The organism is Nocardia brasiliensis, assembly GCF_042691675.1.
GTDB lineage: Bacteria > Actinomycetota > Actinomycetes > Mycobacteriales > Mycobacteriaceae > Nocardia > Nocardia brasiliensis_D.
On the sequence record NZ_CP170507.1, the window covers coordinates 7977380 to 8433614 of the forward strand.

General features: G+C 67.3%; 433 protein-coding genes, 1 tRNA gene, 1 pseudogene and 2 riboswitches (2 of these 437 cut by a window edge). Of the genes and pseudogenes, 174 read left to right on the forward strand and 261 right to left on the reverse strand.

Annotation, left to right across the window (positions count from 1 at the left end):
• Positions 1-693 carry the 5' portion of a PLP-dependent cysteine synthase family protein gene (locus ACFK0J_RS36720; RefSeq protein WP_378734278.1) on the reverse strand. It extends 393 nt beyond the left edge of the window, so the window shows 693 of its 1086 coding nt (coding positions 1-693); the start codon lies at positions 691-693; its stop codon lies off the left edge, out of view.
• Positions 690-1046 carry a DUF4229 domain-containing protein gene (locus tag ACFK0J_RS36725; RefSeq protein ID WP_378734279.1) on the reverse strand — a complete coding sequence of 119 codons (357 nt, stop codon included), beginning with the start codon at positions 1044-1046 and terminating at the stop codon, positions 690-692. The genes ACFK0J_RS36720 and ACFK0J_RS36725 overlap by 4 nt, the downstream gene beginning before the upstream one ends.
• Before the next feature lie 183 nt (positions 1047-1229).
• On the opposite strand from ACFK0J_RS36725, the gene ACFK0J_RS36730 reads away from it, so the two are divergent.
• Entirely contained in the window at positions 1230-1439 is a 210-nt protein-coding gene (locus ACFK0J_RS36730; protein WP_218471917.1) for a BldC family transcriptional regulator, read from the forward strand.
• A gap of 117 nt (positions 1440-1556) precedes the next feature.
• Positions 1557-1766: a hypothetical protein gene (locus ACFK0J_RS36735; RefSeq protein WP_218471918.1), complete on the forward strand. Its 210-nt coding sequence runs from the start codon at positions 1557-1559 to the stop codon at positions 1764-1766.
• Between the two features lie 28 nt (positions 1767-1794).
• On the opposite strand, the gene ACFK0J_RS36740 is transcribed toward ACFK0J_RS36735, so the two are convergent.
• Together ACFK0J_RS36740 and ACFK0J_RS36745 are read right to left on the reverse strand one after the other, a co-directional pair.
• Positions 1795-2007: a hypothetical protein gene (locus tag ACFK0J_RS36740; protein WP_378734280.1), complete on the reverse strand. Its 213-nt coding sequence runs from the start codon at positions 2005-2007 to the stop codon at positions 1795-1797.
• Between the two features lie 121 nt (positions 2008-2128).
• On the reverse strand, positions 2129-2734 hold the full coding sequence (locus tag ACFK0J_RS36745) for a hypothetical protein (protein WP_378734281.1): 606 nt from the start codon (positions 2732-2734) through the stop codon (positions 2129-2131).
• Between the two features lie 308 nt (positions 2735-3042).
• Between ACFK0J_RS36745 and ACFK0J_RS36750 the strand changes: the two genes are divergently transcribed.
• Positions 3043-3699, forward strand: a complete 657-nt coding sequence (locus ACFK0J_RS36750; RefSeq protein WP_378734282.1) for a hypothetical protein — start codon at positions 3043-3045, stop codon at positions 3697-3699.
• 74 nt (positions 3700-3773) lie between these two features.
• Here ACFK0J_RS36750 and ACFK0J_RS36755 read toward each other — a convergent pair whose 3' ends face one another.
• The 8 genes from ACFK0J_RS36755 to hemL form a co-directional block, all read right to left on the reverse strand.
• Positions 3774-4232, reverse strand: coding sequence for an I66 family serine proteinase inhibitor (locus ACFK0J_RS36755; RefSeq protein WP_378734283.1), 459 nt, complete (start codon positions 4230-4232; stop codon positions 3774-3776).
• A 252-nt stretch (positions 4233-4484) separates the two neighbouring features.
• Positions 4485-5453, reverse strand: coding sequence for a c-type cytochrome biogenesis protein CcsB (gene ccsB / locus ACFK0J_RS36760; RefSeq protein ID WP_378734284.1), 969 nt, complete (start codon positions 5451-5453; stop codon positions 4485-4487).
• Positions 5454-5455: 2 nt separating this feature from the next.
• The gene (locus ACFK0J_RS36765; protein ID WP_378734285.1) at positions 5456-7117 is read right to left on the reverse strand and encodes a cytochrome c biogenesis protein ResB; all 1662 of its coding nucleotides are present in this window, start codon (positions 7115-7117) and stop codon (positions 5456-5458) included.
• Positions 7114-7956: a cytochrome c biogenesis CcdA family protein gene (locus ACFK0J_RS36770; RefSeq protein WP_378743278.1), complete on the reverse strand. Its 843-nt coding sequence runs from the start codon at positions 7954-7956 to the stop codon at positions 7114-7116. The genes ACFK0J_RS36765 and ACFK0J_RS36770 overlap by 4 nt, the downstream gene beginning before the upstream one ends.
• 28 nt (positions 7957-7984) lie before the next feature.
• The gene (locus ACFK0J_RS36775) at positions 7985-8236 is read right to left on the reverse strand and encodes a hypothetical protein (protein ID WP_218471924.1); all 252 of its coding nucleotides are present in this window, start codon (positions 8234-8236) and stop codon (positions 7985-7987) included.
• On the reverse strand, positions 8233-8877 hold the full coding sequence (locus tag ACFK0J_RS36780) for a TlpA disulfide reductase family protein (protein ID WP_378734286.1): 645 nt from the start codon (positions 8875-8877) through the stop codon (positions 8233-8235). Before ACFK0J_RS36780 ends, ACFK0J_RS36775 begins: the two co-directional genes overlap by 4 nt.
• The gene (locus ACFK0J_RS36785; RefSeq protein ID WP_378743280.1) at positions 8874-9524 is read right to left on the reverse strand and encodes a histidine phosphatase family protein; all 651 of its coding nucleotides are present in this window, start codon (positions 9522-9524) and stop codon (positions 8874-8876) included. Before ACFK0J_RS36785 ends, ACFK0J_RS36780 begins: the two co-directional genes overlap by 4 nt.
• Positions 9525-9937: 413 nt before the next feature.
• Positions 9938-11275, reverse strand: coding sequence for a glutamate-1-semialdehyde 2,1-aminomutase (gene hemL, locus ACFK0J_RS36790; RefSeq protein ID WP_378734287.1), 1338 nt, complete (start codon positions 11273-11275; stop codon positions 9938-9940).
• A 164-nt stretch (positions 11276-11439) separates the two neighbouring features.
• Here hemL and ACFK0J_RS36795 point away from each other — a divergent pair, with 164 nt between their 5' ends.
• A complete protein-coding gene (locus tag ACFK0J_RS36795; protein WP_378734288.1) occupies positions 11440-11823 on the forward strand; it encodes a hypothetical protein in 384 nt (127 codons plus the stop codon).
• A 5-nt stretch (positions 11824-11828) separates the two neighbouring features.
• Here ACFK0J_RS36795 and ACFK0J_RS36800 read toward each other — a convergent pair whose 3' ends face one another.
• From ACFK0J_RS36800 to hemB, 6 genes are all read right to left on the reverse strand, one after another.
• On the reverse strand, positions 11829-12071 hold the full coding sequence (locus tag ACFK0J_RS36800; RefSeq protein WP_378734289.1) for a hypothetical protein: 243 nt from the start codon (positions 12069-12071) through the stop codon (positions 11829-11831).
• 79 nt (positions 12072-12150) lie between these two features.
• Positions 12151-12390, reverse strand: coding sequence for a hypothetical protein (locus ACFK0J_RS36805; protein WP_378734290.1), 240 nt, complete (start codon positions 12388-12390; stop codon positions 12151-12153).
• Positions 12391-12439: 49 nt separating this feature from the next.
• Positions 12440-12688: a hypothetical protein gene (locus tag ACFK0J_RS36810; protein WP_378734291.1), complete on the reverse strand. Its 249-nt coding sequence runs from the start codon at positions 12686-12688 to the stop codon at positions 12440-12442.
• Positions 12685-13260, reverse strand: coding sequence for a hypothetical protein (locus tag ACFK0J_RS36815; protein ID WP_378734292.1), 576 nt, complete (start codon positions 13258-13260; stop codon positions 12685-12687). The genes ACFK0J_RS36810 and ACFK0J_RS36815 overlap by 4 nt, the downstream gene beginning before the upstream one ends.
• Positions 13261-13533: 273 nt before the next feature.
• Entirely contained in the window at positions 13534-14064 is a 531-nt protein-coding gene (locus tag ACFK0J_RS36820) for a hypothetical protein (RefSeq protein WP_378734293.1), read from the reverse strand.
• On the reverse strand, positions 14061-15038 hold the full coding sequence (hemB, locus tag ACFK0J_RS36825) for a porphobilinogen synthase (protein ID WP_378734294.1): 978 nt from the start codon (positions 15036-15038) through the stop codon (positions 14061-14063). Before hemB ends, ACFK0J_RS36820 begins: the two co-directional genes overlap by 4 nt.
• A gap of 253 nt (positions 15039-15291) precedes the next feature.
• On the opposite strand from hemB, the gene ACFK0J_RS36830 reads away from it, so the two are divergent.
• The 4 genes from ACFK0J_RS36830 to ACFK0J_RS36845 all read left to right on the forward strand — a co-directional run bounded on the left by ACFK0J_RS36830 (position 15292) and on the right by ACFK0J_RS36845 (position 17929).
• Positions 15292-16077, forward strand: coding sequence for a hypothetical protein (locus ACFK0J_RS36830; RefSeq protein WP_378734295.1), 786 nt, complete (start codon positions 15292-15294; stop codon positions 16075-16077).
• 30 nt (positions 16078-16107) lie between these two features.
• Entirely contained in the window at positions 16108-17190 is a 1083-nt protein-coding gene (locus ACFK0J_RS36835) for a tetratricopeptide repeat protein (protein ID WP_378734296.1), read from the forward strand.
• Positions 17191-17306: 116 nt separating this feature from the next.
• Positions 17307-17579 (forward strand): hypothetical protein, encoded by a 273-nt coding sequence (locus ACFK0J_RS36840; RefSeq protein WP_378734297.1) that lies wholly within the window; start codon positions 17307-17309, stop codon positions 17577-17579.
• Positions 17580-17770: 191 nt separating this feature from the next.
• Complete coding sequence (locus tag ACFK0J_RS36845; RefSeq protein ID WP_378734298.1) at positions 17771-17929, forward strand: hypothetical protein; 159 nt, start codon at positions 17771-17773, stop codon at positions 17927-17929.
• Between the two features lie 184 nt (positions 17930-18113).
• Here the strand turns inward: ACFK0J_RS36845 and ACFK0J_RS36850 are convergent, their stop codons facing one another.
• The 5 genes and pseudogenes from ACFK0J_RS36850 to ACFK0J_RS36870 form a co-directional block, all read right to left on the reverse strand.
• Positions 18114-19679, reverse strand: coding sequence for a uroporphyrinogen-III synthase (locus ACFK0J_RS36850; protein ID WP_378734299.1), 1566 nt, complete (start codon positions 19677-19679; stop codon positions 18114-18116).
• Positions 19676-20770 (reverse strand): hydroxymethylbilane synthase, encoded by a 1095-nt coding sequence (gene hemC / locus ACFK0J_RS36855; protein ID WP_378734300.1) that lies wholly within the window; start codon positions 20768-20770, stop codon positions 19676-19678. Before hemC ends, ACFK0J_RS36850 begins: the two co-directional genes overlap by 4 nt.
• Before the next feature lie 50 nt (positions 20771-20820).
• Positions 20821-22281, reverse strand: a pseudogene (locus ACFK0J_RS36860) (glutamyl-tRNA reductase); the annotation flags it as partial.
• The gene (locus ACFK0J_RS36865; protein WP_378734301.1) at positions 22278-23144 is read right to left on the reverse strand and encodes a redox-sensing transcriptional repressor Rex; all 867 of its coding nucleotides are present in this window, start codon (positions 23142-23144) and stop codon (positions 22278-22280) included. The gene ACFK0J_RS36865 and the pseudogene ACFK0J_RS36860, both read right to left, overlap by 4 nt.
• A 252-nt stretch (positions 23145-23396) precedes the next feature.
• Positions 23397-23657: a glutaredoxin family protein gene (locus ACFK0J_RS36870; protein WP_218471939.1), complete on the reverse strand. Its 261-nt coding sequence runs from the start codon at positions 23655-23657 to the stop codon at positions 23397-23399.
• 147 nt (positions 23658-23804) lie between these two features.
• Between ACFK0J_RS36870 and ACFK0J_RS36875 the strand changes: the two genes are divergently transcribed.
• Positions 23805-24797 (forward strand): HAD family hydrolase, encoded by a 993-nt coding sequence (locus ACFK0J_RS36875; protein WP_378743281.1) that lies wholly within the window; start codon positions 23805-23807, stop codon positions 24795-24797.
• A 171-nt stretch (positions 24798-24968) separates the two neighbouring features.
• On the opposite strand, the gene ACFK0J_RS36880 is transcribed toward ACFK0J_RS36875, so the two are convergent.
• The 9 genes from ACFK0J_RS36880 to ACFK0J_RS36920 form a co-directional block, all read right to left on the reverse strand.
• Positions 24969-25994, reverse strand: a complete 1026-nt coding sequence (locus ACFK0J_RS36880; protein WP_378734302.1) for a lysophospholipid acyltransferase family protein — start codon at positions 25992-25994, stop codon at positions 24969-24971.
• The gene (locus ACFK0J_RS36885) at positions 25991-27064 is read right to left on the reverse strand and encodes an NAD-dependent epimerase/dehydratase family protein (RefSeq protein WP_378743283.1); all 1074 of its coding nucleotides are present in this window, start codon (positions 27062-27064) and stop codon (positions 25991-25993) included. The genes ACFK0J_RS36880 and ACFK0J_RS36885 overlap by 4 nt, the downstream gene beginning before the upstream one ends.
• A 209-nt stretch (positions 27065-27273) precedes the next feature.
• Positions 27274-27375, reverse strand: a complete 102-nt coding sequence (locus ACFK0J_RS36890) for a 30S ribosomal protein bS22 (RefSeq protein WP_003402602.1) — start codon at positions 27373-27375, stop codon at positions 27274-27276.
• A 263-nt stretch (positions 27376-27638) separates the two neighbouring features.
• Positions 27639-27923, reverse strand: a complete 285-nt coding sequence (locus ACFK0J_RS36895) for a helix-turn-helix domain-containing protein (RefSeq protein WP_378734303.1) — start codon at positions 27921-27923, stop codon at positions 27639-27641.
• Positions 27924-28172: 249 nt separating this feature from the next.
• Positions 28173-29015: a pyrroline-5-carboxylate reductase gene (proC, locus tag ACFK0J_RS36900; protein ID WP_378734304.1), complete on the reverse strand. Its 843-nt coding sequence runs from the start codon at positions 29013-29015 to the stop codon at positions 28173-28175.
• Between the two features lie 188 nt (positions 29016-29203).
• Positions 29204-30085 (reverse strand): thioesterase family protein, encoded by an 882-nt coding sequence (locus ACFK0J_RS36905; protein ID WP_378734305.1) that lies wholly within the window; start codon positions 30083-30085, stop codon positions 29204-29206.
• 187 nt (positions 30086-30272) lie between these two features.
• Positions 30273-31184: a sugar phosphate isomerase/epimerase family protein gene (locus ACFK0J_RS36910; protein ID WP_378734306.1), complete on the reverse strand. Its 912-nt coding sequence runs from the start codon at positions 31182-31184 to the stop codon at positions 30273-30275.
• Positions 31185-31198: 14 nt separating this feature from the next.
• A complete protein-coding gene (locus tag ACFK0J_RS36915; RefSeq protein ID WP_378734307.1) occupies positions 31199-32758 on the reverse strand; it encodes a hypothetical protein in 1560 nt (519 codons plus the stop codon).
• Complete coding sequence (locus ACFK0J_RS36920; protein ID WP_378734308.1) at positions 32755-33786, reverse strand: hypothetical protein; 1032 nt, start codon at positions 33784-33786, stop codon at positions 32755-32757. The genes ACFK0J_RS36915 and ACFK0J_RS36920 overlap by 4 nt, the downstream gene beginning before the upstream one ends.
• A 119-nt stretch (positions 33787-33905) precedes the next feature.
• Between ACFK0J_RS36920 and ACFK0J_RS36925 the strand changes: the two genes are divergently transcribed.
• Entirely contained in the window at positions 33906-34718 is an 813-nt protein-coding gene (locus ACFK0J_RS36925; RefSeq protein ID WP_378743285.1) for a hypothetical protein, read from the forward strand.
• Between the two features lie 78 nt (positions 34719-34796).
• The gene (locus tag ACFK0J_RS36930) at positions 34797-35129 is read left to right on the forward strand and encodes a hypothetical protein (protein ID WP_378734309.1); all 333 of its coding nucleotides are present in this window, start codon (positions 34797-34799) and stop codon (positions 35127-35129) included.
• A gap of 195 nt (positions 35130-35324) precedes the next feature.
• Here ACFK0J_RS36930 and ACFK0J_RS36935 read toward each other — a convergent pair whose 3' ends face one another.
• The 3 genes from ACFK0J_RS36935 to ACFK0J_RS36945 form a co-directional block, all read right to left on the reverse strand.
• Entirely contained in the window at positions 35325-36014 is a 690-nt protein-coding gene (locus ACFK0J_RS36935; RefSeq protein ID WP_069160635.1) for a response regulator transcription factor, read from the reverse strand.
• Positions 36011-37246 carry a sensor histidine kinase gene (locus ACFK0J_RS36940; protein ID WP_378734310.1) on the reverse strand — a complete coding sequence of 412 codons (1236 nt, stop codon included), beginning with the start codon at positions 37244-37246 and terminating at the stop codon, positions 36011-36013. The genes ACFK0J_RS36935 and ACFK0J_RS36940 overlap by 4 nt, the downstream gene beginning before the upstream one ends.
• Positions 37247-37467: 221 nt before the next feature.
• Positions 37468-37905 (reverse strand): winged helix-turn-helix transcriptional regulator, encoded by a 438-nt coding sequence (locus ACFK0J_RS36945; RefSeq protein ID WP_378734311.1) that lies wholly within the window; start codon positions 37903-37905, stop codon positions 37468-37470.
• A 62-nt stretch (positions 37906-37967) separates the two neighbouring features.
• Between ACFK0J_RS36945 and ACFK0J_RS36950 the strand changes: the two genes are divergently transcribed.
• A complete protein-coding gene (locus ACFK0J_RS36950; protein ID WP_378734312.1) occupies positions 37968-38627 on the forward strand; it encodes an NADPH-dependent F420 reductase in 660 nt (219 codons plus the stop codon).
• A gap of 103 nt (positions 38628-38730) precedes the next feature.
• Here the strand turns inward: ACFK0J_RS36950 and ACFK0J_RS36955 are convergent, their stop codons facing one another.
• The 5 genes from ACFK0J_RS36955 to ACFK0J_RS36975 form a co-directional block, all read right to left on the reverse strand.
• On the reverse strand, positions 38731-40761 hold the full coding sequence (locus ACFK0J_RS36955) for a CocE/NonD family hydrolase (RefSeq protein WP_378734313.1): 2031 nt from the start codon (positions 40759-40761) through the stop codon (positions 38731-38733).
• Between the two features lie 202 nt (positions 40762-40963).
• Entirely contained in the window at positions 40964-43021 is a 2058-nt protein-coding gene (locus tag ACFK0J_RS36960) for a CocE/NonD family hydrolase (protein ID WP_378734314.1), read from the reverse strand.
• A gap of 475 nt (positions 43022-43496) precedes the next feature.
• Positions 43497-44234 (reverse strand): phosphoglyceromutase, encoded by a 738-nt coding sequence (locus tag ACFK0J_RS36965; protein WP_378734315.1) that lies wholly within the window; start codon positions 44232-44234, stop codon positions 43497-43499.
• Between the two features lie 90 nt (positions 44235-44324).
• Complete coding sequence (locus ACFK0J_RS36970; RefSeq protein ID WP_378734316.1) at positions 44325-45230, reverse strand: ROK family protein; 906 nt, start codon at positions 45228-45230, stop codon at positions 44325-44327.
• A gap of 73 nt (positions 45231-45303) precedes the next feature.
• Positions 45304-45864, reverse strand: a complete 561-nt coding sequence (locus tag ACFK0J_RS36975) for a TetR/AcrR family transcriptional regulator (protein ID WP_378734317.1) — start codon at positions 45862-45864, stop codon at positions 45304-45306.
• A 118-nt stretch (positions 45865-45982) separates the two neighbouring features.
• Here ACFK0J_RS36975 and ACFK0J_RS36980 point away from each other — a divergent pair, with 118 nt between their 5' ends.
• Complete coding sequence (locus ACFK0J_RS36980; protein ID WP_378734318.1) at positions 45983-47293, forward strand: FAD-binding oxidoreductase; 1311 nt, start codon at positions 45983-45985, stop codon at positions 47291-47293.
• 20 nt (positions 47294-47313) lie between these two features.
• Here ACFK0J_RS36980 and ACFK0J_RS36985 read toward each other — a convergent pair whose 3' ends face one another.
• The 3 genes from ACFK0J_RS36985 to ACFK0J_RS36995 all read right to left on the reverse strand — a co-directional run bounded on the left by ACFK0J_RS36985 (position 47314) and on the right by ACFK0J_RS36995 (position 50153).
• Positions 47314-47811 carry a YbjN domain-containing protein gene (locus tag ACFK0J_RS36985; protein ID WP_378734319.1) on the reverse strand — a complete coding sequence of 166 codons (498 nt, stop codon included), beginning with the start codon at positions 47809-47811 and terminating at the stop codon, positions 47314-47316.
• Entirely contained in the window at positions 47808-49238 is a 1431-nt protein-coding gene (gene mshA / locus ACFK0J_RS36990) for a D-inositol-3-phosphate glycosyltransferase (protein ID WP_378734320.1), read from the reverse strand. The genes ACFK0J_RS36985 and mshA overlap by 4 nt, the downstream gene beginning before the upstream one ends.
• Positions 49239-49331: 93 nt before the next feature.
• Positions 49332-50153, reverse strand: a complete 822-nt coding sequence (locus ACFK0J_RS36995) for an alpha/beta fold hydrolase (protein ID WP_378734321.1) — start codon at positions 50151-50153, stop codon at positions 49332-49334.
• A gap of 71 nt (positions 50154-50224) precedes the next feature.
• On the opposite strand from ACFK0J_RS36995, the gene ACFK0J_RS37000 reads away from it, so the two are divergent.
• Together ACFK0J_RS37000 and mscL are read left to right on the forward strand one after the other, a co-directional pair.
• The gene (locus tag ACFK0J_RS37000) at positions 50225-50959 is read left to right on the forward strand and encodes an SDR family NAD(P)-dependent oxidoreductase (protein WP_378734322.1); all 735 of its coding nucleotides are present in this window, start codon (positions 50225-50227) and stop codon (positions 50957-50959) included.
• A gap of 136 nt (positions 50960-51095) precedes the next feature.
• Positions 51096-51551 (forward strand): large conductance mechanosensitive channel protein MscL, encoded by a 456-nt coding sequence (gene mscL / locus ACFK0J_RS37005; protein ID WP_378734323.1) that lies wholly within the window; start codon positions 51096-51098, stop codon positions 51549-51551.
• 31 nt (positions 51552-51582) lie between these two features.
• On the opposite strand, the gene ACFK0J_RS37010 is transcribed toward mscL, so the two are convergent.
• Together ACFK0J_RS37010 and ACFK0J_RS37015 are read right to left on the reverse strand one after the other, a co-directional pair.
• Entirely contained in the window at positions 51583-52815 is a 1233-nt protein-coding gene (locus tag ACFK0J_RS37010; protein WP_378734324.1) for an Ig-like domain-containing protein, read from the reverse strand.
• A gap of 68 nt (positions 52816-52883) precedes the next feature.
• Positions 52884-53978: a UDP-N-acetylmuramate dehydrogenase gene (locus tag ACFK0J_RS37015; protein ID WP_378734325.1), complete on the reverse strand. Its 1095-nt coding sequence runs from the start codon at positions 53976-53978 to the stop codon at positions 52884-52886.
• Positions 53979-54002: 24 nt separating this feature from the next.
• Here ACFK0J_RS37015 and ACFK0J_RS37020 point away from each other — a divergent pair, with 24 nt between their 5' ends.
• The 3 genes from ACFK0J_RS37020 to ACFK0J_RS37030 all read left to right on the forward strand — a co-directional run bounded on the left by ACFK0J_RS37020 (position 54003) and on the right by ACFK0J_RS37030 (position 56009).
• Positions 54003-54488 (forward strand): DUF2505 domain-containing protein, encoded by a 486-nt coding sequence (locus ACFK0J_RS37020; RefSeq protein ID WP_378734326.1) that lies wholly within the window; start codon positions 54003-54005, stop codon positions 54486-54488.
• 232 nt (positions 54489-54720) lie between these two features.
• Entirely contained in the window at positions 54721-55242 is a 522-nt protein-coding gene (locus ACFK0J_RS37025) for a DUF2505 domain-containing protein (RefSeq protein ID WP_378734327.1), read from the forward strand.
• Positions 55212-56009 (forward strand): class I SAM-dependent methyltransferase, encoded by a 798-nt coding sequence (locus tag ACFK0J_RS37030; RefSeq protein ID WP_378734328.1) that lies wholly within the window; start codon positions 55212-55214, stop codon positions 56007-56009. Before ACFK0J_RS37025 ends, ACFK0J_RS37030 begins: the two co-directional genes overlap by 31 nt.
• A 154-nt stretch (positions 56010-56163) precedes the next feature.
• Here ACFK0J_RS37030 and ACFK0J_RS37035 read toward each other — a convergent pair whose 3' ends face one another.
• Positions 56164-56772, reverse strand: a complete 609-nt coding sequence (locus ACFK0J_RS37035) for a type IV toxin-antitoxin system AbiEi family antitoxin domain-containing protein (RefSeq protein ID WP_218471959.1) — start codon at positions 56770-56772, stop codon at positions 56164-56166.
• Positions 56773-56871: 99 nt separating this feature from the next.
• On the opposite strand from ACFK0J_RS37035, the gene ACFK0J_RS37040 reads away from it, so the two are divergent.
• Positions 56872-57600: a DUF2993 domain-containing protein gene (locus tag ACFK0J_RS37040; protein WP_378734329.1), complete on the forward strand. Its 729-nt coding sequence runs from the start codon at positions 56872-56874 to the stop codon at positions 57598-57600.
• Between the two features lie 22 nt (positions 57601-57622).
• On the opposite strand, the gene deoC is transcribed toward ACFK0J_RS37040, so the two are convergent.
• Positions 57623-58291 (reverse strand): deoxyribose-phosphate aldolase, encoded by a 669-nt coding sequence (gene deoC / locus ACFK0J_RS37045; protein ID WP_218471961.1) that lies wholly within the window; start codon positions 58289-58291, stop codon positions 57623-57625.
• Between the two features lie 157 nt (positions 58292-58448).
• On the opposite strand from deoC, the gene ACFK0J_RS37050 reads away from it, so the two are divergent.
• Together ACFK0J_RS37050 and purU are read left to right on the forward strand one after the other, a co-directional pair.
• On the forward strand, positions 58449-58994 hold the full coding sequence (locus tag ACFK0J_RS37050) for a GNAT family N-acetyltransferase (protein ID WP_378734330.1): 546 nt from the start codon (positions 58449-58451) through the stop codon (positions 58992-58994).
• A 544-nt stretch (positions 58995-59538) separates the two neighbouring features.
• A complete protein-coding gene (purU, locus tag ACFK0J_RS37055) occupies positions 59539-60429 on the forward strand; it encodes a formyltetrahydrofolate deformylase (protein WP_378734331.1) in 891 nt (296 codons plus the stop codon).
• 31 nt (positions 60430-60460) lie between these two features.
• Here the strand turns inward: purU and ACFK0J_RS37060 are convergent, their stop codons facing one another.
• The 5 genes from ACFK0J_RS37060 to ACFK0J_RS37080 all read right to left on the reverse strand — a co-directional run bounded on the left by ACFK0J_RS37060 (position 60461) and on the right by ACFK0J_RS37080 (position 64639).
• Positions 60461-61498 (reverse strand): alpha/beta fold hydrolase, encoded by a 1038-nt coding sequence (locus tag ACFK0J_RS37060; RefSeq protein WP_378734332.1) that lies wholly within the window; start codon positions 61496-61498, stop codon positions 60461-60463.
• 93 nt (positions 61499-61591) lie between these two features.
• The gene (locus tag ACFK0J_RS37065; RefSeq protein ID WP_378743287.1) at positions 61592-61882 is read right to left on the reverse strand and encodes a DUF2516 family protein; all 291 of its coding nucleotides are present in this window, start codon (positions 61880-61882) and stop codon (positions 61592-61594) included.
• Between the two features lie 125 nt (positions 61883-62007).
• A complete protein-coding gene (locus ACFK0J_RS37070; protein WP_378734333.1) occupies positions 62008-62697 on the reverse strand; it encodes a heparin-binding hemagglutinin in 690 nt (229 codons plus the stop codon).
• Positions 62694-63197, reverse strand: coding sequence for a helix-turn-helix domain-containing protein (locus tag ACFK0J_RS37075; RefSeq protein ID WP_246634218.1), 504 nt, complete (start codon positions 63195-63197; stop codon positions 62694-62696). The genes ACFK0J_RS37070 and ACFK0J_RS37075 overlap by 4 nt, the downstream gene beginning before the upstream one ends.
• A gap of 104 nt (positions 63198-63301) precedes the next feature.
• On the reverse strand, positions 63302-64639 hold the full coding sequence (locus ACFK0J_RS37080) for a DUF445 domain-containing protein (protein ID WP_378734334.1): 1338 nt from the start codon (positions 64637-64639) through the stop codon (positions 63302-63304).
• A 203-nt stretch (positions 64640-64842) separates the two neighbouring features.
• On the opposite strand from ACFK0J_RS37080, the gene ACFK0J_RS37085 reads away from it, so the two are divergent.
• The 4 genes from ACFK0J_RS37085 to ACFK0J_RS37100 all read left to right on the forward strand — a co-directional run bounded on the left by ACFK0J_RS37085 (position 64843) and on the right by ACFK0J_RS37100 (position 69130).
• Complete coding sequence (locus tag ACFK0J_RS37085) at positions 64843-65526, forward strand: TetR/AcrR family transcriptional regulator (RefSeq protein ID WP_378734335.1); 684 nt, start codon at positions 64843-64845, stop codon at positions 65524-65526.
• A 154-nt stretch (positions 65527-65680) separates the two neighbouring features.
• Complete coding sequence (locus ACFK0J_RS37090) at positions 65681-67117, forward strand: ABC1 kinase family protein (protein ID WP_378734336.1); 1437 nt, start codon at positions 65681-65683, stop codon at positions 67115-67117.
• Between the two features lie 18 nt (positions 67118-67135).
• Positions 67136-68386 carry a saccharopine dehydrogenase family protein gene (locus ACFK0J_RS37095; protein WP_378734337.1) on the forward strand — a complete coding sequence of 417 codons (1251 nt, stop codon included), beginning with the start codon at positions 67136-67138 and terminating at the stop codon, positions 68384-68386.
• A 111-nt stretch (positions 68387-68497) separates the two neighbouring features.
• On the forward strand, positions 68498-69130 hold the full coding sequence (locus ACFK0J_RS37100; protein ID WP_378734338.1) for a class I SAM-dependent methyltransferase: 633 nt from the start codon (positions 68498-68500) through the stop codon (positions 69128-69130).
• Positions 69131-69223: 93 nt separating this feature from the next.
• Here the strand turns inward: ACFK0J_RS37100 and ACFK0J_RS37105 are convergent, their stop codons facing one another.
• Positions 69224-69778, reverse strand: a complete 555-nt coding sequence (locus ACFK0J_RS37105) for a hypothetical protein (protein ID WP_378734339.1) — start codon at positions 69776-69778, stop codon at positions 69224-69226.
• A 176-nt stretch (positions 69779-69954) separates the two neighbouring features.
• Positions 69955-71208, reverse strand: a complete 1254-nt coding sequence (locus tag ACFK0J_RS37110; RefSeq protein ID WP_378734340.1) for a serine hydrolase — start codon at positions 71206-71208, stop codon at positions 69955-69957.
• 222 nt (positions 71209-71430) lie between these two features.
• On the opposite strand from ACFK0J_RS37110, the gene ACFK0J_RS37115 reads away from it, so the two are divergent.
• Positions 71431-72540 carry a serine hydrolase domain-containing protein gene (locus ACFK0J_RS37115; protein WP_378734341.1) on the forward strand — a complete coding sequence of 370 codons (1110 nt, stop codon included), beginning with the start codon at positions 71431-71433 and terminating at the stop codon, positions 72538-72540.
• Between the two features lie 91 nt (positions 72541-72631).
• Here the strand turns inward: ACFK0J_RS37115 and ACFK0J_RS37120 are convergent, their stop codons facing one another.
• On the reverse strand, positions 72632-72835 hold the full coding sequence (locus ACFK0J_RS37120; protein ID WP_378734342.1) for a hypothetical protein: 204 nt from the start codon (positions 72833-72835) through the stop codon (positions 72632-72634).
• 85 nt (positions 72836-72920) lie between these two features.
• Complete coding sequence (locus tag ACFK0J_RS37125) at positions 72921-73655, reverse strand: GntR family transcriptional regulator (RefSeq protein WP_378734343.1); 735 nt, start codon at positions 73653-73655, stop codon at positions 72921-72923.
• 197 nt (positions 73656-73852) lie between these two features.
• On the opposite strand from ACFK0J_RS37125, the gene ACFK0J_RS37130 reads away from it, so the two are divergent.
• The 4 genes from ACFK0J_RS37130 (at position 73853) to ACFK0J_RS37145 (ending at position 76594) form a co-directional block, all read left to right on the forward strand.
• Positions 73853-74272, forward strand: a complete 420-nt coding sequence (locus tag ACFK0J_RS37130; RefSeq protein ID WP_378734344.1) for a hypothetical protein — start codon at positions 73853-73855, stop codon at positions 74270-74272.
• Between the two features lie 29 nt (positions 74273-74301).
• Entirely contained in the window at positions 74302-74955 is a 654-nt protein-coding gene (locus tag ACFK0J_RS37135; protein WP_378734345.1) for a hypothetical protein, read from the forward strand.
• 5 nt (positions 74956-74960) lie between these two features.
• On the forward strand, positions 74961-75683 hold the full coding sequence (locus ACFK0J_RS37140) for an ESX secretion-associated protein EspG (protein WP_378734346.1): 723 nt from the start codon (positions 74961-74963) through the stop codon (positions 75681-75683).
• Between the two features lie 62 nt (positions 75684-75745).
• Complete coding sequence (locus ACFK0J_RS37145) at positions 75746-76594, forward strand: polyphosphate kinase 2 family protein (protein WP_378734347.1); 849 nt, start codon at positions 75746-75748, stop codon at positions 76592-76594.
• Between the two features lie 60 nt (positions 76595-76654).
• Here the strand turns inward: ACFK0J_RS37145 and ACFK0J_RS37150 are convergent, their stop codons facing one another.
• Positions 76655-77515 carry an LLM class flavin-dependent oxidoreductase gene (locus ACFK0J_RS37150; protein ID WP_378734348.1) on the reverse strand — a complete coding sequence of 287 codons (861 nt, stop codon included), beginning with the start codon at positions 77513-77515 and terminating at the stop codon, positions 76655-76657.
• A gap of 193 nt (positions 77516-77708) precedes the next feature.
• On the opposite strand from ACFK0J_RS37150, the gene ACFK0J_RS37155 reads away from it, so the two are divergent.
• A complete protein-coding gene (locus ACFK0J_RS37155) occupies positions 77709-78485 on the forward strand; it encodes a DsbA family protein (protein WP_378734349.1) in 777 nt (258 codons plus the stop codon).
• Positions 78482-79048: a vitamin K epoxide reductase family protein gene (locus tag ACFK0J_RS37160; RefSeq protein WP_378734350.1), complete on the forward strand. Its 567-nt coding sequence runs from the start codon at positions 78482-78484 to the stop codon at positions 79046-79048. The genes ACFK0J_RS37155 and ACFK0J_RS37160 overlap by 4 nt, the downstream gene beginning before the upstream one ends.
• Here the strand turns inward: ACFK0J_RS37160 and ACFK0J_RS37165 are convergent.
• A complete protein-coding gene (locus ACFK0J_RS37165) occupies positions 79045-80133 on the reverse strand; it encodes a S1C family serine protease (protein WP_378734351.1) in 1089 nt (362 codons plus the stop codon). The two genes, ACFK0J_RS37160 and ACFK0J_RS37165, sit on opposite strands and share 4 nt — an antisense overlap.
• A gap of 111 nt (positions 80134-80244) precedes the next feature.
• Here ACFK0J_RS37165 and ACFK0J_RS37170 point away from each other — a divergent pair, with 111 nt between their 5' ends.
• Entirely contained in the window at positions 80245-81297 is a 1053-nt protein-coding gene (locus ACFK0J_RS37170) for an NAD(P)-dependent alcohol dehydrogenase (protein WP_378734352.1), read from the forward strand.
• Positions 81298-81436: 139 nt separating this feature from the next.
• Positions 81437-82654, forward strand: a complete 1218-nt coding sequence (locus ACFK0J_RS37175; protein WP_378734353.1) for an AI-2E family transporter — start codon at positions 81437-81439, stop codon at positions 82652-82654.
• Here the strand turns inward: ACFK0J_RS37175 and ACFK0J_RS37180 are convergent.
• Positions 82623-83948 (reverse strand): condensation domain-containing protein, encoded by a 1326-nt coding sequence (locus ACFK0J_RS37180; protein ID WP_378734354.1) that lies wholly within the window; start codon positions 83946-83948, stop codon positions 82623-82625. The two genes, ACFK0J_RS37175 and ACFK0J_RS37180, sit on opposite strands and share 32 nt — an antisense overlap.
• A gap of 128 nt (positions 83949-84076) precedes the next feature.
• On the opposite strand from ACFK0J_RS37180, the gene ACFK0J_RS37185 reads away from it, so the two are divergent.
• A complete protein-coding gene (locus ACFK0J_RS37185) occupies positions 84077-84634 on the forward strand; it encodes a TetR/AcrR family transcriptional regulator (protein ID WP_378734355.1) in 558 nt (185 codons plus the stop codon).
• A gap of 79 nt (positions 84635-84713) precedes the next feature.
• Positions 84714-85445 (forward strand): ZIP family metal transporter, encoded by a 732-nt coding sequence (locus ACFK0J_RS37190; protein ID WP_378734356.1) that lies wholly within the window; start codon positions 84714-84716, stop codon positions 85443-85445.
• A 12-nt stretch (positions 85446-85457) separates the two neighbouring features.
• Here ACFK0J_RS37190 and ACFK0J_RS37195 read toward each other — a convergent pair whose 3' ends face one another.
• Positions 85458-85865 carry a VOC family protein gene (locus tag ACFK0J_RS37195; protein ID WP_378743288.1) on the reverse strand — a complete coding sequence of 136 codons (408 nt, stop codon included), beginning with the start codon at positions 85863-85865 and terminating at the stop codon, positions 85458-85460.
• A gap of 91 nt (positions 85866-85956) precedes the next feature.
• On the opposite strand from ACFK0J_RS37195, the gene ACFK0J_RS37200 reads away from it, so the two are divergent.
• The 3 genes from ACFK0J_RS37200 to ACFK0J_RS37210 are packed head-to-tail and all read left to right on the forward strand — an operon-like array spanning position 85957 to position 87719.
• Positions 85957-86187, forward strand: coding sequence for a hypothetical protein (locus tag ACFK0J_RS37200; RefSeq protein WP_378734357.1), 231 nt, complete (start codon positions 85957-85959; stop codon positions 86185-86187).
• 3 nt (positions 86188-86190) lie between these two features.
• Positions 86191-86667: a Clp protease N-terminal domain-containing protein gene (locus ACFK0J_RS37205; protein WP_378734358.1), complete on the forward strand. Its 477-nt coding sequence runs from the start codon at positions 86191-86193 to the stop codon at positions 86665-86667.
• Positions 86667-87719, forward strand: coding sequence for a serine hydrolase domain-containing protein (locus ACFK0J_RS37210; protein ID WP_378734359.1), 1053 nt, complete (start codon positions 86667-86669; stop codon positions 87717-87719). The genes ACFK0J_RS37205 and ACFK0J_RS37210 overlap by 1 nt, the downstream gene beginning before the upstream one ends.
• Positions 87720-87795: 76 nt before the next feature.
• Here ACFK0J_RS37210 and ACFK0J_RS37215 read toward each other — a convergent pair whose 3' ends face one another.
• From ACFK0J_RS37215 to aceA, 4 genes are all read right to left on the reverse strand, one after another.
• Positions 87796-89316, reverse strand: a complete 1521-nt coding sequence (locus tag ACFK0J_RS37215) for a DEAD/DEAH box helicase (protein WP_378734360.1) — start codon at positions 89314-89316, stop codon at positions 87796-87798.
• Positions 89317-89664: 348 nt separating this feature from the next.
• Positions 89665-91968: a 5-methyltetrahydropteroyltriglutamate--homocysteine S-methyltransferase gene (gene metE, locus ACFK0J_RS37220; protein ID WP_378734361.1), complete on the reverse strand. Its 2304-nt coding sequence runs from the start codon at positions 91966-91968 to the stop codon at positions 89665-89667.
• Positions 91969-92060: 92 nt separating this feature from the next.
• Complete coding sequence (locus tag ACFK0J_RS37225; protein WP_218471993.1) at positions 92061-92930, reverse strand: 3-hydroxybutyryl-CoA dehydrogenase; 870 nt, start codon at positions 92928-92930, stop codon at positions 92061-92063.
• A gap of 364 nt (positions 92931-93294) precedes the next feature.
• The gene (aceA, locus tag ACFK0J_RS37230) at positions 93295-94584 is read right to left on the reverse strand and encodes an isocitrate lyase (protein WP_378734362.1); all 1290 of its coding nucleotides are present in this window, start codon (positions 94582-94584) and stop codon (positions 93295-93297) included.
• A 500-nt stretch (positions 94585-95084) separates the two neighbouring features.
• On the opposite strand from aceA, the gene ACFK0J_RS37235 reads away from it, so the two are divergent.
• Positions 95085-96218: an alpha/beta hydrolase family protein gene (locus ACFK0J_RS37235; RefSeq protein WP_378734363.1), complete on the forward strand. Its 1134-nt coding sequence runs from the start codon at positions 95085-95087 to the stop codon at positions 96216-96218.
• A gap of 50 nt (positions 96219-96268) precedes the next feature.
• Here the strand turns inward: ACFK0J_RS37235 and ACFK0J_RS37240 are convergent, their stop codons facing one another.
• The 6 genes from ACFK0J_RS37240 to ACFK0J_RS37265 all read right to left on the reverse strand — a co-directional run bounded on the left by ACFK0J_RS37240 (position 96269) and on the right by ACFK0J_RS37265 (position 103561).
• Entirely contained in the window at positions 96269-96466 is a 198-nt protein-coding gene (locus ACFK0J_RS37240; RefSeq protein ID WP_378734364.1) for a hypothetical protein, read from the reverse strand.
• Positions 96467-96560: 94 nt separating this feature from the next.
• Complete coding sequence (puuE, locus tag ACFK0J_RS37245) at positions 96561-97481, reverse strand: allantoinase PuuE (RefSeq protein ID WP_378734365.1); 921 nt, start codon at positions 97479-97481, stop codon at positions 96561-96563.
• A complete protein-coding gene (gene alc / locus ACFK0J_RS37250; RefSeq protein ID WP_378734366.1) occupies positions 97478-98449 on the reverse strand; it encodes an allantoicase in 972 nt (323 codons plus the stop codon). The genes puuE and alc overlap by 4 nt, the downstream gene beginning before the upstream one ends.
• A gap of 76 nt (positions 98450-98525) precedes the next feature.
• Positions 98526-99716, reverse strand: a complete 1191-nt coding sequence (locus ACFK0J_RS37255) for a DUF6986 family protein (RefSeq protein WP_378743290.1) — start codon at positions 99714-99716, stop codon at positions 98526-98528.
• A 114-nt stretch (positions 99717-99830) separates the two neighbouring features.
• A complete protein-coding gene (locus tag ACFK0J_RS37260) occupies positions 99831-102710 on the reverse strand; it encodes a molybdopterin-dependent oxidoreductase (RefSeq protein ID WP_378734367.1) in 2880 nt (959 codons plus the stop codon).
• Positions 102707-103561, reverse strand: coding sequence for an FAD binding domain-containing protein (locus tag ACFK0J_RS37265; protein WP_378734368.1), 855 nt, complete (start codon positions 103559-103561; stop codon positions 102707-102709). The genes ACFK0J_RS37260 and ACFK0J_RS37265 overlap by 4 nt, the downstream gene beginning before the upstream one ends.
• Before the next feature lie 586 nt (positions 103562-104147).
• Between ACFK0J_RS37265 and ACFK0J_RS37270 the strand changes: the two genes are divergently transcribed.
• Together ACFK0J_RS37270 and ACFK0J_RS37275 are read left to right on the forward strand one after the other, a co-directional pair.
• Positions 104148-104873 (forward strand): 2OG-Fe dioxygenase family protein, encoded by a 726-nt coding sequence (locus ACFK0J_RS37270; protein WP_378734369.1) that lies wholly within the window; start codon positions 104148-104150, stop codon positions 104871-104873.
• On the forward strand, positions 104866-106098 hold the full coding sequence (locus ACFK0J_RS37275) for a M20 family metallopeptidase (protein WP_378734370.1): 1233 nt from the start codon (positions 104866-104868) through the stop codon (positions 106096-106098). Before ACFK0J_RS37270 ends, ACFK0J_RS37275 begins: the two co-directional genes overlap by 8 nt.
• Before the next feature lie 7 nt (positions 106099-106105).
• Here ACFK0J_RS37275 and ACFK0J_RS37280 read toward each other — a convergent pair whose 3' ends face one another.
• Positions 106106-108991 carry a tetratricopeptide repeat protein gene (locus ACFK0J_RS37280; protein WP_378734371.1) on the reverse strand — a complete coding sequence of 962 codons (2886 nt, stop codon included), beginning with the start codon at positions 108989-108991 and terminating at the stop codon, positions 106106-106108.
• Between the two features lie 238 nt (positions 108992-109229).
• Between ACFK0J_RS37280 and ACFK0J_RS37285 the strand changes: the two genes are divergently transcribed.
• Complete coding sequence (locus ACFK0J_RS37285; RefSeq protein WP_378734372.1) at positions 109230-109613, forward strand: hypothetical protein; 384 nt, start codon at positions 109230-109232, stop codon at positions 109611-109613.
• 7 nt (positions 109614-109620) lie between these two features.
• Here ACFK0J_RS37285 and ACFK0J_RS37290 read toward each other — a convergent pair whose 3' ends face one another.
• The 4 genes from ACFK0J_RS37290 to uraD are packed head-to-tail and all read right to left on the reverse strand — an operon-like array spanning position 109621 to position 112700.
• Positions 109621-110982, reverse strand: coding sequence for an 8-oxoguanine deaminase (locus ACFK0J_RS37290; protein WP_378734373.1), 1362 nt, complete (start codon positions 110980-110982; stop codon positions 109621-109623).
• On the reverse strand, positions 110970-111875 hold the full coding sequence (gene pucL / locus ACFK0J_RS37295) for a factor-independent urate hydroxylase (protein WP_378734374.1): 906 nt from the start codon (positions 111873-111875) through the stop codon (positions 110970-110972). The genes ACFK0J_RS37290 and pucL overlap by 13 nt, the downstream gene beginning before the upstream one ends.
• Before the next feature lie 7 nt (positions 111876-111882).
• On the reverse strand, positions 111883-112200 hold the full coding sequence (gene uraH, locus ACFK0J_RS37300; protein WP_378734375.1) for a hydroxyisourate hydrolase: 318 nt from the start codon (positions 112198-112200) through the stop codon (positions 111883-111885).
• Positions 112197-112700 (reverse strand): 2-oxo-4-hydroxy-4-carboxy-5-ureidoimidazoline decarboxylase, encoded by a 504-nt coding sequence (gene uraD, locus ACFK0J_RS37305; protein ID WP_378734376.1) that lies wholly within the window; start codon positions 112698-112700, stop codon positions 112197-112199. Before uraD ends, uraH begins: the two co-directional genes overlap by 4 nt.
• A gap of 150 nt (positions 112701-112850) precedes the next feature.
• On the opposite strand from uraD, the gene ACFK0J_RS37310 reads away from it, so the two are divergent.
• A complete protein-coding gene (locus ACFK0J_RS37310) occupies positions 112851-113450 on the forward strand; it encodes an NTP transferase domain-containing protein (RefSeq protein ID WP_378734377.1) in 600 nt (199 codons plus the stop codon).
• Positions 113451-113463: 13 nt separating this feature from the next.
• Positions 113464-114498, forward strand: a complete 1035-nt coding sequence (locus tag ACFK0J_RS37315) for an XdhC family protein (protein ID WP_378734378.1) — start codon at positions 113464-113466, stop codon at positions 114496-114498.
• Here ACFK0J_RS37315 and ACFK0J_RS37320 read toward each other — a convergent pair.
• Positions 114495-115586, reverse strand: coding sequence for an ABC transporter substrate-binding protein (locus tag ACFK0J_RS37320; RefSeq protein ID WP_378734379.1), 1092 nt, complete (start codon positions 115584-115586; stop codon positions 114495-114497). The two genes, ACFK0J_RS37315 and ACFK0J_RS37320, sit on opposite strands and share 4 nt — an antisense overlap.
• A gap of 126 nt (positions 115587-115712) precedes the next feature.
• Here ACFK0J_RS37320 and pnuC point away from each other — a divergent pair, with 126 nt between their 5' ends.
• Positions 115713-116432 (forward strand): nicotinamide riboside transporter PnuC, encoded by a 720-nt coding sequence (pnuC, locus tag ACFK0J_RS37325; RefSeq protein ID WP_378734380.1) that lies wholly within the window; start codon positions 115713-115715, stop codon positions 116430-116432.
• Here pnuC and ACFK0J_RS37330 read toward each other — a convergent pair.
• From ACFK0J_RS37330 to ACFK0J_RS37380, 11 genes are all read right to left on the reverse strand, one after another.
• Entirely contained in the window at positions 116429-117208 is a 780-nt protein-coding gene (locus tag ACFK0J_RS37330) for a TetR/AcrR family transcriptional regulator (RefSeq protein ID WP_378734381.1), read from the reverse strand. The genes pnuC and ACFK0J_RS37330 overlap by 4 nt on opposite strands.
• 8 nt (positions 117209-117216) lie before the next feature.
• Positions 117217-118758: a cytochrome P450 gene (locus tag ACFK0J_RS37335; RefSeq protein ID WP_378734382.1), complete on the reverse strand. Its 1542-nt coding sequence runs from the start codon at positions 118756-118758 to the stop codon at positions 117217-117219.
• Positions 118759-118928: 170 nt separating this feature from the next.
• Positions 118929-119075, reverse strand: coding sequence for a hypothetical protein (locus tag ACFK0J_RS37340; RefSeq protein ID WP_218472014.1), 147 nt, complete (start codon positions 119073-119075; stop codon positions 118929-118931).
• Between the two features lie 60 nt (positions 119076-119135).
• Positions 119136-119927, reverse strand: coding sequence for a DeoR/GlpR family DNA-binding transcription regulator (locus ACFK0J_RS37345; RefSeq protein WP_378734383.1), 792 nt, complete (start codon positions 119925-119927; stop codon positions 119136-119138).
• Positions 119928-120039: 112 nt separating this feature from the next.
• Positions 120040-122082, reverse strand: a complete 2043-nt coding sequence (locus ACFK0J_RS37350; RefSeq protein ID WP_378734384.1) for a CocE/NonD family hydrolase — start codon at positions 122080-122082, stop codon at positions 120040-120042.
• A 117-nt stretch (positions 122083-122199) separates the two neighbouring features.
• Positions 122200-123849 carry an AMP-binding protein gene (locus ACFK0J_RS37355; RefSeq protein ID WP_378734385.1) on the reverse strand — a complete coding sequence of 550 codons (1650 nt, stop codon included), beginning with the start codon at positions 123847-123849 and terminating at the stop codon, positions 122200-122202.
• A 140-nt stretch (positions 123850-123989) separates the two neighbouring features.
• Positions 123990-124643, reverse strand: coding sequence for a TetR/AcrR family transcriptional regulator (locus ACFK0J_RS37360; RefSeq protein WP_378734386.1), 654 nt, complete (start codon positions 124641-124643; stop codon positions 123990-123992).
• A 69-nt stretch (positions 124644-124712) separates the two neighbouring features.
• On the reverse strand, positions 124713-126110 hold the full coding sequence (locus ACFK0J_RS37365; RefSeq protein WP_378734387.1) for a lipase family protein: 1398 nt from the start codon (positions 126108-126110) through the stop codon (positions 124713-124715).
• A gap of 143 nt (positions 126111-126253) precedes the next feature.
• Positions 126254-127165 (reverse strand): carbohydrate ABC transporter permease, encoded by a 912-nt coding sequence (locus ACFK0J_RS37370; RefSeq protein ID WP_378734388.1) that lies wholly within the window; start codon positions 127163-127165, stop codon positions 126254-126256.
• On the reverse strand, positions 127162-128043 hold the full coding sequence (locus ACFK0J_RS37375) for a carbohydrate ABC transporter permease (protein ID WP_378734389.1): 882 nt from the start codon (positions 128041-128043) through the stop codon (positions 127162-127164). Before ACFK0J_RS37375 ends, ACFK0J_RS37370 begins: the two co-directional genes overlap by 4 nt.
• A 1-nt stretch (position 128044) precedes the next feature.
• Positions 128045-129295: an extracellular solute-binding protein gene (locus ACFK0J_RS37380; protein WP_378734390.1), complete on the reverse strand. Its 1251-nt coding sequence runs from the start codon at positions 129293-129295 to the stop codon at positions 128045-128047.
• A 128-nt stretch (positions 129296-129423) separates the two neighbouring features.
• On the opposite strand from ACFK0J_RS37380, the gene ACFK0J_RS37385 reads away from it, so the two are divergent.
• The 6 genes from ACFK0J_RS37385 to ACFK0J_RS37410 all read left to right on the forward strand — a co-directional run bounded on the left by ACFK0J_RS37385 (position 129424) and on the right by ACFK0J_RS37410 (position 137322).
• Positions 129424-130368, forward strand: coding sequence for an SIS domain-containing protein (locus ACFK0J_RS37385; RefSeq protein ID WP_378734391.1), 945 nt, complete (start codon positions 129424-129426; stop codon positions 130366-130368).
• Positions 130369-130450: 82 nt separating this feature from the next.
• A complete protein-coding gene (locus ACFK0J_RS37390; protein WP_378734392.1) occupies positions 130451-131425 on the forward strand; it encodes an ROK family protein in 975 nt (324 codons plus the stop codon).
• Between the two features lie 52 nt (positions 131426-131477).
• Positions 131478-132632 carry an N-acetylglucosamine-6-phosphate deacetylase gene (locus tag ACFK0J_RS37395; RefSeq protein WP_378734393.1) on the forward strand — a complete coding sequence of 385 codons (1155 nt, stop codon included), beginning with the start codon at positions 131478-131480 and terminating at the stop codon, positions 132630-132632.
• On the forward strand, positions 132629-133582 hold the full coding sequence (locus ACFK0J_RS37400) for a 1-phosphofructokinase family hexose kinase (RefSeq protein WP_378734394.1): 954 nt from the start codon (positions 132629-132631) through the stop codon (positions 133580-133582). Before ACFK0J_RS37395 ends, ACFK0J_RS37400 begins: the two co-directional genes overlap by 4 nt.
• A gap of 456 nt (positions 133583-134038) precedes the next feature.
• On the forward strand, positions 134039-134866 hold the full coding sequence (locus ACFK0J_RS37405; protein WP_378734395.1) for a class II fructose-bisphosphate aldolase: 828 nt from the start codon (positions 134039-134041) through the stop codon (positions 134864-134866).
• A 1589-nt stretch (positions 134867-136455) separates the two neighbouring features.
• The gene (locus ACFK0J_RS37410; RefSeq protein WP_378734396.1) at positions 136456-137322 is read left to right on the forward strand and encodes an endonuclease domain-containing protein; all 867 of its coding nucleotides are present in this window, start codon (positions 136456-136458) and stop codon (positions 137320-137322) included.
• Between the two features lie 391 nt (positions 137323-137713).
• On the opposite strand, the gene ACFK0J_RS37415 is transcribed toward ACFK0J_RS37410, so the two are convergent.
• The gene (locus ACFK0J_RS37415; RefSeq protein WP_378734397.1) at positions 137714-137914 is read right to left on the reverse strand and encodes a DUF397 domain-containing protein; all 201 of its coding nucleotides are present in this window, start codon (positions 137912-137914) and stop codon (positions 137714-137716) included.
• Positions 137911-138798: a DUF5753 domain-containing protein gene (locus ACFK0J_RS37420; protein ID WP_378734398.1), complete on the reverse strand. Its 888-nt coding sequence runs from the start codon at positions 138796-138798 to the stop codon at positions 137911-137913. Before ACFK0J_RS37420 ends, ACFK0J_RS37415 begins: the two co-directional genes overlap by 4 nt.
• A 598-nt stretch (positions 138799-139396) precedes the next feature.
• On the opposite strand from ACFK0J_RS37420, the gene ACFK0J_RS37425 reads away from it, so the two are divergent.
• Positions 139397-139873, forward strand: a complete 477-nt coding sequence (locus tag ACFK0J_RS37425; RefSeq protein WP_378734399.1) for a DUF4254 domain-containing protein — start codon at positions 139397-139399, stop codon at positions 139871-139873.
• Positions 139874-139880: 7 nt separating this feature from the next.
• Here the strand turns inward: ACFK0J_RS37425 and ACFK0J_RS37430 are convergent, their stop codons facing one another.
• The 6 genes from ACFK0J_RS37430 to ACFK0J_RS37455 all read right to left on the reverse strand — a co-directional run bounded on the left by ACFK0J_RS37430 (position 139881) and on the right by ACFK0J_RS37455 (position 145934).
• Positions 139881-140180 (reverse strand): DUF3349 domain-containing protein, encoded by a 300-nt coding sequence (locus tag ACFK0J_RS37430; RefSeq protein WP_378734400.1) that lies wholly within the window; start codon positions 140178-140180, stop codon positions 139881-139883.
• Between the two features lie 17 nt (positions 140181-140197).
• Positions 140198-140533, reverse strand: a complete 336-nt coding sequence (locus tag ACFK0J_RS37435; protein WP_378734401.1) for a DUF3349 domain-containing protein — start codon at positions 140531-140533, stop codon at positions 140198-140200.
• Positions 140534-140543: 10 nt separating this feature from the next.
• Positions 140544-140828: a hypothetical protein gene (locus tag ACFK0J_RS37440; RefSeq protein WP_378734402.1), complete on the reverse strand. Its 285-nt coding sequence runs from the start codon at positions 140826-140828 to the stop codon at positions 140544-140546.
• A 12-nt stretch (positions 140829-140840) separates the two neighbouring features.
• Positions 140841-142145: an anion permease gene (locus ACFK0J_RS37445; RefSeq protein WP_378734403.1), complete on the reverse strand. Its 1305-nt coding sequence runs from the start codon at positions 142143-142145 to the stop codon at positions 140841-140843.
• A 91-nt stretch (positions 142146-142236) separates the two neighbouring features.
• On the reverse strand, positions 142237-143379 hold the full coding sequence (locus ACFK0J_RS37450) for a lipase family protein (protein ID WP_378734404.1): 1143 nt from the start codon (positions 143377-143379) through the stop codon (positions 142237-142239).
• A gap of 1043 nt (positions 143380-144422) precedes the next feature.
• Positions 144423-145934: an ATP-dependent DNA ligase gene (locus ACFK0J_RS37455; RefSeq protein WP_378734405.1), complete on the reverse strand. Its 1512-nt coding sequence runs from the start codon at positions 145932-145934 to the stop codon at positions 144423-144425.
• A gap of 93 nt (positions 145935-146027) precedes the next feature.
• Between ACFK0J_RS37455 and ramB the strand changes: the two genes are divergently transcribed.
• Positions 146028-147434, forward strand: coding sequence for an acetate metabolism transcriptional regulator RamB (gene ramB / locus ACFK0J_RS37460; RefSeq protein ID WP_378734406.1), 1407 nt, complete (start codon positions 146028-146030; stop codon positions 147432-147434).
• A 142-nt stretch (positions 147435-147576) separates the two neighbouring features.
• Here the strand turns inward: ramB and ACFK0J_RS37465 are convergent, their stop codons facing one another.
• Positions 147577-148806, reverse strand: a complete 1230-nt coding sequence (locus ACFK0J_RS37465; RefSeq protein WP_378734407.1) for an MFS transporter — start codon at positions 148804-148806, stop codon at positions 147577-147579.
• A 75-nt stretch (positions 148807-148881) separates the two neighbouring features.
• Between ACFK0J_RS37465 and ACFK0J_RS37470 the strand changes: the two genes are divergently transcribed.
• Positions 148882-149727 carry a TetR/AcrR family transcriptional regulator gene (locus tag ACFK0J_RS37470; protein WP_378734408.1) on the forward strand — a complete coding sequence of 282 codons (846 nt, stop codon included), beginning with the start codon at positions 148882-148884 and terminating at the stop codon, positions 149725-149727.
• 91 nt (positions 149728-149818) lie between these two features.
• Here the strand turns inward: ACFK0J_RS37470 and ACFK0J_RS37475 are convergent, their stop codons facing one another.
• Both ACFK0J_RS37475 and ACFK0J_RS37480 read right to left on the reverse strand, forming a co-directional pair.
• Entirely contained in the window at positions 149819-151645 is a 1827-nt protein-coding gene (locus tag ACFK0J_RS37475) for an acyl-CoA dehydrogenase (RefSeq protein WP_378734409.1), read from the reverse strand.
• 149 nt (positions 151646-151794) lie between these two features.
• Positions 151795-152670, reverse strand: coding sequence for a nuclease-related domain-containing protein (locus tag ACFK0J_RS37480; RefSeq protein WP_378734410.1), 876 nt, complete (start codon positions 152668-152670; stop codon positions 151795-151797).
• A 319-nt stretch (positions 152671-152989) separates the two neighbouring features.
• On the opposite strand from ACFK0J_RS37480, the gene ACFK0J_RS37485 reads away from it, so the two are divergent.
• Positions 152990-153523 carry a carboxymuconolactone decarboxylase family protein gene (locus ACFK0J_RS37485; RefSeq protein WP_378743292.1) on the forward strand — a complete coding sequence of 178 codons (534 nt, stop codon included), beginning with the start codon at positions 152990-152992 and terminating at the stop codon, positions 153521-153523.
• Positions 153524-153603: 80 nt separating this feature from the next.
• Here the strand turns inward: ACFK0J_RS37485 and ACFK0J_RS37490 are convergent, their stop codons facing one another.
• Complete coding sequence (locus ACFK0J_RS37490; RefSeq protein ID WP_378734411.1) at positions 153604-154380, reverse strand: TetR/AcrR family transcriptional regulator; 777 nt, start codon at positions 154378-154380, stop codon at positions 153604-153606.
• Between the two features lie 128 nt (positions 154381-154508).
• On the opposite strand from ACFK0J_RS37490, the gene ACFK0J_RS37495 reads away from it, so the two are divergent.
• Entirely contained in the window at positions 154509-154886 is a 378-nt protein-coding gene (locus ACFK0J_RS37495; RefSeq protein WP_378734412.1) for a VOC family protein, read from the forward strand.
• 52 nt (positions 154887-154938) lie between these two features.
• Here ACFK0J_RS37495 and ACFK0J_RS37500 read toward each other — a convergent pair whose 3' ends face one another.
• Entirely contained in the window at positions 154939-155790 is an 852-nt protein-coding gene (locus ACFK0J_RS37500; RefSeq protein WP_378734413.1) for an SDR family oxidoreductase, read from the reverse strand.
• A 99-nt stretch (positions 155791-155889) separates the two neighbouring features.
• Between ACFK0J_RS37500 and ACFK0J_RS37505 the strand changes: the two genes are divergently transcribed.
• The gene (locus ACFK0J_RS37505; protein WP_378734414.1) at positions 155890-156288 is read left to right on the forward strand and encodes a winged helix-turn-helix transcriptional regulator; all 399 of its coding nucleotides are present in this window, start codon (positions 155890-155892) and stop codon (positions 156286-156288) included.
• A gap of 42 nt (positions 156289-156330) precedes the next feature.
• Positions 156331-156747: a PPOX class F420-dependent oxidoreductase gene (locus tag ACFK0J_RS37510; RefSeq protein ID WP_378734415.1), complete on the forward strand. Its 417-nt coding sequence runs from the start codon at positions 156331-156333 to the stop codon at positions 156745-156747.
• Here ACFK0J_RS37510 and ACFK0J_RS37515 read toward each other — a convergent pair whose 3' ends face one another.
• Both ACFK0J_RS37515 and lpdA read right to left on the reverse strand, forming a co-directional pair.
• A complete protein-coding gene (locus ACFK0J_RS37515; protein ID WP_378734416.1) occupies positions 156748-157449 on the reverse strand; it encodes a polysaccharide deacetylase family protein in 702 nt (233 codons plus the stop codon). It lies immediately after the preceding gene.
• 122 nt (positions 157450-157571) lie between these two features.
• Positions 157572-158975 (reverse strand): dihydrolipoyl dehydrogenase, encoded by a 1404-nt coding sequence (lpdA, locus tag ACFK0J_RS37520; RefSeq protein WP_218472045.1) that lies wholly within the window; start codon positions 158973-158975, stop codon positions 157572-157574.
• 144 nt (positions 158976-159119) lie between these two features.
• On the opposite strand from lpdA, the gene ACFK0J_RS37525 reads away from it, so the two are divergent.
• The gene (locus ACFK0J_RS37525) at positions 159120-160226 is read left to right on the forward strand and encodes an AraC family transcriptional regulator ligand-binding domain-containing protein (protein WP_378734417.1); all 1107 of its coding nucleotides are present in this window, start codon (positions 159120-159122) and stop codon (positions 160224-160226) included.
• Between the two features lie 355 nt (positions 160227-160581).
• Complete coding sequence (locus ACFK0J_RS37530) at positions 160582-161637, forward strand: NADP-dependent oxidoreductase (protein WP_378734418.1); 1056 nt, start codon at positions 160582-160584, stop codon at positions 161635-161637.
• Between the two features lie 106 nt (positions 161638-161743).
• Here ACFK0J_RS37530 and ACFK0J_RS37535 read toward each other — a convergent pair whose 3' ends face one another.
• Positions 161744-162718 (reverse strand): dipeptidase, encoded by a 975-nt coding sequence (locus tag ACFK0J_RS37535; RefSeq protein ID WP_378734419.1) that lies wholly within the window; start codon positions 162716-162718, stop codon positions 161744-161746.
• Between the two features lie 132 nt (positions 162719-162850).
• Between ACFK0J_RS37535 and ACFK0J_RS37540 the strand changes: the two genes are divergently transcribed.
• The 3 genes from ACFK0J_RS37540 (at position 162851) to ACFK0J_RS37550 (ending at position 166253) form a co-directional block, all read left to right on the forward strand.
• Positions 162851-163396 carry a hypothetical protein gene (locus ACFK0J_RS37540; protein WP_378734420.1) on the forward strand — a complete coding sequence of 182 codons (546 nt, stop codon included), beginning with the start codon at positions 162851-162853 and terminating at the stop codon, positions 163394-163396.
• Positions 163397-163437: 41 nt separating this feature from the next.
• Entirely contained in the window at positions 163438-165495 is a 2058-nt protein-coding gene (locus ACFK0J_RS37545; protein WP_378734421.1) for a prolyl oligopeptidase family protein, read from the forward strand.
• 77 nt (positions 165496-165572) lie between these two features.
• On the forward strand, positions 165573-166253 hold the full coding sequence (locus tag ACFK0J_RS37550) for a TetR/AcrR family transcriptional regulator C-terminal domain-containing protein (protein WP_378734422.1): 681 nt from the start codon (positions 165573-165575) through the stop codon (positions 166251-166253).
• On the opposite strand, the gene ACFK0J_RS37555 is transcribed toward ACFK0J_RS37550, so the two are convergent.
• Positions 166248-167108: an alpha/beta fold hydrolase gene (locus ACFK0J_RS37555; protein WP_378734423.1), complete on the reverse strand. Its 861-nt coding sequence runs from the start codon at positions 167106-167108 to the stop codon at positions 166248-166250. The two genes, ACFK0J_RS37550 and ACFK0J_RS37555, sit on opposite strands and share 6 nt — an antisense overlap.
• Positions 167109-167179: 71 nt before the next feature.
• Entirely contained in the window at positions 167180-167812 is a 633-nt protein-coding gene (locus ACFK0J_RS37560) for a TetR/AcrR family transcriptional regulator (protein WP_246634229.1), read from the reverse strand.
• A 488-nt stretch (positions 167813-168300) separates the two neighbouring features.
• Between ACFK0J_RS37560 and ACFK0J_RS37565 the strand changes: the two genes are divergently transcribed.
• Positions 168301-168984, forward strand: a complete 684-nt coding sequence (locus ACFK0J_RS37565) for a ZIP family metal transporter (protein WP_378734424.1) — start codon at positions 168301-168303, stop codon at positions 168982-168984.
• Positions 168985-169011: 27 nt separating this feature from the next.
• Here ACFK0J_RS37565 and ACFK0J_RS37570 read toward each other — a convergent pair whose 3' ends face one another.
• Entirely contained in the window at positions 169012-169476 is a 465-nt protein-coding gene (locus ACFK0J_RS37570; RefSeq protein ID WP_378734425.1) for a MarR family winged helix-turn-helix transcriptional regulator, read from the reverse strand.
• Between the two features lie 118 nt (positions 169477-169594).
• Between ACFK0J_RS37570 and ACFK0J_RS37575 the strand changes: the two genes are divergently transcribed.
• Positions 169595-170599: an SMP-30/gluconolactonase/LRE family protein gene (locus ACFK0J_RS37575; RefSeq protein WP_378734426.1), complete on the forward strand. Its 1005-nt coding sequence runs from the start codon at positions 169595-169597 to the stop codon at positions 170597-170599.
• Between the two features lie 68 nt (positions 170600-170667).
• On the opposite strand, the gene ACFK0J_RS37580 is transcribed toward ACFK0J_RS37575, so the two are convergent.
• From ACFK0J_RS37580 to ACFK0J_RS37590, 3 genes are all read right to left on the reverse strand, one after another.
• Complete coding sequence (locus ACFK0J_RS37580; protein WP_378734427.1) at positions 170668-171264, reverse strand: Uma2 family endonuclease; 597 nt, start codon at positions 171262-171264, stop codon at positions 170668-170670.
• Positions 171265-171372: 108 nt separating this feature from the next.
• Complete coding sequence (groL, locus tag ACFK0J_RS37585) at positions 171373-172998, reverse strand: chaperonin GroEL (RefSeq protein ID WP_218472055.1); 1626 nt, start codon at positions 172996-172998, stop codon at positions 171373-171375.
• A 251-nt stretch (positions 172999-173249) separates the two neighbouring features.
• The gene (locus tag ACFK0J_RS37590; protein ID WP_107659693.1) at positions 173250-173543 is read right to left on the reverse strand and encodes a hypothetical protein; all 294 of its coding nucleotides are present in this window, start codon (positions 173541-173543) and stop codon (positions 173250-173252) included.
• A gap of 178 nt (positions 173544-173721) precedes the next feature.
• Here ACFK0J_RS37590 and ACFK0J_RS37595 point away from each other — a divergent pair, with 178 nt between their 5' ends.
• Positions 173722-174396, forward strand: coding sequence for a suppressor of fused domain protein (locus ACFK0J_RS37595; protein WP_378734428.1), 675 nt, complete (start codon positions 173722-173724; stop codon positions 174394-174396).
• Between the two features lie 53 nt (positions 174397-174449).
• Here ACFK0J_RS37595 and ACFK0J_RS37600 read toward each other — a convergent pair whose 3' ends face one another.
• The 6 genes from ACFK0J_RS37600 to ACFK0J_RS37625 all read right to left on the reverse strand — a co-directional run bounded on the left by ACFK0J_RS37600 (position 174450) and on the right by ACFK0J_RS37625 (position 179635).
• Positions 174450-175178: a Clp protease N-terminal domain-containing protein gene (locus ACFK0J_RS37600; RefSeq protein WP_378734429.1), complete on the reverse strand. Its 729-nt coding sequence runs from the start codon at positions 175176-175178 to the stop codon at positions 174450-174452.
• Between the two features lie 123 nt (positions 175179-175301).
• Complete coding sequence (locus ACFK0J_RS37605) at positions 175302-176390, reverse strand: NAD(P)/FAD-dependent oxidoreductase (protein ID WP_378734430.1); 1089 nt, start codon at positions 176388-176390, stop codon at positions 175302-175304.
• An 85-nt stretch (positions 176391-176475) separates the two neighbouring features.
• Complete coding sequence (locus ACFK0J_RS37610; RefSeq protein WP_378743294.1) at positions 176476-177360, reverse strand: RNA polymerase sigma-70 factor; 885 nt, start codon at positions 177358-177360, stop codon at positions 176476-176478.
• 265 nt (positions 177361-177625) lie between these two features.
• Positions 177626-178525, reverse strand: coding sequence for a CDP-alcohol phosphatidyltransferase family protein (locus ACFK0J_RS37615; protein WP_378743296.1), 900 nt, complete (start codon positions 178523-178525; stop codon positions 177626-177628).
• Complete coding sequence (locus tag ACFK0J_RS37620) at positions 178525-179259, reverse strand: phosphatidylserine decarboxylase (RefSeq protein ID WP_218472060.1); 735 nt, start codon at positions 179257-179259, stop codon at positions 178525-178527. Before ACFK0J_RS37620 ends, ACFK0J_RS37615 begins: the two co-directional genes overlap by 1 nt.
• A 103-nt stretch (positions 179260-179362) precedes the next feature.
• Complete coding sequence (locus tag ACFK0J_RS37625) at positions 179363-179635, reverse strand: GlsB/YeaQ/YmgE family stress response membrane protein (protein ID WP_218472061.1); 273 nt, start codon at positions 179633-179635, stop codon at positions 179363-179365.
• Between the two features lie 258 nt (positions 179636-179893).
• Between ACFK0J_RS37625 and ACFK0J_RS37630 the strand changes: the two genes are divergently transcribed.
• On the forward strand, positions 179894-180931 hold the full coding sequence (locus ACFK0J_RS37630; RefSeq protein WP_378734431.1) for a beta-ketoacyl-ACP synthase III: 1038 nt from the start codon (positions 179894-179896) through the stop codon (positions 180929-180931).
• Positions 180932-180988: 57 nt separating this feature from the next.
• Here ACFK0J_RS37630 and ACFK0J_RS37635 read toward each other — a convergent pair whose 3' ends face one another.
• Together ACFK0J_RS37635 and ACFK0J_RS37640 are read right to left on the reverse strand one after the other, a co-directional pair.
• Positions 180989-181699 (reverse strand): SIMPL domain-containing protein, encoded by a 711-nt coding sequence (locus ACFK0J_RS37635; RefSeq protein ID WP_378734432.1) that lies wholly within the window; start codon positions 181697-181699, stop codon positions 180989-180991.
• A 58-nt stretch (positions 181700-181757) separates the two neighbouring features.
• Positions 181758-182213 (reverse strand): SRPBCC family protein, encoded by a 456-nt coding sequence (locus tag ACFK0J_RS37640; RefSeq protein WP_378734433.1) that lies wholly within the window; start codon positions 182211-182213, stop codon positions 181758-181760.
• Between the two features lie 203 nt (positions 182214-182416).
• Here ACFK0J_RS37640 and ACFK0J_RS37645 point away from each other — a divergent pair, with 203 nt between their 5' ends.
• From ACFK0J_RS37645 to mnhG, 13 genes are all read left to right on the forward strand, one after another.
• A complete protein-coding gene (locus tag ACFK0J_RS37645) occupies positions 182417-182578 on the forward strand; it encodes a hypothetical protein (protein WP_218472064.1) in 162 nt (53 codons plus the stop codon).
• Positions 182579-182645: 67 nt separating this feature from the next.
• Positions 182646-184313, forward strand: coding sequence for an FAD-dependent oxidoreductase (locus ACFK0J_RS37650; protein WP_378734434.1), 1668 nt, complete (start codon positions 182646-182648; stop codon positions 184311-184313).
• Between the two features lie 15 nt (positions 184314-184328).
• The gene (locus tag ACFK0J_RS37655) at positions 184329-185834 is read left to right on the forward strand and encodes an ATP-binding protein (RefSeq protein ID WP_378734435.1); all 1506 of its coding nucleotides are present in this window, start codon (positions 184329-184331) and stop codon (positions 185832-185834) included.
• Positions 185834-186187 carry a UBP-type zinc finger domain-containing protein gene (locus ACFK0J_RS37660; RefSeq protein ID WP_378743298.1) on the forward strand — a complete coding sequence of 118 codons (354 nt, stop codon included), beginning with the start codon at positions 185834-185836 and terminating at the stop codon, positions 186185-186187. The genes ACFK0J_RS37655 and ACFK0J_RS37660 overlap by 1 nt, the downstream gene beginning before the upstream one ends.
• A 73-nt stretch (positions 186188-186260) precedes the next feature.
• Positions 186261-186698, forward strand: a complete 438-nt coding sequence (locus ACFK0J_RS37665; protein ID WP_378734436.1) for a hypothetical protein — start codon at positions 186261-186263, stop codon at positions 186696-186698.
• A gap of 49 nt (positions 186699-186747) precedes the next feature.
• Positions 186748-189048: an AAA family ATPase gene (locus ACFK0J_RS37670; RefSeq protein WP_378734437.1), complete on the forward strand. Its 2301-nt coding sequence runs from the start codon at positions 186748-186750 to the stop codon at positions 189046-189048.
• A gap of 80 nt (positions 189049-189128) precedes the next feature.
• Positions 189129-190478, forward strand: coding sequence for a hypothetical protein (locus ACFK0J_RS37675; protein WP_378734438.1), 1350 nt, complete (start codon positions 189129-189131; stop codon positions 190476-190478).
• A gap of 112 nt (positions 190479-190590) precedes the next feature.
• The gene (locus ACFK0J_RS37680; protein WP_378734439.1) at positions 190591-193533 is read left to right on the forward strand and encodes a Na+/H+ antiporter subunit A; all 2943 of its coding nucleotides are present in this window, start codon (positions 190591-190593) and stop codon (positions 193531-193533) included.
• Complete coding sequence (locus ACFK0J_RS37685) at positions 193530-193913, forward strand: Na(+)/H(+) antiporter subunit C (protein WP_378734440.1); 384 nt, start codon at positions 193530-193532, stop codon at positions 193911-193913. The genes ACFK0J_RS37680 and ACFK0J_RS37685 overlap by 4 nt, the downstream gene beginning before the upstream one ends.
• A gap of 35 nt (positions 193914-193948) precedes the next feature.
• Entirely contained in the window at positions 193949-195529 is a 1581-nt protein-coding gene (locus ACFK0J_RS37690) for a Na+/H+ antiporter subunit D (RefSeq protein WP_378743299.1), read from the forward strand.
• A 5-nt stretch (positions 195530-195534) separates the two neighbouring features.
• Entirely contained in the window at positions 195535-196077 is a 543-nt protein-coding gene (locus ACFK0J_RS37695) for a Na+/H+ antiporter subunit E (RefSeq protein ID WP_378743300.1), read from the forward strand.
• Entirely contained in the window at positions 196074-196334 is a 261-nt protein-coding gene (locus tag ACFK0J_RS37700; RefSeq protein ID WP_378734441.1) for a monovalent cation/H+ antiporter complex subunit F, read from the forward strand. The genes ACFK0J_RS37695 and ACFK0J_RS37700 overlap by 4 nt, the downstream gene beginning before the upstream one ends.
• 37 nt (positions 196335-196371) lie before the next feature.
• On the forward strand, positions 196372-196704 hold the full coding sequence (mnhG, locus tag ACFK0J_RS37705; RefSeq protein ID WP_378734442.1) for a monovalent cation/H(+) antiporter subunit G: 333 nt from the start codon (positions 196372-196374) through the stop codon (positions 196702-196704).
• Positions 196705-196723: 19 nt separating this feature from the next.
• On the opposite strand, the gene ACFK0J_RS37710 is transcribed toward mnhG, so the two are convergent.
• From ACFK0J_RS37710 to ACFK0J_RS37730, 5 genes are all read right to left on the reverse strand, one after another.
• Positions 196724-198091 (reverse strand): DUF5933 domain-containing protein, encoded by a 1368-nt coding sequence (locus ACFK0J_RS37710; protein WP_378734443.1) that lies wholly within the window; start codon positions 198089-198091, stop codon positions 196724-196726.
• Positions 198092-198159: 68 nt separating this feature from the next.
• Positions 198160-199305 (reverse strand): glutamate--cysteine ligase, encoded by a 1146-nt coding sequence (locus ACFK0J_RS37715; RefSeq protein WP_378734444.1) that lies wholly within the window; start codon positions 199303-199305, stop codon positions 198160-198162.
• A 13-nt stretch (positions 199306-199318) separates the two neighbouring features.
• Positions 199319-200008 (reverse strand): superoxide dismutase family protein, encoded by a 690-nt coding sequence (locus ACFK0J_RS37720; RefSeq protein ID WP_378734445.1) that lies wholly within the window; start codon positions 200006-200008, stop codon positions 199319-199321.
• Between the two features lie 129 nt (positions 200009-200137).
• The gene (locus ACFK0J_RS37725) at positions 200138-200716 is read right to left on the reverse strand and encodes a LytR C-terminal domain-containing protein (RefSeq protein WP_378734446.1); all 579 of its coding nucleotides are present in this window, start codon (positions 200714-200716) and stop codon (positions 200138-200140) included.
• 19 nt (positions 200717-200735) lie between these two features.
• Positions 200736-201080 (reverse strand): DUF3263 domain-containing protein, encoded by a 345-nt coding sequence (locus tag ACFK0J_RS37730; RefSeq protein ID WP_218472079.1) that lies wholly within the window; start codon positions 201078-201080, stop codon positions 200736-200738.
• A 257-nt stretch (positions 201081-201337) separates the two neighbouring features.
• Here ACFK0J_RS37730 and ACFK0J_RS37735 point away from each other — a divergent pair, with 257 nt between their 5' ends.
• From ACFK0J_RS37735 to ACFK0J_RS37745, 3 genes are read left to right on the forward strand one after another with little or no spacing between them, the layout of a single operon-like run.
• The gene (locus tag ACFK0J_RS37735; protein ID WP_378734447.1) at positions 201338-201928 is read left to right on the forward strand and encodes a peptide deformylase; all 591 of its coding nucleotides are present in this window, start codon (positions 201338-201340) and stop codon (positions 201926-201928) included.
• A complete protein-coding gene (locus tag ACFK0J_RS37740; RefSeq protein ID WP_378734448.1) occupies positions 201918-202922 on the forward strand; it encodes a GNAT family N-acetyltransferase in 1005 nt (334 codons plus the stop codon). The genes ACFK0J_RS37735 and ACFK0J_RS37740 overlap by 11 nt, the downstream gene beginning before the upstream one ends.
• Before the next feature lie 34 nt (positions 202923-202956).
• Positions 202957-203772, forward strand: a complete 816-nt coding sequence (locus ACFK0J_RS37745) for an exodeoxyribonuclease III (RefSeq protein ID WP_378734449.1) — start codon at positions 202957-202959, stop codon at positions 203770-203772.
• Between the two features lie 18 nt (positions 203773-203790).
• Here ACFK0J_RS37745 and ACFK0J_RS37750 read toward each other — a convergent pair whose 3' ends face one another.
• Positions 203791-205713, reverse strand: a complete 1923-nt coding sequence (locus tag ACFK0J_RS37750) for an acyl-CoA dehydrogenase (protein WP_378734450.1) — start codon at positions 205711-205713, stop codon at positions 203791-203793.
• A gap of 184 nt (positions 205714-205897) precedes the next feature.
• On the opposite strand from ACFK0J_RS37750, the gene ACFK0J_RS37755 reads away from it, so the two are divergent.
• The 3 genes from ACFK0J_RS37755 (at position 205898) to fahA (ending at position 209211) form a co-directional block, all read left to right on the forward strand.
• Positions 205898-206524, forward strand: coding sequence for a TetR/AcrR family transcriptional regulator (locus ACFK0J_RS37755; RefSeq protein WP_378734451.1), 627 nt, complete (start codon positions 205898-205900; stop codon positions 206522-206524).
• A 312-nt stretch (positions 206525-206836) separates the two neighbouring features.
• Entirely contained in the window at positions 206837-208033 is a 1197-nt protein-coding gene (locus tag ACFK0J_RS37760; protein ID WP_378734452.1) for a homogentisate 1,2-dioxygenase, read from the forward strand.
• Positions 208030-209211 (forward strand): fumarylacetoacetase, encoded by a 1182-nt coding sequence (gene fahA, locus ACFK0J_RS37765; RefSeq protein WP_378734453.1) that lies wholly within the window; start codon positions 208030-208032, stop codon positions 209209-209211. The genes ACFK0J_RS37760 and fahA overlap by 4 nt, the downstream gene beginning before the upstream one ends.
• Before the next feature lie 110 nt (positions 209212-209321).
• Here fahA and ACFK0J_RS37770 read toward each other — a convergent pair whose 3' ends face one another.
• Positions 209322-210011, reverse strand: coding sequence for a TetR/AcrR family transcriptional regulator (locus tag ACFK0J_RS37770; RefSeq protein ID WP_378734454.1), 690 nt, complete (start codon positions 210009-210011; stop codon positions 209322-209324).
• A gap of 96 nt (positions 210012-210107) precedes the next feature.
• On the opposite strand from ACFK0J_RS37770, the gene ACFK0J_RS37775 reads away from it, so the two are divergent.
• The 3 genes from ACFK0J_RS37775 (at position 210108) to thiC (ending at position 214117) form a co-directional block, all read left to right on the forward strand.
• On the forward strand, positions 210108-211511 hold the full coding sequence (locus ACFK0J_RS37775; protein WP_378734455.1) for a lipase family protein: 1404 nt from the start codon (positions 210108-210110) through the stop codon (positions 211509-211511).
• 136 nt (positions 211512-211647) lie between these two features.
• Entirely contained in the window at positions 211648-212130 is a 483-nt protein-coding gene (locus ACFK0J_RS37780) for a VOC family protein (protein WP_378734456.1), read from the forward strand.
• Positions 212131-212258: 128 nt separating this feature from the next.
• A riboswitch (TPP riboswitch) is annotated at positions 212259-212367 on the forward strand.
• Entirely contained in the window at positions 212360-214117 is a 1758-nt protein-coding gene (gene thiC / locus ACFK0J_RS37785) for a phosphomethylpyrimidine synthase ThiC (RefSeq protein WP_378734457.1), read from the forward strand. Its footprint overlaps the riboswitch before it by 8 nt.
• Positions 214118-214191: 74 nt before the next feature.
• Here thiC and ACFK0J_RS37790 read toward each other — a convergent pair whose 3' ends face one another.
• Complete coding sequence (locus tag ACFK0J_RS37790; protein WP_378734458.1) at positions 214192-215058, reverse strand: hypothetical protein; 867 nt, start codon at positions 215056-215058, stop codon at positions 214192-214194.
• 131 nt (positions 215059-215189) lie between these two features.
• Between ACFK0J_RS37790 and ACFK0J_RS37795 the strand changes: the two genes are divergently transcribed.
• On the forward strand, positions 215190-216008 hold the full coding sequence (locus tag ACFK0J_RS37795) for a MerR family transcriptional regulator (RefSeq protein ID WP_378734459.1): 819 nt from the start codon (positions 215190-215192) through the stop codon (positions 216006-216008).
• Positions 216009-216081: 73 nt separating this feature from the next.
• On the opposite strand, the gene ACFK0J_RS37800 is transcribed toward ACFK0J_RS37795, so the two are convergent.
• The gene (locus ACFK0J_RS37800; protein WP_378734460.1) at positions 216082-216639 is read right to left on the reverse strand and encodes a TetR/AcrR family transcriptional regulator; all 558 of its coding nucleotides are present in this window, start codon (positions 216637-216639) and stop codon (positions 216082-216084) included.
• 39 nt (positions 216640-216678) lie between these two features.
• On the opposite strand from ACFK0J_RS37800, the gene ACFK0J_RS37805 reads away from it, so the two are divergent.
• The gene (locus ACFK0J_RS37805) at positions 216679-217923 is read left to right on the forward strand and encodes a KasA/KasB family beta-ketoacyl-ACP synthase (RefSeq protein ID WP_378734461.1); all 1245 of its coding nucleotides are present in this window, start codon (positions 216679-216681) and stop codon (positions 217921-217923) included.
• A 125-nt stretch (positions 217924-218048) separates the two neighbouring features.
• On the opposite strand, the gene ACFK0J_RS37810 is transcribed toward ACFK0J_RS37805, so the two are convergent.
• Positions 218049-218696 carry a TetR/AcrR family transcriptional regulator gene (locus ACFK0J_RS37810; protein WP_378734462.1) on the reverse strand — a complete coding sequence of 216 codons (648 nt, stop codon included), beginning with the start codon at positions 218694-218696 and terminating at the stop codon, positions 218049-218051.
• 85 nt (positions 218697-218781) lie between these two features.
• Here ACFK0J_RS37810 and ACFK0J_RS37815 point away from each other — a divergent pair, with 85 nt between their 5' ends.
• Together ACFK0J_RS37815 and ACFK0J_RS37820 are read left to right on the forward strand one after the other, a co-directional pair.
• Positions 218782-219867 carry an epoxide hydrolase family protein gene (locus ACFK0J_RS37815; RefSeq protein ID WP_378734463.1) on the forward strand — a complete coding sequence of 362 codons (1086 nt, stop codon included), beginning with the start codon at positions 218782-218784 and terminating at the stop codon, positions 219865-219867.
• Positions 219868-220040: 173 nt separating this feature from the next.
• A complete protein-coding gene (locus tag ACFK0J_RS37820; RefSeq protein ID WP_378734464.1) occupies positions 220041-220664 on the forward strand; it encodes an NAD(P)-dependent oxidoreductase in 624 nt (207 codons plus the stop codon).
• Between the two features lie 32 nt (positions 220665-220696).
• Here ACFK0J_RS37820 and ACFK0J_RS37825 read toward each other — a convergent pair whose 3' ends face one another.
• Positions 220697-221845, reverse strand: coding sequence for a GTP-binding protein (locus tag ACFK0J_RS37825; protein WP_378734465.1), 1149 nt, complete (start codon positions 221843-221845; stop codon positions 220697-220699).
• A 91-nt stretch (positions 221846-221936) separates the two neighbouring features.
• Here ACFK0J_RS37825 and thiD point away from each other — a divergent pair, with 91 nt between their 5' ends.
• Positions 221937-222782, forward strand: coding sequence for a bifunctional hydroxymethylpyrimidine kinase/phosphomethylpyrimidine kinase (gene thiD, locus ACFK0J_RS37830; protein ID WP_378734466.1), 846 nt, complete (start codon positions 221937-221939; stop codon positions 222780-222782).
• Positions 222783-223004: 222 nt separating this feature from the next.
• Here thiD and ACFK0J_RS37835 read toward each other — a convergent pair whose 3' ends face one another.
• Complete coding sequence (locus ACFK0J_RS37835) at positions 223005-223727, reverse strand: TetR/AcrR family transcriptional regulator (protein WP_378743301.1); 723 nt, start codon at positions 223725-223727, stop codon at positions 223005-223007.
• Between the two features lie 156 nt (positions 223728-223883).
• On the opposite strand from ACFK0J_RS37835, the gene ACFK0J_RS37840 reads away from it, so the two are divergent.
• On the forward strand, positions 223884-225458 hold the full coding sequence (locus ACFK0J_RS37840; protein ID WP_378734467.1) for a flavin-containing monooxygenase: 1575 nt from the start codon (positions 223884-223886) through the stop codon (positions 225456-225458).
• A 15-nt stretch (positions 225459-225473) separates the two neighbouring features.
• Entirely contained in the window at positions 225474-226322 is an 849-nt protein-coding gene (locus tag ACFK0J_RS37845; protein ID WP_378734468.1) for an SDR family NAD(P)-dependent oxidoreductase, read from the forward strand.
• Positions 226323-226332: 10 nt separating this feature from the next.
• Here ACFK0J_RS37845 and ACFK0J_RS37850 read toward each other — a convergent pair whose 3' ends face one another.
• Positions 226333-227337 carry an Lrp/AsnC family transcriptional regulator gene (locus ACFK0J_RS37850; RefSeq protein WP_378734469.1) on the reverse strand — a complete coding sequence of 335 codons (1005 nt, stop codon included), beginning with the start codon at positions 227335-227337 and terminating at the stop codon, positions 226333-226335.
• A 138-nt stretch (positions 227338-227475) separates the two neighbouring features.
• On the opposite strand from ACFK0J_RS37850, the gene ACFK0J_RS37855 reads away from it, so the two are divergent.
• Positions 227476-228996: an MFS transporter gene (locus ACFK0J_RS37855; protein ID WP_378734470.1), complete on the forward strand. Its 1521-nt coding sequence runs from the start codon at positions 227476-227478 to the stop codon at positions 228994-228996.
• A 93-nt stretch (positions 228997-229089) separates the two neighbouring features.
• Here ACFK0J_RS37855 and ACFK0J_RS37860 read toward each other — a convergent pair whose 3' ends face one another.
• Positions 229090-229215 (reverse strand): hypothetical protein, encoded by a 126-nt coding sequence (locus ACFK0J_RS37860; RefSeq protein WP_281427718.1) that lies wholly within the window; start codon positions 229213-229215, stop codon positions 229090-229092.
• 158 nt (positions 229216-229373) lie between these two features.
• On the opposite strand from ACFK0J_RS37860, the gene ACFK0J_RS37865 reads away from it, so the two are divergent.
• On the forward strand, positions 229374-230708 hold the full coding sequence (locus ACFK0J_RS37865; RefSeq protein WP_378734471.1) for a glycosyltransferase: 1335 nt from the start codon (positions 229374-229376) through the stop codon (positions 230706-230708).
• The gene (locus ACFK0J_RS37870) at positions 230705-232699 is read left to right on the forward strand and encodes a glycosyltransferase family 39 protein (protein WP_378734472.1); all 1995 of its coding nucleotides are present in this window, start codon (positions 230705-230707) and stop codon (positions 232697-232699) included. Before ACFK0J_RS37865 ends, ACFK0J_RS37870 begins: the two co-directional genes overlap by 4 nt.
• Positions 232700-232755: 56 nt before the next feature.
• Here ACFK0J_RS37870 and ACFK0J_RS37875 read toward each other — a convergent pair whose 3' ends face one another.
• Positions 232756-233538 (reverse strand): SDR family oxidoreductase, encoded by a 783-nt coding sequence (locus ACFK0J_RS37875; protein WP_378734473.1) that lies wholly within the window; start codon positions 233536-233538, stop codon positions 232756-232758.
• 75 nt (positions 233539-233613) lie between these two features.
• Positions 233614-234507, reverse strand: a complete 894-nt coding sequence (locus tag ACFK0J_RS37880; protein ID WP_378734474.1) for an aminoglycoside phosphotransferase family protein — start codon at positions 234505-234507, stop codon at positions 233614-233616.
• A 108-nt stretch (positions 234508-234615) separates the two neighbouring features.
• Between ACFK0J_RS37880 and ACFK0J_RS37885 the strand changes: the two genes are divergently transcribed.
• Positions 234616-235644, forward strand: a complete 1029-nt coding sequence (locus ACFK0J_RS37885) for a hypothetical protein (protein WP_378734475.1) — start codon at positions 234616-234618, stop codon at positions 235642-235644.
• 35 nt (positions 235645-235679) lie between these two features.
• Here ACFK0J_RS37885 and ACFK0J_RS37890 read toward each other — a convergent pair whose 3' ends face one another.
• The 7 genes from ACFK0J_RS37890 to ACFK0J_RS37920 are packed head-to-tail and all read right to left on the reverse strand — an operon-like array spanning position 235680 to position 244777.
• Positions 235680-236294: a TetR/AcrR family transcriptional regulator gene (locus ACFK0J_RS37890; protein WP_378734476.1), complete on the reverse strand. Its 615-nt coding sequence runs from the start codon at positions 236292-236294 to the stop codon at positions 235680-235682.
• 4 nt (positions 236295-236298) lie between these two features.
• Positions 236299-237081 carry an enoyl-CoA hydratase family protein gene (locus tag ACFK0J_RS37895; RefSeq protein ID WP_378734477.1) on the reverse strand — a complete coding sequence of 261 codons (783 nt, stop codon included), beginning with the start codon at positions 237079-237081 and terminating at the stop codon, positions 236299-236301.
• A gap of 11 nt (positions 237082-237092) precedes the next feature.
• A complete protein-coding gene (locus ACFK0J_RS37900; RefSeq protein WP_218472109.1) occupies positions 237093-238253 on the reverse strand; it encodes an acyl-CoA dehydrogenase family protein in 1161 nt (386 codons plus the stop codon).
• Positions 238250-240307 (reverse strand): acetyl/propionyl/methylcrotonyl-CoA carboxylase subunit alpha, encoded by a 2058-nt coding sequence (locus ACFK0J_RS37905; RefSeq protein WP_378734478.1) that lies wholly within the window; start codon positions 240305-240307, stop codon positions 238250-238252. Before ACFK0J_RS37905 ends, ACFK0J_RS37900 begins: the two co-directional genes overlap by 4 nt.
• Positions 240308-240315: 8 nt before the next feature.
• A complete protein-coding gene (locus ACFK0J_RS37910) occupies positions 240316-241914 on the reverse strand; it encodes an acyl-CoA carboxylase subunit beta (protein WP_378734479.1) in 1599 nt (532 codons plus the stop codon).
• Positions 241911-243065 (reverse strand): acyl-CoA dehydrogenase family protein, encoded by a 1155-nt coding sequence (locus ACFK0J_RS37915; RefSeq protein ID WP_378734480.1) that lies wholly within the window; start codon positions 243063-243065, stop codon positions 241911-241913. The genes ACFK0J_RS37910 and ACFK0J_RS37915 overlap by 4 nt, the downstream gene beginning before the upstream one ends.
• Positions 243062-244777: an acyclic terpene utilization AtuA family protein gene (locus ACFK0J_RS37920; protein WP_378734481.1), complete on the reverse strand. Its 1716-nt coding sequence runs from the start codon at positions 244775-244777 to the stop codon at positions 243062-243064. The genes ACFK0J_RS37915 and ACFK0J_RS37920 overlap by 4 nt, the downstream gene beginning before the upstream one ends.
• Positions 244778-245126: 349 nt before the next feature.
• On the opposite strand from ACFK0J_RS37920, the gene ACFK0J_RS37925 reads away from it, so the two are divergent.
• Positions 245127-245288 (forward strand): hypothetical protein, encoded by a 162-nt coding sequence (locus ACFK0J_RS37925; RefSeq protein ID WP_378743410.1) that lies wholly within the window; start codon positions 245127-245129, stop codon positions 245286-245288.
• Position 245289: 1 nt separating this feature from the next.
• Here ACFK0J_RS37925 and ACFK0J_RS37930 read toward each other — a convergent pair whose 3' ends face one another.
• The 6 genes from ACFK0J_RS37930 to thiO all read right to left on the reverse strand — a co-directional run bounded on the left by ACFK0J_RS37930 (position 245290) and on the right by thiO (position 250611).
• Positions 245290-246213, reverse strand: coding sequence for an adenylate/guanylate cyclase domain-containing protein (locus tag ACFK0J_RS37930; protein ID WP_378734482.1), 924 nt, complete (start codon positions 246211-246213; stop codon positions 245290-245292).
• A 381-nt stretch (positions 246214-246594) separates the two neighbouring features.
• Complete coding sequence (locus ACFK0J_RS37935) at positions 246595-247356, reverse strand: ABC transporter permease (protein WP_378734483.1); 762 nt, start codon at positions 247354-247356, stop codon at positions 246595-246597.
• Positions 247356-248300: an ABC transporter ATP-binding protein gene (locus ACFK0J_RS37940; RefSeq protein ID WP_378734484.1), complete on the reverse strand. Its 945-nt coding sequence runs from the start codon at positions 248298-248300 to the stop codon at positions 247356-247358. Before ACFK0J_RS37940 ends, ACFK0J_RS37935 begins: the two co-directional genes overlap by 1 nt.
• A gap of 241 nt (positions 248301-248541) precedes the next feature.
• Complete coding sequence (locus ACFK0J_RS37945; protein WP_378734485.1) at positions 248542-249306, reverse strand: thiazole synthase; 765 nt, start codon at positions 249304-249306, stop codon at positions 248542-248544.
• On the reverse strand, positions 249299-249517 hold the full coding sequence (gene thiS / locus ACFK0J_RS37950) for a sulfur carrier protein ThiS (RefSeq protein ID WP_378734486.1): 219 nt from the start codon (positions 249515-249517) through the stop codon (positions 249299-249301). Before thiS ends, ACFK0J_RS37945 begins: the two co-directional genes overlap by 8 nt.
• The gene (gene thiO, locus ACFK0J_RS37955; protein WP_378734487.1) at positions 249514-250611 is read right to left on the reverse strand and encodes a glycine oxidase ThiO; all 1098 of its coding nucleotides are present in this window, start codon (positions 250609-250611) and stop codon (positions 249514-249516) included. Before thiO ends, thiS begins: the two co-directional genes overlap by 4 nt.
• 271 nt (positions 250612-250882) lie before the next feature.
• Here thiO and thiE point away from each other — a divergent pair, with 271 nt between their 5' ends.
• Complete coding sequence (gene thiE, locus ACFK0J_RS37960) at positions 250883-251581, forward strand: thiamine phosphate synthase (RefSeq protein WP_378734488.1); 699 nt, start codon at positions 250883-250885, stop codon at positions 251579-251581.
• Between the two features lie 25 nt (positions 251582-251606).
• Here the strand turns inward: thiE and ACFK0J_RS37965 are convergent, their stop codons facing one another.
• On the reverse strand, positions 251607-252308 hold the full coding sequence (locus ACFK0J_RS37965) for an NUDIX domain-containing protein (protein ID WP_378734489.1): 702 nt from the start codon (positions 252306-252308) through the stop codon (positions 251607-251609).
• A gap of 180 nt (positions 252309-252488) precedes the next feature.
• Here ACFK0J_RS37965 and ACFK0J_RS37970 point away from each other — a divergent pair, with 180 nt between their 5' ends.
• Genes ACFK0J_RS37970 through ACFK0J_RS37980 form a run of 3 tightly spaced genes read left to right on the forward strand, consistent with a single transcriptional unit; the run spans position 252489 to position 257203 of the window.
• A complete protein-coding gene (locus ACFK0J_RS37970) occupies positions 252489-253877 on the forward strand; it encodes a hypothetical protein (RefSeq protein WP_378734490.1) in 1389 nt (462 codons plus the stop codon).
• Positions 253874-254854: a transporter substrate-binding domain-containing protein gene (locus ACFK0J_RS37975; RefSeq protein ID WP_378734491.1), complete on the forward strand. Its 981-nt coding sequence runs from the start codon at positions 253874-253876 to the stop codon at positions 254852-254854. The genes ACFK0J_RS37970 and ACFK0J_RS37975 overlap by 4 nt, the downstream gene beginning before the upstream one ends.
• A 6-nt stretch (positions 254855-254860) precedes the next feature.
• Positions 254861-257203, forward strand: coding sequence for a serine/threonine-protein kinase PknG (locus ACFK0J_RS37980; protein WP_378734492.1), 2343 nt, complete (start codon positions 254861-254863; stop codon positions 257201-257203).
• A 152-nt stretch (positions 257204-257355) separates the two neighbouring features.
• Here the strand turns inward: ACFK0J_RS37980 and ACFK0J_RS37985 are convergent, their stop codons facing one another.
• Both ACFK0J_RS37985 and pta read right to left on the reverse strand, forming a co-directional pair.
• Positions 257356-258564 carry an acetate kinase gene (locus tag ACFK0J_RS37985; protein ID WP_378734493.1) on the reverse strand — a complete coding sequence of 403 codons (1209 nt, stop codon included), beginning with the start codon at positions 258562-258564 and terminating at the stop codon, positions 257356-257358.
• 102 nt (positions 258565-258666) lie between these two features.
• Positions 258667-260739 carry a phosphate acetyltransferase gene (pta, locus tag ACFK0J_RS37990; RefSeq protein WP_378734494.1) on the reverse strand — a complete coding sequence of 691 codons (2073 nt, stop codon included), beginning with the start codon at positions 260737-260739 and terminating at the stop codon, positions 258667-258669.
• Positions 260740-260924: 185 nt separating this feature from the next.
• Here pta and ACFK0J_RS37995 point away from each other — a divergent pair, with 185 nt between their 5' ends.
• Entirely contained in the window at positions 260925-261431 is a 507-nt protein-coding gene (locus ACFK0J_RS37995) for a nitroreductase family deazaflavin-dependent oxidoreductase (protein ID WP_378734495.1), read from the forward strand.
• Positions 261432-261782: 351 nt separating this feature from the next.
• Here the strand turns inward: ACFK0J_RS37995 and fgd are convergent, their stop codons facing one another.
• The gene (gene fgd, locus ACFK0J_RS38000) at positions 261783-262793 is read right to left on the reverse strand and encodes a glucose-6-phosphate dehydrogenase (coenzyme-F420) (RefSeq protein WP_378734496.1); all 1011 of its coding nucleotides are present in this window, start codon (positions 262791-262793) and stop codon (positions 261783-261785) included.
• Positions 262794-263164: 371 nt separating this feature from the next.
• Between fgd and ACFK0J_RS38005 the strand changes: the two genes are divergently transcribed.
• Positions 263165-263920, forward strand: coding sequence for an HAD-IIA family hydrolase (locus ACFK0J_RS38005; RefSeq protein ID WP_378743303.1), 756 nt, complete (start codon positions 263165-263167; stop codon positions 263918-263920).
• 66 nt (positions 263921-263986) lie between these two features.
• Here ACFK0J_RS38005 and ACFK0J_RS38010 read toward each other — a convergent pair whose 3' ends face one another.
• The 6 genes from ACFK0J_RS38010 to ACFK0J_RS38035 all read right to left on the reverse strand — a co-directional run bounded on the left by ACFK0J_RS38010 (position 263987) and on the right by ACFK0J_RS38035 (position 268059).
• Positions 263987-264439, reverse strand: a complete 453-nt coding sequence (locus ACFK0J_RS38010; protein WP_378734497.1) for a MarR family winged helix-turn-helix transcriptional regulator — start codon at positions 264437-264439, stop codon at positions 263987-263989.
• A 53-nt stretch (positions 264440-264492) separates the two neighbouring features.
• A complete protein-coding gene (locus ACFK0J_RS38015) occupies positions 264493-265137 on the reverse strand; it encodes a type 1 glutamine amidotransferase family protein (RefSeq protein ID WP_378734498.1) in 645 nt (214 codons plus the stop codon).
• Between the two features lie 115 nt (positions 265138-265252).
• Entirely contained in the window at positions 265253-265699 is a 447-nt protein-coding gene (locus ACFK0J_RS38020) for an RpiB/LacA/LacB family sugar-phosphate isomerase (RefSeq protein WP_378734499.1), read from the reverse strand.
• Between the two features lie 35 nt (positions 265700-265734).
• On the reverse strand, positions 265735-266949 hold the full coding sequence (locus ACFK0J_RS38025; protein ID WP_378734500.1) for an O-succinylhomoserine sulfhydrylase: 1215 nt from the start codon (positions 266947-266949) through the stop codon (positions 265735-265737).
• A gap of 52 nt (positions 266950-267001) precedes the next feature.
• A complete protein-coding gene (locus ACFK0J_RS38030; protein WP_378734501.1) occupies positions 267002-267418 on the reverse strand; it encodes a rhodanese-like domain-containing protein in 417 nt (138 codons plus the stop codon).
• Between the two features lie 14 nt (positions 267419-267432).
• Positions 267433-267549: riboswitch (SAM riboswitch) on the reverse strand.
• A gap of 63 nt (positions 267550-267612) precedes the next feature.
• Entirely contained in the window at positions 267613-268059 is a 447-nt protein-coding gene (locus tag ACFK0J_RS38035; protein ID WP_378734502.1) for a hypothetical protein, read from the reverse strand.
• Between the two features lie 347 nt (positions 268060-268406).
• Between ACFK0J_RS38035 and ACFK0J_RS38040 the strand changes: the two genes are divergently transcribed.
• On the forward strand, positions 268407-269795 hold the full coding sequence (locus tag ACFK0J_RS38040; protein ID WP_378734503.1) for an FAD-dependent oxidoreductase: 1389 nt from the start codon (positions 268407-268409) through the stop codon (positions 269793-269795).
• A gap of 67 nt (positions 269796-269862) precedes the next feature.
• Complete coding sequence (locus tag ACFK0J_RS38045) at positions 269863-270735, forward strand: amidohydrolase family protein (protein WP_378734504.1); 873 nt, start codon at positions 269863-269865, stop codon at positions 270733-270735.
• A gap of 45 nt (positions 270736-270780) precedes the next feature.
• On the opposite strand, the gene ACFK0J_RS38050 is transcribed toward ACFK0J_RS38045, so the two are convergent.
• Positions 270781-271263 (reverse strand): DUF456 domain-containing protein, encoded by a 483-nt coding sequence (locus tag ACFK0J_RS38050; RefSeq protein ID WP_378734505.1) that lies wholly within the window; start codon positions 271261-271263, stop codon positions 270781-270783.
• A 260-nt stretch (positions 271264-271523) separates the two neighbouring features.
• Here ACFK0J_RS38050 and ACFK0J_RS38055 point away from each other — a divergent pair, with 260 nt between their 5' ends.
• Complete coding sequence (locus ACFK0J_RS38055) at positions 271524-272621, forward strand: CaiB/BaiF CoA transferase family protein (protein ID WP_378734506.1); 1098 nt, start codon at positions 271524-271526, stop codon at positions 272619-272621.
• Positions 272622-272684: 63 nt separating this feature from the next.
• Here the strand turns inward: ACFK0J_RS38055 and ACFK0J_RS38060 are convergent, their stop codons facing one another.
• A complete protein-coding gene (locus ACFK0J_RS38060) occupies positions 272685-273512 on the reverse strand; it encodes an SDR family NAD(P)-dependent oxidoreductase (RefSeq protein WP_378734507.1) in 828 nt (275 codons plus the stop codon).
• Positions 273513-273646: 134 nt separating this feature from the next.
• On the opposite strand from ACFK0J_RS38060, the gene ACFK0J_RS38065 reads away from it, so the two are divergent.
• The gene (locus ACFK0J_RS38065; protein WP_378734508.1) at positions 273647-274237 is read left to right on the forward strand and encodes a TetR/AcrR family transcriptional regulator; all 591 of its coding nucleotides are present in this window, start codon (positions 273647-273649) and stop codon (positions 274235-274237) included.
• A 110-nt stretch (positions 274238-274347) separates the two neighbouring features.
• Here ACFK0J_RS38065 and ACFK0J_RS38070 read toward each other — a convergent pair whose 3' ends face one another.
• The gene (locus tag ACFK0J_RS38070; RefSeq protein WP_378734509.1) at positions 274348-275853 is read right to left on the reverse strand and encodes a PLP-dependent aminotransferase family protein; all 1506 of its coding nucleotides are present in this window, start codon (positions 275851-275853) and stop codon (positions 274348-274350) included.
• Positions 275854-275914: 61 nt separating this feature from the next.
• On the opposite strand from ACFK0J_RS38070, the gene ACFK0J_RS38075 reads away from it, so the two are divergent.
• From ACFK0J_RS38075 to ACFK0J_RS38085, 3 genes are all read left to right on the forward strand, one after another.
• Positions 275915-276214, forward strand: coding sequence for a hypothetical protein (locus ACFK0J_RS38075; RefSeq protein WP_378734510.1), 300 nt, complete (start codon positions 275915-275917; stop codon positions 276212-276214).
• Positions 276215-276272: 58 nt separating this feature from the next.
• Positions 276273-276839: a methylated-DNA--[protein]-cysteine S-methyltransferase gene (locus ACFK0J_RS38080; RefSeq protein WP_378743305.1), complete on the forward strand. Its 567-nt coding sequence runs from the start codon at positions 276273-276275 to the stop codon at positions 276837-276839.
• Positions 276840-277033: 194 nt separating this feature from the next.
• Positions 277034-277864, forward strand: a complete 831-nt coding sequence (locus tag ACFK0J_RS38085; protein WP_378734511.1) for an alpha/beta fold hydrolase — start codon at positions 277034-277036, stop codon at positions 277862-277864.
• A 120-nt stretch (positions 277865-277984) separates the two neighbouring features.
• Here the strand turns inward: ACFK0J_RS38085 and ACFK0J_RS38090 are convergent, their stop codons facing one another.
• The 3 genes from ACFK0J_RS38090 to ACFK0J_RS38100 all read right to left on the reverse strand — a co-directional run bounded on the left by ACFK0J_RS38090 (position 277985) and on the right by ACFK0J_RS38100 (position 283261).
• Positions 277985-278929 carry a hypothetical protein gene (locus tag ACFK0J_RS38090; RefSeq protein ID WP_378734512.1) on the reverse strand — a complete coding sequence of 315 codons (945 nt, stop codon included), beginning with the start codon at positions 278927-278929 and terminating at the stop codon, positions 277985-277987.
• Between the two features lie 298 nt (positions 278930-279227).
• The gene (locus ACFK0J_RS38095) at positions 279228-281831 is read right to left on the reverse strand and encodes a LuxR C-terminal-related transcriptional regulator (RefSeq protein WP_378734513.1); all 2604 of its coding nucleotides are present in this window, start codon (positions 281829-281831) and stop codon (positions 279228-279230) included.
• Between the two features lie 140 nt (positions 281832-281971).
• Complete coding sequence (locus ACFK0J_RS38100) at positions 281972-283261, reverse strand: adenylosuccinate synthase (RefSeq protein ID WP_378734514.1); 1290 nt, start codon at positions 283259-283261, stop codon at positions 281972-281974.
• Between the two features lie 295 nt (positions 283262-283556).
• On the opposite strand from ACFK0J_RS38100, the gene ACFK0J_RS38105 reads away from it, so the two are divergent.
• From ACFK0J_RS38105 to ACFK0J_RS38120, 4 genes are all read left to right on the forward strand, one after another.
• Positions 283557-284216: a hypothetical protein gene (locus ACFK0J_RS38105; RefSeq protein WP_378734515.1), complete on the forward strand. Its 660-nt coding sequence runs from the start codon at positions 283557-283559 to the stop codon at positions 284214-284216.
• Positions 284213-284995, forward strand: coding sequence for a site-2 protease family protein (locus ACFK0J_RS38110; protein WP_378734516.1), 783 nt, complete (start codon positions 284213-284215; stop codon positions 284993-284995). Before ACFK0J_RS38105 ends, ACFK0J_RS38110 begins: the two co-directional genes overlap by 4 nt.
• A gap of 237 nt (positions 284996-285232) precedes the next feature.
• The gene (locus ACFK0J_RS38115; RefSeq protein WP_378734517.1) at positions 285233-286084 is read left to right on the forward strand and encodes a glycosyltransferase family 2 protein; all 852 of its coding nucleotides are present in this window, start codon (positions 285233-285235) and stop codon (positions 286082-286084) included.
• Between the two features lie 311 nt (positions 286085-286395).
• A complete protein-coding gene (locus ACFK0J_RS38120) occupies positions 286396-287262 on the forward strand; it encodes a glycosyltransferase (RefSeq protein WP_378734518.1) in 867 nt (288 codons plus the stop codon).
• A gap of 283 nt (positions 287263-287545) precedes the next feature.
• Here the strand turns inward: ACFK0J_RS38120 and ACFK0J_RS38125 are convergent, their stop codons facing one another.
• The 3 genes from ACFK0J_RS38125 to ACFK0J_RS38135 form a co-directional block, all read right to left on the reverse strand.
• Entirely contained in the window at positions 287546-288649 is a 1104-nt protein-coding gene (locus ACFK0J_RS38125) for an aromatic acid exporter family protein (protein ID WP_378743307.1), read from the reverse strand.
• Positions 288650-288753: 104 nt separating this feature from the next.
• Positions 288754-289206: a DUF3151 domain-containing protein gene (locus ACFK0J_RS38130; RefSeq protein WP_218479450.1), complete on the reverse strand. Its 453-nt coding sequence runs from the start codon at positions 289204-289206 to the stop codon at positions 288754-288756.
• On the reverse strand, positions 289203-290369 hold the full coding sequence (locus ACFK0J_RS38135) for a hypothetical protein (RefSeq protein ID WP_378734519.1): 1167 nt from the start codon (positions 290367-290369) through the stop codon (positions 289203-289205). Before ACFK0J_RS38135 ends, ACFK0J_RS38130 begins: the two co-directional genes overlap by 4 nt.
• Before the next feature lie 28 nt (positions 290370-290397).
• Between ACFK0J_RS38135 and ACFK0J_RS38140 the strand changes: the two genes are divergently transcribed.
• The 3 genes from ACFK0J_RS38140 (at position 290398) to ACFK0J_RS38150 (ending at position 293459) form a co-directional block, all read left to right on the forward strand.
• A complete protein-coding gene (locus ACFK0J_RS38140; protein ID WP_378734520.1) occupies positions 290398-291756 on the forward strand; it encodes a hypothetical protein in 1359 nt (452 codons plus the stop codon).
• Positions 291757-291966: 210 nt separating this feature from the next.
• The gene (locus ACFK0J_RS38145; protein WP_378734521.1) at positions 291967-293040 is read left to right on the forward strand and encodes a fused (3R)-hydroxyacyl-ACP dehydratase subunits HadA/HadB; all 1074 of its coding nucleotides are present in this window, start codon (positions 291967-291969) and stop codon (positions 293038-293040) included.
• A gap of 113 nt (positions 293041-293153) precedes the next feature.
• Entirely contained in the window at positions 293154-293459 is a 306-nt protein-coding gene (locus ACFK0J_RS38150) for an excalibur calcium-binding domain-containing protein (RefSeq protein ID WP_378734522.1), read from the forward strand.
• 1 nt (position 293460) lies between these two features.
• Here ACFK0J_RS38150 and ACFK0J_RS38155 read toward each other — a convergent pair whose 3' ends face one another.
• Together ACFK0J_RS38155 and fbaA are read right to left on the reverse strand one after the other, a co-directional pair.
• The gene (locus tag ACFK0J_RS38155) at positions 293461-294579 is read right to left on the reverse strand and encodes a BTAD domain-containing putative transcriptional regulator (protein ID WP_378734523.1); all 1119 of its coding nucleotides are present in this window, start codon (positions 294577-294579) and stop codon (positions 293461-293463) included.
• 35 nt (positions 294580-294614) lie between these two features.
• Positions 294615-295649: a class II fructose-bisphosphate aldolase gene (gene fbaA / locus ACFK0J_RS38160; RefSeq protein ID WP_378734524.1), complete on the reverse strand. Its 1035-nt coding sequence runs from the start codon at positions 295647-295649 to the stop codon at positions 294615-294617.
• Between the two features lie 329 nt (positions 295650-295978).
• Between fbaA and ACFK0J_RS38165 the strand changes: the two genes are divergently transcribed.
• From ACFK0J_RS38165 to ACFK0J_RS38175, 3 genes are all read left to right on the forward strand, one after another.
• Positions 295979-296635, forward strand: a complete 657-nt coding sequence (locus ACFK0J_RS38165) for a VTT domain-containing protein (protein WP_246634846.1) — start codon at positions 295979-295981, stop codon at positions 296633-296635.
• Positions 296636-296687: 52 nt separating this feature from the next.
• A complete protein-coding gene (locus tag ACFK0J_RS38170; RefSeq protein ID WP_378734525.1) occupies positions 296688-297338 on the forward strand; it encodes a DedA family protein in 651 nt (216 codons plus the stop codon).
• A 76-nt stretch (positions 297339-297414) separates the two neighbouring features.
• Complete coding sequence (locus ACFK0J_RS38175) at positions 297415-298857, forward strand: lipase maturation factor family protein (RefSeq protein WP_378734526.1); 1443 nt, start codon at positions 297415-297417, stop codon at positions 298855-298857.
• On the opposite strand, the gene ACFK0J_RS38180 is transcribed toward ACFK0J_RS38175, so the two are convergent.
• The 3 genes from ACFK0J_RS38180 to ACFK0J_RS38190 form a co-directional block, all read right to left on the reverse strand.
• Positions 298858-299946: a glycoside hydrolase family 76 protein gene (locus ACFK0J_RS38180; RefSeq protein ID WP_378743310.1), complete on the reverse strand. Its 1089-nt coding sequence runs from the start codon at positions 299944-299946 to the stop codon at positions 298858-298860.
• 201 nt (positions 299947-300147) lie between these two features.
• Positions 300148-300792 carry a LuxR C-terminal-related transcriptional regulator gene (locus ACFK0J_RS38185; RefSeq protein WP_378743312.1) on the reverse strand — a complete coding sequence of 215 codons (645 nt, stop codon included), beginning with the start codon at positions 300790-300792 and terminating at the stop codon, positions 300148-300150.
• Between the two features lie 8 nt (positions 300793-300800).
• A complete protein-coding gene (locus ACFK0J_RS38190) occupies positions 300801-302174 on the reverse strand; it encodes a sensor histidine kinase (RefSeq protein ID WP_378734527.1) in 1374 nt (457 codons plus the stop codon).
• A gap of 92 nt (positions 302175-302266) precedes the next feature.
• Here ACFK0J_RS38190 and ACFK0J_RS38195 point away from each other — a divergent pair, with 92 nt between their 5' ends.
• The 3 genes from ACFK0J_RS38195 to ACFK0J_RS38205 all read left to right on the forward strand — a co-directional run bounded on the left by ACFK0J_RS38195 (position 302267) and on the right by ACFK0J_RS38205 (position 303881).
• A complete protein-coding gene (locus ACFK0J_RS38195) occupies positions 302267-302602 on the forward strand; it encodes a DUF4190 domain-containing protein (protein ID WP_218472158.1) in 336 nt (111 codons plus the stop codon).
• A gap of 46 nt (positions 302603-302648) precedes the next feature.
• Positions 302649-303335, forward strand: coding sequence for a TrmH family RNA methyltransferase (locus ACFK0J_RS38200; RefSeq protein ID WP_378734528.1), 687 nt, complete (start codon positions 302649-302651; stop codon positions 303333-303335).
• 99 nt (positions 303336-303434) lie between these two features.
• Entirely contained in the window at positions 303435-303881 is a 447-nt protein-coding gene (locus tag ACFK0J_RS38205) for a hypothetical protein (RefSeq protein ID WP_378734529.1), read from the forward strand.
• A 22-nt stretch (positions 303882-303903) separates the two neighbouring features.
• Here the strand turns inward: ACFK0J_RS38205 and ACFK0J_RS38210 are convergent, their stop codons facing one another.
• From ACFK0J_RS38210 to clpB, 7 genes are all read right to left on the reverse strand, one after another.
• Positions 303904-304611, reverse strand: coding sequence for a lysoplasmalogenase (locus tag ACFK0J_RS38210; protein ID WP_378734530.1), 708 nt, complete (start codon positions 304609-304611; stop codon positions 303904-303906).
• A 73-nt stretch (positions 304612-304684) separates the two neighbouring features.
• Positions 304685-305749: a beta-ketoacyl-ACP synthase 3 gene (locus tag ACFK0J_RS38215; protein ID WP_378734531.1), complete on the reverse strand. Its 1065-nt coding sequence runs from the start codon at positions 305747-305749 to the stop codon at positions 304685-304687.
• A gap of 44 nt (positions 305750-305793) precedes the next feature.
• On the reverse strand, positions 305794-306375 hold the full coding sequence (gene pyrE / locus ACFK0J_RS38220) for an orotate phosphoribosyltransferase (protein WP_218472163.1): 582 nt from the start codon (positions 306373-306375) through the stop codon (positions 305794-305796).
• A 2-nt stretch (positions 306376-306377) separates the two neighbouring features.
• A complete protein-coding gene (locus tag ACFK0J_RS38225; protein WP_378734532.1) occupies positions 306378-306695 on the reverse strand; it encodes a hypothetical protein in 318 nt (105 codons plus the stop codon).
• A 46-nt stretch (positions 306696-306741) separates the two neighbouring features.
• Positions 306742-307917 carry a hypothetical protein gene (locus ACFK0J_RS38230; protein ID WP_378734533.1) on the reverse strand — a complete coding sequence of 392 codons (1176 nt, stop codon included), beginning with the start codon at positions 307915-307917 and terminating at the stop codon, positions 306742-306744.
• Between the two features lie 68 nt (positions 307918-307985).
• The gene (locus tag ACFK0J_RS38235) at positions 307986-308789 is read right to left on the reverse strand and encodes a DUF5666 domain-containing protein (protein ID WP_378734534.1); all 804 of its coding nucleotides are present in this window, start codon (positions 308787-308789) and stop codon (positions 307986-307988) included.
• A 74-nt stretch (positions 308790-308863) separates the two neighbouring features.
• Positions 308864-311419, reverse strand: a complete 2556-nt coding sequence (gene clpB, locus ACFK0J_RS38240; protein ID WP_378734535.1) for an ATP-dependent chaperone ClpB — start codon at positions 311417-311419, stop codon at positions 308864-308866.
• Between the two features lie 264 nt (positions 311420-311683).
• Between clpB and ACFK0J_RS38245 the strand changes: the two genes are divergently transcribed.
• The 3 genes from ACFK0J_RS38245 (at position 311684) to ACFK0J_RS38255 (ending at position 314838) form a co-directional block, all read left to right on the forward strand.
• Entirely contained in the window at positions 311684-312619 is a 936-nt protein-coding gene (locus ACFK0J_RS38245; RefSeq protein ID WP_378734537.1) for an NADP-dependent oxidoreductase, read from the forward strand.
• Positions 312620-312844: 225 nt separating this feature from the next.
• Entirely contained in the window at positions 312845-314002 is a 1158-nt protein-coding gene (locus tag ACFK0J_RS38250; protein WP_378734539.1) for an FAD-binding oxidoreductase, read from the forward strand.
• Positions 314003-314016: 14 nt separating this feature from the next.
• Entirely contained in the window at positions 314017-314838 is an 822-nt protein-coding gene (locus ACFK0J_RS38255) for an FAD-binding oxidoreductase (protein WP_246634241.1), read from the forward strand.
• A gap of 99 nt (positions 314839-314937) precedes the next feature.
• Here the strand turns inward: ACFK0J_RS38255 and ACFK0J_RS38260 are convergent, their stop codons facing one another.
• From ACFK0J_RS38260 to dnaK, 5 genes are all read right to left on the reverse strand, one after another.
• Positions 314938-316107 (reverse strand): FAD-binding oxidoreductase, encoded by a 1170-nt coding sequence (locus ACFK0J_RS38260; protein WP_378734541.1) that lies wholly within the window; start codon positions 316105-316107, stop codon positions 314938-314940.
• Between the two features lie 569 nt (positions 316108-316676).
• Positions 316677-317081 carry a heat shock protein transcriptional repressor HspR gene (locus ACFK0J_RS38265; protein ID WP_378734543.1) on the reverse strand — a complete coding sequence of 135 codons (405 nt, stop codon included), beginning with the start codon at positions 317079-317081 and terminating at the stop codon, positions 316677-316679.
• Positions 317081-318238, reverse strand: coding sequence for a molecular chaperone DnaJ (gene dnaJ, locus ACFK0J_RS38270; RefSeq protein WP_378734545.1), 1158 nt, complete (start codon positions 318236-318238; stop codon positions 317081-317083). Before dnaJ ends, ACFK0J_RS38265 begins: the two co-directional genes overlap by 1 nt.
• A 99-nt stretch (positions 318239-318337) precedes the next feature.
• Positions 318338-319048 carry a nucleotide exchange factor GrpE gene (gene grpE / locus ACFK0J_RS38275; RefSeq protein WP_378734547.1) on the reverse strand — a complete coding sequence of 237 codons (711 nt, stop codon included), beginning with the start codon at positions 319046-319048 and terminating at the stop codon, positions 318338-318340.
• Entirely contained in the window at positions 319045-320892 is a 1848-nt protein-coding gene (gene dnaK, locus ACFK0J_RS38280; RefSeq protein WP_378734549.1) for a molecular chaperone DnaK, read from the reverse strand. Before dnaK ends, grpE begins: the two co-directional genes overlap by 4 nt.
• 307 nt (positions 320893-321199) lie before the next feature.
• Between dnaK and ACFK0J_RS38285 the strand changes: the two genes are divergently transcribed.
• A complete protein-coding gene (locus ACFK0J_RS38285) occupies positions 321200-322846 on the forward strand; it encodes an FAD-binding oxidoreductase (protein WP_378734551.1) in 1647 nt (548 codons plus the stop codon).
• A gap of 110 nt (positions 322847-322956) precedes the next feature.
• On the opposite strand, the gene ACFK0J_RS38290 is transcribed toward ACFK0J_RS38285, so the two are convergent.
• Positions 322957-324396 carry an MFS transporter gene (locus ACFK0J_RS38290; protein ID WP_378734553.1) on the reverse strand — a complete coding sequence of 480 codons (1440 nt, stop codon included), beginning with the start codon at positions 324394-324396 and terminating at the stop codon, positions 322957-322959.
• A gap of 87 nt (positions 324397-324483) precedes the next feature.
• Between ACFK0J_RS38290 and ACFK0J_RS38295 the strand changes: the two genes are divergently transcribed.
• The 3 genes from ACFK0J_RS38295 to ACFK0J_RS38305 all read left to right on the forward strand — a co-directional run bounded on the left by ACFK0J_RS38295 (position 324484) and on the right by ACFK0J_RS38305 (position 326584).
• The gene (locus ACFK0J_RS38295) at positions 324484-324924 is read left to right on the forward strand and encodes a winged helix-turn-helix transcriptional regulator (protein ID WP_378734555.1); all 441 of its coding nucleotides are present in this window, start codon (positions 324484-324486) and stop codon (positions 324922-324924) included.
• A 30-nt stretch (positions 324925-324954) separates the two neighbouring features.
• Entirely contained in the window at positions 324955-326115 is a 1161-nt protein-coding gene (locus tag ACFK0J_RS38300; protein WP_378734557.1) for a zinc-binding dehydrogenase, read from the forward strand.
• Positions 326116-326302: 187 nt separating this feature from the next.
• A complete protein-coding gene (locus tag ACFK0J_RS38305; RefSeq protein WP_378734559.1) occupies positions 326303-326584 on the forward strand; it encodes a helix-turn-helix domain-containing protein in 282 nt (93 codons plus the stop codon).
• Between the two features lie 19 nt (positions 326585-326603).
• On the opposite strand, the gene ACFK0J_RS38310 is transcribed toward ACFK0J_RS38305, so the two are convergent.
• The 4 genes from ACFK0J_RS38310 to ACFK0J_RS38325 all read right to left on the reverse strand — a co-directional run bounded on the left by ACFK0J_RS38310 (position 326604) and on the right by ACFK0J_RS38325 (position 332680).
• Positions 326604-327248, reverse strand: a complete 645-nt coding sequence (locus ACFK0J_RS38310) for an endonuclease (RefSeq protein WP_378734561.1) — start codon at positions 327246-327248, stop codon at positions 326604-326606.
• Between the two features lie 73 nt (positions 327249-327321).
• Complete coding sequence (locus ACFK0J_RS38315) at positions 327322-328875, reverse strand: dynamin family protein (protein ID WP_378734563.1); 1554 nt, start codon at positions 328873-328875, stop codon at positions 327322-327324.
• Positions 328872-330734, reverse strand: a complete 1863-nt coding sequence (locus ACFK0J_RS38320) for a dynamin family protein (protein ID WP_378743314.1) — start codon at positions 330732-330734, stop codon at positions 328872-328874. The genes ACFK0J_RS38315 and ACFK0J_RS38320 overlap by 4 nt, the downstream gene beginning before the upstream one ends.
• A gap of 59 nt (positions 330735-330793) precedes the next feature.
• Positions 330794-332680 (reverse strand): IniB N-terminal domain-containing protein, encoded by a 1887-nt coding sequence (locus tag ACFK0J_RS38325; protein ID WP_378734565.1) that lies wholly within the window; start codon positions 332678-332680, stop codon positions 330794-330796.
• 293 nt (positions 332681-332973) lie between these two features.
• Between ACFK0J_RS38325 and ACFK0J_RS38330 the strand changes: the two genes are divergently transcribed.
• From ACFK0J_RS38330 to ACFK0J_RS38355, 6 genes are all read left to right on the forward strand, one after another.
• Positions 332974-334686: an Hsp70 family protein gene (locus ACFK0J_RS38330; RefSeq protein WP_378734567.1), complete on the forward strand. Its 1713-nt coding sequence runs from the start codon at positions 332974-332976 to the stop codon at positions 334684-334686.
• Positions 334679-337315: a LuxR C-terminal-related transcriptional regulator gene (locus ACFK0J_RS38335; protein WP_378734569.1), complete on the forward strand. Its 2637-nt coding sequence runs from the start codon at positions 334679-334681 to the stop codon at positions 337313-337315. Before ACFK0J_RS38330 ends, ACFK0J_RS38335 begins: the two co-directional genes overlap by 8 nt.
• Positions 337316-337362: 47 nt before the next feature.
• Positions 337363-338472: a hypothetical protein gene (locus ACFK0J_RS38340; RefSeq protein ID WP_378734571.1), complete on the forward strand. Its 1110-nt coding sequence runs from the start codon at positions 337363-337365 to the stop codon at positions 338470-338472.
• Positions 338473-338635: 163 nt separating this feature from the next.
• The gene (locus tag ACFK0J_RS38345) at positions 338636-339994 is read left to right on the forward strand and encodes a S1 family peptidase (RefSeq protein ID WP_378734573.1); all 1359 of its coding nucleotides are present in this window, start codon (positions 338636-338638) and stop codon (positions 339992-339994) included.
• Positions 339995-340103: 109 nt separating this feature from the next.
• Entirely contained in the window at positions 340104-341432 is a 1329-nt protein-coding gene (locus ACFK0J_RS38350) for a S1 family peptidase (protein WP_378734575.1), read from the forward strand.
• A gap of 136 nt (positions 341433-341568) precedes the next feature.
• Positions 341569-342456 carry an NRDE family protein gene (locus tag ACFK0J_RS38355; RefSeq protein WP_378734577.1) on the forward strand — a complete coding sequence of 296 codons (888 nt, stop codon included), beginning with the start codon at positions 341569-341571 and terminating at the stop codon, positions 342454-342456.
• A 57-nt stretch (positions 342457-342513) separates the two neighbouring features.
• On the opposite strand, the gene ACFK0J_RS38360 is transcribed toward ACFK0J_RS38355, so the two are convergent.
• Entirely contained in the window at positions 342514-343224 is a 711-nt protein-coding gene (locus ACFK0J_RS38360) for a hypothetical protein (protein ID WP_378734578.1), read from the reverse strand.
• Positions 343225-343677: 453 nt separating this feature from the next.
• Here ACFK0J_RS38360 and ACFK0J_RS38365 point away from each other — a divergent pair, with 453 nt between their 5' ends.
• Positions 343678-346773: a (Fe-S)-binding protein gene (locus ACFK0J_RS38365; protein ID WP_378734580.1), complete on the forward strand. Its 3096-nt coding sequence runs from the start codon at positions 343678-343680 to the stop codon at positions 346771-346773.
• A gap of 537 nt (positions 346774-347310) precedes the next feature.
• Positions 347311-348024 (forward strand): lytic polysaccharide monooxygenase, encoded by a 714-nt coding sequence (locus ACFK0J_RS38370; protein WP_378734582.1) that lies wholly within the window; start codon positions 347311-347313, stop codon positions 348022-348024.
• Positions 348025-348079: 55 nt separating this feature from the next.
• Here ACFK0J_RS38370 and ACFK0J_RS38375 read toward each other — a convergent pair whose 3' ends face one another.
• Together ACFK0J_RS38375 and ACFK0J_RS38380 are read right to left on the reverse strand one after the other, a co-directional pair.
• Positions 348080-349228, reverse strand: a complete 1149-nt coding sequence (locus ACFK0J_RS38375; protein ID WP_378734584.1) for an acyl-CoA dehydrogenase family protein — start codon at positions 349226-349228, stop codon at positions 348080-348082.
• A complete protein-coding gene (locus ACFK0J_RS38380) occupies positions 349228-350457 on the reverse strand; it encodes an acyl-CoA dehydrogenase family protein (protein WP_378734586.1) in 1230 nt (409 codons plus the stop codon). Before ACFK0J_RS38380 ends, ACFK0J_RS38375 begins: the two co-directional genes overlap by 1 nt.
• Before the next feature lie 254 nt (positions 350458-350711).
• Here ACFK0J_RS38380 and ACFK0J_RS38385 point away from each other — a divergent pair, with 254 nt between their 5' ends.
• Positions 350712-352034, forward strand: a complete 1323-nt coding sequence (locus ACFK0J_RS38385) for a UDP-glucose dehydrogenase family protein (protein ID WP_378734588.1) — start codon at positions 350712-350714, stop codon at positions 352032-352034.
• A 138-nt stretch (positions 352035-352172) separates the two neighbouring features.
• Positions 352173-353477 (forward strand): Hsp70 family protein, encoded by a 1305-nt coding sequence (locus tag ACFK0J_RS38390; protein WP_378734590.1) that lies wholly within the window; start codon positions 352173-352175, stop codon positions 353475-353477.
• Positions 353478-353552: 75 nt separating this feature from the next.
• Here the strand turns inward: ACFK0J_RS38390 and ACFK0J_RS38395 are convergent, their stop codons facing one another.
• The 3 genes from ACFK0J_RS38395 to ACFK0J_RS38405 all read right to left on the reverse strand — a co-directional run bounded on the left by ACFK0J_RS38395 (position 353553) and on the right by ACFK0J_RS38405 (position 357637).
• Positions 353553-354827, reverse strand: coding sequence for a YibE/F family protein (locus ACFK0J_RS38395; protein ID WP_378734592.1), 1275 nt, complete (start codon positions 354825-354827; stop codon positions 353553-353555).
• Positions 354828-355268: 441 nt separating this feature from the next.
• Positions 355269-356516, reverse strand: a complete 1248-nt coding sequence (locus tag ACFK0J_RS38400) for a pyridoxal phosphate-dependent aminotransferase (RefSeq protein WP_218472194.1) — start codon at positions 356514-356516, stop codon at positions 355269-355271.
• A 113-nt stretch (positions 356517-356629) separates the two neighbouring features.
• Positions 356630-357637, reverse strand: coding sequence for an XRE family transcriptional regulator (locus tag ACFK0J_RS38405; protein WP_378734595.1), 1008 nt, complete (start codon positions 357635-357637; stop codon positions 356630-356632).
• A gap of 562 nt (positions 357638-358199) precedes the next feature.
• Between ACFK0J_RS38405 and ACFK0J_RS38410 the strand changes: the two genes are divergently transcribed.
• From ACFK0J_RS38410 to ACFK0J_RS38420, 3 genes are all read left to right on the forward strand, one after another.
• The gene (locus ACFK0J_RS38410) at positions 358200-358649 is read left to right on the forward strand and encodes a hypothetical protein (protein ID WP_378734597.1); all 450 of its coding nucleotides are present in this window, start codon (positions 358200-358202) and stop codon (positions 358647-358649) included.
• Between the two features lie 150 nt (positions 358650-358799).
• On the forward strand, positions 358800-359609 hold the full coding sequence (locus tag ACFK0J_RS38415) for a helix-turn-helix domain-containing protein (protein WP_378734599.1): 810 nt from the start codon (positions 358800-358802) through the stop codon (positions 359607-359609).
• Positions 359610-359708: 99 nt separating this feature from the next.
• A complete protein-coding gene (locus tag ACFK0J_RS38420; RefSeq protein ID WP_378734601.1) occupies positions 359709-360089 on the forward strand; it encodes a hypothetical protein in 381 nt (126 codons plus the stop codon).
• A gap of 2 nt (positions 360090-360091) precedes the next feature.
• Here the strand turns inward: ACFK0J_RS38420 and dcd are convergent, their stop codons facing one another.
• Positions 360092-360691 carry a dCTP deaminase gene (gene dcd / locus ACFK0J_RS38425; protein WP_378734603.1) on the reverse strand — a complete coding sequence of 200 codons (600 nt, stop codon included), beginning with the start codon at positions 360689-360691 and terminating at the stop codon, positions 360092-360094.
• A gap of 177 nt (positions 360692-360868) precedes the next feature.
• Between dcd and ACFK0J_RS38430 the strand changes: the two genes are divergently transcribed.
• Both ACFK0J_RS38430 and ACFK0J_RS38435 read left to right on the forward strand, forming a co-directional pair.
• Complete coding sequence (locus ACFK0J_RS38430; RefSeq protein WP_378734605.1) at positions 360869-361651, forward strand: SDR family NAD(P)-dependent oxidoreductase; 783 nt, start codon at positions 360869-360871, stop codon at positions 361649-361651.
• A 55-nt stretch (positions 361652-361706) separates the two neighbouring features.
• Positions 361707-362414 (forward strand): phosphatase PAP2 family protein, encoded by a 708-nt coding sequence (locus tag ACFK0J_RS38435; protein WP_378734607.1) that lies wholly within the window; start codon positions 361707-361709, stop codon positions 362412-362414.
• Here the strand turns inward: ACFK0J_RS38435 and ACFK0J_RS38440 are convergent.
• Complete coding sequence (locus ACFK0J_RS38440) at positions 362411-363343, reverse strand: MBL fold metallo-hydrolase (protein WP_378734609.1); 933 nt, start codon at positions 363341-363343, stop codon at positions 362411-362413. The two genes, ACFK0J_RS38435 and ACFK0J_RS38440, sit on opposite strands and share 4 nt — an antisense overlap.
• A 310-nt stretch (positions 363344-363653) precedes the next feature.
• On the opposite strand from ACFK0J_RS38440, the gene ACFK0J_RS38445 reads away from it, so the two are divergent.
• Together ACFK0J_RS38445 and ACFK0J_RS38450 are read left to right on the forward strand one after the other, a co-directional pair.
• Entirely contained in the window at positions 363654-364481 is an 828-nt protein-coding gene (locus ACFK0J_RS38445) for an alpha/beta fold hydrolase (protein ID WP_378734611.1), read from the forward strand.
• A 673-nt stretch (positions 364482-365154) separates the two neighbouring features.
• Positions 365155-365424, forward strand: a complete 270-nt coding sequence (locus ACFK0J_RS38450; RefSeq protein ID WP_378734612.1) for a hypothetical protein — start codon at positions 365155-365157, stop codon at positions 365422-365424.
• A gap of 9 nt (positions 365425-365433) precedes the next feature.
• On the opposite strand, the gene ACFK0J_RS38455 is transcribed toward ACFK0J_RS38450, so the two are convergent.
• The 4 genes from ACFK0J_RS38455 to ACFK0J_RS38470 all read right to left on the reverse strand — a co-directional run bounded on the left by ACFK0J_RS38455 (position 365434) and on the right by ACFK0J_RS38470 (position 368528).
• A complete protein-coding gene (locus ACFK0J_RS38455) occupies positions 365434-365934 on the reverse strand; it encodes a phosphatase PAP2 family protein (protein WP_378734613.1) in 501 nt (166 codons plus the stop codon).
• Positions 365935-366053: 119 nt separating this feature from the next.
• On the reverse strand, positions 366054-367067 hold the full coding sequence (locus ACFK0J_RS38460) for a hypothetical protein (protein ID WP_378734614.1): 1014 nt from the start codon (positions 367065-367067) through the stop codon (positions 366054-366056).
• Positions 367068-367156: 89 nt separating this feature from the next.
• Complete coding sequence (locus tag ACFK0J_RS38465; protein WP_378734616.1) at positions 367157-367594, reverse strand: hypothetical protein; 438 nt, start codon at positions 367592-367594, stop codon at positions 367157-367159.
• 322 nt (positions 367595-367916) lie between these two features.
• A complete protein-coding gene (locus ACFK0J_RS38470; RefSeq protein WP_378734618.1) occupies positions 367917-368528 on the reverse strand; it encodes a hypothetical protein in 612 nt (203 codons plus the stop codon).
• A gap of 291 nt (positions 368529-368819) precedes the next feature.
• Here ACFK0J_RS38470 and ACFK0J_RS38475 point away from each other — a divergent pair.
• Both ACFK0J_RS38475 and ACFK0J_RS38480 read left to right on the forward strand, forming a co-directional pair.
• Positions 368820-368890: transfer RNA gene (locus tag ACFK0J_RS38475), tRNA-Gly, on the forward strand.
• 170 nt (positions 368891-369060) lie between these two features.
• Positions 369061-370470, forward strand: coding sequence for an alpha/beta hydrolase (locus ACFK0J_RS38480; protein ID WP_378734619.1), 1410 nt, complete (start codon positions 369061-369063; stop codon positions 370468-370470).
• A 20-nt stretch (positions 370471-370490) separates the two neighbouring features.
• Here ACFK0J_RS38480 and ACFK0J_RS38485 read toward each other — a convergent pair whose 3' ends face one another.
• From ACFK0J_RS38485 to ACFK0J_RS38510, 6 genes are all read right to left on the reverse strand, one after another.
• Positions 370491-371618 (reverse strand): methyltransferase, encoded by a 1128-nt coding sequence (locus ACFK0J_RS38485; RefSeq protein WP_378734621.1) that lies wholly within the window; start codon positions 371616-371618, stop codon positions 370491-370493.
• A 224-nt stretch (positions 371619-371842) separates the two neighbouring features.
• A complete protein-coding gene (locus ACFK0J_RS38490; protein WP_378734623.1) occupies positions 371843-372367 on the reverse strand; it encodes a flavin reductase family protein in 525 nt (174 codons plus the stop codon).
• Positions 372360-372875, reverse strand: a complete 516-nt coding sequence (locus ACFK0J_RS38495; protein ID WP_378734625.1) for an NADPH-dependent FMN reductase — start codon at positions 372873-372875, stop codon at positions 372360-372362. The genes ACFK0J_RS38490 and ACFK0J_RS38495 overlap by 8 nt, the downstream gene beginning before the upstream one ends.
• Before the next feature lie 44 nt (positions 372876-372919).
• Positions 372920-374221: an SfnB family sulfur acquisition oxidoreductase gene (locus ACFK0J_RS38500; protein WP_378734627.1), complete on the reverse strand. Its 1302-nt coding sequence runs from the start codon at positions 374219-374221 to the stop codon at positions 372920-372922.
• Complete coding sequence (gene sfnG / locus ACFK0J_RS38505) at positions 374221-375336, reverse strand: dimethylsulfone monooxygenase SfnG (protein WP_378734629.1); 1116 nt, start codon at positions 375334-375336, stop codon at positions 374221-374223. The genes ACFK0J_RS38500 and sfnG overlap by 1 nt, the downstream gene beginning before the upstream one ends.
• 134 nt (positions 375337-375470) lie before the next feature.
• Complete coding sequence (locus tag ACFK0J_RS38510; RefSeq protein WP_378734631.1) at positions 375471-376856, reverse strand: styrene monooxygenase/indole monooxygenase family protein; 1386 nt, start codon at positions 376854-376856, stop codon at positions 375471-375473.
• A gap of 98 nt (positions 376857-376954) precedes the next feature.
• Between ACFK0J_RS38510 and ACFK0J_RS38515 the strand changes: the two genes are divergently transcribed.
• On the forward strand, positions 376955-377467 hold the full coding sequence (locus ACFK0J_RS38515) for a GAF domain-containing protein (RefSeq protein ID WP_378734633.1): 513 nt from the start codon (positions 376955-376957) through the stop codon (positions 377465-377467).
• 53 nt (positions 377468-377520) lie between these two features.
• Here the strand turns inward: ACFK0J_RS38515 and ACFK0J_RS38520 are convergent, their stop codons facing one another.
• Together ACFK0J_RS38520 and ACFK0J_RS38525 are read right to left on the reverse strand one after the other, a co-directional pair.
• A complete protein-coding gene (locus ACFK0J_RS38520; RefSeq protein ID WP_378734635.1) occupies positions 377521-378957 on the reverse strand; it encodes an LLM class flavin-dependent oxidoreductase in 1437 nt (478 codons plus the stop codon).
• Positions 378954-380174, reverse strand: coding sequence for an acyl-CoA dehydrogenase family protein (locus tag ACFK0J_RS38525; RefSeq protein WP_378734637.1), 1221 nt, complete (start codon positions 380172-380174; stop codon positions 378954-378956). Before ACFK0J_RS38525 ends, ACFK0J_RS38520 begins: the two co-directional genes overlap by 4 nt.
• Positions 380175-380316: 142 nt before the next feature.
• Between ACFK0J_RS38525 and ACFK0J_RS38530 the strand changes: the two genes are divergently transcribed.
• Complete coding sequence (locus ACFK0J_RS38530) at positions 380317-380619, forward strand: DUF1905 domain-containing protein (protein WP_378734639.1); 303 nt, start codon at positions 380317-380319, stop codon at positions 380617-380619.
• Between the two features lie 95 nt (positions 380620-380714).
• Here ACFK0J_RS38530 and ACFK0J_RS38535 read toward each other — a convergent pair whose 3' ends face one another.
• From ACFK0J_RS38535 to ACFK0J_RS38545, 3 genes are read right to left on the reverse strand one after another with little or no spacing between them, the layout of a single operon-like run.
• Positions 380715-381044, reverse strand: coding sequence for a hypothetical protein (locus tag ACFK0J_RS38535; RefSeq protein WP_378734641.1), 330 nt, complete (start codon positions 381042-381044; stop codon positions 380715-380717).
• A 41-nt stretch (positions 381045-381085) separates the two neighbouring features.
• Positions 381086-381382, reverse strand: coding sequence for a hypothetical protein (locus tag ACFK0J_RS38540; RefSeq protein ID WP_378734642.1), 297 nt, complete (start codon positions 381380-381382; stop codon positions 381086-381088).
• Positions 381369-381593: a hypothetical protein gene (locus ACFK0J_RS38545; protein ID WP_218472218.1), complete on the reverse strand. Its 225-nt coding sequence runs from the start codon at positions 381591-381593 to the stop codon at positions 381369-381371. The genes ACFK0J_RS38540 and ACFK0J_RS38545 overlap by 14 nt, the downstream gene beginning before the upstream one ends.
• 137 nt (positions 381594-381730) lie before the next feature.
• On the opposite strand from ACFK0J_RS38545, the gene ACFK0J_RS38550 reads away from it, so the two are divergent.
• A complete protein-coding gene (locus ACFK0J_RS38550; RefSeq protein WP_378734644.1) occupies positions 381731-382522 on the forward strand; it encodes an alpha/beta fold hydrolase in 792 nt (263 codons plus the stop codon).
• Between the two features lie 30 nt (positions 382523-382552).
• On the opposite strand, the gene ACFK0J_RS38555 is transcribed toward ACFK0J_RS38550, so the two are convergent.
• The 3 genes from ACFK0J_RS38555 to ACFK0J_RS38565 are packed head-to-tail and all read right to left on the reverse strand — an operon-like array spanning position 382553 to position 385568.
• Positions 382553-383170: a TetR/AcrR family transcriptional regulator gene (locus ACFK0J_RS38555; RefSeq protein WP_378734646.1), complete on the reverse strand. Its 618-nt coding sequence runs from the start codon at positions 383168-383170 to the stop codon at positions 382553-382555.
• Positions 383171-383220: 50 nt separating this feature from the next.
• The gene (locus tag ACFK0J_RS38560; protein ID WP_378734648.1) at positions 383221-384039 is read right to left on the reverse strand and encodes a crotonase/enoyl-CoA hydratase family protein; all 819 of its coding nucleotides are present in this window, start codon (positions 384037-384039) and stop codon (positions 383221-383223) included.
• Positions 384036-385568, reverse strand: coding sequence for an acetyl-CoA acetyltransferase (locus tag ACFK0J_RS38565; protein WP_378734650.1), 1533 nt, complete (start codon positions 385566-385568; stop codon positions 384036-384038). The genes ACFK0J_RS38560 and ACFK0J_RS38565 overlap by 4 nt, the downstream gene beginning before the upstream one ends.
• Positions 385569-385689: 121 nt before the next feature.
• Here ACFK0J_RS38565 and ACFK0J_RS38570 point away from each other — a divergent pair, with 121 nt between their 5' ends.
• From ACFK0J_RS38570 to ACFK0J_RS38585, 4 genes are all read left to right on the forward strand, one after another.
• Positions 385690-386457: a crotonase/enoyl-CoA hydratase family protein gene (locus tag ACFK0J_RS38570; RefSeq protein ID WP_378734652.1), complete on the forward strand. Its 768-nt coding sequence runs from the start codon at positions 385690-385692 to the stop codon at positions 386455-386457.
• Positions 386458-386628: 171 nt separating this feature from the next.
• Entirely contained in the window at positions 386629-387735 is a 1107-nt protein-coding gene (locus tag ACFK0J_RS38575) for a DUF4185 domain-containing protein (RefSeq protein WP_378734654.1), read from the forward strand.
• Positions 387736-387838: 103 nt separating this feature from the next.
• Complete coding sequence (locus ACFK0J_RS38580) at positions 387839-389053, forward strand: erythromycin esterase family protein (protein WP_378734656.1); 1215 nt, start codon at positions 387839-387841, stop codon at positions 389051-389053.
• 10 nt (positions 389054-389063) lie between these two features.
• Positions 389064-389765 (forward strand): class I SAM-dependent methyltransferase, encoded by a 702-nt coding sequence (locus tag ACFK0J_RS38585; RefSeq protein ID WP_378734658.1) that lies wholly within the window; start codon positions 389064-389066, stop codon positions 389763-389765.
• Between the two features lie 84 nt (positions 389766-389849).
• Here ACFK0J_RS38585 and ACFK0J_RS38590 read toward each other — a convergent pair whose 3' ends face one another.
• Positions 389850-390446, reverse strand: coding sequence for an alpha/beta family hydrolase (locus tag ACFK0J_RS38590; protein ID WP_378734660.1), 597 nt, complete (start codon positions 390444-390446; stop codon positions 389850-389852).
• 228 nt (positions 390447-390674) lie between these two features.
• Between ACFK0J_RS38590 and ACFK0J_RS38595 the strand changes: the two genes are divergently transcribed.
• On the forward strand, positions 390675-392510 hold the full coding sequence (locus ACFK0J_RS38595) for an acyl-CoA dehydrogenase (RefSeq protein ID WP_378743316.1): 1836 nt from the start codon (positions 390675-390677) through the stop codon (positions 392508-392510).
• Positions 392511-392571: 61 nt separating this feature from the next.
• Here ACFK0J_RS38595 and ACFK0J_RS38600 read toward each other — a convergent pair whose 3' ends face one another.
• The 36 genes from ACFK0J_RS38600 to ACFK0J_RS38775 form a co-directional block, all read right to left on the reverse strand.
• Positions 392572-393654, reverse strand: coding sequence for a GGDEF domain-containing protein (locus ACFK0J_RS38600; protein ID WP_378734662.1), 1083 nt, complete (start codon positions 393652-393654; stop codon positions 392572-392574).
• A gap of 278 nt (positions 393655-393932) precedes the next feature.
• Positions 393933-394178 (reverse strand): hypothetical protein, encoded by a 246-nt coding sequence (locus tag ACFK0J_RS38605; RefSeq protein ID WP_378734664.1) that lies wholly within the window; start codon positions 394176-394178, stop codon positions 393933-393935.
• A gap of 516 nt (positions 394179-394694) precedes the next feature.
• Complete coding sequence (locus ACFK0J_RS38610; protein ID WP_378734666.1) at positions 394695-395588, reverse strand: ADP-ribosylglycohydrolase family protein; 894 nt, start codon at positions 395586-395588, stop codon at positions 394695-394697.
• A gap of 494 nt (positions 395589-396082) precedes the next feature.
• Complete coding sequence (locus tag ACFK0J_RS38615) at positions 396083-396241, reverse strand: hypothetical protein (RefSeq protein WP_378734668.1); 159 nt, start codon at positions 396239-396241, stop codon at positions 396083-396085.
• Positions 396242-396288: 47 nt separating this feature from the next.
• Entirely contained in the window at positions 396289-397200 is a 912-nt protein-coding gene (locus tag ACFK0J_RS38620) for an ankyrin repeat domain-containing protein (RefSeq protein ID WP_378734670.1), read from the reverse strand.
• Positions 397201-397242: 42 nt separating this feature from the next.
• Positions 397243-400404, reverse strand: a complete 3162-nt coding sequence (locus ACFK0J_RS38625; protein ID WP_378734672.1) for a hypothetical protein — start codon at positions 400402-400404, stop codon at positions 397243-397245.
• A gap of 1367 nt (positions 400405-401771) precedes the next feature.
• A complete protein-coding gene (locus ACFK0J_RS38630) occupies positions 401772-402236 on the reverse strand; it encodes a hypothetical protein (protein WP_378734673.1) in 465 nt (154 codons plus the stop codon).
• 335 nt (positions 402237-402571) lie between these two features.
• Positions 402572-402970, reverse strand: a complete 399-nt coding sequence (locus ACFK0J_RS38635; RefSeq protein WP_378734675.1) for a toxin-antitoxin system YwqK family antitoxin — start codon at positions 402968-402970, stop codon at positions 402572-402574.
• Entirely contained in the window at positions 402933-405818 is a 2886-nt protein-coding gene (locus tag ACFK0J_RS38640) for a hypothetical protein (protein WP_378734677.1), read from the reverse strand. The genes ACFK0J_RS38635 and ACFK0J_RS38640 overlap by 38 nt, the downstream gene beginning before the upstream one ends.
• A gap of 310 nt (positions 405819-406128) precedes the next feature.
• Positions 406129-406437, reverse strand: a complete 309-nt coding sequence (locus ACFK0J_RS38645) for a hypothetical protein (RefSeq protein WP_218472236.1) — start codon at positions 406435-406437, stop codon at positions 406129-406131.
• Positions 406438-406488: 51 nt separating this feature from the next.
• Positions 406489-406788 carry a hypothetical protein gene (locus tag ACFK0J_RS38650; RefSeq protein WP_378734679.1) on the reverse strand — a complete coding sequence of 100 codons (300 nt, stop codon included), beginning with the start codon at positions 406786-406788 and terminating at the stop codon, positions 406489-406491.
• Positions 406789-406998: a hypothetical protein gene (locus ACFK0J_RS38655; protein WP_378734681.1), complete on the reverse strand. Its 210-nt coding sequence runs from the start codon at positions 406996-406998 to the stop codon at positions 406789-406791.
• Positions 406998-407771: an N-acetylmuramoyl-L-alanine amidase gene (locus ACFK0J_RS38660; RefSeq protein WP_378734683.1), complete on the reverse strand. Its 774-nt coding sequence runs from the start codon at positions 407769-407771 to the stop codon at positions 406998-407000. The genes ACFK0J_RS38655 and ACFK0J_RS38660 overlap by 1 nt, the downstream gene beginning before the upstream one ends.
• Before the next feature lie 50 nt (positions 407772-407821).
• Positions 407822-408274, reverse strand: a complete 453-nt coding sequence (locus ACFK0J_RS38665; protein WP_378734685.1) for a hypothetical protein — start codon at positions 408272-408274, stop codon at positions 407822-407824.
• Between the two features lie 25 nt (positions 408275-408299).
• The gene (locus tag ACFK0J_RS38670; protein ID WP_378734687.1) at positions 408300-408740 is read right to left on the reverse strand and encodes a hypothetical protein; all 441 of its coding nucleotides are present in this window, start codon (positions 408738-408740) and stop codon (positions 408300-408302) included.
• 169 nt (positions 408741-408909) lie between these two features.
• Positions 408910-410202, reverse strand: coding sequence for a hypothetical protein (locus tag ACFK0J_RS38675; protein WP_378734689.1), 1293 nt, complete (start codon positions 410200-410202; stop codon positions 408910-408912).
• A 102-nt stretch (positions 410203-410304) separates the two neighbouring features.
• The gene (locus tag ACFK0J_RS38680; RefSeq protein WP_378734691.1) at positions 410305-411360 is read right to left on the reverse strand and encodes a hypothetical protein; all 1056 of its coding nucleotides are present in this window, start codon (positions 411358-411360) and stop codon (positions 410305-410307) included.
• Positions 411357-412430, reverse strand: coding sequence for a hypothetical protein (locus ACFK0J_RS38685; protein ID WP_378734693.1), 1074 nt, complete (start codon positions 412428-412430; stop codon positions 411357-411359). Before ACFK0J_RS38685 ends, ACFK0J_RS38680 begins: the two co-directional genes overlap by 4 nt.
• A 6-nt stretch (positions 412431-412436) precedes the next feature.
• The gene (locus tag ACFK0J_RS38690; protein ID WP_378734695.1) at positions 412437-413477 is read right to left on the reverse strand and encodes a hypothetical protein; all 1041 of its coding nucleotides are present in this window, start codon (positions 413475-413477) and stop codon (positions 412437-412439) included.
• 22 nt (positions 413478-413499) lie between these two features.
• Positions 413500-415119, reverse strand: coding sequence for a phage tail protein (locus tag ACFK0J_RS38695; protein WP_378734696.1), 1620 nt, complete (start codon positions 415117-415119; stop codon positions 413500-413502).
• Positions 415119-416015 carry a phage tail protein gene (locus ACFK0J_RS38700; protein ID WP_378734698.1) on the reverse strand — a complete coding sequence of 299 codons (897 nt, stop codon included), beginning with the start codon at positions 416013-416015 and terminating at the stop codon, positions 415119-415121. Before ACFK0J_RS38700 ends, ACFK0J_RS38695 begins: the two co-directional genes overlap by 1 nt.
• Positions 416012-418516 carry a hypothetical protein gene (locus ACFK0J_RS38705; protein WP_378734700.1) on the reverse strand — a complete coding sequence of 835 codons (2505 nt, stop codon included), beginning with the start codon at positions 418514-418516 and terminating at the stop codon, positions 416012-416014. The genes ACFK0J_RS38700 and ACFK0J_RS38705 overlap by 4 nt, the downstream gene beginning before the upstream one ends.
• A gap of 62 nt (positions 418517-418578) precedes the next feature.
• Entirely contained in the window at positions 418579-418893 is a 315-nt protein-coding gene (locus ACFK0J_RS38710) for a DUF5361 domain-containing protein (protein WP_218472248.1), read from the reverse strand.
• 62 nt (positions 418894-418955) lie between these two features.
• A complete protein-coding gene (locus ACFK0J_RS38715) occupies positions 418956-419246 on the reverse strand; it encodes a hypothetical protein (protein WP_378734702.1) in 291 nt (96 codons plus the stop codon).
• A 125-nt stretch (positions 419247-419371) separates the two neighbouring features.
• Positions 419372-419962: a hypothetical protein gene (locus tag ACFK0J_RS38720; protein ID WP_378734704.1), complete on the reverse strand. Its 591-nt coding sequence runs from the start codon at positions 419960-419962 to the stop codon at positions 419372-419374.
• Positions 419963-420124: 162 nt separating this feature from the next.
• A complete protein-coding gene (locus ACFK0J_RS38725) occupies positions 420125-420511 on the reverse strand; it encodes a hypothetical protein (protein ID WP_378734706.1) in 387 nt (128 codons plus the stop codon).
• A 50-nt stretch (positions 420512-420561) separates the two neighbouring features.
• Positions 420562-420996, reverse strand: coding sequence for a hypothetical protein (locus ACFK0J_RS38730; protein ID WP_378734708.1), 435 nt, complete (start codon positions 420994-420996; stop codon positions 420562-420564).
• Positions 420997-421017: 21 nt separating this feature from the next.
• Positions 421018-421626, reverse strand: coding sequence for a hypothetical protein (locus tag ACFK0J_RS38735; RefSeq protein WP_378734709.1), 609 nt, complete (start codon positions 421624-421626; stop codon positions 421018-421020).
• Positions 421627-421801: 175 nt separating this feature from the next.
• The gene (locus ACFK0J_RS38740) at positions 421802-421999 is read right to left on the reverse strand and encodes a hypothetical protein (protein ID WP_378734711.1); all 198 of its coding nucleotides are present in this window, start codon (positions 421997-421999) and stop codon (positions 421802-421804) included.
• A 606-nt stretch (positions 422000-422605) separates the two neighbouring features.
• Complete coding sequence (locus tag ACFK0J_RS38745) at positions 422606-422803, reverse strand: hypothetical protein (protein WP_378734713.1); 198 nt, start codon at positions 422801-422803, stop codon at positions 422606-422608.
• 471 nt (positions 422804-423274) lie between these two features.
• Positions 423275-423979, reverse strand: coding sequence for a hypothetical protein (locus ACFK0J_RS38750; protein WP_378734715.1), 705 nt, complete (start codon positions 423977-423979; stop codon positions 423275-423277).
• A 16-nt stretch (positions 423980-423995) separates the two neighbouring features.
• A complete protein-coding gene (locus ACFK0J_RS38755) occupies positions 423996-424778 on the reverse strand; it encodes a hypothetical protein (protein WP_378734717.1) in 783 nt (260 codons plus the stop codon).
• The gene (locus ACFK0J_RS38760; RefSeq protein ID WP_378734719.1) at positions 424778-425560 is read right to left on the reverse strand and encodes a PE-PPE domain-containing protein; all 783 of its coding nucleotides are present in this window, start codon (positions 425558-425560) and stop codon (positions 424778-424780) included. The genes ACFK0J_RS38755 and ACFK0J_RS38760 overlap by 1 nt, the downstream gene beginning before the upstream one ends.
• 91 nt (positions 425561-425651) lie before the next feature.
• Complete coding sequence (locus ACFK0J_RS38765) at positions 425652-425969, reverse strand: hypothetical protein (RefSeq protein WP_378734721.1); 318 nt, start codon at positions 425967-425969, stop codon at positions 425652-425654.
• Positions 425966-426217 (reverse strand): hypothetical protein, encoded by a 252-nt coding sequence (locus ACFK0J_RS38770; protein WP_378734723.1) that lies wholly within the window; start codon positions 426215-426217, stop codon positions 425966-425968. The genes ACFK0J_RS38765 and ACFK0J_RS38770 overlap by 4 nt, the downstream gene beginning before the upstream one ends.
• 109 nt (positions 426218-426326) lie before the next feature.
• Complete coding sequence (locus ACFK0J_RS38775; protein WP_378734725.1) at positions 426327-426551, reverse strand: helix-turn-helix domain-containing protein; 225 nt, start codon at positions 426549-426551, stop codon at positions 426327-426329.
• Between the two features lie 143 nt (positions 426552-426694).
• On the opposite strand from ACFK0J_RS38775, the gene ACFK0J_RS38780 reads away from it, so the two are divergent.
• On the forward strand, positions 426695-426952 hold the full coding sequence (locus ACFK0J_RS38780) for a helix-turn-helix domain-containing protein (RefSeq protein WP_218472264.1): 258 nt from the start codon (positions 426695-426697) through the stop codon (positions 426950-426952).
• Positions 426953-427160: 208 nt separating this feature from the next.
• Here ACFK0J_RS38780 and ACFK0J_RS38785 read toward each other — a convergent pair whose 3' ends face one another.
• Together ACFK0J_RS38785 and ACFK0J_RS38790 are read right to left on the reverse strand one after the other, a co-directional pair.
• On the reverse strand, positions 427161-427421 hold the full coding sequence (locus tag ACFK0J_RS38785) for a hypothetical protein (RefSeq protein WP_378734727.1): 261 nt from the start codon (positions 427419-427421) through the stop codon (positions 427161-427163).
• 269 nt (positions 427422-427690) lie between these two features.
• Positions 427691-429601, reverse strand: a complete 1911-nt coding sequence (locus tag ACFK0J_RS38790; RefSeq protein WP_378734729.1) for a VanW family protein — start codon at positions 429599-429601, stop codon at positions 427691-427693.
• A gap of 307 nt (positions 429602-429908) precedes the next feature.
• Here ACFK0J_RS38790 and gnd point away from each other — a divergent pair, with 307 nt between their 5' ends.
• Positions 429909-430937, forward strand: a complete 1029-nt coding sequence (gene gnd, locus ACFK0J_RS38795) for a phosphogluconate dehydrogenase (NAD(+)-dependent, decarboxylating) (protein ID WP_378734731.1) — start codon at positions 429909-429911, stop codon at positions 430935-430937.
• A 151-nt stretch (positions 430938-431088) separates the two neighbouring features.
• Here the strand turns inward: gnd and ACFK0J_RS38800 are convergent, their stop codons facing one another.
• The 3 genes from ACFK0J_RS38800 to ACFK0J_RS38810 form a co-directional block, all read right to left on the reverse strand.
• Positions 431089-432411: a lipase family protein gene (locus tag ACFK0J_RS38800; protein ID WP_378734733.1), complete on the reverse strand. Its 1323-nt coding sequence runs from the start codon at positions 432409-432411 to the stop codon at positions 431089-431091.
• Positions 432412-433683, reverse strand: a complete 1272-nt coding sequence (locus ACFK0J_RS38805) for a hypothetical protein (protein WP_378734735.1) — start codon at positions 433681-433683, stop codon at positions 432412-432414. It lies immediately after the preceding gene.
• Positions 433684-434082: 399 nt separating this feature from the next.
• The gene (locus tag ACFK0J_RS38810) at positions 434083-435405 is read right to left on the reverse strand and encodes an acetyl-CoA C-acetyltransferase (protein ID WP_378734737.1); all 1323 of its coding nucleotides are present in this window, start codon (positions 435403-435405) and stop codon (positions 434083-434085) included.
• A 282-nt stretch (positions 435406-435687) separates the two neighbouring features.
• Between ACFK0J_RS38810 and ACFK0J_RS38815 the strand changes: the two genes are divergently transcribed.
• The gene (locus ACFK0J_RS38815; RefSeq protein WP_378734739.1) at positions 435688-437046 is read left to right on the forward strand and encodes a 3-oxoacyl-ACP reductase; all 1359 of its coding nucleotides are present in this window, start codon (positions 435688-435690) and stop codon (positions 437044-437046) included.
• Positions 437043-437912: a MaoC family dehydratase gene (locus tag ACFK0J_RS38820; protein ID WP_378734741.1), complete on the forward strand. Its 870-nt coding sequence runs from the start codon at positions 437043-437045 to the stop codon at positions 437910-437912. Before ACFK0J_RS38815 ends, ACFK0J_RS38820 begins: the two co-directional genes overlap by 4 nt.
• Positions 437913-438078: 166 nt before the next feature.
• Here ACFK0J_RS38820 and ACFK0J_RS38825 read toward each other — a convergent pair whose 3' ends face one another.
• The 3 genes from ACFK0J_RS38825 to ACFK0J_RS38835 form a co-directional block, all read right to left on the reverse strand.
• Positions 438079-439212, reverse strand: a complete 1134-nt coding sequence (locus tag ACFK0J_RS38825; RefSeq protein WP_378734743.1) for a DUF5685 family protein — start codon at positions 439210-439212, stop codon at positions 438079-438081.
• Positions 439213-439349: 137 nt separating this feature from the next.
• The gene (locus ACFK0J_RS38830; protein WP_107653283.1) at positions 439350-439949 is read right to left on the reverse strand and encodes a TetR/AcrR family transcriptional regulator; all 600 of its coding nucleotides are present in this window, start codon (positions 439947-439949) and stop codon (positions 439350-439352) included.
• A 112-nt stretch (positions 439950-440061) separates the two neighbouring features.
• Positions 440062-441225 carry a glycoside hydrolase family 3 N-terminal domain-containing protein gene (locus ACFK0J_RS38835; protein ID WP_378734745.1) on the reverse strand — a complete coding sequence of 388 codons (1164 nt, stop codon included), beginning with the start codon at positions 441223-441225 and terminating at the stop codon, positions 440062-440064.
• Between the two features lie 98 nt (positions 441226-441323).
• On the opposite strand from ACFK0J_RS38835, the gene ACFK0J_RS38840 reads away from it, so the two are divergent.
• From ACFK0J_RS38840 to ACFK0J_RS38860, 5 genes are all read left to right on the forward strand, one after another.
• Positions 441324-441812: a universal stress protein gene (locus tag ACFK0J_RS38840; RefSeq protein ID WP_378734747.1), complete on the forward strand. Its 489-nt coding sequence runs from the start codon at positions 441324-441326 to the stop codon at positions 441810-441812.
• Positions 441813-441901: 89 nt separating this feature from the next.
• Positions 441902-442996, forward strand: coding sequence for an isochorismate synthase MenF (locus ACFK0J_RS38845; RefSeq protein WP_378734749.1), 1095 nt, complete (start codon positions 441902-441904; stop codon positions 442994-442996).
• A gap of 136 nt (positions 442997-443132) precedes the next feature.
• Positions 443133-443303, forward strand: coding sequence for a DUF2613 domain-containing protein (locus ACFK0J_RS38850; RefSeq protein ID WP_083894819.1), 171 nt, complete (start codon positions 443133-443135; stop codon positions 443301-443303).
• 76 nt (positions 443304-443379) lie between these two features.
• Complete coding sequence (locus tag ACFK0J_RS38855) at positions 443380-447903, forward strand: alpha-(1->3)-arabinofuranosyltransferase family protein (protein WP_378743318.1); 4524 nt, start codon at positions 443380-443382, stop codon at positions 447901-447903.
• 148 nt (positions 447904-448051) lie between these two features.
• Positions 448052-448498, forward strand: coding sequence for a DinB family protein (locus ACFK0J_RS38860; RefSeq protein WP_378743320.1), 447 nt, complete (start codon positions 448052-448054; stop codon positions 448496-448498).
• Between the two features lie 16 nt (positions 448499-448514).
• Here ACFK0J_RS38860 and ACFK0J_RS38865 read toward each other — a convergent pair whose 3' ends face one another.
• Positions 448515-449723: an acyltransferase family protein gene (locus ACFK0J_RS38865; protein WP_378734751.1), complete on the reverse strand. Its 1209-nt coding sequence runs from the start codon at positions 449721-449723 to the stop codon at positions 448515-448517.
• A gap of 202 nt (positions 449724-449925) precedes the next feature.
• On the opposite strand from ACFK0J_RS38865, the gene ACFK0J_RS38870 reads away from it, so the two are divergent.
• Positions 449926-451077: a DUF3068 domain-containing protein gene (locus tag ACFK0J_RS38870; protein WP_378734753.1), complete on the forward strand. Its 1152-nt coding sequence runs from the start codon at positions 449926-449928 to the stop codon at positions 451075-451077.
• A 124-nt stretch (positions 451078-451201) separates the two neighbouring features.
• Here ACFK0J_RS38870 and ACFK0J_RS38875 read toward each other — a convergent pair whose 3' ends face one another.
• Positions 451202-452440 (reverse strand): polysaccharide biosynthesis protein, encoded by a 1239-nt coding sequence (locus ACFK0J_RS38875; RefSeq protein ID WP_378734754.1) that lies wholly within the window; start codon positions 452438-452440, stop codon positions 451202-451204.
• A gap of 303 nt (positions 452441-452743) precedes the next feature.
• On the opposite strand from ACFK0J_RS38875, the gene ACFK0J_RS38880 reads away from it, so the two are divergent.
• Positions 452744-454546: a hypothetical protein gene (locus ACFK0J_RS38880; protein ID WP_378743322.1), complete on the forward strand. Its 1803-nt coding sequence runs from the start codon at positions 452744-452746 to the stop codon at positions 454544-454546.
• A gap of 117 nt (positions 454547-454663) precedes the next feature.
• Here ACFK0J_RS38880 and ACFK0J_RS38885 read toward each other — a convergent pair whose 3' ends face one another.
• Entirely contained in the window at positions 454664-455836 is a 1173-nt protein-coding gene (locus ACFK0J_RS38885; RefSeq protein WP_378734756.1) for a glycosyltransferase family 4 protein, read from the reverse strand.
• Positions 455837-456088: 252 nt separating this feature from the next.
• Here ACFK0J_RS38885 and ACFK0J_RS38890 point away from each other — a divergent pair, with 252 nt between their 5' ends.
• Positions 456089-456235 carry the 5' portion of a class I SAM-dependent methyltransferase gene (locus ACFK0J_RS38890; protein ID WP_378734758.1) on the forward strand. It continues 642 nt past the right edge of the window, so only the first 147 of its 789 coding nucleotides appear in the window; its start codon is at positions 456089-456091; its stop codon lies off the right edge, out of view.

The window sequence follows — 456235 nt, forward strand, 5'->3', positions numbered from 1 at the left end:
CTCGTAGCCACCATAGAAGGCCGAGTTCTCCGGATCGACCACGGCCAATCGCGTTGCGTGCCTGCGGTATCGGATGTAGCGGCCGATGGTGGCGCTGGTGCCGCCGGTACCCGCACCGACCACGATCCAGTCCGGCACCGGGTGCGACTCCAAAGCCATTTGCTGGTAAATGGATTCGGCGATGTTGTTGTTGCCGCGCCAGTCGGTGGCGCGCTCGGCATGGGTGAACTGGTCCATATAGTGGCCGCCGCATTCAGCGGCGAGACGGGCCGCCTCGGTGTACATGTCCGGCGGACGCTGTACGAAATGGCAACGGCCACCTTGCGCTTCGATCAACGCGATCTTCTGCGGCGACGTGCTCGCGGGCATCACCGCGACGAAATCCAGGCCCAGCAGCTTCGCGAAATACGCCTCGCTGACCGCCGTCGAACCGGACGAAGCCTCCACCACCGTGGTGCCCTCGGTGACCCAGCCGTTGCAAATCGCGTACAGGAAAAGGGATCTGGCCAGCCGGTGCTTGAGACTGCCGGTGATATGGGTGGATTCGTCCTTCAGATACAGCTGGACATTCCACGCGGCAGGCAGCGGGTACCGCAGCAGGTGGGTGTCGGCACTGCGCTGCGCGTCGGCGTCGATGAGCCGCACCGCGTTGTCCACCCAGTCGCGCGGCGAGCTGCGATCACAGGACTTCACGAGGACGTCCCCTGGTTGTCCTCCGGCGTCTCGCCGCGCAGCCGGGCCCGCAACTGGGCCTTGTCGCGGCGGCGGCGCTCGTCGACCACCGCGATGTCCTCGTTGACCCGCGTGCGCAATCGCTTGAACAGCGTCAGCGACAGCGGCATCGCGATGATCAGCGCGAACAGCGCGGCGACCACCAGCGGGATATCCACCGAGACCAGCCGGGCGACCAGCACGATCAGCACGGTGATCACCACGACCAGGGCCAGCCTGGCCAGGGTGTACAGCGCCAGATCGCGGGCGAGCCGACGACCCGCGCCAGCGGTTTGCTGTCCTGGAACACCATCTGGTGGAGTTGCGTCACTCACGTCGCTCAGCCTATGCGAAGCTGTTGCCCGCCCTCGGCTCGCGCCTGTCGCCGAGGTCGCGAGCGTATCCGTTTTGTCTATTACTTCCCCTTTACCAACAGTAGGTGGTTCGAGTACCTAGGGGTTTCAGTGCAACGATGACGCCATCTGATGAGGGAACTGTCGAGAACGGAGAGGTTTGCTATGAGTGCGATCACCGTCGGCGGCCAGGACACCCTGCTGACACCAGGGCAGGTTGCTGCCATGTTCCACGTCGATCCGAAGACCGTCACCCGCTGGGCTCATGCCGGTCGGCTCGGGTCGTTGCGCACACCGGGCGGGCATCGCCGGTTCCGCGAATCAGAAGTACTTCAGCTGCTCAGGTCTCTCACCACTGAGGCCACCGCACGCTGACCACGGGCCGCGCGGGCCCATCGTGCCGGGGCCCGCGCCCACCCGGGGACAGATTTCGCGGCCGCGGTGTGCCGGAGCGACGCACGGGACTACCCTCGTAACCAGGAGGTGAGCGACGTGACGTACCTGTTGGCACTCATCGCGGTAGTGGCAGTCGCGGTGCTGTGCTGGAAAGCGTTCGGCCCCGAGAAGTCGGCCGGACCGAGCGCCCCCCACACGCGTCCACCGCAACGCAAGCGCGTCCTCGGGCCGGACGATGACCCCGAGTTCCTCTGGCGGCTATCCCGCCAGCACCGGGACGGAGATTCGGGCAGCACCGAGCGCTGAGCGCTCGGCCCGGATCCCCTCCATCGCATTACATCTCGCCATCGGCATAGGTACGCGCGGGCAATCCCTCGCTCGCGCGCAACCGATTGGCGAGCACCGCCAGATAGTGCTGCGCCTCCATCGGGAGACCCGCGGCCGTGCGCACCAGCTTGCGCAACGCGCCATTGTTCAACTGCTCGACCAAACTCCCGTCCGCATCGATAACCGCGTCCGGGAGGTAGGTGAAGTCTTCGGAATCCAAGAGCCCGTCCCCTCAAACCTGTGTGCGCCGGATCAGCGCCTCGCATGTAGACAAGACACGGCGTTTCCCCCAACGGCACGCCGACAGTCACGTGATATGCGCCACTAACTTGCCGGCGATCTCACGGCTCACCATTGACGACCGCGGTCATCGCGTCGAGAAATGACTGGCCGCCGGTGAGGTAGCCGCCGGCGATCGCGCCGACGACGAGGCCGACGGGACCGGTGAGGATGCTGAAGAAGCCGAGGCCGACCAGGCTGCCCAGCAGGCCGCCGAGCAGGCCGCCCGCGACGACGCCGACGACGTTCTTGTTGAGCTCGGCGACCAGCCGGGCCATCGAACTGATGGGCTGCATCTCCCCGATCGCCTCGGCGTCGGCAGTCGGCGTGAGCACGAGTTGTCGGCCGTTGTCGCTGATCTGGTGCGCGACCGACAGCCTGCTGCCGGAAACCTCGAAGGTCAGCGGGACTCGGGTGACGACGGCGCCCGCGGCGGAGGTCAGCGTGACCGCGGCGCCATTGTCGGACAGTGCGAAGGTGCCACCCTCGACGGCCGTGGTGACGACTCCGGCGTTCTCGGTCAGCACGGTGCGGTACTCGATTCCCTGCTCGACGCCGGAGGTCGACGGCTCATCGGGGGCCGACGGCTGGGCATGCACAGTTCCCGCAGCTATTCCTACCGCGGCGACGGCAAACAGGGTGGTGGCAGCGAACAGGCCGAACTTCATTCAGCATTTCCTTCTCACGGGACGTCCGGCTCGGACAGCCAGATGACGTGTACAGCGACACGTAGCTTGTTGCCCAACAGGACAATTGGTAAGAGTCCCGCCGTTCATCGTTGTCCAATTGTGATCTAGTCAAACGACCTGGACCAGCGGTGATGACGCGCCCGTTCGGCCGGAACGTGTTGCAGGGCAAAGGGTCGACGGGCAGGCGTCGCATGGTGTAAGCATTGCGTGAGCTGCAAAGTGCAAGTTTCGAACTTCGAACCCGGGCGGGGGTGGGGTCGAAGCGTTACCGCCATGGAGGACCTTTCGTGCCCAGCCCACGCAAACGTGCAGCAATAGTCCTGTCGGTCTTCGTAATCGGAACGGCACTGGCGACGGCCGTGGTCGGCGCGGTCGCGCTGTCACTGAATCCGCCCGAGGAGCCCACCCCCAACGGACCGGGACGGGCCGATGAGACCGCCAGTGCGGCAACCACGTCGATACCGCCCTCGGTGACCGAGGAACCCCAACTCCTGGCAACGACGACTCCGCCGCCCAGCTCCGCCGTTCGCGGCGCCGTCAATAAATCCGCCGCCGTGCTCCCGGTCGATGTGGGCGAGTGTGTGGAACTCCACGGCACCGGCGAGCACACCGTCTTCGGGAAAACCGCCTGCGGCAGCGCGAATTCCACCTACCGGATCATCGAGAAAGCGCCGCCGAACGCCCACTGCCCCAGCGACGCCGACCACACCTACCACCACACCGGAACCGCACTCTGCCTGGATATCGATTGGATCGTCGACGGCTGCATGCAACTGGTTCCGCACCAACCGAAGCGCGTCGACTGCACCGTCCGCGGCGTCCCCGACGCGGTCAAGGTGGTCGAAATCAAACAAGCCACCACCGACGTCAATGCCTGCACCTCGGGCGACCGCGGAATCGTCTATCACCAACGCCAATTCGTCGTCTGCGTCGCCAGGCTCTGAAGCCGCCGTGGTTTCGAACCGCCGCAGTGCCTGGACCCTGGCGGTGGTCCAGGCACTACCGCGGCTCTCAGCCGTCAGTCATCCGCCCTTTCGAAGGCCCAGACGGCGTCCGGTGGATAAAACGGCGGGAAACTCCTGCCTACCGGTACGAACCCGACGGCCAACTGAGCCCGATCTTCTTGCTCGGTGTCCTTGAGCGCCCGCTCGAATCCCTTGTCCGGGTCGATGATCACGAAATGGTTCGCCCCCGTCCGTTCGTCCTGAGCCAAGTTCCACCGCTGGTCCGGGTCGGGCTCCGGGAGCAGGGCCGCGAAGAGCCGCTCATCGATTTCGATCAACCTGCCGCCATTGACGGTGACTTTGTATCCGTTGTCCGACATTTTCTCGAAGAGGAACCTTGTCTGCCCGGCGAACTGATTGGGCAGGCTCACGACCCGCTTAGGGAGCAGGGACTGGTCCTCCGCAAGCAGGCGTCCGATGTACTTTCCCGAAGCTAGATTCCTCAGGTAGTAGAAACCCGACTCGATCTCCATAGCGTCGTGCCTCCTGCGTTGATCACGAATTCTGGTCACCGCCACCGCAGCAGGGCGGCAGTGCCCGTGAAACGCAAAGTTGCAACCGCAATAGTGTTGCGCGGCAACGGCGTTCGAACAAATCGACCCGGAATGGGTTATGCGCCAATGCTATCGCACTCCCTGGGTCGGCATCGATGACTTCATCGAAACCGACCCGAACGCCCAGCCCCACAACGTCCGCAACCCGGTCGCCGTGGGCAGCTGGTCAGCTCAGTTCAACCCGGCATACGAGTGCAGGCCGCTGATCACCATGTTGATGATGAAGAGGTTGAACAGCATGGCCACGAAACCGGCGACGTTGATCCAGGCCGCCTTGGTGTCGCGCCACCCCGAGGTGGCGCGGGCGTGCAGGTAGGCGGCGTAGAGGACCCAGGCGATGAAGGAGCAGGTCTCCTTGGGGTCCCAGCCCCAGAAGCGGCCCCAGGCGGCTTCGGCCCAGATGGCACCGAGGATGACGCCCGCGCCGAAGAGGGGGAAGCCGATGATGGTGGCCTTGTAGGCGAGGCGGTCGAGGGTGCGCGCGTCGGGGAGGCGGCGAGCGATGGTGCCGAGGACGTTCGTGGACTCCTGCCCTTCGGGCTGACGGAGGCGGAACAGGAACAGCAGGCTCGAGACACCGGCGAAGAGGAAGACGCCGCTGCCGATGCTGACGATGGTGACGTGGATCGGGAGCCAGAACGACTTCAGGGCGGGAACCACGGGAGCCGCGTCGGCGTAGAGGATGGTGCCCGCGAGGAACAGCAGGATCAGGACCGGGACGAGCAGGAACACCCACATCGACCGGTAGCGCTGCTCGCGCAGGAAGACCGCGCCCATCAGGACCGCGGCGGCGGTCGCCATGGTGACGAACTCGTACATGTTGCCGAGCGGAAAGCGGTGGGTCGCGAAGCCACGCAGCACGATCGAGGCGATGTGCAGGACGATGGCGACGACGAGCACCGAGAACGCCATGTTGCCGAGGCGCTCGGACAGCGACTTCGCCGGCGGACCGACGACGCGACCGGGCAGCGCGGGATCGTTGCCCGGCCCGCCGACGGACACGAGTTCACGCTCGGCGACCTGACGGCTGCGCGCGGTGGCGTACTGCCAGATCAGCAGCACGAGCACCAGCGCGTAGACCACGATCGCGGTCTTGAACGAGAAATCGCTGTAGCGCGCGATGGTCTCGTTGATCGGCATCTCTACTCTCCCGTGGTCTTCGCGGCGGCCGCCGAGTCGGGCCGCGCGTCGAGCAGGCGCGCGCGTAGCCGGTCGAACTCGCTGCCCCAGCCCGCTTGATCGGTCCGCGCCAGCCCGCCCATTTCTACTACGGTGCGTCGTACGCCCAAGGTACCGGCTCGGTCCTCGTCGGGATAGACCCGGACCCAGATCCGGCGGCGCTTCACCAGCAGCGAGACCAGCAGGCCCGCCATCATGGTCACCGCGCTGATCAGCACCCACTGCTGGGCCGGATCGTGCGACACCTGCAGGTTCACGAATTCCTCTGCACCGTCGAAGGTCACCTTGGTCCCGTTGGGCAGGCTGGTCGACTCGCCGGGGCGCAGGTTCACCCTGGCTTCCTTGCTCAGCCGTCCCTGCTTGACCTGCTCGGGGTCGAGCGCGAACAGCGACTGCGGCTTGCCGGTGTCGAGTCCGGTATCGCCACGGTAGATGTCGACGGCCACGGCCGGATCGTTCATCGCCGGATACGCCGAGGTCATCAGGGTGCCGTGGAACAGCGCGGTCGGTGCGAACAGCCCTTCGATGGCGATCTGGTTCTTGCGGCGTTCCTCGTCGGTGGCGTACATGCCGCCGGGCGGGTCGATCCGCAACACCCCGCTGGACAGGAAGGTCATCGCGTCGTCGGGCCGCCACTGGATCGACTCGGTGCGGGTCTGCCCGTTCGGGAAGGTGACGGTGAACTTCGGCGCGAAACCGTGACCCTGCAGATAAATGCGATCCCCCGCGACCCGCAACGGATGGTTCACCTGGATCTGGGTGGCCCGCCAGGTGTTGCTCTGCAGATCGTCGCCGGACTGGTATTCGATGTTCGAGGTGAACATTTCGGCCTGGCCGTTGGACAGGTAGTCGGCCTTGAAGTCCTTGACCCGCACGCAGATCGGCGCCATGCCGGTGCCGTCGTTGACATTGCCCGCCTTGAACGAGTCGAAGACGGCGGGCGAGGTGGTGCAGAAACCGGGACCGTTGTTCGCGATGACGATGACGCTGCCCTCGTAGCCGAACAGCTTGCCGACCGCGATGGCGATCAGCAGTCCGACCAGGGCGAGGTGGAAGACGAGGTTGCCGAGTTCGCGGGTGTAGCCCTTCTCCGCGGCGAGGGTGATTTCGCCGTCGCGAGCGCCGGGTCTGACCTCGGTTCGCCAGCCGCGCAACTCGTTACGCACCTGCGCGATGACATCATCCGGCGTCTGCTCGGCGGTGCCGGAGTAGTGGTGCGGCAGCCGGGTCAGGTTGCGCGGCGCCCGCACGGGCGGGGTGCGCAGCGCGCGATAGTGGTCGACCGTGCGCGGCAGAATGCAGCCGACCAGCGAAATGAACAGCAGCACATAGATGGCCGTGAACCAGAAGCTGGCGAACACGTCGAACAGCTCGAACCGGTCCATCCACGGACCGAGCGTCGGCCGGTCGGCGATGTATTGGGCGACCTTCTGCTCGTTCAGATTTCGCTGCGGCAGCAGCGCGCCGGGAATCGCGCCCAACGCGAGGAGGAACAACAGCACCAGCGCGGTGCGCATGCTGGTCAGCCCGCGCCAGGTATTGCGGACGAACGCCACGAGGCGGCCGAGCGGGGATTGCCGCGGTGGTGACACGGGTTCGGTCACCGGATGGTCCTGCACGGTCATATCGGCAACGTCACCTCGGAAACGAACGCGTCGCGCACCCAGCTGACGAACTGGTCCCACATCCCGGTGACCAGCGCGATGCCCACCGCGACGAGCAGCATCCCCCCGACGATCTGGATGGTTCGCGAATTGCGGCGCAGCCAACCGACTCCGCGCAACGCGCTGGCGGACCCGAACGCCAGGATCACGAACGGCAGACCGAGGCCGAGGCAGTAGGCGACGATGAGCGCCACCCCGCGCACCGCGGTGGTCCCGTCGGTGCCGGCGGCCACCGCCATCACGCCGGACAGCGTCGGGCCGAGGCATGGCGTCCAGCCGAGCGCGAACACGCCGCCGAGCAGCGGCGCACCCGCGATGCTGGTCAGCCTGCGCGGTTCCATCCGGGTGTCGCGCTGCAACGCGGGCACCAAGCCGATGAAGACCAGGCCCATCAGGATGGTGACCACACCGCCGATACGTTGCAGCAGTTCACGATTCACGTTCAAGGTCTGGATGACGCCGAAAACCGTCGCGGTGGCGAGCACGAACACGACAGTGAATCCCGCGACGAAAAGCCCGGCCGCACCGGCCACCCGCATCCGCCCGGTGCGCGCGTCGCGCTTGGCGGCCTCGACGGCAACCGAACCCGACTGGGCACCTTGGGCTTGCGCGACGGTGGCGGGCGGCGCCTCGGCACCGACCAGCCCGGCGAGATAGGACAGATAACCCGGTACCAGCGGCACCACACACGGTGAAGCGAACGACACCAGTCCGGCCAGCAGGCAGGCCCCCAATGCCAGCAGCAACGGTCCGCTGGCGGCCGTCTGCTGGAACGAATCCCCCACGGCGGCCAGCACCATCACTCAGCCACCGTGGTCACGCGGGGGCTCACACGCCCTCACCCTCCGGCGTCTCCTCGGCCGGTTCGGCGTCGCCGCGCAATACGACGCGCTGTTCGGTCGTCTCCTCCGTGGTGTCGAACAGCACGGCGAAGTCGAGCAGCGAGTCCGCCGCCACGCTGCGCGGCACGGTGGCGATGCCCTTCCATCGGTCGTCGACGGCCCAGGCGCCGCCGATACGGCGGGCACCCTGCCGGGGGCGACAGGCACGCAGGGTACGGGTACGACGATCGCGATTCACTGTGCTTCCTCCGAGGCGATTTTTTGAACGATCGGTTGCAGATCGTCGGCCAGCAACGAGCGCAGGAACACCGCGGCGACGCGGTGCTGACGATCCAGGATCAGGGTGGTGGGAATGACGCTGGTCGGGAAATTGCCACCGAGTGCGAGCAGGGTGCGCATGGCCGGGTCGTAGATGGACGGGTAGCCGACCTTGTTGTCGACGACGAAGTCCTGCGCCTTGTCCTGCTGCGGGTCACGGACGTTGATGCCGAGGAAGGCGACGCCGCTGTCTTTCGTTGCCGCGTAGACCTTTTCGAGCGCGGGCGCCTCGGCGCGGCAGGGACCGCACCACTGGCCCCACAGGTTGAGGACGACGACCTGGCCGGGGAAATCGGCCACCGAGACGGTCTTGCCCGCGGTCATCAGATCGGGCCCGGCCAGCTTGCCGATGGTGCCGCGGGAGCTCGGCGGGTCGTAGAAAATGTCGGTTTTGCCGCCGGGCGAGACGAATTCGAAGGTGCCGCCGGAGGCCACCGCGTCCTTACCGCTCGAGCAGCCGGCCAGCGTGGCGATCAATGCCACGCACGCGAGCAGAGCCGGAACGACCCGCCGGGCAGCGCGCGCGGCGGGCGGTGTGACGGACGAGGTGGGCCAGTTCATGCGCCGTGTACCGAGGGATCCGAACCACCGGCGGGCTCGGAATAAACGATGTCGACGAGGGTGTCGCCCTGGTAGACCAGCGACGTCAGCGACGCGAGCGAGCACTGCCGCTGCCGCGGGTCGTGCCAGAGCCGCTGCCCCTGCAGGAACCGGCGCAGCGTCCAGACCGGCAGCTGATGCGACACCAGCACCGCCTCACGCCCGGCCGCCTCGACGCGCGCCTTGTTCACCGCGGCCAGCATCCGGTGCGCGATCTGCAGGTACGGCTCGCCCCAGGACGGGGTGAACGGATCGCGCAGCTTCCACCAGTGCCGCGGCTTGCGCAGCGCGCCGTCACCCACGGAGACCCGCAGGCCCTCGAAGGTGTTGCCCGCCTCGATCAGGTTCTCATCGGTCCGCACGATCAGATGATGTTGCGTGGCAATGGGTTCCGCGGTCTCCTGGGCCCGCTGCAGCGGCGAGGCGATGACCACGGCGATGTCGTGATCGGTCAGCGCGCGCGCGACGGCGCCCGCCTGCGACCGGCCGGTCACCGACAGACTGAACCCGGGCAGCCTGCCGTAGAGAATCCCGTTCGGGTTGTGCACCTCGCCGTGCCGCAGCACGTGCACGATCGTCTCCACGGGCGCGGTACCGGCATCGTGCACCCGCTGTTCCGCGCCGGCGGCGTTCGGCTTGGACGCCGAACCCGGTGCGGCACTGGGGCTTTCCTCAACGGAGGGGATCTGGTCGCCCGCGCCCGATGCGGCGGCGGCGAATTGCGCGCCGGCATCGATCACCGTGGAGTCGGCAGCCGAATCCGCGACCGGCGCGGTACCCAGCCCGGCCACGCCGGACTCGACGGCACCCGAGGCGGGGCGGGCATCGGCGACCGGCGCGGTACCCAGCCCGGCGACCGACCCGGCCGCGGCCGACTCGGTACCCGACTCGACAGCATCCGACTCGACGGCGGGCTCGATACCCGGCTCGGCGGCGTCGGCGGTACTCGCCGCGTCGGCGGGGTCGGTGGCGGACTGTGCTAGCTCGCGCTCGTCGGCATCGGGCTGATCGTGATCGGAGCTCACGCGCGGGATCCTTCGGGAGTGGCGGCCGCGGCCGCGTGTGCGGCGGCGGGCAGGGCGGCGGCGATACGGTCGAATGCGTCCTCGTCGAGCGCCGCGGAGACGAACCACGCCTCGAACGCGCTCGGCGGCGCGTACACACCACCGTCCAGCAGTGCGTGGAAGAACGCGGGGTAGCGCCAGGTTTGGCTCGCCTTGGCGGCGGCGTAGTCGGTGACCGGGCGTTCGGCGAAGAACACGCTCACCATATTGCCCGCGAATTGCACCTGGTGCGCAACGCCTGCGGCACTGAGCGATTCACCGAACAATGCGCCGAGCCGTTGCGCATTCCGATCGAGCGCCGCGTACACCGCGTCGTCGGCCGCGCGCAGCGTGGCGAGGCCCGCGGCGACCGCGACCGGGTTACCGGACAGCGTGCCCGCTTGGTAGACCGGGCCGAGCGGGGCCAGGTGATTCATGATCTCGGTGCGGCCACCGAACGCGGCGGCGGGCAGGCCGCCGCTCATCACCTTGCCGAAGGTGTAGAGGTCGCTTGCGACGCCCTCGCGACCGAACCAGCCCGCGCGGCTCACCCGGAATCCCGTCATCACCTCGTCCATGATGAGCAGCGCGCCATTGTCGGCGGTCAGCTTCCGTAGCCCCGCGTTGAAGCCGGGCAGCGGCGCCACCGCGCCCATATTGCCCGCCGCGGCCTCGGTGATCACACAGGCGATCGCGTCGGGGTGCGCGGCGAACGCGGCGGCGACGGCGTCGAGGTCGTTGTAGGGCAGCACGATGGTGTCGGCCGCCTGCGCGCCGGTGACGCCGGGCGAGGTCGGCAGGCCGAGGGTGGCGACGCCGGAGCCCGCGTCGGCGAGCAGCGCGTCGACGTGACCGTGATAGCAGCCGGAAAATTTAATGATCTTGGCGCGCCCGGTGTAGCCGCGGGCCAAGCGGACCGCGCTCATGGTGGCCTCGGTGCCCGAGTTCACCAGGCGCACCCGGTCCACCGGCGCGACGCGCTCGATGATGGCCTCGGCCAACTCGATCTCCGCCTCGGTCGGCGCCCCGAAGGACAGCCCGCCGACCGCGGCCCGCCGCACCGCCTCGACCACCGCGGGATGCGCGTGCCCGAGAATCATCGGGCCCCACGAGCACACCAGGTCGACGTACTCGTTGCCGTCGGCGTCGACCAGGGTGTAACCGTGCGCGGACGCGATGAATCGCGGTGTGCCGCCAACGGAGTTGAAGGCCCGCACCGGAGAGTTGACACCGCCCGGGATCGCCGAACAAGCCCGGTCGAAGAGCTGGGCGGAAACCGGCACCGATGCGCTGGTCACGCGCGGAGAAGAACTCACGGCCTCCAGTGTCTCAGCCCGATCGGAACGGGTCGACGACAGGGTGTAGTGGTGGTGACGCAGACCGCAACACGCCGGGACGGTGTTTACGCCGTATTCGGTCGCCGCAAGATTGCTGGTGCGTAATCTCGGGCGTCAACATTCATCTGCCCCGGAGGATCTCTATGCGGTTTGCCATGTTCAGTGCTGCGGTGTCCACGGTGCTCGTCGGCGCGGCCGTCGCGTTCGGCGCGGGTTCGGCCGCCGCCGCTGATCCGGTCGTGCAGCCCGACCGGATCGGCTTGCAACTGAGTCATGCGGAGACCAGGGTCGTCGCCGACGGACCCATCCCGGCGGTGATCACCATGTTCGTGCCGCTGAGCCGGATCGGGGTGGGTCTGAAGGCCGATACCGGGATCTACAAGGACGAGAACGGTGGCGTGCACGCGTCGCTGCGGCAGGCGATCATGGAAGCGGCCAACCACCCCGACGGGACGATCACCGTGTACCTGAACGCCCCCGGTACCCGCAACGGCCGCGTGCTCGACATGTACCAGAACTGGAACTAGCGCACTCAGGCGTACATGCAGGGCACCTGCGCCGAGACGGTGTGCAGGTGACACATGAACGTGTTGTACGGGCCCGCGGAACCGGAATCCGGCACCAGAACCGGTGCGTCGACCGAGCTCAGCGGTGCGTCGACGGCACCCGCCGGCTCCAGCGGAAGTCCGGGATTCGCACCCGCGGGCCCGGCGCCGATCCCGATCGCGGCGGCAATCGCCAGTGCGGCACAGACTTTCACAGCAAGCCGGTTCATCAAACCCAATCCTTCATCGACACACATACAGCTGACGGCCGAAATACTAACGGCCGCAGGGGCTCTCCCGCCTCGACTCTCAGGTAATGCCGATGCACCACAGGGCGAAGCCGGTGGTCACCAGGCAGGCCAGTGGGGTGGGTAGGGCGTGCAACAGCGGTGGCGGCGCGCTTTGGATGAGCACCGGAACCGCCGCGGGCGGTGGGGCCGGGGACATTTCGGCGGGTGCGGCGGCCGCCGGAGCCACCGTTGCGGCGCCGATCATGCCGACGGCCGCCGCGCCGAGCAGTGTTCGCTTGACAGTGACTATGGCTTTCATGGATTCGATGTTCCCGCGATCCGCGGGCCGAAACGGTGCCTGCGGCGGGTCAGCGGGACTGTCGACGGCGCAGCACGCGGGTGACAGCATCAATGGCGAGCACGCCGGCGATCGCGAACAGCACCGTGGCGAGCACCAACCAGGGCGCGACGTAGCGGGTGGCGACGAATTCCGGCGCCTCGCCCATCGCCGCGAAGGTGGTGGTCTCGATGCCGTTGCGCCAACTCAGTACCGCGGCGACGAGCCCGAGCACGACCAAGCCGAGTTCGACGGCGGTCAGCGTGATCCAACCCTTCAACGGTCCACTCCGTTCTCGCTGTCCCTGCCCGCCACTTCGGCTGCCCGATCGGCTGGCGCTGTATCGCTCGCTGCCGCCTCGATGTCGTCGGACTCGGCGGACTGACCGATGGCCGCGCTCAACGCGGCCCGGAGCGCCCGATGGTCCTTCGCCCAAGCCTGCACCAGACTGCCGTCGGTCAACCGCAACCCGATGCCGGTGCGTCGCCGCGGCACGCCACTCAGCTCACCCAATGCTCGCGCCGACTCCCAATCCCGCTCGTCCCAGGAGTCGTCGTCGCGTGCGGGGAGCACGGCGGCAATGGACGTGAGCGGCAATGTTTCGGTGCCTTCACGCAATGCGGTGTCGGTGAGTTCGACACTGACGTGCCGTCGGCCCGCAATCACTTGCAGCACAACGAATATCGCGATCAGCGAGCCACAGAAAAGAAGAGCGAACCAGTGCACGGAACTACCGGTCGCCAATTCGAGGATGAAAATGATCAGGCACAGAATGGGCCCGTAGGCCACGGTTCGCCACCGCGCGCCCGGCTCGGCGAACGACACACCTGAGTCGCCACGCGCCTCGGTCACGCGACCGCACCGCGAATCGACAAGGCGGAAAGCGGGATCAGCGCGTGAGACCGGGCAGCAGCAGAACGGCGACGGTGAGCACTCCGAAGAGGATCAGCAAGCTGAGCACGGCCAATTCGCGCCGAATGCTCTGCGGCTGTTGGATCACCACTCGCATTGATGTCTCCGATTCCCCGGAGCCATTTGCCGAAACGACTACCGGTTCCCATGTCCACTGTGACAACCCTCACGATACATGCCAGCGTTTCTCCGACAAACTCGGGCGCCAATCGTTCACCGACGGCTCATCTGGAAATACGCGGTGGACTCCGGGCGGTGGGATAGGTAAATGGCGCCACCCGCCAGCACCGCTTGCACAATCGCGGCGCCGCCCGCCACCAGCGAGGCCGTCCCGGTCACCGAGTTGAACGCGAACAGCGCGCCGACCCCGATCACCACCAGCCACGCCCCGACGATGGTCAGCATCGTGCGGGCCCAGAACTTGCCGCGGGCGAACAGGTGCACGATCAGCAGCGCGAGTCCGGCGACGGCCAGCCCGATGAACACCACTACGACGTAGACGAGCGTGACCATCAATTCGGCACTGGCCAGGGTGACCTGTGGGTCCTGCGCCCTGGCCTGCTCGAAGACCTGCTTGGCGAAGCTGTGTCGCTGTGGCAGCGCGGCGATCACCGACGCGACGAGCTGCACCACGCCGAATCCGACCACGCCCCACCACAATTGCCGGGAAGTACCGACATCTACCGGCATCGGCGGTGGCGCGGGCGGTGGCGCGGCGCCGACCGGTCTCGGCAGGTTCGTCACGACAACCAGTGTGCGGCCTCGGTCGCCCAGTAGGTGAGCACGATGTCCGCGCCCGCCCGCCGGATCCCCATCAGCGACTCGAGGATGGCGCCACGGCGGTCGATCCAGCCGCGCTCGGCGGCGGCGGTGATCATCGAGTACTCGCCGGAGATCTGGTACGCCGCGACCGGGACCGGCGAGTGGTCGGCGACATCGCGCAGGATGTCGAGGTAGGACATGGCCGGCTTCACCATCACGATGTCCGCGCCCTCGGCCAGGTCCAGCTCCAGTTCGCGGAGGGCCTCGCGGCGGTTCGCCGGGTCCTGCTGGTAGGTGCGCCGGTCGCCCTCCAGTGAGGAGCCGACGGCCTCGCGGAACGGGCCGTAGAACGCCGAGGCGTACTTGGCGGCGTAGGCGAGGATGCCGGTATCGGTGCGGCCGACCGCGTCGAGGCCGCGGCGGATCGCGCCGACCTGTCCGTCCATCATGCCGCTGGTGCCGAGCAGGTCGGCGCCGGATGCGGCCTGGGCGAGCGCCATTTCCACGTAGCGGTGCAGGGTGGCGTCGTTGTCGACGGAGCCGTCGACGGAGAGCACGCCGCAGTGCCCGTGATCGGTGAACTCGTCCAAACAGGTATCGGCCATGATCACGGTCGAGTCGCCCACCTCGTCGGCCAGCGCGCGCAGGCCGCGGTTGAGAATGCCGTCCGGGTCGCTGGCCTGGCTGCCGGTGGCGTCCTTGTCCTCCGGACGCGGCACGCCGAACAGCATCAGCCCGCCGACGCCCGCCGTCACCGCCTCGACGGCCGCTTTGCGCAGCGAGTCCAGCGAATGCTGCTGGACCCCCGGCATCGAACTGATTTCCCGCGGCTCCTCCAGGCCGTCCGCCACGAACATCGGCAACACCAATTGCCGTGGCTCCAGTGTGGTTTCGGCCACGAGACGGCGTAGTGCGGGGGTGCGGCGCAACCGCCGCGGGCGGTCCAATCCGGTCATAACCGCACGATACGCCCGGCACCGGGAGCTGTCGCGAGCACCCGTCGCTTCATTCGGCGGAGCGCTCGCGCCCTGGTCGTGGCGCGGGCTGTTTCGCCCGACAGTAGTGCGCTGCCGTCGAAAGCACGGTCGAACCGACACGATCGAGAGCCGCGAAACCCCGCGCGGACAGTAACGGTGCGTGAAATCACACCTGTCATGCGGGCCGATGGCGCATACTCCGACAGGAGGGCGAGACCCCCTGGGGGACAGCATGACCGAACCGCACACCGAAATCTCGCTGGCCCGAGCCGCCGACTTCGAGTCGTGGGTGGCGGTACTGCTATCGGACTGGTGGCCGGTGCTCACCGGTGGACTCACACCACCGGAGACGACGCTGCGCTCGTGGCGGGCCGCCGACGGCAGCGGGCAGATCTTCCGGGTCGAGTTCATCGCACGGCAACTGGCCGAGCCAGAGTTGATGACGGTGGCGCGGCGCGCCTTCGACCAGCTCGGCATGACACCGGACGAGCGCGAAATGACCCAGAGCCTGGGCAGACATCTGGTCGGGCACACCGAGGACGCCACTGTGCAGCTGCGCTTCTCGGACACCGCGCACACCATCTTCCTGCGCCTGCAGAGCAGACCGTGCCAGGTATCGGCCGCCGCGGGGCGACAACTGCGGGCGATGCCCGACGCGACGCTGCCGTTCCCGAACACCACGACCGGACCGATGGATATACGGGTCGCCCGCAACAGCGCCCGGCACCTGCTCGCCCAGCACAGCGAGCGGTTCGCGACCCCGGCCGATCCGTTCCAGCTCGGGCCGCAGGGGCACGTTTCCGATGTCGGCTGGGCGTTCGTCTTCCCCTGGTCCACCACGTCCTGGTATGCCGACGGCACCCCACCCGCGCTCGCTCCGGGTACCAAGGGACCGATCGTGGTCGTCAAGGACACTGGAGACACCTGGCTGCTCGACAGCCTCAGCAGCTACGAATCCCAACTCGCCGGCTATGCCGACGCCAACGGCTATCGGCATGGCACCCCCGATCCGGCCTGAGAGGTCCGCGATGAGCAGGAACAAGCGCCGATGACGCCGCCGCCGCTCGGTGCCCGTCGGCTGCCCGACGGACGGCTGCTGATCCCGTGGCAGGGCAAACAGCCCGACGGCACGATCGCCCACGGCATGGTCGCCATCGGGCCCGACGACGAGCGCTTCGCCGAATGGAACGAATCCATCGCCGACCGGGAACGCGGCGAGCTACCCGACGACGAGCATCCGGTGGATCCGATCGGCTTGCAGCTGTTCCGCGACCCGCGGCCCGACCCGGCACCCACCGCGCAGGAACGCCGGATCGAGACGCTCCGGGCCATCGCCGAGCGTGGTGATGTCGGTGCCATGGAGCAGCTCGCACACCTGCTGCGGGACACGGACGATCTGGCCGGCACCGAGCACTGGTTCCGCCGCGCCGCCGAGCGCGGCAGCGCCACCGCCATGGCCGACCTCGGCGTGCTGCTCGGCGCGCACGGCCGGATCGCCGAGGCGGTGCGCTGGCTGGAGACGGCCGTCGCCGCGGGTTGTCCTGGCGCGGACGTCCAACTCGGCTTGCAACACCTCGAGCGCGGCAATATCGACGAGGCGGAGCGCTGGCTGCGCCCCGCCGCCGAGGCCGGATCGCCGGAGGCGTTGTGCAACATGGGCGTGGTCGCCAATCGGCGCGGTGACAGTACGGCGGCCGAAGAGTGGTACGAGCGCGCGGCCGAGGCCGGAAACGCCACGGCCATGCGAACTTTGGGTCTCTACGTGGCCCGGCGCGGCGACACCGGCCGCGCCGTCGCGCTGCTCACCGAGGCCATCCGCCGCGGTCGCACCGACGCCATGGCCATTCTGGGCTCACTGCATCTCGATCACGGTGACGACGCCGAGGGCGAGCATTGGCTGCGCCGAGGCGCCGAGGCGGGCGATCCGGATTCGATGTTCCATCTGGCGCTGTTCCTGCGTGAGCAGGATGTCCACCCGGTCACCGGTGAGCTGACCGAGCCGGGCGTACTGCGCGCGGCTACCGCGATCGCCACCGGGCGGACACCGGCCCAGCAGGAAGCCAGGCACTGGCTGGAACGCGCCGCCGCGCTCGGTCATCCGCAGTCGCTGCAAGTGCTGCACGACATCTGACGATCGCGGTCGCCAAAACCCTTGCGGCCAGCGGTTTTTGTCGGTGCCCGGCGGTATAATCGAAGAAGTGTTCGAGGGGATTCGCCGAGTCCCCGATCGCAACGGGAGGGAAGCCTGTGCCCGCGACGAAGACCGTCCTCATCGATCGTCCCTACGCACCGCTGGAGAAGAAACCACTACCCGCGGGGCGCCCGCGCTCCTGGTACGTCCGGCACAACCGGAAACTCAAGGCGATGCGCCTGACCATCGCGCTGCTGGATTCGGGCGTCTACAACCCGAGTACCGCCAACAACAAGCGCATCCGGCACACCGCCGAGGTCGTCGGCATCCGCCCACCGTCCGACACCACCTGCAACATGGTGCGGACCTTGATGCGCAAGCGGTACTGAGGCGCACCAGACGAGACCGGACCGACGGAATCCTGCCACGGGAAACCGTCGGTCCGGGTTACTACACGCTCTGAACGGTACAAACCTGGGCGGTTCCACCGGACAGGGTCTTGAACAGGCACGCCAGACCACGGCCGATCGCGGACAACGCGTGCGCCGAACCGGTCGCACTGCCCGTGGACGTGCCGATCGTGGACGTGCTCACCGCCGACGGTGCCGCGGCCTCCAACGGCAACCCCGGCGCCGCCGAAGCCGCGGCGCTGCCGGACAATACGATGACCGAGGCGGCGGCCGTTGCCGTGACGACTTGCATTATCGATCGTTTCATCGAAACCAACTTCCTCTGTTGATCGCGCTACTGCGCCAGGTCAAGTTAGCGCCGACCAAAACAGATGAGATGCCGGAAGTTCTACGGGCAACGACATCGATGGCAGGTGATTCGTTGCCGGACAATCGATATCGACGCCGGACCGGTGAAAAACACACTGCCCGTACCGAGTTCGGTACGGGCAGTGGCTCAACGGCTGCGGTGGCTCAACGGCTGCGGCGGCTCTTCTTCCGCGGCGGGGGCAGCAGGCCCTCGGCGCGCAGCCGGGCCGCGTGTTCGGCGAGCGCCTCGACCAGCGGGCCGACCTGGGCGACCTCGGGCTGCACGTCGACGCGCAAGCCGAATTCGATGGCCGTTTCGGCGGTCTTCGGACCGATACACGCCACGATGGTGCGCGCGTGCGGCTTGCCCGCGATGCCGACCAGGTTGCGGACCGTGGAGGACGAGGTGAACAGGACCGCGTCGAAACCGCCGGTCTTGATCATCTCGCGGGTCTCCGCGGGCGGCGGCGAGGCACGCACGGTGCGGTAGGCGGTGACGTCATCGATTTCCCAGCCGCGGTCGCGCAGCCCTTCGGCCAGCGTCTCGGTGGCAATGTCGGCGCGCGGCAGCAGGACCCGGTTCACCGGGTCGAAAACGTCGTCGTAGGGCGGGAAGTCGGCGAGCAGGCCCTCGGAGGACTGCTCCCCACTCGGCACCAGCTCCGGGTTGATGCCGAACGAGCGGACCTTGTCCGCCGTGGCCTCGCCGACGCAGGCGATCTTCACACCCGAGAAAGCCCTTGCGTCCAAACCGAATTCGGCGAACTTCTCCCACACCGCACGCACCGCGTTGGTGGAGGTGAACACCACCCACTGGTAGCGGCCGTCGACCAGGCCCTTGACCGCGCGTTCCATCTGCGCGGGACTGCGCGGCGGCTCGACCGCGATGGTCGGCACCTCCATCGGAATGGCGCCGTGCATCACCAGCCGCTCGCTCATCTCGCCCGCCTGGTCCTTGGTACGCGGGACCAGCACGGTCCAGCCGTACAGGGCGCGCGACTCCCACCAGGACATCTTCGAACGCGAGGCGACCACCTTGCCGATGGTCACCACCAGCGGGCCGACCAGCTCGGAGGCGGCGCTGTTCAGCGTGGCCAAGGTGGCCTCGATGGTGCGCTGCTGGCGGGTGGTGCCGCGCACGGTCACCGCGACCGGGGTCTGCGGCGCCATGCCGTGTTCCACCAGGGCGCTCGCGGTTTCGGCCAGGTGGCCCGAAGTCGCGTGCAGCACCAGTGGTCCGGGGGCAGCGGCGAGTGCGGCCCAATCGACCTCGCCGCGCACGTCGGCCTCGGTGTGTCCGGAGCCGAGCGCGATGCCCGCGTAGCTCGGCACGGCCGAGCCGTTGGGCAGGCCGGGCAGCACTTCGAACACCATGTGCGAGCGGGTCACCGCGTTGACTTCGGCGATCACCGAGTCGGTTGTCAACGGGTCGCCGGCGACGACGCGGACCACGTCGTGGCCGTTGCGGGCCTCGGCGATCAGTGTCTTCGCCACCTCGGCGGGCTCGCCGAGGGCGGGTCGCACGTCGACCGGACGCTCACCGTCGGGGCCGGGCTCGACCGCGTTCCCGATCAGGGCGAGCACGCCCTTGTCGACGTCGGGGTCGGTGAACGCGAGCGTCGCGCGCCCGATCACCTCGCGGGCGCGCACGGTGAGCAACGCCGGGTCGCCGGGCCCTGATCCGACGAAAAGGATCCGACCGGGATGCTTCTTGGTAGCTCGACCGCTCATTGGTTGTTCTCCATTGGGCTGGGTTGGGTGAAGTCTGAGGCGGGCGGATTCACCGCCTGTGTGGACGAACCGGTACCCGGTTCGGGAGCGCCGCGCTCCGCGGAAGCGCTGGGCTGTTCGGAAACACTGAGCAGTTCGCGCGCGCCCATGTCGAGCAGCTCGCGGGCCAGTGCGCGGCCGAGCTCCGCGGCATTCGCGGGCGCACCGACCACGGAAGCGCGCAATACGTCGGAGCCGTCGATGGCGGCGGCGCAGGCCCGCAGCGAGAGCTCGTCGAAGATCCGTCCGTCGTCGTCGATCGACTCGACGACTTCGGCGAGCGCGCCGATCGGCGCGGTGCAGCCCGCCTCCAGCTCGCCGAGCAGCGCCCGTTCGGCGATGACCGCCGCGCGGGTGGCGGCGTCGTCCAGCGCGGTCAGCACCTCGACGAGTTCGGCGTCGTCGCTGCGGCATTCGACGGCCAGCGCGCCCTGGGCCGGCGCCGGAAGCATCTGCACCGGCTCCAATGCCTCGGTCACCGCGTCGAGCCGGTCGATTCTGGCCAGGCCCGCTCTGGCGACCACGACCGCGTCGAGCTCACCCTCGCTGACCTTGCGCAGGCGAGTGTCCAGGTTGCCGCGTAGCGGCACGATGTCCAGGCCGAGGCCGAGCGCACGCAACTGCGCCGCGCGGCGCGGGGCGGAGGTGCCGACCTTGGCGCCCGCGGGCAGTTCGCCGAGCACCAGTCCGTCCCGGGCGACCAGTGCGTCGCGCGGATCCTGGCGGGCCGGAATGGCGGCGATGGTGAAGCGCGGGTCCTGCGCGGTCGGCAGGTCCTTGTAGGAGTGCACCGCGATGTCGATGTTTCCGGCGGCCAGCTCGTCACGCAGCGCGGAGGTGAACACGCCGACGCCGATCTGCTGCACCGGCTCGGACGACAGGTCACCCGCGGTCTTGATGACCACCAGTTCGGCCTCGTGCCCGGTGGCGACCAGTGCGTCGCGGATGGTGCCCGCCTGAGTGAGCGCGAGCAGACTGCCGCGAGTCCCGATCCGCCACGGCGCGCGGATGCTGCCTGCCGTCACGTTGTCCTCTTCCTGCACGAGTGTCATGCCGTCTGTCCCTGTTCCTCGCCGCGGTGGCCCACGGTGAAGTCGTCGGCCAGCGCGATGTCGGCGTCGGTGAGCGACATTCCGGAGTGCTCGCCGATCGCGGTGATCTCCATCGGCGCCGCGACCGCTTGCGCCGCACCCGGCTTCAGCTCGAACAGCTCGCGCAGGGCCTCGGCGTAGCTGTCGCCGCCCGGGGTGGAGGCCAGCTGCTTGACCCGCACCGTCGGCGCGTGCAGCAGCTTGTCGACCACCCGGCGGACCGTGCGGGCCACCTCGTCGCGTTCCGGATCGGCCAGGCTCGGCAGCCGCGAATCCAGCCGCAGCAGTTCGGCTTCGACCACCTCGGCGGCGCGCTGGCGCAGTGCGGCCACGGTCGGCGTGACCTCGGCCATTCGCTGCCCGGTCAGGTATTTGGCCAGCTCGTCGGCCACGATCGCGCGGGCTGCGGCGGTATCGTCGGCGGCCGCGCCCGCGGCCGGATCGCGCTGCAAGGTCTCGATGTCGATGACCGTGACGCCGGGGAGTCCGGCGACGGCGTGCTCGACGTCGCGGGGCAGGCCGAGGTCGCAGAACACCAACGGCCGTTCCGCGGTGGCGAATTCGGTGCGGCGTTCACGCTCGGTCAAGGCCCGGTGGGTGTCGGCCAGCGTCACCACGTTGCCGACCGCGCCGGTACAGGTGACGACCACGTCGGCCGCCGCCATCGCCTCGGTCAGCCGAGAGAGTTCCATCGCCGTCGCGGCCACGCCGTGCGTGCCCGCGGTCTCGGCCAGCCGCTTCGCCCGCGCGATGGTGCGGTTGACGACGATGATCCGGCCGATCCCGGCGCGCGAAAGATGGGCAACCGCAAGGCCGCCCATCGCACCTGCGCCGACCACGACCGCGGTCCGGCCGACCAGCGCGCTGTTTACACTGGGGGCTGCAGTGGGGCCCTCCGTGGTTACGCGGGCTGCCTCCTCCGGGCCCGTCGCTGCCGCCCCCAGCACCTGCTGGGCTCGATCCAGCGCGACCGACACCACCGAGGCGCCGGCCCGGTCGATGCCGGTCTCCGAATGCACGCGCTTGCCCACCCGCAATGCGTGCTGGGCCAGTTCGTGCAGGGTCCGGCCGACCGCCTGCTGGGCGTCGGCGGAGGCGTAGGCGCCGCGGATCTGGCTGAGCACCTGCTGCTCGCCGATCACCATCGAATCCAGCCCGCTGGCCACCGCGAACAGATGCTCGGCGGCGGCCTCGCTGTAGCGGACGTAGGCGTGCTTGGTCAGGTCGGGCAGCGGCAGCCCGGAATGCTTGGTGAGCAGGTCGCCGACCTCGGCCAGACCGCCGTGGAAGGCGTCGACTACGGCGTAGACCTCGACGCGGTTGCAGGTGGAGACGATCATCGCCTCGGACACATGGCTGGAGGTCAGCATGCGGTCGATCAGCTTGGGTCGGTCGGCATCGGTGATGGCCACCTTCTCCAAAACCGAGACGGGCGCACTCCGGTGCGAGATCCCGACCAAAAGAACGCTCATGGACTAACCACCGATCCCTTGCTGCTTGGCTCCGTTGCCGTGTGCGAGGACGCCGTATGCGCGGCTGCCGAATGCTTGAGTGCCTGATGGACCGCCGAGGTGTGCGCGGTGGGCGCGCGGTGGCTGATCCGGCTGGAAACGGGGCGCGCCACTTCGGGCACAGCTTGCGCCGTGGTCGCCTCGGATGCGTTGTCCGCGTTGCGCACTCGCTCGAACGACAGCATCTGCAGTTCGACCGCGAGATCCACCCGGCGCACCTCGACGGTGGCGGGCGCGACCAGCTCGCAGGGCGCGAAGCTCAGAATGGACTGCAGCCCGGCGGCGACCAGTCGGTCGCAGGCGTCCTGGGCCGCGTCGTCGGGAACGGTGATGACGGCGATGGTCGGCTCGAGCGCGGCGACCGCCTCGGCCAACCCGGCGACATCGCGGACCACCAGGCCGGCGACCGGAAGGCCGATCACCTCGGGGTGATTGTCGAAGATGCCGACCACGGTGAAGCCACGCCGCTGGAACCCGCCGTAGCCGACCAGGGCCCGGCCGAGATTCCCGGCGCCGACGAGCACCACGCGGTGTCCCTGCGACAGGCCGAGCACATCTTCGATCCTGGCCCGCAGCCTGGCTACGTCATAGCCGACACCCCGTACGCCATTGGGTCCGAGGAAGGAGAGATCCTTGCGCAACTTGGCCGAATTGACACCCGCCGCGACAGCGAGTTCCTCACTCGATACGATGGCAACACCCTCGTCGGCCAAGGTGGCGAGGACCCGGAGATAGGTCGCCAGCCGTGCGACGGTGGCCTGCGGGATGTCCTTCTGCAGAGCCCTGCCGGAGACGCCGCCCGGCGCCTCATGCTGCTCTGTCACGTCGTCGGCTCCTCGTTCCGGCCCGATCGGGTTCGGTGTTCGTCGCTGGACCTCTGGCCCGGGACGGTCCGGTGCCATGGTCGAAGTGTCGGAATGCTGGGTGTCTTTACGCGGTGGGCCCGCAGCCTCGGCAAGCGGGTCCGCGTGCCACCACCGTAACTGCTTGTGCAGCCCTTCACAAAGTCGGTGAAATTGGCCTCATTTTCCGTCGCGACCAGCGGTGCGGCCGAATCGGACAGTCATCGCTACCGGTCAGCGTCTCAGGTCGGCCCGCAATCGGGCCTCGTCGACATCGAAATAGCTGTGCTCACGGCCGTCGAGCAGCACTACCGGCAACCGGTCACCGAACTCCGCGCGCAGGCCAGGATCGGTGTCGGCGGCCGCGTCGACATCCAGCGTCGCCGGCTCGATGCCGAACTCGGCGCAGATCACCCGCAGCTGGTCCAGCGCGGTGGCGCACAGGCCACAGCCGGATCTGGTCAACAGCGTCACCGAATGTGTGGGATTGGTCATGGCGGATATTAAATCCCCTCGCCACGCCCGAATCGGTCTGCCAGGTCCTGCGATGACTGTCACCCGGCCCGGTTACTGTGGACGTGGTTCGCGCGACGGGCGGAGGTACTGGTGCCGGAACGATCGAAGGTCGCAAGGGCCGGATTCATCGCGGGACGATTCGGCGAGTTTCCGGCACGGTGGAATCTGGGCCCGATCGGTCAGGGTCTGCAGGATCAGCTTGCGCGCATCCCGCGTAGCCCATTCGGTCCGAGCGAGGAAGAGCTGCGGGCCAACCTGGCGGGCGAGGCCAGCGCGGACGCCGCATTGTCGCTGCACGACGCGGAATTGGCGGCCGCGGAGCCGGACAAGACCGGCCCCGAGGTGCCGCGCGACCTGACCGCGGCGGCGTTCTTCGACGTGGACAACACCATGGTGCAGGGCGCCTCGATCGTGCACTTCGCCCGAGGTCTGGCCGCGCGCAAGTACTTCAAGACCGCCGACCTGGTGGACGTCGCCTGGAAGCAGGTCAAGTTCCGGGTCACCGGGCGGGAGAACAGTTCCGACATGGTCAGCGGCAAGGAGAAGGCGCTGGCGTTCATCGCCGGACGCTCCACCGCCGAGCTGGCCGCGTTGGGCGAGGAGATCTACGACGAGATCATCGCCGACAAGATCTGGCCGGGCACAAGGGCTCTCGCGCAGATGCACCTGGACGCGGGCCAGCAGGTCTGGCTGGTCACCGCGACGCCGGTGGAGCTGGCGCAGGTGATCGCCAAGCGGCTCGGGCTCACCGGCGCGCTCGGCACGGTGGCCGAAAGCGTGGACGGCAAATTCACCGGCCGACTGGTCGGCGACATCCTGCACGGACTCGGCAAGGCGCACGCGGTGCGCACGCTGGCGATCCGAGAAGGGTTGAACCTCAAGCGTTGTACCGCGTACTCGGACAGTCACAACGACGTGCCGATGCTGTCGCTGGTCGGCACCGCGGTCGCCATCAACCCGGATTCGGACCTGCGTGAGGTGGCCAAGAACCGGGGCTGGGAGATCCGCGATTTCCGCACCGGCCGCAAGGCCGCGAAGATCGGCGTGCCGACGGCCTTGGCGCTGGGCGCGGCCGGTGGCGCCGTCGCGGCCGCGGTAACGCGCCGCCGCGACCACTGAGCGTCGAAGCGAGTCGAATGGCCGCCGACTGATCGGCGGAGGTGCACCCGTCGGCCCGGCGAACGCCGGAAACCAATGCGGCCGAGGGGTTTACCGACTGGTGCCCGGCGTTCGCCGGGACGACGGGTGCGTGGACTCCGTTCGCGGAACGAGCCGGGGTGGCCGAGCGGGTCAGCCCGTGAACGGGTTGCGGCGCTTGGTGAGCAGCTTGTAGAGCGTCGACTGGATGGTTTCGCGGACCTGGTCGGTGACCTCGAACATGGTCATCGGGTCGTCGGCGGCCTCCGGCTCGTAGCCGGTGGTCGGGATCGGGGCGCCGAATTCGATGTACCACTTCGACGGCAGCGGCACCGCGCCGAGCGGGCCGAGCAGCGGGAACAGCGGCGTCACCGGGAAGTACGGCAGGCCGAGCAACCGGGCCAGCGGCTGTAGATCGGCCAGTTTGGGGTAGATCTCCTCGGAACCGACGATGGAGCACGGGATGATCGGCACGCCGGTGCGCACCGCCGCGGCCACGAAACCGCCGCGGCCGAACCGCTGCAGCTTGTAGCGGTCGGAGAACTGCTTGCCGACGCCCTTGAAGCCCTCCGGGAAGACACCCGTGAGTTCGCCGGAGCGCAGCAGCCGTTCGGCGTCCTCGCGGCAGGCCAGCGTGTGCCCGGCCTTGCGGGCGAGCACGCCGAGCACCGGCATCTCGAAGATCAGGTCGGCGGCCAGCAGGCGCAGCGCCCGCTGCTTCGGGTGCCGGTCGTGGATGGCCAGTTGCAGCATCAGTCCGTCCAGCGGCACGGTGCCCGCGTGGTTGGCCACGATGAGCGCGCCGCCCGCCTCCGGGATGTTCTCCATCCCGCTGACCTGCACCCGGAACCACAGCTCCGACAGCGGCCGCAGCGCGGGCAGGATGACCGACTCGAGCAGGTGTTCGTCGAAACCGAATTCGTCCACCTGGTAATCGCCGGTGAGCCGGCGCCGGGCGAAGTCGGCGGTCTTGCCGATCTGTTTGCCGAGCGCGCCGCGCACCAGGTCCGACAACGACTGCGGCACAGGAGGTTCGGCGGCCGCCAACCGCTCGGTCAGCGAAGTCACCGGGCTGGGCGCTTCGCCCTGCACATGTTCCGGCCAGCGCCGGGCGGTCGGGCGCGGACGCGCCTCGTCCTGCACGTCGTGAAGTTGGATCACTTTCGCTACGTCGTTCATTGTTGTGCTCCCGTACCGGCCCCGAGCAGGCCGAGCAGTTTGTTTTCTGCGGCGTCGATCCACCCGGGATCGACCACGGGCCGCAACGCTGCGCCCCCGATGAAGTCGTCGAAGGCCTGCACCGTGGTCCAGCGCGGCACGAACCCCAGTTCGGCACGCATCCGGGTGGTGTCGAGGCCACAACCGAAATGAAAATAGTCGAGCTGCTCGCCGGAGAATTCGCGCATCACCGGACCCATCAGCACCCTTCCCGCAGTGCGGAACAGCGCGAAGGGCACCGGCAGTTCGATACGACCCGCCCGGCGCACCGCCTGCGACAGCGCCAGCGCACCGTCACCCGCGATGTTGTAGGTGCCGCCGCCCGCGGCCAGCGCCGCGTGCGCGAGCGCCGCGACCGCGTCCTCCTCGTGCAGCAGCTGGATCCGCGCGTCGCGGCCGAATACCGTCGGCGTGATCGGCGAACGGAGATACTGCATGCCACGGCTCGCCAGCCGCGGCCCGACGATCGGCGCCAAACGCAAAATAGACGCGGCGATATCCGGACGGCGTCGCGCGAGCCCGCGAACGAAACCTTCGATTTCGATCATGTCGCGCGCGAACGCGCCGCGTGGTGGCGTGCGCGCGCTCATTTCCTCGGTGAATTTCGCGGGATCCTTTGCGCTGCATCCGTATACGGCGGAGGAGGAACGCACGACGACCCGGCGCACCGTCGGCGCCTTCTGGCATACCGCGAACAATTGCATGGCGCCGAGCACGTTGAGGTCCTTCATCACCGCGCGAGCGGCCCCGGCCGGCGGCCTGGCCAGCACCGCGGCGTGCACGACGGTATCCACCGCACCACCATCGATCACCTTGCGGATCAATGGATTTCGGATGTCCGCGCGGACGAACTCGGCGCGGCCCATGCGTCGCTGCAGCTCACGAGCCGGGGTCATGGTGTCGACGGCGATGATGCGTTCGATGCTGGGATCCTGCGCGAGCCGCGCGACCACGTTGCCTCCGAAGAAGCGGCTGGCACCGGTGACCAGCACGACCTTCGGCGTGTGTCCGTCTCGAGCGTCAGAACCCACCGGCACCGCATCCCACCTTGGCAAGCCCCCATTTCATTTATTCCCCGGTTCCTAGGGTAGCCGCTGCGTTCGCGGGTTCCGTTGGTATTTACCAGGATCTAACGATGACTTCGGTCACCCGATACACCGCGTGGTTTCAAAATTAAATATTTCAAACGAAAAGGCCCGCCACCTGACCGGTGACGGGCCTTCCAGCCGACGCGCAGCGCTTACTTGCCGAGTTTGCGCCGCTGCACACGTGTGCGGCGAAGCAGCTTGCGGTGCTTCTTCTTCGACATGCGCTTGCGGCGCTTCTTGATCACAGAACCCATAGGGTTGTTCCTCGCGTTCTCTCTACTCGGCGCGCACGCTACTCACGTACGCCAACTGACCGGTCGCTCGGCAAGCCTCACGCCCAGTGTCCGCGCCGCCGGGTACCACCGGGCACCACAAAGCGATGCCACCGGCGGGCGAACACGAACCGAGGGTCTATCGTACCGGCACGTCCAGCTTGCTTCTAAACCGCCTGATCCAACGTCGCCGGAGCTGGTCCGTCGACGGTCCACGCTCGGACGAGCGCAGGCGAGTCAGCCGTTCATCCGGCGTCGAAGTAGGACGTTTCGAGATAGTCGTGCACGGCCTTGGCATGCACCCGGAACGAACGACCTACCCGCACCGCGGGCAGCTCACCGGAATGCACGAGCCGGTACACCGTCATCTTGGACACTCGCATCAGACTCGCCACCTCGGCGACCGTGAGGAATTGAGTGCCACCGAGCATGGGTTGACCCTGCGACCCCGAGCCACCTTGCGCCCGGGAACCAGCCCGGGCGTTCGAGGGGCCGGAGCCGCTCGAACTCCCTGAGCTACTTGCAGACATCCTGTTAGACATCATTGCACCATTGACCTCCGGCACGTCCGCGCCGCCGGCTTCCCCACCGGCGGAACAGACACGCACGTGCTCCTTGAAGCTTAGCGGGACCAGTGGTGTTACTGCGACGGGAGTGAGAAATCAGCTTTTCCGATTGTGCGCGTCGACGGTTCCAAGGTGCCCCGAGACGACCTGCCGATGGTGTTGTTCCGCAGGGGTGCCGCGCTCGGTCGGCTGCCATAGCGGCTCCCCAGGGGCTTATCCGACGCCCTCGCCCGGACTGCCCTGTTCGGCAGAGCGTTGCTTGGCCGCGTGCAATGCCTCCAGAAACGCCGACCGAATTCCGCCGCGCTCGAGCTCGCGCACGGCCGCCGCGGTGGTGCCCGCCGGTGAGGTGACAGCGGCACGCAGCTCGGCCGCGGTCTGTTCGGACTCCTCGAGCAGCGCCGCCGAGCCGACCATCGTCTGCACTACCAGCTGGGTGGCGACGTCGCGGGTCAGCCCGAGGCCGACGCCCGCGTCCACCAGAGCCTCGACGACCAGGAAGAAGTAGGCGGGCCCGGAACCCGAGACCGCGGTGACCGCGTCCATCTGCGACTCCGCGACGGCCACCACCTTGCCGACCGCGCCGAGCACCTCGGTCACCAGCTCCAGTTGCTGCGGACGCGCGTAGCGACCCGGCGCGATCACGCTCATACCCTGCCCGACCAGCATCGGCGTATTCGGCATCACCCGCACCACCGGGAAACCGGCGGGCAGCTTCGCCTCCAGCCGTGCGGTCGGCACCCCGGCGGCCAGCGACACCAGGATCTGGTCCCGGTCGTTGCCGACGCTCGCGTTGTCGGCGAGCGCGGCCTTGCCGAGTGCGGTCATCACCGCGTCGACATCAGCGGGCTTGACCGCGACGACCAAGAGATCCGCGCCGACCGCGGCATCGGCCACCGAGTCGGTCACCCGGACGCCGAACCGCTCGGCGATCTGCGCGCCCCGCTCCGGAAAGGTCTCGACGACAACCAGGTCCTTCGCCGGCCGCCCGGATTCGAGCAAGCCCGCGATCAACGCCTCCCCGATGCGACCGCCACCGATCACCGCAATTCGCATATCCGCCTCTCCGCGTTTCTTGCCGGTCGTCAGTGCCGCTCTGGTTACGTCGCGGACCGGCGGTCAGGTGCTTGGCCAAGTTCTGGGGGTACCCCTGGTGTTACCCATGTGCGCACGAAAACAGATGTTACGTGCCGTAAAACCGAGTCGAAGATCCCGTGCCGATCGGCCTGCCGCCGCCAGTGGCCTCAGCGCTGCGGGATGAGCGCCAATTGACGGCTCTGGGCAACCACCGCGCCGGTGTGGTCGAGGACGAGTTGGTCCTCGTCGAACAGGTGATTGCCGACCTCGTGCGTGCTGGCGATGATGCGCAGCCAGCCGGGGGCCGGCTTGCGCCGCAGGTAGGTGGCCATCTGGACGGTGGGGGCCCAGCCGAATTGGCCGAGGTTCATCGGAACCGGCGGGCTCATGTCGGCGCTCATCATCGCGAAGAGCATGCCGACCTCGGGGTCCTGCTCGTCGGCAGCGCGCGGGCGGATCCACAGGCGCAGGCGCGGCTCGGCCTTTTCGCCGTCGAGGAACCGGGCCCACGCCCGATCGATGAAGAGCTCGGTGGCCTGGCCGACGTGCACCAGGCTGCCCATCGCCGAGCCGGGTTCGTAGCCGACCGCGTCGGCGGGTGGTTCGACGGGCATGTCGCCGTGCTCCTGGGCGTAGCGCGGCTCGGCGTCGTCGAGGTGACCGAAGGTGAGCGCGGTGCGCACCAGCGTGCGGCCGTGCTGGATCAGGTTCGCGTCGGCGAGGCAGATCTGGCGGCCGACCTTGCGGATGTGCACCTCGTATTCGACCTCGCCGGGATCCGGTGCACCGAGGAAGTCGGAGCTGGCGGCGATCGGCGCCATGCCCGCCAATGCCGGGTCGGCCGCGCGCAGCCACTTCAGGCCCGCCGCCGCGCTGGCGGCGACCATGGTGCCGCCGTGCACCTTCTTGCCGATCGTCCAGGTCTTGTCGATGCTGCCCAGGTAGTGACCGGTATCGGGGGTCGTCGCGGGCAGCTCGGTCAGCGCGAGCACCCGGCTGAACGGGGCATCGGTCTCGGTGATCTGGTCGAGGTCCAGCTCCGTCGTCATCGTCACTCCTGTCGTTCCACCGGCCGCGGCGGCGGCAGGGTTGCTCGTACGCGGCGTTCGTACAGCGTAGAACGACTCGACTGCGGGTCCGCATTCCCCTCGGTCGGGACGGCGCGCTCAGGTCCTGGTGGCATGCGACATCAGCAGCACCTGGCTACCGATGTTGTTGTGCCGCTGGGATTTCGCGTCAGGCGCGGTGGGCAGAGGTCGGCGCGGGCGCGGTGTGGCCGTTGAGGTGCAGGCGGGCGAAGGCGAGGGTGCGGTGCAGCATCGCCGCCCGGTCCTGGGTGGTGCGGGCGTTCTGGGTGTTGATCTCGGCGACGGCCTGACCGGCAAAACCGTTGCGGACCAAGGTGTCGCACAGTTCGACGCAGGGCTGGGTGCCTTCCCCCGGCACGAGATGTTCATCGTGCGCGGCACCGCGTCCGTCGGCCAGGTGCAGGTGCGCCAGGCCGTGACCCATCCGGGCGGCCAGCGCCAACGGGTCCGCGCCCGCGGTCGCGGTGTGCGACAGGTCGAGGGTGTAGTGCTGGAAACCGGTATCGGTCGGGTCGTAGGACGGACTGAACGCGGTGAGCCCGATGCCGGGCCCGCCGCGCCGCTCGAGCCGTTTCACCGCGCGCGATCCGCGCCCGAACAAGGTATCGGCGCGCATCGGGAACATGTTTTCCACCGCGACGATGACCGGGCTGTGTTCCTCCAGCTCGGCGACCTGGGCGGCGAAATTCTCGGCGTAGCGGCGCTGCCAGCGGAACGGCGGATGCACGACGACGGTGCGGGCGCCGAGCGCCTCGGCGGTGTGCACGCTGCGTTCGAGCTTGGCGACCGGATCCGAGCCCCAGACCCGCTGCGAGATCAGCAGGCACGGCGCGTGGATCGCGAGCACCGGCACGTCGTACTTGCGGGCGTAGGACTGCACAGTGGCGATGCTCTGACTGGCCGGTTCGGCCCAGACCATCAATTCGACGCCGTCGTAACCCAGGTCGGCCGCGTACCGGAACGCCGCCTCGGTGTTCTGCGGGTACACCGACGCCGTCGAGAGTCCGACGAGAATCTGCCGTCGATCCGACGCGCCTTCCGCTTGCCCGTTATTCCCCACAGCCGCTCCCTGCCTCAGTCCGTACTGAGCAGAAAGGCTAGCGGTCCCAGCGTGACGAAGACGCCTACGACTACCGCGATCACCGTGCTGAGCACGTCGTCGGTCCGGCGCAGGATCCGCACCAGCGCCACCAGGCCGAGAATCACGATCATCGCCAGGGTCAGCGCCACCCAGGGGAGCATCTCCCACATCCGCTCGAAACCCTTGAACAGCAACATGCCCGCGACGGCCGCGCCGGTGCTCTGACCGCCCAGGATCAGCCACTGGCGGCGGTTGGCGTCGTACTCCGCCTTGCGCGCCACCCGGGAACGGCGCGGCGACATGTCGTGGTCGGCCTGCTCGTCCTCGTCGAGTGGCTCGTGCTCGTCGTCCTCGGCGTCCAGATCGATCGGCTCGAAGTAGTCGGTCTTGCCGTCGTACAGGTCGAGCTCGTCGACGGGGGCGTGGCCCGCATCGCCTTTCGACCGACCGCGTTTGCCGCGCCCGGCACGCTCGGCCGCGCGTTCGGCACCCGCGCGTTCGGCCCGCTCGACACCGTCCCGGAGCAGGTCGCCCGCCACCGTCTGGCCGGAAACGAGCTGCTGGTCCTGGCTGGCCAACGACCACGCGGCAGTGGAGATGCCCGCCGACTCCGGCGGCGCGTCATTGCGTTGTGGCGCATCGGGTTTGCGTCTTCGCGCCGACCAGGCGGGCAGCCCGCCGTCGGGGGCTCCGTTGCGTTGCGCTGACCTTCGCTGCGGTTCCGGCGGTGGCTCCGGCGTCGGCGGCCATGGCGCGGTAGCTCTCGATTCCGGCGGCGGCTCCGGCTCGAAATCGGTCGCCGACGGTGACCACGCCGCGGTCGCGGGTGCGGCCTCCTCGGCTTCGGCCTCGGCCTCGGCCGCGCGGCGCCGGGCGGCCCGGCCGCCGGTGGCGCCGTTGCGCTCGGGCTTGCCGATCTCGCGGAGCGGCCGCACTTCGGTGGTCTCTTCGTCCGGCTCGGTGTACCGGCGTCGGCGACCGGAGCGCGGTGCGGCCGCACTGGGTTCCGGATCGCTCGCATAGGGATTGGGCGACGGCGCGTAGGGGTTGGGCGAGGGGGCGTACGGATTGGGCGACGGCGCGTACAGATCGGTGACCGGAGTGCGCGGCGACAGCGGATCGGCGGGCGCGCCGTGTCGCGAATCCGGCATCTCCCGGCCCGGCATCACCCGGTTCGAGCGGCCGGGCAGCGGGTCGGCCTGCGGCTCGGGCTGGGCGTAGGCGGCGAGCGGGTCGTACATCGAGATGGGGCCGGACATCGGTGAATACGACGAGGGCTCCGGCGCCGGGGCGGGCGGTGTGTACGAAACCGGTTCCGGCGCGGGAGGTTCATACGCCGGTGTTTCGTAGACGGGCTCGTCGGGCACTCCGGGGTCGGGCGCGGCGTGCGACGAGTGGCCGCTGCCGATGGCGGGCATATCACCCGTCAGTTCGGCCACCGAGATGCCGCGGCCACCGCGGCGGCGTCGGCCACCACCCGCGGGCGACGCGCCCTGTTGGCCGTTGCGGGCCAACAGCTCGGCGACCGATAGCTGTTTGGAATCCTCACTCATGACGTAACCGTTCCCATCGGCCCCAGCGCGACCGCACTATCGGGCGCCGGGCGGCCACTGCTGGCTGCCGGGCCCGGTAAGCATGTCGCCCGGGGTCCGCCATTCATGTCGGTATCCAGTTTGCGCAGGATCAGACCTTCCCGCAGCGCCCACGGACAAATCTCGATGGACTCCAGCGATAGTGCCCGCATACTCGCCTCCGCGACCAATGCGCCAGCCACCAATTGCTGTGACCGATCGGAACTTACGCCTTCTAATTCTGCACGGTCCGACGCGGTCATCCGGGAGATGAACGCAATCAGTTGGCGCAGACCTGAGCTGGTGAGTGTACGACGCACCCGAGGGCCCGCCGCCGAGGGTGCCGCTCCGGTCAGCCTGGCCAGCGAGCGGAAGGTCTTCGAGGTACCGACGGCCAGGTCCGGTTTACCCGCGTCCAGCAGTTGTTTCGCCGGCAGCGTCAGCTCCGCGTCGAGCCAGTCGCGCAGCACGTTGATCCGGCGCTTACCCGGCGGGTCCTCGCGTAGCCACTCCCTGGTCAGCCGCCCGGCGCCGAGTTGCAACGATAGCGCGACATCGGGTTCCTCGTCGCCGCCGTTGGACATTTCCAGCGAGCCGCCGCCGATGTCGAGATTGAGGATGCGGCCCGCGCTCCAGCCGAACCAGCGGCGCACCGCGAGAAAGGTCAGCCGCGCCTCGTCGACACCGGAGAGCACCTGTAGGTCGACGCCGGTCTGTGCGCGGACACGCCCGAGCACGTCCTCGGAGTTGGCCGCCTCGCGCAGCGCGGAGGTGGCGAACGGCATCAGCTCGACGCATTTGGAAGTCTCGGCGATGCTGGCGAATTCGGCGACGGTGGCGATCAGCCGCTGCGCGCCCGCCTCGGTGATCCGGCCTTGGGCATCGATGTTCTCCGACAGCCGTAAAGCGGCCTTCGTCGAGCTCATCGGCATGGGATGACCACCCCGATGCGCGTCCACCACCAGCAGGTGGACGGTATTGCTTCCGACATCGAGTACCCCAAGCCGCACAAGAACACGGTACTGGGTGATCCGGCCCTTTAGGCCAGGCGACTGAACTGTTAGCGTTCCGAGGTGTGACGGTAGGCGCAGCAGCCAGTGGCCCGACCCGGCCCCGACCAGCGGGGAAGATCGATCCGAGCCCCGAGGTCGATCCGGATTTCCCGCGCGAATGGATCGAGTTCGTCGATCCAGCAAACGACGAGCATCTGATCGTCGCCGATCTGACCTGGCTTCTGTCGAGATGGACGTGCGTCTTCGGTACCCCGGCATGCCAGGGCATCCTGTCCGACCGGCCCGATGACGGCTGCTGCTCACACGGGGCCTTCCTGTCCGACAAGGACGATCGCAAGCGCCTGCAGAGTGCTGTGAAAATGCTCACACCAGAGGATTGGCAGCTCATGGGTGCGGCGCAGGACGCGAACGGCAAGGTCACCAAGAAGGGCTACCTGGAGCTCGACGAGTTGGAGGACGAGCCCGCCTTGCGCACCCGTCGCTTCGACGGTGCCTGCATCTTCCTCAACCGGCCCGGCTTCGAAGGCGGCGTCGGCTGTTCGCTGCACACCATGGCGCTGCGCCGCGGCATCGAGCCGCTGGAGGTGAAGCCGGACGTGTGCTGGCAGCTGCCGATCCGGCGCACCCAGGATTGGGTGGACCGGCCGGACGGCGTGCAGATCCTGCGCACCACCGTCACCGAATACGACCGCCGCGGTTGGGGTCCGGGCGGCGCGGACCTGGATTGGTACTGCTCCGGTTCGCCCGACGCACATGTGGGCACGCGTCCCGTGTGGCAGTCCTACGGTCCGGAACTCAAAGAATTGTTGGGCGCTCCCGCCTACGAGGAACTGGCCAGACATTGTCGACGCCGAGAAGGCCTCGGCCTCATCGCAATTCATCCGGCGACGGTGCACGCGAACCGGATGCACGACTCCGCGACCGCCTGAGCCCTCGGTATGAGGGATTGCATCGCGTTCACCTCGGCGGCATGCGAACTTCACTTGTTTGCGGTTTGATGTGCGGTCATGTCCAAGAAAGTGTTGACCCTGGCGGCCGTTTCGATCGGCGCCGCACTCTGTTTCCCCGCCATCGCGCACGCCGAACCCAACGGTGATCCCGCCAAGTACGCCGACTTCACCGCGGACTTCGTGCCCGCCAATACTCCCGAGGCGATCGGCGCCGCCGCGGCGGGCAAGAACGTGATCATGAGCCCGTACGGGGTCAACAACACCATCGCCTGCCGCGGCACCAGCGCGGCCGATGTCTACGACTGCATGCAGGAAGACGCCCTCGGCTGGATCACCTTGCGCAAGATCGACGTCCCCGGCGTCGGCCCCACCTGGACCTACCTGCCCTGACGTCAGCGGACAACGAACGGCCGAGGGCGTCGCGCCCTCGGCTGCCCCGCCTCTCCGCGTCTTCAGGCCGGACTCGAGTGCCGCGACAGTGAACGTCGGCGACCGGCGGCGGAATTGCCCGGCTAGTTCGCCAGTGCCCGACGAGTTACCCATGTGCTCACGAAATCAGTAGTCGAGTTTCGTGAGCACATGGCGTCACGCCTCCAGTTTGTAGCCCAGTCCGCGAACGGTGACCAGGTGTTCCGGCTTGGCCGGGTCGGCCTCGATCTTGGAGCGCAGGCGCTTCACGTGCACGTCAAGGGTTTTGGTGTCACCGACGTAGTCGGCGCCCCAGACGCGATCGATCAGCTGGCCACGGGTGAGCACCCGGCCGGAGTTGCGCAGCAGGTATTCGAGCAGGTCGAATTCCTTGAGCGGCAGCGTCACCGGCTTGCCGTTCACCAGCACGGTGTGGCGGTCCACGTCCATCCGGACGGGGCCCGCTTCCAGCACGCCGCTCTCGTTGGTGCCGTCCAGCTCGTCGCCCGCGCCGCGGCGCAGCACGGCCCGAATGCGCGCGATCAGTTCGCGCGCCGAGTACGGCTTGGTCACATAGTCGTCGGCGCCGAGCTCCAGCCCGACCACCTTGTCGATCTCGCTGTCCCTTGCCGTCACCATGATCACCGGTACGCCGCTGCGGGTGCGCAACTGCTTGCACACATCCGTGCCGCTCATGCCTGGCAGCATGAGATCGAGCAGCACGATGTCCGCACCGGACCGATCGAACTCGGCGAGCGCGGACGGTCCGTCACCGACAACGGTGACCTCGAAACCCTCCTTGCGCAGCAGGAACGCGAGCGGATCGGCCAGCGACTCCTCATCCTCGACGATCAACACACTCGTCATCTGCGTGCCTCCACACCATTGGGTCGGCCCGGCCCCGGGGGGCGCGGGCTTGTTTCTCTCATGCTCACCGTCGGACCGGCGGAATCCTCTTCTCCGTCGGCCTCGAGGTGGGCAGGTATTCGCAGGGTGAACGTCGAACCGGTGCCCAGCTTGCTCCACAGGGTGATCTCACCGTTGTGGTTGGCGGCCACGTGCTTGACGATAGCCAGGCCGAGCCCGGTACCGCCGGTGGCGCGCGAGCGGGCCTTATCGGACCGGAAGAAACGTTCGAACACCCGCTCTTGGTCTTCTTTGGCGATGCCGATGCCGCGGTCGGTCACGGCCATCGCCACATGGTCGCCACGTAATGACCGGCTGACCGACACATGTGAACCGGCCGGTGAGTACGCTATCGCGTTCTCCACCAGGTTGGACAGGGCTGTGACCAGCAAGGTTTCGTCACCGAGCACTTCGAGCCCGCTGGGCCGATCGGTGCTGACGGTGATCCCCGCGGCCTCGGCGGCGGTGCGCGAGCGGTCGACTGCCTGCATCACGACGGTGTCCACGTCGACCACCTCGAGTTCGGGCAGCTTCTCCGCGCCCTGCAATCGGGACAGCGCGATGAGTTCGGTCACCATCTTGCCGAGCCGCCGGGATTCGCCGAGCACGCGCTGCCCGAAGTGGCGCACCGCCTCCGGATCCTCCGCGGATTCGAGCATCGCCTCGGCCAGCAGGCTCATCGCGCCGACCGGCGTCTTGAGCTCGTGGCTGACGTTGGCGACGAAGTCCCGGCGGGTGGCCTCCATCCGGGCCTGCTCGGAATCGTCGTCGGCGAAGAGCACCGTGAAGTTGGTGTCCTCACGCGATAGCTGGCGGGCCACACCGCGCACGGCGATGCGGCCACGGCCGGGCACCGGGTTCTTGGCGGTGAGGTCGAACTCGGCGGACTCGCCGGTGGCCAGCACCTTCTCCACCGCGGCCCAGGCGCGCTCGTCCAGCAGGCGGTTGCGGACCAGGCCGAGTTCCTCGGCGCGCGGGTTCACCAGCACCACGTCGCGGTACTCGTCGACCACCGCGATGCCGCTCTCCGACGCGAGCACGATCAGATCGAGGACCTGAGACATCGTCAGGCCGGAGTCGGCCTGCCTGCGGGCGGCTTGCCTGGCGTTCATATAGGGGATAAGTAGCCCGCCGACTGCCAGCCCTACGACAGCCGCAAGGACTGCCAGTAGCACGGCTTGCGGAACACTCACACTTGAATCGTACGGTCGTGAAGGACGCAACAAACTCCGGGTACGCGATGTTTCGTGCAGGTCATGGCCACTTCTGGCCCCGTTAGCCCACCGTTTACGTCCTGTTACGCCTAGCTGGGTCGCCAGGCCGGACGCAAGTGTCGCAATTGTCCCGTTGGCTGTCTACCGGGGGGTGTGGTGTGCGTTAGCCAGGACCCGTGAGTAGCCCGTGTGCTGACCGATCAGTCGTCTTCGTCGGCTGGTCCGGCCAGGCCCGCGCCGACCGCGCGGCCGTGCTTGTCGACCCAATCGCCGAGGGCGTAGATGGGGGTGAGGAGATCTCGGCCCGCTTCGGTCAGTTCGTATTCGACGCGGGGCGGGGCTTCGGCGTAGCGGTGCCGTTCGATCAGGGTCATCCGTTCCATCCGGCGCAGGGTCTGCGTGAGCATCTTCTGACTGATGCCACCGATGGCGGCGCGCAGATCGCTGGGGCGCATCGGGCCTTCGCGCAGCAGGTAGACGACCACGGGTAGCCACGAGTTGCCGAACACGTCGACACCCATCCGGGCCGGGCAGTCGGATTCGAAATCGCCGTAGGGCGCGAACTCCACCCGTTCGGCGGTGATCGGCTCGGCGTGCACGGCGGTCATGGATTCCAGCATGCCAGCGGTATCGCGCACCCGTAGGTGCCTATCGAACTTCCTAGCGTCGGTACCGAAGAAGTACCGAGCTAGGAGTGGATATGCGAATCGGAATCATCGGTGCGGGTGCGATGGCGCGGGCGCTGGGAGGCGGCTGGGCCGCGGCCGGACACGAAGTCCGCATCGGGGCCAGATCGGCGGCCGCGGCGGATGAACTGGCGGCTGCCATCGGGGCGAAGTCCGGAACCATCCGCGACGCCGCGAGCTTCGGCGACGTGGTGTTGCTCGCGCTGCCGGTCGGCGCGCTGGCGGAGGTGCTGCGCGCGGTCGGCGGGTTGCTCGCCGGGCGGACGGTCATCGACTGCACCAACGCCTTCGAACCGGACACCGCCGCACCCGAGGGCGCGACGGCCTTCGTGCTGGCGGAAGACGCTGTCGCCGAGCGGGTTGCGGCAGGCGCACCGGGCGCGCACGTGGTGAAGGCATTCAATGTGTGCGCGGCCGAGGTCTGGGCCGGCGATACCCGAGTATTCGAGGAGCGCCGGCTCGCGGTGCCGCTGTGTGGCGACGACCCGGACGCGCTGGCGCGGGTCGCGACGCTGGTCGAAGACCTGAAGCTGCAACCGGTTTCGGCGGGCGGGCTGCATCGGGCGAAGTACCTGGAGGCGGTGTCGGTGTTCACCGTCGGGCTGTGGTTCGCCGGGCAGGACGCGCGGGCGACCTTCCCGCCGTTGGAAGCGGCGTTCGCCGTGGCCGATTGATCAGTTGGACCGGCTGACCCGGCCTGAGCGCGCACTACTCGCTCATACCCCGCGAGATCGAGCATTGATGCGCGATAAGTGCACGCTCAGACCGGGTTACGGTTTACCAGCCCGGGTTTCCCCGCACCGGGATATTCACGAAACTTGGCTGGTTCTGGTCGAGCAGCAGGTGTTGCGGGCGCAGTCCGCTCTCCACCAGCAGCGGGGTGGGCGGCAGGCCCTTCGGGAAGTTGCCCGCGTAGACATCGACACGCAGCCGGTGGCCCGGTTGCAGCACCGCCTCGATGCCGGGGACCGAAATGTCCAGCACCGTCGGCTGTCCCGGCACGGTAGGTTGCCTGCTGTCCAGCGACAGGTCGGGCACCGGGTCGGTGTAGTCGCCGTTCGGCAGGCGGGTGCTGCGTTCCCCGTCGAGGGCGCGCAACGAGGCGACCAGTTGCCCCGAGGACAGCACGGTCGACTGTCCGTCTGGGGCGACGTCGTTCACTGTGGCGACCCAGTAGCCGTCGGTCGCGTCCTGAATCGTATTGAGCCGGACCGCGATCGGGCCGGAAATGCTGGTCGGCTCGACGACCGGCGCGCTGGTGAAGGTGAGCCCGTTGAGCTCCTGGATCCGCGAATCCTTGCCACAGGCATTGATGATCGAGACAACACCGATGGTCTGCTGCGCCGCGTCCCGTGAACACAGACCGGTCAGGCCGGGCGCGACGGTGAGCCGGTCCACGCTCGGACTCGGTTCGGCGAACAACGATCCGTCGTGCACGCTGGTCGCGGTCCCGCTCCGCGCGGCGGACAGATACATCCGCCGATGCTCGGTACCCGGCTGCGGGAAAGACGGCGCGGTGATCCAGCCGCCGCCCTGCTGGCGCACCGTCACCGGACCGTATTCATCGATGCCGTTGTCGATTCCCTTGAGCCACTTGTCGAACCAGGCCCGCTGCAACACGTCCATCCGCGGTGGCAGGCCCGGACGGCCGGATTCGTTGCCGTTGCTGATGTGGTAGCCGTCGCCCATCAACAGCTGTTTCTGTCCGGGCGGCAACGGAATCCGCCGGTACACATCGGCCTGCGAATTGACGAAGACGTCGTGCCAGCCGCCGGTCACGAAGGTGGGCACGGTGATTCGGGTCGGGTCGTTCTCCCAGGCCTGCCGGAACGAGCTGTCGGAATGCAGCACCTCCTGCACCTTGGGACTGAGCTGATTGATATCCGGCGTGATCAGCACGTTCACCAACGCATCCACGAAGGTGAACGGATCGGCGAGCCGATCCATCAGCCACTTCATGTCGAACTGGCCGCGGAACACCGACGCCAGATCCGGCACCAGCTTGCCGCCGTTGACCGCGGCCAGCCAGGCGGGCATGAAGGCGATGCCGAAGCCGCCGCCGGGGGCGACCAAGTCGCGGAACGGGTTCCGGCTCGGCACCACCGGGAAGATCGCCTTCAACGCGGGCGGGTTCTTCGCGGCCACCTGGAGCTGGTTCAGGCCGGAGTAGGAGACACCGTTCATACCGATGTCGCCGGTGGACCACGGCTGCCGGGATGCCCAGTCGATCACCTCGACGGTGTCCTGCTGTTCCCGATAGCGCAGCAGGTCCCAGATGCCTTGGGAGAAGCCGGTTCCCCGGACGTCGACGACCACCTGGGTGTATCCGCTTTTGATCAGCTGACGGTCAACGGTGAAGTTGCGCAACAGCCCGCCGCCCAGCGCCTTGGTCAGATCGGTGATGCCGGAGAACGGCGTGCCGGACAGGTCGATATCGCGCGCCACCTGCATCACCGCGTCGGACAGCCACGGGATCGAGATCATGCTGTCGGCGATCATCGAGCCCAGCTTGGTGTAGGGCGTCATGTTGACGATGGTCGGCGTCGGCGTCGTAATCGGTTGGCCCGCCGCATCGGCCGGGTGATAGACGTTCCCCTTGAGCACGGTGCCGTCGCTCATGGTGATCGGCACGTCCCATTCGATGAAGACGTTCGGATACTGCTGCGGGCCGTCCTCGGTCGCGGCCCACGCCGCACCGGTCGCGCCGCCGTCCGGACCGACCGGCGTCGCGGCGGCCGAGGGTGAAAGGAAGGGGGCCAAAGCCACCGCCGCGACGACCAACGCCGCGGTTCGGAGCGCATACCTCATTGAATCCACTCTCTTTGGAAACAGATGCTCTCTAACCGTAGGGAGGGAAGCAGAACCTGTCCGCGGTTCGCCGGAGAACCGGGAAAAATCGTGCAGGGTCACAAATATTTACGCCGCGAACCGGCAACACACCGAAACAAAAAGGGCGCCTTCGCTCGAATCAATCGAAACGAAGGCGCCCTTTCAGGTCTTCACATCGGTGTCACCAACCAGGGTTACCGCGCACCGGGACATTCACGAAGCTCGGCCGGTTCGGATCCAGCTGCACGTGCTGCGGCTTCAGTCCGGTATCGAGCAACATCGGCAGGATCGGCAGGCCCTTCGGGAAGTTGCCCGCGTAAACATCCACGCGCAGGCGGTGTCCCGGCTGCAGGATCGCCTCGGTGGCGGGCATGGTGATATCCAGGGTCGTCGCCTCGCCAGGAACCGTCGGCTGCCGGTGCTCCAGCGAAGTGAACGGCCGCGGGTCGGTGTAGTCGCCATTGGCGGACTTGCTGCTGTTGGCCTCATCGATCTCGCGCAGCGACGCCATCAGCTGGCCCGAGGACAGCACGGTGGACTGCCCGTCCGGCGCGACATCGTTGACGGTGACCACCCAGTAGCCGTCCGCGGCGTCTTGCACGGTATTGAGCCGCACCGCGATTCGACCGGAGACGGTGGTCGGCTCCGCGACCGGATTGCTGGTGAAGGTCAGCCCGTTCGTTTCCTCGATCCGGGAGTCCTTCGCGCAGCCGTCGATGATCGACAGCACGCCCGCGCTGCCCTGTGCCGCGTCATTGGAGCACAGGCTGGTCAGGCCGGGCGCGATGGTGAGCCGGGCAGTGTCGCCGTTGGCGGCCGCGGTGAGCGATCCGTCGTACACGCTGTTCGCGGTGCCACTGCGGTTGGCGGACAGGTACATCCGCCGATGTGTCGCGTCCAGCGCACCGGCACCGCCGGTCGGCGCGGCGAACGAGTCGGTGGTGATCCAGCCGCCGCCCTGCTGGCGCAACGTGATCGGGCCGTACCGGTCGATGCCGTTGTCGATGTCCTTGAGCCACTTGTCGAACCAGGCGCGCTGCAATACGTCCAGCCGCGGCGGCAGGCCGGGCTTGGCGTACTCGTTGCCGGAGTTCAGGTGGTAGGTGTTGCCCATCAGCAGCTGCTTCTTGCCCGCGGGCAGCGGAATCTCGTTGTAGATCTTCGATTCCGAGTAGGTGAACAGGTCGTGCCAGCCGCCCGTGACGAAGGTCGGCACCTGGATCTTGGACGGATCGCTCAGCCAGCCATCGCGCGGACGGGAGCTGCCGGTCAGCAGTTCCTTGGCGCGCGGGTCCAGGTCTTCGACACGGGCGGTGGTGTAGACGTTGAGCAGCACGTCCATGAACGTCAACGGATCTCGCGCGCGGTCGGCCAGCCATTTGGTGTCGAACTGTCCATTGAGCACCGACGCCAGGTCGGGCACCAGCTTGAGCCCGTTGATGGCGGTGAGCCACAGCGGGATGAAGTTGAAGCCGAAGCCGCCACCCGGTGCCAGCACGTCGTTCATCAGGTCGCTGCCGGGCACCACCGGGAAGATCGCCTGCAGCGCGGGCGGGCGCTTCTCGGCGGCCTGCACCTGGTTGATGCCGGAGTAGGAGATGCCGTTCATGCCGATGCGGCCGTTGGACCAGGCCTGGCGGGATGCCCAGTCGATCACCTCGACGGTGTCCTGCTGCTCACGCTGGCGCAGCATGTCCCAGGTGCCCTGGGAGAAGCCGGTACCGCGCACATCGACGACCACCTGCGAGTAGCCGCTCTTGATGAGCTGCCGGTCGACGGTGAAGTTGCGCAGCTCACCGCCGCCGAACGCCTTGGTCAGGTCGGTGACGCCGGACAGCGGGGTGCCGGTCATGTCGATCTCGCGCAACAAGCCGAGCAGCGCGTCGGACAGGCCGGGGATGGACTGCGCGTGGTCGGCCAGGTTCGACACCAGCTTGGTGTACGGGGTGAGGTTCACAACCGTCGGCGTCGGCGTATCGATGGGGCGGCCGGATGCGTCCGCAGGGCGATAGACGTTGCCCTTCAAGACGGTTCCGTCGCTCATCGTGATGGGGACGTCCCATTCGATGTAGATGTTCGGGTATTGCTGCGGACCATCCTCGGTGGCCGCCCAGGCCGCTCCCGCGGCCCCGCCGTCGGGCCCGGTCGGCGTCGGTGCGGCGGCAGCGCCGCTGGTGAGGAACGGCATGAGCATCGCGGCGGCAACTGCCCCCACTGTGGCGCGTAACGCGTACTTCATCAGGACGTGATCCACCTCTCGGACTGGTCGAACGCCCAAAGTGTACATACCTACTTGTCGGTAATGACAAGGGGTAACACGTACCTGATTTGAATAGCGGTTCACATATAGCAACTCGGGCTAGTATGCCAGGCCCAAAGCGCAGGTAACGCACGTGCCCCTGGCTAGATCACGGGAGAATGACTACTCACCGCTTGTCCGGCCCAACTTGCCATCCGCCACTGGCACTCAACTCAGTGGTGTGTCGAAGAACACGGCTGACCAGCACAAATCCCGACGCAGCCCGATACCCCAGCAACCAAGCAGCGAGACAACCCGACGGCGGGGCAAGTGGTGCATGGTGGCCGCGAATCACGAGACGGGTCTGCCACCATGCGCCACTCGTCGACCCTCATGCCGCGTTGGAGGGGTGATGAAATGGCAACGCGCTGCGACCGATTCGGGCGCAGCGCGTTGATGAGGCGGGGTATGGGGGTTACTTGCCGCCCTGACTGGCGACCGCGGCGGCGCCCGCGGCGGCTGCTTCGGGGTCCAGGTATTCACGCGGGCGGACCGGGCGGAGGTTTTCGTCCAGTTCGTAGCGCAGCGGGATGCCGGTGGGGATGTTCAGGCCCGCGATGTCCGCATCGGAGATCTGATCGAGGTGCTTGACCAGGGCGCGCAGCGAATTGCCGTGCGCTGCTACGAGAACGGTCTTACCGGTGAGCAGCTCCTTGGAGATGGTGGACTCCCAATACGGGACCATCCGCTTCACCACGTCGAGCAGGCATTCGGTCTTCGGGACGTCGATGCCCGCGTAGCGGGGGTCGCCCTCTTGGCTGTACTCGTCCGTGGGGTCGATCGGCGGCGGCGGGGTGTCGTAGCTGCGGCGCCACAGCATGAACTGCTCGTCGCCGTACTTGTCGCGGACCTGCGCCTTGTTCTTGCCCTGCAACGCGCCGTAGTGGCGCTCGTTGAGCCGCCAGTCCCGGATCACCGGGATCCAGTGCCGGTCGGCGGCGTCCAGCGCGATGTTGGCGGTGCTGATCGCACGGCGCAGCAGCGAGGTGTAGACGACGTCGGGCAGGATGCCGTGTTCGGCCAACAGCTCCCCCGCCCGCTTGCCCTCGGCGATGCCCTTGTCCGTCAGGTGCACGTCCACCCAGCCGGTGAACAGGTTCAGGGCATTCCATTCGCTCTCGCCGTGGCGCAGCAGCACGAGGGTGTAGGTCATGCGGCCATCCTCCCACGGGCGGAAAAGACCGTCACAAGGTTCCCCGGTGGCCCGGCTGCCAGCACCCGGCGCCGGAATCGGGGCCGGGTCTCAGACGATGTCGTCGGCGGTGGCGTGCCCGGCCGCGAGAACGCCCGCGCCGACCAAGGTCGCGCCGTGGGTGATGCGGGACGGAACGACGCGCAGTTCGCGCAGGTAGTTGAGGCGGGCGTGCTTGTCGAGCGCCGCCCGCATCGGATTCCACAGCGGCTCACCGGATTGCGCGAAGCCGCCGCCGACCACCACCCGGTCGACATCGAGCAGCGCCGCCGCCGAGGCGATGGCCTGGCCGAGCGCGGTGCCCGCCCGGTGCAGTGCGGCGAGGGCGATCTCGTCGCCGCTGTGCGCGGCCTTGGCCAGTTGGGCACCGGTCTCGCCGCGCCAGCCCTGCTCGACCGCCCAGCGCACCGAGGACATGCCGCTGGCGACCGCCTCGACGCACCCGACGCCACCGCAGCCGCACGGCACGTCCCAGCCGGGCACCACGATATGGCCGATATGACCGGCATTGCCGGTCCGGCCGAGGATGACCCGCCCGTCCGCGATGATCCCGCCGCCGATCCCCGACGACACCGTCATCGCCAGAGCATCCGGCACCCCGCGCAGCGCGCCCACGTGATGCTCGGCCAGTGCGAGGCAGGCGCCGTCGATGGCGAAGCGGATCGCCGCGGTGGGGAACAGCTTTTGCACGGCGGCGACGATCGCGAACCCCGACTTCCATTCCGGGATATTCAGGGGGCCGGTGGTGCCGGTGCGGACGTCGACCGGCCCGGCCGAGCCGATGCCGACGGCGGTGATCGTCGCATCGCCCGCCACCTCGAGCAGCAGATCCCGACAGGCGTTCCAGACCGATTCGCCCGGCACATCCACCTGGCGCACGTCACGCACCTTCCGGCCGTGCCGCACCACACCCGCCGCGAACTTCGTCGCGCCGATATCCAGAGCAAGGACTGTCATCGCGCTACCGCCTTCACGATCCGAACCACAAGCGATTGTCACCCGTGCCCCTTTCCGCCGCGCGGTATCCGTCTCACATTGCCGCACGGCCGATGACGGCCGCGACCACCGTGTCGGCGAAGTCGCCGTCGACCGGCGCTCCGGTGATCAGCGTGCGGTACCACATCGGCGCGACCAGCAGGTCCTCGAGCAGTTCGGGGTCCATCGACGGGAGTTGCCCGGCCCGTTGCGCGGCGGCGATGCGCCGCTGATTTTCCACGCGCAGTGCGTCGTGCGTCTGCCGCAGCGCCTTCGCGGTGGCCGGATCACTCTGCGCCGCGCCGATCACACCGGCGAAGACCGGTCGCAGGCGAGTGTCGGTGAGCATCGCGCAGGCGCGGACGACCAGGGTGCGCAGGTCGGCACGGATGTCACCGGTGTCCGGCACCACGAAGACCTCGCCGGCTGCCTCGAGCGCCGCGTCCAGGATCAACGCCGCCTTCGACGGCCACCAGCGATAGAGCGTGGGCTTGCCCACATGCGCGGCGGCGGCGATCGCTTCCATGGTGACAGCGCCGTACCCGCGTTCTTCGCAGAGTTCGAGTGCCGCCTTCAAGATGGTCGCCCTGGCTCGGGGACCTCGTTGCTCGGCCATGCTTGCAGCCTAACCGAACGTTACGTTTCGTTTTGACAGACGGAGCGACCGGCCCGATACTAACCGTTGGAAACGTAACGTAACGTTCCATTGTTCTCGCTCCACCGTTAGGACCACCATGCAAAACCTGTCCGACCTGCGCTCCGCCGTCCGTGGGCGAGTACTGCTCACCGAGGATGACGGCTTCGACGGTGCGCGGCGGCCTTGGAATCTCGCCGTCGAACAGCCGGTGCTCGCCGTGGTGGAAGCCGCCGACGCCGATGATGTCACGGCGCTGGTCCGGTACGCCCGCGACCGCGGACTGACCGTCTCGGTCCAACCGAGCGGCCACGGCGCGAGCGGCGACACCGAGGGTGTGATTCTGCTGCGCACCAGCAAGCTCACCGAACTGACCATCGATCCGATCACCAGGACAGCCCGGGCAGGCGCGGGCGTCAACTGGGGCCGGGTGCTGACCGAGGCGCGGCCGTACGGCTTGATCGGGTTGGCGGGCAGTTCGCCAGTGGTCAGCGTGGCCGGCTACACCCTCGGCGGCGGGCTGAGCTGGTTCGCCAGGCGGCACGGTTGGGCGGCGGACAGCGTCACCGCGTTCGATGTGGTCACCGCCGACGGCACCCCTTGCCGGGTGAGTGCCGAATCAGATCCGGAGTTGTTCTGGGCGTTGCGCGGTGGCGGCGGCGACTTCGCGGTGGTCACCGCGATCGAGTTCGACCTGCATCCCGCACCCGACCTGTACGGCGGCCGACTGCTGTGGTCCGGCGACCGGGCCGCCCAGGTACTCGAAACGTTCCGCGAGGTCACCGAGACCGCACCGGCGGAACTGACGGTGTGGCTGGACCTGTTGCACTTCCCCGGTGCCGCACCGATGGTTTCGGTCGACGCCACCTACCTCGGCAGGACCGAGCACGCGCGAGAACTGTTGCGGCCCTTCGACGCCATCGACGCGCCGATCTCCGACAGCCGGGCCGAGCTGCCCATCGCCGAACTCGGCTCGATCACCGCCGAACCCACCGACCCCGGCCCGGGACAGTCGCGTGCCGAACTGCTGCTAGATCTCGATGACGTTGCGGTCAAAGCACTACTGGCCGAGCCGATCTCACCGCTGCTCAGCGTGCAGCTCCGGCATCTCGGCGGGGCCATGGCGCGGCCGTCGGACAGCCCGCACGGCCCGGTCACCGAGTCCTATCTGCTGTATCTGTTCGGCCTACCGCTCACCGACGAGGTGACCGCGGCGATCATCGCCAAGCAACAGGGCCTCGTCGATGCGTTGGGCGCGTCGGTGACTGGGCGCAAGCCATTCGGCTTCCTCAATCCGGCCGAGACCGCGGCGCACGCCTTCACGCCGGAAAGCCTTGCGCGACTGCGGGATATCAAGAAGCGACGGGACCCGCAGGCCACTTTCCGCAGCAATTTCCCGGTACTCGGCTGACCGGCAGGCGTTTTCGGGAGTTACGGCTTATCGGCGGCGTCTACCAGGTGTTCGAAGGCGCGCAGATTCTTCAGCGATTCGCCGCGCGAGACGCGCCACTTCCATTCCCGGCGAATGGATTCGGCGAAACCGAGTTCGAGCAGCACGTTGAAATCGGCGTCGACGGCCTCGAGGATTTGGCCGAAGACCCGGTCGAGTTCGTCGGCGGTGACGGCGTGCGTGGCGATCCGGCCGACCAGGTAGATGTCGCCGACCCGGTCCAGGGTGTAGGCGACGCCGTAGAGCCTGCGGTTGCGGCGCAACAGGAATTTGTAGACGCCCTCGAAGTTCTCGTCCGGCTTGCGGCAGACGAACGATTCGATGCGGACCCCGTGCTTGCCGACGGTGAGCATCACGGTCGTCTTCAGCTTGCGCTCGCCGGGCAGGATGACCACGAAGGTCTCCTCGCCGGAACGGGTGTACTCGATTTCCCGGTCGCGCAGCGTCGCATCGATGAGCTGCGCGGTTGCCTCAGTCACCGACGTGCTCCCATCCGGCGCCGCCACAGCGCCCGTGATCTGGCCTGGCTGGACTCCAGGTTAGTGCGCTCACCGGGTACCCGATCACGCACGTCGTCACGCAGCGCGCCGCGAGCAGTGCCGCCCGCGGTCAATCGCCCGGCGCCGAGCCCGGCCCGCTCCGCGCGGAAATCGGTCAATGCGGCGGAGTAGCTGGCGAGTAATCCGTCGGCGGTGTGCTCCCAGGAGAAGTTCGCCGCGTGCTCGACCGCGCGGCCACTCATCCGGCGCAGGCGGTCGGCGTCGTCGAGCAGATAGCCGAGGGCACCAGCCCAGTCGGGGGTCCGATGACCGGGCACGAGCAGGCCGGTTTCGCCGTGCCGGACGGCGGTACCGAGCCCGCCGACGTCGGCGGCGAGGACCGGGGTGCCGCTGGCCTGGGCCTCGATCGCGACCAGCCCGAAGGATTCGTTGTAGCTCGGCACCGCGACCAGGTCGGCGGCGCGGTAGACCAGCACCAGGCGATCCGGCGGCTGCGGCGGCAGGAAGGTGACGCGGTCGGCGATGCCGAGCGCGGCGGCCAGTTCGATGAGCGCGTCCGGGCGTTCCAGACCGGTGCCGGACGGGCCGCCGACGATCAGGACGCGCAGCCTGTGTGTGGGATCGGCGCGCAGTACTTCGGCCGCGGCGCGGACAAGGACGTCCGGCGCCTTCAACGGCTGGATCCGCCCGACGAACGCGACGACCTGCTCATCCGCCGCCAGACCGAGTGCTGCCCGCGCCGCCGCCTTGTCACCGGGCCGATAGCGGGTCAGGTCCGCGCCGGGCGGCACCACATCGATGCGCTCGGGCGCCGCGCCGTACAGCTCGACCAGCTGCCGCGCCTCGTCGTCGGTGTTGGCCACCAGCCGATCCGCCTCTGCGATCACTTGCTTCTCGCCGATCTCACGAGTCAGTGGCTCCGGACAGTCGCCCTCCGCGAGCGCCGCGTTCTTCACCGCGGCCAACGTGTGCGCGGTGTGCACCAACGGCACCCGCCAGCGGTCCCTGGCCAGCCAGCCGACCTGGCCGGACAGCCAGTAGTGCGAATGCACCAGGTCGTAGTAGCCGGGTAGGTGCCTGGCCTCCTGGCGCAGCACCTCGGCGGTGAACGGGCACAGCTGGGTGGGCAGGTCGTGTTTGTCGAGGCCCTCGAACGGGCCCGCGACCACATTGCGCACCAGCACGCCGGGGCCTGCCTCTTGCACGGGCGGCAGATTGGAGGCGGTGGCTCGGGTGAAGATCTCGACCTCGGTACCGCGCTGGGCCAACTGCAGGGCGGTCTGCAGCACGTAGACGTTCATGCCGCCCGCGTCGCCGGTGCCCGGTTGAGCCAGTGGTGAGGTGTGCACCGATAGCACGGCGACACGGTTCGGCCGTAGGTCCGGGCGTTGACTCACACTATCCATAGTGCACGGTGCATTCCCGGCGTCGCTGCCCTCACCCTGCCAAGTGAGAGCTATCACACGGGTTCGGTGAAGCCGCTCACAGGGCAGGCGCGTTCACCGGCCGTCGGCGAACTCGCTGATCTCAGCGACGAACCGGGCGTGGTCTTCGATGAACAATCCGTGCTGGGCGCCCTCCCAGAACGACGCGCGGGCGTCGGGAACGGCCTCGAAGATGTAGCGGCCGTTATCGATCGGGACGACGGGGTCGGCGGTCCCGTGCTGCACCAGCACCGGAACATCCAGTGTGCGAAGGGTTTCCGTGTTGTCGACGGTTCGATAGAACAGCGCCTTGCGCACCGCCGGTGGGGTGGCCAGGCTGCTGCCGAACAGCCGCTGGGCATCCGGGCCCTTGTCCGCGCCGGGGCCGGTGTTGGCGTTGCCGAAGGCGCCGAACGCGCGCACCGCCCGGCCCGCGCTCTCCTCGAAAACGCCGGGAATCGCCGCCCGCATGGCCGGGCCGGTGTCCGCACCGGGAACGCCGCGACCGAGATTGGCCATCGAACCCGAATAGACGACGCCCGCGATCGCGCCGGTGCCGTAGGCGGTCAGGTAGTCGCTGAGCACGATGCCGCCGTAGGACCAGCCGAGCAGCAGCGCACCCGACTCGATGCCCTCCCCCGCCAGCACGGCCGCGACGTCGGCGGCCCAGTTCTTCGGATCGTCGTAGCCGGTAGCGGGTACGTCGGAGTAACCGTGGCCGCGCAGGTCGACGGCGATCACCCGGAAGCGTGCCGCGAGTTCGTCGGCCGCCCGCCCCCAGCAGCGCAGATCCGCCGACCAGCCGTGCAACAGCAACAACGGGCGGGCGTCCGCCGGGCCACTCACCCGATAGACGATGTTCGTTCCATCCGCGCTCACCACGTCCCGAATAGCCATGCCGATCAGGCTAGCGGTGATCCCCGCAACAGCGCCCCGGGCGGCAAACGAGCTGCACTTAGGATCGGTTCATGAGCACTCGGACCGCTGTCGTCACCGGAGCCAGCTCGGGCATCGGCGAGGCCACCGCCCGCGAACTGGCCAAACAGGGCTATCACGTCTACGTCTGCGCCCGCAGGTTCGACCGCCTGCAGCGCGTCGCCGACGAAATCGGCGGCACCGCACTGGAACTCGACGTGACCTCGGACCACTCGGTGCGCGCCTGCACCGACGCGATCGAGCGGGCCGACGTGCTGGTCAACAACGCGGGCGGCGCCAAGGGCCTCGCCTCGGTCGCCGATGCCGATCTGGACGACTGGCGCTGGATGTGGGAGACCAACGTCCTCGGCACGCTGCGCGTCACCAAGGCGCTGCTGCCCAAGCTGATCGCCTCCGGCGACGGCCTCATCGTCACCATCACCTCGGTGGCCGCCTTCGTCGCCTACGACAACGGCGCGGGCTACACCTCGGCCAAGCACGCCCAGGCCGTGCTACACCGCACGCTGCGCGGGGAGTTGCTCGGCCAGCCGGTGCGTCTCACCGAAATCGCCCCCGGCGCAGTGGAAACCGAGTTCTCGCTGGTCCGCTTCAACGGCGACGAGGACCGGGCGGCCAAGGTGTACGAAGGCATCGACCCGTTGGTCGCGCAGGACATCGCGGAGATCATCGGGTTCGTCGCGTCGCGGCCGTCGCACGTGAATTTGGACCAGATCATCGTCAAGCCGCGCGACCAGGCCGACGCGGGTCGCTTCGCCCGACGCGGCTGATCTATAGCCAAGGAGCATTACTCATCGCCGAGCCCTGGTCGGCTGGGCGGTTGCGGCCTCGTCGCTGGTCATCTCCGGCCGTTAGCATCTGGTGCTTCCAGGTCGTCGTCTACTTCAGATCGGAGTTGTCCGGCTCATGTTCAAGGGGTTCAAAGAGTTCCTGATGCGCGGGAACGTCATCGACCTTTCCGTCGCCGTTGTGATGGGCACCGCGTTCACCGCCGTTGTCACCTCGGTGACCAAGGGCGTCATCAACCCTTTGCTCGCGGTGTTCGGCAGCACGAATGAGCTAGGGCTCGGCGTCCAGTTGATCGCGAACAAACCGGCCACCTTCATCCAGATCGGCCCGATCATCACCGCGTTCGTCAATTTCTTCATGGTCGCCGCCGTGCTGTATTTCGTGCTGATGCTGCCGATGAAGACGATCAAGAACCGTTTCGGCACCACCAAGGCGGCGGAGCCGAGCGAGACCGAGCTGCTCATCGAGATCCGCGACCTGCTCGCTGAGCGGCACGCCGCCGTACGCGCCGAACAGACCGCCGACCGGGCCGTCGAAAACGATCCCGAACTGGATTCGTCGCTGCGGCGATAGACCGACGCCATCGCGGGCCGGTCAGCGCGGCCTAGCGCGGCGGGCCGGGGGCTACCGGAGTCGCGGAGATGACCGAGGTGGATCCGTCCAAGGCGGACATGGTCTTCCAGGTCTGCCAATCGATGGTCCAATCGTACAGGTCGCCATCGGCGGCGGACAGCGCGATCGAGGTGCCGGTAACTTCCACCGGGTCGCCGTAGAGCGCGGTCCCGAAGTAGGCCTGGGCGTCGGCGGGCGACAGATTGATGCAGCCGTTGGTGACGTTCGAAGACCCCTGGGCGGACAGCGATTCCGGATTGGCGTGGATGAATTCGCCATTGTTGGAAATGCGTACGGCCCAGCGTTCCCGAACGTTGGTGTAGAACGGCGGGTTCGACATCATGAAGTCTTCGTATTTCTCGGTGACCACATGCACGCCGGAACGGGTGACGTTGCGTGGTTCGTCGCCCTCGCCGTAGCTGACCGCGAAATCGAAGATTGTCCGGCCGTCCCGGACCACCTGCATGCGATGGCTCGGTGCGTTTGCCTTCACGATCTGACTGCGGCCGATGCGGAAATCCGTTGTCAGATCGGAATATCCGTAATTTCCGCCGCCGAGATCGAGCCCGTACAGCTTGGCCGAGACGTGCACGGTGGTGCCGGGCACCCAGTAATCCTTGGGGCGCCAATGCAATCGGGAGCCGTTGTCGTCGGGGAACCAGGCCCACGCGCCCTCGGTGGGCGGGTCGGTGGTGATCGTCATCGCCTTCTCCACCGCGGCCTTGTTCTGCACAGCGGCCTTGAACTGCAAGATGATCGGCGCGGCGATGCCGACTTCCTGATTGTCGGCGATGTTGATGGTCGCCGGGACGGTGTTCTTCGGCGCGAGTGTCGTGAACTTGCCCTCGATCGGGATCGGCTTGCGGTCGGTGCCGACCGCGGTGCCCGTCCAGGTGTATGTCGCGTCGTAGCCGAGCGGCTCGATGATCTTGTAACTGCGTTTGTCCGGGGTGAATTCGCCCGCGACCTGCTTGCCGTTGGCATTGGTCAACGCGACCTGGTCGATGGTGCCGTCGCTGACGGTGACCGAGACGGGCGCGGTGGGATTGACCTTCGTCGCGTCGTTCTCCGGTGCGAAAGTGACCTTGGCGACGGGCCCGGCAGCACGGGCGGAGTTGGTGTCGCCGCCGCGGTCGCTGCTGCATCCGGCCACCAAGGCGACCACGACGAGCAGCACGGCCGACACGGCGGCGACCGGTCTGCGGATCACTGGACGGTTGCTCACTTCATCGAATTTACGCGGGCAAACTCGTTCGATTGACTAGCGAAGGGTGTGGTGTCCGTTTCACCCGGTTAGAGGGCCACACCGACCGTGACGGGTTCCGGTTCGAGCCGGATCCCGAATCGCTCGGCCACCCCATCGCGCACCGTCCTGGCCAGCTTCACCAGATCGGCGGCGGTCGCACCCCCGCGATTGGTCAGTGCGAGTGTGTGTTTCGTGGACAGTCGGGCCGGAGCGTCGGGACCGGGAAAGCCCTTGGCGAACCCGGCCCGTTCGATGAGCCAGCCCGCGGAGAACTTCACCCCGTTCGGCGCCGGGTAAGTGGGCACCGTGACGTCACCCACATGGGCCGCGATCGCGGCGCGCACGTCGGGCACCCGATCCTCGGGGACGACCGGATTGGTGAAGAACGAACCGGCGCTCCAGGTGTCGTGATCGGCGGGATCGAGGACCATGCCCTTGCCCGCGCGCAGTCGCAGCACGGCGTCGCGGACGTCGGCCGCGGGGCGGGATTCGCCGTCGGCGGCGCCGAGCACGGTCGCGAGCTCACCGAAGCGCAGTGGTGCGCTCGCGCCAGCCGGATCGAGCGCGAATTCGACGGCGAGCACCAGTGCGTCGTCGCGGTGCTTGAGCACGCTGGTGCGGTATCCGAACCCGAGCTCGACGGGCTCGACCCAGCGGATCTCGCCGCTCAGCCGATCGAGCAGTCGCACGCGGCGCAACAGCTGCGCCACCTCCGCCCCGTACGCACCGACGTTCTGCACCGGCGTCGCCCCGGCGGAACCAGGAATTCCGGACAGGCATTCGAGCCCGCCGAGTCCCGCCGCGACCGTCGCCGCGACGACCGCGTCCCAGTTCGCGCCCGCTTCGGCGAGCACACCGTCCGCGCCGAGCTCGACGCCCTCGGTGGCCACCCGCACCACCACACCGTCGAAACCGTCATCGCTGATCAGCAGGTTGGAGCCACCCGCGAGCAACAGCACCGGGAGGCCGGCCGCGTCCAGCGCGCGCACCGTCGCCACCAGCGATTCGGTTGTCCGGCATTCGGCGACGGTGGCCGGGCCGCCGACCCGCAGCGTGGTCAGCTCGGCCAGCGGCACCGATTCGCGGATTCGGGCGCCCGTGGCGGCCAGCACATCCGACGGCACCACACGTGAAGTTCGCACAGGCAGACGGTAGCGTGTCCGACCATGGCTACACCGCTGGCGTACACGGCCCGCTACTCGTATCCCGCTGCTGCCGTGCGCGCGGCGTTCGCGAACGACCAGTACTGGAAAGACCGCGTTGCCGAGGTCGGCGGCCCGAATGCCCGGCTCGACTCGGTGACCGTTACCGGTGACCAGATCCGGGTCCAGCTGGTGCAGGCCATCGCCGCCGAGCTGTTGCCCGCCGCGATCACCGCGGTGCGCCCCGGCGACCTGATCATCCCCCGGGTGGAAACCTGGAACGGCGACTCGGCCACCTTCCAGGCGACCGTCGACGGTGCGCCCGCCGAGGTCCGCGGCACCATCACGCTGACCGATGCCGGCGCGGGTTCGACCGCCGCCGCCAACGGCACCATCGAGGTGAAGATCCCGCTGTTCGGCGGCAAGATCGAGTCGGCCATCGCCGAGCACCTGACCGAGGTGCTGAAGAACGAGGAAGAGTTCACCAACACCTGGCTCGCCGCGCACTGACACGCGGGCCGTCTTCCTCGATCGCAAACATATAGCGACAGAGCACTCCAACCCTCCCAACCCCCCACACACGCGAGTCTTACGAGCGCGTTCGCGGCCCGTCTCGCTTCCGAGTGGCCGAAGCGCATGCGCCGCAGGCGCGAGTCTCGGCCGCTCGGAAGCGAGACTTCCCGGGGCCGCGAACCCGCCGCGCCCGCGCGGCCAAAAACACTGCCCAGTAATCTCTCGATCCATGGCCCGTCGACTTGATTACTCCGCGCGCTACCCGCTGCACACCACAAAAGAGGTGTACGCGGCGCTGTCGAGCCGCGACTATTGGGACGCGCGGATGGCGGAGATGCGCAAGTACTCGCCGGGGAACGAAGTGGCCCACCTCGAAGCGGGTGACGGCGGCATCGATATCGAGCTGCACCACATCCTGCCGCGCGACATGCTGCCCGAGATCGCGCAGGCTGTGATGCGCAAAGACATGATCATCACCCGCAAGGAGAGCTACGGTCCGTTCGGCTCCGAGGAGATCACCGGCAAATATTCGGCGTCGATTCCGGCCGGGCCGGGCAGTCTCGGCGGCACCATCCGGCTGTTCCCCACCGATACCGGGTGCACCATGCGGTTCTCCTCGGAGGCGAAGGTGTTCATCCCGATGGTCGGTCCCCGGCTGGAGCAGCTGATGCTGGTGAATCTGATCGACCTGTTCCGCGCCGAAGCGGAATTCACGGTGCAGTGGCTGGACGAGCACAACCCCATCCGCTGACCAGACCGGTCGGCTCCATCACCCGCGGCACCACCGGCGTCAATCGACTACGGCGCAGTGACCGCTGGTTGACGCACGACGAATGGGTCGGCGCGCGGCTGCGGGCGGCGGCCGATCCGCTGGTTGTCGACCTCGGTTACGGGGCGAGTCCGTGGACCACCCTTGAATTGGCCGCTCGGCTGCGGACGGTGCGGCCTGATCTGCGGGTGGTCGGATTGGAGATCGATCCGGCGCGGGTGGTGCCCGGTCGGGACGGTGTCGCGTTCGCCCGCGGCGGATTCGAATTGGCCGGGCTACGACCGGTTCTGGTACGTGCGTTCAATGTCTTGCGCCAGTACCCGGAATCGGCTGTGCCCGAGGCGTGGTCGACCATCCTGTCCGGTCTGGCACCAGACGGCCTGCTGATCGACGGCACCTGCGATGAGCTGGGCCGCCGCTGCGCCTGGGTCCTGCTCGACCGCTCCGGCCCCCGATCGCTGACCCTCGCCTGGGACCCGTTCACCGTCGACCAGCCCTCCGACATCGCCGAACGGCTACCGAAAGCCTTGATCCACCGCAACATTCCCGGCGAGCCGATCCACACCCTGCTCACTGCCGCCGACCGAGCCTGGGCCCACGCCGCCCCCCTCGCCCCCTTCGGCCCCCGCATCCGCTGGCGCGCCACCGCCGAATCCCTCCGCCACCAAGGTTTCCCCCTCCACCCCTACCGCCGCCGCATGCGCGACTGCGTCCTCTCCGTCCCCTGGTCCACCGTCGCCCCCAAATGATTTGCCTCCCTGACGGATCGACTCGTCCGCAGTGGCTCCGCGCGCTCACGGCGAAGACGGCATCTGCGACTTTCCGAACGCCACTGACGCGTTCGCGCGGCCAGCTGCGAACGCCGCTATCGCATCCTCGCGCGGGCCAGCGGTGAAGGCCCCGCTATGCGCCGGATAGGGCGCGGTAGACGCGGTTTGCCGCGCGGGGTGGGAGACAGCCGCTGGCGGCGCGGATTTCTTCGCTGGTGCAGCGGTTGATCGCGACGGCGTCGGCTACCACTTCGTCCAGGGCGGACTGGCCGATGTCGCCCTCGGCTAGGTCTAGCACTGTGCGTAGCGGGGTGGTGACGAGGAACGGGCCGGCCGACTCGATCTCGGTGCCGATCAAGGAGCGGCGGAGCACCACCAGGCGCGGGGTTACGGGGGGACGACCGGCGCCGACCGATAGGTGTAGGAACCGGGGCCGCAGGCGGCCGATGCCGTGCAGGTCTGCCGCACTCTGATGGGATACGGCGGCCGCGCCGTCGAACCACGCGGCCCACATGGCGTATTCGTCGAGCGGACCGACGGGCCAGTCGGCCAACCGCAATAATCCGACCCCGGCCCTGGTCACCGATCCCTCGTCGAGTCCTCGGCGGACCCGCTCCGCGCATCCGGTGCGCAGCACCTGGCGGGTGGTGAAGAAACCGGCGTGGCGGCCGGCCAATCGTCGCAGCACACGCCATCCGTGTTCGGCGGATCCGAGCGCGCGGCCCGCCGCATCGCCAGCCATAGGCATCAGGCTACGCTCGATTCCTGTGTCACACGTCACAATCGAAGCCCTCATCGACCCCACAGAGACGGCACAGAAACGTCGGGAAGAATCGGCCGCATGAGTACGAAGCCTCCGTCCACCATGACGATCAACCGGCGGGCCCTGCTGATCGCCCTGATCGTGGTAGCGATTCTGCTGGCCACGATCCTGGTCGGCGGCGAGGCGTACGCCCGGCACACCGTGTCCCGCTGTGTCAGTACGCAATTCGAGAAGGAGATGGGCTCCAAGATCGATGTGGGCTTCGGCGCCAAGCCGATGTTGATCACCTGGATCGACGGCAAGGTGCCGACGGTGACGGTGAACAGTGACGACACCAAGTTCGGCCCGGCGGTCGGCATGGTGGTGCACGCGAAATTCCACGACGTCGAGGTCACCGACAACGGCCGCGGCGGCGGGGTGATCGGCAGTTCGGCCGCCGATGTCACCTGGAGCAACGACGGCATCCGGGAAACGCTCGGCGGTCTGGTCAGCGGCGTGAAGTCCTCAGCGAGCTCGGACATGCTGACCCTGGACGTGCTCGGCGGGCTGGCCCAGTTGCAGGTGCAGCCGGTGATCAAGGGTGGCGTCGTCGAGGTGGAGACGATGTCGGCGCAACTGCTCGGCATGGGTCTGCCCACCGACCTGGTGCAGGGCATCGTCGAGGTGTTCACCAAGAGCCTGCAGAGCTATCCGTACGGCATGCAGCCGACCGAGGTGAAGGTCACCGACGAGGGCATCGCGGTCAAGCTCGCGGGCGGCCGCTCCGAGTTGCCCGCCGCCGAGGGAAACAGCGCCACCTGTTCCTGAGTCGGCCCAGATGTGTTGCCGCTCAGGCCGGGAACCCGTCCAGCACCTCGCGCGACTTGGACAACCCGAGCCGCGTCGCGCCCGCCGCGATCAGCTCCGCCGCCGCTTCGGCAGTGCGGATACCGCCGCTCGCCTTGACGCCGAGCCGCCCACCGACCGTTTCGGCCATCAGCTCGACCGCGTGCACGCTGGCGCCGCCCGCCGGATGAAAGCCGGTGGAGGTCTTCACGAAATCGGCGCCGGCGCGTTCCGCGGCGCGACAGACCTCGACGATCGCGGTGTCCGGCAGCGCGGCCGCCTCGATGATCACCTTGAGCAGCGCGCGGTCACCCATCGCTTCGCGGACCGTCACGATGTCGGCAAGCACCGCGTTGTACTCGCCGGCCAGCGCCGCGCCGACATCGATGACCATGTCCACCTCGGCCGCGCCCTGGTCGACGGCTAGCCGCGCTTCGGCGCCCTTGACCAGCGAATGGTGTTTACCGGACGGGAATCCCGCCACCGTGGCCACCACGAGTCCCGCCGCGCGCACCGGCAGCATCGACGGTGACACGCAGATCGCCAGCACCCCCAACTCGCGGGCTTCGTAGATCAGCGCGGCGACGTCGTCGGGGGTAGCCCCCGGCGCCAGCAGCGTGTGATCGATCATGTCGGCCACTTCGGCCCTGGTCAGCGACGCGGAACTTGCCATGAGCTGAGAGTCTGGCATACCGGTGGCGAATTCCGTTGCGTGCCTCCGATACTTCCCGCACACTCGTAGCTGGTGACAGATCGCCGGTAGTGACACGGCCGTCAACTCACTAACGTGTGCGGATGGGCCCCTACTTGGTTCGGGAGGAGACGACACCGTGCTGATCCGTCGCGAACGCGCCGACGACATCGCCGCGATCGCGGCCGTACATCGCAGCGCATTCGGTTCACCACAGGCGGACGGCGACCGCACCAGCGAACCGTCCGGCGACGCCGATCCACCCGAGGTCGACCTGGTCGCCCGGCTGCGCAGCGACGCGGGCTGGATCCCCACCCTGTCGATGGTCGCGGTCGAGTACAAGACGGTGATCGGCCACGTCTGCCTGACCAGAGCCGGTGTCGGCCCATACCCCGTCCTCGCCCTCGGCCCGATCGGCGTAATCGCCGAACACCAGCGCACCGGCGTCGGCTCCGCACTCATGCACGCCGCCCTCGGCGCCGCCGACGCCCTCGACGAACCCCTGGTCGGCCTCCTCGGTCACCTCGACTACTACCCCCAATTCGGCTTCGTCCCCGCCACCCGCCTAGGCATCACCCCCGACGAACCCTCCTGGGTATCCCACTTCCAAGTCCGCCCCCTCACCGCCTACGACCCCCGCATCACCGGCGAATTCCACTACCCCGAACCCTTTTACGACCTCTGAGCCCCCGAGCCCGAGCCCTCAGCACACCGCGACCGAGCCGGAGCCCTTGGTAGACACGCGGCCACGAGCCACATCACCCACCCACCCCCACGGCACCCCCAACCTGCCGCCCGAGCACCACCGTCCCCGGCAAACACACCACCGCAAGCCACACCCCCACCCAACCCCGACGGCCCACCCCAGCCTCGCGAACCAACGAAACCGAGCACCACCGTCCCCGGCAAACACACCACCGCAAGCCACATCCCCCACCCAACCCCGATGGCCTACCCCACCCTTTCGAGCGAAGCGAGACCGAGCATCGTCCGTTCGCGGCCCGTCTCGCGTCCGAGCGGCCGAAGCGCATGCGCCGCAGCGCGAGTCTCGGCCGCTCGGACGCGAGGCCCACCCGTCGCCCGACCACCGCCCCTCACCGAATCGCTACGCGATGCTGACATTCAGGGGCCGCGAACACGCCGCGGCCACGCGGCCAAAAACACAGGGCAAACCCCCAGCCCCCGCAGCCCCCACAACCCCAACCCACCCACCTGCGAGGATGGGGCACATGAGTCCCGCTCCACCCACCCCCGACGACCGCCGCTACATCCTGACCCTCGGCTGCCCCGACCGCCCCGGCATCATCGCCGGCATCACCACCTTCATAGCCGATTTCGGCGGCTCAATCGTGGAAGCCGGCTACTACTCCGACGCCGACACCGGCTGGTTCTTCACCCGCCAGGCCATCAAGGCAGCAACAGTCCCGTTCGGACTCACAGAGCTTCGCGACCGCTTCGCCGGCGTAGCCGCCGACCTCGGCCCGGAAACGGAATGGCAACTACTCGACTCGGGCGAACGCCGCCGAGCGGTCCTGCTGGTCAGCAAGGACGGCCACTGCCTGCACGACCTACTCGGTCGCGCCGCCAGCGGCGAACTCCCCGCGACCATCGAAGCGGTAATCGGCAATCACCCCGACCTGGCCACGATGACCGAGGCACACGGCGTGAAGTTCCACCACGTGCCATTCCCCAAGAACCCTGCCGACCGAGGCCCCGCCTTCGAGGAGGTCCGCGCACTAGTGGACTCCTACGACCCACACGCGGTCGTACTCGCCCGATTCATGCAGGTGCTCCCATCCGAGCTGTGCGCACACTGGACCGGCAAAGCCCTCAACATCCACCACAGCTTTCTGCCGTCGTTCGTCGGCGCCCGCCCGTATCACCAGGCGTTCGCCCGCGGCGTGAAACTGATCGGCGCCACCTGCCACTACGTGACGGCCGAACTGGACGCGGGCCCGATCATCGAGCAGGACGTGAGCCGGATCGACCACGCCGACGACGTGCGCGACATGGTCCGCCAGGGCCGCGACATCGAACGAGTCGTCCTGGCCCGCGGCCTACGCTGGCACCTGGAGGGCCGAGTGCTCGTGCACGGCCGTCGCACGGTCGTCTTCTCCTGACCGCTGCTTCCGATACCGCGGCGCAGCGAGATCAGCCCGCGATCTCGGCGCGCCGCCGCACCGATTCGAGCACGTGCCCCAGTTCCTCGTTGAACTGCTCATACGCCTCGGTATTTCCCAGATGCCCGGTCGGCAGCGTCGCGAAGCGCGCGAGACTACCTGTCTCCCTGAGCATCTCGGCGATCCGCTCGGAATGCACCACGGGCGTCATGTCGTCGAACGAACCGGCGAGCACCGTGGTGGGCACCACCAGGTTGCGGGCCGCCTGGCCCACATTCATATCGGCGAGCAGCCGACCGAACCGGGCCCGCACCATGGCCGGGCACGACCGCACGATGGCCATGCTGAAATCGAGCACGTCCCCCTTGGCTGCCGTGCTCATGATCTGCCGTGCGAACAGCCAGCGCACCGGCGCGATGGGCGGGAAGACGATCGGCGCGCCGAGGCCGAAACGTCCGAACAGGAACGGCAGCGGCACCTTCAGCTTCAACAGCCGCCCCGGCCGGTTCAGCAACGGCACCACGGTCGTCTCCAGGATCAGCCGGTCGGCGGCGGTGTTGGTCAGTAGCACCGCAAGCGCCTGCTTCCGGACCCGGTCGGGGTAGCGCCCGGCCCAGGCCTGCAGCGTCATGCCGCCGAGGCTGTGGCCGACCAGAACGGCCTGCTGACCGGACGGGAGCGCGGCGTCGAGCACGGCGGCCAGATCGTCAGCGAGCAGATCCATGGTGAGCGGGCTGGAACCGTATTCGCTCTCGCCGTGGCCGCGCTGGTCGTAGGCGACCACCCGGTACTCCCCGGCGAACGCGTTGATCTGAGCGTTCCAGTATTCGATGCAGCAGGTCCAACCGTGCACGAGCACGACCGTCGGCCGGTCGGCGGGGCCGTAGGAGTGCACGCGCAGCCGGGCACCGTCGCGGGTGGTCACCGGGATCACCTCGGGCCGGACGGTCGGCGGGTTGAACGCCGCGGTCGCATAGGTGCGTGACCGCAGGTTCGCGCGATGAGCGTCGAGCAGCCCTCGAACCTGACTCGAAAAGTTCACCAGGGCGGTCGGCAGCATGGCACGCATCGGGCACTCCTTTGTGTTACTGCCCGATACAGTAACTCCGATTCGCGCCGCCTGCCAGTGCCCGCACTGGAAAAGTTATCGAGAATTCCCCGTTTACCAGCGCGGACCGCGCTGTACCTCGTCGACCTTGGGCCGTACGTCGGCCAGGTAGATGCCGGTGGCGATGATCGCGATGAACGAGAGGAGGCCCAGACCGCCCAGGGACAGCAGCAGTAACAGCATCGCCGCCCCGAGAATCCCCAGCCAGATCGGCTTGGTCAGTTTGTCTACCGCGGTAAACGCGTCCGGCCGCTGACGCACGGCATGAATCAGCGCGAAGATCGTCGCGCCGAGTGCCGCCAGCCACAGCACAAACAGGATCATGCCTTGTAATCCGTGCGCCATATTCACCTCACCCATCATACGAGCAACGCCCCCGCACACCAGAGTGTGCGGGGGCGTTGCCAGATGGGGCACCAATAGCCTTGTCGCCCTTAGGAATCCGGGCGCCATTCGGCCGATCGGTCAGCTCAGGCCTTTTTCGGAGCGGCCTTCTTGGCCGGAGCCTTCTTGGCGGGCGCCTTCTTGGCGGCGGGCGCGGCGGGCGCGGCAGGCGCGGCGGGCGGCACGGGGGCGCCGTTGTCCGCGGCGGGGGCGGTCTCGGTGGTCACCGTGACAACCTCGGCGTCGACGACCGGTACGGCCACCTTCTCCTCGTTCTCGTCCTCGACCTTGGCCGGACGACCGAGCAGGCCGTTGACCCGATCCAGCACGTCCTCGGCGCGGGTCGCGGCGTCCTTGTACAGCGACTCGACGCGCTCGATCTGCTCCTCGACCAGGTGGTTGGCGCGCAGCCGCTCGACGGTCTCCTCACCGCGCACGGCGAGGTCTTCGTAGATGTCGAGCACCTGGTGGAAGTACTTGTCGGCCAGCGCGCGCAGTTCTTCGGGGGTGAACTTCTCGCGCAGTTCGGCGAGGTCCTCCGGCAGTTCCGAGGGCAGTCCGGCCAGCCGCTCGCGCAGCGTCTCGAACTGGGCCTGCACGTCGGCGGGCACGTTGGCGAAGCGCTCGCGCGCCTCATCGACCCGAGTCGAGACGTCCGAGGTGGCGGCGCGCTCACGCACCTGGGTGACGACATCGGTGACTACGGCGTAGATGGCATCGCCCGCACCGACGGTGGCGAGCAGCGGCTTCTTTACGGTGGGGTTCTTCTCGGTCATGGTATTTCGTTCTCCTGGCGTGGCGGAGTTTCGGTTGGTGTGCGCGGAACGACGCTGTCCCCTTCCCCCCCGGGCTCGTTCCCTCCGTTTTCCCGGCGAAACGATTCATAGATTTCGAGCAGCACCTGCTTCTGCCGTTCGCTGATCGACGTATCGGCAAGCAGGGCATCCCGGACCGGGCTGTGCGGCCGCTGTTCGAGATAACCCGCCCGGACGTACAACACCTCCGAAGACACCCGCAGTGCCTTGGCGATCTGCGCGAGTACCTCGGCGGACGGATTGCGCAATCCGCGCTCGATCTGGCTGAGGTACGGATTGCTCACTCCCGCAAGGGTGGCGAGCTGACGCAGCGAGACTTGCGCGGCCTCTCGCTGTGCCCTGATGAAGCCTCCGATGTCGTGCGCCGCGTTCACCACGCGGGCCGCTTTTTCCCCGACGCCGGTCGATTGCTCGGCCGAACTATCGGTGTACTCGGCGGAAACCTCGGGCTGGTCTGCCATCACTCACCTTCTGGCGGTTGTACGAATTCAATTCTAGGGCAGGGTGCTAGCTATTGCAAGCAGTCTGCTAGCACCCTCTCGGCAAACATTCGGCGCGCTACACCTCAGCCACCGAACATGAAGTGCGAAATTGTGTAGATCACCAGTCCCGCAAGCGAACCGACCACCGTTCCGTTGATTCGAATGAATTGCAGATCACGCCCGACCTGCAATTCGATCTTCTTGCTCGCCTCGTCGGCATCCCACCTGGCAACCGTATCGGTGACCAGCGTGGAGATCTCCCCGGCGTAGTTCTCGACGAGATACCTTGCCCCCCGGTCGATCCAGCCGTCCACCTTGGCGCGCATGTCGGCGTCATCGCGCAACCGCTCACCGAGTTGCTGCACGTTCTCGCAGACCTTACGCCGCAATGTGCTGTTGGGATCATCGGCCGACTCCAAGATCAACCGCTTGGCCGCCCGCCAGGTCGCCTCGGCCATGCCGGTGATTTCCTCGCGGCCCATGATCTGCGCCTTGATCCGTTCGGCCTTCTTGATCATCGCGTCGTCGTGCTGCAGATCGTCGGCGAATTCCTCGAGAAAGCGATTCGCCGCGAGCCGCACCTCGTGCTCGGGGTTGGACCGGACCTTCCAGGTGAACTCGACCAGTTCCCGGTAGATCCTTTCGGAAAGCAAAATGTTGACGAATTTCGGAGCCCATTGCGGTGCGTCACGCAAAACGATCCGGTCGATCGTCTCCTGCGAACCCAGCGCCCACTGATGCGCCCGCTCGGCCAGCAGGTCCAGCAGCGCGAGCTGGCGATTGTCGGCAAGCAGCTCGGCCAGCACCCGGCCGATCGGCGGACCCCAGAGCGGTTCGGCGATGCGCTTCACGATCGTCTGGTCGATGATCTGCTCGACGTCCTCGTCGCGCAGCACCCCGACCACCGCGCGCAGCAGCGTCGAACTCTCCTGGGCCACCCTGGCGGCATGACCGGGATCGGCCATCCACCGCCCGACCCGCCAGGAGATCTGCGCCGAGGTCACCTTCGCCGAAACCACCTCGGGCGAAAGGAAGTTCGTGCCCACAAAGCTGCCGAGGCTCTCGCCGAGCTGATCCTTCTTCTTGCGGATGATCGCGGTGTGCGGGATGGGCAGGCCGAGCGGATGCCGGAAGAGCGCGGTAACGGCGAACCAGTCGGCCAGCGCGCCGACCATGCCCGCCTCCGACGCGGCACGCACGTAGTCCACCCAGCCACCGCCACTGCCGCGCGATTCCAGCCAGCGACAAAACAGATAGATCGCCGTCGCCACCGCGAGCAGCCCGGTGGCCAGCGCCTTCATCCGCCATAGGTCGCGACGCTTGCCTGCCTCGTCGAGCACGGCGGCGAAGCCGAGCGGCGCGGCCGCGGCGGGCGCCGGGGGCGTTTCCAGGACCGCGATGTTGCCGGGAGCTTTCTCCATGCCCTCCATTCTGCTGTGCGCGGGCGGCGTACCCCCGGAAGCCCGTATATGTGCAACCTGTCGCATCCCGGCCCAAACGCGCATATCACCAGCGAACGGGACATAAGCTGGAGGCCCAAGGGAGAATCCGACTAACAAGGGAGCCCACGCTGTCCACCGATGACCTTGTCGACGTCGGCGAGCTCGCCGACCGACCGGCGGCGGTGCGCACCGGCCGAACGGATGGCCGCAAACGCCGATGGCGCCAGCACAAGATCGACCGCCGCGAGGAACTCGTCGACGGCACTCTTGCCGCTGTCCGAGCCCGCGGCTCCAACGCGGGCATGGACGAGATCGCCGCCGAGATCGGCGTCTCCAAGACCGTGCTGTACCGGTATTTCTCCGACAAGAACGACCTGGTCCACGCGACCATGCAGCGGTTCATCGAGACCACCCTGATGCCGCGCGTGTACGGCGCGATCAGTCTCGACGCGGACGAGTACCAACTGGTCCGCTCGGCCCTCGCCGAGTATGTCGGCACGGTCGACGAGGACCCGGAGGTCTACCGCTTCATCATGGGCAACGGCTCGGCCGACCAGTCCTCACTGGCCGAATTCGAGAAGCTGTTCGCCGAGGTGGTCGCCGCGGTCATCATCGATCGCGCGACGGAGAAGGGCATCCAGACCGATGGCGCGATGCTCTGGTCGTATGTCCTCGTCGGCGGCATCCAGTTGGCCACGCACTGGTGGACGACCAACAAGACGATGACGCGCGAAGAAGTCATCGACTACCTGACCATGATGGCCTGGAGCGCTATCGACGGGATGGCGCGTGCCAACGGTTCGCGCGAGGTGTTCAACGCGCAGCCGCACGTGCTGCCCGCACCCGGCACCAACTCGGCGAACTGATCAAACGCCCGACTTCCTGGGTGCTAGCTGGGGTGCTAGCAATAGTGTGACGATGGGCTCGACTTTGCCGCGAGGTTGGCTACTCTGAACGCGAGCGGTGCGCCGAGTGGGCTGCGTCACCGCCCAGCGCGCCGGCACCAATGGAGGTACCTCGATGGCGAAGCAAGTACCGACCTCTCGGCTTGCTCGTGGCACCAAGCTAGGTGCCGTCGCAGCCAGCTCGGTGATTCGCACGCAACGTGCGCGGCTATCGATGCGGGGCAGGTCGGAGGCCGTGCGCGCGAAGATGGCCGAGGAGTCCATGATTCGCACCACCGAGCAGGTGGTCATGGTGCTCGGCACCATGAAGGGCGTTGCCATGAAGCTCGGGCAGATGATGTCGGTGCTGGACATGGATCTGGTGCCGGAGGCGCATCGCGAACGGTTCCAGAAGCGGCTCGCCGTATTGCGCAATGCCGCACCGTCGGTGTCGTTCGAGTCGATGCGGCAGGTGATCGAGGAGGACTTCGGCCAACCGCTCGAGGCGATCTTCGCCGAGTTCGAACCCGAGCCGATCGCCGCCGCGTCGATCGGCCAGGTGTATCGGGGCAAGCTGCACGACGGCCGCCGGGTAGCGGTGAAGGTGCAGTATCCGGGCATCGACGCCGCGGTGCGGGCGGACCTGAAGAACCTGGCCATGTTCCGCCGGGTGCTGCAATCGGCGATGCCGTGGGTGACCCCGGCCGTGCTCGACGAGCTACGGCTCAACATGGAAAGCGAACTCGACTACCAGGCCGAGGCCAACACCCAGCTACAGATCGCCGAGCTCTACGCCGGGCATCCGTTCATCGTGGTGCCGCGCTCGATGCCGGAGCTCAGCACCACCCGCGTGCTCGTCAACGAGTACGTGGCGGGCAAGGGATTCGATGAGATCCGGCAGCTGCCGGACGCGCAGCGGAACCGGATCGGCGAGATCATCTACCGGTTCTATGTCGGCTCGCTGTTCACCTTCAACGAGTTCTGCGGCGACCCGCACCCGGGCAACGTGCTGCTGGCCGACGACGGCAAGGTCGCCTTCCTCGACTTCGGACTGTTCAACCGGATGGATCCCGAGCACGTGCAATTCGAGCTGACCTGTCTGCGCGCGGCCGCCGAGGACCGGGCCGAAGATCTGCGGGAGTTGATGATCGAGCGCGGCGTGATCGACTCGCCGGCGGAGATCGGCGCCGAAGAATGCCTGGAATACGTGCTCGCCGCGTCCGAATGGTGCCTCGTCGACGAGGATCTGACGATTACCCCGGAGCTGGCCAGCGGCGCGTTCCTGCTCGCCGTCGACCCGAGGGCCAGCGAGTTCGCCGGGATGAAACAGCAGAACCTGCCGCCGGAACACCTCTTCTCGCGCCGTGCCGACTTTCTCACCTTCGGCATGCTCGGTCAGCTCGGCTGCACCGCCAACTGGCATCAGATTTCCCGTGAATGGCTCTACGACGAGCCGCCCGTCACCGAACTCGGCAAGGCACATCACGCGTGGCTGGCCGAGCATCCGCCTGTCGCGCCGAAGAAGCCGCGGACCAGGGCAAAGAAAGCCCCGAAAACCAGTCCCGAAGCGTAACCGCAGAAACGGAAGACCATGGCAGACACACGAGAATTCGACCTCGTCCTTTTCGGCGCAACGGGTTTCGTCGGCAAGCTCACCGCGGAGTATTTGCTCACCGCGGCACCGGAGTCCGCCAAGATCGCCCTCGCCGGGCGGTCGCTGGACAAGCTCACCAAGGTCCGCACCGAGCTCGGTCCGGTGGCCGCCGACTGGGGGCTGGTGGTGGCCGACTCCACCGATGAAGTCGCGCTCGCCGCACTGGCCGCGCGGACCAAGGTCGTGGTCACCACGGTCGGCCCGTACCTACGCTATGGCCTGCCACTGGTCGCCGCCTGTGCGAAGGCAGGCACGCACTACGCCGATCTCACCGGTGAGCCGCTGTTCATCCGCGAAGCGATCGACAAGTACCACGAGCAAGCCGTCGCGACCGGCGCGAAGATCGTGAATTCCTGTGGGTACGACTCGATCCCGTCGGATCTGAGCGTGTACCAGCTGTACAAGCGCTCGGTCGAGGACAACACCGGCGAGCTCGAGGAAACCACGCTGGTGGCTTGGCTGAAGGGTGGCGTCAGCGGCGGCACCATCGATTCGGGCCGGGCGATGATGGAGGCGATCGCCGCCGACCCGAGCAAGGGATCGGTGCTGGCGCACCCGTATTCGCTGAGCCCGGACAAGTCGATGGACCCGGACGTCGGTCGTCAGTCCGACCAGGCGCTCTCGCGCGCCAGCGCCATCGACCCGAGCCTCGACGGCTGGGTCAGCACGTTCGTCATGGCGGCGCACAACACCAAGATCGTGCGGCGGACCAACGGCCTGCTCGGCTGGGTGTACGGCAAGAACTTCCGCTACCGCGAGGTGATGAGCGCGGGCAAGTCGCCCGCCGCGCCGCTGGTGGCCGCGGGTGTGGCGGGCGGCATCGTCGCGACCATGGCGGCCGGTGCGGTGCTGTCCCGGGTGTCGGTCGGGCGCAAGCTGCTCGACCGGGTGCTGCCCAAGCCCGGTACCGGCCCGAGCGAAAAGGCCCGCGACAGTGGCTGGTTCACCATGAAGACGTTCGCGCGCACCTCGTCGGGCGCGAAGTACGTGGCGACCTTCGCGGGCGAGGGCGACCCCGGCTACAAGGCGACAGCGGTACTGCTCGGGGAAAGCGGGCTGTGCCTGGCCTTCGACACCGACAAGCAGCCGGAGCTGGCGGGCATTCTCACCCCGGCGGCCGCGATGGGCGATGCACTCACCGAGCGGTTGCGGGCGGCGGGGATGACCATCGAGGTCGCGCGGTCCTGAAAGACGTTGCGACGGGCGGGGTTCGGTGTGCGAGCACCGAGTCCCGCCCGTCGTCGAATTCGGACGATCGATGATGCACCAACCGACGAGCGCGGACTCGGAAGTGAGCCAATGAATCTCGCACGACGCACGATGAACCACCCGGCGTTGGCCGCGGTGTATGAGCGAGCTTGGCGGCCGAGTCTGTTCTATCTGGCCAGCGGTCGCACGACGGCGGCGGATCGCCGTGATGCCGTCAGCACGCTGCGCCTCGGCGGGCCGCAGAAGGTACTCGATATCGCTTGCGGGCCAGGCAACTTCACCCACTACCTGAGCAACGCGTTGACCGGCGACGGTTTCGCCATCGGCCTCGACTATTCCGAGCCGATGCTCGCCCGTGCCGTCACCGACAACGCCGGACCACGCGTCGGCTACCTGCGTGGCGATGCCCGTGCGCTCCCGTTCGCCGACGGCACCTTCGATGCGGTGTGCTGCTTCGGCGCCCTCTACCTCATCCCCGACCCGATCGCCGCGACCCGCGAAATGATCCGCGTGCTGGCGCCCGGCGGTCGCATCGCCATCACCACCAGCCACCGCGCCGACAACACCTTCGGGGAGGTCAGCCGGGTCGTCGGCGCCTGGAGCGGCCTACGCGTCTTCGACACCGACACGTTCCCCGACCTCTTCGCCGAAGCGGGCCTCGTCGACATCGACCAATCCGTGCACCGCTTACTCCAGTACATCAGCGCCACCCGTCCCGAGTAGTCCACAGACCTGCCGCACACCTCACAGGGGTACAGGCCCTGTGAGCGGCGTGGAAGGTCTGTGGGTGAGCTCGGGGGTTGGCAAGCAGCTGCGTCAGCTGCCTGCGCTGCCGGTGGATGGGCGTGCCCGGCGCAGGTCGCACGCCGCGCGATCGGCGTCCGGACGGTCCTCGCCCGAGCGGGCGCAGCCCTGGGCGGTGTAGCCGTGCCCGTCGTAACCCCAGCGGTCGTAGCCCCACCGGTCATAACCCCAGCGGTCGTAGCCCGAGCGGTCGAAACCGGCTCGGTCGAAACCTGAGCGGTCATAACCGAATCGGTCATAGCCGAATCGGTCGTAACCGAACCGGTCGTAACCGTCGGGACCGTAGCCGTCGTCGGGCTCACTGGGCTTCGGAAGGCTCGGGGTCGTCACCGGCGGAGCGGTGGTTTCGGGTGGAGCCGTAGTAACCGGCGGAGCGGTCGTCACCGGCGGAGCAGTGGTCACGGGCGCCTGGGTAACCGGCGCGACAGTGGTGGGCGCGGGACTCTGATCAGGAGTCGCGAACGCCGGAACGATCAGCGCGGCGGGCGCGAGTGCCAACGCCCCGGCAACAGCGGTCAGCACGACCGCCTGCTTCATCTTGCCTCGACTTCTGCTCCACTGCGACATGTTCGACCTCCATCTCGAAGCGAGCGCGCTAGCCCGCACTCCGCTCCCCCTATCGGTCGAACGCCCAACTTCGATACACAACAGTGACTTTCACGACCCGCCCTACTTCTAGGGTCTTGCCCCGCCCCACACACCCGACTAACGGCCACGCGCGGTCACCTCCTCAACCGGCTGGGTTACAGCCAGGTGGGGTGTTCGCTGGGGGCGAGGCGATCGACGGTGTTGGAGACTTGGGCGACCAGGTGCCATGGCCGGTCGGTGTCGGTGGTGGCTTTGCCGCTGGTGAGGATGGCGCCGGAGAGGGCGCGAGACGGGTCGGCCCAGCCGTACTGGGTGGTGAGTCCGCTGCGGCCGAAGTGTGATCGGGTGTTGCGGCCGAACTTCGATCTGCGTCCGCCCAGTTCGAAGCCCGCTCGACTCACTCGTCCGGCCAGCCCGGGGATCCGGTCGGCTGGTTGTATCGCCTCGCGCAGTGTGCTCGGCCGCATGATCCGCACACCGTCCAGTTCGCCACCGCGCGTGAGGATTTCGTAGAACCGCGACAACTCGTAGGCCGTCGTCACGAGGTTTCCCGACGGGAGTTCGGCGGTGAGGAATGCGCGCGTCGCGGATTCCGATACCGCGCCACCCAGCCCGCCGCCGAGGGCCTTGCGCGCCAGATACTTCGATATGCGCGACGGCCCGGGCCCGGTCTTCACGCCGGCCACGACTTTGTCGACGTCCTCCGGTCGAACCCCGAAGTTGTTCCACCGGAAGCCCAATGGCTCGAGCACCTGTTCGGCCAGATGTTCGCGCATCCGCTTCCCGGTGGCCCGCTGCACCAGCAGCCGTTGAATCAGACCACTGGTCATCGCGTGGTAGATCCGGAACCGCCCCGGTGGCCAGCTGGGAACCAGGTCGGCCAGCCCGCGCGCGGCCAGTTCTTCGTCGACCACCAATTCGAACCCCTTATAGGGCGGCGTAACAAACGGCACACCCGCCGAATGCGAAAGGACATGACCGATCGTGATCCGGTCCTTGCCATTGGTGGCGAACTCCGGAATGTACTTGCACACCGGGTCGTCGAGCCGAAACGCGCCCTGCTCTATCAGCATGAACATCAGCGCCGCCGAAACACCCTTCGCCGTCGAGAACCCACAGAACGGAGTCTCCGGCGTCGCGGGCACCTTGACCGCGTCCACCCCGTCCCCCGGCGCATTCCCCCAGCCGTGTCCGATGCTGCGGTTCAACACAATCTTCCCGTTGCGCCGCAAACACACCTGTATCGCCGGTGTCGTCCCCATCCGATACCACGCCCGCACCGACTCCCACAGCGCCTCGACCTCCCCGCGGGCCAACCCGGCCGCCGCCGGATCGTCCTCGTCCCCGACTGTGGTCACCGAGTCCAGATCCTCGGCGACCGCCACCAACGTGCCAGGAAGTGCGCTCATTTGCCCAGCATATCGACCTTTATCTGAGATAAGGGTGAGAGAAAGCCCAGGCGGCGCGGTGATCGAAGCGGCGGTTGCACAGGTAGACTCCCGGTGTCCGATACAGACCCGTACTCGTGTCACCAACCTTCGCCGTGGTGTCGCTTTCGTGTACTCCCGACCTGGATTCGGACCGCAAGGCGATCCGGCTACACAAACGGAGAACTGGTGCGGTATTTCTTGATGACGACGACCCTCATGGTGGCAGTTTCGGCGTTGTCCGGCACGGCGGTATCGTCCGCCGAACCGAATTCGTCCGTCCCGCAATGGCAAGAGCAACTCGATCAGCTCGTGGCCGATGTCGATGTCCCTGGCGCCCAAATGGTGGTATCCGGGAACGGATCGGACGCCCAGCTCAATAGCGGCGCCGGGGATTTGGGCACCGGCGGCCCCTTCCCGGACAACGCCCAGGTCCGGATCGCCAGCAACACCAAGTCTTTCGTCGCGACGGTGATGTTGCAGCTGGCGGCGGAAAAGCGGGTAAACCTGGATGCCCCGGTGGAGCGGTATCTGCCCGGCGTGATTCGCGGGCCGGGCGGCGACGGCAACCTGATCACCATCCGAAACCTGTTGCAGCACACCAGCGGAATCCCCGATTACCTGGCGTACTTGGATATCGAGTCCGTCGACGCGTTACGGCGCCCCCGGCCGGCGGACGAGTTGATTCGGCTCGGCCTCGATCAGCCGTCCGACTTCGCTCCCGGGTCGGACATCGGCTATTCCAATACGAACTATCTGCTGGCGGGCAAGCTGGTCGAGCGGCTGACAGGTCTACCGGTGGGGGTAGAGGTCACCCGCCGGATCCTGCTGCCCCTCGGACTACACGACACCTACTGGCCGGTCTTCCCGTGGGAGAACGTCATTCGGGGACCCCATCCGCGGGCTTACCACAACTTCGACGGAAATCTCGTCGACATCACCGATATCGACCCCAACTGGGGTCTGGCCGACGGAGCCATGGTGTCCACCGGTGCCGACCTGAACCGCTTCTTCATGGCCCTCCTATCCGGAAAGCTGCTGCCACCGGCCCAATTGGCCGAGATGCAACGCACTGTCCCGTTCGGCGATCCGGTTGCGGCGGGCGGCCTCGGTCTCGGCCTGGTCCGCCGGACCACCTCCTGCGGCCTCGAAACCTGGGGGCACGGCGGTTCGATGACCGGTTTCATGATCTTCGGCGCGGCAACAGTGGACCGCGCGATCACCGTGAGCCTGAATCAGATTCCCCAGCCGCCCACCGACACAATGCAGGCCGACATGGACAGAATCGTCGACGCCGCACTGTGCTCGCCCTGAGAGGTGTGTCCGACGTGCCTCTCGCACACCCACCGCCATCCGGTACCCTCGGACAACGAAACGGTGTGCGAGAGCGCTCGTTCCGCCGATCTCAGTCCGGCTCCTCCGGTAGGGGCGCTGCGGCACTCAGGTCGACCATTCGGCGCAGCATGCCCGGCGCCAGCGCGAATTCGAATTCGGCTCCGCCGCTTTCGAAGACGAAAGTCAGGTAGTCGTCTCGTTGCAGGGGAGCGCGCCGGACCGAGCAGTGCTCGCCGACGATCACCCAGCTACCGATGGTCAACTGATCGAACATCGCACCTCCCACCCTTTGGCCTAGGCCACTGTCGATGCGTGGACTATTCCATTCGTAGCACAGAGTGTCAATGCCGAAAAATGGCCTATGACCTGCTGGAATACTCCTTTTGGAACATCCACCGATCCGGCGGGTGGACGATCTCGTCGAGCTGGAGCACGGCGCCGTCGGCGGCGTGCAGCGTGAGTTGACAGACCAGCACCGCGGCGGGCCGGGCCAGGCCGAGGTGGCGGCGCTCATCGGCGATGGCGAGGCGGGCACCGACCCGGTCGCGCAGGTAGGACACCCGGCGGTCGGTCACCGATTCGAGGTAGCGCAGAGTTCCACCGGCGAGCCGATCGGCACGGAGCAACAGTGGTGCGGTCTCGGCGAGGCCGCCCGCGAACCAGGAGGTGGCGAGCTCGGTGACGCCGGATCCATTGTCGGTCAACCGCTTCCGCATGATTACCGCACTGCCCTTCGGCAGGCCGAGCACCTCGACGACATGACCGGGACCGGCGACGACCGCGGCCTCCAGTAGGGTCATCGAGGCCGATTCGGCGTAGGCCGAACCGTACTGCGGCGGCTGCTCGAGCAGCACGAGACCACCGTGCCGGTCGGCAACGTAGGTGCCGGAACCACGACGCGACTCCACAATCCCCTGCTGCCGCAACCTGTTCAGCGCCTTCGCCGCGGTCGGCCTGGCTACCTTCCACTGGGCGGCGAGCTCCCGCTCGGACGGAACTTCGGCGCCCGGCGCGAGCTCACCGCGCTCGATCCGATCGCGGATGTACCCCGATATCTGCAGATATTTCGGCAGTACTTCATCGATTTCGGACACCGGCCGCCTCTCTGCGCACACCGCCTCCGACCACTGGGCCACCCGTGCAGGCCAGGCGGCAAGTGTACCAATCGTGCCCGATATCACAGGAAAAGTGCGCGGCCAAGCAGGTCCCGGCGGGCGTTACCGACCGGTAGAGTGCCCATCCAGTACGGCGCTCATCAGTACTGCGCTCCATCCAATAAGGCGCCAGGGGAGTGGACCGAACAGAGGGGGTTACCCAGATGGCGGTACCGGACACCGGGCAGACGACGGCACGACAACTGTACGCGGCGGCCACCGGCGACGGCGGCGACCAGCCCTTCGAACTGGCCGCCGAGGTTGCCGAAAACCTCGCTGCCGCTTGCGACAAACTGGTCGAGGATCTACACCGGGCCATGGCTACCGGCCATCTCGTGACGGACGTGACGGGATTCCCGAATCTACCGACCGGACAAGGCCTTTCCCGCGGCTTCAGCGAAAAGGGCAGGCAATACCTGGACACCCTGGCGGCCTTCCAGGAAACAGCACTGCTTTTCAAGGCCGCCTACCTGGCTGCGGGCAAGAGATTCGCCGACGCCGAAGCGGCCCGCAAAGCCGCACTCGACCTGGTCGCCGAACATTTAGCGGCCCGATGAACAACCATCGAGACGGCTGAGGGACCGCCATGGCAGATTCCGCGGCCCGCGCGACCGCCGAAAGCATCCGGCAGGAACTCGCCGGATTACGCACCGGCGCAACCGATCCGGTTTACGCACCGGACCGGGAACGCTTCGGCGCCTATACCCACCAGGAGATCTGGGACCTGGTCCACGAAGCGCTCGACCCGGCCGCGCTCGGCCAGGCGGCCGCGGCGTGGCAGGCGAACGCGGACGCGCTCGCCGAAGCGTTCCAGGCCTTTTCCGACGCCGCCAACCGGGAATTCGCCCGCTGGTCGGGCCGCGCCGCGGACGCCGCACTACGGGCCACCCGGGAATTCGCCCTCGTCGGCGTCGAGGCGCATGAGGTTTGCCGCGCGGTCGCGCGCCTGATGGAGTTGAATGGCGATGCCGCGCAAACTATCCGGGGAGCGATCCCACCGCCCCAGCGGTACCGGCCGCTGGACGATCCGGCCGCCGAGGCGGTCTACGGCGGAAAACGGAAGATGGAGCACGACAGCGCGGCGGCCGACATCGAAGCCGATGTCAGGGACACGATGACCTACGTCTATGCCCCGACCATGCCCGCGTCCGGCGACCGGGTACCCCGGTTCGTCCCGCCGCCAGATGGACCGGGCGCACCGGTCGGACCCGGCTCCGGCGACGGGGGCGGCGCACAGTGAAATGGGTGCTCACCCCGGACGAGTTCTCGCATGTCTGGGAAAACGAAACCAATCTCGACCGCAAGCCGTACCCGGTCAACATGGTGCCCGCCGCCACCGTGCGCACCGAATCCGAGTACGCCGCACTGCGATTACCCCAGCGCTTCGCCCGCCAGGCCGATCCCGACCTGGCCGCCGCCCTCATGCTGTGCGGCCGCACCGATGCCACCACCATCACCGTCTCCGGTGAACGCAGCACGCCGCCGCGCAACGGGTCCAGCGGCGACACCGAGCGCATCCTGGCCTTCGCCGCGGTGGTGCACAACCACGCGGGCATCCTGGTCGCCGCCCCCGACAAGGTGACGGTGCTGATGTGCCATGCCCGCGCGGTCGGTGAGCGCCTGGTGCAGATCATCGGCTCGGCACCGGCGGGCCGGCTCGCCGCGATGCGCGAACCGCAGGACGCGGTGCTGAGCCCGGATCGCACCGAACCGTTCGTCACCAACGGTCACCGCGGTGCCGCCCGCTTCCGGCAGACACTGCGCAAACCCGTCGACGGCCGCGGCTTCCTCACCGTCACGGTGGAACCCGACAACCCGATGTCGCCGCCCACCCGGCACCGCACCTGGCTCGACTTCACCGGCGACGGCCGCTACCTGCTGACCACCTCGCAGGATCTCATCCTCACCCCGGTCTCCGACGAAGACTTCGCCGCCCAATTCGTCAGTCTGGCGCACATTCGCGCGTGACACGACATGAGCCCCTCCGCGTTCCGACGCCCTGGCAGTTGGCTCGTGGTTAGGTGTAGTGCATGGCGAAGATCCAATGGTCCATCGCGGCCACCGAGGCCCTGAAAGCCGATGGATTGCGGATCGCCGAGTTGGACACCGCGGGCACGCCCGGGTTCCCCGGGGGCAAGAAGGCGGGCCAAGCGCTGTTGGCCGAGCGCGCCGAGGTCCTGTCGAGCCTGCAGGAACGGCTTTATGCCAATGGCCGATCCGGTGATTCGCGCAATGTGCTGCTGGTCTTGCAGGGCATGGACACCTCGGGCAAGGGCGGCATCGTCCGGCACGTCATCGGATCGGTCGACCCGCAGGGCGTCGACCATGCCGCGTTCGGCGTGCCGACCGCGCAGGAGAAGCGGCACCACTACCTGTGGCGCATCCGCAAGGCGCTGCCCCGGGGCGGGCAACTCGGGGTATTCGACCGCTCGCACTACGAGGACGTGCTGGTGGTGCGCGTGCACAACCTGGTGCCCGAGGCGGAATGGGAGCCGCGCTACGACGAAATCAACGCGTTCGAGCGGGAACTCGTGGACGCGGGCACCACGCTGGTGAAGGTGGCGATGTTCGTCTCGCTCGGCGAACAGAAGAAGCGGCTGCGCGAACGGCTGGAGCGACCGGACAAATACTGGAAGTTCAACCCGTCCGACATCGACGAACGCGCCTACTGGCCCGCCTACCAAGAGGCGTATCAGGCCATGCTCGACCGCACGTCCACCGACTACGCCCGCTGGCATGTGATCCCCGCCGACCACAAGTGGTACGCCCGCCTCGCGGTCACCGAACTGCTCATCGAGGCGCTGATCCAGTTGAAATTGGATTGGCCCCCCGCGAAATTCGACGTCGAGGAGCAGAAGCGGCGCCTGGCCGAATCCTGAGTCCGCCGAGCCGCGTATCGCCTAGGGCGACAACACGACCGGCGGATGGGTCAGCGCGATTTACACCAGAGGTCGAACTTCTTCGGCGATGAAGCGCACGAAGCCTTCGGGATCCGGCTCATCGGATGTCGGCTGAACGACGACGGTATCCGCCCCCGCCTCCGCGAGCCGGAGGACGGCGTCGGCGACGGCTTGGGCATCACCGGCGACTCCGGCGCCCGGCGCATGCTGCGGCGTCCGCTCGGCGGCGAGCCGCGCCTCGGCGTCCGACCCGGTGACGGCGAGCAGATTCGCCACGACCACGTGCCGATCGGTGCGTCCCGCCGTGGCGCGTCCTTCATCGATGAGCTTGCGCGCGGCGCGAACGCCGTCCGCGTCGGTGATCGAATCCAGCAGCGTCCCATCGGCATGCGCACCGCAGACGCGAATCGAGCGCGGACCGCGCGCACCGGCGTAGACCCTCGGCGGCGCGAGCGGCGGCCAATCCAGTGCCACCTCATTCAACCGCACGTAACGACCGGCGACGGTGACCCGCTCGCCCGCGAGCAGCGCACGCAACGCGTCCAGATACTCACTCAACAGGGTGACCGGCGATTCGACCCGCGCGCCGACCTGCCCCATCCAGTCCTGCACACCGTGACCGACACCGAGCACCACCCGGTCGGGGAACAGTCGGTCCAGGGTAGCGGCTTCCATCGCGGTCAGTGCCACGTTGCGCAGCGGCACCGGCAACAGCCCGATGCCGATACTCAGCCGCTCGGTCCAAGCCAAAGCCGCTGCGGCGCTTGCGATTCCACTCTCCAGAAAGCAGTCTTCCCAGAGCCACAGCTGCTCCAGCCCGGCCTCTTCGGCGACGCGGGCCACGGCACGCAGTCGCTCGGGCGGATTCTGGGGACGAAAAACAGCACCGAGAACAGTCATCCCACCATTTCTACCCGGCGGGTCCGACAACTGGGGCGACACCCCCGACACCCAGCACGCCCGATATTTCGGAATCTCTCAGGTTCACCCACGATGATGTGGGCCGTGGCCCGATCACGCGGGGATGACTTTCCAGATCTACCATCGTGGCGGCAGGTACCGGCAGTCGAGCGAAAGGCGTGGTGAGCGCACGGTGAGCAAGAACCCGGGTGGGAAGAAGAACCCGCTGCTGGCGGCGGATCGCGCCGACCGCAATCGCAAGATCTTCATCCAAGTGGCCGTGGCCGCCGTATTGATCGCGCTCATCGCCGCGATCGGCATCGGTGTCGCGGTGAAGAAGGCCCGCAAGGACGACCCGGGCCCCACCCCATCCATCCCGGCGGCCGCGAACCAGAACGCGGCGGGCATCACCGGCACGATCACCGACAACGGCTCGGTGCGCATCGGCAAGCCCGATGCGAAGGTCACCGTCCGGGTCGTCGCCGACCTGCAGTGCCCGGCCTGCAAGGGCTTCGAGAGCGCCAACGCCCAGGTGCTCGACGAGGCCGTGAAGAACGGCACCGCCGCGGTCGAATACAACGTGATCGCGTTCCTGGACAAGGCATCCACCACCCGCTACTCGACGCGCGCGGCGAATGCCTCGTACTGCGTCGCCGAGGCGGATCCGTCGAAGTACACGGCCTGGGTGTCCGCGATGTTCGCCCAGCAGCCCGCCGAGGGCGGCGCGGGCCTGCCGGACGACAAGCTGGTCCAGATCGCGAAGGACGTGGGCTACCCCGACGCGGTGGCGAGCTGCATCACGGATCTGAAGTACGACAAGTACATTCAGGCCCGCACCGATGACGTGCTGAAGAGCGGCATCAAGTCGACTCCGTCGGTTTACATCAACGGCAAGCAGGTCGAATCGAGCCAGGAGATCTTCGGCCCCGGCGGCCTCGCACCCGCGATCGCCGCCGCCGCGGCGCAGTGATCACCGCCCCACCCCGGGCCGCCTGGATACTGCTCCTCGGCGGACTGGCCGGCTGGCTGGCCTCGGTGGCGCTGACCGTCGAACGGTTCAAGCTGTTCACCGATCCGGGCTATACCCCGTCGTGCAGCATCAACCCGATCCTGTCCTGTGGATCGGTGATGGTGACCGAGCAGGCCGCGGTGTTCGGGTTCCCCAACCCGCTCATGGGCATCGCCGGCTTCTCCGTGCTGGTCACCCTCGGTGTGCTCGCGGTGGTCGGGGTGGGGTTCCCTCGCTGGATCTGGGGCGGGCTGTGGCTCGGCCTCGCGCTCGGTGTCGGCTTCGTCTGCTGGCTGATCTACCAGAGCCTGTACCGGATCAACGCGCTGTGCCCGTACTGCATGGTGGTGTGGGCGATCATCACCCCGCTGCTCGCGGTGGTCACCGATCAGCTCTGGGGCGGGTCACGCGGCCCGCTCCGGGTGCTGGCGGAGTGGCGGTGGACGATCGTCGCGCTGTTCTACGCGGTGGTGCTGCTGCTGATCTTCCTGCGGTTCCAGGACTACTGGCTGTCGCTGGTCTAGTTCGGCGTACCCAGCGCGAGTACCACGCTGACCGCGCGGTGGACGCCGGTGGCGTCGATGATCTCCAACTGAATGGTGTCGGCGGGCTTGCGCACGTTGATCGCCGCGTGCAGCGCGCGGGCCGAGGTGATCGCGCGACCGTCCACCGAGGTGATCACCTCGCCGTGGGTGAGCCCGGCCGAGTAGGCGGGCATCCCATAGATCGCCAGATCGATCCGCGCCCCCAAGGGTTTCGCGTCGGAGGTCAGCACGCCGAGCGTCGCGGTAGGCCCGACGTGCACGGTGTCGGTCGGCGTCCCGGAGCGGATCTGGCCGACCACCCGCATCGCCGTATCGATCGGCACCGCGTAGCCGTTCGGGGGTCTGCCCGCCGACTGATCCGGATCGCCCGACGCGGCGGCGATCACCCCGATCACCGCGCCGTCGCGGTCGGCGAGTGCGCCGCCGGACTGCCCGGAGGTGACCGCGGCGGCGACCTCCAGCATTCCGGTGAGCGGCTTGCGGGACAGGTCGGCGGAGTTGAGCGCGACGATGGTGCTGTCCAGATCGGTGAGGGTGCCGTGGATCGCCGTCGGTGTGCCACCGACACCGCCCGCGTTGCCGATCGCCAACACCTCGTCGCGCACCCGCAGATCGGCCGAGCTGCCGATGCGGGCGGTCACCAGATCGGCCGCACCCGACAACGCGAGCAGGGCGATATCGGCGCTGGAGTCGTAGCCGAGCACCGCCGCGTCGTAGGTGCGCCCGTTGCCGACATCGGTGACCGTCACCGTGTCCGCGCCCTTGATCACGTGATGGCTGGTCAGCACCTGACCGTCCGAGGTGAGCACGATGCCGGACCCGGCGGCGCCGAGCCCGAACGGCTTGGTCGACGCGCTGATCTCCACCAGCGCCGGATCGACGACGGCGGCGACGGCCAGCGGATCGAGGGGCGGCGGCGCCGGAACGACGATCGGCGCGGCGACCTCGCTCGCACCGAGCGGCCAGCCGGGCAATTCACCCCGATAACCGAGGAATCCGGCCACGGCAAGCAGCGCGGCGACGATCGTCGCCAGCGCGCGGCCCCCATACCGTTGGTCATTCATCGCTTCCCGCCTCGGCATGCCTGCGAATTCCATTGTGGCCGGAGATCTTGTGGCACGTCCGTTATGGGGCATGTTTGGCACTTGGTGCCATGCGGCGGTAGGCATGTATGCATGACAACTGCCGCTGCCTATGCCGTACCCGCACCCGATGGCACGTTCGAGAAGGTGACGATCGAGCGCAGGGAGTTGGGCCCACACGACGTGCTGATCGACATCAAATACGCGGGTATCTGCCATTCCGACATCCACACCGCCCGCGACGAATGGGGTGGCGCCAAGTACCCCTGCGTGCCGGGTCACGAGATCGCGGGCCTGGTCGCCGCGGTCGGTTCCGCGGTGAGCAAGTACCAGGTGGGCGATCGCGTCGGGGTCGGCTGCATGGTCGATTCCTGTGGCAAGTGCGGGCCGTGTCTGGCCGACGAGGAGCAGTACTGCACCCGCGGCGCCACCATGACCTACAACACGCCGGTCGACCCGGCCGTCCAGCCCGGCGGATACACCATGGGTGGCTACTCCACCCAGATCGTGGTGACCGAGAATTTCGTCGTCGGCATCCCGGAGGGCATCGGCCTCGACGTCGCGGCGCCGCTGCTGTGCGCGGGCGTCACGCTGTTCTCCCCGCTGCGGCACTGGAACGCCGGGCCGGGCAAGAAGGTCGCCATCATCGGCATGGGCGGGCTGGGGCATGTCGGGGTGAAGATCGCCTCTGCGCTGGGCGCCGAGGTCACCGTGCTCAGCCACTCGCTGAGCAAGCAGGAGGACGGCAAGCTGTTCGGCGCCAGCCACTACTACGCCACCAGCGACAAGCAGACCTTCCGCGAACTGCGCGGCCGATTCGACCTTATCCTCAACACCGTCTCGGCGGACCTGCCGATCGATGACTACCTCAAGCTGCTGAACCTCGACGGCACCCTGGTGATCCTCGGCCTCCCGGAGAACCCGATGAGCGTCAAGCCGTTCACCATCGCCGGCTACCGCCGCTCGCTCGCCGGATCGATGATCGGCGGCATCGCGCAGACCCAGGAGATGCTGAACTTCTGCGCCGAACACGGCATCGGCGCGGAGATCGAGGTGATCTCGGCCGATGAGATCGACGGCGCCTACGACCGCGTGGTCGCCAGCGACGTCCGCTACCGCTTCGTCATCGACGTGTCGACCATGTGAGATTCCTAGCTCGCGGACCGCGCCGCTGGTCGAGCGCACCAGGTAGGGCCCGCTGTCGATGTCGGCGGCCGCCGGGGTCTCGCTCGCCCGACCGGGCAGGTTGCGGGCGGACCGGGGCGCGCCTGGGTACGTTGACGTGGTGGCTGCGGATGACGACGAAGCGACGCCTCCCGCCGGAATCCCGGCGCCCGCCGGCGAGGCGGTGGTCACCGCCGAGGTGACCACCGGTCCGCCGCCGTGGTTGCTGCGGGCGTTCCTGCTCGCGGCGGCGACGGTGGCCGGGCTTTTCGCGAGCTATTGGGCGCTGACCCGGCTCCAGGGTTTGCTGACCATTCTGCTGGTTTCGCTGTTCCTGGCGTTCGCCATCGAGCCCGCGGTGAACTGGCTCGCGCGTCGTGGGATGCGGCGCGGGCCCGCGACCGGAGTGGTCTTCCTCGTCTTGGCCGTGATCGTCGTCGGATTCTTCTGGACGCTCGGCTCATTGCTGATCGATCAGGTCACCACCCTGGTCAACAACGCGCCGCAGTACGCCGACCAGGGCATCGACTGGGCCAACCGCACCTTCAAGACGCACCTGTCCGGTACCGACATCGAGAAATACACCAGCAACTGGAGTAAATATCTCGAGGGCATGGCCGGAAACGCCTGGGACATCGGCACGAAGACGATCGGCGTGGTCTTCCAGTCGCTCGGCGTGCTGCTGTTCACCTATTATTTCGCGGCCGACGGACCGCGCTTCCGTAATGCCGTGTGTTCCCTGCTGCCGCCGCGCCGGCAACGGCATGTGTTGCGCGCCTGGGACATCGCCGTGGAGAAGACCGGTGGCTACATCTACTCGCGCGGCCTGCTCGCACTCGCCTCCACGCTGGCGCACTACGTCGCGCTGCGGGTGCTCGATGTGCCGTCGGCCTTCGCGCTCGCGCTCTGGGTCGGTGTCGTCTCGCAGTTCATTCCGACGGTCGGCACCTACCTCGCCGGGGCACTGCCGGTCATTGTCGCGCTGGTGCACGACCCCTCGGACGCGCTGTGGATCCTCGGCTTCATCGTGCTGTATCAGCAGTTCGAAAACTATGTGCTGCAACCGAGAATCACCGCGACCACCCTGGACATGCACCCCGCCGTCGCCTTCGGCGCGGTGCTGGCGGGTGCGGCACTACTGGGTGCGACCGGTGCGCTGCTTGCCATTCCGGTCACCGCGACGGTCCAAGCGTTCAGCGGCGCCTACATCCGCCGCTACGACGTCGAGACCGATATCGACACGACGAAACCGGACCCGCCACCCAAGAAGAAGCCGCGAAAATGGTCTCGCCAGTTGACCTTTCGATTCACCGACGCCGGGAAGCCGTCGACGGAATAGCGGCACATGCCCGGATCTGCTCGTTCAGCGCCCGAGTCACCGCGCCCATCTGCGCCCGGCTGTGCTGCGCGGTGTCGTACTCGACCTGAATGGTGAGCCGATCACCGATGGTGAAGACCGTGAGCTTCGGCGGCATGCCGGGACCCATCGCGTAGATGTCGTCACGCACGTGTCGCAGGCCCGGGGGCAGCGAATACCCGGGCAGGCGGCCGACATTGGAGATGGCCATGGTCGGCGGGGCCGAGAACGCGGCGGCCGTCGCCGGGTCGGTCACCCGCTGGGCGGCCAGCACGAATCGACCGGCTTCCCGTCGTTCGCGGGCAGCCTGTAAGCCGGATGCCACCATCAGTCCGAGGCCGATGGGGCTGTAATCGCGATCGACCACCAACGGTGTGCCCGCTCCGGACGCGCAATTCAGCATCGTGCGCACGGGCAGCGGCGGCGCCAACTCACCGCGCATATCGACCGCGTGCCCGCAGAACATCGGCAGCGGCCCGGTGGCGGGCTCGAGCTGGGTACGGAACGCGACCAACGCCGCTCCGCTGAGCAGGCTGTGCACCGACATGCCGTGCGCACGGGCGGTGGCCGCGAGCGCGCCGGTTTCCGTGGTGTCCAACTCGATTCGCTGCATGGCGAATCGGCCGTGCGGGTCGTTTCCGATACCGTCCCCGTCCAGCGGCAGCGTGCGCGGCGCCGACTCCGGTCCCGTCATCGCCACACCTACGCGGACCAGCTCGGCGAACTCGGCCACTTCCGCGTCGGAAATGACCTCGGCCAGTCGGATGTCCATCGCCTCGGGTAGCGACTGGTCCGAATCAACCAGCGGCAGCGAGCTTCCCGCGATATGTGCGGTATAGCGCTGCCACAGCTGGGCGAGCAATGCGAAAGCGGATCTGCCGTCGGCGATTCCGTGATGGATGACCAACACGAGCTGGTTGCGTTCGCCGTCGCGCAACAGGTGCGCACGGAACAGCCCGTGGGTCCAATCTCGGGGAGCATTCACCAGATTCAAGTAGTCGACCTCGTCGCCATCGGCGATTTCCAGGTCTGGCCGATAGTCGTCGTCGCGATGGAAGTGCATGGTGCCATCGCCCTCGGTCACCACCTTGCTGCGCAGCAGCGGATGCATGGCGGCCAACTCGCCGAGCACCTGACGCAGGATCTCGACGTCGAGCGTGCCGTGCACGGTGGAACCGATGAACAGCGGCATACCGCCGGTAGGGACGCTGCCGAGCTTGCTGTCGGCACCGAAATAGGTGGTCTCGAAAGGGGAAAGGGGGCGTTGCGCGGTCATCTCGTCTCGCACTTCCGTGGTGGGGCGGCGTTCGTCCTCAACATACGCACGTTTCAAACATCTGTCACATACGTATGTTTGAAACATGCGTCACAAACGGCTGTATGCCCGGCTGCTATGGTGCGAAGGTGGGAACCCGAGACGACCTCCTCGCCGCGGCCAAGCAATGCCTGGCCGAACGCGGCTACGCGCGCACCACCGTGCGCGATATCGTGGCCGCCTCCGGTACCAATCTCGCGGCGATCAACTACCACTTCGGCACCCGCGACAAGCTGCTCAACCAAGCCATGATGGAGTCGAGCGCGAGTGCGGTGCAACAGATCCTGGACTCACTGCCCGCCGACGACCCCGGCGATCCGGCCGCGCGACTGCACGCGTTCCTGCGGCAGCTGATCGGCTCGTTCACCGAGGACAGGGCGCTCTGGGCGGCCAATGCCGAAAGCCTCGCCCAGGCACTGCACTCCCCGGAACTCAGTGCCGAACTCGGCGCCGCACAGGCCCATGCGCGCCGCGAACTTTCGCACTTCTTCGGCGGCACGTCGCCCGACTTCGCCGTCGGCGCCGTGCTGCAGACCATGATCGGCGGACTGCTCCTGCAGTGGCTGGTCGACCCGGCCAACGCACCGTCCGCCGACACGCTCGCCGCGGGGCTGCGCACGCTGGCCGAGGCCGTCGGCCCGGCCTGACCGACGCCGGGCGACCGTCCGGCGAACTCGCCGACCGGTGCTACCGCTCCCGCCCGTGCCGATCAACCATGCTGGAACGATGGCGGTTCTGCTGGCGCTTGTCTCGATGTGCTCCACGCTGATCGGCGGGTTCGTCGCGGTGCGCATCGGCGACCGCAAACATCTGGTACTCGGACTTGCCGCGGGCGTGATGCTCGGCGTGGTGTTCTTCGACCTGCTGCCAGAGGCGCTGGAACAGTCCCGCCAACACGTGCTCGGGGTGCCCGCCGCACTGCTCGCCGCGGTGGTCGGGTTTCTCACCATCCACGTGATCGAACGTGCGGTCGCCATTCACACCGGTCACGAGCAGGAATTCGGTACGCACACACACGGTTTCGAATCCGTCGGCATCCTCGCCGCGGCCGGGCTGATCTTTCACAGTTTCTTGGACGGCCTCGGTATCGGTCTCGGATTCCAGGCCGGGGCCGGCGTCGGCGTCGCGGTCGCCATCGCGGTCATCGCGCACGACTTCGCCGACGGTTTCAACACTTTCACCATCTCGACCCTCTACGGCAACGCCCGCAAGCGCGCGCTGACGCTACTCGGCCTCGACGCGATCGCCCCCGTGGTCGGCGCGGTGATCGGCACCCTGATCCACGTCCCCGACGGCATGGTCGGCCTCTACCTCGGCTACTTCGCCGGTTTCCTGCTCTACCTGGCCACCGCCGACATCCTGCCGGAAGCACACGCCGTGCACCCCTCCCGCCTCACCCTCGCCTGCACGGTGACGGGCGCGGCGCTCATGCTGGGTGTCGCCGCGCTGAACCACTGACCGCGGTCGCGGTCAGAACACCGTCCGCGGCATCAACACCACCCCCCAGCCATCCGGGTCGGGAAAGGTCAACCCGCCGTTGGCAGTCCAGTACGGGTTCTCCGCCTCGACCGGCTCGACACCGAATTCCGCCAGCCGCCGCGCGACCTCGGACATCCGCGCCGCGTCGGTGAAGTACAGGACCAGCAGGTTTTCCGCACTCGGCGCCGTACCCGGGCTACCGTCCACATGTGTTGTGAACTCCAGGTGGTAGCCGGTTCCCGGCAGTCCGACCATCACTCCGTCGTAGCCCGCGTGGTTTTCGAACCGGTAGAGCTCGCGCAGGCCGAGCCCTTCGACATAGAAGCGCACCACCTCGTCCAGCTGATCCGTCGGCCGCGCGATCCGCACCTGCGCCACCGGCAATGCCTCGGGCCACATGTCGTTCTCTGCTTTCACATTTCGACAGTACGACCTGGCGTCAAGCAACCAAGGTTGACTACGTCGGATTTAGTCAACTAAAGTTGCTTCCATGTCCACCCCGGAAATCCCCGACGCAGGCGACCCCGCCGGTCGACTCGCGGCAGTAGTCGCGTTGCGGCGCTTGGCCGATCAGCTGGAAGACAACGCCGTCGAGGAGGCGATGCGGGCGGGCTGGAGTTGGCCGCAGGTCGCCGAGGCGCTCGGTGTCACCCGGCAAGCAGTGCACAAGAAGCACGCCAAGCGGCTCATCGCCGCGGGCGTCAGCCTGAGGAGGCGTTGACCGATGACCCCATTCGACGAATATCTGCATGCCGTCATCACCGAGGGCAGCAGTGAGGCGCAGCGCGACGGGTCGGCGACCGTCGAGGCGCAACATCTGCTGCTCGCGATCGCCGGGCAGGAGGGCACCGCGCCGCAACGGGTGCTGGCCTCCGTCGGGCTCGACCACAAGTCGATCCGTGACGCACTGCGCCGGGAGTTCGAGCACAGTCTGAGCGCGGTCGGGGTGTCCCCCGCCGCCATCGCGCCGTCGGGGTCGCGCGGCTACTACAAGGGTCGCCCGAACGTCGGCGCCTCGACCAAGCTCGCGCTGGAGCGCAGCTTCAGTTCCGTTGCCCGCAAACGGGATCTGCGGCCCGCCCATGTGTTGCTCGGAATATTGCGTGCCGAGGTCGGGACCGTGCCGCGAGCACTGGCCCTGGCGGGCGTCGATCGAACCGACCTGCAGGCGCGGGTACAGCAGACTCTCGAAGAGGCATGATGAGCAACCATCCCGAAGTACAAACCCTTTTGGCCGAGGCCGTGCGCGAAGGCCTCCCCGGCATCGTCTGCGAGATCCGCGACGAGCGCGGCCGCTGGTTCGGCGCCGCGGGAGTGGCCGATACCACGACCGGCCGCCCGCGCGACGAACACGAACGGTTCCGGATCGGCAGCGCCACAAAGGCCTTCACCGCAACGGTGGTGCTGCAACTCGTGGCGGAAGGCAAGCTGAGCCTCGATGACCCGGTGGACCGCCGGCTACCCGGACTGATCGCGGGCAACGGCAACGACGGCACCGCGATCACCATCCGCCAGCTGCTCGATCACACCAGCGGACTGTTCACCCACACCGACGACGAACAGGTGCGCTCCGGCGAAGGCTGGCGACCCGAGCAGCTGGTGCGCATCGCCATGACCCACCCGCCGTACTTTTCGCCCGGCGCGGGCTTCAGGTACTCCAACACCAACTACGTCGTTGCCGGGATGATCGTCGAGCAGGTGACGAATGAGCCGATCGCACAACAGATCTCGCGCCGGATCAGCGAGCCGCTCGGACTGACCGGCACGTATTCGGCGGGCACCGAAACGCGGATACGTGGACCGCACCCGCGGCACTATTCCACCCTGTTCGACCCCGCTCCCGATGCCGAGGTCCACGACGTCACCGAGATGGACCAAACCTGGAGTGGCGCGGCGGGTGACATGATCTCGACCACGGGCGACCTGCAGCTGTTCCTGCGCGCACTATTGCGCGGCCAGTTGCTCCCGCCGGCTCAGCACCAGCAGATGTGGACGACCGTATCGACCGACGGTTCGGATTGGGTACCGCACACGCGCTATGGGCTCGGTGTGTTCTCCCAGGAACTACCTTCCGGAGCAACGGTTTACGGCCTGGGTGGAGCCATTATGGGCTCGTGGACCTGGGCGATGGGCAGCCGCGACGGCAGCCGGATCGTGGTGACCCAGACGAACGGCGACTGGAACGACCCACTGGACGTCTTCACCACCGTGCTGCAAACCCAGTTCAGCTCGTCCGTACCGACATCCCATTGAACGACAAAGACCACCTTCAACCCTGAAGGTGGCCTTTGCCTTTCGACTATGCGGCTACGCGCCGACAGTCGAACGATCAGTTCCGTCCAGCCCGCACGGCGGGTGCCTGCTCGCGGGTCGCGACCGTGCGGGTGCGCGCGGATCCGCCACGGGACCCACGGGTCGCGGTCCGGCCCGCGGCGTCGAAGCCATGGGCAGCGGCACCGTTCGTGCCACGACCGTTCCGGCTCCGCGACTGCCCACCGGCCACGTACGGCGCGGCCTCGCCGGTGCCACGACCACCACTGCCACGCCCGCCCCGACTGCGCGACTGACCGGCAGGCGCGCCGTAGCTTCCGCCGCGCCGGTTCCGGTTGCCCTGACTATCGGCGGTCGAAGCCACCGGCATCGCGCTCGGCGCGACCTTCGGCGCGATGGTGCCGACCAGGGCCGTCACCGGCGCCGAATCCGCGGTCACCCGCTGCGCGGAGACGTTGATGTTCGCCCTGCGCAGCAGCGTCGCGACATCCCGACGCTGTTCGGGCAGGACAACGGTGACGACGTCACCGGAGCTGCCCGCCCGCGCGGTGCGGCCGGAGCGGTGCAGGTAAGCCTTGTGCTCGGCGGGCGGATCGACGTGCACGACCAGCTCGACATCGTCGACGTGCACGCCACGCGCGGCGATATCGGTCGCGACGAGGACCCGGGCCGAGCCGTTGGTGAAGGCGGCCAGGTTACGGTCGCGGGCGACCTGCGACAGGTTGCCGTGCAGGTCGGTCGCGGGTATCCCGGCGGTGGTCAGCTGCTTGGCGAGCTTGCGGGCCTGATGCTTGGTGCGCATGAACAGGATGCGGCGCCCGGACCCGGCGGCCAGCGTCTCGACCAGGACCCGCTTGGCTTCGACGCCACCGACCTCGAAGACGTGGTGGGTCATCGCGGGCACCGGCGAGTCCGCCGTGTCGACCGAGTGCGACGCCGGGTTGCGCATGAACTGCTTGACCAGCTTGTTGACCCCGTTGTCCAGCGTTGCCGAGAACAGCAGCCGCTGGCCGCCGTTCGGCGTCGCCGCGAGAATGCGGGTCACCGCGGGCAGGAAGCCGAGGTCGGCCATGTGGTCGGCCTCGTCCAGCACGGTGATCTGCACGTCCTGCAGCGAAACCACGCGCTGGCGCATCAGATCCTCGAGCCGGCCGGGGCAGGCGACGACGATGTCGACGCCGGTGGAGAAGGCCTTGGCCTGCCGGTGCTGGGAAACGCCACCGATGATGGTCGTCACCTTCAGCCCGCAGGCGGCGGCCATCGGCTCCAGCGCGGCGGCGATCTGGGTGGCCAGCTCACGGGTCGGCGCGAGGATCAGACCACGCGGATTGCGGCCGGGCCTGCGGTCGGCACCGGCCAGGCGGTCGACCATCGGGATGGCGAAGGCGAGCGTCTTGCCGCTACCCGTCTTGCCGCGGGCGAGCACGTCGCGACCGGCGAGGGTATCGGGCAGCGTGGCCGCCTGGATGGGGAACGGAGCACTGATGCCACTCGCGGTGAGGGCGCCGACCAGCTTCGCGCCGACTCCGAGAGCGGCGAAAGACGTGGTGGCGGCAGGGCTCGAGGATTGAGTCGTCATATGGGGTGAGGTGCCTTCCAGGCATCGGGGGTTTACCCCAGCGCTGCGCAGGATTTGTCGTCCGTGCGTTCGGTGTTATGACACCCAGCTGAGGCGCCGACGCGAAAGGTAAGACATCCACGACGGATCGTAAGGGAGCGTGAAGATCAACGCTTGCCTCTGGTAACTCTAGCGCAACCTCGAGTATTCCCCACCGGCGGGCCGCGACGAACTCGAGTGCGTTACGTCACCACGCCGTTTGCCGACCCCACCCAACGCACGGATGGCCGCCGGACACGAACCGATTCGGCTACGCCCACGAACGAAAGCCGCCCCCTGCGAAAACAGGGAGCGGCCAACGCAGTTCATTTATTCAGCCGCGAGCGCGCGCCTGCGGACCCGGCGAGCCGCCGCGACCATGTTGCGCAACGACGGCTCCAGCTGCCAGTAGTGCCGAGTCTTCAGCCCACCGTCCGGATTCGCCCATAGCCGTTCCGGCGTAACGGCTTCCGCCGCGGCCGTGAGCAGTTCGTCCAGCTCGTCGATATCCGGGATACGCGCCGAGCGGCTTTCGTACACACCGGGACCGACACCGTGACTCAGGCCGTGATCGGTGCCGCTGTCCGCCTTGAGCGCCTTGAGCACCCATTCGATCGAGCGGGTGGCGACGATCGCGGTGACGTCGGCGTCGAGCTCGTCGATCGCCTCGACCACCTCGGCGCGGCCGGAATACCCGATGTGCGTGTGGATCTGAGTTTCCGCCTTGACCCCGGAGGTGGCCAGCCGGAACGCGCCGACCGCCCAGCGCAGGTATTCCGCCCGGCCCTCGGGACGCAGCGGCAGCATCTCCCGGATGGCGGGTTCGTCGACCTGGATGATCGCGATGCCCGCCTTTTCCAGGTCCGCCAGCTCGTCGCGGATGGCCAACGCCACCTGGTCGGCGGTCTCGTGCAGCGGCTGATCCTGCCGGACGAACGAGCGGGCGATCATCGTGACGGGTCCGGTGACCATGCCCTTGACCGGCTTGTCGGTCAACGACTGGGCGTAGCTGATCCACTCCACCGACATCGGCTCGGGCCGCGACACGTCGCCGTAGAGGATCGGCGGACGCACGCACCGCGATCCGTACACCTGCACCCAGCCGAAGTGGGTGGTCGCGAAGCCGTCGAGCAGCTCGGCGAAGTACTGGATCATGTCATTGCGTTCGTGCTCGCCGTGCACCAGCACGTCGAGGCCGATGTCCTCCTGCAGCCGGATCGTCGCCTCGATCTCGGCTTCGATCCGCTTACGGTAGTCGTCGAAGGACAGTCGTCCCTGACCGAGCTCGTAGCGCGCCTGCCGAATCTTGTTGGTCTGCGGGAACGAGCCGAGCGTGGTCGCCGGCACCAGCGGCAGATTCAACCTGGCCTGCTGAGCCTCCCGACGCTCCTCATACGGTTCGCGCGAACGCATTTCCGGCGTGACCGCGTAAACCCGTTGCCGCACCGCGTGCTTCTGCTTGAAGTGCACCTCGGTCGGCCGCTTGCGCCAGCTGGCCGACGGTCCCTCGGTGAGCGCCTTGGCAAGCGAAACCACCTCGCCCACCTTCTGTTTCGCGAAGGCGAGCCGGTCGGCCACATTGCCGAGGATGTCGTACTCGATGAGCAGGTCGTACGGCACGTGCAGCAGCGTGGTTCCGGTCGACACGACCAGATCCGGGCACACCTGCGCGAGCTGGTTCAGGTATTCGAGCGTCACGTGGCGGTCGGCCCGCCACACATTGGTTCCGCTGATCACCCCGGCGTACAGGCGTTTCCGGCGAATACCGGGGATTTCCGCGAGCTCTTCCGGCCGGATGCGGTAGCTGGCCAGATCGAGGCCGATGGCTTCCACATTGCTGGCCGCCAGAATCCGCAGCGCCTCACCGAAATCGCCGTACTGCCCGGTGACGAGCATCCGCGGGCGCAGCGGCGCCTTCGAAAGTCGTTGGTAGGCAGCCTCGAACGCGGCCAACTCGGCGGGCGTGCGCTCGCTGGTGAACGCGGGTTCGTCCAGCTGCACGCAGGTCGCACCGCGCTTGGCGAGGATTTCGAACAGTTCCTCGTACACCGGAAGCAGCTTGTCCAGCAGCATCAGCGTGTCGAACTCGTCCTGGCCGGGAATCTGCCCCGCCTTGGAGAGCAGCAGCAGCGACGCCGGACCGAGCACGACCGGTCGCAGCTCGATATCCTGCGCCTTGGCACGGTCGAACTCGTCGAGCAACGCCTCGGGATGCAGCGAGAACGCGGTGTCGGCGTCCAGTTCCGGCTGGCGGTAGTGGTAGTTGCTGCCGAAGAACCGCACCAGTTCCAGCGGCGGCAGGTCCGGCCGGCCGCGCGCCATCAGGAAATAGAAATCCAGCGGATCCATCTCGTCCCGGTACGGCTCGAACCGCTCGGGCACGGCGCCGAACAACAGCGCGTTGTCCAGCACGTGGTCGTAGAAGGAGAAGGTATTGCCGGGCACCTGGGTCAACCCGGTGGCGGCGAGTTCGTTGAACTGCCGCTCCTGAATATCACGGCCCACCGCGAGCAGTTCGTCGCGGGGAATCGCTCCGCGCCAATAGGCCTCGAGTGCCCGCTTGAGTTCTCGATGCGGCCCGATGCGCGGGTAGCCGAGGATGCTCGACCCGTAGCCGTCGGTCACGTTCACCATGAGCGCGCTGCTCCCTTCGATGGCTGCACGCTATTGCGCCTGGGTTGCTGTGGTGCGGTCCGCGACGCGGTCGCGGCCGAATCGGACAGGATTCAGCGGTTGTACTGGTAGAAACCAGCGCCGGTCTTCTTGCCGAGCAACCCAGCTTCGACCATACGCATGAGCAGCGGCGGAGCCGAGTACAGCGGCTCCTTGAATTCCTGGTACATCGAGTCGGCGATCGACTTGACGGTGTCCAGGCCGACCAGGTCGGTCAGCGCGAGCGGACCCATCGGGTGCGCGCAACCGAGCACCATCGCCTTGTCGACGTCGTCCTTGGTGGCGAAGCCGGATTCGACCATCCGAATGGCCGACAGCAGGTAGGGCACGAGCAGCGCGTTCACCACGAAACCGGAGCGGTCGGCGGAGCGCACCACCTGCTTGTCGAGCACGTCACCGGCGAAGGCCTCGGCGCGCTTGGACACGGCCTCGCTGGTCTTCAGCGTGGTGACCAGCTCGACCAGCGGCAGCACCGGCACCGGGTTGAAGAAGTGCATGCCGACGACCCGCTCGGGCTGGGTGGTCGCGACGGCGATCTTCATGATCGGGATGGAGGAGGTGTTGGAGGCCAGCACGGCCGACGGGTCGGTGACCACCTTGTCCAGCTCGGCGAAGATCGCGGTCTTCACCTTCTCGTCCTCGAGCACCGCCTCGACCACCAGCTGACGGTCGGCGAAGTCGTTGAGGTCGGAGGTGAATCGCAGCCGCCATGCGGCCTGCTCGCGCTCCCGCTCGGTGATCTTGCCGCTGCTGACGCCGCGGTCGAGCGAACGCAGGATGCGGGCACGGCCCGCGGCGGCCAACTCTCTGGTCTGTTCGAAGACGAGCACGTCGACGTGCGCCCTCGCACACACCTCCGCGATTCCGGCACCCATCTGTCCGGCGCCGATGACACCGACGCGTTGAATCTTCTCGCTGCTCACGTCCCGCTCCTGCTGTTGGTCTGGCTAGTCGGTGGCTGGAAGGGATGTGCTCTGATGTGAGCGACCCTTCGATGGTCCAAGGTATAGGGATGCCCTCCCTGCTGGGGCTGATCAGCAAGGGAGGGCGGTACACCCCTAATGGGGGATGGCGATATTCACGTCGGAACCTCGATTCCTAGGCGAATCACAATGTGGCGACGTCGGGCGATGACCAGACCCCGCACTGGGCGAGTCTTACGAGCCCGTTCGCGGCCGGTTCGCTTCCGAGTACTCGAAGCGCATGCGCCGTAGGCGCGAGTCTCGAGTGCTCGGAAGCGAACCTTCGGGGCCGCGAACACGCGGCGCCGCAGGCGACGCCAACAACTCAGTGGAACTGGCCCTCTTCGGTGGAACCCTTCAGCGCCGCGGTCGAGGTGTTCGGGTCGACCGTGGTGGCGATGGTGTCGAAGTAACCGGCACCGACCTCACGCTGGTGCTTGATGGCGGTGAAGCCACGCTCGCTGGCGGCCTTGAACTCGCGCTCCTGCAGGTCGACGAAGGCGGTCATGCCCTCGCGGGCGTAGCCGTAAGCCAGGTCGAACATGCCGTAGTTGAGCGAGTGGAAGCCGGCCAGGGTGATGAACTGGAACTTGAAGCCCATCGCGCCGAGCTCACGCTGGAACTTCGCGATGGTCGCGTCGTCCAGGTGGGCCTTCCAGTTGAAGGACGGCGAGCAGTTGTAGGCCAGCAGCTGATCCGGGAACTCGCTGCGGACGGCCTCGGCGAACTTGCGGGCGACCTCGAGGTCCGGCACGCCGGTTTCCATCCAGATGAGGTCGGCGTAGGGGGCGTAGGCCTTGGCCCGCGCGATGCAGGGCTCGATGCCGTTCTTCACACCGAAGAAGCCCTCGGCGGTGCGGGTGCCGTCCAGGAACTCACGGTCGCGCTCGTCCACGTCCGAGGTGATCAGGGTGGCGGCCTCGGCGTCGGTGCGGGCGATGATCACCGACGGCACGTCGGCGACGTCGGCGGCCAGTCGCGCGGAGGTCAGGGTGCGGATGTGCTGCTGGGTGGGGATCAGCACCTTGCCACCGAGGTGGCCGCACTTCTTCTCCGAGGCCAGCTGGTCTTCCCAGTGCACACCGGCGGCGCCGGCGGCGATCATGGCCTTCTGCAGCTCGTAGGCGTTCAGCGCGCCACCGAAGCCGGCTTCGGCGTCGGCGACGATCGGGGCCAGCCAGTTGCTGACCGAGGTGTCGCCCTCGACCTTGGCGATCTCGTCGGCCCGCAGCAGCGCGTTGTTGATGCGGCGAACCACGGACGGCACCGAGTTGGCCGGGTACAGCGACTGGTCCGGGTAGGTGTGGCCGGACAGGTTCGCGTCACCGGCGACCTGCCAACCGGACAGGTAGATGGCCTTCAGGCCGGCGCGGACCTGCTGGACCGCCTGGTTGCCGGTGAGGGCGCCCAGGGAGTTGATGTAGTCCTCGTTGTTCACGAGGTCCCAGAGGATCTCCGAACCGCGGCGGGCGAGGGTCGCCTCTTCGACGACGGTGCCCTGGAGCTTCGACACCTGCTCGGCGGTGTAGTTACGGGTGACGCCCTTCCAGCGCGGGTTGGTGTCCCAATCCTGCTGGATTTCCGCAGCGGTCTTCGGGGTGCCGGCGTTCGACATCTCTGACTCCACTTCCTCGTTTAGGTCGATTGCCCCACGGCCGAGCGGATAAACGACTCGAACTGCTGGAGCGGCAATTTGCAGGCTTGCTAGGCCCATGGGGTGTACTTCCACACGATTGCACAATGCGAAATGGCCGTCTACCTGTTGCTAATGTGAATCTCAGCTAGGTTTTCACCATCGTTTGCTAACTCTGCGAAATTTGCGAGGTAATTGCAAAGGTGGAACCTACCGGCTGGTAGCCCTGACGTGCGGTTTTACCGTAACGCTTGTACTGTTAGAGATCGAGAGGGCATCGGCCATCGACCCGGTCATCCATTCCGTGTTGTGAGGACGTTCACAAGTCCGGGCGGGCGCCGCCTGTGTGGGCTGGGCCACCCGGCCGCTGGGCGACGCAACGCGGGTTCGGGCAGACTGGGGCGATCCGATCTTGGACATGCGTCCGCTTCCTCGGAAGACGCCGACGCAGGCACCACCGCACACCTGGACAGGAGCCCCCCATGCGGAAATCCGTCATCGCCGTGGCGTTCGCCCTCGCCTGCGCCGCGGGCCTGCTGCGGCTGCCCGGCGCGACAGCCGCACCCGCCGGCACCGTCGAGTCCGTTGCCCCGCTGGCACCGGTCGCGACGCTGCCCGGTTCGGTGAACTCGACCCGCATTCTGTACAGCTCGACCACCGCGAACAACGTGCCGACCACGGCCAGCGCCGCGGTCTACTTCCCGCCGGGGGCGCCACCGGCGGGCGGCTGGCCGGTCATCGCCTGGGCGCACGGCACCGTCGGTCTCGGCGACGACTGCGCCTACAGCGTCGCCGGGCCGGGGGCGGTCGAACGGGACTGGGCCTACCTCGGCACCTGGCTGCGTGAGGGCTACGCGATCGTGGCGGCCGATTACGCAGGGCTGGGCACGCCGGGTGAGCATCCGTATCTCAATGGGATCGTCGAGGCACACAATGTCGTCGACGCCGTCAAGGCGGCGACCGAGCAGTACTCGTCGTTGGCCGAGAAATGGGTGGTGGTCGGGCAGTCCCAGGGCGGCGGCGCTGCTGTCTATACCGCGCGCTACGCCACTGAATTCGGTGGTCCGGAACTCGACTACCGGGGCGCGGTCGGCACCGGGGTACCGGCTTACATCGAGAACATCCTCACCTTGCTCGGGCCGAATATGCCGCCGGTGAAGCTGAGCCCGCACACCACCGCGTATGTGCTCTACATCCTCAATGGACTGCGCACCACATTCCCAGACCTGAACATCGAGTCATTCCTCACCGACACGGGCCGCTCCTGGCTGGCCCGGGCGCGCGAGGCCTGCCTCGTGCCGCTCGGTGACGAGCTCGCCGCGGGCGGCGTAGTGGTGGGCAATCTGTTCACCCGGCCGCTGGCGCAGATTCCGGACCTGCACGGTCTGCTCAGCCGTTACCTCGGGCTGCCCGAATCGGGTTACGACAAGCCGGTTTTCCTCGGCCAAGGACTGCGCGACACCGACGTCATCACCCCGGAGACGCTGCGGTTCGCCGCCGTGCTGAAGGCGAACGGTCAGCCGGTGGTGTTGCACACCTATCCCGAGGATCACAGCGGCGCGGTGAACGCCTCACTGCGAGATTCGGTGCCGTTCGTGCGGGGCTTGTTCGGCTGATCCCCCGGCGGACGAGCGGCCGGTACCGCACAACCGGCCGCGCATCGCGTCTAGCCGGACAGGCTGCTGATCGTGCAGGTCAGTCGCGCGAGCGGGTGGATCACACCCGCGCAGTTCTCGGCGATCGACTCGGTCGACGCCGGAGCGTGCGGTTCGAGCGTGAGCGGGGCCGCGGTAGCGGCGGCGGCGCCGCCCAGGGTTGCGGCGCCGATGACGGCGCCGACGAAGATTCCGCGCAGTGCGCGCATCTGAGACTCCTTGCTTATCGGGATGGTGCGGCCGGAAACACAGCCCGGCCGCACCCCGCGCCACCCTACCCGAATCTGTTGTCCCCGAACGATTTCAGTTCGTGCGCGCGGGCGGGTGCACCCGGCGCCAATGTTCGGCTATATCGATGCGGCGGGTGATCCAGACCTTGTCGTGGGACTGAACGTGATCGAGGAAGCGTTCCAGCGCCGCGGTGCGGGCCGGGCGGCCGACGATGCGGCAGTGCAGCCCGATCGACAGCATCTTCGGACTACCTTCCGCTCCTTCGCGATACAGCACGTCGAAGGCGTCGCGCAGATGGGCGAAGAACTGCTCTCCGGTGGGGAATCCGGCGGGCGAAGCGAAGCGCATGTCATTGGTGTCCAGGGTGTAGGGCACCACGAGATGGTCCTGGCCGCGCACGGTCACCCAGTAGGGCAGGTCGTCGGCGTAGGAGTCGGAGTCGTAAACGAAGCCACCGTGCTCCACCACCAGCTCGCGGGTGTTCGGGGAGTCCCGGCCGGTGTACCAGCCCAGCGGTGCGGCGCCGGTGAGTTCGGTGAGGATTCGCACCGCCTCGGCCAGGTGCGCGCGCTCGGTGTCGCGGTCCACCAGCTGGTAGGACTGCCAGCGCAGGCCGTGACTGGCGATCTCGTGACCGAGCTCCCGAAAAGCGGCTACCGCCTCCGGATTTCGCTGCATGGCCTGAGCGACGGCGAAAATGGTGAGCGGCAGACCGCGGCGCTCGAAAACGCGCAGCACCCGCCACAGTCCGGCCCGGGAACCGTATTCGTAGAGCGACTCCATGCTCATGTGTCGGTTCGGGAAGGCTTCCGCGGGAGTCATTTCCGAGAGGAAGGTCTCCGAGTGCGGATCGCCGTCGAGGACGTTGCTCTCACCGCCTTCCTCGTAGTTGAGCACGAATTGGACCGCGATCCGCGCGCCGTCGGGCCACTGCGGATCGGGCGGTGTCGGGCCGTAGCCGATGAATTCGCGGCTCGGCGAGTAGTCGCTCATCCGCCCAGCTCTCCGTAGAGGCGCAGCCGGGCCAGGCCACCGTCCGGGTAGATGTCCAGGCGGACCTCCTCCACCGAGGCGGCCATCGGGGTGATCGCGAACCGATGCCTGGTGTCGGGCAAAAGCTCGGTGCGCGGCAGCAATTCGAGCTCGGTGCCGTCATTGGTACGGCCGATGAGGCGCGCGGCGCCCGGGCTGTTGCCGAGGAAGTACGAGGTGTCGATTTCGGCGAGCCGGATCAGACCGGGACCGGCCAGCCGGATGCGCACCCAGTCGTTGCCGTCGTCGCGACGGCGCGCGGTCTCCCAGCCGTCACCCATCCGCCGGGCCAGGCCGGGATACAGCAGCTGGTTCGGCGAACTATAGAAGCGGTTGGAGCAATCCAGCACCAGCGCACCGTTTTCCAGCGCGGCCAAATCGAGCGGGCCGAGACCGAGCAGCTTGGGATCGGGCCTGCCCTCACCGTGTACCCGAAGCCGCGCCACACCGCCGTCCGGATGCATGGTGAGTTTCACGTGGGTCCAACGCTTTTCGCTCTCGATGACGAACGGGTTGCGGCTGTCCCCGGCGACCGGGGCGCGGTCCACCAGGGTCACCCAATCGTCGCGCGCGGCAATCCGGTCCGCGGGCGGATAGTCCTCGATCTCCAACGCGCTCACCGAGACGGCGGGCGGGTAGTTGCCCTTGAACCACGCGGTGTCCACCACGATGCCGCGGATCACACCGGGAACGCCGAGTCGCACGATGGCGGAATCGTCGCCGGGTCTGCCTCGGTGCCTGCGGGTTTCCCAGCCGTCGTAGACCTGGCCCTTGTGCCCGAAGGTCGAGGGTTGATACTCGGCCGGACCCGGATTGATCAAATTCTCCTTCTCCGCGAAGAATTCGTCGTTGGCCCAGATCACCGATCCGCCGAGCAGCCGGACCGCCAGGTCGGGCAACAGCGTGAACTCTTCGTCGTGGCTACTCACGACTCCGCCTCGCCGGCGCTCGGCTCCGTCGCGCGCAGCCGCACGCTGTGCCTTCGGTGCACTCGCTGTCGCTCGCTCACGGACGCACCTCCTGCGGGATCGGTGCCCGGGTGACCAGCGCACGCAACACCGCCGGGGTCAATTCGGGAGCTCGGGCGACGAGGTCTTCGGCGGTGCGCGCACCACACTCCACCCCGCGTAAGACAGTGGCGGCCAAGGCTTCCGCGGTGGCCGGCTCATCCATTACGCCGCCGGAACGGCGGTCCAGATAGGCCTGCAAGCGCGGCACAGCCACGTCGAGCGCCTGCCGGAAGTAGTCGTAGGTCGCCAGCCAGCGGGTGATCAGATGACCCGGGTGCATATCCCAGCCCTGGTAGTAGCCGCGCCGCAGCGACCGGCTGACCAGGCGGTGGTGGTTGCGCAGCGCCGCTTCCGGTTCGGTATCGGGCACGATCTGCGTCGAGCCGTCGCACACCCAGACACCGGTCTGCGCCGCGGCCACCTGCATGACCGCCTTCGCGTAGTCGGCGGCCGGATGGTCGAGTGCCTGGTCCGGCGCGGCGACGCCACACGCGGCCGTGTAGTCGTAGGTGCCGAAATGCAATGCGCTGCATCGCCCGGCGGCGAGCCCGATCATGCGCGCGATCGGCGCGGTGCCGTCGGCGGCGATGATCGCCTGCGGGCTCTCGATCTGCAGCTCGAAGCGGAGGGTGCCTGCGGCGAGGCCGTAGCTGCTCTCCAGGCCTTCACATAGCGCGACCAGCGGCGGAACCTGCTCCGCCGCACGGATCTTGGGTACGGTGAAGACGAAACCCGCTGGCACGTCGACCATGGCGGCCAGCACCAGCTCGAGGGTGCGCATGGTACGGGCCCGCTCGCCGATCGCCAGACCCTTCGTCCGGATGCCATAGCTGTTCGGTCGGTACGGCGTGTAAGCCCACGTTGCCAGCACGGCACCCGCCGCACTTGCCGCCGCGTCCTCTTCGGAGTCGGTGCGGAAGCCGTAGCCGTCCTCGAAGTCGATGCGCAGATCCTGAATCGGGTCCTGTTCGAGTCGCTTGCGCACATCGGGCAGCGAGCCGGTGGAATCCAGCTCGGCCAGCATCTCGTAGTGGCGGTCGAGCAACTCGATGGCCGCCGCGCCCCAAACCGGGGGCGTGTCCTCGGCGATGCGGTCGGCCGGGACATACGCCGTGTGGATCGGCTGTGCCCGCCCGTCCGGCCCCGGATAGCGCGTCCGCAACTCGGCATCGACACTGTCGAGCATGGCGTCGATCCGCGCCAGGACATTCTCCGGCAACCGTGTGCGATCGGCGTCGTTCGCTGTACCTCCGTGGTTACGCAAGCTGCCGCCTCCGGTCCTGACGTTCACGACGCTGGGTCACCTAAGGTCTCCTTCCTGCATGGCCCGCCAGATCCGGTCGGCCGTCATCGGCAGCCGGTCCGGCCGCACCCCGACAGCATCCCGTATCGCGTTCGCCAGCGCGGGGGCGACCGGGTTGTACGGGGATTCGCTCATCGACTTGGCGCCGAGCGGGCCGAACTCGTCGGCGGTGTCGGCGAAGTACACCTCGGTGCGCGGCACGTCGGCGAACTGCGGAATGTGATAGTGCCGCAGCGACTGCGTGGTGACGACGCCGTGCTCGCTGCGCATGTCCTCGTAGAGCGCCGTGCCGATGGCCTGCGCGACGCCGCCCTCCACCTGCCCGCGGCACTGCACCGGATTCAGCACGGTCCCGGCGTCGGCGGCTTGGATCGACTGGAGGATGCGCACCGAGCCGGTGTCCGGGTGGACAGCGACGCGGAAGGCGTGCACGTTGAAGCTCACCGATCGGGGGGTGCCCGCGTGCTCACCGTGGGCGATCAGTTCGCCGTCGGCCAGCAGTTCGGTGGCACCGAATACCTCATCGCCACACCGGACTCCATGGGCGGTCAATACGCAATCGTGCTCGGGCAGCCCGGCCAGCTTCGCCGCCCTGGCCAGCAGCAGCCTGCGCAATTCGACGGCCGCCGCGTAGGTTGCCTTGCCCGCCACCACGATTCCGGTGGAGCCGAACGCGCCCGTGTCGTGGCCGATCAGATCGGTGTCGGATTGCCGGAGCACGATGCGAGCGGCGTCGGTTTCCAGTGCGGTGGCCGCGAGTTGGGCGTGCACGGTGGTGGTGCCGTTGCCGAATTCCGCGGTGCCGACGCGGATCTCGAATCGGCCGTCGGGCAACAGGGCCGCCGTGGCCTCCGCCGAATGCCCGCGCGGCGGGATGGTCGCGATCATCGCCACCGCCATGCCGGTGCCGACGCGCCAATCCGGGCCGGGCGCGCGGACGCCGTTGCCCCGCAGCAACGCCCGTTCGGCCAGGTCGATGCATTGGTCGAGGCCGTAGCTGCCGAAGGTCAGGTCGCTCTCGTCCACCTCGGCGCCGACGAACTCGTCACCGGGCACCACTACATTGCGCCGCCGGAATTCGAAGGGATCGATGCCCAGTTCGCGCGCGAGATCGTCCAGCGCGGATTCGATCCCGAAAATGACCTGCCCGAGGCCGTAGCCACGGAAAGCGCCGGACGGAATATTGTTGGTGTACACCGCCTGCGCGTCGACCCGCTTGTTGGCGCAGCGGTAGACGCCGACCGATTCCCCGACACCGTGGAACAGCACGCCGACACTGTGATTGCCGTACGCGCCCGCGTCGGCGAGTACATCGACCGCCAGAGCGGTCAGCACACCGTTCGCATCGGCACCCGCGGTCACGCCGACCCGCATCGGATGACGGCAGGTGGCGGCGGCGAATTCGTCGGCGCGGGTGAACTCGTACTGCACGGGCCGTCCGGTCCGCAGCACCGCCAGCGCGATCAGGTCCTCCGCCAGCATCTCCTGCTTGGCGCCGAACCCCCCGCCGACCCGAGTGGCGAAGACCCGCACTCGGTCGCGTGGTAGCCCGAACACCTGGCACAGCTCGTCGCGCACCAGGAACGGCACCTGGGTGCTGCACCGGATGACCAACCTGCCGTCGGCGTCGAGCCACCCGATCCCACCGTGGGTTTCCAGGTGCACGTGCTGGCCGCGCGGTGAATGCCACACGCCGCGTACCACTTTCGCCGACCCGGCGAGCCCGGCCGCCACATCGCCCACCTCGCCGTGTACCTCGGCGATCAGATTGCGCTGAGTATCCGCGATCCGCGCGGAAACTGGTTTCTGGCCATGCAGTTTCGGTGCGTCGGGCAGCAATGCCTCAGCGGGATCGAACACCGCGGGCAACACCTCGTACTCGACCCGCAGCGCTCGGCAGCCTGCTCGCGCGGCCGCCGGACTCTCGGCAACCACCGCGGCGACCCGTTGCCCGACGAACCGCACCGTCCGATCGAGCACATAGGTGTCGTCCGGATCGTCGGCCCGCAACTCGTGCCGCGCCGTCGAAAAGGCCACCTCGGGCGCGTGGTCATAGGTCAGTACCGCATGCACGCCGGGCAGGGCCTCGGCAGCCGTCGTATCGATGGACACGATGCGCGCGTGCGCATACGGACTCGGCAATACGGCAATGTGCAGCGGCGCAGTGGGTGGTCCGAGCTCCGGCACGAGCGAATGCGCGGCGGTGTTATCGGCCGTTCCCGTTACGCCCGAGCTGGATTGGATGTCGAAGGTGAACGGCTCCGCGCCGCGCACGATCCGCGGCCCGGCGGGGGCGCCGACTCCGCTACCGGCTCGCCCGGCAACCATATCGCCGACACGACCGGAGCCACCACTGCCCGAACATCTTTCGCTGGCGAGAGCCGCGACCTGACTTACACCCTCGGCTCCCGCACCGGTCAGCGCCTCCGTGATCGCCCGATAACCCGTGCAGCGGCACAGGTTTCCCTTCATCAACTCGGCCAGTTCGTCACCGGACCGAGCCTGGCACGGCAGGTCAGCGGCAGATCCGTCGTCGGCGCTACCGCAGCCGAGCCCGGCAGCGGTCACCACCATCCCTGCTGTGCAAAAACCACACTGGAAGGCGGCGTTGTCGACGAAACGGCGCTGCACCGGATGCGGGTCATCGACGGTGCCGAGGCCCGCGGCCGTGGTGATCGCGTGGCCGGCGGCCCGGTAGGCCGGAATCAGGCAGGAGTGCACGGTCATTCCGTTGATCTGCACGGAGCAAGCACCGCAATCGCCGGTGTCGCAACCCTTTTTGACAGCCATGGTGCCCTGCTCACGGAGCAGGGTGCGCAGACATTGCCCCGGCCGCGGGTCGGCCTCGACGGACCTGCCGTCGACTTCGAATCTCATGACTGCTCCTGGTCCGCGGCTAGCTCGGCGGCGACCTCGCGGGCGAGCAGGCCGGTAACGTGGCGGCGCCAGTCGGGCGCGCCGTGCGGGTCGTCGAACCACAGCATCGGATTGATTCCGGCGACCATCATGTCGATCTCGGAATCGCCAGGAGCCGCAGCGAAATCCGCCACCACAGGCATGCCGGTGGCGGCGGTAATGGTGACCGCACACCGGCCATCCGGATCACGTCGCCCCATCACCACGGATCCGGACCGACCCAGCGGCGCGAGCGCGACCTTCCGGAAACTGGTGTGCGCCAGCAGACTCGACATCGGGACGGTGATGGAGCGCACCACTTCCCCCGGTAGCAGGACATTCATCCCTGGACCGAGCACGAACTCCCGCAACGGAATTCGCCGATCGACACCCTCCGGCCCCCACACCAGTGCGATACCGTCGAGTGCGGTCAACGCCCCCAGCACGGCACCGGCGGGCAAAGACAAACAGATATTGCCGCCGACCGTCGCGGTTCGCCAGATCTTGTGCGAGGCAAGCAACGCCCGACACGCCTGCGCGAACAGCCGCGTCCCCGGCCACTCCGCACGCAGCACCGGCGCACCGAGCTCACGCCCCGGCACCGACCCGGCGAATTCGGCGAGCGTGCAGGTGGCCGCGATCTCCAGTCCCTCCGGCACGACGGTGAACGCGGGCCAGCCGAGGGCGGTGATATCGACCAGCCGGTCCAGCTGATCCTGCGGCTCGGCGAAGAGGAAGGTGCCACCGGCCAGCACCGCGCACGAACCACCGAGCATGCCCAAATCCGCCCGCTCGCGCGCCACCAGCACTTCCCGGATCGTGTCCAGGTCCACGTCTCACCTCACTCCACTGCTCGTGCGGCCACAGTAGGGGCGAGGAATTGCCGCAATGTTGCGCAACTCCCGCGCCAGATTGCGCGGCCGTTACCGGGCCGGTGCGCGACGGCGTGCGACCTGCCTACGGCGCTCTCTCGGATCCGCCCGTCTGCCGTCGGCCACGCCCGGCGCCCGTCCCGTCCGCCTCCGATGGTCAGAGGCGTCACTGTTCCAGTATCCCGCAGACGTCTTGAACAGGTCCGATGCCGATTCAGGACCAAATGGTTTGTTTCTGCTCAGCCCCAGCACAGAGCCCGAAAACGGCGCAGCGCCGACCCGCGAACCCCACCCACACGCGACACGCCGAGCCGCCGGTCCGTAGTGCGCTCCAGACACGCAGGGTCGAGCGCGTCGCGCACTCGACAACCGGGCAGCCGCAGGGTTAATGTCCATCGCGGCCCGCACTGTGTGAGATTTGCCACGCCATAGGCGGGCCATCCCTCACTGATGTGCGCGACCGACAGCCTTGCTGCGGCCGCCATGTCCTGACGCGGAAGGCCCACCGATAAACGCCAACCAGCGGGCGGCGACTGCCGACCACGAGTTGCTCGAGTCCCACGCGGCGGACGCACCGTCCTCCTGGCTGATGACGGCGGACGACTTCACCCTTTCCGAGGACGACCTCTCCGTCCTGTGCCGGACGTTTCGGGACGACACCGAACTGGACCATTGGCTACCGGGCGGCGATCAGTATCGGCGCCGCGCCTACCAGTGCTTCCACCTGGCGATGGACCGTTTGGCCGAGGACGGCCCCGGCGCGCTCACCGCGATCGGCCAGCCGCCGCCGTATGTGCAGTCGAAACAGATCAACCCCGTGGCGGGCGACATCGAGCGCACCTTCCAGCTGATCCCGCCGGACCACCCGGCCACCGACCCGACCAAGCGGATCGCCACCGCGGTCGCCCGGCTGCTCGAAACCAACGGTGTGCTGTCCGCGGCCCGCGCCCCGCACTGCCTCGTCGACGCCCACTACATGCGGCTCATCGCGCCCGGTCACCCCGCCCCCGAGGGCAAGCACCGTGACGGCCTCATCGCGGGCTCCGCGCACCTGATCCAGCGGACCAATATCAGCGGCGGTGTCTCCGCCATCTACGACCGCTACCAGCCGGACCGGGAGCTACACAGCTTCGTCCTGGAAAATCCGCTCGACTCCTATGTATTCGACGACGAGCGGGTACTGCACTACACGACGACCATCACGGTGACCGACCCCGCCGCGGGCGCCGGGTTACGCGATGTCCTGCTGATCGGATTCAGAGAGCGTGAATAGTTCGACAACGACCTTTGCCGACCAGCTGCACCGCTTGCTCCCCGATGACGAGCTCGTGCAGTTGGCCGCCGGGCTCACCGCAGTGCCCTCCTTCACCGGGCAGGAGACGCCGCTGGCCATCCATGTCCGGAATACCCTCGCTCGCAATGATATTCACGCCTACCACCAAGAGGTACAGCCGGGCCGCTGGCAGACGATCGCCCGCCTCGGCCCGGACCGCGGCACACCCGCACTGTTGTTGAACGGCCATCTCGACATGGACCCGCTCGGCCGCGACCATCCCGGCGAGCCGTACACCGCCCGGCGCGACGGCGACCGGCTCTACGGCGCGGGCCTGCACAATATGAAAAGCGGCCTCGCGGCAATTCTCGGCGCCGCGATCATGCTGCGCCGCAGCGGTATCGGACTGCACCGACCGCTACTGCTCGAATTCGTCGTCGGCGAGCTACAAGGCGGCATCGGCACCCGGCACGCCCTACGCAGCGGACTGACCGCGGAGGCCGCCGTTGTCCCCGAACCGTATTCGGTACGCCGGGTGATCACCCGTACCGCGGGGGTACACAAGTTCGCGATCGTCGTGCGCGGCGTCGCCGCGCACACCAGCAGACACCACGAAGGCGTCGACGCCGTCGCCGTACTGCGCCGGGTGCTCGACCTGCTCGACACCGCCGACCTCGACCTGCACAACCGCGAATTCCCGCCGCTGCCACGGCTTCAAGTGGCCAGCCTGATCGCGGGCCGTGGCGAGGAACACGACCTGTCGGGGGTGAGCTACTGTTCGGACAAGGCAACCGCGCTCATCGATCTGCGCTATCCACCGCCCTATGAGCCGCACAATGTCAGCAAGGCCATCGACACGGTGCTGAACCAGGCGCGGGATGCCCACCCCGAGGCACAGATCACCGTGGAACATCCCGTCGATCCTCGGTACCGGGTCGGTGGCACCGATATGCCGCCGATGGACATGCCCGCCGACTGCGCGGTGGTGCGCGATATCGTCGAATTGCTGCCGCGGGTCTCGGATTTCCGGGTCGAGGAGACCGGATTGGCGCTGCCCTACTCCTACTGCGGCAACGACACCACCCACCTGAGCCGGGCCGGCATCGAATGCTGCCTGTTCGGCCCGCGCGGCGGCACACCGGGCACCGAACACCACGTGCTGATCAGTGAAATGCGCGCCTGCGCGGATACTCTCGCCCTCCTGGCGGCGCGCCGCTGCGGCTGAGGCGTACTCACCGGCCGCGGGTGCGCAGTTCCCCACGCACCTGCGCCGCGAGCTGCACCCCGATGCCGTCGTACAACGCGAGCGCCTGGGTGAGCAACGCCTCGGCCTCGCCGTGCGACCCCGCTGCCGACGCGACACCCGCCAGGCTACGCAGTGCGTCGGCGCGCCCCAGCGGATCGCCGATGCGGTGCGCGACGTCCATCGACTCGGTGTAGTACCGCCGCGCGGCATCGAATCGGCCGAAGTGCCGGTCGATATGCCCGAGCCCGCGCAGCGCGTCGACCTGCCCGAGCGGATCATTGATCTCGACCGCGATCCGGTACGCCCGCTGGAACATGCCCAGTGCCTCGTCGTAATCGCCTGCCTTGCGCGCGAGATTGCCGAGCCCCCACAGGGTCCAACCCTCGCCATAGCGGTCCCGGATGCGGCGGGCGATCTCGAGCGCCTCGTCGAAATTGCGCCGTGCCGTGTCGTGATCGCCGATCAGCCGTTCGATGTGGCCGAGCCCGCGCAGCGCATCACCCTCCAGCTTCTGGTGATTCAGGCTCCTGGCGATGTCCAGCGCTTCGGCGTAGCGGCGTTCGGCCCCCTCCGGATCGCCGAGCCGCCTGATCACCTCGGCGAACCCCCACTGCGCGGTGGCGACCCGGACCGGATCGCTGATGTCCTCCGCGATGGCCAGGGCCTGCGCCGAACAATTCCAGGCAGCGCGATATTCGGACGAGGCACGTTCGACGTGCGCGAGCCCGTCCAGCGCATCGCATTCGGTCGGCCGATCGTCGATATCACGCGCGATGGCGAGGGCGTCGCTGAAATAGCGCCGCGCCGCGCGGTGGTCGCCGGTGATCCGCGCGGTCTGGCCGAGCTCACACAGCACGGCGGCGTGGCACTGCCGATCGGTCAGGTCGACGGCGATCCGGCGGGCCAGCCGGAAGCCGGTGCACGCCTGCTCATGCTGACCGATCAACCGATCGACCCGGCCCTTGCCCACCAGCGCCCAGGCCTGGGCGCGCCGGTCGCCGATCTTGGTGGCGATATCCATTGCCCGCCCGTAGAGCCGCAAGGCCAGCGACCAGTGGCCGGTGCCGGACAGGTGCGAGGCCAACCGGGTGGCCAATTCCGCTGCCGCGGCGGTGGGTTCGGCATCGCGCAGACAGCCGACGAGCATCTCGCGTTCCCGGGTGAGCCACGCTCTGGCCCGTGCGGCGTCGGCGGACGGATTCGAAAGATGTTCGCTGCCAGCGGGATCGAACACCTGCAGGGCACTGGCCCGGCGCGCCACCGCCAGGCCGTCGCCGACGAGACGGTCGATCACCGCCGCGTATTCCACCGGTGGATCCTCCCGCTCGGCGTGCAGGCGGGCACACAATCGGGTCAGGTCGTGCATCCGGTAGCGCGGCCCACCGGGTCCGCCCGGTGACGGATCGAGGAAGCCCGCTTCGAAGAGCTTGCGCACCAATGTCTTTCCGTCGCGCAGCGGCACCGCGGCCATTGTCGCCATCGCCTCAGCGGTGATCTCCGGACCCGGGAACCAGCCGAGCAGCCGAACGGCCCGCTGCTGCACGGCATCCGGCAATCGCTGATAGGACATCTCGAACGCGGCCCGCAACGATTCGTCTTCGGCCGTGAACCGATCGAGGAGATGTTCGGCGGCCGAGCCATCCGTTCGGTCCGCGGGCGCGCGCTTGATTCGCTCGCTCAACTGCGCGATATCCGCGGCGCTGTCGGCCAGCATGGCCTCCCCGTGGTGCGCGATCTGTCCGCCGATCAGCCTGATGGCCAACGGAAGCCGTCCCGCGGTCTGCAGGATCTGGCGGACCGCGCCCCGGTCGTAGCCGGACCGCAAATTGCCGAGCTTCACGAGCAGCTCCTCGGCCTCGGCCCACTCCATCACGTCCAAACGCAGCGGTGACGCCTCGGCCAAGCCGGTGAGCTTGCTCCGGCTGGTGATCAGCACGAAGCAGCCGGGCGCTTGCGGCAGTAGCTGTTTCACCTGTGCGCTGTCGAGGGCGTTGTCGAACACGATCAGCATTCGGCGCTGCCGCATCGCGGTGCGCCAGCGGTCGGCCCGCCCGGCCGGGTCCGCGTCGATGGTCTCCCGGGCCACACCGATCTGCAGCAGCAGCTGTTCGAGCACGTCGGCCGGTTCGCGCGGTTCGCGCCCGAGGGTATAGCCGTGCAGATCTACCCAGATGGTGCCGTCCGGGTAATGCTTGCCGAAGACCGCGACCGCGTACCTGGCCAGCGCGGTCTTGCCGATCCCGGTCAGGCCGACGATGACGTGCACGGCCACCGTCCCGCTGCGCAGGTGCGCGGTAACCCGTTCGCGCAACTGGGTTTTCGGGCCCTCCCGGCCGGTGAAGTGCGGTACCTCAGCGGGTAGGTCCCGGCCCGCCCGCACCGGCTGGCGGCCGATCGATCGCCTGGCTACCGCTTCGTGATATTCCAGCCGCTCGCGGTGCGGCATATAGGACAGGTCCGCCAGGTCGACCAGCTGATCCCAGGTCGTTCCGTAAATGGCGGCAAGGTTTTTCAGCACACGAATGGTCGGCCGGGCGCCGCTCGGCCGATGATGCTCGTCGTCGGGGTCACCGCCGTCCCTGGCGAAGGGCCACGCCTCGTATTCGGAGATCCGGCTGGCCTTCATCGCCGCCCGCGCACTGTCGGTCACCTCGTTGTAGCGCTCGGCGACCGCGGCCTGGGTCAGTCCGTTGGCGTATCGCCAGGCCGCCCGGGGCCGGTAACCACGCTGTCGCAGTTCCCCGGCGAGCGGCTCGAGCAGCTGCAACTCGGTCAATCCCAAGTCGGCCAGTCGATCCCGGAGCCGCCGCCGCTGCTCGGCGGAGAGATTGCCGCCGGGACGCCAGCGGTCGGTTCGGCCGGATCTGTCCATCCCGCCACCCTCCCGCGCGCGATGTTTCCGGCATGGGTGCACTGCTGCACCGAAGAATCGAGGCGCTGATTGTGATTAATTCCTTGGTATCAGCCACGTTTTCCCAGGTCAAGTAATTGGGCCAACCCGATAAAACGTCGCGCCCGCTGGGATCGCGCCGCGCCGAACAGAACTGACATCCTGGAAGGACCCGACTGAACAAGGTGACAAGTCGCGGCGAAGGAAAGGGGGTCGCGCGATGGCGATTACCGCCACGGACTGGCTCATCACAAGCGACGTGGCGCAGGAGGCCGCGTTCCGGATCGATCTGCCCGAGGAAGACCGGGGAAAATGGGTGCTGTCCTACCTGCCGACCAGTCGGCGGCTGACCAGAGACCAGGCGCTGGCCGGCATGGCGCTGGCCGAGATGATCGTGCTCGACCAGCTGTATCCGGTCGGACTGGATCAGGAAGTCGCGCAACTGCATGCGGCCGAACTCGGCCTCGCGCTGCACGACGTCATGAGCCTGCTGGCGATGCGCGCGCCCGCGGGATCGACCGAGCCGGAGGAGCCTTGTGCAGCTGATGACCGGCTCAGATCCGCCTGGGCGCTGGCACATAGCGCGATGTCGTTCGCGGCATGAGGCCGTGTCACCGCGCTTTGGCGACCAGTGCTGCCTGCGCCCGGGCGACCCGCACGCCGACCGTGTCCTCGTCGACGGTGCGCAGCCGTCCGTCCCGGACGACCTCCCGTCCGTTCACGATCAGCGCCGCGAGGGGTGGCGCCGAGCCGAGCACGAGGGCGGTCACCGGATCGTCGATGCCCGCGTGCGCCGGGGTGTCCAGCCGCCACAGCGCCAGGTCGGCGAGCTTGCCAGGCTCGATCGAGCCGATCTCGGCGGCGCGACCGAGTACCCGCGCTCCGCCGATCGTGGCCAGTGCCAACGACGTTCGCACGGACATCGCGCGCGGCCCGCCCTTGTTGCGGGCGTAGAGCAAGGCGTTGCGGGGTTCTTCGATCATCGAACCTGCCTCGTTGCTCGCCGCGCCGTCCACGCCGAGACCGACCGGGACACCGGCGCGCACCAGGTCCGCGGTGCGGGCGACGCCCGCGCCGATGCGGGCGTTCGAGGTGGGGCAATGCGCCACCGCGGTACCGGTTTTCGCCATCGTCTCGATCGCGGTGTCGTCGAGGTGGATGGCGTGCGCCCACCAGACATCGGGGCCGACCCAGCCGAGCTGTTCCATGTACTGCGCCGGTGTGCAGCCGAATGTTTCCGCGCAATAGCCCTGTTCGTCGATCGTCTCCGCGACATGGGTGTGCAGCCGCACCTCCGACGCACGCGCCAGCGCGGCCGATTCCCGCAGCAGCTCAGGTGTCACCGAGAACGGCGAGCACGGGGCCAGCGCGATGCGCAGCATCGAGTCGAACGCCGGATCATGGTGGCGGGCAATGGCCGTCGCGCTGTCGGCCAAAATGGCGTCCAACGTCTGCACCACGTGATCGGGTGGCAGTCCGCCGCTGGCGGCGCCCAGGTCCATCGAGCCGCGGCACGGGTGGAAGCGCAAACCCACCTCGGCCGCGGCGGCGATCTCGGCGCCGAGCAGGTCGCCGCCTTCCCTGGGGAATACGTAATGGTGGTCGGTCGTGGTGGTGCAACCGGTCCGGGCCAGCGCGGCCAGCCCGCCGGTTGCCGCGATCCGTACCGCGTCTTCGTCGATGCCCGCCCAGATGGGGTAGAGCGTGGTGAGCCACTCGAACAGCGTGTTGTCCGCGGCGAGGCCGCGGGTGATCCACTGGTAGAGGTGGTGGTGAGTGTTCACCAAGCCGGGGGTCAGCAGGCAACCACGGCCGTCGATGCGGCGCACCTGGCCGTCGAGAGCGGGTGCCGCACCCGCGCCGACGGCGTCGATCCTGTTGCCGCGCACCACCACATAGCCGTCTCGATATTCGGTATCGACCGGGTCGACGGTCGCGACGGCACAGCCCTCGATGACCGTCAGCGCGTCCATGCGGGCCCTGCCTCCGGTGCGTCGGCGCGCTGCAAGGTCGCGTGGATGAGGCCGTAGGGGCGGTCGGCCGCGTGGTACACCGCGCCGTTGTTCTCGATGCCGAAGCGGTCCAGGTCGTAGTCGAAGTGGTGCTTGTTCGGCGCGGCCAACCTGATCTCGGCGAGCACGGGATATGCCTCGAGCGCCGCCTTGCCCATCTCGAACAGCGTCTGCTGCAACGCCTTCGAATGGTGGGTCGCGAACGTCTCGACCAACCGCGCCCGCACACCGGCGTACACCTCGTCCCAGGCGATGTCCGTGGTGCTCGCGAAACGCCATTCCACGACGAGCGCGGTGGCCAACATCCGGTCGTGTGTCGGTGCCAGCACAGTGAATTCGTCGGTCAGGAAGTCGGCGAACTCCGAACCGGTCGACTTCAGGATGGTCAGGTCCTTCACCCCGCCGATCACCCAGGCCTGCCGGTCGGCACCCGCACCCGCCACCGTAACGGCCGCGGTGCGCACCTCGGGGCCCTGTCGGACCCAGGTGTGGTCGTGTTCCCGGCCGTCGACCGAAACCCGTTGCCAGGCGTATTCGTCGACCTCGACCCGTGCACTGGTCACCGGTTCGACGTCATCGCCGAAATGGCCCGCCAAGGCCAGCGCGTAGTCCTCGATCGTTTGCAGCCCGGGCTGTTTCGCGTAGGCGTAGGCGGTCTGCTTCTGCGTGTCGGTGGGCAGCACCTTGCGCTGATCACCGGCGACATAGGCGTCGGCGAAGTCGCCACGCAGCACGGTGGACACGTTCACGTCGCGGATCTCGTGGCGCGCGGTCTGCCGCCAGATCCGGACGATCCGGTTCTCGGCCTTGCCGTATCGGTTGTCGGACAGCACGATCGGCCCGGTCAGTTCCATGCTCGGCTCAGCTCCCTCGATAGGTGGAAAAGGCAAAGGGCGACAGCAGCAACGGGACGTGATAGTGCCGCTCCTCGGTGACGGCGAACGCCACGGAGACTTCGGGATAGAAGGTGTCGACCTGCTGGTCGGCAAAGTAGGCACCGGTGGCGAACCCCAGCCGATAGGTGGCCGGTGTGAGGGCGCCACCCAGCGCGCCGATCCGGCCGTCCGCGTCGGTCGTTCCCGAATCCAGCTGCTCGGCACCGCGATACAGCGTTACCGCGACACCGGACGCGGGTGCGCCGCGCACCGCGTCCAGCACATGGGTGCTCAGCGTGCTCACTGGTCCTCCGCCAGCAGCGCGCGCAACCGGAGTCGATTGATCTTCGCCAATTCTGTTCGCATGACCCGCCTTTCGGTTTCCCTATCGTTACCGAGCCGGGCTTCGAGAATCGCGAGCAACTCGCTCCCCGATCTACCGCTCGCACACACCAGGTAGATGTGACCGAACCGCTCCTCGTACGCCCGGTTCCCTTCCGCGAGCGCCGACCGTACCGCGTCCTGCGCGTCGGCGACCCCGGCTTGCTCGCGCGCCGAGGCCGCCGTGTCCGGTCGCTCGCCGATCCGTGGGTGCCCGGCCAGCGCGCGATCAATCTCGGACTCGGGCAGCTCGGCCAGCACGGCATCGGCGGCATCGAGGACCGCGTCGACAGTCGCGTACGGCCGCCCCGCGACCAGTGCGCGCGCCCAAGCGGGCGACGAGCAACACACGAGCAATGCCTCCGTCGCCGCGCTTTCCGGCAGCGCGTGGAACCGGGCGAGGGCGGCCCCGTCGTCTGTCATCGGAACAGCATCGAATACGACCCGCCCGACCGCCACCCGAAAGAGATAGATCACGCTCGGCGTGTCGCCGCAAAGAAAGTCGCCCGACAGGTCCTCGAGCAGCACTCTTCCGGCACGCGCGAGCCACGGTTCCGGACTACCGTCGTACCTATGGCTGTACCCGATCGCCCGGCCGCTCCGCCCGTCTGCGCGGGCATTGTGCTCGCCGCGGGTGCCGGAACACGCTACGGCCGCCCGAAAGCCCTGGCAGAGGGCGGTGCCTGGCTGCGCGGTGCGGTGGCCGCGCTGCGCGACGGTGGCTGCGATCCGGTGATCGTCGTGCTCGGCGCCACCGGCCCCGATCCGGACCCGCTCGACCTCCCCGCGGGCGTCCAACACGTCTGGGCGGCGGACTGGGCAACCGGGCTCGGCGCCTCGGTCCGGGCCGGGTTGATCGCCGCAGCCCGCACCCCCGCGCGCTACGCCGCGATCATGCCGGTGGACACCCCCGACGTCGGCGCGGATGTGGTCGCGCGGGTCACCGCCGCGGCCTTCGAGGCCCCGAGCGGCCTGGCACGCGCTGTGTTCCGCGGCACACCGGGGCATCCCGTTGTGGTCGCGCACGGCCACTGGACCTCGGTATGTCAGGAGGCCGTAGGAGATTCGGGCGCGCGCACCTATTTGTCCGGTAGGGACGATATGGTGTGCGTCACGTGCGACGATTTGGCGACGGGCGTCGATCGTGACTACCCGGCCTCGTCCGCACGGTGATCGGAGCGAGCTGATGCGGGACATCGTCGACGACCTATTGCGGGTATGGCATTCCGGGCGAACCGGAGGACTGGCCACCATAGTGCGCACGATGGGCTCGGCACCCTTACCGGTCGGCTCGGCCATGCTGGTCGATCCGGACGGCGGGGTCTACGGCGCGGTCACCGACGGCGGACTCGAGGAGATCGCCTACGAGGCCGTGCTGCAAGCCGCCCGCACGGGTCGGCGCGCCATGCACCGCTACGGCGTGGCTACCGGCGTGGAAGGCAGCGCGGACCGCGACGGCATGATGGATGTGTTCACCGAACCGTTCTCGCGCAGGCACTTTCCGGAGTTTCCGCTCGTTGCCGCCGAGATCGCGGCGCACCGGCGGATCACCGTGTTCACCGTCGTGTGGAATTCCGATACGGATCTGATCGGCCAGCATCTGATCACCGACAAGCGCCACGCCACCGAACTGCTCGCCCTGCCCGATTCGGATGTGTTCGTCGCGTCGTTCGCCCCGCCGCCGCGGCTGGTCATCTTCGGCGCCAACTCTTTTGCCGCCGCGCTGACCGTGCAGGCCAAGCTGCTCGGCTACCGCGTGACCATCTGCGACTCGCGGGAGAACTTCGCGAAACCGGAAAAGTTCCCCGGTGCCGAGGTCGTCGTCGATTGGCCGCACCGATACCTGAACACCCTCGCCGCGGCGGATGAAATCGACAGCAGCACAGCCATTGTCGTCACCTCGCACGACCCGAAATTCGAAATCCCGCTGCTCACCGTCGCACTGCGACTACCCGAGCTCGGCTACCTGGGCGCAATGGGTTCGCGCACCGTGCACGCCCAGCGGATGGAAGACCTGCGGGCGGGCGGCTTCAACGAAGCGACACTCGCCCGCCTGCACTCCCCGGCCGGGTTGGCGGTGGGGGCGCGCACCGCCGCCGAGATCGCCGTGGCGATCGCCGCCGAGCTGTTGGCCGCCCGGACCGAACAGTCCGGACGGCATTCGCTGGGCGCCACCAGCAAACCGCCGCCGCTGAAAACTGTTGTGGGAATGGGTATTTAATTCTTCAGGCCGGGGTTCTCGGTAAACACCTCACGGATAACGGATAGATCGAATAGCTGATCCGCCGTGATAGCTATCTCGGCGGCGCGCAACGCGGTGATGTTCTGCTCGATCAGCTGGTCGGTCATGGTCAACAACCCGTTGGCGGCCGTGTCCGGGGAGACCACCAGATCGTTCTGCGCCACCGCCCCTTTCGTCTGTTCGTCGAGATCGAGTTTCTGGTCCTTGCCGTACACCTCGACCGCGAGTCTGGCGGCCTCGGCCGGGTTGGCCACCGCGTCCTTCCACCCCTTGATCTCGGCGACGAGGAACGCCTTCAACTTCTCCCGTTCCTGGTCGATGGTGGCCTGCCGGACGGTGAGTGTCTCCGCCACCAACGGCAGGTTGTAGTCGGCGAACAGGAAGTGGGTGTTCGCGAATCCCCTGGCCGCCAGCGTGATCGGCTCATCGGTCAGGTAGCTGACCCAGCCGTCGACCGCGCCGTTGGCCAACGGAGTCGGATCGAATTGGGCGGGCACGATGGTGACGTCGCTCGGCTTCAGGCCGTTGGCGGCGAGCAGGGCATTGAAGATCACCTGGTTGGTGTCCTGCACACCGATCTTGCGACCCACCATGTCCTGGGGTGTCTCGAGCGGCTCGGCGGCCGAGCTGACGATCGCGAACGGGTTCTTCTGGTAGGTGGTGGCGACGATCTTCGCGGGCAGTCCCGCCAGCACCGCCTTGGCGGTGGTCTGCGGGGCGGACAGGCCGAGCCAGATCCTGCCGGTGTCCAGACCCGCCTCGACCGATGTGCTCGCGGAACCACCCGCGATGAGCTCGACCGAGCCGAACCCGGCTTCCCGGAAGTAGCCCCTGGCGTCCGCGAAGTACTGACCGGCGAATTCGATGTTCTTCAGCCAAGACAGTTGCACCGCGACGCGGCCGTACTTGGAGCCGTCCGGGGTGGTACCGCTCGGCGCATCGGCGTCGTCCTCGCAAGCGGCGAGCAGGCTCGCGCCGCCGAGCGCGGCACCGGCCAGCGCGGAGTAGCGAAGGAGCGACCGTCGGTTCAGTGCCGGCCCGAACGAAGAGCATTGCGCGGGTGTCATGCGCCGAATCTAGGTCGCTCCGTTGCCCGGATATGGCGAATCGCGGCTCCGGATCGCGCCATCGGTACGCCGACCCGCGCGACCAGGCCGGTTTTGCCTCGGTGCGAGCCGATATCCCGCGGCTGGATGAGATGGGTCGGTGCGCTGGTTGCACCACAGGTGAACCCGTTCCTCGCGCTGCTCGACGCCAAGCTGCACATCGCAGGCTCGGAGATCCTATGGCGCGAGGTGATCGGCAACGGTTTCGGCTTCGCCGCCGCGCTCGGCGGCATGCGACGACGGGTCTGGGCCTGGCCGATCGGCGTTGCCGGGAACGCACTGCTGTTCACCGTCTTCGTCGGCGGGGTCTTCAACACGCCGCAGCAGCTGAACATGGCAGGCCAAGCCGGCCGCCAGCTGATGTTCATCGCGGTGAGCCTCTACGGCTGGTGGAGCTGGTATCGCCATGCCAATGCCGAAACCGGCCTCGAACATCGCGGCGTGGAGCCGCGCTGGGCGAGCAATCGCGAACGCCTGGTCCTGGTCGTCGCCATGCTCGTCGGCACCGCGGGCTTCGCGCAGCTCTTCGCCGTGATCGGCTCGTACGGCCCGTGGGCCGAGGCCTGGATCTTCACCGGTTCCGTGCTGGCCACCCACGGCATGGCCCGCGGCCTCGCCGAGTTCTGGCTGATCTGGATCGCCGTGGACATCGTCGGTATCCCGCTGTTGGTGCGGGCGGGCTACTACCCGTCGGCGACGCTGTACTTCATTTACGCGGGCTTCGTGGCCTGGGGTTTTGTGGTCTGGATGCGCAGCATTCGGCCGGTGGTCACGCCCGGTCCGGTGCCGGTGGCGTCGGCGCCCTAGCCGGTAGGTTGTGGCGGGCCCGCCGGGCTCGAGTCGCGTTGCGCCGCGGCGTCGGCGAGGAGTTCGGCGAGCGAATCGCCCATGGTGGCGGAGCGGTCGAACTGGTAGCCGCGGTCGGCGGCGTGGCCCGCGTAGAGGTGCCAGACCGACGAGGCGAGCAGGCGGGCAATGGCTTCCTGATCGGGGCGTTCGGAATCGGCCGGGGTGCCGATGTATTCGGTGACCATGCCCTCGACCAGTCCCACGATCCCGTACACGACCGGACGGTACGGGAGCACGTCGATACCGAGGATCCCGCTCCAGGACGAAACCTGTTGCCACAGTGTCTCGGCGACGCGATGTCTGCCGATGGTGAGGCTGGTTTCCCCGGCCGCGTGCCCGTGCACCGTGCCGCTCTGACCGTACTGATACAACTTCGGATGCTCGGCCGCCCAGCGCACCACGGTGCGCATCACGTCGAGGATGATGTCTTCGAGCGTCTTGGCCGGATCGATCACGAGGACCTTCTCGACCTCGGCGACGTACCGTTCCAGGATGAACTCCCGTACGCGCGAGTCCAGGTCTTCGCGATTGTCGAACTGCCGGTAGACCACCGAGCGGGCCAGACCGGCTCGCTCGGCGATCTGCTGGATGGAGACCTCGACATTCGGATCGTTCTGCTCGATCAGCGCGACGGCCGCCTCGAGGATCTGCGCCTGCCGGGTCGAGTTGTGTTCGTCCCAGCGCTGTCCGCCCGCGCGCCTGCGACGGCTGCGCAGGTGGGCGGGCGGCTTCACCGTTCCGACTATACGGCGGTGTCCGCGCGCTCCAGTTCCGCCAGGAACCGGGGCCGCATCAGCAGCGGGCCGTCCGGACCGCCGGTGAACGAGTTCTGGCGGCGCACTCGCTGCTCGGAGACCGCGTCGAATTGCAGGTGCTGAGCGAAGGTGGCGACCACCAGTGCGGCCTCCATGCTGGCGAATCCCGAAGCGACACACATCCTTTTGCCTGCGCCGAACGGCATCGAGGCCCGCTTGTGTTCGCGCTCCAGATTTTCCGGCAGATACCGGCTCGGATCGAATTCCTCCGGGCGGTCCCACACCCGTTTGTTGTGCTGCACACCATGAATGAGGGTGATCACCGTGGTGCCGGGCTTGATCGGATAACCGCCGAGCACGTCGTGATCCTTGGCCGTCCTGGCCAACCCCACCACCGGTGGCAGCAGTCGCATGGTCTCGGCGACGACCGCCTGTGTCCACGGCAGCCGGTCCAGGTCGGCGGCGGTGGCCGGACGCGATTCGAGTACCGAGCCGACCTCGTCGTGCAGCCGCTGCCGGGCCTCGGGATGCTCGGAGAGCAACTGCCACACCCACGCCAGCGCCGTCGCGGTGGTCTCCATGCCCGCGCCGATGAAGGTCATCAACTCGTCGTGGATCTCCTGATCGGTGTACTGGTAACCGGTTTCCGGATCGGAGGCGTCGATCAGCAGGGCGAGCAGGTTGTCCTTGCGGTCGATCCGGCCGCTGCGATGGTCGGCGATGAGACCGTCCACGACGCGCTCGGCATGGCGCAGGTCGCGCATGCTGCGCGGCTCGATCACCCAGCCCGCCGCGCGCATGATGCGCATCGGCAGCCGGGAATTCTCGGCATCGTCGCGATGGCGGCCGTGCTTGTGCACCCAGGTCCCGAGGTGATGGATCGGGTGACTGAGGTTGGTCATGAAGCCGCGTCCGAAGAACCGCAGTAGTCGAGAGAGCACTACCTCGGACATGGGCCCGGTGATGTCGGTGCCGAACATGGTGCGCGACGTGATATCCAAAGTGAGCCGGTTCATTTCGGCGTTGACGTCGACCGCGTCGCCGGTCGCGGCGAGCTCCCGGATCCGCGCGACGGCATCGCGGGCCGCTTCCACCATGACCGGCGCGAAATTGTCCACGTTGCGCTTGGCGAAGATCGGCTGCACCAACCGCCGATTGCGTTGCCACATCTCGTCATTGAGGTCGGTGACCAGTCCGCGGCCGAAGGCCACCGCGAGCATGTCGTAGTCGGGGCTCTTGGTGTAGTTGTTCTGATTGGTGACCAGCACCTGCCGGGCCAGCTCAGGGCTTCGCACCACAACGAATTTGGCGAACGGCACCCGGGCCACCACCACATCGTCCGGTCCGGGGAATGCGGTCACGTAGTCGAGCACGGTGTGGTCGCGCACCCGCGGGAGGATCCCCAACGACAACCGCACCGATTGCCACCAGCTGACCGGTGTGTTGTGCCATCGAATGAACGTCGGGGCCCAGCGGGGCGGGTGCAGCGTGGAATCGATTTTCGAATCAGTGGAATCGACATCGGCCATAGCGGGCTCACCTTGCCTACACAATCATGTGGGACGTGCTGTCCCACTCAGATTAATGAGACACGGTGACCCGGTCAATGGCTCGACGGCACTGACCGGCCTGCCCATAACGGCCAACAGCCCGCCTGGCCATCGAAGGCCTGGCGGGCTGTTGGCTGTAGCCGCTGGGACTAGTTGGGGGTGTCGCCCTCGTAGTCCATTTGCGCGGCCTGATCTTCGGTCTTGGCCGGGGCGTCCGCGGTCGCATCCGGCTGGTCGACGTCGTCACGGTCGGTCTCGTCAGCATCGGTCGGGTTCGTACCGGGTTCAGTGGTCATGGCCTCGGACATGCCCGGCGCAGGCGGATTCAAACCGGTGCCTCGCGCACGATCGGGTGCCTACACAACGTCGACGCGGACCCCCGCCGCGCGAATCGCCGCCACTGCCGCCGGGTCCGCGGCGGTGTCGGTGACCAGCACGTGGACCTGCTCGATGCTGCAGATCCGGGCCAGTGCGGTCCGTTCCAGCTTGTCCGCGGTGGCCACCACCATGACCTGCCCGGACCGCCGCACCATCTCGGTGGTCACCCCGGCCTCATCGATATGCCTGCATTGGGCGCCGCCCTCGGCGGAGATCGCGTTCACGCCGAGGATCAGTTCGTCGAGGCGCAGTTCGGCCAGCGCGCGCTCGGCCAGGGGGCCGTGCAGTTCGTAGGACTCGCGGCGGGCTACGCCACCGAGGACAACGGTGCGCATGTGCGGGCGCAGGACCATCTCGCCCGCGATGTTGAGCGCGTTGGTGACGATGGTCAGTTGCTCGTCGCCCGTCATCCCGAGGTCGGTGCGACCGGCCAGGGCTCGGGCCACCGCGGTGGTGGTCGTGCCGCCGTTCATCGCGATGACCGCGCGCGGATCGACCAGTGACGCAGCGTGTTCCGCGATGCGCTGCTTGGCCTCCCCGCTGGTCTGCCGGTAGCGGGCGGGCAGGTCGTAGGCGACCGAGGTCGCGACCACACCGCCGTGCGTCCTGGTCGCCAACTGCTGTTCGGCGAGGGCGGTGAAGTCACGGCGGACCGTCGCCGAGGACACGCCGAGCCGCTCGGCGGCTTCCTCCACCGAGAGGCGACCGGATTCGGCGAGCAGTTCGAGTAGCCGGTTCCACCGCTGGGGGCGGTCGGTCGGTCCGGTCATCTCACACCGCCGATAGCCACATGCCGACCTGCTGTTTTTCTGGGCACGCGGACAATCTGATCACAGGCACGCTGCCGACCGTAGAGATTCCGGCGTGGCGATGCCAAGCCGGCTACCGCCGAATCCGCGAGACTCCGGCCAGCGGCACGGTGAGGAAGGACGCCGCACCCTCGGTGCGCTGGATGTCGTAGCCGCCACCGAGCAGCGCCGGATAGTCCTTCGGATTGAGGACGTGGGTCGGCGCGTCGCCGGAGCCGATCGTCACCTGCAACCGGTGGCCCGGCTGGAACACGTGGAAGGCCGGGCGAATCTTGATGTTGTATTCGGTCACCTGCCCCGGGACCACCGGCAGCAAAGACTCTCTGGTGCCCGGGTGGAACGCGCCGAGCACGCTGCCGTCCTCGGCCCGCCACGTCCGCTCCTCGTCCAGCGCACGGAAGTTTCCGGCGAGCTGGCCATCGGTCAACGCGGTGGCCGAGCCGTCCGGCGCGATGTCCTGCACAGTGACGCTGAACGCCGAGGCAGGAGTGTTCGACACGGCGAACAGCGTGGCGCCGATCGGCCCGCCGAGCACGGTCGGTTCGGTGAAGGGAGCGGTCGTGTACTGCGGGTTGTCCAGCAGCCCAGGGATATCCGGGTGCGCGGGGAACTGGCCACACGGATCGTCGACACCGGCCATCGTGGCGAGCAGTTGGTACACACCGGAGAAGTTGCGGGAAAATGAGGAATTGCAGATGGTTCCGCCATTGACCGGGCTGAAGGTCACCCGATCCGAACCCGCCTGAGCCGCGGGGCGGTCCGGCGTGAGGCGTCCGTCGGATTCCAGATACAGGTTCTGCGTGCGGGTTTCCCGAATCGGATAGGTGGCGCTCTCGATCACGTTGCCGTTGCGGTCGATGGCGTGCAGCGGCGTCTTCGTCTCATCGATACCGTTGCGGTCGTTCTTCAGCCACCGGTCGAACCAAGCCAGTTGGATGGCGTGCATATCGATATCCGTGTTGCGCTGCACACCGGGCTGCACGTGAAACCAAGGGCCGACGAGCATTTGGAAGCGCGCGCTGGATGGGACGTCCGCGGGCATCGGCCCATGGCGCGACCGCCCGGCGTAGGCGTTCTGCAATCCGGCGAAGGTGCGTGGCGTTCCATCCTGCAGCAGGTCGTACTGACCACTGATCAGGTAGGTCGGGATCTCGTTCGCCGCAATCTGTTCCAGCACGTTATCGATCGCGCGAGACTCCCAGTACGGACTGTTGTACGCCTTGTCGCCGTCGAGCAGCGCGTCGAACACCGAAGGCCAGGTGCCATCCGGGCGGAAGTGGGAGATCAAGTGATCGACGAAAACACTCGTCAGCTTGTCCGGCTCCCGATACAACCCGAGAATCGGAGCGAGTTGCGGCAACAGGGTGATCGGGAATTGCAGCATGGAGGCGAGGAAGGCGCTGTTGTAGAACCCGTCGTGCCCCAACAGGTCCTGGAACGCGTGGTTTCCCGGCATCAACGGAAACAGCGCCTTGACCGGCGAATCCGGTTCCAGCACACCGGCGGTGAAAAGCCCGCTCATGCCGAGATATGACAGACCCCACAGCCCGATCTCGCCGGTGGAGTTGGGCAGCCCTGCCGCCCAACGGATCACGCGTTTCGAGTCCTCGCGCTCCTGCGGTTGCAAGACGCTCCACTGACCCCCCGACGAGCCAGTGCCGCGGATGTCGACGATCACGCTGATGTAGCCGCGCTTGACGAAATAGTCGCCGTACCCGGCGGCGTCGCTGATCTGCTCGGCCACGTCGATCACCGAAGGCAGCGCATTCCGTACAAGCGGACCGAGACCCTCATAGGACAGCAGCCGCATCAACCCGGCACTGTCCTTGCCGTAGGACGTCTGGGTCAACACGATCGGGAACGGACCCGGCGCGGGGGTGCCCGCGGCGTCCGTCGGGTAGCGCACATCGGCGCGCAGCACCACACCGTCCGCCATCGGGAGTTCGACGTTCTTCTGCTCGCCGACCCCGTAGCGCTCCGGCGCCGGATTCCACCCGTCGGGTAATCCGGTGCGCGGGTCGGCCTTCGGCAGATCGACAGCGGACGGCGGCTCGGCGATGGCGAGCGGCGCGGCCATCGAGAGAACCGCCGCGACGACGAGGACGCCGACGGTCACGGCGGTTCGGCACAGCCTCCTGGCCGCCCGCAGGGGCTCGCGCGGCCCTCGGATCGGGCGGTACGCCGAACCACCAACGGTCGACCTCATTACTCGGGGGACCTGCATCATGCCTGCTCACCGTGGTGTTCTGGATCGAATGACCGGGCTGGCCGCGAGGTCGCGCCGCAGCAGTTTTCCGGTGCTGGTACGCGGGAGTTCATCGACAAAGGTGACATCGCGAGGCACCTTGAACCGGGCCAGGTTCGCCTTCACATGGGCACGGACCGCGTCCGCATCGAGCTCGTGTTCGGGTCGCCGCACTACGAAGGCCGCCAGCCGCTGACCGAATTCGTCGTCGGGCACCGCGACGATGGCCGCCTCGGCGACGGCCGGATGGGCATACAGCAGTTCCTCGACCTCACCGGGAAAGACGTTCTCGCCGCCGGAGACGATCATGTCGTCGTCGCGTCCGTCGACGAACAGCCGTCCGGCCGAATCCCAATGCCCCACATCGCCGGAGGACAGCAGACCGTCGATGCTGTCCTTGTTGCCGCCACCGGAGTAACCCGCGAAGGACAGCAGGCTGCGCACGTAAATGGTGCCCCGCCTGCCGGGTTCGGTGACCACCTTGCCGTTTTCGTCGTAGAGCCGGACCGTGCACACCGTGGGCGGCTTCCCGACTGTCCCGGACGCCGCACGCCAATCCGCAGGGGTGGCAATGGCGGCGACGCCGACCTCGGTCGAGCCGTAGAAGTTGTACAGCACATCGCCGAACGCCTCGGTGGCCGCGTCGCCGAGCGCGGCGGGCAGGGCAGCGCCCGCACTGAAGATGATCCGCAGATCGCGGGTGTCGTAGTCGGCCAAGACTTCCGGGCCGAGGTCGAGTATCCGACGCAGCATCGTCGGCACGAGCACCAGCACCTGCGCTCGATGTGCGGCGACATCGGCGAGCGTCTGCTCGGCATCGAATCGCCTGCGCAACACCACCGTAGCGGCCAGCGACAGCGCCAGGATGAACTGGTTCAGCGCCGTACCGTGGAACAGTGGCGCGGCGAGCACGAGAGTCTGGTTGCGACGCAATGGAATCCGCTCCAGCAGCGCGGCCGCCGCGAGGGGTGACTTGACCTCGCGCGGCACCCCTTTCGGCGTCCCGGTGGTGCCGCCGGTCAGCAGCACGAATCCGCCCTGTCGCGGCGGTGGGGCCAACTCGGACGCGTCGTTGCTCGCGATCAGCTCGTCGACGGTTGCGATGCCGTCGGCCTCGACGCCGTCGTGCACCGCCAGCACCCGCCGCACCTCCGGCGGCAGCACCCGCAGCAGTTCGGTGAATTCCTGGTCGTACACCACGGCATTCACCCCTTCCCGCGCCGCGACATCGGCCAGCTGCGGACCGGCGAACCCGGTGTTGAGCAACACCAGCCGCGCGCCGATCTTGGCGGCGGCGAGCATGGTGTCGACCAACTCGCGCCGGTCCCGGATAAGCGCGGCGACCGTGTCGCCCGGCCCGAGCCCGAGCGCGGCGAATCCCCGGGCCAGCGCATTCCCGCGGGCCTCGAGCTCCCGATAGGTGAGCGGCCCGAGTTCATCGATCACCGCCACCCGATCGGGTTCCCGCCGCGCCGACATCCGGACCGGCCCGGCGATGCCGCCGAACTGCCGGACCGCGCGGGCCGCCCGCACCAGGTCCAACGGTGCGAGCAGGTCGAGCACACCGGCGCGCTGCAGCACACCCACCGAATGCAGGTTGACCATCAGCGCACGAACGGCACTTCCGATGAAGGACATGAAAACTCCGTCCCGAGAATCATCGACTCCCTCGAACAAGGGAGCCCGAACACGACTGTAGAAGATTCCACACAATTCGGCAATCCATCTTTTCAGATGCGCCGCGCAGCGGCACGCCTGCTGATTCCTCGGATTTCAGATCAGGTGAGTGCGAGCCCGGAATTCACGAAATACGCGATCTCCTCGCATATTTCATCGAGGCCGACCACCGAATCGGGCAGGGTGCTCTGCACCAATTCCTGGGCGAGCGAGTTCACCGCGCCGATCACCGCGATGGCGAAAAGGTCGAAGCGCCGCTGTTTGGTCTCGCCGCGCTCGACCGCGCGCTCGGCCTCGCTGATGATCAATGAGGAAAGCAGCCGTCGCTGCTCCCTGCGCCAATCCTCCACCGCCTGGCTCACGCCCACCACTTCGACATAGCAGACCCTGGCGGAGCGATGATCCTGACAGGTCACCGCGAGGTAAGCACCGAAGCCACGAACCACCCTGGTCGACAGCGGCTCGCCGACGGTTTCCGCCAGCGCCTCCAATGCCCGCTCGACCGCACGCGAGGTGATCCGATTGACCAAGGCGATCAGCAGCGCCTCACGGCTGCCCATATCTTCGTAAAAGCTGCGCGTGGAAACATTGGCCACCGCGCACAGGCGTTCGATGGAAGTGGCTGCGTAGCCTTGGGTTCCGAACAATTCGAGCGCGGCGTCGATCAATCGCGTCCGCCGCTGCGCCACCCGCTGCTCCCTGGACAGTCCGCCGTAGCTGCGACCGTCCTTCGCTTCCTCTTCCCGCCGTGCCACCGTTCGATGCTACCCCGCGAGACGGCCGCCACCCCGGCACAGACATAGGTCCGCGCCGGGTTCGACCACCTACTTCTGCTGGCCGATGGCCTGCCCGACGAGGGCCTGCGCCATGGGCGGCAGGATCTCCGACAAGCCTTGACCGAACTGCGGATCGGAGATCGTGCTGACCGGACTGGTGATCGAGCAGCCATCCCGCGCCGCGACACCGTTGAGCCGGTCCTTCAGCCAAAAGAAGGCGCCGGGCACATGCGAGACGACGCCGGAGATATGTTCCGCGGCGAATTCCCGGACGTAGGTGACGCTCGGCGCGCCTTCGCGGCAATATTTGTCCACCACCGCATCGGTGCCGCCGATCGGAATCAGCTCGTCGTTCTGGGCGTGATAGAAGTAGATCGGCACGGTCGGTGTCCGTTGACCGAGCGAGTTGTCCGCAATCGCGTCCCTGATCTCTGGCAGCGACAACGGATCACCGCCTTGAAAGGCGCCCAGGTAGTTGAATCCGGGAAACAGGGTGGCACCCTGCGGATGGCACAGGATCTTCTTGGACGCGAAGACGAATTGACCGACGAGATCGACCCGCTCACGGAGCACGCGTTGCATCTCCGGATATTCGGTCGCGATGCCGACGAATGCGGCGGAGACCAGTCCGGCATAGACGCCATTGTTGTTGTGGCGTACCAAAGTTTCGTAATCCGCGGGTGCCACACCGCCCGCCGCCGCGCCGACGATATTCAACTCGGGCGCGTAGCTGTCCTTGATCTCCGGTACGAACGACGACGGAATGGCACCACCGGAGTAGCCCCACAATGCCGTCGGCGTGCTCGGTCCGTTCAACTGCGCGGGCCCGAAGTTCACCGCCGCGCGAATGCCGTCGAGGGTGGCTTGGGCGTTCATCCGGGAAGCGCCGTAGGCCGAATTCGGTCCCTCGTAGTCGGGGATCGCGACGGTCCAGCCTTGGCCGAGACCGGCGGCGATGGGAATGAGGGTTTCGGCCGCGTTCACGTAGTCGACCGGGATGGCGCCGGATTGGATCACGTAGGACGGCGCGCAGTACTGCGCCACACTGTCCTCGGCGATCTGATAGGACAACAGCTTCGATCCACCCGCGGGCGCGGGGCCGCGCGGCTTCAGGATCGTGGTGACCGTCGCGATCGGCTCACCGTGGCTGTTGGTGGTGCGGTAGAGCAATTGCCACGCATCGACATTCAGCTGCACGATGCCCATGAACGCCGGATAGATCGCCCGCGCACGCAGGATTTCGCCGGGTTGTGCCGCGGCGACGAGCCCAGCGGCAGGCTTGTAGAAGTCGTCGAGTTCAGGTGGCAGGGTCAGCGCCGGAGCGGGTTCGACTCGAACGCCCTCCGGCTCCCCCGGTGTCGCCTGCCCCGAACCGAGTGCCAGCCACGCGGTCATCAGTGCGATGACGCCGAGGACGACAACGCGCCCACCATTGCGCACGCTCATCGAAATGCCTTCCCGCTACCAATCGTGCCCGCTATTGGTAAGGGATCTTTTCAGAAGTCGGGTAAGAAGTCCAGACTCAGACAGTGGCTCGGTTCACGGCGCGATCCCGGCGGGTGGCACCGCACACCACCCGCCGGGTCGACTTACTTGACGCTGCCCGCGGTCAGGCCTGCGACGAGGCGCTTCTCGATGAGCGCGAACAGAATCACGACCGGGATGATACCGACCGTAGATATAGCGAATACGTATTGCCAGGAGGTGTCGTACTGACCGATGAACTTGGTCAGCGCCACCGACAGCGGCTGGTTCTCCGGGGTGGTCAGCACCACCAGGCTGGCGGCGAACTCGTTCCAGCAGGAGACCACGACGAAGATCGTGGCGGTGACGATGCCGGGCCACACCAGCGGCAGGCTCACCCGGACCAGGATCTGCCAGCGACTCAGCCCGTCCAACTGCGCGGCCTCCTCGATCTCCACCGGAATGGAGGCGAAGAAGCTGTGCAGAATCCACACCGCGAACGACAGGTTGAACGCCGCGTTCACCAGGATCATCGCCAGCCAGGTGTCGGTGATGCCGATCGCGAAGAACTCCCGGATCAGACCGGTGACCAGCACCGTCGGCTGCAACATCTGGGTGACGAGCACCAGGCCGAGAAACACCGCACGGCCCGGAAACTTGTGCCGCGCTGTGTAATACGCCGCCGGAATGGCGACGAGCAAGACCAGCACCGTGGCACACACCGAGATGATGATCGTGCTGGCCAGGTTGAACGGCAGCGGCGTCTCCGGCGTGTCCCACATGGTGGCGTAGTTGTCCGGATGCCACGTCTCGGGGATGTATGTCGGTGGGATGCGCAGGATTTCGGCCCGGCTCTTCAGCGAGCCGAGCACCATCACGATGAACGGCAGCAGGAACAGCGCGGCGAGCACCACGCCGACCGCGGTGAGTTCCCAGCGCCGCCGTTTCGTTCGCGCCCCTGGGCGTTCGGCCGATTCGGCCACTTGTACCGCACCCGTGACCTTCTCGAGGTACGTCACATCCGTCTCGGTGGTCATCCGTCGACCTCCCGGGTCGGCCGGATCACCTTCACGTAGATCGCGATGATGACGATGATCAGCACGAAATTCAGCACGCTCATCGCCGCCGCCGTGTCGACCTCCTGGTTCTGCCGGATCAGCTTGAACATCAACGTCGTTGTGGTGTCGGCCTGGAAGCCCGCGATGCTGCCGGTGATCACCTGCAGGATCGGCAGCGAGTTGAACGAGTTGATGATGTTGATGATGGTCGCCACCGCGATCGCCGGACGCAACTGCGGCAGCGTGAGAAAGCGGTAGCGCTGCCACGCGCTCGCACCGTCCACCCGGCCCGCCTCACTGATCTCGGCCGGAATGGATTGCAGCCCAGCGAGAATCGTGTAGGTGGTGAACGGGATCGAAACGAACACCGCGACGCCGATCGCGACAAGGAACGCGGGCGTCGGCTGCTTGGTGAAGCCGAAGCCCCGGTCGAGCAGACCGATATCGACCAGGAACCGGTTGGCGATGCCGACATCCGGATCCAGCATGTAGTAGAAGATCGTCGTCGTCATCACGACCGACGCGGCCCACGGCACCAGGACCGCCAACCGTACGGCGGTGCGGCCAGGGAAGTCCTTGTTCAGGAATTGGGCAAGGCCGGCCGAGAGGACCAGCGTGATCAGTACGACGGCGACAACCCAGATCACCGTATGTACCAGGACCGAACCCAGTTCCCTGATCTCGAACAGGGCGCGGAAGTTGTCCAGTCCGGCCGAGCCGCGGTCTTGCCCGTAGTCGGTCAGATCCCTGGTACTGGTCCACACCATGTAGCAGGCGGGAAAGGCGACGATCGCCGCGATCAGGACCAGCGAGGGTCCGATCCACGGGATCGCCGCCAGAGTTCCTTTCCGTCGCACGCTATTTCGCGGCTTCCTGAATACGCTGCAGCACCTGGGCCGGGTCGGTGCCCTGTGCGATGGTGCCCATCTGCTGCCGGATCGCGCCTTGTGCCGCAGCCCATTTGGCATTGTTGCTCGGGTAGAACTGCGCCACCGCGAGGGTGGAGCCGAACGCCTTGGTCACCGGATCCGAGGCCAGCTTGGCGGCCGCGCTGTTGGTGATCGGGATGAAGCCCTCTTTCGACACGAAGTTCGCGTAGACGTCGGCGCTGTAGAAGAAGTCGAGGAACTTCTTGATCGACTCGGTCTTCTTGCCGTCCTTCTTGAACGCCATCAGGTGATCGGCCACGCCGAGGGTCACCGGGGTGCCGGTCTTGGTCGGCGATGGCGCAGTCGAGTACTTGAGGCCCGGGTTCTTCGCGGCGATCTGGCCGATGGTCGGGGGCAGGCCCTCGATCATGCCGATCTTGCCCTGGATGAACGCGTTGATGACGTCCTTGCGGTCGGTCGCGCCCGGATTCGGCTGGGTGACACCGGCATCGGCCAGTTCACGCATCGCGCGCACGCCTTCGAGGTTCTGCGGGGTATCGACGGTGATCTTGTCACCGTCGGACCAGGAACCGCCCGCACCGAAGGTCCAGATGGACGTCTCGCCTTGCGCTTCCTCGCTGCCGAGCGGCAGACCGTAGCCCGAGACACCGCCACCGAGCGCCTGGATCTTCTTGGCCGCGTCGGTCAGCTCGGCCCAGGTCTTCGGCGGCGCGGCGATGCCGGCCTTGGCGAACAGGTCGGTGTTGTAGAACAGCGTGCGGGTCGAGGCGAACAGCGGGAGCGCGTACTGCGTTCCGTTCAGCGACGCGTTCTTGGCGAAGCCGGGCTGGATGTCCGAGAGCACCTGCGGGGAGACGATTTCGGACGCCGGGTACAGCATTCCGTCGTTGGCGAAGCTGGCGTAGGCGTCGATATTGAGGATGTCCGGCGTGGTCGACTTCGACTGGAGCTTGGTGCGCACCACGTCGTTGATCGAGTTCCACGACTCCATCTGCAGGTTCACCGTGATACCGGGGTTCTGCTTCTGGAAGTCCGCGATGATGCCGTCCCACAGCGCCTTCGTACCCGTGGCCCCGTCACTGTAGGCCGGGGCTAGGAAGTTGATCGTGGTGTCGGAGTCGGCGGAATCTTTCGAGCCGAAGCCACAGGACGAGATCGCCAGCGCAAGGCCGGTGACCATCGCGACCCCCGCGAGCACGCCGTGGAGTGGTCTTTTCACGAGTAGAACCTTTCAAATTTGCACACCCGGCGCCACTGGACAGCCGATGATGGGATCGAACTGATCGACCGACTATCAACATAGACCCAACCTTGATCGTATGTGACCGATTCGCTCGTAAATTTGACATGAACGATCACCGGGCGGATTCTGTTGTTGTGCCGATCTCCGCCGAACCCACGCCCGTGACCCATCTGGCCAACGAGGTCGCCACCCAGCCTGACGACTGGGCGCGCGCCGAAACGATCGCTGCCGAACACCGCGACATCCTCCCCCACAAGGGCGAGCGTGTAGCCGTGATCGGTTGCGGCACTTCCCTGTTCATGTCCAAAGCGATCGCGGCGCTGCGCGAGGGCGCAGGCCACGGCCTGACCGACGCCTGGCCAGCCAGCGAGGTCCGCTACGGCCGCGACTACGACCGCTACCTGGTGATCTGCCGCTCCGGCACGACCACCGAGGTGGTCAATGCCATGCGGGACATCCCAGCACACATTCCCCGCACCGTCATCTGCTCCAGCCCCGGCACCCCGGTGCTCGAGCTCGGCGACCCGATCCTGATCGACGAGGTCGACGAGGAGTCGGTGGTGCAGACCCGGTTCGCCACCACCACGCTGGCAATCCTGCGCTGGCACCTGGGCGAAGATCTCGCCCCGGTCATCGAGCAAGCCCGCGCGGTGCTCGCCGAGGATCCGGCGGTGTCGCTCGCGAACGTCCGGCACGCCGAGGAGATCAGCTTCGTCGGCATGGGCTTCGCCGCGGCCATCGCCGAGGAAGCGGGTCTGAAGCTGCGCGAATCCTGCCAGTCCTGGACCGAGTCCTACCTGGCCACCGAGTACCGGCACGGCCCGATCGCCATCTCCGCGCCGGGTCGGGCGGTGTGGGCCTTCGGCCCGCTGGTCCCGAACTTCGCCGCCGACATCGCCGGCACCGGTGCGCACTTCGAGCACCGCGACATCGACGCGATGGCCGACCTGCTCCGGGTCCATCAGCTGTGCGTGCTGCGCGCCGCCGATCTCGGCCTCGACCCCGACCACCCGCGTGGGCTCAATCGCTCGGTCGTCCTCGACCAGTGATCGGACCGGCCCGGTGAAACCCGACCCCACCGCGATACCTGGTATCGCGCCGTTCCCGGCACCGGGAACTACTGTGCGAAGTATGGGAACGGCGCAGGAAACGACGGTTGCGGCGGCCGCGGTCTCGCCGCAGCCGGACGCGCTGTCCGACGACGCGCTGGTGCTCGGTCTCGACGTCGGTGGCACCACCATCAAGGGCGAAATCACCGATGTCGCAGGCCGAGTGCTCGCTGTCGGTACCGTCGCCACGCCGCAGAGCGAGGCCGCGTTCGAGGCCATGGGGGCGTTGGGCGACCAACTGCTGGCCGAACTGACCGGAGAGCAGCGCAGCCGAGTGGGCCGCGCGGCCGTGGTGCTGCCGGGCATTGTGGACACCGTGCGGTCGATCGCGGTGTTCAGCAGCAATGTCGGCTGGCGGGACGTGAAGGTCGGCGACCGGTTCAGTGATCGCTGGGGCATCCCGGTGCTGATCGAACATGATGTGGCCGTGGCGGGTTGGGCCGAATGGCGCGTGGGCGCCGGGCGCGGATACGACAACGTGTGCGTGGTCATCCTCGGGACCGGAATCTCGGGCACCCTGTCCGTTGGCGGCCGTTTGCTGCGTAGCAGCTATGGGCAGGTCGGCGAATACGGTCATATTCCGGTTCGTGCGGATGGGCTGCCCTGCCTGTGCGGGAACACCGGTTGCGTCGAGACGGTAGCCTCCGGTGCTTCGATAGCGCGCGCCTACACCCGCCGTTCCGGACGCGAAATCAGCGGTGCGGCAGAAGTATTCGCCCTCGCCGGTACCGATCCGGATGCCACGGCCGTGCTCGCCGACGCGGTGGACGCGCTCGCCGACGGCCTGATCGGCATCGTCCACGCCGCGTGCCCGGAACTGATCATCCTCGGGGGTGGACTGGCGGGTGCTGGTGCCGCGCTGACCGAACCACTCCACCAAGCCATTGCCGACCGGCTCCGGCTTGTTCCCGCACCGCGCGTGGTGCTCGGCGAATTCGGTGCCCGTGCGGGGTTGGCGGGAGCCGCGCTGTTCGCCCGGCAAGGAGCACTCGAATGATCGGCGCGGCTGGGCACGAACCTGGCATCAGCCGAGGTGGGGGGATGTCCGCGTGGTGAGCGAAGTGGTGATTCGCGGGCGCGTGGTGTCGGCGGCCGCTCAGCTGGACGACGGGGTGGTCTCGGTCGTCGGTGATCGGATCGGTGCCGTGCTGCCGTTCTCGGAATGGGTTGCGGCGCATCCTGGTTCGTCGGAGCCCCCGTTTTCGGGCACCGTACTGCCGGGTCTGGTGGATATTCACAATCACGGCGGGTTCGGACATCGGTTCGACACCGTCGACGCGGCGGAAGCGCGGGCGGCGGCGGAATTTCATCATGCGAGTGGGTCGACGACCGTGGTCGCGAGCGTGGTCACCGGGGCCGCCGCGGACATGGTCGCGCAGACTGGCGTGCTTCGGGAGCTGGCGGCGGCGGGGATGCTCGGTGGTATTCATGCCGAGGGGCCGTTTCTGTCGGAGGCGCGGTGCGGGGCGCAGGATCCGCGGTTCCTGCGCGATCCGGATCTGGAACTGACCGACCAACTGCTCGCCGCCGGGGGCGGGCATCTGCGGATGATGACCCTGGCACCGGAGCGTTCCGGCTATGACGCTGTCGCGCAACGGCTTACCGAGCATGGTGTGGTGGTTTCGCTGGGCCACAGCAACGCTGACTACACCTCGTTCCTGAAGGCGTTGCGGCCCACCGGGTTCGGCGCCTTGGTCACGCACTTGGCGAACGGTATGGCGCCACTTCACCACCGCGAGCCCGGCCCGGTCGCGGCGAGCCTGGTCGCTGCCGCGGCGGGGCACGCGACGGTCGAGCTGATCGGTGACGGGGTGCATGTCGACCCCGGGTTCGCCGCGCTGGTCTTCGCGACCGCGCCCGGACGGGTCGCGCTGATCACCGATGCCATGCAGGCGGCCGGGCTGTCGGACGGCGAATATCAACTCGGACCGCAATCGGTCACGGTGCGCCAAGGGGTCGCCAGGATCGCGAATGGTTCGATCGCGGGCGGCATCAGCACCCTGCTCGATGGCGTGGCGCGTGCGGTGCGCGAGTCCGGTGTGCCACTGACCGATGCCGTGTTGGCGGCGACGGCTACCCCGGCGGCGGCCCTCGGGCTGGCCGAGGTGGGCGACCTGCGAAAGGGCTATTTCGCCGACGTACTGATAGTCGATGCGAATCTCCAGTTGCGCCGGGTGCTCAGACGAGGACAGTGGTTGTCGTGATCCTCACCGTGACGATGAATCCTGCCTACGACATGACCTACCGCGTCGAGCACTTCGAGCGCGGTCAGGCGCACCGGGTCAGCTCGGTCGAACAGCGCATCGGCGGCAAGGGCATCAACGTCACGCGGGTGTTGAATCAGCTCGGAAAATACGCCAGGGCGACCGGCTTCGCCGACCACGCCTTCGCGGCCGCCGCCGAGCTGGAGATGCCGGTCGACTTCGTGCACGCGCTGCCCTGGGTCCGGCGGACCGTGGTGATCAGCGAATCCGAGGACGGCACCGCGACCGCACTGTGGGAGCCGGGCGCCCGCGTCTCCAATCCGCACGCCGCCGAACAACTCGCGGTCCGGGTCGCGGGGATGATGCCCGAGATCGATGGCCTGGTCATCTCCGGATCGCTGCCCGGCGGAATCGCGGCGTCGCTGCCCGCGGAGATCGCGCGCACCGCCATCGCGGCCGACGTGCCGACCATCTGCGATGTCGACGGCGAGGCCCTGCGCCTGGCCGCCCAGGTCCCCGGCGTCATCCTCATGCCCAATGGCGATGAGCTACAACGCCTCACCGGCATCAAGCCCGCCACCGCCGACGAGGTCGTCACCGCCGCACAGCCCTTGATCGACCGCGGTGTCCGCGCCGTCGTCGCCACCCGCGGCGCCGACGGCATGGTCGCGGTCACCGCCGACGGCGCCTGGTTCGCCGCCCTCCCCCGACCCCTCGCCGGAAACCCCACCGGCGCAGGTGATTCCGCCACCGCCGCAGTAATCGCCGCCCTCACCTCCGACCCGGTCCCCGACTGGCCCGCCATCCTCACCGACGCCGTAGCCACCTCCGCCGCCGCCGTAGTAATCCCCGTCGCCGGCGAAATAGACCGCTGCCTGCGCACCCGCATAGCCCCCACCGTCCGAGTCACCCAACTCGACCTACCAACCCGCCAAGAAACCGCCCCGTGAGTCGGCTACTTACGCTCCGCCACCGTGACGCGACCAGTTGTCCCAACGTCACCCGCACGGTCAGCGTCACCGCCAGCCCTACCGGCCCATCTACAAACCGCCCGGCGAATCGGCTGCCAGCGCTCCGCCACCGTGATTCGACCGGTTGCACCGTCACCCGCGCGGTCGGCTTGACCGCAGCGCTGGAGTCCCACGGATCAAAGTCGCCCGAATTCGGTGGTAGGCCAACGACGAGTGCCCTGAGCCTGTTTGGTCTCGCCGCGGACCGCGCTTCCCGGTCGTACCCCGCAGAGCCCGTCGCGCCGACCCAAAATTGTTGCGCCGCAACGGCTGCGGTGACTGCGCGTCCTTCGCGGACAACTTCGCACGCTGAGGTCGGCGACGATTCCTACCCGTTCATCGACCCGGCTGCGCTTATTGAGCAGCCGGGAGTTCGACACTTCAGGAGAGACACCTATGCCGCTAACGCCCGTTTCCGATTTGATCACCGCCGTGCGACCGGGTGGTCTCGGTGCGTTCAATGTGATCACCTTGGAACACGCGGAGGCCATCGCGGCCGCGGCGGAGTTGGCGAACCGGCCTGTGGTGCTGCAGCTTTCGGAGAACACGGCGTTCTACCACGGCAATCTGGCTCCGTTGGCCCTCGCCTGCCTGCGCATCGCGGCGGACAGCACCGCTGCCATCGCCGTCCACCTCGACCACGCGACCAGTCCTGAACTGGTGCGCGCCGCAGTCGATCTCGGCATCCGCTCGGTCATGTACGACGGATCCACCCTCGATTACGCCGCGAACGTCGCCACCACCGCCGACATCACCCGCTGGTGCCACGACCGCGACGTGCACGTCGAAGCCGAACTGGGTGAGGTCGGTGGCAAAGACGGTGCCCACGCCCCCGGTGTCCGCACCGACCCTGACGAGGCCGTCGACTTCGTCGCCGCGACCGGCGTAGACGCCCTAGCCGTAGCCGTCGGCTCCTCGCACGCCATGCACACCCGCACCGCCACCCTCGACAACGATCTCATCGCCCACCTCGCCGCCAAGGTCCCCGTCCCCCTCGTCCTACACGGCTCCTCCGGCGTCCCCGACGAAGGCCTGCGCGCCGCAGTCGACCACGGCATCGCCAAGGTCAACATCGCCACCCGCCTCAACGTCCTGATGACCGAAGCCATCCGCACCACCCTCGCCGCCACCCCCACCCTCTCCGACCCCCGCAAATACCTGACCCCCGCCCGCACAGCAATCCAAACCGAGGTAGCCCACTTCCTCCACCTTTTAGCCCCCTAACCCTTCACCCAACGGGACCCCACCGACTCCGCCCCACCCACCGACCAAGACCAACTTGGCAACCGCCCGAACGGGACTCAACCGAGGGCCTACTCGCGATTCGCCACAACCACGTCCCACTCGCCGACATCGGCACGCTGGATTACCGCCCGAACGGGACCTCACCGAGAGCCCACTCGCGATTCGCCACAACCACGCCCCACCCGCCGACATCGGCACGCTGGATTACCGCCCGAACGGGACCTCACCGAGAGCCCACTCGCGATTCGCCACAACCACGCCCCACCCGCCGACATCGGCACGCTGGATTACCGCCCGAACGGGACCTCACCGAGAGCCCACTCGCGATTCGCCACAACCATGTACAGCTCGACGCGGCGGATCAGCTGGGGCCGCTCGTCGGTGATCACGGCAGCAGGGACGAGAGGCGATCCGGGTGGGGTTCGACTGGAAGCTCGCCGGGGATAGGCCGCCATCCGTGTCAGAAGAGGAGCGGTCGGCGACGCCAGGAGTCAACGCCGCCGACCGCGGGGTGCGGTGGACCGGGGCAGCCGATCCACCGGTGCTAGGAACCAACCAAACCAACAACCCCACCCTGCCCGCCTCACCTGAGCACTTCACCCCTCCCGCCCTGAGAGTCCCTTAGGAAACTCACGTCACCGGCCCCACCCGCCCAGGCACCCAACGGTCAATCCGGAGAACTGTCTACACGAACGGGACTGGACGGAGCAGACACACCCGATTCGCCACCACCAAGTCCCACCCGACGACCACCCCCAGGTCACCTGCTGGACGAACGGGACTTGACGGAGTCGACACACCCGATTCGCCACCACCAAGTCCCACCCGACGACCACCGCCAGGTCACCCGCTGGACGAACGGGACTTGACGGAGCAGACACACCCGATTCGCCACCACCACGTCCCACCCGACGAGCACAGCCAGGTCACCTGCTGCTCGGACGGGGCTTGACGGAGTTGAACCCCCGGTTCGTCACGGCCAGGTCCCACCCCACGAGCACCCCCAGGTCACCCGCTGGACGAACGGGACTTGACGGAGCAGACACACCCGATTCGCCACCACCACGTCCCACCCGACGAGCACAGCCAGGTCACCTGCTGCTCGGACGGGGCTTGACGGAGTTGAACCCCCGGTTCGTCACGGCCAGGTCCCACCCCACGAGCACCCCCAGGTCACCCGCTGGACGAACGGGACTTGACGGAGCAGACACACCCGATTCGCCACCACCACGTCCCACCCGACGAGCACAGCCAGGTCACCTGCTGCTCGGACGGGGCTTGACGGAGTTGAACCCCCGGTTCGTCACGGCCAGGTCCCGCCCGACGAGCACAGCCAGGACCCGCTGGACGTACGGGACTGGACGGAGCGGACGCCCCCGGTTCGTCGCTGCCAGGTCCCTTTCGGTGCACGGCTTGGGGCCGACCGTGCGGGCGAAGTGGGTGGTCGGGGGCCTGGGATGGGTCGGCGAGGGGTTGGGCTGTGGATAGCCGAGGCTTTTGGGGAGAACTGGGGATAACTGGCTGCAGGTGCGGTCTTTGGGCGGAGGTCGGGAGGCAGGATCGCGTGCATGGGGGTATTCGATGAACCGTTTCCTGGTAGTTGGGCGTTGCGTGCTGGGCTGGTGCGCCCGTGGCAGTTGCGCACGGAGTTCGAGCGCATCCATCCGGATGTGTACCTGCGCAAGGGTGTCCCGCTGGATGCGAAGGGCCGAGCGCAGGCGGCCGGGTACTGGGCGAAAGGCGGGGGGATACTGACCGGGTTCTCGGCCGCGGCGATGCACGGCACGCGATGGCTCGACGGCAAGCCCGCGGAGATCACCGTGCGCGGACATGTCCGTGCACCTCGAAATCTCCGGGTGTTCCGCGACACCATCCCCGACGACGAGGCGTGCTCGATCGACGGCTTCCGTTGCACCACAACAGCTCGCACCGCTTTCGACTTAGGCCGCCGTCTCGACTTCGCCGAAGCTGTCGAAGTGATCGATGCGCTCGCCAACGTGACAAAGCTGGACGTGGAACTCGTCAAGCACCTCATCGACCGACACCCTGGTGTTCGCGGCAGCCGAAACCTCCGAAAGGTGCTGCCCTACGTCGACGGCGGCGCCGAATCCATCCAGGAAACCCGCACCCGCCTACTCCTCCGCCGCGCGGGCCTACCCGCACCAGAGACCCAAATCCGCGTCTTGGACCACTACGGCAAATACGTCGCCCGCCTCGACATGGGTTGGCGCCATTGGCAAGTCGCCGTCGAATACGACGGCGAACAACACTGGACAGATCCCCACCAACGAACCAAAGACATCAACCGCACCGCCACCCTGGAATCCCTCGGTTGGACCCTGGTCCGCGCCAACGCCGCCCTCCTAACCACCCACCCCACCAAAATCCTCACCCGAACCCGCCAAGCCCTCCGCGCCCACGGCGCCCCCTTCTAACGCCGAACGGGACATCACCAAGCACCCACCAACGATTCGCCACAGCCATGTCCCGCTCGACCAACCCCGGGACGTGTCCGGGGCAGCGAGCGGGACGTGGCGGAGGGGCTACTCGTGATTCGGCTCAGCCATGTCCCGCCGGGAAGGGGTTGGGCGGCCGGCGGCGCGGGCGAGGGAGGGGCGCCGCCGGCCGGGGGTGGTGGGCCAGGGCAGGGGGCCCACCAGGCGAGTGGTCGGAGTAGTCAGGTGATTCCGACGCACTCAGCCTGCCCACCCCACCTGAGTGGTCCCCCCAGCCGAGCTGAGAGTCCCCTGGGAGCCCGAAACGTAGTGGCACACCATGGCAGAGGTCTTCTCGCGTTTCGCCGCAGCCATCTGCTACTCGGGACTTTCAGAGGTGAGCGATGAAGGCGGACCAGGCGGCGTTGGTGAACGCGAGGCTGGGCCGAGAGGCGGGCGCACCCTGATACTTGCTGTCGCGCACCAAGACTCGATCGCCTTCGAACCGGACCTCCACGCACGTCTGGCTCGCAGCCGAGTACGAAGATTTGAACCAGCCGGTTCCTGTGGCGGCAGAATCCTCAGTGCTCACAGTGATGATTCTAGTCTTGCCGCGGCTTCGTCGATCAGAGTGAGTGACGCGTCTCGGTCCAGAGCGAGATCCAACGCGTGATCATGCAGGAAACGCAGGTCTCGGACGCGTGTCTCTTTCCTGTCGAGATCGTCCACCAACAGGTCGCCGAAGACGGTCGACTCGTACCAGGCCAGGGTCGGCAGATGTGGACTCGCGAAGTCGAGTAAGTGAAATGTAGTGCCGCCCAATATGTTCGACGAGGTGAACGGAATGACGCGGAGGTCGACATTGTCAGGATGCGACCGGACAACCTCGGCCAAGTGACGCAACTGCCGATGGAGCACACCGGGGCCACCGAACTGTTGCACCAACGCGGCCTCGCCGATTACAACCACCAACCGCAATCGGTCGTCGCCATCCAAACGCTGCTGTCGCCGCAATCGAACCGCGACGCGCTGCTCGATCTCGATAGCAGGGATGGTCGCAGCGGCAGACACCATCAGCGCACGGATGTACTCCTCGCCCTGTAGGAGTCCCGGCATGAACACACCTTCGTATGTCCGGACGGCTACTGCTCCCGATTCCAATCCGTAGTACCTGAGCAACTCATCGTCGAACAGTGCCGTGTAGCGCGCCCACCAGCCGCGCTCCTTGGCGACTTCCCGCAACTCCTGCAGCTCCGCACGCTCCGCATCATCTATCTCGAGAACTTCCAGGAGCTGGTCGAGCTTGTCTTCGGGCAACAGATTGCGTTCGTTCTCGATGTGCGACCAGTAGGCGGACGACACATCGAGGGCTTTAGTTATCGAGGCCGCACCGATGCCGAGCCCGAGGCGCCGCTGCCGCAAGCGCCGAGCCAGCTCCCAGCGCGCAACCACAGGTGACAAGGCCGTATCGCGCATCGGAGACCCACTCTTCGGTCGACTATTCCGTATGTTGACTCGTATACTTTACCAACATACAGTCAGGCGCGTCACACATCACCGGCGGGACTCCGCAACCAAGCCCGCACGGTGGGAACGAGGGGGTTCGCGTGTCTGTGCATGTCATCGGTAGCGGCTGGATGGTCAGTGATCGGACGGCGCATCAGGCGCGGCGGGTCAGTGAGGATGCTTGGGTGGTGTCGTATCTGCGGGGTCGGATGTTGACTACGGAGCAAGCTACGGCGGCCATTCAAGTGGCGGAGGCGGTTTCGCTGATGGATGAGTTGGCCCGGCGGGTTGGGCTTACGACACTGGAGGCGATCGGGTTGGCGGTTATCGAAACGCCCTGGGAGACAATGTCGTCCAAGCGATATCGGCTACTACCTCGCCCGGCAGGGCGGCACCACCGCTGAGCCGGGCTGCACCAAGCGATCTGATGCCGCCAGGAGTCCCCCGATCGCGGCCACCTCAGAATTCCTGCTTCACCTCGGGTGACCGGCACACTCGGTCCGCCCGACGCTCCGAGTGACCCCGTTCCACGGCAGTATGCACAGCCGCCGAACTCGCTCCATATCTCATGCCCAGCAACAACCTTCACCGCAGGGGGTTATCGCTATGGAACCACTTCCGTCGAAAGATCTGCTCCTCGCAGCCTGCCGCGCCGCGCAACGGTCATCCGCTCCTCGAATCCACGCACCTGCTGGCGGCACTGCACGTACGACGAGCACGCATCCAACCCGGAGCGGCCGCCGACATCGACGGGCACCGCGCCCGGTTGGTGCTCGCCATCGACCGCTGGATTGCCAGCGAACTCCCGCCCGCACACTGTGGTGCGCACATGCACACCGAAACGGTCGGCATGGTCGTCGACCGCCTCGCCCAGTTCTCCATCAGCGCCCACGAATCTCTGTCCGGCGCACCGGAATGGGCGGTCCACGGCGCCTGGGAACGCCTCGCCGAACTCGCCCTCGGCTATCACGACCTCGCCTACGAAGTCTCCGCGGGCCTGCGCCGCCTCCCCTACCTCGGGGACCCCCGAACCTACGACACCTGATTCCGAGTCAGAGGCCGTCGGCCGAGTCGTCTCGGGGCCAAGCGCGGGCCTCGAGACGGGCGCGGACGCGGGAAACGTCTGCCTCCGAGGGCATTTCGTTGGTGACCTTGGTGATCATCACCTGGATGTCGGTCTTGTCGGCGGGGAGATCGCCGGAACCCCTTAGCTCCGCGGCGATTTGGCGGACTTCGTCGTCGGAGAGGCGACGGCGGAGCAGGGCGAGTAGCGGGATATAGTCGGCCTCCGGGACACCGTCCGGATATCCGGCCCGCAGCCAGTCGATGATGGCGTTCAGGAAAGGTGGCATCGGCGAACGCTTCTCGTTCAGTCGGCGTCGGTGGGCGGGTCGGCGAGTGGCCAGCCGCCCGCCGCGAGGTGTGACGCCACGCGGGCGACGTCGACGTCGTCGGGCTGCTCCTTCGCGACACGCGCGATGGCCTTCTCGATTTCGGCGTGGGTGATCTTGCTGTCCGGGTTCGACGCCGCCAGTTCCTCGGCGATCGCGACCACCTCGAAATCGGTGAGATGCCGGTGCAGCACCGCGAACAGGGCGACATAGTCGGAATGCGGGATCCCCTGCGGATAGCCGGCGCGCAGCCAGCCGACGATCCGGCCGAGCACCTTCGGCCTGAGTTCTGCGGATTTCGCTTGGTCGGTCACATTGTGCCCTTCAGGACTGTCCGAACAGGTGAATGCCGAATCGTGCGGCGATGAAAGCCTTTGCCGTATAGAGGATCCCGGTCAGGATCGCCGCGACGATCAGTCCGAAGCACAGTAGCGCGACAGCGAGCGCGGGGTAATTGCGTTGCCCGACACGGCCGTCCGCGGACACGGTATCCGCCATCGACCAGAACCGGACCCCGACCGCGAACACCATCGGCAGTCCGGCCCCGAGCACCAACCCGGCCAAGGCCACCCGCCACAGCGAGTTCAGATTCGTGATGAGCGTGTGCACGTCTCCTCCTCCCTAAACCTGTGCCGACCGGCTCGACTTGCCGGGTGCGGCCGACGTGTCCCCGCTCTTATCGGAGGCTTCCCGACGGGTCGGCTCGCCCTGCTCCGCGGAGCCGCCGCTGTCCTCGCGACCGGAATCACCGGCCTTCGCAACGCCCACCGGATCGGTCGCCACGACCGGCGTGTCACCCGGCCATTCGTTGACGTTGCTGGTGTCGACCGGATCCCGCCGGGACCGCAGATACATCAGCGCCGACAGCGCGAGCAGGATCACGAACACCACCAGCACGCCGGGCAACCCGCCGATGACGTGCGCGATCGCCCAGCACACCGCACCGGCCAGACCGGCAAGCGGCAGAGTGAACAGCCAGGCGACCACCATCCGGCCCATCACGCCCCAGCGCACCTCGGCGCCCTTGCCGAGCCCGGTGCCCAGGATCGAACCGGTGGCGGTCTGCGTGGTCGACAGCGGCAGCCCGAAGTGGGCGGAGGTGAGAATGATCGCCGCCGACGCGGATTCGGCGGCCAGACCCTGCGGCGATTCGATCTCGACAAGCCCCTTGCCGAGCGTCCGGATGATCCGCCAGCCACCGAGGTAGGTACCCGCCGCGATGGCGACCGCACACGCCGCCATCACCCACAGCGGCATCTCGTCGTTCTTGGTGAGCGAGCCGTGCGCGACCAGCGCCAAGAAGATGACGCCCATCGTCTTCTGCGCGTCATTGGTGCCGTGGGCCAGCGAGACCAGCGAGGCCGAGCCGATCTGGCCCCAGCGGAAGCCCGCCTCCACCTTGTCGGGATCGGACTTGTTGGTGATCCGATAGACCAACCAGGTGCCGATCGCCGACACCAGCGCCGCGACGATCGGCGCGAGCACGGCGGGCAGGATGATCTTGGTGAGCACGCCGTCCGAGCCGGCCGCCCAGATCACGCCGCTCCAGCCGAGGGAGGCGAGGGTGGCGCCGATCAGGCCACCGAACAGTGCGTGCGAGGAACTCGACGGCAGGCCGAACAGCCAGGTGAGCAAGTTCCACAGAATGCCGCCGACCAGGCCGGCGAAGACGATGATCAACAGGTCGTGGCCCTGCACGGCATCGAGGCGGACGATGCCCTTGGCCACCGTGGCGGCGACGGCTACCGAAAGGAACGCGCCGATCAGATTCAGCACCGCCGACAACGCGACCGCGACGCGCGGGCGAAGCGCGCCGGTGGCGATCGAGGTCGCCATCGCGTTGGCGGTGTCGTGGAATCCGTTGGTGAAATCGAATGCGAGTGCCGTGACGATGACGATCAGGAGAACCAGTAATTCGACGGTCACGCCTCTAGTGTGCGGCACGGGTCAATATGATTGCCAGGCGGTTGCGCTTAAGTGGGCGGCGCCGATGCGATAAGTTGAGTCCTGTCCCCTATCAGCCGAATCGGGTGCACCCGGGGGTCACCGGCTTGCCGGCGAAGCGATCGTCGATCCAGGCATTCGTCCCTGGAATACCGCTGGTACTGACGATGAAATGTTCACCGAGATATACCTGGAAATCCACCTGGGTACCGCCGCGGCACCAGTCGGCGTAGAGGTTCTCGGCACCGGCGAGCGGGACCCAGAACTCGTTCAGGCCGTGGTACATGAACACCGGAACGGTCGGCGGGAGCGCGCCGAGCCGATTCTGCGCCAGGATCTCCCGAATGAACGGCAGTTCGGTGGGCGCCGCCACATCGGTGAGCGCCTGCACCGGGATGGGCGCCACGATCCCGACGAACTCCTCGGCCGCCATGCAGAAATCCTTGCTCACTCGCGCCAGCCGCCAGCCGTTGTCGTTCATCAGGTCGAGCATCTCCGGGTACTCCCGGGCCAGGCCCAATGTCGCCGCCAGGAATACGCCGGACGCGGCGTCTCGGCCGTTCATCGTGTGCAGCAGCATTTCGAAGTCGGCGGGCACACCGCCGAACGCGGCGCCGACCAGATTGACCTCCGGCGCGTACCGCGGCGCCAATTGCGCGGCCCACCCCGAGGCAATGGCGCCGCCCGAATATCCGGTGACCACCGTTGGCGAGTCCGGTTGCAGTCCGAGTTCCGGCGTCTGCACCGCAGCGCGAATCGAGTCGAGCACCGCATGCCCGGCCATCCGGCCCGCCGCGTACGCCTGCCGGGGACCTTGATGGTCGGGCACCAGTACCGCGTACCCCTTGGACAGCGGAATCTGCGCCGACCACAGCTTGCTCGACACCATCCTGAGCTCGTAGGACGGCGCGCATTTGTGCCCGAGTGAGTCGATCGCCGGGTTCAAGGTCACCAGTGGGCGCGGGCCGGGACCGGTCCACGGTGCCGTCGGCATCAGCAGAGTGGCGACAACCGGAACCGGCTTGTCCTTCGCGTCGGTGGACCGAATCAACAGTTCGGTCGAGATCAACGGCAGCACGGTCAACCCGGTGCCGCCCGGCCGCGCCGCGAGAACCGTTCCTGGCTTGCGACTTTCGAAGCCCACCGGCGGCACGTAGAACGGATCACCCAGCGGCGTCGGCATGATCCCGGCGACTTCACGCGAGGGAAACAACAAATCATCAATCGGATCAGCATGCGCCGTAATCCCCAGCACGCCCCCCACCGCCAACACCAACACCAGAGCGGCCGCACGAAGCCGCCACACTATCGAACCCACCCGCAAACCCCGATCCCGAAGCAGAACCTCTGCCGACCCCCTGCAGTCTGACGCGCCCCCACCCCCCTGAGGAGCCCACACTTGCAGTGGCAGAACAATCTTCACACCCCAACCCCACCCCCGCTCGACATCGAACCATCGCCAGGAGACCCACGAACGGGACATGGCCGCGGCGAACCGCGAGAAGATCCTCCATCACGTCCCACCCGACGCCCACTCCGCCAGACCGGCGACGCCGAACGGGACGTAGCCGCGCTGAATCACGAGTAGGGCCTCGGTCACGTCCCGCCCGGCACGCACTCCACCGGATGAGTGCCGCCGAACGGGACATGGCCGCGCCGAACCCCGAATAGCCCCTCCGTCACTTCCCGCTCGACGCCCACTCCGCCAGGTGGGCGGCAGCGAACGGGACAGGGCTGCAGCGAACCGCCAGTAGACCCATCAGGTCTCGCCCGACGCCCACTCCGCCAGACCGGTGACGCCGAACGGGAGATAGTCGCGCCGAATCACGAGTAGCCCCTCCGTCACGTCCCGCCCGACGCCCACTCCGCCAGGTGGGCGGCAGCGAACGGGACAGGGCTGCGGCGAACCGCGAGAAGACCCTCCATCACGTCCCACTCGGCGCCCGCTCCGCCGGATGAGCGGCAGCGCCCCGCTCGACGCCCACTCCGCCAGACCGGTGACGCCGAACGGGACATAGCCGCGCTGAATCACGAGTAGGGCCTCGGTCACGTCCCGCCCGGCACGCACTCCACCGGATGAGTGCCGCCGAACGGGACATGGCCGCGCCGAACCCCGAATAGCCCCTCCGTCACGTCCCGCTCGACGCCCGCGCCGGCCAGGCGGGCGGCGGCGAGTGGGGCGTGACTGCGGCGGAACGGGGCTGGGGGCTCGGTGGTGTCCCGTTCGACGGGGTCAGGGGACAGGGTCAGGGGACGGGGTCAGGGGAGGAGGGATTGGACGGTGGTGATGGTGTCGGCTTCGGTGGGGTCTTTGTCGGGGCGGTAGCGGACTACTCGGGCGAAGCGTAGGGCTACGCCGCCTGGGTAGCGGGGGCTGGTTTGGACTCCGTCGAGGGCTACTTCGACTACTAGTTCGGGCCATAGGTAGACGGTGTGTTCGTCGCGGGCTCGTTCGTGGCGCGGGAATTCGGCTGTCTGCCATTGGAGGAGGGCGTCGGTTAGGCCCTTGAAGGTTTTGCCGACCATGACGGGTTCGCCGGTGTTCGGGTCGCGGGCGCCTAGGTGCAGGTTCGATAGGTAGCCGGTGCGGCGGCCGTAGCCCCATTCGGCGCCGAGTACCAGCAGGTCGAGGGTGTGGGTCGGCTTGATCTTCTGCCAAGCTCGGCCGCGCCTGCCCGCCGCGTAGGGGGCGGCCAGGGATTTGATCATGACGCCTTCGTGGCCCGCGGCGAGTGCGCCGTCGAAGTATTCGGCGGCGGCTTCTTCGTCGGGCCGGATCAGCGCGGGAATGCTGTGCGCGGCGGCCACTTTCGTGAGAGCGGCGCGGCGCTCGGACAGCGGGGCATCGAGCAGGTCCTGGCCGTCCAGGTGCAGGCAGTCGAAGAAATACGGATGCAGCAGCAACTCCCGGGTGGAGCTCACCTCGGCGAACCGGCTCATCGTCTCCTGGAAGGGACGTGGTCGGCCGGAGTCCGTCAGAGCCAGGGTTTCGCCGTCCAGGACGACGCTGGTGCAGTCGAGCCCGGCCACCAACTCCACCAATTCCGGCACGCCTGCGGTGATATCGCGCAGCGTCCTGGTGAACACCCACACCCGCGCGCCGTCTCGATGCACCTGGATCCGCGCGCCGTCCATCTTGATCTCGACGCTCACGTCGCCGCCGAACTCGGTCAATGCCCCATCCAGCGTCGCGCCGGGCGAGGCGAGCATCGGCTGGATCGGCCGGCCCACCTCCAGCCGGAACTCGCCGAGCGCCTCGACCCCACCGGTCATCGCGGCGATCGCGGTCACCGGCAGCCGACCGGACAACATGTACGCCCGGCGCACCAGCTCGACCGGTACCCCGGCGGCCACGGCGACGGCCTCGCTGACGATCGCGGTGAGCGCCCCCTGGCGAAGTTCGCCGGTCAGCAGGCGCAACAAGAACGCCTGCTCGTCTGCGGTAGCGGCGGTCCAGAGTGCGGCGAGCAGTTCCTTGCGCCGCGCCGCGGATCCGGTGCCGGAGGTCTCGGCCAAATCGCTGAGTGCGGCATCGACCGCCGAAACCGTCAGTGTCGCAACGAGTGCCGGAGTAGTGTCCACTGCGGTGAGGGTGCGCCATCCCGTGCCGATTCGGCCCTGCCGTAGCTCGCCGGATGCCCAGGCGACCACCGGCGCGAGTTCGTCCGGCGCGGCGGCGGTCAACAGCTCGGCGAACGTTGCGATCTTCGTCTTCCGTGACCTGGTCGCGCGGACCGTCTCCGAAGCCTGGACGACATGCGAGAACAACACCCAACGACGGTAACGCGTGCCTGTGACAAATCGCTCAGCACTGCTGCTAATTCCCCATTGGCAGGGTTGCGAAAACGGCCATAAACTGGACACATGGCCAAGACTTACGTCGGGGCGCGGCTTCGTCAGCTGCGGACCGAACGAGGGCTGAGCCAGGTCTCACTCGCCCAGAAGCTGGAGATCTCGGCGAGCTACCTCAATCAGATCGAACACGACGTGCGTCCGCTCACCGTGCCGGTACTGCTGCGGATCAGTGAAGTATTCGGCGTCGACGCGACCTTCTTCTCCTCCCAGGACGACACTCGGCTCATCGCCGAACTCCAGGAGGTCGTGATGGACCAGGAATTGGGTATCGAGGCCGACACCCAGGAGATCGCGGACATGGTGTCCGCGCATCCGAGCATGGCGCGCGCGCTGGTCAATATGCACAACCGCTACCGCAACACCTCCGCGCAGCTGGCCGCCGCCACCGAGGACCGGTTCGCCGACGGCTCGGGCAGCGCGGCGATCAGCAAGCCGCACGAGGAGGTGCGCGACTACTTCTACCAGCGGCAGAACTACATCCACGAATTGGACACCGCCGCAGAAGAACTCACCGCACGCATCCGGTTCCACGGTGGCGACGTGAACAGCGAGGTGGCGCGGATCCTGCGCTCGCACGATGTGCGGATCGTCGAACGCATCGATCTCGGCGAAGGTGTACTGCACCGCTACGACCCGGAGACCCAGCGGCTGGAGATCGCGCCGCACCTGTCCGGTGGGCAGCGCACCTTCAAGCTCGCCGCCGAGCTCGCCTACTTCGAATGCGGCGATCTGCTCGAAAAGCTGGTCGAGGAAGGCAATTTCGCCTCCGAGGACACCCGCAAGCTGGCGATGCTCGGACTGGCGAACTACTTCGCCGCGGCAACCGTGTTGCCCTACACGCACTTTCACGAGGTTGCCGAGGACTTCCGCTACGACATCGAGCGGCTCTCCGCGTTCTTCACGCAGAGCTACGAGACCATCTGCCACCGGCTGTCGACACTGCAGCGGCCCAAACTGCGCGGCGTCCCGTTCTCCTTCGTCCGGGTCGACCGTGCGGGCAATATGTCGAAACGCCAGTCCGCCACCGGTTTCCACTTCTCCGCCAGCGGCGGCACCTGCCCGCTCTGGAACGTCTATGAGACCTTCGCCTACCCCGGCAAGATCATGACGCAGATCGCCCAGATGCCCGACGGCCGGAAATACCTGTGGGTCGCCCGGACCGTCGAACGTCGGGCCACCCGCTACGGTCAGCCGAGCAAAACCTTCGCCATCGGCCTCGGTTGCGAGCTGCGCCACGCGGGACGCGTAATCTACGCCGACGGTATCGATCTCAACGAAGTGCAAGCTACGCCCATCGGCGCGGGCTGCCGCGTCTGCGAACGCGCCAACTGCCCGCAACGCGCCTTCCCACCCCTCGGCAAGGTCCTCGACATCAGCGAACACCGCAGCTCGGTTTCCCCGTACGTACTGAAGTAGTCAATCCGGCAACACCTTTCACCTAGCTCGCCACGCCACCCCCGTAGACGCCCACGCAGTCGCCCTCCGCCGTTGCCATGGTGGTCGCCGCCGTTGTAGTGGTCGCCGCCGTCGTGGTAATCGCCGCCGTCGCGGTGCGCGCTTACGCGGGTTGCGTCTTTTGCTGGAGTCGGAGGCCGAGCAGGGTCATGGCCAGGGCGGCGACCAGCAGGATGGCCAGTGTCCATGCTAGGACCGAAAAGCCGTGGGGGGCAGCGGCTGCGGCGACCAGCGGGCCCGCGGTGGCGCCGACGTAGAAGCTGAACATGGCGACCGAGACGGCGGCGGCGCGGGACTCACCGCCGAGTTCGCCCGCGGTCTGCAGCACGGCGGGAGCGATGATGCCGAGGCCGCCGACGAGGACGGCCAGCAGGATGGTCAGGACGGTGAGGTGCGTTCCCTCGAAGGTGGCCGCGACCATCGCGGCGGCGGCGACCAGTACGCCGAGCACCATCTGACCGTGCTTGGACAGCCTCGCCAGCGGCACGGCCAGCAGCGGCAGCGCGATCATCACCGGCAGTGCGCCCGCACGCAGCGCGAGCAGTTCGCCGGAACCGGTGACCACGCCGCTGAGTTCGAGGCCGGTGTACACGCCGACCATCACGGCCATGCTGATCGCCCCGGCCACCAGCATCGGCAGCAGCGGCCGGATGCGCAGCACCGCGGGGATCGCGGCGTAGCTGTGCCGCAGCGGACGGTCCCGGCCGGTCGGAGCGTCATCGAGCATCACGCCGCGCAGCGCGACCGCGAGTACGGCGAAAATCACTGCGGAGCCGATGAATACGGTGTGCCACGGGAACGAGGCGACCACGGCCTGCGACACGATCTGCGCGATCACCGTCGCGGCCAGGAACGAGGTCGCCACCGACATCGTCACCACGGGACGGTGGGCAGGCGTGATCCGGGTGGCGACGTAAGCCATGATCGCGGGCGGGATAGACCCGACCACCAGACCCTGCACGATCCGCAGCCCGACCGCCAGCGGAGCACTGAAGGCCAAACCGGTCAACAGGGTGACCACCGCCGCTACCAGCATGCCGGTCATCAGCACCCGGCGGTGACCGTAGCGATCCGACAGCGGACCGAACAGCACGAAGCCGCCCGCGTAGCCGAACGCGAACGCGCTGATGATCCAGGTCATCACCCCCGCGCCGACGTTCCAGTCCGCTTTCAGTGCCGTGAACAGCGGGATCGGTACATACATCTGGCCCGTCGCGAGCAGGGCGGACAGCACGAAGACAGGCAGGGTGCGCGCGGTGTGCGCGCGCTGAGCGCCGCGGGTGGGCGCGGGGGCCGCGGTACCGGCTGTGAGCGGAAGTGTCGTCGTTGCCATGCGGACGACAGTAGGACCGCCACCGCCACGTTGTCAACCAAATAGTTGGTTTAATGAGATGGTAAAGTCTTCGATATGACGGCCACCATGAAACGCAGCGACGCCACCAAACAGGCGCTATTGCGAGCCGCGCGTGACGAATTCGCCGAATACGGCCTCGCCGGCGCACGTGTCGATCGCATCGCCGAGGCGGCGGGGGTGAACAAGGAACGCATCTACGGCCTGTTCGGCAGCAAGGACAAGCTGTTCGACGTCATCCTCATCGACACGCTGCGCGAGTTCATGGACGTGGTCCAGCCGTTGGCCGACACCGAACCGGGCGAGTACGTCGGCAAGCTGTTCGACTACCACAACAACAATCCGCAACTGCTCCGGCTGATGATGTGGGAAGGCCTGCACCGCGGCGGGGAAGCACACGATATCGACGGCTGGCGCGCACAGCACTACGAGCGCAAATTCGACAGGGCCATCGAGCAATTCGGCGTCGACGCGCAGCACGCCGGGCATCTCCTGCTCGCCCTGTGCGGGATGTCCAACTGGAGCCTCGCCGTGCCACAGACGACCCGGCTGCTGCTCGGCGCCGCGGCCGAGGACAAGGACGCGACCAAAGAATTCATGCAGGAGTTCGCCAGAGCGGCGATGCGTAGCTTCCCGCCGAGGATGAAACAAGACGCGCAATCGAGATCGGTACCGGTCAATGAGTTGACCGATGATGCCGCGGCAACTGCCGACTCGTCCGCCGAGGTCGACCGAGCGGCACAACGCCTGCGCGACGCTCAGGCAGCCGCCGACGCCGCCCGCGACGAGCTCGCCGCCGCCCTGCGCGACGCCCACGCCGCGGGCACCAGTGCCAACCAGTTGGCCCGCCAAGTGTCGGGCACCCTCTCCCGACCCGTCGTCCTCAAACTCCTGGCCGAGTAGCGACTTATGAGTTCGATCTCACAGACCGTCCACACGCCGCACCGGGCATACAGGCGTACGAGGACTCTGTGAGATCGAACTCGACCAGCTGCTAGAAGGCTGCTTCGTCCAGTTTCATGATGTCGTTGTCGATCGCGGCGATGATGGCCTTGTTCGCGGTCAACTCGGGCAGCACGTTCTTCGCGAAGAAGCTCGCGGCGGCGATCTTTCCGGTGTAGAAGGCACGATCCTTCTCCGAGGCCTCGGAAGCCAGTGCGGCCGAGGCGATCTCGGCCTGTACCAGCAAACGCCAGCCGATGAGCAGGTCGCCGACCGAGAGCAGGAAGCGCACCGAACCGAGGCCGACCTTGTACAGCTCGGCCGGGTCCTGCTGACCGGCCATCAAGAAACCGGTAAGCGTGGCCGCCATCGCCTGCACATCGGCCAAAGCCGTACGCAGCAGCTCGCGTTCGGTCTCGAACCGTCCGCTCTTGGTGTCGAGGAACGCGGCGATCTGTCCGGTGACGTGCCCGATCGCCACGCCCTTGTCCCGAATGATCTTGCGGAAGAAGAAGTCCTGCGCCTGGATGGCGGTGGTGCCCTCGTACAGCGAGTCGATCTTCGCGTCGCGGATGTACTGCTCGATCGGGTAGTCCTGCAAGTAGCCCGAACCACCCAGCGTCTGCAGCGATTCGGTCAAGTACTGGTAGGCCCGCTCCGAGCCGACGCCCTTGACGATCGGCAACAGCAAATCGTCGACCCGGTGCGCCAATTCGGCGTCGGCACCCGAAACCAGCTGCGCCACATCAGGATCCTGATGCGCCGCGGTGTACAGATACACCGCCCGCAGCCCCTCGGCGTAAGCCTTCTGCAGGGCCAGGCTGCGGCGCACATCCGGATGCCGGGTGATGGGCACGCGCGGCGCGGCCTTGTCGGTCATCTGGGTCAGATCCGCACCCTGGATCCGCTGCTTGGCGTAGTCCAGCGCATTGAGGTACCCGGTGGACAGCGTGCCGGAGGACTTGATGCCGACCATCATGCGCGCGTTCTCGATCACCTGGAACATCTGCGCGATGCCGTTGTGCACGTCGCCGACCAGCCAGCCGACCGCGGGGACGTCGCCGCCGAAGGTGAGCTCACAGGTGGGCGAGGACTTCAGGCCCATCTTGTGCTCGACATTGGTCGCGTAAACGCCGTTGCGGGCACCGAGTTCGAGCGTCTCGGGATCGAAGAGGAACTTCGGCACGTAGAACAGTGACAGTCCCTTGGTGCCCGGCCCGGCGCCCTCCGGCCGGGCGAGCACCAGGTGGAACATGTTTTCCGCGGTGTCGCCGACATCGCCGCCGGAGATGAAGCGCTTGACACCCTCGATGTGCCAGGTGCCGTCGGGCTGCTCGATCGCCTTGGTGCGACCCGCGCCGACATCGGAGCCCGCGTCCGGTTCGGTCAGCACCATGGTGCCCTGCCAGCCGCGCTCGTAACCGGCGGTGGCCCAGTGCTTCTGCTGTTCGTTGCCGACGTTGTAGAGGACCGACGCCATCACCGGGCCCATATTGAAGAAGCTCGCAGCCGGGTTGGCGCAGTTGATCATCTCCTGCACCGCCCACACCACTGCGGCGGGCGCGGGCGTGCCGCCCATCCCCTCGGGCAGGCCGAGCCTGCTCCAGTCCGCCTCGTGCACGGCGTTGATCGTCTTGCGCAGGGGCTCGGGCACCGAGATCGAGTAGGTGGCCGGATCGAAGACGATCGGATCACGGTCCGCCGCCGCGAAGGATTCCGCGATCGGCCCCTCGGCCAGCCGCTTCACCTCGACCAGGATCTCGCGCACGGTGTCGGAGTCGAGATCGCCGTAGGCGCCCGTGTCGAGCAGCTTGTCCAGCCCGAACACCTCGAACAGATTGAACTCGATGTCTCGCACGTTCGCCTTGTAGTGACCCACGACGGTCCTCCCAGGTTTCGGCCGTTTTGACGATGTACAAACGCAGCCTGCCGTACCGCGGCGACGCTACGCAACCGTAAGCTCGGCCGCACCGCGAAGGTGTTCACCAGGTGGTAACCGACCGGGACGAGCCGGTTCCAGGGTGCCGCTCAGCAGTCCGGCTGGAACGGCCAGCAGGTGGTCGGGCGCGGCGGTGACGGCGACGGCGATGGCGGCTGCGTGCTGCTGGTTTCCCGCGGATCGGGATGGGACGAGTCCTGGGCCAGCGAGGTCACCACCACGCCGAGCACCGCGATCATCCCGACGATTGCCAGGGCAACCACGGCCCACCCGGCATACGCCTGCCGTTTCGTCGCGACACCGGGGGTCGGCTCGGGACGCGGTTTCGGCGGGCGCGCAATGACACTCGGCGTCTCCTGCGCCACCTGCTCGAAGCCCGCGGCGACCAGTTCGGCACGCGTCGGCGCGAGGTCGGCGAGACCGAGCGCGGTGCAGTCACCGATCACTCGGTCGGCGGTCCATTTGCGCGGTCCGGCCGAGAATCCTTCCAAGTAGATGCGCAGCTCGGTGGCGTCGGCGACATTGCCGACGACGACATCGAGGCCGGGTCGCAGATTGGTGCGCGACGGCCGGACCACCGCACCGCGGAATGGAACGAGGACGACCGCACCGCACACATGCCCGGGGTCGAGCAGTGCCCGCTCCAGTGTGTTCTTCACCGCGTAGATGCCGTGTTCGAGTCGATCGGATGGGCTGCCGGACGGCTCGTCCAGGTCGGCGTCGGCATCGCTGATCTTCCACGGGCCAGCCGCGGAGATATTGAGAATGCCACTCTGCCTGCGCCGGAAGCCTTTGACCTCGAGCACCGAGAGCCCGCGCGGCGTCCAGACCACCGCATCGATCTGCCGGTCACCGACCTGCAGGTCGATCATGGCGAGGGCGGCCGACGGATAGGACCGCAAACATTCGACGAATTCTTGTTCGGCACCGGAGAGCTGCGCCCCGGGCTTGACCCTCACCAGCATTTTCGAGCTCGTCCGCCTCTCCGCGCCCTTCAGGCCGTACCCGTGCGCGCCGCGTACGCCGCGCCGACGACCTGCGGTCGAGTGCATAGCGAGCCCTGGGCGTTGCCGCGTATTACCCCAGTCCTCACGAAATCGATCGTAACGGTGTAATCCGCACCGTGCGCAGGCAATTCGGCACCGCCCCGGACCGGCGGACCGTTCGGTGCCTGCCGTAGCCATCGATCCGGCGCGTATGCGCCGGTAGGCTGACGGCTCCGGCCCGGCGCCGCCCGGCCGCTCGCCTATCACGCGGAGGTGCCGACCAAGCATGGTTTCAGCGCTGCGACCACGCATTTCGCCCGGCCGACTGCGGGAGCTCGGCCCGATCAACTGGGTTGTCTGGCAGGTGCTGTCCAAGGCGGCGGGCACCGATGACGCGCACCTGTTCAGCACCCTCGGCCGCACCGGCGGACTGTTCCGCGGCTGGCTGCACTACTCGGGCAAGCTCATGCCCGGCGGTCGGCTGCCCCGGCACGAGTCGGAGCTGGTGATCCTGCGCGTCGCCCACCTGCGCGGCTGCGAGTACGAGATGGATCACCACATTCGACTCGGCAAACGGGCCGGAGTGACACCGGAGATCCTCGACCGCCTGCGCACCGGACCGGATGCGCCGGGCTGGTCGGACAAGCATCGTGCGCTACTCGCCGCCGTCGACCAACTGGTGCGGACCCGCGACCTGGACGACGCGCACTGGGCGTCGTTGGCCGAGCACTACGACGAGCGCAGCTTGATCGAAATCGTCTTGCTGGTCAACCAATACGAGGGCTTGGCGTCCACCATCACCGCTCTCCGTATCCAACGCGACGGGGTCTGACCCGTAGCTTGCACTTCGGGCAGACGATTCAGCTTGCGCGACAGCAGGATTGCCGCAGCTTCGGCGGAAACCGCTGGAGCTCAGGGCTTTTCGATGAGTGCGGCGAGGCCATCGAGTACCCGAGCCAGACCGAACTCGTAGGCGTGGTCGGCGCTGTAGGCGGAGTCGTAGGCCTTACCCGCGGCGGCGCCGACGCGCGCACCCACCGGATACCGCTGCGCGTCGAAGACCTTCTCCAACAACGGCGCGGCGCGCTCCCACCACTGATGGTCGGATATCGCGCTGTCCGCGGCGGCACGCGCGGTGTCGATGGCGATGCGTGCCACCGACGTGACGAAGCCGAGGACGAGGGTGAGTGACGCGTCCATCGTCACGTCGTCCAACCCGAGACCTTCGAACGCACGGAGTTCGTGGTCGTACTTGGCGGCCACGCCCGGACCGAGCGGCGGCCGGGTCGTCGGCAGATAGGCGACCCACGGGTGGCGAGCCAGCATGGCTCTGTTCGCCGCGGCGATGGTGGTGACCCGTTCGCGCCAAGGCAGTTCCGACAGGTCCGCGCGGTCCATCTCGCCGTAGACCCGGTCCACCATCAGGTCGAGCAGTTCGGCCTTGCCCGGTACGTAGGTGTAGGTGGCCATGGGGGTCAGGCCGAGCGCGGTGGCGACGGCACGCATGGTGAGCGCGGCGATGCCGTCCGCATCGGCGATCTCGATGGCCGCCGCGACCACGGCATCCACGCTGCTGCGCTGCTTCGGTCCGCGCACGGGCTGCGGGTTCGCGGGCACCCGCCACAGCAACTCCAACGTCCGCACCGGATCACCCGCGCTGCTGCGGTCTTGTTTGCCGCGTCGCTCCACCTTGTCTCCTCACCTGGTCGACCCGATGGTATCGGCGTGACACAGGTCATAGTGCGGACGCCCCAAAATTTTCCTACAAAGTACAGCGTACTAAGTATAGAGTTAATTCACGAACCCGAGGAGGACCCATGAACATCACCGCTTCCGCCATCTCCCTCAACGTCGCCGATCCGCAGGCCTCGGCGAAGTTCCTGATCGACCACCTCGGCTTCACGGAGAAGATGGCGGCCGACGGCTTCGTCTCAGTGGACCGTCCCGATGCGGGACTGAGCGTGGCCTACCTGCGCACCGGGCTGGCGAGCTTCAAGCCGAAGAGCGCGGCGGGCAGCGCGGGCGAGGGACTTCTGGTCGTGTTCGTCGTCGACGACATCGACGCGGAGTACACGCGACTGCGGGGCGAGGGGGTGCCGATCGTCACGCCGATCGAAACCGAGGAGTGGGGCGAGCGCTACTTCCAGATGCGCGATCCGAACGGGATCATCGTGCAACTCGTGCAGTGGGTGTGAGCGTGCGGCGGCGAGGTTTCCGGCCGGGGACCTCGCCGCCCGTGCGGCATCGTCAGCCGAGCGCCGCGCGAAATACCTCGACGGCCGGTGTCGACGGCCTGCCGAGCAACTTCTGCAGATCGCCGGTGTGCACGTCGAGGATGCCGGTCGCGATCCCGGCGCTCGAGTCGCCGAGGACCTTCGCGAAATCGGCGGGCGTGCCGGCCCGCTCCAGCGCGGCGACGTAATCGGCCTCCGACAGATTCTCGTAGCGTACCGGCTTACCCGAGGCCTGCGACATCGCTTGGGCCAGATCAGCACTGGTGAGATGCTCGTCGCCACCCAGTTCGTACACCTGCCCGGCATGTCCATCGGTGGTGAGTACCTTCGCGGCCGCGTCCGCGAAGTCGGCACGCGCCGCACCCGCCACTCTTCCGTCGCCCGCCGCGCCGTACAGCACACCGGTCTCGACCGCGTGCGCGAGTTCGGGCACGTAGTTCTCCCAGTACCAGCTATTGCGTAGCAGCACATGCGGGACAGCAGCATTCGCGAGTACCGCCTCGGTGCCGATGTGTTCCTGCGCCAGGATCAACGGGTTCTCCGTCGCGCGCGGAATGCTGGTGTAGGCGAGCAGATCCACGCCCGCACGCTCGGCGGCGCGAATAACGTTGGTGTGCTGCGATACTCGCGCACCGAATACATTGCCGGAAACAAGCAGCACCCGGTCCACCCCGGTGAACGCACGGTCCAGCGCGGCAACGTCGTCGTAGCTCGCCTGACGAACCTCCGCACCACGCTCGGCCAGGTCGGCGACCTTCCGCGGATCGCGGACGATCGCGACGACCGGAGTGGAACCTTCACGCAACAGTGCCTGCACGACAAGACGGCCCAGCTGTCCGCTGGCACCGGTGACGGCAACGGTCATGACTACCTCCCAGAGTAGGTACGGATCGACATGCACTAACTATTAGTAAGTACTATTCATTCCTACACCACTTTGGTCGAGATGGGTACTATCGGATACATGAGTACGCAGCGCACATCGTCGCCAGACCTGGACGATCCGACGCTGGAAGCCGACGTTTTCGCCAGAAATTGCACGTCACGTCCAGTTTTGCACAATGTGGCGAGCCGCTGGGGCATCCTCGCCCTCGTCGCGCTGCGCGAGGGTTCGTACCGATTCAGCGCACTGCGCAGGCGCGTCGACGGCGTCAGCGAACGGATGCTGTCGCAGACCCTGCAAGCCCTGGAACGTGACGGCATGGTGCACCGCGAGGTGTACGAAACCATCCCGCCGCGCGTCGAATACACGTTGACCGAGGTCGGCGCCGAGGTCGCCGCCCAACTCGAAGCGCTGATCCAGGTGGTCGAGAAGAACATGCCCAAGGTCCGCGACGCCCAGGCGGCTTACCACCGCGACTGAGGCACCGGGAAGAGACCGGGATCACTACCGGTTGATACCGGCATGGAACTCGCCTCCGCAGTCGATTTCGCCCGCGCCCACCGCAGGTCGGTCCTCGCCACGATTCGCCGCAACGGCCGCCCCCAGCTGTCCAACGTGCTGCACGTGGTCGGCGACGACGGCATCATCCGCATCTCCATCACTGCCGACCGCGCGAAGTACCACAACCTGGTGCGCGACCCCTGGGCCGCCATCCACGTCACCCGCGACGACTTCTTCGCCTACGCCGTACTCGAGGGCATCGTCGAACTCACCCCGCCCGCCGCCGAGCCGGACGACCCGACCGTCGATGCCCTGGTCGACTACTACCGCAGCGCCTCCGGCGAACATCCCGATTGGGACGAATACCGCCGGGCCATGGTCGACGAACACCGCGCCCTGGCCCTCTTCACGCCGGACCACGCCTACGGCATGCTCTGATCAGTGCTTCATCAGTTCCGATACGGTGACGAATTGGTAACCCGCGGAACGAAGTTCGCTGACGATGCGGGGGATGGCGGCTAGCGCGGCAGCGGCGTATTGATGCATGACGTGGAGCAGGATGATCGAACCGGGGCGCACCTTGCCGACGGTATCCGCGACGAGCCGGTCGGCGGTCGGCTGCCCGCCGGAGTCGGGTTCGACATCCCAGGTCACCGTGGTGCGGTCATGGTCGGACAGGTATTTCGGGAGCGACCAGAGCTTCTTGCCATTGGGCGGGCGGAAGGTAATCGGGCCCTGGTAGCCGGTTTTCGCGATTTCGGCATCGGTGCGTTCGACCTCGTCCCGAACCGTATCGGCGGAAACCAAGACCATCCGGCGATGGTTGTAGGTGTGGTTGCCGATCTCGTGACCGGCCAGGGCGATCGCCCTACCGTGCTCCGGATGGGCGGCGAGATCACGTCCGTTCAGGTAGAACGTGGCCGGAACCTGGCTGTCCGCAAGCGTTTTCAGCACCTCGGGCGCCTTGTCCGTCGGCCCGTCGTCCAGTGTCAGCGCGACCACCTTGTCGCTGGTGTCGACCCGATCCACCAGCCGACCCGCCAACTGGTACGTCCGGGAATTCATCAGGTAGTAGCCGCCGACCCCCAACGCCAGCACCACCACCAGCACCAGCGCCCCGCTGATAAGCCACTTCCGCATCACTGCTGTCTAGCAGACCGACCTGACGGACGCGACTTATCGATGCCCGCTCGCCAGACGAAAAACGGTGGCGCCCGGACCTTTCGGCCCGGACACCACCGTCTACGAAATCCGGCGACAGATCAGAAGTTGATCATGTGCCCGGCGAGGCCGTGGAAGGCTTCCTGCAGGGCTTCGCTGAGGGTCGGGTGGGTGTGCACGTTGCGGGTGAGCTCGTTGACGGTGAGGTCCCACTTCTGGGCCAGGGTCAGCTCGGGCAGCAGCTCCGAGACGTCCGGGCCGATGAGGTGGCCGCCGAGCAGTTCGCCGTACTTGGCATCGGCGACCAGCTTGACGAAACCGGTCGGATCGCCGAGGCCGTGCGCCTTGCCGTTGGCGGTGAACGGGAAGGTAGCGACCTTCACGTCGTAGCCCTCGTCGCGGGCCTGCTGCTCGGTCAGGCCGAAGCTGGCGACCTGCGGCTGGCAGAAGGTGGCGCGCGGCATCATCCGGTAGTCACCGAGGGTGACGGTCTCCGCACCCGCGATGGTCTCGGCGGCGACCACACCCTGCGCCTCCGCCACGTGGGCGAGCTGCAGCTTCGCGGTCACATCGCCGATGGCGTAGATGTGCGGCACGTTGGTGCGCATGTAGTCGTCGATCGCGATGGCGCCGCGGTCGGTGAGCTGGACACCCGCCGCGTCGAGGCCATAGCCCTCGACCCGGGGTGCGAAGCCGACGGCCTGCAGCACCTTGTCGACGGTGACCGTCTCCACGTTGCCGGACTTGTTGTCCTTGATCGAGACGGTGACCTTCGAGCCGTCGTCATCGATGGACTGCACCGCGGCACCGGTGGTGATGGTGATGCCGAGCTTCTTGTACTGCTTGGTGATCTCCTTGGAGACGTCGGCGTCCTCGTTCGGCAGCGCGCGGTCCAGGAACTCCACGATGCGCACGTCGACGCCGTAGTTCTTCAGGACGTAGCCGAACTCCATGCCGATCGCGCCCGCGCCGACGATGAGGATCGAGCCCGGCAGGTCGCGGGTGAGGATCTGCTCCTCGTAGGTGACCACATTGGCGCTCAGCTCGGTGCCGGGCAGCAGCTTGGTCACGGTGCCCGCGGCGATGATCGCGTTGTCGAACGTGATGGACTCGGTGCCGCCCTTGGTCAGCTCGACCGAGAGGGTGTTCGCGTCGGTGAAGGAGCCCTTACCGTCGAACTCGTCGATCTTGTTCTTCTTCATCAGGAAGTGGACGCCCTTGACCCGGCCGTCCGCCACCTTCCGGCTGCGGTCGAACGCCACCCCGAAGTCGAAGTTCACCTCACCCGAGATCCCGAAGGTCCTGGCTTCCTTGGTGAAGATGTGGGCCAGCTCAGCGTTACGCAGCAACGCCTTGGAAGGGATGCAGCCGACGTTCAGGCACACACCGCCCCAGTACTTTTGCTCGACGATCGCGGTACGGAGGCCTAACTGTGCCGCACGGATGGCGGCGACGTAACCGCCAGGACCGGCACCGAGAACGACAACGTCGTAATGGGAAGTCACGACACCGAGCCTAACTCTGTCGCCACGAGTTGGCTCACCGGTCCCCCACAACACTGAGCCGTGGGCCGCACCTGACCGAAAGTTCGGTGTTCGCGATGCGGACGGAGTAGGGAACCAGACATTTCGACTCGCTACTGTTGGCCGGTGGTGCAGAGTCGATCGGCGATCCGAGACGCGCGCGCAACGCACCGATCGACGTCGGCGGCCGGGTTCGGCCACACGCCGCCGAGTTCGCCGCCCGGGTCCCCCATCGACGGCACCGCCTCGACACATCTGATCCGGCTGGTCCGCGACACCGCCCGGCGGGCCGGGGTGGGTGACGACCAGCTCGCGACAATTCACGGCACCGACGACGCGATCCTGGCCGGGGAGCTCAATCGCATTCCGCTGAGCTCGCTGGTGCGGCTGTGGGAGTTACTGGCGCGAATCAGGCCGGAGCCGGGCGCGGGGCTCGCGGTGGTCGATGCCGCCCCGCTCGGGACCCTCACCACCTGGGACTATCTCGTCACGAACGGGCCGACACTGGCCGATGCCTTACGGGCCGCGCAGCCGTACCACCGGCTGGTCACCGCGGCGGCCGAGGGTTTCGACCTCGCGGGCGACGGCGAGCTCACCGTCGGTTTCCGCACCACCGCCGGTGACCCGGCGGTCGCGGCGGTGATCAACGAGTACGTGCTCGCCTACTACCTGCGGCGGGCCCGCGAAGCCACCGGCCGCCACGTGATTCCGGCTCGCGTCGCCTTCAGTCGCGCGGCGCCGGGCAACCACGATGTCCTGCGCGACGCCTTCGGCACCGACCGCATCGACTTCGACGCTCCCGCCGACACCATCACCTTCACCGCCGCGGACGCCACCGCCGCACTCCCCCGTGCCGACCCGATGCTCGCCGACCTGCTCCGCAGCCACGCCGACCTGGTCCTGGCCACGGCCCGCGTGATCCCTGGCCCGCTGGCGGCGTTCCGGGTCGCGCTGGCCGCCGCCGTCGCCGCCGGTGACGCGTCGCTGGCGACCGTCGCCCGTCGCCTGGCGGTCAGCCCACGCACCCTGCAACGGCAACTGGCCGAGCACGGCACCACCTGGCGCACCGAGTACGACCGGGTCCGCTACGAACAGGCGAAAACCCTTCTCGCCGAAGGACACCTGACCACCTCTGCCATCGCGGACCGCCTCGGCTTCACCGACGACCGCGCCCTCCGCAAGGCCGTGCATCGCTGGACCGGAACCTCCCCCACCAACCTCAGAACCGTCTGACCCGCCGACCGGGACATAACGGCGGACAACGACGAGTGCCGCCGCCACCATGTCCCCTTCCGCCACCGACATAGCGCCCTGGCGACGCCGACCGGGACATAGTGGCGGCAAACATCGAGTGCGGCCGCCACCGTGTCCCGCTCGCCACCGACATGGTGCCCCGGCGACGCCGTGCGGGGCGTGGTGGCCGGGAACGACGAGAGGTGCCGCCACCATGTCCCGCTCGCGAGGATCGGACGTGTCGCGTTTGGACCGGAGGGTGGCATCGCGGGACCTGGGGGTTGGGGCGGGCGGCTCATAGCGTTCTCGGTACCGGATCGGATGGGTTCGGCAAGAACGAGTAAGAGGCAGAGCGATGAGCATTCAGACCACCCAGGCATCGGTGAGCGGCGACGCGAACGGCACGTTGCCGCGGACCTCGCGGGAGATCCAGTTGGCCGCGCGACCGGACGGTGCGCCGACGGCGCAGCATTTCGCGCTGGTGGAGCGGCCGATCGAGGAGTTGGCCGAAGGACAGGTCCTGGTACGCAACACCTGGATGTCGGTGGATCCCTACATGCGGGGACGGATGGATGATCGTCCGTCCTACATCGCGCCGTTCGAGTTGGGTGCGGCGCTGGAGGGTTCGGCGGTCGGCGAGGTGATCGCCTCGAAGGCGGCGGGCATCACGGTCGGCAGCACGGTGTCGCACTTCGCGGGCTGGCGGGAGTACGCGGTGCTCGACGCGGCCGCGGTGACCCTCATCGACACCTCGCTCGCCGCGGCGCACCATTACCTCGGTGCGCTCGGCACCACCGGCCTCACCGCGTACGCGGCCCTGACCGATGTGGCGCGCGTCGATCCCGGTGACACCGTGTTCATTTCGGCGGCAGCGGGTGCGGTGGGCAGTGTCGCCGGGCAGATCGCCAAGGCACTCGGCGCGAGCAAGGTGATCGGTTCCGCGGGCGGGCCCGCCAAGACCAGGCTGCTGCTCGACGAATTCGGCTTCGACGCCGCCCTCGACTATCGGGCAGGCGATCTGGCCGGGCAGCTTGCCGCGGCCGCACCGGAGGGCGTCGACGTCTACCTCGACAGTGTCGGTGGCGAACACCTGCGCGTCGCCGTGGAGGCCATGCGCCCGAAGGGCCGGATCGCGCTCGTCGGTGCGATCAGCGGCTACAACGGCGGCACCGCCGAGCCGGGCCCGGACCTGTACAAGGCTGCGACCCGGGAGGTTTCACTGCGCGGCATGCTGGTGAACAGCTACTTCCCGATCTTCGGCGAATACATCGCGAAGGCCGCTGGCTGGCTGGCCGACGGGACGATCCGCACCACCGAGACGGTGTACGAGGGTATCGAGCAGGCACCGGCCGCATTCCTCGGCGTGCTCTCCGGCGCGAACACCGGCAAGATGCTGGTCCGCCTCGGGTGACCTGCGCCAGGCACGGGTTACGCGGCGCGACAACATTTGTCGCGCCGCGCGCGGGTGCGCGGACCGGCAACCTCGATTCAGCACTCACCGAAACCGTGCCAATACCTCAGTCGCGCCACACCTGCGCAGCGACCCGCGAGAAGTTGCCACCGAACACCGCCGCCCGATCGGCCGGGCTGTATCCCCGGCGAGCCAGCACCTCGTCGAGGCCGGGAACCCCGCTCAGGCCGAGTAGGTCTTCCGGCGGAACCCATTGCAGCGGACCCCATTTGGTGTACGTCTCAGAGAAAGCCTCGGGATGCTCCCTGAGCATGTCGTTGAAATCCGCTGCATCGAACGAATAATCCGACCCGATGCCGATGTGCTCGATACCGACCAGCTCGATCCCGTACTCCACATGATCGGCCATTGCCTCGACGCGCGCGGCGTTGTCCTCGACTCCGTTGTGACCCAAGAAGATTCCCACACCATTGAGTCCGACCACCCCGCCGGTGGCGGCACAGGCCTTCGCTTGCTCATCGGTGATATTGCGGGGATGGTCCCACAGCGCGGCGAAATTGGAGTGGCTGTAGATCATCGGCGCCCGGGTATGTGTGGCGAGATCCAGTGCGGTGCGCCGGGAACAGTGCGACCCGTCGACGAACATGCCGACCTCGTTGAGCTTGCGCACCAGGTCCCGGCCGTAGGCGGTGAGCCCCGTGTCGTCGGTGTCGAGGCAACCGCAGCCCGCCTGATTGGCATGGTTGTAGGTCGGCAGCAGCGATCGGACACCGAGCTCGTAGAACAGCTCCACAGTGTCCAGATCGCCGCCCAGGGGGCCGGAGTCCTCTAGATCGAACGCCAGGGCAATGGTTTCCGGATCGCCGATGTCGGAATGGCTGTGCACCAATCTAAACCGCCCGTCGGCGACTGCTTCCGCACGGAACTGACGCGTCAGCTTCAGCGAATCCTCGGTCGACTGCGCCGAATAGCCGACATTCACCGACAGATAGGACCCGAGCGGATACCGCGCGAGGTCCGCGATCCGCGCCGAAGGGTGCAGCGGCAGGCAGCAGTGCTGCTCCCAGAGAAATGGCGGCAACCGCTGACCTCCTGGTCGGAACGACTCGAAGTTGCGATCTTACTGAGTCGCCTTGCCGACGAGCGGTAACAACGTGTCCAATTCGCCCGATTTACCGAATGCTTCATTCTTTCTGCCCGAAGGCGGTGCGGCATGCGTCGCATATTTCTGTTGATCGCCTCCGTCGCGACTTTCGTCGGCCTGGTGATCATTCCTGGTCCGGCAGCGGCGGCACCCCCGTATTGCGGATTGGTGTGGGGTTCGCTCGACAAGGCGAGCCCGCCGATGTCGACCGCGCCGATCACCGGCGTCCGCTCCGGTCGGCACGACTGCTTCGATCGCCTGGTCTTCGATCTCGCGGGACCGGCGGCGGGCTATCGGGTCGGCTATGTCGACGCGGTGACGATGGACGGGTCGGGAGCGCCGGTGCCACTGCGCGGCAGTGCGTTCCTGAATGTCGTGGTGCTCGCGCCCGCCTACGACGACGCGGGCAACGCCACCTACCTGCCCGCGAACCGGAACGAACTGGTCGACGTGACCGGGTACCAGACCTTCCGCCAGGTCGCCTGGGCCGGATCGTTCGAGGGGCAGACCACGGTCGGCCTCGGCGTCCGCGGCAGGCTGCCGATGCGGGCATTTACCCTCGACGGGCCGGGCAATGGGTCGCGGGTCGTGGTCGATGTAGCGCACTTCTGGTAACCCCGGGGCCCTGATTTGTACCCCTCGGCAACAATAAGGGCATGACCGGCGTTGAGCAGAACGTGACCGATCCTTACCTCTGGCTCGAAGAAGTGACCGATGAGCGGGCCCTCGACTGGGCGCGGGCGCACAACAGCGTGGTCGTCGAGCGCTTCGCCTCCTCCGACCGGTTCAGCGAACTCGAGCGCCGCATCCTGGACATGCTCGACACCGACACCAAGATCGCCTACCCGGGTCGGCGCGGCCCCTGGCTCTACAACTTCTGGCGCGATGCCGAGCATCCGCGCGGGCTGTGGCGCCGCACCACCTTCGCCGAGTACGCCGAGGAGTCGCCGGACTGGGACGTGCTGATCGACCTGGACGCACTGGCCGCCGACGAGGACGAGAACTGGGTGTGGGGCGGCGCCGTGGTGCTGCGACCGGTGCAGTCGCGCGCGCTGATCAGCCTGTCGCGCGGCGGCGCGGACGCCAAGGTGATCCGCGAGTTCGACCTGGCGACAAGGACGTTCATCGATCCGGCGGACGGCGGCTTCTTCCTGCCCGAGGCGAAATCCGAGATGCGCTGGATCGACATCGATTCCGTCTACGTCGGTACGGATTTCGGCCCCGGCTCGCTGACCGACTCCGGCTATCCGCGCATCGCCAAGCGCTGGCATCGCGGCACCGACCTGGCCGAAGCGGTGACCGTGTTCGAAGGCGAACCCGGTGACGTCGCGGTCTCGGCAGGCTACGACCGAACCCCTGGTTACGAACGCCATTTCATCGGCCGCGCCACCGACTTCTTCAACGAAGAGGTGTACCTGCTCGAGGACGACGGCACCCTGCGGCATCTGGACGTCCCCACCGACGCCAGCGAATCCTGGTACAAGGACTGGCTGCTGGTCCGGCTGAAGTCGCCGTGGGAGGTCGGCGGCAGCACTTATCCCGCGGGCGCGCTGCTGGCCACGAATTTCGAGAAGTTCCTGTCCGGCGGGCGGGAATTCGAGGCGATCTTCACCCCGGACGAGCACACGTCCCTGCACGGGTACGGCTGGACCGAGAACCATCTGCTGCTCATCACGTTGGAGGACGTGCAGACCAAGCTCTACGTGGTGACACCGGGCGCGGACGGCTGGCGCAGGGAGTCGCTGGCCGACACCCCGCCGATGGCCACCACCAGCGTCATGAACCTCGACCCACTAGAGGGTGGCGACGAATTCATGCTCACCACCAGTGGATTCACCACGCCGGCCACGCTGCTGGCCAGTTCGGTCGGCGGCAGCACCGAGCAGCTCAAGCAGGAGCCCGGCTTCTTCGACGCCGACGGCATCGAGACCGAGCAGTTCTTCGCCACCTCGGAGGACGGAACGATGGTGCCGTACTTCGTGATCCGCCATCGCGACCGCAAGGGCACGCCGGGTCCGACGGTGATGTCCGGGTACGGCGGCTTCGAGGTCTCCCGCACCCCCGCCTACAGCGGCGCGTCCGGGATGGGCTGGCTGGAACGCGGCGGCACCTGGGTGATGACCAATATCCGTGGTGGCGGCGAATACGGTCCGCAGTGGCACACCTCGGTCCAGAAGGCCAACCGGCACAAGGTGTACGAGGACTTCGCCGCGATCGCGAAAGACCTTGTCGCCCGCGGCATCACCACCGCCGATCAGCTCGGCGCAGTGGGCGGCAGCAATGGCGGCCTACTCATGGGCGTGATGCTGACCCGGTACCCGGAACTGTTCGGCGCCATCGTCTGCCAGGTACCGCTACTGGACATGAAGCGCTATCACCTACTCCTCGCAGGTGCCTCCTGGATCGCCGAATACGGTGACCCGGACAAGCCGGAGGAATGGGAGTACATCAGCAAGTACTCGCCGTACCAGAACGTGCGCGCCGATGTGGCCTACCCGCCGATCCTGCTGACCACCTCCACCCGCGACGACCGCGTGCACCCCGGCCATGCCCGCAAGATGGCCGCGTTGCTGGAGGAGCAGGGACACGAGTTCTGGTACCACGAGAACATCGAGGGCGGCCACGGCGGCGCGGCGGACAACAAGCAGTCGGCCTTCCAGGCCGGTCTGATCTACGAGTTCTTCACTCAGCTGCTGATCGAGCGGCGCGGATAACCTCCGGCGCCGCGACCTGGGCCTACGGTGTAGATGTCCGCTACGCCGTAGACCTGGGTCCGGGAGGAGAAGCTGTCGTGAGTTCGGAGAACGCCGTCGAGGTGTCCAGCGTGCGTCGCCGCCGTGCCGTCGTCCGGCGCGCGCGGCCGGCGCCCACGACGCGAACGGTGTTGAACCGCGACTATATCGCCGCGGTCGCGCTGACCCTGATAGATCAGACCGGTGTCGACGGTTTTTCGATGCGCAAACTCGGGGCCGCGCTCGGCGCGGACCCGATGGCGGCCTACCGGCACTTCACCGATCAACAGGATCTGTTCGACGGCATCGCCGCCACCATGTTCGCCGAACTGGATATGGAATCCCTGCCGTGGCAGGAGCCTTGGCGCGACCTGATGCGCACCTACGCGCACCGGCTGCGTTCCACGCTGCGGCGGCATCCGAATGCGGTGCCGGTCTTCGCGACTCGTCCGGTACGCAGCGAACTGGCGATCGAAACCGGCAGCTGGATGGTGGAACACCTGCAGGGCGCCGGATTTTCGGCGACGGTGGCGCTACAGATGACCCGCTGCCTACGCGAGTACACGATCGGTCACATTCTCAGCCACGCCATCGACACGGTCGCAGCCCAGCGGAACGCTGACCTGAAACCTGATGTACCCGACGATCTCTCACTCGCCGCGAACACCGACCACTTCGACATCGGCTTGGACGCGATGCTCGAAGGCTTCGCCCGCCACCGCCGAACCCCGCGTTCATGAGCGATCGCGTAGCCACTTCTCGATCTGGTCGATGGTGCTGGTGGGTTCGCGGATCCAACCGTTGTGGCCCAATGGGTTCGGCTCGCGCCACGTGGTCACGTCGGCCTTCGGCAGCTTCGCCAGCAGGTGCTCGGCGGAACCGGGTGGTGTGAGGTCGTCACCGGTCATGGTGATCGACAGCACGGGCAGCTTCAGCCGCGCGATCCGCTCCTCGTAGTCGATATCCGCGCCGACCGGCACGAACCGGCCGGTGCGGGCCAGCCTGGCCCAGTCCGAGATCAGCACCTTGGACTGACGGCCGAAACCCATCGAAATCCGGTCGCCGGGCCAGAAGCCCGTCACAGTGGCGGTCAGCGAGGCGGCGGCGGTGCCGAACAGCATGCCGGGACTCGAAAGTCCCGGGTACGCACGGTAATACGGCGTTCCGGAGGCGACCAGGATCAAGCCGCCGAGTCGGCCGCGGATCCGCGAGGCATACATCACCGCGAACTGACCGCCCATGCTGTGCCCGAGCAGATACGGGGTGCTGGCCGGAAACCGTTCGCGGACCACCTCGAAGATCGCCGGGAAGTCGACCGACACCAGCTCGTGGTAGCCGTAGCTGCTGGCGGCGCTCGGCTTCGGCGTGCTGTCGCCGTTGCCGCGCAGTTCGCCGATGGCCACGTCGAACCCACGCGCCGCCAGTCGGGTGCCGAACAGCTCGTAGTACCCGGCGGGAACGCCGAGACCGGGCACGATCACCACCACGGGACGGGGCGCGTCCGGCGTGACCGGATGCCGGTGCGCGCCACCGGCCGGAATCAGCCGCACCGGAACTGTGCTGCCGTCCGGCATCTGGATCGGAACCGTCTCCATGCCGGGCACGCTACCGCGCTGTACCGCACCCCAGCACACCCACTCGTCAGGCGTAGCTCCGACTGCGCCCGTTAAGCGCCGACCGCCCCCATGATCACCCTGCTCAACACCCTGATCACGTCGTCGAGCGGTGGCCGCGGATCCGAACCGCTCCAGGAATCCACCACGTAGTTGACCGCGCCGATGATCGCCAGCACCCGCATCTCGTAGTCGCCGGTCGGGATCTCGCCGTGCATGGCCGCGTCCTCCGCGGCGCCGGCCAGCAGCGAGCCCCACACGCGGCGCAGTTCGAGCCGGAACTTCTCCACCTTCGGGCCCGCACCGACCACCTCGACCAGTGCGACGCGCGCTTTGCGCGGATCGGATCCGATGGACTCTACGTAGGCGCGGACCGCCGCGTCGATGATCTCGAGCGCGCTCGCGTCGGCCTTGCTTTCCAATGACTTGGCGACCGCGTCTCGCGACTCCCGATCGATCTGCTCGTAGAGCTCGAGTAGTAGGGACTCGCGGCCGGTGAACTCCTCGTAGAACTGTCGTGAGGAGAGTCCGGCGTCCTTACAGATGGCGCCGACCGAACTATTGGCGTAGCCGTCGCGCGCGAAGACCGTCAGGCCCGATTCCAGAAAACGCGCACGCCGCTGACGTTGCCGGTCCTCGACGGGTTGCCCGGCATACATTCGACCCGTATTCGCATCCTGTGACATTGGGCCAGACAATACAGAAGGCCCAGAACGGCTCGACATGGATCGGTGCGTTGGTATCAACCCGCAATCGACCGCGCGTTAGCCGAAAGTTGGCAGGGCCGTTAGTAGCTGGACCACCCGCTCCTCGGCAGACGAAACGAGGTGTCCGGGGGCAAACATATCCAGCACGCTGGCTGGGCAATCCGACTACGCAACGCTCCCGACAATGTCCGAGGTGCCCTTGTCACTGACTGTTTGCCGGAACAGATGATGCCGACAGCCGGAGGTGACGTGAGCTATTATTACGGGAATTTATAGAATAATTCTCTTCCGAACTGGTCCGCTGGTTATGCCTGATTCGTCCTGTCCGCCAACGGACTTCGCGGAGTGCCCCGAGTTCGACAAATAGGACATCGAATAGACGGCTTACCGCACCCACACCCCGCTGCTGCGGCCGGACGCGGTCTGTCGCCGAAGCGCGTCCGGCCGCGCCGTTTAGGGTGAGCCGCATGCTGATTGCGTTGCTCTACGGGCTCGGCACCGCCGTACCGCTGGTGATCGGCGCCGCGATCGGCCTGCGGTGGACGTTGCCGAAGACCGTGCTCGCCTCGCTGATGGCATTCGGCTCCGGCACCATGATCGCCGCGGTGTCCAACGAACTCTTCGAGCCCGCGTTCCATCAGGCCGGCGTGCTGGTCGCCGCGCTGGCGCTGTTCGCGGGCGCCGGGGTCTATGTGGTGGCCAATCATCAAATCGAAACCCGGCTGGGCGACAACGCGATCGGCTGGGCGCTCATGCTCGGCACCGTGCTCGACGGCGTGCCGGAGAACACCGCGCTCGGGGTGACCCTCGGCGGCGGTGGCGGACTCGCGCTGCTGGTCGCCGTCGCGGTGGGCAATGTGCCGGAGGCGATCAGCGGCGCTTCGCTGATGCGTGCGCACGGCGCTCGACGCTCGGGACCGCTATGGCTATGGGCGGGAACGGGTTTGGCGCTCGTCGTGGTGACCGTGCTCGGACACGCGTTGTCCGACAATCTCCCCGAGACCAACATCAGCGTGGTGCAGGCGTTCGCGGGTGGCGCGACCATCGCGGTGCTCGCCGACTCGCTGATGCCAGAGGCCTACCGCGAAGGCGGCTGGTGGGTGGGAATGGCTACCGCCGCAGGCTTTCTCGTGGCCTTCGTGCTCGGCTGAGCAGTCGCCGCCCGAGCACGGTGGGACTCACTTCTGCTGGGCGGCAGGGGTGTCGGGCCGAACCGAGTCGAAGAGATCCGCGCAGCGGGTGAGCAGATCTTGCAGGGTGGCGCGTTCGGCTTCGGTGAATCCGGCGGCGACCGCGCGTTCCACCCGGACCGCGCGGGCGTCGGCATCCTTCATGACGGCGGTGCCCGCCTCGGTGAGGCGGGTTTCCAGGATGTTCTTGTGCCACGCGTGCGGGGTTCGTTCGATGAGGCCGCGGTCCTGCAGGTTGGTCAGCACGGTGTTCATCGTCGGTGGCGTCACGCCGCACAGCCGGGCCAGGGCGGCGGCCGAGATGCCGGGGTTCTCGTCGAGGAAAAGCAAAGCGGCGTACTGCGGCACGGTGACGCCCGCGGGCTTCAACGCGGCGTTCTTCGCCGTTTGCAGTGCCTGCTCGGCGCGCTTCACATAGGAGCCGAGGCGCTCAGAGGAGTGCAGGGACGTCATGAGCGCATGGTATCTGCCCGATCGTAAATGAGAGTCTTGACTGACATTAGAACCCTAATCTATGTTCGTGCTCATACTCAGATGTGGATACATCTGAGCGATAGTCCTGATGAGAGGCATGACCATGTCCCACGCAACCCGCCGTCGTCTGTTGTCCGTTGCCATCGCCGTGACCTGCGCCGCCGTCGCGGCCTGTGGCACCACCGAAGAGGCCGCGGTCCCCGCGCTCAGCACCGCCTTCGAACTGCCGAGCGACCGCGCCTACCCGGAGGGCATCGCCGCCGATCCGCGCACCGGCGACACCTACGTGGGCTCGTACACCACCGGGGCCGTCTACCGAGCCACCTCCGGCACCGGGCAGGCCGAGATCTTCCTGCCCGAGGGCGCCGACGGCCGCAAGACCGCCAACGGCCTGAAGGTCGACCAGGCGGGCCGACTGTGGGTGACCGACTCGACCGCCGGAGTTGCCGTGTACGACACCACAACTCGCGCCCTCATCGCCCGCTTCGAAGTGCCGGGTGCGGGAGCGCGCTTCGTCAACGATCTGGCCATCACCCCCGACGGCACCGTGTACCTGACCGATTCGGTGCGCGGCGTCGTCTACCGCGTCACCACCGATCAAGTAGCAGACGCCGCGGCACACGGCGGACGTGCCGAAATGACAACGCAATTCGATCTGAACGCCGCCACCGCACCACACGACCCCGCAGGCCTCGCCTTGAACGGTATCGCCGCCGACCCCGCAGGCAACTACCTACTGGTCGTCGATATGAACGCAGGCAACCTGTTCCGAATCACCCTCGCCCCCAACACCACCGACCCGATCCGCAAGGTAACCATGCACGGCGGCAACCTGGCTCACGGCGACGGGCTCGACCTCCGTGACAACATCCTGCGAGCCGCCCAGAACACCACCAACACCATCAGCCGCTGGACCCTCACCGACAACGGCGGCACCGCCACCCTGGACCACCAGATCACCGACAAATCCCTGTCCATCCCCACCACGCTGATCCGCCACAACAACCAAACCCTCGTCGTCTCCTCCCAATTCGACAAAGGCGGCCCCATGGGCCCCGGCACCCCCCACCCCTTCGCAGTCGTCACCGTCAACGGAATCTGACCCCGGCGGCACGCCAGATGAGTCGGCGTCGGCAAGCGCGTCACACAGACGACCGCCGTGATGGGTACTCAGGCGTCGATAGCGCTGAAAGGAATCTCTACCGGGAAGGGCTCTTTCAAAACCAAGACTTCTTGGTGCGGCTCGGCCTGGCGATAGCTTCCGCTGGCCCAGTCGAGCCGGTACTCCTGGATTATCTTGACCCGCAACTCATCATCGAGATGGACAACGAGGTAAACGGGTATGCCCTCGGCCGCGTACTCGGCACGCTTATCGACTGTGTCGATGTACTCCGACCCGGGGGAGACGACTTCGACAACCAGCATCACATCGCTGGTATCAAGCTTTTGGCCGCGCGAGATGCACCGGTGGACCGTGACATCCGGGCGACGGAAGGAGAACCCTGGACTGTTGGGTCGCACCTTCAGGTAATGCATCTCGAAGTCGGTGACAACGCGAGTGCACGGCTCAGCGGGCCGCGCCGCGTCGAATCCGTTTGCCAGACGGCGCGCGACGATATTGTGCTCGACACTGCCGCTCCGGCAGAAGATGACCCGGCCGTCGATCACCTCGATCTGCTTCTGCACCTCCGCGGGCAGCGCGGCGTATCCCTCCTCATCGATGAGGAGCATCTCCGGGTCGGTCGCCCAGGCCGGCAGTACGCTCATCGCCACCTCGATCTCGGAAGCACGGTCTCGCCCATCCTATGCAGAAGGCCGGCCCACCTGATGGTGGACCGGCCTTCGTGACTAGCGGGAACTAGCTGATCCGGGGGATCAGAAGTCCATGCCGCCCATGCCACCGGTCGGGTCGCCGGCGGGAGCGGCGGACTTTTCCGGCTTGTCGGCGACGACGGCCTCGGTGGTGAGGAACAGAGCCGCGATGGACGCCGCGTTCTGCAGCGCGGAGCGGGTGACCTTCACCGGGTCGGCGACACCGGCGGCGAGCAGGTCCTCGTACACGCCGGAGTCGGCGTTGAGGCCGTGGCCGGCGGGCAGGTTGGAAACCTTCTCGGCGACAACGCCGGGCTCGAGGCCCGCGTTGAAGGCGATCTGCTTCAGCGGCGCCGACAGCGCGACACGCACGATGTTCGCGCCAGTCGCCTCGTCACCGCTGAGCTTCAGGTCGTCCAGCGCGGGCGCCGACTGCAGCAGGGCCACGCCGCCACCGGCGACGATGCCCTCTTCGACGGCAGCCTTGGCGTTGCGCACGGCATCTTCGATGCGGTGCTTGCGCTCCTTGAGCTCGACCTCGGTCGCGGCACCGGCCTTGATGACCGCAACACCGCCGGCCAGCTTGGCCAGACGCTCCTGCAGCTTCTCCCGGTCGTAGTCCGAGTCCGAGTTCTCGATCTCGGCACGGATCTGCGCAACGCGGCCCTTGATGGCCTCCGCGTCGCCCGCACCCTCGACGATGGTGGTCTCGTCCTTGGTGATGACGACCTTGCGGGCCTGGCCGAGCAGCTCGATGCCGGCGGTCTCCAGGGAGAGGCCGACCTCTTCGCTGATGACCTCGCCACCAGTGAGGATGGCGATGTCGGCGAGCTGCGCCTTACGACGGTCACCGAAGCCCGGCGCCTTGACGGCGACAGACTTGAAGGTGCCACGGATCTTGTTGACCACCAGGGTCGACAGGGCTTCGCCCTCGACGTCCTCGGCGATGATCAGCAGCGGCTTGCCGGCCTGGATCACCTTCTCCAGCAGCGGCAGCAGGTCCTTGACGGTCGAGATCTTCGAGCCGACCAGCAGGATGTACGGATCCTCGAGGACCGCTTCCTGACGCTCCGGGTCGGTGACGAAGTAACCCGAGATGTAGCCCTTGTCGAAGCGCATGCCCTCGGTGAGCTCCAGCTGGAGCCCGAAGGTGTTGCTCTCCTCGACGGTGATGACGCCTTCCTTGCCGACCTTGTCCATGGCTTCGGCGATGAGCTCACCGATGGACGAGTCGCCGGCCGAGATGCCCGCGGTAGCAGCGATCTGCTCCTTGGTGTCGATCTCCTTGGCCGAGTCGAGCAGGCGAGCCGTGACGGCCTCGACGGCCTTCTCGATACCGCGCTTCAGACCCAGCGGGTTCGCGCCGGCCGCGACGTTGCGCAGACCCTCACGCACGAGCGCCTGGGCGAGCACGGTGGCGGTGGTGGTGCCGTCGCCCGCGACGTCGTCCGTCTTCTTGGCGACTTCCTTGACCAGCTCGGCGCCGATCTTCTCGTACGGGTCCTCCAGCTCGATCTCCTTGGCGATGGAAACACCATCGTTGGTGATCGTGGGGGCGCCCCACTTCTTCTCCAGGACAACGTTGCGACCCTTGGGGCCCAACGTCACCTTGACCGCGTCGGCGAGGGCGTTCAGACCCCGCTCGAGACCGCGACGGGCCTCTTCGTCGTACGCAATTGTCTTGGCCATTGCGTTGAGATCCTCCACATGTGTATGGCTGACACACGAGACGATCGCAGGTTGGATCGCCCCATTTACGCTGGCCAGGTGCGGTGCCCGCGACGGACGACCGAGGGTGTCGATGGAACCCGGTCTCACCGTCCCGACCTGGCACTCACAGGTCGAGAGTGCCAAAGCCATTTCTAGCACTCGGGGGTGCCGAGTGCAAGGTCGTCTTCACCGAGCGCCGTCCGTAGCCCGGCGCTCAGGACGCGATCGACCTACGCCCGGTCGTCCACCCGCAGCACCAACGCGACGAAGGCGTCGGTCCTGCGCTCCTCCGGGGAGCGCGGTTCGCCGCCCTCCACCGTGACGAGCTCGGCGTCGTGCAACAGCAACTCTGCTTCGACCCGCATGATCGCCCGAATAAAAGGGGGCGCCACCTCGGGGGGAAGGTCGCCGTTGACGACATAGCTGCCGTCCGGCTGGGACTCAGTGGACACATAAGAAAGCGCACGCAGCAGATCGGCGCGTCGTTCCCCCGCGATTAGGTCGGAATCCGTTTCATCCGCCATTGCTATAGCTTAGCGGGCGCCTGTGGAGGGAAGGCCCGGGAGGGGAATCATGATCATTTTCGGGCGCCTGGGCGTGGGATCCGTGCTCCACATGCTCCGCGGGGGTGGTCCGGAAGGGTCCGCCCTTAGACCGCGCATGGCCGGAGCGAATGCGGAGGTACGCCCTTATGGTGGCGGGGTGAGTGAAGCACCCGGCTGGAATGCCATCGACGGCGCCCTACAGCCGTTGTACGGCGATATCGAACCTTTCCATTGGGCCACCGATCACCGCTGGTCGCTCGGCGGACCGGATCCACTCGACGGGATCAGCGCGTATACCCGCACCGACCCGGTGCCGCACTGGCACTACATCAGTTACGGCATGACCGAGCTGTACGAGAAGGAGTGGGACAACCCCGACGAGTCCGGCTGGGGATTCGAGTTCACCTTCCGGCTGGTTCGCCGAGCCGCCGACGCCGAACCGCCGGTGTGGCCGGCGAACTTCCTGCAAAACCTCGCGCGTTATGTCTTCCAGTCCGGCAAGTGGTTCGAGCCGGGGCACACCATCAAGGCGAACGGACCGATCGCCGCCGACCAACCGGATTCGAGCATCCAGGCCGTCGCCTTCACCACCGACCCGGAACTCGGCACCATCGAAACTCCGCACGGCAGTATGCGATTCCTGCAGATCGTCGGGCTGACGTTGCCCGAGTATCGGGCGGCGCAGGGTGGAAAAGCACTCGAACTGCTCGCGGAACTGGCGCCGCGGCTCCCGCTGTACGTCACCGATATCGAACGCGCGCCGTTGGTTCCCGAACCGAAACCGCAAGCGCAGTGGCCACGTTGGGGTGGCGGCTTGCGCGGACGGGCCTGAAATACCGCGCGGGTCTCCGCGCACCCCCTTCGACGTCGGCGCCCCGCGCGGGCTCAGGACCGGTTGGCCACGATCTGCGCGAGCAGTTCGACCAAATGCGCCTCGACCTTTGCCTTCTCGACCCCGAGCCCGCTCAGCAGGCCGCTGCCGTTCTCCTGCTCCAGCAGCGCGAGCAGGATGTGCTCGGTGCCGATGTAGTTGTGCCCCAAGCGAAGTGCCTCACGGAAGGTCAGTTCCAGCGCCTTCTTGGCTTCCGGGCCGAAGGGAATGAGCGGGGGAACGTCATCGCCGCCCGGCGGCAGTGCCGCGGTGGCCGCATCGCGAACGGCTTCCAGGGTGAGGCCGCTGACGAGGAGTTCTTTCGCGGCCAACCCTTCCGGTTCAGACAGCAGGCCGAGCACCATATGTTCGACACCGATCTGGGAATTGCCTGCCAGGCGCGCGGCCTCCTGCGCGGCCATCACCACCGCCCGGGCCCGCGAGGTGAATCTCGCGAAGCCCGCATTGGGATCCATCAGGGCGGCTTCGGCCGGGTCGCCGGGGCCCTTCGGCACGAAGCGCTTCTGCGCGGCCTGTTTGGTGACGCCCATGCTGGCGCCGATGTCGGTCCAGGAAGCACCCGCACGGCGGGCCTGGTCCACGAAGTGGCCGATCAGGTGATCGGCCACTTCGCCGAGGTGATCGCCCGCGACCACGGCGTCGGACAGTTGGTCGAGGACGTTGTCGGGGCGGGCTTTCTTGATGCCGTCGATCAGATCGTCGAGGCGGAAGGGAATGGTCATGCGTCAACGATAGGTTGACGATTGGCGATCGTCAACCCCGAGTTGACGTACGTCGATCCGCTATCCGCCGCCGGTGCGGCAGTGCGTCGCTGGCGACCGAAACCGCAGCGGCTACACCGCAGTTCAGGGTCGAGCTGCCCACCCCGCGCCGCGCACCACCGCTTCCTTCACCCAGGCGGCCGTCCGCCCGGTCAGCACGGTCCGCCGCGGCGAATCATCGGCGTGCAGGAGCTGGATGAGACCGTCCCGGCGACCGAGGCTCAGGCACTGGACCGCGTACCGGAACCGCAGCGGCCCCGGTTCCCCGCCGCGCAGGCGCGTGGCAATGGCGTCGGCCGCGTACTTGCCGGTGGGCAGCGCGGTCGCACAAGCCATCCGCAGTTCCTGGCCGCCCGGACCGGCGATCACCGCGCTATCGCCCGCGGCGTAAACGTTCGGGTGGGACAGCGACCGCAGTGACGCGTCGGTCAGCACTCGGCCTACCCGGTCGACCGACAGACCCGAGCGCGCCGCTAGATCCGGCACGCCGAAGCCGGCGGTCCACACCGTCGCCGCGGCCTCGATCAGGGCACCGTCGGCCAGCCGCACACCGTCCTCGGTCACCTCGATAACCTTGGCATCCGAACGGATCTCGACGCCGAGCCGCTCCAGCACCCGCCGAATATGCGCCCGCGCCCGCGGCGACAGCCAGGCACCCGGCTCGTCCGGGCCGAGCAGCATGACTCGCGAATCCGGTTGTGTCTCTGCCAGTTCCGCGGCCAACTCGATGCCGGTGGCGCCACCGCCGACGATCACCACGGCGCCCCGCGGGGCGGTGAACCGGTCCGCGTCCTCGGGTGTTGCCAACAGGTACGCGTGCTCCGCTACACCGGGCACACCGTTCGGGTCCGCGATGCTGCCCAGTGTGTAGACGAGCGTGTCGTAGTCGAGCGCCGTTGCACTGTCCAGCAGTACCCGCTCGGCCTCGGTGTCGATCCGCGTCGCCCGAGCGCGGACGAAGTGAATGTTCTTGTTCGCCAACAGTTCCCCAAGATCCCATCTCGAAATCTGTTGTCCGGCCGCCTGTTGGTGCAGCCGTACCCGTTCGACGAAGCTCGCGCGGGCGTCCACGACGGTGATCTCGGCCGCGCGCGCCTTGCTGGCGAGGCGGCGGGCCGCCGCCAGCCCCGCATACCCGGCGCCGAGGACGACGATCCGATGCTGTCCGGTCATGATGTGGCTCCTTTCGATCGGTCGACACCTTCCAGACCGGATAGCCGCACCATCCCTGACAATTCCGCGCCGTGAAGCGCGTCACTCAGCTCTTCGACGATCTGGCGAGATAGGCCAGCTTCTCCGGATTGACGACCAGCCGCAGCGTGGCGATCGCACCATCCACGAACTCCAGGCCGGCGACGAGCAGCGGAACTCCGTCCACCCTGGCCACCGCGGCGGGCGCGCCGTTGATCTCCTCGATCAGGATCTCCATGCCGGGCAACTCCCAGCGGAACAGCCCGGCCAGGTACCGCGCGACCTTCTTCGCACCGATGACCGGCCGCCGGGCCGCGTTGACCTGTCCGCCGCCGTCGGCGATCGAGGTGACATCTGCGGTGAGCATCTGTTCCAGCGACTCGATGTCCCCATTGCGCGCCGCCTTCAGGAACCGTTTGATCAGCTCGCCCGCGTACTCGGTCGAAATGTCGAACCGCGCCCGGCCTTCGCGTACTCGCTGACCGGCCCGCCGGTAGATCTGCTGCGAATTGGTCTCGGTGATGGTGAGCATGTCGGCGATCTCGCGGTGTGCGTAACCGAATGCCTCGCGCAGCACGAATACGGCCCGTTCGATCGGCGTCAACCGCTCCAGCGCGGTCAGCAGCGCGAACGAAACCAGCTCGCGCTCTTCGACGGTCTCCAGCGGACCGAGCTCGCCGCGCTCGGTGGGTACGGGCTCGGGCAGCCACGGTCCGACGTAGGTCTCCCGGCGGGCCCGCGCCGAAACCAGCCAGGTGCGGCACTGATTCACCAGCACGGTGGTCAACCAGGCTTCGGCGGAACGGATTCGGCTGCGGTCGGCGGCGTCCCAGCGCAGATATGTCTCCTGCACGGCGTCTTCGGCTTCACCGGCCGACCCGAGCATCCGGTAGGCGAGTGCGAACAGCCTGGGTCGATGCGCGACGAATTCCCGCAACCCGTCCGGCTCCATCGCCACCTTCTTCCGCGCCCGCCCGCCGGATATGACCGTACCGCTCGCCCGCGCGGGCGGTACCACGTGTCCGGCCCCCGTCGAACCGCCGGCGCCGAGCAGCCGCTTCAATCCGAAACGCGCGCCGCCGAAGCCGCCGATTGCCAACCCTCCGAGGCCGAAGCCGCCTACCGCCGCCAGAGTGTCCATACTCCAGCAGCCTCCTCGCAAGGGCTTGCCAAGTCCTTAAAAAATCCCAGCCTCGCGAAAGCTGGCGGGCGGTGGGTCAGCGGGGCAGGTCGTCGATATCGCGCTTGCCGCCGGGACGGCGCAACCGAAGGCGGGCGGTGGACCCGCGGATCGCGGGCCGGCGAATCACCGGCCTGCGCTGAGCGCGGCGTTGCGCGCGCCGCTCGGCGGGCTTGTGCTGCCAGGTTTCCGGGCGCGCGGCCACCCAGCGCTGCGAGTGCCAGGCAAACGGGATGTGACCCAAATACAGCGCGACCAAGATCAGCAGCAACACGATCGGGTAGGTGACCAGCAGTGCGGCCGCCAACGCGACGAGCACCAGCAACCCGGCGGCGGCTTGCGGTGCGACCGACACCGACTTCATTGCCAGCGTCGGAATGGTGCTGACGCACAACGCCGCAGCACCGACCGTCCACGCCGCCACCGCATAGAAGGAGACCCACCAGCCGTCACCGAACACCACGAACAGCGCGACCGGCACCATGGCGATGAGCGCACCCGCCGGGGCGGGCACGCCGACGAAGTACTCGCGCGACCACTCCGGCCGGGTGTCGTCGTCCAGCAGGGTGTTGAACCTGGCCAGCCGCAGCACGATGCTCACCGCGAACAGCAGGGCAATGATCCAGCCCGCGGTTTCGCTGTGCAGCAGCGTCACGTAGAGCACGAGCGCGGGCGCGACGCCGAAGGAGATGGCGTCGGAGAGCGAATCCAGCTCCGCGCCGATCTTGGTGGTGGCGTCCAGCATTCGGGCGAGCCGCCCGTCGAGAGTGTCCAGCACGGCCGCGGCGCCGATCATCGCGAGCGCGATGTCGAGCCGGTTGTCCAGGCCGAACTTCACCGCGGACAATCCGGAGCACAGCGCCAGAATGGTCACCACGCTCGGCAGCAGCCGGATCGAGCGGCGCCGTCGTCGCTGAGTCGGGACAGCCGCTTCCATCATGAATCAGTGGATGCCGAGGACCCGAGCACCGCGAGGACGGTCTCGCCGCCGATGGTGCGCTGTCCCACTTGGACGAGTAGCTCGGTGCCCGCCGGGAAGTACGTGTCCAATCGGGACCCGAAGCGGATAAGCCCGTAGGTGTCACCGATGGTCAGCACGTCGCCGACCTGGGCGTCGCAGACGATCCGGCGGGCCAGCAGGCCCGCGATCTGCACCACGACGACCTGATGCCCGTCCGGGGTTTCCAGCACCATGCTGTTGCGTTCGTTGACCGAACTGGCCTCGGGGAGATCGGCCGAACGGAACTGGCCCGCCTGATGCAGGACCGTGCGCACGACACCGGAGACCGGCGTGCGCTGCACGTGCACGTCGAGAACGGAGAGGAAGATGCTCACCCGGGGCAGTGGCTGGTCGCCGAGGCCCAATTCCGCAGGCGGAGCGGCGGTGTCGACGAGGGCGATCTCACCGTCCGCTGGGGCGACCACGACACCGGGCCGGTTCGGCGGCACCCGGTTCGGGTGCCGGAAGAACGTCGCGCAGGCGGCCGCGGCCACCAGGCCCGTCCGGCGCACCCACTTGCGCTTGCCGCCGACGACGGCGATCGCCAGTGGTGCGGCGACGAACGGAAGCCCGGCGGGATGCAGCGGGGGAATCGCGTTGCGAACCAAATCGGCAACATGGCCGATTCCGGTGCGTTCAGGCGTGCCGGGCGGCGTGGGACGGCGGGCCACAGGCTCCTCTTTCGTACTAGATGCAGACGGATCGCGCCTTCAACGATAGGACCGGCGCAAGCGTTCACACCTTACGGGAAAAGGAGCCTGTGGCATGGTGCCGTCAGCTTCGGACTCGGCGGCCCATCACCAGACCGACCAGGAACAGCAGAATGACCGCGCCACCGAGGCAGGTGAAGAAGCTGAACCAGAGGCCGGCGCCTTCGACGTCGACGCCGAACAACTTCAGGATGAACCCGCCGAGTAGGCCACCGACGATGCCTACGACGATGTTCAACAAGATGCCCTGCTGGGCGTCCGTCTTCATGATCTTGCTGGCGATCCAGCCGGCAAGACCACCGATGATGATCCACCCGATAATCCCGAGACCGAGCATGGTGTCCTCGCAATCCGCGTCTGCGGTCCGTGGCGCGCAAGGACGCAGACACATAGTTGGGGCATGCCGAACGGAGCAATCAGCATGCTAACCGCGGGATACCCGGTGATTGTGAGAATACGCACGGCGAAACGCCGGTTCGCCAGCTAATATGAGGGGGCCTCATGTCTACGGCTCCGTAGGTGTGGCTGACGAGGGATCATTTCGAGGCTTCGGGGACAACCCGGCGGCGGTGCCGCAGGTACATAGGAGACGCACATGGCTGCTCGAATCGCCCAGACCACCGGGGCAGAGCACACGGCGATCCTCGGGCTCGGCGTATACCGCCCGGTTCGAGTCGTGACCAACGACGAGGTGGCGGGTCCGATCAACTCGAGCGACGAGTGGATCCAGACCAGGTCCGGGATCAAGACCCGGCGGTTCGCCGGGGAGTCGGAAACCATCCAGAGCATGAGTGTCGCCGCGGCCCAGGGGGCGCTCGAATCGTCGGGCATCGCGGTCGACCAGGTCGATTGCGTGATCGTCGCGACGTCGACGCACCTCTTGCTGACCCCCGCCGCCGCACCGCGGATCGCGACCGAACTCGGCATGAACGGCTCGGCGGCCTTCGACGTCTCCGCCGGTTGCGCGGGCTTCTGCCACGCCCTCGCGCTGGCCTCGGATCTGGTCCGCTGCGGTACCGCCGGGCACGTGCTGGTGATCGGTGTGGAGAAGCTGACCGACACGATCAACCCCAAGGACCGCTCCACCGCGTTCCTGTTCGCCGACGGCGCGGGTGCCGTGATCGTCGGCCCCTCGGCCGAGCCGGGCATCGGGCCGACGGTGTGGGGTTCGGACGGCACCCAGCATCACGCGATCCGGCAGGACAAGGACTGGGTCGAGTTCTTCCGCGAGATCGACGACAAGGGCCTCGACGCGGTGCGCCCGTACCTGGCGATGGAGGGCACCGCGGTATTCCGCTGGGCCGCACATTCCCTGGAGAAGGTCTGCCGCGACGCCATCGACCGGGCCGGACTGTCCACCGACGACCTGGACGCGATGATTCCGCACCAGGCCAACGGCCGGATCATCGAGATCATGGCGCGGGTGCTGAAGCTGCCGGAGAACTGCGCGCTGGCCAACGACATCGAGGAGACCGGCAATACCTCGGCCGCGTCGATCCCGCTGGCCATGGAGTCGCTGTTACGCAAGGGCGAGTCCAAGCCGGGTGATACCGCGTTGCTCATCGCCTTCGGCGCGGGGCTTTCCTATGCGGCACAGGTCGTTACGCTGCCCAAAGCGGCGATAAGCGGATAATTGATCAGCGCGGTCGGTTGATCAGCACAGTCAGTTGACTCAGCGCAGTCAGTCGATTCAGCGCAGTCCCCAGGTGACCTTCACGGTGAACGTCACCGTCTGGGTGCCGGGTTCCAGCGCGAGCGATTCCGGCGCCGCGTCCCGCGCGGACCCCTTCGGGATGTCGTCGCGGTTGCTTGCCTCGGTAATGGTGATGACCTCGGTCAACCGCACCCCGGCGAGCACCGCGTACTGCTCGGCGCGCGCCTTCGCGTCGGCGAACGCCCGCGCCCGCGCGTCGGCGAGCAGCTGAGAGTTGTCATCGATCGCGAAAGACACCGTGCGCAGCCTGGTTTCGTTGCCACCCGCCTTGATCGCGCTGTCCAGCACGCCGGATGCCTTGCTCAGCTCCCGCACGACGACGTGCACCGAGTTGGTGGCGCGGTAGCCGACGACGGTGTTGTTGTCGTCCGGGCCGCCCGCGTATTGCGGCTGAATCGAGACGTCGGTGGTGCGCACGTCCTCGCGGGGGAGTCCGGCGCCGACCATCGCGTCGGTCATCGCCCTGGCCTTCGCATCGGCGCGGTCGATGGCTGCCGAGACGTTGTCGGCGGTCACCTCGACGCCGATGTCGGCGTTCAGGATGTCCGGGGCGCCGCGCACCTGGCCGCTGCCGACCACGGTGACTTCTCGTTCGGGTCCGGAGTCGGACTTGCCGCAGCCGGTCACCAGCGCGGTGGTGACCGCGAGCGCGGCAATGGCCGCGGACCAGCGCGTCATTCGTCGCATACTCCGCAACATACGACCGAATGCCCGGCGCCGAGGGCGAACGCGCCGGACAGCCGGGTCAGCTCGTCGACTCGACCGCGGTCTTGATCTTGCCGAGCGTCTCGTGCATGCCGCGGACCAGTTCGGCCTCGAACGGCAGCTCGCCGCCGAGCGCGGCGTCGATGGCCTTGCGGGAGAGCCAGGTGGTGCCGTTGGCGACGTCGCGACGCTCGATCAGCCTGGTGCCGGTCTCGGTCGGCTCCAGCGTGTAGCTCCAGATGGAGCGGTTCTCGTTGATCCGGAACGCGAACGCCTGGTTCGGCTCGAAACGCACGATCCGGGCGGTGGTCGGCCAATACTTCTTGCCGTCCCGGTTCAGGTTGAGCACCCAGGTGCCCGCCTTCGGGGTGCCGAGCGGCAGCATCCGCACGCACTGCGGGCTGAACTCGGGCATCCGCTTCACATCCGAGACCACGGCCCACACCTGCTCGGGCGACGCGGCGATATCAATGGTGGCTTCGAGATTTTTCGGCAACTCTGCCTCCGGGGTTCATGCGAACGAACCGACAGTGTCCGGCCGAGCGCGCTTGACGGGTAGTGCACATATTAATCGGGAAGACAGTTGGGTCACATTCAGCATGTTGTCCACGGATCTCGGTAATGGCCAGCGCACAATGCCGGATAGAAGAAGCAAAGACACTGCCTCCAGCTTTCCCGTCCAACGTGAGGTGATCGGCCGTGAAACTGCGCTCCCTCTTACCGCGTCGCCATGCGGAGAATGTTCCGCTACTTCCGGCCGACGAGACCGGCGGTCCGCCCGCCCGCGACTCGTCGGCCGAGAATCTCGAGCGGCTGCTGACCCCCAGTGAGCTCGACCTCATCCGCCACCACAAGCTGTGACGGGCCGGTTGTCCGCCAGCAGTGAACGCCGACTGCACGGTTTGTATCGACGATTCATACTCGTCAGGTGACTTCACCCGCTGCCACGAAACCGGCCATCTTGAGCGTCGATGACGATCCTGGGGTTTCCCGCGCGGTCGTACGCGACCTGCGACGCCGCTACGGCGCCGACTACCGGATTCTGCGCGCGGAATCGGGCGCCCAGGCGCTCGACGCGCTGCGCGAGATGAAATTGCGCGGCCAGCCGGTCGCCGTCCTGATCGCCGATTACCGGATGCCGGGCATGGACGGCATCGAATTCCTCGAGCAGGCGATGGACCTGCACCCCTACGCCCGCCGCGTACTGCTGACCGCCTACGCCGACACCAGCGCCGCGATCAACGCGATCAACGTGGTCGACCTGGACCACTACCTGCTCAAGCCGTGGGACCCGCCGGAAGAGAAGCTGTACCCGGTGCTGGACGGCCTGCTCGAAGCGTGGCGCAGCAGCGAACACCGGCCGGTCACCGAGACCAAGGTGGTCGGCAACCGCTGGTCGCCGCGTTCCTCGGAGGTGCGCGAGTTCCTCGCCCGCAATCAACTTCCCTACCGCTGGTACCTGGCCGACGAGCCGGAGGGTGCGCGACTGCTGGAGGCGGCCGGTGCCGACCCCGAGCGATGTCCGGTGGTGATCACCGCGGCCGGTGCCGCCCTGGTGCAGCCATCCGACAGCGAGCTCGCGCAGAACGTCGGCCTCACCGTCAACGCAACGGGCGACTTCTACGACCTGATCGTGGTCGGCGGCGGACCGGCCGGTCTCGGCGCGGCGGTGTACGGCGCCTCGGAGGGGTTGCGCACGGTGTTGGTCGAACGCACCGCGACCGGCGGCCAGGCCGGGCAGAGTTCGCGCATCGAGAACTATCTCGGCTTCCCCGACGGGGTGTCCGGCGGGCAATTGGCCGACCGGGCGCGGCGGCAGGCGGCGAAATTCGGCGCCGAGGTGATCACCACCCGCGAGGTGGTCGCGTTGGAGGTGAACGGTTCCGCCCGCACCGTGCGGTTCGCCGACGGCGGCCGGCTCTGCGCGCACACGGTGATCATCGCGACCGGTGTCGATTACCGCCGTCATCCGGCCCCCGGCGTCGACGACTTCACCGGCCGCGGTGTGTATTACGGCTCGGCGATGACCGAAGCTTCCGAGTGCGCCGACCGGGATGTCTACATCGTCGGCGGCGCGAACTCGGCGGGGCAGGCGGCGGTGTTCTTGTCCCGCAACGCGAATACCGTCCATCTGCTCGTGCGATCCGACTCGCTGGACAACTCGATGTCGCACTACCTGATCCAGCAGATCGCGCAGATACCGAATATCAAGGTGCACACCAATACCGAGGTGACCGCCGCCGACGGCGACGACCACCTGCAACAGATCGTGTTGCGCAACAACGAGACCGGTGTCGAGGAAAAAGCGGATGCCGAGCGGCTCTTCCTGTTCATCGGCGCCGCGCCGCAAACCGACTGGCTCGACGGCGTGATCAAGCGCGACCAGGACGGTTATGTCCTGGCCGGGCCCGACCTGCTGGTCGACGGCGCGCGTCCGGCGGGTTGGGAATTGCCGCGGCCGCCACATCATTTGGAGACGAGCGTGCCCGGCGTGTTCGTGGCAGGCGACGTGCACGCCGATTCGGCAAAGCGCGTCGCCTCCGCGGTCGGCGAGGGCGCGATGGCGGTCATGCTCGTGCACCGGTACCTCGCGTAAACAGGAGGCTGGCAGATGAACTCAACGGAGAACGCGGACCGCAGCAGCCGAATGGTCTGCGACCCAGCGGAATTGCGTACCCTGTTCCTGTTCGAGAAGCTCAACGACGAGCAGCTGGACTGGCTGTGCCGGGACGGGCGGATCGAAACCATCGAACCGGGACTGGTTTTCCGCGAGGGCGAACCAGCCACCTGCTTCTACGTGCTGATGGACGGCGAGGTCGTGCTGACCAAGCTGTCCGGCGGCACCGAGATCGAGCTGGTGCGCACCCAGCACCGCGGCTCCTACGCGGGCGCCTGGATGGCCTACATCGGCGACAAGGTCGACCAGACCTATAGCGGGTCGATGTCGGTGACCAGGCCGTCCCGCTTCTATGTGCTCGACGCCGAGATCTTCGCCCAGATGATGCACGAATGGTTCCCGATGGCGGTGCACCTGCTGGAGGGCGTGTTCTTCGGCAACCGCAACACCAACGCGCGCGTCGGCCAGCGCGAGCGGCTGCTCGCCCTCGGCTCGCTGTCGGCGGGTCTCACCCACGAGCTGAACAACCCGGCCGCCGCCGCGGTGCGGGCCACCTCAGGGCTGCGCGAACGGGTCGCGGGCATGCGCCACAAGCTGGCCATGATGGCCGATGGCAAGTTCGACACCGCTTCCCTCGGCGCGCTGGTGCGGTTGCAGGAGGAGGCGGCGGCCCAGGTGGCCAAGGCGCCGGAGCTGACGCCGTTGGAGGCCGCCGACCGGGAGGACGTGCTCGGCGAGTGGCTGGACGAGCACGGCATCATCGACGGCTGGAACCTCGCGCCGAACTTCGTGCAGGCCGGCTTCGACGTGGACTGGCTCGAGCGCGTGGCGGCAACCCTCGAGGGCAGCACCGACCAGGTGTTCCAGGGCGCGATCCGGTGGTTGAACTACACCATCGAGACCGAGCTGATGATGAACGAGATCGCCGACTCGACCACCCGCATCTCGTCGCTGGTCAACGCGGCCAAGCAGTATTCGCAGATGGATCGGGCGCCGTTCCAGGTGGTGGACATCCACGATCTGCTCGACAGCACCCTGGTGATGCTCAGCCGCAAGATCGGCGACGGGGTCGAGGTGGTCAAGGAGTACGACCGCTCGCTACCCCAGGTGCCTTGCTACGCAGCGGAATTGAACCAGGTGTGGACCAACCTGATCGACAACGCGGTGTACGCGATGCAGGGGCAGGGCACGCTGTCCATCCGCACCAGGCACGAGAACGACTGTGCCGTCATCGAAATCGGCGACACCGGCACCGGCATCCCGGACGACGTGCGCAGCCGGATCTTCGAACCGTTCTTCACCACCAAACCGATGGGCGAGGGCACCGGGCTCGGCCTGGACATCTCGTTCCGGATCGTGGTGAACAAGCACGAGGGCGACATCCAGGTCGACTCCGAGCCGGGCGACACCAGATTCACCGTGTGGCTGCCACTGCACCGGACGCCGGAGAACCCGGAGGACAATCAGGCCGAATCCGAATCCAGCGCAGGAGGTCAATGATGACGCGGGAGTTCGAGGGCATCGACCCGGCGGTGCCGCCGAGCGGCACCGGATGTGTGGAATGCGAAGCGTCGCAGGGGTGGTGGGTGCATCTGCGCCGCTGCGCCCAGTGCGGGCACATCGGCTGCTGCGATACCTCACCCGACCAGCACGCCAGCAAGCACGCGCAAGACACCGGCCACCCGTTCATTCAGAGCTTCGAGCCGGGCGAGGACTGGTACTGGAACTTCCGGACCGAGGAAATGTACGGCGACGGACCGGAACTCGCCCCACCCACCAGCCACCCTGCCGACCAGGGCGTTCCCGGCCCGCGTCACCGGGTGCCGGAGGACTGGCAGGCACACCTCCACTGAACCGCCGGCACCCGGTACGCTGCACCGAACACGCCGGAGGCGCCGGCACACGATCCACCGGGGAAAGCACGGTATGAAGCGAACTTCCGCCATCGTCCTGGCCACCGGGACGGTGGCTTTGGTGCTGGCCGGCTGCGGCCAGTCCTCGAACGATGCCACCGCGGCGAACGCATCGCGCACGGGCGGTTCGACCAGCGCGACGGCGCCCGCGCGGCCGCCGTCGCCGGCCGCGGCACCGAGCACCGGCACGCCGGGCAGCGCGCCGACCGCCAACCAACCGAGCACTCCCGCGGCCGGCGACCCGTCGAAGGTCACCTGCGCCGAGTTCAAGCAGCTCGACACCGACGCGGAGAAGGCGCTGATCGAGCAGATCCTGGCGGACAACCCCGACAGCACGTTCGCGGGCAGCCCGAATGTCGCGCTCGGCACGGCGAAGCTGGTCTGCCTGTCCGGCAGCGTGGCCGATACGCCGGTCGGCGTGGCCGCCGGGATCGTCCCCAAGAACAAGTAGCACCCGCCGTCCCCGCCCCGGCCGCGCTCCGGCGCGGCAGAATGGCACGGTGGCAGAACTGGCGCTCACCGCTCGACTGAACCCCTCCGCGGCCGACGCACGCCGCGGCGTGGTGCGACTACACCCCGAGGCGCTGACCGCGCTCGGGCTGCGCGAGTGGGACGGCATAGCGCTCGTCGGATCGCGGCGCACCGCCGCGGTGGTCGGCGTGGCACCGGCGGGTTCGCCGGCCGGCGTCGCGCTGCTGGACGACGTGACGCTGTCCAACGCGGGCTTGCGCGAGGACGCGACGGTGGTCATCGCGCCGGCGACGGTGTACGGCGCCAGACAGATCTCGGTGAGCGGCTCGGTGCACGCCACCCGCACCATCCCGGCGGCGACGCTGCGGCAGGCGCTGCTCGGCAAGGTGGTGACCGTCGGTGACGCGGTCTCGCTGTTGCCGCGCGATCTCGGTCCCGATATCAGCTCCGCCGCGGCCTCCCAGGCGCTGTCGCGCACCTTCGGCATCGCCTGGACCACCGAGTTGCTCACCGTCACCGCCACCGATCCGCGCGGGCCGGTGAGCGTTCAGCCGAACACCGCGGTCGTCTGGGGCGCGGGCGTGGTGGCGGCCAGAGACGCGGCCGACCGAGCCATGGCCGGGATGCCGATCCCGCCGGGCGAGGCGTCCCGAGGCGCCACCGAGGCCGCCGCCTTCGAGGGAGCGGCCGCCGCCAACGGCGCACCAGACGGCAGGAGCGCGGCCATCAGGGAAGCCAATCCACCGATCACCGTCAAAGACCTGGCGGGTGCGCACAGCCAGGCGACGAAACTCGCCGAATGGCTCAGCCTCGCCCTCGACGAACCCGAGTTGCTCAAAACCCTCGGCGCCACACCGCGTCTCGGCGTACTGATCACCGGCCCGGCGGGCGTCGGCAAGGCCACCCTGGCGCGCGCGGTCACCGCGCCGCGCCGCCTGGTCGAACTGGACGGGCCGACGATCGGGGCCGCCGAGAGCGGCACCCGGCTGCGCGAGGTGGCCAAGGCGGTGGCCGATGTCGGTTCCGGCCAGGGCGGCATCCTGCTGATCACCGACATCGATGCGCTGCTGCCCGCGCAGGCGGAGCCGGTCGCCACGCTCATTCTCGATCAGCTGCGGGCCGCGGTCGCCGAGCCGTGCGTCGCCTTCCTCGCCACCACGGCGCACCCCGCCGGGATCGATCCGCGGTTGCGCGCGCCCGACTTGTGCGACCGCGAACTCGCCCTCGCCCTACCCACTGCCGCCGTACGCAAGTCACTGCTGGAGCAACTGCTGCGTCGAGTGCCGACGGCGGAGCTGAAGCTCGACGAGATCGCCGCGCGCACACCCGGATTCGTGGTCTCCGACCTCGCCGCGCTGTGCCGGGAGGCGGCGCTGCGGGCGGCCTCGCGGGCCAGCAAGGAGCACACCGAACCGCAACTGACCCAACCGGATCTGCTCGATGCGTTGAAAGTGATTCGGCCACTGTCCCGCTCGGGCATGGACGAACTGGCCATCGGCAGCCTCAGCCTGGACGAGGTCGGCGACATGGTGCAGACCAAGCAGGCCCTCACCGAAACGGTGCTGTGGCCGCTGCGCCACCCGGATTCGTTCGCCCGCCTCGGCATCGATCCGCCGCGCGGCGTGCTGCTCTACGGCCCGCCCGGCTGCGGCAAGACCTTCCTGGTGCGGGCGCTGGCGAGCACCGGTCAGCTCAGCGTGCACACGGTGAAGGGCGCCGAGCTGATGGACAAGTGGGTCGGCTCGTCCGAGCGAGCGGTGCGCGAATTGTTCCAGCGCGCACGCGATTCCGCGCCGTCGCTGATCTTCCTGGACGAGGTGGACGCGCTCGCCCCGCGGCGCGGCCAGAGCGGGGATTCCGGGGTGGGCGACCGGGTGGTCGCCGCCCTGCTCACCGAGCTCGACGGGGTGGAACCGCTGCGCGATGTGGTGGTGCTCGGCGCGACGAACCGGCCCGAGCTGATCGATCCGGCACTGCTGCGGCCGGGACGGCTGGAACGCCTGGTCTTCGTGCCACCGCCGGACGGTGCGGCGCGGCTGGAGATCCTGCGGACGGCGGGGCGGTCGGTGCCGCTGGCCGACGACGTCGACCTGGCCGCCCTGGCCCGCAAGCTCGACGGCTACTCCGCCGCGGACTGCGCCGCGCTGTTGCGCGAGGCCGCGCTGACCGCGATGCGCCGCGATCTCGACGCCGCCGATGTCACCGCGGCGGATGTGGCGGCGGCGCGGGCGGTGGTCCGGCCCTCGCTGGACGCGCTGCAGGTCGAGTCGCTGCGTCGCTACGCGGAGACGAGGGGCCAGCCCACGGGCAGCGAAGGGCGCTACCTATAGCCGTTGCCGATGAGTCGGCAACCTGCCGTAAATGGCCACTATCTGGCACTTCCCCAGCTTAGACATGCACTGGCGAAGCGATGGCAATCACAGTCGTGCCGGGTGGACCCAGGTATGTTCGGCAGGTGCGGCGGATCGGTGATGCGTTCGATACGGTCACGGCTTTCTTCGGAGCCGCGGTCGCGGGCGTGACGCTGTTCCTGCCGATCACCTTCAGCTCGATCAGGGACAGCACGCCGTATCAGATCGCCAGCCTGATCAACAGCGTGCCGCGCGGCGCGGCCATCGGTGTGATCGTCGCCGTCGCCGTCGCGGTGGTCGTCGGCACCAGCACCCGACCGGCGGTGGCGTGGTCTGCCGCGTTGTTCGGCGCGATCGCGCAGTTGGTCAACCACATTGCGGGCCGCCATGTTTCGTCCGCCGACATGCTCACCACGCAGAATTACATCGACTCGATCTGCGCCGGGATCCTGCTCGGCGCGCTCGGCGTCGCGGTGCTGCGCAAGCCGTTGCCCGCCGCGGGCTTCGCCATCGGCGGCGTCGGGTTCTTCGTGTTCAGCGACCTCGCGGAATTCCTCGATATCGACGAGGATCCATTCGCCGTGCTGGAGACGCCGCCGAGCTGGCTGATCGGGCTGGCGCTGACGCTGCTGATCATCAGCACCCTGCGCAATCGATCCAGCATCGGCCGGCCCGAGCCGCCGACGATGTCGATCGAGCTTCCGGTGGCGCCGATCCTTGCGGCGATGGTGCTCGCCCTGGTGATCCTCGCCGTCACCGAATGGCTGCACCGGCAGTTCACCGACGCGCCCGCCATCGACCACGCGGTCGATATCGGGCTCACCGCCGCGGCCACGGTGTTCGCCGCGACGGCCGCGGCCATGCTGTTGCCCGGCCGCGACGGGTGCGCCATCTATCTCGCGGTCAGCTTGACCGCGGCCGCCGACGCCTTCGGCTACGCCGCCCGGCCCGGCTGGAGCGTCTGGCCGCTGCTCGCGCTGACCGCCCTCGGCATGTTCGCCGGTGTCCGCCGACCCTCGGTGGCGCTGGCGGTCGCGCTCCTCGCCGGGATCACCGTCTTCGCCATCCGCACCCCGCCGGACAGCAACTGGGTTCTCTTCTCGGCCGGGAGCGCGATACTCGCCCTCACCGCGGGCTATTGCTGTAGCACCGCCCGGCCGCGGTACGCGCCCAGCGCCGTGCTGGCGATTACCGCCCTGTACCTGCCGACGGTCATCACCGCACTGCCGGACGACAGCAAGAGCTGGCAACTGCCGGACCCCGCGGCACACGACTCGACACCGGGACGCGCCGCGCTGGCGATCGTCCTCGGCAGCGCGGTCGGCATCGCCGTGCTGCATCATTTCCGACCACGCGGTGGGCCACAGCCGACCGGGCGCGCGACGAATGCAGCGTTAGCGGATGCATAGCCCCACCAGCAGATCATGGCCGACGCCATACCCGGCGGAACCGCGGAAAGCGCCAGGCTCCACGTAGGATTGTCCCGCGCAACCCCGCCGCCCCTACCCGACGGAGTGCAGTTTGCTCGCAATCCTGCTTGCCCTCGCCGCAGCCGCGCTGGTCGCACCGCTGTGGGTAAGGGCGCTGGGGCGCAACGCTTTCTACCTGCTTGCGCTGGTCCCGCTCGGCGGCCTCGGCTGGGTGATCGCGAATTGGGGTAGCACACAGCGGGTTCGGCTCGCGTGGGCGCCGAGCATCGACATGAACATCGATCTGCGGTTCGATTCGCTCGCCGCGGTCATGTCCGTGCTGGTGCTCGGCATCGGTGCGCTGATCCTGGGCTACTGCGCCAGATACTTCGAGGACGACGAACCCCGCCTCGGGGTGTTCGCGGCCGAGATGGTCGGCTTCGCCGGGGCCATGTTCGGCCTGGTGATCAGCGACAACATGCTGTTGCTGTTCGTCTTCTGGGAAGTGACGACGGTACTGTCGTTCCTGCTCGTCGGCCACAATGCCGATCAGGCGAACAGTCGGCGCGCGGCCATCCAGGCGCTGCTGGTGACCGCCGCGGGCGGGCTGGCCATGCTGGTCGGCTTGATCATCCTCGGCGAGGCGAACGACAGCTACCTGCTCTCCGATCTGCTGGCGCGTGCGCAGCCGCCGACGGGCCTCGCGGTGAATGTCGCGGTGGTGCTGATCCTGATCGGCGCGCTCAGCAAGTCCGCGGTGGTGCCGCTGCATTTCTGGTTGCCCGGCGCGATGGCGGCGCCGACGCCGGTGAGCGCGTACCTGCATGCCGCCGCCATGGTGAAGGCCGGTGTGTATCTGGTCGCGCGGCTGGCGCCGGTGTTCGCGGACAACCCGGTCTGGCATCCGCTCGTGCTCACCCTCGGGGTGGTGTCGATGCTGCTCGCCGGGTTGCGGTCGCTCGAAGTTGTCGATCTGAAGCTGGTGCTGGCGTTCGGCACGGTGAGCCAGCTGGGATTCCTGATCGTGCTGGTCGGCCTCGGCACGCCGGACGCGGCGCTGGCCGGTATCGCGCTGATCGTGGCGCACGCGTTGTTCAAGGCGTGCCTGTTCATGGTCGTCGGGATCATCGATCACGGCGCGGGCACCCGCGATCTGCGCCGACTGTCCGGGCTCGGGCGCCGGGCGCCGGTGCTGTGCGGCATCACGGTGCTGGCCGCGTTGAGCATGGCCGGGATTCCGCCGTTGGTCGGTTTCGTCGGGAAGGAGAGCGCGCTCGCCGCGATCCTGGACACCGATACCCTCGCCGAGCCCGCCCGGCTGGCGCTGGCGGTCGGCGTGGTGCTCGGGTCGATGTTGACCGTCGGCTACAGCATTCGCTTCGTCTGGGGCGCTTTCGCGGACAAGGAAGGGATCGCGCGGCCCGCCGCCCACGGCGCGCATCGGGTTCGCCGGGTGGCCGACTACGCCACCGAGAATCACCGGCCGACAGCGGGTTCCGATGCCTCCGGCAGCGGAGATCCGCACGTATCGGCCGACGGCGGCTGGCACGCACCGGGGGCACTGTTCCTGGCGTCCCCCGCGATCCTCGCGGTGGCCAGCCTCGCCGCCGGTCTGGCGGCACCGTGGATGGATCGCCTGCTGAGTCCCTACGCGGAAACCTTTACCACCGACCTGCTTTCGTCGCTGTCCCTGTGGCACGGCGTGACTCTCCCACTGGCGCTGACGGTTCTGGTCATCGTCGGCGGCATCGCGCTGTTCCAGCTGCGCGATCGACTCCGGGATCCCACGCGGCCGCGACTCGGCAATGCCGACCGCGCCTACGACGCCACCCTGCGCGCCATGGACCGGCTGTCGCTGCGGATGACCGGAGCGGTGCAGCGCGGGTCGCTGCCGCTGAGTCAGGCGACCATCCTCGGCACGCTGATCATCCTGCCGTCCGTGCTGCTCGCCCTCGGCACCCGCACCGGAGTCGAACTGCGCCTGTGGGATTCGCCGCTACAGGCGGTGATCGGCGGGATCATGGTGGCGATGGCGCTCGGCGCGACGGTGCTGCGCAACCGGCTGGCCAGCGTGCTCGTCGTCGGAGTGACCGGTTACGGCTGTGGCGTGATCTTCGCCTTGCACGGCGCGCCCGATCTCGCGCTGACCCAATTCCTGGTGGAGACACTGACTCTGGTGATCTTCGTGCTGGTACTGCGCGCGTTCCCGGCGGAAATCGAGGAGAGCAAGGCGACCGCCTTCAAAGCGCGCCGCGCGATCCTCGCGGGGCTGGTCGGTACGGCCGTCACGGTGCTCGGCGCGTTCGCCGTCGCCGCCCGCACGGCCGAACCTATTTGGCACCGAATCCCCGATGCCGCATATGAATTCGGCGGCGGCAAGAACGCCGTGAATGTGCTGCTCGTCGACATCCGCGCCTGGGACACCCTCGGCGAGATCTCGGTGCTGGTGGTCGCCGCGACCGGCGTCGCCTCGCTGGTGTTCCGCAGCCGCCGCTTCGGCAGCGCGCCACGCGCCGCGGATTCGCCGCACTACGACCCGGATCTGGTGAGCTGGCTGCCCGCCGGGCGGCTGGTCGATCGCGCGGACCGCTCGATGGTCATGCAGATCACCACCCGGCTGGTGTTCCCCACCATCATGGTGCTGTCGGTGTACTTCTTCTTCTCCGGCCACAACGCGCCGGGTGGCGGCTTCGCGGGCGGCCTCACCGCCGGGCTCGCGTTGACGCTGCGCTATCTCGCGGGCGGCCGCTACGAACTCGGCGAGGCACTGCCGGTCGACGCGGGCCACCTGCTCGGCGCCGGTCTGACGCTGTCCGCCGGAACCGCCGTCACCTCACTGTTTTTCGGCGCGCCGCCGCTGTCCTCGGCGATCTTCGAGGTGACGCTGCCGGTGCTCGGCCACCTCAAACTGGTGACCGCGCTGTTCTTCGATCTCGGCGTCTATCTGATCGTCGTCGGTCTGGTGCTCGATGTGCTGCGCAGCCTCGGCGCGCGACTGGACAGCGAGCTGCCCGTGAGCGAAACCGTCTCGGCGAAGGGAGGTTCCGCGCGATGACCGCCAATCTCACGCTATTGGTCGTCATCGGGATCCTGGTCGCCTGTGGCGTGTATCTGATCCTCGAACGCGCCGTGTCGAAGATGCTGCTCGGCATGATCCTGTTCGGCAATGCGGTGAACCTGCTGATCATCACCCTGGCCGGCCCCGACGGCCGGGCACCCATCCAGGGCCAGACCGACACCACCCAGCGCGACACGGCCGACCCACTCGCCCAGGCCATGGTGCTCACCGCGATCGTGATCACCATGGGCCTCGCGGCGTTCGTCCTCGCCCTCGCCTACCGCTCCTTCATGCTCACCACCACCGACGATGTCGGAAACGATCAGGAAGATATCGACGTCGCCCGCCGACGTGCGGGAGAGGACCCGGAAGATTGAGCCTCATCCTCTCCCCCGGCCTACTGCCGATCCTGATGCCACTGCCCGTATTGGTGCCGTTGCTCGCGGCCGCGGGCACCCTGGTCTTCGGGCGCAGGCCGCGGACCCAGCGCACGCTGATGCTCGGCGCACTCGGCGGGGTGGTCGTCATCTGCGGTTTGCTGCTGTATCTGGTCGACCGGGACGGCACCACCGCGCTGCAGGTCGGCAACTGGGAGACCCCGATCGGCATCACGCTGGTGGTCGACCGGCTGTCCGCGGGGATGCTGCTGGTCTCGTCCATCGTGCTGCTCGCCGTCGCCCTCTACGGTTCGGGACAGAACATTCGCGACGGCGACGAGCGCCAGCCCACCTCGATCTACCGGCCCACCTACCTGGTGCTGACCGGTGGCGTTGCGGCCGCCTTCCTGGCCGGTGACCTGTTCAACCTGTTCGTCGGCTTCGAGATCCTGCTGGCGGCCTCGTTCGTGCTGCTGACCGTCGGCGGTACCGAGGAGCGGATCCGCGCGGGTGTGTCCTATGTGATGGTCTCGATGCTGGCGTCGCTGATCTTCCTGACCGGCATCGGCATGACCTACGCGGCCACCGGCACGCTGAACCTGGCTCAGCTGGCCCAGCGGATCGGTGCGGTGCCGGAGGGCACCCGCACGGCCATCTACGCGGTGCTGCTGGTGGCGTTCGGCATCAAGGCGGCGGTGTTCCCGCTGTCGAACTGGCTGCCCGACTCCTACCCCACCGCGCCCGCGCCGGTCACCGCGGTGTTCGCCGGCCTGCTCACCAAAGTCGGTGTGTACGCGATCATCCGGACCCACTCGCTGCTGTTCCCGGGCGGCGAATTCGACACCATCCTGCTGGTCTGCGGACTGTTCACCATGCTGGTCGGCATCTTCGGCGCGATCGCGCAGAGCGATATCCGGCGACTGCTGTCGTTCACCCTGGTCAGCCACATCGGGTACATGATCTTCGGCGTCGGGCTGGCCAGCACGGCCGGGCTGGCCGGTGCGGTTTTCTATGTGGCACACCACATTCTGGTGCAGACGGCACTGTTCCTGGTGGTCGGCCTGATCGAGCGGCAAGCGGGCTCGACCTCGCTGCGCAGGCTCGGCGGCTTGGCGACCGCGAGTCCACTGCTGGCCGTACTGTTCCTGATTCCCGCGCTGAATCTCGGTGGCATACCGCCGTTCTCGGGATTCATCGGCAAGGTCGCGCTGTTGCAGGCGGGCGCGGCGGACGGCAGCGTGCTGGCCTGGACGCTGGTGGCGGGCTCGGTACTCACCAGCTTGCTGACGCTGTACGCCATCGCGCGGGTGTGGAGCAAGGCCTTCTGGCGTCCGCGCGCCGAGGCGCCGGAAGGCCACCTCACCGCCGCGAAACCACCGTCGCTGATCGAGGATTCGACCGACGTGCTCTATGACGAACGCACCCATCCCGGCCGCATGCCGCTGCTGATGGTCGGCTCGACGGCGGCTTTGGTGGCCGTCGGGCTCAGCCTGACCGTGCTCGCGGGCCCGATTCTCGGCATCGCCGACCGAGCGGCCGCGGATCTGCGGGATCCCGGCGTGTATATCACGGCGGTCCTCGGCAATTCGCCCGCCGAACCGGGAGCGGTTCGATGACCGGGGTGAGCCGCGAGACCGTGGTGCGGATCGGCGTGCTGAGCTGGCTCACCGTCGTCTGGATCGCACTGTGGGGCGATCTCAGCGTGGCCAATCTGCTGGCCGGGCTCGCGGTGGGCGCACTGATCATGGTGGCGCTGCCATTGCCCAGGGTGCCGGTGAACGGGCGGCTGCATCCGTTGTCCATGCTCGAATTGATCGTGGTGGCAACGTATTACGCGATCGAGTCCAGCATGCAGGTGGCCTGGTTCGCGATCCGGCCCGCACCGCCGCCGGTCTCCGGCGTGCTGCGGGTGTACTTGAGCACCAAATCCGATCTGGTGCTGGTGCTGTGCACCGACCTGCTGAACCTGATCCCTGGCACCATGGTGCTGGAGATCGATCGGCGCCGCTGCGTCGTCTACGTGCATGTGCTCGACGTGAGCAGCGACGCGGCGGTGGACAAGTTCTACCGTACGACGCGGCGCCTGGAGAAACTGCTCATCTCGTCGTTCGAACGTCATTCCGAATGGCGTTCCAGCCCACCACCTCCGGAGGTGTTCCCGTGACGGTTGTCGCCATCGTGGCGGGCGTCATGCTGACGGCCGCCGCCGTGATCACCAGCTATCGCATTCTCGCCGGGCCCAGCACGCTGGACCGGGTCGTCGGGATCGACTCGCTAATGGCGATCGCCGCGTCCGGGCTGGCCGTCTGGGCGGCCTACAGCGAGGACACCACCGTGATCCCGGCGATCATCGCGCTGGCCCTGGTCGGCTTCCTCGGCTCGGCCGCCGTCTCCCGCTTCCGGGTGAGTGACGAACCATGACACGCCGACCGAGCCCACCGATGACGCGGAGGCACCGATGACCCTGTGGCAGTGGATCTCCGGCGCGCTGATCCTGTTCGGCGCGACCCTGGCACTGACCGCGTCGATCGCGATCGTGCGCTTCCCCGACACCCTGACCCGCATGCACGCCGCCACCAAACCCCAGGTGGTCGGCCTGATCCTGGTTCTGGCGGGCGCGGGCATCGAGCTACTCGGCCACGGCAACGTCTGGGCCCTCGTCCTGGTCGGCCTCTTCACCCTGCTCACCGCCCCGGTGGTCGCCCATCTCATCGGCCGCACCGCCTACCGCGAACAACGCCACCGCGACGGCCTGCTCACCGTCAACGAACTCGGCGACCAAGTCGACTGAGCCGCACCCGGCACCACGCTCAGTGCGCGGCGGTCTCGGTCTCGCGCTGTGAAGCCGCCGTCTGCCGCTGCCCGGCGAACCAGGTGGCGTGGAAGGCGGCGGCCATGCCCGCGAGCAGCGCGAGCACGACGGTGCCCGCGAGGACCGGGTATTCGGCCATCAACGCGGGCAGATAGCGGTAGGACAGCAGCAGCACGGCCAGTACCACCGCGCCGCCGCCGACGAGCCGGATGCGGAACCAGCCCCAGCCTCGGCCGGGGTCGCGCAGCGCCGACTCGACGGTCAGGCACAGCACCGCGCCCGCGACGAGGTCGACGCCGTAGTGGTAGCCGAAGCCCAGGGTCGCGGTCAGCGTGGCCAGCAGCCAGAACGCACCGCCCCAGCGCACCCAGGTCGGCGCGGGCCCGCCGTCGGTGTCGCGGCGGGTGTGCAGGAACACCGAGAGCGCCCAGGCGGTGTGCATGGACGGCATGCAGTTGCGCGGGGTCACCGAATCGAACGGCATCGGCATCGGATTGCGGTCCAGCGGCGGCACCACGCCCGGCCAGTAATTGCCCAGTTGCATGCCGTGTCCGTCCGGCCCGAACGCGAACATCGGCCCGACCACCGGAAAGATCACATAGACGATCGGGCCGACCAGTCCGAGCACCAGGAATGTGCGCACCAGGTAGTGGCTCGGCCACCGACCGCTCGATACCACCCGGCGCAGCTGCCACACCGCCACCACGATCGCCGCGACGGGCAACTCGATGTAGACCCAGTGCAGTACCCCGTAGACCACCGGCCCGAGCACGTCGAGCACGCGGCCCATCACCCAGGACGGATCGCCGAGCGCGTGGTCGGCGAGCAGTACGTATTCGTCGAGCACCGTCGGGCTGCTCATGATGGTGACGTGCAACCACACGTCGCCGACCTTGGTAGCGAGGATGAGCAGCGCGCCGAGCGCGGCGGCATGCAGTGCGTTGCGCCGTTCGGTCCCGTCCCAGCGCAGCCAGGCGACCAGCGCGAGCCCGGTGAGCACGATCACCGGACCGTTCCCCACCGCGAACGACGCACCGGCCAGCAGACGTATCCCCGCCCACACCGCATCGATCGCCACGGCGGCACTCAGCGCGATGATCCGGCGGCGGGTCGAAATGCCGACCAGCGCAAGGATCAACCCCGCCCACGGCACCGACATCGACTTGGGCGTACCGACATAGTCCTGCCACAGACTCCCGAGCGGACCCTGGAACCCTTCCCGCAGCGCCACCAGTTGCAACGCGATCAGCAGCACCGGCACGGCGGCAACGCCTGCCACGACCCATGCCCGGGGCGGCGGCACACGCAACCGCGGAGCCGCACTTCCTACTCTGGGACCGGGGTCTTCGACAAGCACGTCGACCATAGTAAACGGGGGGTGAACGCCATCCCACCGGCCGACTGAACAGCTGGCGACCGATCCCGCCGTAAGACTTACTGGTCGAGCTCCTTGACCAGCGCGTCTACCACCGCGATCAGGTCACCCTGCGCGGCGGCGGCGACTTTGCGCTGCCGCTGATATGACGCACCTCGCTCCGGAATCTCCGCGACGAACGCCAGCTCGTCCGCGCAGCCCAGCCGTTTCGCGGTCGGCTCCAGCCGGTTCAGCAGGTCGGTCACGTCGTCGGTGACCAGCCGCTCATTGCTGTCGTCGTCCACGATGATGATCGCGTCGAGCCCGTAACGCGCGGCCCGCCACTTGTTCTCCTGCACGTGCCAGGGCGGCAAGGTCGGCAGCGTCTCGCCCTCGTCGAGCCTGCGGTCCAGGTCGACGATCAGGCAGTGGATCAGTGCGGCCATCGCCGCCAGCTCGGCGCGGGTCGACACCCCGTCGCACACCCGCACCTCGATGGTGCCCCACTTCGGCGCGGGCCGGATGTCCCAGTGCATCCCGCCGAGCTGTTCGAACACCCCGGTTTTGAGCTGGTCGTGCACGAAATGCTCGAACTGGCGCCAGTTTTCGAACTGGAACGGCAGACCGGCGGTGGGCAACTGCTGGAACATCAGCGTCCGGTTGCTGGCGTAGCCGGTGTCGGAGCCCGCCCACATCGGCGAGGACGCGGACAGTGACAGCAGATGCGGATACGACAGCAGCAGCGAGTTCAGGATCGGAAAGACCTTGTCGCGGTGGGAAACTCCGACGTGCACGTGCACGCCCCAGATCATCATCTGGCGGCCCCACCACTGGGTGCGCTCGATCAGCTCGTCGTAATGCTCCGAGCGGGTCAGCTGCTGCGCCGACCACTGGGCGAACGGATGCGTTCCGGCACAGAACAAGTCGACGCCGAGCGGATCGGCGGCGCGCCGGACGGTGTCCATCGTGCCGCGCAGGTCGTCGACCGCCTCGCCGACGGTATCGTGCACCCCGGTGACGATCTCGACGGTGTTGCGCAGCAGTTCCTTGGTCACCTGCGGGGTGCCGTCGTGCGCCCGCAGGTCACCGACCGAATCGAACACGGCCGCAGCGGTATTCGACAGATCGCGGCTTACTTTGTCGACAAGTGCGATCTCCCACTCGATGCCTATGGTGGGCCGGGGCGAACCATGGAAGGGAACGTGTTCTCTGCCTGCCCCGGCCATCTCGGCTCCTGCGCTACTGGATCACACCGCAGGCGACGCGGCCGCCCGCGTCGCCTGTCGCTAGCGTCGTATCGTCCGGGCCGGCAACGCCGTCGGCGCGGACATATCGGTTCGGGATGTTGCCGAAGTTGTCGGCATCGGCGTGGATGATCAGCGCCTTGTTCTTCAGCTCGTCGAGTGTCACCGAATCGGTGGTGGTGACCAGCTTGGCGGCACCGTCCGAGCGGACCTGAAGCGAGGTCAGATCGCCGCTGGCAGGGTGGGTATTGGCGCTGCCGACCTGCAGATGGCCACCGGCCGAGAGGAAGTCACCGGACGGGCCGCCGGTCGGCGCGACCGAGTTGGCCTCACACTTACCGAGCTGGTGCACGTGCAGGCCGTGGAAGCCGGGGCGCAGGCCGTGCGCCTCCACCGTGACCTGCAGATGGTTGCCGTCCTTGACGAAGTTGGCGGTGCCGACCGAGACGCCCGAGGCATCCTTCAGGTCGACCTTCACACCCGGGTTCGCCTCGGCGGTACCTGTTTCTTTGCCGTGCCCGTCGCTCGCGGGCGGGGCGGCGGAGCCAGTCCACACCGGCGGGGTCGTTCCCTTGACGTCACTCGACTCCTGGCTATTGGTGCAGCCTGCGAGGCCGAGGACCGCGACCGCGAGCACCGGGGTCACAGTCCGCCAGGACGGGCGACGAGTTGTGGACGGGGCCATCGGGGAACTCCTTTACGAGTACCGAGTTTACGAGTAAAGCTGGGTGGACACGTTCGTTACCGGACAAGATGATGCCACGCCTGCCGTGTCGCACCGTGACAGGCCCGTTCAGCGGCAGGTCGCCAGTTGTCAGTTACCCGTCACTATGACGGTCACACCTGGCGAGGACTCGCCGAGTCCACTCGACTTCGATTCCGCGGCGATCCCCAGTTCCTGGGCGATAGCGGTCGCGGCCTCTCGGTCGCCCGGCGAATTGCCGTAGTACGCGGTCGTTTTCGGGATATTGGCGCCTGGATAGTTTCCGGTCTCGATGACATTCCAGCCTTCGGCGGTGAGCTGGTTCGCGGTCTTCGCGGCCAGGCCGACGATCAAGCTGTTGTTCAGCACGCGCACCGGGACCGACTTGGCCGCCGCGGCTGCGGTAGTGCTCGGCGGGGGGGTGGTGGTCGGTGGCGTGGTCGTCGACGACGGCGGGGCCGGGGTGGTGGCCGGGGCCTGCGCCGGGCTGGTCGGCTTCGCGATCGGGGTACTCGCCGGCGCCTGCGGGGCGGGGGTCGTCGACGCGGAGGGTCCGTTTCCTGAGCTGTCTGCATCGGACTTCGACAGCGACATCGCGCCCAGTCCACCGAACACGATGGCCAGTGCGATCAACACCATCGCCAACGCTCGCAATGGCGGCCCACCGGAGGTGGGATTCGGGTAGCTCACCTACTCGAGCCTAGTCCGGTCATACCTGGAAACCGAGCCGTCGCGCGGCTCTGGCTTTTTGCCTGCTCGCCCGCAGCCTGCGCAACCGTTTGACGAGCATCGGGTCGGCGGCGAGCGCCTCCTGCCGGTCCACCACGGCGTTCAGCACCTGGTAGTACCGGGTCGGCGACATGCCGAACAGCTCACGGATGGCTTCTTCCTTGGCCCCCGCGTACTTCCACCACTGGCGCTCGAAGGCCAGGATGTCGTGTTCGCGACGGCTCAGACCGTCACCGTCGCCGGTCGATTCCGCTGCCGTGACATCGCCGCTCGCGGAAGGGTCGCCCTGGATCGCGGAAAGATTCCGTGCCGCTGCGCCGTCCATCTTGCTCCCTCGCCGAGTTACCACCAGACGAAAAATGGTGCTTGTACGTCGCGGATCATTCAACCACGAGACCGTGGGATAGCCGGGGGGTACGGCGCGGCGTGTTTGCTACCTGCCAGTAGGCAGAACAGGCGCGGCCGGACGAAGTCCGTCGTCAGACCGCGCATGGCCGGAGCGAATGCGGAGGTACGCGGGTCGCGGGAAGGTTGCCGCCCCCGCACAGTCGGCGAACGGGCGGCGCGGCAATAATTGTGCGCATGGCTATCCTCCCGATCGTGATCGTCGGCGACCCGGTTCTGCACAACCCGACCGAACGGGTCACCCAATCACCGGAGGAACTGGCCGAGCTCATCTCCGACATGTACGAGACGCTGGATGCCGCCCACGGGGTCGGCCTGGCGGCCAACCAGGTAGGAGTGCCGCTGCGGCTGTTCGTCTACGACTGCCCCGATATCGCCCCCGACGGCACGGCGACCCGGCGCCGCGGCGCGGTGATCAACCCGGTGCTGGAGACCTCGGCTATTCCGGAGACCATGCCGCATCCGGACGAGGACGAAGAGGGCTGCCTCTCGGTGCCCGGCGAGCAGTACCCGACCGGTCGGGCCGAGTGGGCGCGAGTCACCGGCACCGACGAGCACGGCAAACCGGTGGAGATCGAGGGCAAGGACTTCTTCGCGCGGATGCTGCAGCACGAGGTCGGACACCTGGACGGCTTCCTCTATGTGGACGTGCTGATCGGGCGCAACGCCCGCGCAGCGAAGAAGGCGATCAAGCGCAACGGTTGGGGCACACCGGGACTCAGCTGGATCCCGGGCACCGTGGCGGATCCGTTCGGTCATGACGACTGACGGAGCCCCGTTCCCGGAGATTCCGCTCGGTCGTCGCGTGGTACTGCGCTATCGGCTGCCCGCGGGTTATCCACAGCCACTCACCGATGTGATCGGCGAACTGATCTCGCTCGATCCGCCGACCGTGCGCGACGCCGACGGGCAGGTCGTTTCGGTGACCTCGGATCGGGTGGTCGCGCTGAAAGCGTTGGGTCCGAGGCCGATTCGGACTCGCGAGATCAGGGCGCTGGAGGCCGCGGCGGCGGATGCCTGGCCCGGCATCGAGCACACCTGGATCGACGGGTGGCTGGTGCGCGCCGGGCGCGGATTCACCGGCCGCGCGAATTCCGCTGTGCCGCTCGGCAGTTCCGACGGACCGGCGTTGGTGACGCCGGAAGCGATCCACCGGATCGGCGAGTGGTACACGGCACACGGCTTGCCGCTGCTGCTCGCGCTGCCCGACCGGCTCGCGCCCATCCCGCCGGGCTGGAACAGCTGGCGGGAGACCGTCACGATGGCCATCGATATCGAGAATTTTGTGCTCCCACAGGGACCTTCGATGGTGCGCGTGGCCGCCACGCCGGACGACGCCTGGCTGGAGATGAACCGCTTCGAGGGCGAAGCGCCTGCCGCGCAGCGGCTTTCGGCCCCGGAGCCGGACGTCGAGGTGCTGACCGCCGTGCGCGACGGTGAGCTCGGGTTCGCCTCGCTCGGTGTGCCGCGGCCGATAGCGATCGGCCGTGGCGCGGTCACCACCGCGCCGGACGGGCGCCGCTGGGTCGGTCTCACCTGCGTGGCGGTGGGCGCGGAGCACCGCAGGAAGGGGCTCGGTTCCCTGGTGTGCGCCGAGCTGATCCGCTGGGGCCACGGCCGCGGTGCGACCCATGCCTATCTCCAGGTCGAGGCCGGGAACAGCGGGGCTCTCGCGCTGTATCGGGAGCTCGGTTTCGTGGAACATCACATGTATCGATATGCGGCTCCGGCCGCGCTCGCCGGTTCTGCCGACCTGCGGTAGAACGGACTCAGACCTATACCCAAGGAAGGCACCTGTGCGCCTCGCCACCTGGAATGTCAATTCGATCCGCTCCCGGCTCGACCGCGTCGCGGAGTTTCTGGACCGCCAGGACATCGACGTGCTGGCCCTCCAGGAGACCAAGTGCCGGGACGACCAGTTCCCGTTCGAGTGCTTCGACGAACTCGGCTACGAGGTCGCCCATCTCGGCATCAACCAGTGGAACGGCGTGGCCATCGTGTCCCGGGTCGGCCTGACCGATGTCGAGCCCGCCTTTCCCGACCAGCCCGGCTTCGACAAGGAAGCCGGTGAGTCGTTGATCAGCGCGCCGGTGGTCGAGTCACGCGCGCTCGGCGCGACCTGCGGCGGTGTCCGCGTGTGGAGCCTGTACGTCCCCAACGGGCGTTCCCGGTACGACCCGCACTACGCCTACAAGCTGGAATGGCTTGCCGCCCTGCGCGACAACGGCGCCCGCTGGCTGGCCGAAGACCCGCAAGCGAAGATCGCCCTGGTCGGCGACTGGAACATCGCCCCCACCGACGACGACGTCTGGTCGCCGGAATTCTTCGCCAACAAAACCCATACCTCGCAACCGGAGCGCGACGCCTTCCAAGCCATCGTCGACACCGGCTTCGCCGACGTCATGCGCCCCTACGCCCCCGGCCCGGGCGTCTACACCTACTGGGACTACACCCAACTCCGCTTCCCCCGCAAAGAGGGCATGCGCATCGATTTCATCCTCGCCTCCCCGGCCCTCGCCGCCACCGCCACCGACGCCCTCGTCGATCGCGAGGAACGAAAAGGCAAGGGCGCCAGCGACCACGCCCCGGTAATCGCCGAATTCACCGACTAGCGGCGAGGAGCCCGTGCGTTACGGGTTCATCTCGTAGGTCCCGGCCAGGGACCTGGCCTGGGACAGCACCTGTTCGAAGCGGTCGCGGTCGGCGATCGGGCGACGGATGAGGTCGAGGGCTCGGTGTTGCTGGGGCTCGGTGGCGGCGGGCTTGGCGTGCAGGGTGAGGGCGTGCTCGGCGAACTCGCGAACGAAGATGTCGAAGATCTGGTCGAGCAGAGCCGGGTCGGTGCCCTCGATTTCCGACTGTTCCAGAATGAGCTGGGCGTAGGGGATCGCGGTGAAGAGCTCGCCGAGCGCGAACAAGAAGTCCACGTCGCGCTGCTGGGTCGCGGTCGGTGCCGCGGCGGCGAGCAGAGTTTGAAAGGCCAGCGCCTGTTCCAGGAATACCGCGACATTCGGTACTTGGGTGAACTTTTCGAAGACCGGGCGCCAGTCGCTGAACCGGATGCGGCCCAGGCCGCTGCTCGGGCCCTGCCGGAACAGGAACTCGTCGTCGGCCGCGTCCCGCCGGGTCGGCACCGGAGCGTATGCGGCACCGGCGAATTCGGCGCGCAGCTTCGGCACCGCGGCACCGGCGCGCGGTGCCAGCTTGCGGCTCGACCAGCTCAGCGCACCGGAGACCGCGCGTACCGTCGCCTTCGGCGCGGAACCCGCGCCGGGCAGGAAGCGCAGTGCGGCCAACCCCGCGTCGGCGGGATGGAACATGTAGTTGGCCATGAACTTCAGCGACAGCGCCATGTTCACGTGCACCGTGCCTTCGAGCCGAGGCAGGCCGAACAGCCCGAGCATCGCCATCGGGAAGTACATGTCCTTCTCGAAGCCGCGGGCGGCGATCACGTCCGCGAGATCCTCGATGATGCGCTGCCCCTGCCGGGTGACGGTCATCTTCTCGATCGCGTTGAACAGTAGGTAGCGCCGGTCCTCCGGTGCGGCGGAGCGCAGGTAGTCGATGGCGCGCTCGCTGTAGAGCTTCATCGCCATCAGCCGCGCGTACGAGTCCGTCATCAGCGCCTGCACCTGCGGGAACTCGGTGACCCGGTGGCCGAACAGGATTCGATTCTCGGCGTGCGTGATCGCCTCGTAGTAGGCGTGTTCGCAGGCGCCGACGGCACCGAAGCCGAGGTTGAACTTGCCGACGTTGACGGTGTTCATCGCCGCGTGGAAGGCCGCCTCGCCGCGGTGCAGGATGTCCTCCTCGGCGACCGGATAACCGTCGAGGTCGAAGGCGGCCACATACATCTGACTGTCCACGACATTGCCGCGCAGCCGGTAGTTCTCGTGCTTGCTGTCCGCGAGGAAGAACAGGTAGCCCTCGTAATCCTGCTGTGTCGGTTTGCCTTCCAGCGCCTTGGCGCTATCGATGATCGGCTTGTCGGACCGCCGCCCGAACACCGAGACCAGCGCGGCCTGGTTGCCGTTGCCGATGTAGTGCTTGCTGCCGGTGGCACGGTAGCCGCCGCCGGGCTGGGGCTGCACCATCATGTCGGTCGAGTAGACGTCGGCGCCGTGCTCCTTCTCGGACAGGCCGAAGGCGAAGATCTCACCCGAATCGAGCAGGGCGGCGGCCCGCCGTTTGGCCGCCGCGTTGTCGCTCTGCCAGATCGGGCCGAGGCCGAGGATGCTGACCTGCCAGACGTACCAGTACTGCATCGAGTAGAAGCCGAGGATCTTGCTCAGCATCGCGATCCGCGCGGTGTCCCAGCGCTTGTTCGGATCGCCGTTCGACTCGGCCGCCGGTGTGAGGAAGGTCGCGAAGAGGCCCTCGCGCTTCACGAAATCGAGGAACTCGGCGTACCAGACCCGATCCCGATCTTCCTGCTTGAGCACCGCCTTGCCGCGCGCTTCGAACCACTCGATGGTCGCGCGCAGCAGGCGGCGGGTCTCCGCGTCGAATTCGGCGAAATCGCAGGTCTTCGGGTTGAACAGGGTTTCGGTCATCGCTTACTCCTCGGCCGTCGCGTCGCGCCGGGCGCCTGCGTGCAGGTCGCGCGACAAGGTCGGTCGGCACCATCCAGCCGACTTCATGCATGACCGTAGCATTACCCTTCGTCAGTGTAGGAAGTCGATCTTCAAGCGCGGGACCAGCAAGAACCTGGCAACCGCCGCTGCTATGTTGGTGCCCATGGGTAGCGATTCGGCCGTGCGACCGCGGCAGCGAGCGCCGCACCTCGGCCCGGAACGCCGTCGCCCGCAGGTGCTCGACACCGCGCTGGCCATCGCCGTGGAGCACGGCGTCGCGGCGATCACCATGGCCGCGGTCGCCGAGCGCATGAACGTGACCCGTCCGGTGGTCTACGCCTGCTTCGCCGATCGCGTCGAACTGATCGAGGCCCTCATCCAGCGGGAGGAGGGCTATTTGATCGACGGTCTGCTCGAAGTGATCCAGCGCCGGAACGTGGACGCGGACGAGACCGTGTTCGTCGAAGGCTTCCGCGCCCTGCTGGAGAAGGCCGCCGTCCGGCCCGACGCGTGGCGCCTGCTCTACGGCAATCCCGATCCGGCCGTTGCGGATTCGTTCGGGCGCGGCCGCGCGCTCGCCGTCGAACGTTGCACCACCCTGCTGCGCCCCACGCTGCGCGCCTGGGGCACCGAGGACGCGGATCGCAAGCTGCCGGTGCTGGTCGAGCAGTGGGTTTCGGCGGGCGAAGGCGCGGTACGCACCCTGCTCGCGGACACCGGCGAATGGACGCCGCAGGAGCTCGGCGCCTTCGTCGGCGCCGCGGTCTTCCGCGCCCTCCGCCACGCTTGACTGTGCTGTTCCGCCTCTCCGGGTATTCAGGCCGGACTCAAGGAGCGCGGCCGTAGCGTCGGCGACCGGCGGTGGGGAGGTGGGTGGGTTAGCTGGTGCCCGGCGAGTTACCCATGTGCTTTCGAGATCAGTGGTCCTGTTTCGGCAGATCGTCAGTTACGCGGCGAATAGCTAGGCGGAATGCTGTGGGATGGGGGGATGTTCCAGCAGAATTCGCACTGACTGGGCTGGATTCCGCCACAGTGGTCTTGCTGTCGTCACTACGATGGTGGGCAGTTGAACCAGGCCACAAGCCAGGCAGGAGGTGCGGTCATGGCGTTCTATCGACAAGTAGGAGCGGTGCCGCCGAAACGGCATACGCAACATCGGGACGAGCAAGGACAGCTCTACTACGAGGAGCTGATGGGCGAGGAGGGCTTTTCCGGGGATTCCTCACTGCTGTACCACCGCGGGCTGCCGCCCGCGATCGTCGATTCGACGGTATGGGAACTGCCCGATCAGACCACTACCCCGAATCATCCACTGCGCCATCGGCATCTGCGGCTGCACGAGCTGTTCCCCGATGACACGCCCGCCAGTACCGACGCGGTGACCGGGCGGCGGTTGCTGCTCGGCAACGCCGATGTGCGGATCTCCTATGTCGTCGCCAAAGGTGCGTCACCGCTGTACCGGAATGCGATCGGCGACGAGCTGGTCTACGTGGAATCCGGTGCCGCCGTGGTCGAAACGGTGTTCGGGCCGCTGCCCGCCCGGCAAGGCGACCAGGTGCTCATCCCGCGCGCGACCACCCACCGCTGGCTACCCTCGGGGCCGGAACCGTTGCGCGCGTATGTGATCGAAGCGTCCAGCCACATCACACCGCCGAAGCGTTACCTGTCGAAGTTCGGTCAGCTGCTCGAGCACGCGCCCTACTGCGAGCGCGACCTGCACGGCCCGGCCGAGACGCTGACCGCGACCGGCACCGACGTGGAGGTGCTCGTCAAGCACCGGCCCGGCGGCCAGATCGTCGGCACTCGGCTGGTATACGCCACGCATCCGTTCGACGTGGTCGGCTGGGACGGCTGTCTGTACCCGACCACCTTCAATATCAGTGACTTCGAGCCGATCACCGGCCGCATCCACCAGCCGCCGCCCGTCCATCAGGCCTTCGAGGGGATCAACTTCGTGGTGTGCAATTTCGTGCCGCGCAAGGTCGACTACCACCCGTTGTCGATTCCGGTGCCGTACTACCACTCCAATGTGGACTCCGACGAGATCATGTTCTATTGCGGCGGAAACTACGAGGCGCGCAAGGGATCCGGGATCGCGCAGGGCTCGGTGTCGGTGCACCCGGGCGGATACGCGCACGGCCCGCAGCCCGGCGCCTACGAGCGCAGCATCGGGCTCGACTTCTTCGACGAGCTCGCCGTCATGGTCGACACCTTCCGGCCGCTGGAACTCGGCGAGGGGGCACTCGCCTGCGAGGACCCGGCCTACGCGTGGACCTGGTCCGGACGGGGGCCCGCGTGAAGACTCGCGTCGAGGTACCGAACGATTCCCTGTTCGGCCCGGACAACCTGCCCTACGGCGTCTTCGCACCCGAGGGGCAGCACTACCGGGTCGGCACGCGGCTGGGCGATTCCGTCATCGATCTCGCTGCGGCACTGGGCGATCCGGAGTTCGGCGAGCCGAGCTTGGCCGCGCTCATGGCACAGGGCCCGCAGCGCTGGCGCGAGGTGCGCGAACGCGTACGCGAGCTGGTCGACAACGAGATCGACAGTGCCGCGGTACATGCGCTGACCGACGTACGGCTGGCGCTACCGGTGTCGATCGGCGACTACGTCGACTTCTACGCCAGCATCGACCACGCGACGAACCTGGGTCGCCTGTTCCGGCCCGACAGCGAACCGCTGCTGCCGAATTGGCGGCACCTGCCGGTCGGGTACCACGGCCGGGCGGGCACCGTGGTGGTGTCCGGCACCGAGGTGGTCCGGCCCTGCGGGCAGCGTCGGACCGATTCTGGCACACCGGATTTCGGCCCCTCGCGGCGACTGGATATCGAGGCCGAGCTCGGCTTCCTGGTCGGCGTCGGTTCCGAACTCGGCGATCCCGTCGAGACCGGTGAGTTCGCCGAGCGGGTATTCGGCGTCACCCTGGTCAACGACTGGTCAGCGCGCGACATCCAGGCATGGGAGTACCAGCCGCTCGGCCCCTTCCTCGGCAAGTCGTTCGCGACGTCGATCTCGCCCTGGGTCACCCCGCTGGCGGCGCTGGAACCCGCCCGGATACCGACGCCGGAGCAATCCCCGGAGCCGCTGCCCTACCTCCAGGACAAGGAGCCGTGGGGTCTCGATATCGATCTGACGGTCGCCTGGAACGGCGAAGCGGTCTCGCATCCGCCCTTCTCCCGGATGTATTGGTCACCCGCGCAGATGCTCGCCCACCTCACCGCGAACGGGGCGGCCACCCGCACCGGCGACCTGTACGCCTCCGGCACCATCTCCGGCCCGGAACCCGACCAGCGCGGGTCGTTCATCGAACTCTCCTGGGGCGGTAGCGAACCCGTCGTGGTGAACGGCCAGCAGCGCACCTTCCTGGAAGACGGCGACGAGGTGGTGATCACCGCGTCCGCACCGGGACCCGACGTGCGACGCATCGGCCTCGGCGAGGTCAGGGGACGGATTCGACCGGCGCGTCCGCGCGGGTAACCGTCGGCTCCGCGGGCAGCGGCGTTCGGCGAATAGCCGAGCAAACCCCGTAACCGAAAACGGCGCGAGTCGGGCCGAAACCACCGGCCCGACTCGCGTCGTTTCGCAATCTATTGCCCAGCAACAACTTTCCGGCCCGCATGGACCACGGACAGGAAGTGGTTCAGGTCCCCGATGAGCGTGTCGACCGCGTCCGGAGCGCCGCCGTCGTCGTGATGATGTAACCAGTCCGCGACCAGTTCGAACATGCCGCCGATGGTGGCCAGCGCCAACGCGAGCCTGCCGCGCTGGACGCCCGCATCGCTGTCGGGTTCGCCCGCCCACTGCCGGTCCAGGAAGGCCGCCGCCCAGCGCCGGTTGCTGCGCCGCATCCGCTCCACCGTCGGCGAAATACCGCCCGCCTCACCGAAAGTCACCTTGGCCAGGCGCGGGTCGTCGGCGATGGCGTGCACGAACGCCTCCACCACGGCGGCGGCGCGTTCCGGCCAGTCCAGTTCGGCGACCGCGACCGCACCGGCGATCACCCGTTGCTGGATCTGCGCGGTGAGCTGTTCCAGCAGCGCGAGGTAGCACGCTTCCTTGCTGTCGAAATGGTCGTAGAACCCCTTGGTTCCGACATAGGCGCGCTGGCAGATCTGCTCGATCGATGTTGCCGAATAGCTGTGCTCGGCAAACAGTTCGGTGGCGGCGTCGAGCAGTTGGTTGCGCCGCTGTGCGCTGCGCTGTTCGGCGTCGAGTCCACGAATCCGGCGGCGAGCCGGACCCTCGGCAGGCCGCGCGGCGGATTTGCTGCGGGTCATCCTTCGACCATAGCCCGACGGCATTCAGAAAGACTTCTTGTTGATAACTGGAACTCGTGTTGTAATCGCTGTCACATGATGAGGAAGGACGCATACGTGTCAGTGATCAAAGGGGATCCGACCGGCCGCAACCGCCGATCGGTACGCATGGTCGCCATACTGGTGACGATGGCCGTCGCCATGGCCACTGTGCTGCTGACCGGCGTAGTCACTCCCACGCCGGCCGCCGCAATCCCACTCCCCCACCAGGATTCGTTCTATCAACCCACCGAAGGTTTCGAAGCCACGGAGCCGGGCACCATTCTCCGCTCCCGCGAGGTGCGCCTCGCCGCGCTGACCGTGCTGCCGATCAACGTCCGTGCCTGGCAGCTGCTCTACCGCACCACCGACCTGAACGAGCAACCCACCGCGGCGGTCACCACCGTCATCCTGCCCGCGCTCGCCGACCCGAACCGGTCCCGGCCGCTGGTTTCGCTGCAGTTCTACTACGACAGTGCCAATTTGGACTGCTCGCCGTCGTTCGTGCTGCAACAGGGTTCCGGATTGGCCGGTCTCGAAGGCATCCACTCGCAGAGCGAGCTGATCGGGATCGCCGCCCTGATCAGCCAGGGCTGGGCGATCTCGGTGCCGGACTACGAGGGCGTCAACGGCCACCTCACGGTGCCCAAGGAGCCCGGCTACATGACCCTCGACGGCATTCGCGCCGCCCAACGGTTCGAGCCGCTCGGCCTGGACGGTGCGAATACGCCGGTCGCGATGTGGGGCTACTCCGGTGGCGGCATGGGCTCGGGCTGGGCGGCCGAAATGCAGCCGACCTACGCGCCGGAGTTGAACGTCAAGGGCATTGCCCTCGGCGCGCCCACCTCGGATGTCGTGTCGTTGCTGCACGTCAACGGGTCGATGTTCTCCTCCCTGATCGGCATCGGCATTTCCTCGCTGCGCAAGGCCCTCCCGAAGTTCAAGGAGGCGGCCGATCGGTACCTGACTCCCGAGGGCCGGGCGCTGATGGATCGGACCGAGCGCCAGTGCCTGCCGCGCAACGCGCTCACCCAGATGTTCGTCGACTACGGGCGCATGCTGACCATCTCGATCCCGGAGTTCCTCGCGGTGCCCGAGATCAAAGAAGTCTTCGAGTCGACGGTGCTCGGCCGGAACATCCCCACCGCGCCGATCTTCCTGTACCAGGGCGTCTTCGACGAAGCGGTGCCGGTGTGGACCAATGATCGGCTGAGTCAGCAGTGGTGTGCGGGCGGTGCGTCTGTCATCTATAAGCGCGACCATCTCAGCGAGCATCTGACCCTGCCCTCGCTGGGCATGGCCGACACGCTCAACTGGTTGAAATCGCGCCTGGCACCGAACGCGCCGGACCAGGTCGGCTGCCGCACCGAGAACGTGGTGTCCATGCTGGCCGACTTCAATGCGCTGCTGACGCAGATCGAGATCAACCTGAACGCCACCTTCGGTGCGCTCGGTTTCCCGATCGGCCCGCGCGAGCGCTAGAGTCACCCGCCAATGCCTGGCCCTCGACCGGAAATTCCGGTCGAGGGCCAGGTTTTTTCGTTCCGCTGCGATGAATTCCACGCTGCCGCATCGTCTGTACAGAGACAACGCACCGACACCGGCCGGGAGGACCGCCATGCAAAAGATTGTCACCAACCTCTGGTACGACACACAGGCCGAGGAAGCCGCTGAGTTCTACTGTTCCCTGTTCACCGACTCCAAGATCACCGACGTCCAGTACTTCAACGAGTCGAGCGGGCGGCCGACCGATCTGCCCATGGTCGTCGACTTCGAACTCAACGGCCAGAAGTTCACCGCGATCAACGGCGGCGGCGATTACCACTACACCCACGCCATGTCACTGCTGGTCAACTGCGACAGCCAGGACGAGGTCGACCGACTCTGGTCGGCGTTGCTCGCCGACGGCGGCAAGGAGATCGAGTGCGGCTGGCTGAACGACAAATACGGCGTCCCGTGGCAGATCTGGCCGAGCGAGGCCAACGAGCTGGTGACCGGCGACGATCGGGAGGCCGTCAATCGCGCCATGCAGGCGATGTACGGGATGAAGAAGATCGTGCTGCAGGAGATGCGAGACGCGTACAACGGCAAGACGAAATGAAGTAGCGCATCCCGATGCGTGTGGGATCTACCGGCGCCGGACCTGTCGTCAGCGGTGTCGACTTGGATGTTCGTCCGATCATGACGCGGGCGATCGAGGTAGGGAGGTAGGGTCGGGCTGGAAAATTTCACACCGCCAACGGGGGCTCGCACCAGCGGGCTGAGAGGACGGCTAGGGCCGTCGACCGTATGAACCTGACCGGGTAATGCCGGCGTAGGGAGGAAAGAAAATGGAAACTGTTGCCGCGTCCAATGGTCGCCCCGCAGGCTCCGCTCCGAGGTCCGAAGACGGTTCCGAAGTCATCGACACCGTCACCACCGGACCGATCGAAGGCAGTGTCAAGCACTACACCGAGGTGGACGGCCTGCGCATTCCGGTGCGCCGGGTCAATCTGACGAACGGCGAGCATTTCGACGTCTACGACACCTCCGGCCCGTACACCGACGACACCGCGGACATCGACCTCGAAGCGGGTCTGCCGAAGCTACGCGATACCTGGACCAAGCCCGAGGCTGTGTTCGATGCGGCGTCCGCGGGTCCCTCCGTGGTTACGCAAGCTGCCGCCTCCGGGCCTGCCGCTCCCGCCGGTGGGCCGCCGACCCAGCTCGCCTGGGCGCGACAGGGCATCATCACGCCCGAGATGCGGTTCATCGCCGCTCGCGAAGGTGTGTCGCCGGAAATGGTGCGGGACGAGGTCGCGCTCGGTCGCGCGGTGATCCCCGCCAATCACAAGCATCCGGAACTGGAGCCGACCATCATCGGCAAGAAGTTCCTGGTGAAGATCAACGCGAACATCGGCAACTCGGCCGTCTCGTCCTCCATCGCCGAGGAGGTCGAGAAGATGGTGTGGGCTACCCGCTGGGGCGCGGACACCATCATGGACCTGTCCACCGGCAAGAACATCCACGAAACCCGCGAGTGGATTCTGCGCAACTCGCCCGTCCCGGTCGGCACCGTGCCGATCTATCAGGCACTGGAGAAGGTGAACGGCGATCCGACCAAACTCACCTGGGAGATCTACCGCGACACCGTGATCGAGCAGTGCGAGCAGGGCGTGGACTACATGACCGTGCACGCGGGCGTGCTGCTGCGCTACGTGCCGCTCACCGCCAAGCGGGTCACCGGCATCGTCTCCCGCGGCGGATCCATCATGGCCGCTTGGTGTTTGGCGCATCATCAGGAATCGTTCCTGTACACCAACTTCGCGGAACTGTGCGAGATCCTGGCGAAGTACGACGTGACCTTCTCCCTCGGTGACGGCCTTCGTCCCGGCTCCATCGCCGACGCCAACGACGAGGCGCAGTTCGCCGAGTTGCGCACCCTCGGTGAGCTGACGAAGATCGCGAAATCCCATGGCGTGCAGGTGATGATCGAGGGACCGGGTCACGTGCCGATGCACAAGATCGTGGAGAACGTGCGGCTCGAAGAGGAACTCTGCGAAGAGGCGCCGTTCTACACCCTGGGCCCGCTCGCCACCGACATCGCGCCCGCCTACGACCACATCACCTCGGCCATCGGCGCCGCGATCATCGCGCAGGCGGGCACGGCCATGCTCTGCTACGTCACCCCGAAGGAACACCTCGGCCTGCCCAATCGGGACGACGTCAAGGTCGGCGTGATCACCTACAAGATCGCCGCGCACGCCGCCGACCTGGCCAAGGGGCACCCGCACGCGCAGCAGCGGGACGACGAATTGTCCAAGGCGCGGTTCGAATTCCGCTGGCGCGACCAGTTCGCGCTGTCGCTGGATCCGGACACGGCCCGGGAGTATCACGACGAAACGCTGCCCGCCGAGCCCGCCAAGACCGCGCACTTCTGCTCCATGTGCGGTCCGAAGTTCTGCTCGATGCGCATCTCCGCCGATGTCCGCGAGTACGCCGCGCGCAACCAGCTCACCGACGTCGAGGCGATCGAGGCCGGGATGGCGGCCAAGTCCGCCGAGTTCGTCGACAAAGGCAACGCGGTCTACCTGCCCGTCGTCTCGTAGTTCGGCGACGGGTTCGCTTGTCGGTCAACGCATCCGGTTCCCGCACATCCCCTCGGTGTGCGGGAACCGGCCTTTCAATCCCTGCGCATGATCTCGAGCAGTGACTCGAGGTGGTCGGCGGGTACGACTTCCATCCAGTCGCCGGTGCCGCTGATGGTGGCCGCGATGTCGACGGTCATTCGGTTGCGCCACCAATAGATCGCGCGGCTGACCGGTCTCGACTCGGCTTCGCCCGCGACGAGCAGTTGGGCCAGCAGGCTGGTCCCGGCGAAGACGGTGGGGCCGGTGATCGGGTGGATCAGCAGGTGGGTGTGGCCCGGGATGACCAGCAGCGCGCCCCACGGGCCGACCACCGGGTAGTCGTCCAGCCAGCGCACGTGCGCGGTGACGAAATCCGTTGCGCCGTAGAGCATTTGGATGTCCACGTCGTCCATACCGTCGATATCGGCGGCGGTCAGGTCGAGCCTGCCCGCCGCGCGGGTGTTGTGCTCGGCGATGTCGAACAGGTCGGATTCCGTTGCGCCCCAGGCTTGCGCGTTGCTATAGGTCACCGGAGTCATGATGTCGCCGAAGTCGATGAGCAGTCGCTGCAGCAGGCCCGGCGCGACCAACCGCCGCACATCGTTGATCAGCCCCTTGGTGCGCGCCGAGCACAGCCGGGTCCGCAGCAGCGGTCGCACGGACGCCAGCCGCGCGGTATCGAGATGGTCGGCCACCAGGTCGGCGATCTGCATCTCCAAGCGATCCCCGACCAGCGTCGACCACAGCTGCCGTGGCGCCCGGGCAACCCGGCGCTCCAATCGAGTGAACGGAAGAACGATCCGCCGGGATCCCCGGCCGGTGAGCACGAACTCGCCGTCGGACTCCGCGCACTCGTACCCGTGCCCCAACGCCACCTCGTTGACCAGCAATTTCAACAGGCCTGACGACGACTCGCGCATGATCCCCCGCTCTTCGCCGGTTCCACTACAAACAGTGTATCGAACATACGTTCGAGTTGGGAGCCTCCCGGGTAGTGATCAGGGGCGAGATTGTCGGAGGCTCGCCCGATCCGGCTGACAGACTGGACGGCGTGACCGATCGAGCCATCGATAACGCCGAGGCAGGCGCCGGTCTGACCGTCGGGGCCGTGGCGGCGCTGGTGGGTGTCACGGTCCGGGCGCTGCATCATTGGGATGCGATCGGGCTGGTTCGGCCGTCCGAGCGGACCAACGGTGGCTACCGGCTCTACTCGCCCGCGGACCTGGCCCGCATCCATCGGGTGCTGATCTACCGCGAACTGGACGTCCCGCTCAACGACATCGGCACCTTGCTGGACGCACCGGCCGCCGATGCGACCGCCTCATTACACCGGCAGCGCGACCAACTCCGCGAGCGCGTTGACCAGTTACAACAGCTGGCCGACGCGTTGGATCGGCTGATCGAAGCGAGGGAGTCCGGCCTGCTGTTGTCTGCCGAGGAACAGGTAGCCATCTTCGGTCAGCATTGGCAACCATCCTGGGTCGACGAAGCACGCGAACGGTGGGGTGACACCGCCGAGTGGGCGCAGTATGCCGAACGCGCCGCAGGCAGGACCGCCGAGCATTGGCAACACATCGCCGAGAGCGTCGACGCGCTCAACACGGAACTGGCCGCGGCCCATCGCACCGGAGTGACCCCCGGCAGCGACCAGGCCAACGCATTGGCCGAGCGGCACCGCGCATCGATCAGCGCCTATTTCGACTGCACCCACTCGATGCACGTCTGCCTGGGCCGGATGTACGCCACCGACCCTGGCTTCACCGCCTTCTACGACGCTCTATCCCCCGGCCTCACCACCTGGCTCCGCGAAATCATCGAAGCCAATGCCCGCACCAACGGCATCGCCCCCGAATCAGCCACCTGGACCTAGCCCCCGGGTCGACGATGAGTGGCACATGGCTGCCGCGAATCGCGAGCAGCTCCGAAGGCCGACAAAGCGGATGTCAGGGGAGGGCTTGATCGATCAAGAGGCGAGCGGCGCGGTCGGTGCGGGCGACATCGCCGGTGATCAGACGGTCCTGCAGAATGCCGCGCAGGCCCGAAACCAGCAGTGTCGCTACAAGTTCCGGATCAGTTATGGAGCCGAGGCCGCGTAGGCCCGCAGCAAGGGAGTCGATGAAGGTCGCGATGGCCGTCTTCGCGTAGTCGGCGTACGGACTGTGCGTGGTACACGCCGCGCCGAGCACCTGCAGCATCACCCTGACGCTGGTGCGGCCGTCGCCGGAGGTGTTGGTTGTCCAGAATTCCCACAGGCGGGCCCGCAGCGTTGCGGCATCGGAGACCTCCGCGAACACCGCCGCGACATTCGGGCGCTGCGTGGCCAGCGCCTGAACCAGGAGTTCTTCCTTGGTCGTGAAGTAGTAGATCAGCATGCGTGAGCTGGTGCCGAGCTCGGCGGCGAGCGGACGCAGCGACAGGTCAGCGAGGCCGTGGTCGGCGATGTAGCGCACGACGGCGGCCAGCAGTTCGGCGCGTTTCGCGTGGTCGAGGGGACGGGCCATGAGTTGACTGTAGCGATTGGTACAGGTATCCATGACATCGTGACTGTAACAATCGCTTCAGAAACTCGGGATGCCGTCGTCGTCACCGGCTACGCGGCCACCACCGCCCTGGCCGAGGACATGGATACAACCTGGTCCGAGCTGCTGCTCGGACACAGCGGCATCGGTGTGCTCGATGAGGACTTTGTCACCGAGTACGACCTGCCGGTGCGGATCGGCGGGCAGCTGAAGTCACCGCCCGGCGCGCAGCTGACCCGGGTTGAGCAGCGGCGACTGTCCTATGTCGAACAGCTGGCACTGGTGCTCGGCCGCGCGGTCTGGCGCAAGGCGGGCGCTCCGGAGCTGGACGGCGAGCGGCTCGCCGTCGCCATCGGCACCGGGCTCGGCGGCGGGGACGCGCTGATCAACGCGGTCGACGCGATGCGGTCCGGTGGCTACCGCAAGGTGTCGCCGATGTCGGTGCCGATGGTGATGCCGAACGGACCCGCCGCCACCGTCGGGCTCGAAATCGGCGCCAAGGCGGGCGTTTTCGCGCCGGTGTCGGCGTGCTCGTCCGGCTCCGAGGCGATCGCGCAGGCCTGGCGATTGATCAGCACCGGCGAGGCCGATGTCGTGGTGACCGGCGGCGTCGAAGGCCACATCCACGCGGTGCCCATCGCCAGCTTCGCCATGATGCGAGCGATGAGTACCCGCAACGACGAGCCGCAACGGGCGTCCCGGCCGTTCGATCGGGACCGGGACGGATTCGTCTTCGGCGAGGCGGGCGCGCTGATGGTGCTCGAATCGGAGCGGCACGCACGGGCCCGCGGCGCCGAAATCCACGGCCGAGTGCTCGGCGCGGGCATCACCTCCGACGCTTACCACATCGTGGCCTCGGAACCCGAGGGCGTAGGCGCGGCCCGGGCCATGCGGAAGGCGATACAGACTGCGGGCCTTCACGTTTCGGATATCCAACACATCAACGCACACGCGACCGCCACCTCCATCGGTGATGCGTCGGAGGCCAACGCGATCGCTGCCGTCGCACCGCACGCCTCGGTCTACGCCCCGAAATCCGCACTGGGACACTCGATCGGTGCCGTGGGCGCCCTCGAATCACTCGTCACCATGCTCACGCTGCGCGACCAAATCATCCCGCCCACCTTGAATCTCGACAACCAGGACCCGCAGATCGAGCTCGATATCGTCGCGGGTACAGCACGCGAACAACGCATCGACTACGCCCTGAACAACTCATTCGGCTTCGGCGGACACAATGTCGCGTTGGCATTCGGCCGGGCCTAACACCTGAATGTCAACCGCCGACCCCGGATACGCCACCCCATCCACACCCCGTAGCGATAGCCCGTCGAACGGGACTTCTCGAAGGGCCTACTCGACATTCGGCGCAGCCACGTCCCGCGCGCGAGTCAGGTCCGCCGCTCCCAGCGCCAGGCGAACTCGCCCGGCTGGGGTGGTGGGCCGGGGAGGTCGCCGTCGGCGGTCAGGCCCGCCAGCAACATGGCGAGGACGCGGCGGCGTAGTTGCGCGGTGCGGGTCGGGTCGGGCATCGAGATGGCCGCGCACGATTCCAAGATGAGGCCGAGGTCCTGCGGCGTGACGCCCGGCCGGAGGCGACCGGTGGCGTGGGCGCGGCGCACGATCTCCTCGGTCACCTCGGCCGAGTGCATGACCTCGGGCAGGAACGACTCGTCCGGGGTGAACGTCCCCGCGAGGTGGACCGTCAACGAGTGCACGTCGGCGTCGACGACCCGCTCCAGGAATCCGACCAGACCCTGCCAGCCATCCGAATCCGCCAGCGCCGCATCGGCTTCGGTGTTGTAACGACGCAACCCGTCGTAGCAGAGGGTACGCAGCAGGACTTCTTTGCTCGGGTAGCGGCGATAGAGCGCACTGATGCCCACCCCCGCGCGTTCGGCCACGGCGGCGATCGGGGCATTGGCGTCGGCCAGGAACACGGCGCGAGCGGCCGTCAGGATGAGGCCGTCATTGCGGGCTGCCTGCGCCTTGCGGCCGGGCAACCCCTTCTGAGCTGGGGCAGCGGATGTTTTCGACATGATTTCAGGATAGCACTTGAAACGGAATGATCCGTTCTGCTACAGTTCAATCAGAACGAAGCATTCCGTTTCAAAAGGAGTTCAGATGACCGCCATCACCCCCTTCCGCATCGCCGTCGACCAGGCCGACCTCGACGATCTGCAGGCGCGGCTGGCCCGCACCCGCTGGGCCGACCAGATCCCGGGCTCGGGTGACACCTACGGGGTCAGCGTCGATCGGGTCCGCCACCTGGTGACCTACTGGCGCGACGGGTTCGACTGGCGCAAGGTCGAGCAGGAGCTCAACGAGTACCCGCAGTTCACCACCGAGATCGACGGACAGAACATTCACTTCCTGCACGTGAAGTCGAAGCAGGACAACGCCTTCCCGTTGATCCTGACCCACGGCTGGCCGGGCACCTTCGTCGAATTCCTCGGCGTCGTCGAGCCGCTCACCGCCGCCGGATACGACCTGGTGATCCCCTCGGTGCCGGGTTACGGATTCTCCGGCCCGACAACGGAAGCCGGGTGGAACGACACCCGGATCGCCAAGGCGTGGGCCGAGCTGATGCGGCGGCTCGGGTACGACAAGTACGGCGCGGTCGGCAATGACGGCGGCGCGCAGATCTCCCCCGAGCTCGGCCGCGTGGACCCGGAACACGTTGTTGCCGTTCAGGTTTCGCAGGTGTACTCGTTCCCGTCCGGCGATCCGGCGGAAATGGCCGACCTGACCGAGGACGAGGCGCAGTCCTTGGCGACCCTCGATTGGTTCGTCGAGAACAAGATGGGCTTCAACATCTTGCAGTCGCAGCAGCCGCAGACGTTGGCGCACGCCCTGATGGATTCGCCCGCCGGGCTCGTCGGCTGGAACAGCCAGCTGCTCGGGCCGGACCTCGACGACGACTTCGTGCTGACCAACATCGCGATCCATTGGCTCACCGGCACAGCGGGTTCCGCGATCCGGCACTACTTCGAGAAGGCCAAGGCCGAGAAGCCCGCCGAGCCGATCACCGTCCCGCTGTCACTGTCCGGTTCGAAGGGCGACTTCCACGGCATCCGCCGCTTCGCCGAACGGGACCACAGCAACATCGTCTCGTGGCGGACCCACGACGTGTACACGCACTACCTGCACCACGTCGCGCCCGAGTTGATGTCCGGCGAGATCACCGAGTTCTTCGCCCAGTACCGCTGAGATCGCCACCGCACGGCCCGTACCCGTACCCCGGGTGCGGGCCGTCGCATGTTCGGCGGGCTCGAGACAGTCTCTTATGTCATCGAGACTCACGGCCATGGTTCGTCTCACTCCGCGCTGTTGTACTGGATTCAACAACAGCTCAACAGCTTTCGAACCAGGAGAGAAACACCATGAAACTCGTAGTCTTCGGAGCCACCGGCACGGTCGGTCGTCTGGTCGTCGAGCAGGCCCTCGAAGCGGGCCACGAGGTTACCGCCTTCACCCGCAACGCCTCGGGGATCACCCAGCGGCACGACCGCCTGCGCGTCGTCGAGGGCGATGTGCTCGACACCGGCTCGGTGCAGCGGGCCGTGGCCGACCAGGATGCCGTGCTGGTCGCCCTCGGCGACGGCCGCAAGGGCATCGTCCGCGCCGCGGGTACCCGCGCGATCATCGAGGCGATGAACCGGACCGGGGTGAAGCGGCTGATCTGCCAGAGCACGCTCGGCGTCGGCGACAGCCGCCCCAACCTGAACTTCCTGTGGAAGCACCTGCTGTTCGGGATGCTGCTGCGCCGGGCCTACGCCGACCACGTGGCGCAGGAAGCGTTCGTCCGCGCCAGCGACCTGGACTGGACCATCGTCCGGCCCAGCGCGTTCACCGACGGCCCACGTACCGGCAGCTTCCGCCGCGGCTTCCCCGGTGACGAACGCGGACTCACACTGAAGATCGCCAGGGCCGATATCGCGGACTTCATGCTCGAGCAGCTGACCGACTCGACCTACCTGCACCAGGCCCCGGGCATCTCGCACTGAGGCCGGGGTGCGCGCAGCGGGGACCTACGCGATCAGGCGTGCTCGTGTAGGTCGCCCCAGGCCGGGAACGGGTCAGGGTAGGTGGCCCATTCCGCGGGCCCAGCCGCGAATTCCGCATCGGTGAGCAGGGCGGCATCGAGCAAGGCGCGGACCCGGTCCCGGTCCAGCTCGATGCCGATGAAGACGATCTCCTGCCCCGCAGGCACTTCCAGCGCCGACCACCACGCGGCGGGCTCGAAGACGAGGTTGGGTCCGGCCTGCGACCAGACGGCCGCCAGCATGGCGCGGCTGGCGATCCAGCAGAAACCCTTGCTGCGCAACAACCCTCGTAGTTCGCCGAGCGCCTCGGACAGGCGCAGCGGATGGAACGGACGGTCCGCGGTGTAGGTGAGGCTGCGGATGCCGTACTCCTCGGTCTCCGGCGTGTGCCCGCCCGCCAGTTCGTCCTCCCAGCCCTCGGCCTCGGCGGCGGCAATGGGGTTGTACCGGCCGGTGCCGAGCACGTCGGCCAAGTCGACGACACCATTGGTCGTACGCAGCACATGGGCCCGCGGATTGAGCTTGCGCACCGTCGCTTCCACGGCACCGGCGGCCGCCGCGCCGACCAGGTCGGTCTTGTTCACCAGCAGCACATCGGCGAATTCCACCTGATCGACCAGCAAGTCGGCGATAGTACGCGCATCCCCTTCGCCCGCTTGCAGATTCCGCTCGGCCAATGCCTGGCCGCGGGACACTTCGGCGAGGAACGTGGACGCGTCGACCACCGTCACCATGGTGTCCAGCCGCGCGATATCACCGAGCTTGAATCCGTCCTCGAACTCCCAGTCGAAGGTCGCGGCCACCGGCATCGGCTCGGAGATGCCGGTCGACTCGATGACCAGCTGATCGAACCGGCCCTCCCGCGCGAGTCGGCCCACCGCCTCGATCAGGTCCTCGCGCAGCGTGCAGCAGATGCAGCCGTTGGTCAGCTCGACCAGCTTCTCCTCGGTGCGGTCGAGATGACCCTGCCCCGCGACGAGCGCGGCGTCGATATTGACCTCGCTCATGTCGTTGACGATGACCGCGACCCGGCGGCCCTCCCGGTTGGCGAGGATGTGGTTGAGCAGCGTCGTCTTGCCCGCACCGAGGAAGCCGGACAGCACGGTGACGGGGAGCAGATCGGAGGTCGGTGACATGGTCATCTCTTAATGATAATGGTTTTCATTTACTGTCGACGCCCGGGGTCGCCGGTTGCGCGCCACTGCGCGGGCGAACGGTCGTAGGGTTTGTCCCGTGAAGTTGTTGCCATTGACCCCCGACGGGCAGACCCCGGTCCGGGTGCTGACCATTGCCGGGACCGACTCCGGCGGCGGCGCCGGAATCCAGGCCGATTCGCGCACCATGGCCCTGTGCGGGGTGCACGCCTGCGTGGCGGTCGCGGCGGTGACGGTGCAGAACTCGGTGGGAGTCAGCGACTTCCACGAGATCCCGCCGCACATCGTGGCGGGCCAGGTGCGCGCCGTTGCCACCGATATCGGCATCGGCGCCGTCAAGACCGGCATGCTGGCCTCGACCGCCATCATCGAGGCCGTCGCCGAGGTCTGCCGCGCGGTGGGCATCGGCCGGGACGGGCGGATTCCGCTGGTCGTCGATCCGGTCGCCGCCTCCATGCACGGCGACCCGCTGCTGCACGAGGAAGCGCTGGACGCGGTGCGGCACACCCTGATTCCGCTGGCGACGGTGGTGACGCCGAACCTCGACGAGGTCCGGCTGATCACCGGAATCGACGTCACCGACGACGCGACGGCCCGGCGCGCCGCGATGGAGCTGCACAAACTCGGACCGCAGTGGGCCATCGTCAAGGGCGGGCACCTGCGGTCCTCGGAGTACAGCACCGACCTGCTCTTCGACGGTGCGGAATTCCTGGAGTTCACCGCGCCGCGGATCAGCACCGGCAACGACCACGGCGGCGGCGACACCCTCGCGGCGGCGATCGCGTGCGCCTTGGCGAACGGCTATTCGGTACCGGCGGCGGTGGAATTCGCCAAGGACTGGACCTACCGCTGCCTTGCCGCGTCGTATGACCTGGGCGCGGGCCACGGCCCGGTCTCGCCACTCTGGCGGTTGCACAACGGCTGACGCGGTAATCGGCCGGAAAGCCACCGGGACTCCCGTAGTAACCCAGGTGCCCGACCCGGCATTCAGGGGCTAATTCTTGTCGGTGGGTCCTGAGACAATAAGGATGTCGCAAACGCGGTCGGCCTCGATGAAGCGGCCGAACGAGAACAGCGTCGTTCCAGCGAATGCGACCACCGCCGCCAGCGTCGACCCGGGGCGACGCCGCGGCCGTCCGAACCCGACTTACTCGCCGGAAAAGGCTAGGTGCAGTGGCAGATCAGCATCGATGGTGATGCCGTTGAGCCGGGCATTGGCCTCGGCGAGCGCGGAAATGGTTTCCGCGAGATAGGCGACGAACTTCTCGATCGGCATCGCCGGCGTCTTCAACCGGTTCGCGCCGAGCCACCAATCGGTGGCCGAGGCAACCGCGCCGAAGATCGAATAGATGACGAGTTCGACACCGTCCACTTCGACCGACTCGTCGGCTAGTAGCTCGGCGAACAGGTCGGCGGCCCGCCGCGCCGACTGGCGGGCGGATTGCAGGGCGCGCTCGGAATCGTCGGACTGCTGCGCGAAATGACTGTGCAGCATGAACCGGAAGACGTTCGGGTGCTCCGACACCACCAGCACGTACTCGGCCGCCCCACGGCGCACCAGTTCGCGCGCCGAATCGTTGGTCAGGTCGAAGCTGGCGATGATCTGCTCCCACAGCATGTCGCGGACCCGGTCGACAATGGCGTTGTAGAGGTCGGTCTTGTCCTCGAAATGCCGGTACAGCTTGGGTTTTGCCGCACCGGCCGCCTTGGCGATATCGCCCATGCTGACGTCCGGCCCGAACTTGTCCAGCGCGCGGAACGCCGCGTCGACGAACTCCTCCCGCACCTTCAGCCGGTGCTCACGCCACCGCTCCGTGCGTGCGTCGACGCGCTTGCGCGGTACCTCGTCTACTTTTCGCCCGCTGCGCATCACAATTCCGGATGCTACCCGCTACCAGCGGTACCGATGACGGAGTCGTGGCGTTGACATCGGATGAGGCGTGGGACACACTCGGAAAGTAGACGGAACCGGTGGTAATGCATACTTCCGGGTTTCTATGTGCAGCACAGAGAGCCGGTGGGGACGATGGCGTCCGCGATCCACACCCGTATCCTGATCGTCGGCAGCGGATTCTCCGGCCTCGGCATGGGCATCGCGCTCGATGAGGCGGGCATCGACGACTACCTCATCGTGGAAAAGGCCGAGGAGATCGGCGGGACCTGGCGGGACAACACCTATCCCGGCTGCGCCTGCGACGTGCCGTCCCACCTGTATTCCTATTCCTTTGAGCCACGCACCAATTGGCGGCGTCTCTTCTCGGGGCAGCAGGAGATCTTCGACTATCTGCAGGAAGTCGCCGACAAGTATCGGCTGCGGCCGCACATTCGCTTCCGTCAGCACATGGCGCACGGATATTGGGACGAGGACGAGCGGCGGTGGCACGCGTTCAGCGCCGACGGCCAGGAATATGTCGCGCAATTTCTGGTGTCCGCCGTTGGGGCGCTGCATATTCCGAGCATTCCGCAGTTCCCGGGTAGCGCGGACTTCACCGGCCCGGCCTTCCATTCGGCGCAGTGGGACCACGGGGTCGAACTCGCTGGCAAACGGGTCGCGGTAATCGGTACCGGTGCCAGCGCAATTCAATTCGTGCCGGAGATCGTCGGCCGGGTAGCGGAGTTGACGGTGTACCAGCGCACCCCGCCGTGGGTCCTGCCGCGAGCGGATACGGAGTTCTCGGGCGGGTTTCGGCGCGCGCTGCGAAAAGTTCCCGGGTTGCGCTTCGCATTGCGCAATGGCATCTACTGGGGCCTCGAGGTCGGTGGCTACGCGATGAACTGGCGACCGGGGCTGCTGAAGCTGATCGAGCGGCTCGGCCGGCGGCATATCGAACGACAGATCGCGGATCCGGTACTGCGGGCGAAGGTTACGCCGGACTATCGGGCGGGCTGCAAACGGTTACTCGGCTCCGACACCTACTATCCCGCGCTCGCCGATCCCAAGACCGAGCTGGTGACCGAGCGCATCGACCGAATCACCGCGGCCGGTATCGTCACCGCCGACGGCGTCGAGCGCCCGGCCGATGTACTCATCTACGGCACCGGCTTCCACGTCATCGAGTCGTACAAGAACCTGCCGATCGTCGGCCGCGGCGGTGTCGACCTGTCCGAACGGTGGGACCGGGAAGGGGTGCAGGCGCACCTCGGTATCACGATCGCCGACATGCCGAACGCGTTCTTCCTGGTCGGGCCGAATACCGGCCTCGGACACAACTCGATGATCTTCATGATCGAGGCACAGATCCACTATGTGCTGCAAGCGATTCGGCAGGTCCGCGCGCAGGGCGCGGTCGCGTTGGCGCCGCGGCGGGCCGCCCAGGATCGGTTCAATGCCCGGTTGCAGCGTGGGCTGTCGCGTTCGGTGTGGAACACCGGCGGCTGCCGGAGCTGGTATCTGGACGAGCACGGAAACAACCGCACGCTGTGGTCCGGCTTCACCTGGCAGTACTGGTTGCGGACCAGACGCCTGGATCCCGCGGAGTACGAATTCTTCGGTCCCGCACCGAGTTCGCCGACCAGGCCGATGACCGTACTGGAAGGTCTACCGGCACAAACGTTTCCCACCGCAGACAGCAACGGCCGCTCGGCCCCCGCCAACCCGTAACCCCGAGGACGTTCAATGAAGAACTTCACAGACAAAGTCGCCGTGATCACCGGGGCAGGCTCCGGCATCGGCCGGGCGCTGGCGCTGGAACTGGCCCGGCGTGGCGCCCGACTCGCGCTGTCCGACATCAATACCGAATCGGTCGCCGATACCGCCGGGCGCTGCGAGAAGCTCGGCGCCACCGCCGTTCCGTACGAACTCGACGTGGCGCGCCGGGCGGCGGTGTATGCCCACGCCGCGGACGTGCGCGGCGAATTCGGGCGGGTCGACCTGGTGATCAACAACGCGGGTGTCGCGCTCGGGGCCGATGTCGAAGACATGGAGTGGGACGACTTCGACTGGCTGATGAACATCAACTTCTGGGGCGTCGCGCACGGCACCAAGGCCTTCCTGCCCGACCTCATCGCGTCCGGCGACGGTCACGTCGTCAATGTGTCCTCGGTGTTCGGCCTCGTCGGCGTCCCCTCGCAAAGCGCTTACAACGCCGCGAAATTCGCGGTGCGCGGGTTCACCGAAGCACTGCGGCAGGAGATGCGGATCGCCGGGCATCCGGTCGGTGTCACCTGCGTGCACCCCGGCGGGGTGAAGACGAACATCGCGGTGAACGCGCGCGGCATCCCCGACGATGTCGATATCGAGACGGTGCGCCGCGGCTTCGACGCGCTCACCCTCACCAGTCCCGATTCGGCCGCCAAAACCATCCTGCGCGGCGTGCGGAAGAACAAAGCCAGGGTCCTGATCGGTGCCGACGCGAGGGCCATCGACTTGATCCCGCGCCTGCTCGGCCCGGCCTACGAGGACATGGGCGTGCCGCTGTATCGGGCGGGCCGGAACACCGCGGCCCGATTCGGGATCGCGCTGTAGTTCGAGCGATTCACCGTCGGCGGGACGTGCGCGCGCGGCGCGGCGACGGGGTGGGGTGGCTGAGTCGCCCGCCGACGGTACGGGTGCCCGCCTGCTTGAGGCGCTCGAGCACGGGTGTGAGTTCGAAGCTGTGCACACCGTCGAGGGCGGCCATCTCGGTGGTCACGTAGTGGTACAGGTCATCGGCGGTGCCCGCGGTCAGCACGGCGAAAAGGTTGAACGGCCCGGTAACCGCTGCGGCGTAGGTGGTTTCGTCGTGTTCGGCGATGGCACTGCCCACCGCCGCCAACTGCGCCGGGGCGACGCGCAGCCAAAGGAACGCCGAAAGGCTCGAACCCCATGCGGCAGGGGCGATGTCGAGATCGAAGTACAGGATGCCCGCCGCTTGCAAGGCCGAGATCCGGCGCGCCACGCGGCCGATGCTCATCCCGGTGGCCCGTGCCAATACCGAGTAACTGGCGCGACCGTCCCGGGCCAGCAGCTCGAGCAGGGCGTCGTCCTCATCCCGCAGCTGTAGATCCGACTCGGCGTGAACCGTTGCTGTCGCGCCCTTTTCCCGGCCGATGAATTGCCTGCCCCGCCAGTCGGTGACATCGGGTCCGACGAAGCGATGCAGGACCATGGCCGCCGCGATGTCGTGCACCGGTGCGGTGCGTTGCAACCGCTGCACCAGTAGGTCGTCGCGGTCCTGCTGAGTGCGCGGGTGCAGGGAGAACATCACCTCGGCACCCGCCGCCGCGATGCTGACCCACGCGGCGTCGTCGCGCCGGGCCAGCGCCTCGGCCACCTGCATCGCGCCGTCCGGGCGGCAGCGCACCCGAATGATCCAGTCGTTCTCGCCGACCGCGCGGGGATCGACCGCGCCGATCACCCGGACCACCCCGTCGCGGCGTAACCGCCGGTAGCGGCGGGCGACGGTCTGCTCGGCGACACCCAGTTCGGCGGCGACTCGCGCGAACGAGACGCGCGGGTCGAGTTGCAGCGCCTGCACGATCTGCGTATCGACTGCATCCAATATGGAATTTTTGCTCATCGCAGCCCCGGCCATAGAGAGGAAATCTACGCCGGATCCGCCGTCACGCGACCGGCCTCGTCGTTTCTTCGGATACTCGACGCCGTCTCAAACGACCGATTTCGAGAGAGGACAACGGCTTTGCGGAAATGGCTGCCGCTGCTGACGGTGTGTCTCGGCACCTTCATGCTGCTGATCGACGTCACCATCGTGAACGTCGCACTACCGGATATGCGCAACGACTTGGACGCGTCGTTCAGCTCACTGCAATGGGTCGTCGACGGTTACGCCCTCGCGATGGCGGCGCTCATGCTCGGCGCGGGCTCGATCGCCGACCTGGCGGGGCATCGCCGCACCTACCTGGCCGGGCTGGTCTTGTTCGCGATTTCCTCGCTGGTCTGCGGGTTCGCGCCGAATCCCACCGTCCTGATCATCGCGCGCGTGGCACAGGGCGTCGGCGCGGCCACCATGTCGTGCACCACCTTCGCCCTGTTGAACAACAGCTATGACGGGCGCGACCGCGGCGCGGCGTACGGGGTGTGGGGCGCTGTCGCGGGTGCGTCCAGTGCCGTCGGGCCGATCATCGGCGGCGTGCTCACCGACCTCATGTCGTGGCGGTGGATCTTCTTTGTCAACCTGCCGATCGGTGCCATTGGCATCGCATTGTGCCTTGCGGTGCTCGCGGAAGGCGAGCGACCACACCGCGGCCGGATCGATCTGGGCGGCATGACTACCTTCGCCGTTGCCGCGGCGGCAGTGACCTACGCGCTGATCCGGGCCAACGAACACGGGTGGTCGAACCCGCTCACCTGGTGGTTGTTGCTGGTCGCGGCCGTCGCGTCGGTCGCGTTCTTTCTGGTCGAACGCTTTTCCGAACAGCCGATGCTCGACCTCGCGCTGTTGCGTGACCGGTTCTTCGTCGGCGTGCTCGTCGCGGCCGTCGCCCTGTTCTTCGCAGCCTTCTGCGCGCTGATGTACAGCCAGATCTGGATGCAGTCGGTGCTCGGCCTGAGCGCCATCCAGGCCGGCGCCGTGGGACTCCCGTTGTCCGTCATGGCTTTTCTGGTCTCCGGCGGCATCGGCAGATATCTGCACGGTGAGCATCGTGGCCGGATCATCGGCGGCGGTCTCTTCGCGGTCGGGGTCGGCGGGATACTGGGCGCGGTGCTGGTGCACGACGAAGCCGGTTGGGTGGCACTGGTTCCCGGGTTCCTGGCGATCGGGCTCGGCGTCGGCCTCGCCACCGCGACACTGAGTTCGGCTGCGATGGCGGCGGTTCCGTGGCAGCGGGCCGGAATGGCAACGGGAGCGGTGAATACCGCTCAGCAGCTGAGCTTTGCCCTCGGGATCGCCACGCTGGGCAGCGTATTCACCGCGCGGGCGCGGGACGTGCTCGCCGAGCATGCGGTGCCGGACGCGGAGGTCACGGCGCGTGCCGTTGGGGCCGGTCAGGCGGCGGTGATCGGGCAGCAGGTGCCGGCCGAGGCACGGGCCGCGCTCGATGCGGCGGTGCGTACCGCGGCGGCGGCGGGCGTGCAGGCCACCCTCGCGGTCAGTGGCGTCATCGGGCTGCTCGGCAGTGCACTGGTACTGGTGCTGATGCGGCGTCGGGACAAGCCGGTGGTGCGGCTGGTCGAGGAGGCGGAAGAGGTACACGCCTGATCGACCGGTGTTCCGGGCGGCCCGGGTGACCTGCCAGGGCGGCTGGACATATCCGCTGAGCGAGGGGCCGAGCGCCTCGCTCAGCGGCGGCAGTCAGCGCTTCTTCGGATCGAGGATGCTTTGCTCGGGGGCGGACTTGGTCTTCTTGTCCGCTCGCTTCTCCTTCAGAGACTTCCCGGATTTCTTCGACATCGAGCTGCGCGGAGACTTGTCGGACAAACGTGGTCCTTTGCTCGGAGGACCTGAACGGTCCCGATACTGGAAACCGTACGCTACGGGCGCCGACCCCGGGACCGATCCGCGCCGGTCTCGAGCCCCCAGGAACCTCACAGCTGAGGCCCAGCCCCGTGGCAGCGTGGCCGTCGAGGGTGGTCTGTATGACCGAGACTGTGACCGTCGCGGCGGCGGAATTAGCCGAGACACCGGGTGTGCCCGTGCTGGACGTGGTGATACCCGTCTACAACGAAGAGAACGACCTCGGCATCTGTGTGCGCAGGTTGCACGCCTACTTGCGGGAGGGATTCCCCTTCCCCGCGCGGATCACCGTCGCCGACAATGCCAGCACCGATGCCACGTTGCAGGTGGCCCAGGTGCTCGCGGCGGAGCTCGACGGCGTGCGGGTGGTGCACCTGGACGCCAAGGGGCGCGGCCGGGCGCTGCGCGCGGTGTGGGAGCACTCCGACGCACCGGTGGTCGCCTACATGGACGTGGACCTGTCCACCGATCTGAACGCGCTGCTGCCGCTGGTGGCGCCGCTGATCACCGGGCATTCGGACCTGGCGATCGGAACCCGGCTCAGCGCGTCCTCGCGCGTGGTGCGCGGACCCAAGCGGGAGATCATTTCCCGCTGCTACAACCTATTGCTCAAAGCCTCACTACAGGCGCATTTTTCGGACGCGCAATGTGGCTTCAAGGCCATCCGCACCGAGGTGGCGCGGCAATTGCTGCCGCTGGTGCGCGACGGCGAGTGGTTCTTCGACACCGAGTTGCTCGTGCTCGCCGAGCGGGCCGGGCTGCGCATTCACGAGGTGCCGGTGGACTGGATCGACGATCCGGACAGCCGCGTCGACATCGTCGACACCGCGCGCAAGGATCTGCTCGGCATCGGGCGACTGACCCGCGCGCTGGCCACCGGGACACTGCCGTTGGAAGAACTGCGCCGAGCGGTGGGGCGCGAACCATTGGTGCCGGGGGTGCCGCTCGGGATGGTCGGCCAGTTGGTGCGGTTCGCGATTGTCGGCGTGTTGAGCACGCTCGCCTATCTGCTGCTTTATGTTGTGCTGCAATCGTTTACCGGAGCGCAGGTGGCGAACTTCCTGGCGCTGCTGATCACCGCCGTCGCCAATACGGCGGCCAACCGGGCCTTCACCTTCGGTGTACGCGGCTCGACGGGTGCGGTGTCGCATCAGTTCCAAGGGCTGCTGATCTTCGGCATCGGGCTGGCGTTGACCAGTGGATCGCTGTTCACGCTGCACCACTGGGCGCCGAACGCACCGGTGCATCTGGAGTTGTTCGTGCTGGTGCTCGCCAACCTGCTCGCCACCATCCTGCGTTTCGTCGGGTTGCGGTGGGTGTTCCGCAACACGCCGAGCCCAGCTCGGCGGACGGCACCCGAGCACAGCGATTCGAGCACCGCCGGGCCCGTGGACTCAGCGGCACCGGCAAGTCCGGTGGCACTCGACGCGCTGCGCAACGAGGGGGATCCGCGATGACCGCGACGCTCGCTCCGCCGACCGAAGCATTGCCGCAGCCGACGCCCGAACCCGAGATGCGTTGGGAATACCCGGCGTTGGCGGCACTGCTGGTCGGCACCGGGATCGCGTACCTGTGCAATCTGAGTTCGAACGGGTGGGCCAACTCCTTCTATTCCGCTGCGGTACAGGCGGGTTCGGTGTCCTGGAAGGCCTTCTTCTTCGGATCCTCGGATGCGGCGAACTCGATCACCGTGGACAAGCCGCCCGCCGCGCTGTGGTTGATGGAGTTGTCGGTGCGGGTGTTCGGGCTCAACAGCTGGAGCATGCTGGTGCCCGAGGTACTGCTCGGAGTGGCGAGTGTGGCGCTGGTGTGGGCTACGGTGCGCAGGCCGTTCGGGCCCGCCGCCGGACTGCTCGCCGGGCTGGTGCTCGCGGTGACTCCCGTTGCGGCGCTGATGTTTCGGTTCAACAACCCGGATGCGTTACTGGTGTTCCTGATGGTCGCCGCGGCATGGGCGATGACGCGGGCGGTCGAGGACGGCCGATGGCGCTGGCTGGTGCTGACCGGTGTGTTCATCGGATTCGGCTTCCTCACCAAGCAGCTACAGGTACTCCTGGTTGTTCCCCCGCTGGCGCTGGCGTATTTGCTCGCCGGTCCGCCCGCGCTCGGCAAACGCATCCTTCAATTGTTCGCCGCCGGAGCCGCCATGATCGCGGCGGCGGGCTGGTGGCTGTTGGCCGTGGAACTGTGGCCCGCCTCGTCGCGGCCGTGGATCGGTGGGTCGCACGAGAATTCGATCCTCGAGCTCACGCTCGGCTACAACGGGCTCGGACGCCTCAGCGGTAACGAGCGAGGCAGTGTCGGACCCGGTGGTGGGGATCTACCACCCGGCGGGAACGGCATGTGGGGCAGCACCGGCATCACCCGCATGTTCGAACCGGCACAGGGCGGACAGATCGCCTGGTTGATCCCTGCCGCGCTGGTGGCACTGATGGCCGGAATCCTGTTGCGCGGCAAGGCTGCCCGCACCGACCGCCAGCGTGCTTCGTTGATTCTCTGGGGCGGTTGGCTGTTGGTGACCGGATCGACCTTCAGCTTCATGGCCGGAATCTTCCACCAGTACTACACGGTGGCACTGGCCCCGGCTGTCGCCGCACTGGTCGGCGCTGGCGCGGTGCTGTTGTGGCGGGAGCGGCAGCGACTCTGGGTCCGGTCGATGCTCGCGCTCGCCGTCGGTCTCACCACCGCGACGGCGTGGCTGCTGTTGTCCCGCAGCGTGCATTGGGTGCCGTGGCTGCGGTGGACCATCCTCGTTGTCGGCGTACTCGCGACGGTGGCCGTGCTCATCCCCACTGCGAGGAAACTGACCATTGTCTCCGCGCTGGCCGTCGCGTTCACCGGCCTGGCCGGACCGACCGCCTACGCCATCGACACCATCGCGACCCCGCATGTGGGCGCGATCCCGTCGGCGGGGCCCAATGTCGGCGGATTCGGCATGTTCGGTCGTCCACCATGGGCCGAGGAAATGAACGGGATGCCGGATGGCCCGGGCGACGGTCGACCCGGAAACGGCCCGCGGGGTGCGGTGCCGGGGATGGTTACCCGCGGACATGGCTCGGAAATGATGGTCGCCGGTGGCCTACTCGGCGCGAGCAAACCCAGTGACAAAGTCGTCGCACTACTGGAACAGAACAGCGGCACCTACACCTGGGCCGCGGCGGCGGTCGGCTCCAACAGCGCCGCAGGCTTCCAACTGGCCACCGAACTGCCCGTCATGCCCATCGGCGGCTTCAACGGCAGCGACCCCTCGCCGACCCTCGCACAGTTCAAAGAGTATGTGGCGCAAGGGAAGATCCACTACTTCATCGGCGGTGAAGGGGGCGGCCGCGGCGGTCCCGGGTCTTCCGGCAAGTCCACCAGCTCCGAAATCGCCCAGTGGGTGAAGGAGAACTTCACCGCCACCGAGGTGGACGGCGTCACCCTCTACGACCTGACCACCGCCAACTGACACCCGCGATCCGCATCGCTTCGTGATTCGAAGCGATGCGGATTTCGGCACTCGGACTACTTGGCGAGCGGGTAGGTGGCTTCGAGCCAGTCCGCATAGCTGGGGCCCGCGAGGGTGGCGTGCGAGCTCGCGAGAAGGGTGCCGTTCTCGAAGATTTCACGGTCCGGGTTCTCCGGGTCGCTGACCTCGACGATGCGGGCAGGCGCGCCGAGGCGGGCGGCGAGGAGGGTTGCCGCGCCTGCCATGGTTTCCGGCCGCGGTCCCGCGATTTCCGGGAAAGGGCCGTCGGTGGCTGCCGGAGCAGGGTTGACCGCCAGGTCGACCAGGGCCTCGGCGACCGTGCGGGCGGCGACGAGTTGAGTGCGCATCTCGGCGAGGTAGGCCACGTCGCCCTGGGTGCCCCACTGGGTCATCACCTCGACCAGTTCATGGAATTGGGCGGCGCGCAGGATCTGCACCGGGAGCGGGCCTGCCAGCAGGGCGCGCTCGTGCGCGAGTTTCGCGGCGTTGTAGCCCGCGGTGGAGTTGTCGATGCCGATGATCGACACCACCACCAGGCGCTCGACACCTGCCTTATGTCCGGCCTCGTGCAGATTCCGGGCGGCGGCGGTGAAGAATTCGGTCGCTATGTCCTTGTCGGCGGACGGGGTGCTCGACGCGTCGATGACGACCCGCACGCCGTCGAGCGCCTCCACCAGACCGGCGCCGGTCTCGATGTCCACACCGTTCTTCCGCGAGAACGCCACCACCTCGTGGCCCTGCTCGGTCAGCACATCCACCACGTGCTTGCCCAGCCGTCCGGTCGCCCCGGCCACCGCGATCTTCTCGGTCGTGGTCATGATTGCTGCTCCTCAGTGTTGGTGCGGTGTTCCGCGGTCACCGAGAGGACGACACAGCGGACCCGAGTGTGACAATCACGCTGATCGACCGAGCATCCCCGACAGCCGCTCCTGCGCGATGGTCCGTACCGCAGGGCTGAGATCTGTTTTCTCGGCGAGCAGTTCGAGCGTGCGGAGGAGCTGGAGGGCTTCGATGCGCTGTGCCAGATCGGGTTCGTCGGGGTCGAAGCCCGCACCTTCGAGGAACTCGGGCCAGGCCGGAGCGAGGGCATCTGATCCGGCGGCACCGACCGACCAGGACCACCAGGCGGGGTCGAACAGCGGATCGGCCAGGCAGACGGATTCGAAATCGAGCAGCCCGGTGATGGTTTCACCATCGTGCAGGATGTTCACCGGAGTGAAGTCGCCGTGCGCGAGGACAACGGGGCGATAGGCGAACAGCGTGGGCAGGGATCGCAGCGTTCGGTCCAGGGTGGCGCGTTGCGCGACGGAGAGCTCCACTCGTGCGGCCCAGGCGGTCGCGCTTTCTACCAGGCGGGTTGGGGTCGCCCAGAGGTCGTCGAGTTGCAGACCCGCGGTCGGCAGGCGGCGGAACGCGGCGAGCAGGGTGCCCATCTCCCGGGCGATGGCGGGGAATCGTGGGCTGGCCAGGCCGATTTCGTCGCTGGCGGGGATGGGGACGCCGGGCAGGGCGTCGAAGACGATCCAGGCGGGGTCGGCGTCGAGGTCGAATCGCCGGATCCGCGGAATGGTGATGCCGCGTTTGGCGGCCGGTTCCAGCAGGGTGTGCATGATCCGGAGGCGGCGTTCGGCGTCGTCGGGGTTGCGGTAGCGCTGCAGGACCATCCGGTCGCCGTCGGCGAGGGTGAGCAGGTCGGTACGGTTCTGGAAACCCCATTCGGCGGGCGCGATACCGGCAATCGGCTGGCCGAGGGTCTGCTCGAGCCCGCCGTACTCCGCACTGTCCATACGGCAGACCCTAAGGCAAGCGCGGCCTCCCGCGCGCCGATCACCGGCGAGGCGCGGTCCCCAGCAATTGGGGTCGACAAGACCAGGGGCGATCAATACCGTGCTTTCATGAGTTTGGGCGATGACCGATTCCGTGCTGCCGGCGCGGCTTTCGAAGTTGCGGTGCGCAAGAGCGACCCCGCGGAAACGCAGCGGGCGCACGCGGAGCTGATCGAATCGCTCGACGGGGCGAGCCCGGAAGTGCTCGCGCAGGGCTGTCGGCGACTGGCCGACCTCCTCGACGAGGTGCCGCCGGGAGTACGGGCGAATATCGCCAACGTGATCGGCGCGTACGTGGCGACCAGCGCGGACGCGGTGGCGTGCGCACCGCGGATCCTCGCGAACCTCGCCAAAACCCTCGACCACGCCCGGGAGTTCGCCGAGCAGTGGAAGGCCGGCACCGACGACGATCTGCCCGATCCGGAGACGACGGACGTGGATGAGGCCATGCTCGATCAGTTCGGCCTGCGGCCCCTCATGGCCTGGTGGACGCTGGCCAACTGGATTTCGCCCGCGCTGGCCGTGCTCCAGCACCGCGAGGTGCGAAAGCTGTTCGGCCGCAAGGGCTGCGAGATGTTGTCCGAGCGGCACAACGCGCTGGCCGAAGTCTCCGGCAGATGGCATAAGGAACTCGCCTACATGCTGCTCATCTTGGACGACGAGCCCCTCGTCGCCCTGCATCGAGAGACCGGCACCGGCTATCAGCTGCGAATGTCCGGGATCGGGGACAACTTTCAGCTGCACACCCTGCTCGCCGACGCGTTGATCGGCGGGCAGCACCTGCCCGGCGAGCCGCCCTCCGCCGAGGCGGTGGCGATGTGCCGAGACGTCGAGGGTCAGGTACTCACCGTCGGGTCATTCAATCTTGTTGCCCCCGACGGGACTTGGATCTGGAACGAGGGCACGCCGGCCGATATTCCGGTCGTCGAGGGCACTCGGCTGCTGGTCCTCGATCCGCCGCCGTACCAACGTAATTGGCCCGCCGGGCGGTACTTCCCCTTCGTACCAGCCGATTTGGTGCTGGAACGGGTGTTGACCGCGGAGGAGACCGCGGCCTGGTTCACCCATGTCGCACCGGCCGACACAGCCGAGGCCTGATCGCGCCGGGCAGATCTGATCGCGCCGGGCAGACCTCAGCGCGGCGCGTTCAACGCGGCGTGCAGCGTCGCCGCCCACTGCTGGACGATCTCCTTGCGCCGCGCCGAGTCGTCGGTGAGCACGTCGGCCAGGCCGAGCCCACGCGCCAGGTCGAGGGTGGCCTGCACCAGGTGGTGGGTGACCGGATCGGAGTCGTCGACGCCGAGCGCCTCCACCGCCCGCCGATGCGAGATCCGGCCGAATTTGGCTTCCAGCGGGACGATGCGTTCCCGCAGCGCCGGATCGGCGGCCGCGTGCGTCCACACCTGTAACGCCGCTTTGAACAGCGGACTGGTGTAGGACTCGACCAAGCCGGCCACCACGGCCTCGGTGCGCCCGACCCCGTCGGCCAAGGCCGCGACCGCGATGGCCTCGTCCTTGGCCTGCTGGGTCCGGCTGTCGAACATGTACTCGAGCGCGGCGGTGATCAGGTCTTCCCGGGTCGGGAAGTGATGCTGCGCCGCGCCTCTGGACACCCCGGCCCGTTCGGCGACGACCGCGACCGTGGCGGCCGCCCAGCCGGTTTCGGCCAGGCAGTCGATGGTCGCCTCCAGCAGGCGCTGCCGGGTGGCTCGGCTGCGATCCTGCTTGGGTTCGTGGGGTGTGGCCATGGGGCTATTCTGCCCAGCTCGCCGGACGCCGCTGCAGGAAGGCCAGCATGCCCTCGTGCACCTCGGCGGTACCGAAGAAGCTCGCCGACCGCGCGGCCAGCTCGTCGGCCGAGGCGTCGAACTCGGCGAGCATGGCCGCGTTGACCAGTCGCTTGCTCTCGGCCAGGCCCTGCGGGGAACCCTTGCGCAGCTCCCCACGCAGCCGTGCCACCTCCGCCACCGGGTCGGCGGCGCTGGTGGTGATCAGCCCGATCCGCTCGGCGACGTCGGCGCCGAACTTCTCGCCGGTCAGGTAGTACCTGCTCGCCGCGCGCGAGGTGAGCCGCGGCAGCAGGGTCAGCGAAATCATGAACGGAGCCAGCCCGATGCGCACCTCGGTGAGCGCGAAGCTGCTCGCCGGGCCCGCCACCGCGATATCGCAGGCCGCGACGATGCCCATGCCACCCGCCCGCACATTGCCGTCGATCTGCGCGATCACCGGCTTGGGCGTGGCGATGAGCCGACGCAGCACGCCGATCATGACGCGGGTGCGTTCGTCGGCGGCCACCGCGGGGTCGGCGTTGCTGGCCTCGCTGAGATCGGCGCCCGCGCAGAAGGTGTTGCCGGTATGTGCGAGCACGATGCCGCGCACCTTGTCGTCGGCGGCCGCGTCGTCGAGTCCCTGAAGGAGCTCGGCGACGAGTTTGGCCGACAACGCATTGCGGTTGTGCGGTGAATCGAGGGTGAGCGTCGCGAAGCCGTCCGCGACGTCGTAGCGGACGTAGGGCGCGGTGGATGTCTCGGTCATCGAGCCTCCTACTAGTAGGACTTGGGCAGGCCAAGCGAGTACTGGGCGACGAAGTTCAGCACCATTTCGCGGCTGACCGGGGCGATTCGGCCGATGCGGGCGGCGGCGAGCATGGCGGCGAGACCGTATTCCTTGGTCAGGCCCGCGCCGCCGTGCGTCTGGATCGCCTGGTCGAGCGCCTTGATACTGGCCTCTGCCGCAGCGTATTTCGCCATGTTGGCGGCCTCGGCGGCACCCATCTCGTCGCCGGTGTCGTAGAGCGTCGCGGCCTTGCGCATCATCAATTTCGCGAGTTCCAGCTCGATCTTCACCTGGGCGAGCGGATGCGAAATGCCCTGGTGCGCACCGATCGGCGTCTTCCATACGGTGCGTTCCTTGGCGTATTCCACCGCCCGGTCGATGGCGTAGCGGCCGAGGCCGATGGCCATCGCGGCGCCCATGACACGCTCCGGATTGAGCCCGGCGAACAGCTGCATGAGTGCGGCGTCCTCCTTGCCTACCAGCGCGTTGGCGGGCAGGCGGACGTCGTCGAGGAACAGCGTGAACTGGTGGTCCGGCTCGATGATGTCCATTTCCTGGGGCGTCTTGTGGAAGCCCTCGGCGTCGGTCGGCACGATGAACAGGGCCGGCTTGAGCTTGCCGGTCTTGTGGTCTTCGGTACGCGACACGATGAGCACGGCCTCGGCCTGGTCCACGCCGGAGATGAAGATCTTGCGGCCGTTGAGGATCCAGTCGTCGCCGTCGCGGCGCGCGGTGGTGGTGATCTGGTGCGAGTTGGAGCCCGCGTCCGGCTCGGTGATGCCGAAGACCATCTTGGCGGTGCCGTCGCCGAGCTTGGGCAGCCACTGCTGCTTCTGCTCGTCGGTGCCGTACTTGGTGATGATGGTGCCGCAGATGGCCGGGGAGACGACCATCAGCAGCAGGCCCGCGCCCTGGGCGGAAAGCTCCTCCATGACCAGTGCCAGCTCGTACAGGCCCGCCCCACCGCCGCCGTACTCCTCGGGCAGATTCACGCCGAGGAAGCCGAGTTTGCCCGCCTCGTCCCACAATTCGCTCAGCGGCTCGTTGGCGCGCGCCTTGGGCAGCACATAGTCGCGGTAGTTGTACTTCGCGGCCAACGCGGCCACCGCGGCCCGCAGCGCCTGCTGCTCTTCGGTTTCGATAAAGCTCATTTGCTCTCCTGGGTTTCTGTGCCCTCGGCGGGGTCGACGACGGCGAGGACGGCACCGACATCGACCTGCTGGCCGACGGTGACGTTGACGGCGCTGAGCACACCGGCGGCGGGCGCGGCGATGGTGTGCTCCATCTTCATCGCCTCCAACCACAGAATGGGTTGGCCCTGTTCGACCCGGCTGCCGACCTCGGCGCCGAGCCGGATCACGCTGCCGGGCATGGGTGCCAGCAGTGAGCCGGTGGCCACCTGGTCGGCCGGGTCACGGAAGCGGGGCAGTCTGCGCACGCTGACCGGACCGAGCGGCGAGTCGACGCACACCAGCTCGCCGTACCGGGCGACGGCGAAATGCCTGCGGACCAGGCCGCGTTCGCCGGGGACGGCGAGAACCACCCGATCCGGGGTGGCCTCGACGAGCTCGAGTCCGTCGTGGCCGTCCACCGAGACAACACCGCGGGTGTAGCGGTAGCCGACATCGTGTGTTCCGCTGGTGCGGCTCTCGAACAGCTTGTGCGTAGATTGCGACGGCAGATTCCGCCAGCCGCTCGGCAGCCCGCCGCCGACCCGGGCAGCAGCCCGATTCGCCGCGGCGTCGGCCAGCGCGGCGGCCACGATGGACAGTGCCTCGTCCGCCTCGGACACCAAAGGCGCTGCGAGCGTGTCCAATCCGTGCGTGTCGAAGAAGGCGGTGTCGGTGTCGCCCGCCAGGAAGGCCGGGTGGCGCAGCACCCGGACCAGCAGGTCGCGATTGGTGACCAGGCCGTGAATCTTCGCTCGATGCAACGCGGTGGCCAGCAATCGCGCTGCCGCACCGCGTGTTTCGGCGTAGGAGATGACCTTGGCGAGCATCGGGTCGTAATGCACGCCGACGATCGAGCCGTCCACCACGCCGGTGTCCAGTCGCACGCCGGGGCGGTCCAGCAGGTCGAATTCCGTGGTCACCGCCGGAATGTCGATGCGGTGCACGGTGCCACTCTGCGGCTGCCAGTCGTGCGCCGGGTCTTCGGCGTACAGCCGGACCTCGATCGAATGTCCGTACATCGCAGGCGGTTCGGCGGGCAGCGCATCGCCCGACGCCACTTCGACTTGCAGGCGAACCAGATCCAGGCCGGTGGTGCATTCGGTGACCGGATGTTCCACCTGGAGGCGGGTGTTCATCTCCAGGAAGAAGAAATCACCGCGTTCGTCGGCGAGGAACTCCACCGTGCCCGCTCCGGTGTAGCCGATCGCACCGGCGGCGAGCCGGGCCGCCTCGAACAGCCGCGCACGCATCCCGTCGGTGCGCTCGACCAGCGGCGAGGGCGCTTCCTCTAGCACCTTCTGGTGGCGACGCTGGATGGAGCACTCGCGCTCGCCGACCGCCCAGATGGTGCCGTGCGTATCGGCCATGACCTGGACCTCGATATGGCGGCCGGTTTCCAGGTACCGCTCACAGAACACCGTGGGATCGCCGAAGGCGGATTGCGCCTCGCGCCGAGCAGCTTCGATCTGTGGCTCGAGCTCGGCGAGGCTGCGCACCACGCGCATGCCGCGACCGCCGCCACCGGCGGACGCCTTGATCAGGACCGGCAGCTGAGCCTCGGTGACCTCGGCCGGATCGAGTTCGGCGAGCACCGGGACACCGGCGGCGTCCATCATCTTCTTCGAGGCGACCTTGGAGCCCATCTGCTCGATGGCCTCGACCGGCGGGCCGATCCACACCAGCCCGGCCGCGAGCACCGCCTTGGCGAAATCGGCGTTCTCGGAAAGGAATCCGTAGCCGGGGTGAATCGCGTCGGCACCGGTGGCCAGTGCCGCATCGATGATCAGTTCACCGCGGAGGTAGGTTTCGCCGGGCGTATTGCCCGGTAGGCGAACTGCCGCATCGGCTTCGGCCACATGCGGGGCCGCGGCATCCGCGTCGGAGTAGACCGCGACGGTGCCGAGACCCATTCGGCGGCAGGTGGCGAAGACGCGGCGGGCGATCTCGCCACGGTTGGCAACCAGGACGTTCGTGATGTGCCCACCCGTCACCCGGCCACCGCCCCCCATCGAATCGCTGCGCGATGCTGTCATGGTTCGCCTCACATTCGGAAGACGCCGAAGCCGTCGGCGCCCTTGATCGGGGCATTGTGAATGGCCGACAAGGACATTCCCAACACGGTGCGGGTATCGCGCGGATCGATGACGCCGTCGTCGTACAGGCGCCCGGACATGAACATCGCCAGCGACTCCGCCTCGATCTGCGCCTCGATCATGGCGCGCATCCCGGCGTCGGCCTCCTCGTTGAAGGGCTGGCCCTTGGCTTCGGCGGCCGCCCGGCCGACGATCGAGATGACGCCCGCCAGCTGCGCACCGCCCATGACGGCGGATTTCGCACTGGGCCAGGCGTAGACGAAGCGCGGATCGTAGGCGCGCCCGCACATGCCGTAGTGCCCGGCACCGTAGGAGGCGCCCATCAGCACCGAGATGTGTGGCACCTTGGAGTTGGCGACCGCGTTGATCATCATCGCGCCGTGCTTGATGATGCCCTTCTGCTCGTACTCCTTGCCGACCATGTAGCCGGTGGTGTTGTGCAGGAACAGCAGTGGCGTATCGGACTTGTTCGCCAACTGGATGAACTGGGTTGCCTTCTGCGACTCCTCGGAGAACAGCACGCCCCGCGCGTTGGCGAGAATGCCGACCGGATACCCGTGCAGCTCGGCCCATCCGGTGACCAGGCTGCTGCCGTACAGCGGCTTGAACTCGTCGAAATCGGAGCCGTCGACGATGCGCGCGATCACCTCGCGCGGATCGAACGGGATCTTCAGATCGGACGGGACGATGCCGAGCAGATCCTCGGGGTCGTACAGCGGCTCGATCACCTCGGCGCGCGGCGCGGGACCCTGCTTGCGCCAGTTGAGCCGCCGGACGATGGCGCGACCGAGGCGGATCGCGTCCTGCTCGTCCACCGCGTAATAGTCGGCCAGGCCGGAGACGCGGGCGTGCATGTCGGCGCCGCCGAGCGATTCGTCGTCGGATTCCTCGCCGGTGGCCATCTTGACCAGCGGCGGGCCGCCGAGGAACACCTTGGAGCGTTCCTTGATCATCACCACGTGATCGGACATGCCCGGAATGTAGGCGCCGCCCGCCGTCGAGTTGCCGAAGACGAGCGCGATGGTCGGAATACCGGCCGCCGAGGCCTGGGTGAGATCGCGGAACATGCGCCCGCCGGGGACGAACACTTCCTTCTGCGTCGGCAGATCCGCACCGCCGGACTCCACCAGGGAGATCACCGGCAACCGGTTCTCCCGGACAATGTCATTGATGCGCAACGTCTTTCGCAGCGTCCACGGATTCGAGGTGCCGCCGCGCACGGTCGGATCGGGCGCGACGATCATGCATTCGACGCCCTCCACGACGCCGATGCCCGCGATAGTGCTTGCGCCGACGTGGAATTCGCTACCCCAGCCGGCCAGCGGACACAGCTCCAGGAACGGTGAGTCCTCGTCGATGAGCAGCTCGACCCGCTCGCGCGCGGTCAACTTGCCGCGCTTGCGGTGCCGGGCCAGCTTGTCCGGGCCGCCACCGGCGATCGCCTTGGCGAATTCGCCCTCGACCTCGGCGAGCTTGGCCGCCATGGCTTCCGCTGCCGCGGCGTACTCCGGTGACGCGGTGTCCAGCGTGCTGCGCAGTGTCGTCATGACTGGTACCCCAATCGTTTGGCGGCAAGGCCGGTGAGGATTTCGGTGGTGCCACCGCCGATGCCGAGGATGCGCATATCGCGGTACTGGCGTTCCACCTCGGATTCGCGCATGTAGCCGAGGCCGCCGAACAGCTGGACGGCCTGGTTGGCCACCCACTCGCCCGCTTCGACGGCGGTATTCTTGGCGAAGCACACCTCGGCGATGAGGTCGGTCTCGCCATTCGCGCTGCGCTGCGCCACATCTCGGGTGTAGACGCGGGCGACGTCGATCCGGCGGGCCATCTCGGTGACCGTGTTCTGTACGGCCTGTCTGCTGATCAGCGGGCGGCCGAAGGTCTCCCGGTTGCGGACCCAATCCAGGGTGAGGTCGAGGCAGCGTTGCGCGCTCGAATACGCCTGCACCGCAAGGCCGACACGCTCGCTGACGAACGCGCCCGCGATCTGGAAGAAGCCGGAGTTCTCCGGTCCGATCAGGTTTTCCACCGGCACCCGGACATCCACATAGGACAGTTCCGCGGTGTCGGAGGCGCGCCAGCCCATCTTGTCCAGCTTGCGGGTGACCGTGAAACCCGGCGTGCCCTTCTCCACCACGAGCAGCGAAATCCCGCCGGAGCCAGGGCCGCCCGTGCGTACCGCGGTGACCACGTAGTCGGCGCGGCAGCCGGAGGTGATATAGGTCTTCGCGCCGTTGACGATGTAGTGGTCGCCGTCGCGACGCGCGGTGGTGGTCAGATGGCCGACGTCGGAACCGCCGCCTGGTTCGGTGACGGCGAGCGAGCCGATCTTCTCCCCGGCCAAGGTCGGTCGCGCCCAACGCTCGATCTGCTCGGCATTGCCCGCGGCGATCATGTGCGGCACCGCGATGCCGCAGGTGAACAGCGACGCGAACACACCACCGGAGGCACCGGCCTGATGCATTTCCTCGCAGACGATCATCGCGTCGATGCCGTCGCCACCGGAACCGCCCACCGACTCCGGGAATTGGATGCCGAGCAGGCCGAGGGCACCGGCTTTCTTGTGTAGCTCGCGCGGGATCTCCCCGTCACGCTCCCACTCGTCCAGGTACGGCAGGACTTCCCGCTCGGCGAAACCCCGTACGGTGGACCGCAATTCGCGGCGCTCCGGGGTGTTCCAAGGACTGACACTCATGGCAACAGCTCCAATGGGATGTCGAGATGACGGGACCGCAGCCATTCGCCGAGTCCCTTGGCCTGGGGGTCGAATCGTGCCTGATAGGCCACGCCCTGACCGAGTAGGCCTTCGATGATGAAGTTCACCGCCCGCAGGTTGGGCAGCACATGCCGGGTGACCGTCAGCGGGGCGGTTTCGGGGAGCAGTTCTTTGACGCGCTCGACGGTGAGGGTGTGCACCAGCCAGCGCCACTGCTCGTCGGTGCGCACCCAGACGCCGACATTGGCGTTGCCACCTTTGTCACCGCTACGGGCCAGCGCGATCGTGCCCAGCGGGGCCCGGCGAGTTTCGCTGGCGGGCAACGGCTCCGGCAGTGTGGGCTGGGCGACATCGGCAAGTGGCAGCGTGTCCGCGGCCGGTGCGATGTCGACGCGGGATCCGTCCGGCAGTACCGCGACATGCGGCACCTCGGTGGCATCGACGAAACCGGGCGTGTACACGCCGTACGGTGAACCGTTGCCGGGCAATGTGGTAAAGCTGCACCCTGGATAGCTGGCCAATGCCAATTCGACTGCCACGCTGGAGAAACCGCGGCCGACCTTGTTCGGGTCCGGGTCACGCACCACGCAGCGGAGCAGCGCGCTGGCCTGCTCCTCGGTGTCCGCGTCCGGCCGGTCGAGCCGGGCGAGCGTCCAATCCAGCTCGGCGGGCTTCGCGGGTAGCCAGGATTCCAACTGTCGTTGTGCCAGTGCGGCTTTCGCCTCGATGTCGAGGCCGGTGAGGATGAACTCCATCTCGTTGCGGAACCCGCCGAGGGTATTCAGCGACACCTTCAGCTGCGCCGGTGGCGCCTCGCCGACGACCCCGCTGATCAGCACCCGATCCCGGCCGTCGGCGCTGAGCTGGATGGAGTCCAGCCGCGCCGTCACATCGGGACCGGCGTACCTCGCGCCCTGGATCTCGTACATGAGTTGCGCTGCGACGGTGTCGACGGTGACCGCGCCGCCGGTGCCGTCGTGCTTGGTGATGACACTGCTGCCGTCGCCACGGATTTCGGCGATCGGGAAACCCGGCCGACCGAGGTCTGCGAGTTCAGTAAAAAACGCGTAGTTGCCGCCGGTGGCCTGGGTGCTGCATTCGATGACGTGCCCGGCCACCACCGCGCCCGCGAGCTGGTCGTAATCGGTGCGGCCCCAGCCGAAGTGGGCGGCCGCCGGGCCGACGATCACCGATGCGTCGGTGACCCGGCCGGTGACCACGATGTCCGCGCCCGCGTTCAGGCATTCGACGATGCCCCACGCGCCGAGGTACGCGTTGGCGGTGAGCGGGGCACCGAGGCCGAGTTCGCCTGCGCGCGCGACCAAGTCGTCGCCTTCGACATGCGCGATCTTCGTGTCCAGACCTAGATCGGCGGCCACCTTGCGCAATCGCTGCGCCAGACCCGCGGGATTGAGACCGCCCGCGTTCGTGACGATCTGCACGTTGCGTTCCAGCGCCAGCCCGAGGCAGTCCTCGATCTGCTTCACGAAGGTCTTGGCGTAGCCGAGGCTCGGATCTTTCATCCGATCGCGGCCGAGAATCAACATGGTGAGCTCGGCCAGATAGTCGCCGGTGAGCACGTCGAGCTGCCCGCCTTCGAGCATCTCGCGCATGGCGCTCAGGCGATCACCATAGAAGCCGGAACAGTTGCCGATCCGGAGCACGTCCGGGTTGGCGGCCAGCACACTCATCAGCGGGAATGCCTCCTGTAAACGGCGAACCGTCAGGGCACAGCCGCGTGCCGCACCCGTGAAGTCCGCGTTCCGGAGACCAGCATCACACCCCCGGCAGAAAAAAGCAAGCGCGCGTGCTTGTTAATCACAGACGGGTCAGATAACTGTGTTTTGGCCGCGTGGCCGCGGCGTGTTCGTGGCCCCGGGAAGTCTCGCGTCCGAGCGCCCGAGACTTGCGACTTCGTCGCGTGCGCTTCGGCCACTCGGACGCGAGACGGGCCACGAACGGCGCTCGTAAGACTCGTGCTGTGGTGCTCGAGTAGGGGGCTTGGGGATTCAGCGCGGCAAACGCTGCACAATGAACACGGTGTCTACCGATGTCAGTGTGATTCTGCTGTTCGCCCTCGCTGGGTTTCTGCTCGGCGGGGCTTACTCGACCTGGAAAACCGCGCGCAAGTTGGCGATCGCGCTCGCGGTGCTGGCCGTGCTCGCCGCTGTGGGCGGCATCGCCTGGTGGGTGGGGAGCTGACTCAGATCTCGGCGAGCTTGAAGATGCGCAGGTCCTCCGGGACCCCGCTGAGCGGCGCGGCGAAGAAGCTGCGGCGGTACGGCTTGACCACGTAGCCCAATTCCTCGAGGATCTCCGGTCGCAGCGACTGGAGCGTTGCCTCGGACAGCATGGTGTTGCCGTTGCCGCCCGCCTCCATTACGCGGGCCGCGATGGTGACGTCCACGCCGAGCCAGTCGCCGCCGATCTCGCGCGGCGAGCCGGTGTGCAGACCGATCCGCATCTGGGGGCGGTAGTCGCGCACCTTCACCTCGGCCAGATTGCGTTTGGCATTGATCGCGGCGCGGACCGCCCGTTCGGCGGACGGGAACACCGCCATCACGCCGTCGCCCATCCGCTTGACCACCTGACCGCCGCGTTCGGCGATCGGCGGCTCGATGGCCTTCGCGACGCGGCGCAGCAGTTCCAGGGTCGCCTCGTCACCTGCCGAGAGGGACCAGCTGGAGAACGCCACCAGGTCGGTGAACATGACAGTTACTTCTGCGCTACCTTTGCCGCGGCCGACGCGCTCCAGCATCGCCTGCCAGACCTGCAATGCGCCGAAACCGATCTCCCTGGCCGCGCTCGGAGTGTCACCGACCAGCTTGTCCGCGGCCCGGGCGACGGCACGCGCACCGCCGGGACCGGTGACCGACAGCGGGTCACCGAAGGACGGGTCACCAGGCAACTGCTCACGCGCTTTGCGAAGCACCCCGATGAAGTCGGTCCGATTGTTCGCCGCGTTCATCAGCGCGGAAAGCTGGCCCTTGCGCAGGCCGGCCCCGGGGCGACGGAGGGAACCGTCCCCGTCCGCGGGCACCAGCGGGATAACCACCTCGGGCGGGATGCCGTTGTCGTCCTCCGGCTCCGACCCGGGCGCAGCACCGCCGGAAGGTGTTTCGCTCACGCCCAGAGGGTATCTCAGCCGACCTGTCGTCGGCGGATCACTGATTATCGCCACCTGCTACCTCCCGACGGACGAAGCGGGCACAACGTTGGGCCGCCGATGGATAACGAGCTGGTTGCTGGCTCGAACTCTACTCGCGGATTCGGCGGCGATGAAGCGACGTGTTTCACAGTTTCCGCGATGTTCACATAGGCCATCGACCGGCAATAATGCCCGCCCACTCAACACCATCGGCCCGGTGCGAAGGGGATCGCACCGGGCCGATGGGTTACACCGTCCGCCGGGCAGTGGCGGGGCGGTGACGGGGCGCGCTGACCTCCCGACAAGGTCGGCGCCCCAGACCCGAGTGGCGAGGGAAGGCGACTCGGGTGGCTTGTGGAGTTATGCGTCGCGCTGGTTGATCATGATCAACGCGGCGCCGTAGACGATCGCCGTGAAGGCGACGAAGTAGAGCAGGCTGCCCCACGGGCCCCAGTGCCAGTTGGCACCGGATTCCTGAACGCTGAGGAAGTGGCTCGCGTTCTGGAACGGCAGGAACGGTGTCACATTGCGGCCGAAGCTGCCGAAGGCGCCGAGCAGCGGCTCGATCAGCAAGGACCACAACACGATCAGCGAGATGGCGGCCGCGGACTGGCGGACCAGGACGCCGACGCCGATGGCGACCGCGATCATCAGGAAGGCGTAGATCGGGATGCCGTAGACGGAGCGCCATTGCCCGTCCAGCGTCAGGTTCGCCGCGGGAGCGGACCCGCCGATGGCCTTGGCCACCCCGATGGCGAGGAAGGCGAGGATCGTGGTGAGCACGGCGCTGAAGATGCCGACCAGAAACGTCTTGGTCAGCAGCACCTTGGTGCGATCGGGCACCGCCTGGAACGTCGTCCGAATGACCCCGAAGCGGTATTCGCTGGTCACCGTCAACGCCGCCATGATCATCAGCACCATCACGCCGAAGCCGACGACGCCCGCCGTCGCGGTGCTCACATCCAGCGTGGGAGTTCCCTCCGCGGGATCGTCCCCCGCGGATTTGGTGACCAGCGCGAACAACGCGGCAAGCCCGAGGGCGAGCACGACCACGACGGCCGAACACCACCAGGGCGACCTGGTCGAGGTGAGCTTGATTCGTTCTGCTGCCAGCACGCCCATCAGAGCGCACCTCCCATCACCTGATCGAAGCCTTCGCCGTGGTACTCCACGGCGCCGCCGGTCATCCGCATGAACGCTTCCTCCAGCGAGGCGCGTTGCGGGGCCAGCTCGAACAGCGTGATGTCGTTCGCGCCCGCCAGTTTGCCGACCGCGTCGCTGGTCACGCCCGCCACGACGAGCGCTGGGCCGTCCTGACCGGTGCCGTCTTCTCGGACCGTCATGCCGGTCGAGGTGAGCACGCTGCGCAATTGATCGAGTTGCGGGCTGCGCACCCGTACCGACTGCTCGGAGGCGCGCTCGATGAATTCCTGGGTGGTCGAATCGGAGATGAGCTGGCCCCGGCCGATCACGACGAGGTGTTCGGCGGTCTGCGCCATCTCGGAGAGCAGGTGGCTGGAGACCAGAACGGTGCGGCCCTCGGCGGCCAGTCGCTGCATGAACCGGCGGATCCACAGGATCCCCTCCGGGTCGAGGCCGTTGACCGGTTCGTCGAACAGCAGCACCTGGGGGTCGCCGAGCAGGGCACCGGCCAGGCCGAGCCGCTGGGACATGCCGAGGGAGAAGCCGCCCGCGGTCTTGCCCGCCACCTCGGACAGGCCGACCAGCCGCAGCACCTCCTCCACCCGCGACTTGGGGATGTCGTTGGAGGCGGCCATCCACTCCAGGTGGGCGCGCGCCGAACGATTCGGATGCACCCACTTGGCGTCGAGCAGCGCGCCGACCTGGCGTAGCGGATGGTCCAGTTCGCGGTATGGCTTGCCCTTGATGAGTGCGGTACCCGCCGTGGGCTTGTCCAGCCCCAGGATCATCCGCATCGTCGTCGACTTACCGGCTCCGTTCGGGCCCAGGAACCCCGTCACCTGTCCGGGTCGAACGGTGAAGGAAAGATCCTGAACCGCGACGGTCTGCCCGTAGTGCTTGGTCAGCCCTCTCAGCTCGATCATGGTCCCCAGCATTCCGGAAAACTCGGCGGCGCGCGTCACTACTAAGTGTCGTGTTCGATCATCCTCAGGTATGACACATCCCCTACTGGCCCCGACGGGCACCCTGACCCGCGAAGACGGTCCGAACGAAGGCGCGCTCGGGCAGGCCGGAGCCACCTGAAGGACACCTTCAGTCGGGGCGAGCGGCACTGATCGAAGCGTGCCGCCAGCAGGGCTGACCGGCTGGCGGCGCGCGTGTGGATCAGAGTGAGGGGGACGACGCCTGGGCCCAGAACCGCTTGGGGATGCGGCCCGCTTGACGGGCCAGATAACCCGCGCGCACCGCGGCGGCCATCGCCTCGGCCATCAATTCCGGTTGACGAGCCCTGGTCACCGCGGTGGCCAACAGCACGGCCGAGCAGCCGAGTTCCATGGCGAGGGCGGCGTCGCTGGCGGTGCCGATGCCCGCGTCCAGGATGACCGGGACCTTCGCCTCCGCGACGATCATCTCGATGTTGTGCGGGTTGCCGATGCCGAGGCCGGTGCCGATCGGGGAGCCGAGCGGCATCACCGCGACGCAGCCCGCGTCCTCCAGGCGGCGGGCCAGAATCGGGTCGTCGGTGGTGTAGGGCAGCACGACGAAACCGTCGTCGACGAGTTGTTCTGCGGCGGTGACCAATTCGATCGGGTCGGGCAGCAGGGTGCGTTCGTCGGCGACGACCTCCAGCTTGACCCAGTTGGTGTCCAGCGCCTCGCGGGCCAGCTGGGCGGTGAGCACGGCCTCCGCCGCGGTGCGACAGCCCGCCGTGTTGGGCAGCGGCGCGATGTTCAAGCGCTTCAACAGATCCAGCACGCCGGTGCCGCCCGCGGCGTCCACCCGGCGCATGGCGACCGTGGTCAGTTCGGTGCCGGAGGCGATCAGCGCCTCCTCCAGCACGGCGAGGTTGTCCGCGCCACCGGTGCCCATGATGAGGCGGGAACCGAACTCGCGGTCCGCGATTCGCAGCTTTGCGGTTGCCTCAGCCACCTTGGACCGCCGTCAGCACCTCGATCTGCCAGCCCCGCCCGACCGGCTCGTCCCAGCGGGACTTGGGGAACACCGCGCCGTCCACCGCGAGCGCGATGCCCTGACACGGCAGTTCGAGGCGGCTGAGCAGCTCACGGACGGTGAGGGTTTCGGCGAACTCGTGATCTGTGCCGTTCACGGTGACGCCTACGGGTACGGATGTCGAAGTCATCGAACTCCTCCTGCGGATGACAAAGGCGACGGCGGGTGCGCCGTCGAAAAACGTTGCGGGTCGGCGGGTTCCGCCTCGGGCAACGGGGTACCGGCGAGCTGGGCGAGCACCGCGTCCACGGTGAGCGGCATGGTCAGCATGCCGTTGCGGCCGTGGCCGGTGGCCGCGACGACCCGGTCGCTCAACCTGCCGAGTAAGGGCAGGTTGTCCGGGGTGCCGGGGCGCGCGCCCGCGCTCGCCTCGGCCAGCTCGTATTCGCCGATGCCGGGGAATATCGCCTCGGCGTCGGCGATCAGGTCACGGACACCGGCGACGGTCACCGCGGTGTCGAAGCCCGCCTCGTATTGTGTTGCGCCGACCACGATTCCGTCGGCGCGCGGCACCAGGTAGACCGCCCGGCCGTGCACCCGGGCCCGGATCACACGGTGTGGCGCGGGGGCCACGCCCGGGCGGTGGCGCAGGCGCAGGATCTCGCCCTTGATCGGACGGACCGGCAACTCGGGCCACAACCGGGCCGAGGCCGCACCCGCGGCGAGGACGATCTGATCGTGCGGGAGGGTGTCCAGTGCGTCGACGGATTCGGCGCGGATGCGCACGCCGGCCGCCTCGGCGGCCTGGCGCAGTGCGGTGACCAGACGCCGGTTGTCGATGGCGGGCTCGCCGGGCGCGTGCAGCCCGGCCCGCACCGTGCGCGCGAGGTTCGGTTCCAACGCGCGAACACCGGCGCGATCCAGGACCTGGAGCTCATGGCCGCGACCACCGGCCCATTCGGCGACCGTGCGCAGGTCGGCCACGTCAGCCGAGTCCAGCGCGACCGTCAGCGTCGCGTCGGCCACGAAGACCGATACTCCGGTGGCGGTGCCGATCCGCGCGGCGAACTCCGGCCAGCGGGCCAGCGAGGCGGCGCCGAACTCGAGCACCCGGTCCTCCCCCGGCCAGCCCTCGGAGAACGGGGCGAGCATGCCACCGGCCACCCAGGATGCCCCCGAGCCGTCGGCCGGGTCGTAGAGGGTGACCGACCAGCCCGACTCGGCGGCCCGCCAGGCCACGCCGAGCCCGATGACGCCGCCACCTACGACGGCCAGCGTCCGCATCCTGTTCCACCTGCCTCTGTGTCCGATCGGCGGCGCTCACGGACCTTCGTGGTCCACGTTTCGCTACCGCCGCGGGGCGTCGCGCACGCCGCCGGGTCCGGCGGCGTCCGTGGGTCCCGTATTACCCGTTTACCGACCCGTCGCGCACACCGCTGTGTTCGATCAACGGCGTTCGGGGGTCCCTCCGTGGTGACCCCGCGCGACCGCCTGTCGGGTCCGGCGTTCGCACCGCCGTTCGCATCCCCACGGTAGCGCGGCTACCGTCGAAGGCGTGCAACCCTCCCACCCCAATCGCCCCGCCTCACCCCGGGAACGCTTGGCCACCGCTCGGCTCTATCTCTGCACCGACGCCCGACGTGAAAAGGGCGATCTCGCCAAGTTCGCCGAAGCGGCACTCGCGGGTGGGGTCGACATCATCCAGCTCAGGGACAAGGGGTCGCCCGGTGAGGCGAAATTCGGCCCGCTCGAAGCGCGCGCCGAGCTCGGCGCCCTCGCCGAGCTGAAGGCCGCGGCCCGCAGGCACGGGGCGCTGTTCGCGGTGAACGACCGCGCCGATATCGCGCTCGCCGCCGGCGCCGACATGCTGCACCTCGGCCAGGGCGATCTGCCGCCCTGGTACGCGCGCCGCATTCTCGGACCCGACGTGGTGATCGGACGATCCACGCACAACCGCGCACAGGCCGGGCTCGCCGCGATCGACGAACACATCGACTACTTCTGCACCGGCCCGGTGTACGCGACCCCGACCAAGCCGGGACGCCAAGCCGCGGGAATCGAGCTGGTGCGCTCCACCTCCGACGCACACCCGACCCGGCCGTGGTTCGCGATCGGCGGGATCGACGCGAACAACCTGCCGGAGGTGCTCGCGGCCGGTGCGGATCGCATCGTCGTGGTGCGGGCGATCACCGAGGCGCGCGACCCGGAAGCGGCCGCACGGCAGCTCAAGACGGCGCTGCTGGAGAACGCCTAGGTCCGCGAGTACCGAGGCGTGACTGTCAGGAGAGGACTTGGCCGCGAGTAAGCGAGAGCACGGTGCCGACCTCGGTGACGCTGTCCGGTCGCGCGGCGTGCGGCATCGCGTCCTGGCTCGCAACGGGATCGATGATCTTCGCGCAGGCGCCGGGCCCGTCGGGATCGGCATGCAGCCAGAAAAATCCCTGGTCGGCCAGGTCTACGGTGCGTGGGAGCGCCGCGGCGACAGCCTGATCCGCGGCGAGTCCGTCGAGGCAGATCCGGGCCGGGGCGGCGCGCAACGCGGGCCAGGCGACCGCGAAGCCGGGGTGCAGCAGCCGGGCGTCGACCTCGTCCTCCGGAATCCAGGCGAGCTCGGAGCTCTCCCGGTTCCGATTCGTCGGCAGCGCCGTCACGGCGTCGGCGATCACCGTGGTGTAGGTCCAGCCGCTGGACGCGGACGCGGTCACTCGCTCGCTGCGCACCCGCACATCGGCGGGATTGATGCCCGCCTCCTCCCACGCCTCGCGCACCGCGGCGTGCACCGGGGTCTCGTGGCTGTCGCGGGCGCCGCCGGGCAGCGCCCAGGTGCCGCCCTGATGACTCCACGGCGCGCGATGCTGCATGAGCACCGCCGAACCGCCGCCCGGGAGTGGGGCGCGCAGCAGCAGCCCGGCGGCGCCGAAGCGGCCCCAATGCCGCAATCCGTCGGGGTCGCGCGACCACCCGTCACCGTCACCACGCATCTGATACCCATCCTCATCCAGCCGTCCGGGTGCCCCGCCCTGCTGCCGAGCAGGGGTATTTCACACGCCGCGGCACCGCTACGACCACAATAAACTCCGCGACAGCAGACGCGGAGCGACCAATTGTCCGGTCGGCACGTCGAGAAATCCGCGAATGCGGCCCAGACTGGGGAGGTGGACATGGCTCGGACCGAGCAGACGACGGCAGTACTCCGGCCGTCGTCCAGCGCCGGGCCGGCCAGCCGGGACAGCCCGGGAGCGCTCCGGGTCGCGACCATGCGGGAACAGTTCGACCCGGCCCGGCTGCGCTTGTTCGCCAGGTCCTCCCCTGGACGATTGATCGCGATCGGGCTGTTACTCATCGGGTTGTGCGTGGCCGCGGGCTGGGTGACCGGTGCGACGGTGAGCGATCGGCAGCAGACCCTGGATGTGCTGCTCGACGACACCGAGCCGGACGCGTACTCCGCGCATCGGCTCTATACCTCACTGTCCATCGCGGATGCCGCGGCGAGTACCGCTTTCATCGCGGGCGGGTTGGAGCCGCAGGCGGTGCGCGACCGCTACAGCCAGGCCGTCGGCGAGGCCGCCGCGGAACTGGTCGCGCAGACCGGACGCGCCTCCGGAACCGCGCCCAGCGGGGCCGACAATACGGACACCCAACTGCGCACCGGAATTGCCACAAGTTTGCCCGTGTACACAGGTGTAGTGGAGACCGCGCGCGCGAACAACCGGATCGGATACCCGGTGGGCGCCGCCTACTTGAGTGAAGCGTCCAACCAGATGCAGACCACCGTGCTGCCGATGGCCGAGGAACTGCAGAACCGCCGGTCCGAGGCGGTGACCGCGGCGCAGCGCAACCACGTCCGGCCACCGTGGACCGCCATCGTGCTGCTGATTCTCACGCTGACCGCACTGGTGTGGGCACAACTCGACCTGGCGAAGCGCTGGCGCCGGGTGCTCAATCCCGGGCTGCTGCTCGCCTCGGCGGCCGTGCTGATCCTGTTGGCGTGGACCGTGGTCGCGGGGTCGGTGTCGGCCACCTCGATGACGCGCGGCCGCGACGACGGCGCGGTGCCCGCCTCCCGGTTGACCGAGAGCCGGATCCTGGCTCAGCAGGCGCGTTCGGCGGAGACCCTGAAGCTGGTCAGCCGGGACGCGACCGGCGACTACGACCGGACCTACGACGCGAACATCGCCCGCCTCGCCGACCTGCTCGGCGGCTATCCGAGCACCGCGCCGGCCGCCGACGAGGTGCGCAATGCCGTTCCGGCACTTGCCCGTTGGCGGGTCGCGCATCAGCGAATGAACGACACGCTGGCCAGCGGCGATTTCAACGGCGCGGCGACGGTGGCGACCGGGCCGGGCCCCGCGGACGTCGCGGCACAGGTGGACGCGCTGGACAAGGCGCTCGAGCAGGGGATCAACGAGACGCGGCATACCTTGCGGGACAACATTTCCCGGGCCACCCAGGTGCTCGACTTCATGGGGCCCGGCGCGCTGGTGCTCGGCATCGTCGCCGCGGCCTGCATCGGACTCGGGCTATGGCCCCGATTGCGGGAGTACCGATGAGATCCAGGCGAGGCGTCGTGGCGGTGATGCTCACCGCTGTCGCACTGGTAGGTGGCTGTACCCACGAAGCGCCGCCGCCACTGCCGACCATGACAGCGAAGTACACCGAACCACCGCTGCCCGCCAAAGCCGTTCCCGTGCTGACGGATTCACCAGTTCCGGCACCCAGTCCCCAGCAGTGCGGCGACCCGACCGCCAGCCTGCGCCCGACGGGCGCAGGCACCGCGGCAGGCGGTCCGACGATCGACGCCATCCGCGCCCGCGGTCGGCTGCTGGTCGGGCTGGACGCGGGCAGCAACCTGTTCAGCTTCCGTGACCCGGTCAGCGGCGCCATTGTCGGCTTCGACGCCGATATCGCCAGGGAGATCGCCCGCGACCTGCTCGGCAGTCCGGACCTGATCGAATATCGCAGCCTCGGCTCGGCCGACCGGGAACACGCACTGCAGAACCGCATCGTGGACATCGTCGCGAAGACCATGACCATCACCTGCGAACGGCGGCAGAAGGTGACCTTCTCCACCGTGTACCTGCGGTCCAATCAGCGGGTGCTCGCGATGAAGAACTCCGGCATCAACGGCATCGCCGACCTGGCGGGCAAGCGGGTGTGCGTGGTGCGTGGCACCACCTCGCTGGACCACATCCGGCACGACCAGCCCGCCGCGACCGTGCTCACCGTGCCGACCTGGGCCGACTGCCTCGTCGTACTGCAACAGCGGCAGGTCGACGCGGTGAGTACCGACGACTCCATCCTGGCCGGGCTGGCCGCGCAGGACCCCTACACCCAGGTGGTCGGCGAGAGCATCAGCGTCGAGCCGTACGGCATCGGCATCCCGAAGGGCGACGACGACATGGTGCGCTTCGTGAACGGCACCCTGGAACGCATCCGCAACGACGGCACCTGGGACCGCATTCACCGCCAGTGGCTGACTGTTCTCGGCCCGTCACCCGGCCCGCCCGCACCGAATTATCTGGACTGACGGCCGATGAACACGACTGGCGATCCCACTCCCGACGCGGACGAATCCGCCGCGACGCCTTCGGCTGCCACCGACGGGAGTCCGGAGTCGGTGCACACGGAGTTGGCCAGGGGTCAGCGGGCCGCACCACCCGCGGCGGCCTCGGCCGAAACCGTTGTCGGTGCGTGGCGTACCGACTCGGAACCGGATTCCGCGGCGACGATGCGGACCTCCGGCCGCAGTGTCCGCACGGCGCGGTCCCGGCCGACGATGCGCAGGCTCGGCGGTGGACTGGTGCCGATCCCGACGGTCGACACCGCCGATCCGCGCGCCGCCGTGCTGACCGATCCCGTTGTCGCGGAAGGCAAACGCTTCTGCTGGCGGTGCGGCAATCCGGTCGGCCGGTCGTCCGCCACCCGGCCCGCCGTCACCGCCGGTACCTGCGACACCTGCGGTGCCCCTTACGATTTCCGCCCTTCGCTGCACGAAGGCGACATCGTGTCCGGCCAGTACGAGGTGCAAGGCTGCATCGCGCACGGCGGGCTCGGCTGGATCTATCTGGCGATCGACCGCAATGTCAGCGATCGCTGGGTGGTGCTCAAGGGTCTGCTGCACACGGGTGACGCCGAAGCGCAAGCCGTCGCCGTCGCCGAGCGGCAATTCCTCGCCGAGGTGGCGCACGCCAGCATCGTCAAGATCCACAACTTCGTCGAGCACACCGACCAGAGCGGTACGCCGATCGGCTACATCGTGATGGAGTACGTCGGCGGCCGATCGCTGCGCGAAATCCTCAACTCCTACGAGCGCCCGCACCGGATGCCGGTCACCGAGGCGATCGCGTACCTGCTGGAAATCCTGCCCGCGCTGGACTACCTGCATTCGATCGGGCTGACCTACAACGATCTCAAGCCGGACAACATCATGGTCACCGAAGATCAGGTGAAGCTGATCGACCTCGGTGCCGTCGCCACCATCGAGTCGTATGGAAATCTGTACGGCACCAGGGGCTTTCAAGCACCTGAGATCGCCAAGACCGGGCCGACCGTGGCCTCGGACATCTACACCGTCGGCCGCACGCTGGCCGTGCTCACCCTCGAGATGCCGATGGAGCAGGGCCGGTACCTCGACGGCATCCCCGATCCGGCCGACCATCCCGTGCTGGCGCGCTACGAGTTCTTCCACCGACTGCTGCTGTGTGCGACCGATCCGGACCCCGAGCGCCGATTCCCCTCCGCCCGAGCCATGGCCGCTCAGATGTCGGGTGTGCTGCGGGAAATCCTCGCGCTGGAGACCGCCACCGAACACCCGCAGTTGTCGACGGTGTTCAGCCCGCCGCGGGCCAGCTTCGGCACCGAGGAACTGATCAGGCAGACCGACGCCTACGCCGACGGCCGCGCCCGCAGCAAGCAACTCGACGCGCGCGATGTGGTTGCCGCGCTGCCGGTTCCGCTGATCGACTCGGCGGATCCGTCGGCACCGCTGCTGGCCGCGGCGGTCCATCCCGAGCCCGCGCAGTCCTTGGAGGCACTGCGTAGCGCCCGAGAGCGGGCCGAGACCGACCCTGGCAACGCTCCGGAGACACTGGATCTGGAACTCGCGCTGGCCGAGGCACGAGTGCGACTGGACCTCGGTGAGTCGGCCGCGGTGCTGCACCTACTATCCCGGTTGCCCGAAAACGATTGGCGCGTCAGCTGGTACCGCGGTTTGGCCCAGTTGCTCGATCTGGAGTACGAGCAGGCGTTCGCCAGCTTCGACGGCGTGCTTCAGGTGCTACCCGGTGAAATCGGGCCCAAGTTGGCGCTCGCGGCTACCGCGGAACTCGTACTGCAGCATTGGGATTCGCCCGATCCGGAGCAGTGGCGGGCCTACGCCGAGAAGTTCTACAACACCGTATGGCGCACCGATCGCGCGGTGGTGAGCGCCGCCTTCGGCCTGGCCAGGCAGTTGGCCGCGGCCGACCGGGTGGTCGACGCGGTCCACGCCCTCGACGAAGTACCCGCCGCCTCGAGGCATTACACCACCGCCCGAATGACCGCGGTACTGCTGCTGCTCACCGCGGCCCCGGTGGCCGAACTCGACGAATCCACCCTGCACATCTCGGCCTCCCGGGTCATGAGCCTGCCCACCGGCGAGGGCCGCGCCGTCCAGATGCGCGTCCTGGTCCTCGGCGCCGCCCTGGCCTGGCTGCAAGCGGGCAACACCCCGAAACGCCCCGACGCCACCCTGTTCGGCGCCCCCTTCACCGAACGCTGTCTCCGTGAGGGCACCGAAGCGGGCCTACGCGCCCTCGCCCGCAGCGCCCCCGGCCGCAACCACCGCTACGCCCTGGTAGACCTCGCCAACTCCATCCGCGCCAAAACCTGGGTGTGAAGGGTCAGGCTCTCCCCCGCCTCGCCGCGTATTCAGGCCAGACTCAGGTGCGCAGACAGTGACATCGGCGGCTGGCGGCTAGGTCGTGTGGGCAAGTTTGCCGGTGCCCGGCGAGTTACCGATGTTCTCGCGAAATCAGTTGGCTGGGAAGGTCAGACTGTTTCCGCGATGTGGTGGGCCGCCCGAGCGATGGCGAGTTCTTCGTTGGTCGGCACGACTAGGACGGCTACCTCCGAGTCCGGTGGCGAAATGCGGCGGGCCGTGCGGTCTTTGGCGGTGTTGGCGGTGGGGTCGACCTCGATGCCGAAGGGGGACAGGTTGGCCAGCGCATCGGCTCTGACCTGGGGGCTGTTTTCGCCGACGCCTGCGGTGAAGGTGATGGCGTCGACGCCGCCCAGGTCGATCAGGTAGGCGCCGAGGTAACGGCGCAGGCGGTGGATGTAGACGTTGTAGGCGAGTTGTGCTGCGGCATCACCTGTTTCGATGAGGCGCTGGAGTTCGCGGAAGTCGTTGACGCCGGAGAGGCCCTTGATGCCGGAGTCCCGGTTCAGCAGGGCGTCGACCTGGTCGATGCTCAAGTGCGCCGAGCGCATCAGGTGCGCGATGATGCCGGGGTCGAGATCGCCGGACCTGGTGCCCATTACCAAGCCCTCCAAGGGGGTCAGTCCCATGGTGGTGTCGATCGGCTGACCGCCGCGGATCGCCGAGGCCGAGGCGCCGTTACCCAGGTGGAAGATGATCTGATTCAGGTCAGCCGGGTCGCGGCCGAGCAGCTCGGCGACCTGGCCGGACACGTACTCGTGCGAGGTCCCGTGGAAGCCGTATTTCCGAATCCCATGTGCGGCGGCTACTTTCGAATCGATGGCGTAGGTCTTGGCGGCGTCGGGCAGGCCGTGGAAGAAGGCGGTGTCGAACACCGCTACCTGCGGGACGTCGGGCAGCAGTTCGCGTGCGCTCTCGATGCCCGCCACATTTGCCGGATTGTGCAGTGGGGCAAGGGAAGACAGGTCGGCAATCGCGGCGACCACGTCGTCATCGATCAGGGTGGGCCGATAGAACACCTCACCGCCGTGCACCACCCGGTGCCCGACCACGCGGACGCCGGCGTCTGCCAGATCGTGCCCGGTCTCGGCAAACGTGTCGAAGACCAGCCGCAGCCCGGCCGTGTGATCGGCGATGGCCGCGCGATGCTCGGTGGTCTTGCCGTCGGCGCGATGCTCGATCCCGCCGTTCTCCTCACCGATCCGCTCCACCATGCCGGAGGCGGTCACCGCGCCCGATTCAGGGTCCAGGAGTTGGTACTTGATGGACGACGAGCCGGAATTGATCACCAGCACCAGGTCGTCGGCAGTTTCACTCATCACGCCTCCTGTGTCTTCCGGGACACCCCGCACTCCCTCAGCAACCACGGTCGCGGGTCGCCTGTTCCGCCGCGCGCCTCAGCTGTGTCCCGAAAGACACCGTCACTCGCCCTGCGCCTGGATCGCCGTGATCGCCACGGTATTGACGATGTCGGCAACCAACGCCCCACGGGAAAGGTCGTTGACCGGCTTGCGCAAGCCCTGCAACACCGGACCGATCGCGATCGCCCCCGCGCTGCGCTGCACCGCCTTGTAGGTGTTGTTGCCGGTATTGAGGTCCGGAAACACGAATACCGTTGCACGCCCGGCGACTTCGGAATCGGGCAGCTTGGTGGTGGCCACGGTCGGCTCGATCGCCGCGTCGTACTGAATCGGGCCCTCCACCGGCAGCTTCGGCGCCCGCTCGCGAACCAGCTTGGTCGCCACCCGCACCTTGTCCACGTCCGCGCCGGTGCCGGATTCGCCGGTCGAGTAGGACAGCATCGCGATCCGCGGTTCGATGCCGAACCGGGCGGCCGTGCCCGCCGAGGAGATCGCGATATCGGCCAACTGCTCCGACGTCGGGTCGGGGACCACCGCGCAGTCGCCGTAGGCGAGCACCCGGTCGGCCAGACACATGAGGAACACGCTGGAAACGGTGGACACCCCCGGCACCGTCTTGATGATCTCGAACGACGGCCGGATGGTGTGCGCCGTGGTGTGCGCGGCACCCGACACCATGCCGTCGGCAATTCCCTTGTAGACCATCATGGTGCCGAAATACGAGATGTCGGCCATGGTTTCGCGGGCGCGCTCGACGGTCATGCCCTTGTGCTTGCGCAGCTCGGTGTACTCCTTGGCGAAATCGTCCAGGTGGCCGGAGGTGCGCGGATCGAGCACCTGCGCGGCGGAGATGTCGACGCCGAGTTCGGCGGCGCGGGCCCGCACCGACTGCTCGTCACCCAAGATCACCAGGTCGGCGATCTTGCGTTGCAGCACCCGGCCCGCCGCGCGCAGGATGCGGTCGTCGTCGCCCTCGGGCAGCACGATGCGTTTGCGGTCGGCCCTGGCCCGTTCGATGAGCTGGTATTCGAACATCTGCGGGGTCACCACGCTGGTGAGCGGAACTTCGATGCGCCGCAACAACTCCGCGGCGTCGACGTGCTCCTCCATCAGCGCGAGTGCGGTGTCGACCTTGCGCGGGCTGCCCGCCGACATGCGGCCGCGGGTGCGGTACGCGGCACTGGCGGTGTCATAGGTGCCGAGTTCGGTGGTGAGAATGGGCAGCTTCGGCTTCAGGCCGGTCATCAGCCGGGCCACCGCGGGATGCGGTTTCATGCCACCGTTCATGATGATGCCGGACAACGACGGAAAGCCTTCGGCCTCATGGGCGTTCACGACGCTGAGCAATACGTCGGAGCGGTCGCCCGGCGCGATCACCACGACGCCGTCGACCAGCCGCTCCAGAATGTGCTCGGCCGTCATGCCGCCGACCATGATTTTCAGCGCTTCGCGTTGCAGCAATTCCGGGTCGCCGCTGTACATTTCGCCGTCGATGGCGCTGCACAGCTCGGCCATGGTGGGCGAGATCAGTAGCGGCACTTCGGGCAGCGTCCACGAGGGCACCGGGAATTTTTGCAACGCGGTGCCGATCTCGTCGAGCTCGACCGGGTCGCACCGGTTGGCGATGATCGCGACCAGTTGCGCGTGCTCCAGGGCGAGTTCGCTCGCACACAGTTCGGCCAGATGCTTCACCTCGGCCGCGGTCCGACCCGAGCCGCGAACCACCAGCAGCACCGGTGCTCCGAGGTTCACCGCGATCCTGGCGTTGAAACGGAGCTCGCTGGGGCTGGCGACATCGGTGTAATCACTGCCGACCACCACCACCGCGTCGCATACCTTCGCGACCTCGTGGAAACGCATCACGATCTCGCTGATCGCCGCGTCCGGATCGGCGTGCACCTGCTCGTAGGTGACGCCGGTGGCCTGTGCGTAGTCGATGTCGGCGGTGCTGTGCTCGAGCAGCAGCTCGAGGATGTAGTCGGGTTCGGTGGTCGACCTGGTGATCGGCCGGAATACGCCGACCCGGGCGGTGGTCGCACACAGCATCTGCAGCGCCCCCAGCGCCACCGTCGACTTCCCGGTGTCACCCTCGGGCGAGGCGATATACACGGTGGAGGGAGCATGATCGGCCATGCCCGAGAGCTTAGTGAACAAGCGGCTACCGGGCTGGCTCGTCCGCCCCGCCACGGATTCCGGCCAGGCCTGGCGTCCGGCCCGACCGGGTGGGTGTGCGGGCCGCCCCCGGTGAGTTATCCCCGCATTCACCGGGGGAAAATCGGCCTGCGACAGGCCCATCGCGGCACCGCTATAGTCCGGGCATGGCTGAGCAGTTTCCGAACCGGCAGTGGGGTTCGCGCACCAACGTACTGTCCCGGGTAGCGAACAAATTCGCCGCTACCAAGCCCGGTTCCTGGTGTATTCGCAAGATCACCCCGCTGGACCGCGCCCTGCTCGAGCGCACCGATGCCAAGTACACCGTGCTCGGCCCGATCGGCGCCCCGGTGATCCTGCTCACCACCATCGGCCGCAAATCCGGTCAGCCGCGCACCCAGCCACTGCTCTACGTGCACGACGGCGACGTGCTCTACGTGATCGGCAGCAACTTCGGTCAACAACGCCACCCCGCCTGGACCGCGAACCTACTGGCCAACCCGGACGCGACCGTCGCCATCGCGGGCCATCGCATCCCCGTCCGCGCCACCCTCGTCGCGCCCGAAGACAAGGACGCGATCTTCGCCCGCTTCGTCGACATCACCGGCGCCTACGCCGCCTACCGCGACCGCACCACCCGCGACCTGCGCATCTTCGCCCTCCACCGGGCGTAGTCGCCGCGCACAAGGCGACTCGGCTACGCGATTCGCCGACGCTTTCCCACCGGCCGTCGAGGAACGCGACCCCCGCCGCGCCGCTGGATTGCCCGGCCTGCCCGCGGCGCGCGCCAGCTGTGCGAGTAGCTCGTCCCGAGTGGTCTTGCCCGCGTGCAGTGCGCTGTCACCGACGGCGACGGCCTGCTCGCAAGGCACGGTCCTGGCGAGGTCGACGACCGTTCGCGGCACGCTGGTGACGCGGAAATCCCAGGGCACGTACGCACGCCCGCGAGCGCGCGGTACCCACAGAGGGTCCACACGCTTCACAAGGGGTGCAACGGTTGTGGAGCGTGTGGACGGTCTGTGGGGTCAGGCCAGGGCGCGCAGGCGAGGGGCGAGGTCGCGCTGGAAGAGGTCGAGGAAGCGGCGCTGGTCGTGGCCGGGGGCGTGGAAGACCAGGTGGTTCAGGCCGGCGTCGAGGTAGGGCTTGATGAGGTCGACGGCCTGGTCCGGGTCGCTGGCGACGATCCAGCGCTTGGCGATCTGCTCGATCGGCAGGGCGTCGGCGGCGGTTTCCATCTCGATCGGGTCGGTGATGCTGTGCTTCTGCTCCGGAGTCAGGCTCAGCGGTGCCCAGAAGCGCGTGTTCTCCAGCGCCAGTTCGGGATCGGTGTCGTAGGAGATCTTGATTTCGATCATCCGATCGATGTCGTCGACGGTGCGGCCTGCCTTCGCGGCGCCCTCGGCGACGGCGGGCATCAGCTTCTCGGTGTAGAGCTCCATACCCTTGCCGGAGGTGCAGATGAAGCCGTCACCCGCACGTCCCGCGTAGCGCGCGACCAGCGGTCCGCCCGCGGCCACGTAGACCGGGATGCCCCCCTTGGGCACGTCGTAGATGGACGCGCCGACGGTGTTGTAGTACTCGCCGCTGAAGTCGACGCGGTCGCCGGTCCACAGGGCGCGCATCAGGTCGACCGCCTCGCGCAGGCGCGCGAAACGCTCCTTGAATTCCGGCCATTCGCCTTTGTAGCCGGTGGCGATCTCGTTCAGCGCCTCGCCGGTGCCGACGCCGAGCATGATCCGATCGGGGTACAGACAACCCATGGTGGCGAAGGCCTGTGCGATCACTGCCGGGTTGTACCGGAAGGTGGGGGTGAGTACCGAGGTGCCGAGTTGAATCCGTTGCGTGCGTTCGCCGACCGCCGCCATCCAGGCCAGCGAGAACGGCGCGTGCCCGCCCTTGTGCCGCCACGGCTGGAAGTGGTCGCTCACGGTAGCGCTGTCGAGGCCGTGCTCCTCGGCCAGCACCGCGATTTCCACCAGTTCCCGCGGCCCGAACTGTTCCGCCGACGCCTTGTACCCGAGCTTGAGATCACCCATGCGCGCCACTCCTGTCGCTTCGCTGCACACCTGCGGTGCGGGCATTCCCGCACTCCGTTGTCGGCCGCAGACACGCTGCGGTCCCGTCTCGCTACAACCGCCCCGGGCTCACGGACGTTCCCGCGCCTCGGCGATCGCATGAGCACTCTCCGCCGCGCGTCATATAGCCATCTCCGACCATAGTCAGCGACCCCCGCAGATGTGCGAAGGGTCGCACTGACCTGGAGATGCCCCAGGCTCGCGCCCGATAGGCGTACCTCCGCATCCGCTGCGGCCATGCGCGGTCTACGGACGACTCCGTCCGGCTGCGTCCGTAGTGGGACAATTGTTTGGTGACCGATGACGAACCGATCCTGTCCTATCTGACCGACATGGATGGGGTGCTGGTGCACGAGGACCAACTGGTGCCCGGCGCCGACGAGTTCCTCGCCGAGCTGCGCGCCAATGAGACCCCGTTCCTGGTGCTGACCAACAATTCCATTCGCACCCCACGCGACCTGCAGGCCAGGCTGCGGCACACCGGACTCGACATCCCGGAGGAGGCCATCTGGACCTCCGCCCTTGCCACCGCCACTTTCCTCGATGACCAGCGCCCCAACGGAACCGCTTATGTGGTCGGCGAATCCGGCCTCACCACGGCGTTGCACGAGATCGGCTACGTGCTCACCGACAGCAACCCCGACTACGTGGTGCTCGGTGAAACCCGCAACTACTCCTTCGAGGCGATCACCACCGCGATCCGCCTGATCGAGCGCGGTGCGAGCTTCATCGCGACCAACCCGGACCCCACCGGCCCGTCCCGCGACGGCTCGCTGCCCGCGACCGGTTCGGTCGCCGCGCTGATCACCCGCGCCACCGGCCGCGACCCGTACTACGTCGGCAAGCCGAACCCGCTGATGATGCGTTCGGCGCTGCGTCGGATCGGCGCGCACTCCCAGTCCACGGTGATGATCGGCGACCGGATGGACACCGACGTCATCTCCGGCTTGGAGGCGGGCATGCGCACCATCCTGGTCACCACCGGCATCTCCACCCGCTCGTCCGTCGAGGCCTACCCCTACCGTCCGACCATGGTCCTCGACTCCGTCGCCGACCTCGTCGGCCGAACCAAGGACCCGTTCGCATGATCAGCGGGACATGACCGAGGCATTTCGCGAGTGCGGCCGCCGTCATGTCCCATTGATCATGCGGTGTCAGGGCTCTTGGGTGTCGAGGGCATCGAGGGCCGTAGACAGGCGGGTGAGGGCGTCCACGGTTGCGGCGAGCTGTTCGTAGCCGAGTTCGGCCACCAGCCGTTGGGATACCACGGCATGCTGCGGGTTGATCCGGTGCACCGCTTCGCGACCCGCGTCGGTGACCGCGACCAGCTTGGCGCGGCGATGTGCGGGGTTCGGGCGGTACTCGGCAAGTCCCTTGTCCACCAACAGGTCCGCGATGCGTTGCACGCTTTGCCGGGTGATGCCCATTTCCCTGGCGATGCCCGCCACCGGCAGCGGGGCGGGCAGCACCGCGCCGAGCACCTGCCACCACGCCGCCGTGAGACCGGCCGGGCGCGCCAATTCCTCGGCGATCGCGAGGAACTGGCCGTTCAATCGAAATGATGTGATGGCGGCCGTAGCGAACAACTCCTGTTCGGTCCTGGTCACGTGCACCTCCCTGGCGATCCGGCCGCTCGACCGGATCGCCGTGTGATTCTTCCTCACCCGACGTGCGCACCCGACCGCCGCTCTTCGTACTCGGCGAGAACGGCCCAGCCCGCCGGGTCGGAGTGTCCGTACAACCGGTACCACCCATCCAGCACGTGCGGCTCGTACACGCCCAGCTTGCCGAGCGCTTCGCGAGCGAATTCGAACGGCGCGGTGCCGCTCGCGGTGATCAGATCGCCGTCGGTCACCGCGGCTTCCTCCACATAGTTGCCGACACCCGCGTATCCGCTGTAGAGCAGGAATTCCTTGACGTTGCTCGTGTGCTTGCGGGTGTCGAGCAGACCTTCTCTGGCCAGCCCGAGGGTCGCACCGCAGATCGCCGCGACCGGAACACCTGCCTCGAGGAACTCGCGCGCCTTGCGGGCGAACGGCATCAGCTCGTCGGTCTCCCACGTATCCGCACCCGCCAGGATCAGCATCGCGCTCTCGGCCGGTGTCAGATCGGCCAGCGCCATGTCCGGCACGATCCGCATCCCACCCAGCGTCGTGATCGGATCCCTGGTCAGCCCAACAGTTTTCGTCTGCCACCTGCCCGGCTCCCGCTGCCACATCTCCCGATTGACATGCGCTGTGATGGCGCCGATCTCCCAGTCGGCGAAGGTGTTGTAAACGGCCACGTGAACTGTCTTCTCGGTCATGACAGCATCCTGTCATAAATGACAGTATGCTGTCAATACTGAGAGCGCAGCGCTTCTATACCCGCTACACAAGCTCTAACGGCTGTGCAGCGTGTGGAATGTCTGTGGGCTCGGTTCAGTGACCGCGTTCGATCTTCGACAGGTGCGCGATGTTGGCGCGGTCGTCGGCGGCAGCACTCGGCTCGCCGGCGAACCAAGCGTCGAGAATCTCGTGGAGTTCGGCGCTGGACGTCGAGCGCAGGCTCAGCGCAAGGACATTCGCGTCATTCCACTTGCGGGCGCCCGCGGCGGTAGTGGCGTCCGCGCACAGCGCGGCGCGTACGCCGTCGACCTTGTTCGCGGCGATCGAAGCACCGGTGCCGGTCCAGCAACAAACGATCGCCTGCTCGGCCCGCCCCTGCGCGACGTCACATGCCGCGGCCTCGCTCGCCCACGCCCAGTCGTCGCGCTCGGTGTCGGACAGGGCTCCGTGCAAGACCGTTTCGTGCCCCCGCCGGGCAAGCTCGGCGACCAGTTCGTCGGCCACCCCCACGCGTTCGTCCGCTGCCACCGAAATCCGCATATCCCCAGCGTAGCGCCGGGGATATGCGGACAGTTCTAACTCAGTGCGCGGTCGAGGTCGGCGAGGAGGTCTTCGACGTCCTCCAGGCCGACCGAGATGCGGACTACGCCGTCGGTGAGGCCGATGGTGGCGCGGCCTTCCGGGCCCATGGCGCGGTGGGTTGTGGTGGCGGGGTGGGTGATCAGGGACTTGGCGTCGCCGAGATTGTTGGAGATGTCGACGATGCGGAGGCGGTTGAGGACTTCGAAGGCGCGCTTCTTGGCCTCGTGCGCGGGGGCGTTCAGTTCGAAGGTGACCACGGTGCCGCCCGCGCTCATCTGGCTGGTGGCCAGGTCGTGTTGCGGATGTGATTCCAGGAAGGGGTATCTCACCCAGCTGACGGCCTTGTTGGTCTCCAGGTAGCGGGCGATGCGCAGCGCGGACTCGGTCGAATGACGCACCCGCAGCGGCATTGTCTCCAAGCCTTTGAGCAGGGTCCACGCATTGAACGGGCTCAGCGCCGGACCGGTATGGCGCATCAGGGTTTTCACCGGACCCTCGATGTAATCCTTCTCGCCGAGGATGGCCCCGCCGAGCACCCGGCCCTGGCCGTCGATGTGCTTGGTGCCCGAATAGACGATCACGTCGGCGCCGAGTTCGAAGCCCCGCTGCAGCAGCGGTGTGGCAAAGACGTTGTCCAGCACCACCTTCGCGCCCGCGGCGTGCGCCAGCTCGGTAACCCGGCGCACGTCGACGAGGGTCTGCATGGGATTGGCCGGTGTCTCGAAGAACACCGCCTTGGTGGGCACGGACAGCGCCCGCTCCCACTGGTCCAGATCCTCGCCGTCGACGAAGACGGTCTCCACCCCCCAGCGCGGCAGGATCTCGTTGCACACCACGAAGCAGGACCCGAACAGGCTGCGCGCGGCCACGAGTCGATCACCGGCCCCCAGCAGCGCGCCCAAAGCGGTGAATACCGCGGACATTCCGCTCGCGGTCGCGAAACACGCTTCGGCACCGTCGAGCAGCCGCATCCGCTCCTCGAACATGGCGACCGTCGGGTTGCCGTAGCGGGAGTAGACGAAATGCTCGACGTCGCCGGTGAACGCGGCCTCGGCGGCCTCCGCACTCTCGTAGACGAAACCGGACGTCAGGTACAGCGCCTCGCTGGTTTCCTCGAAACCGGAACGCCGCAACCCTCCTCGCACGCCGAGCGTCGCGGGGCCGACGCCATCGGGTAACGGCTTGTCGAACGCACCACCGGTGATCACGACTGCCTCCTGACGACAGAGCTCCGCGACAACGCGTCGATCGGACAGCAGCTCATGACTGCCGCCAGGGCAAGCCGAGGGCACGCCAGCCACTGCCGCCGCGGTGCCCGTGCTCGTCGACCGGGCCTTCGAAGCCCTCGAGCACGTTGTAGGAGGTGGCGAACCCGGCCTGCGTCGCGGCGATCGCCGCGCCGATGGAGCGCTGCCCGGACCGACACAGGAAGATCACCGGGGCGTCCGGATCGTGTCCGTCGAGCGCCGCGACCAGCTGCTCGGTGAACTCGCTGTTGCGCGTCCCGGTGGCGTCGACCCACTCGATCAGCACCGTGGGGCGCTCGATCGAACTGGTGTCGGGCACGCCGACGAACTTCCACTCGGCCTCGGTACGCACATCGACCAGAACGGCTTCCGGGTTGTCCCGCAACAGATCCCAGGCCTGCTGCGGGGTGATGTCACCGGCATAACTCATATGGACCCTCCTAGAATCCGCACTTGCCGCGCTCGGGTTTGACGCACGGCCAGGTCGTCACCCGGAGCACCCCACCGCGGAGGAGGGTTGCCGACCAGTATTGCCGGGGCTTGACACTGGTTCTCATGACCTTCTGCTGAGATTGCCTGGACAAGGGTCACCCTGTCAAACGGCTGCTCACGGTATGAGAATGCTCAATTACAGACCAGCCATTTGTCGCCGGAGCGGGTCAGATTCCACGTCGCGGTCGACTCGTCGCCGTCGACTTTGGTGGTGACCGTGGCCTTCGCCCGGTCGCCATCGACCATCGGATCGACGAGTTTCGTGATTTCCACGGTCTTTCCGGCGCCGGACCGACCGGCCAGCGGCGATCGTTTCGGATCGAAGCCCGGGCATCCCGTGCCTGGTGGGGGCACCATCTCGGTGCTGTTGGAGCCGTCGACGAAGTTGCGCACCGCGGCAGCGATCTTGTCCGATTCTGTGACATTTTTCTCAGCGGGCGACAGCACCCCGCCGATGATGATCGCGACGAGCACGGTCACCGCGAGCACGGCGGCCGCGACGAACGGCGCCACCGAACGCTTGTCGGTCTGATCGACCACGATGACTTCGTCTTCCGCGGGTGACTGCTGATCGCTCATACGACGATGATCCCTGGTCGGCGGGGTTATCCGGCGATCGCCCCCGTCCCGGACGGCGACACCTGGTGAAGTGCGCTCGGCCACGCGCGGATCAACCAGGCCCGGCCGGGTAACCCGGACAGAACGGGCCGGACGGCATCCACTCAGTTCTCGCACCGCCGAGGGCCGTCCGCGTCGTCACCGATAGAATCGCGGGACTGCGGCCTGCTGTCATAGCCGCGACTGGGGTGGCCACGAGCCGACACCCTCAGTGTCCGCATCGACAGGTGCAACCAGCCAGCGCGTAACTTAGCCTAGGCTAAGGAAGACGCCGTAATTGTTCTCGACCATAAGGGTGCGCGTAAAAGATGACCGAACAGAATGCAGCGAGCCGCCCGCTCCGCATCGCGATCGTTGGCGCCGGACCGGCCGGGATCTACGCCGCCGACGCCTTGATGAAGTCCGATGCCGAGGTGAGCATCGACCTGTTCGAGCGCATGCCCGCGCCGTTCGGACTGATCCGCTACGGCGTCGCGCCGGACCATCCGCGCATCAAGGGCATCATCACCGCCCTGCACAAGGTCCTCGACAAGCCGCAGGTGCGCCTGCTCGGCAACATCGACTACGGCACCGACATCACCCTCGATGATCTGCGCACGTTCTACGACGCGGTCATCTTCTCCACCGGCGCCAACGCCGACCGCGCGCTGGGCATCCCTGGCATCGGCCTGGACGGCTCCTACGGCGCCGCGGACTTCGTGTCCTGGTACGACGGTCACCCGGACGTGCCGCGCACCTGGCCGCTGGACGCGGAGAAGGTCGCCGTGCTCGGCGTCGGCAATGTCGCACTCGATGTGGCGCGGGTGCTGGCCAAGACCGGTGACGAGCTGCTGCCCACCGAGATCCCGCCGAACGTCTACGCGGGCCTCAAGGCCAACAAGGCGGTCGAGGTGCACGTGTTCGGCCGCCGCGGCCCGGCCCAGGCCAAGTTCACCCCGCTGGAGCTGCGCGAACTGGACCACTCGCCGACCATCGAGGTCATCGTCGATCCCGAGGACATCGAATACGACGAAGGCTCCGAGGCCGCGCGCCGCCACTCCAAGCAGGTCGACATGATCGCCAACACGCTGGAGCAGTGGGCGATTCGCGACGTCGGCGACCGGCCACACAAGCTGTTCCTGCACTTCTTCGAGTCGCCCGCCGAGATCCTCGGCGAGAACGGCAAGGTGGTCGGCCTGCGCACCGAGCGCACCCAGCTCGACGGCACCGGCAACGTCAAGGGCACCGGCGTGTTCAAGGAATGGGACGTGCAGGCGGTCTACCGCGCCGTCGGCTACCTCTCGCAGAACCTGACCAACCTGCCGTTCGACGACCAGGCAGGCACCGTGCCCAACGAGGCGGGGCGCGTCATCGGCGACGAGAACGCCGACGGCGCGGACCGCTACATCCCGGCCACCTACGTCACCGGCTGGATCAAGCGCGGCCCGGTCGGCCTCATCGGCCACACCAAGGGCGACGCCAACGAGACGGTGGCCTGCCTGCTCGACGACAGCGCGAACTTCACCCCGGCCGCGCGGCCGGAGCTGGACGCCGTCACCGAGTTCCTGGAGAGCAAGGGCATTCCGTTCACCACCTGGCAGGGCTGGTACCGCCTCGACGCGCACGAGCGTTCGCTCGGCGAGCCCGAGGGCCGCGAGCGCGTCAAGGTGGTCGAGCGGGAAGACATGCTGCGGGCCAGCGAGCCGCACAAGGTCTGAGCCCGCTCGGGAAGAATCTGTTACCTCCGCGACAGCAGAATTAGTTTCCCTGAGGCATTCTGTACAGGTGTTCGATGCCCATCTCCACATCTTCGATCCGCGGTTCCCGCGGTTCGAGAACGAGGGCTACCTGCCCGACCCGTTCACCATCGCCGACTATCGAAAGCGCATGTCGCGCTTCGACGTCGGCGGCGGTGCCGTGGTCAGCGGCTCCTTTCAGGGCACCGACCAGACCTATCTGAAGGCGGCCCTCGCCGAACTCGGCGCGGGCTGGGTCGGCGTGACCAGGCTCGACCTGGACGCCACCGACGACGAGATCATCGAACTGGACCGGATCGGCGTGCGCGGCCTGCGGTTCAATCTCAAGCGGGCCGCCGCGGACATCACCGGCATGACGCTGCAGGCGCTGCGCGCGCACGAACTGGTCGGTTGGCACGTCGAGGTCTACATCGACGGTCAGATGCTCGCCTCGCTGCAGCCGGTCATCTCCAAACTTCCCGTCTTCGCCGTCGACCATCTCGGCATGTCCGAGGAGGGCCTGCCCTTTCTGCTCGATCTGGTCGACCGCGGCGCGCGGGTGAAGGCAACGGGCTTCGGCCGCGTCGCGATGAATGTCGCCGACACCCTGCGCCGCATCCACGCGGTCAATCCCGAGGCGCTGATGTTCGGCACCGACCTGCCGGGCACCCGCGCGGGCCGCCCCTTCCGGGACTCCGACGTCGACCTCATCTGCGACGTTGTCGGCACCGACATGTTCGCCGTCCTCGAGGACAACGCCCGCTCCTTCTACCGCCTCCCCGCCCGGGTCCGCCCGCTCCCCGCCGACCCGACCCGCACCCTCCCCCTGCACCACAGCGACCAGCCGACCCTCCCCATCCGCCGCGACACCCTCCCCAAACTCCAAGCTGCGGATACCATCCCATTCCCCACCATCGAGTAGCGCTGGTAGGCAAGGCTGTTGGCGTAGGAACATGCCGCGGCGGGGTCAGGTGGTGATGGCGCCGATCAGCCAGACGGCGGTGGCGAGGAGGGCGCCGAAGAGCTCTATGAGGATGGACAGGCCTACGCCTTTGAGGGCGTGCAGGGTTGCCTGCCAGGCCTGTCGGGGGATGCGGAGGCGGTGGAGTTCGGCGAGGTAGACGCCGAGGACGAAGCCTACGAACAGGCCGATCACGGGGATGACGAAGAAGCCGATGATGCCGAGGACCGCGCCGAGGACGAGCGATCGGTTGGCGACGCCCGCGTCTTTCATCTTGCGGCCGGGCCAGGTGTATTTGATGACACCGGACAGGACCAGCAGGGCGGCGCTGACGGCGAAGACGGTCCATGCGGTCGCGCCGCCGGTCAGGAAGGCCCAGACGGCGATGGCGGCAAAGATCAGAATGACGCCGGGCAGGATCGGGATGATGACGCCGAGCAGGCCGACCAGGATGACCAGGCCGACGACGACCTCGCCCGCGACAGTCATGATCGCACCTCGCCCGCGCTCGGCTCCGTTGTGCGCGGCGCGCGCTGTCTCATGACTCCACCTCACTGCGCTGGCTCACCGGACACTCCGCGATTGTCGCGCTGCTGGGATTGTGACGTACCGGGTTGCCCGGTGCACAGCGAAGGGTGCGAGAGGACGGTGCGAAGTTATTGTCATACTGTCAATACACCCGCCGGGCCGCTCCGGACGGGAGCGCCGGGACGCCGGTGCGCTGGATCAACGACGAACCGAGGTAGCGCGTGAGCACTCCATCCACCGCCGTCAAGGGCCCGCTCGCGGGCATCAAGGTCATCGAACTGGCCGGCATCGGCCCAGGTCCACACGCCGCACTGCTGCTGGCCGACCTGGGCGCCGACGTGGTCCGGGTCCAGCGCGCGGGCCAGTTGCCGGGCGGATTCGACCGCCCGCAACTGCGCGGGCGGACCATTGTCGAGGCCAATTTGAAGGACCCGGCCGATATCGAGAAGGTGCTCGGGCTGATCGAGAAGGCGGACGTGCTCATCGAGGGCTTCCGGCCGGGCGTGACCGAACGCATGGGGCTCGGCCCGGACGCCGCGCTCGCGCGCAATCCGCGACTGGTCTACGGGCGGATGACCGGGTGGGGCCAGGAGGGCCCGCTCGCCGATCGCGCCGGACACGACATCAACTACATCTCCATCACCGGCGTGCTGCACGCCATCGGCCGCAAGGGTGAGCGCCCGGTGCCGCCGCTGAACATGGTCGGCGACTTCGGTGGCGGCTCGATGTTCTTGGTGTTCGGCCTGCTCGCCGCGCTGGTCGAGCGGCAGAGCTCGGGTAAGGGGCAGGTCGTCGATGCCGCCATGGTCGATGGCGCACTTGCCCTTTCGCACATGATCTGGGGCATGCGCGGGCACGGCGCGTGGTCCGACGAGCGCGGCGTGAACCTGCTCGACACCGGAATGTCGTTCTACGACACCTACGAAACCGCCGACGGCAAGTACATGGCGGTCGGCGCCATCGAGCCGCAGTTCTACGCGCAGCTGCTGGCGGGCCTGGAAATCGATCCCGAGGGTCTGCCCTACCAGATCGATCCGGCGGGTCAGGAAACGCTGAAAAAGCTTTTCGCGGAACGCTTCCGGTCCAAGACCCGGGACGAGTGGGCGGCGATCTTCGTCGGCACCGACGCGTGCGTCTCGCCGGTCCTCACCTTCGAGGAAGCCACGAAGAACGAACACATCGCGGCCCGCGGGTCGTTGATCGAGGTCGACAACATCACCCAGCACGCGCCCGCCCCGCGCTTCTCGCGTACCCCGAACGGCATCCCCACCCCGCCACCCACGGAGGCGACACCGATCGAATCCGTTTGGGCGAACTGACTTCTCGCCTGTAGAGGGCCCCGGGCGACGCCCGGGGCCTTTTCGTATCCACGGGTAGTCGAATCAAGCGGCGACCGATGCGGACCCCGCGTTGATCGGACGGCCACCGTCGGCTACGCCGCGAGTAACCAGCTTGGCAATCCGGGCCACCAAGGTCCGCGGGCGCCGCGGCATCAAGTGCGCGGCAGCGAAATTCGACACGCCAGGAACGACGTAGCCCTTGTTGCGTTCCAGTGCACGTAGCGAGGTCCGGACCACCTGGGCGGCAGTTCCCATGCGGCCGAGGGCCGCGTCGTGAGTACCGACGGTTTCGAAGAACGGGGTCTCCGTCGGGCCGGGGCAGACCGCGAGAACTTTGATGCCGCGGCCGTGATATTCGCTCCACAGCGCCAGGCTGAAGTTCAGCACGAATGCTTTTCCGGAGGCGTAGGTCGCGAAGTACGGGGCGGGCTGTAGACCGGCGGTCGACGCGACGTTGATGATTTCGCCGCCGCCGCGCTCGAGCATGTCGGGCAGCAGTCGGCGGGTAAGTCCCGCCAGCGCAACGACATTGATCATCAGTTGCGCCTGTTCGCGATCGGCGTCGAGGTCTTCGAAACGGCCCGCGCTGCCGAATCCCGCGTTATTGATCAGCAGGTCGACCGAAAGTTGCCGTGCGGCAAGCTCGTTCACCACCTGGGTAGCCGCGTCGGGCATGGTGAGGTCCTGGCCGATCACCTCGACACGGATGCCGTGCCGCTGGCGCAGTTGTGCGGCAAGGTCTTCCAGCCGCGACAGCGAGCGGGCGACCAGAACGAGGTCGTCGCCGCGGGCGGCCAAGGCGGCAGCGAACTCCGCGCCGATGCCCGACGATGCGCCGGTGACGAGAGCGGTTTTTCCTGAGCTGGTCATGTCTGACTCCTCACGTCGGTTGCAACATGAGAGTAGCCGAATTTCTACTAACTGCAACTCTGATGTTGCAGATAGTAGAGAAACGGCAGCTCACATGTACTATGTCGAGGAGATCTCAGCGAAGAGGAGCCCCGATGCCGTCCCCGTCCGCCCGACCATTGCGCGCCGACGCCGAACGCACCGTCCGCGTCATCCTGGATGCGGCGGAGCGAGTGCTGAGCGAGAACCCCAACGCGACACTGGAACAGATCGCCGAGGCCGCCGGAGTCGCCCGGACCACCGTGCACCGTCGCTTCGCCAACCGCGACGACCTGGTGCGCACCATGGCCGTCGCCGCGTGGCGACGGATCGAGGCGGCGGTGGATGCCGCGCGGCCGCAGACGGCACCGCCACTGGTCGCGCTGCATCAGGCCACCGCCAATGTCATCGAGATCAAGTACGGGGCGTCGTACGCACTCGACCGCGTCGACAGCACCGATCCCGAGGTCGCCGCCCTACAGACGGCCGTCTTCGCGAAATGCGATGCGGTGCTGGCCAGGGCGCGCGCGGACGGCCTGATCGCCGCCGAGGCCGACCCGGTCTGGGTGCGCCGGGTCTACCTCGCGCTGATCGCCGAGACCGTGCACGGCAACACGGAACTGGACCGGTCCACCGACCCGGACACCCTGGCGGGGCGGGTCATCGACACCCTGCTCGGTGGCGTGGGCACCGGCCGACGCCAGTAGGGCAGCACTGGACCTCGGCTTGGGATCCGTTGCCCGGCAGCCGCCGCCAGAATCCGAATCCCTCGGGATGCTTCGGCACCCACACAGCCCAAGTCAGTCGTAGAGCTGAATCAGTAGCAGGTGAGCGGCTGGAGCGCGTCGGCGGCGCGCGGTGTCAACGCGTCGTAGGCCGCGGCAATTGCCTTGACTGCCAACCGGAGTTCGGGTTCCTGGTGCGTGAACGGCAGGCGGATAAAGCGTTCGAATGCGCCCTGAACCCCGAATCGCGGCCCGGCAGCGAGCAATACGCCATGGTTGGGCGCGGTGGCGGCCAGCGCGGTGGACACCGGGGCAGGCAGCTGCGCCCACACGGACATGCCGCCCGCGCCGTAGTTGAGCCGCCAGTCCGGAAGCTCTTCGGCGACAGCGTCGATCAGCGCGGCCCGCTGGGCACGCAGTTGGTCGCGCCGGCGGTCGAGGATGGTGCCCGCATTGGCCAGCAGGTGGACGGTGGCCAACTGGTCCATCACCGGGGTGCCCAGGTCGACTGTGGAGCGGATGCCGAGCAGTTTGGTGATCAGCGGCTGATTGGTGCGGATCCAGCCGACCCGCAGGCCGCCCCAGAACGACTTCGAAGCCGAACCGATGGTGACGATCTCGTTGCCCTTGGCGAAGGCGGCAACCGGCGGCTGCTGGGCCTGACCGGCGAGGTGCAGATCGGCCATCGACTCGTCGATCACCACGGTCATCCTGGTTTCCCTGGCGATGGCGGCCAGTTCCGCGCGCCCGTCCGCGTCGAGCAGCAGGCCCGTCGGGTTGTTGAAGTCCGGCACCAGGTAGGCCAGGCTGGCCGCGGTCTGCCTTGCGGCACTGCGGATTCCGTCCAGATCCCAGCCCTGCTCCGGCGACTCGGGGCGCAACGGCACCGGCACCGGCCGGGCGCCGACGTCCCGGATCGCCTCGATGGCGTTCGGGTAGGTGGGATGGTCGATGAGCACCCGGGCGGCGGGCGCGGTGAGCACATTGAGCAGCAAACGCAGGCCGTGCTGGGCACCGAGAGTGACCAGGATCTGGTCCGGCTCGGTGGGCAGACCGCGTTCGGTGAAGCGGCGGGCGATCGCCTCCCGCAGCGCGAGCACGCCGACCGGGTCCATGCCGTGGGTGCCCAGGTAGGCCGGAAGGCCCTCCAGCGCAACCGAATACGCTTCCTGCATTTCCATCGGCGCGGCCATCGCGGCATAGGTCATGTCGATGGTCGGCAGCTCGGAGGCCGCCATCATCGCCAGGATGCTCCTGGCCGGTTTGCTGCCGTCGTGCTGCACGTCCCGCGGCAGGGCCACGGTGCTGCGCGAGCCCTGGCGGCTGATCAGGTAGCCGTTCTCGCGGAGCAGGGAGTAGGTGGAGGTGATCGTCGTGCGACTGACCCCGAGGGTGGCCGCGAGATCGCGCTCGCTGGGCAGCGCGACACCGAGCGGTGCCCGCCCGTCATGGATCAGCAGCCGAATGCCCTCGGCCAGCGCGAGATACGCCGGGCGCGCGGGACGCCGAGACGATTCGGCCTCGCCGTCGTCGTTCACATTCCGCCACCGGCCCAGGTCACGAGCCAGGGTGCCCGCTCCGATAACTCTCGTCGCCATAAGGTCCAGTATTGAGGGAGTGGATATTTAAAGCAAGGCCAGTCGCGCGCACGCTAGCCAGATGAGCACATTCGTCTCCGTGATCATCGTGGTCGTCTTCGGCTACCTGATCTATCGCTATATACCGAAGGGCGCCGAACGGGCATTCCGCCTGGAACGGTTCCAGCCACGTTCGCCGATGTCCGACTGGCCCTCATCGTATTACGATGAGCAGCGGCGCTACGCGGATCTGACCGCGATCTATGGGCGCAGGGATGCGCCGGATGCGCCGCTGTCGAGCATTCGGGAAGCCGACGACACCGAGTCGAAGGCCGCTCCGGCACGGCCGAAGATGACGCCGATCCACCGTAAGGCCAGTTGAGCAAAACTGGACTGATATGTCTGGACTTGTCGGACCGTCGGTGCACACTGACACCATGATCGACCCCAGTTGCCTGCCCGCCGAGGCAACACTCTTCGACACCACGATCGGCATCTGCGCGATCGCGTGGAGCGGTGCGACCGTGATCCGGTTCCAGCTCCCCGAGGCAAGCCCGGCCGCAACCCGTGCGCGCATCACGCGCCGCCGCGCCGGCCTGCCGGACGACGAGGTCCGCGAAGAGCCCCCCACCGGCGTGATCGCCGAGGCCATCACCGGCATTCGCGCCCACCTGGCCGGCGAACTCGACGACCTGCGCTGGATCCCCCTGGACACCAGCGGGATTCCGGAATTCCACCGCGCCGTCTACGAGGTCACCCGCGCCATCGCGCCGGGGTACACCCTCACCTACGGCCAGGTGGCCGATCGCATCGGCGCGCCGGGCGCCGCGCAAGCCGTCGGACAAGCCTTGGGCCGCAATCCGATTCCCCTCATCATCCCGTGCCACCGAGTGCTCGCCGCCGACAATGCCCTGACCGGTTTCTCCGCGCCCGGCGGCGTCACCACCAAGCAACGGCTGCTGGAAATCGAACGCACGCCGGGGTTCGGTGAACCAACGCTGTTCTGAGCGAGCCGACTTCCGTACATAACGTTCACGGGCCTGTCCGGCGCCGGAACGGCATAGTGAGCAGCATCACAGACTTCGCGGGGTTCGGGTCGGTCGCCACAGCCGTCGATGAATCCATTCACCCAGCACCGTCTGAATAGGCACCGGCACCAACGCGAGCGTTGGCCGACACCCTCTTCGAAAGTGAGACAGTTGTGGAGACCGTGACCTCCGCCGACGGAACCGTGATCGCGTACGACCGCTACGAGGGCCACGCCGGGACAGTGATCCTGATCGGCGGCGCCTTCGGCTACCGGAAGTTCGGCAAGATGGTCGAGCTGGCCGAGGCGCTCAATGAGCAGTACGGCCTCACCGTCGTCAACTACGACCGGCGCGGCCGCGGCGACAGCGGGGACTCGACCGGCTACGACGTCGAACGGGAGATCGACGACATCGCCGCGCTGGTCGAGGCGGTGGGCGGGTCGGCGACGCTGTTCGGCTGGTCGTCCGGCGCGGCGCTGGCGCTGCGGGCGGCCGGTTCCGGCCGGATCCTGGGAGTCACCAAGGTCGTCGCCTTCGAGCCGCCGTTCGTAGTGGACCAGGACGGCTTCGTCCCGCCCGCCGACCTGGCGACGACGCTGCACGAGCTGGTCGCCACCGATCGCCGGGCCGAAACCGTGCGCTTCTATATGACCAAGGCGATGGGCATCCCCCGCGCGCTGGTCACCGTCATGCGCTTCACACCGTTCTGGAAGCACCTGTTGGCCACCGCGAACTCGACCCCGCACGACTGGGCCGTCATGCACGAGTTCATGCGCGGCGAACCACTCCGCCCCGAAGACTGGGTCGGCGTCAAAGCCCAAACGCTGGTAATCGCGGGCGCCAAGAGCGATGCGTTACTCCGCAAGGGCGCCAGAGCAATCGCCGCCGTCCTGCCCGACGCCGAGTTCCAGGAAATCCCGAAGCTCAGCCACAATCCGAACGTAGGCCTTCTCGCTCCGGCGGCAGGCGAATTCCTCACCGGCACAACGGAAAACATCAATTAGGCCGGTAACCGTCGGCGCAGCCGGCCCCGCGGCACTCGCCGCCGCGCCGATGTCATTCCGACGGCCATCGATCTGGATTCCGCACAACGGTATCCGTTGCGCGAGGACCGACGGCGGAAGTTATGCCGTGGCGCCGAAGCCCGCGCCCGCGCTGCCGCCGAGGATGCCTCCGGCGACGCCGCCGACTGCCGCGGCGGGGAGACCGAGGACCGCGGCACCCGCCGCGGCGCCCACGCCCGCACCGATGGCGGCACCCGCGCCGGTGCTTGCGGCGGCGATCGGCCAGGCCGCGACGAAGGCGGCGCCCACCGCGGGAAGCGCGCCCGCGCCCGCGGTCGGGATGCCCGCGGCGGCAGCCGCGATCGCGCCTGCGGCGGTGGTGCCCGCGACGCCGACCGCGAAGCCGATGCCCGCGCCCACACCGGCACCGATGGCGGCGCCACCGAGCCCACCGACCACGGCGGCCGGGATGCCCGCGATCGCGGCACCGGCAAGTGCGCCACCGACCGCACCGGCGGCCGTCGCCGCGGCGATCTTGTCGGACCGGCTGGGGTTGATGCCGATGGAGCGACCACCGGTGGCGATGGCGGCTTCGACGTCGGCGGCGGTGCCGTTGACGCCGTCGAGCAGATCGTCGGGGACCTCGTCCGGGGCGGGCGCGCTGAAGTCACCGATGCGGAGAGTGCGCGGGGGCGGCGCGATCGGTGCGACGGGTTCGACCGGCTGCGGGACATGCAATTGCTGAGGTTGGATCGGTGGCGCCGGTTCCGGCGTGGGGACCGGGCGGGCATAGTTGAGGCTCTGCGTGTCGGCGGGGTCGGCCGGAGCGGGCTTCGGACCGATGGCACCCTGCTGGTTCGGGCTGGTGACGCCGGGCTGACTGGGTGAACGCTGCGGAGCGGTGGGGGCACTCGGGGTGGTCACGCCCGGCTGCGAGGGGGTGCCGGGGTCGGCGACTGCCCCGCCCGCGCAGGCGACCGCGATGGCCAGCGGGAAGGCGCCGACGATCGGGCGCATGGTGCGCCGGGTTGCCGGATTGTTCACTTCTCGATACCGACGAGCCACGTCGAAGCACCACCATCAGGTTGGGTCAGCCAGCACGTCCCCGCGTACTGCGCGCTCGCACCCTATCCGTAGCTGATCGGATGCTGTCAAGTCGAGCAACGGCTTTGTCATAGCCAACAGCCAGCAGCTTTAGCTTGCGATTTGTCCGAATTGCAGCGGATATTTTCGCACTCGGACCGGACTCACGCCAACTCAGGCATTTAGCTAGAAAGTGACTACTCCGTCGATAGAGTGCATGAGCATGGCGCGAAAACCGCCCACACGCACGCGGCGCGTCGGTACCGGCACCCGGTTCGGTTCAGCTCGAAGATGATTCGCCGCGCATGAGCGCGCCCAGAGACTCGCGATCGGTGACATCCATCTTGATGCAGGCCCGATAGAGATGCCCCTCGACGGTCCGGACCGAAACGGTGAGGCGGTCGGCGATCTGCCGGTTGGACAGCCCCGCCGCAACGAGATTGGCGATTTCCCGTTCGCGGGCGGTCAACGGCAGCGGTTGCGCGGCCTGCCGCAGCGCGGGCGTGCTCGCACCGCCGCACGCCGCGGCGAGCCGATTGGCGGAGGCGGCCGATTCCAGCAGACGGCGACGATCACCCGCGCGCTCGTGCGCGGAAGCCGCTTGAGCGGCCGCGTCGGCCGCGGACAGCAGGGCCCCGATCCGCTCGAATTCGGTTGCGGCGGCGTCCAATCCGGGACCGTCATGGGCGGCGAGAGCGACCGCGTGCCTGGCTTGGACTTGGACGAGCCTGCCGTCCACCCGAGCCGCGAGGTCGGCGAGCCTGCCCGCCGCCGAATGGTCGCCGAACCGGGCAGCGGCGTGCAGCGCCATCGCCTCGATCGCATGCTGATTCGACCGGGCGGCCGCGTCGGCCGCGCTCATCGCGAGGCGAATGGCCGGGGTGACCGTACCTTCGGCGGCCGCGTGCCAAGCGCGGGCGATTTCGAGCTGGGGTTCGTAGACGGCGCTGTGCCTGCCGCCACGCGCGGTCGCTTCACCGATCGCCTCGGCCGCTTCGGTGGGCCGTCCCAGCGCCGAATAGGCCTCGGCCAGCCGGATTCTCGCCGGAAACATCCAGGCGGCCGCGCCCTCGGCGGCCAGCGCGGCCAGCGCCTGCTCCAGATTCTCGATGGCGTCCGGGAAATGCCCCTGCGCCACGTCGACGGTGCCCTGCAAGATCTTCGACATGCCCCAGGCCAGGTACTGGCCGGGTGCGGAGTATCCGAAATAGGCTGCGGCGCAACGCCGGGCTTCTTCGAGATCGCCGGTCAAGGCCAGGGCGAGCACCTCGGCGTGCGTCGACATGAAACGGTTGAGCCCGTCGATCTCGCTTTCCACCTCATGCCCGCGCGCCGCGTATTGCAGGGCGGCATTCCCCCTCCCCATCAGCGTCAAGGCGAGCCCACCGCCGAAGGACGCCCACCAGATCGCCCACGGCGGTGCGCCTTTCACCGCCATCGCCTTCTCCGCCTCGGTGATCGCGGCGTCGATCCGATTCTCGTTGACCGCGGTCGCGGAGGCGAGCCCGTCCAGGATGGCCACGATCTTGGGATGCTCGACCTTGCTCCGGACCAGCGTCAGCACCTCATCGGCATGATCGGCATCGCCCATGGCCCACAACAGATTCGCCACCCGAGTGCTGCCCCAGCGGGCCAGTTGCACCTCGGTGAGCTGATCAGGGTCGAAGGTGGCCAGCGTGCGCTCGGCCTCGATCCGATGGCCCTGCCACAGCAGCGCCCTGGCCAGCAGGTCGGCGGCTTCCAGGCCACCGCGCCGTTCCACCGCGGCCCTGGCGAAGCGCTCGCCCAGCGGCAGGTTCGCCAGCCCGATGGCGTCCGCGGCGGCCGCCTCGAACAACTCGAGGTCAGCGGATTTATCACTGTCCAAAGCCAATTCGGCCAGTCGGATCCGGTCGGCGGCGGAGTTGATCGGCCGCTCCTTGAGCGAGGAGTACAACCGGCCGCGCAACCGCCGGGCCGAGGCGATGCCGAGCCTGCGCCGGATCACCTCACCGAACAGCGGGTGGTTGTACCGCACGATCAGCTGGTGCGAATTCTCGACAACCCGGATCACGCCACGGGTTTCGGCGGACTCCACCGCCTCCTCGCCGGCCAATTCGCACAGCACGTCGAGGTCGATCGGCTCGCAGAAGGTGAGCAACTCCAGCACGTGCAGCACGTCCTGTGGCAACTGCTCGACCCGATCTTCCAGCAGCGCGGCAAGTTCCGAGGTCACCGCGGCCCGCCCGCGTAGCTGCCAGACGCCGTTCACCTGACGCAGCGAGCCCGCCTCCAGCGCGCCCTCGACCAAATGCCGTAGGAACAGCGCGTTTCCGCCAGAGGACTCCCACATCAGATTGGCGGTGAAGCCCTCGAGTTGGCCGCCGAGCATCGACTCCACCAGGTCGACGCTCTGCCGCTGGGTGAACGGGTTCAGGTCGATCCGCAGTAGGTGGCCGTCTTTCCACAGCGATGTCACCGCGTCGGGCACCTGCACCCCGCTGCGCACCGTGGCGACGATGTGCGCCGCTTTATCGATGGCCAGCTGCAACAGCAGCGTCGCCGACAGCTGGTCCAGCAGGTGCGCGTCGTCGACACCGATGATGGTGTGCCCGTCCGCGAGCAGCGCCTCGCGCGCCGCGGACATGAACGTCACCGGATCGTGCGCCGTATAGACCCCCACCATGTGCGCGAACACCCCAAGCGGGATGCTGCGCGCCGATTCGGTGCCCGCGACCCAGCGAATATTGCCGCCGACGGCGGCCGTAGCCTGTCTGGCCAGCGTTGTTTTACCGACACCGGCATCGCCGGTGAGGACCGCGCCGACATGTTCCGTGCCGGTGAGGGCCGCGCGGATCGCCTCGAACTCGGTCACGCGCTCGATCATCGGCCAGTTCCGAGCCATAACTATTACTCTAGTTCTTCACCGATCATGATCGAAGCGATCCGCGTACACCGTTCCCGGCACGCAGCCCGTCCGTCGGGTCGACACGCCACAGACTCGCCTAGGCCGCCAAGCTATTTCGCTGGGCGCAACGGTGCCGGTCAGCTCAGCACGTCGTGCCGGACAATGGTCTGGTCGCGACCGGGCCCGACGCCGATGCAGGAGATGCGGGCGCCGGACAGTTCCTCCAGCCGCAGCACGTACGCCTGGGCGTTGGCGGGCAGTTCCTCGAAGGTGCGGGCGCCGGAGATGTCCTCCCACCAGCCCGGCATCTCTTCGTAGATCGGCTTGGCGTGGTGGAATCCGGTCTGCGTGGTCGGCATCTGCTCGACCCGCTCGCCGTCTACGTCGTAGGCGACGCAGATCGGCACCGTCTCCAGGCTGGACAGCACGTCCAGTTTGGTGAGGAAGTAGTCGGTGATGCCGTTGACCCTGGTCGCGTAGCGGGCGATGACCGCGTCGAACCAGCCGCAGCGCCGGGCCCGGCCGGTGGTGACGCCGACCTCGCCGCCGGTCTTGGCCAGGTAGGCGCCGAACTCGTCGAACAGCTCGGTCGGGAACGGGCCGGAGCCGACCCGGGTGGTGTAGCACTTCAGGATGCCGAGCACCGTGTTGATCTTGTTGGGCCCGACGCCCGCGCCGACCGCCGCGCCACCCGAGGTCGGATTGGAGGACGTCACATACGGGTAGGTGCCGTGGTCCACGTCGAGCAAGGTGCCCTGCGAACCCTCGAGCAACACGGTCTCGCCGTTCTCCAGGGCCACGTTCAGCTTCAGCCTGGTGTCAGCGATGCGGTGTTTGAAGCCCTCCGCCTGCTCCAGTACCTCGTCGACCACTTGCTGCGGGTCGAGCGCGCGGCGGTTGTAGATCTTCACCAGCACCTGGTTCTTGAACTCCAGCGCGGCCTCGACCTTCTGGGTGAGGATCTTCTCGTCCAGCACGTCGGCGACGCGCACGCCGACCCGGGCCACCTTGTCCTGGTAGCAGGGGCCGATGCCGCGGCCGGTGGTGCCGATCTTGTTGTTGCCGAGGAAGCGTTCGGTGACCTTATCGATGGCCACGTGGTACGGCATGATCAGGTGCGCGTCGGCGGAGAGCAGCAGACCCGAGGTGTCGACCCCGCGCTCCGCCAAGCCGGCCAGTTCGTCGAGCAGCACACCGGGATCGATGACGACGCCGTTGCCGATGACGTTCGTCACGCCGGGAGTGAGAATGCCGGACGGGATGAGGTGCAGCGCGAAATTGTCGCCGTTGGGCAGCACCACGGTGTGGCCCGCGTTGTTGCCACCCTGGTATCGGACCACCCATTGCACCCGGCCACCGAGTAGATCGGTTGCTTTGCCCTTACCCTCGTCGCCCCACTGGGCGCCGATCAGGACGATTGCCGGCATGGTCGTATCTCCTACGGTTCGACGTGCAACACCCGGGAGATGGCAGCCAGCAGAGCCGGCGGGGCGAGTAAACACCAGTGTTGCAGCTACCTGCCGTATCGAGGCGGTGGCCGGGAGCACAGTCTAGTCGACGCGTCGGCGGCGGCGTCGGACCGGATCTAGTCGTAGGCTCGACAACCATGTGGCCATGGCCGGGCAGGGCTATGGTTGCAGCCGTCGGAACCGGGCAGGGTTCGGCGGAACTGGCGAAGGGTCCGACTCGTGTCGGCTCGAACCGAGGAGGGTGTACGGCAGTTTGAGTACCCATGTTCTCCGTTGCGACGGCGCACCGGTACCTATCGCCCTCGCGGCGCTGCCGAGCAGTTCGACGGCCGCCATTCCCGACACCGCCGAGATCGATGAACTACTTCCGGTACTGGCGGCCGACAGCCTGCCCAGACTCATCGTGCTCGGTGACGACGCCGCGCTCGCCGCGGTGCTGACCCACCTGATGCGCACCGAACGGCTGCACGTGGAGATCGGCTATGTGCCGGTCGAGAAGACCTACGGCTCCCGCGCCTACCAGACGGGCACCGGCAACGCCGCCGCCAAGCGGGCCATCGACGGCCGCGCCACCGAGGTACCGCTGATCCGCGACGACACCGGCCAGGTGCTGATCGGCCGCGCCAAGATCACCGGGGCCGGTGCGGAAAAGCTGGAGGGCGAGGCTTACGTGGACGACGTTCAATTGTTCTCCGGCAAGGTCACCGCCATGCTCGTCTCGCCGATGCTGCACCAGCCCGGCGTGCGGGCCACCGTGCAGAAGGGCATGCGCAAGCGCCGCTGGGTCGAAGGACGCGCCGCCCAGCTCGGCACGCCGGGCGCGGAGGTCACCCGGGACGGTATCCACACCGAACGGACGGTGCCGCGGTCGAGTTTCTATCGGCATCACGAGCCGTGGTTGCTGGTCCGATGACCGCCCAGTTCCCCACCGACCGGCGCTCGCGCGCCGTGCGACCGAGCCCGATCTTCCTGCTCGTCGTCATCATCACGATCGTCGGCGGCGTACTGGCCTGGGACGCCGAGGTGGATTCCACCCGCGCCAAGGTCGGCGTGTTCGTGCTGGTGGTGTTCGGCTGGATCATCACGCTGTGCCTGCACGAATTCGCGCACGCGTTCACGGCGTGGCGGGCCGGTGACCACGAGGTCGAACTGCGCGGGTATCTCACGCTGAATCCGTTGAAGTACAGCCATCCGCTGTTGTCGATCGTGCTGCCGATGGTGTTCATCGCACTGGGCGGCATCGGCCTGCCCGGCGGCGCGGTATATGTGCACTCGCACAACTTCTCGCCGCGCACCCAGCGGATCATCAGCGGCGCGGGACCGGCGGTGAACGCGGTCTGCGCGGTGCTGCTGTTGCTGATCGTGCGGCTGTTCGGTAGTGCGAGTTCGCATCCCGCGTTCTGGTTCGGGCTGAGCTTCCTGGCCTTTCTGCAGATCACCGCGACGCTGCTGAACCTGATTCCGCTGCCGGGACTCGATGGCTACGGGATTCTCGAACCGTCGCTCAGTTACCAGACTCGGCGTTCGCTCGACCAGTTCAAGCCGTTCGGCATGCTGATCCTGTTCGCACTGCTGTTCACCCCCGCCATCAATCAGGTCTTCTTCGACGCGGTGTATTCGCTGTTCGAACTGTCCGGTGTCGCGGCCGATTGGTCGCGCTACGGCAGCTACCTGACCAGGTTCTGGACTTAGAGCAGAATTCGATGATCACTTTCGCGGGCATCGGGTAGTCAACGCGCGAGATCGATAGCACCACAGATCGATTGGTACACACCCGAGTGTGGCAAAAACCTGCCGTCTTCGGACCCGGCGTCACCGTCGACGGCCGACTACCATCACACACCGCGCCCACGCGCGCCCGCACCAGCGGAAAACGGCCTACCGGTCGGCACTTTCGCTGCACCTCAGGACACAGTTGGAGCCACCAGCATGACCAACACATCTTCCGCGACGGTGCTTTCCGTCGTGATCCCCGCACTGAACGAGGCGACTCGCATCGAGCGCACCCTGGACTGCCTGGTCGTCCAGGACGCGATCGACGAGATCATCGTGGTAGACAACGGCAGCGAGGACGACACCCGCCGCGTCGTGAGCGACTATTCGCTCGCCCATCCGAAGGTCGCCCTAGTCGAAGAACCGACCCGCGGTATCCCGGCCGCGCGCAAGACCGGATTCGACAAGGCGCAAGGCGATCTCCTCGCCAGAACCGATGCCGACACCCTGGTCGAGCCGGACTGGGGCGAGGTCATCCGCGATCATCTGACCGAACATCCCGACACCGCCGCCGTCACCGGAATCACCACTTATCACGATTCGCCGGTCGGCTTCTTCCTGAAATTCGGCTATTACCTTCAGGATCGGCGCGGCAAGCTCGGTGGTCCGGTCGGCAATATGCACGGCCCGAACATGGCCATTCGCCGATCCGCGTGGCTGGCGGTGCGCGAGGACGTCACCGCTCGAGCGGACGTCGCCGAGGATCTCGACCTGGCGTTGTGCCTGACCAAGCGCGGGCTGCGCATCGACCAGCTGAAGAATATGCGGGCGCGGACCTCGGCCCGGCGGCGCAGGACCAGCCCGCGCGAGTGGTGGCGTTTCCAGTTGACGGGCTTGCGCACCATCACCGGACAGGGCTATCAGGTGCTGCCGTTTCACCGCGCCGTCATTGTCGGCGCCTGGCTGACGCATACCGTGCAGTGGCCGATCTACCGGTTCTGGGATTTCGATCGACGGCGGTTCACGCTACGTCCGGCCCCACCCCGGGTCGCCCCGACCGGCGACTGACCAACGGCGGCCGCGCCCCCACCGGCTCGGCCAATACACTTGCTGCCCCCAAGCATTGGGGATTCTGCGTTCGGACTGCGCCAACTAGGGTCGAATCCAATGATCATTACCCGCTACTGACACCCGACGTCGGTAGCAATCACGGTCGGCGTGCACACCGATCGTGTGCTGAACTCACGCCCGCGCCGGCGGGTGGGTTCCCCCCTCGATCCACACCCACGCCACGCGCTGACGCGTGTCTGTTCGGGCAGAGAACAGACCCAACTGTCGATTTCTCGTGCCCGGCCAAGAATTTGGAGCAGTACAACAGAATGAGCAATCCCGATGCGGCGACGGTGCTGTCCGTCGTCATCCCTGTGCTGAACGAAGCGTCATGCATCGCGCAAACCCTGGACCGCCTCGTCGCCCAGGACACCATCGACGAAATCCTGGTGGTCGACAACGGTAGCCAGGACGGCACCCGGGAAATCGTCAGCGACTACGCACTCGAGCATCCGAAAATCGAGCTGGTCGAGGAACCACAGCGCGGCGTCGCACGGGCCCGCAACGCCGGATTCGACAAGGCGCGTGGCGATCTCATCGGCCGGACCGACGCCGACACCCTGGTCGACCCCGACTGGGGTGCCACCATTCGGCGGCACTTCACCGAACACCCCGAGGTCGCCGCGGTCACCGGCATCACCACCTATTACGACTCGCCGGTCGGCTTCTTCCTGAAATTCGGTTATTACCTTCAAGATCGACGCGGCAAGCTCGGCGGCCGAGTCGGCAACATGCACGGCCCGAACATGGCCATCCGACGCACGGCATGGCTCGACGTTCGCGACGACACCGTCACCCGGCCGGACGTGATCGACGACCTCGATCTGGCACTGTGCCTGACCAAGCGCGGGCTACGCATCGACCAGTTGAAGAATATGCGGGTCCAGACGTCGGCCCGGCGGCGACGGACCAGTCCCCGCCGCTGGTGGCAATTCCAGTTGGGCGGTCTGCGCACCATCACCGGCCAGGGGTATCAGGTGCTGCCGTTTCATCGGGCCGTCATTGTCGGCGCCTGGCTGACGCACACCGTGCAGTGGCCGATCTACCGGTTCTGGGATTTCGAGCGGCGGCGATTCACGCTGCGGCCCGGCCAGGCCAGGATGTTCCCGCTCAGCAAGGAAGCGAGTGGCGGCTGAGCCGCCCGGTCATCCCGGCCGAGCGGCTCCGCCCTCCGCAGCGCGATACCTGCCCCTACCCGCCCGGCCACCACACCACATGGCCGGTGGGGCAGTCGCTGTGGCTGCGAAGTGATCGACCGCGACACCCCTCGTTCAATCGCGGTCACTTGCTCAAGTTATGGCGTCGGGCCTGCCGGAACACGAGTAGCGGACTACCCGAAGATCATTCCGATCGGCCGCAGGCGGCAAAGAGGCACACGCAGTCGGCCGAAGTGCCGGTCAATTCGCTGAGTAGTCGGGGTCATTCCTCGGGGGTCACGAAGGGCTTGGGCACCGTGGGCGGGAGCAGGGCGATCGCGGAGATCCGCTTCATGCCACACACCTGCATCAGGTCGACCACGATCGACCGCACCTGAGCGAACACGACATGCGCCGAAAGCCCGGCGCCCTCGACGAGTTCGGGCCGCGCCTCCTTGGCCACCGTGCGCAGCACCCTGGCCGCCTCGGCTTGATCCGGCTGCTCGCCCGGATCGGCCAGCATCATCCGGCGCACCACATCGACTGCCTGGCCGAGCTTTTCGACCTCATCGATCAGGCGCGGGTCGAGAATTTCGTCGTCCTGGACCAAAGTGAGCGAGCGGCGCAGCAGCACTCTGGTATTGCGGACCGCGTTGTCGAGCGGGTCGGCGGTGGCCTTGATGCGTTCGAGGCGGGCGCGAGAATTCCAGTACAGCGGGGAGATCCGGCTGATCTCCCTGCCGCCCTCCAACGTCGCACGCAAAGTGTCGATCTGCGGTTGCGTCGCGCGCACCGCGGTCAGCGCCGTGCGCACCTTGTCCGGGTTCTGCTCGAGCAAGCCGTCGGCGCATTCGGTGAGCGACTTGCCCATCACCGCAAGGATTTCCGCGGCCTGCTCACGGGCGCGGCGCACCGGGTGCAGTGGAATCGACGCCACCACAACCACGCCCACCAGACCACCGACCAGGGCGTCGATCATCCGGGAGAAGCCGCCGCCCACCGAGGGCGGCAGCAGCGTCGCGACGAGCACAGCGGAACCGGCCGCCTGCATGGTGATGATCGACCCGCCGTCGAGGAACACCGCCGCGGCCATGGCGACGGCGACCACCAGCGCGATCTGCCAGACGCCGGTGCCCGCGCGGGTGATGAACAGGTCACCGATGCCGATGCCGACCGCGACGCCGACGACCAACTCCACCGAACGCCGCAGCCGGGCGCCGAACGAGATGCCGATGGACACCACGGCCGCGGTCGGTGCGAAGAACGGCTGCGGGTGCCCGACGATCTCGCGCGCGATGAACCAGGCCAGTGCCGCGCCGACCGCACACTGGATGATCGGCAGCGCGGACAGGCGCAGCCGCGCCCACGAGGCACGCAGCCGATCCATGGTGCTCGCCCGGGCAACTCCTACGCGGGGCTTCAGATCGAGCACACCCGTCACCCGACCGCCACCCCCCATCGAATCGCTTCGCGATCCCGCATCCCTACGTCTCAGTCGAGACCGAGCTCGGCGGCGGCTCTCGGATCGCAATCTTCCAGCAGATCCAGGCAGCGCGCGTACTCTTCGGTCTCGCCGATCACCTTCGCCGCGCGGGCCAGCGCACCCACACTGCGCAGGAAACCGCGGTTGGGTTCGTGGCTCCACGGCACCGGCCCGAAGCCCTTCCATCCGTTGCGGCGCAGCAGGTCGAGGCCGCGATGGTAGCCGGTGCGGGCGAACGCGTACGCGGCGACGATGTCGTGGTTGATCGGTTCGTCGTTGGCTTCGCCCCGGGTCAGCGCGGCCTCGGCCAGATATGCCCAGGCGATCGAGGCGGCCGGATGGTCGGCCGCGACGCGGACCGGATCGGTCTTGTCGAGCAACGCCTCTTCGGCGTCGGAGATTTCGGGGAGGAGTACCGGTTGCGGGCCGAGCAGATCACCGAACGAGGTCATGCGGTTCATTGTTGCACCGGTGCGGGATTTGCCGATCCGCGTACCTCCGCATTCGCTCCCGCCGTGCGCGGTCTGCAGCCGGACTTTGTCCCGCTGTGCCCGTTAAGCTGGCCGTCGAGTTCCATGTTCCGCCTGAGCGAGGGGTAGTGCGTGTCCGACCCGAACGACGACAAGAACCCGGCACGGGAGAGCGCCGACCCGGCAAACCCGGCCGGAGCGACCGCACGCCCCGACGCCCCCACGGAACGCACCACCGTCGCAGGCGGCGGTGCCCGTCCGGCGGAACCACAGGCCGCTGCCCCTACCCGCCCCATCCCAGCGCCGGGCTCGAACGCGACCGGTACGGCGGGCAGCACAGGACCTGCGCCGAACTCGTCGTCGCCGCCCGCCTCCACTGCCGACAGTTCGGCAAAACCGGGCGCTACCGCGCCGGGCACATCGGCGAACCCACACTCGACCGCGCCGGGCACATCGGCGAACCCACACTCGACCGCGCCGGGCACATCGGCGAACCCACACTCGACCGCGCCGGGCACATCGGCAAGCCAACGCTCGACCCCGCCGGGCGCTTCGGCAAGCCAACGCTCAACCCCGCCGGGCGCTTCGGCGAACCCACACTCGACCGCGCCGAATACGTCACCGAACCGGACCTCGACCGCACCCGACTCATCGGCTGTGCCGGACTCGACCGCGCCGGACGCGTCGCCGAACCGAACCACCGCCGCACCCGGCTCCTCGGCTGCCTCGGACTCGACCGCAGCAGATGTTGAGGACTCGGGCCCGCCTCGCGATAACCCTGCCACGTCGACGGCTGGCACCGCGAGCGATTCGGCTCCGGCCAGTTCCTCCTCGGCCCGCGCCGAATCCGCCGGTGCACAGAACACGGACCCGGCCGCGTCGCGCGCCGAGAGCTCCGCGCCCACTTCCGGTACCGCGTCGACCGGGAGCACTGCGAGCGATTCGGTTTCTGCGGGTGCCGCACGCGCAGCTGCGTCGCGGCAGCCGGACTCCACCGCGTCCAACTCCGGCGCAACACCTGACAACGCCGCAGCGGCAACGTCTTCCGCGTCGGGGACCACGACCCCGACCGGCCAGACCGCTCCCTCGGCAGCGACCGACTCGCCCTCTGGTCGGACGCCGAGCGCTACGTCCGCAACCGCGACACCGGCCAACTCGACGCCCGGTACGGCGTCTCCCTCGGTGTCAGCCGACTCGCCTGCTGATCGCCCCGAGCCGCGCTCGGAAACCGCGGCAGCCCAACAAAATACGCCCGCATCCGGTGGTGCTGCCGCCGACATTGCCCGGGGCGGCGCGGCCGATCCCACTGCGGGAGCCAAGGCGGAAACCCACGCGTCGACCGAAGACGCTCCGGCGAAGCGTGCCGCCGAAGGTGTGCTTCCCAGCGCCCCCGCGGCGTCCGAGGCCGCGACAGAAGCGATCGAACGCGGCGATCGGAACCAGCCCGGATCCGCGGCAACCAGCAAGAGCGCGCCGGGCGCGTCGGCGCCGCCCGAGAAGACGACCCCGGCGACAGACGTGGATGGTGACGCGCCCACCACGGTGATGCGGGTACAGCGGCCCGCACCGCCGGTCGAGAACGCCGGGCCCGAGGCCGACACCGTCAAAATGCCGACGAAGGCTCCCGGGACCGCGCCGGACGCCGGACGCCAGCCGCCGCCGGGCTCCGAGGACGTGACCGTGGCGATGCCGGTGATCAAGCCGGACGATGCGCAAACCGTGGCGCTGCCGATCCAGCGGCCCGCCGATGCGCCCAAGCCCGCCGGGACCGATCGGGTCGTGCCGGGCGCGGGGCGGGTGCCGATCACCAAGCCGCCGAGCACGCCGCGCCCCGCCCCTGGACCCAAACAGCCTGGCCAGCAAGGTCCTTCGGCCCCGCCGCAGAGCGGACCCGCACCGGTCGAGGAGACCCGTCCCGCGCCGCCGCGGCCGCCCATGCCGCGCCAGATGGCGTCGGCTCCCTCCCCGGCGGATGTGCAGCCGACCCTGCCCGCACAGACGCTCGGCGGCCCGCGGCCACCTCAGCCCAGGCCGATCGCCCAGCCACAGCGCATTACACCCGCGCAGGCGCCGTCCGGACCCGCGGCGACCGGATCAGGTCGTTCCAAGAAGTGGCTGCTCGCCCTGGCCGGTGCCGCCGTGCTGGTGGTCGTGCTGATCGGGGTGGCGGTCGCGGTGGTCGTCAACTCGACGAACAATTCGCCGGAGGCCCAGGTCCGGGCCGCCATCACCGACTACACCCAGGCGCTGCAGTCCGGTGACCTGACCGCGCTGCGCGACACCACTTGTGGTCCGCTGCACGACTTCTATCAGGGCATCCCGGCGGATCAGTTCGCCGGCGTGCACCAGCTGTCGATGGAGCGCAGGAACATTCCGGTAGTGGACGGCGTCGACGCCATCCGGATCACCGACGACACCGCGATCGCTCAGGCCACCGTGTATACCGAGGCCGATCCGAGCAAACGCTCCGCACGCACCTTCGACCTCCAGCGCACGGACAACGGGTGGAAGGTCTGCGATCCGCCCACCAGCACGCCCTAGCTCGCGACACCACCCACTTCGAATCGGTGAATCGGCTGTCCGCCACACGGACAGCCGAGCACCATCAATGCGTTTGATAGCCACGGAGTATCGCGCAAGCCCCGAAAATGACGAACAGGCAAACTCGATAGCAATTCCGTATCGATCGGCGGTAGTCCTGCTCACACTCAGCTGGTCACGGGTCCGGTTCATTAGTAGCGTGGCCGCATCATGGGCAGGGAACAGACGATGGCGCTCGAAACCGATGACCTACCGCAGACGGCGACGCTGGCCGGGCAGCGGTTCCGCGTTCGGGACCACTATGAAGTGGGCCGGGAAAAGATCCGCGAGTTCGCGCGGGCGGTGCAGAACCACCACGGCGCGCATCAGCAGGAAGCCGATGCGCACAAGCTCGGCTACGACGGCGTCATCGCGCCGCCGACCTTCGCCTCGGTGATCGGCTCGTCCGGCACCCGTTCGCTGCTCGAATCGGTGCTCACCGAATACGACCTCTCGCAGATCCTGCAGACCGATCAGGTTTTCCAGGCCTACCGGCCCATCCTGGCCGGTGACCGGCTCACCAGCGAGATCCTGATCGAGTCGATCCGCCAGTTCGGCGACAACGATTTCGTCGTCGTCCGGTCCGCTTTGGTCAACCAGCGCGACGAGCTCGCGCTGATCGGCTCGACGACAATCGTGGCACGGCGCGGCGCCGAGGTGGACCCGAACCTCGCCGACGTGGTCGACAACATCATGATGCACGGCCAGGTCGTCGAATTCCCTACCGGGGACCACGGATCGGACGACAACTCCGCGTTGATCCCGCTGGGCATCGGCGAACTGCCCGTCCCGGCGGCCGACCGCGAGATCGCACCGGTACACACGCTGCCCGACTTCGACCAACTGTCCGTCGGCGACCAGCTCCCGGCCGAGTCCTTCCGGCTGGCCCGCGGCGACCTGGCCAATTACGCGGGTGTGTCCGGCGATGCCAACCCGATCCATTTCAGCGACCACGCCGCGCAACTGGTCGGCCTGCCCACGGTGGTCGCGCACGGCATGCTGACCATGGGCTTGGCCGGCGGCTACCTGACCTCCTGGCTCGGCGATCCGACCGCCATCGAGAAGTTCAGCGTGCGGTTCTCCGGCTTCGTCCCGGTGGCCGCGGACGCGGCGAGCACGGTGGATTTCACCGGCCGGATCAAGGCGCTCGACCCGAGCACCCGTACCGCGACGATTGTGCTCGGCGGCACCTCGACGGGCCGAAAGCTGTTCGGCCGGGCCATCGCCGAGGTTCGGCTGGCCTAGGCGACGCTGCGCGCGAGCGCAATCATCGCAGCTCGAGCTGGGTCGGCCGGACAATTTGCGGCCCAGGAAATTCGCACCCCACGACGGCGCTGTTTCGGCGCACGATGGATGGCGTGAGTTATTCAGTAATCCGCCGCGCGACACCCGCGATCGGTGCCGCGTGTCTCATGGTCGGCGCCCTCACCCTGGTGCCGCCGACCGCCATCGCCGAGACCCCCACCGCCGCCTTCATCGCGCGTCCGGAGTCGCATGAGCGGCCGGACCGGGACGGCAAGGGCGAATCCGAGAAGAAGCGAAGGGTTTACACCAACTGCGCTCAGGCGCGAGCCGAACACGCGGGACCGATATACCGCGGGCTGCCGCAGTACAACCCGATGCTCGACGAGGACGGCGACGGCATCGCCTGCAACGAGTGGTGATTCACTGCGCCGCCTGGAAGACCAACATCGTTGCGCCGATGCGGATCTCGTCACCGTCGGCAAGCAACGCGCCGTTCTCGATCGGTTCGTCGTTGACGTAGACGCCATTGGCCGAGTGCAGGTCTTTGATCAGCAGACCGGCCCGGCTCGGCATGATGTGCGCGTGATACCTGCTGGCCTTCGGGTCGTCGAGCACCAGGTCGTTGTCGGTCATCCGGCCGATCCGCAAGCCGCCCTGCGCGATCGGCACCACCCGGCCGTCGGGTAGTCGCAGCTGCCCGCTGCGCACCGTGCTCGGCGCCTCGGTGACGGTCTCGGTCATCGCCGCGGCCATCCGCTCGACCTGCCTGAGTTCGACGGTACTGAGCGGTTCCTGGCGCAGCACCCGCTGTTCCAGCTCGATCAGCGCTGGCCCCGGATCGATGCCGAGTTCCTCGGCGAGCACGGTACGCACCCGGCGGCACGCGTCGAGCGCGTCGGCCTGGCGGCCGGACAGGTACAGCGCGGTGATCAGCTGTCCCCACAGCGGTTCGCGCAGCGGATGCTCGGTGGTCATCGCGACCAGCTCGCCGATCACCGATGAGGCGCGCCCGCAGGCGATTTCGGCGTCGATGCGGGCGGAGGCGACGGCGAGCCGCTCCTCGTCCATGGCGGTGGCGAAACCGTCGGCGAATTGCAGCCCGGCCAGATCGGCCATTGCCCGGCCGCTCCATTCGCGCAGTGCGGCACCGAAAAGCTGGGCGGCACCGGCATGATCGCCGAGCGCGGCCGCGCGGTTGCCCGCCTCCCGGCTCGACTCGAAACGTCCGAGATCGCAGGCGTTCTCAGCCACCTCGAGCCGATAGCCGGCGGATTCGGTGCGCAACACCTGCGCCGGATCCACGCCCGAATTACGCAGCGCCTTACGAATGTTCGAGACGAACACCTGCAGACTCGCGGCGTAGGAATCGGGCGGATCCTCGTTCCATACCATGTCCGCCAGCGCGGCCGAGGACACCGCGCGCCGCCGATTCACGGTGAGCGCGGCGAGCAGCGCCCGGGGCTTGGGCCCGCCGACCGCCACCGGCTCACCGCCGACGAGCAACCGGACGGGCCCGAGCACGCGCACATCCAGACACATGAGCTGTCGAGCCCCCCGGTGGGTTGGTGGTGGGGTCAGGCGCTGATCGACCTTCCCGCGGACTTCAGATCATTGCATGCCTCGGTGACCCGCGCCGCCATCGAGGTTTCGGCCTTCTTGAGGTAGCTGCGCGGGTCGTAGACCTTCTTGTTACCGACCTCACCGTCGATCTTCAGCACGCCGTCGTAGTTGGTGAACATATGGGTGACGATCGGCCGGGTGAAGGCGTACTGGGTGTCGGTGTCGACGTTCATCTTGACGACGCCATAGCGCAGCGAGTCCTCGATCTCCGACTTCAGCGAGCCGGAACCACCGTGGAAGACGAAGTCGAACGGCTGCGCGTCCTGGCCGAGACCGAGCTTGGCCGCGGCCACCTTCTGACCCTCGGCCAGCACCTCGGGCCGGAGCTTCACATTGCCCGGCTTGTAGACGCCGTGCACGTTGCCGAAGGTCGCGGCGAGCAGGTACTTGCCGTTCTCGCCCGCACCGAGCGCGTCGATGGTCTTCTGGAAGTCCTCGGGCGAGGTGTAGAGCTTGTCGTTGATCTCGGCCTCGACGCCGTCCTCTTCACCGCCGACGACGCCGATCTCGACCTCGAGGATGATGTTGGCCTGCGCGCAGGACTTCAGGAGTTCCTTGGCGATGTCCAGGTTCTCGTCGATCGGGATCGCGGAGCCGTCCCACATATGCGACTGGAACAGTGGGTGCTGCCCGTTCTTCACCCGCTCCTGGGAGATGGCGATCAGCGGCCGGACGAAACCGTCCAGCTTGTCCTTCGGGCAGTGGTCGGTGTGCAGCGCGATGGTGACGTCGTACTTCGCGGCGATCACGTGCGCGAATTCGGCCAGCGCGACCGCACCGGTCACCATGTCCTTCACGCCCTGGCCGGAGCCGAATTCGGCGCCACCGGTGGAGAACTGGATGATGCCGTCGCTGCCCGCGTCCGCGAAGCCCTTGATGGCCGCGTTGATCGTCTCCGACGACGTGCAGTTGATGGCGGGGAAGGCAAAGGAGTTCGCTTTGGCCCGACCGAGCATCTCGGCGTAGACCTCCGGAGTCGCGATGGGCACAGTAAGACCTCCGTGTTGTTGCGGCAAAGACCTATTTTGTCAGCCACCACCCTAGGACAGCAGTGTTTCGCCTGGTATCCAGGGAGGCCGGAAAAGTTACCGGCCGGTGGTCCACCCGGAACCAGCGAGTGACCAGCCGGTAGTTTCGCGCTCAGCACGGGGTTTCTCAGCCGAACCCGGTACTGTGGGGCCGGTAATTGCGCTGGCAGCTTCCGACGGGGTGGCAAGCGATCAGGCCAGCCATATCCAGAACAGGAGACCGCGTGATTCTGCTGGCAGCGACAGAATCGGTGACGAGCAACATCGCCCTCACGGAGTTGCTCGACCCGATGCACCTGCTCACGGAGACGTGGCTGAAGAATGCGGTGCTCCCGGCCATCCTGGTGATCGTCTTCATCGAGACCGGCCTGCTCTTCCCGATCCTGCCCGGCGACTCGCTGCTGTTCACCGGTGGCCTGCTGGCGGCGCAGCCGAATCCGCCGGTGTCGATCTGGGTGCTGGTGCCCGCCGTCACGTTCATCGCCTTCCTCGGCGATCAGAGCGGGTATTGGATCGGCCGGGCCATCGGCCCCGCGCTGTTCCACAAGGAAGACACCCGCTTCTTCAAGAAGCACTACGTCACCGAGACGCACGAGTTCTTCGAGAAGCACGGGCCCAAGACCATCATCCTGGCCCGGTTCGTGCCGATCGTGCGCACCTTCATGCCGGTGCTCGCGGGTGTGTCCAAGATGAACTACCGCAAGTTCGTCGCGTTCGACATCGTCGGCGCGATCCTGTGGGGTGGCGGCGTCACGGTGCTCGGCTACTTCCTCGGCAATGTCGCCTTCATCAGGGACAACGTCGAGGCGATCTTCCTGCTCATCGTGTTCGTCTCGGTGCTGCCCGGCATCATCGCGGTAGCGAAGCGGCTGCTCAATCGTGGTGCGGAGCCGGTAGCCCGGCCGGACGCCGAGCTGGCCGCCTCGACGAACGAGCCGACCCGCTAAGCGCGTGTTCGCGGCGTCCTCGCCCCTGGCAGTGGGCACTTTCGATCCGCTGATGTCGGCGGGTCCGGCGCTCGTCTGGACAGTGGTGCTGGCCTTTGTCTTCATCGAGTGCGCGATCATTCTCGGGCTTTTCCTGCCCGGTGACTCCATGCTGATCACCGCGGGCATCGTGATGGCGTCCAACGCCTCGGGCGAGGCGCAGGTCTGGGCGTTGTCGCTCGGGACGATGCTCGCGGCCATCGCGGGTAACCAGGTCGGCTACGTCATCGGGAACCGGACCGGGCATCGGCTGGTGGCCCGCAAGAACGGCCGCTACATCAACACCCGCAACCTGCAACGGGTCACCGAGCTGCTGGAGCGGCACGGGTTCGTCGCGGTGTTGATCGCCCGGTGGATTCCCTGGGTGCGCACGCTGTGCCCGACGGTCGCGGGCGCGGCCGGGATGGACCACCGCAAATTCACCGTGGCCAGCACGATCGGCGCGATCATCTGGGCGCCGGTGCTGCTGCTCATCGGGTACTACGCGGGGAACTTCCTGGACCGGGTGCCGTGGTTGATGCCCATCGTGATCGGCACGCTGGTGGTCGGCCTGATCCTGGGAACCGTGCTGGGAATCCGGCACTACCGGCAGGAGATGGCGAAGCCGCCGGAGGAGTTCGAGCTGGAGACCGCGAGCAGCGGCGTGGCCGAAGCCGAACACTGACCTCTGGGTTTCCCGCAAACGGGCTCGGGTACGCAGCTGATGCGAGCGAACTCCCGCCGTCCGAGGAGCTGCGGGCATGGACTGGTTCACGGCACCCGAATACTGGCTGAGCAGACTGGTCTTCCAGCGCGGGCTGGCGGTCATCTACCTGATCGCCTTCCTCGGCGCGGCCCTGCAGTTCCGGGCGCTCATCGGCGAACGCGGGATGCTGCCGGTGCCGCGATTCGTGCGGCGGACGCCGTTCCGTTCGGCGCCGAGCATTTTCCAGGTGCACTACTCCGATCGGTTCTTCGCCGTGCTGGCCTGGACGGGGGTCGGCTTGTCGGCGGCCGTGATCGTCGGGGCCGCGGACTTGGTGCCGCTGTGGGCGGCGATGCTGATGTGGCTGGCACTGTGGGTGTTGTATCTGTCGATCGTCAACGTCGGGCAGCGGTGGTACTCGTTCGGCTGGGAGTCGTTACTGCTGGAGGCCGGGTTTCTCGCGATCTTCCTCGGTAACGACGAGACGGCGCCGCCGGTACTGGTGCTGTACCTGACCCGGTGGCTGCTGTTCCGAGTGGAGTTCGGCGCCGGATTGATCAAGTGGCGCGGCGATCCCTGCTGGCGCGACCTGACCTGCCTGTACTACCACCACGAGACCCAACCGATGCCCGGACCGCTGAGCTGGTTCTTCCACCGGTTACCCAAGCCGCTGCACCGGGTCGAGGTGGCGGCCAACCACTTTGTCCAATTGGTCGTCCCCTTCGGGCTTTTCGCGCCGCAGCCGGTGGCGAGCGTGGCCGCGGGGATCGTGGTCGTCACCCAGCTGTGGTTGGTGCTTTCCGGCAATTTCGCGTGGTTGAACTGGGTGACAATCCTGTTGGCGCTCACCGTGATCGACGGATCGCTGGTGGGGAAGGCCCTGCCGGTGCCCGAGGCGCCCGCGGTGCCGGAGCCGCCGATGTGGTTCGCGGGCGCGGTGCTTGCCTGCACGGTGCTGATGGTCGCGCTGAGTTACTGGCCGGTGCGCAATATGCTCTCCCGCGATCAGCGAATGAACATGTCCTTCAATGCGTTTCATCTGGGCAACACCTACGGAGCGTTCGGCAATATCGGCCGGACCCGCGAGGAGGTGGTGATCGAAGGCACCGACGACCCGACCATCTCCGAACGCACGGTGTGGCGGGAGTACGAATTCAAGGGCAAGCCGGGCGATCCGCGGCGGCTGCCGCGCCAGTGGGCGCCCTACCATCTGCGGCTGGACTGGTTGATGTGGTTCGCGGCCATCTCGCCCTACTACGCGCGGCCCTGGCTGCTGCCGTTCGTCGAGCGACTGCTGGTGAACGACCGGGCGACGCTGCGATTGCTGCGCCACAATCCGTTCCCCGATGCCCCGCCGAAGTACGTGCGCGCGCGGCTCTACGAGTACCGCTTCAGTACCCGCCAGGAGTTGCTGCGTGATCGAGCGTGGTGGCAACGCACGCTTGTCGGTGAGTATCTGCCACCGTTGACCTCGGGAAAAGCGAAGTCGGCGTCCTGATCACAGGCCCGCGGCGCTGACCTGGTACGCGGCCTCCATCAGCATCCAGCCGGACAGCTGCACCGACAGATCGCGTTCCGGCACCCGCGAGGAGGTCACTGAACCGCCGGGCGTGAACCGGCCCGCCCCGGCAATGCCGCCCGGCAGCGTCGCCGGTTTGCCCCAGTCGTGCCCGAACAGCGGCTCGCCCTCCACCTCGAGCCGGTTCGCCCAGGCGGCGGTCGCGGAGGCGCGCACGATCGCGGCCGCGGCGCGCCGATCGGCCTCCCGCGCGGCGTCGTCGCCGGGCAGCATCAGCGCGACCAACGCCAGGTAGCGCGCCAGGATGCCGTTGAACAGTCCGCCGTCGCCGCCACTGCCACCGTTGACGACGCCGCGGGTGGTCAGGTGCTCTTCGACGGCGCCGAGTAGTCGATGGACCCGCTCCACGTGCTTCGGCTCACCGGTGTGCACCGCGAGCTCGGTTTCCACGCCAAGGACAACGCCCTGGCAATAGCTGTACACCGGCCGCTCGATCTCCCCGGACGGCAGGTGAATGCCGTCGAGGATCAGGCCGGTCTCCGGATCACGCAGCGTCGCGTCCAGCCAGTCCGCCATCTCCTGGGCGCGCGCTTGCCGTCCGAGCCGCAGCAGCGCGATGGCGGCGGGGCCGTTGGCGGGCGCGTTGTAGTAGTCGGCGCCGATCCGCCACGGCAGGCCGCCGCCGACCGCCGGGTTCCAGCCGTCGTACAGCGGCTTCTCCAAGGCGATCAGCCCGCTGCGCGCCTCGGTGACGCCCGCGATCCGCTCCGCACGTTCCAGCGCGATGGCCAGCCAGGCCATGTCGTCGTAGTACTTGTTGGTCCAGCCGCTGATATTGCGGATGCGGTGCGAGCGCGCGATCGCGGCGATCCGCTTGCGGCGCACCGGAGTCGGCACCCGATTGGCCGCGTCGACCGCACAGTCGATCAGATGAGCCTGCCACCAGTAATGCCACGAGGCGAATGCGCGTTCCCGCTTGGTGGCCGGCCAGCCGACCACCGCCAATTCTGTTCCGGGCAAGGCCCATAACGCACGCAGGTGCCGGGAAACGATGGCGGACTCCGCCATATCGGCCCGTTCGGACCAGAGCGCGGGCGTCACAGCGGCCTCCCTGCCTGCCTGCGAACGGCCGCCCAGCGACCGCGGTCTCGCGTGCTGCGGGTCCTCGGCCCTCCGCGTGGTCATGCGTCAATGGTGCCAGTCCGGCCCGCATTTACGCGCCCGATTTGTTACGGAAGCGATGTGTATTCGTTTTTACCGCGGCTGCGTTCAGGAAGCTTTCAGGCGCAGTACCGCCAGCACGCGGCGATGGTGGGTGTCGGACGGGGGAAGATCGAGTTTGGTGAAGATGTTGCCGATGTGTTTTTCCACGGCGCGTTCGGTGACGGTGAGGGCGGTGGCGATGGCGTTGTTGGACAAGCCCTGTGCCATCAGTTCGAGCACCTCGCGCTCGCGCGGGGTGAGCCGGGCCAGGGAATCCTGTTGGCGGGATGCGCCCATCAATTGGCTCACCACCTCCGGGTCTAGGGCGGTGCCGCCGGTGGCGACCCGTTGGAGTGCGTCGACGAAATCGCGGACATCGGCCACCCGGTCCTTGAGCAGGTAGCCGACACCGCTCGCGCCAGCAGCGAGAAGTTCGGTGGCATAACGGGTTTCGACCCATTGGGAGAAGACGAGCACGCCGGTCATCGGATATTTGCGGCGCAGTTCGATCGCGGCGAGCAGGCCCTCGTCGGTGAAGCTGGGCGGCATGCGCACGTCCACGACGGCGACGTCGGGGTTGTGCGTGCCGACCACGTCACTCAACGTTGTCGCGTCGCCGACCATGGCGACGACTTCGTGGCCGCGCTCGATGAGCAGGCTCGCGAGGCCGTCACGCAGGATCGCGCTGTCCTCCGCGATCACGATCCGCAGCGACTCGCTCACCGCGAGCCGTCCTTCGGCAGCAGGATGGTGACCACGGTGGGCCCGCCGGTCGGGCTCTGCACGGTGAGCGTGCCGTCGACGGTGCGGGCCCGGGCCGCCAGACCCGAAAGTCCGCTGCCTACCCCGAGTTCCCCCGGAGCCGGTTGCAGAACACCGCCGATTCCGTTGTCCCGCACGGTGACCGAGATGGTCCGCGCATCCGTCGGCAGCACCGAGATCCAGGCCCGGGTGGCGTTGGCATGCTTGACCACGTTGGTGAGCAGCTCGGCGACCGAGAAGTAGGCGATCGCCTCGATCGCCGGACTCGGACGCTCGGGCAGGTGCACCCGCAGTTCCACCGGAACCGAGCTGCGCGCGGCCAGCGTCTCCAGTGCCGGGCCGAGCCCGAGTTCCAATGCGGGCGGGTGGATTCCGCGCACCAGCTCGCGCAATTCGGTCAGCGCCTCCTTGGAGCTGGCGTGCGCGTCCGCGATCAGGTCGCGCGGATCACCGCCCGCGGACAGCCGATCCTCCGCGCGGCCGAGCGCCATCGCGATGGTGACCAGACGGGCCTGGGTGCCGTCGTGCAGATCCCGCTCCAGCCGCCGCAGCGTGGCCGTCGAGTCGTCGACCGCCGCCTGCCTGCCCTGTTGCAATTCGATGATCCGCCGGTCGCCCTCGGTGGCGGTGAGCAACGCCATGCTCAGCAGCCGGTGCAGCCAGCAGACCGCGCGCAGCAGCCAGGGCAGCAGGAAGCAGCCGAGCACGCCGATCGCGGCGAGACCGAGCACCCGGGGCCAGGTCTCGATGTAGTAGTCACCGAACTGGGCCAGCGAATGATGTTCCACGCCTTGGGCATCGACATTGGTCGGATGGAAGACCAGCCATGGGATCGGCGAGATCGCGGTGAACACCGTCATCGCGGTGAAGACCAGCACGAGATAGCCGACCACCACCCCGAGCACGGCCTGCGCGAGCAGGAACAGCGCCGCCCGCCAACTGGCCCGGTCGGTGAACGCGCTCTTGAGGAAGCCGATCAGGCCCGGCGCGGGCGCGAACGGCGGCGGCGGCGTCAGCCGCGCACCGAGCAGATCCTTGGCCAGCGCCCGGTAGATCCGAGCCCAGGTCCGCCCGCCGAGCAGCACCAGGGCCAGGATCGGCAGTCCGATGATGGTGAGCGAGATCAACAACCCGCCACCCCAGCCGAGGTACATGTACGCGACGGCGAGGCAGCCGAGGACGAACACCGTGAAGACATAGACGAGCTCTTTCCAGAAGCGGGCCTGGAACGGAGCCCGCAGCACCGCGCGGGCCACCTGATCGGCGGACCGTCCGGCTTTCCCGGGCGTCGGGTCGAGCACGAGGGTGGGTTCGGCGTGTGTCTCGGTCATGGCTTCCATGGTTGTCGGCGCGGCGGCGGTCTTCGATGGAGCTGTCCGCCGAATGTGGGGTGTAGCCAGCTACACCAACTACCATCCTGCTGATGAGCTACCCGCCGCAGCCGCCGCCGTACGGTTATCCAGGTTACGGAGCTTACGGACCGCCGCAGGAGCACCCCCAGGCCACCATGATCCTGGTCCTCGGCATCCTGAGCTTGGTCTTCTGTCAGATCATCGGTCCGGTCGCCTGGGTGATGGGCAGGAAGGCGCTCAATGAGATCGACGCGTCCGGCGGCGCGCTCGGCGGCCGGTCGAATGTGATGGTCGGCTATGTCTGCGGAATCATTGCCTCGGTGCTGGTCATCCTCGGCATCCTGTTCGTCGGGCTGTTCATCGTGCTCGGCATCGCCGGGGTCTGGGACAGCACCAGCACCTACTGATCGGCCACCCGCCGCCGCCGCCGCGGCCGGAATTAGCATCGTCGGAGTGAATCACCCAGTGCCGGACGCGGCCGAGCAGGACCCACCGGGGCCCACCGAGTGGGGCGAGCACCCGCACGGCGTCGGCCCATGGGCCACCGAGCACGACGAGCCACCGCCGGACGACCCACGGCTCGACCCCGAACTACTGGCGGGCGGCGACCGTCGCAACGTGGTCGACGCCTATCGGTACTGGACCCGCGAGTCGATCGTCGCCGACATCGACCGGCGCAGACACCCGTTCCACGTCGCCATCGAGAACTTCGGGCACGACGCGAACATCGGCACCGTGGTCCGCACGGCCAACGCCTTCGCCGCGGCGGCCGTGCACATCGTCGGGCGGAAGCGGTGGAATCGTCGCGGCGCCATGGTGACCGACCGCTACCAGCACATCGAGCATCACGCGAGCATCGATGAGCTGCTGGACTTCGCCGCCCGCGAGCAGCTCACCATCGTCGCGGTGGACAACGTGCCGGGCTCGATCCCGCTCGAAACGGCCGAACTGCCACGCCACTGCCTGCTGCTGTTCGGGCAGGAAGGTCCCGGCGTCACCGCGCACGCGAAAGAGGCGGCGGCCATGACGGTTTCGATCGCCCAATTCGGTTCGACCCGCAGCATCAACGCCGGTGTCGCCGCCGGAATCGCCATGCACGCCTGGATTCGGCAGCACGCGGACCTGACCGACGCCTGGTAGAGCTGCCCCGATCAACCGCCCCGGTCGCACGCTGATCCTGGCACGTCAGTGCCGCGGCGGGCCTATTCTGGAGGTCTGACAGTCGGGGTGGAGGCTGGAATGGATCACGGGCGAATTCTGCGCACGGTGGTCGGGGTGACCGCCGGGTACCTGATCGTGCTCGGACTGTGGTTGGGGTGGGTGGTCCAGCACACGCCGCCGGGGACATTGCCCTATCAGATCCTGGCATTGGTCGGTCTGTTCGGATCGTGTCTCGGGATCGGGATGATGGTGGCCTCGCGGCCGTCGAAGGCGGATCGGCGGTTGTGGCGGGACGGGCTGGAGGGGTGGGCGACGGTGCACGGGGTGCATCCCCTGGAGCGGACCGATCATCAAACCGAGCTGACCGAACTGGATCTGGAGCTGACCGTCCCGGGGTCCGAAAGCTACCGGGGCACAATCGTTTTCGATGTCACCCCGGCGGACAAGCCGAGGCTCGCGGTGGGCGAGACGATTTCGATCCGCGTCGATCCGGCGAACCGCGATCGAATCATTGTTGTGCTGTGACCGGCAAGAACCGGGCGCCGTGCTATTCCGTCACCGGGACAACAGCTTTCACGTGCGCCCTCGGGTCGGCGAGGAGGAATTGGGCGGCGGCATAGGTCGCCAGGATGACACCTTCGGTCAGCCGCCTGGCCCGCTGCCCGCGGACGAAGATACGGCGCAGCACGATGAGTCCATCGGACACCGTGAACAGCAACGCACCGACGCCGAGCCGACTACGCGGATCGCGATTGGGAACATTAACGCCCGCAATGTTTTTCGCGTCGGGCGCGAGGCCAGGGTCCGACGCCAGTACCGCCGCCGTGCCGAGCGCCGCGCCATAGGCGGTGAGCGGTGTGGCAACCGTCGGCGCCCGCACCCGCATCAACCCCGCCGCGCCCAGCCAGGCGGCCAATCGTGGCACCGCCACCGCAATGCGCGGCCGAGCGCCCTGCCGCAACCACAGCGCGGAGTAGCCGGTCTGCATCACCGCGAACGCCGACGCGCCCGCGATCAGTCTGCGGTCGTCGTCGGGGTCGATGAGCAGGATGTCACCGAGGGTCGCGGCGCCCAGCGAGCCGAGCAGCAATGCGCGATCGGTGGGGGCGATAGCGGTTTCCTCGGTGGCCACGTCGGCGGCCAGCAACGGCATCATCAGCGGTTTCGCGATCCACTGCACCTTCTCGCGGCCGGTGACGGCGGCATAGACGGTGACGGCGGCCGCGGCGAGGAACCCGGCTCGGAAGAACCGCATTGTGCGCGGCGTGAGCGATGGGCCCGGAGGCGGTAGCTTGCGTAACCACGTAGGGACCCGTGAGCGCCGCAAATCAGGCACTGAAGCTCGGCTCGATCGGCTTGGGCGGCAACGTGACGACCTGACCCGCATAGCTCAACCCAGCGCCGAAGCCGAGCAGCAGCGCCAGCTGACCACCCTTGGCCTTGCCGGTCACCAGCATCTCCTCCATCGCCAGCGGAATGGAGGCGGCGGAGGTATTGCCGGTCTGCTCGATGTCGTTGGCCATCGGGATGTCGTCGGCCAGGCCGAGGTTCTTCTTCATCAGCTCGTTGATCCGCGCGTTGGCCTGGTGCGGGACGAACACTTCGATGTCCTCCTTCGCCACCCCGGACTTCTCCAACGCGGTGGACAGCGCGCGCGGCAGCGTGACCGCCGCCCACCGGAAGACGCGGGGGCCCTCCATCCGCAGCGACATCCGGCCGATCGGCTCGACGGCCGGGTCGGTGCCCTGCATCGCCTGCGCCTTCTCCATGTAGTCGAGGAAATTGACGTCCTGCGCGATCGCGGCCGCGTTCTCACCGTCGCTACCCCACACCGTCGGCGAGATGCCGTTCTCCTCGCTCGGCCCGACCACCACCGCGCCCGCACCGTCACCGAAGATCATCGCGGTGCCGCGGTCGGTCGGGTCGAGTCCGACGGTCATCGTCTCGGCACCGATCAGCAGCACGTACTCGGCCGAGCCCGCCCGGATCAGATCGGCCGCCACACCGAGGCCATACCCGAAACCGCCACACCCGGAGGTCAGGTCGAAGGCGGGGATCCCGTTGATACCGAGGTCATGCGCGATGGAGGGGGCGCCGTGCGGGGTCAGCATCAGCCAGCTCGACGTGGCCAGGATCAGTGCGCCGATCTTGGACCGGTCGATGCCGCTGTTGACCAGCGCGCGCTCCCCCGCTGCAGCCGCGATCGACTGCAGCGTCTCGTCGCCGCTGATCCAGCGCCGGTTGCGGATACCGGTGCGCTCGTAAATCCATTGCGGCGTGGAGTCGAGGACCTTGCACACCTCGTCGTTGCTGACGACGCGCTGCGGCCGATACGCACCGATCCCGAGCATCGCAACGTTGTCGCGATTCTTGTTGATTGCAATGCTCACCACTGGAGACGACCCTTCGCCTTTGAAGAACTAGACCGCTGTCCAGGCTATCCCAGGGCCAAATCCTTCAATCCGAGGATGGAGCGATACTCCAGTCCTTCGGCGGCGATCACCTGGTCGGCACCGGTTTCCCGGTCCACGACGGTGGCCACTCCGACCACGATCGCCCCCGCGTCGCGCAGCGCGCGCACGGCGGTGAGCGGCGAGTTTCCGGTGGTCGTGGTGTCCTCGACGACGAGCACCCGCTTGCCGACGATGTTCGGTCCCTCGATCTGCCGCTGCATGCCGTGGGTCTTGGCCGCCTTGCGCACCACGAAGGCGTCGATCGGCCGGCCCGGCGCGTGCATGACCGCCAGCGCGACCGGGTCCGCGCCCATGGTGAGCCCGCCGACGGCGTCGAAGTCCCAGTCCGCGACCAGCTCGCGCAGCAGCTTGCCGATCAGTGGTCCCGCGCTGTGGTGCAGCGTCGCGCGGCGCAGGTCTACGTAGTAGTCGGCCTCCTTGCCCGAGGACAAGGTGACTCTGCCGTGCACCACGGCGAGCTCGCGCACCAGCGCGGCCAATCTGTCTCGGTCGGCACCGGAACCGGTACCGAGGACCGCTTGATTATTGGTTGCCTCGTCGATCATTCCTAAGTCCTTCCGCGTGCGTTGAACAAGCCGCGATTCAGTCGGGCCGCCAGGGTTCGCGGGATCAGTCCGGCGACGGTAGTGAGCGCTTTGTACTGCACACCGGGCACACTGAGCACCCGGCCCTTCTCCAGATCACGCAGGGAACCGGCAGCTACCTGGTCGACACTCAGCCATAACGCTGTCGGCAGCGACGACGTATCACGGCCAGGGATCACCCCGGCCACGCCGGCGAGGTTGACGATCGATCCCTTGGCCGCGGCGATCATAGACGGCACAGGTGCGCGGGTGAACTGCACCACCGCGGGGTGTTCGGTCATCTGCGCTCGATCGATCGGACGGGTGCGACGGGGCCGACGCCGCCGATCACTGCGGCACAGGTCCCTGATACGGACGGAAGCCGGGGTGGAACGGGCCACCGGGCGGCTCGGCCGCCTGGTCGTCCTCGCGCGGCGCCGGGCGGCGATCGGGCTGCTCGTCCGCCCACTCGTCGGCGGACCGCTCCACACGCGCGGCGGAGCGCTCGTTACGCGGCGCCGGGGACCATTCCTCGCGCTGCTCCGGCGCCCACTTGTCCCGCTGTTCGGGCGACCGGCCGTCGCGCTGCTCAGGGGCCCGCTCGTCGGCCGTCCTGCGGTCGTCGCGGACCCGGGCCCGCGCGTCCGGCACCACCGCCAGCGACGGGCGGCGCGGAGCTTCCGGTTCGTCCGGCGCGGACAGCGGAGCGCGGTCGTCGTCGAAGTCCTCGTCGTAGGCCTGCTCGACGAAGGGTGGCTCGTCGAACTCCTCGTCCTCGCGCAGCCGCGGCGGCTGGACCCTGGCGGCGCCGACGGGTCCGTCGAGGTCCTCGTCGTCGTCCGGCTCCGCCGGACGCTGGCGGCCGCGCGGGCGCGGGCGGCCGGGATCGTGACCGCCGCTGTCGAAGCGCGGCTCGCTGACCGGCGGCAGCACGTGCAGCAGACCGGACAGGCGCAGTACCGCGTCGATCGCGATTTCCCAGTCGCGCGATGCGGTGCCGACGGACAACATGCCCAGCGTCCAGTTGCCCTCACTCCAGAGCATCTGCACGGTGTCGGGCAGCGTCTCGATGAACGCGACCATCCGCTGATCGACGGCGTGCCTGGCGATTTCCGGGTTGGTCGCGAAAACCACCCGGTCGCCGATGGCGCCGAGTAGTTCGAGATCGGCGTCCTTCGGCGGCGACGCGGTCTTGAGCCGCATGTCGACATCGATGTCCGAGCCGATCTGACGGCGCACCGCGATCAGGGTCGCGGAGTCCTCCAGATCGAAGAGCACGAACTTCTCGCCCTTGCGAATTCCGGACACCACGTCGACCGCGGAGAGGTAGCCGAGCTTGGCCAGCGCGCCCCGACGCCAGGTCGAGGGCAGCGCGGGTTCCACCGACACATACGTGTAGCCCTGGGATTTCGCCCAGACCTGCCGCGCGTGACCGGTCCGCTGTCGCTGGATCCGATCGAAATACAGCAGCACGATCGCACCCACGAGTGCGATCGCCGCCAAGCCGAACCACATTGCCGTCATCGGTGTCCAGCTTATCTAGGTCAGTGAGCGAATGCCCGACGCCACCCGGGCTTGATCTGTCGGGTCGTTCATCGCACGCCGCCCGGCAAGGCGGTGCTGATGATGACCTTGGCTTGAATGGACCCGTCCGGAGCCTTTTCCCCCTGGATCAACACGATGTCTCCGCTGGGCAGATCGGAAACCTTGTTGCCGGACACCGAGATCACTTGGGTATTGGCGTCGGTGTGCACGGTGACCGTGGAACCGAGCAGGGTGCTGACGGTGAGTGTGCCGCCGTCGTTGGTGGTGATGGTGCCCATGGTCGCGCCGAGATCGTCGATGCCGCCGAGGCCGGGCACGCTCGGCATCCCGCTCGGCCCGGGCTGGCCGGAGCGTGGTGTTCCCGGGGTCGGCCGGTTCGCGGTCGGGAAACTCGACGTACTCCCGGCACTGGTCGACCCGGAATCCTTGCCGCCCAACAGCACTCCCCCGACCACACCGGCCACCGCGACCAGCGCGACGACCCCGAGGCCGAGCGCGATCCACAAGCCGGTATTGCGGCGCGGCGGCTGTTCCGGCGGCGGCATGCCCGCGCCGGGCGGGACCGGACCACCCGGCGGCGGCGCGACCCCCGACCACTGGTCACCGTAGGTGCTTTCGTAGGCGCCCCATTGATTGTCGTGCGGCGGGAACGCGCGAGTGGCGTTCGGCGGCGGCGCTGACCATGGGTCGAACTGCTCGGTCGCCGGATACGCCGAGGGCGCCCCGGACCCGTACGCCTCGGAGTATTCCGCGGTGTGCTGGGGCTGCTCGAACCCGGACTTGCCCGCCGGATGCTGCTCGGTCGGTGCGTCCTCCGGCCGCTGCCCCCACGGATCGTTCGGGTTGGTCATGGCCTCCAGGGTAGGCCGGGAGCGTCCGTCCGGCAGTCAGGTCGACATACCCCGGACACTCCCGGCCGTTCCGGTTACTTGCCGACGACCAGACCGTCGCCGTCCGGGCTCGTGGTCACCCGCACGGTGTCGCCGTCGGCGATCTCACCCGCCAGTAGCTCCTTGGCCAGGGTGTCACCGATCGACTGCTGCACCAGCCTGCGCAGCGGCCGCGCACCGTAGACCGGGTCGTAGCCGCGCACGGCCAGCCAGAACCGGGCCGAGTCGCTGACGTCCAGCTTCAGCCTGCGCTGCGACAGCCGCTTCTGCAGCTGGTCGAGCTGGATGTCGACGATGTGTTCCAGCTGTTCCTCGTCGAGCGAGTGGAACATCACCACGTCGTCGAGGCGGTTGAGGAACTCCGGCTTGAATGCCGAACGCACCGCGTTCATGACGAAGTCGCGATCGCCGCCCGCACCCAGGTTGGAGGTCAGGATGAGGATGGTGTTGCGGAAGTCCACCGTGCGGCCCTGGCCGTCGGTGAGCCGTCCCTCGTCGAGCACGGCGAGCAGGATGTCGAACACATCCGGGTGTGCCTTCTCGATCTCGTCGAACAGCACCACCGTGTACGGCCTGCGCCGGACCGCCTCGGTCAGCTGACCACCCTGGTCGTAGCCGACGTAGCCGGGCGGGGCACCGACCAGACGCGCCACCGAGTGCTTCTCGCTGTATTCGCTCATGTCGATCCGGACCATGGCGCGTTCGTCGTCGAACAGGAAGTCCGCCAACGCCTTCGCCAGCTCCGTCTTACCGACACCGGTCGGTCCGACGAACATGAACGAGCCGGTCGGCCGGTTCGGGTCCGCGACACCGGCACGCGCCCGGCGCACCGCGTCGGACACCGCCTGCACGGCGTCGGTCTGGCCGACCACCCGCTTGCCGAGCTCCTGCTCCATCCGCAGCAGCTTCTGGGTTTCGCCCTCCAGCAGCCTGCCCACCGGGATACCGGTCCACGACGCCACCACCTCGGCGATATCGTCGGGGCCGACCTCCTCCTTGAGCATCACTTCGCCGTCGGAGGCCGCGCCGGAGACCTTTTCGGCTTCGGTGAGCTGCTTTTCCAGCGCCGGGATCTTGCCGTAGCGCAGCTCGGCGGCCTTGCCGAGATCGCCGTCGCGCTCGGCCCGCTCGGACTCGCCACGCAGGGTTTCCAACTCCTCCTTGAGGACTCGGACCTGATCGATGGCGCTCTTCTCGTTCTGCCAGCGGGTCATCAGCTGGTTCAGCTTCTCGCGGTCGTCCGCCAGTTCCTGACGCAGCTTCTCCAGTCGTTGCTTGGAGGCCTCGTCGGTCTCCTTGCTCAGCGCGACCTCTTCGATTTCCAACCGCCGCACCGCGCGCTCGACCTCGTCGATTTCCACTGGGCGCGAGTCGATTTCCATCCGCAGCCGGGACGCCGACTCGTCGACCAGGTCGATCGCCTTGTCCGGCAGGAACCGGGAGGTGATGTAGCGGTCGCTGAGGGTGGCGGCGGCCACCAGCGCGGAGTCGGTGATGCGCACACCGTGGTGCACCTCGTAGCGCTCCTTGATGCCGCGCAGGATGCCGATGGTGTCCTCCACCGACGGCTCGCCGACGAACACCTGCTGGAAGCGGCGCTCCAGGGCGGCGTCCTTCTCGATGTGCTTGCGGTACTCCTCCAGCGTGGTCGCGCCGACCATGCGCAGCTCACCGCGCGCCAGCATCGGCTTGATCATGTTGCCCGCGTCCATCGCGGATTCCCCGGTCGCCCCGGCGCCGACGATGGTGTGCAGCTCATCGATGAACGTGATGACCTGTCCCGCACTGTTTTTGATGTCTTCCAATACGGCCTTGAGCCGCTCCTCGAACTCGCCGCGGTACTTGGCGCCTGCCACCATCGCACCGAGGTCGAGCGCGACAACGGACTTGCCGCGCAACGACTCCGGCACGTCGCCGGCCACGATGCGTTGGGCCAGGCCCTCGACGATCGCGGTCTTGCCGACGCCCGGCTCGCCGATGAGCACCGGGTTGTTCTTGGTGCGGCGACTCAAAACCTGTACAACGCGCCGGATTTCGGTGTCCCGGCCGATCACCGGATCGAGCTTGCCCGCGCGGGCCGCCTCGGTGAGATTGGTCGAGTACTTCTCCAGCGCCTGATAGCTGCCCTCGGGGTCCGGGCTGGTGACCTTGGCGCTGCCACGTACGGCGGTGAACGCCTCGCGCAGCGCGTCGGCGCTCGCGCCGTACTTGATGAGCAGCATCGTCACGTCCGAGTCGCCGCTGGCCAGGCCGACCATGACGTGTTCGGTGGAGACGTACTCGTCGCCCAGCTCGGTGGCCAGGTGTTGGGCGGCGGTGATCGCGGCCAGTGCCTCGCGGCCGAGCTGCGGGGTGGTGGTGGCGCCGGTCGCGCGCGGCAGCCGGTCCACGATGTCCTGGGCCTCGCGTCGCACCGTCGCCGGATCGACACCGACGGCCTTCAGCAGCGGGGCGGCGATGCCGTCGGTCTGGTCCAGCAACGCCACCAGCAAGTGGGCCGGACGGATCTCCGGATTACCCGCGGCGGAGGCCGCCTGCAGTGCGGCGGTCAGGGCCGCCTGAGTCTTGGTGGTGGGATTGAACGAGTCCACAAGTCACCTTTCTATTAGTCGATGTCACGGCGCCGGAGCCTGATCCGCGCGAACCTTCGCACGGCTTCGTGCCGTTCCTTATCTCCAACGATGGAAAGGTTGAGTCTGTTCCGCTCAAGTTTGGTTATTTTGCCGCGCCATGAACGGTACGCCGCGACACCCGTCCAATGCGATGAATCACAGCGTCCATGGGGTATGGATGCATACGATGACCATGGCCGTTAGTTGATGCATCACTCTTCAGCCCGATCAAGGAGCGAATGGATGCGCGCGATTGTCGTACGGAAGTTCGGAGCGACGCCCGAGTTGGCCGACATGCCGGTCCCCGAACCCGGACCCGGGATGGTGCGGGTGCAAATGGCGGCGGCAGGCGTCAATCCGTTCGACGCGAAGATGGCCGGCGGAATACTGGATGGCAAGCTGCCGCACGACTTTCCGATGATCCTCGGGGTGGACGGCGCGGGCACCATCGGCACGGTCGGCCCCGGCGTCAGCCGGTTCGCCGTCGGCGACCGGGTGGTCGGCAAGTTCCTCACGCCGCCGGTGGGCCACGGCAGCTTCGCCGAGTACGCGGTGATCCCGGAGACCGGCATTCTGGCGCGTATTCCGGAGGGTGTCCCGACCGTGGCGGCCGCCGCGCTACCCATCGCGGGCGTCACCGCGCAGGACATCGTGGATGCCACCAAGATCGAGCCGGGGCAGACCGTGCTGATCGTCGGCGCCACCGGCGGCGTCGGCTCGTTCCTCGTCCAACTGGCGAACATCGCGGGCGCGCATGTCATCGCCACCGCCCGCGGCGAGGTCGCCGACCAGATGACCAGGCTCGGCGCCGCGGAGACCGTCGACTACACCGCGGGCTCGGTGCGCGAACAGGTCGCGGCTGCCCACCCCGCGGGCATCGACCTCCTCTACGACCTGGTCAGCCCGCCCGCGGCACTAGCCGAACTGATCGGCCTGGTGCGCGACGGCGGCACCGTCTACTCCACCATCTTTTCCACCGACGAGAATCTGCTGCGGAAGAAGGGCCTGCACGGCGGCAATATCGAATCCACCGGCGGCGCACCGGAATTGGCGCGGCTACTGGAACGGGTGGCCGAGGGCGATGTGGTGGTCCCGATCGACGCGACCGTCCCGCTGGCCGACGGCGCGGCCGTCATCGGCGCATCCGGCGCTCGCGGCAAAACCGTGCTCGCCATCTGAAGGCGTTGCCGACCGGCCTCGGTGTCGGGCACGGCGCCCGACGACCGAGGTGTGATCTCGACGGCAGGGCCGCAACACCACCCGTTTGCCGACCGATTACCGTTTGGCCCGGTCTTCAGGTCCTAACCAACACGACCATGGCATTTTCAGGGATACTGGTCGGCGGAGGACCGCCGGTTACGGGTACGTCCCCGGGCAGAACTGAGGGAAAGGAAGCTCCACGTCGTGGATGCGCGTTCGGCTGCGCTGGTCCGCGCCAACTTCCGTTCGGTGATCGAGGCACCGAACGGACCCGAGCGGTTGGTCAGTGCGTTCTACGGTCATTTGTTCGCCGAGAACCCGCAACTGCGTGAACTCTTCCCGCCGGCGATGGATATGCAGGCCAAGCGGGTCTGCACCGCCATCCAGTACGTGCTCGATCATCTGGAGGACTGGGACCGGGCGCAGAAGTTCCTGGAGCAGCTGGCTCGCGACCATCGCAAATACGGGGTCGACGCGGCACACTACGACGCCGCCGGTCGGGCCTTGCTCTCCGCGTTCCGCGCCTACAACGGCGCGGCCTGGCACCGGGGTCTGGAGGAGGGCTGGCGCGACATCACCATCCTGATCTCCGCGTCCATGGCGATCGGCGCGAATTCCGACAAATCTCAGCCGTACTGGGAGGCGACCGTGGTCGGCCATCGCCGGGTGCTGGAGGACCTGGCCATCGTGCGGCTGCAATCCGAGAGCCCGATCCCCTACCAGGCCGGACAATACGTGCCCCTCACGGTGCCGCAGCGCCCGAAGATGTGGCGCTACTTCTCCCCGGCCATCCCCGCGAACCCGTACGGCGAGATCGAATTCCACATCCGCAAGATCCGCGGCGGCTGGGTGAGCCCCGCCATCGTGAACGAGACCAGGGTCGGCGACCGCTGGCAGATCGCGGGACCACTCGGCGGATTGCACGTCGACCGGGACAGCGGTCGCGATGTGCTGATGATCGGCGCGGGCACCGGCATCGCGCCCTTGCGGGCTCAGTTGATCGAGATGGGCCAGCGCGGCATCAACCCTCGGGTGCACTTCTTCATCGGCGGCCGCTACCCGTGCGACCTCTACGACGTCGAGAACATGTGGCAGCTCTCGCAGAGTAATCCGTGGCTCACCATCGTTCCGGTCTGCGAGCAGAAGACCAATCCGTGGTGGTATCCCCATCCCCCACAGGAAGAGCCATACGGCATGCACCGCCGGTTGATCGGTAACCTGGGCGCCGTGGTCGCGAGCTTCGGCGCGTGGGCGGACCGGCAGATCCAGATCGCCGGGTCGGCGAAGATGATCGCGGACACCCGACGTGCGTTGATCGCGGTCGGTACTCCGGAGCACATCATCAGCTCCGACCCTGTGTGATGAAGGAGGGTCCTATGGGGACGGCAGCCGACGGAGTCGGTGGGGCGGGTAGGACGCCGCGGGACCCGAGCGCGCTGGGCAACGGCGCACATCAGCCGCCCGAGTGGACCGCAACCGTGGTCGGGCACCATCGAATCCGGCACGATCTCGCGGTGATCCGGCTGATCGGCGAATTCGTCCCGTTCATCGCGGGCCAGTCCGTCGAGGTCACGGTGCCGCAGCAACCGAGCATGCGACGCAGATTGTCCCCGGCCCTGCCGCCGTCGCTGGACGGCAAGCTCGAATTCCATGTGCGCACCGTGCCCGGCGGCTGGTGCAGCGGGTCGATCGTGGCCGACACCCGGCCCGGCGACGAATGGCGGATCCGCGCACCCCTCGGGACCTTCGCGGTCGACCCGGCGGGTGACGAAGTGGTGATGATCGCGGGCGGCACCGGGCTGGCCCCGATGCGGGCGCAGATCCTGGACCTGGCGCGCGAGCCGGAACCGCCGCGCACCTACCTCTTCTTCGGTGGCCACACCCCGCGTGACCTGTACGCCTCGGACATGCTGTACCTACTAGCCGGTGAATTGCCTTGGCTCACCGTCATTCCCGTGGTGGAGAGCCCGGACGATCCCGGCTGGGAAGACGAGTGGTACGAGCGCAGCCGCGTCGCCATCGGCTTCCCGCCGGACGAGATGCTCTACGGCACCTTGGCCGAGGTCGTCGGCTCGCACGGGGCGTTCGAGAATCATCAGGTGCTGGTATGCGGCTCGCCCGCGATGGTCAATGCCACGGTCGATCAGCTGCTCGCCACCGGAACCCCGCCGGAGCGAATCCAATTCGAAGGATTATAGGCACCGCCGTACTCGCCGGAATCCGGCCGCGGTACTGGGCGCGACCGGATTCCGGCGGAGTCCGGGATAACGGGAGGGGTCGAAATCCCGGACGGCCGGTCAGAACAGGGGGTCGTGGCGGATGTTCTTGGTGAGCGTCCCCGCGGCCATCATGCGGAACTTGGTGGTCTGCACCATCGAGGGCGAGCCGACGATCTGCACATCCCGGTCGGCCCAGGCGCCGAAGCTGGCGACCACCTTGCCGATCTGGCCGGTCAGCCGTGGCTCCAAGCCCGCGTAGGCGGGCGCCAATTCGCCGGAATCGGTATACCACCAAGGGTTTTCGTCGTGTTCGGTCACCGGCGTCACGGTCAGCCAGCGGTTGGCGACGGCCAGGCTGTTGAGGGTGTCCAGGTCGTAGAGGTCGCACGGATGGTGGCCGCCGACGAACAGGTGCACCTTCGGGTTGGTCCGCCGCTGCGCCATCGCCATCAGTTGGGCGCGTAGCGGCGCGATGCCGGTGCCGCAGCCGACCATCAGCATCTTGCGCTTGGTATTGCGCGGGATGCCGAGGCCGCCGAGCGGGGAGCCGAGCAGCCACTGATCGCCGACGGCGGTCTGGCCGACAATGGCGGAGCTGACCCAGCCACCGAGCACGGCGCGAACGTGGAATTCGATCTCCCCGTTGGCATTCGCGGGCACCGCGGGCGACATGTAGCGCCACATTCGCGGCCGGGACGGGATCTGCACGCTCAGGTATTGACCGGCGGCGTATTGCATCGGCTGGTCCAGCTGCAACCGCACTACGGTCAAATTGCGCAGTACTTCGCGGCGTTCCACGACGGTGCCGGTCCATACCGGCGGGGTGGTTTCCTTCTCCGCGGCACCGATCATGGTGTCGCCGATGATCTTCAGGCCCTCGTCCCACGCCCGGTCGACCTCGTCGGTCCACATTTCGGTGCCGGCGAACACCCGCATGGCGGTCTTCAGCGAGACGGCGACCGCCGTGTAATGCGCAGGTTGCACACCGTATTTGCGATGATCACGCCCGAGCTGGGCAAGGAACGGCAATAACTTGTTCGGCTCCTCGAGCCGGTCCAACGCGTAGGAGATGGCCTTGACAAGGCGATCTCGCTGTGCATCCATGGCTGCTGGGAAGAAATCGCGGACTTGGGGGTAGTCGGTGAATAGGATCGCGTAGAACGATCGCGCTAATTTCTCCGGCCCCCCTTCCTCCGCAGCAACCGCCTTGAACGTAGTTCTGATCAAAGCGACAGTCCGCGAATCCATTTGTGTCACAACCCCATTTCGCACTCGAACACAAACTGTGCCGGCGAGTGTGGTGCTGCGGGACACTCGTCAGCAGCCGTTGCCAAGGAGTGTAGGCGAGGTTTGCCAGCTACGGAATCCTCTGTTTAAACAACAAGCGTGTAATTCCGGTTAAACGAGGACACACGGCGCAAAACGCCGATGAAACAGACTGAAAGACCGTAACAAACGGTTATATCGGTCACAGATACACCGAATATGCAAGACTCGCTGTGAAAGTTTCGCTCCGATAAGAGCTTCGGAGCGACCTCACGGCAACATCGCCGAACGGCCGACGGATTCGACCGAGCAACCGGCATCCGCACCGCCGCCGGGGCGCGCGGTGAAATGTGACGGGTCACCGATCATCGAAACCGGCCGCCCCGCGGCGCTGTCGCGTCCACGTCTCGGCTTACGGTCGGCTACCCTGCGGAAACCACTGCATAGACCCAGCTTCGGGCCCGTGACCTCGGATCACTATGCGTGTACCGAGGCCACGGGCCCGATTGTTTGCCAGCCGTATTCAGTATTGTTGCGCCACGGTTGATCGCTCAAACACCACGGCGATTACGCGGTTTCCACACCACCAGTGCGGTACTGCGTTGCGGCGGCGAAAGATCGGGCCGATAGCCCGCTCGCAGCCGGTCCAGCTCGGCCGATAGTTCGGCGACGCGCTGCTGCAATTCCTCGACCTGGTTGGTGAGTTCGATGATGCGCTTGATGCCCGCCAGATTGACGCCCTCGTCCTGGGACAGCCGCTGCACCTCGCGCAGCAGCTCGACGTCCCTGGCCGAATAGCGTCGCCCGCCGCCCGAAGTGCGTTGTGGGGTAACCAATCCCAGCCGGTCATAGGTGCGCAAGGTCTGCGCGTGCATGCCCGCCAGCTGGGCCGCCACCGAGATCATGAAGAACTCGGCACGCGACCCGCCGGACGCCTGCTTCGGATCATTGGACATCAAGCACCTGCCCATCCTGCCCGTGGATCGAATCCGCTGGCCTTCTCCGCCTCCGCATAGCGCCGTAGCGCCTCGGCCGCATTGTCGTCCAGTTTCTGCGGTACCGCGACCTTGACGGTGACCAGCAGGTCACCGGCGCCGCCGCCGCGCTTGGGCACGCCACGGCCGCGCACCCGGAGGATGCGGCCGTCCGCGGTGCCCGGAGGCACCTTGACGCCGACACGCCCGTCCAGGGTCGGCACGGAAACCGTTGTGCCGAGCACCAATTCGCTGTAGCTGACCGGCAACACCAGGGTCAGGTCGTCGCCGTTGCGGCCGAAGACCTTGTCCTGGCTGACGTGCACGCTGACGAACAGGTCACCCGAAGGCGCCCCGCGCAGGCCCGCCTCGCCCTGTCCGGCCAGCCGAATCCGTTGTCCGTCACTGACTCCCGGCGGAATCCGCACCGTGATGGTGCGCGTGCGGTTCTGGATGCCGCTGCCGTGGCAGTCGACGCACGGGTCGTCGATGATCGAGCCGGTGCCCCGGCAGTCGTCGCACGGCTCGCTGAAGCCGAACGCGCCCTGGTTGCGGCTGACCACGCCGGTTCCGTTGCAGTGCGGACACACTCGCGGGCTGGTACCCGGCTTGGCGCCGCTGCCGTGACACGTGGTACACGGCGACGGACTGGTCATCCGCAGCGGAACCGTGACGCCCTGCGCGGCCTCCCGGAAACCGAGGGTCGTCTCGGTCTCCACGTCGGCCCCACGCCGCGGCCGGCTGGTGGTGCGGGTGCCGCCCCGGTTGAACAGGCCGCCGAGCAGGTCACCGAGGCCACCGTCGCCGGCGCTCGCGCCGCCGAAGATGTCGCCGATGTTGAAGTCCTGCGAGAAGCCACCGCCCGCACCGGGGGTGAACCCGCCGCGCGGGTATCCGCCACCCGCGAACAGCTTGCGGGTTTCGTCGTACTCTTTGCGCTTGGCCGGATCCGACAGCACCGCGTGCGCTTCGCTGACGGTCTTGAACCGCTCCTCGGCTTTGGTATCACCGGGATTGGCGTCCGGATGCAGGTCGCGAGCGAGCTTGCGGTACGCCTTCTTGATCTCGTCCTGCGAGGCAGTGGAGGAGACACCCAGCTCTTTGTAGAAGTCCTTTTCGATCCACTCCCGTTGACTCACCGGATATCTCCTCCTCTCGCAGTGTCAGATGTGCGGCGTTCGCGCGGCCTTCGGAGGTCGCGCTGCGCTACCGCCGGCCCCGACGCTCGCGCCGCGACCTCAGTGTTTGTTCGCGTCGGCATCAGCGTCCGATGCCTCTGCCTGATCGGCTGCGGGCTGCTCGTCCACACCCTGATCTGCCGCGCCATCGGTGACCCCGACGAGCGCGTGCCGAAGCACCCGTTCGCCGAACCGATAGCCCTTACGCATGACGACGCCGATCACCGGATCGTGCCCGGAACCCTCGTGCTGCACGGCCTCGTGCAGGGTCGGGTCGAAAGGCTCACCCGCCGAACCGAATTCCTCCAGTCCCTGCTTGTGCAGCGCGGTGGCCAGCTTGTCGGCCACCGACTTGAGCGGTCCGGCGTCCAGGTCTCCGTGCGCCCTGGCCCGATCGAGATCGTCGAGCACGCCGAGCAATTCGGTGACCACGGCGGCCTTGGCGGTGTCGATCGCGGTCTTCCGGTCGCGTTCGACCCGGCGCCGGTAGTTGGCGTATTCCGCGGTCAGCCGCTGCAGGTCGGCGGTGCGCTCGGCGAGCTCGCCGCTGATGGTGTCGGCCAGGACGTCCGCCCCGGCCGCACCGTTTCCGCCGTCCGGCTCGGGCCCCGCGGCGGCACCGTCGGCCGCCGCGGGCTCACGCACGTCACCCGGCTGCGCCGGCTGGTCGCTGCGCGGGTTCCGCTCCTCCGGATCAATCTTGCGATTGTCCACGAAGGTGATCGGCTCTTGCTCGGAGTCGCGCTGCTCCGAATTGTTGCCGTGGGTCACTTCTTCTCCGTGTCGACCGGTTCATCCACAACTTCGGCATCCACGACCTGGTCGTCGGCGTCGGTGGCCGACGAGCCATTGGTCGACGCGGCCGCATCACTGGCGGACGCCTCGTAGATGGCCTGGCCCAGTGCCTGCGACTCGGTCGCCAACTTCTCGACGGCCGCCTTGACCGCGGCGATGTCGGTGCCCTTGAGCGCCTCGTTCGCCTCGGCGATGGCCGCCTCGACCTTGGACTTGATGTCCGAGGGGACCTTGTCCTCGTTGTCCTTGATGAACTTCTCGGTCTGGTGCACCAGCGACTCGGCCTGGTTGCGGGTCTCGGCCTCCTCGCGGCGGGCCTTGTCCTCGGCGGCGTGCGCCTCGGCGTCCTTGACCATCCGGTCGATCTCCTCCTTGGACAGGCCGGAGCCGTCCTGGATCTTGATCGTGTTCTCCTTGCCGGTGCCCTTGTCCTTCGCGGTCACGTGCACGATGCCGTTGGCGTCGATGTCGAAGGTGACCTCGATCTGCGGCACGCCGCGCGGGGCCGGCGGGATGCCGGTCAGCTCGAAGGAGCCGAGCAGCTTGTTGTGCGAGGCGATCTCGCGCTCACCCTGGAACACCTGGATCTGCACCGACGGCTGGTTGTCGTCGGCCGTGGTGAAGGTCTCCGAACGCTTGGTCGGGATGGTGGTGTTGCGCTCGATGAGCTTGGTCATCACGCCACCCTTGGTCTCGATGCCCAGCGACAGCGGGGTCACATCGAGCAGCAGGACGTCCTTGACCTCACCCTTGAGCACACCGGCCTGCAGCGCGGCGCCGACGGCGACGACCTCGTCCGGGTTCACGCCCTTGTTCGGCTCACGACCACCGGTCAGTTCCTTGACCAGGTCGGAAACGGCGGGCATACGGGTGGAGCCACCGACGAGCACGACGTGGTCGATGTCGGCGACGTTGATGCCCGCGTCCTTGATCACGGACTGGAACGGCGCACGGGTGCGGTCGAGCAGGTCCGAGGTGATCTTCTGGAATTCGGCCCGGGTCAGCTGCTCGTCGAGGAACAACGGGTTCTTGTCCGCGTCGACAGTGATGTAGGGCAGGTTGATCGAGGTGCTCTGCGAGGAGCTGAGCTCGATCTTCGCCTTCTCGGCGGCCTCACGCAGCCGCTGCATCGCCATCTTGTCCTTGGTCAGATCGATGCCGGCACTGGCCTTGAACTTGTCGACCAGCCAGGCGACGACGCGCTCGTCCCAGTCGTCACCACCGAGGTGGTTGTCGCCGGAGGTGGCGCGGACCTCGACGACGCCCTCGCCGATTTCCAGCAGCGAGACGTCGAAGGTGCCGCCACCGAGGTCGAAGACCAGGATGGTCTGTTCCTTGTCGCCCTTGTCCAAGCCGTACGCCAGCGCGGCCGCGGTGGGCTCGTTGACGATGCGCAGCACGTTCAGGCCCGCGATCTGGCCGGCTTCCTTGGTGGCCTGCCGCTGGGCGTCCTCGAAGTACGCGGGAACGGTGATGACGGCGTCGGTGATCTCCTCACCGAGGTAGGCCTCCGCGTCGCGCTTCAGCTTCATCAGAGTGCGCGCGCTGATTTCCTGCGGGGTGTACTTCTTGCCATCGATCTCGACGGACCAGTCGGTGCCGATGTGGCGCTTGACCGAGCGAATGGTGCGGTCGACGTTGGTGACGGCCTGGTTCTTGGCCGGCTGGCCGACCAGTACCTCGCCGTTCTTCGCGAAGGCGACGATCGACGGGGTGGTGCGCGATCCTTCCGAGTTGGCGACGACGACCGGTTCTCCGCCTTCGAGTACGGCGACGACCGAGTTCGTGGTCCCGAGGTCGATTCCGACCGCACGAGCCATTGTTGTTCCTCCTATTTGACGTACTTATGGGTGTCGGTGCCGGGCGAATGTCGCCCTGCGGTCAGGTCTCCCTGTGCCGCGGGACCTCGCCCCAAGCACCCGACGGAGCACGGTCCCAGCAACGCTGAGCGTGGTCGGCTCAATCCTGCCCTCGATTATCCCCGAGGTCAACTCAAACTTGAGTCCGACACACTCAATGTTGTCGAATAGCTCAACGGCTGACCGGCGCGGATCATTCCCGAACCGGGGCACAAATCTGGTCCGTTGCGATTTCGACACCGGGCCGAGCCGGACGACTCATGGTGCAATGGCACGCGCGGCGGGTGTGAGCCCGGCGGAGAGGAGTTGCCCAGTGTCTGCGAAGACGCGGTCATGGTGGGGTTGGTGGAATGTCGAGGATGCGGTGGTCGGGGCGGAGCGGGCGGCGCTGACGGCGCGGGTCGCGGCGATCCTGCCCGGCGCCGATCTGACCCCGCACGAGCCACCGGCCATCGCCTCGCTCGCGCTGCCGGAACCGCGGATCGCCGCGCCGGACGCGCTGGCCGGGCTGGTTTCGGTGGACCCGGCCGATCGTGCGGCGCACGCGCACGGGCAAGCCTTCCGCGATGTGGTGCGGAATCTGCTGGGCGACGTGGGCACTCCGCCCGATCTCGTGGTCCGGCCGCGGCGCGAAGCCGATATCGTCGATGTGCTCGACTGGGCGAGTCGCGCCGATATCGCCGTAATCCCGTTCGGCGGCGGCACTTCCGTGGTGGGCGGCATAGAGCCACGGTTCGACCGTGATTTCGCCGGAGCGGTAAGTCTCGACCTGGGGGCACTCGATCGGGTGCTGGAGATCGATACCACCAGTCGCGCGGCGCGGATTCAGGCCGGGGTGTTCGGGCCGGCGCTGGAAGACCAACTGCGCGAAGCGAAGCTGACCCTGCGGCATTTTCCGCAATCGTTCGAATTCTCCACACTCGGTGGTTGGCTGGCCACCCGGGCCGGTGGGCACTTCGCGACGTTGTATACCCACATCGATGATCTCGTCGAGTCGATGCGGGTGGTGACCCCGGCGGGCATCAGCGAATCTCGCCGGTTACCCGGCTCCGGCGCCGGACCCGCACCCGATCGGATGTTCCTCGGCTCCGAGGGAACCCTCGGCGTGATCACCGAGGCCTGGGTGCGTTTGCAAGACCGGCCGCGTTGGCGCGCAACGGCTTCGGTGCACTTCGACGACTATGGCCACGCGGTCGCCGCTACCCGCGCCATCGCGCAGTCCGGCCTGTACCCGACCAACTGCCGACTGCTCGATCCCGCCGAGGCATTCCTCAACGCGGGCGCGGCGACCGCGGGCGGGGTGCTGGTAATCGGCTTCGAATCCGCGGATCACCCGACGCGCCCCTGGATGGAACGGGCCGTCGACATCGCCGCGGCGCACGGCGGCACGCTGCCGGAACCGGTGCGTTATTCGGATTCGGGCACCGACGCCCGCACCGGCGGGGCCGCCGACACCTGGCGCTCGTCCTTCCTGCGAATGCCCTACCAGCGCGACGCCCTCGCGGCGCAGTCGATGATCACCGAAACCTTCGAAACCGCCTGCACCTGGGACAAATTCGAGACACTGAAAGCCGCCGTGACCACCGCGGCGAACGAGGCGATCCGCGCGGTCGGCGCGACCGGCGTGGTCACCTGCCGGTTCACCCACGTCTATCCGGACGGTCCCGCACCCTATTTCGGCATCTACGCCGCCGGGCGGTGGGGCAGCACGGTTGCCCAGTGGGATGAGATCAAAACCGCTGTCTCGGAGGCACTGTCGGCAGCGGGCGGCACCATCACGCACCATCACGCGGTGGGCCGGGACCACCGGCCGTGGTACGACCGGCAGCGCCCGGAACCGTTCGCGCTCGCATTGCGTGCGGCCAAGTCCGCCCTCGACCCGGCAGGAATTCTGAATCCTGGTGTGCTGCTCTGATTCGGCGGCTCACTCGAACGTGTCCGCGATTCGGGTGAATGCCGAGATCGAGCCGGAAGACTCCGCTGGGTAGTCCCGACTCGATCTCGGCCTTCGGCTGAAGCCGACGCTCAGGCGTGGACGAGTTGTTCGGGGGCCGCATCGGTCACTCGAACCGCACCGCGGCGCAGGCCGGTCGCGGCGATCACGCTCGCCAGGACCGCGGCGACGACCGGAACGATCAGCGCGGTGCGCAACCCATCCATCCCGACCTTGCCCGCGTCGACCGCCGCCACATTCACGGCGGTCACCACCGAAATGCCCAGCGCCGCGCCGAATTGGATTGCGGTGTAGAGCAATCCACCGGCCAAGCCGTGCTCCTCGGCCGCGATATCGTCGGTACCCGCGATCGTCAGCGGACCGTAGACGAGGGCGAAGGCGATCGCCAGCAGCAGCATCGTCGGAAGCATCGCGAGGTACGCCCGGTCGAGATCGGTCGGCAGGAACAGCGCGTAAGCCAGCGCCGCGATCACCGCACCACCGAGGATCACCCGCACATTGCCGAACTTGCGCACGAACCAGGGCGTCAGCAGCGGCGCCAGCACGGCGTCCAGGCCGAGCACCGCCATCGCCAGGCCGGTCTGCACCGTGCTCCAGCCCCGCAACTCCTGGAAGTACAGCGTCGCCAGAAACTGGAACCCCATGAACGAACCGATGAACAGCACCGCGACCAGATTCGTGCGCACCAGCGAAGCCGACCGCAGGATGCCGAGCCGGACCAGCGGTGCGGTGGCGCGCCGCTCGTTCACGATGAACAGTGCCAGCACCGCCGCACCCGCGAGGAAGGTCGCGGCGGTCAGTGCCGGACCGTCACCGGGGTGTTCCAGCCGGACGACGCCATAGACGAGCAGCAGCATCGCACCGGTCACGCCGAGCGCGCCGAGCAGATCGAAGCCGCCCCGAACGCGTTCCGGCACACCGGAATCCCGGACAAGCGCGAACGCCGCCACCAACAGCACGGCCGAAACCAGCACCGGAACGAAGAACACCCAGCGCCAGCCGAACGCGGTCAACAGTCCACCGACCACCATGCCGAGCGAGAAACCGCCCGCCGCGACACCCGCGTAGAACATCAGCGCCTTGTCCCGCACCCGGCCCGCAGCGAAGTTCGTGGTGATCAGGGATAGTCCGGCGGGTGCGAGGAAGGCCGCGGCCACCCCGGTCACGAAACGGGCGGTCAACAGCATCCACCCGGTGGTAGCGAAGCCGCCGAGGCCGGAGAAGACAAGGAATACGGTCAGCCAGAACAGGAACATCCGCCGGCGGCCGAGCAGGTCGGCGGCGCGGCCGCCGAGCAGCACGAATCCGCCGTAGCCGAGCACGTAGGCGGACACCACACCGCTGAGCATCCCGGTGGACAGGCCGAGTTCGGCCCGGATCGACGGCAGCGCCACATTGAGCATCGCGACATCGATGCCCTCCAGGAATATCGCACCGCACAACACCGCGAGCACGCCCCAGGCCCGGCCGGACATCTCCGTAAAGACCTCGGCGGCTCTGGATTTCACCATCACGACTCCCCAAACAGACTAGGTTCCCCACAGTGGGGTCGGTTACCTCTTGATACCGAGGGCAAGTCTGGGGCAGAATCGACCACCATGGAAGAAGGCACTTCGAAGTCACCGGGGCACTGCGGGGATACCGCCGCTGACTACGACGTTCTCCAGTGGGACACCAGGGTCGACTGCGAGGTGCGCCAGATCCTCGATCGCGTCGCCGACAAATGGTCGCTACTGGTGATCGCGCTGCTGGATCAGCGGAGTCTGCGTTTCACCGAGTTGAAGCGCAAGATCGACGGCGTGAGCCAGCGGATGCTCACCCGCACGCTGCGCCACCTCGAACGCGACGGCCTGGTCGAACGCACTGTGTACCCGACAGTGCCGCCCCGGGTGGACTACGCGCTCACCCCGCTCGGCGCCAGCCTGCACACTACGATCAAGGCACTGGTCACCTGGACCGAGAGCCATCAGAACGAAATCGCCGCAGCCCGTAACGCTTACGACCGCCGCGCCACCGGAGACGCACTCGCGGCCGTCTGATCGCACCATTGTCGATTCGAGGAGTTCGCCATGAGGGCTGCCGTCGTCACCAACGCCGAATTCGAGGTCACCGACCTGCCGACGCCGGTACCGGGGCGCGGGCAGGTGCTGATCAACGTATCGCGGTGCGGCATCTGCGGTTCCGATCTGCATGCCCGCACCCATGCCGACGAGATGGCGGACCTGGCCGTGGCCACCGGCTACGACGCGTTCATGCGGGCCGAGCAGCGGGTGGTGCTCGGACACGAATTCAGTGGTGAGGTAGTCGAATACGGGCCGGGCTGCCGGAAGCGCTGGAAGCCGGGCACGCCGGTGGTGGCGCTGCCGATCGTGCGGCACGGCAAGCAGCCGCACCTGACCGGTCTGTCGGCCCAGGCGCCCGGCGCCTATGCCGAGCAGGTGGTGGTCCAGGAATCGATGACCATGCCGGTGCCGAACGGACTGTCCGCCGAACATGCCGCGCTCACCGAACCCATGGCGGTGGCCTGGCACGCGGTACGCCGGGGCCGAGTCGGCAAGGGCCAGACCGCATTCGTGATCGGGTGCGGACCCATCGGCCTCGCGGTGATCTGCATGTTGCGGGCAGCGGGCGTGCGCACCGTGGTGGCCAGCGACTTCTCCCCGCGCCGCCGGGAACTCGCGTCCGCGTGCGGCGCGGACGTGGTGGTCGACCCCAACACCGACTCCCCATGGACCGCCGCGCCGGAGCGCGGCCGGATCAAGGGTGTCACCGACATTCTCAGCCTCGGCTTCGACACCATGGACCTGCTGCGCCGCGTCCCGAAGGTGCCCTGGTGGTACGCCTTCCGCTTCGCGCACACCTTGAACGCGGGCCCGTCCGGCCCGGTGATCTTCGAATGTGTCGGTATCCCAGGGATTCTCGACCACATCCTCACCGCGGCACCGCCGCTGTCCCGGGTGGTAGTCGTCGGCGTCTGCATGGAAGCCGACCGCATCCATCCGGCCATGGCCATCAACAAGGAAATCGAACTCCGCTTCGTCCTCGGCTACGACCCCGGCGAATTCCGCGACACCCTGCACATGCTCGCCGACGGCAAGGTAGACCCCACCCCCTTGATCACCGGCACCGTAGGCCTCGACGGCATCGAAACCGCCTTCGCCACCCTCGCCGACCCGGCCCACCACGCCAAAATCCTGATCGACCCGACCAGCACCGCCCGCACCCCCTGATCCGACTGAGCACAGCGACCGTCGGATTTGGTCGATTGCGGCACTCTGTTATACATAATTTTATATAGTCCTGGCTCGTGAAACCGATCAAGTTCGTCGCGACCGCGTTGGACGACCTGGGCATCGCCTTCCAATCCACGGGCTCGAGACCACGTTGAACGGAGCAGATCAAGGAAGGAGAGCGCTGATGACGGACGATACGTTCGCCAGCGTGTGGGATGCGATCGAGGACACCCCACAGGAAGCCGAGAACATGCGGCTGCGGTCACGGCTGATGATCGAACTGACGGAACGGATTACGTCGCAGGGGTGGACACAGATCGCCGCCGCTGACCGGTTGGGTGTGACGCAGCCTCGGGTTTCCGATCTGATGCGCGGCAAAGTTCATTTGTTCAGCTTGGATGCCCTTGTCAACATGGTCACCGCAGCGGGCATGCACGTGGAGATGTCGGTGAGCCCAGCGGCTTGACCGACAGCGCCGATCCGGGTCAGTGGGCGGCGTCGAGGACTTCTTCGGCGAGCTTGTCGTCCAGGGTGATTCGGACCAGGGCGGCGGCCAGGTCGGCGGTGTGGTCTTTCGGGGCGAGGGCGGCGAGCTTGTCCGGGGTGGCGGGGAGCTTGACGCGGTTGGCGCCGCGCAGGGCGCGTTCGTCGAAATGCGGGCGGGCCCATGGCCAGATGTCTTGGACTTCGCGCAGGTAGATGTCGCTGCCGGTGGGGCCGATGCCCTGGAACTGCTGTAGGAGTTGGGCTGCGCGTTGGGGGTCGTGCTCGGCCTCTTCGGCGAGGTTGCGCAAGTCGCCGTCGTACTGGTCGAGGACCTGCGAGGCATTGGCGCCGAGACGGGTGGCGGCGCTCTCGTCGTAGCGGCGGTAGTGGGCGCGACCGAGCGCGTCGACGAGTTCCTGCCAGTCGGCGTCGGCGACCCGCTGCGGGGTGCGATAGCCGCTCGCGACCAACTCGCGGGTCGCGGCCACCGCGATGTCGGCGGAGATTCTGGTGCTCAGCAGCTCGGCGAGCATGAGCAGTTGGAACAATGGCGCGGGCTTGTCGGCCAGCTGAATACCCGCCTCAGCGGCGTACCCCGTCCCGGCCCGGTCCAGCAGCGCGTTCACTACTTTCTGTTGACTCATCGCGGCCTCCTCGTTCGGGTACCGGTCGCGTACCCGACAGCACCGGCTTCACACCGGGTAAGCCACTAGGGACCTACTCGGGCAACAGGCCGAGGGTGCCTTCCGCGCTGCGGGCGGCGGTGAGGCAGGCGGTGCTGGTGAATTGGTCGGCGAGCGGGTGGCGCGCCCGCGCCCGCCATTTGCGGACCGCCGCGACGGCTCGGTCGCGCTGGACCGCGGGTGCGGCATCGACCGGAAGGCCGAGACGCAGGTGCGGCGCGATACCGGAGCCGCCGATGAGGCGGTGCAGTTCGGCGAGATCCGCTGGCGGCAAAGCCAATTCGTCGGTGCGGAGACGGCCTAGCAAGCGAAGCTCGGCGAAACCGTGCACATCGGCGAGGAGGGTGCGCACGCGAGGCAGCAAGGCATCGGCCGCGCTACCCGGGTAGGCGGTCAGCACCCGCGCGAGCGCGGTGAGGGCCGAATGCGCCTTGAGTTGGTCGGCGCGCTGGCCGAATTGGACATCGAGCACCGAACGCAGCTCGTCGACGCCGCTGCGGGCGGTCAATTCCGCGGCCAGCGTGGCGGAGTCGCGCACGCCGAGCCGAATCAGGGTGACCGCCATCCGGATGCCGAACAGGCCGAAGCGTTCCGCGAGCTGGGCCCTGACCTCCGGCGCCACCGGCAACGCGACATCGGGGCGCGCGAAGCGATCCGCGGAGAGCAGTGCCGTGCTCAGCTCGTCGACCGGAACCCCGGCCAGCGCCTCGAACGCGGCGTACTCCTGCTGACGCAGCGTGGCCGCGGCGAACGCGAGCAGTCCCGCCACCGGAATCACCGCCTGGCACAGGCCCGTTCGTTCCAGTTCACCGGCGAAGCGGGTCGCGACCTCACGCGCCGAATGCAAGGCGTCGATCCGTCCCGCGCCGATTTCGTCCGCCCTGGAGACCACGCCGACGACGCCGAGCGGGCCCGGCAGGCCGGAAAGTCCCGGTGCGGCACTGGTTCCGGCGCCTACCCGCTCGAGGAACCGGACGTCGGCCGCGTCCAACCGGCGCAACAAGTACACGACTGCGTCGGCGCCCGGAACCGCGATGCTCTGCTCGGCTTGCTCCAGATCCGCACCCGGCGTGAGCAGGCGGGCAGTGCGCCGCGACACCTCACGCGACAGCGAGGACGTGCCAGGAGTGTCGATGATCGTCGTGTGCGCCAGGGCCGCCGCGGGCCATTCCACCTCGAGGTGATCGACCTCGCGCGGTGCGGGCGCGTTCCAGTTCAGCCCGTCCAGGTCGAAAGTCAGGCCGTGCGTGCCACTGCCCCGGCGCACCACTACATTCGCCCGAGCACCGTCGCCCGCGTGCGCCGTCACGCTGGGCGTGGAACCGTAGCGGTACCAAGTGACCACCCTGGTGCACTCGGTCGCATCCGTCGGCGCGATATCTTGTCCGACAAGGGAATTCAGCAGCGTGGACTTACCGGCCTTCAACGATCCGGCCAGCGCGACGCGCAGCGGTTGATCCAACCTGCGGGCGCAATCGGCCAGCAGTGCCCGCGGCCTCGGCTCGCCGGCCAGCGCCGCGCGCGCCGCACCGACCAGCCGATGTGCCTCGGCAACTATCCCCGGCGCCGCGCCGACCTCTCTCCTCACCGGGCAACCGTACCGACGGGCACGCTCGGCAGCGCGGCCTGCATGGCGTCGGCGTATCGGCCCAGCTCAGCGACCACGTGCAGCTGCCGTTCGAGGACGGCGCCGCGCTCGGCCCGGCGGGCATTGGCCATCGTCGCCGCCTCCTGCGCGGCCCGCAGCGAATCGTCGATCGACCGCAGGCTGCGTTCGGCCACCCCCGCGTAGTGGTCGCGCAGCGCCCGGTGGATGCGATGCAACCGGTCCTTGGATTCCTTGCCCGTCTGGAACGCCACGTCGTCGACGAAGCGGCGGACGGCGGCCTTCGCCTCGTTGCGGCGCCGGGCCAGCCGGGCCTGCTTGTCGTCGCGGAACGCCTTGCCACCCACCACTAGTCCGGCACCGAGGGAGATCGGGTTGAGCAGCGCGAGCCCGGCGAACGTGCTGGCCAGCCCGACCATCAGCACGCCGCCGTAGGATCCGCGCATGCCGACCAGCAGTTTGCTGCCGAAGCCGATATCGGGCTCGAGGTCGGCGAGGGTGCCCGCGCCGACATGACTGCCGTCCGCCGAGTCCGGCCGGACGTCCGGCAGATCGGCGGAGCCGACCTCGGTGAAATGCTCGGCGACCCGTTCCGCGAGTTGACGGGCGCGCGAGTGGGTCCACAACAGGTTGTCACCGATCGCCGTATCGATGGTGCCGGTGAGGTATTCGGCAATGCGGTCCCAATGCCTGCCGGGGTCGTGTTCGTCGATCCACTCCTCGGTGGTTCTGGTGATGCCGCGCAACCGATCTCGCAGATCGTGGTCGACGTCGCCGGCCAGGTCGGTGATGCCGTCGGCGAGCGTCTGCTGCCACGCCGCGGTGCGGCGGTGCAGTTCCTCGGCCGATGTCCGCGCCGCTTGCAGTTCCCGGACCGCCGCGGCACCGCGCGCCGGATCGCGCACCGCGACCAGCTCACTGCCCAGCGCCAGCGCCAAATGCTCGGCGGCGGAACGGAGTTCGCGGGCGACCGCGCCGCGGGTAGCGACCTGGTCACGGGCCACCACCTGGTCCCGAAGGAACTGGTAGAGCGGGCCGAAGCCGGACTCGAGGCCCAGTTGCTGGTCCTGCAATCGCAACGCGTGGCTGCGCAGTAGCGACGACACCCCGATCATCGGCACCGCCAGCCCCGCTTTCGCCAGATGCTGCCGGTCAGCCTCATATACCTGCCGCCAATGGGGGTACAGGTCGGTCTTGGTCACCAAAAGCGCCGCGGCGGGGCACAGTTCGTGCACCTGGCGCAGGAACGCGAGTTCCGGTTCGGTGAGTTCGGTGGATGCGTCGGAGAGCACCAGCACCGCGTCGGCCGTCGGCACCATGCTCAGCACGCTTGCCGCATATGAACTTCCGTGTCCGCCTACACCCGGTGTATCGATCAGCACGATGCCGTCGGCGAGCAAGGGATTGGGCACCTGGATTTCCAACCGCAGCACTCGTCGTCCCTGCGCCAGCGGCGAGCGCGCGGTGATGGTCCCGATCTCGTTGATAGGCACCGGAACTCGGGTTTCCGGGCCGCCGGAGTCGCCGTTGGGGCCGGTCAGCACCAACTCCGCTTTCGGTTCGGAGCCGTGCGCGAGCAGGGTGGTGATCGTGGTGGTCACGTCGTCACCCACCGGGCAGATCTCCAGGTTGAGCAACGCGTTGACGAAGCGGCTCTTACCCTGGTCCAGCTGCCCCGCAACGACAATGCGGCGGCGCGGGTCCCGGACGCGATCGGCCGCGACTTCCAGGCGGCCGACCAGATCGTTGCGACCGGCGGCCTTGGCCGCCGCAATGGTTTCGCCGAGTACCGACAGCAGCGGTATCGCCGGTGGCGTGGCGGGCGGTGCGGGCGTCCCCATCGCGGCGTCGACCTCTTTCAGTGGGAGCAGGACGTTTTTCAATTAGGTCAGTGTGTCGGTCAGTGCAGCATGGCGTCGCCGCTGAGGTCCGCACCGGCGCTGCCGGTCAGATCCGCGTCCGCATGCGTATCGCCGAACAACCCCGTGTCGCCGTGCGCACCGACGGTGCTGTCCAACCCCGACCCGAACGCACTCGAAACATCCACCGACGACCAGGTGTTCGCGGTCGATCCGACACCACCCAGCCCGGCACCGGTATCCACAACACCTTGCGTGCTGCCGCCGACCGAACCACCGAGGGACGCGCCGGTATCCACAGCCCCCTGGGTAGCGCCACTGAGCGAACCACCGAAGCCCGCACCGGCATCCACAGCACCCCCGGCCGTGCCACCGAATGAACCACCCAGTCCCGCAGCGGAATCCACAGTGCCATGAGTTGTACCGCCGAGCGAACCACCGAAGTCCGCACCCGCATCCACAGCTCCCTGGGTCGCACCACCGAGCGAACCACCGAGACCGGCACCGGCATCCACCGCGCCACCGACACCTGTGGACAAACTTCCACCGAGGTCCGCAGCCGAACCGATCGCGGTCGACAATCCGGTTTCGAGACCGGTGCCCGCCTGCCCGCCCAGATCAACGCCGCCGCCGAGACCGGTCTCCAGACCTGTCCCCAACTGCGCACCGGCACCCGCCGCACCCTCTAGTCCGGCGGAGAACCCGCCGAGCGCGCCTCCGGCCTGAGCACCGGCATCGAGGACACCATCGAGATTTGTGGACAAACCGGCCGTCAAGCCCGAACCTGCTTGGGCCCCAGCGTTTATCGAACTATCCACAGTTGTCCCCAACTCGGTACCGAACTCGGCACCCGCACCGAGAACAGCACCGGCGCCGCCGGACAGCCCGGTCTCCAGACCCGACCCCACCTGCGCTCCGGCGTTCACCGCACCATCCACAGCCGTCGAAACACCGCCGCCGAGATCGGCACCCGCGTCCACCGCCGCACCGAGCCCGGTGGACAGCCCACCGGCCACCTGCGTCCCGGCATCCACCGCACCTTGCAGACCAGTAGTCACCCCGGCGCCGAGATCGGCACCCGCGTCGAGAGTGGTACCGAGTCCGGTGGCCAAACCCGCTGCCGCCTGCGCACCGGCATCCACCGCACCGTGCAGGCCGGTGGTCACTCCGGCACCGAGATCGGCACTCGCCCCGACCGCCGCATCGAGTCCGGTCGTCAAACCTGTCGCGGCGTTCACCGCGCCTTGCAGCCCGGCGGACAGATCCGCGCCGACCTGGCCGCCCGCGCCGAGAGCGGCATCGAGTCCGGTGGCGGCTTGCCCGACCGCGCCGAGCGCACCCCCGATACCCGCGGACAAACTCGTTTCGAGCCCCGTTCCCGCCTGCAGTCCGGCATCCACCGCACCTTGCAGGCCCGCACCGAGGTCGGTCACCACCTGCCCGCCCGCACCGATGGCTCCGCCGATCGCGGCGGACAAATCCGCGCCGACACCGGCGACCGTCTCGAGTCCCGCGGACAGTCCCGCGCCGAGGTCGGCACCGACCTGCAAGCCGGTGTCGATCACGGTGTCGATGCCCGCGTCGAGGTCGATGCCCGTGCCGACCTGGGCGCCGAGGTCGATGCCGAGGTCGGCGCCGACATTCAGCCCGGCATTCGCCGCCGCGGCGGCACCCACCGTGCCCGCGGCGCCGAGCACGGCGGCAGCCCCGGTCTGGGCGCCTGCGGCGACAATCGCCGACAGCTGGGAGCCGCCCGCGACCAGCGCCGACTCCGCGACCATCGGGGCGACGGCGGCGATATCCTCCGGGCTGACCGCGGGCAAACCCGCCGCCACCAGCGCCTGCGTCGGGTTGGCGCAGTAGCCGACCGCCGCCTCGTGGTCGCGCAGCAAGTTGAGGATGAACTCGAGAATCGCGTTGGGTGTCATCAGAAAATCTCCTGAGAGCCGGCGGACCTCCGCGATCCGCAGTCGTTGGAATGAATTTCACGCTAGGGGTGCCGCTCGTTACGCGTAACGGGGCCGACCCCTATGACTCACCCCCGGCTGCCCTTAGGGGCAAGCGCGGCATTAGGGGAATTTCCCCGGAACTTCCCCCGCGCCGGTAACGGCGGACGGCCAGCAACCGAAACAACTGTTGCGTCGGCGTGCCCGCACTGCCTTTCGCACATCGGACTACACAGCGACATCGGGCCACAGAGTTTTTCGAACGGGGTTCACGAATGACACAGCGTCTGGCGCTCGGCATCACTGTCGGAGCGTCGAATTCGGTCGCCGTGGCGGCAGTGGGAGATGACAGCGACCGCGTGGTCACCCATCCCAGCGTGCTGCAGTTGGCCGCCGACACCCCGCCCACCTTCGGCACCGACGTGCGAGCCACCGGACGGCATTCCCGCGACGTGCTGCTCGAGGGTTTTCTCGCCAGGGTCGGCGATCCGGTGGACATGCTGGCCGAGGACGGCACGGCGCATTCCGCCGCCGACCTCGTCGCCGCCGCCATCGCCTGCCTGATGGACGAGATCAGCACGGACGCACGCGCGTCCGGCTCGACAGTCGCCTGCCACCCGGCGTGGTGGACTCGGCACACCGTCGACATCCAGCGCGCCGCCCTCGATCGAGAGGGTCTGCACGAGGTGACTCTGGTACCCGAGCCGACCGCCGCCGTCCGCTGGCTCGAGTCGGCGCACGGCCCGCTCGGCGACGGCGCGGTACTCGTGTACGACCTCGGGGCCACCGGCCTGACCGTCTCGGTGGTCCGCACCGGCGATCAGGCGAGCCTGCTCGGCACACCGTTGCGTACCACGGACGTCGCCGGTGCCGAATTCGATCTACTGACCATGCGCTATGTTCTGGCAAACGCCGCGCCCGCAAATGATTTCGACCCGTTCGACCCGGTAGTCGAGCGGGAATTATCGGCATTGCGCGAACGCTGCAGAACAGCCAAAGAAGAGCTCTCCATAAATACCGCGACGGTCGTGCGAGCGCGGTTGAATCCGGCGGACACACAGAGCAGCAACGTCCGATTGGTCCGCGGCGACCTGGAGGACCTGCTCCGTGCACCGCTGCTGACCTCGATCGACCTGATCCGGGACGTGGTGCATCGAGCCGGGCTCGACATCGGCGATATCAGTCGGGTGCTGCTCACCGGTGGCGGCGGGGCGATCCCGTTGGTCGCCGAATTGATTTCCACCGAGTTCGGCCTCCCGGTGGTCGCGGCCCCCGAACCGGCGCACACCAGCGCCCGCGGTGCCGCCGCGCTAGCCGCGGAGCTGGCGTCCGACACCGCGGAACCTCTGCCCGCCGCACCGCTCGCGGCGTCCGCGCCGAAGACCAAAGAGCTTCCCTCGGTGGCACTCTCGTCCCTGCCCGAGCTCGACGTAACCGACAAGCCCCGGCTGAGCGGCAGGCGGCGCGCCGCCATCGTCGCGGGCGCCGTGGTCGTCCTGGGGATACTGGCGACCGGCACCGTCGCGATCGGCACGGGCGCCCAATTCAGCCCGAACCCGGCCCCGGCCGAGCACTCTCCCCCGGCAGGTGCCGCGGAAATCGCCGCGACCACCGGCGGACAAACCGGCGATCCGAACGCGCCGGTCGCCGCGACCAACTCGTCTCCCACCACCGCCGGTCACCCGAAACCTGATGCCGCGCAGCCAGGTTCACCTGCCGCGACGACGGTGGCCGTGGTGCACAGCGAACCCGCTCCCGGTCAGCCCGCCGTGCCGCCCGCGGAACCCGGTGCGCCGCAACCGGCACCGCACCCGCAGCCCGCTCCGGCACCGGCGCCCACACCTGGCAACCAACCCGCGCCCCCGGCGCCGCCGAACGCACCGAGCCTGCCGACCGGCGTCCTGAACGACACGGTCGACTCCGTCGGCAACAGCGTCGGCACCGTGCTGCGCGCGCCCGGCCAGATCCTCGGAGGAAACGGTGGCTGACATCGCGTTCGACACCCTGCCGTCGGCACGGGAGATTCTCCGGGAACTGGAATCGGCCGACCGAGAGCCGGTTGTCTATCTCATTCGCGGCCGCTCACAGACCGGTAAATCGACCCTGCTCAACGAGATTCGTGCCCGCCTGCGTGCGCGCGGCATCCCGCTGCAGGACGCCACGGCGGTCGCGGCCCCGCACACCACCAACGGCGCGGGCCCGGCCGTCGGCTCTCCCCATGGTCTCGGCACCCGCACCACCCCCGCGACCACCCGGACCGCCGAGCTCCGTCCGGCCCTGATCGTCGACAACGCCCACACGCTGGGCTCGCTGGATCTCGAATATCTCCGCACCGCAGTCGAATCCGGACAGCGCACAGTAGTGGTCGCGGCCCAGCCGCGCCCGCACGACCTCCGGTTGCGGACGCTGGCCGACACCGTCGCCCGCCGCGGCCGGGTGGTCGACCTGCGCGCCCTCGGGGTGGCCGACATCGCCCCGTTCGCCAGGGAACTCGGCATGATGGTGCCGCGCCAGGTGGCCCAGCACATCCACCGGCAGACCGACGGTATCCGCGGCGGCGTGGTCGCCGCGCTGACCGCCGCCTGCTCGGCCCGGCTCGACGCGGGCATCGGCGCGGTCGACGCGGCCGTCGCCGCCTGGGCTCGCTCGCTACTGGACAACCTCGAGCCCGATCTGCTGGAAACCCTCGTCGTGGCCACCACCGGCGCGGGCCTGGATGCCAGCGAGCTGACCGAGGTGCTCGGCGTGGAACCCGTTGCCGCACAGCACCTCATCGATCGCGCCAGGGCCAGCGCGCTGGTCACCGATGCCGATCTGCTGCTCACCCCGGCCGTCGGCCCGCTGCGCACGCTGCTGGGCGACCGCCGCTTCGTCGCGGTCCAGCGCAAGCTGCTCGGCACCCGGCTGGACGCGGGCCTGCTGCGCGACCACACCGCCCTGCTGCTCGCCGAATCCGGCGTGCGCGACCAGCGCCTGGCCGAATTCCTCGCCGCCGCAGCGGAAAAGGCGGGTCGCGAGGCGGTGCGCTACTACGCGGCCGCCGCGGCGACCGGCGCCGATCCCGACCGCATCGCGCTGCGCTGGGCCGAGGCGGCGGGCCGCAACGGCGACGGCGAAACGGCCATGCGACTGGCCGAGCCGGTACTGGCCCGTTCGGGTGTCTCCAGCGCGGAACTCGCCGACGCGGTGCGGATCTGTGCCGCGGCGCTGACCCGTCGCGGCCTGGTCGGCCGTGCGGCCCAACTGTATTCGTGGCTCGGCGCGCACCGTGTCGGCGCGGATTGGGCCATCGGTGCCACCGTCCTCTCGCTCGCCGGTGACGTGTCGGGTGCCGCCGCGATGTCCGGCTCGGCGACGCAGTGGCCGCCGACCGAGGCGAACGCCCATGCCAGGCTGATCGCCACCGCACTCGCCGGTTCGCTCCACCACGGCGATCACGGAACACCTGCCGCACCAACGCTTTCCGTCAACGGCACGGCCGCGGCGGTGTCCGCGCTCGTCCAAGCCGCACACGCCGACTCCGGCGTCGACCGCTTCCTGCCCTGCACGGCGGTGTCCATCGCGACGCTGCTCTGCCTCGGCACCGGCGAGCCGCGCCGTGCGGGCGACGCACTGCGCCGCGCCACGGCCAGCGGCCTGCGCTGCCATCAGCTCCAGGTGCTCGCGGCCTGGTCGGCGATGCTCGGCGGCGACGAGCGGTCCGCCGCGGCCACGGTCGCGGCACTCGATCACAGTGCACTCGATGTCCGCGACCGCCTGCTCGCCCACGGTGTCGCGGTAGGCCTGGCCCGGCGCACCGGCGATCACGCCGCGCTCTCGCGCGCCTGGCAGGCGGCCTACCCGCTGTTCGACGACGTGGAGGCCGACCTGCTCGCACTGCTCCCGATCGGCGAACTGTGGCTGGCTGGTATCCGGTTGCGCGACGAGCGACGCATCGCGCCGTTGGTCGACGCGGCGCTGGCACTGCTTCGCCGGTTGGCCGATCCGCCCGCCTGGGCCAATGCCTTTCACTGGTACGGCGTGCAGGCCGCGATCCTGCACGAGAACCCGCGAGAGCTGCTGCCCCATGCCAGGGCCTTGAAGGCCGCGGCCGAAGCGGGCGATCGGCACGCCGCCGTGCTGGCCGACGCGGGCCGCACCTGGGTGCTGGTGTTGCGCGGCCAGGTATCGGCGGCGCCGGTCGAAGCGGCCGTCGCGGGGTTGAGCGAGATCGGCATGACCTGGGACGCCGCCAGGCTGGCCAGCGAGGCCGCCCTCGCCGCGGCGGATTCGGCGACCGCGACCGCCTTGCTCAAGCTGGCCCGCACGGTCCGCGCCGATGCCAAGCCGCAGGACCCGGTCCTGCCGCAGGCACCGACGCCGCCGCGGGAGGGCACCGAACCGGCCGCCGATCCGGCGGTCGGTGAACCGACGGCGATCCTCAGCGAACGCGAACGAGAGGTCGCCGAGCTGGTACTTCTCGGACTGACCTACCGTGAGATCGGCGCCCGTCTGTACATTTCCGCCAAGACGGTGGAGCATCATGTCGCCCGTATTCGGCGCCGGATCGGTGCCAGGTCTCGATCGGAGCTATTGTCGATGCTCCGCGCCATGGGACACGGCTCCCTGCTGGTGTGAGCAGAATGCGGATTCGTCAGCCGGGACGCCGAAGCGAGGTACTGAGGATGGCCACAGGGGTGGGCCTACGCATCGCCGAGGACGAGTGCACGGCGGCGATCGTCACCGACGGCGGCGAAGAACCGTTGTTCATCGTCCGCGAGTCGCTGCTGTACATGTCCGACGACGGTGACGCCACACTCGGCGGTCCGCCGCCGGACGAGAACGCCCATGCGATCACCGGATTCGTGCCCGCGGTGGGCGATCCGGCGGGTATCTCGGTCGACGACGGCGAGGCCTATCGGGCCGAGGACCTGTTCGCGACCGCACTGTTCTGCCTGATCAACCTGACCGCCGACCATCTCAACGGTCCGGCCGAGTTCTACGCGACGCACCCGGGTGACTGGCCGCGCGAGTACGTGCAGGCATTGCGCGAGGCGCTGGATTATCTGGGTCTGCGGTCCGTGCTGCTGGTCAGCGAAGCCGACCTGCCGAGCAACGGGGCGGACGAGCCGGGCAGCACATTCGCCTATGACGCCGCCCGCGCGGCGCTGGCCGCGGTGCTCTCCACCCCGGCGGGCACCACGCCACCGGACCCGACGCACGCCGAGAACTCGACGGTGGACACCGTCATCATCCCGGCCGTGTCCGCGTCCGACCCGCAGCCGCAGGCGTATTCGGCGGCCATCCCGATGTCCGAACCCGCGCCGCCGCCGCAGGACGGCGACGAACCGGACCAGCCCGCTCCGAAGACGCCGCCTGCGAAGAATCGCAATCAGCTCCCCCTGCTGATCGGCGCCGCGGCACTGATCGGCCTCGTCCTCGGCGGCTTCGCGGTGGCCGTGCTGTTCCGCGACGACGGCGAGACGCCGGTGCCGCCGATGCGCGACGCCAAGTCCGAGCAGGTGTCGGTGAGCCCGACGCCGCCCGCACCGCCGATCAACTTCCCGACCGTGCCGGTGACGCCGACAACCACCGAGGCGCCGGTGATCATCACCCGGACCACACCGCCGGAGACGACACCGCCACCCCCGCCACCACCCACCACCGAGCCGCCGACAACCACTCCCGAACCCACGCGCACCCGACCGGCCACGCCGACCTCGACCACGTCTCCCTTCCAGCCGCTACCGGAGATCCCCTCGATCCCCGGCCTGCAGATACCGGGCAGTCGGTGATTAGTAGAGCCCTTCCCCGGTTTGTGCCTTAAAGTGATCCGCTGACCGGTGTTGTCGGATGAATTACAGGCACCCGGTCTGTTGCTGGAGGACTGTGAGCCAACGGATTTCAGGCCCGTTGCCGCGGATTGAGCTGGCACGTGCGTGCCAACGAAGGGATTTCATGCGCAAGTTGGTGGCGCGCCGCGCCGCGGTCAAAGCTGTCGCTATCGCTTCGACCGTTTTCCTCGCACCCCTGCTCTGCACCACCACCGCGTCGGCGGCCCCGGCGACACCCGCGCAGCTGACCGCCGACTCCCTGCCGCAGGAACTGGTGCAGGCGATCGCGCGCGACCTGAAGATGACCCCGACGGAATACCTGGACCGGGCGGCCCGCGCGCAGCAGTTGCGCGACTACGCCCGCGATTTCCGCTCGGAACGCCCGGATTCCTTCGCGGGCGCCTGGATCGGCCCCGACGGCAAACCGACCGTCGCGGTGACCTCGCTGGACGCCGCCAAGATCGCCGCGGCCGACGGCTACCAGACCCGGCTCGCCCCCGTCTCCGCGGACGGCCTGGAAGGGTCGCTGATGCAACTGAATCAGTGGATCGGCACCCTACCCCGCGAGATCTCCCAGGCGATCAATTCCGTCGCCATCGACTTCCTCAACAGCCAGCTGGTGCTCAGTGTCGCCAACACCCCCGCCGGGCATGTGCTGAACCTGCCGACCCTGATCGCCAACATCAAGGTCATCCTCTCACCCGGCAGCGGCGGCGCGATCGAGCGGCGGCCGATGGGCGGCGACACCTACATCAGCGCCCCGATGCCACTGCACGACGCCGAACTGAAGGGCGTCGACGTCTGCTCGTTCGGCTTCAACAGTGTGGACGCGGCCGGCAACGCGCTGAATATCAGTGCGGGCCACTGCGATCCGAATATCGGCAAGGTCAGCCAAGAGGCCAGCGTCTACTTCCCCAACGTGAAGGACATCCCGTCCAGCCCGGAGCTGGGCAGCTTCGTGCAGGCGAAGCTCGGCGGGCCGAGCGCGCTGGACTACTCGGTGATCAAGCTGAACGAGCGCGCGGTCCGCGCGGGCATGGACCAGCCGACGGTGCGCGGCGCCAACGGCACCACGTTGGCCATCACCGGCACCGCCGACCCGATCACCGGCGCCCCGGTCTGCAAGTCCGGTCAGTCCTCGACCTTCACCTGTGGCTTCGTGGTGGCCGATCGGGTGGAGACCCAGCTGTACACCGCGGAGGGCGAGAGCAAGACGGTGCGCGGCTTCGCCAGCTCGGCCTGCACGCTCGGCGGCGACAGCGGCGGCGCGATCGTGTCCGGCACGCTCGCCCTCGGCATCACCAGCGGTTCCAACGCGGCGGAGGCACCGGACTGCAACGAGGCCAATATCGCGTTGGCGCAGTACGGCGGCACCGCGAGTCTCGGCATTCCGATCCGGCCGATCCTGGCCGATATCGAGGCCTCCTCGGGCGGCGGACTCGGCAGCGGCATCGCGGTACGCACCCGGCCCAGCGTCGGGTGAGTCGCGGCACACAGTGTGGCGATCGGCATACCGAGAATTTGTGACTATCAAACCAACCAGACCCTCTTTACAAGTAGGCATACCGGGCTGAAGCCCATATAGTCTGAGCATGCTCCTGCCACGTATAGGTCATCTCCGATCAGCTGCGCGACAGACCCCGATCCGAAAAACAGTGATCGCCGCCTCGGCGGCGATCTTGCTGTGTGGACCCACCGCGGCGGTAGCGACAGCACAACCCGATCCGGCTCCGAACTTGCCCGCCGAACTGGTTGCCGCGGTCGCCCGTGATCTGAAGATCTCCCCGGAGGAGTACCTGCGCCGCGCCGACGTGGCCCAGCAGGTGGCGGCGTTCGCCACCACCGCGCAGCGGCAGTACCCGGCGGTCTTCGCCGGGTCGTGGCTCGACGACAGCGGCAAGGCGGTCGTCGCGCTGGCCCAGGGGCCGGGTGCCGACGAGGCGCAGAAGGCCGCGGAGTCAGCGGGTTTCGAGGTCCGCAATGTCGCGAAGAGCGAGTCCGCGCTGCGTGGCGAGAAGAGCGCGTTCGAACGGTGGCTGGAGGGACAGCCCGCGGAGGTCTCCGCCCTCGTGCGCGGCGCGGTGATCGACACCGTCAACAACAGCATCGCGGTGCGCGTGGACAAGGCCGGCCTGCCGATGCCGAGCTTCATCGACCCGGCCAGGGTCATCGTGATGGCGCCGCCGGTGGCCGGTGAGCAGGCGACGCTGCCGCAGGCGAGCGAGATCGCCGGTGACGCGCGTGGCGTGCTGGCGGGCGGCGACGGCTATGCCTCGGTCGCCGGACGCCTTTCGCTGCGCTGCTCGCTCGGCTTCAACGGCACCGACCGCAGCGGCAACATCGTGAATATCACGGCGGGCCACTGCAATCCGGACATTCCGTCCGCGGGCAACGACAACGCCGCGCGGGTGCACGAGCTGAACGGCGACCGGCTCGGCAACGAGCTCGGCCGGTTCCAGAAGTCGGTCCTCGGCGCGCAGGACTACTCCATTGTCCGGATCGCCGATCAGTCGCGGGAGCGCTTCGCGAACAACGAGGTGCGCGTGCCCGGCGCCGCTTCGGTGCGCATCGAAGGCGTCGCGACCCCGGTCGTCGGCGCGCCGGTCTGCAAGTCCGGTTCGCGGACCGGCTTCAGCTGTGGCGTGGTCAACGCGGTGGATCAGACCGTGCAGGTCGGCGAGCGTGAGCTCACCCAGGCCTTCTCGGCCAACATCTGCGCGCTGCCCGGCGACAGCGGCGGCCCGATCGTCTCCGGTCGGCTGGCCCTCGGCATCTCCAGCGCCTCGTCGGTGGCCGACTACCCGATCTGCGAGATCCCCAACCTGATCGGTGCCCTCACCGGCAACGCGCCGCAGCTGTTCGCGCAGCCGGTGCACGTGGTGCTCTCGGACAACCCGGGGCTGCGCATTCGCACGGAGTGATCGCCTAGTCGTCAAGGCCGGCAGCGTTGCGCTGTCGGCCTTTTCGCTGTCTCTGGACATTTCCACTGGCCTTGCGCGGCCCCTCGGGCGGCCAATGCGGTGCTGCGTCCGGCAATGTTCCGGCATCCTGGACTGCATGTGTTTGGTGTTGATCGGCTGGCGCGCCCATCCGGAGTATCGGTTGATCGTCGCGGCCAACCGCGACGAGTTCTATACCCGGCCGACCGAGTCCATGCGCTGGTGGCCGGAGGTGCCCGGCCTGCTCGCCGGGCGCGATCAGGGAGCCAAGAACAAGTCCGCGGGTGATCCGCCGGGCACCTGGCTCGGACTGAGCCGAGATGCCGAGCGGCGCAATCGTTTCGCGACGGTGACCAATGTGCGCAACCCGAAGGATGAACGCACCGATGCCCGGTCCCGTGGTGCGCTGCTCATGGACTTCCTGCGCGGCGCCTCGGATCGGCATCCCGGCCTCGATTTCCCCGGCCCGGAGAAGTACGTGCTCGACGTCGCTGCCGCCCCCGACGACTACAACGGCTACAACCTGGTGGTATCGGACCTGGACTCGCTCTGGTGGCATTCCAATCGCAGTGCCGCGCCGCCGCAGGAACTCGCTCCCGGCTTCCACGGGCTCTCCAACGGCATGTTCGTCAGTTCGGCAGGTCTCACCCCCGGAAACACGGATCTGACCGCCTCACAGCCCATCTGGCCCAAAGTACGGGGCGGGGTGAGCGAGCTACGAGCCGTCGTCGAGTCCGATCCCGGTGCGGTGCAGCGCTATTTCGAGGTGCTGGGCGATCGCACCAGGGCACCGGATGAGGAGTTGCCGAACACCGGGGTTTCGCGTCCGAGGGAGCGGGTGCTCTCGGCCCGGTTCATCGCGGACGCGGTGCACGGGACCCGGGCGAGCACGGTGCTGCTGGTGCGCGAGGACGGTTCATTCGTGATGGCGGAGCGGTCGTTCGGGCGGTTCGGGCGGCGCAAGGGCGAGGTGTCGTTCAGCGGCACCCTGGATCTCTCCGGATAAAACGCCGACGAGCCCGCCGCTCCGAAGAGCGGCGGGCTCGTTGTCAGGTGTTGGGTCTTACTTGGCCGGAAGCGGCTTGTCCGCCCACTTGGTGGTGCCGTCCGGAGCCTGGATGGTGTTCAGCAGCTCCACGCCCGCAGCGACCAGGGTCGGACCGCCGACCGCGATGGTGCCGAGGATGCCACCGACACCCGCGCCGGTGAGCAGACCCGGGATGCAGCCGACCGGGAGGGTGATGACACAACCGATGATGGCGCCGATCGCGGTGCCGACGAAGCCACCGATCGCGGTGGCGATACCGAAGTTGCTGGCGAATTCGTTCTGCGCGCGCTGGTTTTCGATCGGCGACGCGATGTCCTGCGCGACAACCGGCTTGGCGGCGACCGGCGTGGCGGACACGACGAGGCCTTCCGGCTTCTGCGGGGTGACCTCGAGAACGGCGCCGTCGTTCTTCACCTCGGTCTTGACCGGAACGAGCTTGCCGTCGACGTCCACTTCGAGCGGGAACGACACCAGGGTGTTGCCCTTGTCGTCGCGGACGTTGGCGATGCTGGTCTTCGGATCTTCAGCGGTAGCGCCTGCCTTCTCCTCGACCGAGAAGGTTCCCCCCTTGAGCGACGCGACGATCGTCTTGTCCACCAGCTTGACGGAGTAGTTGATGCCGGGGTCGGCCGGAGCGGCGACAGGCTCGGCATGCGCGGTCCCAAGACCGATGGTCATCGCGCCGATGACCAACGCGGCACCCGCGGTGGTTCTGCGGAGGTTCATTCAGTTTCCAATCCATCATCAGGTCGTCCACCAGCCGATCCCCGTCACGCGAGAGCTCTTCATCAAACCCGGGCGGTCGCCCCGGGTCCTCCCCGAGCAGTGTGAAGACAGGCACAGCAGACAGAACGACGTGAGCGTAATCCACCGGCGACCGAGAAGCGAGATGCATTACGCGCCTTGATGACTAAGCCTGTCCTTACCGACTAGGCCGGGTGCCTCGACGTTTACGGTGGTGATCACCTGAACACGCAGCTGGATCGGCAAACCATCTGTGACGTTCATCACAGGTAAATATTGAGTCAAGCCCCAGCAAGAGGGGGCATAGCTCAGGTGCGAGTCGTACGACAAGTAGCATATGTTACTGGCGGGTAACTTACTGCCGGTTAGGATACGAGCCAATCGGGCGGTGCCGAACCGCCCGCGCTCGTGTTGCCTCTAGAGAAAGGTCGCGACATGAATGCCCTGACAGTGACGCTGGGCACGATTGGGGCGACGCTCAGCCTCCTGTGTTGGGCGTCGTTCATCGGCGGCGTCCGTAATATCGTCCGCGCCATCATGGTCGGACAGCCCGCACCGGACCGCTGGCGACCGTTCTTCCCGCGTTTCAAGCAAATGGTCATCGAGTTCCTCGCGCACACGCGGATGGCCAAGTTCCGCACCGTGGGCTGGGCGCACTGGCTCGTGATGATCGGCTTCATGGGTGGCGCCATCCTGTGGTTCGAGGCATACGGCCAGACCTTCGACCCCGCCTTCCACTGGCCGATCTTCGGCGACTGGGCGATCTACCACCTCTGGGACGAGATCCTCGGTATCGGCACCGTGGTCGGTATCGGCACCCTGATCGTGATTCGCCAGCTGAACCACCCGCGACTGCCCGAGCGGCTCTCCCGGTTCAGCGGCTCGAAGTTCGGGCCCGCCTACGTCATCGAGTTGATCGTGCTGATCGAGGGTCTCGGCATGATCTTCGTGAAGGCGGGCAAGATCGCCGCCTACGGCCACTCGAACCCGGCCACCGACTTCTTCACCATGCAGGTGGCCAAGCTGCTGCCCGCGAACACCACCATGGTCGCGCTGTTCGCCTTCGTGAAGCTGATGTCCGGCATGGCCTTCCTCTACCTCGTCGGCCGCAACATCACCTGGGGCGTGGCGTGGCACCGGTTCTCGGCGTTCTTCAACATCTACTTCAAGCGTGAAGACGACGGCGGCGTCGCGCTCGGTGCGGCCAAGCCGATGATGTCCAAGGGCAAGCCGGTCGATATGGAGACCGCGGACCCGGACAACGACACCTTCGGTGCCGGCCGGATCGAGGACTTCTCCTGGAAAGGTTGGCTGGACTTCACCACCTGCACCGAGTGCGGTCGGTGCCAGTCGCAGTGCCCCGCCTGGAACACCGGAAAGCCGTTGTCGCCCAAGCTGTTGATCATGTCGCTGCGCGACCACGGCAACGCCAAGGCGCCGTACCTGCTGGCCGGTGGCCGCAAGGACATGGGCGGCGACGAGATCGGCCTGGTCGACGCCGAGGGCAAGCCGAACGAGGCCGCGCTGGCGAAGATCCCCGAGGCCGCGAAGGCCGAGGCGGAGCGTCCGCTGGTCGGCGACGTCGAGGTCAACGGCATCATCGATCCCGAGGTGCTGTGGTCGTGCACCACCTGTGGCGCTTGCGTCGAGCAGTGCCCGGTGGATATCGAGCACGTCGACCACATTATCGATATGCGCCGCTACCAGGTGCTCATCGAATCGGAGTTCCCGTCCGAGCTCGCCGGTCTGTTCAAGAACCTGGAGAACAAGGGCAATCCGTGGGGCCAGAACGCCAAGGACCGGCTCAACTGGATCAACGAGGTCGACTTCGACATCCCGGTGTTCGGCAAGGACGCCGATAGCTTCGACGGCTACGACTACCTGTTCTGGGTCGGCTGCGCGGGCGCCTACGAGGACCGCGCGAAAAAGACCACCAAGGCGGTCGCCGAGCTGCTCGCCACCGCGGGCGTGAAGTTCATGGTGCTCGGCGCCGAGGAGACCTGCACCGGCGACTCGGCCCGGCGCGCGGGCAACGAGTTCCTGTTCCAGCAGTTGGCCGCGCAGAACATCGAGGTGATCAACTCGGTGTTCGAGGGTGTCGAGGACAAGAAAAAGAAGATCGTCGTCACCTGTGCGCACTGCTTCAACGCGCTCAACAACGAGTACCCGCAGGTGGGCGGCAACTACGAGGTGGTGCACCACACCCAGTTGCTGAACCGTCTCGTGCGCCAGAAGCAGCTGATCCCGGTCGCCTCGGTGTCGCAGAACGTCACCTACCACGACCCCTGCTACCTCGGCAGGCACAACAAGGTCTACAACGCGCCGCGGGAACTGATGGAAGCCTCCGGCTCCACCTTGGTCGAAATGCCGCGCCACGGCGAACGTTCCATGTGCTGTGGTGCCGGTGGTGCGCGGATGTGGATGGAAGAGCAGCTCGGCAAGCGCATCAATGTCGACCGGGTGGACGAGGGCTTGAACACCCTCGCGGCCAACCCCGGTGCCACTCCGGGCAAGATCGCGACCGGCTGCCCGTTCTGCCGCGTCATGCTCAACGACGGCGTCACCGCCCGCCAGGAAAAGGGCGAGGGTGAAGGTGTCGAGGTCGTCGACGTCGCCCAGCTCATGCTGGACGCCATCGATCGGGTCGACCCGGCCCGGCTCACCGAGAACCTCACCGTCATCCAGGAGCCGAAAGCCCCTGCGGTCGAAGAGGTTTCCGAGCCCGAACCGGAGCCCGAGTCCGAGACACCGGCCCCCGCGAAGGCGGCACCGGCCGGCGGTGGGCTCGCGATGAAGGGCCCGGCCAAGGCACCCGGCGGTGGCGGACTCGCCATGAAGGGCCCGGCCAAGAAGCCCGGCGGGCTCGGCATGAAGGGCGCCGCCAAGGCACCCGGCGCCACGGCGGCGGAATCTACCGCGGCCGAAGCCGAGTCGACTCCCGAGGCACCGGCCAAGCCGGTCAAGGGCCTGGCCATGAAGGGTCCGGCGAAGAAGCCGGGCGGGCTGGGCATGAAGGGTGCCGCCAAAGCGCCCGGGGCCACACCGGCTCCGGCAGCCGAATCCGCGCCCGCCACCGAAACCGCGGCGGCGGCTCCCGCTCCCAAGCCCGTGAAGGGTCTGGGCATGAAGGGTGCCGCCAAGGCACCGGGCGCTAAGGCACCGGGAGCCAAGGCACCCGGCGCGAAGGCTCCGGCCGCCCCGGCGGCGAGCACGCCCGCACCAGAAACAGCCGCCGCCGAACCGGTTTCGGAAGCCACCGAAACCAAGCCGACGGTCCCCGCCAAGGGCCTGGCGATGAAGTCCGGCTTCAAGCGCCCCGGCGCCAAGGCACCCGGCAGCACCACCCCGTCGGCCCCCGCTGACCCCGCCCCCGCCGAAGAACCCGCCGCGGAATCCACCGCGCCGGAACCCACCGCGGAACCGAGTCAGCCCGCCAACGGCAACGGCGCCCCCGAAGCCACTCCGCCGGCTGCCAAGCCCGGCGGTCTCGGATTCAAGTCCGGCGCAAAGGCTCCCGGCCGCAAGAGCTGAGAGCAACAACTAACTAACGCGGCATTCAGCCCGGGTCTGTCCAACAGACCCGGGCTGAACCTTTTCGCCTGCGGGACTTCGGCAACGAACTCCAGGCGTTTCGAATAGTGCAACGGAGCGACCGACTCACCGCCGCGATCGGTATGCGCCAGGCGCTTATTCCGCAATTCTGTCGGATCTGCGACGACGGCATGGCCGGATAGCCGTACAGCCGTCGCGATTGCGATAACTGGGGAGGCACTGGGGACGTGTCATTTCTGTGCCTGGATTTTCACCAGTTCCCTTCTCGCACTGCCGATCCGAGCTGCGCACCGATACCGGTCGAGTCGCGGTTGCCGATGACGAGAACTCGGGGTCTTTGCCTGGTCCGGGGAGCGGCATATCGTCTTTATCGCATTCGAATTCGAAATGCTTTCGCTGACTGCACGTTTGATACTGACCAGCATGCCGGCCTCTGCTGCTCAGGCTATTAGGAGCGCCATGAATACTAGAAGAAAACTGACTGTCCTCGGGGCCGCAGTAGGGATCGCACCTTTCTTGGCGGTTCTGTTCCCGGCGGGGACGGCCGGTGCGCACGGGTACGTTTCGTCACCGGCCAGCAGGCAAGCACAGTGTGCGGCGGGGACCGTGGCGTGCGGTCCGATCAAGTACGAGCCGCAGAGTGTCGAGGGGCCGAAGGGCCTGCGCAACTGCCATGGCAACAACGCCCAATTCGCCGAACTGAATGACGACAGCAAGCCGTGGAAGGTGCACGCTGTCGGCAACTCGGCGAGCATCACTTGGACGAACACCGCTCGGCACCGCACGGCCAACTGGGAGTACTACATCGGCAACACGCGGGTCACCCTCATCCCGGGTAATAACCAACAGCCCGACCGAACCGTCACGCACACAGTGAATTTCGGTAACTTCACCGGGCGGCAGAAACTGTTGGCCATCTGGAACATCGGAGACACCGCGAACGCCTTCTACGCCTGCATCGATCTGCAGATAGGCGGCGGATCGACGCCGACCACCACACCGTCGCCGACGACCACCGTGCCGCCCACGACAACGACGGTCCCGCCGACCACCACGACGGTCCCGCCGACAACTACCCCACCCGGCTCCCAAGAATGGGCTCCGGGCCGGAGCTACCAGGTCGGCAGCGAAGTCACCTACGACGGGGCTCGCTACCGCTGCTTGCAGTCACACACCGCGAACCCTGGCTGGGAACCCGCCAACACACCAGCCCTGTGGCAGAAGCTCTGAGCTGACCCGAGTCCCGGTCCTCGATCCTGTATCGAGGGCCGGGGCCGCGGGGTGCCTAAGGTCGCGTCAATGCCGCGTACCGGGCCAAATGCTGGTCACTGGAACCGAATTCGTGCTCGATGGCGGTCAGGCGCTTGAAGTAGTGGCCGATGGCCAGTTCTTCGGTCATGCCCATGGCGCCGTGCAATTGGACGGCGTTCTGGCCGATGAAGCGGGCGGCCCGGGCAATGGTGACCTTCGCGGCGGAGACAGCGCGGGCCCGGGTCGGGGCGTCGGCTGCCAGCGAGTAGATCGCGAGATAGACGGCGGCGATGGCTTGTTCGAGTTCCATGTACATGTCGACCATGCGGTGCTGCAGGACCTGGAAGCTGCCGATGGGCTGGCCGAATTGCTGTCGCTGCTTGGCATAGTCGAGGGTGTCGGCGAGCACCTTGCGCATGCAGCCGACGGCCTCGGCGGCGATGGCGGCGATGGCGTCGTCCACGGTGGGTTCGATGGCGACCCAGGCGGTTCCTTCGACACCGAGCAATGCGTCGGCGGGCAGCCGGAAACCGGTGAAAACCAGGTCGGCGGCGACCCGATCATCGATGGTCCGATACGGGTGCACCTCGACTCCGGCGGGCGGGTTGTGCGCATCGAATGCGGTGTGGAACAACGAGATCCCGCGCTGATCGCGGCGATTACCGGCGGTGCGTGCGGTGATGAGCAGATGAGTCGCCAATGGGGCGCTGGTCACGACGGTCTTCGCGCCGTCGAGCACCCACGAATCATCTTCCCGCCGCGCGGTGGTCGATACATCGTGCATCGTCTGGCCCGAAGTCGGTTCCAGCGCGGCGAAAGCGGTGCGCGCATCGCCGGTCACGATCTGCCGCAATATCGTATCGGCCTGCTCGCCACCGGACCGGTTCAACAGTCCGGCACCGACGACAACCGTGTCCACGAACGGCTCGACGACCAGGGCCCGCCCGAGTTCCTCGGCGATCACCATCATTTCGACCGGCCCGCCGCCCATTCCGTCGACCCGCTCGGGCAAGGTCGCACCGAGAATGCCGAGTTCGTCGGCGAATCCGCGCCACACGGCGGGCTGCCAGCCGCCACCCAGCTTGGCCGCAGTACGGCTCTTTTCCAATTCGTACCGGGCGCCGAGGAATCCGGCGATCGCGGTGCGGAGCAGTTCCTGCTCGTCGGTAAGCGTGAAGTCCATCAGAGCCCCAATGCTGCTTTGGCGAGGATGTTTCGCTGAATCTCGTTGCTGCCCGCGTAAATCGAGCCCGCTCGGTCGTTGAAGTAGCGCAGCGGCGCGACGGCCTGCCATTCCGCGCCGCTGTGGTAACCGTCCGCGGGCGGTATGAACTCCGCGATCGGGCCACCCGGTTTCGTGGCGTGCGGTTGATACACGCGGCCGCGCGGACCGGCCGCTTCCAGCGCCAATTCGGTCAGTTTCTGGCTCAACTCGGTCGCCAAGATCTTCAGCATCGAGGCCGCGGGGCCCGGATTCTTCCCGCGTGACATCGCCGAAAGGGTGCGGTACTCCAATATTTCGAGTACCTCGGTGCGAATCCGCGCCTCCGCCAGTTTCGCGGCGTACGCCGGGTCATCGATCAGCGGTTCACCGTCCGGCCCAGGCTGTTCCGCCGCGTCGACGGCGATTTCCTGCGCCATCGCCTGCAGGAACGGCGCCATGGCGCCACCACGTTCGTGCACCAGCAGGTACTTCGCGACAGTCCACCCCTCGTCGATCTGTCCGAGCACATTGCGCTTGGGTACCCGAACGTTGTCGAAGAAGACCTGGTTCTGCACCTGCTCACCCGAGGTCATCACCAACGGCCGGATCTCGATGCCGGGCGTGGTCATATCGATCAGCAGGAAGGTGATGCCCTGCTGCTTCTTCCCGGTCCGCGAGGTGCGCACCAGGCAGAAGATCCAATTCGCCTCCGTCGCATGGGTAGTCCAGATCTTGCTGCCGGTGCACAGGAAATCGTCGCCGTCGTCGACGGCCGCCATGGTCAGCGACGCCAGATCGGACCCGGCTTCCGGCTCCGAATACCCCTGGCAGAAGAACACTTCCCCGGTCAGAATCCGCGGCAGATAGAAGTCCTTCTGCTCCGGCGTCCCGTACGCGATGATCGCGTGCGCCACCATCTTGATCCCCATCGGCGACAGCGCGGGCGCCCCCGCCAGTGTCGACTCGCGATTGAAGATGTAGTGCTGGGTCAAACTCCACCCGCACCCCCCGTACTCCACCGGCCAGGCGGGCGCCGCCCACCCCTTCTCGTGCAGGATCCGCTGCCACTGCATGCTGGCCTCGTGATCGGGGTAGACACTCGTCGCCAACCGCCCCGCCCGCCGCAACTCCGGCGTCAACTTCGCGTCGAGAAACGCCCGCACCTCGTCCCGAAACGCCAAATCGGCCGCTGACCAGTCGAATTCCATCAGCCCTCCCAGAGGGTGTGCACCAATGCGTCAACGCCGGCCCAGGCCGAACGAGACGGAAACCTATGTATGGCCCGTCACTGTATCAAACTGATGTCACCTGCCAGCAATTAATGCGACAGGTGCGATCGGCCCACCATCGTCGCAGGTCAGGGCTCTTATCCGAATATATGTCGCCACATGTACACCTACCGTTGCCGTGACTCTTGCCTCGGTGACGCGGGGTGGCCATCGGCGGGGCTTATCAATCGATCATGCGATGCACAGTCTTCGGAACCGGGTACCTCGGGGCCACGCACGCGGCGTGCATGGCCGAGCTCGGGCATGACGTCATCGGAGTGGATGTCGACCCGGGCAAGGTCGCGAAGCTGTCCGATGGCGTGGTGCCGTTCTACGAACCCGGACTCGAGGACGTGCTGCGGCGCAATCTCGATGCGGGCCGACTGCGATTCACCACGTCGTACGCCGAGGCCGCGGCGCACGCCGAGGTGCATTTCCTGGGCGTGGGGACGCCGCAGAAGAAGGGCGAGTACGCCGCCGATCTGAAGTACGTACACGCCGTGGTGGACACGCTCGCGCCGATGCTGGAGCGGCCGTCGGTGATCATCGGCAAGTCGACGGTGCCGGTCGGCACGGCCGCGGCACTCGGCACCAGGGCGCGCCAGCTCACCTCGACCGATATCGAAGTGGCCTGGAATCCGGAATTCCTGCGCGAGGGCTTCGCGGTGAAGGACACCCTGCGCCCGGATCGTCTTGTGCTCGGGGTGGATCGGGAGCGCGCGGCCGCCGACTGGGTGGAGGACCTGGTGCGCGAGGTCTACGCGGACCTGATCGCCGACGAGGTACCGTTCCTGCTGACCGATTTGGCCACAGCCGAATTGGTGAAAGTCTCCGCCAACGCTTTTCTGGCGACCAAGATTTCGTTCATCAACGCGGTATCGGAAGTCTGCGAGGCGACCGGCGCGGATGTGACGATGCTCGCCGACGCGCTCGGCTACGACGCGCGCATCGGCCGCCGGTTCCTCAATGCGGGACTGGGTTTCGGCGGCGGTTGTCTGCCGAAGGACATTCGGGCCTTCATGGCCCGCTCCGGTGAGCTCGGCGCCGACCACGCGGTGGCGTTCCTGCGTGAGGTGGACAACATCAATATGCGCCGCCGCACCAAAGTGGTGGACATGGCGGCGCGCGCCTGTGGCGGTTCCTTGTTGGGCGCGAATGTCGCGGTGCTGGGCGCGGCGTTCAAACCGGAATCCGATGACGTGCGCGACTCGCCCGCACTGAATGTGGCGGGCATGATCCAACTGCACGGCGCGGTGGTAACGGTGTATGACCCGAAGGCCCTGGAGAATTCGCGCCGGGTGTTCCCCACCTTGAACTACGCGACCTCGGTTACCGAGGCGTGCGAACGCGCGGATGTCGTGTTGGTACTCACCGAATGGGACGAATTCACCGCACTGCGACCGGAGGATTTGGCGCGGGTAGTCCGGACCCGATCGATCATCGACGGAAGGAACTGTCTCAATCGTGCCAACTGGCGTGCGGCCGGATGGGTGTACGCGGGACTCGGCACACCGTAGAGTTGCGTCGCGAAGGCGGGGCCTACGTCTGGACGCATAGTCCTGCCGTATGCACAGACGCTCGTCGACGGTATGGTCCGGGGAGCGGGCCTTCGCGCAGGCTCGCATGTCGTGAAGTGTGAACGAGATGGGCAGCTGATGAGTTCGGTACTGGGAGTTTCGGTGGGGGCCGGCGCTGTCCGTATGGCGCGGCCACACACCGCGAACCCCCACGGCCACGTCCAGCCGCACTCGTTCGATCTGCAGAACATTCCGGTCACCGATCAGACCGTCGAGGAACTGGCCGCCGAGGCGATCGGCGTCACGCTGGAAACCACTCCGGGTATCACCGCCACCGCCATCGCGTATCGCAGCGAACAGCACGCGCGCGCTCTTCGCGCGGCGATGGCACGTCAGCAGCTCACCAATTACGAACTTGTTCCCGAAGTCGTCGCCGCGCTCGAATTCGCCCAGTCCACCGGAGATATCCGGGGCATTTCCTCGCTGGTGGTGTACGACCTCGGCAGCTCCGGTCTCTCGGTGAGCGTGGTCGATACCCAGACGCGTGAGATCCGCCATAGCGAGCGCACCAGCGATATCAGTGGTGACTACCTCGACTCGTTGATCCGGGAACAACAGATCGCCTCGGGCCGAATCGCGCATCCGCCGGACGCGGCCGGTCTCGCCACCCTCGACGGACTATGTCGCGAGGCAAAAGAACAGCTGTCCACGAATACCGCGGTCGCGCTGCCCAGCGAACAGGGCCTGGTGCTGCTGGCGCAGGAGAACTTCGAGTCGCTGATCATGTTGGCGATCGAATCGTCGGCGCGGATGGCGCGGGACGTGATCACCCGTTCCGATCGGCCGGTGCACGGTGTGCTCGCCATCGGCGGATGCGCCCGGATTCCGCTGGTAGCCAGGGTTCTCGAACGTTGGATGGGTGTTCCGGTGATCGTGCCGGAGAGCCCGGAGACGGTGGTGGCCCGCGGCGCCGCGCTGCTCGCCCGGCCGGTCCAGCCGGAGGCGGCCCCGGTCAGCCCGGTCCTCGACGCCGAGCTGTCCCCGGCCTGGTTATCGGCGCCACCCGCCCGCCGCAAACGCGAGATCAGCGGTGCGGTGCTGACCGTCAGCGCGCTCGCGGTGGTCGCCGCGATCGGACTCGGCCTCGGCTACGGCCCGCAAGTGCTGCAACGCGATTCACACAACGAGGGCTCGCCGACGGTGCCGACGACCTCCGCACCGCGCACCACCACCCTCGACCCGCAGATCGCGGTCGCACCGACCACGCCGACGGAATCCGCGGTGGAATCGGTCGCCGCACCCCCACCGCGCCGGGCCACTACCGAACCCCCGCCACCCCCCGCACCCGGCCCGAACACCATTGTCGTTCCGGGCCTTCCACCGATCGTGGTCCCCACGATCCCTCCGGAAGTCTTCCCCTTCCCGCCCCCTCCGCCCCGCTGAGCTAGCCGCTTTGCCTCAGCCGCACACCCGGTATAGCGGGTGTGCGGCTGCCACTGTGGGTGTGCGGCTACACCATCAGTTGCGAGCGTGGCGGGCGCGGCGCGGTGGGTGGGTGGGTTTGTGGTGGCCGAAGGGGCGGGCCAGGACTACCGCGATGGCGGTGGTCAGCGGGACGGAGAGGGCGAGGGCGATGCCGCCGACGGACGAGCGGGCGATCTCGATGGCGACCGCGTCACCGGTCAGCACGTCGCGAATGGAGCGGCCCGCGACGCTGAAGAGCAGCAGCAGCGGCAGCGCACCACCGGCGTAGGCGAGCACCAGGGTGTACACGGTACTGGCGATGTGGTCGCGGCCGACCCGCATGGCGGCCGTGAAAATCTCCCGCCGGGACGCGGACTCGTCGAGCGCGGCCAGTTCGAACGCGGCCGACGCCTGGGTGATGGTGACGTCGTTGAGCACGCCGAGCGAGCCGATGATGAACCCGGCGAGCAGCAGTCCGGTAATGCTGACGTGCTCGAGGTAGGTGGCGACGTTGGTGTTCTGTTCCTCGGACAAGCCCGTGAGATGCGTCATCTTGATCGCCACCCAGGACAGCGCCGCCGCGACAACCATCGAGGTGAGCGTGCCGAGCAGGGCCGAACTGGTCCGCAGGTTCAACCCGTGCGCGAGATACAACACCGCATAGAGGATCAACGAGCCCGCGACCAGCGCGACCGGAATCGCGGGCTTGCCGTCCAGCAATGCGGGCAACATGAACATCACCAGCACCGCGAACGCGAACACCAGCCCGAGCAGGGCACGCAGCCCACGCCACCGCGCCACCACCACGACCACCACGACGAAGGCCACCGCGATCAGCGTCAACGGCAACCCGCGCGCGTAGTCCTCGAATGAGTACATCGGGGTACCGCTGGGATCGGTCTGCCGCACCAGCCGCAGCTCGTCCCCGGCGTGCAGATCGGGTTGTCCTGGGCCCGGCGCGATTTCGAACAGCGTCTTGTTGCCCTTGTGCGGCCCGGACTCGATGTCGATCAGGCTGCGCTGGCAGGTGTAGGCATTGTTGCGCGGCGGCTCCGGCTTCTCCACGAATACCTTGCCGATCGAGGAACTGCCGCACGGCCCGATGTCCTGCATGACCACGGTGCCCGCCTCGGTCTGCACCGCGCCGCCGCCCGCGTTCTGCATCGGCAGCGGGATGTCGATGTGCTGTTTGCCCGGCCACAGCAGAACGGTTCCGAGTAATACGAGGGCGCCGATAACGGTCAGCAACCCGACGACCACCCGGGCAGCGGTGTCACCGATCGCGATCGGACCGGAGTGGTCGTGGTGATGGTGATGGTGCTCACTCATGACTGCGCGGGGCTCCTACCCTGTCCGTCGTATGCCCTGGGTGTGTTCCCAGCGGGCAGGAACGGCTGTTCAGCGCGAGTCGGCTGCCCGGAGCGAGCTTAAAGGATTTCATTTTCAAAAGCGGGCTCGGGCGACCGATAATCCGAGGTGGGAGTCGGCGGCGAGGCCGGAGCGAGAATTCGGAGGGGGCGGCGGAGAGCAGGGGGATGTCTCCGCCGCCCACAGGCCGGCGGCCCAGGGGGGTAGGCGGCCGAACCGAAGACCGGGTTAACCCAGGGGGGTAGGCAACCCGGCCGGGCACTCGAAAGTGCCAAGTCCTACTGTACACAAAAGTACTTCTAATGCGCTAGCTAGTCTCCAAACATCGCTTGTATCCATACATTCGGTCTGTTTAGAGGCTAGAAGCGGGGCAGCCCGGTTGCACGGATGCAAGGCCGCAACCTACTGGCGATAGCTGGACAGGAAGTTGCCGAAGCGCTCGATGGCGACCGCGAGATCCCGGGCCCACGGCAGTGTCACGATCCGCAGATGATCATGGTTCGGCCAGTTGAAGCCGGTCCCCTGCACCATCAAGATCTTCTCCTGCAGCAGCAGGTCCAGGATCAGCTTCGAATCGTCATGGATCTCATGGACATTCGGATCCAGCTTGGGGAACGCGTACAGCGCGCCCTTCGGCTTCACGCACGACACACCGGGAATCATGTTCAGCCGCTCCCACGCGACGTCGCGCTGCTCCAGCAGCCGCCCGCCGGGCAGGATCAGATCCTCGATGCTCTGGTGCCCGCCGAGGGCGACCTGAATCGCATGCTGCGCAGGCACATTCGGGCACAGCCGAGAGGAGGCGAGCAGATCGATACCCTCCAGGAAGCCCGCGGCGTGCTCCTTCGGACCGGTGATGGCCAGCCACCCCGACCGGTAGCCTGCCACCCGATACGCCTTGGACAGACCGTTGAAGGTCAGGCACAGCAGATCGGGCGCCACCGAAGCCACCGAAATATGCTTGGCATCGTCATAGAGAATCTTGTCGTAGATCTCGTCGGCGAGCAGCAGCAGCTGATGCTTGCGCGCGATATCGACGAGCTGCTGAAGAATTTCCGCGGAATAGACCGCGCCGGTCGGATTATTCGGGTTGATCACCAAAAGCGCCTTGGTCTTGTCGGTGATCTTCGATTCGATATCGGCGATGTCGGGCTGCCAGCCGCTGGACTCGTCGCACAGATAGTGCACCGGCGTGCCACCGGCCAGACTGGTCATCGCGGTCCACAGCGGGTAGTCGGGCGCCGGGATCAGCACCTCGTCACCGTTGTCGAGCAGCGCCTGCATGGTGATGGTGATCAACTCGGAGACGCCGTTGCCGAGGTAGACGCTGTCCACGTCCAGTTCCGGGAACCCGGGCACCAGCTCGTACCGGGTGACGATCGCGCGCCGGGCCGAGAGGATGCCCTTCGATTCCGAGTAGCCCTGGGCATACGGCAGCGCCGCGATGATGTCGCGCATGATCACATCGGGTGCCTCGAAGCCGAACGGGGCGGGGTTGCCGATGTTGAGCTTGAGGATCCGGTGACCCTCCGCCTCCAGCCGTGCTGCCTGCGCGTGTACCGGTCCACGGATCTCGTAGACAACGTTCTGCAGTTTCGTCGACTGCTCCAGCGGGCGATGCGGTAGATGACTAGGGCTCACCCGTCCCATGGTGCCACCCGGCGCAACCGGATAATCGCCCCGCTCGGCATCGATTGCCGCGATTTCACTGGGACGGCGTGAGCGACCCCGCCGCCGAATCCAGCGATGTGATCAGCACCGCATCAACCCGGGTTGCCAGGCGGTATCCCCTTCGCCGCGGTCGAACCGCAGAATTCTTCGATCCGCTCGTCCAGGAAGCGCGCCTCGACCGCGTCCCGGAAGTTCGGGTCCGCGATCCGCCTGCGCACCCCGGTCAGGCGTTCCTCCAACTGCGCGATGCGCTTGTCCTCGGCGAGCCCGAGCACCGGTTGCAGCGCCTCGGCCGCACCGTCGAGGCTGCCGTTGATCAGGTGCGCGGCCGCACAGTCGACCCGGGCCAGCGACTCGGCGCCATAGGAACGCTGCTCCGAGGGACCGCTCGCGTACAGCTCGATGGCGCGCTGGGTGGCCGCCAGCGCGGGTTCGGCCTGGCCGAGATGGATATAGGTGGCGCCCGCGTAGTACTGCGCCTTCGCGGCGTTGAATCCGAACACGCCACCCACCTCGTCGTGCAGTGTGTCGGTCTCGGATACCTCGCGTGCGTGGTCGGCGGCGCGGATGCACCGATCGGCGTCGGACGAGCTGCCGAGTTTCGACCAGATCCGTGCCTCGATATTGAGCAGGCGCACCTTCGCCGTCGCCGACTCGGCGAACTCCTGGCCGCTCTGCGCCAACAGCACGCCGCGGCGCGGGCGCTCCGACCAGTATTCGATGAGCGCGTGCATGCCCCGGGTCCAGGCGCGCAACCCGTTGTGACCGCACAGTTCCGAGTAGGCCCAGGCCGCTCGGATCTGTTCGCCCGCGGCATCGTAATAGCCGAGGTCGGTGCTGGCATTGGCGAGCAGACCCGACAGGGTGCCCGCCAGTAGATAGAGGTGACTGGTGTCCGCGGGGCGTTGATGCCCCTCGAGCAACCGGTACACCCGGCGTCGCACCCGAAGCATCTCGACCATCATCGGCACGGGGGGGATGTGCACGTAGTCGTTCGCGATGCGGGTGACATCGGCGTCGAGCTGTTCCAAAGTGGTCGCACCCACATTCGTGCTCTCGGCCTGGCCGGCGTGCTCGCTGGCCTCATGGGCAGCCGCCATGATCAGATCCCTCTCCGAAATCGCTGCTAACGCATCACCTCTCATCGCACCGGCGTCTATGAGAGCCAAAAGGTCCGCGTCGCTCGAATATTGGGCGCGCGCCGAGGTATCGGCGGGCGCATCGAATCCAGGTGCGGTCGGTCGATCGGCCATCGGCTGATCGATCATTGCCGCAAACCGTGCCCGCACAACGTCATCGGACCTGGCCAAGGATGTATCGAGAGCGGCTTGATTGATCGGACGTGGATGGACCCGGACGCCACCGGCCTCCCACTTCGACACCAGACGTTCGTGTACCCCGAGATGGGCCGCGAACTGCCGGATGCTCATGCGTTTGGCATCGCGAAGGGCACGGGCCTCTTTACCTGACCATTGCCGGACCACGATGTCATCCCTTCCGAACGAACTCTTTCCCAGGGTACGAGGGGTTTGTGAGCACGGCTACATACGAAACAGAGCTGGTACCAGAGGCAGCGGAAGGGCAGTAGAAGGCGGGCGTGCGGGCAATACCGAATCCGGCGGGTGACCGGGACCCTTGGAGGCGGGAGGCAAGGAGTTCGCCGTGAATGTGGAGAAGCTCAGGACTGTTGACGATTGGGTGGCGTTCTATCGGCATGAGTTCGGGCTGCCGGTGGCCGAGCGTGGCGGCTTCGTCATGCTGCCGATCACCGGCCGCGTTTGCGTAGTCCACTTGCCAACCGCCCGCGCCGAAAAGGTGCGGGCCGCACTGGAACAGCAGGGGACCAGGGGGCCCATGCTGGCCAGGCAGATCCGGTGGAGCTTTTTGGCCGAGCCGGACAGTAGGCCGGGAACGCAGGTATTAGAGGTGCTCAATCGTCTCGATATCGGCATTCCCGCCATCGGCAGCGCCGTGATGTTGCCGACCGGTCTTGGACGGTGGACCCGGGAAGGGTGCTTCTGGGTATCCCCGCCGAGACGCGGCGACACGCTGCCACCGCTATCCGTCATCATCACGACGGCGCTGGCGGTGGGAGCGGGCGGCGGGGACTGATCACGCGCCGCGATCGGTTCCCGTTTGCCGCCCGGCGCCGGACCGGGCCGAGTCCGCCCCTTTCTTGGCAGTCGACGGGGCGGACTCGGGCCGGTGGCCCACCAGCACAGCGGGCGAGCCGAGGCGAGGCATCCGCTTTAGTGTGGAGGGATGCGGAGTGATCGGCTGAGCGACCTGCGCGGGACGTATCAGGTGCGCTCGCACCAGCTCGTCTCCGCGCCTGCCACGGTGTTCACCGGCCTCGACGTGGTCCGCTGCTTCGGGTTCGATGTGCTGGAGCCGAACCCGGTGCGGCGCAGGAAGATTCCGGGTGGAACCGTCAAGATCGTGTTCGCGCTGGAGGGGACCTTCGAAGGGCGCAGTCTGGACCCCACCGCGCTGGTCATCGGCTTGCACGATCGGGCGGGAACGGCCGGGCACGCCGGGCGGATGCGCAGCGTCCAGGTGCAACTCGATCCCCTGACGGCGCGCCGGTTGCTAGGTGTTCCGATGGACGAATTACGCAATGGCGCGGTCGAACTCGCCGAATTCCACGGTCGAGCGGTGCGACGCTTGGCCGAACGCCTCGCCGAAATTCCCACCTGGCCCGCTCGATTCGCGTTGGTGGCCGAATATCTGCGGGAACGCTCGGCGGCGGCGGACGATCGCGAAGACGCCGCGGTGACCTACGCGGTCCGGGAATTGCGACGATCGCGGGGCATCCTGCCGATAGCCACCCTCGCCGCGGAAAGCGGTTGGAGCCCAAGGCATTTCCGACGTCGATTCGCCGAGCAGGTCGGTCTGCCGCCGAAGGACTATGGTTCGCTGCTGCGCTTCTCGGCCGCGCTCTCCGCATTGGCGAGCGAACCCACGCGCGATATGAGCACGCTCGCGGGCGATTTCGGCTACTACGACCAGTCCCATCTCATCCGAGACTTCCGGCGCTTCGCCGGGGCGCCGCCCGGCCGCCTGCTCGACTGAGCGCCGCCTGCTCGACCGAGCATGTCCCATTCGTCCAATACCGCGACGTCGGGCGAGACGTAGCGTTTCTCGCACCTCGACCGCGAAGGAAAATCCGCGATGTCCGCACCGATTACCGTGCGTGTGGCCGCCATCGGCATCGGCGTTCACGCTATCAATCATGTTCTCGTCCTGGCGTTCTCGCCATTCAGCTGGAACGTCGGCACCGTTTTCCACCTCATCGGCGCACCGCTCTATGCCGCCATTCTGCTGCCACTACTGCGCGGCAAGAATTGGGCCCGGGTGACGATCACGGTATTGCTCGGCGCGCAATTCCTCGGGCGGTTCGTCGTCTGGGTGCTGTTTCCCAGCGTGCACCTGGCCCTGATCGGCGGTTGGGCGCTATCGGTGGTCGTGTTCGTGCTGCTGTGGGTTCCTGGATCGAGTCGTCGCTATTTTCGGCGCGTCGAGGCACCGGCAGCAGCGCACGAGAGGATCTAGCCCTACCGCGATTCCGCGGCATCCACTACCGCGGCGGGCAGCGGGAAGTTCAGGTAGGACTTCGACGGCGTAGGCCCGCGCTGGCCCTGGTATTTCGAGCCGGCGGTGGCACTGCCGTACGGGTGCTCGGCCGGGCTGGTCAGCCTGAGCAGGCACAGCTGGCCGATCTTCATGCCGGGCCACAGGGTGATCGGCAGGTTGGCCACGTTGGACAGTTCCAATGTGATGTGGCCGCTGAAGCCGGGATCGATGAAACCGGCGGTCGAATGGGTCAGCAGGCCGAGCCTGCCCAGACTCGACTTGCCCTCCAGCCGTCCGGCCAGGTCGTCCGGCAGGGTGCACACCTCGAGGGTGGAGCCGAGCACGAACTCGCCGGGGTGCAACACGAACGGCTCACCGGCGGCGGGCTCGACCAGGCTGGTCAGCTCGTCCTGCCGTTGCGCGGGATCGATGTGGGTGTAGCGGGAGTTGTCGAAGACCCGGAACATCCCGTCCAGCCGCACGTCGATGCTCGACGGCTGGATCAGGCTCTCCAGGAGCGGCTCGACGCCGAGACGCCCAGCGGCGATCTCCGCACGGATGTCACGATCGGAAAGCAGCACGGCAAGCAGCGTAGCGCCTGCTCGCCGGTCCTCGTCAGCCGCACAGCGACAGGGGCGCCAGCCGCACAACGACATCGGCGCCAGCCGCACAACAACAGTGCGCCGCCGCGTGGCTTTTCCCCGGCCAGCGCGGTTATTCTCGCACTCGTTCGGGCGCTGCCGCCCGCGACCGAAGGGATGGACCGGATGACCGAGGCCCCGCTGTTCGACCTGACCGGCCACGTGGCCGTCGTCACCGGAGGCAACTCCGGCATCGGCCTCGGCTTCGCGCGCGGACTGGCGCGGGCGGGCGCCGACGTGTGCATCGTCGGCCGCAATACCGAGCGCAATGCCGACGCCGCCGAGATCCTGCGCGGGTACGGCGGTCGGGTACTCGCGCTGTCCTGCGATGTCGGCGACGAGCAGCAGGTGATCGACACCATCGCCCGGACCGCGGACGAACTCGGCCGCATCGACTCCTGCTTCGTGAATGCCGGTGTGATGCAGGGCATGACGCCGTTTCTGGAGACCGACCTCAGCGAGTTCCGCCGGGTCACCTCGATCAACCTCGACGCCGCCTTCGTCACCTTGCGCGAGGCGGCGAAGGTCATGGTCGCCCAGGGCACCGGCGGCAGCCTGGTCGGCACCGCCAGTCTGGCTGCCCGCCAGGGTGTTCCGCGCGGCCAGTCGTACGCGGCCAGCAAGGCCGGGCTGATCGCGATCATGAACTCGATCGCCGTCGAACTGGGCAAGCACGGCATCCGCGCCAACTCGGTGCTGCCCGGCTGGATCGAAACCCCGATGACCGACGGCGTTTTCGCATGGGAACGCTTCCGCGACCGCGTCCAGCCCCGGATCCCCGCGAAACGCTGGGGACACCCCACCGATTTCGAGGCGGTCGCGGTGTATCTGGCCAGCCCCGCCAGCGCCTATCACACCGGAGACACCCTGATGATCGACGGCGGCTACAGCATGTTCTGACCGGTTGCGGCGCATCCTCAGCGAATCCACAGCGTGAAGATGGGATTGTGGGAGGGTGACCACGAATCCCCCACCGGACCGGATCTGGCACCGGATCCCCGCGCTCACCGTGCTGGCCGGGGTGCTGGCCGTGTTCGCCATCGGCCTCACGAGCAATGTGCTCGACCGGGACGGACTTACCATGATCGACACACCCCTGTCGAACTGGGCGATCGAACATCGCAACGGCACGCTGACGCCCCTCGCGATCACCGTCAGCTATCTCGGCGGCACCGTCGCCATGACCATCGTGGCGACGGTGACCGTCCTCGCGTTCGCCAGGCTGGGCCGGTGGCGGGAGGCCGCGCTGGTCGTTGTCGCCGGTCTCGGTTCCTGGGCACTGACGGATGGCGGCAAACACCTCATCGACCGACCGCGGCCACCCATCGTCAACCACATCATCGCGAAGACGAACCTGGCCTACCCTTCCGGCCACAGTCTGGGTTCGATCGTGGTCATCAGCACCCTCGCGCTGCTGCTGATCCCGCGGATACGCCGCACCGCCATCCGCTGGGTCGCGGCCCTCACCGCCGTCACCTTCGTTGCCGCGGTGGGGCTTTCCCGCATTTACCTCGGCGTGCACTGGCCCACCGATGTGCTCGGCGGCTGGACCCTCGGTGCTCTGTGGGTCGCCCTGTGCTTCCTCGGATACCGGTATCTCAACCAGCGGCAGGACCGCGCCGCCGCTGGTTTCGAGTGCTCCGATGCGCGAGACGCGGCTTAGCCGACCGGAATCCAGGTGGTGCGGCCGTCGGGATCACGGTGGACTCGGCCGAACGGGACGTCGGCGAAGTGGATGCCGAAGGCGAGGTCGCCGGTGGTGGCCAGGCGGTCGACCAGAATGCGGCGACGGCGGATGCCTTCTACGGGGTTGAAGTCCGAGGCGCTGGTCCACTCCGGGTGGGCAACCTGGACCGGAGAGTGCAGCGCATCGCCGATCATGACGAGGCGACGACCCAGGGATTTGATGGCGAACGCGGTATGGCCCGGGGAATGCCCGGGAATCGATTGAGCGCGGATACCGGGGAAGATCTCGTCGCCGTTGAGGATCGGCTGTACTCGCGGCGCCATCGCGGCCAGCATCGCCGGAGTGGTCATGCTCGCTTTCGCCCAGTCGGGCAGCGCCTCGACCAAGTCGGGGGCCAGCGATTGCCAGAATTCCCATTCGGGTTCGGCGATCAGGTAGCGGGCGTCGCCGAACGGCGGCGTACCACCGGGCCACGGTTGCAGCGTCCAGCCGAAGTGGTCGAGGTGCAGGTGGCTGAACGCGACCGCTTCGATCCGGTTGGCGACGCCGAGGCGGGCGAGGTTGCGCAGCAACGCGCCCCCGTAGGTCGCGCCCGTCATCGGATTGGCGGGGTGGTCGGGTGCGACCACCGGCCCGATGCCCGCATCGATGAGCAGGGCGCGGCGGCCGTACTGCACCAGCAACCCGCCGATCCCCGCGACGAGGTACCCATCGGCGTCGAGGTGCTCGGCGTAGGTGACCCAATCCTGTTCGGTGGCATCGGGTAACCAGCCGCGCGGCTTCAAGAAGACCGCGCCGTCGGGCACGTAGGTGAGCTTCATCAGTCCATGACGAATGGTGCGCAGCCGCGGCGGGCGACGCAGCCTCTCGGCCTGCGATCCAGGGGCAAAGCGGGTTTCGGTCATCAGCTGCTCCTCGTTCGAAATCTGACAGTAGCGCGCGAATACCGTTCGGATAATTCGAGATTCGCGGCTCGGCCATCGGCTAAGCGGTGCTAGGTATGTCGGTCGAGAAAGAGAACGCGAGTTCCGACATCGTCGCGGCAGACAACTAACGCCACCGGTTACTGGCGGCGGCGGGCCGGTGAACAGGGCCTGAACGAGGGCTCGCTCGAATGGATGACACCCGATGGCAGTCGGGAGGATTACCAGTGGCGGCACGAAACACACACTCGGGCTCAGCCTTTCGGGCGGAATGTCCGGGTAGCGTTGCGGCATGGAGCTCTCCGAGCGTTTCGAATTCCGAAGTCGCGAAATCGCCTGGGGTCGAGCGGGAGACGGGCCTGCCGTTGTGTTCTGTCACGGCACGCCGTTCTCGTCGGTGCTGTGGCGGCCATTCGCCGAAAGCTTGAGTCGCGATTTCACTGTTTACCTATGGGACATGCCCGGCTATGGGCAATCTTCCAAGGAGGCGGGGCACGCCGTCGACTTCGGCACCCAGGCACAGACATTCGCCGCGCTGCTCGCGCACTGGCACATAGACCGCCCGCACGTGATCGCCCACGACTTCGGTGGGGCGGTGTCGCTGCGCGCACATTTGGTCGACGACGTCCCGTATGCCTCGTTGCTGCTCGTCGACGTCGTCGCCATCCCGCCGAGCGGTTCACCCTTCTTCAAGTTCGTCCAGCAGCATCCCGACCTACTGGACCAGCTTCCCGCCTACCTGCACGCGGCATTGGTGCGCACCTATATCGAAAACGCGAGTCACCGCGGCCTCCGCGCGGAAGACCTCGACCTGCTGACCGCACCGTGGACCACGGATAGCGGCCAACCCGCCTTCTACCGGCAGATCGCCGACTACGACGAACGCTTCCTACAGGAAAACGAGCAGCGGCTCGGCCGCATCCGAATCCCCGTCCGCATCCTCTGGGGAACCGAGGACACCTGGATACCTCCAACCCTGGCCCACAAACTGACCGGCCTCATACCAGGCGCAACCCTCCGGCTGATCCCCGACGCCGGGCACCTCGTCCACTACGACGCCCCGATCCCACTCATGGACGAGCTCCGATCATGGCTCAGCCAGGTCACCGAAAGCCACTAGCACCACCAGGAGTTTCCTCGCCGCCTGACGGGTTCTGCTAAAGCTTCAGAAGTACCCTCCGTGGTCCGCTTCACGTTTGATCGAAAGCCGAATGCCCTCTGCACGCAGTGCTTTCAGTTGCCCTGCAAGGAGTTGTCGACCGCACCCCATCCCGCCGGAGACGCCTCCATCTCATCCCAACGCATCTCCAATGCGCTCAAATGCCCAAGACCACAACTACTTTCGCGCCGAAAACCTGGACCCTCGCCCGTCGCCCGAGAACACGTCGACACCCCTCCGGCCGACGTGGACTCGAGACGACAGGAAGCGGGCATGCCCCCGAGCGGGCGCAAACCATGACCTGAATCACTTCGCGGTGGCAGGATAAGCTGTTGCAACTTGCTAGTGCAAGTTGTGTCAGCTAATTTACTCGTGCGGTGCTGAGACGGCTCTGCCGTGCCATCATCAAGACGCCACCAGGCCAGTGACCCCTCTCGGGATCACCCAGGACACAGGAGAGGCTGAGGGGACGAGGACCATGCCGAACACGGGCCATGACGAGTCGACGGCACCCATAGATGGCCCACCGTTCAAAGAGCGACTTCGCTACCTTCTCGACAATGTCCATCCGCGCGGCAGAGGCCCCTACACCCAGACCGAGTTAGTGGACCTCATCCGCGCGAATGGAGGCCGGATGACCACGGGCTATCTGTCGCAGTTGCTGTCCGGCAAACGGGGTGCCCCGAGCCTGGGCACGGTGACGGAGATCAGCGCCGCGTTCAGCGTTCCCATCGACTTCTTCGGGCCACGACAGTCCTACGAGGAGATCCGACGCTACATCGACTGGATCGCCAGCGTTCGCGATTCCGGCGTCGAGCAAATCGCGGGCCGCACCTACGACCCCACTCGAGTGTTCGAGGTCGGCTTCCGCGAACTACGGCGCACCAGCGCCGACGAGGCGTGAACTTCCGTATCACGCCAGGAGCAGGTACGCGGCCACCGATACCGCTGCGCCAAGAGCCGCTCCGACAATGACCTGCCCGCGTGTGTGATCACCCAAGTAGACCCGTGACCACGCGATCGCAGCCGTCACCGGGAACGCCATGAACAACCATGGCGAGACGATCATCGCCAACAACACTGTGTTTCCGGCCGCAACCGCTGTATGCACGCTGACCTTCCAGTGTCCGACGATGGTCACGATCGCAACGACCACCAGCATCGCCACACACGCCGAGAGCCAGGCAATCAGCTCGTCCGGCGCGCCGGCCAGAATTTCGATGATCAGGCCGACCACGACGATCGCCAGACTCACCGGAAGCACCCAGTGGCGGCCCTTGATATCGGTGACATGGTGATCGTTGGCCGAACCGAACCGCATGCCGACGAAGATGATGCTCATCGGCAGGACGCTGGTGAACATCGCGATGAAGACGCCCCAAAGCGGGGCGGAAACCGCGAACGCGGCGACCATCGGGGTGAGGATGTTGATTACCGACGGGGCCCCGAGCTCGGTGATCAGGCGCGCCGCTGTCCCCGTGGTGGTCGGTGCCGCGGACGCGGTGGTCACGCCAGTTTCATCGGTCGTGCTCGTCACGCCAGAACCTTCCTTTGTTTGCGGTACGCCTTCGCCAACATCTGTGCCCAGCGGCGGTCAGACTCTATGGCGAGCACTGCTCGAATATTTTCACTAGTCAGTGCCGCTGACCGGCGGGCGTGCACCAGCCACTCCGAGACCGCGGCAGCCACTTCCTGCGGCGCGGCGGCCACTTCCTGCCGACCTGGTCCAGCGCCGACCGGCACCGCACCACCGCCGCCCATCGCTTCCGACTCCATGGCCAGCGCGTCGAACAGCTCGGTGATCCGGTCATCAGCCTTCTCATCGGCGCTGCTGCCCCGACGAGACTGCCGCCGCACGCCTGGCCAGCGGGTTACCAACTCCACGTACACGGGCCGGATCGCTGCCAGCACTCGGCGTGCGCGCACCCACGACACCACTGGGGAGAGCATCAGCCCGGCAAAAATCGTCAGGACTCCGACCGCGGCCACAGCGCTGGTCACCTTGAACACTTCCGGAGTTCTGGGCATGCCTCCGTACCGCGTCATCACGAAGTACGCGAACCGCATCCACGCCCAGATGGTGACCGCTACCAAACCCGTTGCCCACAGGGTCAGACTCCATCCGCCGAGGCTACGAAGATCCGCCGCCCGGACAGACATCACGATCAACGCCGGACACAGCACGCCAGGGAACACGACCCCTGCTATGGCCGACTCCGCGTAGCCCGGCAAATGCGCGTATGCCTGGTCGAATTGGAACCCGCCGGCGACCTGTGGCATCGGTGGCGCTGCGACGAACATCACCACGGCGACCAGCGAAGCGGCCACGGCGATCGCGCCGAGCACGCTCGCCGCTCGCTTCACGCGAGCCGACTCGGTAGTCACCGCGAACGTCAACACGCCAAGGGCCGCAGCCATGAAATTGAACAACACGACCCGCAGCGCGCTAGAGAAGTTCGGGAACGGCACGACTGCCTGGACGAAAGCTTCACCGGCTGGGGTGTTCATGGTCAGATGCAACGCGGGGGCAAGGACTGCCAGCGTCATGCTGCCCAACACCCAACTTCGCGACCACCAGAAACGCCAAGCCCTGGACGCGAACGCAATCCACATCAGCGGAGCCAAATACACCGCATTCAACTGAAGGCTTCTCCCCACCGCGAACGTAGTCGCGGCTCACCACGACCGCCGAACTGCAACCGACCCAACAACAATCCCGCGAACTGCTCGGCCGCCAGCTCCTCCTCGGCGGCACCGAAGTTGCCACACTCGCGGCGCAGCATCAGCGCGGCCATCTCATGCATGCCCGCCGGCAGTACCGCCTGAGCCAGATCCGCGACAGGGCGACCTCGATGCCCCAGCACGATGTGCCCCATCTCGTGAGCAATCGTCCGGTCCCGCGTGTATACCCAAGGCGCGTACGCGACTTCGTCGCGATCGGCGAAATGCACCCACTGCCCGAACACCCCGGGTGGCAGATTATGGTCCTCGGCTACCTCCAGCGGACGCCCCCGATCCCGTGCGATAGCTCGCACGACGCCATCGAGCGACTTGGACTCTGCTGCCGTCGCCATCGTGAAGACACGATCAACCGCGATACGTACCGCTCGGTTCCCCCTCACGCGCCCATCAAACCATGGAACATGATGTCGTCAAACCGAGTCAGACAGCCTTGGGCGAGCGCATACGGGCCCAGCCGCTGCACCGAACACCGTCAGGTAGGCCGAACCCCCGCTGCGTGCCAGCCGAGTTCGCTGTAGGCGAGGCCGCTGACGCAGGCACGAATGCCAGCGGCCGAGTAGGCGATGATGGCAGACGGAAGTTCGTCCATCGGAAACCACTGGAGCGCAGGGCAAGCGACACCGAAATGGCTAGGCGCAGTCAGTCATTCGGTCGTCAAGACGACGTAACGGGATGCGATGAGATCACATCCCAAGTGAAGATGCCCTCATCGAGATCCACATCGACCGCGAGGAAGTGGAGAGTTCCGACAGGGAGAGTGGCGGGGGTTCGGATAGTCGACAGGGCGCGTTCCAATGGAGCGGAGTCACGTTCGGCGGTGCCGTAGCCGAGTGACACGTGTGGCATCGGCGGAGGAGCAGGCAATTCCCGCTCCGTTCCGAAGACGCGCACGGCGGCATCTCGGGTTGCCGTGTAGAGCTGTTTCCACTGCGTCTCCTCGGCAGCGGCCACGCCGACGCCGTATTCATGGAGCCACGGCCCCTGCATCGGGATAGCGAACGAGGAGGTGTCCGCGGCGACGGCCGCGAGCGCATCGGAGTACCGGTCGAGCGCGTCCGTGTCTACTTCGTTGCGCCACCATGGGATTCGAGTGACCGTCGCGTGCTGCCAGTGAGGTTCGACAGCGGCACAGCCCTCGAACGCTTCGACGGCATCCACCGCGGGCTGCACCGCCGCGATGAACTCGGGGTCGGGCAGGACGTACACGTGCAGCGAACCGTGCAGCTGCGGCCAGTCGAGATGTGGTGAGTCGAAAAAGTTCCGCACGGGACGATCGTAGGGTGCACAGAACTCGCGCGCTGATCGGACCACTGTCTTGCGTCAACTCGATGACAGGCTGCGATGGCGAGTTTGTTCGGTTGCCGTGCCAGACGGGGGCCGCATCTGGTTTTCGGAGGAGTCGTGTCGGGCTGGCATTCGCTCTGCGGGCGGCGCGCCCACGGCTTGGTGGTTCACGACTGCGCGCCTACCTGTCACAGCAGGTCAGAGACATCTACCAGGAGTTTTCTCGCCGCCTGATGGGTTCTGCTAAAGTCTCGGAAGTACCCTCCGGGGTCCGCCGATGTAGTTCAATGGTAGAACTTCTGCTTCCCAAGCAGACAGCGCGGGTTCGATTCCCGTCATCGGCTCTGTACCGAAGGCCCTGACCGAAGTTCCTGGTCAGGGCCCTTTTTCTTGTATTCCATCCGGCTGTGTGCAGTACTGCGGGGGGAGCGGGGATGGTTCAACAGGGGGATGTGGGGGCGCGGTCGCGGGAACGACGATCTGGGGCATGTACTTCCGTCGCACTGTATTGGCCGTGGCGCTCGCTGGTGGGCTCGGCGCTGGGGCGCTGACCGCCTGCACGTCCGCCGCGAGCCCGGCGCCATCGCTGAATTGGCAGCCTTGTCCGGAGAATGCGGAGTTCGACTGTGGCACAGTCACTGTGCCGGTGGACTGGGCGGATCCGGACGGGGAGCGAATCGAGGTCGCGGTGGTGCGGGATCGGGCCGACGAACCGTCGACGAAGGTCGGCACGTTGGTGTCGTTGCCCGGCGGACCCGGTACGTCGGGGGTGGATGAAATCATCAAAGGGGGAAAGTTTTCCGCTGAGCTGCGGGGGCGGTTCGATATCGTCAGCCTCGACCCGCGTGGGGTGAAGCGCAGTCATCCGGTGCGGTGTGATGCGGGGCTGGCGGCGTCCCGGCCGAACGTGGTGCCGGACCTGGGTGGACGCATCGATGAAGTTCAATCGTATGCAAGGGATCTCGCGGCGAGCTGTCGGCAGCACACCGGGTCGCTGATGGATCATCTCGACGCGGTGAGTATCGCGCGCGATATCGAAGCGTTGCGATCGGCGCTGGGTGTGGAGCAGATCAGTATCTACAGCAGGTCCTACGGGACGATGCCCGCGCAGGCATACGTCGAGCTGTTCCCGAAACAGTTGCGGGCCATGCTGTTGGACAGCGTGGACGACCACAGCTTGGCCGGACCGGCGTTCCTGGCCAGCGAAGCCCGAGCGGGCAAGAATGCTTTCGATGAGTTCGCTTCCTGGTGTGCGCGGGAGGAGCAGTGCGCGCTGCATGGCTCGGACGTCGATCGGATCTTCGATGAGGCGTACGCCAAGGCCACACGCGGTGAGCTCCGAGACCTCACCGACCTGACCAAACCGTTGGGTGCTTCCGATCTGAGCACACACGTGGTCAAACGACTCTTCCGCCCCGAATGGTCGCGGCTGGCAACGGAGCTGCGGTCGTTGGCCGACCAAACCGCCAGCAGTCCGCTGGCACCGAAACCGCCACAGCGGCAGGGTGTTCCAGCTCCGCTGCCGGAAGTAACCTTTTGCTCCGACTGGCGCTTCGACATCGCCGATCAGGACCAATGGATCCAACTGTGGCGCGAACAGAACGACAACGCCGGAACGCTACGCTCCCACTTCGCTTGGGGCGCAGGCGCTTTGTGCTCCGGCTGGCCGATCGCACCGACGAACCCGCCGCACCTCCCGCGGCTCGCGGACGCCCCACCGATTCTCATCCTCAACTCCCTGCACGACCCGTCCACTCCGTACGAGTGGGCACTAGGCGTCGAAAGGAACACCCCCGGAGCCACCCTGCTGACCTACGAAGGCTGGGGCCATGGCATCTACGACCGCTCGCCCTGCACCACCACTGCCGCCGACCGATACCTCATCGACCTCACTCGCCCCCGACCCCGCTGCCCCGCAGCCTGATCCACGTCAGCAGTTCGCCGCTACGCGTCGGCGGCGAGGCGCCAGAGGGAGGTGACTTCCGCGGCGCGGGCGGCGTGCAGCGGATCGGTGGTGTCCTGGGCGCGGGGGTGACGCGGAGTGGTGTCGGTTTTGTCGATGATGCGCAGGCCCGCTTGTTCGATCATGGCGAGCAGGTCGGCACGGGTGCGTAGACCGAGGTGTTCGGCGAGGTCGGAAAGGACGAGCCAGCCTTCGCCGCCGGGGGTGAGATGGGCGGTGAGGCCGGAGAGGAACCCGCGCAGCATGCCGCTGTCCTGGTCGTACACGCCGTGTTCGATCGCGGAGGTCGGGCGGGCCGGTAGCCACGGCGGGTTGCAGACGACGAGGTCGGCGCGGCCCGCCGGGAAAAGCGCGGGTCCGACGATGTCGACGGCTCCGGTGAGATTCAGCCGGTCGATGTTCTCGCGGGCACAGACCAGGGCTCGTGGACTGTCATCGGTGGCGACGATGTGGTCGATACCGCGGCGGGCCAGCACCGCCGCGAGCACGCCGGTGCCGGTACCCAGGTCGAAGGCGGTGTGCACGCCGCTGCCGGTCGTCGGCAGCGGCGTACGCGCGACCAGATCGACGTATTCGCCGCGGATCGGTGAGAACACGCCGTAGTGCGGGTAGATGTGGGCGTCGATGGCGGGTATCGCCACCCCTTTTTCCCGCCACTGCGCCGCGCCCAGCACGCCGAGCAGTTCGGTGAGGGCGATGAGCATGGGTTCGTGTGCCGGGCCGTACACGTCGTCGCAGGCCTTGCGCACATCGGGAGCGCGGCGCAGCGCCAGTGTGTGATCGTCCTCGAGCTGCACGAGCAGCTTGCCGAGCACCCGCGCCCGATGGTTACGGGCCCTGCGCTGCAACCGGAACGACTCGGCCAGGGTATTGCCCGGTCCAGGGGCTTTCCGGTCGACACGACGGGTCATCGCCTGGAGTAGCTGACGGGCGTTGTGATAGTCGCCGCGCCACAGCAGCCCGGTGCCTTCACAGGCCAGGCGGTAGGCGGTCTCGGCGGTCATCCGATCGTCGGCCACCATGATCCGGCTCGGCACGGGTGTCGCGCTCTCGGAATGCCACGGGGCGGATCGGACAGTATCGGCTTCGGTCCAGGTCATCGTGGACATCGGCTACTCCTCGTTGTCGAACATGCAGGGGCACGGAGTGCACCGCGACGAGGAATTACCGAGGTTGGGTGTTCCTACGGCGTCGAGGTGCGCGAGGAAACGTCACCGAGAACCATGCCCAATGTCATGACCGACCCTTCCGAATAGATGCGATTCCAGTTTCCCACACGTCGTGCGGACCGCTACGACCAGGGCAAAGTGCGCGTCGAACGACGCGGCGGGATTCATCCGGCGAGATCGCTACGCTCCCTGGTGTCCGCGTGCAATCGACGGAACTTGCTGCCGTGGAAGACAAGTGGGTCCACATCGGTGCGGGTGGCGATGCGGTGGATCCGCAGGATGACGACCGCGTGATCGCCCGCCGGGACGTGCGCCTCCGGGACGCCTTCGATCCAGGCGGACGCGCCGTCGATGAACAGCGCTTCGCCCGTACCGCGATGCAGTTCGGTGCCGCGGAACCGGTCACCGTTGCGGCCGCCGAGCGTGCGGGCGGCGTCCTGCTGATCGGTGCCGAGCAGGCTCAAGCCGAGATGGCCCGCGGCGGCGAGCTTGGGCCAGGTCGAGGAGGAGTTCTGCACACAGAACGACACCAGCGGTGGGTCGAGCGAGACCGGGACGAACGTGCTGACGGCGAGACCGTGTGGGGTGCCATTGATTTCGGCGCACACCGCGACCACACCGCTCGGGAAATTGGCGAAGGCGCGCCGCAATCCGCCGCCGTCGGCCGGAAATTCGAAGAGCTCATGCATGATTCGTCACCTTCGTGGTCACGGCCAGCGCCTGCGCGACGGGCCGCCACCGGTCGCTGTAGCGGTCGATCGCGCCGTCCTCGTGGAAAGTCCGGTCCGACAAGTACAGGCCGGGTAACGCCGCGGTGGCGCCCAGTTCGACGAGCACCGGCTTGAGCAGCAGATCCGGCGCCAGCGCGTGGGTGGGGCCCGCGCCGAGCATCACCGGGACACCGAGGACATCCGCCAACCCGGTGCCGCCGTCGAACTGTTCGAGGAAGAGTTTCAGCAGACCCGTGTAGGTGGCCTTGAACGTCGGACTGGCGAAAACCACCAGCTCCGAATCGGATACGGTGCGGACGGCAGCCGCCACGCTCGGGTCTCCCCAGCTGAGCAGGGCGGCGCCGAAGTCGACCAGGTCGATCACGGCGGGCTCTACCTCGGGCCGTAGCCCTTTCGCGACCAGCGTGGCCGCCGCCAGGGTGCGGGAGGCGGGCTTCGGATTCCCTACGACGACCGTCACTGTCACTTTTGTATCCTTTTCATCCACCTGCTGTTTCGACCGTAGACCGGTCAGATCACGCCGTGCAATGGCGGCGCGGTGCCGTGCAGCAGCGCACGGCCGATGTGCTGGTACTTCCATCGGATCGGGTCGTGCAATGTATGCGTGCGGGCGTTGCGCCAGAAGTGATGCAGATTCAGATCCGCAGCCGCACTGCGCGTTCCGCTTACCTCGAACAACGCGCTGGACACATCGTTGGCCGCGCGGTCGGCAAGCACCTTGGCCGCGGCTACCGCGAGCGATGCGCGAGCGGCGAGTTCGGCGGCGTCTCCACGTTCGATATTCGTGGCCCGGTCGACGGCTTCGCCCGCCGCACCGAGGGTCGCCTCGGCGGCGGTCACCGCGACGGACAGCTCACCGAACCGCTGGATCAGCAGCGGATCATCGATCGCTCGCGCGACACCGGCTTCGAACCACGGACGGCTCGTCGTGCGCACGAATTCCGTTGCCGCCGAGAGCGCGCCACGAGCGATGCCCGCATCGATCGCCACGTGCAGGAGTTGAGCGAACGCGCCATAGCCGGTCGGCGCGTGCACGGCGGCGGAACGACGGATCAGCTGATCACGCTCGACCACCACGTCCTCCAGCGAGACGGTGCCACTGCCGGTGGTGCGCTGGCCGATGCCGTTCCAGTCATCGACGATCCGCACGCCGGGTGTATCGGCAGGAAGGTAAACGATGTACTCGCCCGGCTCCAGCCCGCTGCGCCCCGCCACATCGTCGAGTGTGGTGAGCACGGCGAGCAGATTCGCGAACAGCGAACCGGTGCAATAGAACTTCCGCCCATCGACGCGGAATCGGTCCCCGACCGGACGCAGGGTGGTGGAGATATCAGCGACAGTGGCCCCACCGCGCTCGGACTGGGCGTTGGCAATCCGCGCACCGGCGAGCACCTGGCCGAAGTAGCGCTCGCGCTGCGCCGCCGAACCGGCGAGGCGCACCAGGTTCAGGTACACGAAGTGGCTGTGCGGGATCTGTGCGATATTCGGATCGGCGACCGCGAGCAAGCGCACCACCTCCGCCACGGCGCTGGGTGGCAGGTCCGCACCACCGTACTGGGCGGGCACGGTGATGGCGAGCAACCCACTGGCCGCAAGCCGTTCCACCTCCTGGTGCGGCAGGATCCGGCCGCGGTCCCGCGCGGCGGCCCCCGACGCGAAGTCCGCCGCGAGGTATTCGGCGACCGAAAAAGCCTGTGCCGCCGAAGCTATCCGATCGACCGCGACCGCGGTGGTGCGGTTGACGGACCCGGCGGCGGCCGCGGAATGCGGCCGCGCGGGAGCGCGGGAGCGTCGCCCATCCGAGACGGTCATCAGCTCACCGCCGCGACCGGCCGCCGGGCAGCTTCCAGTTCCCGAACCAGCGGAAGCACTTTCGCGCCGAAGTACTCGACCTCTTCCTGAAAGTGCAGAAAGCCGCCCAGGATCAGGTCCACACCGAGCTCTCGGTAGGCGACGATGCGCTCGGCGATCTGCTCCGGCGTGCCGATCAACTTGGTGCGGAACCCGTCGTTGTACTGCACGAGGTCCTCATAGGTGGAGTCCGCCCACATGCCCTTGCGGTCCTTGGTGGACGCACCCGCCTGCTGTACCGCCTCCCGGAACCCTTCCACCGCGGGCTTGTTCGCCTTCTCGACGATCTCGCGCAAGGTGTCCTGCGCTTCTTTTTCGGTATCCCTGGCGATGATGAAGCCGTTCAGACCGAACTTCACTTCCCGGTCGTTGGCTCGAGCGACGGCGCGCAGATCATCCAGCTGTTCGGTGACGCCGTCGAAGTCCTTGCCATTGGAGAAGTACCAGTCGGCGTAGCGGCCGCCGTTGCGGCGAGCCGCGGTCGAATTACCGCCTTGGAACAGTTCGGGGTTCGGGCGCTCGGCGGTGTTGAGCGGCTTCGGCTTCAGCGTGAAGTCACGGATGCGGTAGAAGTCGCCGCCGTAGTTCACGTTGTCCTCGGTCCAGATCTTGCGGATCACCTCGAGGAATTCGGCGCTGCGCCGGTACCTTTCGTCGTGCTCCAGCCACGGCTCGCCGAGCGCGGTGAATTCGCCGGCGAACCAACCGGATACGACATTGATGGCGAACCGCCCGTTCGACAGGTGGTCGGCGGTCGCGCCGAACTTCGCCAGCACCGCCGGATGCCACAGGCCGGGATGGATGGCCGCGATCACCTTCAGCCGTTCGGTCGCGCCGAGCAGCGCGAGGCTGAACGAGGTCGACTCGTGCTGGAACTCAGCGCCGTACGAGGCGGTGTAGCGCACCTGCGACAACGCGTACTCGAATCCGTTGTTCTCGGCGGTCTGCGCCAGCTTCTTGTTGTACTCGAAGTCCCAGCTGGTGCGCTGTTCGATATCGCTGGTGACCAGCCCCCCGCTGACATTGGGCACCCAGTAGGCGAATTTGATCTGTTCGGCAATCTGCTCCGTGGTCATAGCTGCTCCATGGTGTCGGGGGGTAGCCGTCGATCTCCTCCCACTCCAGCACCGCGATCCGACCGGCACGAGGGTTTGAATCTGTGCGATCGGATCGCTGCGCTGGAGAGTGTTCAGATCTCAGGTCGGTGTGGTCAGGCGGTGGCGAGGGTGTCGGCGAAGGTGGACCTGGCGAACTTTCCGGCCGGTGCGAAGCGGCCGAGCAGCGCTGACGCGTCTTCGCCGGTGACGCGGGTGATGAAGTCGTTCGCCGCGTCGAGCGAATCGACTTCGAGGAACGGCTGCGGGTGGTGCAGCAGGCCGACCAGGGCGGCGGCGAACTTCGGATCGACGCTCGCGGCCGCGAAGAGCTGGTTGCCGATCTCGGCCAGCTCCGGATCGCCGAGGAACAGCCGGGTGACCTTGTTGGCCGCATCGCCGCGGACCGCGAGGAATCCCGCGTACTGCCCGTTGAGCCACGCCTCGTCGAACGGACCGTCGTGCGCGGCCGCCGCCGCGACGAGCCGCTGCGACTGGATGAGCCCGCTCTGCGCGCCCTGACCCGCGATCGGGTCGTAGGCGGCTGAGGTGTCGCCGAGCGAGGCCACCACGTGCCCACTCGCCGTGTGCCCCACACCGGACCGAACCACCGGCCGGACCGCACCCCGGAGCCAGGAATGCGGATCATCGGCGATCACCTGGGTGGCGAGCACCTCCGGCAGATCCCAATCGATGAAGTCGCGGTACAAGTCCTGCACGATTCGGTGCGCGGAATCCGCGGAATCGGCTGCGGCGAAACGGGTTTCCCATTCGCTGCCGGGCCGGGCCCAGCCGAGGAACGCCCAGCTCGGTCCGGCGTCCTTGTGCAAGTACGGGCCCCACCATGCCTCACCCTGCTCGGCCAGGATGGAGAAGCCGCTGTGTGCGCCGCCCGCCGGGCTACGGTGCGCGAAAACGTCCTTGCCGTGGCCGATTCCGGTCACCGTGACGGTGAGCAGCGAGCGCTGCGGTGCGTCGTAGGGCGTGCGGGCCGGGTCGATCGGAAACAGGTCGGACAGACCGCCGCGACCGGTGGCGACCAGTGTGAGGGCGTTGGTGGCGGCGATCGTGTCGAGGGTTTCGGGGGTCACCTGCTCGACCACGAAGCGGCCGCCACGTTCCTGGAAGGCCGTCAATCGTTCGTCGGCCTTCAGACGGGTGTCGACGGCGACGCCGACGTAGCCGTCGAAATGGCCGTCGAATTGGATCAATTCGGCACCTTCCGGACCGGCGATGCGGACACTGAGTCCGGTGTGCCGCGGTGCCCGGCCGGTGTAGGTGTCCAGCCCCAGCGCGGACTCGGCTTGCTGGGCGATGCCGAATTCGAGCGCGGTGCCGGTGGCGGGGACGTCATCGCGCAGACTGCGCTGGTCGCGGTCGCTGTAGAGGGTGACGTCGAATCCGGCGTCGAGCAAACCTAGCGCCGCAGTGACGCCGGTTTGGCCGGCACCGATTACCGCGGCCGAACGGGTGGAACGGGGAACGGAATTCTGCGTTGTCATGTTCGGATCATCCTGGGTGTGACCCGGTCCTCGAGAGTGTTGCGATCAGCGAGAATCAATGAGCAGACAGGTGTTTTCGCAGGCGTACCATTCGGGCTATGTCGTTCACCGTCACCGACCTGACCGGAGACCGCACCGAGCAGTACCGCCAGCTCGCCGCGCAGGCAGCAGCGCTGGTGGCGGGCGAGGTCGACCGCGTCGCCAATGCCGCCAATCTCTCGGCGCTGGTTTTCCATGCGCTGCCCGAACTGAATTGGGTCGGGTTCTATTTCTATGACGGTCAAGAACTCGTGGTTGGCCCATTTCAGGGCAAACCCGCGTGCGTCCGTATCCCCATCGGAAAAGGCGTCTGTGGGACGGCGGCACAGACCAGGGAAACGCAACTGGTGCCCGATGTGCATGCCTTTCCCGGCCACATTGCCTGCGATGCCGAGACGCGTTCGGAAGTCGTTATTCCGTTGGTGCACAATGGCGCGCTGGTCGGAGTGTTCGACCTCGACAGCCCGAAGCCGGGCCGGTTCGATGAAATCGACCAGCGCGGGCTGGAATCCGTCGCGCGGGCATTCCTCGATTCGCTGCCGTCCGCTCAGGATTCGCTGCCGTCCGCTTAGTCCGGTGTCGTTCCGGCGAACACCAGGGCGCTCGCCGGAACGACACCGGACGGCTACGGGCTCGGTGTAGCGATCGCCGCCCCGGGGCGCGAAACCTCATCGGGTAACACGGTAGAGCCGGGAGCACCTACGCGGTAGCGGGCACCGCGATGCTCGTCCGGCAGCCGGTCGCCCGCTCCGAACAGGGCATTGCGCAGTGTGCCCGGCACGTACTCGGTGGCGTAGGCGCCGCGTTCGGTCAGAACCGGAACCACGTGTTGGACAACGTCTTCGAAGGATCCAGGCGTGATGGCGTAGGCCAGGTTGAAGCCGTCGAGATCGGTGTCCTCCACCCACTCCTGGAGCAGGTCCGCGACGGTCGCGCCGGAGCCGACGAACACCGGCCCCATCCCGCCGATGCCTGCCCATCGACCGATATCGCGCACCGTCCACTCGCGGCCGTCGTCGTCGAACTCCTGGAAGGCGGCGACGGCGGACTGGATGGCGTTGCTCTGCACCTGTCCGATCGGATCGTCCAGGTCGTAGCTCGACAGGTCGATACCCATCCAACCGGACATGAAGACGAGGCCGCCCTCGATGCTGGCGTAGGACAGGTACTCCTCGTGCTTGCGCTGTGCCGCTTCGTCGGTGGCGGCGGTGATGATGGTGGCCAGTGCGTAGATCCGAGCGGAGTACGGATCGCGGCCCGCCTCCCGCAGCGCCGCACGAATCCGGAAAACCGTCTGGGCGAGCAGCCGTTTCGACGGCGCGGCGATGAAGATGGCTTCGGCGTTCTCGGCGGCGAACCGCACGCCGCGGGTCGAGGCGCCCGCCTGATAGATGACCGGCGTGCGCTGGGGCGACGGCTCCGCGAGGTGGATGCCGGGCACCGTGAAGTGCTTGCCCTGATGGCCGATGTGGTGCACCTTCGCCGGGTCGACATAGATGCCCTGGGCGGCGTCGCGGACCACCGCGTCGTCCTCCCACGACCCTTCCCACAGCTTGTACAGGACCTCCAGGTATTCGTCGGCCTGGTTGTAGCGCTCGTCGTGGTCCAACTGGTCGTCCGCGCCGAAATTTCTTGCCGCCGAGGGCAAGTAGCCCGTCACCACATTCCAGCCGATCCGGCCGTTGGTCAGGTGGTCGAGCGTGGAGAGTCGGCGCGCGAACGGAAAGGGATGTTCGAAGCCGGTGCCGGTGGTGATGCCGAACCCGAGGTGCTCGGTGACCGCGGCCATCGCGGAGACGAGCAGCAGCGGATCGGCCACCGGGATCTGGGCGCCCTGGCGCAGTGCCGCGATATCGCTGCCACCGTAGACGTCGTAGGTGCCGAGCACGTCGGCGATGAAGATGCCGTCGAACCGCCCCTGCTCCAACAGCTTTGCCAGCTCGGTCCAGTAACTCAGTTCCTTGTACCGGTGCGACTGATCGTCCGGATGCCGCCACAGTCCCGGTGATTGGTGGGCGACGCAGTTCATATCGAAGGCGTTGAACCGAATTCGGCGGGTCATTGCGCCGCTCCTGCCGCTGGCTTGCGTTCGCCCGCGCTCCAGGCGAACGGCAGATCGGCGCCGTTGAGCAGGTGATCGCCGATCGCCCTTGCCTTCTGGATGGCCGGATTGTGTACCGAGATGGTGCGGGCGTTGCGCCAGTGCCGGTCCAGCCGCTGGCGCTCCGAGACGACCGAGGCGCCACCGACTTCGAAGAGCAGCGTGGTGGCGGGCAGCACCAGGTCGATCACCGCGATTTGTGCCTGCGCGGCGGCGAGTTCGGCTGCCACCAAACCTTTTTCGTCTTTCGCTCCGCTGGCGAGCACCTCGTCGAGAATGTCGGCGACCGCGAGCACACTCGACTTGGCGGCGAACGCGGCGGCGGACAGTCGACCGATCACCTGTTGTACCAGCGGATCCTCGCGCGGCAGATCGGCGGCGGAGTGCGAGTAACTGCGCGTGCGTCCCGCCACCCACTCCCGTGCGTCTCGCTCCGCGCGCTGCGCGATGCCCGCGAGCACCGAGAGCTGGACCAGTTGCAGATAGGAGGTCGCGTAGGTGGGGCCGGGAGCGCCGTAACCGGGACCGAGGATGCGCTCCTCGGCCACCACGACATCGGTGAATTCCGTAGTGCCACTGGCCGTGAGCCGCTGCCCGAAGCCGTCCCAGTCGTCGTGCTGGCGCACGCCCGCGGAGCTGGCGTCGACGAGCACACCGACCCGCTCGCCATCCCGGTCCGCCGCGACCAGGATGTAATCCGCGTACAGGGAACCGGTGCTGTAGTACTTCACGCCATTGAGCAGCCAGCGGTCGCCGTCCTTGGTCAGCCGGGTGCGGTAGCGGTCCACCGCGCCGACGCCCGGTTCGGTGATGGCATTGCCGACCAGCGTGCTCGTCGCCGTCCGCAACCACTGCTCACGACTGGGTCCCGGCTCGGCGAGCAACTGGTCCTCGACGAACGAGAAGTGCACGCGCAGCGCCTGCGGCAGGTTCGATTCGGCCGCCGCCAACTCGATGAGCTGCCGGAACAGCTGGCGGACGGTGACGCCGTACCCGCCGAACTCGACCGGCACCCGCAACGCGCCGAATTTCGCCGCACGCAGCCAGCCCACTTCGTCGAACGGCAGTCGGCGGTCGACCTCCCGCTCCACCGCGCCCTGCGCGATGCGCTCGAAGATCGGTCCGAAGACCGCATCCAGTTCGGAATCTGTCGCGGATTCGGTCTCGATGGATGTCATCGCCCCACGATGGCGCACCCCGCTGATCAGCTCACGGGTTGCGCGCACCGCGATCGTAATGCGGCTCGCCCGCCATAGCCGTCCAGCAGCACGACGATGCTGGTCCGCGCTGGTTGTCGGTGGGTCTCGTTACAGTCGCGAGGTGGCTGGATCGGAGTACTCGTTCACGGCGGAGGTGTGGGAACACTCCGGCGAGATGTCCTGGCATTTCATCTCACTGCCCGAAGACATCGCCGATGAGATCGAGGAGAGATACGCCCACCGCGCCGGTGGGTTCGGCTCGGTCCGCGTGCACGTCACCATCGGCACCAGCCGCTGGTCGACCTCCCTGTTCCCCGATAAGTCCCGCGCCACCTACCTACTTCCGCTGAAGAAGGCAATCCGCGCCGCCGAAGAACTCACCGCGGGCTCCCGACCGCGGATCGACCTGGTCGTCGCCGTCTGACCAGGGCAACGGCGCCCCGCACACCCGCTGTCGCAGGTGTCCACCGCCTATAGCGGCTGTGCGGGTCGAGAGTGCGCGCGCCAATTACGAGTGGGTCAGCGGGTCATGCATTCGGTGGCGATGCGGGAGCTTGCGGTGCGTGCCTTCTGCGCGTCGTCGGCGTTCATGCCGAGGGTCTGCTGGTCGGGCGCCTTGGTGTCGTACTTGTCGCTCATCATGACGCGCAGGCCTTCCTGCGAGATGCCCTGTTCGACAAAGAGTTTGGCGGCGCAGTCGGCGAGTTGCTTGCTCTTTATGCCCTTGTCCTGCAGAGACTTGGCGAGGTCCGCCTGCGTCACCGTCGGCGCTGCCGCCGCATTGTCGTTGCCGCATGCCGCGAGCACCGGCAGCGCGATGAGCGCTGCGGCGATCAGGGAGATCCGCACCTGAATCCTCTTCTGTCGAATAAAAGCTGTCGTCGTAGTTTTCACAAATCCATCGCGGCGCGCAACGCCGTGTCGAGGCGTTCCAAAGCCTCGGATTCCATGTCGTCGAGCCGTTCGGCGAGCCAGCCGCGGAAGATGCGGCCGATGTTCCCGGCGTGTACCCAGCCGTACCGCTCCACCGGCACCGCGAGGATGTCCCGCGGATCGTCCTTGACCACCTCGGCGGCGATCAGCCATGGCCTCGGCGACTCGTTGATGCCGTCACTGCTGATGAGCACGACGGTGCGCCGACGCGGCGAACCATGCGGGTTGTAGATCCACAGTTCACCCCGCCGCACGCATCGCCTCCTCGGCGGCGGCCAGCTCGGCCGCGTCCGCGGCGGCTTCGGACGTCACGTCCGGTGCCGGACCGCACCCGGTGCGCACGGCTTCGCGCCGCGCTGCCTTCGAAATCCACGCCGATGGCGACATGCCCGCGCGGGCCGCGGCCTGCTCGGCGAAAGACCAGGCAGCCTCGTCCAGCGAAAGGGTGACCTTACGCGTTGCCATACCAATTACCTTACCGCTTCCCGGGGCTCTCGGGCCAGGCCCGACGGCCGGGTGACCGGGGGCGATCAATCAACTGAGGGCGACCGACTGCTGTTAGGGTGAGCGCACTGGCCGAGCGAAGAGTTGGGATGGCTGGCATGACGACGTTGAATCACCATCGGGTCGGCGCTGGCGAACCGCTGGTGCTGGTGCACGGCATCGGCAGCCGATGGCAGGTGTGGGAGCCGATCATCGACACCCTTGCCCAGTCCTACGATGTGATCGCGGTCGATCTTCCCGGCTTCGGCGGTTCGGCACCACTCGCGACAACGACCGTCGACCGGCTGACCGATGCGCTCGCCGAATTCCTCGCGGCCCAAGGGATCGAGCGACCGCACCTGGCGGGCAATTCGATGGGCGGGCTGATCACGCTGGACCTCGGCGCCCGCGGACTCGCCCGCTCGGTCACCGCCTTCTCGCCGATCGCGTTCTGGGACAAGCCTGGTCGCGTCTGGTGCCAGCAGTCACTCGGCAAGTCCCGGCTGCTCGCGATTCGACTGAAGCCCGTATTGCCGACGATCCTCGGCACCGTCGCGGGCCGGACGGCGTTCCTGCGCCTGGTCTTCGGCAAACCGTGGGCCGTCGATGCCCGAGTGGCGGTGGATACCGCGAACGGCGCGGCCGACGCGCCGGGATTCGAGCCAGCCCTCGCCTCGTTCACCGACGCGGAGCCGCCCGAAAACGGGGGCCTGGCAAGCATTCCCGTCACCGTCGCCTGGGGTAGTCGCGACATCCTGCTGACGTACCGAACGCAGAGTCGACGGGCCCGCGCGGTCTTGCCGAACGCGAACCATGTCACGCTGCACGGCAGCGGCCACACACCGTTCTATGACGATCCCGCCGCGTGCGCCGAGGTGGTGCTGGACACCGTCGGCGCCAACGGTAAGTAGCGCTCGCCGATCGAGTCCGCGGTGACCCGATCATGGCCGCGGTGATGAGGTCGGCTGCGAGCGCGGCGCGGTCAACGTGTCCGGGTGAGCTGTCCCCAAGAGGATGCGCACCGCATTACGCCAGCGGTGCTCGATGATTCGGTTCCGGTCCACCTCGCCGGTCAACAACACGCGCATGGCAAGCCCGGTCATGATCTCGATGGTGAACTCGGTGATCGTCGGCACCCGGGGATCGTCCGGGAACTCCGCGCGGAAGACATCGCGAATGCTGTTGTGCATCAGTTCGAACAGCCGATGCTCCAGCGGCAGGAACGCGGCGAGCAGTTCCGGATCGGTGCGCGCGCCCACCCATATCTCCAGCGCGGCCCAGAACGACGGCCCGCTGAGCATTCGCATGGTCAGCTCTACCGCGGTCTCCAGCCGATCCGCTGACGCCGGAATAGCCTCGAATTCCCGTGTCAGCTGGTCGAATCGGCGGGCGGCGAGATGCTCGACCGCACCGGCGAGCAGATCCGCCTTGGTCGGGAAATGATGCTGTAGCGTGCCGCGCGGCACCCCGGCCCGCTTCTGCACCGCGAGCGTGGTGGTGCCCGCGTAGCCGACCTCGACCAGGCTTGCCAATGCCGCGTCCAGGAGTCGCGTGCGCATGCGCGTCCGGCGCTGCGCCTGCGTCTCCCGGACGCGATCCGGCACGGAAGTCAGCGGCCCTGCCACTGGGGTTCGCGCTTCTGCGCGAAGGCGAGCGCGCCTTCGGCGGCATCCTTGGAAAACAGTGCGGGCAAGGCGATTTCACCCTGCTTGGCGAAGGACTCGGCCACCGTCCAGTCGGGCGACTCATCGATGATCCGCTTGCTGGCGGCGACCGCGAGCGGTGCGGCAGCGGCGATTTCGGCGGCGAGCTCGAGGGCGACCGCCAGCGCGGCGCCGGGCTCGGCGATCCGATTGACCAGGCCCAACTGATAGAGCCGTTCGGCACCGACCCGGCCACCGGTCAGCGCGAGCTCGGCGGCCATGCTGCGCGGCAGCCGCTGGGTCAGGCGCAGCACTCCACCGCCCGCGGCAACCAAGCCGCGCTTGACTTCCGGGATACCGAACTGGGCGTTACTGGCGGCGACTATGAGGTCACCGGACAGCGCCAACTCGAAACCACCGGCCAGCGCGAAACCCTCGACCGCCGAAATCATCGGCTTCACCGGAGGTTTCGCGGCGATCCCCAGCGGCCCGCGCCGCTGCGTCATCGGCATCTCGCCCTTCGATGCGGCGACGAGATCCATGCCCGCACTGAAGGTTCCGCCCGCGCCGGTGAGCACCAGCACCCGAGCGGTGTCGTCGGCTTCGAATTCGTCGACCGCGGTCTCGATGGCCTGCGCGGTGGCCAGGTTGATGGCGTTGCGGGCCGCCGGGCGATTGACGGTCAACACGGTGATGGCGTCGCGCCGTTCCACCAGTATCAGGTCGTGTCCACCCGCCTCCTGGCCACCGCCCCTGATGGAGTCGCTGTGTGACGCTGCGTTCATTTGGCAGTCCTCTCGGTGCGCAAGGTGAGCTTGTCGGCGGCGGTGATGTCGGCAGCGGCGCCGAGCGGGTCGCCGTCGTCGAACGCCGCGACGGTCTCGGCGTCGGACGCCCGGATCAGTATGCGGGCACCGCTCGGGGTCAGGGCGCTCACCACCACGGCCTCGGGTTCGTCGGCGTGGTCGGGCGCGGGGCCCTTGCGATAGGCGACGGTGTACGCCTCGACGGTGGCCGGGCCGGTGTAGCCAGGGGCGGCCGCCCGCCGGGCCGCGGGTACCTCCGCCTCGATCGAATGGAACAGTCGCGCAGGTGGTTTCGCCGAGTACACACCGACGCCGTGTTTGGTGATGTACCAGCCGAGCGCGGTGGCCAGGCCGTAGGCGGCCGGATCCGCACGCAACAGGCCCACGAGTGTCGCGATCGAATGCGTGCTGTAGTTGTTGCCGGGGCCGCCGCCGAAGGTGAGCCCGCCGGTGACCGACAGCGGCCGCGCGGGATCATCGATGGGCAGGCCGAGCGCCTCGGCCGCGACCTGTACCGCGACCGGGAAGCAGGAGTACAGGTCTATGTGCGCGACATCATCGATGCCGATACCGGTGGCACCGAGTGCGGCCCGCCCGGCCGCCGTGATGGCGGGCGAGGCGGCCAGGTCCGCGCGTTCGGAGACGAACCACTCGTCGGTGGCGGTGGCTCCGCCGTGCGGGAACACCCATCGGTCCCGCGGCACGCCGGCCGCGGCCGCGGCGGCCGCACTGCACACGATCAATCCGGCGCCCAGATCCACCGACAGATTCGCGATGAGCAGTTTCGGATACGGCGTAGACACCATCCGATTCGCCCGCGTCGGGGTCACCAGGTCGGCGGCCGACTGCGGCGTCGGCTGCCACGCGTACGGATTTCCCGCCGCCACGGCGGACAGCCGCGACCACAGCTCACCGATCCGGGTGCGGTGCTCGTCCTCGCTCAGCCCGAGTTTGCCGCGCAGTGCGGTTTCCATCAGCGCGTAGAAGTACACCGGTCCCCACAACCCGGCCGCGGTTTCCATATCGGAGTTCGGCGCGCGGTCCGAGCCGATGAGTTCGCTCGGCCGCACCTCGTCGGACTGCTCCGGCCAATCCAGCGCGGCACCCGACCGGGTCGCGGCGCTCCACGAGGCCACCGCTTCGGCCCCGGTGATGAGCGCGACCTCGGACTGTCCATCGGCAATGGCCTGGGCGACCGTGTTGAGCAGACGCTGCGGGGCGTCGCCGCCGAAGCGCACCGACTGCATCGTCCGTTTCGGCGACGCACCGAGTTCGGCGGCGACCAGCGCACCGAGGTCCGGGTACGGCCTGCTGACCGGTGCCGCGGCCGCGATCAGGTCCGCGGATCGGACCAGCCGATCACCAGTGCCACTGTCGGCGCCCGCGCGACGCAGGGATTCGGCGGCGAGTTCGACCGGTCCCGGCAATCCGGGCTCGCCGTTCCGGTGCACGACCTGCCCGGCACCGACCAGCACCGGCGTTCGGGGATCCATTCCCGCTGGCAGCATTGTTCCTCCGCTCCATCGGTTACCGTCAGCATTGACGGTAACTTGCGTTCGATTAGAGCAGAGACCGGATGGCCGGGCAATGGCCACTGGACCGGAACTGACTCACGGGTAAGATCCGGGAATGGGCACCAACATCGCGCTGCGGTTCGACGGCGACCGCGCCTACGTCACGCTCGATCGACCGGACAAGCACAACGGCCTCACCATCGACATGCTCCGCGACCTGATCGACACCGCGCACACCATCGCGGGCCGCGACGACGTGCGGGCGGTGATCATGTCGGGCAACGGCCCGAGCTTCAGCAGCGGCCTCGACATCGCCAAGGCGACCGGCGACCCGCTGTCCATCGTGCGCAGCTTCGTCCCACTGCCCTGGCGCGGCACCAACACCTTCCAGGAAGCCTGCTGGGCGTGGCGCAGGCTGCGGGTTCCGGTGATCGCCGCGGTGCACGGCCGCTGCTACGGCGGCGGCCTGCAACTCGCACTGGCCGCCGATTTCCGCTTCGCCACCCCGGATTCGGAATTCTCGGTGATGGAGGCCAAACACGGCCTGGTCCCCGACATGACCGGCGCGGCGACCCTGTCCCGGCTGGTCGGCGTCGACAAGGCGCTGCTGCTGACCATGACCGCGGACACGGTGGACGCGGCCTACGCCGAGCGGATCGGGTTGGTCACCGAGGTCACCGCGGACCCGGTCGCGGCGGCCGAGAAGCTCGCCGAGCGCATCGCGACCCGCTCCCCGCACGCCGTCGCCGGAGCCAAGCGGTTGTTCGACAAGGCCTGGCACGCCTCGACACGCCACACCTTCGCGCTGGAGCGGGCGACTCAATTGCCGTTGATCATTCGGCTGGCCATAGCGCGGGGAAAGCCGTCGGATCACCAGAGGTAGGCGGCCTATTTTGAGACGTACGCCACATTAGCCTCTGGTTCGCTGCTAGCATTTCGCCAGATATGCCAGCCAGTCGATTGTGGTGCGTAGCACACCGCGAAAGGGTCTGTATATCGCGGGACGTCCGTGTTTCGCACCGCTCTCGGCGCGAATCCGGAGGGCTCACAGACCTTGACCAAGACCCCTTTGCTCTTGCTGTCAGCGTTGGCGGGTGCCTCGGCCTTGCTTCTCACGGCCACTACCCCGGCCACCGCGAATCCGAACACCATCAACCCGATCCCGGTACTCAACGGCTCCACCGGCCTGCCCAACCTGATGGGCCGCACCAAGGCGGTCTTCCAGATGACCGGCATGGCCAGCCCGAACAACACCCACACCTACAACGTGCTCGGTACCGACCTCGGCATTATGTGGGACAACGGAAACGGGGAGTTGCTGACCGCCTTCGGTGACACCGCGGGCGTCGGCTTTCCGAACCTGTTGGCGGGCAGCATGTGGTCGTGGCGCTCGAACATCTTGATGCGCAGCCACACCAAGGACCCGTCGGGCGGCATCTATTTCGACAGCGTCGTCCGCGACGTCTTCGGCCAGGCGCGCGACCTCGTCCCGAGCCCCAAGATCCCGTTCCTGGAGATCAGCCGTATCCCCACCGCGGGCATCTCGGTCGGCGGCGTCCAATTCATGAGTCTCATGTCGGTGCGCAGCTGGGACGATGTCGGGCAGTGGAGCACCAACTTCTCCGGACTCGCCGCCTCCGGCGACAACGGGGAGACCTGGGGCGAGCTGCCCGCCACCCGCCGTCCGAACGAGGGCGGCGACAGCAACTTCCAGATGAGCGCCTTCCTCAAAGACGGTGGTTTCGTCTACCAGTACGGCACACCCTCCGGACGCAACCAAGCCGCTCACGTCGCACGCGTTCCCGAATCCGAGATCACCGATCTCGGCGCGTACGAGTATTGGGACGGCGAGGGCTGGCGCCGCGGCGACGTCAATGCGGCGGCACCGATCATGTGGGGTGTCGGCGAACTGTCGGTGATGTACAACGCCTATCTCGGCCAATACATCTCACTCACCACCGACCCGTTCAACTCGGTGGTGATGCGCCGCGCACCCGCGCCGACCGGGCCGTGGAGCGACCCCGAGGTGCTGATCGACACCAGGGAGTTGCCGAGCGCGTACGCACCGTCGATCTTCCCGTATCAGACCGGGCGTGATCTGTACTACCTCACGACCGTGCACAGCCAGTACAACGTGCTGCTCATGCGCACTCAGCTGTAGCAGCCACCGGCAGGTTCCCGCGCGATCCGGCGCGGTCCTTGACCTCAACACGACTTTACGTATGAGGCTGGACCGCGTCGGATCGTCGTCTTCAGGAGGAACCATGGCAACCGCCGCACCCGAACCCGTGCCGGAATGGCTCAGCGCCAACGCCCATCCGATCGTCGATACCGATCCCGGCTATACCGGTGCGGACCTGGATCCACTGATCGATCGGCTCGAGAGCGCTTCGGTCGTCGGGCTCGGCGAGTCGACGCGGTTCTCCCGACAGATCTATGGGGTGCAAGAGCGCATCTTCCGCGCGCTGGTCGTGCGACACGGATTCCGCGAGTTGGCGATTCAGGACAGTGCCCGTTCCGGGGAGCGGTGGGACGAGTACGTGCGCACCGGAGCCGGTGATCCCGAAACGGTGCTGGCCGGCTCGTGGCGCCCATGGCGGACCACGGAAACCGTTGCGGCGCTGGCGTGGATCCGTGCGTTCAACCAGACTCACCCGGACGACCCGGTCCGTGTCTTCGGTGTCCAGCCGCCCAGCGCGGAACCCGCGGACTATGACGTGGTGCTCGACTATGTTCGCCGAGTCGCACCGGATCGGCTGGCCGCCTTCGAAACTCACCTCATGCCGATTCGCACCGCCCATCAGGTCGACGAACATGTCCAGCGCCATCAGGGCATTCATCCGGGCCGCGCGTTTGCCGAGCATGCGCGGGATGCCTTCGCCTTGCTCGAAACCCTGCCGGTCGCAACGGGTTACGACGAGGTCCGCACGCGTGCCCGGCTGATTCTCGACTTTCACGAGAACAGCGTCGCGGGGCAGGGCGGGTTCGCTCGCGATGAGCGGGTCGAAGGGCAACGGGTGATCGATCGGCAACACGCCACCGGAGCGAAGATCGTCTATTGGGATGGCATCGCCCACACCGCGGCCCTCGGAGCACGGTTGGGGACAGCGCAATTCCGCGGCGTCGGCGCCTATCTGCGCGACGAGTTCGGTGCCGGGTACGCCTCGGTGGCGCTCGGCTTCCACCACGGCGACCTCGGCGTGGCCATAGCACCCCACCCGCTGCCCGATCTGATGGATGCGGCCCTGGGCGCGGTCGACCTGCCCGCCTACTACGTGGACCTGCACGCCGACGCACCCGAAGCGGTGGACGACTGGCGCCGGGGCCCGGCCGAGGCGCGCGTCATCAGCGGCGTCTACGACCCGGCCGAGGATGCCGGTGCCAACATCGCGGTGGCCTCGCTGGTCGACGCGTTCGATGTGCTGGTGCATGTTCGGGAAACCTCGCCGGTCCATTGGCTGCCGATCGACGATCAATAGACTCGCGGGCATGGATGCGACCGATTGGGACGAGCGCTACGCGCAAACTGAATTGGTCTGGGGCGCACCGCCGAACAGCACCGTGGTGGAGCACGTCTACGGGCTGGAGCGACGCACGCCGCTACAACCCGACAGTCCCGACGGCGAACCGCCGGAACTCCCGCGGGCCCTCGACCTGGCCTGCGGCGAAGGGCGCAACGCCCTCTGGCTCGCCACCCACGGCTGGCAGGTGCACGCCGTCGACTACTCCCAGGTCGGCGTAGACAAGGGCCGCACCGTCGCCACCCGGCTGTCCCGCTCGGTGCGCAGCCGCATCACCTGGCAGTGCGCCGATGTCACCGATTTCAAGGCCGCCGAGATCACCGGCCCGTTCGAGCTGGTCCTGATGGTCTTCCTGCACCTACCAGCGGAGCAGCGGCGCACCGTGCTCCGCAGTGCCGCGGACCTGCTCGTTCCGGAAGGGACCTTGCTCGTGCTCGGCCACGACACCACGAACATCACCGAGGGGTACGGCGGTCCCCAGGATCCATCTGTCCTGTTCACTCCGGACGATATCGTCGCCGACCTCGGCCCGGCCGCCGCCGACAACCGCATTCGGATCCGGCTGGCCGAGCGCGTCCACCGGCCCACCGAGGGCCGTGACGCCATCGATGCACTGGTCGTCGCCACGCGTCCGGCGGACGGATCGCAGGAGATCGAATCGGCCTCGTGAGGCGGTTTCGATGATCCGATTCGGCACCGTTCCGGTGCGCTAGCAGGCAGATCCGGCACGGCCGTACTGCTCGACGGCTGGCCGCTACGTACCCCAGCGCCGCAACCACGGCGTGACCGTGTCGGCGATGACGTCGAATCCGGTGCGGAAGGAATGCGGCTGACCAGGAATCACTCGCACCTCCGCCACGTCGGCGGCATCGGGGATGCCGAACGGATCGCTGCCGCCATTGATGACCACCACTTCGATGTCACCCGGTTCGAGCAGCTCCGCGCGTCGGCTCTGCTCCGGCTTCCCCGGCGGATGCAGCGGAAACGACAGCGCGATCACCCCGCGCGCCTCGGCGGCGATCGCGGTCCGGCAGGCCACCCGAGCCCCATTGCTCCGCCCACCCTGGATCAGCGGAACCTTTTTGATACGAGCCCGCAGGGCGGCGACGATCTCCAGCCACGCCTCGTCCTGCCGCGCCGCCGACCCGGGTGCCCGTCGACCGGCGACCCGGTAGGGCTGCACCACCCTGGCTACCGCGCCGCCCAGTTCCAACGCCGCATCGCGCACCGTCAAAATGTCTTTTGCCTCGACGCCGCCGCCCGAACCATGGGTGAGCAACAGCAGGAAGGCGGGCTTGCGCGGCTGGTCGAGCTCGATGTCAGCCGGTCCGGCACTCGTCTCGATTCGCACACTTCACGGTAACCGCGTCGGCGTGTCAGCTCGCCATCGGCGCGCGTGTCGCTGTTTTTCGCGTCACATTGCCCGCTCGACCCTTTGCCAGCCCATTACTGGCCGGTAATATGGCTTGTAAGTTACCCGCGAGTAGCATGCCGAAAACCGGCTACCCGGTGGAGCGACAAACGGGCGGGAACGGCCAACCAACCGACCGCACCAACTCAACGGAGAGTGAGTACTGACATGGGTCACTACAAGAGCAACGTCCGCGACCTGGAGTTCAACCTCTTCGAGGTCCTGGGCCTTGGTTCCATCCTGGACAGCGGCGCCTACGGCGACCTCGACACGGACACCGTCAAGGAGATGCTCAACGAGGTGCGTCGCCTGGCCGAGGGTCCGCTCGCCGAGTCGTTCGCCGACGCCGACCGCAACCCGCCGGTCTTCGATCCGGAAACGCACACCGTCTCGATCCCCGAGTCGTTCAAGAAGTCCTTCCGCGCCCTGCAGGAAGGCGGCTGGGAGAAGCTCGGCATCCCCGAGGAGCTCGGCGGACTCGGCGTCCCGCGCACCATCCATTGGGCGATCAGCGAGCTGATCCTCGGCGCGCAGCCCGCCGCGTACATGTACGCCGCCGGCCCCGGCTTCAACACCATCTTCCACAACAACGGCACCGATGAGCAGAAGAAGTGGGCCAAGATCGCGATCGACCGCGACTGGGGCGCCACCATGGTGCTCACCGAGCCCGACGCGGGTTCCGACGTCGGCGCGGGCCGCACCAAGGCGATCAAGCAGGAAGACGGCACCTGGCACATCGAGGGTGTGAAGCGCTTCATCACCTCGGCGGATGCCGATGACATGTTCGAGAACACCATCCACCTGGTGCTGGCGCGCCCCGAGGGCGCGGGTCCGGGCACCAAGGGGCTGTCGCTGTTCTTCGTGCCGAAGTTCCACTTCGATCACGAGACCGGCGAACTCGGCGACCGCAACGGCGTTTTCGTCACTGGTGTCGAGCACAAGATGGGCCTGAAGGTCTCGGCCACCTGCGAGGTCACCTTCGGCGGCAACGGCATTCCGGCCAAGGGCTGGCTGGTCGGCGAGGTGCACAACGGCATCGCGCAGATGTTCGACGTCATCGAGAACGCGCGCATGATGGTGGGCACCAAGGCCATCGCCACCCTGTCGACCGGCTACCTGAATGCTCTCGAGTACGCCAAGGAGCGCGTCCAGGGTGCCGACCTGACCAAGATGACCGACAAGGCCGCGCCGCGCGTGACCATCACCCATCACCCGGATGTCCGGCGCTCGCTGGCCAGCCAGAAGGCCTACGCCGAGGGGCTGCGCGCCGTGTACCTGTACACCGCCGCGCACCAGGATCCTGATGTCGCCGAGCAGGTTTCGGGTGCCGACGCCGATCTGGCGGACCGGGTCAACGACCTGCTGCTGCCGATCGTCAAGGGTGTCGGTTCCGAGCGGGCCTACCAGTACCTGACCGAGTCGTTGCAGACCCTGGGTGGTTCGGGCTTCCTGCAGGACTACCCGATCGAGCAGTACATCCGCGACGCGAAGATCGACTCGCTGTACGAGGGCACCACCGCGATCCAGGCGCAGGACTTCTTCTTCCGCAAGATCGCGCGGGACCGCGGCGTGGCGCTGGCGCACGTGGCGGGCCAGATCCAGCAGTTCATCGAGTCCGAGGCGGGCAACGGCCGGCTCAAGGGCGAGCGCAAGCTGCTGGCCACCGCCCTCGAGGACGTCCAGAGCATGGCGGCGACGCTGACCGGGCACCTGATGGGCGCTCAGGAGAACCCGTCGGAACTGTACAAGGTGGGCCTGGGGTCGGTGCGCTTCCTACTCGCGGTGGGCGACCTGCTCATCGGCTGGCAGCTGCTGCGGCACGCCGAGATCGCCATCAAGGCGCTCGACAACGGTGCCACCGGTGCCGACGAGTCGTTCTACCAGGGCAAGGTCGCTGTCGCGCAGTTCTTCGCGCGCAACATGCTGCCGGAGCTGACCGCGGTGCGTACCGTGCTGTCGAACCTGGACAACGACATCATGGAGCTCGACGAAGCGGCGTTCTGATCCTGTCGCGATAACCGAATACGACGAAAACGGCCCGGATCGCTCCGGGCCGTTTTCGCTGTCAGGTGGCGTTGGACTCGACGAGTTCATCGACGACGACCAGATTGCCGCCGAGCTGTTTAGCTCGGTACATGGCGTCGTCGGCGCGCTCGAGCAGATAAGCGGGCGACGGTGCGTCGCAGACTCCGTCGAAAATCGCGACCCCGACGCTCCCCGTCACCGCGACCGGTTCGTCCGGTTCGGCGACGGCCAGGCGCACCACCTCCGCCTCGGCCCTGGCCTCCGGCACCGCCAAGTGGCCGAAGATCACGAACTCCTCGCCACCCGTCCGCGCCACCACCATCCGGGAGCCCACCGCGTTGCGCAGCCGCTTCGCCGTCCGGACCAGCACCTCGTCGCCCACCCCGTGACCGAAGCGGTCGTTGATGTCCTTGAACCGGTCGAGGTCGAGCGCGATCGCGCAGATCGGGGACTGCCGACCGGACGCGACCACCTTCGCCAGGTGCAGTTCCAGCCCGCGACGATTCAACAGCCTGGTCAACGGATCCGTCACCGCGTCCTGGCGCAGCACCCAGTAGCAGAACTGCATCGCGGGCAGCAGCACAACACCCGCGACCAGCGAGATCAGCACGATCGCCAGCGCGACCATCGGATCGCCGCCCACGGCCACCATGCGAAAGGTCAGCGCGATGACCGAAAACATCGTCCAGCCCGCGTGCAGGGCCAAGACCCTGGCATTGTGCATAACCGCCAGATAGCCGCCGGTAATCACCAGCAGGATGAGCCCGAGCGCCCCGTACACCCGGTTCGATTCCTGCAGGCAGGCCACCGTGATCGAGATATCCGCGGCGGCGAAGAGCGCGACGGACTCCATCCGGCTCGGCCACGGGAGCCACCACCACCGCAGGGCCCAGAACAGCGCGAACCCGGTGATGATCCAGTCGAGCACCTGGCCGGCCAGACCCGGCGGACCCGTGTCGGACGACGACGCCAGGATGGCGATGGCCGCCAAGCCGAGGCCGCCCGCGCCGACGATGATCTTCGACCAGCGCACCGCGGCGTGCGAGTCGAGAGCGCGCGCCAGCCAGTTGTAGTCGGCCGGATCGGCCCACCAAGCCTCCAGCATCGCGCGACCATTGGCCACGGCCACCACCTAGCGCAGAGGGGTCAATTCCTGAACGCCGAGCGCGGGATTTCGCCATCGGAATCCCACCAGCTAATTGTCCCAAGTGTATGGCTGGCGGCGATGGGGGTGTATGTGTTGGTCAGCACATCGCGATCGGCTCCGCATGGGCGCTGAACAGGCACGATGTCGAGTTGACGGGAGGCGAAACGGCCCGGATCGCGCCGGGCCGCTTCGTGGAATTCAGGACGCCCCGCCGTCCCTCCCCAGCACTGAGCGGGGCTGTAGCTATCGGCTACCTACGGAGTGGTCGGTGCCGGCTGGGCACCCTTCGAGCCGGTCGACAGCGCCTTGATGATGTCGGTGACCGCCTTGCTCGAGCCGGTCCCACCGGTCGGATCCTGCTCGCCCGGGGCGACCACCGGCTGCACGCTGGTCCCCGGCTCCAAGGCGATGCCCGGCGCCGCACCCGCGATACCCGACCCGGCGAGGGCAACACCGGCCGCCGCCGCCAGCACGACCCCGAACACACGCATTCTGCTCATTTAGCTGCTTCCTTTACAGAATCTCTTTTTAGCCGAAAACCCCATTGGCATCGGCCGCAGCCAGTTCTACCACTCCCGTTCAGTTGCCAGCGACCGTTCAGCCATCGCGGATTTCCGCCATTGATTGCTCGGGGATTGCATGGGAGGGCCGAGCAACTTTCACAATGTGAGCTGGATATTGCCAGGTTGTGCCCCAATTTTTACCGGCAACATGCTTGAGGGCAAGCAGAATCGGCGCTGATATCCAGCCTTTTGAGCCGAGTGATAGGCACTCAGCATTACCAGATCGACACCCAGTCGGTCGTTCTGGCAAATCTTCGGCACACCGACTAATACTTGAAAATTCATCGACCCCGGCGACCGGGCCCTCTCAGCAATCCAACGGCTAAGTTGTGATTCATTGCATACGGAATGAATGTAACGTCGGGGGACGATCCGCCGAATACCACCCGCATACCCAGGATAGCTTTATCGGTGACCGCGATGCTCCTCGAACGGTGCAGCGCACATGGTCATTCAAGTCCGCTCACTCGCACCCGAAATCCACATAGGTAGTGGTTCGCACCGCTGGAGCCATTCGGCGGGCAGACCCGAAATGCCGAGGCGGGCAGCGAGGATGCCGCCGACGATGGCACAGGTGGTGTCGACGTCGCCGCCGGTCGCAACAGTCGCCCAGCAGGCCGCACCGAAATCGTCAGGGAAGTGGGCAGCAATCCACAGGCAGAACGGAACGGTGTCCGGTGCGGATACCGCACGCCCGTTACCCAATGCGGCTGCGGCCGCTCCCGCATCGCGCATGGTCCTCGCGTCGAGGATGCCATCACGGACCAGGCCAGGCGGAGTGCACTCGGCGACCGCGTCCAGCAAGGCAGTACCGTGCGTGTCCGGAGCCGAAACCGCAAGTGCCGCAGCGATTGCCACGGCAACGGCACCGGCAACGCCCTCATGGTGCTGATGGGTCACTTCGGCCGATGCTGCCGCCTCACGCACAACCCTGTCGAGGTCATCAGCGAAGTAGGCCCCCAACGGCGCAACCCGCATAGCCGCGCCATTGCCCCACGACCCCTGTCCGTTCCGCGCCTCGGCCGCCAGCGTCCGCCAGTCACCGCCCTTTTGGCTTATCAGTCGCAGAATGCGGTTCGTCCCAGGACCGTACCGGCGGTATATATCGTGATGCCGGGCAAAGGACTCGGCCAGCGCATCCTGCTCGATCCGCCCATACCGGCCGAGCACGGCAAAAATCGAGCACGCCATCTCCGTATCGTCGGTCCACAACCACGGACCAGGCAACAACGAACGATCCCGCAGCGCAGCCTGATTGATCGGATCCGCATAGCACGACCCGAACGCATCTCCCAGCGCCAGCCCGCGCAGCGACGCGAAACTCCGCAACCGGGAATCAGAAGTCATGCCGACGAGTCTGCCAACTCCACGCACATACCTCCACATCCAGCCCACCAGTGCGCCTACCCGCGGCTTCCGTCGCCAACGGCCAACCGGCTGGACGCGTAGATCAAGAGAGGTCCGACAGCGGAATAACGCTCCATTCTGCCACCAAAAAAGATTCAGGGCAGTACATAATATCGTCGGCCCAGAAGGCCTCGCCCTCATGATATATAATATGGTCCCCGGTCAGCGCCTGACCGCCGAACCTAGCGTTTATCCTCAAAATAGCTTCATCTTCGGTTATCCCGAATTTCCATCATCTTACGCACGATGGAACGGAGGAATTCGTCGGATTGCTCATCTACGCGAAATTCGAATCCAGTCATTCGTGCGGTCCTCTCAGGCCTCGAAATCAGCCCTCGCATGAGCAAGGTGTGCACACGCTCGGCCACTGTGTCTGAGCCGCGCTCTGATTGGCGAGATGCGGCCTACCCGCAACCACTCCGCGCCGTTCCAACTCACCGAGCGTCGATATCCACAGCCCAATCAGGCTCCCCCATGCCGACTTCGCGCATCATCCGCAGCATCACAGCCAGATCCGCCACATCGGGAGCAGTATCGGCAAACCATGCCGACACACTGCTCCAGTCTTCACGAGCAGCCTCATGCTCAACCACATCCCCGATCCCATACTGTACCCCGCGCTCCGACGGAACCTCACCGCCTACCGGCTGCGGTATTCCTCCCAGGACGGCAGGCTGAAGATGGGATCGTCTGCGGGGTAACGCCTTTGCACCACCTTGGCCGGAATGTTGTGTTGCTGTAGCTCGTTCAGGGCCGTATCGATCGCCTTGCCGAACTCGATGACATCGCCGAACTCGCTGGAATCGATCGTGAACGCCGGGGTCCAGCCGCCTGCCCCGTCGCCGATATGACCAACGGCACGGTGCCGGGCGCCGGACGACCGCTCCTGGACTACTTCCTCCGGAAGTGGTTCGACAGGGATCGAGTGCTCCTGCAGCCATGCCGTGATCTGGGCTCGCTCTTCCCGCATTTCCGGCCCCTGATCCAAAGGATCGATGCTGTTCAAATAGTCCTGGAAAGTATCGCCATCGCCATTGGTGCTGGTGGGATCTGCCCCTGCTTCCAGCAGATCCAATATCTGCCGGTAAAGCATCAGCATCGCAGCGTGGTGTAGGGCGGTGTCACCGCTGAGGTCAGGGATGTTCGGGTCGGCTCCGGCCGCCAGAAGCATCTGGAACTGCTCGTAGTTTCGTCTCGTAGCAATGAGCGGGGTCACCCCGTCGTCCAGATCGGTGACGTTGACATGGACCGGGTATTCCAGCAGCGTCTGCATGTACCACGGATCATCGATCCTGGCCGCGAAGTGGAGGACGGTCGCACCGTCCTCATCCCGATGAGTGGTGTCGGCACCGGCATCGAGCAACGCACGGAACGCTTTACGCTTCCGCGCCGCCAACGCCAGCATCAGCACGTTCCACCCACAGATGCCGACGCCGCTCAGATCAGCACCCTTTGCCAAGAGCTCGTTCACCTTCTCGACATTGTCCTCGACCACCGCCGCGGCCAACTTCGACACACCAGGGTCGGTGAACCCCTCGGCAAAATTGCTCATCTCTCGCTTCCTTCCCGCTGGTACAACGCCCACGGCACCTGCTCACGAGTCGCCATCATTGCCGTCTTCCAGATATCTGTACAGTGCCGTCAGGACGGAGTCCATCAAATGACGTTTCAGAGACCACATGCCCGGTTCTGGCTCGAGAATTATCGTGCGGCCCAGCGCTTCCGGGAACGCCTCCGGGCCGTACCTGCCCTGAAGAAGTCGGATAGTCCGAGCCACCTTCTGCCCCTCCTGCGAACCGGTGAGCAACTCACCCTTCACCACATAGTTGAGTATCCTGCCGGTCTCCGCCAATTCGGCGCGCACCTCGGCTGGATCCCGACCGGTCAGCAACCTTATGTAGTTGTTGTGCACACCGGCCGCATTGAACGTGATTCCTTTCGTGCCAACTGTCGCCAGTATGCTCACACCGCCGAGACCACCGCCGAGGGAGTGTCCGACGATTACCAAGTTGCTGCGGGGGTAGGCCTTCCGTACTCGATTGGCGAGGGTGATGGCATCGTCGTACATATCGGTCTCACCCTTGGTGGCCTGTTGGGCGTCTGCCTTCAGATCAGTCATTTTCGTGGGCGTTGTCCCTTTGAAGGCGAGAACGAGATCGCCTCTTCGGTTCCGGTAGAGCGCCGCAACCAACCCACTGTTGGTATTGAAATATTTTGGCTTCGCTCTGGTAGTCGCGAGCTCCTCGTCCTGTATTCGCTTATAACCACCGATTCGGGCCGTAGAGACCGCGTTGTAGACGTCCTTGGCCAACCGCGCGTAGGTGATGACGCGCCGCCAAGGCAACTCACCATCGGCGCCGCCTTGCCCGTCCACGCGTGGGCCGCGTGGTCCGCCACCGTCGCCACCGGCACTTCCGCCATTTGTATCGTTGCCGGGCGACCGTGGCGGCTGAGCAGGTCCAGACCGTTGCGGCTCCTCGGATGGCGTGCGGGCGTTGACCCGAGGACGTGGCGGACCGACCGTCGCCTCCTCGGTCCGTACCGTGGTTTCGACCTGCAACAGCGGATTCGGCCGATCGGGCACACGTGACGTGCCGACCCGTTCCTGCGGCGACGGTTTCACGGGTCCGACCACTTCGTCTCCGACACGTCCGCCGCCGTTCGACGGCAGCCAACCGCGGAATTGCTCCGCAAGCGTCGGTTTCGTCGGGGTCGTGACAGCGGGCTTGCCCGGACCGAACCATCCTTCGGTATTCACATTGGTGGGGCGCGGGAGCGTATCGATCTTCGGCCGGTTGGCACCGCCGCGGGGGCCCGCAGCGCCCGCCAAGCTCAAGGCAAGCCCAGATAGTGCTCCTCCCAGGCTTTGTGGTGCCGGCGCGGGGATGGGAGCCACATAGTGGTTGCCGCCGAAGCGGTCTTGGATTACGAGGCGACCGTCATCAAGTTCCCACAGTCCGATCGCGGGTACACCGGGCGGCACCTCTAGGCGCTTGACCCCGATATTGAAACCGCCTGGCCCACGGTCGTCGATATACATGCCACCAGTTCCACTGGGCCGCAAGGAGTTCGGCGGGTCGATCACCTGCTGCTGGTCAGGGCTGAAAACGACCTCCTGGCCGTTGACATTGAAGTGGTGGTTTCCGTCGTTGTCTTGGAACGCCGGTGCCGGGTTGCCCGCGGCGTCTCGGTAGTCCCACGGCCGATGAATACTGCGCTCGGCGGGCAGCACCGTGGTCGGTGCTTCCGGAGTCGCGTCGACCCAATGGAATTCGCCGTCGTTTGTCTGAATGATCAGACGGTCGCCGTAGGCGTACAGCCCCTTTCCAGGAACGCCTGGCGGTAGCGCGATCCGTGGCAGGTCGACACCCAGGGTGTTGTACTCGGTGAAGACGATCGAGCCGTCGGCCTTGTTGTAATCGCGAATGTTGAACAGCGGCGAGCGATCGATGTGCTTCGGGTCGATAACGTTGCCGTCGGGTCCGATGGTGACGGTGTGGTCGAGGCCGAGCCGGTAGGTCTTGTTGCCGTTGCCCCACTCGCTGTAGTGGGCGAGTTCGCGACCTGCCGCGTCGAGGATGCGCACATCGGTCCACGGCCGGTCGCCGCCGTCTGAGCCGCCCTGGGGCAGGCGGACTTCCGTCGTGCCGAGACGATTGATCAGCTCGGCCGGGCCCGTCGCGTAAACCCATGCGGGGGCTGACTTGTCAGGTCGCAACCCCGCCGGAGTGGCCGGTGGCGCAGGTACCCAACGGCCGAGCGATGCATCGAACATCTCGTTGGCGTGGGTTCGGCGTGGCGGCGCGATGAAACGCGAATTGACCGGTGTCCGAGTGCCGTCCGGGTCGATGACAGTGACGCCGTTCTCGTCCTCGACGATGCTCGAGATCCCGTTCGGCCCCGGCACTGCCAGGATCCAGGCTTTGGTGCGCTGGCCCTCGGGGTCGTCAGGATCGATAATCCTGGTGAGCGGCGCACCGAAGCTGCTGGGCTGGAATTCGCCGATGACAGGATTGCCGTCCGCGTCGACGGTCGCGAATACGCCACCGAGACCGTCCGGCGACAGTTGAACGACCTCCGGGCGGATCGCCGACCCTGGTGCCGGTTCCTTGACGATCAGGCCGTTGGCGTATTGCACCGAATGCGAACCATCCGGATTCGCCGTCCAGGTAACGATGTTTCCGTAACCGTCGTCGACGGAACGAACCTTGCTGACACCGTGACGATCGGTGATCGTGGTATCCCGGCTCAGCCCGCCGGTTCCCGCCACGAGATCCGCTTCAGCGGTGGCGACCCACGACCCGTACTTATCGAAGGTTTTGGTGGTGACGTGCCCGGTGCTCGGGTCAACAGTCGCGAACGAGGTTGTCCCGTCATGGCCCGCAGTAGCGGTCACACCGCTCGGCAGCACTTGGCTCTGGCCAGGTTGCAGCCCCTCCAGTGCCCGCCGATCTGCCGGACCCTCGATCGGAATCGTCGGCTGCGGATTGTCCGCCGGCATGTCGGCGGCAGGTTTGTCCTTGACTGTCTGGTCCGGCTGGGCGGCGGGTGGCGCCGGGGCCGTGGTGGTCGGCACCGATTGCGGCCCCGCCGGAGCAGCATCGGCCGCCGGGCCTTGCGGCGGAACAGCTTCCGGCGACATCTGCCGCCCCTGCTCCGCACGCTGCCGCCAGTACTCCCGATCCGCCTCGTTTCGACGATTCCGCTCTTCCTCCGTCTGCGGGTCCGGCGCGCCCAGCCCCCGCTCGAGACTCACCGGCTTGATCAATCCGGGCGCCACAGGTCTCGTTTGCGACGGCGGTTCCGGCGGTGGGCCGGAAACATCCCCAGGCGCATCGAAAGGGGCTGCCACTGTGGACAACTCCGACACCGCCGACGCCCGGGCCGACTCCATCAACTCGGCACCGGCAAAGATCCGATCCAGTTGCCGGCCAGCGCTCGACGGAGTCATCCGGTGAAAGTCGAAGACACGTCCCGCGAACCCGCCATCGGACGAATCGGCCGATGCCACAAGGGCGTTCGTAAGCGCCGACAGGTTCGCGGCTCGGGCGCCGACCCAGGTGGGAACACCGTCCAGCGGTGGCCAGACGGAATCATGATTCGCCATTTCGGCACCTCAATACATCGATTGGTTCGAGAAAGGACGCAGGTCCTCGACTCGCGGAACGGAGCTAGGTATGTCGCGGCAGCTCGAATTTCCAGATCCGCGGCGGTATTTCAGTTGCATCGGATCGGCTCATTTGCTGGAGCGCGCGACGACACGGGCTTTGCGCTACGCGCAGACCGACACGGCTCCCTGAGAACGGACTCGAAGGCACCAGCACCGACGCACATCGCGCGGTACGGCTGAGCACGCGTGTTGGAAGTACCGCTTGGAGAACTGCGGCGTGGATGCGCGCGGGAAGCGGTCAGTCACGGTCGCTGTGTTCGATGCCCCGCAGAGTGCCTTCCACCGCGCCGACAACGCCTTGGGTCACGCAGATTTCGATCCAGAAGTCACCATGGACAGCGCCGATATGCGACTTCATCGCCTCTGCGTCTGCTACTGCTAAGTTCCAGAAGTGCTCGCACTGGGCATCTTCGATGAATACGTGGCTTGGCTGCAGGTGAACGTTCCACTCGCATACGAGAGCCTGGCACCGCCTGCTACCCCGTTCGAGCTGGCGGCGTTGGAGGCAGCGATCGGAGACGACCGCTGTACACCTCTCCCGGCTGGCTCCCCCTGTGGTCGGATCGGTGCGCGAGGACTACATAGAAGTGAACCTCGACCCAGATTCCAGCGGAAAGGCCCGCCAGACTATCAATTTCGGCCGAAACGAGCAGCAGCACTCTCTCTGCGCACCGGAGTTCACCGGCCTACTTCAGATCCTGCCCGAGGAGGTCAGGCCCGACGCCTGGCAGGCCTCGCAGCCCTACGAAATTTGTCACCATTCAGCGAAAAGGGTGCCGACTGTCCCGTCATATCGATAATCTCGGTGCGACATCTATACCGGCCAGCATAGACAAAGCGTCGCGACGTAGATTCGCCGGAGCTGCATAAGTATTCCGCTAAGGATAGATCTTAGCCGGAACCGGTCACCCCCGACCGGTTCCGGCCGTCATATCGAGAAAGAGAACGCCATGTCAATAATATCCCGGACCGGCCACCAATGCGGATTCGAAATATATTGACAACCCTTCCTCGTCCAGACCAGCACTGCCATCGCCTTCGAGATTGAACCCGAGAGTAAGCTCCGGACAATTCGGATAGTAGCGATCGCTGTCGTCGATACGAACTCCTTGTGAGCGGAGTTCCGCAAGCACCTCACGCGCGGGAGTCCTGAACACATCCAGCTCATGAAATTCAACGACGATATCGGCGGAGGGGTCCTCGGGCCGCCATATCTCGATTGCTGTTACCTCGTCGGCCGATTCGAGATGCACAAAGATGTCGACATTGAGTTCCGCGTCCCTGACCCGAAGACGGTCCGTGGGTCCGGTGAGCAACTCCGGCGACCCCCAGACACCGAGGGCGCGAAACGCCTCTTCTCTAGACATGCCGATCAATACCGGGGGAATTCCCACCGGCGGATCGAGCTCAATATTCAATCAACATACTCCTCGATAGCGGACGGAAAATACCTCAGCGAATCGGCCTTATAAAACCCGATGCCTTCAAAACCATTCGACGCTACCGCCGCACACGGCCAAAGTTCAGAATGCCGCCTATTCCGGCGGATAGGGATGATCCTCGACATATTTGCGATATCGCGAATTATTCGGCAGGCCATCGAGCACCGCTTGAGTATGCTCATCACGCTCATCTACGAGCACTGATCTTCCGAGACAAGCACGCATACAAGCTGACGTACGATATCGACACGAGCCACAGGTTGTTCGAGACTCAGATTCAATATTCGCACCTCGGCTGCGCTTGTCAGGAATTAATCTTCCGTATCCCAGATAAGTTGTCCATTCTCATCCCAGTGCTTCTGCCAAAGCGAAACGCCTCCGGTGCCGAAACGCTGCTGCCGAGAGATTTGGCCGTTGGGATGCCACTCGCGCCATTCACCCACAGGGTCGCCGTTCTTGCTCTGCCCCTCTAGCCGCAGGGAACCGTCCGGATACCACTCACGCTCAGGGCCGTCGGGCACGCCGTCACGATAAGTAGTGACTCCGATCATTTCGCCGTCCGACGTGGTTTCGATCATTTCACCAGTGAAAGGCTGCCCTTGGTAGTAGAAGTCATACTTATCGTCGTAGTCGGCTTCGACGAGTTCTTCAGCATTAACACGTAACATTTCGTCACCATTCAGCGAAAAGATGCGGGCTGTCTCCGTCATATCGATAGTCTTTGGGGTGATGAGTATATCGACCAGCGTAGCTAGGAACCCCCCTGAGGACGTTATTGCAATTCGCGCAAGCGGCAGCATGAGCAAGCATGTCGAATCTATTCCCGTCTTTGAGCCAGCGGGGGTCGAACCGCAGTTCCCTCAGTGTAGCGAGCGTGAGCGGCGGGTCTCCCGGTCGGCGTACTCGCTCGCGGGCCCACAGCAACTCGTTAACTGCTTTCACCTCCGCATGACGCAACGGACTGTCATAGTGCACCCTACCGTCGAGGACTTCGAGATCGGTACCATCCGCGGCCTTGACCGCGTGCTGCCATGCCGCCATGTCAACATAGTTCTGTCGAAGCAGTGGATGAAGGTTCTTCGGATCCAATGCATCGATGAGCCGCCCGTTGACACCCTCAGTGATATGTCCGGTCCGTAGGTCGATTGCGACCGCAGAGACAGGACCGTCCTTCCGACGCAATGTCGGTGCGATGGCGTTTGCACGCGCTCTCGCGAGGTTTGCAATGTAATCTTTGACGGGCATTCCATCGACGGTTCTGATGAGGTTGTCGGCGTCCCGAATGACCCGATTCGACCCGATCTCTTCGATCAGTGCCCCGCGTGACCTGATAGTAGGTCCGGCCGGGGACGCCTCGGGGGTCAGCCCTGGGTCGCGCGGCGGGTCAATCGGTGTGAAGTTCGCGTTCGGCCCGACCGCAGTCGCCGGTTTGCGCTGGGGTTGATCCAACCCGTCGAGCGGACTATCCAGAATCGGGTCAGGGGAATCTTGCGGTACCGGGGTTGCATCTGCCGGATCGCCATCGTCCTCATGAATACTCCGTGGCAGATCCGGGCCGGTCGCATTGCCACGTCGGACGGAAGCGATGACACCTTGCGCCCCCGCCGCCAAGGGGCGCGTGACGACGCCGGTCACTTGGCCGAACGAGGAGGCGACTACCAGAGCGCCGAGAAGGGTGCCGAGGCCGGCGCTGATACGCCCTTCCTTGAAGTCGGCGTAGCCCAAGCTGTTGGCGAGGTCTCGGACAATTTGATTGGCCTCGCCCTTGTTCAGGCCAGGAATCTTTCCACTGTTTGCGAGGTCGTAGCCGGACGTGCCGTACTGGGTGGTGAGAGCAGTTATCGCAGCGGTTTTGGCTACGTTCTTCCCTAGCGCGCTCCATGCTTCGCCAAACCCTTGATTGCTTGAGCCACCCATACCGATCAGCGGAAGCATGCCGTCGTAGGCGTTTATTATCGCAAGTCCGAATTTCGCTGCGAAAGAGTCGTAGTCCTGGCCGATGGGACCTTTTTCTGAGCCGACCCATGGCATCCCGGGGACTTCATTGCGCTGAGTATTGAGCGGGCGAAGGTCGATGCGTCGATCGCCCTCCAGTCCATTGCCCCAGTGGGTCTTCGGCTCCTGCCCAGGTGCCATGACGATCTCTTGCGTGAGGGTGGCGCCGGTGCGGTCTTTGTATGCCTGGGTGGGCCTGAATCGGATAGTGCCGTCCGGGTCGGTGGTGAAAGTGCCCTCCACGACTCCGTCTTTTTCGACATTCCTACCTCCGGAGCCGTTCGGAGTGACCTTGTACCCGTCGGCAAGCATCTGCCACAGCAGCTCGCGCTTCCCGTCAAGGCCTTTTCGGTAGTGCGCTTCGAAATTGCCATCGAGATCGCTGACAATGATCTCGTCCCATGGATTATCGGTATTGGCGTTCTTGGCGACCTCGGTAACGATTTGATTGTTCATCGGGTCGTACACCTGGACGTACTTTTGGCCCCACTTGTCGATGCCAAAATTTGTCGTGGTGTTATCCGTGCCGCCATGAATCGTTCCGGAGCCGTCGGGTCGTGTCTCCTTGATCGACCCGTCGATCCGCGTCAGGGTGCCCGAGCCGTCCGGGTTTGTTTCACCGACGACCCACGGTGTGCTGTATTCCGGGTCACCAGGGCGGCTGGCGTATGTTTTGGTTCCACCTTCTGGGAGGCGTTCTGTTTCGTAGTAAGTGATGCCGTCGGGCTGCTTCTGGATCAACTTGACCGACGGAGAGCCGTCGGCATTCTGGGATTGCTTCAGCCAATTGCCGCTACCGTCGCCGTGCGTGTACGCGTTGGGACCGCTGGTGAAGTCATTGGTTGAGGCAGAGGAGTACGTGTAGCTCTCAGTGGTGCCGGGATTTTCTTGACCGGGGCCCGCGACATAGGTGACCGAATGCGTGCCGTCGGCGTGGGCCGTCCAGATGGTCACGCCACCGAGGTCGTTCGTTACCGCGCGCGACCGAGAGACGTTGCCGTTGGCGTCAGTGGTTTCGCTGTCGACGGTCTGGCCGCCGGTGCCGACGACTATGGTGCTGGTCAGAGTGCCACCGTTGCTGGTGGGTACGGTCTGCGGGACACCCTCGACCGGAGGTGCGACCGGTTCCGCGGGTGGCGCGATGGGTTGGCCGGGGAGCGGTCCGTTTTGGGTCTTGTCGTCGACTGGCTTGTCGGTGCCTGGGTTCGGGGTGGCCGGTGCCTGTGGCGGGTTCTGTTGTGGCGGCGGGTTGTTCACGGGCGGGGTCGCAGGTGCCTGCACCGGCACGTCAGCTCCGGGGACTGGCGGATATTGCGCCTGCTCATCACGCCTGGCCCGATTGGCCGCCTCCTGCTCCTCCCGCGTCTTCGGCGCATCGCCCAGACCGGTCTGGTAACTGACCGGCTTGATCACCGGCGGCAACACGAAGGGCGCCTCGGCAGCCGGGAATGGGGCCGAATCAGACACCGCGGCTGCCGAATTCGCCATCGGGCGGGCCGACTCGACCAATTCCTTACCCGCGAAAATTCGCGCCAACTGCTGACTCGAAGACGTCGCGGTCATGCCGTGGAAATTGTGGACGCGACCGTCACCGGTACCGGCACGGTTAGATCCATCAACCCCCACACCACCTGCCGACAACGAGGCCAGATGCGCGGTACGCGCCGACGCCCACGGCGCCACCTCGGTTTGCCTCGGCCAAGCCGAACCACTCGCCATAACAGACCTCGATCGCAATCAGGATTGGGAAAACAGCAGCCGGTCAGGGCGGGCCGCACAGACGACAAAGCGGCCCGGAACAACCCGGGCCGCTGATCGTTTCGGCAGTATTCAGATGTCGACGTCGACCGTCGGGGGGATCCACGACCGGTGTCTACGCCGCAGGCGGGTCGACTGCCATCCACGTACCGTTGCGGTAGACCTTGTGCTCGTAGTAGAGGATTTGGTGGCCGTCACGCAGGCGCTTTACACCCAGTTCCCAGTAGCCGTTGAACTCGTCGCCACCCATGCCGATGCGAAGCTTGTGCACTTCGACGCTGTTGTTGTCGTACCGAATGACCAGCCGGACGGTGTTGGACCGCTCGTCGCATTCGACTTCCTGGATTCGCTTGAACCCGGGGATGTGGATGGTGTCGCCGTAGAGGGTGGGTTGCACTTCTACGACCATGAAAGTTTCAGGCATGGGTATTCAGCTTTCTGTGCGGCCGCCCGCGGTCGGCGGGGTTGACCTGCTTCAGATTTCCTCTTGGAGCGAGGAGGGGATTTTGTAGCGGGCCTTGGGCGGCTCTTGGCCGGGGACGTGCAGGCGGAGGAAGCCGCGCAGTTCGTCGATGTGTTGCTGGAGGGCGCGGATCAGGCGGATCGCTTCGCGGAAGCGCTTCTTGTCGTCTGCCGCTCGAGTTTCCAAGATGTCGACGCGGGTGCGGAGTTTGCCTACCTCACGCGCCTGCCAGGCGGTGATCGCACCGATGACGGTGGCGACCGCGATCCCGAACGCCTGCACCAGTTCGGGATTCATCCAGTGCTGGCCCATTCATAGCCTGCCTTCCTGCCGGTCGACCGGGGTCACCGCCGGTCGAATGAGCAGGCCGGCGAGCACGGGGGTGAGCAGGCCGTAGACGGCGAGTACGGCCTCGATCCACGCGGTATCGATCTGGTGGCCGAGGACGAAGGCGACGACTCCGGTGACGGCGACGAGTACCGAACGAATCAGCGCGGGCTCGGGAATCCGGTAGCCGGTCATCAGATCCGCCCTTCCGCCGCATCGAGCAGCCGGTCGAGCTTGAGTTCGAGCGCCTTGAGACGCTGCTCGTTACGGAAGTCCGCGGCGTCGGAGTTGAGCACATAGCCGGCCACCGTGTCGCGGTATTCCGAGTCGGCAACGCGGGATTGGAAGCCGTAGGTGAGCTCGAAGTGCACCCGACGCAGCTTGTCGAGCAGTTCCCGCTGCTCCATATCCGAAAGTGCCATCAGTGCACTACCTTTCATTCGTTCCGCGACGTCGGCGCGGAATCGGTCCATATCGATGCCGCCGGGATCCCACTTGCCTTGTTTGGGTCCGGCCCATTCCTTGTGCCCGATCACGCGATCGGACCCGTAGCCGAGCTTGCGCAGGATTGCGGCGCAACAGCCGACGTAGGCGTCGTATTGCGCGTCCGACCACCCCTCGGTGCCGTTGTTGACGGCTTCGATTCCGATGGTGTGGAAGTTGGCATTGTCTTCCGGCAGGCCCGGCCACGAACCCGCACCGGCATGCCAGGCCACCCCGGCCGCGACCACGGTCACCGTGCCGTCCTGCGCTAGATGGAGCTGCGACAGCGGTCCCGCCAAAGCCGGTATGCCGTAGGCGATTTCGGTCGGCGGCGAATGCGAGCTGCCGGTGTGATGGGCAACGATGCCCCAGATGTCACCGAAATCCCCGTGGCCGCGATCCCGCCACCCGGGGAATTCGACGACCCGCAGACCCTCCTCGCGGAGCACGTCCGCGAGCCATACCGGATCACCGGTCCAAGACATAGTCGTTCTACTTTCTGAATAAGACTGTGCGGCAGCGCTTTACCTGGATGTCACTGGATCCGGACGTAGCCACCGGCGGCGATGGTTCCCGCTGCCCCGCCCGCGGCATACGAGGAGAGTGCTTCCACGGTCACGACATCGCCTGCGGCGATATCGACGGTCGCGCTGACCGACAAGGTGCCCGACGGCCCATCCAGCGGCGGATCCGTGGTCGCGACGATCGTCGAATTGACCCGCAGCCGAGCCTGCAACTTGGTGTTGCCGCCGAAGCCGTTGGTAGCGCCCGTAAAGGGAATCGAGGCAGCCACCGAGGCGGATTTCTTGTCGCCGAGCGCCTTGAGGCCCTCATTGTTCGTTCCGACGACGACGGAGCCCGGATACCCACCCGTGTCAGCAATCCAATTCGTGATTTGGCCCCAGGCCTCGGGCATCGGCTGGGTGCCGTTTTTGGTCATACGGACCGGCAGAAAGCCTGGTGTACCAGCGACGATGACGAATGGCATCAGATCCTCCGAAGCTATGAGGGATTCAGGAAAGGCTGAAGTAGAGGTAGCTGTTCACGCCGCCCGCGACAGTGGTGTGGTACGAGTTGAACTTCGAACCGGTCATTCGCAGCCATATCCGGTCGCCCCGCGCCAGGGTCAACGTCGTGTCCGGGATGATCACCGAGGTGACGGCGCTGGCGAACGTCTTGGCCGGGTTGTTGTTCAGCATCACGTCGAAGCTCCGCGACTCGTTGAAAGACAGGTCGCCGGACACCTCCAGGCGACATTTCACTGTCACCGTTGCCGGGCCACTGGCGACCAGTTCGTGATTCGCGCTGATGACGGTGTCGCCGAATCCGCTGCGAACGACCCAGTCCGTCAGCCTGACGTTCGAGCTACCACCGGCGACCGACTGATTGCCGTTCTTGTTCATGCCCATCGGCACCGCGGATTCGGCCACACCGGCCGCAACGATGAACGGCATCGCTACGACTCGGCCGAAGGAGAAGCGGCCGTGTCGCTTTCGGGTTCGGCCGCGGCGGGGTCCGTTACTGGTGGTTCCGATGGCTTCGGCCTCGCACCAGACCCGATGGAAACGGGCAATTCATTGGCGGGCGGTTCGGCGGACCTCGGCCAGCCGACATACATCGACGTCATGCGACGGTCACTCCCTTGAGGCTGGCCTGCAGACCCTTGCCGGTGCCGGTATCCAGCGTGGTGATCGAGACGGTGACCCGGTCGCCCGGGTTGAAGGTCCAGTTCAGCGGAATCGTGGTATCCCCCACTTGATTCGCCGGTGTGATGGTGGCCGAAGAACCCGTCACCGCCGTAGTGCCGTTCACTCGCAGTTCGACGACAAGGTTCGCGGTGCCTGCGGTTTCGCCTCGGTAGGTCACCGAACTGACCGCGATCTTGCGTTCGATCCGCAGCCCCTCCGGCATCACATTGCCGGGACCGGCGGCCCGAATTCCGCTGTGCGACTTGACGGCGATGTCATAGATCTGCCCGGTCGGCGTGGGTGTGCGGGCGTCGGTCAGCCGGGTATCCGTGCTGGCGATCGTGTCGATCGCCGTGCGGGCGGCCGCTGCGTTGGCCGCGGTCAGCAATGAACGGCCCAGCGCGGTCGAATCGGAGATCTGGTTGGCCGGATGGGCGTGCGAGGTCGGCGGCCGCGGATTCGTCAGGCGCGGGTCGTCACCGGCGACAGCAGTGGTCGCGGTATCACCGATGGTCGGCGGGAACGTCGCGGGCTTACCGGTGACGCCTGCCCACTCGGTTGCGCCCGCCGGCCCACGGATGACCACTCCCTGCCCATTCGGCAACCAACCACCCGCCGCCGCGTGATAGACGTACAGCAGCCCATCCGCCCGCACTACGTACTGGGCACCCTCAGCGGGGGTGGCGGGCAGCTGAGCATAGGTGCCGACCTGCCCATCGATCCTGATGCCTTCACCACGCGGTCCCATGACAACGGCGTTACCGGCCGAGGCGGGCACCGGCGACACCAGCGTCAGATCGACCAGGCCGGTCGAACCGGTATCCGGCTTTTCCGGATCGGGTCCCGGAACATACTCGGGCACAGCGAAACTGAACGATTCCATCGGAACCCGTTCACCGTCGTAGGACAGGTCGAACGACACCCGCCAGGTCCACTGCGAGGGATTCGTGGCAGCGCTGGGTGCGACGAGCCGCACCCCGCGCCGACCGCGCCAGGTGATGAAACCCCACTCGTCGAGCTGACATTCGTAGTGGCTCGGCAGCTGGACATAGGTCGCCGGGCCCAACTGTGCGCCTGGGACAAGCACCTTCGGCGCGTCGGCAGTGAAGGTCAGCGAGCCGGTCAGCGGCACGAACTCGGGGGTGTCACCGACGTCGCCGTCGTCGAGGACGTTCGCGAGGAAGCGCCCGACGACTTTGCCGTACTTCAACGGGGGCAGATCGGCCATGGATCAATGCCTTTCGGACAGCAGGCAGCCGGAAACGGCGTACCGGTTTGCGGAAAATGAGAGCGGCCGTCTGTGCAGCCGGTGCGGAGATGGGTTCGGCGACTACACAGGCAGCGCGCGAACGTGGATATGCGAATAGTTGGCGTAGACGTTGTAGCCCCCGCTGCCCTCCACCCGGTGTGCGACGACGTACAACGTGACCGTCTGGTTCGCGGGTACCACGCCGTATGTCGACCCGGGCTTGGTCGGATATTGGAAGCCGGGCGAGACCAGCACATAGTTGATGCGCGGGACTCGGTGACTCCACCCGTATCCGACGAGATCGCCGGTGGGCCTGCCGATACGGACCTCGACATTGCAGCGCGTCGGCTGTTCCGTCTGCACCTGCACGCCGCCCTCGACGAGCGGGCGCCATGCCGTCGGCTGGGCCGGAATCGTAATAGCGGCAAGAGTCTTCGTCTCGTCCGTGACGTTGTTTGCGGCAGCGAACTGCTTCTCCCCGATCACCCACGGCCCGTTCGGCCTCGGGCTGGGTACAGGACGGAATTTTTGCGTAGCGGCATCCCAGGCAAGTACATGGTCCTGGCCGAGCGGGCGTTCCTCGTTGATCAGAACATCGGACGCTTCCCGGATCCGGCCACTCACCCCCGGATCGCCGACGTCACCGGTCGCACCGCGCGGGAAGGTGATCTCCAACTGCTGAGCCGGTGCGGTGCCCGTGATCCTGGCGGCCGCGGTCGAGCCGGTGGCTCCGGTGACCGCGGTTCCGGTCAGCTGGTTCGGCGCGCCCCGACTACCGACCGTGCGGAAGGCCTTGTCGAAGGCGACGAACCCCATTCCGGTCCAGTAGTAGATGCTGTTTTCCGAGACGACGCGCCATGCTTTGCGCGCGTCCGCCGTGGTGAGCTTCAGTTGGTTCAGGGCAGCCACATCGGCGATGTCGCCTTGCCACGACCAGGGCCACGCCGCCTCGCCTTCCGGCCCGACCGCGCCCTGGTTGCCTTCGCGAAGTTCGATCAGAGCTTCCCGATCGACCAACTCGAACGGGTTCACCGTGTAGGGCAATCCGATCGAGTCGGCGACCCCACGCATGGTGATCATGATGTCGTCCTCGTAGACGACGGTCGGCTCGCTGTTCCCAGCGTTGTCGGTGTTCACAGCGCCCCCACGGGCCGGGCCAGGCACACGATCGACGCGTCCTCCATGAAGTAGTCGTAGTTGGCCGTGCCCGACCGGCGCAGCAGCACATGCAGCGTCACCGGCTGACCGGCGGGTACGACACCAACGGTGCTGTCAGGGGTCATTACGCGCACCGCGTAGTGCGGCTGGAACCGGGCGAGAGTGCTGGCACCGGTCACGAAGCCGGTGCCGAGCGCGACGAGCTGGCCGGTCACCGAGCCGATGCGTACTTCGGCATCGATACGGGTGGTGACTTGGTTCCAGTTCTCGTCGGGACGCACGACGACACCACCGCTGACTATCGGACGCCAGTCGGTGTCCTGTGCCGGGATGTTCAGCTGGGCAATGTTTTTTGTCGGGGCGCTGATACCGACCTCCGAGGCGACGAAGCCCGGACCACCGTCCCAGGAACGCCCCTCGCGGATGGTCCACGGTCCGCGTAGGCCGGGGTACGGCCGCGGCTTCCACTTCCCAACGGTCGGGTCCCATGCCGGTACGGCGCGATCTACGTGCGGACCGTCCGCGTAGTCCGGTGCGTTGCGGATCGGGCCGGGGCCACCGACTTCACCCTTGCTGCCCTTGATGCCGCGCGGCACCGTCAGATTCAGCGTCAGATTGGGTGGGGTGCCGGTCACCGACGCCTGGAGCTCGGACCCTACGGGTCCCGTATCCACCGCGCCGATGGTGATCGTGCACGGCTGCCCGTCGGGTCCCGCGGCGCCGAATGCCGCGGCGAACTCGTCGAATCCGCTGCCGTTCCAGTACACCAATGCCCCGGTGGACAGGATCCGCCATGCCTTGCCCGCATGCGCCATCGTCAGCTTGGGGGTGAGCGCCGAGAGCGCGGTCTGATCCGCGATGTCACCTTCCCAACGGAACGGCCGAGCGGGCTCACCCTGCTCGCCCCGTTTGCCGGGCGTGCCGGTCATCAGTTCCAAGGAACCGTCGCGCGGCGTACCGTGCATGGACTGCACGACGCCCGGCGCACCGACGCCTTCGTCGATACCGCGGATCTGCGTGGACGCGAAATACTCTCTTACAGTAGACATCTCACCTCACTCGATAGGTTCTGCGAAGACGGCGATCGACGCGCGGGTGGGCGAGAAACCGATCTTGCCGCTGCCGGCGCCGACCTTCTCGACCGCGACCAGCAGATTCGCGGGCTGCCCTGCGGGAACTGTCGCGAAATCCGAGGTCGGCGACAGCACTTTCGACGTGGTGCCATCGCGGTAGCACGGGACGACCGGCAGGTACAGCCAATCGCCGGAGCCGGCGATACAGGTGGCTACGATCTCGCCTTGCGAATGATGGAGTCGCACAGTGGTTTCCGCGGAGTGCTCCGGGTTGGGGTCCGCGCGACTGTAGATGTGCCCGTATACGACGGGTCGCCATCGAAAGGGCAGTGGCGGAATGGTGAAGGTACCGCCCTCGACTCGGCCGGTGGCCTCCTGCCGTTCGGGCGCGAAGTCTTCCTGGTACCACGACCAAGGACCGAGCCCCAGGGGCGGAGCCGACGACCGGAATTTCCGGCTGGACCGGTCGTAGGCGAACACACTGCCCACCCCCGGGGCCCGCTCCTTGTCATAGTCCGGGGATTCGATGATCGGTCCGGACGCACCCGGCGGTCCCTTCGGGCCGCGCAGCCCCGCGGGGGCGGTCACCTTCACCTTCTGCTCCGCGCCCGCCCCGGTGAACTCGACGGCAGCTACGGTCAGGTTCTCCTGGTGCTTCGTCTCCGTGACGGTGATCGTGGTCGGTGCGGCGACCGGTCCCTGCGGTCCGACCGCATCCGGTGAATGCCGCCACTCGGTACCGGTCCAGACGTCCATGCCGTTGTCGTCGAGCCGATGCCACCAGCTGCCGCGATCCTCCGGCCCCAGCCCGGTCGGCCGAGCCGCCGCGTTGGCGATCGCGCCCATTTTCCGGAACGTGGTGCGTGGTCGACCCCGCCGGCCGGGCTCACCGGCCGGGCCGGGCGGGAGGTCCAGTTTCGCGAAGCCGTCGGAAATCGTCGTCTGCGCGGTCAGGACGGGCAGCCCGTCGACGTCGGGCACCCGCCTGATGGTGATGTGGGCGGGAAAGGTTATGTCCGCCATGGTTTCTCCTCTTCGAAAAGGCTCAGAAGATGAGCAGGTCGAGATCGGCGCCGACGTCGGTAGCCAGATCCTTGATCGCGGCGGCGACGCGGCCGAGCCGCTGCCATGCCTTGACGATCGAGTCCTCTTCATCGGATCCGTCGCCGACCACGATGTGCCATTTCGCGGCGGTCTCGCGGTCGTCGGTGAAGGTCAGCTCGGTCACGTAATCGGTGAAGATCTTCCCGTCCAAGGCGAAGCCGATCTGGTCGCCGAGCCCGTAGTCATGACCGAGGATGTAGGGGGCGTTGTCCTCGACGGTCACCCGCTTGCTGGTGTAGCCGCGGGTCAGGTGCATGCCCTGGCGGGCGGCGACCAGGCCGTCGAGGTTGAAGGCCTTGTCGCTACCCGAGATGTACAGCTCACGGAAGGCGTACGGGCCTGCGCGGTCTACCCGCTCCATGTTGCGGTAGACGTTCCATGCGAGGAATACGTCGTTGAGTTGACCGCGGTACAGCCAGCCGAGCCCGATCAGCGACAGCAAACCCTTGATCACGAATTCGATGCCCGCGTTCACCCAGCCGGGCGATCGGCCGCCGATGATGATGTCGGTAGCGGTGGGCTTGTGCAGTGCGATCTCGGATTTGCCGATCCCGGAGTACTCGCCTTCGAAGTACCAGACCCACGGATAGTTCCGGAAGGTGCCCTGGCTGAGGCGTTCTCCGTACACCGCTTCGTATTCGGTGGCGGAGTCGAGGTTCGGATAGCGCACGGGCGTCGTGCCGTCGCCGGTGAATTCCTCGATCCAGGAACGGATTCCGTCGAGCAGGGTGCCCGTAGGGCCGGTGACGCCGGACTTGTCCACCGTCTCCAGCACCACCGTCGGCCGGTCCAGGTAGAACCATTCCGGCGCGGGCTGTTCATCCTCGTCGGGCAGGAAGAATCGGGCGGTCAGCATGACACCGGAGTCTTCGAGCATGGGAGCGAACAGCTTGTCGGCCATGTCGAAGCGTGCCGAGGCCGCGCTCCATTTACTGGTGTCGTGCAACGGATCCACCGGCACGACAGCGATCGGGAAGAGCAGGTTGCCGGTGCCGCCCCACTCCGGCTTGTTGGCATGCAGAGGCGGCACCCAACCCGGCGCCTGCAGGCGCATCAGGTTGGTCGTCAGATAGTTGGTGATGATCGTGCGGACCGGCCCGAACTGGATCATATGCCGCGGGAACTGGGCGAGGATCGGGGCGAAAGGGCTTGCCCAGCAACAGATCGTCGCGATGTGGTTCCAGCAGTGGATGGCCTCGATGTCGACGGTTTCGACGCCGTATTCGTCCCGCACGATCGACGCCTTGGTGATGTAGCCGTCCCAGCGGAACCCCTTGGTGTTCACGGTGATCGGGATGGTGGCGTCTTCGCGGTCTTCGTTGTTGAAGAGGTGGTCGAAGTGGACCATGTCGCGCGGGCAGATCATCTTGAGCCCGCCGGGCGCGTTGCGGGGGTAGGTGAATTCCAGCGAAAGGTAGCTGTGCTCTTCGCCGACCTCCTGCATCCACTTGTTCCAATAGCGCACCAGGACGTCGGGATCGCGCAGCTTGTCCTGTTCGTCCTTGTACGCCTTGTCCATTCGCAGTGCTTCGCCCTGCGGGTCCCATGCCGGCATGCTCATCAGAACGGCCTCGACGATCGCGGCGTGACCGAGACGATCAGGCTGGACTGCAGATTGCCGCCGTCGACCTGGACGATGATGTCGGTGGCACTCCATGGCGGCAGCGCGGCGAGCCAGCGCCGACCGGCCAACTGGCCCCAGACATTCTGGACTTTCTCCGAACCCGCCGAGTACAAGCGAGCGGTGCGGTGACGCGGATGAGTATCGATCCGTAGCGTCTGATTAGCCGTTAGCCTCGGCGTATGCACCAACCGGGGCTGGTCGCCGCCCGTGGGATCCAGAATCGCCCAGCGCCCCGGACCATTCATCGTGTAGCGCGGCCAGGCAGGCTGGTCGGCGGCATTGCGCGCCCGCACCTTGCCCTCGTTTAGGCCCAATGTATTGGTCCACACCGCTGTTTCGTCGAAATGCCGTTCCAGCGGATCCATTGCCGTCGCCGACATCTTGTACAGCGCAACGGCATTGCGGGCCGGATCGATCTCGCCTACGGCTTCGGGTGCGCTGTCGAGCTGCACCTGCTGGAACCGCCAGCCTTGATGACGGGTGAAAAACCCGATAGTGGACGGCTTGTCGGTATTCCAGCCGCGGAACCACGCGTCGTGCACGGCGAAGAAGTCCCGGGCCGGGTGCGCGCCAGAGCTTTTCGCGGCCGGGGTGATCACGGCGATGAAATCCCACTCCTTCTTCGCGCGGATCGACCGCTGGAAGGTCGCGCCGTCCTGGCGGGCGCCCTCGTTGACGAGCAGTTGTACCGGGGCGAACATGAATCCGGTCTGGTTCGACAGCCGGACACCTTCCCGACCGGCATTCGCGCCGGACAGGTGCCACACCCGGCCGTTGACGTCCCACAGGACGACCTTCGTGTACTGGTTGTTGTCCAAAAGTTGGTGGGTCATCGGCCGAGCCCTCCTCCGCGTTGTTGCGCCACCGTGCGACGCCGGCGAACCCGCTCCACCGCGATGGCGGCGCTCTTGGGGTCCATGCCGTTGAAGTTGTAGATGTCTCCCCGGGCGGTGCGACCGCCCGGACCTTTGGCGAGGTTGGTCAGGCCGAAACCGCTGCCGAGCTCCTCTTTTACGCCGCTGGCCACGATTTCGATCGGCTTGGTGATGAACTCCGCGGCGGTGTTGGCGACCATCGAACCGATCATCGAACCGACCGCGGGAGCCAGCGCGCCCAGCGGACCGAGGAACGGGGCGACCAATGTTCCGGCCGCGGTACCGAGCGTGCTGCCGACTGTCGACGCCGCGCCCTTGATCGCGCCGGTGATACCGCCGACCAGACCGTTCTGCTGCAGGCCGGTGATGCCACCTTGCAAGGCGGCGAGGCCGGCCTGCTGATCCCGGGTCATCTGCGGCGTCGGCGTCTGGGCGCCCGTGGGGCTCCAGTCGATACCGGTGTACTCCTTGACGACCGCGGCGATGCTCGACGACCACTTGCCCTCGGGATCGACACTCTTGTAGAGGTCGCCGAGCGCGTCGCCCTGCTGGGCGCCGAATTGGGCGCCTGCCTCGATGATCTGGTTGCCGTTCGGACCCAGCAGCGGCGCGAGCACGGAGGCCGCGTCCCCGCCGAGCTTGCCGCCCGCGACGTTGAGGAAATCTTTGAAGCTGCTGGTGTACGGGTTGTAGATCTCGTCGCTCAGCGCCAGTGACTGTGCGCCGAATCCGGCCGCACCGACTGCCGGAGTTCCTGCGGTCGGCGAATCACCTTGCGGCACATAGTCGCTCGAGCCCGGAGTGATGGATCCAGTGCTCTGCCCGCTCGGCAGCCCGTTGTTGTTCGGGCGGTTGCGGACCAGATACGAACCTGACGGGGATTGAGCCGTAGCGGGGCGGGCACCGTAGGTGTAGGACCCGCCACCGGAATACGAGGAACCCCCACCGGATGCTTCGGCGCTCTCAACCGTCTGCTGCGGCACGACCGAATTTCCGCCATCACCGCTGCCGCTTTCCCCGGTGCCGAGGCTGGTCGGCCCACTGGCACCGAGACCGGGTCCGCCGGATTCGCCGGTCAACGTCATCGACGCGGACAGGCTGCCGCCGAACTTCGCGCCGATCAGGCTGCCGAGCTGGGCACCGATTACCGGCGCCAACGAGCCGTCGGGTCCGAGTGCGGGCGCGAGCACCGTACCCAATGCGGCACCGACCCGGCTGCCCGCGTCGGTTGCCGCACCGACGATGCCGTGCGCCAGGGCGGTGGACAGCGACCCCAATGGGTTGACGCCCCCGGTGCGCACCGACTCGGCCTCGCTGCCGGTCGACGCGGTCCCGATCGGTGCCTGGTACGCGCGACCGAAGCCGAGTGCCCCCGGCGTGCCCTGCGTCCGCACCTGCATGGCGGCACCCAACGGATTGGGTTCGCCGAGGTCCGGCGGATCGGAGCGAGTCACCGACTCCTGGGTCGGGGCGCCTGCCGTACCTGCGGACCCGAACACCGAGCTCAGCACACCGCCCGGCCCGAAGGCAGGTGCGACTATCGAACCGAGCGCGGCACCGGCGGCGCCGCCCGCGTTGATGGCGGCATTCCCGATGCCGCCCAGCACATCTGCGACCAAGCCGAACAGCCCGAAATCCTGCGGGCGGAAGGGCGCGTCCTGGCCCGCCGGGGCGATCGGGTTGCGCAGCAGATCTCGCCACGACTGTGCCGCCGAGCCTCCGGCGCCGACCAGACCGCCGTCGGCGAAGCCCGGCAGCATGCCGCCCAGATAGGCCGGGGAGGGCACCCAGCCGCCATTGATCGCGGCCAGCAGTGGCAACGCGTTCGACGTTGCCGCGGCATTGACCACGAACTCGCCGGGGGACAATCGGGCGAGAACTTTGTCCTGCCGTGGCCCGCCCGGCCCGGAGACCATGCCGCCGTTCGCGAATCGCTGCGGCGTCCGGTCCTCGATGCCCGAGCCCGGCACACCCGATTCATCGACAACCTCGTCGCCGGAATCGTTGTCGCCGTGGCGATCCCCCGCCGGACCGGACAGTGTCGCCTTAGAGCTGATCCGGACGATCCGGGTCCGAGTCTTGGCGTCTTTCGCGTCCGGGGCATAGCGGTGGAGTGCGCCTGTCGCGATCCAGTTGGCGAAGAACCTCGGTACCGCACCGAGGACTTCCTGGAAAGCCTTTGCCAGCGAACCGATCTGGACGGAATCGCCGGTTATCCCGTTCGCCGACACCGCCGAATCGCCTGCCACCAGGATCGGATCGTCGCCGGGGAGGGTGATGACCGAGGTGCCGGTGACCTTCCCGCCCTCCCAGACCGCCCCGCTCGGCAACGAGACCTTCTGTCCGGGAGCGGGCTGGCCGCTGTTGGCCATGGCCAAAATGTCCGGCATCGCCATCACCGGCGGGCGCGCGGCCGAAGGGCGCTTCGAGTCCGGCGGAGTCCGCACATCGGAGCTCATTTGTTTCTCCACATTCGCATCTACTTTCTCGGCCGTGTGCGCAGATCAACACCCACGAGCAATTACTCGTCCCAGTTGAGGAACTCGTTCATCTCGCCGATGCCGGTGGGCGTGCCGACTCGCTCGCGATCGGACTTCACGCCCGGCCGTGGCACGAGTTCCGGACGGTTGCGCCCATTTCTGGCGTCGTCGGTTTTCGCCCACACGAGCCAGCGCAGTGAATCGGTGATGTCGGCGAGCAGGAACTGGTCGAGTTGCCAGCGGTAGGTGTCGGGGTTCATCGCACGGAACAGCGCGGATTCGGCGGGCAGCCATCGGATGATCGCCTTCAGCTCACGCCAGCCGAGCACTTCGGTGCCGAGCTGATGCAATCGCAAGCCGAGCGTGATCAGGTCGTATTCGATAGCCTCGCAATGCTCTTCGAGAAGAGCATCGAGGCTTAGGATTCCCCCAGGTTGACTCCCGAGTGGGTGCGCCACGCATCGAGCAACTCGTGGTAGGCATCCGGATCCATCTCATCCAGCACGGCGAGCGACTCGGCGGACAAAGTCAGCTCCAGCAGCGTGTACATCGCGTCGACATCGCCGAGGCGGCGGATTCGGCGGATCAGGCCCGGCTTGAGGTAGGACAGGGATGGCAGGTGCAATTCGACACCGTCGACCTTGTAGACGAAGTCGTCCTTTACCTGAAGCGGGCGGTTGAGAGTAATCGGAGCTTTCGGGGAAGTCATTGGTTCGCAGACCCTTTCATGACGTTTATGTGCGCAGGCGAATTAAAAGTGGTGGAAAATAAGGGCCCAACGGTGGCGGGCGGGCCTGCGCATAGGTGTGAAACCCGCCACCGCTGGGGGCTTTATCAGGCGGCCTTGATGATGCCGTCGTCGAGGTAGCGGTAAGCCTTGACCTGGGCGTCATCCTTGAACGCCTCGATGGTGATGTTGAAGCCGGCCAGTTCCTTGGAGACGAACTTGCGCTCCTGAACCTGCGAGATCGAGGCGTTCGGCAGCACGATGCGCATCTTCTTCTTCTCGCTCAGCATGTCGAACACGAACATCCGACGCTCCAGCACGCTGCCGGTTTCCTTGATCGTGTACAGCTTGCCGCTGGTGGCGGTCGCCGCGATGGGGGTGACATTGGTCTTACCGAACACCTCATTGAGGACGTCCTCGTCCCACACCGCGTACAGGGTGAGGCCGAAGCGGACCGAGTGCTCGGTCTGCAGGTTGGCGATGATGTCGGCGTTCCAGTCCTTGACCTGCTCGATCTTGCGCTCGCCCTTCGACTCGATGCCGTCCTCGGAGACGTAGCCGAGGGGCTTGTAAATCGCGTTGTCGAGGGCTTCCGCCGCGGAGGCAGGCAACTTGGCGCTGGTGTTGGCGACCAGCACACCGCCGGAGACGGTCACCGGAGTGCCAGTGCCGATGTACTTGCTAGAAGGCAAAGCCATTTTGATTCTCCCTTGGGATTGTTGCGCAGGCCCATGGGATTTGGTTATTCAGTTGTGGCTCCCATGAGGGGGAGTCAGGCGAGGACTATGCCTCGCACGCTTTGATGCAGCCGCACCGCTGCTCACACAATGGGGAAGGAGCGGACGGACCGGCGTTCCGGGTCAGTAGACTTGGGTAGCCGGTCGATCATCGGAGACCGCGAATCCGCCCCAATCAACAATCTCGTAGCCCTGGTCATATCTGGCGAGCATCGACACAAGTAGCTGCTTCACGGTCTTCTCGCCCCAGGTATCTCTGTAGAAATGTTGAGTACCTCGAATGTAGTCGCCGGTGTTGTAGCTGACCACACAGTCCGGGAAGTAGAATCTAGCTTCGATCTGTGAAAATTGCTCAGTACCAGCTTGCTTGATCGGGTGGATGTCGAAAACATAAGCGATGGGACCGGAGTTACCGGGGACGCGGACCAACCGCGCATACCGGAACGGCTCCGCAATCCACCGCACCAGCAGGGTTTCATCCTTCTTGAGGCTGATTTCTCGCTGCGTCACTGCTATCTCTCCTTGTTCAGGCGATCAGTTGTGCTGCCTTGCACGGTGATTCAGGCCGATTTCCCACGCACGATCAAGTCCACGATGATTACCTGCCGTGGGGCAGCGGTCGCCGGATCGGTATCGTTCTCGAGCCCGACATCCTCGATGTACTCGCACCACACGCTGCCGAGGTAACCCGGCGCGGCAGCCGAGAGGATGGCGCGGACCAATCCGGCCAGACTGGCCGCGGTGCCGGAATCGTCGGTGCATTCGAGTACAACGCGGGGACGATCCAGGATCAGGTTCGGGCCGCGACGACCTTCTCGATCTTCGACGTCCTGCCGCAGTTTCCGGTCGTTCCGCGTGACCCGCACCATGCGCGACGGCCGAGGCTCCGGAATCCGGGTGACCACCTTCGCGGTGTCGGAAGCGGCGGCGAGTTGCGCGGTCAGGTAGTCGACCAGAGTCTTCTCGATATCGGGGAACACGATTCGTTCAGTCATCGCGCTACCACCCTTTCGTGGCTATGGCTCTTGCCGGGCTTGTTCGATCCGCTGGCGCAGTTGATCGACGACTCCCGCATAGGCTTCGGTCTTGGTCGCGGCCTCGGAGGACAGGCCGCGGGGATGGACGGCATACCAGCGGCCGTCGTCGGTCTGACTGGCCTGGATGTCGTCGAGGTCGTAGAACGACTCGGGATCCGGTACCGGCCACTCGCCGTTCTCGTCCTTGGTGACATGCAGGCCGGTATCGAACGCACCGGGCGCACCACCCGGCGTGGCCGCCCAGCGGATCTCTTCGAGCTCGGGATGTACTCGTACACCGCGTTTTACGAGATACTCGGCGACCCGCGTCGCCTGCTTGATCCCGGTCACGGTCGGTTCCGCTGTCTTCGGCGACTGCTTGCTCCGCCATTCCGGTAGGTGGATCACCGACAGTTCTTCGGCCAGCGCCTTCACCTGCGGATCCAGCTCGGCGGTGTCCGCTGACTCGGCGAGCTTCCCGCTCAGGGCCTGCTGGATGAACGCGAGGAACTCCGGCGTAACCAGCTGTCCGGCATCGGTCTTCACGTATTCCGGCGGCGGCTGATGATTGGCAAACTGGATGGATTCGACAATTTCCTTGTCAGACAATGTTTTTCGTCACCTGATCTGAACTCGGTTGGGCGATGGACGAGGTTGGCGAGGCGGCCAACTCCGCAGCGCGGATCACACACCGAGCAGCGGGAGGATCAGCGGTGCCAGGTGGCAGGCCAGCTCGAGCAGGTCGAGGGCGATGGTGAGCATGAATTCACCTCCTCTCGGTCGGTCAGTAGCGCCGGGATGAGTCGGGGACGATGCGGCCTGCGGCGATCAAAGTGTTGAACGCCATGGCTTTTCGGCGGCAGTGGTCGACGGAGCAGGCGCGGTGGACGCGCATCGACTCGTGGGACTGGTCGATGCTCAGTGGGGTTGCCGGGGTGGCGTGGTCGGCCAGCTCGAGCAGCGCCAGGAGGGAGGTATCCATGTCAGACCTCGGGGTTGTCGAAAGGCCCGCGCGCCGGTCAGTTTGCGGCGTCGCTGGGAAGCTGAGCCCCACCCCCGATCAGGGGGTGTCGGGGGTGGGGCGAAACGCCCCGGTCGCTTCTTCCGTCTACGACCGCGAGAGAGGGGTCGGCGGGAGACGGGAGCGGAAACCGGGGCGGGTATGTGGCAGGCTCTTGCCCGCTTGTCATCGATCTCGAAGATGTTTCGGGGGCATGCCACACGTGTGAGGTAGAGCGGGAAGTGCTCTGCTGCTTCACCATTCGCGGCCCCGACCGCCGAAATGGTCAGGGCCGCAGATAGCGAAAGCGCGAATGCGATTGGAGGTAAGGAAGGTTCCCGGGAAGTCCGGGATGAAGGCGCAGCTATGGCGCTGCACAAAGCTTCACCTAAAGCGCGGGGGATGTCAACCCCTGAATACAGACTAACGCGAAAATAGCAGGTAGATGGCTACTTTCGAGCACGCGTCCGGCGTTGTCCCGCCCTCGGAAACGACGATTGCCCCACCTCTTGCGAGGCGGGGCAATCATGTCTGCCCATTGGACGGATATGTCACCTGATGAGAGTCAGGACATACCCGATGATTTGACTACGGCGTGGTCGGCGGAACCGGGGTGGTGCCCGACGAGCCCGTCGCAAGCGCCTTGGCGAGGTCGACGATGACCGAGGCCGAACCGGTCTCCACCGGCGGGGTGGTGCCGGTCTCAGCCGAAGCCAGGCCCGAACCGGCCATGACGATGCCGGCGGTAGCCGCGAACACAAGGCCGAACACGCGAATCTTGCTCATTTAGAAATCTTCCCCTTGAAGAATTGATCCCTCCATCGGCGACCTGCTGGTAGCCGAGCACGATTTTTCTATCACAGGGTTTCGTCGGCCAGCGACCCTTCAGCCACTCTGAAGACGCGGGTGTAATTGCCCATCGATAACGGGTCACTCACCGCGCGGGGTTCGGAACTATGCCTGCAAATCTGTTGTTTCACAATGACTTCTGCGGTAAACGGGTGGTGCACGACCTGGATCCACATACCGGCATCTTGACGCCCCGCCAGGAGCACGCGGCGCCTGCGGGCCCTCCGCATCGCAGCGGCGATTCCAGCAAACACGGAGCATGAGGACTGGATAGTTCTACCCATGTCTAGTTACCCAGCAATTCAAGAGTTATGTTGTGATTCATTTCATAAAGAATCGCTGTAACCATCCACCGGCCTCGGGCGAGGGCCGTCGAATTACGTTCTGAAGTGAATCAATTCGAGTCTTTCACCCGACTCGCGCACGGCGTCGAATGGGATACGCCAAATGTTCGTCCAGCACTTCACCCACGATGTACAACTCCGGCCACCCCGGCGCCCACGGTCCGGGTAGCGGCGCGATCTTCCCGGCGTCCCTGAGTGTCTGGATGCGCCGCACGGTGAGACCCTGATATTCGTCGCCGAGTTCCTTTGCGAGCGTGGCGATTCCAGACGCATTGAGCCGATGCTGGCGCGCCTTCGCCACCATTTCCTCGTCCAGCACCACCGGCGCGGCGGGCGGGCAGACTATCCACAGGGCGGCCTGCACCACCGTACGGATCTCCCCGGGCGCGCTCTCCGCACCTTCGGTCATGGCCAGCGCGATGAGATTTCGGTCGAGCCACCGGGCCAGCCCTGGTGTGGACGGGGAACCGGTGTATTCGAGACGACGCTGCTCGCATACGAGCCGCACCCAGGACACCAGTACCGCGTGCAACTCGTCGGCAGCGCGAGAGGCCGCGGGGTTGTATGGCAGTGGCTGCTCGCTCGGCCTGCGGTTCATCCGATAATCACCCCGCGTGCTGAGCCGGGACTGCCGAGTGAGTGAGATTCCGAGATCCTCGGCGAGGTCGGGAATTTCGCGGAGCAGTTCAGCCAGCGCGCGCAGTTCGATGCGGTCGAGGTAGAGATGGTTGGGGTGCTCGATCACCGGGAACCCGCCTCGGCAGAGCATTGCGCGATGGTTGTCGTCATGGTGTCGCTTCCTCTTCGGTGAAATGCCAGTGGTCGAGCGACGTCACCGTGTGGTGGTCGCAGCGGAGCACAGGCGGATCGGGATTGACGGCGAGCAGTTCGGCCGGTGGATGGCGCCAGCCCGCGTCGTCGCACATCACGCAGCGGCGCGCGGCTTCGCGCCGCTGCACCGCATCGGTACGAAGATCGTCGCCATGCGCGGCGTCCCACCGTTCCCTGGTTCGCCTGGCGTCGGCGCAGGCACCGCACGGCGGTGGCGCAGGATGATGGCGGTGCGCCGAGCATTGACGAGCGGGCGGAGCGGATCGCGCTCCCCTGGAGAAATTTCCAGGGTCATGGGCAGGGACAGGGGTTGCGATCTGCTCCGGCTCTTGGTCGACGATGGGCCGAGCAGCTGCCGGAGCGTTTGTTCGAGCAACGGCTGAAGCACTTGCTTGCGTTCGAAGCTGTCGAGACTGCCCGGAAACCTGTCCGCCTTTGCGCCCCGCGGCGGCCCGCTTGCGGCGTCGGTCCTCGATTTCGGCCTTCGACATCTGTCGTTCGGCCCAGTCGTGGAACTGATAGCCGCCGTCCGCGATACTCCACAACCCCACTTCCACAAGCTTTTTCGCCTGCGCCGCCGAGCCGAGGCCGCGCACGATCGCGACGGGCACGAAGCCCTCGGTGAGCTGTTGCATCGACCACGAACCCGCCCGCACCCACAGGCCCATCGCGGCGTTCCCCGCCGCGACCGCCTTGGGATGGAATCCGAGCTGGTCGTCGACTTGAAACCAGGGCATCAGCGGGTTCCCTCGACCACCTCACGGTTGATCGCCTCGGCGAGCAGCCGGGCGTGGCCGTGCCGGAGGTAGGCGTCGGTGTGCCGCCCGTCGAACAGGTAGCCGCGGGCGTACGCGACGGCACCGCCCCAACTGCGCCAGTGCTCCGGCGACCACCACCGTTGTAATTGACGCCGGGTCGCGATCTCGATGATGCTTTGCCCCCAGCGCACCATGGCTTCCGGGCTGGACAGGCTGAAATACGCACTGAGGTCGGCGATCAGGCGCAGCGGGTTGCCCGCGGGCAGTGCGGTGATCGGATCGCCCGCCGCGGCAACCCAATACGCCGGAATGTTGGCGATGTCCCGCTGACCGACGATGCCGTAGCCGCCCGGATCGCTGCCGAGGCACCTACCGGCCGGGCGTAACGGGTCCGCGATCAGGGCACACGCAATCACCTCGAGGTGCGGGAAGTGGCCCTGTCCGATGTCGGCCGCGAGATCGCCCGCGATACCCGCGCCCTGTGAATAACCGGCCAGCAGTACTCGATTGGGGGTTGCTTCGATCGCTTCGATCAGTGCCTGCCGACCCGCGGCGACGCTGTCCGCGAAGGCGACGTGCCGCCCGTAATCCGCCGGGTAGGGCACCATCCGCACGACAAAGCGTCGCGGGTCGAGGGCTTCGGCAAAAGCGGCGGTGATCGAATCCCCGTTCGGATTCCAGGTTCCGCCGACGATCAATACATCGATGACCTCGCCGGGAGAGAGCAGTTTGCCGAATAGTCGGCGACCGAAAATGGCCACGAGCCTTGTCCTTTCGTGAACGACATGACCGGATGCGCCCAGGACGGCAGCACCCGATCGGGCCGGAGAAGGTGAAATGAGAAGCGCCGGATCAGCGAGGCGCGAGAAAGGCCGGACCGGGGCGTGCTGCCGCCGAGCCACAGTGATCGCAGCTGTCGGTCTGTGCCGCAGTGGTTTCCAGCCGGAGGTTCGACGGGTGGGTGGCGATGGCGTTGCCGAGTTCGGCGCACAGGGGATTCGGATAGCCGTAGTCGACGTACACCATCCGGTGATCCACATCGACGACGACGCCGTGTTCGACGGCACCGCGTTCGGCCGCCGTTCCGGTGTATGTGACCCGCGCACCGATGTGGTGCCGGAAGATATCGAGGGTGGGATTCGCGCGACGGTTTCGCGACGGCTTGCTCACCACGGCCTCGGCTCGTCGTCGGTCGGCGGTGTCGCCTGGTCCGGTGTGGCGACGAGTGTCGCACTGCGCACCCGAGCGTCCCGTGGATCGTGGATGAGAACCACGACCACGGCATGCGGTTCATCGCCACTGAGGTAGGGAATGCCGGAGATTCCCGGGCGCCACGCGCCGAATCCGGCGAGCCTCGGCACACTCCGCACGGCGTGCTCGAGCGCCGTCGCCGCGGTAGCTGATCGATCGCTCAACACTGCCCATCCGCCATCTGATCCAGAGTGATTTGCGTCACAAAATGTTTGGTCAGCAGCGCCACTTCCACGCGACCGGACACACCCGGCGACCGATGGGCATCGGTGACGGTCATCCCACATCCCCTTCATCGGGCAGCAGGTCGAGGATGCGGCAATCCACCGCCGCGGCGATCCGAACGAGCTCCTCCACCGTGAACGAGCCGCGCGCGGCAAGCAGGCTGCGCAGGTCGGATGCCGGTAGCCCGGAACGCGCGGCCAAGTCCCCGACCCCAAGTCCCGCGTCGGACATGGCTCGCCGCACTTTCCCGGCAACCATGTGGTCTAGATGTTCCATATGGAGCACACTAAGGTCCGTTTGGACCTGTTGCAACTCATCATGGACCTTTATCACCGGAACAGCCGGTAGCTGCGGGAATCCTCGGCGTTTTTCCGGCATGTCGTTTGCCAGGTAGCCGTTCGGACCTCAGAATGGTCCGTATGGGTGTGAAAAAGGTGGCTTCGGACATCAACCGCGCGGTCGGGGCAGAGCTCAGGGCGGCCAGGGCTCGGCGAGATCTGACGCGCCCGCAACTCGCCGCACTGACCGGTCTCGGCGTCAGCACGATTCAACGTTTCGAGAACGGCGATCGATCGCCGGACATGCAACAGTTGCATGCGTTGTGCACTGCGCTCGACATTCCGATGCGGGAGTTCGTGGCGCTCGCGCTGCGTGACGTGGAGCGCCCCGAGGAATAACGCGGCAGCACCGAACATCGCCGCCGCCGTCACTTCGAGTCTCGGTGGCGCGAAAGCTACTGCGCCGGACAGTGTGTCGAAACGACTACGGACAAACTGTTGCGGCGCAACAAGTCACGCCCTGACAGCGACACGAGCCGCTGAGAATCGGCGGAAACCGCCGGGTAAGAGGTCCGTACGGCACCCCGCTGCCGTACGGGCGCCGCGCCTACGCGCAGCGCGGATCCGCACCCCCGTCGACCACCACCGTGTCGTCGACGACAACGCCGATGGAAGCTTCGGCGTACTGCAGAACCGCTTCGATCGGCTCAACACCCATCACCCACGCCGCGAGTACGACGTCGCACAGCGTGCCAATGCCCTGCACAACTCGCAGGGCCACTTCATCCCCGATAGCCGTACCCAGCGTGACTGCGGCGTTGATTCCCCGCCCTGCCGCAAACGGTCTGACTGAGTCGATCTGGTCCACGACTGATATCCCCTTCACTTCGCTCTACCTTGAGCCCCAACTCCGAGACAGAACCGGACTGGCGTCCCGGAATCTGGCGTAGTTATATCCCATTCGTCGGGGGGTCGCTCACCAAAGTCGCCCTGGCGCAGAATGATTCGTTGCGCCCCTGGCTTACCAGCGACGTGCTGGCGGATAGCCATACATTTGCCTTCGCGGCAGGCCGGAGACAGCGCGGTACGACGGGCGGCATCTCGGAGGGAAGCGGCGTTGCCCCGGAGTCGGTGCGGTCACTCACATTTCACGACGGGGATCGGATCGTATTTGACCGTCCGAGTCGTCCTGGAGACCTCCCGACCGGTGCGCCGGTCGGTGATGATGCGGGTGTCGGAGATGGTGAATCCTGGCGCGCCCTCGGAGGCGATGCAGTCCTTGCCCTTCGGGAGCTTGATGGTGGTCGGCTCGGTCGGCTTGCTCTTCTCGCCGGTCACCGATTCCACGTTGAGCGTCTTGGTGCCCCAGAGGCGCACGGTCACTTCGGAATCCGTGGTCACTGCCTCGATGAAGACGCCATGCGGGGTGTTGTTACGGAAGCGCAGATCGATCGCGCCGTCGAAGACGGTCGCCTCGCGTGCGGCCGGGTAGCGGGAGATGTAATAGCTGTGCTCGGTGTGGCCCGCATCCTCCATGCCGGCGAAATACGCGGCGTTGTAGAGGGTGGTGGCGAACTGGCTGATGCCACCGCCGACGGCGGTGCTCGGCCTGCCGTGGTCGATGATGCCGGACTCCACGTAGCCTTCGGCGGTGCCGCGCGGTCCGGTGAAGTCGTTGAGCGAGAACGTGTCTCCCGGCTTCACCACCGCACCGTTGACCTTTTTGGCGACCACCTTGATGTTCACCCCGGACGGACCGCTGAATCCGTTGGTGGTGAAGCTGCCCATGGTCTCGACGATGCCGAGCCCCTGTGCCGCTTCGGTGGTCAGCTTGGGCTCGACCTTTTCGTAGACGGCCTGACCGGTCCGCTCCTGTGGCGCGGCCAGCAGAGCGGTGAACTGCTCGAACGTCTTCGGCCAGTTGATCTTGTCGCCGACGACGGCGGGCACCACCGTCGGTTTGCCGCCGTGCAGCGCGAACGTCGCGTCCTTCGCCTCGATCTCCGAGGGCGCGAGCTGAGGCGCCAGCAAACCGACCGCGACGTTCTGATCGACGGAAAGCGCCAGCCCGCCTTGACCGTCGGGCACGAACGACAACGTGGTGGCGATCTGCTCTGGATCGAGCTCGGCCGATGCGCCCTTGCCCGCGAACACGATCGGCGCCCGCACCGCCGGCTCGGCCACGTCGCGCAGCGCCTGCTCGACCGCTTCCGGCCGCACGGTCAGCGGCGCGGGGTGCACCGGGAGGTCGAGCGCGGCACCGGCGATCCACTTGTCGATCAGCTCGGCGCGCGCGGCGGCAATATCGAGCACCCGGCCGGGGACCGGCGCGACGGCGACCGGTCTGGCCTTGTCGAAGGCGATGGTGCCCTCGACCGACGGCCGGTCGTGCACGCGCAGCGCCGTCAGCTGGCGATCCAGCGCCGCGTCGTCGACGGCGGTGACGGCCGCGACGTCGCGGGTACTGAACAAAGAGGTGAGCCGGGTGACCGGGTTGAGCGGTTGCGCGCCGATGCGCGCCCAGGTGGCGTCCCAGTCCACACCCAGTCCCGCGGTGCCGGGGACGAGCCTGGTCTGCACGTCACCGATCCGCAGCGGCAGCTCGCGCTCGGCTCGCGGGGTGAGTTCCGCGCGCAATCTGGCGTCCGCGGCCTCGGTATCCAGGCCACCGACATCGACGCCCGCGACGATCGTGCCGCGTGGCACCTCCCCCGAGGACAGCACCAGATCCACCGCATAGCCGATTCCGGCCACCGCGAGTACCGCGCCGACGGCGATGCCCGCCCGCTTGACCACGGTGCGGTTCAGCCGCTTCGCCGGTGGGCCGGAGATGGGGCGCCGGGGCGGCGCCTGCCGCGGGCCGGGCTCAGCCCGATGGGTGGCCCGCCTGGCGGGGGTGATCTGTAGTGGTTCCGTCGGCGCCGAGTCGCCGCCCCATTCCTGGTGCTCGTTCGCCTCGTGGGCCTGGGCCGATTCGAGCAGTTGACGTAAACCGACCTCGCCTGCCGGTTGTTGGCCGCGGCGTCCGGTGCTCGACTGGCTCGTCACGAACCGTCCTCCCCGTTCGGTTGAAATGGGACCCACACGATGCGAGTCTCCGCCAACGATAGTGGTCCACGCCGACAACGTCAGGCGAGCACCAAGGTGCAGCTAATTCCTTGCAAAGATCCCGGTAGGACACGCAAAGGGCCCCGCGCAGTTGCCGGGTCGGGGGTCTGGCAACTACGCGGAGCCGATCTGATTATCGGAGCGACGCGCGGTGCGTTACACAGCCGGACGAACCAGGATCTGATCCACGCGAGACAATCGAGGACGACGAGTGTCCGGCCACCGCACACACGAGGAGATGGATGGCATGCAGCTGGGAATGATCGGCCTCGGGCGGATGGGCGCCAACATCGTGCGTCGCATCGTCAACGACGGGCACACCGCCGTCGGCTACGAACGTCGCCCGCACCAGATCGACGTGCTGCGCCAGGAGCTGGGGGACGACTTCCAGGGCACCACCGACCTCACGGATTTCGTGCGGGCGCTGCAGACGCCGCGGGTGGTGTGGGTGATGATCCCGGCGGGCGCGACCGGCGCCGTCATCGACCAGGTGGCCGAACTGCTCGAGCCCGGCGACATCATCATCGACGGCGGTAACAGCCGCTATCACGAGGACATCAAGCGGGCCGAACAGCTGCGCCCCAAGGGCATCCACTACGTCGACATCGGCACCTCGGGCGGTGTTTTCGGCCTGACCCGCGGCTTCTGCCTGATGATCGGTGGCGAGCCGGAACAGGTGAAATTCCTCGACCCGCTGCTGAAATCCATCGCCCCCGGCGTCGAGGCGGCCGAACGGACGCCGGGACGTACCGGCGAGCCGTCGATGGCCGAGCAGGGCTACCTGCACTGCGGGCCGGCCGGCGCGGGGCACTTCGTCAAGATGGTGCACAACGGCATCGAGTACGGCGCGATGGCCGCCTACGCCGAGGGTCTGAACATTTTGCACAAGGCCAACTACGGCGCCGAGCACACCGGCGAGTTCTCCGCCGAGGAGACGCCGCTCGAGCACCCGGAGTACTACCGGTACGACATCGATGTGCCCGAGGTGACCGAGGTGTGGCGCCGCGGTTCGGTGGTCGCCTCGTGGTTGCTGGACCTCACCGCGAGCGCGCTGTACGCCGATCCGAACCTCGATTCGTACGGCGGCCGGGTCTCGGATTCGGGCGAAGGCCGATGGACGATCGATGCCGCCATCGACACCGGCGTTCCGGTGCCGGTGCTCAGTGCGGCGCTGTTCCAACGGTTCTCGTCCCGGGGGGAATCGCTCTACGCGGACAAGATGCTGTCGGCGATGCGCAAGGCGTTCGGCGGGCACCACGAGCTGCCCGGGAAATAGACGACGACCGCGGCTCCCAGCGGGAGCCGCGGTCGTTCGCGCCGGACGGCTAGAAGCCCGCGGCTTGGGCCAGCAGCTTGGCGACGGCTAGCGGGCCGAACCAGAACAAGTAGTTGATTCCGTAGAGAACTGCCATGGCAGCGAAGTCCTTTCAGTCGAAGTTGCGGTCGATCCAGTCGATCGTCTGCATGCCGAACAGGTCGGTGCCCCAGCCGTAGAGGTCGGTGAGCATCCGGACCATGCTGCAATCGGTGGGCTGGTAGGTCACGTCGGTGCCACCGGCCCGGTAGATGTCGGCCAGCTCCCGCGAGTCCTTGGCGGGCACCAGCGACATCAGCGAGTCGTCGGCGGCGCAGGAGGTGATGGCCACCTTGGCCTTCGGCGTCCCGGACCGGCCGAGGATGTTCTCCTCGAACGCCCGCTGGAACGCCGGTTCGTCGGCCGGGCTGAGTCCCGAGGTGAACAGGGTGTTGAGCGGCAGGAACGGCAGCCCGAAGTAGGCGGGTGTCTGACACTGGGTGCGGAAGAAGTTCGCCAGCGCGACGCCCGCCGGGTTCAGTTTCGCGTTCACCTGCATCTCCGGGTACGCGGGCTCCAAGCCGAGCAGGGTGGCCAGCGCGAAACCGGAGCCCACCGAGCCGTCGGCGACCCGCATGAAGTTGCGCGGGTTGACGACCATTCCTTCCAGCACAGCGGATTTCACGTCGAGCTCCGGCGCGTAGGTCGGCTGCAGCTCGGCGGAGAAGGCCGCACCGACACCACCACCGGCGATCCCGAACAGCGCCACCGGCGCCTTCGGGTTCAGTCCGGCGTCCGAGTGCGCCAATGCCGCACGGACGCCGTCGAGCTGGGCGTGCGCGGCGAACTTGCCCGCGAACACACCGTGCGGCCTGCGGTCTCCGTCGTTGCCGACATCGGAGATCATCACCGCGTAGCCCTTGTCGAACATCAGCGCCAGCGGGCCGAGCGCCGACCAGGACGAGCCGTCCAGCGGGTCACCGCCGGTCCACTGCGTGCTCGGGTGACAGGACCAGCCGACGCTGTCGTTGGCCTCCTGATAGGAGATCAGCTTCTTTTCCGACACCGGCACACCGTGATTCGGGATCATCAGAATGCCGGTGCTGATCGTCGGCGTGACACCGTCGTTGGCGGTGGTCACGTACATCAGCTTGTAGGCCTCGATATCGGGCGGGGTGACGCCGAGGAACATCACGTCGACCTTCTTGGCCTTCAGCAACGTCCCCGGCTGCTCGGTACCGGTCAGCGGTGGCTCTTGGTAGAACGGGTCGTTGGCGAGCAACGCCTGGAACGCCTGATCCGGCGGCACCGGCTTGGCGTTGTCGATCTGCCCGACGACGAATCCGTTGAAGACCCGGTCCAGCCCTGGCGTGGACATCTCTGGTTCCGCCGCAGCGGTTCCCGCGCACAGCATCAGCGCGGCGGCCGTCGCAACGGCCACGGTAAAGCGTTTCATCTAGCGCACCGCCATCGTGTCGATCGGAGTCACCTTGATCTGCCTGGCCGCGGAATCCAGCAGCTGCGGGATATTGAACAGCGGTCGATGCGATTCCATCTGCACCTCATACGGTGTCCGCATCACGGCTTCCAGTGCGGGCCAGTTGTTCTCGACCTGAAACTTATACTTCGGCAGCAACTCCGAGGTGATGTAGTCCCAGCGCGCGTCGAATTCCGACCAATTCCAGTCCGGCAGCGGCAATGTCAGCAGGCCTGGCCGTCCGTCGGCCATGGTGACCGGCATGCGCACCGGATGGAACTCTCGCGGCGGCGCGACACCGGCGACCGACGGCGATCCGGCGGCGCCACTGACGTAGGTGATGGCCTCGCCGACGCTGCCCTTGTAGTTGCGCACCGCGTCCCACTGGTCGCGGATTGCCCAATACTGCTCGCGGCGCAGCAGACTCGCGTTGCCCGCGGCGATCCGGTCCTGGTCGCCGGACGCCACGTCGCGCCAGGCGTTCATCACCTCGTCGTCGAACAACCCGGCCGCCTGGAACTCCGCCAAGGCGGGCAGGCCCTCGGTGACGTAGGCGTCGTGCATGGGCATCAGGTCCGAGAAGATGTTCTTCTGCATCACCAGGATCATCCCGATGATGTAGCGCAGGTCCTCCGGGGAAATCTGCGAACCCGCTTCGGCCAGCGCCAGCAGTCCGCGCGGAAGTTGCGCTACCGCTTGCGGACCGGCGGCCTGGTCGACCGCGGCGATGACGCCGCGCGCGGACTCGGAAAGACCGGGCAGGGCGTAGATGTTGCCCATCAACTCGAAATCGATCAGCCCGCCACCGAAGTCGGCGCCGACCTGACCGCCCATGCCCGCCCATTGCAGCTCGCGGTGGTTCAACTGCAGGTCTTCGTAGTAGCGGTAGGACTTGATCAGGTTGCCGCGGTTGGCCTCGACGCCGGTGCGCGGATCCCAGGACCGTAGATCGATGCCCGCTTTGTTCGTCGCGTCGACGAGCCAGTACTGATAGAGCAGGGCGGCGTACCTCGTCGGCGCCACTCCCTGGGCGCGCGCCTCGTCCAGCAGCCTGCGCAGCTCGACCGGGTCGTACGGCAGTTCGGGGTTGACTCCGCCGGGACTGGTCGAGGCATCCCGGTTCACCAGCGGTAGATCCAGGTAGCGGTCCACGTCCCCGGCTGCTCCCGCGGGCGCCGCACCCGCGAGACCGAGACCGACCGCGGCGGCGAGAGCCAGTGCCGCGGCACGCAGCGCCATACCGATTCGCATCAGCTGTTCAGCCTTCCTCTCTAGCTCGATTCGAGTAATTCGTAAAGCCGAGGAGATGTCCTGCCGGTAGCCACATGTCGATAAGACGTCGATATAGCGCCTCTTCGATTGCACAGCACCGATAGCACAGTAGGTGACGTGCAGGTAAACACAGAGATCAGCCCCCTAGCAAGCGCCGATATGACGAATGCCCAGCAATCGCAGAAAAGGTGTAACACACAAGTTGCCTGCTAGTAGCTGTTAATCAGCAGATCAGCGCTGGCAACTTTGGCGAAATTCTTCGATGGAATCCATGAGATACCTCACAACACGAGGCAGTGGTGCGCTGAGCGACAAAAAAGGTGGCATCCGGTCGCCAGGGACGACCGAATGCCACCTGTTGTCAGCTGTTTGCCGGTACTACCGCTCGATGATGGCGACGACGCCCTGTCCGCCCGCGGCACAGATCGAGATCAGCGCGCGGCCGGATCCCTTCTCCGCCAGCATCTTCGCGGTCGAGGCGACGATGCGGCCGCCGGTCGCGGCGAACGGGTGGCCCGCCGCCAGCGAGGAGCCGTTGACGTTGAGCTTGCCGCGATCGATCGAGCCGAGCGCGCCGTCCAGGCCGAGGCGCTCCTTGCAGTAGGCGTCGGACTCCCACGCGGTGAGCGTCGCGAGCACCACGGAGGCGAACGCCTCGTGGATCTCGTAGTAGTCGAAGTCCTGCAGGGTCAGGCCATTTCGGGCGAGCAGCCGCGGCACCGCGTAGGTGGGCGCCATCAGCAGGCCGTCCGGGCCGTGGATGTAATCGACCGCCGCGACCTCGCTGTCGACCAGATGAGCCAGCACCGGCAGGTTGCGCTCGGTGGCCCATTCCTCGCTGGACAGCAGCACCGTGGAGGCGCCGTCGGTCAGCGGGGTGGAGTTGCCGGCGGTCATGGTGGCGTCGCCCGCCTTGACGCCGAACACCGGCTTGAGGGTGGCCAGCTTCTCCACAGTGGAGCCGGGGCGCAGGTTGTCGTCGCGGGTCAGGCCGAGGAACGGGGTGACCAGATCGTCGAAGAAGCCGCGGTCGTAGGCGGCGGCCATGTTCTTGTGCGACAGGTAGGCCAGCTCGTCCTGCGCCTCGCGCGGGACGGCGAACTCCTTGGCGGTGATGGCGGCGTGCTCACCCATGGACAGCCCGGTGCGCGGCTCGGCGTTGCGCGGGATCTCGATGCCGAGCATGCTCGGGCGCAGCTGGCCGACCAGCTTGAGCCGGTCCTTGTTGGTCTTGGCGCGGTTGGCGTCGAGCATCCACTCGCGCATGCCCTCGCTGACGCCGATCGGGGCGTCCGAGGTGGTGTCGGTGCCGCCGCCGACGCCGGCTTCGATGCGGCCCTGGGCAATTGCGTCACCGACGGTGACGACGGCCTGGAGGCCGGTACCGCAGGCCAGCTGCAGATCGTGGGCGGGGGTGTACGGGCTGAGCTTGCTGCCGAGCACGCTTTCCCGGATCATGCCGTGCTCACCGACCCGCTTCAGCACGGCGCCGCCGACGACCATGCCGAGCCGCTCGCCCTGCAGCCCGAAGCGGCTGACCAGGCCGTCCAACGCGGCGGTGAACATGTCCTGATTGGAGGCGTGCGCGTATGCCTTGTCGGAGCGAGCGAACGGAATCCGGTTGCCGCCCACGATCGCGACCGGGCGGATTGTCTTACCGGTCTTGGCGGTGCTCTTCGCCGAACGGGATTTGGTTGTCACTCGAGTCTCCAGGTCTCGTTGGGGGTGTCCGGCGCTCCGGAGTCCGCGTGGAAATCTCCACTGATCGGCGCCCCGTCGCGGTTGGTTTACATTAAACTTACTCTGGAGTAAGTTTGTTGTCGACACCGTACCCCGCAAATGTGTGCCAGCGGTCCACTGCCGGGTACCACCAGACCCGAGAACTGAACATCGCGGCGTGAGCGACAGTCGGTGCAGGGTTAGCTTGCGTAACCTCGCCAGGGACCGTGCACGCCGCCTGTCAACACAGAAAAGGTAGGAACAGTGGCAGCCAGCAAGAGCAAGGGTGCTCCCAACCTCTACGGATCGTTCGTCCACTCGGCCCCCGGTCAGTTCCTGGCGAGCAAGCTGGGACTGCCGCAGCCGGAGAACCTGCGTCGCTACCAGCAGGGTGAGCCTGCCCTGCCCGGACCTGTGCTGCTCGGCGGCAAGGGCCGGGTCGCCGAGCCGGTGCGCGCCATGCTCTCGGACTACACCTTCGTCGATTCCCCGAGCGCGGGAACGAAACTCGGCGCGCTGGTATTCGACGCGACCGGCATCGGCACGATCGAAGACCTGTCGCAGCTCTACGAGTTCTTCCAGCCCGCCATGCGCGGCATCGCCGCGTCCGGTCGCATCGTGGTGATCGGCACGACCCCCGAGCTGGCGTCCGGCGTGGACGAGCAGATCGCGCAGCGAGCGCTGGAGGGCTTCACCCGTTCGGTGGCCAAGGAGCTGCTGCGCGGCGCCACCGCACAGCTGGTGTACCTGCACCCCGAGGCATCGACCGGCGCGACCGGCCTGGAATCGACGCTGCGCTTCCTGCTCTCGGCCAAGTCGGCGTTCGTCGACGGCCAGGTCATCCGGGTGGGCAAGGACGACGCCACCCCGCCGACCAGCTGGGACCGCCCGCTGGAGGGCAAGGTCGCGGTGGTCACCGGTGCCGCGCGCGGCATCGGCGCGACCATCGCCGAGGTGTTCGCCCGCGACGGCGCCACGGTGATCGTGGCCGACATCCCGGCCGCCGGTGAGGCGCTGTCGCAGACCGCGAACAAGGTCGGCGGCACCGCGCTCGCGCTCGACGTGACCTCGCCCGACGCCGCGGAGAAGCTGGCCGAATTCGCCACCGAGCGCTTCGGCGGCATCGACATCGTCGTGCACAACGCGGGCATCACCCGCGACAAGCTGCTCGCCAACATGGACGAGGGCCGCTGGAACTCGGTGCTCAATGTCAATCTCGCGGCGCCGCACCGGATCACCGAGGGCCTGGTGGCCCGTGGCGCGCTGAAGGAGGGCGGTCGGGTGATCGACGTGTCCTCCATCGCGGGCATCGCGGGCAACCGCGGCCAGACCAACTACGGCACCTCCAAGGCCGGCGTCATCGGCATGGTCGACGCCGAGGCGCCGAAGCTGGCGGAGAAGGGCATCACCATCAACGCGGTGGCGCCCGGCTTCATCGAGACCGCGATGACCGCGGCCATCCCGCTGGCCACTCGCGAGGCCGGTCGGCTGATGAGCTCGCTGCTGCAGGGCGGGCAGACCGTCGATGTCGCCGAGACCATCGCCTACTTCGCCAGCCCGGCGTCGAACGCGGTGACCGGCAACGTCGTTCGTGTCTGCGGGCAGAGCCTGATCGGAGCATGATGACGCAGAAGATCACGCTGACGGAACCGCCGAAGAACGGCCCGCTGTATCTGAAGGCCGCGCTGGGTGCGGTTCCGCTGCCGCTGGTTTCGGCGCGTAAGCCGACGCTGCCGGATCGGACGATTCAGCTCGATGGTCTGCGGGTGGATCCGGATCATCTGGCCGCCTACTGCCGGGCGACCGGTCTGCGGTTCGGCGATGCGCTGCCGCTGACCTACCCGTTCATCCTCACCTTCCCGATCGTGATGCAACTGGTTGTGCAGCGCGACTTTCCGTTCGTCGCGGTCGGTGCGGTCCACGCGGAGAACGTGATCGAGCGGACCCGCGACATCTCGGTGAGTGAGCCGCTGGATATCAAGGCGCACATCGAGAATCTGCGAGAGCACCCGAAGGGGCTGCTCGTCGACGCGATCACCGAGATCAGCGTCGGCCGGGAACCGGTGTGGCGGCAGGTCACCACCTTCCTGCACCAGCAGCGCACCTCGCTCTCGGGTGGGCCGAAGCCGGAACCCAAGCCGGAAGAGGTTCCGCCGCCGCCGCTGCGCACCTGGCGGGTCGATCAGAAGACGATCAACCAGTACGCCGCGGCGTCCGGTGACCACAACCCGATCCACACTTCGGCGTTGGGCGCCAAGGCTTTCGGCTTCCCGAAGCCCATCGCGCACGGCATGTGGTCGGCCGCGCACATACTCGGCACGATCGAGGGCCGCATCCCCGGCAAGACCACCTATTCGGTGAAGTTCGGCAAGCCGATCTTCCTGCCTTCGACGGTGAACGTCTATGCCGATCAGGTGGCAGGCGGCTGGGATCTGGCCGTGCTGAACCCGAAGAAGGGGTTCCCGCACCTCACCGCCTCTCTGCGCTGACACACGAAAGTACCGGGGCCGCATCTCTTTCACGAGAGGTGCGGCTCCGTTCGTGCAACGACCCGGCGCACTCACTCCGTCGCCCGGCCCCGTGCATCGTTCGCCGCCATGCGTAATTCCGCTACACACCAAGCGAATCGGGGCGCGGCAGCCGCTCGGATGTCGATCAGCAGCTGCAATCGCAGCCGCAGCAATCGCAATTACAGCAGCCGCCGCAGCCGCCGTCGCTGCAACCGCTACAGTCGCAGTTCTTGATCCAGGCGTCTTTGCGTTTACCGGTGCATGGCTGGGTGTGGTCGGCGCAGCAGGCGTAACCGGTGCAGTACCCGCCGACGAGAAGCGTCAGCGACTCTCCGATACCCGGACGACGATGCCGGGTGCGCCGCGAGCTCATCTGCACGTCGGCGCGGTCGTGCGAGATCCCGCAGGTGTGGCCGGCTACCTCGCCGATCCCGTGGCCGAGTCGGCGCAGCACGCCGGCCAGCGGGTCGAGCAACATCCAGCGCACCGTGGGGACCGCATCCAGCTCGGCGTCCGCGACCGCTGCACGCAGGCGTGAATCAGATTCCCGCAGTAGGTCGTACGCCTGCGGCATGGTCGTTCCGGTGGCGGCGAGCGGATTGAACCGGCCGCGCGCCAGGTCCCGCTCGTAGTCCTGCACGGCGTCGGCCAGATGCGCGATCCGGCCGAATTGCCAACCGGCGGCGCGCAATGCGTCGACGTTAGCGGGGCGCTCGGCCAAAACCGCTGTATGCGCGAAGAACTCGGAGGCGCAGAGCTGGGTCGGCTCGGTCAACCGCGCCAACGAATCCGTACCGGTGTCGGTCGTCGCCTGCTCCAACCCCGGCTGTGCGCTCAACGCGGCGACCAAGGGTTCGACATCCAACCCGATGCGCCGCGCGCTCAGCCGCGCCTGTCCGGCCCAGCGACTGGCCGCCTTCGCCATCGGTGTGCGGGCCAGTGCGGACGTGTCACCGTCGTCCACGTGGTCCCGGACCTTGGCCGACGCCAGCAGCAGTGACGCCGTCGTGGCCAATCGCACACCCGGCGAATCCGCGGCCGCGACCGACGCACGTTGCATACCGCGCAAGGCACATCGCCCTGCCGTGCTGCGTTCGACCGCGCCCGCGGACTGCGCCTCGGTGAGCATGCTCAGCACAATCGCGTCGACATTCGTTGTCGCACGGGCCAGTTGACCGTGCTGGTCCCGCAGCCCCAGACACAACCCGCACATATGTGTGCGCCACTCGGCCGCATCGATGCCGTACTTCGCCGCGCCGTGCGCACACGGCCTGAGCAACCCGAACAATTCCGCCCCGTTCTCCCCGGCCCGTTCCGCGCGGAGCCGGTCTGTACTTCTCGATCACCGCACTCTGGCAGGCCGTTAACGGCGCGGCAACCGGTACCCGCCACTTCCTCCACAGCGGCGAGCCTGCGCTACTCCGCCTTTTTGCGCCCGGCCAGACCGCGCCACGCGAGATCGTCGAGCAGGTCGACGGCCTCGGCGACCTCGATGCGGCCGCTGGCCACCCGGTCGGCGATGGCCTCGCCCGCGCCGATCACGGCGGCCGCGACGATGTCGAAGTTGGTGCCGGGCTCGGGGTGTTTGGCGCTGGATTCCAGTAGCTTGGCGGTCAATTCGATGACGCGCTCGCGGGCGTTCTCGATCTCCGAAGCGAATGCCTGCTGGCCGATGGCCTGCCGGTAGAGCACCTGCCAGGAGCGTCGGTTGCGGTCCACGAAGCCGAGGAAGCCCTCCAGCGCGACCCGCACCTGCTCGTGCGGCGTGAGCTGCGGGTTGCCTGCGGGCACCACCGATTCGATGAAGCGAAGTCCCTCGCGCTGGATGCAGGCGCGGAACAATTCGTCCTTGGAGCCGTAGTACAGGTACAACATCGGCTTGGATATTTTCGCCTCGGCGGCGATGGCGTCCATCGACGTATCGTGGAAACCTTTCCGCGAGAACACCTCGACGGCGGCATCGAGCATCTGCTGCTCACGAACCGCCCGAGGAAGTCGCTTCGTTCCGCCCGCCATCCACTCTCCTACCGCATGGTGAAGTTCATATATTACTCCAAGGTAAGTTCCGCGGGTCGGATTTGCTCACCAGTCGCGGGAACCGTGCCTCAGCCGTCGCCGGAACCGGGCCTCAGCAGCGCGGAAGAGCGCCCTTGAACGCGGCCATCCGCAGCACCGACGCGTCGACCTGGGCGGCGGGCAAGCGTCCCGCCGACACGGCCTGCTCCAGCTGATCGAGCACGCTTGGCACCGCGTCGGTGGTGATCCACAGCGCGTTGTCGGCACCGGCGACCAGCGCGGCCTCCACCGCGTCCGCGATGGACAAACGGTTGGTGATCGCGGCCATGCCGCCGAGGTCATCGGTGAAGATCGGCCCCTGGAACGGCGCGGCGCCGTAGTCACGGCCCTCGCGCAGCAGCGTCATCACCTGCGGGCTGATGCTCGCGGGCACGTCAGGGGTGGTCAGGCCGGGAACGTCGAGGTGGCCGACCATCACGCCCGCGCCGGAATCGATCAGGGCACGGAACGGGACGAGATCGACGGTCTGCAGGTCGGCCAGCGGCGGCGTGCGGACCGCGCCCCGGTGCGAATCGCCGGAGGCGGAGCCGTGGCCGGGGAAGTGCTTCAGCACCGTGCCGACACCGACCTCACGCATGGCCCGAAGGTAGGCGTCGGCGTATTCGGTGACCACGGCCGGATCGTCGGAGAAGGAACGGTCGCCGATGACGGAATCGTCGGGCTGGCTGCTCACATCGACGTCGGGGGCGAAGTTCACCGTCACGCCGAGGTCCTTCAGTTTGCGGCCCCTGGTCAGTGTCTCTTGATAGAACTGTTCGGCGGACATGGCGGGCACCGTCGCCCTGGCCGAGAGCGCCTCGCCGATCAGACTCCGCACCCGGGAGACGCGGCCGCCTTCCTCATCGATGGTCACCATGAGCGGCACCTTGGCCGTCTGCTTGACCTGGTCGAGCTGGCCCGTGCTCAGCAGCGACAGGTCGGTCCAGCCGCCGACGAATATGCCGCCCACCTGTTCGGTGCTCACCACATTCGCCGCGTCGGCCTGACCGGTGATACCAACTGTCAACAGCTGCGCCAACTTCTGCCGCAAGGTGAACTGGGCGAGGTACCCGTCGGTGCACGCCTTTTTCCCGGATGTGGTTGCCTGCGTGGACGATTCGGAGGTCGACTCGGGAATCACCGGTCGCGCTGGCGCGGAGTCGCTGCCACCGCCGGACGAGCAGGCGGTCGCGACGGCGGCCAGCACGGCGAGCACGAGCAGGGGCGTCTTCCGCATGGAAGTAAACCGTACTGATCGCGCGCGGCAGCGGGTAGGCCGGGCTCGGCCAGGGTAGCCTTGTTCAATAGCCGTGAGTCTCCCACCAGGAGGTCATCGTGCCCTGCGATCTGATGCTCATTGCCTACGACGGGTCCGAGAACGCCAAGCGGGCCATCGAATACGCCGGGCGGTTCCTCAGTGCGAACAGAGCGATCGTGCTGACCGCGTGGGAGCCGATGGTGCGGCAAGCCGCCCGCCTGTCCGGGTTGTCCGGCGTGATGCAGCCGGAATGGGTGCCCGACGAGGAGATCGAGGACGTCGCCTACGTAGACGCCCGCACCATCAACACCGAGGGCGTCCGGCTGGCCAAACTCGCCGGACTCAATGCCGAGGCGCGCACCGCCGAATGCACGACGACCATCTGGAACGCCATCGTCGAATGCGCCGACGACCTGGACGTCGACATCATCGTCGCGGGCACCCGAGGCGCCACCGGCATCCGCGCCCTCCTGCACAGCAGCGTCGCCGACGCCGTCCTCAAACACTGCCACCGGCCGGTCCTCATGGTCCCGCCCGGCAAAGAACCCGCCCCCAAAGCGGGTTAGCGGCCACGTGCCACGCACCCGAGGCGCGACTGAGATCTGGATCGCTCGGCGGGTTGGGGTGCGGTGCGCGGAGTTAGGGTCGAGGGATCATGGATGGATTCCTGCTTGCTCAGCCCGAGGGGGTTGTTCGGGCGTTCGGTAGCCGGGTCGCCTTCGATGCGGCCGGGCGCGCGGCGGCCGCGCTACGGGATGGCAGCGCGGAACTGATTGTCGGGGCGCTGCCGTTCGATCCGCGGCGGCCCGCCGCTCTCAGCGTGCCCGAACGCGCGCAACGCACGGTGGGGCCGTGGCGGCCCGCGGCGCTGCCCGAACTGCCCGCCGTGCAGTTCGTCACCGAAATCCCCAGTGCCGCCGAACATATCGCGCGAGTGACGAAACTGATCGAGCAGCTCGACGATCCGGCGCAGCCGCTGCGCAAGGTGGTCGCGGCCCGGTCGGTGCTCGCCGAGGCGGCTGCCGCGCTGGAGCCCGAGCTCGTCGCGGCCCACTTGCTGACCCGGCATCCACACGCGAATGTGTTCGCGGTGGACCTGACGCCGGCCGGGCGGGTCGGCGCGACGCTGGTCGGTGCCACACCCGAGGTGTTGATCGCCCGCCATGGCGACACGGTCACGCTGCGTCCGCTGGCAGGCACCTTGCCACGCCTCGCCGACCCAGCCGCGGACGCGGCCCAGGCCCGGGAACTGCTGGCCAGTGCCAAGAATCGCGACGAACACGCGTTCGTCATCGAGTGGATCCGGGAAAAGCTCAGCCCGGTCTGTGCCGAACTCTCCATCCCCGACGGACCGGAACTGATCAGCACGCACGAGGTATGGCACCTCGCCACCCCGATCACCGGACGACTGCGCGATCCAGCGACCACGGCCCTCGACCTCGCGCTGCTGCTGCACCCCACGCCCGCCGTCTGCGGCACCCCGACCGACCTGGCCCTCGACACCATCGCCGATCTGGAGGAAGACCGCGGCTTCTACGGTGGCGCCGTCGGCTGGTGCGACGCGTCCGGCGACGGCGCCTGGGTGGTCGCCATCCGCTGCGCCGAGTTGTCGGCCGACGGCCGGACCGTGCACGCCTACGCGGGCGGCGGCATCGTCGCCGCCTCGGACCCGAAGGCGGAACTCGACGAGACCACCGCCAAACTCCGCACTCTCCTCGGCAGCCTGAATTGCGTCATCCCGGCGCATTGATTCGCGTGTGAGCACCGCCGCAACCGCGGTACGCACTGGCTATCGCCGGGAATCGACGGGCTGAACGCACCGAATACGGGAGCGGGCTGCTAGGTTGACCGGGAATGTGCCTGCATCGATGTATTGGAGTGCCGCAATGAAGTTTGCTGTTCCTGGTGTTGCGAGTGCTGTCGGCGGCGCCGTACTCGGCGTGATCGCGGTGCTCCTCGTCACGGTGGCGGTGCAGCAGAACTCGCGTCCGGACATCGACCGCAGCGGCGACAAGGACTCCTCGTTGCTGAACAACGTCGAGTACGGCAGTCGCTGAGCCGCTGACCCCCGCTTCACCCGCCGACTCGCGCGAACCCGCCGCGGCGTCGCGGCGGCTCCTTGCGGCCTCGCGCATCCGCGGCTCGCAAGCGCCGCTGGGTAGACGCTGGTTCGCGGGCACCGTGCTCGCGGCGTTTCTGCTGACCTTCCTGCAGGCACCCGGCCGCACGGTCGCCGACACCAAATACGACCTGGCGCAGAACCCGCTGGGATTCCTCGAACGCGCCAGCCACCTGTGGAGCAGCCAGGCCCCGATGGGTCAGGTACAGAACCAGGCCTACGGCTACTTCTTCCCGCACGGCGCGTTCTTCTCGCTCGGCCATCTGCTCGGCCTGCCCGCCTGGGCCACCCAGCGGATCTGGTGGGCACTACTGCTGCTGGCCGGCTTCTGGGGCATCATCCGGCTCTGCGAGACCCTCGGTATCGGCACCCGAGGCTCCCGCATCATCGCGGCCATCGCGTTCACGCTGTCTCCCCGCGTGCTGACCACCCTCGGCTCCATCTCCTCGGAAACGCTGCCGATGATGCTGGCGCCGTGGGTGCTGCTCGCACCGGCCGCGCTCGGCATCCGCTATCGCAATCGACGGCGCACCGTCGATCTGGGCCACGCACCCGACGCCGCACCTGGTCAGGCCCGTTCGGGACGCGCGCGCCGCGGTGGCGCGGAATCGGCCGCCGGAAGCGCGCTGGCGTTGGCGTTGATGGGATCGGTGAACGCGGTCGCGACGGTCGCCGCGTTTCTGCCCGCCTTCTTGTGGTGGGCCTCGTATCGTCCGAACCGCCGGTGGTGGCGGTTCACCAGGGCCTGGGTTCCGCTGCTCGTGCTGGCCACCTTCTGGTGGGCGGTGCCGCTACTACTGCTCGGCAAGGTGAGTCCGCCGTTCCTGGACTACATCGAATCCTCCGGAGTGACAACGCAATGGGCGTCGCTGGCCGAGGTGTTGCGCGGCACGGACAGCTGGACACCGTTCGTCTCGCCGGAGCGCATCGCGGGTGCGGTGCTGGTGACCCAGCCCGCGGCGGTGCTGGCCACCGGGCTGCTCGCCGCGGCGGGCATGGCGGGGTTGGCGATGCGGTCGATGCCGTACCGGGGGCGGCTGACGCTGATCCTGTGTGTCGGGCTGGTCGGCATCTGCGCCGGATATGTCGGTGAGCTGGGCGGGCCGTTCGCGGAGTCGGTGCGCGTCTTCCTGGATTCCGGGGGCGCGCCGCTACGCAATGTGCACAAGCTGGAACCGCTGATCCGAATTCCGTTGGTGCTCGGCCTCGCTCAGCTACTCGCCCGGGTGCCGCTGCCTGCCTCGGTGCCGATGCCGGTGTGGCGCAGCGCGTTCGCACATCCGGAACGGGACCGGGTGGTCGCGGTGGCGGCACTGATCCTGACCGCGCTCGCCCTGTCCACCTCGCTGGCCTGGACCGGCCGGCTGGCCCCGCGCGGCGCCTACGACCAGGTGCCCGCCTACTGGCAGCAGACCGCGGACTGGTTGGTGCACAACGCCGCCGACACGCGCGCGCTGGTGGTGCCGGGGGCGCCGTTCGGCAGTCAGGTGTGGGGACTGACGCGGGACGAGCCGTTGCAGGCGTTGGCGAGCACGCCGTGGGCGGTCCGCGATGCCGTACCGCTGAACCCGCCCGGCACGATTCGCGCCATGGATTCGGTGCAGCGGCTGATCGCCGATGGCAGGCCGTCGACCGGCCTGGCGGCGACGCTGGCCGGGCAGGGCATCGGTGTTCTGGTGTTGCGCAACGATCTCGACCCGGAGACTTCGCGTTCGACGCGCCCGATGCTGGCGCACCGCGCGCTCGACGGTTCGCCCGGCCTGACGAAGGTGGCCGAATTCGGTGCGCCGATCGAGCCCGCCGTCATCGCCGAGGATCTGGTCGCGGACGGCGATCTGCGGCCGCCGTACCCGGCGGTCGAGATCTACCGGGTGCAGGCGCCGAAGCCGGGCACGCCGACCGAGGTGCGCAGCGGAACCGGTGCGCCGCAGTCGTTCCCCGGCGCGTACACGGTGCCGCTCGACGCGGTACCCGTCGTACAGGGCGGGCCGGAAGTACTCGAACGGCTGCACCGCGACCCTGGCACCACCGACACTCCCGCCATGCTCGCCGCCGACGCGACCCGGGCCGGACTGCCGGTCGGGCCCGTGACGGTCACCGATACCCCGATGGATCGGGAGACCGACTTCGGTCGCGTGGACAACCACAACTCCGCGGTCCGCGCCCCGGACGACGCGCGCCGCACGCACAATCTGGTGCGTGACTATCCGGTGCCCGGCGCCGACCTGGTGCGTGGGGAATGGTCGGGGGCCACCATCACCGCGTCCAGTTCGGCCGCCGACGCCACCCAGCTCGGCGGTGCCGCGCCGGGCAGCTCGACCGCTGCCGTCGTCGACGGCGACCCGGCCACGGCGTGGATCAGCAACGGTTCCGAATCCGCGCTGGGGCAATGGCTTCGGCTCGACCTGGCGAAACCGGTCAACGCCGGGCAGCTGAGCTTCCACACCAGCGCGGCCGCCATCGGCGACCCGGTGAAGTGGGTCGAGGTGCGTACCGCGAACGGCACCGTGACCACCCGGATCCCCGAACCCGGTGCCCAGGTATCGGTTTCGCTACCCGCGGGCAAGACGCAGTGGGTCACCATCACCGCCATCCGCACCGAAACCGGCAAGCGCGGTGGGCAGTTCGGTATCAGCGAGCTCACCCTGGACGACTACTCCGTCCGTGATCAGCCGGTCCGTGTCGATATCCGGCACCGGACCGTGCTGCCGCCGACACCGGCGGGCGCTCAGGTCCGCGGATGGGATCTCGGTCAGGAATTCCCTGGGCGCAGTGCCTGTTTCGACGCGCCGGACCGGGTGCGGTGCAGCAAGGCCCTCGGCTTGGCGCCGGAGGAGCCGGGAACCTTCCAGCGCACGCTTTCGGCGCCCGAACCGATGGCCGTCACGCCCGAGTTGACCGTCCGGACCCGGCAGGGTCCCGCGTTGGAGGCCCTGCTCACCGACCACGACCGCCCGGTCGCCAGAGGCAAGGCCGATGTCGGAGACCTGCGCGGTGCCGCGTTCGCCGCGACCGATGGCGATCCGCGCACCAGTTGGACCGCGCCGGAGGACTCGGTGCGGGTGCCGACCGGCGCCAAGCCGACACTCACCATCGAACTGCCCGAACCCGCCTTGGTGACCGGGCTGGAGTTGACGCCGTCGCTCGGTGGCCTGCCTGCCGAGCCCACCTCAGTGGTGGTCGATCTCGGTGACGGTCCACAGGTGCGGGAGTTGGACCCCGGCAGTCCGGCCCGAGTCTCGTTGCACCCCTATGTGACCGATCGGATCGAGCTCAGCATCCGGACCTGGCGGCCGGTGCTCGACAAGACCGCGCTCGGGTTCGCTCTTTCGCAGCCGCCGGGCCTGGCCGAGGTGACGGTACTCGGCCCGGACTACCCGGCACCAGCGGCACTCGACCGGGAAATCACCGTCCCGTGCGAAATTGGGCCCACCATCAATATCGACGGGCAACTGCTGCGCACCACGGTCACCGCCACCGCGGACGAACTGCGCTCCGGTGCACCGGTTCCCGCGCGTGTCTGCCCGAACGGCTTCTTCCCGAACGATTCCGGGGAGCTGACGGTGCCGCGGGGGCGCGCCGATGTCACCGTCGGGCCCACCGATCTGTTCTTCGTCGACCGACTCCGCCTCGACCGCGCCGGACCCACCGCCCCGATCCAGTCCGCGTCCGGAACCCGGGTTCTGGTACTGCCCTTGAGCACGAACGTCGGCTGGCGCGCAACGACTTCCGACGGACGCACACTCGAGCCGGTCGTCATCGACGGCTGGCAACAAGCCTGGCTGCTTCCACCCGACGCGACGGGCCCGGTCACCGTCTCCTTCCCGATCGACCGCTGGTACCGGCTCGGCATCTTCGGCGGGCTCCTCCTACTTCTGCCCCTGCTGTTCCTGGCCATCCCCCGCCGCGCCCGCTCCGCGAAACCGGTTGACTCCGAGCCGAATACCACGCCGGAGCAGACCGACTCGGCAGTGGAGGGCTCGTTCGAAACCGCCGTCGAGCCGGATAACGGTGCCGCAGAACCGGATAACGCTGGCGGCGGATCAGATTCGGCCGTCGGCGATCCGGACTCCACTGGCGGCAGCCCGGATTCCACTGGCGGCAGCCCGGACTCCACTGGCGGCAGCCCGGACTCCACTGGCGGCAGCCCGGACTCCACTGGCGGCAGCCCGGATTCCACTGGCGGCGACGCGGATTCCGCGCCACGAACCTGGGGTACCCGCTGGCTCGGCGTAATCGGCCTAGCGGCAGCGGTGACGGTGATCGCAGGCCCGGTCGGCACCGCCATCACCGCGGCCGCACTCACCGCCGTCCGCTGCTATCCACACCTCGCGCCGAGAGCGTTGGTCGTCGTGGCCGGCGTGGGCACGGCACTCTCGGCGGCAGCACTGTCGACCGGCCCGTGGCGTGCTTCCGGTGGCTACCTGGGTGGTTCGCTGTGGGCACAGCTGCCCGCCTTGCTCGCCGTGATCGCGGTAGGCATCGCCGCGCTACCACCAGCTGGACCATTCGGGCTGCGCCGCAACACACCTCGTTGATAATGTGACGCCGCGTGAGCGAGCGTCAGCGAGGGAACCGAAAATACAGCGCGCCGTCGCGCACGACGGAACCGAGCGCTAGCGAGGTGGAGTCGTGAGCGAATGTGCCGAATGCGGTTTCGTCTATGACCTGACCCGCGCGACCGACGTGGCGCCGCTGGCCAGGGAGCATGCCGTGGAATACGCGGACCTGCTGCTCACCGATTCCCCGAAGCTACGGCGACGACCGCGAGCCGAGGTGTGGTCGCCCCTGGAGTACGCCTGTCACATGCGGGATGTCCTTCTCGTGCAACGGGAACGTGCGCTGGCCGCCCGGCGGATGACGACGCCGGAGGCCACGCCGATGGGCCGTGACGAGCGGGTCGAGCACGACGGCTACGCGGACCAGCGACCCGCCGACGTCGGCCGCCAGATCAGGGATGCCGCACAACTGTTCGCCAATGTGCTCGAACGCCTGAGCGGCGACGACTGGGAACGGACGCTGATCTTCCCCTACCCCGAGCCGCGGGAACAGTCGCTGCGCTGGCTGGCGGTGCACACCCTGCACGAGCTCCGGCACCATCTGCTCGACATGCATCGGCAGCTGGATACCTGACCCGCCTTCGCTCGGCTCACGGCGCCGCGAGCCGGTTGTCCTCGTCGAATTCCCGCACCGGCTTCGCGTGGTCGCGACGGCGCGTCCACTGGCGCACCGGTTCTTCGACCAAGGCGTAACTGGCGGCCGCGATGGGCAGCGTGAACGCGATCGTGAGGATCAGGACGTATCCGAAACTCCCACTGAACGGCAGGATCCCGAACACCGGGAACACCACCCACAGCACCGCGAGGTGCCAGATGAAGATCCCGTAGGACCAGCGCCCGATGGTCGCGGCGACCGACGATTCAAGCCACCGATGCGGCCGGGACGTATCACCGAGCACCAGCGGGGCGAGCAGCGCGAAGCCGATGATCGCGCCGAGCGCCATCTTTGCCGCGTACTGCCACGGTTCGGCATGCGTCAGTCCGGCGGGCCCGCCGATATCGGTTGCCGAGACCAGGAAGAAGATCAGCGCGATGCTCCACATCAGGCGTTGATTACCCATGAGCCGCCGCCACTTTGATAGCTGTCCGCTATCAAAAGAGAGTTCGGCCAGCACCATTCCCATCGCGAACCACGGCAGATAACCGGGCAGCCAATTGTCGGAATGAATCGCGTCCGGCGTCGGCACCGGAATGAAGTTCCAACCCAGGCACACGACCGCTAGGCCGAGCAGCACCGGCACCCGCCGGCGGGCGGCCGCCCCGCGCAACCGCACCACCGCGAACGCCAGCAACGGCAGCACCAGATAGAAGGCCACCTCGACCGAAAGACTCCACATCTGGGTCAGCCCGTCGGTCAGCGTCAATGGCACGAACACTTGCAGCAGCGCCAGATTCGACACCCATACCCGCAACGACGCCGTCCCGGCCGCACTCGGCAGCAGCACCAGCACCGCACACACCACCACCCAATACGCGGGCAGGATGCGGGCGGCGCGATGCCGCAGGTAGTAGCCGAGCGACGGCGCGCTGCCCAACCCGCGCGCCGCGGCGGCATGCGGGCGCCACAGCAGAAAACCGGAGAGCGCGAAGAACACCGCGACCGCCATGTCGAACCGGCCCCACACTCGGCCAAGCACCGGGGTGCCAGCGGCTCCGGTCTGGAACGCGACGTGCGTCAGCAACACCCCGAGGGCGGCCATTCCGCGCATGCCTTCGAGCGCGGGCAGAAAGCCGCGGGAGCGGGCCGATTCGGTCGCCGGGGCGGCGGCAGCGGCGGAGGTAGGCAATGTCGCGGTCATCGGACTCCAGTCTGCCTTGCCAATTCTCAGGTGATAACTCCGTGTTTCACATTTCGCGCTAAACTCGGGCGATTTCTCGGCCTTTTCCGGCCTCGGCGCCGCATGGTACGTCACCGGACTGTTAGTGTCGGGGCTCACGAGTGCCGCGGGAGGCCCGCCGTACTCGCCGGAACGACCCTGTTCTACGACGAGGAGAGTTTGCATGGCACTGAGTGCCGGAACCAGAAGGACGGTGGCCTGCCTGCTCGTGGGTCTCGGCGCGTTGCTGATTGTCGCCGCGCTGCTGATCCCGACCTACACCGTCGGCAAACTGGCGAAGACTCCTCTCGATCTCGAGATCACCACCATCGCGACCAACCAGCCGGGCGAGGAAAGCTTGGTGCTCGACTCCAAGTCGCTCACCGCCCCGGAGGGTGCCGCGAAGATCGACTCGAACGTGCCGCTGGTGTCGCAGCGCTTCCTCACCGTCGAGGAGCCCTCCGATGCCGACGAGATGACCGTGCAGGCGGGTCAGACGCTGCGCCGCATCGACAAGCAGGGCGACACCGGCCTGCTCACCGCGACCATCGACCGGGTCACCATCGACCGCAAGACCGGCGAGCCGGTCGACAAGAACCCGAACGGTTCGATCGCGGTCACGGTGAACAAGGAGCTGCAGCCGGTGGCCGACCCGGTGCAGCACACCGGTCTGCAGTACCGGTTCCCGATCGGCACCGAGGCGAAGACCTACCCGTACTTCGATCTCAACGCGCGCAAGACCTTCGACATCAACTATGTCGGCGAAGCCGAGATCAACAACATGAAGGTCTACCACTTCCAGCAGACCATTCCGGCGACCAATCTCAACGATGTGGTGCCCGCGCCGACCAACAAGCTGACCTTCCCCGCCGCCAAGTGGGGTGTGCCCGGCGAAGGCGACATCACCATGTCGCGCTGGTACACCAACACCCGCGACGTGTGGGTCGAGCCGGAGACCGGCACGGTGATCAAGGGCGGCGAGCAGCTCCATCTGTACTACGCGCGCTCCGGTGACAAGCCGGAGGTCACCGCGCTGAAGTCGCACATCGTGTTCGACGAGAACACCATCGAGTCGCAGATCGCGGTGGCCAAGGAGAACATCGACAAGCTGTCGCTGTACGGGCGGATCATGCCGATCGTGCTCGGCGTGCTCGGCGTGATCGCGCTGATCGTCGGTGTGTTCCTCGGGGTGCGCGGTGGCGGCTCGACGCCCGCACCGGCGCGCAGCGGCGGACCGCTGAGCCAGCGTCCCGGCGGCACGGCACCGGCCGGCGGTGGTTCGCGTCGAGTGGACAATGATCCGCCGACCGAGCAGATCAATATCACCAAGCCTTGAGCTAGCTGACGAGTTCGGCCCCCTGGTCAATGACCAGGGGGCCGTATTCTTTTCCGCGCTCGGTCTATTCGGCCGCGGTCTGCTCGATGTCGTCGCACATCAGCGAAACCTCGTGGCTCGGCCGTCAGCGCGGCGAGGCTAACGAACGGTCGCGGTCGGCGGTGCGCAGGACGACTACCGCGACCACAATCGTCGTGACGGCGGCGACGGAAGCGACGGTGGTGATGAGCGCCGGGATAGAGCGGGCGAACGAAACCATCAGCGTCACTTCGACGGCGAGGCCGAGCCAGGTCAGGGTGGCGAGGGCGGTGCGGTCCACCGCGATGGCGGAAAGCATCGCGCCCTGCAAAACCGCGAGGATCGCGCCGTGCAGGGCGAACAGCCAGAGCAGCCCTTGAATGGGGGCGTAGTCCTGGCCTGCCAGCAGTGGGGCGAGCGGCGCGGCGAGGGCGGCGCAGAGCACGGCGACGAGACCGATGCCGGACAGCACCGCGAGCGCCGATCTGATCGCACGCGCGGAGTGAGTCGGTTGGGCCATCCGCGGATACAGCACGACACCGACCGCTTGCGGTAGCCAGAACGCGATTTTCGCGGCAATGGTGCCGAGGGCGTAGCGGCTGGCGTCCGCGTCGTCGAGGACCATCCGGACCACGATCAGATCCGTCGAGGACAACGCCATCAACGCCGCCTGCACCTGTGCGGCCCGCAGCACCGGCAGCACGCCGATCGTTTGGACGACCTCGTCCTCGTCGGTGGCACCGGTACGGGCCCGTGATGGCGGCGACCCGGCGACGAACCGGCCGAACACCGCGGCGACCGCGATACCCAGCGCCGCGGCGCACAGCGCCAGCGCCGCGCCGCCACCCGCGGCGAGCACGATGAGCGCGGGGGCGACCCGGGCAATGCCCGCCGCGCCGAGCACCACGCCCAATGCCCGAAACCGCCTGCCGCCCTGCAGTACTCCCTGTTCGCCGGAGAGCAGTACCAATGCGGGCGCGGCACCGAGCGCCGCCGCGCAGGCGGCAACACCGACGTTCAAGGCACTGGTCACCACCGGCACCAGCGCCGCCACGACCACCGCGACAATCACCGCGCACCGCCACTGCAAGCCGCGCAGCGCCGCGGCGCTCGCGCCCCGGACCAACTCCCTGGCCACCACGTTCTGCAAGGCCAGCGCGGGCACCGCACACAACAGCTGCACCGCGAGCAAGCTCGCGAACTCGCTGTACCCGGACACCCCCAGCCACCGCCCGGCCAGCAATTGCAGCAGATATCCCGCCACGTTGGCGGTCATCGCCCCCGCCGTCACCAACGTCAGATCCGCCACCACAGGAAAACGACGGACCTCAGACACGCGTGTCATCGTCCCACCCCGCCGCCACCAGCGCCGTCCCGCCCCGCCGCAGGCCCAGATCACCGGGCTTCGGCACGGTGCACCGGCCGTATACCCCCTGTGGACCGTGTGGAAGGTCGGCGGGTCGCGGCTGGTGACGACGTTGCGCAGAGGCCGCGGCGAGCGTGACCGGTGTGCGGCGGCGTGCGGGTAGAGGCGGGGGCCGCGTGGAACGTAGGGTGCACAAGCGTGAGCGAGAGCGGCCGTTGGCGACGCGAGCGGTGGGCGCGGTTCGGCCCGGCGGGGTACAGCGCGGTGCTGGCGCTGCTCATCATGGGGCCGCTGCTCGGGTCCGGGTATTTGTTGCTGCGGGATGCGGTGAGTACGCCGCGCTCGTATCTGACGGATTCGGCGCTCGGGCTCGGGGATGCCGCTCCTCGTGCGGTGCCACAGGATGCGCTGCTCGCGGTCTTGTCGCCGATCATCGACGGCGGATTGATCGTCAAGGTGATCCTGTTCGTCGCGCTGTGGGCCGCGGGTTACGGCGCGGCCGTGCTGGCGCGCGAGCTGCTGGGGGCGCCGATCAGTGCGCAACTCGTCGCCACCACGGTTGCCCTGTGGAATCCCTATGTGGCCGAACGCCTGTTGCAGGGCCACTGGAGTTTGCTCACCGGATATGCCGCGCTGCCCTGGGTTGTCTTGGCCGCGTATCGAATTCGCACTGCCTCGGCCCGTGCTGCCGACCGGCGGGAGACCGCGAGTGCGTGGACGAGTTTGGCGGGATGCCTTGCCGCGGCGGGGCTCACACCGACCGGTGCACTACTCGCGGGCATCACCGCACTTGTGCTGGTCGGGCGACGACGGCTGGCCGGAGCCGCGGCGCTACTCGTCGTCGCATCCGCGCCATGGTTGACGGCGACCGCGCTGTCGGGTGCGGGCAGCGAACCATCGGATCCGGCGGGCATAGCCGCGTTCGCCGCGCGCGCCGAACCCAGCCTAGGCACACTGACCAGCCTGGCCGGGCTCGGTGGCATCTGGAACGGCGAGGCATTACCCGACTCGCGCACAACACTTCTCGCATTGATCGGCACCGTCGCGCTGCTCGCCGTCGTCGCGACGGGCGTACGAGCGGTCTACACCGGTGCCACCGACGCCAACGACCGATATGTCCGCCGGGCGCTCCTAGTGCTCGCTGGGCTCGCCATCCTGTTCCCCGCCCTCGGCGCGACGCCGTGGGGCATGCACATCATGGAGTGGCTCGTCGCCCACGTGCCCGGTGCGGGACTGCTCCGGGACACCCAAAAGTATGTTGCACTGGCAGTTCCCGCCTACGCGCTGTGTGCTGCGGCGGCCTGCGGCGTCGTTGTCGAGCGATTCGCCGCGACTGGATCCGATCGGCAGCCCGACTCAACCTCATCGAAGTCCCCCGCACAGGACGGGCTCGCCTCTCCACGGGCGGGTCGTGTCACCACTCGAGGCGCATTACCCGAGGCCGCTGTCTCGCAGGCGACCCAGCATCCGACGATGACACGTTGGGTCGCAACGGCATTCATCGCTCTGCTGGTGCTGCCCCTCTTCGACCTCGCCTGGGGTGTCGGCGGTGCGCTCCGGCCGGTGCGCTATCCGGCCGGATGGCAGCAGCTCGCCGGGCAACTGGCCGGACCAGGCGACGTTGCGGTATTGCCGGGCGGGATGTTCCGGAAGTTCCGGTACAGCGGAACCGCGCCGGTTCTGGATCCCGCGCCGCGCATGCTGCCGCGCGACGTGCTGCAAACCGGTGAACTCCCGGTCCGCGGCCGCACCGTGTCCGGCGAAGGCGCCCGCGCCCGCGCGGTGGAAGCCCTACTGCTGCATGGCGGTTCGGCTCAGGAACTGGCTGGTCACGGTGTCGGCTGGGTGCTGGTCGAGCGCCGCACACCAGGACCGCTCGGCGAGTCGAAAACTACGCTCGCACAACTCGACCCGGTCTACGACGACGCCGACCTCGCGCTATATCGGGTACCCGGCGTCATCGATCAGCGCGATGACCCGCCGATGCGTCGGAGCCTTGTCATCGCCGCACACGTCCTCTGGGCAGCACTGCTGGTCGGCGGCCCACTCGTCGCCGCAGCACGCCGACTGCCCCGCAAACGCTGACCACCCAGCCAGCCGAGCACGGCACCACATGATCAACGGGACATGGCTGCGCCGTTTTGCGAGTGCGGCCTCGCTGATGTCCCGTTGATCATGCGACAACCCTTGGCCGGTGGGGGGTCAGTGGTCGGGGCGGGGGGCGATCAGGCCGGAGGTGTGTTCGCCTCGGGCCGCCGCGGCGAGGACTTCGTATACGCCGTTCCCGGTTTGCTCCCAGGAGAATTCGCGGGCCCGGGACCGCGCCTTCTCCCCCATGACGGTGCGGGCGGCCCGGTCGTCGAGGAGTTCGCCTACCGCGTCGGCCAATTGGGCGACGTCGTCGACGAGCAGTCCGGTGACGCCGTCCACGATGGAGTCGGTGAGGCCGCGCGAGCTGCGGTAGCCGATGGTGGGCACACCGTGCTGGGCGGCCTCGATCACCGCGAGGCCCCAGCCTTCCTTGCGCGAGGGCAGCACGTGCACCCAGGCGCGGGCGAGCAGTTCGTGTTTGCGGCGTTCGTCGACGTGGCCGTGGAAGGTGACCGCGTCGGCGATGGCGAGGTCGCGGGCGTCGGCCTTCAGGTTGTCGGCCCACCAGCCGTCCCCGATGACGTCCAGGTGCAGGCCGGGGATGCGGGTGCGCAGTCGGGCGACCACGGCGAGCGCGTCTTCGATCTGCTTGTGTGGCACCAGGCGGGACAGCACCACGATGCGCGGGTTCGCGGTGCGGGTCGCGGTGGCGCCGGTCGGGGCGTCCGCGGGAACGGGTTCGGCGCCGTTGCGCACCACCGCGATCCGGGACGGCTCGACGCCGAGGGTGCCGAGTTCTTCGGCCGAGGGCAGCGAGACGGTCAGGTACTGGTTGCGCCGATGCACCCGTGGCGACAGCCGCGACTCGATCCACCAGCCGATCCGGCCGACCAGCCGGCCCGCGACCGGCCACTGTTCCCGGTGCCCGTGATGCACCAGCACGACCGACGGCGCCTTGGTCGCGGCCGTGGCGAAGAACGGGATGCCGTTCTGGGTGTCGATCACCGCGTCGGGCCGCACACCGCGCAACGGTCCGAGGCCGAGCCTGCCGAGCGCCATCGCGGCCAATGCCCGCGGATAGACGGAGAAGCGCCCGCCCGCCCGGCTGATGTCGATGCCGTCGATGTGCTCGCGCTTCGGTGCCCCCGGGTAGCGGGCGGTGCGCAGGGTGACTTTGACCCCGCGTGCGGCGAGCTGCGCGCCGACCTGTTCGAGGTACCGTTCGCTGCCGCCGCCCTGCGGGTGCCCGGTGTCACGCCAGCACAGCAGGAGGACTTCGCGCACGGTCGAGCTTCTCTCGGTCAGGGTGTCCCGGTCGGGAACATCGGATATCGCGCTACACCCTAACCGACGCGGTGTGACGCGGTCCGATGTCCAGATCGCGCGTGGTCGGCGATGCGCCGAACGGACGTCACCGAACACCGGGCCACCCTGGCGCATATCACCGGCAAATGCGGGTGGACGGAAATCCACCGCCGCGTCCGCCGTCGAGAGTGGTGCACAGCAGGCCTGCGGGGTTATGCGAGACTCGGCGCCGTGCTCAAAGAAACGCCCTCCGATGGTGTGCGTCGGCGCGCGCCCCGGTTCGCGCGCCGGGCGACACTGCGCCGATCACTGCGGTTGCTCGGTAGTTTCCGGTTCGAGCAGTCCGATCCCGCGGTGTTCTACGGCGGTCTGGCCGAG

What these genes read in the sequence shown, in the direction of transcription:
- pucL (WP_378734374.1), bottom strand. Translation starts at nt 111,875, where the DNA reads ATGGAACTGACCGGGCCGATCGTGCTGTCCGACAACCGATACGGCAAG.
- ACFK0J_RS38195 (WP_218472158.1), top strand. Translation starts at nt 302,267, where the DNA reads ATGAGCTACCCGCCGCAGCCGCCGCCGTACGGTTATCCAGGTTACGGA.
- ACFK0J_RS37720 (WP_378734445.1), bottom strand. Translation starts at nt 200,008, where the DNA reads ATGGCCCCGTCCACAACTCGTCGCCCGTCCTGGCGGACTGTGACCCCG.
- ACFK0J_RS37900 (WP_218472109.1), bottom strand. Translation starts at nt 238,253, where the DNA reads ATGAGCTTTATCGAAACCGAAGAGCAGCAGGCGCTGCGGGCCGCGGTG.
- ACFK0J_RS37575 (WP_378734426.1), top strand. Translation starts at nt 169,595, where the DNA reads ATGACCATGTCCCACGCAACCCGCCGTCGTCTGTTGTCCGTTGCCATC.
- dnaK (WP_378734549.1), bottom strand. Translation starts at nt 320,892, where the DNA reads ATGGCTCGTGCGGTCGGAATCGACCTCGGGACCACGAACTCGGTCGTC.
- ramB (WP_378734406.1), top strand. Translation starts at nt 146,028, where the DNA reads ATGGCCAAGACTTACGTCGGGGCGCGGCTTCGTCAGCTGCGGACCGAA.
- ACFK0J_RS37555 (WP_378734423.1), bottom strand. Translation starts at nt 167,108, where the DNA reads ATGGAGACGGTTCCGATCCAGATGCCGGACGGCAGCACAGTTCCGGTG.
- ACFK0J_RS37480 (WP_378734410.1), bottom strand. Translation starts at nt 152,670, where the DNA reads ATGCTGGTGAGGGTCAAGCCCGGGGCGCAGCTCTCCGGTGCCGAACAA.
- ACFK0J_RS37060 (WP_378734332.1), bottom strand. Translation starts at nt 61,498, where the DNA reads ATGCGTGCCATGCTGCCGACCGCCCTGGTGAACTTTTCGAGTCAGGTT.
- ACFK0J_RS37655 (WP_378734435.1), top strand. Translation starts at nt 184,329, where the DNA reads ATGAACTCAACGGAGAACGCGGACCGCAGCAGCCGAATGGTCTGCGAC.
- ACFK0J_RS37035 (WP_218471959.1), bottom strand. Translation starts at nt 56,772, where the DNA reads ATGGCTGGCGATGCGGCGGGCCGCGCGCTCGGATCCGCCGAACACGGA.
- ACFK0J_RS37605 (WP_378734430.1), bottom strand. Translation starts at nt 176,390, where the DNA reads ATGACCGGACAGCATCGGATCGTCGTCCTCGGCGCCGGGTATGCGGGG.
- ACFK0J_RS38660 (WP_378734683.1), bottom strand. Translation starts at nt 407,771, where the DNA reads ATGTCTTGGACCGGTGATCCGGTATGGCTCGCGGACGTGCTCCGCGAG.
- ACFK0J_RS37105 (WP_378734339.1), bottom strand. Translation starts at nt 69,778, where the DNA reads ATGTCGCAGTGGAGCAGAAGTCGAGGCAAGATGAAGCAGGCGGTCGTG.
- ACFK0J_RS38565 (WP_378734650.1), bottom strand. Translation starts at nt 385,568, where the DNA reads ATGCTGCCAGCGGGAATGGATCCCCGAACGCCGGTGCTGGTCGGTGCC.
- ACFK0J_RS36995 (WP_378734321.1), bottom strand. Translation starts at nt 50,153, where the DNA reads ATGGCTATTCGGGACGTGGTGAGCGCGGATGGAACGAACATCGTCTAT.
- ACFK0J_RS38175 (WP_378734526.1), top strand. Translation starts at nt 297,415, where the DNA reads ATGGACTGGTTCACGGCACCCGAATACTGGCTGAGCAGACTGGTCTTC.
- ACFK0J_RS38665 (WP_378734685.1), bottom strand. Translation starts at nt 408,274, where the DNA reads ATGCCATTCGTCATCGTCGCTGGTACACCAGGCTTTCTGCCGGTCCGT.
- ACFK0J_RS37205 (WP_378734358.1), top strand. Translation starts at nt 86,191, where the DNA reads ATGACCCCATTCGACGAATATCTGCATGCCGTCATCACCGAGGGCAGC.
- ACFK0J_RS37905 (WP_378734478.1), bottom strand. Translation starts at nt 240,307, where the DNA reads ATGACAGCATCGCGCAGCGATTCGATGGGGGGCGGTGGCCGGGTGACG.
- ACFK0J_RS37660 (WP_378743298.1), top strand. Translation starts at nt 185,834, where the DNA reads ATGACGCGGGAGTTCGAGGGCATCGACCCGGCGGTGCCGCCGAGCGGC.
- ACFK0J_RS38695 (WP_378734696.1), bottom strand. Translation starts at nt 415,119, where the DNA reads ATGAGCATGCCGGCATGGGACCCGCAGGGCGAAGCACTGCGAATGGAC.
- ACFK0J_RS37090 (WP_378734336.1), top strand. Translation starts at nt 65,681, where the DNA reads ATGGCGAAGCAAGTACCGACCTCTCGGCTTGCTCGTGGCACCAAGCTA.
- ACFK0J_RS38040 (WP_378734503.1), top strand. Translation starts at nt 268,407, where the DNA reads ATGACCGAACAGAATGCAGCGAGCCGCCCGCTCCGCATCGCGATCGTT.
- ACFK0J_RS38550 (WP_378734644.1), top strand. Translation starts at nt 381,731, where the DNA reads ATGACGACGTTGAATCACCATCGGGTCGGCGCTGGCGAACCGCTGGTG.
- groL (WP_218472055.1), bottom strand. Translation starts at nt 172,998, where the DNA reads ATGGCCAAGACAATTGCGTACGACGAAGAGGCCCGTCGCGGTCTCGAG.
- ACFK0J_RS38075 (WP_378734510.1), top strand. Translation starts at nt 275,915, where the DNA reads ATGAGCACATTCGTCTCCGTGATCATCGTGGTCGTCTTCGGCTACCTG.
- ACFK0J_RS37545 (WP_378734421.1), top strand. Translation starts at nt 163,438, where the DNA reads ATGACCGGCGTTGAGCAGAACGTGACCGATCCTTACCTCTGGCTCGAA.
- ACFK0J_RS37335 (WP_378734382.1), bottom strand. Translation starts at nt 118,758, where the DNA reads ATGGCCGATGTCGATTCCACTGATTCGAAAATCGATTCCACGCTGCAC.
- ACFK0J_RS36830 (WP_378734295.1), top strand. Translation starts at nt 15,292, where the DNA reads ATGACCGAACCGCACACCGAAATCTCGCTGGCCCGAGCCGCCGACTTC.
- ACFK0J_RS36880 (WP_378734302.1), bottom strand. Translation starts at nt 25,994, where the DNA reads ATGAACGACGTAGCGAAAGTGATCCAACTTCACGACGTGCAGGACGAG.
- purU (WP_378734331.1), top strand. Translation starts at nt 59,539, where the DNA reads ATGAGTCCCGCTCCACCCACCCCCGACGACCGCCGCTACATCCTGACC.
- ACFK0J_RS37920 (WP_378734481.1), bottom strand. Translation starts at nt 244,777, where the DNA reads ATGAGTGTGCTGGCCGCCAACCCGGACGTGCTCCGGATCGGCAACTGT.
- deoC (WP_218471961.1), bottom strand. Translation starts at nt 58,291, where the DNA reads ATGGCAAGTTCCGCGTCGCTGACCAGGGCCGAAGTGGCCGACATGATC.
- ACFK0J_RS38265 (WP_378734543.1), bottom strand. Translation starts at nt 317,081, where the DNA reads ATGTCCAATGATCCGAAGCAGGCGTCCGGCGGGTCGCGTGCCGAGTTC.
- ACFK0J_RS38415 (WP_378734599.1), top strand. Translation starts at nt 358,800, where the DNA reads ATGCGGAGTGATCGGCTGAGCGACCTGCGCGGGACGTATCAGGTGCGC.
- ACFK0J_RS38190 (WP_378734527.1), bottom strand. Translation starts at nt 302,174, where the DNA reads ATGACCGAGACACACGCCGAACCCACCCTCGTGCTCGACCCGACGCCC.
- ACFK0J_RS37895 (WP_378734477.1), bottom strand. Translation starts at nt 237,081, where the DNA reads ATGACCGAGACATCCACCGCGCCCTACGTCCGCTACGACGTCGCGGAC.
- ACFK0J_RS38115 (WP_378734517.1), top strand. Translation starts at nt 285,233, where the DNA reads ATGACCAACACATCTTCCGCGACGGTGCTTTCCGTCGTGATCCCCGCA.
- ACFK0J_RS38650 (WP_378734679.1), bottom strand. Translation starts at nt 406,788, where the DNA reads ATGGGCCAGCACTGGATGAATCCCGAACTGGTGCAGGCGTTCGGGATC.
- ACFK0J_RS36795 (WP_378734288.1), top strand. Translation starts at nt 11,440, where the DNA reads ATGCGGTTTGCCATGTTCAGTGCTGCGGTGTCCACGGTGCTCGTCGGC.
- ACFK0J_RS37215 (WP_378734360.1), bottom strand. Translation starts at nt 89,316, where the DNA reads ATGACGACTCAATCCTCGAGCCCTGCCGCCACCACGTCTTTCGCCGCT.
- ACFK0J_RS36970 (WP_378734316.1), bottom strand. Translation starts at nt 45,230, where the DNA reads ATGACAGTCCTTGCTCTGGATATCGGCGCGACGAAGTTCGCGGCGGGT.
- fgd (WP_378734496.1), bottom strand. Translation starts at nt 262,793, where the DNA reads ATGGGTGATCTCAAGCTCGGGTACAAGGCGTCGGCGGAACAGTTCGGG.
- ACFK0J_RS37825 (WP_378734465.1), bottom strand. Translation starts at nt 221,845, where the DNA reads ATGACCATGTCACCGACCTCCGATCTGCTCCCCGTCACCGTGCTGTCC.
- ACFK0J_RS38060 (WP_378734507.1), bottom strand. Translation starts at nt 273,512, where the DNA reads ATGACCAGCTCAGGAAAAACCGCTCTCGTCACCGGCGCATCGTCGGGC.
- ACFK0J_RS37800 (WP_378734460.1), bottom strand. Translation starts at nt 216,639, where the DNA reads ATGGCCCGTCCCCTCGACCACGCGAAACGCGCCGAACTGCTGGCCGCC.
- ACFK0J_RS38120 (WP_378734518.1), top strand. Translation starts at nt 286,396, where the DNA reads ATGAGCAATCCCGATGCGGCGACGGTGCTGTCCGTCGTCATCCCTGTG.
- ACFK0J_RS37865 (WP_378734471.1), top strand. Translation starts at nt 229,374, where the DNA reads ATGACCGAGACTGTGACCGTCGCGGCGGCGGAATTAGCCGAGACACCG.
- ACFK0J_RS38450 (WP_378734612.1), top strand. Translation starts at nt 365,155, where the DNA reads ATGACCACGGGCTATCTGTCGCAGTTGCTGTCCGGCAAACGGGGTGCC.
- ACFK0J_RS38875 (WP_378734754.1), bottom strand. Translation starts at nt 452,440, where the DNA reads ATGACACGCGTGTCTGAGGTCCGTCGTTTTCCTGTGGTGGCGGATCTG.
- ACFK0J_RS37505 (WP_378734414.1), top strand. Translation starts at nt 155,890, where the DNA reads ATGAGTACGCAGCGCACATCGTCGCCAGACCTGGACGATCCGACGCTG.
- ACFK0J_RS38645 (WP_218472236.1), bottom strand. Translation starts at nt 406,437, where the DNA reads ATGCCTGAAACTTTCATGGTCGTAGAAGTGCAACCCACCCTCTACGGC.
- ACFK0J_RS37150 (WP_378734348.1), bottom strand. Translation starts at nt 77,515, where the DNA reads ATGACTGTTCTCGGTGCTGTTTTTCGTCCCCAGAATCCGCCCGAGCGA.
- ACFK0J_RS38285 (WP_378734551.1), top strand. Translation starts at nt 321,200, where the DNA reads ATGGCACGCGCGGCGGGTGTGAGCCCGGCGGAGAGGAGTTGCCCAGTG.
- ACFK0J_RS37675 (WP_378734438.1), top strand. Translation starts at nt 189,129, where the DNA reads ATGGCAATCACAGTCGTGCCGGGTGGACCCAGGTATGTTCGGCAGGTG.
- ACFK0J_RS36935 (WP_069160635.1), bottom strand. Translation starts at nt 36,014, where the DNA reads ATGACGAGTGTGTTGATCGTCGAGGATGAGGAGTCGCTGGCCGATCCG.
- ACFK0J_RS38170 (WP_378734525.1), top strand. Translation starts at nt 296,688, where the DNA reads ATGTCGGCGGGTCCGGCGCTCGTCTGGACAGTGGTGCTGGCCTTTGTC.
- ACFK0J_RS37835 (WP_378743301.1), bottom strand. Translation starts at nt 223,727, where the DNA reads ATGCGCAGCGGGCGAAAAGTAGACGAGGTACCGCGCAAGCGCGTCGAC.
- ACFK0J_RS38880 (WP_378743322.1), top strand. Translation starts at nt 452,744, where the DNA reads ATGGGGCCGCTGCTCGGGTCCGGGTATTTGTTGCTGCGGGATGCGGTG.
- ACFK0J_RS37210 (WP_378734359.1), top strand. Translation starts at nt 86,667, where the DNA reads ATGAGCAACCATCCCGAAGTACAAACCCTTTTGGCCGAGGCCGTGCGC.
- ACFK0J_RS38050 (WP_378734505.1), bottom strand. Translation starts at nt 271,263, where the DNA reads ATGACTGTCGCGGGCGAGGTCGTCGTCGGCCTGGTCATCCTGGTCGGC.
- ACFK0J_RS38720 (WP_378734704.1), bottom strand. Translation starts at nt 419,962, where the DNA reads ATGGCTTTGCCTTCTAGCAAGTACATCGGCACTGGCACTCCGGTGACC.
- ACFK0J_RS36780 (WP_378734286.1), bottom strand. Translation starts at nt 8,877, where the DNA reads ATGAACTGGCCCACCTCGTCCGTCACACCGCCCGCCGCGCGCGCTGCC.
- ACFK0J_RS37560 (WP_246634229.1), bottom strand. Translation starts at nt 167,812, where the DNA reads ATGTCACAGGATGCGAATACGGGTCGAATGTATGCCGGGCAACCCGTC.
- ACFK0J_RS38445 (WP_378734611.1), top strand. Translation starts at nt 363,654, where the DNA reads ATGGAGCTCTCCGAGCGTTTCGAATTCCGAAGTCGCGAAATCGCCTGG.
- ACFK0J_RS38510 (WP_378734631.1), bottom strand. Translation starts at nt 376,856, where the DNA reads ATGACAACGCAGAATTCCGTTCCCCGTTCCACCCGTTCGGCCGCGGTA.
- ACFK0J_RS38685 (WP_378734693.1), bottom strand. Translation starts at nt 412,430, where the DNA reads ATGTCTACTGTAAGAGAGTATTTCGCGTCCACGCAGATCCGCGGTATC.
- ACFK0J_RS38675 (WP_378734689.1), bottom strand. Translation starts at nt 410,202, where the DNA reads ATGGCCGATCTGCCCCCGTTGAAGTACGGCAAAGTCGTCGGGCGCTTC.
- ACFK0J_RS38095 (WP_378734513.1), bottom strand. Translation starts at nt 281,831, where the DNA reads ATGGCTCGGAACTGGCCGATGATCGAGCGCGTGACCGAGTTCGAGGCG.
- ACFK0J_RS38225 (WP_378734532.1), bottom strand. Translation starts at nt 306,695, where the DNA reads ATGACCGAACACCCCGCGGTGGTGCAGTTCACCCGCGCACCTGTGCCG.
- ACFK0J_RS37070 (WP_378734333.1), bottom strand. Translation starts at nt 62,697, where the DNA reads ATGACCGAGAAGAACCCCACCGTAAAGAAGCCGCTGCTCGCCACCGTC.
- ACFK0J_RS37735 (WP_378734447.1), top strand. Translation starts at nt 201,338, where the DNA reads ATGGCTATCCTCCCGATCGTGATCGTCGGCGACCCGGTTCTGCACAAC.
- ACFK0J_RS37970 (WP_378734490.1), top strand. Translation starts at nt 252,489, where the DNA reads ATGGCTCGGACCGAGCAGACGACGGCAGTACTCCGGCCGTCGTCCAGC.
- ACFK0J_RS37730 (WP_218472079.1), bottom strand. Translation starts at nt 201,080, where the DNA reads ATGGACGGCGCAGCGGCACGGAATCTTTCCGCGATCCAGGGCGACCCT.
- ACFK0J_RS36805 (WP_378734290.1), bottom strand. Translation starts at nt 12,390, where the DNA reads ATGAAAGCCATAGTCACTGTCAAGCGAACACTGCTCGGCGCGGCGGCC.
- ACFK0J_RS37420 (WP_378734398.1), bottom strand. Translation starts at nt 138,798, where the DNA reads ATGCGCGATACGGCCTTGTCACCTGTGGTTGCGCGCTGGGAGCTGGCT.
- ACFK0J_RS38800 (WP_378734733.1), bottom strand. Translation starts at nt 432,411, where the DNA reads ATGAAACGCTTTACCGTGGCCGTTGCGACGGCCGCCGCGCTGATGCTG.
- hemC (WP_378734300.1), bottom strand. Translation starts at nt 20,770, where the DNA reads ATGACACTCGTGCAGGAAGAGGACAACGTGACGGCAGGCAGCATCCGC.
- ACFK0J_RS38330 (WP_378734567.1), top strand. Translation starts at nt 332,974, where the DNA reads ATGACACAGCGTCTGGCGCTCGGCATCACTGTCGGAGCGTCGAATTCG.
- ACFK0J_RS38345 (WP_378734573.1), top strand. Translation starts at nt 338,636, where the DNA reads ATGCGCAAGTTGGTGGCGCGCCGCGCCGCGGTCAAAGCTGTCGCTATC.
- ACFK0J_RS37875 (WP_378734473.1), bottom strand. Translation starts at nt 233,538, where the DNA reads ATGACCACGACCGAGAAGATCGCGGTGGCCGGGGCGACCGGACGGCTG.
- ACFK0J_RS36980 (WP_378734318.1), top strand. Translation starts at nt 45,983, where the DNA reads ATGCAAAACCTGTCCGACCTGCGCTCCGCCGTCCGTGGGCGAGTACTG.
- ACFK0J_RS37095 (WP_378734337.1), top strand. Translation starts at nt 67,136, where the DNA reads ATGGCAGACACACGAGAATTCGACCTCGTCCTTTTCGGCGCAACGGGT.
- ACFK0J_RS37515 (WP_378734416.1), bottom strand. Translation starts at nt 157,449, where the DNA reads ATGCGGAAGTGGCTTATCAGCGGGGCGCTGGTGCTGGTGGTGGTGCTG.
- ACFK0J_RS36730 (WP_218471917.1), top strand. Translation starts at nt 1,230, where the DNA reads ATGAGTGCGATCACCGTCGGCGGCCAGGACACCCTGCTGACACCAGGG.
- ACFK0J_RS36870 (WP_218471939.1), bottom strand. Translation starts at nt 23,657, where the DNA reads ATGACCAATCCCACACATTCGGTGACGCTGTTGACCAGATCCGGCTGT.
- ACFK0J_RS37145 (WP_378734347.1), top strand. Translation starts at nt 75,746, where the DNA reads ATGGCGAAGATCCAATGGTCCATCGCGGCCACCGAGGCCCTGAAAGCC.
- thiC (WP_378734457.1), top strand. Translation starts at nt 212,360, where the DNA reads ATGGAAACTGTTGCCGCGTCCAATGGTCGCCCCGCAGGCTCCGCTCCG.
- ACFK0J_RS38360 (WP_378734578.1), bottom strand. Translation starts at nt 343,224, where the DNA reads ATGAACCTCCGCAGAACCACCGCGGGTGCCGCGTTGGTCATCGGCGCG.
- ACFK0J_RS38635 (WP_378734675.1), bottom strand. Translation starts at nt 402,970, where the DNA reads ATGACGGAGACAGCCCGCATCTTTTCGCTGAATGGTGACGAAATGTTA.
- ACFK0J_RS37625 (WP_218472061.1), bottom strand. Translation starts at nt 179,635, where the DNA reads ATGCTCGGTCTCGGGATTATCGGGTGGATCATCATCGGTGGTCTTGCC.
- sfnG (WP_378734629.1), bottom strand. Translation starts at nt 375,336, where the DNA reads ATGACCACGGAGCAGATTGCCGAACAGATCAAATTCGCCTACTGGGTG.
- ACFK0J_RS36895 (WP_378734303.1), bottom strand. Translation starts at nt 27,923, where the DNA reads ATGTCTGCAAGTAGCTCAGGGAGTTCGAGCGGCTCCGGCCCCTCGAAC.
- ACFK0J_RS38385 (WP_378734588.1), top strand. Translation starts at nt 350,712, where the DNA reads ATGCGATGCACAGTCTTCGGAACCGGGTACCTCGGGGCCACGCACGCG.
- ACFK0J_RS38390 (WP_378734590.1), top strand. Translation starts at nt 352,173, where the DNA reads ATGAGTTCGGTACTGGGAGTTTCGGTGGGGGCCGGCGCTGTCCGTATG.
- ACFK0J_RS37760 (WP_378734452.1), top strand. Translation starts at nt 206,837, where the DNA reads ATGGCGTTCTATCGACAAGTAGGAGCGGTGCCGCCGAAACGGCATACG.
- ACFK0J_RS38460 (WP_378734614.1), bottom strand. Translation starts at nt 367,067, where the DNA reads ATGACGCTGGCAGTCCTTGCCCCCGCGTTGCATCTGACCATGAACACC.
- ACFK0J_RS38005 (WP_378743303.1), top strand. Translation starts at nt 263,165, where the DNA reads ATGGATGGGGTGCTGGTGCACGAGGACCAACTGGTGCCCGGCGCCGAC.
- ACFK0J_RS38745 (WP_378734713.1), bottom strand. Translation starts at nt 422,803, where the DNA reads ATGAGCAAGATTCGCGTGTTCGGCCTTGTGTTCGCGGCTACCGCCGGC.
- ACFK0J_RS38155 (WP_378734523.1), bottom strand. Translation starts at nt 294,579, where the DNA reads ATGTGTCTGGATGTGCGCGTGCTCGGGCCCGTCCGGTTGCTCGTCGGC.
- ACFK0J_RS38290 (WP_378734553.1), bottom strand. Translation starts at nt 324,396, where the DNA reads ATGGTGAAATCCAGAGCCGCCGAGGTCTTTACGGAGATGTCCGGCCGG.
- ACFK0J_RS38520 (WP_378734635.1), bottom strand. Translation starts at nt 378,957, where the DNA reads ATGACCCGCCGAATTCGGTTCAACGCCTTCGATATGAACTGCGTCGCC.
- ACFK0J_RS38035 (WP_378734502.1), bottom strand. Translation starts at nt 268,059, where the DNA reads ATGAGCGATCAGCAGTCACCCGCGGAAGACGAAGTCATCGTGGTCGAT.
- ACFK0J_RS37345 (WP_378734383.1), bottom strand. Translation starts at nt 119,927, where the DNA reads ATGACCGGACCGACCGACCGCCCCCAGCGGTGGAACCGGCTACTCGAA.
- ACFK0J_RS37100 (WP_378734338.1), top strand. Translation starts at nt 68,498, where the DNA reads ATGAATCTCGCACGACGCACGATGAACCACCCGGCGTTGGCCGCGGTG.
- ACFK0J_RS36755 (WP_378734283.1), bottom strand. Translation starts at nt 4,232, where the DNA reads ATGGAGATCGAGTCGGGTTTCTACTACCTGAGGAATCTAGCTTCGGGA.
- ACFK0J_RS37510 (WP_378734415.1), top strand. Translation starts at nt 156,331, where the DNA reads ATGGAACTCGCCTCCGCAGTCGATTTCGCCCGCGCCCACCGCAGGTCG.
- ACFK0J_RS37240 (WP_378734364.1), bottom strand. Translation starts at nt 96,466, where the DNA reads ATGCGCGCACTGCGCGGAATCTTCGTCGGCGCCGTCATCGGCGCCGCA.
- puuE (WP_378734365.1), bottom strand. Translation starts at nt 97,481, where the DNA reads ATGAGCGACTACTCGCCGAGCCGCGAATTCATCGGCTACGGCCCGACA.
- ACFK0J_RS38165 (WP_246634846.1), top strand. Translation starts at nt 295,979, where the DNA reads ATGCACCTGCTCACGGAGACGTGGCTGAAGAATGCGGTGCTCCCGGCC.
- ACFK0J_RS37430 (WP_378734400.1), bottom strand. Translation starts at nt 140,180, where the DNA reads ATGCCACCTTTCCTGAACGCCATCATCGACTGGCTGCGGGCCGGATAT.
- ACFK0J_RS38865 (WP_378734751.1), bottom strand. Translation starts at nt 449,723, where the DNA reads ATGACCGCGACATTGCCTACCTCCGCCGCTGCCGCCGCCCCGGCGACC.
- ACFK0J_RS37940 (WP_378734484.1), bottom strand. Translation starts at nt 248,300, where the DNA reads ATGATCGAGCTGAGAGGGCTGACCAAGCACTACGGGCAGACCGTCGCG.
- mshA (WP_378734320.1), bottom strand. Translation starts at nt 49,238, where the DNA reads ATGGATAGTGTGAGTCAACGCCCGGACCTACGGCCGAACCGTGTCGCC.
- uraD (WP_378734376.1), bottom strand. Translation starts at nt 112,700, where the DNA reads ATGACAGACGACGGGGCCGCCCTCGCCCGGTTCCACGCGCTGCCGGAA.
- ACFK0J_RS37630 (WP_378734431.1), top strand. Translation starts at nt 179,894, where the DNA reads ATGGCTGCTCGAATCGCCCAGACCACCGGGGCAGAGCACACGGCGATC.
- ACFK0J_RS38100 (WP_378734514.1), bottom strand. Translation starts at nt 283,261, where the DNA reads ATGCCGGCAATCGTCCTGATCGGCGCCCAGTGGGGCGACGAGGGTAAG.
- ACFK0J_RS37170 (WP_378734352.1), top strand. Translation starts at nt 80,245, where the DNA reads ATGACAACTGCCGCTGCCTATGCCGTACCCGCACCCGATGGCACGTTC.
- ACFK0J_RS38705 (WP_378734700.1), bottom strand. Translation starts at nt 418,516, where the DNA reads ATGAGCTCCGATGTGCGGACTCCGCCGGACTCGAAGCGCCCTTCGGCC.
- ACFK0J_RS38065 (WP_378734508.1), top strand. Translation starts at nt 273,647, where the DNA reads ATGCCGTCCCCGTCCGCCCGACCATTGCGCGCCGACGCCGAACGCACC.
- ACFK0J_RS36915 (WP_378734307.1), bottom strand. Translation starts at nt 32,758, where the DNA reads ATGAGTGAGGATTCCAAACAGCTATCGGTCGCCGAGCTGTTGGCCCGC.
- ACFK0J_RS38515 (WP_378734633.1), top strand. Translation starts at nt 376,955, where the DNA reads ATGTCGTTCACCGTCACCGACCTGACCGGAGACCGCACCGAGCAGTAC.
- ACFK0J_RS38755 (WP_378734717.1), bottom strand. Translation starts at nt 424,778, where the DNA reads ATGCCCTGGTTTCAAGTCGACGACCAGCTCGGATTCCATCCCAAGGCG.
- pta (WP_378734494.1), bottom strand. Translation starts at nt 260,739, where the DNA reads ATGGCCGATCATGCTCCCTCCACCGTGTATATCGCCTCGCCCGAGGGT.
- ACFK0J_RS38030 (WP_378734501.1), bottom strand. Translation starts at nt 267,418, where the DNA reads ATGAGTTATGCCGGTGACATCACCCCGCAGCAGGCCTGGGATCTGTTG.
- ACFK0J_RS38830 (WP_107653283.1), bottom strand. Translation starts at nt 439,949, where the DNA reads ATGGCGGGCGGAACGAAGCGACTTCCTCGGGCGGTTCGTGAGCAGCAG.
- ACFK0J_RS38375 (WP_378734584.1), bottom strand. Translation starts at nt 349,228, where the DNA reads ATGGACTTCACGCTTACCGACGAGCAGGAACTGCTCCGCACCGCGATC.
- ACFK0J_RS37540 (WP_378734420.1), top strand. Translation starts at nt 162,851, where the DNA reads ATGCGTCGCATATTTCTGTTGATCGCCTCCGTCGCGACTTTCGTCGGC.
- ACFK0J_RS37690 (WP_378743299.1), top strand. Translation starts at nt 193,949, where the DNA reads ATGCCACTGCCCGTATTGGTGCCGTTGCTCGCGGCCGCGGGCACCCTG.
- ACFK0J_RS37310 (WP_378734377.1), top strand. Translation starts at nt 112,851, where the DNA reads ATGGCTGTACCCGATCGCCCGGCCGCTCCGCCCGTCTGCGCGGGCATT.
- ACFK0J_RS37120 (WP_378734342.1), bottom strand. Translation starts at nt 72,835, where the DNA reads ATGTTCGATCAGTTGACCATCGGTAGCTGGGTGATCGTCGGCGAGCAC.
- ACFK0J_RS37710 (WP_378734443.1), bottom strand. Translation starts at nt 198,091, where the DNA reads ATGGTCGACGTGCTTGTCGAAGACCCCGGTCCCAGAGTAGGAAGTGCG.
- ACFK0J_RS37565 (WP_378734424.1), top strand. Translation starts at nt 168,301, where the DNA reads ATGCTGATTGCGTTGCTCTACGGGCTCGGCACCGCCGTACCGCTGGTG.
- ACFK0J_RS37870 (WP_378734472.1), top strand. Translation starts at nt 230,705, where the DNA reads ATGACCGCGACGCTCGCTCCGCCGACCGAAGCATTGCCGCAGCCGACG.
- ACFK0J_RS38490 (WP_378734623.1), bottom strand. Translation starts at nt 372,367, where the DNA reads ATGCATGAGCTCTTCGAATTTCCGGCCGACGGCGGCGGATTGCGGCGC.
- ACFK0J_RS37820 (WP_378734464.1), top strand. Translation starts at nt 220,041, where the DNA reads ATGAAACTCGTAGTCTTCGGAGCCACCGGCACGGTCGGTCGTCTGGTC.
- ACFK0J_RS37040 (WP_378734329.1), top strand. Translation starts at nt 56,872, where the DNA reads ATGAGTACGAAGCCTCCGTCCACCATGACGATCAACCGGCGGGCCCTG.
- ACFK0J_RS38365 (WP_378734580.1), top strand. Translation starts at nt 343,678, where the DNA reads ATGAATGCCCTGACAGTGACGCTGGGCACGATTGGGGCGACGCTCAGC.
- ACFK0J_RS37465 (WP_378734407.1), bottom strand. Translation starts at nt 148,806, where the DNA reads ATGGCAACGACGACACTTCCGCTCACAGCCGGTACCGCGGCCCCCGCG.
- metE (WP_378734361.1), bottom strand. Translation starts at nt 91,968, where the DNA reads ATGGTGAACGTGACCGACGGCTACGGGTCGAGCATCCTCGGCTACCCG.
- ACFK0J_RS37780 (WP_378734456.1), top strand. Translation starts at nt 211,648, where the DNA reads ATGCAAAAGATTGTCACCAACCTCTGGTACGACACACAGGCCGAGGAA.
- ACFK0J_RS36950 (WP_378734312.1), top strand. Translation starts at nt 37,968, where the DNA reads ATGCGAATCGGAATCATCGGTGCGGGTGCGATGGCGCGGGCGCTGGGA.
- ACFK0J_RS37000 (WP_378734322.1), top strand. Translation starts at nt 50,225, where the DNA reads ATGAGCACTCGGACCGCTGTCGTCACCGGAGCCAGCTCGGGCATCGGC.
- ACFK0J_RS38355 (WP_378734577.1), top strand. Translation starts at nt 341,569, where the DNA reads ATGTGTTTGGTGTTGATCGGCTGGCGCGCCCATCCGGAGTATCGGTTG.
- ACFK0J_RS36745 (WP_378734281.1), bottom strand. Translation starts at nt 2,734, where the DNA reads ATGAAGTTCGGCCTGTTCGCTGCCACCACCCTGTTTGCCGTCGCCGCG.
- ACFK0J_RS38320 (WP_378743314.1), bottom strand. Translation starts at nt 330,734, where the DNA reads ATGGGGACGCCCGCACCGCCCGCCACGCCACCGGCGATACCGCTGCTG.
- ACFK0J_RS37470 (WP_378734408.1), top strand. Translation starts at nt 148,882, where the DNA reads ATGACGGCCACCATGAAACGCAGCGACGCCACCAAACAGGCGCTATTG.
- ACFK0J_RS38775 (WP_378734725.1), bottom strand. Translation starts at nt 426,551, where the DNA reads ATGGAACATCTAGACCACATGGTTGCCGGGAAAGTGCGGCGAGCCATG.
- ACFK0J_RS38325 (WP_378734565.1), bottom strand. Translation starts at nt 332,680, where the DNA reads ATGACACCCAACGCGATTCTCGAGTTCATCCTCAACTTGCTGCGCGAC.
- ccsB (WP_378734284.1), bottom strand. Translation starts at nt 5,453, where the DNA reads ATGCCGATCAACGAGACCATCGCGCGCTACAGCGATTTCTCGTTCAAG.
- ACFK0J_RS37320 (WP_378734379.1), bottom strand. Translation starts at nt 115,586, where the DNA reads ATGACACCCGCGCAATGCTCTTCGTTCGGGCCGGCACTGAACCGACGG.
- ACFK0J_RS38440 (WP_378734609.1), bottom strand. Translation starts at nt 363,343, where the DNA reads ATGACCGAAACCCGCTTTGCCCCTGGATCGCAGGCCGAGAGGCTGCGT.
- ACFK0J_RS38130 (WP_218479450.1), bottom strand. Translation starts at nt 289,206, where the DNA reads ATGAACCGCATGACCTCGTTCGGTGATCTGCTCGGCCCGCAACCGGTA.
- ACFK0J_RS38835 (WP_378734745.1), bottom strand. Translation starts at nt 441,225, where the DNA reads ATGCGGAAGACGCCCCTGCTCGTGCTCGCCGTGCTGGCCGCCGTCGCG.
- ACFK0J_RS36890 (WP_003402602.1), bottom strand. Translation starts at nt 27,375, where the DNA reads ATGGGTTCTGTGATCAAGAAGCGCCGCAAGCGCATGTCGAAGAAGAAG.
- ACFK0J_RS36765 (WP_378734285.1), bottom strand. Translation starts at nt 7,117, where the DNA reads ATGACCGTGCAGGACCATCCGGTGACCGAACCCGTGTCACCACCGCGG.
- ACFK0J_RS38305 (WP_378734559.1), top strand. Translation starts at nt 326,303, where the DNA reads ATGACGGACGATACGTTCGCCAGCGTGTGGGATGCGATCGAGGACACC.
- ACFK0J_RS38595 (WP_378743316.1), top strand. Translation starts at nt 390,675, where the DNA reads ATGGGTCACTACAAGAGCAACGTCCGCGACCTGGAGTTCAACCTCTTC.
- pyrE (WP_218472163.1), bottom strand. Translation starts at nt 306,375, where the DNA reads ATGATCGACGAGGCAACCAATAATCAAGCGGTCCTCGGTACCGGTTCC.
- mnhG (WP_378734442.1), top strand. Translation starts at nt 196,372, where the DNA reads ATGACCCTGTGGCAGTGGATCTCCGGCGCGCTGATCCTGTTCGGCGCG.
- ACFK0J_RS36850 (WP_378734299.1), bottom strand. Translation starts at nt 19,679, where the DNA reads ATGAGCGGTCGAGCTACCAAGAAGCATCCCGGTCGGATCCTTTTCGTC.
- ACFK0J_RS37280 (WP_378734371.1), bottom strand. Translation starts at nt 108,991, where the DNA reads ATGGACAGATCCGGCCGAACCGACCGCTGGCGTCCCGGCGGCAATCTC.
- ACFK0J_RS38780 (WP_218472264.1), top strand. Translation starts at nt 426,695, where the DNA reads ATGGGTGTGAAAAAGGTGGCTTCGGACATCAACCGCGCGGTCGGGGCA.
- thiS (WP_378734486.1), bottom strand. Translation starts at nt 249,517, where the DNA reads ATGACTTCGACATCCGTACCCGTAGGCGTCACCGTGAACGGCACAGAT.
- ACFK0J_RS38845 (WP_378734749.1), top strand. Translation starts at nt 441,902, where the DNA reads ATGGATGGATTCCTGCTTGCTCAGCCCGAGGGGGTTGTTCGGGCGTTC.
- ACFK0J_RS38125 (WP_378743307.1), bottom strand. Translation starts at nt 288,649, where the DNA reads ATGGATCGGCTGCGTGCCTCGTGGGCGCGGCTGCGCCTGTCCGCGCTG.
- mscL (WP_378734323.1), top strand. Translation starts at nt 51,096, where the DNA reads ATGTTCAAGGGGTTCAAAGAGTTCCTGATGCGCGGGAACGTCATCGAC.
- ACFK0J_RS37600 (WP_378734429.1), bottom strand. Translation starts at nt 175,178, where the DNA reads ATGACCATTCCCTTCCGCCTCGACGATCTGATCGACGGCATCAAGAAA.
- ACFK0J_RS38260 (WP_378734541.1), bottom strand. Translation starts at nt 316,107, where the DNA reads ATGGATTCGCGGACTGTCGCTTTGATCAGAACTACGTTCAAGGCGGTT.
- ACFK0J_RS37965 (WP_378734489.1), bottom strand. Translation starts at nt 252,308, where the DNA reads ATGCGTGGTGACGGTGACGGGTGGTCGCGCGACCCCGACGGATTGCGG.
- ACFK0J_RS37315 (WP_378734378.1), top strand. Translation starts at nt 113,464, where the DNA reads ATGCGGGACATCGTCGACGACCTATTGCGGGTATGGCATTCCGGGCGA.
- ACFK0J_RS38560 (WP_378734648.1), bottom strand. Translation starts at nt 384,039, where the DNA reads ATGAACGCAGCGTCACACAGCGACTCCATCAGGGGCGGTGGCCAGGAG.
- ACFK0J_RS36770 (WP_378743278.1), bottom strand. Translation starts at nt 7,956, where the DNA reads ATGGTGCTGGCCGCCGTGGGGGATTCGTTCCAGCAGACGGCCGCCAGC.
- ACFK0J_RS37880 (WP_378734474.1), bottom strand. Translation starts at nt 234,507, where the DNA reads ATGGACAGTGCGGAGTACGGCGGGCTCGAGCAGACCCTCGGCCAGCCG.
- ACFK0J_RS38300 (WP_378734557.1), top strand. Translation starts at nt 324,955, where the DNA reads ATGAGGGCTGCCGTCGTCACCAACGCCGAATTCGAGGTCACCGACCTG.
- aceA (WP_378734362.1), bottom strand. Translation starts at nt 94,584, where the DNA reads ATGTCGAACGCCGGCACCCCGAAGACCGCTGCGGAAATCCAGCAGGAT.
- ACFK0J_RS38670 (WP_378734687.1), bottom strand. Translation starts at nt 408,740, where the DNA reads ATGCCGTTCATCGTTGCGGCCGGTGTGGCCGAATCCGCGGTGCCGATG.
- ACFK0J_RS38715 (WP_378734702.1), bottom strand. Translation starts at nt 419,246, where the DNA reads ATGACTTCCCCGAAAGCTCCGATTACTCTCAACCGCCCGCTTCAGGTA.
- ACFK0J_RS38400 (WP_218472194.1), bottom strand. Translation starts at nt 356,516, where the DNA reads ATGGGACGGGTGAGCCCTAGTCATCTACCGCATCGCCCGCTGGAGCAG.
- ACFK0J_RS36965 (WP_378734315.1), bottom strand. Translation starts at nt 44,234, where the DNA reads ATGACCTACACCCTCGTGCTGCTGCGCCACGGCGAGAGCGAATGGAAT.
- ACFK0J_RS36800 (WP_378734289.1), bottom strand. Translation starts at nt 12,071, where the DNA reads ATGAACCGGCTTGCTGTGAAAGTCTGTGCCGCACTGGCGATTGCCGCC.
- ACFK0J_RS38500 (WP_378734627.1), bottom strand. Translation starts at nt 374,221, where the DNA reads ATGACCGTCTCGGATGGGCGACGCTCCCGCGCTCCCGCGCGGCCGCAT.
- ACFK0J_RS37985 (WP_378734493.1), bottom strand. Translation starts at nt 258,564, where the DNA reads ATGAGTGAAACTGCCGACGACCTGGTGCTGGTGATCAATTCCGGCTCG.
- ACFK0J_RS38570 (WP_378734652.1), top strand. Translation starts at nt 385,690, where the DNA reads ATGGGCACCAACATCGCGCTGCGGTTCGACGGCGACCGCGCCTACGTC.
- ACFK0J_RS38395 (WP_378734592.1), bottom strand. Translation starts at nt 354,827, where the DNA reads ATGAGTGAGCACCATCACCATCACCACGACCACTCCGGTCCGATCGCG.
- ACFK0J_RS37980 (WP_378734492.1), top strand. Translation starts at nt 254,861, where the DNA reads ATGAACACGACTGGCGATCCCACTCCCGACGCGGACGAATCCGCCGCG.
- ACFK0J_RS37255 (WP_378743290.1), bottom strand. Translation starts at nt 99,716, where the DNA reads ATGCTCGACAGTGTCGATGCCGAGTTGCGGACGCGCTATCCGGGGCCG.
- ACFK0J_RS38180 (WP_378743310.1), bottom strand. Translation starts at nt 299,946, where the DNA reads ATGGCGGAGTCCGCCATCGTTTCCCGGCACCTGCGTGCGTTATGGGCC.
- ACFK0J_RS38730 (WP_378734708.1), bottom strand. Translation starts at nt 420,996, where the DNA reads ATGACTGAACGAATCGTGTTCCCCGATATCGAGAAGACTCTGGTCGAC.
- ACFK0J_RS38655 (WP_378734681.1), bottom strand. Translation starts at nt 406,998, where the DNA reads ATGACCGGCTACCGGATTCCCGAGCCCGCGCTGATTCGTTCGGTACTC.
- ACFK0J_RS37755 (WP_378734451.1), top strand. Translation starts at nt 205,898, where the DNA reads ATGGGTAGCGATTCGGCCGTGCGACCGCGGCAGCGAGCGCCGCACCTC.
- ACFK0J_RS37025 (WP_378734327.1), top strand. Translation starts at nt 54,721, where the DNA reads ATGGCCCGTCGACTTGATTACTCCGCGCGCTACCCGCTGCACACCACA.
- ACFK0J_RS37285 (WP_378734372.1), top strand. Translation starts at nt 109,230, where the DNA reads ATGGCGATTACCGCCACGGACTGGCTCATCACAAGCGACGTGGCGCAG.
- ACFK0J_RS37570 (WP_378734425.1), bottom strand. Translation starts at nt 169,476, where the DNA reads ATGACGTCCCTGCACTCCTCTGAGCGCCTCGGCTCCTATGTGAAGCGC.
- ACFK0J_RS37915 (WP_378734480.1), bottom strand. Translation starts at nt 243,065, where the DNA reads ATGAGTGTCAGTCCTTGGAACACCCCGGAGCGCCGCGAATTGCGGTCC.
- ACFK0J_RS38405 (WP_378734595.1), bottom strand. Translation starts at nt 357,637, where the DNA reads ATGGCGGCTGCCCATGAGGCCAGCGAGCACGCCGGCCAGGCCGAGAGC.
- ACFK0J_RS38605 (WP_378734664.1), bottom strand. Translation starts at nt 394,178, where the DNA reads ATGAGCAGAATGCGTGTGTTCGGGGTCGTGCTGGCGGCGGCGGCCGGT.
- ACFK0J_RS37135 (WP_378734345.1), top strand. Translation starts at nt 74,302, where the DNA reads ATGGCAGATTCCGCGGCCCGCGCGACCGCCGAAAGCATCCGGCAGGAA.
- ACFK0J_RS38750 (WP_378734715.1), bottom strand. Translation starts at nt 423,979, where the DNA reads ATGCTCTGCCGAGGCGGGTTCCCGGTGATCGAGCACCCCAACCATCTC.
- ACFK0J_RS37580 (WP_378734427.1), bottom strand. Translation starts at nt 171,264, where the DNA reads ATGAGCGTACTGCCGGCCTGGGCGACCGACCCGGAGATGCTCCTCATC.
- ACFK0J_RS37080 (WP_378734334.1), bottom strand. Translation starts at nt 64,639, where the DNA reads ATGGAGAAAGCTCCCGGCAACATCGCGGTCCTGGAAACGCCCCCGGCG.
- ACFK0J_RS36975 (WP_378734317.1), bottom strand. Translation starts at nt 45,864, where the DNA reads ATGGCCGAGCAACGAGGTCCCCGAGCCAGGGCGACCATCTTGAAGGCG.
- ACFK0J_RS37715 (WP_378734444.1), bottom strand. Translation starts at nt 199,305, where the DNA reads ATGGCCGGGGCAGGCAGAGAACACGTTCCCTTCCATGGTTCGCCCCGG.
- ACFK0J_RS38070 (WP_378734509.1), bottom strand. Translation starts at nt 275,853, where the DNA reads ATGGCGACGAGAGTTATCGGAGCGGGCACCCTGGCTCGTGACCTGGGC.
- ACFK0J_RS38850 (WP_083894819.1), top strand. Translation starts at nt 443,133, where the DNA reads ATGAAGTTTGCTGTTCCTGGTGTTGCGAGTGCTGTCGGCGGCGCCGTA.
- ACFK0J_RS38870 (WP_378734753.1), top strand. Translation starts at nt 449,926, where the DNA reads ATGGCACTGAGTGCCGGAACCAGAAGGACGGTGGCCTGCCTGCTCGTG.
- ACFK0J_RS37410 (WP_378734396.1), top strand. Translation starts at nt 136,456, where the DNA reads ATGGGGGTATTCGATGAACCGTTTCCTGGTAGTTGGGCGTTGCGTGCT.
- ACFK0J_RS38380 (WP_378734586.1), bottom strand. Translation starts at nt 350,457, where the DNA reads ATGGAATTCGACTGGTCAGCGGCCGATTTGGCGTTTCGGGACGAGGTG.
- ACFK0J_RS38340 (WP_378734571.1), top strand. Translation starts at nt 337,363, where the DNA reads ATGGCCACAGGGGTGGGCCTACGCATCGCCGAGGACGAGTGCACGGCG.
- ACFK0J_RS36835 (WP_378734296.1), top strand. Translation starts at nt 16,108, where the DNA reads ATGACGCCGCCGCCGCTCGGTGCCCGTCGGCTGCCCGACGGACGGCTG.
- ACFK0J_RS37790 (WP_378734458.1), bottom strand. Translation starts at nt 215,058, where the DNA reads ATGCGCGAGTCGTCGTCAGGCCTGTTGAAATTGCTGGTCAACGAGGTG.
- ACFK0J_RS38205 (WP_378734529.1), top strand. Translation starts at nt 303,435, where the DNA reads ATGGATCACGGGCGAATTCTGCGCACGGTGGTCGGGGTGACCGCCGGG.
- ACFK0J_RS37020 (WP_378734326.1), top strand. Translation starts at nt 54,003, where the DNA reads ATGGCTACACCGCTGGCGTACACGGCCCGCTACTCGTATCCCGCTGCT.
- ACFK0J_RS36905 (WP_378734305.1), bottom strand. Translation starts at nt 30,085, where the DNA reads ATGACGACGGAGCTGGACCTCGACCAGATCACCGAGACCGATGCCCCG.
- ACFK0J_RS38525 (WP_378734637.1), bottom strand. Translation starts at nt 380,174, where the DNA reads ATGACATCCATCGAGACCGAATCCGCGACAGATTCCGAACTGGATGCG.
- ACFK0J_RS37665 (WP_378734436.1), top strand. Translation starts at nt 186,261, where the DNA reads ATGAAGCGAACTTCCGCCATCGTCCTGGCCACCGGGACGGTGGCTTTG.
- ACFK0J_RS37635 (WP_378734432.1), bottom strand. Translation starts at nt 181,699, where the DNA reads ATGCGACGAATGACGCGCTGGTCCGCGGCCATTGCCGCGCTCGCGGTC.
- ACFK0J_RS37390 (WP_378734392.1), top strand. Translation starts at nt 130,451, where the DNA reads ATGGGAACGGCGCAGGAAACGACGGTTGCGGCGGCCGCGGTCTCGCCG.
- ACFK0J_RS38235 (WP_378734534.1), bottom strand. Translation starts at nt 308,789, where the DNA reads ATGACCAACCCGAACGATCCGTGGGGGCAGCGGCCGGAGGACGCACCG.
- ACFK0J_RS37075 (WP_246634218.1), bottom strand. Translation starts at nt 63,197, where the DNA reads ATGGCAGACCAGCCCGAGGTTTCCGCCGAGTACACCGATAGTTCGGCC.
- ACFK0J_RS38485 (WP_378734621.1), bottom strand. Translation starts at nt 371,618, where the DNA reads ATGTCCACGATGACCTGGACCGAAGCCGATACTGTCCGATCCGCCCCG.
- ACFK0J_RS38740 (WP_378734711.1), bottom strand. Translation starts at nt 421,999, where the DNA reads ATGGATACCTCCCTCCTGGCGCTGCTCGAGCTGGCCGACCACGCCACC.
- ACFK0J_RS38465 (WP_378734616.1), bottom strand. Translation starts at nt 367,594, where the DNA reads ATGGCGACGGCAGCAGAGTCCAAGTCGCTCGATGGCGTCGTGCGAGCT.
- ACFK0J_RS38230 (WP_378734533.1), bottom strand. Translation starts at nt 307,917, where the DNA reads ATGACGGCAATGTGGTTCGGCTTGGCGGCGATCGCACTCGTGGGTGCG.
- ACFK0J_RS38620 (WP_378734670.1), bottom strand. Translation starts at nt 397,200, where the DNA reads ATGAGCAATTTTGCCGAGGGGTTCACCGACCCTGGTGTGTCGAAGTTG.
- ACFK0J_RS37425 (WP_378734399.1), top strand. Translation starts at nt 139,397, where the DNA reads ATGCCCAGCAACAACCTTCACCGCAGGGGGTTATCGCTATGGAACCAC.
- ACFK0J_RS38145 (WP_378734521.1), top strand. Translation starts at nt 291,967, where the DNA reads ATGGGCAGGGAACAGACGATGGCGCTCGAAACCGATGACCTACCGCAG.
- ACFK0J_RS38805 (WP_378734735.1), bottom strand. Translation starts at nt 433,683, where the DNA reads ATGCGAATCGGTATGGCGCTGCGTGCCGCGGCACTGGCTCTCGCCGCC.
- ACFK0J_RS37995 (WP_378734495.1), top strand. Translation starts at nt 260,925, where the DNA reads ATGGCTGAGCAGTTTCCGAACCGGCAGTGGGGTTCGCGCACCAACGTA.
- ACFK0J_RS37590 (WP_107659693.1), bottom strand. Translation starts at nt 173,543, where the DNA reads ATGGCGGATGAAACGGATTCCGACCTAATCGCGGGGGAACGACGCGCC.
- ACFK0J_RS36960 (WP_378734314.1), bottom strand. Translation starts at nt 43,021, where the DNA reads ATGAAGTACGCGTTACGCGCCACAGTGGGGGCAGTTGCCGCCGCGATG.
- ACFK0J_RS38420 (WP_378734601.1), top strand. Translation starts at nt 359,709, where the DNA reads ATGTCCGCACCGATTACCGTGCGTGTGGCCGCCATCGGCATCGGCGTT.
- ACFK0J_RS37770 (WP_378734454.1), bottom strand. Translation starts at nt 210,011, where the DNA reads ATGACCCGCAGCAAATCCGCCGCGCGGCCTGCCGAGGGTCCGGCTCGC.
- ACFK0J_RS37890 (WP_378734476.1), bottom strand. Translation starts at nt 236,294, where the DNA reads ATGGCCACACCCCACGAACCCAAGCAGGATCGCAGCCGAGCCACCCGG.
- ACFK0J_RS37495 (WP_378734412.1), top strand. Translation starts at nt 154,509, where the DNA reads ATGAACATCACCGCTTCCGCCATCTCCCTCAACGTCGCCGATCCGCAG.
- ACFK0J_RS38545 (WP_218472218.1), bottom strand. Translation starts at nt 381,593, where the DNA reads ATGGCAACGCGTAAGGTCACCCTTTCGCTGGACGAGGCTGCCTGGTCT.
- ACFK0J_RS37815 (WP_378734463.1), top strand. Translation starts at nt 218,782, where the DNA reads ATGACCGCCATCACCCCCTTCCGCATCGCCGTCGACCAGGCCGACCTC.
- ACFK0J_RS38015 (WP_378734498.1), bottom strand. Translation starts at nt 265,137, where the DNA reads ATGACCGAGAAGACAGTTCACGTGGCCGTTTACAACACCTTCGCCGAC.
- ACFK0J_RS37530 (WP_378734418.1), top strand. Translation starts at nt 160,582, where the DNA reads ATGAGCATTCAGACCACCCAGGCATCGGTGAGCGGCGACGCGAACGGC.
- ACFK0J_RS37405 (WP_378734395.1), top strand. Translation starts at nt 134,039, where the DNA reads ATGCCGCTAACGCCCGTTTCCGATTTGATCACCGCCGTGCGACCGGGT.
- ACFK0J_RS37685 (WP_378734440.1), top strand. Translation starts at nt 193,530, where the DNA reads ATGACCGCCAATCTCACGCTATTGGTCGTCATCGGGATCCTGGTCGCC.
- ACFK0J_RS37260 (WP_378734367.1), bottom strand. Translation starts at nt 102,710, where the DNA reads ATGAGATTCGAAGTCGACGGCAGGTCCGTCGAGGCCGACCCGCGGCCG.
- ACFK0J_RS38350 (WP_378734575.1), top strand. Translation starts at nt 340,104, where the DNA reads ATGCTCCTGCCACGTATAGGTCATCTCCGATCAGCTGCGCGACAGACC.
- proC (WP_378734304.1), bottom strand. Translation starts at nt 29,015, where the DNA reads ATGCGAATTGCGGTGATCGGTGGCGGTCGCATCGGGGAGGCGTTGATC.
- ACFK0J_RS37195 (WP_378743288.1), bottom strand. Translation starts at nt 85,865, where the DNA reads ATGTGGCCCGAGGCATTGCCGGTGGCGCAGGTGCGGATCGCGCGGCCG.
- ACFK0J_RS38700 (WP_378734698.1), bottom strand. Translation starts at nt 416,015, where the DNA reads ATGACCCACCAACTTTTGGACAACAACCAGTACACGAAGGTCGTCCTG.
- ACFK0J_RS38255 (WP_246634241.1), top strand. Translation starts at nt 314,017, where the DNA reads ATGGGGACGGCAGCCGACGGAGTCGGTGGGGCGGGTAGGACGCCGCGG.
- ACFK0J_RS36930 (WP_378734309.1), top strand. Translation starts at nt 34,797, where the DNA reads ATGTCCAAGAAAGTGTTGACCCTGGCGGCCGTTTCGATCGGCGCCGCA.
- ACFK0J_RS38610 (WP_378734666.1), bottom strand. Translation starts at nt 395,588, where the DNA reads ATGACTTCTGATTCCCGGTTGCGGAGTTTCGCGTCGCTGCGCGGGCTG.
- ACFK0J_RS38210 (WP_378734530.1), bottom strand. Translation starts at nt 304,611, where the DNA reads ATGCGGTTCTTCCGAGCCGGGTTCCTCGCCGCGGCCGCCGTCACCGTC.
- ACFK0J_RS37810 (WP_378734462.1), bottom strand. Translation starts at nt 218,696, where the DNA reads ATGTCGAAAACATCCGCTGCCCCAGCTCAGAAGGGGTTGCCCGGCCGC.
- ACFK0J_RS37190 (WP_378734356.1), top strand. Translation starts at nt 84,714, where the DNA reads ATGGCGGTTCTGCTGGCGCTTGTCTCGATGTGCTCCACGCTGATCGGC.
- ACFK0J_RS37235 (WP_378734363.1), top strand. Translation starts at nt 95,085, where the DNA reads ATGCGGAAATCCGTCATCGCCGTGGCGTTCGCCCTCGCCTGCGCCGCG.
- ACFK0J_RS37355 (WP_378734385.1), bottom strand. Translation starts at nt 123,849, where the DNA reads ATGTCCTTCATCGGAAGTGCCGTTCGTGCGCTGATGGTCAACCTGCAT.
- ACFK0J_RS38310 (WP_378734561.1), bottom strand. Translation starts at nt 327,248, where the DNA reads ATGAGTCAACAGAAAGTAGTGAACGCGCTGCTGGACCGGGCCGGGACG.
- ACFK0J_RS37935 (WP_378734483.1), bottom strand. Translation starts at nt 247,356, where the DNA reads ATGGGCGTGCTGGCAGCAGAACGAATCAAGCTCACCTCGACCAGGTCG.
- ACFK0J_RS37365 (WP_378734387.1), bottom strand. Translation starts at nt 126,110, where the DNA reads ATGAGCGTGCGCAATGGTGGGCGCGTTGTCGTCCTCGGCGTCATCGCA.
- ACFK0J_RS37065 (WP_378743287.1), bottom strand. Translation starts at nt 61,882, where the DNA reads ATGGCGCACGGATTACAAGGCATGATCCTGTTTGTGCTGTGGCTGGCG.
- ACFK0J_RS37500 (WP_378734413.1), bottom strand. Translation starts at nt 155,790, where the DNA reads ATGACCGTTGCCGTCACCGGTGCCAGCGGACAGCTGGGCCGTCTTGTC.
- ACFK0J_RS37385 (WP_378734391.1), top strand. Translation starts at nt 129,424, where the DNA reads ATGAACGATCACCGGGCGGATTCTGTTGTTGTGCCGATCTCCGCCGAA.
- ACFK0J_RS36955 (WP_378734313.1), bottom strand. Translation starts at nt 40,761, where the DNA reads ATGAGGTATGCGCTCCGAACCGCGGCGTTGGTCGTCGCGGCGGTGGCT.
- ACFK0J_RS38110 (WP_378734516.1), top strand. Translation starts at nt 284,213, where the DNA reads ATGACCGCCCAGTTCCCCACCGACCGGCGCTCGCGCGCCGTGCGACCG.
- gnd (WP_378734731.1), top strand. Translation starts at nt 429,909, where the DNA reads ATGCAGCTGGGAATGATCGGCCTCGGGCGGATGGGCGCCAACATCGTG.
- thiO (WP_378734487.1), bottom strand. Translation starts at nt 250,611, where the DNA reads ATGCGGACGCTGGCCGTCGTAGGTGGCGGCGTCATCGGGCTCGGCGTG.
- ACFK0J_RS38585 (WP_378734658.1), top strand. Translation starts at nt 389,064, where the DNA reads ATGGATGCGACCGATTGGGACGAGCGCTACGCGCAAACTGAATTGGTC.
- ACFK0J_RS37200 (WP_378734357.1), top strand. Translation starts at nt 85,957, where the DNA reads ATGTCCACCCCGGAAATCCCCGACGCAGGCGACCCCGCCGGTCGACTC.
- ACFK0J_RS38640 (WP_378734677.1), bottom strand. Translation starts at nt 405,818, where the DNA reads ATGACCGCGACGTCTTCGAGTCAGCAGTTGGCGCGAATTTTCGCGGGT.
- ACFK0J_RS37180 (WP_378734354.1), bottom strand. Translation starts at nt 83,948, where the DNA reads ATGACCGCGCAACGCCCCCTTTCCCCTTTCGAGACCACCTATTTCGGT.
- ACFK0J_RS37290 (WP_378734373.1), bottom strand. Translation starts at nt 110,982, where the DNA reads ATGGACGCGCTGACGGTCATCGAGGGCTGTGCCGTCGCGACCGTCGAC.
- ACFK0J_RS37610 (WP_378743294.1), bottom strand. Translation starts at nt 177,360, where the DNA reads ATGGAGCCGGACGGGTTGCGGGAATTCGTCGCGCATCGACCCAGGCTG.
- ACFK0J_RS37115 (WP_378734341.1), top strand. Translation starts at nt 71,431, where the DNA reads ATGACGACGACCCTCATGGTGGCAGTTTCGGCGTTGTCCGGCACGGCG.
- ACFK0J_RS38580 (WP_378734656.1), top strand. Translation starts at nt 387,839, where the DNA reads ATGGCAACCGCCGCACCCGAACCCGTGCCGGAATGGCTCAGCGCCAAC.
- ACFK0J_RS37165 (WP_378734351.1), bottom strand. Translation starts at nt 80,133, where the DNA reads ATGAATGACCAACGGTATGGGGGCCGCGCGCTGGCGACGATCGTCGCC.
- ACFK0J_RS37750 (WP_378734450.1), bottom strand. Translation starts at nt 205,713, where the DNA reads ATGACCGAAACCCTGTTCAACCCGAAGACCTGCGATTTCGCCGAATTC.
- ACFK0J_RS37885 (WP_378734475.1), top strand. Translation starts at nt 234,616, where the DNA reads ATGAGTTTGGGCGATGACCGATTCCGTGCTGCCGGCGCGGCTTTCGAA.
- ACFK0J_RS37340 (WP_218472014.1), bottom strand. Translation starts at nt 119,075, where the DNA reads ATGACCACTGAACCCGGTACGAACCCGACCGATGCTGACGAGACCGAC.
- hemB (WP_378734294.1), bottom strand. Translation starts at nt 15,038, where the DNA reads ATGACCGGATTGGACCGCCCGCGGCGGTTGCGCCGCACCCCCGCACTA.
- ACFK0J_RS37370 (WP_378734388.1), bottom strand. Translation starts at nt 127,165, where the DNA reads ATGACCACCGAGACGGATGTGACGTACCTCGAGAAGGTCACGGGTGCG.
- ACFK0J_RS38555 (WP_378734646.1), bottom strand. Translation starts at nt 383,170, where the DNA reads ATGCGCACGCGACTCCTGGACGCGGCATTGGCAAGCCTGGTCGAGGTC.
- ACFK0J_RS38455 (WP_378734613.1), bottom strand. Translation starts at nt 365,934, where the DNA reads ATGGTCGCCGCGTTCGCGGTTTCCGCCCCGCTTTGGGGCGTCTTCATC.
- ACFK0J_RS38245 (WP_378734537.1), top strand. Translation starts at nt 311,684, where the DNA reads ATGCGCGCGATTGTCGTACGGAAGTTCGGAGCGACGCCCGAGTTGGCC.
- ACFK0J_RS38690 (WP_378734695.1), bottom strand. Translation starts at nt 413,477, where the DNA reads ATGGCGGACATAACCTTTCCCGCCCACATCACCATCAGGCGGGTGCCC.
- ACFK0J_RS38020 (WP_378734499.1), bottom strand. Translation starts at nt 265,699, where the DNA reads ATGCGGATTTCGGTGGCAGCGGACGAACGCGTGGGGGTGGCCGACGAA.
- ACFK0J_RS37975 (WP_378734491.1), top strand. Translation starts at nt 253,874, where the DNA reads ATGAGATCCAGGCGAGGCGTCGTGGCGGTGATGCTCACCGCTGTCGCA.
- ACFK0J_RS37840 (WP_378734467.1), top strand. Translation starts at nt 223,884, where the DNA reads ATGGCGTCCGCGATCCACACCCGTATCCTGATCGTCGGCAGCGGATTC.
- ACFK0J_RS37110 (WP_378734340.1), bottom strand. Translation starts at nt 71,208, where the DNA reads ATGAGCGCACTTCCTGGCACGTTGGTGGCGGTCGCCGAGGATCTGGAC.
- ACFK0J_RS38430 (WP_378734605.1), top strand. Translation starts at nt 360,869, where the DNA reads ATGGACCGGATGACCGAGGCCCCGCTGTTCGACCTGACCGGCCACGTG.
- ACFK0J_RS37845 (WP_378734468.1), top strand. Translation starts at nt 225,474, where the DNA reads ATGAAGAACTTCACAGACAAAGTCGCCGTGATCACCGGGGCAGGCTCC.
- ACFK0J_RS37910 (WP_378734479.1), bottom strand. Translation starts at nt 241,914, where the DNA reads ATGACGACACTGCGCAGCACGCTGGACACCGCGTCACCGGAGTACGCC.
- ACFK0J_RS37615 (WP_378743296.1), bottom strand. Translation starts at nt 178,525, where the DNA reads ATGGAAGCGGCTGTCCCGACTCAGCGACGACGGCGCCGCTCGATCCGG.
- ACFK0J_RS37740 (WP_378734448.1), top strand. Translation starts at nt 201,918, where the DNA reads ATGACGACTGACGGAGCCCCGTTCCCGGAGATTCCGCTCGGTCGTCGC.
- pnuC (WP_378734380.1), top strand. Translation starts at nt 115,713, where the DNA reads ATGAGATGGGTCGGTGCGCTGGTTGCACCACAGGTGAACCCGTTCCTC.
- ACFK0J_RS38820 (WP_378734741.1), top strand. Translation starts at nt 437,043, where the DNA reads ATGATGACGCAGAAGATCACGCTGACGGAACCGCCGAAGAACGGCCCG.
- ACFK0J_RS38295 (WP_378734555.1), top strand. Translation starts at nt 324,484, where the DNA reads ATGGAAGAAGGCACTTCGAAGTCACCGGGGCACTGCGGGGATACCGCC.